Consider the following 455,521-nt stretch of genomic DNA (forward strand, 5'->3'; position numbering starts at 1 on the left):
ACTCGAGTCGGGCGATTCGACCGCGGGCCTCGTCGCTACGCACTGGCGACGTGCGTCCGGAGCAAGGGCGGCCGAGGAGAGCATGGCCTGGGCCCGCCGAGCCGCCAGGCTGGCTATGGCATCGGCAGCCTACGACGACGCGATCCGCATGCTCGAAATGGCCCTCGATGTCGCCGGAACCGACCGCCCACCCGGCGTGCGGGCCGAGCTGACCCTCGACCTCGCGCGGGCCGAGTTCGCCGACGGCAGGATCGGTCCGAGCATCGACAACGTCAGCCGCACAGTTGAATTGGCTCAGGCCGGTAACAGGCCGGACCTGGTCGGCCACGCCGCGCTCGTCGTGCACGGTATCGGCTCGTCGCCGTTGCGCGAGACCATCGACAGGATCTGCGACGTAGCACTGCGGTCGGTTCCCGAAGACGAAATCGTCTTGCGCGCACGACTTCACGCCCAGCGTGCGCTGTCGGCACTCAATTCGGGCGACAACGAAACCGGGCGCAACCTGTCCGCGATCGCGCTCGAACTCGCCGAACAGAGCGAGGACTCCGACGCCATTCTCGACGGTCTCCATGCGCGGCATTCGACACTGTCGTCGCCGCAGTTCCTGGCCGAGCGCCGCGTACTCGCTCGGCGAGCGATCGAGGTCGGGTGGGTTGCCCAGGCGCCCCTCGCAACGTTGTGGGGGCACGTCTGGAACATCGACATCGGCTTTCAGACGGGCGACCTCGATCTCGTCGATCGGTCCTTGGCCGCGGTCGAGCAGGTCGCGATCAATCGCAGGCTGCCCGTTGCATGGTGGCACCTGCATCGTTGCCGCGCGGCTCGATCCGCGCTGGTCGGAAACTTCGAAAGCGCCACCGAATCTGCCGAAGCGGCAAAGGAAGTCGCGATCCAGATGGGCGACGTGTCCACGGTCGGGTTGTACCACGCCTATCTGACGCAGATCGACGTGTTGCGTGGCGCAGTCGATGACTATCAAGCCAGACTCGCGTTGATGCGGACCGCGCCACAAATTCCGCTGGTCCGCATCTTCTATCCGTATTATCTCGCGATTGGGGGCGAAGTCGACTCTGCGCGAGCACAATTCGAAGAGTTCAGAGCCCTGCCGGACACGATCAGCCTCGGTCCGAGGTGGGCCGGCCTCCTCCACCACATCGGTCTGGTCGCGGTACTGCTGAACGATACGGAGGTTGCCGACAGCGTCTATCGGCAGTTCCGCGACCTCGACGAGTACTTCCTGTGCGACGGTGGCGGAGCGGTGTTCTGTCCAGGGTCAGTGGCGCGGGTGCTCGGCGACATGGCGCTGGTGTGTGGTCGCCACGCCGACGCGGTGGCGCACTATCGCCGCGCGATCGAGATGGAGGGAAAGATCGGGGCGCGTCCTTTCGTCGCCCTCAGCAAACTGGGGCTCGCGAAGTCGCTCGCCGAACTCGGTGCCGCGGACGACATCGCCGAAGCGCGAACTCAGGCCGACGCCGCGGCGAAGGAGTTCCGCCGAATGGATCTGCCGGGTCCGTTGCGCGACGCCGATGTGCTACTGGCTCAACTGGTTTCGGCAGGTAAGGCGGTCCGGGTGCTGTCCGAGCGCGAGTCCGAGGTCGCCGAGCTGATCGCCGAGGCACTGTCGAACCGAGAGATCGCGAAGCGTCTCGTCCTGTCCGAACGGACGGTGGAGACCCACGTCCGGAGCATCCTCGGGAAGCTGGGCTTCGCAAACCGCACCGAAATCGCTGCTTGGGCATTGCGTGGTGGTTAGTGCAGCGGTCGGGCATTCGACCCTCGATCCGCGCGACAGTAGGTACTACAACCGGTTCGACTGGCTCGAAAGGCCACTTCGCACATCTTCCCGATGCTTCGCACAGGTTCCGACCGGCTGGAACCTGTGCGAGGTGTCGGGAACGTGTGCGAGGTCTTGCCAACCGTCCATCTACCCGACACGCGAACCTCGCGACCTGTTCGTCTGACAAGATCTGAGGCATGAGCGAAGGCAAACGTCTGGCGGGCGAGAAGGCAGTCGATTACGTCGAGGACGGAATGATCGTCGGTGTGGGCACGGGCTCGACCGTCGCGTTCTTCATCGAGGCGCTGGCGAGGGTGAAGGACCGCATTGCCGGGACGGTGTCCAGTTCCGAGCAGAGTACGGCGGCGCTGCGCGCCCACGGGATCGAGGTGTTCGACCTCAACTCGACCGGCGCGCTGTCGTTGTACGTCGACGGCGCCGACGAGTGCGACGGCGGAAAGAACCTGATCAAGGGCGGTGGCGGCGCCCTAACGCGCGAAAAGATCATCGCCGAGGCGAGTGCGAAGTTCGTCTGCATCATCGACCCGAGCAAGAACGTCCCCGTACTCGGCAAGTTCCCGCTGCCCGTCGAGGTCATTCCTATGGCGCAGAGCCTTGTCGAGCGCCGGCTGATCGAACTCGGCGGAAAACCCGTCCTTCGCGCGGGATTCACCACCGACAACGGCAACCCGATCCTCGACGTTCACGGCCTGCAGATCACCGATCCGGTCGGCCTGGAGGAGACGATCAACCAGATTCCCGGCGTCGTCACGGTCGGGTTGTTCGCCAGACGTCGCGCCGACATTGTCATCGAGGGCGTCGATCCGCCGCGGATTTGGTAGAGGAAGCGCCCACACCCCACGAGCAGGCGCTTCCCCGCCAACCACGTTCAGCTGAACAACGCCAGGAAATTCCCGATCGCCATTCCGATTGCCTCGACCGCCGGACGGGCCCAGTCGGGGGCCCACGGGTAGGGGTACGGGCTGGGCGGGTTAGCGCTCGCAACCGCGGGGGCCAGCACCATGAGTACGGCAATCACGGCAAGCGTCGTAACCGATCTGAGCATTTTCATAGATCCGCCTCTGGCCTGGTTCGCCGACCCGTTTGGCCGGCGTAACTCCACGGCCTATCGCCACCCGCGGCCCTTCGGTTACAGGGTCAGTACAGCAATGGACCGAGGATCGCGGCGCACTCGCGCGCGGCGTCGACATGCGTGAGAATCGCGTCCCGGCGGCTCGATGGGCCCGCAAGACACAACGCACCACGCGTCGTGCCGTCGAAATCGAGTATCGGCACTGCGGCGCAGGTCAGCTCGTCGGTGAGTTCGTCCGTTTGACTCGCGAGTCCGGTCCGCCGCACTTCCTCGAGATCGGATCGCAGGAGGCTCAGATCGACGACGGTCCTCGCTGTCAACCGGACGAGCTTCTTGGGCAATGCCTCTCGCCATGATGGGCTGTATGCGAGCAGAACCTTGCCCGCTGCGGAGGCGTGCAGGTGTCGAATCAGCTCCCGCTCGGCCCGGACGGGGTGGTCGGGGTCGGCATCGAGGATTCGCAGTGTTCCGGACTGAAAGCCGACGACATGGACCGCAAATCGCACTGCGGTGCGCAGCTCGTCGATTGCCGACCGAGCAGCAAACGGTACGGCGGGTTGGGACGCCGCGACGATCAGTCCGTCCAGTCGCGCGCCGAGTCCGAAGCCGCGCAGGTCTGACGTGCGGACGACGTACTCCTCGGCCACCAGCGCGTTGAGCATCCGGTACGCGGTCGCTGTCGGCATCTGGAGCGCGGCGGCTATCTCTTTGGCGGACACGCCGAGTCCGAGGACGGCAATTGCTTCGATGATGCGCAGCGAGTTCGAGACAGGGGTGGGGTGATGCCGGGACGGATCGCGCAGCGGGCTCATCGGAATGTGGGTGCGCGTAGGAGGTCGGCGCGCTGAGTCTCGTCGTAGATGCCGACCGCGCGCAGCCGTTCCGGGAGCGCCACACCGAGTACTGCGGTGTAGATCGCGGCGAGTACGAGAATTGCGCCGTAGACGACGATCATGCGGTTTCCGTCACGGACGGTCGAGACGGTTGCATTTACCGCAAGGAACAGCAGGGCCACCGTCGTGACCGTGCCGATGACCCAGACGTACGCGCTGCTTTCGCCGATCCGGCGCAGCAGGACCGGAGCAGCGATGCACGCGGCGAGGTAGCTGCCGAGGTAGCCGCAGGCACTCAGCGTGAGGAACATGCGCAGGCCGTCCTCGGGACTTGCGCCGAGCAGCAGAGCAATGACAGGCACCGCCGTCACCACCACCATCGCGGTGCCGATCGCGAATGCCGGTGTGGAGTAACGGGCATGCAGACGCCCGAAGCCGGCGGGGGCAACTCCTTCCCGGCCCATGCAGAACAACACCCGGACCAACGCGTTCACCGACGCAAGCGTGCACGCGAAGAACGACGCCGCGATGCCCGCGTCGAGCACTGCAGCGAGAATCGCCGAATCCTGCGAGAGGAGCAGTTCGACCAGCGGTGTAGAACTGGAACGAACCGACTCCGGAGCGGCATACAGCGCGACAGCTTGCACCGGAACGGCGATCAAGTAGATCGCTGCTGCAGCAACGGGTGTCCACCTGATCGTGCGCGGTATCGACAGGAATGGCTGCTGCGCTTCGCCACTCAGCGCCGTGGAGCTTTCGAACCCCACGAACGCACTGACGGCGACGACGACGCCGACCGCCAGAGTTTGGAAGTCGCCGTCCCAACGCAGGGCCGGCTCGATAGGTTCCCCCGAGCGGTGTGTGGTCGCGAGAAGCGCGAGAATCCCGAGAACCATTGCTATGGAGACGCATTCGACCGCCAACGTTACCCACGCCGACATCCGGATGCCCCGGATCATCACCAGGCTCGCGGTCAGCGCGGCAATGCAGGCGATGACAACGATTGCGGCAGTGGGGGTGTCGTCGGCGAGTCCGATACTGACCGCGACGTGCGCGAGGTACGCACCGACCGCGATCAACCCCGCCATGGCGACGGCGCTGTATCCGACGATCGCCGACCACCCCGTGGGAACAGCAACTTTCGGACCGAGCCCGCGCGCGACGTAGCTGTACAGCCCGCCGACCGATGCCATTCGCTGTGCCATGGGACGGATACACGCCGAGACGAGAACTGTGACGAGCGCGGCGCACACGAACGCGACGAACGCTCCCCCGCCACCGGCCGCCCCGATGACGAGAGCCGGCGTTACGCCGGCGGTGCCCGCGGGAGCAATGGCGGCGACGGATTGCGCAAAGACCGGCACGAACGGCAGCCGACGCCGCGGCAACCCGCTGACCGGCGAGGTGTCGACGACCAGCGGACGCTCATGTGGCGAGGCCGGCATCGCCACCACCCTTCAGTCTTCGACCCGAGTTCCTGCCAGCGTCGAGCCGGTTTATTTCCGAAGTGTGAACGCTATGTTTCCGTTACGTTACGTCGGCCGAGAAAATCAGGGCGGGTATTTCTCACCAAACTTTGCAGAGACGTATGTCGGCCGTCACATCGCAGGGCTAGTGTCGAAACAAGGACGATCGATCAGTCCGCCCCGGCAGTCCCATTCCGGCCGTCGAATTCGATTGCGATCGTTGATTTTTACCTGCCGTCTACCGCCACAGCTGGAGTCGCGTCATGTCCGCCACCGAAACATCCGCGCTCGAATCGAGCGACTACCTCGCCAAGCGTCAACTGAAGAAGGGCACCGCCGGCTGGGTGCTGCTCGCCGGACTCGGTGTCAGCTATGTCGTCTCGGGCGACTACTCCGGCTGGAACTTCGGCCTCGAGCAGGGCGGTTTCGGCGGTCTTGCAATCGCGGCGGTCGTCATCGCGGCGATGTACTTCGCAATGGTGCTAGGCATGGCCGAGATGTCGTCGGCCTTGCCCGCGGCAGGTGGCGGATACACCTTCGCTCGCCGCGCGCTGGGGCCGTGGGGCGGATTCGCCACCGGCACAGCAATTCTCATCGAGTACGCGATTGCGCCCGCCGCCATCGCGACTTTCATCGGCGCCTACGTCGAGTCCCTGGGACTCTTCGGTATCCACGACGGGTGGTGGGTCTACCTCGCCGTGTATGCCCTGTTCATCGGCATCCACCTGAGCGGAGCCGGTGAGGCGCTGAAGGTGATGTTCGTGATCACGGCGATCGCGCTGATCGGTCTTGCGGTGTTCGTGGTCGCCGCAATCGCACACTTCGACCTCTCGAACCTGACCAACATTCCCGCCACGGACGCAGCGGGTGCATCCGCATTCCTGCCGCACGGCTATCTCGGCGTCTGGGCGGCTATCCCATTCGCCATCTGGTTCTTCCTCGCTGTCGAGGGTGTGCCGCTCGCGGCTGAAGAGACGAAGGACCCGGAGAAGAACGTGCCGCGCGGAATCGTTGCGGCAATGTCGATTCTGCTGGTCACATGTGCTCTCGTCCTTGTTCTGACGACGGGTGCAGGCGGTGCCGACGCCATGCAGACCTCCGGAAACCCGCTCGTGGAAGCGCTCGGCGACAGCGGCGCTGCGAAGGTCGTCAACTACATCGGGCTCGCCGGACTCATCGCCAGCTTCTTCTCGATCATCTACGCCTATTCCCGTCAGCTGTTCGCGCTCTCTCGTGCGGGTTACCTGCCCAGGGCGTTGTCGGTCACCAATTCGCGCAAGGCACCTGTTCTCGCGCTGATCGTTCCGGGCGTCATCGGATTCGCCCTGACGTTCACCGGCAAGGGGGCGATGCTGCTGAACATGGCGGTGTTCGGAGCCGCTGTCAGTTACGTGCTCATGATGATCAGCCACATCGTTCTGCGCCGCCGCGAGCCCGAGATGCAGAGGCCCTACCGCACGCCGGGCGGCACGATCACCACCGGATTCGCGCTCGTCATCGCCTCTCTCGCCGTCGTCGCAACGTTCCTTGTCGACAGCACCGCCGCGATCTGCTGCCTCGCAGTGTTTGCCGCCTTCATGGCCTACTTCGGCTTGTACAGCCGGCACCACCTCGTGGCAAACTCCCCCGACGAAGAGTTCGCGGCGCTCGCTCGCGCCGAAGCGGATCTCGGATGAGCTACCACCAGCACATTTCGGGCACGACCTACACGTTCGATTCGCTCGTGGAGGTAATGGCGAAGGCGACGCCGCTCCGCTCCGGCGACCAATTGGCCGGGTGCGCGGCCGAATCCGATGCCGAGCGTGCCGCCGCATCATGGGTCCTCGCGGATCTCCCGCTGACGACATTTCTCGAAGAGCAGGTCGTTCCGTACGAAACCGACGCGGTCACCCGGTTGATTCTGGATAGCCATGACCGGTCCGCGTTCGCACCCGTCGCCCACCTGACCGTCGGCGGATTCCGGGACTGGTTGCTGGAAACCGCCGCTCGACCGGGCGGAGCGACCACACTGACCGCTGTCTCGGCCGGCCTGACGCCCGAAATGGTTGCGGCAGTGTCGAAGATCATGCGCAACCAGGATCTGATCGCGGTGGCTCGGGCATTGCGCGTCACCTCGGCGTTCCGCACCACGCTCGGCTTGCCCGGGCGAATTGCGACCCGGCTCCAGCCGAACCATCCGACCGACGATCCCCGGGGAATCGCGGCCGCGACGCTGGACGGTCTCCTCATGGGCTGCGGTGACGCGGTGATCGGCATCAATCCTGCGACCGACTCACCCCGCGCCACAGCCGACCTGCTTTTTCTGCTCGACGACATCCGCACCCGATTCGATATCCCGATGCAGTCGTGCGTGCTTTCCCACGTGACGACCACGATGGAGCTGATCGAGCGAAATGTTCCGGTGGACTTGATGTTTCAGTCCATCGCCGGCACCGAGGGCGCGAATACGAGCTTCGGCGTCACGATTCCGATGTTGCTCGAGGCGAATGAAGCGACCAGGTCACTGCAGCGGGGTACCGTCGGTGACAACGTCATGTACCTGGAAACCGGTCAGGGATCGGCACTTTCGGCAGGTGCCCACCTCGGAACCGGCGGCAAGCCTGTTGACCAGCAGACGCTCGAAACGCGGGCCTACGCTGTCGCGCGCAGACTCGATCCACTGCTCGTCAACACGGTCGTCGGGTTCATCGGGCCCGAATACCTTTACGACGGAAAACAAATCATTCGTGCGGGCCTCGAGGACCACTTCTGCGGCAAATTGCTCGGCCTGCCGATGGGTGTCGACGTGTGCTACACGAATCACGCCGAAGCCGATCAGGACGACATGGACAACCTGCTCACGCTGCTCGGCGTCGCAGGTGCCGCTTTTGTGATTGCAGTTCCAGGTGCCGACGACGTCATGCTCGGCTATCAGAGCCTGTCGTTCCACGACGCGCTCTATGTCCGCCAGGTCCTCGGTCTGCGGCCGGCACCCGAGTTCGAAGCGTGGCTGCAGACGCTCGGGATGGCCGACGAGCACGGGCGGATCGTTCCCGTCGATGCGGCCACATCTCCCCTCCTTGCACTGGCGGCCACCCGATGAACCGCGACCCGGACGTGTGGTCTCCGCTACGACTGTCGACCCAAGCCCGAATAGGTTTGGGGCGCAGTGGAAATTCACTTCCGTCTCAGCGTGTGCTGGAATTCAAGGCCGCTCATGCGGCTGCACGCGACGCCGTACACGTCCCTTTCGACGCCGACGCGATGCTGGACCGAATCGGACAGGCGGGAATCGGCCGGCCATCCCTGGTCTACAGCAACGCCGGCTCGCGCAGCGAGTATCTGCGGCGACCCGATCTCGGCCGCACACCGGCCGACCTGACCACCCTGACCCGCACCGCGGACGACATCGGCTTCGTCCTCGCCGACGGCTTGTCACCGCGCGCGCTCGCCGAGCACGGCGCTGGACTGCTCGATGCCTTGATCATGGAGTTGAGCCCGCATTTCAGCATCGCACCACCGGTCGTCGCAGTTCAGGCCCGTGTTGCGTTGGGCGATCACATCGGGCACGCATTGGGGGTGCGCACGACGATCATGCTGATCGGCGAACGTCCCGGGCTGTCCGTTGCAGACAGCCTTGGCATCTACCTCACACACAATCCCGAGCCAGGTCGCACGGATGCGGATCGCAACTGCATTTCCAACATCCATCCGCCCGACGGATTGGACTACGCACGCGCGGCCAAGATCACTGCGGCCCTTGTCGCGGGTGCGCGCCGCCTCGGGAGGTCCGGCGTCGCTTTGAAAGACACGTCGGCCGAGGAACTCGCTGCGGCGGAAACCCTGACCCTGGAGTAGTGGCTACCAACCTGCGAATCCGGATGGATCGTGTCGGCCCATCGACGCGTGTTCGAACATGCCCCACCCCTCCGCGCCGTTACACGTGGCGCGCGCGACGTGGTCCGAAACACCCCATGGCACAAGGCCTTTGACGGCGTCCGACGTCAGGTCGTAGGTGGAGTGCAGGGACCAGTCCGCGCCCTTCCACTGTCCGTGACTCCATTCCGGATCACCGCCGTACCCGCAGCCGACGTGCAACGGGACGAACCCGCGCGTCTCGACCTCGACGACGAGCGCCTCTCCTGCAGGCGTGGTCAGGTGGAGCTTGGCTCCCAACGGATGCCGAGTGCCTGTCGCATAGTCGATCTCGACGCGCGGCCACCCGAGTTGTTCGACTCGGCCGTCCGCGAAGACCCGGCACGCGTCGTTGAGGGTCCGGTAGCCGTCGGGCTGTTCTTGTACGATGACGATCAGTGCAAAATCGTCGAACCGCAGAGGTACGTATAGCCACCAAAAGCCTTGCGACGTAGACGGAATCCCTGCGGGATCGGGGTCACCGGAGGGCCGGATGCCCCAGGACCGGTCACGCGTTCCGAGCCACGTGTCCGGTGTGACGTCGTAGTCCTTGCCAGCGACGTGGAGGGCTCCGGACCAGGAGCCGACCTGCGCGAAGCGCTCGGCGTCGAGGGTTGGCCGCGCCGGGCCGAGCATCAGATGCGGCTGTTCGAGCACGGCCGGGAAGGAGCCGTTCCAGGTGAGGTCGAATCCCAGCTCGTCGTGCTCGCAGATGACACGAATCGTGTTGAGCGGGTCCACAACCTCGACGCGATAGCCGCCGACCGCTTGGTCGAGCGAGCGCTCGCCCAGAGCGTCCGAGAACCGGATCGAGTGCAGCGTCTCACCGACCCGGACCGTGGCGTACGCATCGCGCACCCCGAGATTGGGGTAGGTCCCCATTCCCGTGACGACGAAGACATCGCCGGTTCGATCGTGTGCGTTGAGGTAGCACCTGTCGTAGAAGTGCCGGTCGCTGGTGACCGGACGGGCCATCGTCAACGGCGCCTGATGGATCGGATATTCGTCGAGTGCAATGGGTTTCACGCCATCAGCCTCTCGAGCAGTGCGCGGTGCATGACGTAGTCGTCGGGGTCGTCGGGGACGGTCTGTTCACCGAAGTGAATCATTCGCCGTCTGATTCGCGCCATTACGATGCCGTGCCGCAACGCCGCGTAGACGAGATACCAATGCAGGTCGGTGATTTCGTGTCCGGATGCGGCCGAATACGTCGCGGCGTACTCCTCCGGCTTCGCGAACTCCGGCATTCCCGGCTGGTCGAACATGTCCGCGATGTCCTGAAAGAAGGCGTGCACCATCGGGAACCACGCAATGTCGAGACCCCGGGGCGAGATAGTCGCCATCTCCCAGTCGAGCACCGCGGCCGGCGTGAAGCCGTCGAACAGGATATTTCCGGGACGCGCATCACCCCACGACAGGACCGGGTCACCCTGGTCGGTAGGCCAACGTTCTTCGAGCCACGCGAATGCGCGCTCGAGAATGGGAATCCGCACGCCGTCGTCGGCGTAGGTCCAGGCGTAATAGCCGCGCTCACGGTCGAAATGGGAACGCAGCGGGTCTGGCCCAGCTTCGTCGATCAACTGCTGCGGAAGCGAGTCGACGGGTACGGAATGGACCGCCGCAACGATTTCGGCGGTGACGTCCTGCAGGCCGCGGCGCTGCTCGAGTGTTGCCTCCAGTAGCCAACCGGTGAAGATGTAGGGCGGGTTGTCGATCGGGACCCGACCGCTGACGGCGCCCATGACGATGAACGGCGAGCCGAGCAGTTCCCCGGTCGGCTCGAACCCGACAAGCGGCGGAATCGGGACGACGTCTGCCGCGGCGACCGCTGCCATCACGTCGAATTGCCGCTTCAGGTCGTAATTCGGAAAGACCGGAAACGATGAACTGTCCGGGGCGAGGCGGGCGACGAAGTCCCTTCGCTGACCGTCCCACTCCGCTGTGAAAAACACCGTCACACTCGACATTCCGCCACCGCTCGGCGGGTGCACGTCGACGACGGACACCGGACCCGACGAGTTCAGCACCGGTCCCAACCAGCTGCCGAGAGCCTCGCCCACCTCCCCCAGGTCGCGCTGATGGACGGTCATCTTCGTTTCTGCCGTGACGTCATGGTCCGCAGTCATGCCATCCTCCTGGAACACGTTCTATTTTTGTGGAACATAGTCCTGTGTGGAGGCATGGGGCAAGGGTCAGGCCTGCGCTGGCTCCGAACCCGTAGTCAGCCGCGCGTCTACAACCAACCCGGCAACGCCGATTGCTATGCAGATACCCGACAGCACAAGCAGCGCAGGGTTGGTGCGACCGGTCAGTGCGTCACCGAGGACCACCACGCCGACCGTCCCTGGAATCACACCGACGAGCGTCGCGAACATATACGGCGCCAACCTGATCGACGAGACACCGGCGCAGTAGTTCACGACCGAGAACGGCACGGGCGCTATCAATCGGAGCGACCCGACGGCGAGCCAACCGCGTTTCGCCAGCCGCGTGTCGACGGCCTGCACGGCGGGGTGCGTCAGGTGCCTGGCGAACACATCGCGACCCAATGCCCGGACGAGCAGAAAGGCGAGCGCAGCGCTCAGCGTGGTCGCCGAAACCGCGACGAGAATCCCTGTCACGGAGCCGAAGAGCAGGCCGGACGCGAGCGTGAATGCCGTGCGTGGGAACGGCAGAACACACACCACCGTGTGCGCGACGAAGAAGAGCAGGGGAAACGCCGGACCGACCGAACGCGCCCAATCTCTGATCTGCTGGGCATCGGGTAGTGGGAGCACGATCGCGGCAACGAGCAACGCGGCAAGGACCACGAGGAGAACGGCAACCCTCGGGTCCCGGAATCGCTTCACGCAGCTCAGGCTACCGCCCGCGAGCGCAGGCCCACTTGCGATCTGCCGCCTGGCGGCGCATTATGAACATTGTTCATATTGAGCGGAGGGTGATGGCGACCAAATGGGGCGATCGCGAAGGACGGCGTCGCGACATACTGCGCGCCGGCCGAATGCTGTTGCGTGAGAAGGGTCTCGTTGCACTGCAGATGCGCGAGGTCGCACGCGAAGCCGGCATCGCCCTCGGCACCGTCTACAGGTACTTCCCGACGAAGGAGGCACTCTTCGCCGTGATGTACGCCGAGCGACTCGATCAGATGTACGCCGAGCTCGAGCCCGTCATGAACCAACTCGCGGAGTTCGAGGATCAGTTCGTCGCAGTCGCGACGATGTACCGCGACGTCTACGCAGAGTTCGGCAAGGAGATCGACATCATGGCGATTCTGGGCCAACGCCCCGACCTCGAACCCGAGGCGCGCGACCAACTCGTCACTGCCGCACTCCGCCTGCTGAGCTGGTTTCGCAAGCTGATCGACGACGCCGGCGTCGACGAGCCCGATCTCGCGGTGACGGTGCTGTGGTCGACAGTCGTCGGCCTCGCCAACCGCTTTACGAGCGCGCGGCACGAGGTTCTCACACATGCCTGGGACGACACAGTCGAATTTGCCGCGCGCACTCTCGTCCGCGGTCTCGCTATCGAAAGGTCGCTATGAACATTCCGAACATCCTGCTGGACCGCTTGGTCAATCCGCCACGATCCACCGATCCGGATCGGCTCCGCCGGGCCGTCCAGGGCAAGAAGGTACTGGTGACCGGGGCGTCCTTCGGTCTCGGCGAAGCCACCGCACGCAAGCTCGGCGCGGCGGGCGCAACCGTACTGCTCGTCGCGCGGACCGCTGAGAAGCTCGACGACGTTGCGGCATCGATCAACGCCGGCGGAGGCTCGGCGGTCACCTACGCCGTCGACCTCACCGACGAGCCGGCCACTGCAGAGCTGGCGAAGCGGATCACCGAGGAATACGGTGCGCTGGACATCGTCGTGAACAACGCCGGAAAGTCGATTCGCCGCTCACTCGACTTGCAATACGACCGCCCGCAGGACTTTCAGCGGACGATCGACATCAACTACCTCGGCCCGATACGGCTGCTACTGGGACTGCTGCCGGCGATGCGCGAGGCAGGTGCCGGGCACATCGTCAACATTTCTACGATCGGCGTACGGATCTCTCCCGCGCCGCGCTGGGGCGCGTACCAGGCCTCGAAGGGCGCATTCGACACCTGGCTGCGCAGCGTCGGCCCCGAGCTGCGCGCCGACGGCGTGCGAATCAGTTCCCTCTACATGGGTCTGATCTACACCCGGATGAGCGCGCCGACGCCGACGCTGCGCAATCTTCCAGGCCTGCACCCCGACGAAGCAGCGGACATCGTGTCGAAGGCAATCATCGAGCGCCCGCGCACGATCGAGCCGTGGTGGGTGGGGTCCGCAGAATTGGCGTCGACGATCGCTTCCGGCCCGCTCGACCTCGCACTCCGGATCATGCATCGCAACTCTGCGGATTCGGAAAGCGCTCGGGGCAGCGAGCGATGACATCCACCGACGTCGCACGGACCGGGCTTGCCGTGCTTGTGCGATCCGGTCTCGCCAAACCCGTTGCCCCGCGGAAGCTGTTGCGAATCACGCGCGCCGTACGACGCGGTGGAACGAACCCGGCGACGGCGTTGGCCATCGCCGCCGCACGCTGGCCCGGCCGCACCGCTGTCATCGACGACGACGGTGCAATCACCTACCGGGACTTGCAGCTTCGCTGCGACAGGCTAGCTGTCGAACTGAGCGAACGGCATGGCGTCCGCGCCGGCGAGGCCGTAGGAATTCTGCTCCGAAACGGCCGCGGATTTGCCGAGAGTGTCTTCGCCGCCGCGTCGATCGGCGCCGACGTGGTTTTGCTCAACACCGAATTCCGGCAGGCCGCACTCGCGGCGGCGATCTCGGCGCACAACATTCGAGTCGTGTTGTGCGACAGAGAATTTTGTGAATCAGTCGGCGAGCATGCGAGAGCCGTCCACCCCGCGGAACCCAGCAGCACGACCGTGGTCCGACGTCGTGTCAGCGGGCCACCGGGGCGCATCATCGTGTTGACGTCGGGAACGACGGGAACGCCCAAGGGCGTACCCCGCACACCCGCGATCGGTCCGACACTCGGCATTGCCGCGTCGGTTCTGCATCGCACTCGACTTCGGACCGGATCTCGAATCGTCCTCGCAGTACCGATGTTTCACGCCTTCGGTTTCGCAATTCTGATGCTGTCGGTCGCGCTTGGCGCGACGATGATCACACGGCGCCGCTTCGATGCCGAGGCCGCACTCGCGCAGGCCTCCCTCCATCGCGCCGACGCGTTCGCCGCGGTACCGATCATGCTTGCCCGCATTCTGGACCTTCCCGAAGCTGTGTCTGCGCGAAACCCTGCAGACCGCCTACGCGTGGTGATCTCGGGCGGCGCACCGCTGAGTCCCGTTCTTGCCGAACGCTTTATGGACGCATTCGGCGACATCCTCTACAACGGCTACGGGTCCTCCGAGGTCGGCATCGGGACGTTCGCGACCCCCGCCGACCTGCGGGACGCGCCGGGAACCGTCGGCCGACCCGTCGCCGGTTCACCCGTCCGGATCCTCGACAACAACGGTAATACTCTCGGTGCCAACGTCATCGGCCGAATCTTCGTTGGCGGCGATCTCGCATTCGACGGCTACACCGGCGGCGGCGGAAAGGAGGTCGTGGCGAACCTGACCAGCACCGGCGACATGGGATATACCGACGAGAAAGGGCGCCTCTTCATCGTCGGCCGCGACGACGACATGATCGTGTCGGGCGGAGAGAACGTATACCCGCAAGCCGTCGAGAATGCGCTCGCCGAACATCCGGATGTTGCCGATAGCGCAGTCGTCGGCGTCTCCGACGAGGACTACGGGCAGCGTCTCACTGCCTTCGTCGTGCCCAGGGAGAACGGCGCCATCGACGTGGACGAGCTGCGAAACTTCCTGAAGAGGAAGGTGTCTCGCTTCGAGCAACCGCGGGATATCCGGTTCGTGAGCAGCATTCCGCGCAATCCCGCGGGCAAGGTGCTGCGCCGCGAACTGCTGGGTTCCTAGGAGTCGGCGACGCCAAGTTTCGCCCGCACAAGTTCGCCGCCCTTGTCGAACGCCTCCAGCCTGCGACGCGCGACGTCGTAGTACCGGCTCATCAGTTGATCGCGAAATTCCGGCGGCAGGACGCTGCGCGAGAGGCGCAGCCACAACGGATGGTAATGGCGTGGCATCTGCTCCATCAGACGGTCGGACGCCTTGCGGAAGATGTCAGCCATGCGTATGTAGTCGGCGCGGAAATACACGTAGTCACATCGACCGCGGAAGTCGCGAAGGTACGTCTCCGCAAGCGCACGAGGCAGATCCACCTCGATGTGTGCGGCTACACCCTGCAGAAGAGCCTTCACGATCAGCTGCGCGGATTGCTTCGCGCCGCCCGCCTCGGCAGTACTCCACGCGCGGTGCCATTGTTGCGGCGTCGGCTCGCCCGCCTCGAAGGTGAACAGGCTTTCGGAATACAGCTCGTGGAACCGGGGAATGAGCCGCAACACCCACTCCGGATTGTTCACGAGCCCCGACTCGAGATGTGCCAGTTGCTCTTCGGTGACGAACTGGTACACACGGGCGAACCATTGCTTGGGATCGTCCGCGCCTGCCAGTCGATCGGCGATCGCGCGTTGCTGCGCGAGAATCGCGTTCGCTTCCGCGAGCAAGGGGGTGAGGTCCGCGGGTTCGATATGCCTCGGCCCTGCAGTGGTGGATTCCCGCGAGCCCGCGGCGATCTCGGCCAGCCGCTTCAGTGATCGCGAGAGTTCGGGAGCTATGAGCTGGCGCGCAAGTAGTGAGACCCCCGGAATTGCGAAGCGCATCACCACTTCCCAGCTGACTTCGGATGCCGCTCCCCCGTCCACGCCGGCGATGGCGATATTGCCACGGTGCTCGCGAAGCCCTGCCGCACCGCGAAAGACCGTGTAGCCGAATCGATGCGGCGGCTCGGACTCGTGTACCACCTCCGACAGCCGCGCCGAACCGGGACCCGGGAGGTGGATCCGGCGCAACGTGCCGACGCCGTCAGCCCGGCCGCCGTCGCCGGCATCGACCAGTTCGATACGGGCCGTGGACCACTCGTTCATGCGGGCGGGGTCGGTGAGCAGATCCCAGACCGCGGCAGGCGGCGCGGCGACACGCTGCCGCAGCACAATCGTGTCACCCATTACGCTGCCGCCTCCGGCCGCAGCGGCGTCTGCTTCGTGCTGAAGCGGCCGAGGTTTCGAACGACGAACCTGAGTTCGCGGTCCACGAGGCGGTCCTCGGATCCCAGGAGGCCGAGTGTGCGCGTAGCTTCGCGCATCCGGACCGCTTGCCGGGCGAGCACGACGAGGTGATGCGCGGGAGTTCGGCGTAGCCCCATCCCCCTTGCGGCATTCGGCGGGACCCAGCGCGTCGAAATGCTCGCGAAGAGCGAGGCAAGGACCGGCGTCGCAACAGCTTTCAGTGCACGGGCTGCGGGAGCCGGCAGGGCATCCAGCGAATAGCCATCGTGCAGAAGCGCATCCGTCAACGTGCGAGAGTTCCCGTCCGGGTCGATCTCGAACCGTCCGGCAACGTCGAACATCTCCTGAGCCTCGCGGTAGTTGTGCGGGAGCAACTCGTCGGGCACACCCATGACGAATCCGATCCAACGCCATTGGTGCGCAATTGCTTCGTACTCTGCCGAGGAGTAGGAGATCCCGAGGTCCGCCGCGACGATGAGCGGCAGGACGAGGAAACCACCGCTGATGGTCAGTGCGCTGTAGCTCTGGTTGATCGGAACGCCCCAGCTCTGCGCGTCCCAGCCTTGCGCGGTCAGCAGATGCCGCCGAACGAGCGCGTGCACCATTCTGATTCGCACACTTTCCGCCCAGCCCCGCGCGCCCGGAGCCATGCCACCGGGCGCTGTTGCGGTGACGATCCAGCGACCGGTCTCCGCGAGGCGGTCGCTGGTTCCCGACGTCAGGCGTCCAGTCATCGCAAGCGGACGGCTCAGCCCGGGCGACTGGTACCCGTACATCAGCGACTGATAGAGCGTGATCGCCTGCACCGACCCGAATCGCCACCACGCACGCGCTCCGGCGTCGACAACCTCGGGCGAATACCACGAAGGCGGGTCGATCAGGGGAGCCAGTAGACGCTGCAACGATTCCGGCGCCTCGGTGCCATATCGGTGCACGTCGGTCAGTACGTGGTCGAGCAGCCGCCAACCACCTGGCATTGCGAGCAGATCGGCGGCCGCGCGGTCGGCGACATCGTCGCTGCGGTACATGTTCACGGCCAAGCGGTCGACCAGTTCGGGATTGTGCCGACGAACCTCTGCCCAGTTGGTCGCGCCCACATGCTCCGGCGGATGGGGCCATTCGACACTCGAGTCTGCGGGTGCGCTCATAAATAAACAGTCTGTCTATTTGTTGGCGTTGCGTCAACTACCTCGACACGCCACGCGACATACTCGACCAGGCGCTTAGCTGACGATCGCCCGCCCAGCGACCACAGCAGCAGCCTGCTCGGCGACCTACCCGCCGTCGACGTCGATCGGCAGCGCCAGGCTCGCGCCGCCGGCGCCGAGGAAGCCGGACCAGATCAACGCGGTCAGGTGGTCGACCAACTCGTCGCGACTCATCGTCCTTTCGCGAGCCCACCAGAAGACGGCGGTCGAGATCGCGCCGAGAACGGCTCGCGCCCACGGGCCCGCCGCGCGGGGGTTCCCGCCAAGTTGATCGAAACCCGCAGCCAGGACCGCTTCGAGCCAGGTCGCAAGCTCGTCGACGACGGCACCGGATCGCATGCTCGGAGCGAGCGCAGCCGACACGCTCGGCTCGTCGTCGACCCACCGGCACAGGCAATCGACTGCAGCCCGTGTCTGCGCGTGCGGATCCCCCGCCGAGCCGACGACGACGGCCACCTCGTCGATGATTCGTCGGGTTTGACGTCTGGCAAGAGCGGCTACCAGCGCGTCCTTGTCGGGGAATGCGGCGTAGACCGCCGACCGCGTCAGTCCCGCTTCGCGTGCGACATCGACGAGCGACAATTCCGGACCACGCGCACGCAAGCTGCGTTCGGCAGCGTCGAGCAATTCGTCTCGGCGCTGCTCGGGCTGGATCCGCGAACCCGGTGGCCGTCCGCGTCCTCGAATCATCGGGCCTGGCATATTCCTATCGTGCCATCTGCCGGGTCGCGGTGACTCGTGCATGCCAGACTGGCGAGCGTGACCGGCGAACGCGACCTCACCGCTATCCTCGCGACGTTGCAATCCAGCCTGCGTGCGGGGACGTTCGTGTTCGTCTCTGTCACAGACGCGGACGACATCCCATTCGCGGCGAGAATCGAAGAGGCAGAGGGAATCACGCTGGTCGTCGACCGATCCGTCGCCGACGCAAGGCAACTCGCCTACGACTTCGTCGCGCACTGGATCACGCTCGACGTCCATTCCTCGCTGCAGGCGGTCGGGCTGACAGCGGCGGTCAGCTCCGCGTTGACGGCTGCGGGAATAAGCTGCAACGTGCTGGCCGGCTTCTACCACGATCATCTTCTGGTACCCGCAGACCGCATCGATGATGCCCTCGCGGTACTCGACCGATTGCGCACCGAGCGCTGAAGGGAAGGTGCCACCGATGGTGGACTGGGACATTCCCCGCGCACCGACCAGTGTGCTCGTACTGCTGGACCTCGCCGCCGACCTCGCTGTTCCGGAGGCGGTCTGCCTGCGCGGCACTGCATTCGAACAAGCCCGGCTCCGTATGCCCAGCGCGGAAGTCACTGCACGCCAAGAGCTTTCTGTCATCACCAATTTGCTGGAGGCCCTCGGCCATCCTGCCGACCTCGGGGTGAGAGCAGGCAACCGCTACCACCTGACCACATACGGCATCTGGGGCTTCGCGTTGATCAGCAGTCCGACGCTGCGCAATGCCATCGATATCGGTCTGCGCTATCTCAACCTCACATTCGCGTTGTCCCGCATTCGAACACGTGATACGAACGACGAGTTTCAATTGGTCCTCGATACGCCCGATATCCCTTTTCCCCTGCGCCGCTATGCCATCGAACGCGATGCCGCAGCGATTCGAGTGATTCGGCGCGAACTGTTCGCGGCACCGATTCCGATCGAGCGGGCCAGCTTCACCTTTCCAGCGCCACCCGATATCTCCTTGTACACAGCCACTTTTGGAGTTGAGCCGGAGTTCGACGCCGCCGAGAACGTGGTCGCGATGCCCCCTGAAATTCTCGACCTGCCACTGCCCCAGGCCAATCAGCACACTGCCGCGCTTCTGCAAGCACAATGCCGAGAACTGTTGGAACGCATGCATGCCCGAACGGGACTGTCCGGACAGGTCCGCGACCTCCTGCTTGCTCGCGCGTCCGACCCGCCGAGCGCGGAGCAGGTGGCTCGTGAGCTCAACATGAGTTCCCGGACCCTGCGGCACCGCCTTTCGGCGGAGGCCACGTCCTTCCGCGATCTCCTCGACGAGGTGCGGCAACGACTTGCCGAAGAGCTGCTCTTCTCCGGCGGCTTGACGGTCGCGGAGACTGCGCAGCGCCTCGGGTACGTCGAACTCTCCAGCTTCTCGCAAGCGTTCCGCCGCTGGAACGGCGTGGGACCGCGCGAGTTCAAAGCCAGAGCGCTCAACCGCACCTAGACGCGCGCGGGGACTCGGGCAGGAGCAAGCTCGTAATCGCTTTCGGTCAGTCGCTGGGTGCGGCGCTTGTATTCGAAGGTGAACCCGGGCCAGTTGATCGGGTTCTTGCCGGCGGCGTTCTTGTACCAGCTGGTGCAATTCTGGGCCCATACACTTGCCCGAATGCGTTGCTGCAGCTTGGCATTGAAGCTGTCCTGTACGTCGGGGCGAACATCGAGGTAGGCAATGTCGCCGCGCGCAAGGCGGCGGACCGCCTGCAGTACGTAGCCGATCTGTGCTTCGAGCATGAACACGATCGAGCTGTGGCCGAGGTTTGTGTTCGGGCCGTACAGGACGAACAGGTTCGGAAATTTCGTGATGCTCATGCCGAGGTAGGCTTCCGCGCCGTCGCGCCACTCGTCGCGCAACACCGCACCGCCTCGTCCGGTGATGTGCATCGGGGCAAGCAGATCGGTTGCCTGGAACCCGGTTCCGAGGATGATGGCGTCCGCCTCGTGGAACTCACCGTCGGCCGTCACCAATCCGTTCGAGCGGATCTCGGTGATTCCGGTACTGACGACGTCGACGTTCGGGCGAACGAGCGCGGCGTAGTAGTCGTTGGAGATCAGGATCCGCTTGCACCCAATCGGATCTTGCGGGGTGAGCTTGGCGCGCAAGTCCGCGTCGGCGACCTCGCTGTTCAGGTACCGCCGGAACCGCGCCTCGAAAGGCGCCATCAGCTGTGGGAACTTGGTGAACGCCAGCGCGCGTGGCTCCAACTCCCAGTACGTCGCCCACCGCGAGAGACGCTGGAGGCCAGGGACCGCGCCGAACGCTGCGCAAACCGCGCGCGGGTAGGCGTAGTCCGGCTTCGGGATGACGTGCGCCGCATCGCGCTGGAAGAGCTTCAGCTCGGCCGCCTGCGGGGCAACCTTGGGCACGAATTGAATGGCCGACGCGCCGGTACCGATCACGGCGACCTTCTTGCCCGCGAGGTCGTAGTCATGGTTCCACCGCGCCGAGTGGAACAGCTCGCCTTCGAAGGTCTCGATGCCCGGGATGCGCGGGTACGCAGGCCGGTTCAGCTGGCCGGTGCCCGCGATCAACATGTCTGCGGTATGAGTCGTTCCGTCCGAAAGCTCGATGTTCCAGTTGGCGGCCATCTCGTCGAACGTCGCCGCCGTCACCTCGACATTGAACCGAACATGCTTGCGGACATCGTATTTGGCGGCGGCGTCGCGTAAGTATCGATGAATCTCGGGCTGGGGCGCGAATCGCCGCGACCAATCGCTCTTCGGCTCGAAGGAGAACGAGTAGAGGTGCGACGGCACATCGCACGCGGCGCCCGGATACGTGTTGTCACGCCAGCAGCCACCGACGTCACCGGCTTTCTCGAAGATCGTGATGTCGTCGTAGCCTGCCTTCTTCAGCTGGATCGCCATGCCAAGTCCGGCAAAGCCGGTGCCGATGATTGCCACGGAGGGGGTGCGCGCCATTTCGCTGCCTTTCGTTGGTGGTGTGCCTCAATTTTCGGCTCACACACCCGGCGGCAAGAGGTGCGCGTCGGCGGAAGAGTTACTCGTTTCGGCAAGCCAGGCTGCGTCAGCCCGCGCTCTCCTCGGCGAGCCGTGCGGCGATCGCATCCGAGGTGTGTCGGTGCCCCACGAGTTCGAATCCGATCACCGACACCAACGGTGCCAACATGACGACGACCAGGCACACCGCCATCGATACGCCGGCAATGGCCAAACCGATTGCGACAGCGAAGACCAACGCCGTCAGCCCGAGCAGCAGAATGTGGAACGGGTCAGCCATTCGAACGAGAATTGCAACCAGGACGTACACCATCGCGATATAGACAGCGACCGGGATCGCAACCGTCAGTACCGTTGCAACCGAACCCAACTCGGAATGATGCTCGATGTAATAGGCGGCCACGTGCAGGCCCGCGCCGGTCGCGACGATGGACGCGAACAAGATGATGTGCAGGTATCCCCACGGGATTGCACGGCTGCGTCTCGAGTGCAAAAGCTCCCCTGCCGGGATAGCGAAGTAGATCCACCACATCCCGAAAGTCAGGCCGGTGCCTGCGATGACGACGAGCACCGCATCGACAGACCAGCCCTGATTCCCGACGCCGGCAGACAGTGAGGCAACCGTGCCGACGACCCCCTCACCGAGCGCGATGATCGTCAGCAAACCGTGCCGCTCCGCGATGTGATGCGCGTGCCACGGCGTGCCGCCCTTACGCGTCTCGGCGAGTATCGGTCCGATCAGTTCGACGCCGGTCACCAACAGAACGAGGACGAACGTGACCGCGACCGACGTGTGCGCCACGATGATGCCGACCCACAACACCTGTGCGACAGAGACAGTCGTTGCATAACTCATGCATGCCGAACGCCGCGCTGGATCCTGGCGCGCGGCTCGCAGCCATTGCGCGACCATCGCGATCCGCATGACGACATAACCCGCGACCATGACCTGGTTGTCGACGTGCTCACCCTCCTCGATGGAGGCATACATCTGCGGAATACCCAGCGCCAGAATGATTACCCCGACCATCTGCACCATTGTCAGTGCCCGGTACACCCAGTCGTCGGTGTCGTACGCGGAGGCGAACCAACTGAAGTTCACCCACGCCCAGCAGACGGCAAATGTGGCGAACGCGAAACCCGCGAGGCCCGCACCGACGTGCCCCTCGGCCAGCAGATGCGAAAGTTCGGATGCAGCTACGCCGAAAGCAACGACGAAGGTCAAGTCGTAGAGCAACTCCAGCGGCGTCGCGACCCGGTGAGATTCGTGCGGATCGCGACCCGACATCGGCCGATATCGGTGCGCTGGAGTCGCTGGCGGCGTCGATTCAGACGAACTATTGGTCATATGCACGATACTGGCAGAATCAGCCGGTCGCCGACGCGGTTAGCGCGCTGACGAACTCGCCGACTTCGGCCAACGATTCCCGACCTTCCGGAACGAGATCGGCGGCGAGCTGGAACATATGAATCAGGCCGGGCCACAGCTTCACAGTTGATTCGACGTCTTCCGCGCCGAGTTTTGTATGCAGTGCCAGGGCGTCGACAGACAAGATTTCGGACTCGGCAGCGTGGATGAGCACCGGCGGAAGACCGCCCAGGGTCGCGTTGATCGGCGACAGACGCGCCGCATCGGCGATGCTCGATGCGAGTACGTGTTCCGCCATCAAGCGGCCGCCGCTCAGCGGCCAGGCACCGGTGATCGGAATGGCGGCGTCGAGGCGAGCGCGCGGGTCGGCAAGCTTCGTCGTCGGATCGAAATCGACCCAGGGGCTCAGCAGAACCAGACCTGCGGGTTGGCACAGCCCGGCATCGCGGACGGCCAGCGCGGTGGCGAGTGCGACCGCACAGCCACCGGAGTCGCCGCCGAACACCATGCGACTCGGGTCGAGTCCAGTGGCGAGCAACGCACGGTATGCGAGGAGACCATCGGCCACCGCGTCCGCGAACGTGTGCTCGATCTGCAGGCGGTACTCGACGCTGTATGCAGGCGTAGCGGCCTCCGCGGACAGTCGCGACAGCAGTCGCCGGTGTGAGTTGAACCCGCCGGCCACCAATCCCCCGCCGTGGAACCACACGATCGCCGCCTCGGCTTCGGGGTCGACACCTGGGCCGGTCACCTTCTCGATTCGCAGCCCGGACGGTGGGGCGTACATCATCTCGACGACGCTGCCGCGAACGGGAACCAGCGGCCGGGCGATGTAGTCCGCGACGGCAACGGGCCATTGGATGAACCTGGATTTGGCAGTGCCCGCAGGACCGATCGCGACCAGCATTCCGTACAGGCTGATCAGGCCGTTGAGAGTCGGTTTGATGAGTATCCGGCTCGTGCGGTGCAGAACTCCGGCTTGTCGGCTGGGTGGTCCGGCGTGCACGAGGACCGCATTCGCGCGAGTGCCGGTGGCGAGTGGATCAGTGCTCATGAGGGAAGTCCTTCGAGAGTTCCAGCTCCGCCAATTCCGCATCGAGGTCGGCGCCTGCACGGGCCTGCCGGAGGCCCGACAGCAACGGCTCGAGCGCAGCGCCGCGCGCACGATCATCGGTAGCCGCGAGAATGGATTCGCTCGCACGGCGCACAGCGCCGGCGCCGATGAGGCTCGTCACGAGGTCGTCGTTGACCACCGCCGCAGCAACAGAGCGCCGATCCGCGTGCCGGAAGAGCAACTGGTACAGGTGAATCCACCGCGGCCGCCGCTTTGCGGAGACTGGGGGCAGCGCATCCGCACCACCGAGGGCGGCGAACCGGTAGTCGTTTGCCACGTCGAAGGTGTTGTTGTCGAACCACGCCTTCACCGTCGAACTCGGCCTGATGAGGGGCACATCGCCGTGCGGGTCGAAAAAATAGCCCTCTTTGGCGTTGCAGTTGTTGTTGTAGAAGGCCGTGTATTTCATATGGCTGAGGCAATATTGGAAATACCGTTCGTTCGCCTCTTCGGTGACCTGTATTTCCGTCGCGCCACGGCGCTGCGCTTCGGCGACGCACCGGATCAGATGGCGTGCACTGAAGTCGACGGAAAGCGCGTACGAGTGACCGGTGAAGCTGTACGGACCGATCGGCAGAAAAGCGTTCGGTGCCACCGGCACGCTCGCCCCGTGAAACGCGCGAATTCGTTCGCGCTGGAACAACTCTCGAAGATCTTCCCCAGCCCGCCCGAGCAGCGGCAACGGCGGCTGGTCTTCGAACCCGCGGAAACCTGTGGCCATGACGATCATGTCGACCGGGCGGTGGACGCCGTCCACCGTCCAGATGCCGTCGGCGTCGATCCGCTCGATCCCGTCGGTCACCAACTCGACGTTGTCCCGGTTGAACGTCGGGTAGTACTTGTTCGACACGGTCGGGAATGTGCACCCCCAACCCGATCGCGGGCGGAGCCTTGTGCGAAGCTCTTTGTCGCGGACTCCGATTCGCATATTCAGCAGGCACATCCATTCGATCACTCGAACGATGAACGGTGCCCGCGTGTAGTAGACGAGTCCCGCAGTCTTGACCAGTTCCGCGGCACCGTGGATGAGGAGCGCGAGACCTTTCAGCGAGCCCGGGAAGCGCCGGAAGAACTTGCGAACCAGTTCCGGCACAGGAGGATCCGGCCGCGGCATGATCCAGGACGGGGTGCGCTGGTACACGTGCAGCCGCGCGACGTCGGGGGCAACTGCCGGCACGACCTGGACCGCCGAAGCCCCGGTACCGATCACCGCGACCCGCTTACCCTTGTAGTCATAGTCGTGGTTCCACCTGGCAGTGTGCATCACCGTGCCCGAGAACGATTCCAGGCCTGGCACATCGGCCATCTTGGGCTTCTGCAGCAGACCCCACCCGCCGATGACGTAGCGGCAGGTGACGCTGTGGCCGGTGTCGAGATGTGCCCGCCACAAGTGGTTGGCCTCGTCATATTCTGCGCTGAGAATCTCCACGCCGAGAATGGCGTGGTCGCGCAAACCGTACTTTGCGACGCAGTGGTCGACGTACTCCTTGATTTCGTGCCCGAGCGGGAATGTCTTCCGCCACTCCGGATATTGCTCGTCGTGGAAGGTGTAGAGCACTCCGGGCAGGTCCACAGCGATACCCGGATAGGTGTTGACGTGCCAGGTGCCACCGAAGTCGACATCCTTGTCGACCATCACGAAGTCCTGAATTCCCGCCTGGGCGAGCGCAATTGCGGTGCCGATGCCGGCATAGCCCGCGCCGAGGATGGCGAACTGGAAGTCCGGCGTCTCGAACTCGGTCGTCATCGTCGGGCGCTCTCGGTGAGCTGTGCGTTCAGTCGCGCCAGACCCGCAGGCAGCTCCTGCATGATCAGGTAGACCGAGAGGATAAGGATGAACGGAACAGGTCCGACGGTCGGTCCGCCGAGCGAGACCAGTCCGTTCATCGCGTTCAGCGGTCCCACGAGGGTGAAGCATCCGAACCACGCCAGCCCGTTCGTCACGCAAGTGAACGCCGCGAACCAGTTCAACCAGCTTGGAAACACGTTGCCACGGCGCGAGATCACGATGAACGACACGAAGAAGGGAATCCACAGGGCACCAAGCATGTAGGCCGAGGCGAACGTGACGACGTGTAGAGCGTGGATGATCTCGTCGCTGACGTGGTCGACGAGCAGAATGTTCGCCGCGAAAATTCCTATCTCGAGGGCGAAGAAGATGATCAGCGCGGCGTCGCTTGCGAAGCCGATCCAGCTCATCCGATGCCCCGGACTCGTGTCTGCGGGGTACAGCTTGCTCGCTACAGCCCCGCTCACACAGAGCAGAACGATGATCACGATGCCGGCAAGGAACATCGCAGCCTTCAACAGCACGGTGTATTCGCGCATGAAGTCCGAGATCGTCGAAGCCGACGAACCGTCGGGCAGGATCGTGACGTAAAGGGTCAGTAGCGCGGCGACCGCCCCAAGCGCCACTGCGCCGACGACGAGGTACGTCAGTCGTTGCAGCAGGCCACGTTGCGCCCAGCGGTCCAACAGGGAGATCAGCGCGGGGAGTGGGGGAATACGCCAGATTGCGGAAACCTTCTGCGGTGCAGCTTCTTCGATGGGTTCGAGCGTTTGCACGGACAATGGATTCTCCTGTCAGGACCGAGCGAAGTCGGCAACGAGTACGGGCATCAAGCGTGAGATTCTGTGCACACGAGTCGACATCGACTGCGTCTGCGTTGCATCGAGGATCCGGGGCGATTCGAGCGTGTGTGTGCGGTCGCCGATTCGAACCTCGGCTGTGCCTGCAGCGAGGACGTCTGCGACCCAGCGACGGCGATTGCCGTACGGCAAAGGGATTGCGACCGAACGCCCCTCGTCGAGGGTCAATACGCTGACCGACCGGCCGTTGATTCCGACCGTGCCATAGGGCGACTGACCGATCACATCGAGCATCTGCGCTATTCGACTTTCCGCACCGCGGAACGCCGCTGGCAATAGCGCGTCGCTGTCGTCGCCGCGGCGAGTGAGCATGAGTGGCGCCCAGTTGTAGCGTTTCTCCTCCGGTTGCAGGCCAACGGAATTGAAGAGCATCGCCAACTGGTCGTAGAGGCCGATGACGAAGAACAGTTCGGCAGTGCGGCGATTGTCGAGATAGGGCTCGAGCTCTTTCCAGGTGACGTCGCCGATCCGGTGATCCGCCTGGATCTCGTCGACGGCACGCAGCAAAGCTCGTTGCTCGTCGGTCCAGCCGGGTTCGTCGGGTCCGCGAGTGACGCGCTCGATCGTCTCGGGCGAAATGCCGCCGAGACGGGAAACATGGAAATGGACGTACCACTCGTAGCGGCCGTGAGCGTTCCAGATGGTCCGGAGGATCACGAGTTGGATGTTCGGGTCGCGGCGACGGCGCAACGGTGTGATCGACGCACCGTAGACGAACCAGGGCCACAGCAACCACGGGTTCAGCGAAAGTGCCTCTGCACCTTTGACGCTCGGGGTTCCCAGCACCACACCGGCAGCGCGGTGTGCCAGCCAGTTAAGGGGCCCGACGTCGGAGAGCTTGCCTAGTTCTATCCGTGGTTCGGAAATCTCGAACTGGCCGCTGTTCAGAGTGCGTTCGAGGATGGGTGAACCGTCGGCGGTCATACCGAAACCACCGTCGTCGCGGACCGGTCGGAACCCGCAAGAGCGGAGAACGAGTAGTCGCTCCGATCGAAGTAGCGCACGGCGAACCAGCTGAAGACGCCCAGGCTCGGCCGCAGGAAGGGCGCGTCGCCGTGCTCGTCGATGTAGTAACTGTTGGAGCCCGTGCAGCCGGCGCTCTTGAACACCTCGCCCTCGACCTTGCGGAGTGTGTCGTTCAAGAATCGACGATGCGCGTGCACTGTCGGCGCAACCCGCGTCGCACCCCGCTTACGTGCCTCTTGCACCACTTCGGCAGCGTGGGTGACGCCCAGATCGATTGTGCCGAACCATGATGCACCGGATACGCCGTAGGGTCCGGGGACAAGAAAGAGGTTCGGGAATTGCGGAAGCGTCGAACCCTGATACGCCTGTTTACGATCGACATTCCAGAGGGTGGCAAGGTCTGCACCGTCGACACCCCGGATCGCGTACGGCAAGTCGAAAACCTTGAAACCCGTTGCCAGCACGAGGGCGTCGACCTTGCGGGTGTGCCCCGACACGGTCTGGATTCCGTCGACCGTCACGCGTTCGATCGGGTCCGTGATCAGGTCGACGTCGGGACGGTTGAACGTGGGCAGGTACGTATTGGAGAACGAGGGCCGTTTGCAACCGAACTCGTAATCGGGCGTCAACTTCTGGCGAGTTTCTCTGTCCTGCACTTGCATTCGGAGCTGCGCCCGGCACACTGCGCCCATCGCCTTGGACAGTGCCGGCAGCCGGCTGTGGTAGACCGCGCCGAGAATGACGGTGCCGTCGCTGCCCGCCGTGGTCAGCAGCCGAACACCGCGCTGGACGAGCGGCACATTTGCGAAGACCCACTGCACAGCCGACGGAACCGCAACGTCAGGCTTCGGGATCACCCAGATCGGGGTCCGCTGATAGACGTCCAATTGCGCTGTCTCCGGGGCGATCGACGGAATGATCTGCAGCGCACTCGCACCGGTGCCGATGACTGCCACCCGCTTACCGCGGAGGTCGTAGTCGTGATCCCAACTCGCCGAACGCAAGATTTTGCCCTCGAAGTCGGCGAGGCCTGGAATGCTCGGCTCGACGGGCGTCACGAGGACGCCGTGGCAGGAGATCAGAAACCGCGCGCTCAAGGTTGCGCCGTTACCGAGAGTGACACGCCAGATGTGATTGCTGTCGTCGAACTCCGCGACCTCGACTGCAGTGTTCAGCATGAGATGATCGCGAAGATCGTACCGATCCGCGACGTCGGACGCGTACGACATCAGCTCGGCCCCCGGCGCGAAAACCCTTGACCAGTAAGGGTTCTGCTCGAAGTGGTACGAGTAGGTGAACGACGGAATGTCCACTCCTACACCGGGGTAGGTGTTGTCCCGCCACGTCCCACCGACATCGCCGCGTCGCTCGATGATGACGAAGTCCTCGATTCCCAGCTCTTTGAGCTTGACGCCGGCGCCGAGTCCAGCGAAGCCCGCTCCGACGACGACCACCTCGTAGTCCGGCTGTAGCGGTCCGTCGAGTCGATCCGAGGCTGCGGATTCACGTGACATGAGCGCGCCCACCTTCCATTCCGGGGACGCCGGTGCCGCTTCTCGCAGCCTCGTCGCCCGATGTGAGAATGACGGTACTATTTATATAACTGACACGTCAACCACATATTTATTTCTGCTGCTCAGAGCAGATTACGAGGGCCCCCCTCATGCGGTCCGGGTTCCCGGCTCAGGCCTGATTCTGTTCTCGTCAGGAGTGACACACAGGGCGCAAAATGCGGCGTTCGGGAAAACCCCGGAAACGTGCCGCGTCCACGCGTACGGTCAGTGCAATTCAGACAAGCCGAGGAGTGCGCGATGGACACGGACGAGGGCAATTCGCCGGCTGAGCAAGGTGCGCCTGATCCGGGCGCCATCCTGCAACTGGGAACCGCATTCTGGGCATCGAAGACGTTGCTGAGCGCGATCGAGCTCGGGTTGTTCACGGAACTCGCATCAGGTCCGCTCGGGGCGGACGACCTGGGAGACCGCCTCGGCCTGCATCAGCGCAGCCGCCTGGACTTCTTCGATGCACTCGTTGCACTGAAGATGCTGGACCGCACCGATGGCGGATACGCGAACACCCGGGACGGCGATCTGTTTCTCGACCGGAACAAGCCCTCCTACGTCGGCGGAATCCTCGAGATGATGAATGCGCGCCTTTTCGAATTCTGGAACGGGCTCACAGACGGCTTACGAACCGGCGAACCGCAGAACGAGATAAAGCTCGGTGGCGCAACGTTGTTCGACGCGATCTACAGCGACGACGCTGCGCTTCGCCAGTTCCTCCGCGCGATGAGTTCGATCAGCGCGGGTTCGGCGCAGGCGATCGCTGCCGGATTCCCGTGGGAGCGCTATTCGACCGTCATCGACATCGGCTGCGCGGAGGGATGCGTTCCCGTCGCCATAGCTCGTGCCCACCCGCACATCACCGGTGGCGGTTTCGATCTGCAGCAGGTGCAGCCCGTCTTCGAGGACTACGTCGAAGCCGCGGGCCTGAGCGACCGGCTGAAATTCCATCCGGGGGATTTTTTCGCCGATCCGCTGCCGAGAGCGGATGTGCTGGTGATGGGCCATATCCTGCACGACTGGAATCTCGAGGAGAAGCGCGGCTTGCTCGAGAAAGCGTTCAACGTCCTCGACGACGGCGGGGTTCTCATCGTTTACGAAGCAATCATCGACGACGACCGAAGGGAGAATGCGTTCGGCCTGTTGATGAGCCTGAACATGCTCATCGAGAGCCCGGGCGGATTCGACTACACCGGAGCCGACTGTCAACGCTGGATGCGCGAAGCCGGTTTCTCGCACACCTACGTACAGCACCTCGCCGGCCCCGAGTCGATGGTCGTCGGCATCAAGTGACGCAGACACCGGATCCCCCTCTGCCGAAGGCCCACCACCGTCGCCGCGCCTCACCGCAGCAACGCTTTCGCACCGCCCGAGAACGCAGAGTCGTGTAGTTCGATCGAGGCCGGGACCGCGTCCTTCGGAATGTCGAAAACAACGGTGACCGAGATCTTGTTGCCGGGATTGATCTCCGCGCTGAGCGATCCCGGCTCGTTGACGTTGATTTCAGCTTCCCAGTCGTTGGAAAATTCGCGGCCCTGAGTGTCGTAGAGCTTCTGGTTCTGGCCGAAGTAGGTCTGTGGCTCATCGCTGGTGTTTGTGACGTCGAGCCTGACGAGGACGAACTGGCCCTGTGCGTCCTTCTCGAGGTACTCGTTGTCACCCACCGTGGTCTGGCCGATGTCGACGTTCGTCACGACGAAACCGAACTTGCCGTCGCGGACCTCGGAGCCGAGTGCGGCACCGTTGTCTTCGGCCGATTGGCTCGATGCCGAATCTCCGGACGAGGAGGAGTCGTCCTTGTCCTTGTCGCCGCCGCCCGAGACCGCGACGACGATGAGGATCACGACCACGACGCCGGCGATCATGATCCACTTCGGGAACTTCTTCTTCGGCGGCACGAACTGCGGCGGCTGGCCGTACTGAGGCGGATGCTGGCCGTACTGCGGGGGTGGTTGCTGCGTCATCGAAAGGCTCCGTTCTGCGAATGTTGCTGTTTACGAACTACGTAAGGGTCTGTGTCATAACCTGGCCGAACTCGTTGACGGTCAGCGCAACGCGATGCTCCTTCTGCGTGAAGGCGACCGCAATCCAGATGAGCCCCCAGAATCCACAGGTGAGCACGGTGAGTATCAAGTGCAGGGTGTGGTTCGGCTTCGTTCCGGATGCGACGGTAGCCGTTGTGTCGGTTTGCGATTCGACGCGACCCTGCAGGCTCGCAACGGTCGCGAAAACCGCGTTGGACAGCGCCTGACGACGTTCCTCGATGGACACCACCCGGTACAGGTTCTGCGGTGGCGGTTGATTCGATTCGAACTGCTGATAGTGGTCTGACATAGCCTCTTCCTTTGGATGGGCGCTGGTGCGCCGAGTGGGATCAGGTATCGCTATGAACCGAAGGATCCGGTCGACGGCGCCGGCGAGGGTTGCATTACCCAGTTCCCGCACCACTCGGTCTTGAAAGCAACGTCGGTGGGCTTGATCGCGACGACGATTCGGGCCGAATGTGTGTAGTCACTTGCGATTACGTCCTCGTACTCGCCACTGAACCCGGACAGTCGTTCCCAGCTGCAGCCCATGTAGTCGTCCCACGGTCCAGTCGTGACCCAGATTCCGGGAAAGATGTCCACCCCGACGACAAAGATGCCGTCTTGGCGCATTGTCGTCTGCGGTGCGGCCGATGCAGGGCCCGCGACTGTCACCATCGCGGCCGCCGCGGTGCATGTTGCGACAAAAAGCTTGGTACGCATAGTTGTTTCGCTTCCTTAGTTGTCGGCAGTGCCGTATTGCTGGACGATGTGGGCGCGCAAGTGAGGCACAGTCGTGTTCCCGCCCGATTGCGTGAGGTAGCTCTTCGAGCCGGCAACCAGCGTTGATAACTCGGCTGACCTTTCGTTAGGCGAGCGCTCTACTCGAGTCTGACGCGGCGCGGGTGTTGCGAGTATCGGACGTTCGAATGAACTTCGTGGACAGAACTCGGGGGCCGGATATCGGCGATTGCGAGACTCACGTCATATTTGACGAATTCGTCAGATTCTCTTGACTGACTCCTCCATCGCATGTGACGATATCGTCAATAGATGGAGGAGAGGTTCATGTCCGATCACCACGGGGCCCACAACGACCTGCACAGCGAACAGGGCGCGCTCGCAGGCGAACACTCCGGTCGTGCCCGGAACCCGATCGTGAAAGTCGCCGACATAGCGTGGCTCGAATTTGCAAAGCCCGACCTCGCACGCGCTGAGATCTTCGGTCGCGCTTTTGGTTTCACTCCGACACTGAGCACCCGAGAGGAGGTTCACCTGCGGGGTACCGACGTCGGCGCGCCGTGTGTGCTGGTACGGAAGGGAGAACGCACGCGCTTCGCGGGCACCGCGTTTCGCGCGGCCGAATCCGCGGACGTATTGCGACTGGCCGAGGCCACCGGCCGGTCCGTGCGCCGGTTACCGGAGGCCATCGGCGGCATCTCGGTCGACCTCACCGATCCCAGCGGCGCCACCGTCCGCGTGGTCGCCGACCAGCACCCGCTGCCGCAGCTGCCGTCGCAGAGCCCGCACACGTTCAACTTCGGTTCCGCTCTCGCTCGGGTGAACGCGACCCAGCGACCGCCGCGCGAACCCGCGTCGGTGCAGCGCCTCGGGCACGTCGTATTGCAGTCGACGAAGTACCGGGAAACGCTCGACTGGTACCTCGAACACCTCGGCCTCATCGTCAGCGACTTCCTGTACTACGCCGGGCAGCGGGAACGCGGACCGGTGATGAGCTTCATCCGCTGTGATCGCGGCACCACACCCACCGACCACCACACCCTTGCGCTCACACTGGGCCCGTCGAATCGCTACGTGCACTCCGCGTTTCAAGTAACCGACCTCGATGCGATGGCTGCCGGCGGCGAATACCTCCGCGAACAGGGCTACCAACGCTCGTGGGGAATTGGCCGCCACATCCAGGGCAGCCAAATCTTCGACTACTGGCGCGACCCCGATGGCTTCCTCGTCGAACACTTCACCGACGGCGACATGTTCGACAACTCACTCGAACCCGGCTGGGCCACGATGACGGCGTCCGGACTCGCCCAGTGGGGTCCACCGGTAACAACAGACTTCCTTGGAACAAACCCGAGATCTGCTCGCCACGAGGCTGTTTCGGTGCTATCTGCCCTGCGCGAAGACAACGAATTCGACCTCGGCAGGTTGCGCGGCCTGCTGAAGGTCGCCAACTCCTGACTCGTTCACCCACCCTCGAAAGGTCCGCACATGACCGTCTCCGTTCTCCGCACCGCCGATGCCTGGTGGGTCGCCACACCCACCGGCGCCGCCAAGATCGACACTGCCGCAACGACTACCGCCGAATTACTCGCCGACCGACCGGCCATCGAGCGGGCGAGCAGCAGCCCCGGGACAGTTCCCGTCGACACGCTTGCCCTGGTATCGCCCGTGACCGCGCCCTGCCGCGTTGTCGCGCAGATGACGAACTTCCGCTCCCACGTCACAGACTCCGGCATGAACCCGGACACCATTCCTCTGACGTTCTTCCGCAAGACGTCGGGCTCGATCAGCGGCCCGTTCGACGACATCATCAAGCCGAAGCACGTCCAGTTCCTGGATTACGAGGTCGAGATCGGCATCGTGTTCGGTCGCTCTGTGCCGGTCGGCACCCAGATCACCGAAAGCAACATCGCGGACTACGTCGCGGGCATCGTCGTCACCAACGATGTCTCCGCTCGTGACCTGCAACTGCCGAAAACCCAATTCTACGAGGCCAAGTCGTATCCGACCTTCACACCGGTCGGCCCGGCTCTGGTGCTGCTCGACGCCGACGAACTGAAGCGGTTCACCGACCTGCGGCTGCAGCTGTTCGTCAACGGCGAACTGCGCCAGGACATGGTCGTCGGGACCGACATGATCTACCGCCCCGCTGCGGCCCTCGCTGCGCTGACCGGTTTCCAGCGCCTCGACGCCGGCGATCTGCTGCTGACCGGCACCCCCGCCGGCACCGCGCTCAGCGCACCACCGAAGCCCGTTGAGATCATCGGCTCGTTGCTGCCGCCTGCGACCAAATGGAAGCTGTTCTTCAAGCGACAGGCCGACAACCCGAAGTACCTGCACGACGGCGACGTCGTCGAACTCTCTGTCGCCACAGACGACGGCACGCTCGACCTCGGCGCTCAGCGCACCGTTGTTCGGTATGCGCAATGACGGGGAGGGCGCTCCGCACCCCGTGGGTTCGCGCTGCGGTCGACGGCTACCTTCGCCACTATCACCGCCACAACGTTCACATCGACGAAACCGTCCCCGACACAACCGTTTTGTTCGTCGCCAACCACGGCTTCGGTGGTCTCGTCGACCTCAATGTCGCGGCTGCATTCTCGGCTCTCGACAGGGCCGCCGTGACCCGACCCGTCACCGCCCTCGTCCACCAACTCGCATGGACGATGGGCCTCGGCACCTTCGTGGAAGCTTTCGGTGGCGTCCAAGCGTCCGTTGCTGCCGTCGAGAATGCCTTTGCCGCCGAACGCAATGTCCTCGTCTTTCCCGGGGGTGACATCGATGCCGGCAAGTCCTGGCGCGACCGAAATACTGTCTGCTTCGACGGCCGAACCGGGTACGCACGCATGGCGACCGAATGCGGCGTGCCGATCGTTCCGATCGTGACCTCCGGTGCCGGCGAGTCGCTGTTCGTCCTGCACGACGGACGCGGTCTTGCAGCTGCTCTGCGGCTGCCGAAACTACTGCGTCTCAACACACTTCCGGTCAGCATCTCGATCCCGTGGGGTCTCAGCGTCGGTGTCGCGGGCATGCTTCCCTACGTTGCATTCCCCACCAAACTCGAGACCGCGATCCTGCCTGCGATGACCGCCGAACTGGACGAAACCACCGAATCCTTCGCCGCCCGTGTGGAAGCCGCCATGCAAGCCCGACTCGACCGGTTGGTCAGCGAGAATTCATGACCACCAATGTATTTCAAGTCGTCATCGTCGGCGCCGGACCAGCCGGCGTCACCGCCGCGACGTTGCTCGGCCAGTACGGAGTCGACTGCTTGATCCTGGACCGCTGGACCGGCGTCTACCCGCAGCCACGCGCCGTCCATCTCGACGACGAGATCTACCGCATCCTCGCGCGCCTCGGACTAGCCGACGAGTTCGCCGCCATCTCCCAGCCCTCGTTGGGACTGCAATTGCGCGACAACACGATGCGCGTCCTCGCCGAGTTCCAGCGCGAGACAACCCCGGGCCCGCATGGCTATCCGAAAGCCAACATGTTCGACCAACCAGATCTCGAGGCTGTGCTGCGCGACAACCTCGCCGACTACCCGACCGTGACACTGCGCGGCAACTCCGAGGTCACCGCGATCCACCAAGACGCCAACACGGTCCGAGTCGAGTACACGGACCGCACGACCGGCGAACCCCGCACCGTCACAGCGCAATACCTGCTCGGCTGCGACGGCGCCAACAGCCTCGTCCGAGCCGCGATCGGTTCGACGATGAAGGATCTCGGGCTCGAACAGCGGTGGCTCGTCGTCGACGTCGCAACGGACGTCGACCTCGCCCAGTGGGACGGTGTCCACCAAGTCTGCGATCCCACGCGCGCCGCCAGCTACATGCGGATCGGACCGACCCGGTACCGCTGGGAGTTTCGGCTGCTCGACGGTGAATCGACTGCAGATTTCGACAGCCTGGCCTCGCTTCGCCCCCTGCTCGCTCCCTGGACCGCCGCCAGCGAGCTCGAATTGGTGCGCGTTGCCGAGTACACCTTCCGCGCCGAGCTCGCCGACCGCTGGCGCGATCGTAACGTCTTCCTGCTCGGCGACGCGGCCCACCTCACCCCGCCGTTCATCGGCCAGGGAATGGGCGCTGGTCTGCGCGACGCCATGAACCTCGCGTGGAAGCTCGCCGGTGTACTGAATTCGGGTCTCCCCGATTCCGTCCTCGACACGTATGAACAGGAGCGTAAACCGCACGCGCGCACCATGATCCTGCTCGCACTCGCGATGGGCAAGGCGATGACCGAGGGTGGACGGTTCGGCGACCTGTTGCGCCGCATCATCGCCCCGCGCCTGCATCACATTCCAGGCATCCGCGCCACGATCTCGCACGGCGCAACGCCCGCACTCACGCGGACAGAATTCGTTCAGAAAACGGTGCGGCCGTACCGATTGGCCGGAACCCTCTGCCCCAACCCCGAACTCGACGGGCAACGGTTCGACGACGTCACCGGAGGCCGCTTCACTGTCGTCACTACGCAGACCCCGACGGCGGCTCAGGGTCGACTGATCGCAGAGCTCGGCGCCGTCCTCGTCACCGCCCCAACGGGTTCCGTCCTTGCACACTGGCTGACAAGCAAACGTGCCACCGTCGCGATCGTTCGGCCCGACCGCACGGTAATGCACGCCGGACGCGACCTCGCAGCGTGCAGCACCCTCCCCCACTTCACACTGCCTGTCCTGCAACGAAAGACGACATGATGACCGCCTACTCTTCCGTCGGTGCCCGCTTCCTCGCGCAATGCGCGCACGCACCCAGCGCCGAAGCATTCCGGACACCCACCGCAGACGGCGGCTGGAAGTCCATGACGTGGAGCGACACCGCTCGCCGGGCCCGCGAACTCGCGGCCGGCCTCATCGCCCTCGGCGTCAGCACCGAACAACGTGTCGCCATCGCCAGCTCCACCCGCCTGGAATGGGTGCTCGCCGACCTCGCCATCTCCCTCGCAGGCGGCGTCACCACCACCGTCTACCCCAGTACCAGCACCGCCGACGTCATTCACATTCTCACCGACAGCGCCGCCACCGTCGTTTTCGCCGAAAACACCGAACAACTCGACAAGGTCCGTGCGCCAGAGGGTTTCGTCGGCGCCGTGCGGTATGTCGTGCTGTTCGACGGCAGCCACGATGATGACGGCGTGCTCTCGCTGCAGAATCTGACCGACATCGGCCGCACACACCTCGGCACGTACTCGACCGCCGTCGAAGACGCGCTCGCCGAACTCACACCCGACCACCTCGCGACCATCGTCTACACCTCCGGCACCACGGGTCGGCCGAAGGGCGTCGAACTGACCCACGGCAACTGGCTCTACCTCGGCGCCGCTGTCGCCTCCGAGAAGGTGATCCGGCCCGACCACGTGCAATTCCTCTGGCTCCCGCTCTCTCACGTCTTCGGCAAACTTCTCCTCGCCGCGCAATACGAGATCGGGTTCGTCACAGCCATCGACGGTCGCCTCGACCGCATCGTCGACAACCTCGCGATCATCCAGCCCAGCTTCATGGCTGCCGCACCCCGCGTATTCGAGAAGATCTACAGCCGTGTCGTCACCGCCGCCACCGCCGAGGGTGGGGTCAAGAAGGCGCTGTTCACGTGGGCCTTCGACATCGGCATCGACGCCGTTCGCCAGCGGGCGATGGGAAACGTCCTATCACGCTGGCGTGCAGCGCAACTCACTGTCGCCGACCGCCTCGTGTTCGCGCGCATCCGCACCCGACTCGGCGGCAACATCGAATATCTCGTGTCCGGCAGCGCCGCACTTTCCCCGCACATAGCGGAATGGTTTGCGGCCGCCGGGCTGCCGATCCTGGAAGGCTACGGTCTCACCGAAACGACCGGTGCCTCTTTTGTGAACCGTCCAGGTGGCATCCGCATCGGCACCGTCGGACGTGCCTTCCCCGGCACCGAAGTGACCCTCGCCGGCGACGGCGAAGTCCTGCTCCGCGGCCCCGGAGTCATGCGCGGCTACCACGGCCTGCCCGACCAGACCGCCGATGTCATCGACTCGGACGGCTGGTTTGCCACCGGCGACATCGGCATCCTCGACGCCGACGGATACCTGACCATCACCGACCGCAAGAAGGACCTCGTCAAAACCAGCGGAGGCAAGTACATCGCCCCCACTGCCATAGAATCCGCGATCAAAGCAGCCTGCCCACTCGTATCGAACGCGATCGTCATCGCAGACGGCCGCAACTTCGCCTCCGTGTTGCTCACCATCGATCCCGACGCAGCAAACGACCTCGCCGAGACCCTCGTCCGAGACAACGTGCGGCAAGCGATCGATCAGGTCAATACGACTCTGAACCGGTGGGAAACGATCAAGCAACACCGGATTCTGCCCGGCGAACTCAGCATAGAGACCGGCGAACTCACGCCAAGTCTCAAAATCAAGCGCGCCGCAGTCGCACGAAACTACGCCGACCTCATCGCGGACATTTATTCCGAAAATCCCTCGGCTACAGGGGTTTCCGTGCGCTGACGAACTGCCCCTGGCTGATGATCCGCTGATCGAGATCGACCAGGCCGGCATCCGCGAACGAGCGCGTGACCTCGTCGCGCTCGAACACATGAATGTCCGCAACAGCCTGGACAAGCTTGCGCACGGAGCGTGCGGCAGACACGCCGGTGGCAAGGGACGTGAATATGGCGACGGCGCCGCCCGGCCGCGCGACCCGCGCCAACTCGCGAATTACCTGATGCGGATCGTTGATGAGGTAGAGCGCCGCGAAGCACACGACGGTGTCGAAGGTGCCGTCAGCAAACGGCAGCGCATGGGCGTCGCCGCGTATATATGCCGCGCGCTCCGAGCCGGTACTCCGAACAGCCTGCGCCAGCATGGGTTTCGAAAGGTCGAAACCAATTGCGACACCGTCGCCGGTGAGGTTGCGGGCGAACTCACGGGTGTGGAGGCCAGGTCCGCATGCCACATCGAGCACACGGCGTGCGCCGGGTTCGGCCAGACGATCGATCAGGTCGCGCTGGTAGTCGGCGGTCCCTCGACCTCCGAGACTGAAACCACGGGTGAACATCGGGCGCCAGTAGCCTTCGTAGACGCGCGCAAGCAACCTGTTCTGCATTACCCGCTGGCTCACCGAGGGAGGCGGCGCCGAGTCGGAAAGAAGGTCCAAATAGCCTGCGGAGTCGTCGATTCCGCCCTTCAGTCGGCTTCGATCCAGCAGACTGCGAGCGACGTCCACGGGCGGCATCGCTGTTGCATCACCAGCGCCACGGCGGCGCGACTTGCTCGTCATCGAGTTCCTCCAGATTGCCAATCATTTTTTATAGACTGACACATCATTCGGCAATATAGAAGACCGAACGATCGCGCAGCAACCGATTCCCACCACCAGCATGACTATCGGGAACACGAGCGCGGCCTGCGTAGCGGTCGTCGTAGATGATCCGATAGCAGCTTGCAGCAGCAGACCCGTTGCGGCACTGCCCAATGCACCGCCAAGTTGCCGAGTCGTGTTGAAGACTCCCGACGCAGCACCGACGAGGTCCGTCGGCAAGCGGCGGGTCGCAATTCCAGCCAGCGGCGCGGACACGGCGCCGATACCCACACCGGCGATCATGAGCGGGACGAGGAGCAGCCACAGCGACATTCCCGGATGCAGCAGAGACACCAACGCAGTGATGCTGAGGGCCAGCATCGCAAACCCCGTCCCGGCCAAGAGCGCCGGACTGAACCGGTCGGACGCACGCCCTGCGCTGCGAGCACACAGCGAGGACAACACGAACATCGGTACCGTGACCGCACCGGCGGCCAAGGCTGAGTAGTCGAGCGTCGTCTGCAGATAGATCATCAACGGCAGGAAGAGGCCGCCCATTGCCGCGCCCATCGCCAGACCGGCGACACTCGCTGCCGAGAAGTTGCGGTTTGCGAAGAGCCGCAGCGGAAGTAGCGGCTCACGCGGATTGTGGTGCTGCCACACGACGAAAGCCCCCATGCACAGCACCCCGAATCCCGCGACCGATGCGATAGAGATCGGCCCCACGATCCGGCCCCAGTGATACTGCTCGCCGCTCTGAATGGCGAACACGATTGCGAACATGCCCGCGCCGCTCAACACCACCCCGAGCACATCGAACCGATGTGGGCGTTGCGGTCGGTAATCGGGAACCAGCCGGACCGCGGCGATCCACCCGGCGATCCCGATGGGGATGTTGATCAGGAAGATCGCCTGCCAGCCCAGCGTCGCGATCATCGAGCCGCCGACCAACGGACCGGCGGCCATCGCCGCACCACCCACGGCACCCCAGATACCGAGGGCGGTCCCCCGACGCTCGGCCGGGAACAGGTGCACGATCAAACTCATCGTCTGCGGTGCGACCAACGCGGCGCAAAGCCCTTGGGCCGCACGAGCAGCGATCAGGATCCCCGGATCCGGCGCCACCGCACAGGCCAGCGAGGCGACCGTGAAACCCGCGAGCCCAGCGAGAAACACCCGCTTGGGCCCGAACCGATCACCAAGGCGCCCAGCCACAATCAGCGGAACCGCGTAACACAGAGCGTAGGCACTGTTGACCCACACCATGTCGTTCAAACTTGCCTGCAACGACGACTGAATGTGCGGGATAGCGACATTCACGACCGTCGCGTCGAGCCCGATCATGAAGAAGCTGACACACAGCGCGTACAGCGCCGCCTTCCTGTCACGCTGACTCGGGAGAACCGACTTCTCCTCGAATTCGCGTGGCATGCGACAACGATAGAACGGCTATCGCCGTTGCAACGCGGTCTCGGCGCGCATGCGTTCGTACTCTTCGCGGTCGGTGATTCGCCACATCGCCTGGCCGATCGCCATGACGCCGCGGGCGGGCAGTGGTACGCCGCCGATGTCAGGGTTGTCGGCGAGCCGGGTGGGGTTGCCGAGATCCGCACCGTCGAGGGTCGCGCGAGACTCGTTTATGTAGAACATGCGCTGCGGCATCAGGAGCCCGTGATGCCCACTCGGCATTTCGCCGGCGAGCTCCAGCCGCCCCATGCCGAGACTGTGCGCGAGCGCTTGCCGAGCTTTGATCAGCAGCTTCGGCCGCCACGTCCACAGCGGCATCGCCCCGCCCATCGCGTTCAACGTCCGCAACGTGCGCGACTGCGACGCCGTCACGGTCCAATCCAACTTCGGGTCGTCGAGGGTTACCCGGAGCGTCGACGGTTCGGTCCACGTCAGAGTGATCTTGGCATGTGCGACAACATCACAGGCCTTCGCGTAGTAGCGCGGGCACGCAATATCGAACCGTGGCCCGTCGACGAAGATCGACCACTTGCCTGTCGGATCGCGATGCCAGACGGTCGCGTAAGGCGCGAACGGATTGTCCGGGAATACCCGGAGCGCCAGGATGTGTCCGGAATCGAACGGCAGCCCGAAGACGCCCCACCCGCGTACGTATTCGTGATCGGGCCACGGTGCTTCGCTTCGATTCGGCGTGATCGCGGTTGTGCGTGCGGCGATGGTAGTCATGGCGATCAGTAACTGAAGGTGGTTGCGGATTCGTCGCCGATCCACTTCCACATCGGAATCGTGCCCTGGATCTCGGCATTACCGATCAATGCGTCGGCGTCGAGATGCTTGGCGTTGAAACAGATCGGGCAGACGTAGTACCGCCCGCCGGCAGCTTCGAAGCGCCGCAGGAGGTCCGGCAGGGCCGGGCACCCGTCGCAGGCCACGCCGACTGCAGTGCCTTGAACGGCGAGCCGCACTGCTTCCTTCGTCAGGAACATCAGCGTTTCGCGTCCGGTCTCCGCCGCACCAACTGCTACGAGGAACGCGACCGTCACCTTTTCCGGATCTTCCAGTCCTGTCGTCAGACTGACGACTGCTTTCGTGCCCATCGTTCTGTCCTCCTGTTGTCGATGTAGGAGAACCGTACGAGTGGAACGCGGTCGGTCGCGTCGGGTGAACGCCCTACAAATCGAGGGGGTCGAGCAGGCCGTTGCGCAACGCGAACAGCGTTGCGGTCGATCGCGACGACGATCCGGTCTTCGTGTAGATGCGCTCGATGTGGGTGCCCGCAGTCTTCTTGGCTATGCCGAGATTTCGCGCAACGTCGACGGTCGACGCACCGTGCGCGATCATCTGCAGCACCTCTACCTCGCGTGGGGTGAGTCCCGAGGGTCCGGTCCGGCGCTTGGCGCCGACACCCGCCGCAGCCAGCACCGCGTCTGCGGCGTCGGCATCGATTCGCCCAGCGCGTACTTCGTCGCGAACCATCGTTGCCGCCTCTTTGGCGGTCCGCGCGCGACGGTGTGCCCGGTTCTCGGTGAGTGCACGAAACATACACGCAGCAGCCAAGATTCGACCCGAAACAGGAATCGCCGAACCGCTCATCCCGCGGTGATAGCCGCTGCCGTCCATGCGCTCGTGGGCGAGTGCAGCAACAGCGCCGATCCGCGCAAGCGCCGGCGGCCGAGCGAGCACCCGCTCGGTGTAATACGCGCTGAGCCGGACGCGTTCCCACTCTGTCGCCGCCAACGGTCCGGACTTGTCAAGGACGGTCCCCGGCAGGCCGTGCAAGCCGATGTCGTGCAGCAATCCGGCGCGTCGAATCTCCCGGACCCGATCGACCGGCATGCGCATCTTCGTCGCGGCCGCGGCAGCCAGATCGGCAACGCCACGGGAGTGCCCTGCCCTGTGCAGGCTCCGCAGATCAGTGAAATCGGCGACCGACTCGAGCGCAACGTCGAGCTCCTGCTCGGACAGTTGACGCCGTAACGCGGGATCATCGGCGATGAGGTCACGCAGTTCGCTATGAGACTCGATGTCGGGCAACACGTCTGGCGCGATCGCACAGAACGCGTCCACTATTTCCGGGTCGAATTGCGTGCCCCGGCGATCCCTGGCAACTTTGACGGCATCGTCGACACCACCGATCCGGTGATGTACCTCGACGACATCGGCGAGATGGAACAGCCGGATCGGGAGGGCAATGTCTGTGCCGCCGACACCTTCGGGCACACCGCGACCGTCCCACCGTGTGAAGAACTGCCGCAACCCTTCCGCGACGGGATCCGCCAGCCCGAGCTGCTGCGCCATCGTCGACACCGTCATGCAATGCGACTGCATGCCGCGCACGACGTTTCGGCCGCCAGTCGCGACAAGTGCAGCGGCGGCCAGAATTCGTCGCGACATCGGTGCGCCGGCAGCAGCATGGCCCGCGAAGAATCGAAAGGCGGAAGCGCCCGCGAGGTCGAATGCGTAACCGTCGGAACGGAATGCGATGTCGTCACCGAACAACGCGCCGACCTCCGGTGCATCGGCAACGCAACCGACCCAGGACAACATCGCCACGTAGAACAACGACTCCTGCTGTTCTGGCGGTAGTCCGACGTGCCCGGCGGTACGTGCCGCGATCTGCCAGGAACGCAGAATGTGTTCCATCGGTTGCCCCAGACCTAGATCGGTGGCCATCGAAAATGCCGCCAGCAGCTCGGCCAGCGAGATGCCGGAATCTTTGTCGGCGGGGTCCATCGACCCAGCCTATTGGCATGGACAGGCGATCGTCAGGGTGTTGACACACCTATGCGAATCCACGATTATGAACCATGTTCATAATGAACATGGTTCATATTCGCGCACCACACTCCGCACGATCGGAGGCAGGTCAATGACGACCGCCGATGCCCGGCAACATTTCTCGGCGCACGGACCGCCCGGGACACTGCTCGGCGCCGAGCCGATGCGCGCGTATCTGGTTCCCGGCGTTCGGTTGCCGGCTCACGCGTGGCGGATCCGGTACGCCACGACGACGGCAACGGGCGACCCGACTGTCGTCGGAGGCATCGTTCTGGTGCCGCCCGAACCGCACGCGAACGGGCCGCGTCCACTCATCGGCTACGCGATCGGCACGCAGGGACTCGCCGACCGCGCCGCACCTTCCTGGCAGCTCGGCCGGGGCATCGAATACGAGGCCTCGGTAATTGCCGCCGCGCTGCGCCGCGGCTGGGCGGTCACGCTGACCGACTATCCCGGGCTCGGCACGCCGGGCAACCATCCGTACGTCATCGGACGCGCGCTCGGGCCGGCGGTCCTCGACAGCATCCGCGCCGCACGCCAACTCGATCCGGCCAGGCTCGATCCGGCAGGACCCCTCGCGATCTTCGGTTACTCGGAAGGCGGGTGTGCTGCCGGCTGGGCGCTGCAACTTCAGCCCACGTATGCGCCCGAGTTGGTTCTCGCTGCGGGCGCCGTCGGCGCTGCACCAGTCGACCTCGAGACCATGGTTCCCGCCACCGACGGCGGATTGTTCGCGTTCCTTCTTTTCTACGGCCTCATCGGGCTCGACAGCGCCTACCCCGAACTCGACATCCTCGCGGACCTCAACCCACGCGGCCGCCGCGCCGTCGCCCTGTTCAATCGAACCCACATCATCCAGGCGATTGCCCTCGGTGCCGCGATGCCGCGGAAACGCGCATCCGCCTACACAATCCGATCACCTCACGCGCGACCGGACGTCATAGCCCGAATGCGCGAGAACCGCCTCGGCCAGCTCCGCCCGTCGGTCCCCGTGCTCATCGGCGCCGGCACCCGCGATCAGGTCATCCCGTTCGCGCAGGCCGTCCAGCTGCACCGCGACTGGCAGCACCTCGGCGCAGACGTTCGACTGCGGCGGATGCCGATCCGCGAGCACATCACGGGCGGAATCTCGTTTGCACCGTATGCCTTCCGCTTTCTCGCCGGACACCTCGCGGGGGCGGTCTGACGCGGTCCCTTCACGTCGCCCTCCCTGCGTCGCAAAAAAGGAGCCCCCACGAGACCGCGGCTCCGATAGCCTCGGGTCCATCGCAGTCGCCTGCGTCCGCACACGCATCGAGACGAGGGGAACTTCGGCATGACCGCTGAACCCGAAGGTACGGCGGTTTCGCCAGGGACGAGCGCCCAGCCCTTCCGCCGGCTCCCCTACGTGCGCAGCCTCATCATCACCGAGTTGTTCTCGGCGGCGGGGTCCACGATGGCAGTCCTGGCGGTCGCATACCTGTCGTTCAACGATTCGAAGTCCGTCATCCACACCGTGCTGGTGTCGGCCGCGTTCAGCCTGCCCACCGCATTGCTCGGCACTTTCGCCGGGCGCGTCGCGGCACGCTCGGGCCATCGTCGAATGTTGTTCTTCTGCACCGTGATCAAGCTCGCACTGTACGTCGCCATGGCTGCGCTGGCCTTCGTCGACGCACTGTCGATCCCGCTGCTCCTTGCGACGAGCGTCCTTCTCGGCGCCGTCGCCGCTTTCGACTATCCGGCGTGGATGCAGTTCGAACGAGACATCGTGCCCGCCAACCAACTGGACCAGGCAAACGGTACGTTGAGCGCCTACGCCAGTGCCTCGACATTCGCGGGCGGGATCCTCGGCGGTGTCCTGCTCGGCATCACCGGACCGTGGGCGTTGCTCTTGCTCAACGCTTTCAGCTACGGCGCATTCCTCGTGATCCTCGCGAAGACGCGGCCGACCGAGCGGGACACTCGACCCGGCGAACGGGTCGGATTCTGGGACGTGGTGCGCTACGTGCGCGGGCAGCCGGCGATCGCGATCGCGTTCATCCAGACAGGCCTGCTCGGCCTCTTCGTGGCGCCGATTGCGCAACTCCTGCCCGCCATCGCGCATGGACTTTCCGGAGGGACCAACCTCGGGATCGTCACGGGCGCAGTGGCAGTCGGTGCGATCGGCTTGGCGGCTGTGGTCGGCCGACTCCGCAAGCGCTTCAGCCGGGCGACAATTCTGTACGGAACCTTCCTTGTCGCCGGCCTCATCATGTTCTTCCTCGGCCTGTTCGGTGACGTGCTCGAGGGCGCGCCGCTGTGGTTCCTGGTACTGCTCGCCCTCATCCCGTTCGGCTTGCTCTTCTCACTCGCGCAAGCCGTCCTCACAGCGATCGTGCAGACGCGCGTCGACCCGGAGATGGAAGGTCCGGTGTTCGCGCTCTACGCAATCATCTACACACTGTGCGCACCGCTGGGTGGAATCTTCCTCGGGCGCTTCGCAGACCAACACGACGTCTGGGGTTCACTGAAAGTCGCTGGGGTAATGGTGACGATCGCGAGCGTCGCAATTTTCGTCGTGCGCGTCCGACGGACGCAGGCCGAACCCGCGGCGATCGAAGCCCAGACCACTCGGTCCGGCCAGTTCGACGGAATCCTTCGCGGCCACCTGCTGCATCTGCACCACGACCGCGATTGCGGACATCTCGACGCGGGTCGAGGCAAAGGTTAGACGCGCCGCCTCACCGAAACTAGCTCCGCCGCACCCCTTTTCGGGATCCACACCGACTTTCTGGCCCTAAACTCGGTGCGACTCCCGAGTCGGGGTGCGAACCAACTCGGAACCGGCAGTACGCGAGCCCTAAGACCCTGCACCCAGTCGGGCGATAACGGCGTCAATGGCCAGGTTGACGGTGTATTCGTATTCGCCTCCGCGGTCGAAGCGGGCCAGGTGCGGCGCGGCGTCCCGGATCGTTGCGAGACCTGAGTCGGTCAGAGCAGTTTCCCGCTCACCGATCGCAGCGGCGTCGGAAATCCCGAAGGTCGGTGCCGCCGAGACTTCGCGCAGGAGGGTACCGATGATGGTGGCAACCAGGAAGCGGAGCAGGTGCACCGCCTCCTCGGGATTACTACCGGCGTCGATCAGGATGCGCAACAGAGAATCCACCGGCGCGAGTCCCTCGAAGGATGCGAGTTGACGGGTCAGTACGAGGGCCGCCGCTTCCGCATGGACCAGCGCGAGGTCGCGGAACGAATCCGAGATCGCTCGAAGATCCCCGCGTGTGTCGCCGGAGCGTTCCGGTACGCCGAGGCCACCCAAGATCTGTTCGGCGACCGCATCGAGCAGGCCATCGATGCCGTCGACATGGTTGTAGAGACTCTTCGCGTCCACACCGAGCGCCCGGCCGACCGACCGCATGCTCACTGCCGCAACACCTTCGGTATCGATGACTTTCAGCGTCGCTTCGACGATCGCAGCGCGAGTGAGCCCGGGCGCGCCTTTGGGTGGCCGACCGCGCCGGCCGGGTGACGTATCGAGCGGGTCCGGAGTCATGTCATCTACTTTGCCGCACACCCTTGCCAAAAGTCCACACCGTGGATTAACCTCCAATTTACCCACAATGTGGGTAAAAGGCTTTCAGGAGACGGCATGAATCACGAATCGACACGCTTCACCCTGCCCAGCGAGGATGTGCTGCGCCGCCGCGAGAAACTCGTCCTCGACCACTTCCACGACGAAGTGCGGCAGGACTGGGACGCAACGCTCTCGACCTTCCCTCACCCGCACTACGAACTCATCGCGCCGATGGTCGTTCACGACGGAAATGCTGACGTGCGTACCTATTACGCGGACACGCGCGTCGCCTTCCCCGATCAGGACCACGAGATCATCGCCTTCCGGCACGCCCACGATGCCGTGATCGTCGAATTCTGGCTACTCGGAACCCATCTCGGACCGCTGGACAAGATTCCCGCGACCGGCTCGAAGCATCGCACCAGGATGAACGCATACTTCATTTTCGACGAGAACGAAGATCTGATCGTCGAGCGCATCTACTTCGACCAGCTCACGATCCTCAAACAGTTGATCGGCGGCCTCGACAAGAAGAACCCGCGTGACCTGATCAAGCTCGGCAAGACCGTCATGGGACTGCTCCAGATGGCAGGCCGCGAACCCGACCCGCGTCTGCTCGCCACCGTCGCACCGGACCTCGGCTAGGAAACACATGCGAGTACACAGCCTCAACTGCGGCACGATGCGACCGGTGCGGACTCCCGACGGCCTCGTGTGCCATGTGTTGCTCATCGAAGGACCGAACAGTCTCACTCTGGTCGACTCCGGGCTGGGACTTGCCGATGCAGCAGATCCGGCCGGCCGTTTCGGCGAGGCCAGATTCTACGTGCGCCCAACTTTCGACACCGCCGAAGCTGCGATAAATCAAGTCAAGGCACTGGGTTTCGACCCACGGGACGTGCGTGACATCGTGCTGACGCACTTCGATGCCGACCACACCGGCGGACTCGCCGACTTCCCCTGGGCGAAAGTACATTTGACGGCCGCGGAGAACTTCGCCGCCACGCATCCCAAGGGGCTGATCGAAAAGGGGCGCTACCTACGCACCCACCGTATCCACGACCCCATCCTCGTGGAGCACACCCCCTCCGACACGGAACAGTGGCGCGGCTTCCCGGGCGCCAAGGAACTCACCGACATTGCGACCGGCATCGTCCTCATCAACCTGCCCGGGCATTCTCGCGGCCACGCGGCGGTCGCGGTCGATGCCGGCGACCACTGGATAATGCATGTCGGCGACAGCTTCTATCACCACGGCCAGGTCGACGGTAGCGGCAAGGCTCCGTTTGCCCTCACCGCGATGGAGCGCGTCATCGCCCACGACTGGAAAACGGTGCAGGGCAACCACAACCGTCTCGCGCAGCTATGGCAACAAGCCGATCCGGACCTCGTGCTCGTCAATGCACACTGCCCCACGCTGCTCGACCTCGCGCGAGGAAAGCCGACGCGATGACGAGTTCAGTCCGTCGACCCGATGTCGGCTAGGTAGGTTGTCAGCTTTGTTCGAGGCGCGATATCGGGCGACGGTTGATCCCGGAGTCGTTCGACGATGTCGCGAACGTGTGGTCCCGAATCGAGGAAGGGCCGCCGTAAGCCGCTGTCCGCGCAATCGTCGAGCAGCCGCAAGACCTCGGTCCGGGCATCCGCTTCCCTGCCCGCCGCAGCCATGGCCTCCGCTCGGATCAGTCTCGCGAAGAGGGAAGCGCGTGGGCGACGTGCCGCATCGATGGAATCGACGAGAAGGTCGGCACGCGCACAGGCCGCCGCCGCGGCGCCGTCGGAAAGCAGGAGCCTGATCGCGGAGTCCTCTTCGAGTTCGGCGGTGAGAATCTGTATTCCGTTGTGTACCTCCGCCAATGCCTGACGCCCACTCGCGACAATCGCCCGCTTCGCGCGTGTCGGACCGAATCCGCAACGGATTCTTTCGTTTTCGACGCGAGCGGCAAGACGGGGTAGATTCAACCGTGCCGCGACGTCGGCGCCTTCGTCCAACAGCTCCCGCGCCTCGGACTCGGTTCCCGCAAGAAACTTCACACGAGCGCCTATGCCATATGTCGCCAGCAGGAACTCGACAGTGCCACCCTCCGCGCCGAGGGTGTGACTCTGGTCCAACAGTCGTTCGGCATCGGTGAGATGGCCTTGCTCGTACAGCAATTCGCCGAGCAGGGAGCCCGTGAGCCGACCGACATACGTGGTAGGTCCGCCCAGATCGTGGACGAGCTCGCGACCGTGCTGGAAGAGGGCCTCCGCCGTTGCGAGATTCAGTTGCTCGCGCACCGCGATTCCGGAAATCAGGAATCCGTATATCTCGCTGAACGGACCCGATGAGCGTTGATGAAACGGGATCGCCCACCGCTGCCATCGCAGTGCTTCTTCGAAGTCGAACCCGTAAAGGGCGGCGAACGAACCTAGATCGGCTGTGCCGCACAGTTGCCAGGGCGCAAGAGTGGTCGTCCTGACGGATGCTCGCGCCACAACCTCCGCGATACCGTCGAGTTTGTCGTCGAACGCGCCGATCGCCGCGCGCACGAGCGCTGACTCGGTGCGGCGATCCTCGGTTTCCTCGTCGTTGCCCTGGATTGCAAGCAGGAGGTCGACCTGCCGAAGGATCGCCAAGGCGTCCTCGCGGTGATGCAGGATCGCATGCGCGTACGCGACGTTGATCCGTAGTGCGAGATGACTGCGGAGCGCTGCTTCCGGCAGCTTGTCGGCCAATCCGATCAGCGTCCACATATCCGAGCGTTCGAGGTAGTCGATCGAGACGTCTTCGACAAGGTCGACCGCGCGCTTTGCGTCACCCGCGAGCAGCCAGTGGTCGACAGCTTGCCTGACCATGTCGTGGCCGGTAAACCATTGCGCCGCAGCACGATGCACCTCGGCTACTCGATCGGGAGCATCGCGTTCCAGTCTGCGGCGGAGGAAATCGGCGAACAGGTGGTGATAGCGAAACCACTCCCCATCCTCGTCGAGGCGGTAAAGGAACAGGTCCCGCTGCTCGATTTCCTCCAGCAACGCCTGCGCCTGCCGCTCGCCGGTCAACGCTCGCGCCAACCCGGCGCACAGCCGTTCGGTCACGGACGTCGTCAGCACGAAGTCGAGGAGCCGCGACTCCAGCCCGTCGACCACATTCTCCGTGAGGTACTCCCCGATCGCCCTGTGCCGCCCGGAAATGTGGCTGATCAGGGAATGGGGGTCGGGATGGTCACGCAATGCCAGTGACGCCAACTGCAGGGCCGCGGCCCAGCCGTCCGTCGACATCTCCAGTTCGTGCACATCGTCTTCGGCGAGCGCCAACCCACAGTGATCGACCAAGAGTTCCGAGGACTCGTCGGCGTCGAATCGCAATGCACTGGAGTCGATCTCGACGAGTTCGCGACGCACGCGCATCGTGCTGAGCGGCAACCCCAGGCTGTTGCGGCTCGTCACGATCAGCTGCAGGTGATGGCAACCGTGATCCAGCAGAAACGCTGCGGCCTTGCGCGTCGAATCGCTCGTCACGCGGTGCCAATCGTCCAACACGACCGCAACTGCGACGTTTGCCTCGTGCAGGCGATTGATCAGCGACGTCAGCACATGCCGGGCGACGTCCTCTCCCGGCACGTCGAGCTCGGACCGCATCTCCGCGGCCACCGCGGGCTCGACACGGCCGACTGCCTCTGCCAGATGTGCGAGAAACCAAGCGACGGTGTTGTCGTCCTCGTCGATGGACAACCAGGCGGTCGCGACACCTTCCCGCTCGAGTTCCTGGATCCGCTGCGCAGCCAGCGTCGTCTTGCCGAAGCCGGCAGGGCCATGGATGAGCACGAGACGGGCACGACCGGCCTCGCGAATTGTCGACAGGAGGTGCCGTCGCGCGACCATCGCGTGGGTGATGACGGGCGGCCTGAACCTGGTCGATGCGGACGGCGGCCGACCACCCGGCGTTCTGCCGCCGCTGTGCATGTACTCGTCGGCAACTATGCCCGTGAGGCGAAAAGGACCGGCCTTTCGTTCGTGACTCAACGGCACCGGGAGGTCGGCGACGACCATCCCCAGTTCCTCACCGACCGCGCGCAGCAGCGACCCGAATTCTGCGGCAGAGCGCGGCCGATCCTCCGGGACGCGCGCGAGTGCCTGATCGATGACCGTGCACAACGGATCGGGAACGCCCTTCCCGCGCAGGTCTGGAAGCGGCTCGGCACCGATCCGCCGCAGCTGAGACATGAGGTGCTCGCCCCGTCTGCGAGCGAACGCTGGACGCCCGTCGAGTGCCGTGAACAACGTCGCCGCAAGCCCGTAGACGTCCGACAGCACGGACGGCTCGCCCTCGTGCAACAGTTCCGGAGCGGTATAGGCGGGCGACCCGACGAGGACGCCGCGAGTTGTGTCGTCGCCACCCGCGATGCGCGCGATCCCGAAGTCGGATAGCTGCGGCTCGCCGTACTCGGACAGCAGCACGTTCGCCGGCTTCACATCCCGATGCAACACCCCGGCACGGTGCGCCGTTTCCAGGGCACCCGATAGCTTCACGCCGGCATCGAGTGCATCGGCCACCGAAAGCGGACCGTTTTCGCGTACCCACACTTCGAGAGAGTCGCGGGGATGGAAAGGCATGACGATGAAAGGTCGGCCGGTTTCGGTAACACCGGACTCGAGGACATGAACGATATTCGGGTGCCCGGACAACCTGCCCATGGCCAGCTGTTCGCGAAAGAACCTTGCCCGGTCGACGTCCTCGGGAGCCGAATCGAGCACCTTCACGGCGACAACTCTGTCCAGCGACGGCTGGCGACAGCGGTAGACGGCGCCGAAGCCACCGCGACCGACCAAGCGCGCGTGTTCGAAACCCACGGCCGCTAGCTCGGTTTCGAGATTCGACACAATCTGCCGCTGTGTACTGTCCTGGTTCTCTTCGGACATCTGCCTGCCTCGCGAATCGCCGCTCTCGATTCTAGTTGGGCGAGCACAGTGACCGCGAGCAGTTGGCTGATCAGTCGTCGGGAATACCGGGTCCGGCCAGCGCGGGAACCACGTCTTCGGAGCGCCGCAACGACTGTGCGGCCAGCTTGAACTGACCGAGTTTGTCGACGACGGTCTGCCCGACGGGTTTGTGCCCCCAGGTGCTGATCCCCTTGTGAGTCGTTGGCTCCCAGGTGTTCTCGTCGACCACGACAGGGTTCCAGCCGACTTCCCATTCGAAGCCCGACGGGGTCCGCGCGTAATACGACAACTCCCTGTCGTTGGTGTGTTGCCCGACCGCGAGTGCCATGTCGAAACCGAGGTCTCCGACGCGCAGATAGGAGGTCGTCATGTCGTCGAGTGCGGCGACCTGAATGTTCAGATGCTGAACGCGGGTCCTGATTGGATCGACCGGCAACTGCTGCAATGCCGCGATGGCCACCGAGTGGTGGCGCTCGTTGACGCGGAGGAAGCGGATCTTCAGCTTGAGCCCGCTGATGGTCTCGTCGATGTAGTCCGTGAGGCGGGCATCGAAGACAGTGTTGTAGTAGCCGCGGACCTGCTGCGGTTTGTTCGACGTGATCGCGATGTGGCCCATCCCGCCCTCCCCTGTCACGAACCCGCTCGTGCGGATATCCAGCGGCGCGGCAGCGACATTCGCCTTCGTGAAGATCTCCTGTGTCAAGCCCTTCGGGCCGGGGAACCGCGTCAGCCGCGCCACGCCACGCAATGCCGCCTCTTCCGGCGTTCCTTCACGCAACAGCACGCCGTGGGAACGCACGCGCGACACGATCCGGTCGAAGGTCACGTGATCGTCGAGTTGCCACCCGACGGCGACAACGTCTTCGGCAGGCCCCCGCCGCAGCAGGAAGCGGCACTCGTGGTCGTCGAGCCGAAAGCGAATCGTGTCGGCATCGAGACTGTCGAGGTGCATCCCGATTGCATCACGACCGAACCTGATCCAATCGGAGAACTTCTCCGTTTCGATCACTACATAGCCGAGGTGCACACGGCCGAATACCGAGGAGGTGTGACCTATTCCATTCTCCCGCAACTCATTCCGGTTCATGTGACTGTGAGGAACGTGTGCGTGACCTGGTTGAACCAGGCGGGCCGTTCCCATTGCACCCAATGCCCGGTGTTCGCGACGAGGAGCAAGTCGCAGTTCGGCATCCGTTCCGCGAGCATTCTCCCGCCGGCGGGCCGGTTGACCTTGTCGGCAGCACCCCACACCACCAGCGTGGGTGTCTGTAGCGCCGACAACCGGTTGTCGCGCGTGAAATCCATCCGCCACAGCGTGCGTAGCGCGAACAGTCCGGAAGGCCGACGCAGCGGCGGGTTCGCAACGACATCCGGATCGATACTCGACCGGTATCTGATGTCGATGACTTCGGAAGGCACAGCGGCACCGTCGAAGACGAGATCTTCGCGGATGAACCTTTCGAGTTTGTCCCGCGACGGCCCGTCGCCGCCGTAGTAGGCGAGCAAGTGCTGCAGACCCGCGGTAGGCAGATCACGCGTCGTGCCGATCCCTCCCGGGCCCATCAGGACCATGCGATCGACACGATCCGGAGTGTCGAGCGCCAGCCGCAGCGCACACGCGCCGCCATAGGAGTTTCCGACGAGATGAGCCTTCTGGATGCCGAGTTCATCGAGGAGACCGCGGATCGCGTTCGCCAGATAGCCGAATGGATCGTCCCGGTCGACACCTTTGGTCGACCGGCCGTAGCCGGGCAGGTCCGGGACGATGACGCGGAAGTTCTTCGCCAACTCTTCGATGTTGCGCGTGTAGTTGGGCACCCCGGAAGCGCCGGGTCCGCCGCCGTGCAACAGCAGAACCGCAGGGCCCGTACCTGTCTCGGCGTAGAAGATGTCGATTCCGCGGACGCTTACAGTGTGTTCTTGCAGGGCTGGTGTGGTCATTTCGTGAAACTCTCTGTGTCGGAGCGGATAACGAGTTGGGCCGGCGGCGCGGCAAGCGGACGACCACGTCGTGCGGCCGCGTATACGAACCCGTCGGGACGTACGGCGAGAACGTTTGCGCCTTTCCGGGTCATCCAGGTCGTGAGAACGTCGTCGAGATCGACGACGGAGTTGGCAGCGACGGGGGCTGCAGCAGAACGTAATTCGACCGACTCGACTCCCGCGGCGGTCCAGTTGTCCCACTGCCACGCTGGGCCCACATGCAACAGCACCCAACGCGGACCGATGACGTCGTCCAGTCGTCGGCGCTCGCCGGTCTCGTCCAGCACCCAGGGCTGCGGTGGTAGGGATCCCGCTGCGCCGTGACCGGCACGCAGACCCGACGGATAGTGCGCGGCAGGGAACCACCCCGCATCTCTGAGGTAGTTGCCAAGGATTGGTAGGCGCATTCCGATCCGGAAGGCCGGGTCCCGAAGAACGGTGAGGAATCGACGTCGTTCCGTGATCACCCGCCCGAAGAAGACGGCACGCTTGGTGACCTCTCGAACGTGTGGTTTGCGTTCGGCCGCATAGGAATCCAAGATCTTCGGCGACGCTTCGCGATTGACGACGGCGGCGATCTTCCAGCAGAGGTTGGCGGCGTCTCGCACCCCTGCCGCCATGCCCTGACCGATCCATGGCGGCATCACATGCGCGGCATCTCCTGCGAGGAAGATGCGGCCGACTCGCCACCGGTCGGCGAAGCGCACATGATGGCTGTAGACAACGGCGCGCAAGACCTTGACTTCGTTTTCGGTGATCCCTTGGGCGTGCAGCAGACGCCAGACCGCGGCGTCGGAGACCAATTCCTCCTCGTCTTCGCCCGGCAGCACGGGGAATTCCCAACGGTGGTGCCCCAGCGGCGTGGGACAGTCGACCGCAGGCCGCTTCGGGTCGCAGTGAAAGCGGAGGCGGTCGTGTGTCGGCCACTCGTTCAGCACCTCGGTGTCGATGACAACCCAGCGGTCCTCGTAGGTCTCCCCTTCGAAACCGATACCCAACTGCCCGCGCACCGGGCTCGAACCACCCTCCGCTGCAATGACATACGTGGCGCGAAGGCGTTTCACCGTGTCGGCCCGCAGGTCCGCGATGAGCAGTTCCACGCCGTCGGCGTCTTGGTGGACCCGCATGCATTCGTGCCGCAGCAGAATGTCCACAGTCTTGTACCGGTCGACGCCGTCGCGAAGCACCTGCTCCAGCGCCGGCTGATAGATGAACAGCTGTGGCGGGTGCGCGTTGCCGCGCGACTTCGGCGCGAGACTGAGGAACGACCGCCCGGCCTCGTCGACGAAGTCGATCGGTTTGTCCGAGAGCATGTCCTCCTTGAGCCGCTCGGCCAGGCCGACGCGTTGCCAAATCCGGACCACCTCTTCATCGGTCGAGATGGCGCGCGCACGCGAGTAGATCGATTCGTCGCGTTCGATGACTACGACGCGCAATCCGGCTTGGCCGAGGATGTTTGCCGCGGTTGCACCGGTCGGCCCGTAACCGACGATGGCAACGTCGTAGGACTGGATTTCGGTCACGTCGAACCTCTCTCGCTTGTTCCCGTAGTGATTGCTACAGTATGATGACTTCGTCAGAAGGTCAAGGATTGATCAGAAACCCCGGAAGGCAGCATGCCAACCCACCCATTCACCAATGCCCGCAACAGAATCGACGTCCATCAGCATCTGCTGCCGCCCAACTATGTGGCCTGGCTGAGTTCACACGGCGTCGACGCGGCGGGCGGACGGACACTTCCGGACTGGAGCATCGCTGCCGCGCTCCGGACGATGGACGACGTCGGCACCGCAAGCGCAATTCTGTCGATCTCCACCCCAGGCACGACGCCGGCACGGACCGCCGCCGAAGCCGTGCGAGTCGCGAGCGACGTCAACGACTTCGCTGCGGAGGTCGCAAAAGACCGACCCGATCGGTTCGGCTTCTTCGCGTCCGTTCCGCTTACGCATACCGAACAGGCAACTGCGGAAGCCGTTCGCGCACTGGATGAATCGAATGCGGATGGCGTGGTGCTACTGGCGAACAACGGCGGCGCCTACCTCGGCCGACCCGAGCACGAGGATTTGTTCGCAGAACTCGATCGCCGACACGCGGTCGCGTTCATCCACCCCGCGGACCTGCCGGGGCCGGCGGTTCCCGGCATCCCGCCATTCGCAGCGGATTTCCTTCTCGACACGACTCGTGCCGCATATCTATTGGTGCGCAACGGGGTTCGTCGACGATATCCGAATATCAGGTTCGTCCTGAGCCACGGCGGCGGGTTCGTACCCTACGCGTCACATCGCATGGCGCTGGGAATGTTCGCCGATACGGGGCGCAGCCTGCTCGACATCCTCGAGGACTTCTCGACCTTCTATTTCGATACCGCTTTGTCCGCCAGTGCCGTAGCCCTCCCTAGCCTCCTCGCATTCGCGGCACCCGGCCACGTCCTGTTCGGCAGCGATTGGCCGTTCGCACCGGGCGCCGCTGTGCAGTACATGGCTGCGGGACTCGATACCTACGCCGCAACGTCGGACTCAGCGCTAGGAATCGACCGCGACAACGCAGCAGCTCTGTTTCCGCGGTTCGCAACTGCGCCCACGCTCACCTCACCCAACTACGTGGCGCACGCGCGCCGAGCGATCAAACGGCGGGTGGTGCGCGCGGCCGTCAAGTTCGTCGCCCCGTCGTGAAACGTGTTGTGCAACCATGCGACCTGCCGCCTGCGACAATCGAAGCGATCGCCCGGCTGCAACCTAGGGACTGTCATGACAGTAGAGAATCCGTCGACCGAATCGGACGCATCCGGTCAGCCCCTGACTCGGCTGGAGCGGCGTAAAGCGCGAACACGCCAGGCCCTGGTCGACGCGGCGCGCAGGATGCTCGCCGCCGGAACTGCCACGAACTCCAGCATTCAAGACATCACCGATGCTGCCGACGTGGGATTCGGATCCTTCTACAACTACTTCGAAGGCAAGCAGGATCTCTTCGACGCCGCACTCAACGAGGTCCTGGAACACTGGGGCCAACTGCTCGATCAAGTCGTCGCGGGAGTCGACGACCCCGCAGAAGTCTTCGCGATCTCTGTGCGAATGTCGGGCAGGTTGGGACTGACGAACCCCGAAACCGCCGCCGTCGTCTCGAGGACCGGTTTCGTTCTCCTCGACTCGCCGATCGGGCTGGCTCCCCGCGCCGCGCGCGACCTGCAACGTGCCGTGGACGCAGAGCGTTTCAAAGTCGCGAATGTTGCTGTCGCACTGTCGACAACAGGTGGGGCGCTGCTCGGTCTGCTTCACCTCCTCGGCCAGGAGGGCAACACAATCGGCGAGGACGACATCGACGACCTCGCCGAACAGCTGCTGCGCATGTTCGGCCTCAACGCCCGCGAAGCGCACAAACTGGCGCGACGAGCGCTACCCGTCCTGCCGCCCTGACCCGGCTCAGGGCGTCAGGTCACCGGCGACGAACCGCGCCGCCAAATCGAAGAGGGCGTGCGCGTGCAGGTCGAACAGCCTGGCAATGTCGATCGAATCGCCACCGATCTCCTTGGCGACGAAAATGCCGTCTGCGCCTGCCATCGCGTAGGTGACCAACAGTCGGATCGCGGCGTCGTCCAGTGCGGGCAGCAGTTCGCGCACAGACGTCGTCAGGTTCCGAAAGGCAGTGTCGCGCACCTCCAGAAACATCGCACGGGCACTGGGCTCTTCGGGACGTCGCTCGAGGCCCAGCATCAACCCGAGCCGCAGGAAGTCGGGCGATTCCAGCAGGCCCTTGGCGACGCTGGCCGTCATTGCCCGGATCCGCGCGAACGGTCCGTCACCGTCAGGGATATCCATTGCGGTCAGCCATGTTCCGAAGCTGCGCTCGATCACGGCCGCGATCAACTCGTCCTTGTCCTTGAAATGCCAGTAGATCGAACTCGCGGGTAAACCGCTGCGCGCGCTCACGATAGCGATGCTCGTGCCCTCGTAACCCCGCTCGCTCGCGACCTCGACCGCCGCATCGAGGATCCTGCGGCGTGACTCCTCACCATTTGCGCGGCGACGACGGATCTTTCGCTCCTCGACCATCTGATTCCGTTCTCTCGGCATCGCTTTCAGCGTAGTGTAGCGATCGATCCAGGAAAGACGCCTAGTTCGATCTGCCGACAGCAGTTCTGCTGACGGCAGCACGAGCAGCGAAGCCACCGTTCGTGCGTCATCGTCGAAACATGACCACTCCCGAACGGCCTCCCCAACTCGACGCCAAACTTCGCACCCGACTGTTCGATCAACGCGTCCTCGTACTCGACGGCGCGCTGGACGACGACAACGGCACGGTCCTCGCGACGCAAATGCTGTCGCTGGCGGCGGACACACCTGACCGTGACATCGCGCTGTGGATTCATTCCCCGGGCGGTTCGGTACCGGCGATGCTCGCCATCAGGGACGTCATGCGGCTCGTTCCATGCGATGTCACGACGCTCGCCCTCGGACTCGCTTGCAGCGCAGGACAATTCCTACTCTCGGCGGGTACACCGGGCAGACGCTACGCTCTGCCGCACGCGCGCATCCTCATGCATCAGGGGTCGGCCGGTATCGGCGGTTCCGCCGTCGAAGTCGAAGTGCAGGCAGACGATTTGCGCCACACGCGCGACACCGTGCTGGGGCTCATCGCCGAGGACACCGGACGCGACCGCGAAACGATCTTCAACGACTCGCTGCACGACCGCTGGTTCACAGCGCAGCAGGCACTCGACTACGGGTTCATCGACCACATCGTGTCCGATCTCGGCCAGGTGCTGCCGATTCGCATGCATCGCTTCGGACTTGCCGGGGTCCGGTGATGAGCACCTACACCATTCCCAACGTGATCACGCGCAATGCGGGCGGCGAGCGGATCATGGACGTCTACTCGCATCTGCTTGCCGAACGCATCGTCTACCTCGGCACTCCCATCGACACGGGCGTCGCGAATGCGCTCATCGCACAGTTGCTGCACCTCGAAGCGGACAACGCCGACGCGCAGATCGATCTGTATGTGAACTGCGAGGGTGGCGATCTGTCCGCGATGCTGGCGGTCTACGACACGATGCAATTCATCAAGGCGCCGGTCGCGACTACGTGCGTTGGGCAGGCAGTCGCCGCCGGGGCGGTGTTGCTCGCGGCCGGCACAGCGGGCCGGCGCTCGGTGTTGCCGCATGCCAGGGTCGTGCTGCACCAGCCCGCAGCGCAGGGGCGCGGCACAATCCCAGACCTCATCCTGCAGGCCGACGAGGTAGTGCGCGTGCGCGGCGATCTGGAAGAGATTCTGGCAAGGCACACCGGTCAGGCCGTCGAGACGCTTCGCCGTGACACCGACCGCGACCGCGTGTTCACTGCCCGGGCCGCCATCGACTATGGGCTGGCAGACCAGGTACTCGACGAGCGCGGCTAGCGATCAGGCGGCCTGCAGCAGTAGCACCGGCCCTGCTGCTGCAGGCCGGGCCCGATGCAGATCCGACGCGATCCGCCCGAGTACACCGGCGAGGTCCGTACCGAGCGCGCCCGCAACCGCCTCGATCATCTCGCTCGACGGTTCCTTGCGTCCCCGTTCGATTTCCGAAAGGTACTGGGGCGAGATTCCGGCACGATCAGCAATGTCGACGAGGCGCTCACCCTGCTCCGCGCGCGTGGTCCGCAAGCTGCGGCCCAACGCTTCACGCCACAGCGGCTGTACCTCGGCGACGGGCTTGTTCTCCCCGGCCTTCTTCTCCCTGTGCAGCGGAATGATCTCGGCCATGCTCCATTGTCGCCCTTCGATGCCGAGCCTGTCGCCAGGTTCCGCTGACGGCGAACTCCGGCAGTTCCCTGGGCTTCGTTTCGGGAGCAACGGCCGCGGGGTATGCCTTCTCGACGATCGACAGAAAGCGACGACCATGACTTCGCCAGTTCCGCCAGACCCAGAACCACCGCGCCCGGACCCGATTCCGCCCCCGGCCCCGGGACCGGATCAGCCCCCGGTGCCGGAACCGCCGAACCCTACGCCCAACCCACCGGGACCGAGTCCGGATCCGCTACCGCCGGATCCGGTGTTGTAGGGCTTCTCAACGACTATGCACCCGTGCGCTCGCGGTGCTTGCACCCCGGCCAGCAGCAGGGGCGACGCTGACCTTCCTCCAACTCCTCCTGGGTCCGCCGGATTCGTCGTTGTCGCGTTTCGTCTTTCTCGGCATCCTCGACCCAGCAGATGAACTCGTTGCGCGCCAGGGCCGTGATGTCCTGCCACGCCGCCATAGCCGTGTCGTTGGCGATCAGCGCTTCCCGCAGATCCGCGGGTAGCTTGTGCACGACCCCGCCCGGTACTCGCGTGCTACTCATGGTTCACGATAACGCCGGTCAGGCGCCACCATCTATCGTCAGTCGATGACCGGCAGAGTGCGCGACGTGATGATCGGTTCGGCGGATCCCGAAGAGCTGAGCCGGTTCTGGTCCTCCTTGCTCGAACTTCCGAGTGAAGGCCGCCGCGACCAGGCGGTGAAAGTTGCCCTCCGCGGCGACGTGGGGTTGCTCTTCTCGCCGACTCCATCGCGAAAGCAGGGAAAGAACCGCATCCACGTCGATCTGGCGTCCACGACCACGGACCACCAAAAGACGATCGTCGAGCGGGCCCTACGCCTTGGCGCGGTTGCGGTCGACATCGGCCAAGGGTCGGTACCGTGGGTTGTGCTGGCCGACCCGGAGGGCAACGAGTTCTGCGTACTGGAGCCTCGCGACGAGTACTCCGACACCGGTCCGATCGCGGCCGTTGTCATCGACTCGCTGAATCCACCTGCGCTGGCGCAGTTCTGGTCGCGCGCACTTGGCCTACCGGTGGAACGCGAGCGCGCCGACTTTGCGTCGCTTCGGCAGAAGCCCGGATTCTGGGTGGAGTTTGTTCGAGTTGCCGAGATCAACACCGCGGGATCTCGAGTGCGCCTGGGTGTTGTCCAACCAGCGGGCGGTGTCGCACTCACCGACCCGGAAGGAAACGAGTTCTTTGTCGTGACCTGACCAGGCTCAACGTTGGTTCGGTGCCGGTTCGCCGGCGAAGTAGCTCATCAGGGCCCCGACGATCAATCCTGCATCTGTGTGCGCAGGGTCGCGAGTGTCCGAGCGAGGATGCGCGACACGTGCATCTGTGAGATGCCGAGTCGCTCCGCGATCTGAGTCTGGGTGCAGTTGTCGAAGAATCGCAACAGCACTATGGTCCGGTCCCGTTCCGATAGACCCATGAGCAGTGGCCGAAGCGATTCATGATCTTCGACCGCCTCGAGCGCACGGTCGTAGTCGCCCAACACGTCGACAAGCGGCAACTGGTCGTTTCCCGCGCCGGCCGGTACATCCAGCGACATGGCCTTGTAACCCTGCCCAGCCTGCAGGCCCTCCGAGATTTCGGCAGGATCGCGATCGAGATGCCGGGCGAGCTCACTGATCGTCGGTGCACGTCCGAGTGCCTGAGACAAATCGCGGGTCGCCTGTGCGAGTTCGGAGTGCAGTTCTTTCATTCGCCGCGGCACCTTCAAGGCCCATGCGGCGTCACGAAAGTACCGTCGCACTTCGCCGGTGATCGTCGGGATGGCGAACGCCAGAAACGCGCTGCCGCAGTGGGGATCGAACCGGTCTACGGCGTTCACCAGCCCGATCCGCGCTACCTGCATCAAGTCGTCTGCGGCTTCGCCGCGCCCGCTGAACCGCTGCGCAATATGAGCGGCCAACGGCAAGCAACGCGTGATGATCTGGTCACGCACCAGCGCGCGCCGCGGATCGGCCCTGTCCAACTCGGCCAGTTCGGCGAACCGCTCGACCACATCGTTGTACTCATCGGACCGGCGCCCACCGCGCGCGGGCGCTTTCACTGGGTAATTGCTCCGAGCCGCTTTCCCGGGTGCCTCCGCCACGGTTACCGATCGAGGCGAATCGTCCTGCACATCCACGACGCTCATAGGAGAGCGCGGGCGTTCTGCCATCACAACGGCCGTCAAGTCATCCTCCTGGTGAGCGAACCACTGCTGGATAGCCCGAAAGGCGGTCGGCTAAACCCGATTGGCCCCCGCTCGTTGGCGAGCACGAACAGGAGGTCGCCGACACGCCGCACACCCGAACCATCCACTCGTGATCGCCGGGCTCACGGGCCGGCCATGTGTAGACAGACTGCGAATCGGGTAGTCACATCGGAACGGCCGGCGTCACCGGATGCCGCGGAGAAGAGTCGAAAATGATCAGCGGACCCCTGAGCGACGCCGATGAGTGAACCCAGGTCAGTGGCGACAGATGTCGATCTGCCGGTCTGCGCTCATTGCGGACGTCGTTTCGAGTCGCATTCCCGGGCGCGGGACGCGATCACATCGGCTCGTATCAACGGCTGGCTTTTCGAGGAGCTTTTCACCCTGTGCCCGGGGTGCGCGATCGCACACGTGAGCACGACACCGCTCGGCGACGGCGTCCAAGCACCACCCGCACAATGACCACTCACACCCGGGATGACCACTCGCACCCGGGCCGTACCCGAGTGCGAGTGATCGAAAGATCAAGAGCTACAGTAGTATTCCTAACGCAACGGCGGATCATCGCCGACGACGCTGCGATAACCGCGAGCCGTGATGCGCGCAGTCATTGCTCGCATCACCGCAATGGTGGCACCCTGCGCAGCCGCCGCAAGCAGCACTATCGACACCGAGCGCGATAGGTCCTGCGGCTGCGGTGGTCCTTCATGATCCGAGCCGAACCGCGACCAGAGGCGCGTGACGAGTGCGCCTGCCGCCATACTTCCGACGACACTCGCGACAACTTCGACGATCCGATACGCGGTGTGAGTACTCGTTGCTGCCATGACAACTCGCTTCTCTTGGGGCGTTATTGCTCGGCGCGCTGCCTTGCTTCGTCGATCTTCGCTTCTCCGCGTGCTTCTTCTGCCTGCGCCTCACGTTTTGCTGCTTCGCGCTGATTCTCGGCCTTGTCCTGCTGCGCCTCGCCTTCGCGCGCCAATGAATCGTTGCCGAGTACGTTTCCAGCAGCTTCCTTGACCGCACCCTTGACGCCCTCGACTGCGCCCTTCACGCCTTCGGCGGGTCCACTGTTTTCGTCAGCCATGTCAACTCCTTCAGTTTGCATCGCGCCTGCGTGGCGCATCATCCATCGGTACCCATTTCGAGCTCGCACGAAACGTTCGGTATCTCTTGAAGTTCCGAGGTATCAGCTGGTCAGCACGGCGACGGATTTAACTTGTCCGATTGAACTGGCGCAAAGGGGGTACTTCTAACGTCGATCGGGACCGAACCGAACAAAGTTGAAGATGTCTAACTTTCGCGCCGCAGAACCGACCTCGAGCCCACTCGGTGTCGCGACCCTGCGCGCTCGTTTGCACGCATGGCTGCGCGAACATGTCGTTGCCGATTCCGAGATGCTCGACGATTGCGTTCTCGCCGCGAACGAGGCGCTGGCAAATGTTGTCGAGCATGCGTATTCGGATTGGGCCGAACCCGGCCCCGCCGACATCTCCGCCGACTACGACTCCGAATTGCACTGTCTGACAGTGATTGTGTCCGATTCCGGCCATTGGCACGAGCCCCTTCCGGACCCAATGAAATTGCGGCGCCGCGGAATTCCCCTGATGCGGGCCATCTCCGACAAGATTGCCATCGCCACTACCGATCACGGCACAGTCGTCGAAATGCGTTGGCGGACACAATGAGTTCGAGCCCGGGCACTCAGGCGTTCTGCCGCTCCGCACGCTCACGAACCAATTCCTCGACCGCACTCGGCAACGTCGTCTCGAAATCGATCAATTTCGCCCACGTCGGAGTCACCACGATCCGGACCATGCCGTCGTAGAGCGAACGCACCTCCGCCTCCCATTCGACTCGCTGCTCAGCCGTCATCTCGTACGTGCCGTTCATCGTGAGGTACTCCTCCGGGATGCCCTCGACGACGTCCAGCTCCACTCGGCCGCGCACCAGCAGGATCTTCGGTGGGTGAACTTCGGTGTCGATCGTGAGAGCCACCATCGGGTTCGCTCGCAATGCATGCAATTTCGGGGCGTTTTTCGACGTGCACAGCACGATCTGCGAACCGTTCCACGTGAACGCAATGGGGACGCTGCGGGGTGTGCCGTCCTTGGCGACATACGCCAACCTCGCCAGATCGCGCGCCAGCATCTCCCGGCTGAGCGGCCGGTTCAGGACCTCGGAGATCTCGTTCGGTTCCATGACTGTTCCTCCCTGTTGTCGTTCCCTCGTGGTGTTGCTGTCTCTGAGACGGAGCCGCTGCGGCGATCTCGACACCTCGCCGATTCGATTCTCGTCCGATTTCGCTGGGCCCCCGTCGCACCTTCGCGACCAGGCAGAAAATGGTTGGACGGGTTTCGGTTTGGCTTGCTACCGTGCGCGGGACCGTGAAATCACGCAAGGAGGTGAGACCCATGAACGCAGTAACCAGGTGGGCGCTCCCACTCGTGTGCACGGTCGGCGATTGACGTAGACGTCGCCGGGAGCGCCTGAACAAACGGCACCCCCGAAAGGCAATACCATGCCATTCACCTCTGAGACATCGTCGAACGGTGTCCTCGAACGTAATTTCACTCTCGACGAGATCACCGGCGTGCTCTGGACGCCCACGTCCCGAACTGTCGGCGCTCCGCTGCTTCTGGCAGGGCACACCGGCGGTATGCACAAGAAGGCGCCCGGGCTCGTGGCCAGTGCGCTCCAGAGCGTCACTACCAACGGGTACACCGTCGCCGCCATCGACGCGCCCGGACATGGTGACCGGCCGCGCAACCGCCAGGACCAACAAAGGGCCGACGCGATCCATCAGGCCCTTGCGGCGGGCGAGCCGATCGCCCCGATCGTCATCGAGTTCAACAGATCGCTGGCAGAGCGTGCGGTGCCGGAATGGCAGGCGACCTTGGACGCCCTGCAGGCGCTGCCGGAGATCGGCGTGGACGCGCCGGTCGGCTACGGCGGCGTGTCGCTGGGTGTCGTCACGGGCGTGCTGTTGGCGCCGGTCGAACCCAGGATTGCCGCCATGTGCTTCGGTGGCGTCTTCGTAGACGACGCTCTCGTCGAAGCTGCACGGCGGATCACCATCCCGGTCGAGTACCGGATTCCTTGGGACGATGAACAATTCGACCGATCAACCGCGATCGCGTTGTTCGACGCCTTCGGCTCGAAAGAGAAGACGTTGCACGCCCACTCGGGTCGGCACTACCCGGTGCCCGACTACGAGCGCGACAGCTCGGACCGGTTCTTCGCCCGCCACCTCGGTCGGGCCCCCGAACCTGCTTCGATCTGACGTGAACAGGTAGTTGCGTCCGGCCTCGTGCCGGACGCAACTACCTTTCCCGACATACCGGAAACGGGTAGCGACCTCAGTATCGACTTCGTAGCCAGCCGGGCCCTGGACCAGCGCCGCGAACTGGACTTGCGGAACCAACGCAGGTCGCCTTTGTGTACATAAATGAATAATGGATAACAAAGGTTTGGCTGATTTGACGATCTCATCTGCCTCTTGTGGGCTAAGTGAATATAAATTAAGGTATTGGCAAATGCAGCAACGGGGGCGGCAGTGTCACCGACCCGAGCGAAAGGATTGCCATGACAGAGCAGGTACCGATGATTCGGTGCGGGAACGAGGCCCGACCTTATGCCGAAGTTGCTGGGCGGACTGCGCGGATCGCGAGCGGGTTGCGAGGCCTCGGCGTCAAGCCTGAGGGTCGCGTCGGGCTGCTGATGTACAACGACATCTCGTTCATCGAGGTCATCGGTGCCGCAAGCTTGATCGGTGCCGCATCCGTGCCGTTCAACTGGCATCTGCGTCCCAACGAGGTGCGCTATCTCGTCGAAAACAGCGAAGCCTCGGTGATATTCGTGCATACCCCGTTGCTGGCGGTTGCCCGCGAAGCCGCGCCGGACCGGATCCTCGTCGAGGTGGCGATCCCGGGAATTGCACCGCAAGGTGATGCACTCCTATTCGAGGAGTGGTTGGCTGAGCAGGCACCTTACGCCGCGCCGCCCGAAAGTGCTCCGTTGAGCGTCATCTACACATCCGGAACGACAGGTTCACCCAAAGGTGTACTGCGCGAACCGATTTCTCCGGACCATCAACTCCAGGTCGCCGGGCTCGTCGTGCAGACGCTCGCGATGAAGCCGGGCCACCGGACGCTCGTCGTGGCACCGATGTACCACTCGGCGCCGAATGCGCAGGCCGCGTTCGCCGCGAAGATGGGCCTCGATATCACGATCATGCCGCGTTTCGACGCGGAGGAAATGCTCGCGCTGATCGAACGGCAACGCATCAACCACGTGCAGCTGGTCCCGACGCATTTCGTACGCTTGCTCGCATTGCCCGCCGAGGTACGCGCGCGCTACGACCTGTCGTCGCTGGAGGCGATCGTCCACGCGGCAGCACCGTGCCCGCCGCAGGTCAAACAGCAGATCATCGACTGGCTGGGCCCGATCGTGCACGAGTTCTACGGCGGCACCGAGACCGGCGCAGTCGTGGCGTCCACGAGCGCTGAATGGCTCGCACATCCAGGCACCGTCGGCAAACCGATGTTCGACGCCAGTGTGCGGATCCTCGACCCGGACCGACAGCCGCTGCCAGCAGGGGAGTCCGGCGAGATCTTCGTCAAGCCGCCGTCGTTCTGGCCCGACTTCACGTTCATCGGCGATCCGGACAAGCGGGCCCGGATGGACTTCGAAGGTCACGTGAGTATCGGAGACATCGGTTATCTGGATTCCGACGGCTTCCTCTATCTCAACGACCGGGCCATCGACATGGTGATCTCGGGTGGGGTGAACATCTATCCGACCGAGATCGAAAACGCCCTACTTTCGCACGACGGCGTCAGGGACGCAGCAGTATTCGGCATCCCGGACGCCGACCTCGGCGAGAAGCTGGTCGCCCACATCGACGTCGACCCCGACGCCGGTCTGGACGAGGACGCAATTCGCAGATATCTCGGCGAGCAGCTGGCGAAGTTCAAGGTGCCGCGGGTCATCGTCTTCGACGACAAGCTGCCGCGCGAGGCGAGCGGCAAACTGATGAAGCGTCGCATCCGGCAGCGCTACCTCGACGCCATGTCCACTTCACCGAGTTAGACGATCGAGCACACGCGCGAAGAATCAGCTCGGCGGGCTGTCGCGCGGCGCGCTGGACCTCTATCAATCGTTGTTCATGGGCCCGTTCGTCGTTCAGGACCTGGTCGGCATCGGCGGGCAGGTAGCGCCACCGTACAACGTCGCGATCTCCGACGTGCCGACCTGAGCGACATTCCGCGGTCGACACGAAGGTAGCGGTGAGCTGATCGCGGAACGTTCCTGCGGCTAAGCCGGTTCAGGGTCGACTTCCAGCAGCGACGCTCCGATCGACATGAGCACGGAGTCGACAGAACTGAACCGGCGCAGGTGCGGGGTGAGCGCGATGTGATTCATCATGATCTGTACGGCAAGTACGCGGATGCGGGCATGCGTGTTGTCCCACTCCGGATGCACCTGCTCCAGCAGATACACCCATTCGCCGATGTAGGTGTGCTGCGCAGCCCTGGCACGTTCGCGCTCATCGCTGGGCAGGTGCAGCAATTCCGAACTGATCAACTGCACGAGGTGCGGATTGTCGAAGGTGAACGTGACGTAGTTCCGGAGCAGCCCGATCAGTGCGTCCTGCGGCCCTGACGCGCGGGCTAACGAGCGGGTCATGTCCATCTGCAGCCACTCTTCGCCGCGGTGCATTGCTGCCAGCAAGATATCGGACTTGCCCGCGAAATGGTTGTAGATACTGGGCCCGCTCGCCCCGATCGCCACGCCGACGTCATCGAGGCTGACATTCGAGAAGCCTTGCTCGGCGAACAGTCTGGTCGCTTCGATCAGGATCGTTTCGCGCCGCGTCGGTGCGCGGAGTACGCCGCGTGACGCCTTGACGGCGGGTACCGGATCCAGTGCCGGCAGCGCAGTGTCAACCGCAGCGTCGATCATCGCAGCGAGCGTTGCCCGGAAATCCGCGATGGGCAGGTGCAAGCTGTGATAGGAGATGCTCTGCGCGATCGCCAGTGCGCACCACGCCAACAGATCGGCGCCGGTCTCGCTGAGTTCGGGACGCTGCCTGCGAACGACCGCGGCGATCCGCTCCCCCGCCGTTCTTGTCTGTCTTCGCAGCTCGGTACGCGTGTCTGCAGCGAGGTAGCGGCCTTCGCGTTGCCACAGCACCCCAGCCGGGCGGTTGCGCAGGCCGAGAGCGGCGAGGGTTTCGCTGATATCGCCGGCAGGATCGGCCAGTGTCGCCGCGAGGGCGTCCTGCATCTCGACGAGCGCGTCGCCGACGACCGTGGCCAGCAACGTTTCCTTGCTCCGAAAATGCCGATACAACGCAGAGGGTCCGATGGCGACGGCGTCGGCGATGTCACTCATGCTGACGTTGGCGTAACCGTTGCGGTAGAACAGATCTGCGGCGGCGGCGACTATTAGTTCACGGCGATTGGCCGGCCGGGTGCCGCGGGCAGGCCGGATCGTCACACGTCCGCCCTGCCCGTTCGTCACGCCGTTCCTTTCAACCTTCATCGATCTCGTCGCTCGATCGATCGTAGCGGCGCTACCCAGTACTACAGCGAGCGCGCGATCAGCTCCTTCATCACTTCCGTCGTCCCGGCGTAGATCTTCTGCGCGCGGGAATCGGCATACATGCGCGCGATCGGGTACTCGAGCATGTAGCCGTAACCGCCGAACAGTTGGACGCACCGGTCGATCACCTCGCACTGCACCTCGGTCGCGTAGGCCTTGGCCATCGACGCGCTGGCAGCATCGAGTTCGCCGCGGAGATGCCGTTCGATGCAATTGTCGACGAACACCCGGGCGACGCGGGCGAGTGTCGCGCATTGGGCGAGCTCGAATCGCGTGTTCTGCATCTCGAACAACGGCGCGCCGAATGCATGCCGCACTTTGGTGTACTTGATCGTCTCCTTGACGGCCGCCTGCGCCATCGTGGCGCCCGCGTCGGCAATAAGGAGGCGCTCGTGCGCGAGCTGCTTGATTGCGTAGCTGTAGCCTCTGCCCTCTTCGCCGAGGAGATTTGCCACGGGCACCCGCATGTCCTCGAAGAACAGCTCCGCTGTGTCCTGTGCCTTCATGCCGACCTTTTCGAGCACTCGTCCGACGCGGTAACCCGGATTGTCGCGAGTTTCGACGACGAGCAGCGACACCCCCTTCACGCCCGCGGTGGGGTCGGTCTTGAGGACGAGGATGACGAGGTCGGCGTTCTTGCCATTGGAGATGAACGTTTTAGAACCGTTGACGACATAGGAGTCGCCGTCTCGGATCGCGGTGGTGCGGATCGCTTTCAGATCCGAACCCCCACCGGGCTCGGTCATCGCAATAGCGCCGATGAATTCACCACTGGCCATCTTCGGCAACCATCGGTGCTTCTGCTCCTCGGTTCCGTAGCTGTTGATGTAGTTCGCGACGAGCCCACTGTGCACCGAAGCACCCGTGCCGAAGCCCATTTCGGTCAATTCGAGCGCGGCCTGGAAGATCGCGAGGTCGTGCGCGAACGTCCCGCCGCCGCCGCCGTATTCCTCCGGGATAGACGCGCACAAGAGGCCGATTTTTCCTGCCTCGCGCCAGAACTCACGATCGACACATTTCTGTTCGATCCATCGTTCGCTGTGCGGAAGAGCCTCGCTCACAAGGAATTTAGTTGCCATCTCCTTGAGTGCGACGACCTCGTCGTCGGCCCAGGGAGAGCGGTACACGAATGCGGAGTCAACAGCGGCAGTCACGACGGTCTCCGTCCTTTAGATGTTGAAGCCGCCGCCGCAGAGCAGTGTCTGGGCGCTGACGTAGTTGGATTCGGGGATGCAGAACAGGTAGACAGCGCCTGCTGCTTCGGACGGTTCGCCACCGCGGCCGAGCGGGATCATCTGTTCCATCGCGGCGAGCAGGTTCGGGTTGACCCCGACCTTGATTTCCTTGCCACCGACGTCGATGGTGCCGTCACCGTCGGCAGGTGCCGAGGTGAGGCGGGTCTTGATCAGACCGAACGCGACTGTGTTGACGGTGACGTTGTAGCGGCCCCATTCCTTGGCGAGGGTCTTGGTGAGTCCGGTGATGCCGGCCTTCGCTGACGAGTAGTTGGTCTGGCCGGCGTTGCCGCCGGTGCCTGCCATGGAGGAGATGTTGACGACCTTGCGGCACGGGATAGGTTCGCCGGCCTCCTTGGCCTTCTTCACCAGCCCGGCGATCACTGGCTGCGCGGCGCGCAGGATCCGGAACGGGGCTTTGAGGTGCACGTCGAGGATGGCGTCCCACTGCTCGTCGGTCATCTTCTGGATGACCGAGTCCCAGGTGTAGCCGGCGTTGTTGACGATGATGTCGAGGCCACCGTAGTTGTCGACCGCTGTGGCGACGAATCGCTCGCCGAAGTCGGCGTCGGTGACGCTGCCGACACACGAGACTGCTTGTCCGCCGGCGGCTTCGATCGCGGCGACGGTCTCCTTGGCGGGTTCGGCGTCGAGGTCGTTGACGACGACCTTCGCGCCTTCGGAGGCGAGCTTGAGTGCGATTTCGCGGCCGATGCCACGGCCGGAGCCGGATACGATGGCGACTTTGCCGTCAAGAGTTCCCATGTCCTGTAATCCTTTTCAGAGTTCGACGACTGCGTCGCCGGTGAGTGTGACGGTGCCGTCGGCGAGTGCGACGGTGAGTTCGATCGTGGCGAGGCCGTTCTCGACGGCGACGACCTTGCCGGTGGCGGTCGGCTGACCGTGAACGGGAGTGATCGAGGCGAACCGCACCCGGTACGAGCGGATTTTGGCCGAGTCGAAGTTGTCGGTGAGCAGCCGGCCGAGGTAGGCCATCGACAGCATGCCGTGGGCGAAAACGTCGTCGAGCCCGGCGGACTTCGCCACGTCGATATCGACGTGCATCGGGTTGTGATCACCCGAGGCGCCGGCGAACAACGCCAGCGTGGTGCGGGAGATCGGGCGAATCTTCAACGGCGCCAGCTCGGTTCCGACCGAGAGTGTTTCGGTTGTAGTCACTTGCCTGCTCCTGGATTGCGGACGACGATGACGGTTTTCAGGTCTGCGACGAGCGAGCCAGCGGCATTGGTCACCGCGGTCTCCTTGACGATGAAGTCGAGCGCGCCACCCTTTTTGCTGTAGACATCGGTGATCTTCGGTGTCGCGGTGAGCACGTCGCCGGCGTGGGCTGGCTGGTGGTAGGTGAAGGCCTGCTCGCCGTGGAGCACGAACCGTAGGTCGATACCGAGTTTGTCGGCCCAGCCGAACGGGTCCGGGTTCTCCAGTTCGATCGAGAACAGGAACGTCGGCGGCACTCGCAGTTCGTCGTCGACTGTGTCGCCGATCGCCTTGGCGAAGAAACGTAGGCGTCCTTCGTCGACGGTCAAAGTGGTTGGCGCAAGTTCGGTTCCGATTACAGCGGGATCGATAGCCATTCTCAGCTCACCTTCTCGTAGAGGGTCACGACGGCAGCGCCACCGAGACCGATGTTGTGCTGCAAGGCAAGCGTCACGCCCTCGACCTGACGCGCTTCGGCTTGACCGCGCACCTGCCAGACCAGCTCGGCGCATTGCGCCAAACCTGTTGCGCCAAGTGGGTGCCCCTTCGACATCAAACCGCCCGAAGGGTTCGTGACAACCTGCCCGCCGTAGGTGTTGTTGCCGTCGGCGATGAACTTCTCCGCGGTGCCCTCGGGGGTGAGGCCGAGACCCTCGTAGGTCAGCAGTTCGTTGGTGGTGAAGCAATCGTGCAGTTCGACGACTCGGATGTCCTCCGGCGAGACGCCGGACGCGGCGTAGACCTCGTCGGCTGCAGCCTTGGCCATGTCATACCCGACGATCCGGATCATGTCGGTCGAGAAGGTGGAGGAGAAGTCGGTCGTCATCGCCTGCGCCTTGATCCGCACAGAAGCGTCGATGCCGTTGGCCTTTGCGAACTCCTCGCTGCACAGGATCGCTGCAGCCGCACCGCACGTGGGTGGGCAACATTGCAGCCGGGTCAACGGACCGAAGATCTGCGGGGACGCCAACACTTCTTCGGCGGTGATCGGATCGCGGAACACGGCGAACGGGTTGTTCGCAGCATGCTTGCGCGACTTCACCGCGATCTCTGCGAACACCTTGGGATCCATGCCGTACTTGTCGCAATACGCCTGTCCCGCACCGCCGAAATACTGGGCGGCCATCGGCGCCTGCTCGTCCCAACCCTGCAACGTGGTGGTCTGCGTATCGAAGCGTGTGAACGCGTTCGGGCGGTCACTCCACATCGAACCGAGCGCGCCCCGCATCATCTGCTCGAACCCGAGCGCGATCACACAATCGGCCGCGCCGGACTCGATGGCTTGCCGAGCCAGGAACAACGCCGAGGACCCGGTCGAACAGTTGTTGTTGACGTTCACGATCGGGATACCCGTCTGGCCCAGCCCGTACAGCGCTGCCTGACCTGACGTCGAGTCGCCGTATACGTAACCGACATAGCCCTGCTGAACCTTCGAGTACTCCACGCCCGCATCAGCCAATGCGCTGCGAGCTGCGGCCTCTCCCATCACGTCATACGGCTTCGTGTTCCGCGGGGTAGTGAACGGAATCATCCCGACACCCGCGACAACGACTTTAGTGCTCATCAATCCTCCATGTATTAATGTGGATTCACTTACTGTAACCACAAGACGCTTTGGAGGCAAGCGTCCGCCGAAATGACTGCTGCCTGGTCCGTGATATGACTCTTACAGCTCCGAATGCCAGGGCGGATGGCAATAGGTCAACTATCAGCAGGGGCCGACCACGTGGCCGTATGGGTGAAGAGAACTTCACTTATCAGCGACGAAGGCGACGTGGACTCTTCATTCCAGGCCCCGCGATGCGAGTCGGGATCGACATCATGCACCGCATCCCCCGCGCGACACCCCGATGGCAATTGCGCGAGCACAGTGCCACAGAACGCATGAACTCAGCTGGCGCTGCCGAGATCCTTGTAGTGCGTCCGCATCGCCTCGATCAGCGCGACGAACACCCGGTGTGCGGTGTCCAGATCCGCATCCGGGAAACCGGCGAGGGCCTCCCTGGTTCGGACACCGAGCGGAGTGAAGAAGCCTCGCGCTACCTCCATGCCGTGCTCGGCATAGCGGAGGATGACCTTGCGTCGATCCGCGGCGTCCGACTCGCGACGGATGTGCCCCGACTCGATCATCCGCTCGACCAGGTACGTCATCGCCGCCGACGACGTGCCCAGCAGCCGCGCGAGCTCCCCTGCGGTGAGCGGACGGCCCTCCATGTCGGCAACCATGATGTGCATCAGGGCACGGAAATCATTGGGCCGTAGATCATGTTGCGCCGCAAAGAACAGCCCGATCTGCTCGGAGACGGCGGCCATTGCACGAATGTCGGACGATATATCCGTCTCGAGTCGTTCGCGCATCGCCGTGCCTCCTTCCGCATCCGGGATGAGCGTAGCGCTCGAGCACACACCGAAATTGTATTTCAGTTGCTTAATATTTAAGTAAATGAGATTGTTGTAACCATGGTCAGTCGCACCTCGCCATGGGACGTCGTTGCAAGCGCTCTCACGGGCCGTCGTTCCTGGCTCGCACTCGTCGCGCTGCTCGTACTGTCGGGCGCTCTGTTCGGATTCGTCGGAGAGAACGAGTCCGCCGGCCAATCCCCCAATTCCGTACCTGCTGCCGCAGACTCGGCAGCGGTCGACGACCTATTGGCCCAGTTCCCGAACTCCGATGTCACACAAGCGATTCTGGTCGTGACGCGGAACGATGGTGGCGAACTCTCGAACGCGGATATCCAGTCGGCGACCACTGCGCGCGACAACATGCGTGCCGTCGGCCGCTCCGTGGACCCAGCCGCCGACGCCCCCGTACCGCTCACGATCGCACCGGACAAGAAGGCCGCGATCGGGATCGTGCCGGTCGATTCGACCCTGTCCGGTTTTGCGCTGAACGACCTCGTCACCGAACTACGGACCGCCGCCACACGCAACTCTCCACCCGACCTCCGTGTGCAGGTAACCGGCGGACCGGCTTTCGGCGCCGATATTGCGAATTCCTTCTCGGGCGCGAACACGACACTGCTCGCCGTAACGGGCCTGGTCGTGGCACTACTGCTGATCGCAACCTATCGATCGCCGATTCTCTGGCTCGTGCCGCTTGCGGTCGTCGGTGTCGCGGACCGAGTGGCAACCACCGTCGGGATAGGACTCGCCGAACTCACAGGACTCAGTTTCGACGGGTCCACGTCGGGGATCACCAGCGTCCTCGTGTTCGGCGCGGGCACGAACTATGCGCTCCTACTCGTCTCGCGTTACCGCGAAGAGCTCGGTCACGAGGACGATCATCGGGTCGCGCTACGCCGGGCCGTTCGGCATGCAGGGCCGGCAATCCTCGCCAGCAACGCCACCGTCGTCCTCGCACTTCTCGTTCTTCTCCTCGGCACACTGCCGAGCACGCGGAGCCTCGGCGCGCTTGCCGCCGCGGGCCTTGTGGTCGCTGTCGTGTTCGTTCTCGTCGGGCTTCCACCCGCGCTCGCATTGTGCGGCAAAAGGCTGTTCTGGCCCTTCGTACCGCACGTCGGTGACCGCGACACGACGACCGACGGCCCCTGGTTCCGAGTCGCCTCCGCGGTGGCGCGTCAACCGGCGCGCGTGGCTGCGGCCGCGCTGGTCGCACTTGCGATATGTGCGGCCGGACTGTTCGGTACCGATGTCGGCCTCTCCCAGACCGAACAGTTCCGGGTCGCCGCCGAATCTGTCGACGGCTTCACTGAACTGTCGGCGCATTTCCCTGCGGGACAATCGGATCCGACGATTGTCGTCGCACAGACCCCGACAGCCGACGAAGTCCAGAAAGCACTCGACGGGACAGACGGCGTCGTATCGGCGTCTCAGGTCGCTCGGTCCGACACTGGCCTGTCTCGTTGGTCCGTCGTCACCGATGCCGCTCCGGGATCGGACGACGCGTTCGCAGTTATCGAGTCGACCCGGTCCGCACTTTCACCCATACTCGACGCCGACGCCCTCGTCGGTGGCAGCGACGCCCAGGCTCTCGATACTCGCAATGCCGCCGCGCGCGACCGGATCCTGTTGATCCCGTTGATACTTGCGGTGGTGTTGGCAGTTCTGGTGCTGTTGCTCCGCGCTGCGGCTGCGCCTGTCGTACTTGTCGCCACGACGGTCCTCAGTGCCCTGGCCGCGCTCGGAATCGGCAGCTGGGTGAGTCTGCACATCTTCGGCTTTCCAGCGCTGGACACCAACGTCCCGCTGTTCGCGTTCCTCTTCCTCGTCGCGCTCGGTGTGGACTACACGATCTTCCTCGTCACCCGAGCCCGCGAAGAGACGCCCGAGCACGGCACCCGAGACGGCATCGTTCGCGCGGTCGCCGCAACCGGCGGCGTGATCACCAGCGCCGGAATTGTGCTCGCCGCCGTCTTCTGTGTCCTCGGTGTCCTGCCGCTGATTACGCTCACGCAACTGGGAATCGTTGTGGGCCTGGGCATTCTGCTGGACACCTTCGTCGTGCGCACGCTCGTGATCCCCGCCCTGTTTACGCTGATCGGACCACGAATCTGGTGGCCGAACCCGATCGACAGCTCAGTTCACCCTCGAAAAGGAGCAAAGTAGTGGAATTCCAGTCAACGAAGTTCCGGTTTCGCCGCACCCTCGCAATGTGTGCAATCGCCGGTGGCGCTGCCCCGCTCTGCGCACCGGTAGCGCACGCTGCTCCGCTACTTCCAGAACCGCTGGCACCCATCCCGTCACTCGACGTCGAGCGCTACCTCGGCGACTGGAATCAAGTTGCCGCAGTGCCACAGCCTTTCAATCTGGAGTGCGCTCGCGACACCAAAGCCAACTATCAGCTGATCGACCCGACGAATGTCCGTGTCGAAAACACGTGCACCACGTGGTCGGGTGAGACGAATCGGATCATCGGCAATGCGCGCGTGAACGATACGGTCACGAACGCCCAACTCCACGTGAGCTTCCCGCAGGTGCCGCTGCAGAGTTCGCCCGACGGACCGACCAATTACATCGTCACCTATATCGCGGACGACTACTCATGGGCACTCGTGGGCGATCCCCTCCGGCTGTCCGGCTTCGTTCTGTCCCGCTCGACCGAAGTCAGTCCGCAAATGTGGCGCGAGATTCGCTCGGTTCTGGAAAGTCGGGGATACAACACGTGCCTTGTCTTCACATCGCCGACGCCCGGCGGTGCCACCGACATTCGCCCTCTCTGCACGACCTAGGCCCGCGCTCGAGGGTCCCCCGATCGGTGGACGCGCATCTCCCCCTGCATTCGACCTGTTCGGTGGATGCCGCGCCGGGGCGCGGCGGCGGATAGTTCTCGCAACGGCAGATGCGCCGCAGGCAAAGACTTCCGAAAGGTCCACTCCAATGATCAAGACCTCGATCCGCCGCCTCGTCTTCGTCCCGATCGCGGCCACCGCGGCCCTCGCAACGATGGTCGGGGTGGCAGGAGTTGCCTCGGCCGGCACCCTGCCCTCCGGCTCTCCCACCACCGCAATGACAATCACCAACGACACGAACCAGACCATGTGGCTCGCTAGCTCGAACAACCCCTACGGCTCTTGGATTGCGGCACCACATCAGTCCTTGGCGCCACACGAGACCGAGATCGTGACCGCCGTGTCGAACGGCTCCACCCCGGTCTTTCCGATCAACATCTCCTACGCATACGGCAGCCTCGGTTCGGTAGCGAACTTTGTGTCGACCAACGACTACAGCGGCGCTACCACGGACGGTTCCGGGGTCACCGGCAACAACGTCCAGAACTACGACGTGCAAACGTCGATCGACTCCGGTCCGCCCGCGGTGAACGCAAGCTACATCCTGGCTCCGATGATGATGTGAGGCATGCGGATACGTCCGATCAGGGATATATCGGCGGATTAGCGGGTTTGGGTGTCGTCAATGGCCGAGCTGTCGTCGACTCCCGAGCTGTCGTCTGCAGACGCGGTGGTGCGGGTGCGCTGATAAAGCCACCCGATGACAACGACGAAGAGGACGACGCCGAGCAGCTCCGCCCAATTCTCGAATCCGGCACCGAGAATAGCGAGCGGAGCCTCTTTGCCAGTCGCGGCGACGATTCCGGCGAATACGACTCCGTAGAGGCTTTCACCGACGATCAGACCGGTTGCCAGCAAAATGCCCAACCGCTTCTTCCGCTCGACATTCGATCCCGTTCGCTCGGCCCACGAGTCATAGAAGCGCCCCAGTATCGCGCCGATCGGGATGATCAGCGTGAGCGCCATCGGCAGGTACATCCCCATGCCCACGGCCAGCGGTGGTAGCCGGAGCTTCGACGTCGTCCTACCCAACGTCTCGTCGATGGCAATCACCACAGCGCCGATCAGTGCACCCAGGCCGATGAGCGCCCAGTCCAGTGAACCGCCGAAGACGCCCTTCGCAAGCGACGAGATGAGCGATGCTTGCGGTGCCGCGAGCGCGTCCGGCCCAGCCCCCGGCGTCCCCGCAAATCCGAACGCCGTCTGCATCAGCTGCAGCACCGGGGGAATCACAGCCGAGCCGAACAACACGCCGATGATCAAGGCCACCTGCTGCTTCCACGGCGTCGACCCCACAAGTTGACCCGTCTTGAGGTCCTGCAGATTGTCGTTCGAAATCGTCGCTACGCCGAAGACGATCGCGGCGGTGAAGAGCGTGAATGCGATGAGTGCGGCAGATTGCGAGGCATCGGCGTCGCCGTACGTCACCCGGATCATTACTGCCGCAATGATGACGACGAGAATGCCGACGCCGGAGATCGGGCTGTTCGACGACCCGATCAGACCGGCCATGTAGCCGCACACTGCGGCAATGATCAGACCAATCAGCAGGACGAACACCAGACTCACCGCGATGATGCCCATCGAACTGCCGCTCAGGCTGGTGTCGTGTACGAAGTCCCACAACAAGAATCCGATCGGAACCAGCGACGCGACGACCACCATCGCCACGTACTGGATCGGAATGTCGCGCTCGGTGACGTCGACGGTCGTGCCGCGCTTGCGATTCTGCGCCGAAAGCATCGCGCCTTTGATGCCCGTGAGGACGGGGCCGATGATTTTGAGCAGCGTCCAAATTGCCGCAATTCCGATCGCGCCGGCACCGATGAAGCGCACGTCCGTGGAGAAGATTGCCGGGATCACGTCGGCGACGGGTTCGGATCCCACCATTCCCGCGCTGCGAACCGGCAGGAGCACGCCGTACGAGATGACCAAACCGACGAGCATCGCGATGCCGACAGTGATGCCGACGAGATGTCCAACGCCGATCAGCGCAAACGACAGGCTGGCGCCGAACATCGTGCCGCCCGAACCGATCTTGAAGACGTGTGCAAGCGAGTTGCTGATGAATTTGAGCGAAGCCACAAGTGCGAAGCCAGCGGAAACGACGCTACCGAGCGCGATGATTCGCAGCCCGCTGCGGTTCTCCTCGGCACCCTGCTGCGTGTCTCCCACCTTCAGAACTTCCGCGGCTGCAACACCTTCCGGATACGGCAGATCCGAGCCGGTAACCAGCGCACGTCGCAGCGGAATCGAATACATCACTCCGAGGATGCCGCCGACACCACACACGGCCACCGTGATCCAGTACGGGAATCCGCTCCACCAACCGATCATGACAAGGCCCGGCAGCACGAAGATGATGGCTGAGAGGGTGCCTGCGGCAGAGGCGATCGTCTGGACGATGTTGTTCTCGACAATTGAGTGGTTGCTGAAATAGCGCAGGATGCTCATCGAAATGACTGCCGCTGGAATCGCAGTCGCGAACGTAAGTCCGACCTTGAGGCCGAGGTAGACATTTGCGGCAGTGAAAACCAAAGTGATCGCGCCGCCGAGAACGGCACCCCGCAGCGTCAACTCGCGAACGCTGGACTGCTTGGACTGCGTGGTGGACATGTGCGTCACCCCTTCACTCCGGCCTCGGATGGTCGGCCCAAACAAATGTATGCGTCGCACGCCCAATTCGAGCGGCAATCAGGCATCGAATCCGGTGATTCAGACAATTCGGATGTGCTTGCGTACCCGGTGTTTTCGCACGGCAACAAATGGTCGTGCTGGTGGTGTCAGTGGAACTTTGGAAATCCTCAGCGGCTCGCCCGAAGAATGCGGACCGCGCGTAGCTGGGGTGGTTCGGCGTCGAATTCAGCGGATCCATCCAGGTACTCGGCAACGAGGTCCGCTGCGGAGTGGTCTTCGACGTCGGTGAAGCCGAGAGCGCGTAACTGCGCGGCGATGTCGTCAGGCGTGAAGTAGCTGAACCAGGGTTCGCCGACAGCTGCCGCTCGATTTGCGCGCGTCCGCATTTGCGCACGATCCGCTTCGGTGTCGCCTGGCTGCAGGTAATCGAAGATCACTTCGACCCCCTCGGATTGACCAGCAACGTATTCGAGGGTGGTGCTGGCGGCGTCCGGGGTCAGATAGAAGACGACACCGAGCCACACGAACACGGCCGGATCGGTCCGACTGAAGCCGGCAGCCTCCAATCGTGTTGCCAGTGTGTCGGTTTCGAAGTCGACCGGCACGAAAGTCAACCGCTCGGGCAGGTCGATACCGGATGCGGCGAGGCGTTGGTGTTTCCACGCTTGCGTAGCGGGATGGTCGACCTCGAATACATGCAGGTCCGGATGCGAGTTGCGGTAGGCGAAGGTATCCAGGCCCGCGCCGAGGAGCACAGCCTGTCGCATGCCGGCAGCGACGGCAGCTGCCACACGATCCTCGGCGAAACGGGCGCGAGCGGCAAAGAACAGTCGGCGGGGCCGATCGCTGACACCGAGCCGCAGGATTCCCTCGCCGACATTGCTACCGGGACGATCCTCGGCGGGCCGGCCCAATTCGGTCAACTCAGCCACGGTGACGCCGAGCAGACGTGCAGCCAGCGGATCGGTGAGAATCCTTGGCCGGTCGGCAATTTGGTGATAGGCACGGGCGTAGGCGGTTGCGAGCGCGGTCCGGCTGGGCCCCTCATTGTCCATGCTCTAGAAGCTACTCACGATCTCGGCGCGGGTGCACCCTCGATTCACTCCTTCAGCGAATCGAGGTCGAGCACGAGGTCCGAGGCGACGCCCGTGACCAGTATCTGTCCGTCGTCGAACCCGATGTCGGTCGGTGTCAAACCGAACGGCAGCAACGCAACAACGTCCAGCAGCGCCAACGGCCGCGACGCCGGGAACCGGACCCGCGTGTCGACGCGGTCCACCGGAATTCTGCTGAGGTTACGGCTGACCAGGTCGCCGAACGACACGTGGACGCCGCGCAAGTTTGCCTCGACGTCGAGGTCGCCGAAGTTGCCGGAACCGACGTGGCTTGCGTGGATCTCGATATCGCTGAACTCGCCCAGAACTGCCTGGGTCAGGAACGGAAACCCATGGATTCTGACGCTCGGATCAGGTCCGAGGTTGGCGGTGTTCTTCACCGCCGCCTGCGTTGCGTGGTTGGCATACGCGGCCGCGCCGAAATCGGCGACAACCGCGAAGCCGAGGAGCACGACCAGCAGGATGATGAGCTTTCGCATGCATTGATTGTGTCAGGAGAACCGTGCCGGAGAAATCGGTGCGAACCCGTCACCCGATACAGTGGCCGCTCATCTACCGATACGACCGGCGTCCAAGAAGCAGTGCCGATCCATCTCCCGGGAGAACCACATGAAGCACCGTGCAGCGACACTGACCGCAGCAGTGACCATCGCTCTCGCAACGCCACTGTTGGCGACCGCCACCGCGAACGCTGACGTATGGCAGCCGTTCCCAGGCATCTCGATCCCGCTTCCCGACGGTGTGTTCCGGGGCTTGCCCGGTGTCATCGCCACGCCTCCCCCCGGTCCCGCACCGACCGAGGGCGCACCGTGTGAAGCCGACGGTCACTGGGTGCACCTCGACGGCGGAAACGCCGCCCACTACGGCACCGAATGGCTGTGCGCCCACAACTGACACGAACCGAGGAACTTCGCCGCTCGCATATCCCAGCGCGCTGGCGTGGGAAGGCAACTCGCACTGGCGTGAAGGCATTCCCGCCCCTCGCCAACCGGTTCGTCGCTGTGGACGTTCTCCGGGCAAGCCTCAAAGAGTGTGAGTGCCGGCAACTTCCAGATCGCGCCGTATGCGCGGCGGAGCTGTGGTGCCACGAATGACCAGCGACGGCTCGAGGACGGTGTCGGACCGACCGGTGCGATTGCGTTCCAGCATGCCGACGGCCATCTGCACGGCATCGCGGGCGAGCCCAACCGAGTCTTGGTGCACCGTCGTGAGGTTGATTCGCGGATACTCCGAGAGTCGCGCGTCGTCGTAGCCGACCAGCGAAAGTTGCCCGGGCACATCGATTCCGGCACGGGTGAATACGTCGAGCAGTCCGAGGGCACACCGGTCGTTGCTGGCGATAACCGCTGTGGGCAGTTCGGGCTCCTGCAACATCGCACGGGCAGCGGAGAAACCGGCTTCTTCGTTGTGAGCGCCCGGAACAATCCTGGTCTGTTCCGCCAGCCCGTGACTTCGCATTGCGGCGCGGTAGGCACGGCGGCGGTCTGCGGACCCGGGATCCGTGCCGCCATCGACGTGCGTGATGTTGCGATGACCGAGTTGGACGAGATAGGCCACCGCCTGCCGAATTCCTTTGGCGTCGTTGGTTCGAACGGTGGCGAAGTTCGTTGCAGCATCCTCCGGGGACGCCGGAACGCGTCGGCCGACCACCACGACAGGAACACGCCTTGCCAACTCGTGCAGGTAGTCGTCGTCGGATCGCGGGCCGAGCAGTATCAAGGCGCCGCAGCGGTGACTCAGAAGTGCGTCCACCGGAACTGTCTCGGGCCGATCGTGGAGGTTCGCCGAGAGCAGCACCTCGTACCCGAGACCTTCGGCGGCGGGATAGATCGACGTCACCAGATCGGCTTGAAAAAGCTGTCGCACGTCGGTGATCACCCCCAGCGTGCGGCTGTGCTTCAAAGCGAGCCCGCGCGCAACCGAATCGTGCCGGTAGCCGAGTTCGGCGGCGACAGCCAGTACTCGCTGCCGAGTCTCCTCGCTTGCGCCCGGCTTCCCGTCGAGAACGAATGACACGAGCGTTCTCGAGACCCCCGCCTGGGCGGCGACGTCGGACATGGTCGGCCTCCGGTTACCGGAAGGCCGGGACCTGGGCAGCGATGTCATTCGACAACTCCTTCGATGTGACGGTTGACACGACGTACCGCCGGGCTCATAGTAACTCTTATGCGCGTTACTAACGCGCGTTAGACGCCAGTAACCAGCGAACCCGAAGAGGTAAGCGCAATGCCACAGCGACCGACCCAGCCCACTACCTCGTCGGGCCGATTCCTGACCAAACTCACACTCATCGCCACGCTGGGTGGACTGTTGTTCGGCTACGACACCGGTGTCATCTCCGGCGCCCTGCTCTACATGAAGGACGACCTCGCGCTCAGCTCCTTCGGCGAGGCCACCGTCGTGAGCTCGCTACTGTTCCCCGGAGCAGCGCTGGGTGCGTTGTTCGGTGGCCGCGTCGCCGACCGGATCGGCCGCAAACGGACCCTATTGCTCTGCGCCGGACTGTTTTTGGTCGGTGCGCTCGGCTGTGCGATCGCGCCGAACGTCCAGATAATGGTGGCTGCCCGAATCGTTCTCGGTATCGGTGTCGGCGCAGCGTCGGTGACCTGCCCGTTGTACTTGGCAGAGATGGCGCCCGCCGAGCGCCGCGGCCGGATGGTCACCATCAACGAGCTGATGATTGTCACCGGTCAGATGCTCGCGTTCGCAACTAACGCGCTCCTCGATCGACTCATTCAGGATCCGCACGTGTGGCGCACGATGTTGGCAGTCGCTTCCGTACCCGCGATTGCGCTACTGGTCGGGATGCTGGTGTTGCCCGATTCGCCGCGCTGGTACGGACTGAAGGGTCGGATGGCCGAGGCACGCGAGGTCCTCATCTTGAGCCGAACGCCGCAGCAAGTGGACAGCGAGTTCGACCTGATCTCCGAACACACGGCACACATGTCCAAGACCACGAGCACGCCGTGGACCGTTTTGCGCGATGTCACGTGGATCCGCCGAGTCGTTCTGGTCGGCTGCGGTCTGGCCGTCGTACAGCAGGCAACCGGAATCAACACGGTAAACTATTACGCACCAACAATTTTGGAGGAGAGCGGGCTCGGCGTCAGCGCCGCGTTGGTAGCGACGATTGCTGTCGGCGTGACATCGGTAGTCACGACGATTATCGGGATCATCCTGCTCGGTTACATCGGACGGCGCACGATGTTGATGATCGGATTCGCGGGCGTCGCAGCCTCACAGGCCGCACTCGCACTGACGTTTCTGCTTACCGAATCCACTACGCGCAGCTACATCATTCTCGCGTGCATGGTGCTCTTCGTCGGGTTCGTGCAGATGTTCATCGGCACCTGTGTCTGGCTACTGCTCTCCGAAATCTTCCCACTCAGTATTCGCGGTTTCGCAATGGGCATCGCGGTCTTCGTCCTCTGGTGCACGAACGCGATCATCTCGTTCTTGTTCCCCATACTGAACAGCGCCCTCGGCTCCACTGGCACCTTCGGACTGTTTGTCGCGGTCAACATCGCATCGTTTGCCTTCGTCCGCCGCTTCGTTCCCGAGACCAAGGGAACGACTCTCGAAGAACTGGAAGAGCGGTTCGAAGAACAGGGCAGCACGCGCGTTCCTGTGCTCGTCTGAGCCTGGCCGAACCTCCCACCCAGACCATTCACCGTCGCGCACAGGAGATTCTGTGACTTCTCTCGACGGACTTCGCGTCGGCCGCTGCGGCGGCGCGGTCGTCCGCGTCGACACCGCCGGTGATCTCGCCGAACGCAACCAGCTACGCCCCTCCGAGACCAAAGGACCACATACATGAGCGCCATCCGCGTTGGATCTGCCCCCGACTCGTGGGGGGTCTGGTTCCCCGACGACCCACAGCAGACTCCCTACACCCGCTTCCTCGACGAAGTTTCCGGCTCCGGCTACGAGTGGATCGAACTGGGCCCGTACGGGTATCTGCCCACCGACCCGCAGCAACTCCGCGGCGAGCTCGAATCCCGAAATCTGAAGCTTTCCGCCGGAACGGTATTCGAGCATCTGCACCAGCCCGATTCGTGGGATGCGGTGTGGAGCCAGGTGAAAGATGTTGCTGCACTTACTGCCGCGGCCGGTGGCCAGCACGTTGTCGTCATTCCCGAGATGTGGCGCCACCCGTCGACGGGACAGGTTCTGGAATCGCGTGTGCTCACCCTCGACCAGTGGGACAAGAAGACCCGCGACATCGATCGGCTCGGTAAGGCGATGTTCGACGAGTACGGCGTTGCGCTGCAATATCATCCGCATGCCGACAGCCACGTCGGGCTCCAGGACGAGGTGTATCGGTTCCTCGAAAGCACCGACCCGGAATATGTGAATCTGTGCCTCGACACCGGCCACATCTCCTACTGCGGCGGTGACAACCTCGCGATCATCGAGAAATACCCGAGCCGCATCGGGTACCTGCACCTGAAGCAGGTCGACCCTGCAGTGGTCGCGAAGGTCACGACCGACGACATTCCGTTCGGTGAGGCTGTAAAACTCGGCGCGATGATCGAACCGCCGCTAGGCATTCCGGAGCTGCCACCGCTGCTCGAGGCGATCGACAAGCTAGGTGTCGACGTGTTTGCGATCGTCGAGCAGGACCTCTATCCCTGCCCGGTCGACACGCCACTGCCGATCGCACAGCGCACCCGAAAGTACCTGGGCTCCTGCGGGATCCCGTCCGTCCGTTTCAATTAGGAGAACATCGTCATGTCAGAACTGCGAATCGCGGTGCTCGGGGTTGGGCTGATGGGAGCCGGCCATGCCCGCCGAATTACCAAACAGATCAGCGGTGCTCGCGTCACCGTCATCAACGACTACCTCGTCGAGAAGGCCGAAGAGGTCGCTGCGACGATTCCCGGATCTCGCGTGGTGGCCGACCCACTCGATGCGATTGCGGCCGACGACGTCGATGCGGTCGTCCTCGCGACGCCAGGTACGACGCACGAGAAGCTGTTGCTGGCCTGCCTCGAGCTCGGCAAGCCGGTGCTGTGCGAGAAGCCGCTGACCACCGACGTCGACACGTCGTTCGAGATCGTGAAGCGCGAAGAAGACTTGGGCCGCAAACTGATTCAGGTCGGCTTCATGCGCCGGTTCGATCCGGAGTATGTGCAGCTGAAGGCACTCATCGACTCCGGTGCCATCGGTCTTCCGCTGATCGTGCATTGCGCACACCGAAATCCAGTTGTGCCGCCCGGTTTCGACAGCGCGATGATCGTCAGGGACTCCCTTGTGCACGAGGTGGATGTTGCCCGCTTCTTGCTGGACGAGGAAATTGTCGCGGTGACGATTCTGAAGCCGACACCGAACTCGCACGCCGGTGCGGGTTTGCAGGATCCGCAGCTGGCTCTGTTCGAGACGGCTAGCGGCCGCCTGGTCGATGTCGAAGTATTCGTCACCACAGGGGTCGCCTACGAAGTGCGGACCGAGGTTGTCGCCGAGCGGGGAAGCGCGATGATCGGCCTGGATGTGGGCATGGTCCGGAAGTCGACATCGGGCGCATGGGGCGGCCAGATCGCACCGGGTTTCAAGCAACGTTTCGCCCAGGCGTTCACAAACGAGCTGCAGAGCTGGGTCGATGCGGTGCAAGCAGGAACGAACGTCGACGGTCCGGATGCGTGGGACGGGTACGCGGCTGCGGCGGTCTGCGCAGCCGGTGTGCGCTCGTTGGAGTCCGGCGTTCGGGTCGAGGTCGAGATGGCCAGCAAAGTGAGTGCATCCCGATGAAAATCGCATTGGACCCGACACCGTTCCATTCGACCCATCGTCTGCTCGAATTTCCCCGGCTCGCAGCCGATCTCGGCTACGAGTACCTGCAGCTCACCCCGCACGCGGACATGATCCCGTTCTTCAACCATCCGAAGGCGAACGACGAACTGGTCGCGAAGTTCCGCAAAGCATGTGCCGACGCCGGCGTCGGCATCGCGTCGGTGCTGCCGGTCCTGCGCTGGTCGGGCCCAGATGAGGACGCGCGCGAAGCCGCGGTCCGGTACTGGAAACGCGCCATTCAGATCACCGTCGACCTCGGCGTGAACGTGATGAACACCGAATTCAGCGGACGCCCCGAGAAGGCGGAGGAATCCGAGCGGGCGTTCTTCCGATCGATGGAGGACCTCGTCCCGATCATCGAACGCGAAGGCATCGACGTCCGGATCGATCCGCACCCCGACGATTTCGTCGAAGACGGGCTTGCCGCGATCCGAATGATCCGCGGCATCAACTCGCCCAACTTCGGGATGGTCTACGTGGCCTGCCACAGCTTCCACATGGGCGGGAACATGCGCGAGATAATGAGCGAGGCGGGTGACCTGCTACGCCTCGTCCACGTGGCCGACACGATGGACCACCACCGATCACACGGGTTGCGTTACATCACCAACCCGCCCGGCAACGCGGTCCGGGTGCACCAGCACCTCAAGATCGGCGACGGCGACGTCGACTGGGACGACTTCTTCGGCGGCCTCGCCGACCTCGGTTTCTACGACCGCGACGACACCGTGATGGTGTCCAGTGTGTTCGCCGAGAACGAGAACGCCCACGAGGTGTCCCGCTACCAACTACAGACCATGAAGGAATACATCGCCAAGATGCAATGACGACACTGCGACCCACTCACGTCGAGGCGTACTCAACCGGCGAAGAAGGCCAAAACCGTTGGGGCGACGGAACATGCGTCGACCGCGTGACCGGGTGCGTCGATAGTGCCTCTGATTGCGTGCGGCAGCGCCAACGCGCCACGGCCTCAGCTCCGACGCTGTACGTAACGTCGTACCCGACGAGGCGATCCACAGGCAGTTCGGCCGCGGCGGCTTCCAGGGCGAGCGCAGGATAGGCGATCGGCGTTCCATCAGCTGATGTCACGGTTTGCCTAGCACTAGCCATACACGCAATCCCCCGTCAGGCGAGAAGATCCATCGGTCTCCCGGGATCATCCCCCGGCATTCCGGGGCCTGACAATAGCCGGGCCGACGACGTGAAATCACCCAGCAATCGCCATACGGAATCCCTCGATTCATACCTAACATATGTTATATTACGTGTGAGTCTGGGAACCGACTCGGCAACAGGCATCCTCTGAAGACGTCGGCACGAACCACTCGTCGCTCTGCGTCGGACGAAAATTGGCCCACCCCAAGGAGATTGCTGTGCAGACGATAGTCCTGAAACCCTTCGACGCGGCCTGGTTCTACGTCGAGAAGGCCGAAACTCCTGCGAACGTCGGCCCCCTCCTTATTCTGACGCCGCCTGCTGGTGCACCGGACAACTTCATCAGCGAATTCGTCGAACAGTGGCGACAGTGCAAAACTTTCATGCCACCCTTCAACTACCGGATTCGGCGCAACCCGATACCCGTCTGGGAAGTGCTGCCCGACGACGCAATCGATCTCGACTACCACCTTCGACACAGCGCCCTGCCCGCGCCCGGTGGCGAACGCGAACTGGGTGTGATGATTTCGCGCCTTCACTCCCATCCGCTCGATCTCAAACGACCGCTGTGGGAGTGCCATGTGATCGAGGGGCTCGCCGGCGGCCGGTTTGCTATCTATATGAAGTTTCACCACGGCCAACTCGACGGTGTTGCTACCACTCGGCTATTCGAAGGAGTCCTCAGCTCCGATCGATCGGCACGCGGAATGTTGCCGCCGTGGGCGGTCGGCGTTCGTAGCAGTACCGGTCGAGACTCGAAGCAGAACACGACTCCCAGTTCAGGCATGGGACTGCGAAACTCGTTGGGCGGTATTGCAGGCGCGGCGAAAGGCCTGTTCCGCATGGCGACCACGATTCGATCCGGCAGCGAACCTGAACTTACCGGACCCTTCCAGGCCCCGGACACTATCTTCAACGGTCGCATCAGCGCTCAGCGCCGGTTCGCCACCCAGCAATACGAATTGGCCCGCTTCAAACGAGTTGCGAAGGCCACCGAAGTCAGTGTCAACGATGTGTTTCTGGCGGTCACCGGTGGTGCCATGCGGCGCTACCTCATGGAGGTCGACGCTCTGCCTGAACGTTCGATCGTTGGACAGGTCCCCGTGAGCGTCCGCGCGACCGACAGCAATGGCGTCGGTAACCAGATTGCGTTCATGTACGCGCGACTTCGTACCGACATCGAGGATCCGCTCGAACGACTCGCCGCCGTCCACGCCTCCACTGCCGCCGGTAAGGCGATGCACGAATCCCTGCCAGCGGAATCGGTCACACCGTTCACCATGCTGCTCAGCGGTCCCTACATTGCTCAGACGATTCTCGGCCTCGGCGGGCGGGTATCTCCTGCAGCCAATCTGGTTATCTCGAATGTGCCCGGACCGCCGGCTCCCCTGTTCTTCAACGGTGCGAGCGTCGAAGAAATGTACGGCCCCTCCGTTCTGTTCCACGGTCAGGCACTCAACATCACGATGTTCAGTTACGCCGGACGGGCAAACATCAGCTACACCGGTTGCCGCGACTCCATGCCGAGCATGCAGAAGCTGGCCGTGTACACCGGCGAGGCCCTCGATCATCTCGAATCAGCTGTTGGGGCCAAGATTTCGTAGCAGCCCTTCGCCGAGGTGCCCTCACGTTCCATCGCAGCTCGCACTCGATTCGAAACAACGCGCAACAGGTCTTGATCGCAAACCTAACATAGGTTATCTTATAACAACGTTCATAGCTCGATGCACCCACGATCAGCGCTCAGGCGCCCCGGTCTCGTGGTACAGCAAATGTTGGGGCGCAATAGGTTACGTGGAAGGAACGACAACATGACTTTGTACTTCTACCTCTCGATCTACGCGTTCGTCTTCGCACCCATGGTGCTTCCCCCCGTCCTTCAGCTGGTGGAAGTGATCGTCCGCCGCGTCCGCGCCCTGGTGTCGCCGACCGCCCAGCGCCAGCCGACCCTCGCTGTCTGATGTACCGACCTCCGCCGCGACCGACTCGCGCCGGTACCGAAAGGAGCCCTGGCTGATGGCTACAGGCGAGCCCGTATCCACGGCGGTCTCGGGTGCGAAGATTCACGAATTCTCGAAGGATCTGCGCGTACAGAGGCGCCACTGCGCCGCAGATGGCGTAGCAGCCATCGATCTCGTCGATCCGGCCGGAGGACCACTGCCGGAGTGGCAGCCGGGAGCACACATCGACCTGCTGCTCGACGACAAATTGGTACGCCAGTACTCCCTCTGCGGCGATTCCCACAACACCGAAGTGTGGCGCGTTGCCGTGCTGCTCGACCCCAACAGTCGCGGCGGATCTCGGCACGTTCACGAGCGCCTTGTCGAAGGCGCCACGGTGCGAATTCGCGGTCCTCGCAACCATTTTCCTCTGGTCGACTCGCCACGGTACCTGTTCATCGCCGGTGGCATCGGGATCACCCCGATGATGCCGATGATCGCTTCCGCGGCTCGGTCAGGAAGCGACTGGAGGCTCGTATACCTCGGACGACAAATGACGACAATGGCGTTCGCCGAGGAGCTGGCGGACGCTTACGGTGACCACGTAACTCTGTGGCCAGACGACGAAAAAGGAGTGTTCGACCTCGCTGCGGCACTCGAGCAGCCCGAAGATCGAACCCTGATCTACAGCTGCGGACCCGAACCGCTGCTGTCCGCCGTCGAGGAGAACTCTCGCCACTGGCCCGACGGCAGCCTGCACGTCGAACGGTTCGCAGCGAAAGCGCCTGTCGCCGAAGCGGAAACGACGGCATTGGACAGTTTCCAGGTGGTATGTCAGCGTTCGGGCCAGACGATCGAGGTCTCTGCCGGCGAGTCGATCCTCGAGGCGCTCGAAGACGCCGACATACCGATTCTCTCTTCATGCCTGCAAGGCGTCTGCGGCACGTGCGAGGCGACGGTCCTGGAAGGCACCCCTGACCATCAAGACTCGATGCTCACCGACGCCGAACGCGCTTCCGGCAACGTAATTCTGACGTGCGTGTCTCGTTCGCGCACCGAGAGGCTGGTGCTCGACCTATGAACGCGAACTATCCCGCAAAATGCTGGTACGTGGCCGCCACCTCCGATGAACTGGGCGATACGTCGCTCGGGCGCCGGTTGCTCGGACACGACGTCGTGCTCTGGCGATCGGGCTCCGGCCAACCCGTTGCGCTGGCTGATCGCTGCGCGCACCGCGGATTCCCGCTCTCGCACGGCCGGTCGGACGGTGACCGGCTGATCTGCGGCTACCACGGTTGCACCTACGAACCAGACGGCCGCTGCGTACACATTCCGACGCAGCATCGGGTCCCCCCGGGCATGAGAGTGCAGGCCTTTCCGGTCCTGGAGGAACCACCATTCGTGTGGATCTGGCTGGGACCTCCTACCGCAGCATCCGCCAACCGACCACCGCGTACGCCCTGGCTCTCCGACAATGAATGGTCCACATTCGCCGGCAACTGGATCGTGCAGGCGAACTACTTGATGCTGCACGAGCACTATCTCGATTTTTCCTACGCTCCGGTGGTCCACCGTTCCGATGTGCCCCCTGGAATGGATCGCCTACCAGTCTTCGACGAGGTCGAGGTCACCGAGACAGCGGTGTCCTACACGCGCTTGCTTCAAGAGGCACCGCTTGCGAAATGGGAAGCCGAGGCAACCGGGTTGGACCCGGCGCAGCCCTACGTCCGGCGTGAACGCGGCACCTTTGCCTCACCGGCAATGCATATCCAACGCTGGGAGATCGACGCCGGTGACCAAGCCTATCGCCACATCAGGACGCATGCGATCACGCCCGAGACACCAACGTCTACACACGTTTTCATGCAAGCCTCGCGCAACTACGCTCCGGACAGTGCAGCTGTGACAACCGTCTTGCGTACCCTGTCCGACGACCTGGTCCGCCGCGACTCGGAAGTCCTGGAGATGGCCGCGGCCCGCGTGGGCTACGACGGCTGGCGATCCGGCGTCGAGTTCCAAGCCGATGCCGCCGCCCTGCGCGCTCGACGCATCGTCGCCGTGATGCTCGCCAAAGAAGCCGGCCGTTCCACCCTGCGCCCCGGCCTCTCCGCATCCAAAAACCCTGATAGCGAACGAAACCCGGCGTTACCGAGAACGAACTGATCACCCTCCGGGGCTGACGAAAGGAACATCGATGACCTCCACCACAGACTTCACCGAACTCGATCTCGACAAGGTCGACCTGACCGACCTCGCCTACTTCCAGGATGGACCCCCACACCAGCTCTTCGCCCGCATGCGTTCCGAAGCCAACCCGCATTGGAACGCACTCACCGGGGATGAACCAGGATTCTGGTCCTTCACCAAGGCCACCGACATCGCGGCCATCAGCAAAGACCCCGCCACCTTCTCCTCGGCCCGCGGCGGCGTCTTCGCCACCACCCGTGGTGCGGCGCCGGTCGAAGTGCTGCGCGAGGTCATCCTTGGCATGGATCCGCCGCGCCATACCGCGCAGCGAAACGTCATGCAGGTCGTTTTCACCCCAAAACTGATGCGCCAGAAGGAATCCGCCATCCGCTCGATCGTGACGGAACTCATCGACGACGTGATCGAGAAGGGCGAATGCGACTTCGTCGACGACATCGCCGTCGAACTGCCCCTGCGCGTCATTGCCGACATGCTCGGCGTCCCCCAGGAAGACCGTCGCCAGCTCTTCGAGTGGACGAACAGGCTCTCCTACGCTGCGGCAACAGCCGACCCTGACATGGGTCTCGGCGCGCTCATGGAGATCAGCGGCTACCTCACCGGAATTACGGCCGACAGAAAAGCCAATCCCACCGACGACCTTGTATCGCGTTTGATCACAGCGGAAGTCGATGGCGAAAGGCTCACCGAGCCGGAGGTGACGTTCTTCTTCGGCCTGCTGATGTTCGCCGGCAACGACACCACGCGAAACACCGCTTCCGGTGGCATGCGCGCGTTGATCGAGAACGACGCCGAACGACAGAAGCTGATCGGCAATCCCGCCGCCATCCCGAATGCGATCGAGGAGATGCTGCGCTGGGTCAATCCCGTCGTCTACTTCTCCCGCACCGCCCAGAAGGACACCGATGTGAACGGGCACCAGATCCGCGAGGGTGAACGCGTAGTCATGTGGTACTCGGCTGGATCTCGCGACCCCGAACTCAATGCCGAGCCCGACACGTTCGACGTCTCCCGCCATCGGCCGATGCACCAAGCTTTCGGAGGCGGCGGACCGCACTTCTGCCTGGGTAACGCTCTGGCAAAGCTCGAATTGCGCGTGCTCTTCGAAGAACTCACGCGCCGCATCCCGGATATGCAGTTTGCGGGTCCGATTACGCGCCTGACGTCGAACTTCTCCAACGAACTCACGTCGATGCCGGTTGCCTTCACTCCAGGACAACGCGAAGGCACCGGCATCGCCTGAGCGGCGTGTCGACGTGGTCGCCATCAGCCCATCGCTACAGCGGGTTCATCCGCTCTCGATGGCGGCCGCGTCCCGGACCGCTCCCGCCGGAAAGGCACATGACTGTGGTGCACCGATCACGCTATGCCGGCCGCCCAAGACCCGAATCATCATCTTCCGCGAGGCGTGCCGCGACGCGGCGCGCTACCAAGAGTTCGTACTCGTCGAAGAGTGCGTCGAAGTAGGTTTGCTGGCTGTGCGATCGCCACTGTTGCAGCCCGATGAAGATTGTCATCCCTATGACGGCGAGCCGGTCGGCGTCCTCGTCTGACCCTACCTGCGGCCGCAATGCAGCAGCCAACGCTTCGGTGCGCAGCCTGTCGATCCGCCTCTGCGCTTCCGCGACCCGCTGGTTCGTGTGTGCCCAGGCACGCATCGACACTTCCGCCCTGAATGGGACTTGCGCAGTGAGGTCTTTCAGCAGTCGGCGCCGATCGTCGGACGCGGTTTCACCGGGTCGCACTTCGCTGATCCGCGCTGAGTGCAGTAACTCCCAGTGCGCGAGAAGTTCAGCAACGAATCCGTCGAAGCTTCCGAAGTACCCGTAGAACGATCCGGTTGTGATCCGCAGACCCTTGCACAGCGGCGCAATTTTCAAGCTCGTAGCACCCTTCGTGGCCAGCAGCTCGAGCGCAGCCTCGAAATAGTCCTCGCGCGTAACAGTGAGATGCAACTCTCCACTCTCCTGTCGCCGACTCGGTTCGGTCCCAACAACTTCCGCCGCCGTCATGCCATAGCGGCGTGCGCCGGAAACGGTGGGCAGTCGCCAATCGCGAACACGGCCGCATCGCCACAACCTCGGAAAGGCTTACGTAACGTAGTTTATCTTACAGTAACTTGCACGAAGGGCGGAAGCAGTCTTGCGCTTGAAGCTAACGTAGCTTATCTTATATTTCGACTGAAGGCGCACTCTCACCTCTCCTGATCGCAAACTTGCGACCGTCGCGAAAGGACGATCACGTGACGCAACGCCGACTCGGCCCCGTCGACGCGGCCTTTCTTCATGTCGAAGACCGCTCGAATCGGATGCAGCTTGCCGGTGTACTGATCTTCGACGGTGACGCTCCGCCATTCGCAGAATTCCGCGACGCGATCGCGCGGTGCCTGCCCCTGCTGCCACGCTTTCGCCAGCGCCTGCAGCACTCCTCATTGCGTCTGAACCGGCCGACGTGGGTCGACGACGATGCCTTCGATCTCGACTATCACTTGCACCGATTGGCGCTCCCGGCGCCCGGGAGACATGCCGAGATCGTCGGTCTCATCGACCACATCACTGCGCAACCACTGGATATGCAACGTCCCCTGTGGGAACTGGCGCTGGTCGAAGGGCTCGGCGGACGCTTCGCCGTATCGATCAAGGTCCACCACAGCATGGTCGACGGCCTATTCATCATCGATATCTTCGCCGTCCTGTGCAATCCCGATCCACAGCATCAACTTCCCGATCCGCGAGAGTGGAAACCGCAACCTCCGCCATCGTGGTGGCACCGGGTTCACCGTGTTCGGCCGCCGGACCTCCCCCGCAAGTCGGGGAAGATCCTCGTCGCCTGCAAGACAACCGACGCAGAAAGCTGGAAATTCGTTCGGCGCCTGCAGCGAGCTCGGCGACTCATCGGACGCGCCCCCGAAACCCGGTTCAACTCGGGTGCTCCCAGTCCCGTCCGGCGAAGTGAATTCCTCACTATTCCGCTGGACACGATTCACGACATCCGGTACGCCCACCGCACCACTGTCAACAACGTGGTCCTGGCGATTGTCGCCGGCGCGTTGCATCGATACCTTGTCCGCCACGACGAACTCGTCGATCACCTGCACGCTTTCGTACCAGTGAACCGACGGCCGCAGGACCAGCGCGGGGAACTCGGCAACCAGATCGCGATGACCTACCCATCTCTGCCCGTCGGCGAGCCGGACCCCGCCGCCCGGCTCGCCGGTGTCATCACGGCGGTCGAATCAGCCTCTGCCGCAAAGGAAGCCGACGACACCGCCGCGCTGATGAATCTGACGAAGTACGCTCCCCAGCCGATAGTGGCAGCGCTGAACCGCGCCATGCACTTCGACACAAACATGTTCAACTTGACGGTCACCAATGTCGCGGGGCCGCACATCCCGGTCTACTTCCTGGGCCGCCAGCTCCAGCTGATTCTGGGCGCTACACCGTTGACCCGTCGCCACGCCCTCACCGTTGCTGTCCTCAGCTACCGAGGACAGTTGACGTTCTCGGTGACCACCGATCCCCGTCGAGTCCCCGATCTCGCAGCACTGATCGACGACATCACTGCCGAGATCGACGCGCTTCATGCACTCGCCTCCCGATCCGGTGACACAAGTTCGGCAACCTCGACCACTAGGAGAGATTTATGACCGCTACATCACTGCGCGGCCGCCGCATCGCAATCACCGGGGCCGGCCGCGGCATCGGCCTCGCTACCGCCAGGGAGTTGTACCGCCGCGACGCAGACGTCGTCATCGGCGATCTCGATCAAGCGTCCGCGGCGGCTGCCGCCGCAACGATCGGGCCGGGCGTCGATGCCTACGAACTCGACGTGTCGGACCACGCATCCTTCGCCGCCTTCATCGAAAAAGCCTCCGCGAAGGCACCGCTGGACGTCCTGATCAACAACGCCGGCATCATGCCGATCGGCAACTTCCTCGATCTATCGCCGGCCACCCACAGACGCGCCGTCGAAATCAACGTTCTCGGCTGCGTATATGGGATGCACCTGACGCTTCCCGCCATGGTCGCCCGCAGGCAGGGACACATCATCAACGTCGCATCGACAGCTGGAAAGGCGCCTGTACCAGGTGGTCTCAGCTATTGCGGCACCAAATCGGCGGTCGTCGCGCTCACCGAAACCGCACGTGTCGAATTTGCGGGCACCGGCGTGGACTTCACCTGCGTGATGCCGCACTTCACCAACACCGAACTCATCGCCGGAACCAAGGCAACGAAGCTGGTCCCCGTCGTCGAACCCGAAGACGTGGCCCGCGCCATCGCGAAGACAATATCGGCGCCCGCCGCAGATGTCTTCGTGCCCAGGGTAATCGGGGCGATTCTCAAGTCTCAGCCTCTCATGGGCCGTTCCCTCCGCGACCTTGTCAGCCGCAGGCTGGGCGCTTACCAGACCTTCCTGACTTTCGACCGCGATGCCCGTGCCGGGTACGACCGGCGGATCGGCAAGCCATGACGTCCACACCGATTCGAATCGAGCACCCATGAAGATATTGCACGCGCTTCGCCAGCTGACCGTACGACCTACACTCACCCCCTTTCGCTGCACCGTGATCGTGCTGTTCGCGACCGCCGTCGTCTTCGCGGTTCTCGCCGGCTCACAGCTGCAACGACATCACGAGAGCGAGAACGAGCGCACACGCGATGCCGAAATTCTTGCGACCGCGCGCTCGGGTGTGACAGCCATGATCTCGATCCGCGACGTCTCTGCTGCGGCAGATGTACAGAAGGTCCTCGACCAGTCCACCGGGACTTTCAAGAACGACTTCCAGGCGCGCGCAACTGCCTTTATCGGCGTCGTCGAGGAAGCCAAAGTCGTCACCCAGGGCGACGTCCTCGCCGAAGGAATCGAATCCCGAACCCGCGACTCGGCGGTCGTGCTCGTCTCCGCGACCTCGACTGTGTCCAACGCGGCAGGCGCGGCCGACGAAACGCGCAATTGGCGACTCCGGGTCACGATGACCGACGACGAAGGGCAATACAAAATGTCGAACGTGGAGTTTGTGGCATGAGCACACAGACACCGATCGAACAGATCACCGAGAGCGCATCCCAAAGACTCTCTCCCTCAACTTCATCCGGCGCCGTGCCCGTGCCGGCACCTCGGTCAGGCAAACATCGCAGGCGCAAAGCATTCGCGATCGTGATCAGTGCCTGCCTTGCCGTCGCGTCGATCGGCACGTGGACGTACCTGTTCTTCGGGGTCTCCCCCACTGACGATGCTGTTGCTCCGAACCGCCAACAGGTTGCCGTGGACGCGGCCGCGACCGCCGCGACCGCAATCCTGAGCTACAGCGCCGACACTGTCGAGACCGACCTCGGTGCCGCCAACCAACTCGTCACCGGCACGTTCGGTGACTACTACCGGACCTTCACCCGGGACGTCGTCGTGCCGGCAGCGAAGGAGAAGCGGATCAGCACGGTAGCGACAGTCGTCGGCAAAGCAATCTCGGCTTTCAGCGACGACACCGCATCCGTTCTCGTCTTCGTCAATCAGTCGACGACCACGGCCGCTGCCGCGGAACCCACCGTCACGACAACCACCATCCGCATCGAAGTGGAGCGCCACGGCGACCAGTGGCTTGTCGCAAAGTTCGACCCTTCCTGACCGCCGCCGATTCCGAAAGATCGCACTCACATGATCATCGACCTTGTCGACCCCCTGCAGTCCATCATCACAGCGATAGCGTTTCTCCTGTTCCGCGGTGTTTTGCCGCCGGCATGACAGACACCGTCGACAGCACCGGAGCCTCCAAGTCGCGCCGGGGCACGCTATCCGAACGAGACCCGCGCCACGGCACGATCAACGGCTACATCAACCTTGCCTGCCGGTGCGCCGCGTGCCGAGAGGCGAACCGCCGACAGCACGCCGACTACATCTCCCGTCTCCGCGCCCAGGGACGTACGGTGGGAGGTCACGGCACCACGGCGAGTTACGAGTGCGGCTGCCGATGCGTCGACTGCACCCGGGCCAATTCCGCCAAAGCACGAATCCGACGCCAGCAGAAGACCGTTCGTCCGCCACGCTCCAGCTGACGAGGACGGAAGCGAACACGGGCCCATGCGGGCGGCAGCGAAAGTTCAGGCCGACGTTGCCGCGCCGGGAATCTCCGCTGAGACGCCCGCGTGCCGGCGAATCATCAATTCGAACTCGTCGAAAACCCGGTGCAGTTCGTCTCTGTCGACCGGTGATCGCATCGACTGCACGCCGACGAGAAGGCTGATACCCATCAGCGACAGCGTCTCCACCGCGACCGGATCCGCCACCACCGCCGAGACCATTCCGCGCAACGCTGAGACACGCTCGTCATCGACTCGCCGCTGAAATTCGGCCACGAGTGGATCGCCATTGCTCCATGCACGAATCGCGAACTCGGACTCGTGCGGTAGCTGGGTCGCGAGTTCCTTCATCGTGAATATTCCTGCCAGCGCGTCGCCGGCTTGACCGGACAGTTCCTCGATCCGGAGCGTCTGTTCGCGCTCCCAATGGGTCAACAACTGCGGCGCAAACGCGTCCCAGCTGCCGAAATAGTTGTAGAACGATCCAGTGGTGACGCCGAGCATTTTGCAGAGGACGGTCATCTTCAGCGCGCGATGTCCTTCGGTGGCAAGAATATTCATCGCTGCCTCGAAGTAATCCTCACGTGTCACGGACAAACGCACGTGGCCCGACCTCCCCGCAATCATGTTAAAGCCGTGTGTAATAGACCTTATCTTTCGATTCTAGAGCGGCATCGACGATCGGAGCTTCACGAGGTCGGCGGGTCGCGGGACCGCCGACACGCGTGCCGTCAGTTCACACCGGACCCGATCGGAGGGTTGGTGCCGAGCGGGACATAACCGTCCTGGTCCCGGCAAGCGTCGACGTCGGGTGCCCGTCTGCCGGGATTTTCCATGCACGGGAAGTTCCGCGCACCACGGACAACACTCGGGTCGTCCTGCGCAATTGCGCAGTATCCGGGAGCCTGTGTCTCGATGGGGGCCGCATCCGCAGCTGAGCGACGCTGGTCAGGCGGAAGGTAGCCGGTGATGCACGGTGGGGGTGCGTTCACGCCGAGATTGAAGTCGAGGTTGCCCATGCCAGGTTCGGATCCGGCGACGACGCTTTGAATCGCCGCGGCCATCGCGGGGTACACGACCAAGATTTGCTCGAGACTCATGTGGTAGATCCGAAGCACGTCGGCGATCGAGTTCAGATTTGTCAGTGTGGTCGGCAGCGTTGGAGCAATCCTGTTGAAAAGGTCGGTTCCTTCGGCCCCTGCGGCGGCGCCGTTGACGAGAAGGCCACGGACGTGGTCGTCGTTGACTGCGACCGAGGTGGTGATCGAACCGAGGTACCCGGTCCACGCGCGGATCGCTCCGGCTGATTCGATCTGTGTATCCAGCAGTGGCCCGGCATTGTCGATGAGTTGCAGCGTCGGCTCCAGGTTCTTCTGACTCTCGTCGAGGAAATCGTCGAGGCCGTCGAGGATCTGCTGAATGTCGTTGCCGGAGTTGCGAAATGCCTCGCCACTTTCGTCGATCAAGGTCTGCAGGTCGGCTCGCGGCACATCCTGCAGCGCGGTGTCGAGCGTAGCGACCAATTGTGCGGTCGAGGTGGGAACTGCGTTGCTGACGATGGTGTCACCGTCGTCGAGGTAGGGTCCGTCGTCGGTTTGCGGGAGCAACTCGATGTACTGCTCGCCGATGGCGGACCGGCTGTGCACCTCTGCCCTGAGATTTGTCTTCGGGATATCGATGTCGTCCTCGAGATACATGGTGACGACGACCGCGTCACCGTCGATTCGCATTCCATCGACCACACCGACATGGATTCCGCGGTAGGTGACATTCGATTTCGGGTAGAGACCACCGCCGGACGGCAGAATCAGCTCGACGGTGTTGCGGCCGACGCCGAGCATCGACGGCACTCGCAGGTACTGACTCACAATCCAGCCGACCGACACAAGGGTGATGACGGCGAACGCGATCAGTTGATAGCGGACAAATTTCGATAAGAGCATCAGTTTCCGCCTTGCCCAGGAACGTTCAACGGTGTGATCAGCGGGTTGCCCTGGATCGGCGGGATCGGCGGTAGTTGCCCGAGTAGTCCACCCAGAGAAGCCAATTGGCCGGCGGCAGGTGTCCCGGTCAGCAGTGCCTTGTCGAGCCGTTCGGTGGTGAGATCCAGGTTGAGGAACAGGTTGGCAAAGTCGCCTTGAATCGCGTTGCGATAGGTGTTGAGCGGGAACGGCACCGTCAGCAGCAGTGACATCGACGACGGCAGAGCCGGTCCGGCGTCGGCCAAGCCGCGTAGCACCGGTTCCAACGCGCGGAGGTTGGCATCGAGGTCCTCGCGACTGCCGGTCACTACCTGGTCTGCCGCCGCAGCGAAGTCGCCAATTGCCGTGAGGGCGTTGGTCAGGTCGTCACGTTGTTCGTTCAGCGTCGTCAACGCGGGGTCGAGAGTTTCGAGACCTTCGTCGACGACGACGCGATCGTTGGCGACGACCGTCGCGAACCGGTCGAGTCCTTCCAGTGCGCGAATGATGTCGTCGCGTTGCTCGTTGAGGCGGCTGGTGAAGTCCTCGACATTGGTCAGCAAGTTCCGCACGATATCTTCGCGGCCGGACAGAGCCTCGCCGACCTCCCGATTGATTTCCTCCAATTTTCCGACACTGCCACCGGTGAGCAAGAACGACAAGGTCGACAGGGTCTGCTCGGTGGTGGGATATTGCCCAGCGCGATCCAGAGGGATTCGGTCGCCGTTATGCAGCTGTCCGGTCCCGGCCTCAGCCGGAGGAATCAGTTCCAGGTGCGACGATCCGAGCAGGCTGGTTACACCGATCTTTGCGGTGGTGTTTTCCGGCAGCACAACGTCCTCGTCGAGCGACACCGACAACAGAGCATGGTCGTCTTCGACCTCGATCCGCCGAACGGTGCCGACGTTGACGTCACTGACCCTGACACGGGCGTTCTCGGTCAACGTGGAGACATCTGGCATCTCGATGTCGATGCTCCACGCGCCTTCGCCGGTACCTTCCGTGCCGGGCAACGAGAACTGATTGAGTCCGGTCCATCCGCAGCCGCTGAGGGTGACCGCAAGCGTGATCCCGCACATGACGACAGTCGACGATCGAGCGCGCATCCTCATCGAGCACCGACTTCCGGAAGGCCGGGTAGCAGTAGGCCCGGCAGGCCTGGGACCGAGGGCAACGCCGGCGGAATCCGCAGCTGGGAGTCACCACCGGTCCGAACAGGCGCCGCCAAGCCCGGCTCGCTGTATTCGATTTGGTCAGGGGTGGCGCCGACGGAGTTGCCCACGACCGCTCCGATCGGGACATAGTTGAATGCAAGGGTTTTCAGCACCGGTCCGAGGTACTGCACGCAGAGGTCGGTGGCCTCTTGCGCACCTTGCTCCCCCGCGGCGGCAATCGCCGAGCAGATGAACTGCACCGGATTGGCGAAGTTCGCCAGCGCCGGCGCGCCGGTCAGCGAGTTCTGCGCGGGCTGGTAGATGTCGTAGAGGTTCACCAGAGCGGTAGGCCCGACGTGAAGCACCTGTTCCAAGTCTCGGCGGTTGTCGGCCAATGACTGTGTTGCGGTACCGAGTTTGTCGACAGTCGCGCCGAGAGCGTCTTTGTTGTCCCGGACAAACTGTTCGATGTCGGTCACAGCGAGGTCCAAATCGGCCACGGCGTCCCCGATCGAGGTCTCGCTCGCAGCGAAGACTTCGGTGACCGACGCGAGGTGGTCATTGAAGGCCACGATCTGCTGATGACTCTGTGACAATGCGTCCACGAGCACAGAGAGGTCGCGCACCATCGAAAACAGGTCCGTACGACCATCCGACAGTGCGGTTGTCGCCTGTGCGAGGTTGGCCAGAGTCTCGTGCAATGTGGATCCGTTTCCTCGCGCGTTGTCTGCCGCTTTGGTAACGAACTCGGCCAGAGTGCCGGTGGCATCACCGTCGTCCGATTGGGGCCCGAGGGTATCGGTCAGCCGGGTGAGCTGTTCCTTGATCTTGTCCCATTCGACCGGCACGGCGGTCCGGTCCTCGGGGATCGTGCCGCCATCGGGCAACGTCGGTCCGCCGGTGTAGGCGGGGGTCAGTTGCACGAACCGGGTGGTGACCAGGGTCGGCGCGATCAACACCGCTTGCACGTCTGCGGGGAGCTCCCACTTCTTGTCCATCCGCATGTGGACCGCGACGCGCGTTCCTTCCGGCTCGATCCGCTCCACCGACCCGACGTCCACACCGAGAATCCGGACTTCGTCGCCCGGGAAAAGCCCAACTGCGGCGGGGAAGTACCCGACGACGGTGCGCGAAGTCAGCTTCGGGACGACGACGTAGGCGAGAACGGCAAGAAGCGCCAGGACGCCAGCCGTCGACACGAGCGTGACAGTCTTGCGGCTCATGGTCATCGGGGTGGTCCTTCCGTTGCCGGTGGCGTCGGTACGCGACCGTCGCCGAGCGCGGCGTCGATGAACGGTTGAATGAATTGGCCAGGAAGCAAATTCCCCACATAAGCGGTGAAGAACGGTCCGCTGCCGACGGCGTCGTTGAGAGTGCGCGCGTAGCGCGCCAACCCCGGCAGCGCCGCCTCGATCGAGGCCTTGTTGCGCTCGAGCAGATCCAGCACGTTGTTCACCCGAGCGAGCGTGGGGCTCAACTGTTCCCGGTTGTCGGCGATCAAACCGCTGATCTGCTGGGAAACTGCAGCCACGTTGGTGGTGAGTGTCGAAATCGCCGACCGGCGTGCGTCGAGTTCGGCGAACAGCGTGTTGCCGTCCACGATCAACGCATTGATCTGGCGGCTACGTTCGGCCAGGACGCCGGTGACCGACGACCCGTCAGCCAGCAGCTTCTTCAATGCCTCGTCGCGCGAGCCCAACGAATCAGACAGTCGCGCAACACCGTCGAGGGCAGTGCCTAGCTCCGGCGAGGTTTCGTCGAGCACACCCGCGGTGGCCCGTAGCGCGTCCGACAGTTGGTCGGTGTCGATGTCTTCGACGTTCGCAGCAAGCTTTCCGAGTTCGGTCGGCAGATCGTAGGGTGTGCGCGTGCGTTCCAGCGGTATAGCTGTGTCGGCGTCGAATCTGTCGTCGTCGGTGCTGGGTATCAGCACGATCGCCTTTGCGCCGAGCACCGAGCGGGTACGCATCTGCGCGCTCGGCGCCTCCCCCAGATTCAGATCGTCGCGGATCGACATAGTGATCTCGACGTCGTTACCGCGTAGTTCCAGGTCCCGAACGGTGCCGACATCTACACCGGCGAACTCCACCTTGTCGCCGGTCTTTATGCCACCAGCATCGGCAAAGACCGCCCGGATTTCATGGTCGGAATCGAGAAAGGGAAGTTGGTCGTAGTTGGAAACCGTTGCGACGGTGGCCAGAATAAGTGCGATACCGACGACGCCGGTGCGGGTCGTGTTGCGGTTCTCGAAGCGTCTCATTGCGGTGTCACGCACCTGCCTTGTTTCTGTTGCACGAGTTTGGTGATGATCGGCGTTCCGCCGGGGCCGTCGACCTTGAGCGTCACCGCGCACAGGTAGAAGTTGAAGAAACTGCCATAGGCGCCGAGCCGGCTCAACCGCTGGTAGGCGTCGGGAAGCTCGGTCAGCACCGCTTCGATCTGCGCGCTTCCATCATCGAGAACAGTTGCGGCGCGGTTTATTTCGGCGACATCGGCACGAATCGCGGGCCTGTCGTCGAGCAGCAGGTCGGCGACGGTTGCAGTGCCACTGTTGATCCGCACCAGTGCGTCGGCAATCGGCGTGCTGCGCTGCGACAGCGTGGTAACCAGCTGCTGCAACTGGTCGATGATGTTCGACAGCGCCTGGCTGTCGTCACCGACGGTTTGCAGCGTCGTGCCCAAGTTGGCGATCACTGCGCCGATCAACTGGTCGCGATCGGCCAGTCGGCTGGTAAGAGCGGCGACTTGTTGCAGGATCCCCGTGATCGTTCCACCTTGGCCCTGCAGCACGCGCAGCAGTTCACCGGAGAGCCGGTCGACTTGCTCGGGCTCCAACGAGCGCGTCAACGGTGCGAGCCCGCCGAGCAGCGCATCGATGTCGAGCGCCGACTTCGTTTGTGTGGCAGGAAAACTGCCATCCTCCGGCATGGGTTCGGCAATGTTCGGACCGTTGACGACCTCGAGGTACCTATCACCGAGCAGGTTTTGATAGCGAACCTGCAAGGTGGCGTCCTTGGTAATGCGGACGCTGTCCGCGACGTCGAAATCGACGTGCGCGGTTCGGTTTTCGAGTTTCACGGACCGCACACGACCGACATCCACGCCGGCCAGACGTACGACCTGGCCTTCCTTCAACCCGGATGCGTCACCGAAATCGGCCTGGTACGGCGTCCGACTGTCGAGCCGGATCTGACCGAGTACGAGTATCAACATTCCGAGCACGAGCAGCATGGCGAGCGCGAACACCCCGAATTTGGCAACGTTCTTGGTCATCGCAGCCCTCCGGGAATTCCGTACAGCATGAAGTCGAGAACGTTCAATTGAGCCGGACGGTCCGATGCCGCATACGGATTGACGCCGGTATCGGTTACCAGGTACTTCGCTGGCCCGTTCGCGATGTCGAGGTATGGCAATTCGCCGCACCGCGGACCGCCGCCCGCGGCGACTTGTGGCAGGTTTCGCGGGTTCCTGTAGGGCATATCGCCGGCCAGCACGGTCGCGCTGATATTGAAGCCGGGAACCGTGCCGCCGATGACGTCTTCCACGTACGCGCGGGCTTTGTCCAGGCCCTGAAAGAAGCAGGCGAATTCCGGTGAGTACTCCTCGAGCAGTTCGGATGTGGGTCGCAGTTGTTCCATCAACAGGTCGATCGACCGTTCGTTCTGTCGGAGCAGATCACTGCCGGTGGTGCCAAATCCGATTGCGGCGAGGAAGAACTGGTCCAATGGCTCCTTCAGCTCCACGACGGTGGATCCGGTGGTGGTCAGGGCGTCGACGCTGGCGAGAAACTCGGGCGCGACCTCGGCGTAGACATTGGCGACTTCAGCGGTGGCGACGAGATCCTGCTGCAGATTGTCCAGGCTCGGACGCAGCGCGTTCAGGTAGGAGTCGGCCTGCTCCAGGGTATGACCGAACTGCTTTCCCCGGCCACGAAAGGCGTCGGATATGGCAGTCAGCGTCGCGTTGAGATCTTCTGGCGAGATCGCTTCGAGCACGGTCGTAAGCCGCTCGAACAATGTGTTCAGTTCAGGTGTGATGTTGCGGCTGTCGATGGTATCGCCGGTCGAAATCGGTTGCTCGTCCAGGTCTTTCGGCAATCCCAGGTTGATGTACTTGGCGCCGAACACTGTCGTCGAATCGATCGATGCGACCACGTTCGCCGGGATCGAACCGGCCTGCTCGGGGAAGAGGTCGAGTTCGATTTTCGCGTAGCCGTCGACCTCTTCTACCGCGCCGACGCGGCCGACCTGGACGTCGAGCAGTTTGACGCGGGCACCGGGTTCGAGGATGAGGCCCGAGCGAGGTGCGAGCAGTGCGACCTTCACGCTGTCGACGAAAGCGCCGCGGAACTGGAGCGCGACAAAGACGGCGATCAGTGCCAGCGCGACGACGAATACTGCTCCGGCGGTGGTGTAGTGCGGCTGGCGGGGCGCACGCCGCTGTCGCTGCCCGGTCATCCGGCGAAGTTGAAGTTGCCCGACACGCCGTAGACGGCCAGGGAGACGGCAAGGCAGACGAAAACTACTGCAGCCAACGACGCACGCACGGCACGGCCGACCGCTTCACCGACACCGGCGGGTCCGCCCGATGCGTTGTAGCCGAAGTAGGTGTGGATCAACATGACGACAAGTCCCATCAAGATCGCTTGCAGGAAGGACCAGAGCAAGTCCGTCGGCACCAGGAAGGAAGTGAAGTAGTGGTCATAGACACCGCCGGATTGGCCGTAGACCACGATCGTGATCGTCCGGCTCGCGAGAAAAGAGGCGATGACCGCGACACCGTAGATCGGAACGATCGCGATCATGCCCGCCACAATGCGGGTGGAGGCAAGGTAGGGCACCGACCGCACAGCCATGACCTCGAGCGCGTCGATCTCTTCCGAGATCCGCATAGCGCCCAATTGTGCTGTCGCACCGGCACCGATCGTCGCGGCCAGCCCGACCCCGGCGATCACCGGCGCAGCGATGCGCACGTTCACGTACGCCGCGAAGAACCCGGTGAGCGCTTCCACGCCGATGTCGCCGAGCGAGGAGTAGCCCTGCAATGCGACGACTGCGCCGGCCGACAAGGTGAGGAACCCGCAGATAACCACGGTTCCGCCGATCAGGGCCAGGGCGCCCGATCCCAGCGCGACTTCGGCGACCAGGCGAATGGTTTCGCGCGGGAAATGCTTGATAGCGGTAGGTATTTCGGCGATGGCGTTTCGGTAGAACACTGCTTGGCGGCCGACTTCGTCCAGCGACCTCTTCGCGCTCTTTCCGCGCTGGACGGTGTTGGTCTTGGCCCGGTCGAGCACACCCGACCGGCGTACGGCGATTGTCATCATCTACCTGCTGTCATCTTGATTCCGATGGCGGTCATCACGACATTGACCAGGAACAACGCCATGAACGCGTACACGACGGTTTCGTTGACCGCCTGCCCGACGCTTTTCGGTCCGCCCTTGACCGTGAGCCCCCGATAGCACGCGATCAACGCGGCAATGAGTCCGAACGCACCAGCTTTGACCTGGGAAATCAGCAGTTCCGGCAGTCCGGTGAGCAGCGGGATACCGTCAACGAAGGCGCCGGGGGTCACGTTCTGGAAGAAGACCGAGAACCCGAAGCTGCCGACGATGCCGATCGCGCAGACAAGCGCATTGAGCAGCAGGGCAACGACAGTCGATGCCAGAACTCGAGGTGACACCAGCCGCACGACGGGATCGATACCCAGCACTTCCATCGCGTCGATCTCCTCGCGAATGGTGCGCGAGCCGAGATCGGCGCAGATCGCGGTTGCACCGGCACCGGCTACCACCAGCACGGTCACCACCGGCCCCACCTGGGTAACCGCGCCCAGCGTCGCTCCCGCGCCGGCAACATCCGAAGCGCCGAACTCCGCGGCCAAGATGTTGAAGGTAAAGCTGATGAGCGCCGTAAATGGCAGAGCAACAAGCAAAGTCGGCAACAATGACACTCGCACGATGAACCAGCACTGGTCGATGAACTCGCGCCACTGGAACGGCCATACGACCATTCCACGAAAGGCGTCCGCCGAAAGCGCAAAAAACTCCCCGAGAGATCCGAGCGGACGCAGCAGCACCTTCGTCGTCATCCTTGCTCCTTCGCCGGCCGCCCATTCAAACCTAAGGTAAATTAGCTTATCTATCCGAGGCGGTCAACCAGTGACGTCGAACATCGCGAGGCACCGTTTGCCGGGCTCGCTTTTCGCGACTGCGGACCTTACGATGCGCCGATGAACGACTGGAGAGTACGTGGAGCGGCGTTGGCTGCAGCGCTGGTGACCACTCGCATGCTGATCGACCTCGGAGTCGAGGCGTCGCCCGACGCGGGAATAGTGTTGCGCTACACCGGCTTGATCGCCATTGTGGCCATTGCGGTGGCGTGGGGATTTCTGGATGGCCAGCGCGATCGCAGACGCAATCCAGATCCCGATCGCGGCGCCGACCTGACGATCGTGTGGCTTGCGGCTGCCGCCGCAGCAGGAGTCGGTGCCGCCGTGGTCGCCTGGTTGCTGGGTGTACTCAGCCCGCTCGACCTCGGCGGAAATTCACTCCTGTTCGAACTGACTTCGGGTGCAGCGTGGTCGATGCTGCTCGTGTTCGCGTCAGCCCTCGCGGGATCGACGGCCGGCGCCCGCGTGGCCGGGACGTCACAGGGCGCCCGGTCACCGGAGGTCACGGTCTCGGCACCATCCGGGTAGCCGCGCGCTCCGCGCAGTCGCCTCGACGAAGAATCCGCGAGACATCCCTGGCCATTTGACCTAAGGTAAGTTATCTTTGGTTTCAGTTAACCAGAGACCAGAGGAGCTCTCGTGTATTTGACTCAAGCCCTGCACCGCTGGGCCAGCGCGACACTCGCCGGGGTCGCGACGGCATGTGGTGAGCGCGTCCGCACATTTGCCGAGACGCGCGAACGGGTCTCGCGACTCGCCGGTGGCTTACGCAGAATCGGCGTCGCACACGAGGATCGCGTCGGGATCCTGTCGCTGAACTCCGACCGCTACATCGAGAGCTTGTTTGCAATTCCCTGGGCGGATGGCGTGCTGAACCCGGTGAACATCCGGTGGAGTCCCACCGAGATCGCCTACTCACTGGAAGACTCGCAGACTCGAGTTCTGATCGTCGATGATGTTTTCGCGCAGGCAGTTCCGGCTGTGCAGGCGATCTACCCGGGTCTGCGGACCGTCATCCACGCCGGTGACGGGCCGACACCGGACTTCGCGATCTCCTACGAAGAACTCATCACCGAGTCGGAGCCGACCGGCGACGCCTGTCGCTCGGGTGACGATCTGGCCGGAATCTTCTACACCGGTGGAACCACCGGAGCGCCAAAGGGTGTCATGCTCACCCATGCCAACCTGGTCAGCGCCGCGCTCGGCGGGCTCGCCTCCGGAAGCTTCTTTCGGCACGGTGTCACACCGCGCTCCCTGCATGTGGCGCCGGTGTTTCATCTCGCCGATTTCGCTTTCTTTCTCATGACCAGCATCGGCGGCGGCGCCAACATCGCCGTCCCGATGTTCGATCCGGAGAACGTGCTCGAATTGATCGGTACGCAATCGGTCACGGACACACTGCTCGTCCCGACCATGATTCAAATGCTGGCCGATCACCCGAAGGTATCGGCGTACGACATGTCGTCGTTGCGAACGATCGTCTACGGTGCCTCGCCGATCTCACCGGCACTGCTCGGCCGCGCCCAAAATGCATGGCCCACCGTTGATTTCGTGCAGGCATACGGCATGACAGAACTTGCCGCACTCGCAACGATTCTGCCTGCCGCAGACCACTCCGACGGCACCCGGCAACGGTCGGCGGGACTAATGGCACCGATATCGGAGGTTCGCATCGCCGACGGCGACGGCACCAACGTGCCACATGGCGTCGTCGGCGAAATTTGGGTTCGTGGCCCGCAAGTCATGCGCGGATATTGGCACAAGCCGCAGGAAACAACCGAGGCGCTGCAGAACGGGTGGATGCGCACCGGGGACGCCGGATACCTCGACGAGGACGGCTACCTCTACATTGTCGATCGGCTCAAGGACATGATCATCACCGGTGGGGAAAACGTCTACTCGAGCGAAGTCGAGAACGCACTTGCCCAGCACAAAGCTGTCGCGGCCTGCGCAGTGATAGGCCTCCCCGACGAGCGGTGGGGAGAGCGCGTGCACGCTGTGATCGTCAGGGCTCCGCACTCTTCCGTGACCGCCGCCGAACTACAGGTGCACACCCGCAACCTGATCGCGGGCTACAAGGTTCCCCGATCGGTCAGCTTTGTCGACGCTCTCCCCATTTCGGGTGCAGGCAAGATCCTCAAACGTTCGTTGCGTGACACGATCGAGAACTCGTCGCGTTCCTGAACATTTGCAAGGTGGTCACGCGCCTTCGATATCGAACACGTTCACACGCAAGGAGATCGGCTATGAACGAGTCACAATCTCGACGTTTCGCACAGGTCGCGGCGCCAGACGCCGACCCTCGCGAATCGATCACTGATGTCGTCGCGCGCCTACGCGCAACCTTCGCATCTGGGCGCACACGTTCCGCCACGTGGCGGCGGAACCAGCTGGTGGCGCTCGAGCGACTGCTCACCGATCGCGAAGCCGACTTTGCCGAAGCGCTGGCCAAGGATCTGGGACGTCCCGCGACCGATGCGTGGCTGGCCGACCTCGCCCCAGTCACAGCGGAGGCACGGTTCGCACGCAAACACCTCGGCAAGTGGATGCGACCCAAGCGCGTCGGGGTTCCGTTGGCGGCGATGCCGGCACGCGCGTGGTACGAGTACGAACCGCTGGGCGTCACCTTGATCATCGGTCCGTGGAACTACCCTGTCTTCCTTGCGCTTTCACCCCTCGTCGGTGCCCTCGCGGCCGGCAACTGCGCGATCGTCAAGCCGTCGGAACACACACCGACCGTGTCGGCGAAACTTGCCGAGCTGCTCCCCCGCTACCTCGACGCGGACGCTGTCGCCGTAGTCCAAGGCGCCGCCGCCGAGACTCAGAATCTACTCGCGCAAGGCCTCGACCATGCCTTCTTCACCGGAGGACCGGAAATCGGCAAGGCCGTAATGACCGCAGCGGCTGCCCATCTGACGCCGGTCACCCTAGAGCTCGGCGGCAAGAGCCCGGCAATCGTGACCGCCGAGTCCAACATTCGCACCGCCGCACGTCGAATCGCATGGACGAAGACGCTGAACTCCGGCCAGACCTGCGTCGCGCCGGATTACGTCCTCGTCGACGAAAGGGTGCGCGACCGATTCATCGCCGAACTGTGCGAGGCACTCGATACCTTCCTGCAGGAGTCACCCCCGCTCCTGCCCCTCGTCAATTCCCGGCACGCTGCGCGAATCCAGCAGCTACTCAACAAATCCGGTGGGAAAATCGTGCGGGGTGGTCACGTTGATGTCGACGGCGCCGCAGCTCATCTTTCGATCGTCCTGGACCCCGCGCTCAACTCGGCCCTGATGACGGAGGAAATCTTCGGCCCGATCCTGCCCGTTGTCACGATCGACTCGCTCGACGCCGCGATAGCCCACGTGCGCCGTGGCCCCAAACCACTCGCTGTGTATTTGTTCAGCGGCAGGCGACATGAGCAGCGCCGCGTACTCGACGAAATCAGCAACGGCGGAACGGTAATCAATCATTTGATGTACCAAGTGCTCGTATCGCAACTGCCGTTCGGCGGCGTAGGAAATTCCGGGATGGGCACCTACCACGGCAAGTGGGGATTCGAGACCTTCAGCCATCGCAAGTCCGTACTGCGCAAGGCCGCCTGGCCCGACCCGAACATTCTCTACCCGCCGTACACCGCAGCCAAGGAGCGGCTCTTGCGGCGAGTGTTCTGACACCGGTCGCGACCCGAATGCCTAGTCGAAGAATAGATTTCGACGCAGCAACATTCGCGGAGGCGACCCTAGCGTCGGCCCCCGCTATCTGCAGCATCTCGGCGAGGTCGGTAGTTTGACTGCAGGGCGTCCGGTAACTCGACCTGCTTCACGTTCGTGCTCGTCTATTCGTTGCCTCAGGCGGTCGACGGGCCGGCTGGAGGTGGCGGGTCAGGAACTCGATCTGGTCCGTCACGAGATGCTCGAACGGCTCACCGAGATAGAAGGCGAAGTGGCCGGCGTCGTAGGTCTTGATCTCGCCGCGTGGTGCGGTGCGCGCGTAGCGGAGCGTCTCCTCAGGAGGGGTCACGGTGTCGCTGTTGCTGACGCAGAACAGAATTGGCATCGAGACCTTTTTGGCCGCCTTTCCAGGCCGATACGCCACGGCCGTAGGGATGAACCGAGCGGCGACCTCGTTGCGGAAATCGTTTCCGTCCGGAACCAGGGCGAGGTAGCCGGGAAGGGCGTCCGGGGCGTTCATGAGAGCGACCGAACCGGGGGCACCGGCGAGAGGGATCATGGCGGGCTCGCTTCCGCGAACCATGGCCAGCAGGTCTCGAGTGAGGAACGGTAGTCCCTTGAGCGTGGCGAGCGGACCCAACGCGCGCGCCGATGCCAGACCATCGGTGAACGGGCATTGGGACACGGCCGCACGCAGCTCGGGGTGGCGCGATGCGACGGTGATGGCGTGGCCGCCACCGAAGGAGCTGCCCCAGACCGCAAGTCGCGTGCCGTCCACGTCGCGGCGTCCCTTGATGTGTTCGATCGCGGCATCCCAGTCGGCGAGCTGTCGCTTGATCGACAGCAGCTGGCGGGGCTGGCCGCCGCTGTCGCCGAAGTGGCGATACGTGAAGGCGAACGCTGCGATCCCGGCCTCGGCGAACCGCTCGGCGAAGGCATCCAGGCGCATGTCGCGCGTCGCACCCAGCCCATGACCGAGGATCACCACTGGCGGAGCGGTTACGCCTGCGGGAAGGTAAAGCCATGCTGCGCAGGTAGTTTCGCCCGAAGTGAACTCGACATCGTGCCGAGTGTAGGTCCGTGACTCGACCATCACCGACTCACCCTTCCTTCTTCGTTGCGGACTCTGCCGTTGCGAGCTCCAACTGCGGACACCGTGCCCGCTTCGAGGGCCTCTTCGAAGACGCCTGGGCTGTAGAGCGGCAGCTCGCCTAACGCGTCGGTGGTTGCCATGTAATCGAGCATCAGCCGCTGGCCCACTTCCGACAGCGCGGTGGTCAGGAACTCTGCGCGTTCGACGTGCAGGCCGTCGGTCAACGACATCGACCCGCCGAGGTACACCGACCGCTTGATCGCGGCGAGCGATCCCTTGGGTCGCGATCCGAAGTGCTCGGCCAATTCGATTGCCCTGGCCAGGACCTGCTCCTGCGGCACGACGTCGTCGACGGCTCCGTTGGCCAGAGCCTGCGCGGGAGTGAACGGTTTGCCCTCCAGGATTGCGACCAGCGACTGGTGCATGCCGATCAGCCGGGTCAACCGCTGCGTGCCACCGCCGCCGGGCATGATCCCCAGCAACACTTCGGGCTGACCGAGGACGAAGTCACCGTCGGCCATTACTCGCAGGTCGTTGGCCCAGGTGAACTCCGCACCCAGGCCCAGGGCCGAACCATTCAGCGCCGCAACAAAAATGACGCCACTGCGGTTCATCTTCAAGAACGTCTCGTGCAAGCGCTCGAGTTGGACCGCGGGCCACAACGGTGTCCTTCCCAGCAGGGCCTGGAATCCACCCGCCCGATTGACCCCCTTGGCTGTACGCGCGAGTGCGGACGCACCCTTGACCCCGACCGAGGGGACCTTCGCTCCGCCCGCTTGCAACCAGCGGACCTCAGCGTGGCTGACGAACCGTTCGGGATGGGTTCCGGTGAAGACGACCGCGTGCACGCCCGGGTCTGCGTCGGCACGCTCTACCAGCGCATCCAATTGCTCGGCGATGTCGTTGCCGAACAGACCGAGTGGACCGCCGTCGATTCGCGCGACCAACACGCTGCCGCGGTCCTCGATCTCGAGATTTCCCCTGACTTCTACTGCCATGACTGCTTCCTTCGGTAAGTGCTTGCGGCTGAACTGCATTGGATCGTGGTTGGTGGTATCGAGGGTCGGTCGTCGAGGTCGCACTTCACCATTGCCCTTCCGAACACGCGCCCCGCGCTGTCGAGCAATGGCTAGTTCCCCGCGTGAGGAACGAGCTGCTCGTTTCGACCGAGGGCGGAGACCTCACGTTCGAGGGCCGGGACCCACTTAGCCGCGAAGCGCCGGGACCACAGCCCCGCTGGCGGCGAGCTCAGCAGCGCCTTTGCCCAATTCGCAATACCGACCGCGCGAGGTACGTACACACGGGCGCGCCTACTGGTGAGCCCGTCGACGATCGCTTCCGCAACCGTATCCACACTCGTCGTAACGTTTCCCGGGTACGGCAGTTCCGCGCGCAGGCGATCGAAGGACGGAAGGTCCTGTGCCGCACCGCGTACCAAGTCTGTGTCGATCCATGAGGGGTGTACCAAGCCGACTGTGATGCCTAAATGCGCAACCTCTTGCCGGTAGGCGAGCGCCAGCATTTCGACTCCGGCCTTGCTTGCTCCGTAGGACGCCATCGAGGGCAGGGACAGGAATGACAGAGCGGACGCGACAACCACCACGTGTCCCCGACTGCGCTCGAGATGCGGGGTCGCGAACTTCAGGGTCCTGAACGTTCCGTTCAGATTGACGTCGAGGACCTTTACGAAGGAGTCCTCCTCCGCTTGCCGCACAGTGCCGTAGGCCACGACCCCGGCATTCGCCACCACACAGTCGATACCGCCCATGACGACGGCAACCTCGTCGATTGCGGAACGGAGGGCGGCGCCGTCCCGGACGTCGGCCTCACGCCATGTCGCCGACGGCCCGAGTTCGTCGGCGAGCGCCTCCAGGCGGCCGGCCTCGAGACCGATCAACGCAACGCGGGCGCCCCGCTCAGCGGCAAGTCGCGCCACCTGTTCCCCGATGCCTCGCGCACCGCCGGTTACGACGACCCTTCGGCCAAGCAGTTTGTGTGTCATGCCACGACCATAACTTGGTTATTTCAGGTTGACAAGGCTTCGCCGCCCGGTTGCAAAGCGTTGATAACGAAGTTATGCTGAAGCAAACCGGCCGATACCCTCCAGGAAGTAGGACCTCGTGAAAGCGTTCGTCGTCGACAAATACGGGAAGGACGGCCTGCGCGCCGCCGACGTACCCGAGCCCACCGTCGGCGCCAACGACGTCCTCGTCAAGGTGAGTGCGGCAAGCATCAATCCACTGGACAAGATGGTCCGCAACGGCGAGTTCAAGCAGCTCTTGAAGTACAAGAAGCCGTTCGTGCTCGGCCATGACGTCGCAGGCGTCGTCACCCAGGTCGGCTCTGCCGTAAGCGGATTCACCGTGGGCGACCAGATCTACGCCCGGCCCCGCGACCTGCGCATCGGTACCTTTGCCGAGTACATCGCGATCGACCACAACGACGTCGCCGCCAAGCCCGCCTCACTGTCCTTGCACGAGGCGGCAGCGGTTCCCCTTGTGGCGCTGGCCGCCCGGCAAATCCTCATCGACCGCGCGAATGTTCAACCCGGACAGAAGGTCCTCGTCCACGCCGGAGCCGGCGGACTCGGGTCCACCGTCATCCAACTCGCGAAGTACCTCGGCGCCCACGTCGCGACGACCGCAGCCGGCGCCGACGTCGATCGCGTGCGCAGCCTCGGCGCGGACGTAGTGGTCGATTACGCCAAAGATGATTTCTCACAGCTGCTTTCGGGCTACGACCTCGTTCTGGATTCGCTCGGCGGTAAGAATCTCGAGAAGTCCTTGACCGTGCTGAAGCCTGGCGGTCTCGCTATCGGCGTCGCCGGTCCCCCCGACGCCGGGTTCGCCAAGCAGTTGGGCCTGCCGGGATTCATGGGCCTCCCGATGAACTTCCTGAGCCGTAAGGTCCGCGCCGCCGCGAAACGCCAGGGCGTGCGCTACTCGTTCTTCTTCATGCAGGCCAACGGGACGCAGCTACGCGAGCTCGCCGCGCTCTACGACGCCGGCCACCTGCGCCCTGTCATCGACCGGACATTTCCCTTCGAACAGACCCTCGACGCACTCGAATACGTCGAGCAGGGCAAGGCCAAGGGCAAGATCGTCATCACACTCGATTGAATCCGAACGCCGGACATGGTGGCATCTTCCAGCATCACCCACGGTTTATCGGCGATGCGCTCGAAATTCTAGCCTCGTGAATGCGAGACACGTAGGGCCGACTCGTGCGATGCGAGCGCACGATCACGCCGGTCACCCAGCCCGACAACAAGATTCACACCCGTCGGCATCATCACCTGCACCACCGGGTCGTCGAAGGCGACGAAGTGCTCGGCCAACTCGAGGGTGATGTAGCCGTGGACGTAGCTCCAGAGTTGAGCCGCGACAACCTCCGGATCCTGCGGCTCGATCCGGCCCGAGTTCGCGAGACGAACACACGCTTCGAGCATGTGGGCGAACGCATCTCGGAACGCATGCGAACGCCCACTGAAACGAATGTCCGATTCCCCCATCGGCCGATACGTCGCGCGTGTGGACAGACCGAACATCAGGTCGTAGAGGTGCGGGTTCTGTCGTGCGACCCGACGACAAGACAAAGCCATGGCGAAGAGATCCGCGACTGGGTCCGCAGTCGTCGGCGTCTCGGAAAACGCTCGGTCGAGATCGTTGAATCCCTCGTCGACTACGGCGCGGACGAGCTCTGGGATCCCACCGAAGTGGCTGTAGACCACCATTGTCGACAACCCGGTTGCCGCAGCGACCGTCCGCGCCTTGATCGCCGAGGGCCCCTGCTCGGCCAGCAGACCGATGGTCGCTCTGACGAGCCGCGCCGGCACGCTTTCAGTCGTCGAATCCTCGGACATGTCTTTCATACTTCCACCTGACTCCGCAGCGGTTCGATCTCGAGCCTGCGACTCGCGAATCCGCACCGACCCGGCCTTGCGAACGACACCCGGGCAACGGTTGCCCGGCGCGTATAACGTAGTTATAGTCAAAGTGTAACTTAGTTATGACGCCCGGCGGGCAGATGAAGAGCGGACGAGTACTTCGGTGCCGCCAGGTCCGTATCAGGACGCCACATCAGATAGGTAAGCCCGAGATGAACTTCCCATCCCTGCCCGACCGCCGGTCCGCTACCGACCCCGGCGCACGCGCCATCTCCGACCGGGCTCAGTCACTCACCAATATCCAACTGCTACAACGGGTTCGAGCGGCTGCTCGACAACTTCACGACCTCGGGATCGGCCCGGGTGACGTCGTTGCCCTGAAGCTGACGAACCGACTCGAATTCGTGGTCCTGATGTTCGCGACCTGGCGGCTCGGCGCCGCCGTCACACCGGTAAATCCGAGCCTGACCAATGCCGAAATGGTTCGGCAACTAGATGATTCGGGCGCGCGCCTGCTGGTTATCGAGGACGCCGCGCCTCTCACACGCAAGGTGGCCATACTCGCCGTGGGCGACCTGTACATCGACGCGACGGAGACAGACCCGGCACCGGTGGCGAATTCGTCGGCGCTGGCGTTGCTCATCTACACCAGCGGCACCACCGGGATTCCGAAGGGCGTCATGCTCGATCACGCCAACCTCGATGCGATGGCAGCCATGGGTGCCGAAGCGTTGCAGCTCGGGCCAGCCGATCGGTGTCTGCTGATCTTGCCACTCTTCCATGTCAACGGCATCGTCGTCAGCGTCCTCACACCGTTGCTCACCGGTGGAAGTGTCGTGATTGCCGGCCGGTTCGACCCCCGCTCCTTCTTCGACGTGGTCGAGCGCGAGCGCCCCACCTTCTTCAGCGGCGTGCCGACGATCTACAGCATGCTCGCCGCGGTGCCCGACGAAGTCGCACCGGACACGTCGTCGGTACGGTTCGCAATCTGCGGCGCAGCACCGGCTTCCGCCGAATTACTGACGCGTTTCGAGAACCGCTACGGGTTCGGACTCGTCGAGGGGTACGGGTTGTCGGAGGGAACGTGCGGCTCCACCATCAACCCGGTCGACGGTCCTCGACGCGTCGGCACGGTAGGAATTGCGTTCCCGGGTCAGGACATTCGGATCATCGACCAGAACGGTACCGAGATGGCCCAGGGCCTCGACGGGGAAGTCGTCGTGCGCGGCCCCAATGTGATGCGTGGCTATCTCGGTCGCCCGGAGGAAACCGAGCGGGTCCTCGTCGACGGCTGGTTGCATACCGGTGACGTGGGGCATCTCGATGCAGACGGCTATCTGACGCTGGTCGGGCGGTCGAAGGACATGATCATCCGTGGCGGCGAGAACATCTACCCGAAGGAGATCGAGGACGTGCTGACGGGCGACGCGTCCGTCCTCGATGCCGCCGTCATCGGTGCGCCCGACGACAAGTGGGGCGAAGTCGTCGTCGCCTACGTCCAGCCGCGAGCGGGCGCAACGGTCGACCCCGCGGCATTGAAGTCCCTGTGCGCACGCCAACTCAGCGGCTACAAACGGCCTACCTCTCTCGTCGTCGTCGAGACAATCCCCAAGAATGCGGTCGGCAAGACAGACAAGAACTCGCTGCGCACAATCCATCGAAGTGCAATGACGGCGGCCGAAGCGCCGTCGAATTAGGCCTACTACCACATTGATTCAGGAGAACACGTGACGTCGATCAACTTCTTCAGCGCGGAGTGACGAAAATCTATGCCGCAGCAAGTGATCCGCGGAAGATCGACGCAAGCGATCCGCGGGTCGTACCGCTGCAACTCGAAGTCACCAGCGCGACGTCCATTGCCGATGCCGCGCAAGCGGCGCCGGACGTCAGCGTTCTCATCAACAGCGCAGGCATCGCACGAGGGGCCTCGGTCCTCGACACGGACGCGTCGAGGCTCCGCGAGGAGATGGAGACGAATCTGTTCGGCCCGCTCCCGCTCGCGTCCACATTCGCCGACCGAATTGCCGACCGGTCCGGTGTCATCGTCAACGTCTCGTCGGTACTTGCCTGGTTACCGGTCGGAGCGAGCTACGTCGTCTCGAAGGCGGCGCTCTGGAATGCCACGGACTCCATGCGAACCGAACTGACGCCACGCACTGTGCAAGTAGTAGGCGTCTACGTGGGACTCGTCGATACCGACATGAGCCGATTTTCCCACACGCCGGAGTCGTAGTTGAGCGGCTGGACACGCGGCGGTGTCCCAGCCCCTCCCGCTGCCGTAGCGGACCTACTTGGAAGTCGTGGCCGCAGCCAGCACAGCATCGTTGACGGCAGTGGGAGTGATCCCAACGAGCGCCTTCTGTACGCGACTTGTGTTGTCGCACAGGTAACGCCGCTTCGGACGGTTAGATGTCAGCGCGTGGTCGACGGCTTTCACCACCCTCTTGGGATCGGCTGCCAACTTCTGCATGCGCCCCAGCAACTTTCGAGTCCCGGCGAGGTGAGCGGCGTACAGAGCGCGATGCTGATCGGTCAGTCGCGCAACCATCCGGTCGTGCTCGTCGAGCATGTCGGTCCACATGTCGGTCCGGATGGCGCCGGGCTCGATGAGAGAGACGGGAATTTGCCACGGGCGCAACTCCATACGTAGTGCGTCGGCCAACGATTCGACGGCGTATTTCGAGGCGCAGTAGGCGCCGGTGCCCGGCGTGGTGATCAATCCGAGTACAGATGACATGAACAGCACCCGCCCGCGCGCGGCACGTATTTTCGGCAGGACCGCCTGTGTGACTGCGATCTGGGCGGTGACGTTGACGTCGAGTTGCTGCGACAACGCATCGATGGACAACGCCTCCACGGGTCCGTTCACGATGATGCCGGCGTTGTTCACGACACCGTTCAACGCGGCCGGGAGCTGGTCGGAAAGCGTTGCGATGGACGATCTGTCGGTGACGTCGAGGGCGACAGCGTGCACGTTTGGCAGGCGCTCGAGACTACCCAGTGCGGTGTCGGACCGAGCAGTGGCATAGACGTCCCACCCTCGTCGGCTCATGTGTTCGGTGATGGCCAGACCAATTCCTCTGCCGGCGCCGGTAACCAATAATGCAGGCATCGTGCTTCCCTTTTCCTCGTGGTCGTGCGGTCGGCATCGGAAACGGTTTCGATTCAGTGATCGGCGAGAAATTCCAGGGCTGCAGGCACGAATTCGTGGTGATACTGGAAGACCCCACCGTGGCCTGAGTTCGGATAGATGGTCAGCTGGGCGTTGGGTAGCCGGCGGGCGAGGTCGGCAGAATGCTCGGATGCAACCATGAGGTCTTTGTCGCCGTTGGCGACGAGGACGGGTGCAGTGATGACGGACAGGTCGTCGGGCGCCGACCCGCCGCCGCGAACGATCGCTTGCAGTTGTGCGCGGCGCGCCTGCAAGGAGATCTTCTTGTCGCGGTCGGTACGGCGTTCGGACAAGCGGGTGAAGTAGGCATCGGCGGCCCGCTTGCCCTCGGCGGTGCGGGGAAAGAACAAGAAGTGACGGGCATCCTTGCGGGCGAGGATCGCTTTCAGATAGGCCAGCCCGACGATCCGGGTCATCTTGTCGATCCCGCCGCCGCCGCGTGGTCCGGTTCCCGCAAGAATGATGCGCCGCACCAGGTCCGGTGCCTGCAGGGCCACCATTTGGGCCACCGCACCACCGAGGGAGAAGCCGAACAGGTCGACCTTGTCGTAGCCGAGGGCTCGGATGAAGGAGATGGCGTCGGCACCCATGTGTTCGAGGTCCGCGGGGACGGTCGACCCGGTCGCTCCGATCCCCCGATTGTCGAAGGCGATGACGTGATGGCGGGCGGCGAGTCCGTCGACAACCCGGGGGTCCCAGTCGTCGAGAACCGCCATCAGGTGATGCAGAAACACGACCGGCACGCCGCCGGTCGGTCCCAGCTCCCGGTAGGCGTACCGCACGCCGTGTACGTCGACGGTCTTTGTGGGAGTGTCTTTCCAGGTCGTGGTCATGGTCGCGCTCTCTCTAGGTGTGGGAAATGCTGGGCGAGTTGGGGTTCGGGGTCAGCGCGTGTCGAGCTCGGACAATGCAGTCCGCGTCGGGGAATGCTTTGCGAGGTGGGAATCCAGGAGGGGGCCGCTGATTCCGCGGGTGGCATCCAGTGGCCGCCATCGTCGGGGCCGGATGATCCGCGGGGTGCGGTGTTGTAGTCCGTCGGCGAGTGCGGTCGCGGCGTCTTCGGGTCGCAGACGCCGCAGCAGCGGGCGCGGCAAGGCTTCGAGCAACTTGCCCGCGGCCGGATCGGCGTCGACACCGGAGGCGATCATCGGTGTTTCGATCAGGGAGAAGTATGCCGTGGTGGTGGTGACGCCGTGCATGGCCAATTCCACACGCAATCCGCGACCGAGTTGCTCGACGGCGGCCTTGCTCATGGCATACGGGACGGTGCCCATGCCGTTGATGAACGAGAAGACCGAGCTCAACAAAACCAGTTGCCCGCGTTGGTCGATCACGTGCTCGATCGTCGCCTGCACGGTGTTGATCGCCCCGGTGATGTTGACGTCGAACAACTTCGAGATCGCGGCCGGGGGCGTGTTGCGCACGGTAGCAGCACGAATAAGGATGCCGGCGTTGGCGATTGCGACGTCGATGCGGCCGAACCGGTCGATCACGCTGCCTACCGCGGCATCGAGTTGAGCGCGCTCGGTGACGTCGGCGACCACGCCCATCGCGGCGGTGGGCGACAGGTGACGGGCGAAATCGGCTGTGCCGGAATCGATGTCGACGACGGCGACACGTGCGCCGCGGCGCAGCAGTTCCCGCGCGGTCGCCGCGCCGATGCCGCTGGTGCCGCCGGTGACAAGGACGACCTTGTCGACCAGGGAGTAGGTGCCGCGCGTCATCGGATTCCGCGCTTCGGTCCGATCGCGACGCGGCCGTTGCGGCGCAGCAACGCCACCGCGGTGACCAGCCGCCCGCGATCGAGGTCGGGGTCCAGACCGTTGCCCATCCGGTGCAACTGGTCGGCGTTCCAGCCGAGGTTGAGGACACCTTCGAGGGCTTTGGTGTCGGCGACCTTGCCGAGCAACCGCGGCAGCGTGAGTTCGGTGATCGTCAAGGCCTCGGCAATTTCGGACAGAATCGCTTCTGCGGCGTCGGGTCGGGTCGCGGTCGGTCGAGCGATCCCGACGACATCGCATTCGCCGGTCTCGACCGCAGCCGCCATTCCAGCGCGGGTCCGGAAGCCGCCGGTGACGGCCAGTGGCACCTCGCCCGCGGCCTCGCGCACCGAGCGGGCGTACTCGAGAAAGTAGGCCTCCCGTGCGCGGGTGCTGGCGGCGGCTGAGCCGGCCATGGCCGGGGATTCGTATGTGCCGCCGCTGATCTCGATCAGATCGACGCCCTCCCCCGCCAGGCTGGCAACGACCGCCCTCGACTCGTCTTCGGTGAATCCGCCGCGTTGGAAGTCGGCCGAGTTGAGCTTCACCGTCACCGCGAAACCTGGCGATACCCGCGCCCGGACGCGACGCACGATCTCGAGCAGGAACCGCATCCGCCGCGCTGGATCACCGCCCCACTCATCGGTGCGGAGGTTGCTCAACGGTGAGAGGAACTGGGTGACCAGATAGCCGTGGGCGGCATGGATCTGCACGCCGTCGAAGCCGGCGGTCTCGCACACCACGGCCGCTGTGGCGAACCGATCGACGATGTCCTCGATCTCGACGCTCGCCAACGCCCGCGGCGTCGTCGCACCCGGAAAGTCGAGCCCGACCGCGCTGGGCGCCACCGGGGTGTGCCCGATCGACAGCGGATTCGCCTGCCTACCTGGATGATTGAGCTGCACAACGATCGGGACCCCGGCATCTTTGGTCGACTTCGCCCACGCCGTCAACGCTGCCAGATCACGCTCGTCCTCGATTGCGATGTTGCCGGGCTCCCCGAGTTGGCGCCGATCGACCATCACATTTCCCGTCACCAGCAATCCGTATCCCCCACGCGCCCACCGGCGGTACAACCGCTCGATCCGGTCGTCAGGTTCGTTGCCGCGGCCACCGAGAGCCTCGCTCATCGCGGCCTTCATGATCCGATTGGGAAGGACCAAACCGTTGGGCAAGCGCAGAGGGTCGTGCAGCGTCGTCATGAATTCGGAACCTCTCTCGGGGCGGCTGCCGCCGCTCATTAGCTGTCGATCGTAATCTTATGGGCGTAATGCTATCCTCATGGGCGACAGCAATGCAAGAGCGCAGCGAAGAAACGAGGACCCGTGGCTCGATATCCCAAGGAGCACAAGGACGTCACGCGCCGACGCATCCTCGATACAGCGGGAAGACGGTTCAAACGCGACGGACTCGACGGGTCGGGAATCGCGACACTCATGTCGGACGCCGGGCTGACTAACGGTGCGTTCTACGCACACTTCAGTTCCAAGGACGACCTCGTCGCTGCCGTGGTGAGCGACCAACTGAGCACGCAGGCGCACGCGATTCAGCAATTGCGGCCAGGACAGGCGGGCCTCGAGGATTTCGTCCACCAGTACTTGAGCGCCGAGCACCGCGACGAGGTCGCCGCCGGCTGCCCCTCGGCGGCGTTGCTCGACGAGATCGGCCGCAGCGGCGACCCGGTCAAGCTGGCCTACACTGCCGGCGCAGCCGCGATCCTCGACGAAGTCACGACCCGACTGGCACCCGAGGATCCCGCTACGACCCGCCGCACCGCGCAGAGTCTTTTCACCTTGCTTGTCGGCACAATGCAACTCGCCCGCGCGATCGCTGACCGCGACACGTCCGACGCGGTACTCGAACAGGGAATCGCCGCCGCGCTAGACCTGCTCGCGCTCTGATTCGCGAACCAGCCAGCCCCAGCACCCGGCCACGGTCACGTTCGGCCGACCACTGGCTCGGTACGCCAGCGCAGGCCTGAACACACTCCTCGCGCCACAGCAAAAAATCTGTTGTGATCACACTAGACATTGCGACGATGTCGATGTACTTTAGGTGTCGTACAGACAGAACAAGTCGATCGGTGCGGGAGAGAATGAACTACCCGCAGGGAAGGATCGCTCAAGCTGGGCATGCCGAGACCGGCAGTAAGTCGCAGTAAAGGTAAGTCGCAGTAAAGGTAAGTCGCAGTAAAGGTAAGTTGCAGTTCGCAGTACAGGTAAGTCGCAGTTCGCAGTACAGGTAAGTCGCAGTTCGCAGTACAGGTAAGTCGCAGTTCGCAGTACAGGTAAGTCGCAGTTCGCAGTAAAGGTAATTCGCAGTAAAGGTAAGTAGCAGTACCGGTCTCGGCATACCCGTTCGACACTCGGGGTCGCGCCTCCGAGTGCGGTAAGTGAAGTAAGTGAGTGAGTGAGTAGAAAGTTACATATCCCTCCTGGGCCCCGGCGCCGCACCTGGCGTCGGGGCCCCGACCTGTCCCAAACATCTCCGCACCCGACCTGAAAGGGGCTGAACACATTTCGAGCCCACCACCGCAAAACAGTTCCGGCCCCGACCTGGACAACACGCTCGACTCGAAGTTCGACGACGAGGACTATCCCGCCTACAGCATGGGACACGCCGCCGAAATCCTCGGGGTCACACCAGCATTCCTGCGCAGCCTCGATGCTGCGCACTTGCTCGCACCCGGACGCTCCACCGGCGGACATCGTCGCTACTCTCGCTACCACCTGCGATTGGCGGCTCGCGCTCGCGAACTCATCGATGCCGGCACCGCACTCGAGGCGGCCTGTCGCATCATCATCCTCGAAGATCAACTCGCCGAAGCTCGCCGCATCAACGACACCCTGCGCCACCCGCAATCCGACACTCCGTAGCCAGTTCCCTAGCCGCCACGCGGTCCACGGAAGGTCCGGGTGGCGACGACTGCCGGATACCTGCGTCCTGGCTGAAGCTCCATTCGTAAGCGCCCCTCATTGGCCGACCCGAGAAGGCCGCGACACATTAGGAGTGCAGTGCGCGCGGCGGGTGATGGACCGTACGCTCCCGTGTTCCTGTACCGGTTCGTCATCCGAATTCGCGAGGTGGAGCCGACGTCGGCGTCCGCATGGCCTTTCCCTTCTGACGTCCAGGAAACATGTTGCGGACCCAACGCGTGACGTTGGCAGAACCCCACTCCCCCATCGGATCCTGGCTAACACTTCGATCCTCGGGCGCTCGGACACCGCAGCTGCGCAGCTATCTGTTCATTGGTTGTCGATCCGGATCACGGTGTGCGGCGTTGACCGTCTCGGAACGACACATCGCAGTCCCTGTCAGACGACGAGTGCAGCGATCGCGACGGGCCCTTCCAGGGAGGCGAAATGGCCGATGTTCGGCAGGTGCACAAAATCGGCGTGTGGCAACAGCGCCTCGTTGGCGTGACGATCCGATGGCCGCGACCAATCCTTGTCGCCGTAGACCACTCGGACCGGGACTTTCACGCGGGGATAGAGCGACCGGGCGGCGATGAGACTGGGCAGGTTGGTAAAGACCGAGTACGCGACCTGGGCATACTGCGGCCGACGGCCGACTGCGAGGAGCTCGTCGAGGTACTCGTCGGTGAGGACCGACTTGTCGACCAGACCGCCTCGCAGGATCGCACGCACCGCGGGTCTCGGCTCGATGCCTGCGACTATCGGACCGATGCCGGGTGTCCGGATGCCGGCCATGAGCGCTCGCGCGAGCAAGCCGGATCGGGCAATCCCGCCGGCATAGTCGTAGGGGTTGATAGCGATGACTCGGCGAATTCGTTCCGGTAAGTCCGCGGCCACGGTGAGCGCGAGCACCGCGCCCATCGACTCGCCGATCACGATGACATCGCGAAGATCCAACCCCGTCAGGAAGTCCGCTACTGCGTGACGCATCGAGGGTTCCGTGTAGGAGGCGCCCGGTGTGATGTCGGAGTGCCCCATACCGGGCAGGTCGAGTGCGTACACGGTGTGGTGCGGCAGCAGAAAAGGGATCAGTCGGTGGAAGTGCTCAGCTTGGGTGCGCACCGTGTGCAGTAGAACAACGGGGGAACCGGTGCCGCCAACCAGGTAGCGGAGGCGCCCGGGCGGCCGCGCACCCGGCGTGGTAGAGGCATAGAACAGGCTGGTTGTGCCGTGAATGTTCACTTCGGCCTCGCCGGAAGGAAGAGGAGGGCCACGATCGCGCCGATCGCGGTCACCGCTGCGGCAATGTAGGAGCCTGCCGCGAGGCCGTCGAGGAAGGCCGCGTTGGCGGCCTGCGAGATGGCCTGCGCGCTCGCCACGTCTCCGGCCGCTCCGACCTGCTCGGCGACTGTTGCCGCAGCGCCGATCGATTCCTCGACCACAGACCGCAACCCCGGCGGCAGTTGTTGTGCCGCTGCGGAATCGGCCAGCGTGGAGGCATACAGGGAGGCGTACACACTGCCGATTACCGCCACGCCGAGTGTGCCACCGACTTCGCGAGTTGCATCGTTCATCGCCGATCCGATACCCGCCTTGTTCAGGGGTACAGCTCCCATGATGGCTTCGGTGGCGGGGGCGGCAGCCAAGCCCAAACCGAGTCCGAGCGGAATCATTTGCCCGGCGATTTCGAGGTAACTGGTCGAAGCACTCAACGTCGAAATCCAGATGAACGCGCTCGTGAACAGCAGCAGTCCGGCCGTGACCACCAGTTTGTTGCCCAATCGAACCGCCAACAGCATTCCCAGTATCGATCCCACCGCGATGGAGGTCGCGACGGGCAGCATCCTGAGTCCCGTCTCGAGCGGCCTGTAGGAATGCACCAACTGGAAGTACTGAGTGATGAGGAAGACGAAACCGAACAGTGCGAAGTAGGCGCACGTCACGGCGGCGCTGGCTGCGGTGAAACGCATGTTGGTGAACAGGGTGATGTCGATCATCGGCTGATCGCGACCGCGCTCCCAGCACACCAGCGCAACGAACAGCACACTCGCGAAGCCGAATCCGCCGAGGGTCGTACCGCTGAGCCACCCATGTTCGGGAGCTTCGATGATCGTGTACACCAGGCTGCCGACCGCGAGCGCAGAGAGCACGAGCCCGCCGTAGTCGATGCGGGGTGTTTCCGGGTCGCGTGAAGTGTGGACAACTGTGCTCACGGAGGTGATCGCGATCGCCGCCGTCAGGGCGAGAGCGAGGAAGACGCTGCCCCACCAGAAGGATTCGAGCATCCAGCCGCCGAGGATCGGTCCGCACGCCACGCCCACGCCGGTAGTGGCGCCCCAGACTCCGATCGCCTTCGCCTTGGCGGCGCGTTCGGTGAAGACGTTCGTGAGGATGGACAGCGTGGTGGGGTAGACGAACGCCGCACCCAGACCCATCACTGCTTGCCACCCGGTCAGTTGCGCAGAACTCTCCGCGAGGGAGGCACCGACTGCGCCGAGGCCGAAAATCGCCAGTCCGGTGAGCAGTGCGCCTTTGCGGCCGTACCGGTCGCTGAGGCTGCCGAAGGCGAGGACGAAGGTCGCGAACGTCAGGTTGTAGGCATCGACGATCCATTGCAGTTCGCGGTTGCTGGCGTTCAGTTCCACGGCCAGTGATGGCAACGCCACGTTGATCGAGGTAGTGGCGAGGCTGATGGTCAAGGTTGCGAGGCACAGGACAGCCAGCACCACGGTGCGCGACTTCTGCGGCCGCGTCTCTACATCGATCATTACTTTATTATTTCAAGTATCAACTCCTGATTGTCAAGTATTAGGCTGGTTGCATGAAGTCCTATGGGGAGTTTTGTGCGTTGTCCCGAGCATTGGACCTTGTCGGTGACCGATGGAACATGCTGGTGATTCGCGAACTGTTGATCAGCCCGAGCAGGTATTCGGACCTGCAGAAATCGCTGCCGGGCATCGCGACGAACTTGCTTGCACAGCGACTGCGGACCCTGGAAGACGATGGCGTTATCAGGTCGGCAGTCCAGCCGGCGCCAGTGTCTGCGCGTGTGTATGAACTAACCGATTGGGGACGCGGGCTGCGAACTGCGCTGGTTGGGCTGGCACGGTGGGGAGCGCCACTGCTAGCACCTGGCACCGACGGTGACGAAAGCCAGGGGCGATGGCTGATATTCGCGGTGATGGCGCTCTATCCCAATGAGGCCGAGATCGCCGAAGCCGTCCACTTTCCCAACCTGACCGCCGCGATTATCGCCGACGGCGACAACCTGTTGCTCACCTCCGGCGCACACGGCGTAAAAATGGCGCTCTCGCGCGCGGCCCCACCGGCCGACGTGACAATCAAGGGAACGTCGGAACAAGTCTTCCGAACGCTATCCGGAGAGCGAAGCGAAAGACCGAAAGCCGCTGTCGTCGGCAACCCCGAAGCAGTGCATCGATTCTCGGAACTGACCCGCCGAGCCTATACCTACGAACTCGACCTCGCGGCACTCAATGCCGACCGCACCAACCGTAGCGCAGCGCACGGAGTTTGAAGCTTGTCGGCGACTTCGCCGGTGTATCAACCTATTTGGTTATCGGCGCACTCGGCGGCGCTCCGGCCGGCACAGTCCACGGCGAGCGCCAGTCCATACCCTGCTTGGTGGCGGTAGGTGTCCCGCCGTCGAAGGTACCGCTCCCGGTGAGCGCGCTGGCGTTGTTGTCCAACATGTGGGCGAGTGACGCCAATCTCCGTCCGGCGAAATCAGCGTTCTCACAGGCATATTCGGCGCCTGGAACCGATGCGGATTTCGCAGACCAAGACGTACCCGCCGCGTTCGATGAGGAGTACGAGGAGAACTCGGATCTGGCGATAGACGATGAATGGAAAGCTGGCGCTCACGCACGCGATGTGAACATCGATCTCGTTGTCTTCGCGCAATCGTTTCACTGGGTGCACCCAGACAACGCACTCGAGAGACTCGCCTCGATTCTTCGTCCCCACGGTCGACTGGCCCTGCTGGAGTTGGGCCAGGCCCACGCCGGATATCTGCAGTCGATCGAGCGGCAGCACGACCGGGAACGACTCCACTACTCCACGGACGCGTGGGTGCAAATGGTGCTCACCTATTACAAGGCCTGCCTTTCGGGCGAGTTGGTCGCACGCATATTGCGCACCAAGAATGTTGCGCGACAACATATTTGAGGTAGCAGTATGTACATTGAAAATAAGACCCAGTTGAGGGCAGTAGTTCACTGAGTTTGGGGTGTCGTCTGCTGGTGACCGACGAAGGCGTCGGCGGGTCATTTCGGACGACAGCGGCACAAGGTTGTCCGCCTCGTTGGCCGACGACGGCAGCGCAGTCCCGGTGATCGCCGTCGTCGCTACTCATGACCTGCGTCCTCCTTCGATTGGCGGCATCCGTCGACTTTGACGGATTCGAAACCGAATTGCGGTGTCGCCGAATGCGATAGATCGAGCAGGCACCGCGACTCGAGCGTCGAGCGCCCACCATCGGTGGGGATTTGGGCACCCCCGGAAGGGTCGCAACCCACCTTCTATCGACTGTTTGCGCACCGCCGAGCAGCCGAATATTGAAGACAACTTCCTGACACACACAGGGAGGTCGACCACTTCGAAAGGCACATTCCAATGACCAGCATCCCCTTCAGCTTCAAGACCATCGCAGCATCGGTCGCCGTGGCCACTGCGGCCGGCCTCTCCGCGGTCGCGTTTGCCGCTCCCGCCTCGGCAGCTACCGTCACCAACCATCCGATCGCAGTGAGCAACTGCAACTCGACCGGGCAGATCTGCGCCGAGCGCCCAACGGTCACCGTAAACACGAACAGCGGACTGAAAGTCGAATTCACCGCATCCCGAGCACATTGCTCGGACATGATCGCCCACATCTACATCGATGGCGCGGAATGGGGATCGGCGAAGGTCGGCCCAGGCCAGCGCGACGGTGGATACTTCATCCCGGTCACTCCCGGCACGCACGACGTGTCGATCGTCGCCGAAGGGGTGACCGGCGGTTGCAACACCGGAAAACTGGCCTCGTGGGCCGGCAACCTGCGCGTGGAAACCAACTGACAACGAGGTCTTCAACGCCTGGTTACGACGTTGTGTGTGTTGTGCGTCCCGTGCCATCAACGGCGGGACGCACAACACCAGCCCGAACGGCGGCTCGCCGCGCGAGCCAAACGGTCGGCGGATGCGATGGGCGCGTTGGGTCGCGTGGAAAGACCCCGCATCGAGTGGAATTCGTCGGATCTGCGCACTGCAGGCGGGATACGCGTCGAGGTGAAATCGGCAGCGTATCTGCAGAGTTGGAGGCAGCCCCGGCATTCGAACGTCCGCTTCGACATCGAACCGAAGAAGGGCTGGGACGCGACTGCCGACTCAATCGCCGTCGTACGGGAACGGCAGTCGGACGTCTACGTGTGTTCTGCCTGTTCGAGCATCGCGACAAAACCACGGCGAGTCCGCTCGACCTAGATCAGTGGGACTTCTTCGTGATCTCGACAAACATGGAGCGCATGTCGAGATCGCACAAGACGGCGCGTCCGATGTGACGAACCTACCGGTCGCAGCGAAAATCGGGACCGGGGCTCTGAAATTGCTTCCGTCTCACACGTTTGCCGGTACATAGCACAGGCGTCCATCGGACGGCAGCAGGTAACTTTCGCGATGTTCGTTCGGAACACCGTCCTCGAGATCGCGCTCGGTGAAGACGTCCAATTGCCAGCCGATCACAGCAAATTTGAAGTCGACGTCACGATAGACCGCGGTGCCGACATCGGCCAGCCAGTCATCGACGATTCGTCGCCATGCTAGGTCTTCGCACCCCGCCCATTGATCGAAGGGGTAGATCGACGCGCGCTGTAGCGCTTCCACCGGCATGTAGAAGCCGAGACAGTCGGTGCCGTCTTCGAGGTCCCGGGTGACGTACCACCCGCACACTACGGTGCGCCCGCCTGGCAGGGGGACGGTGCCGTACAGATGACCAGCACGCGCCAGTGAGGCTAGCGTGCAAGGGATTTCGGACTGCTCGGCGGGCTCGAGGTTTCTCGTCGCATAGCAACCTTGCACGTTCGCCGCGCGGCACACAGACACCATTGCGCGTTCGAGGCGGGCGTCACTCCTCTCGTCGGTAATGTAGCCAACGTGTATGCATAGCTCGTACAGTCCACCGCGCCAGTTCGATTCGTCGGTGAACACGGTCGGATCGGCCACTCTGGAAGTGTATTCAGGCATCGGCAGCGTGCATCGATTTCAGGTGTCGTGCTCATGGACAGCGCAACAGACGGGCGCTCTTACTTGATCCTGAAACCCGTAGGGCACCGTGCCCGACGGGCTTCTTGCCTCGGTGCCGTCGACTACTCCCCCCCCCCCCCCCCCCCCCCCCCCCGGGAACCGCTTGCCCGGGCACGTAATCCTCGCCGAACAGGCAGTAAGACGGCGACGCAGCAGCTTGCGATGGCTCGTACTGTTGCCGAATTCGTTGCGGTGCAGATGTGGCTGCACGCACTTCCCTCGATACAGAATAGGTCCAGGCTGAATGAGGAGGGCGACGTGACAGCACAGACGCCGGACAGCATCGAGATCGACAACCAGGCATGGTTTCTCCGGTCTACCCCACTGCAACCGCTGGTCGCGGAGGTGCCCTTCGTCGCGTCACGCACCGACCTCCGCCGGGGTTATGTCGCGAAGTGGCGATTTGGACGGTGACACGTTGCTGCTGGACGGACTCGACGGGACTATTCACACGGGATCAGCCGTGATGCACGTCGACGCGGCTTCGGTGACGGTCTCGCTCGGGGTGGCCACCTCGTCGACGCTCGCTGGCTCCTATTCGAACGCCAATTGCTCGACTGCTGCGAGGTCCTCGGGCGGTTTCTAGTCGCCCGTTCGTGTGGCGACCCACTCGTCGACGAACTCCCCGGCACAGTCGCCGACGTATGTATACGTACCAGTTCCGCGAATCGTCTGTGCGGGGCTAGATCCATCGACGTTTTCGAGCCGATGCACATATTGAGGGTTGTCGCTTTTGCCCGTGGGGCTCGACGGGCAATCGATCAGATGCGCGGATGTGGATACTGATTCATAGTGACCGTCGACGAACCACAAGAACGTGGGGACGCCGCTTCCGTCGTCGATCATGATCATGCATCTGTCGCCGCTTCGCGTACAGGTCGGAGTCGCTTGCAGCTGCGTGACCGGATACTCGGTGCGTTGTCCGGGAGCGAAATTCGGTGCTGCGACTCGGGTGACATTCACGGTGTAGGTGCCCCGGAACGCGGCGCCGGGAGGGTCCAGAACAAGCGGTTCGATCGGATCTGCATCTGGCGTGGGTGTTCCGGCGGGCACGTCGCCCGTTCGGGTGAGAGTGATCGTCGCGTCGTTCTTTTGGTGGCATGTATTGCCTTGTAAAAATGTGATGTTGCCGGTCAAGCTCGGCGCCGGATTCGCGTTGCTGGTTGCGGTCAACGTCATGGAGTGAATCCCGGCCCATGGCTCGACTATGACCGCACCGGTTTCATTGTTTTTGCATTCGCGGGGGATACCTTCGATCACGCGTGTCCATGCCGAGCCGTCGTAAATCAAGTCGAGCCGATCGCGGTTCACGTTCGAAGACTGATCCGGTGCCGTCGATGCCGCGACGGCCGTACACCCCCCAGCGGCACCTTCGCACACCGACTGCACCACCCAGGTGAACTTTCTCGGCTTCGGCTGCGTCGCAGAATCGTAGGGCTGGCCGTTGCGAAGGGTATCGACAATTTCCACGGTGTACGTCCCGGAGAAGGCTGCACCGGGGTTCGACGATGAGTCGCTTTCAGGTTCGCCCGAATCTGTACTCGTTGCGCAGCCAGCAAGTAGTACTGCTGCGGCCAACAACCCGAGACCCCCTGGAAGTCGCCGCGGTCTACCTTCACGCCGGCCATGCCGCATGTTCGGCCCCTCGCCTCGCAGATTCGGGCGACGATTTCTCACCCTCTCTGGAAGATAGGCCGATAGATACGGGAACGGGCACAATCGCCAAAACTGGGATCGCCGACCCCGCAAGCACCAGAAAGAACTGCATCTGCAGACACGAGATCGGTGTTTCAGAACTCACCGACACCTTGAAGATTCGACACATAGATTCTGGGACGAGTTTCGTAACACTGGTTTGCTGGGTCGACATGTCAGCGCGGACGCAGTCGAACTGTGACCCAAAAACGAACGAATATGGGACCGGATGATACCGCTCGGACTAAAAGCGGTTGGGGGGCGAGGGGTCTGAGACCGGCAACCGCCAACACCCCGGCGAGATCACCGCCAATTATCGCCGCGAACACAATAGGGCCGAGCCTCGCGCACTTGTCGCATAAACGACCCAATGTCGGAGCATGCCGAAACTGCTTGCGACTGAAGGCTGCTGTAGTGCTGCTACATAACCGTCAGCCTGTTGTGGATCTTGAGTGCGGGACAGGCGATTCCACACTGCGATGAAGGTCGTTCCTCACCGGCGAAGCTCTCCGAGATGGATGCTGAGAGTTCGGATCGCCTTCTCGATATTGACGAGTTCCTTATCATCGCCAAGCACTTTCGGGCCCTGCGTGGGCGCAGGCGTGGAATCGTCGATGGTGTCTGTTGAAAGGTCGTACACGTCTGTGTATGACGCACCGACGTCGTCTTTGTATGTGACGGTGGCCGACACCTTCTGCGATGCCCCGGCAGGTTCGGGTCGGCCTACCTCTTTATTGGGCTCGCGTCGCCACATCACTCGCTGTCGAGCACTGGGAGCGAGTATCCGCTTTGCTGACAGGTATCTAGCTAGCGGTTCGGTGATGAAGTCTTTTTCGTCGCGGCGAGACAAATCGCCGATGTCCATTCGGACATCGCGCGCGATAGTTCGTCCCATGTTTCTGACGACAAGATCCCAAGAACCTAGGCCATGAAGTCCCGGCACTACTTCGAGTACCACGTAAGGGCGAGCCTCTCGGTCCACCTGCTCACGGAGGAGCTGGAGCTGCTTATTTGCACCCCCGAGGGTTCTGAGGGCGACCCATACGAGGCCGCCGGTTGCAATCGCGGTGGAGATTCCTCCGATAGCTGTCGCCCAGAGCAAGATCGACTCCATACGTACCAATGATGCCCGATCCTCGAATCTTTCACTTAAAGGGCGCAGGTGTCGTCATCGGAACTTCGTTCATTCGTTTCTCGCGGTCTCGATCGACGGTCTACTCGCCCTCGTCCCTGAAAATCAGCTTTCCTCCAGGCATCGGCCCAAAATCATCGATGAGGCCTTCCCTCGAATCCTTGTAAAAGTCTTCGACGCTTTCCGGCGGATCGCCTGCAATGCCCGGCTCTTCCAACGAGGGATCGTAGCTGTCGGCTGAATCCTGGCTGTGGGTCATTGAATCGCCGTCCTGTTGCATTGCGTTCTGATGCCGACTCGTCGACGGTGACCTCACCTCGATGGAACCGGGCAATCTCGGTAGGCCGGTATCCGAGCGCGGTGAACATCAGCAGCGCGGCATCCCGGCGTCCGAACAATCCTCCTGGCCACCCCACGCCGGCAACCCCTGAAAAGATGGGTGCGACCTGTAGACGTAAGCGAGCCAGGCGGTCTCGACGGCGTGCATCCAACATGGCCCTGATTTGTGGCGACGTGCCCGGCGCTGGATGGCTATGGATGCGGTGGTGATGATTGATCGCGATCACGCGGCGGACCTGGGTGGCGACAGCAGGCGGGTGCTCGTGCACAAACTCCGCGACCGTCAGCGGGTCGGCCGGTAATCGGATCGCCGCAATCTCCTCACAATCCATGACTGTCGCGACACACGTACTTTGAAGCGGGCACGGTGCCGAGAAAACCGGCACTTCGTCTTTATCAGAGACGTCTAACGCCTACTGCGGACCCACTGCGGACCATCACCACGGATCGAATATCCGAATCCTCGTCCGCAACCCTCTGACCAGCGCTTTTACTGTGCCCCCAGTCGGACTCGAACCGACACTGTGCGGATTTTAAGTCCGCTTAGTTACCTCTGTTGAGTCCGCTGCACCGCCCTGACCTGCATGTTCTTCGAACAGGGGTCAGGGCGGTTGTCGTTTTGTCACACCAGCTGTGACAACTGTGTGACAAACCCACGACCGATGACCAGTCCCGATCAGCCGTCGTGTGTGCGCTCAGTTGATCGATATTGCGTGGCGAAAATCTTAAGTTCCGCCCTGAGGCGGTAAATGGGGGTCAAGAATCCTAAGAAGGATCCGTCCGGTCGCCTGCGACAGTAATGCAACCCCGGCATCGACCACCATTATGTCTGTAATTGTCCGACTCCAAGAAAGGGAGGAAGTGATAGATCCGGTGCAACCGGCAACATGGTATGTAAGCAAACCCTGCACTTCCGCCTCTAGAACTGGACTCCTATTCGGTATCCGCTCGACCCCTTCACGATAGCTCCGCACCAGTTCAAACGGATCTACTCGCAGATACAACCCAGGGTATTTTGATATCTGTTCGATGAGGCACTCATTACATATAAGAAGAGCTACCCTCGGGTCGCTGACACCATGACATTCTCGCTCAATCCGTCGGTTCACATTTTTCTGTGACAGATCAGCTAACTTACCGAGAAGCTCATCCATGTTCTCAAAGTATTTATAGAACGTTCCGCTACCGACCCGAGCACGCGCAAGCAACCTCTCAAGCGTGATGGGTTTAGATCGACGCGCCAACTCCACTGCGGCCCGGACGATCTTCATCTTGCTTTGCCGTTCTTTGGTCTGGGCAGCCTTCTGCCTCGGCGTCAGCACCTCTTTGCCAGTTGTCACAGGTTGCAATGCTAGGACCACAGACAACGCAAGCCAACTTGTTACTACGTAACAACTTGACTTCTCTTGCCTAGATGGCATCATCTATCCACGGACCGACGCACGTCAGCCCGAACGTCGAACAGGAGAAGGAAATGACTTCCAACAGCGACAACCGGCCTATCCCATATCGCCGAGCCGCCCCGCCAGCCCTGCCAGCACCGGCGGGACCAATTCGACGGATCTTCGGCGGCGAACTTGCCAAGCTCGATCGCAATCACGAACTCACGATGCACAAGGACTTCAACGCCATGGATCGCGCCAACGAGCTGGCACGACGGGTTGCGGCGTACACACACGAACGCATCTCGGATCTCAGTGTCATCACACAGAAGGCGACAGATGTAGCTCAGCAGAACGACTATGCCGAAGCGCTGGCACCGCGGATACTCGAGCGCCACGACCACATGCAGCAGCAGATTGAGCAAGAAATGGTGCGGTGGATTCGCAGTCACTAGCCGACCGGATCTCACTGAAGGCTAGGTAGTTGGCATGGACGAATTCCCAACCACACCGGAGCGGTTCCCAGCGGTGGCAAACCCACTTGGTCGCCCGGTCCCGCCCTTGACCCGTCAGGAGTCATGGCAGCTCTACCAATTCGAATACCGGGCTCGCCAAGCACGAGACCGCGCACTCCGTGAACTGTCGGCTCTAAGTATGGAATGCGTTGTCCGAGAGCTATACGGCAACAGTCGCCCGGTCGTCTGGAACCCTCAGTAAGGATGTGATCTGAAATGTATGGCGACGCAACACCACTGGACGAGCAGAAGATCCTCAACGAGCTAGCGCTCTTCTTCGACGAGGTGCAGCTCCGTTTCCGGCAAGCGGACTACGCGATGCGAATGTCGGCAGCGAGCTTGAAGCGCAGGCTTCCAGCCGACACGCACCATTTGATCGACTCGGTTGTCGCGCAGCACGCGTGCGACCTAACCAGAGGCTCCATGCCGCAGGACTGGCGTACCAAGCTTCACAACGTCAAGGTCGGTCGGTCGCAATGAGATCCAAGAGCATCTTCAGCTTCGGTTGGGCGCTTCTCTTCATCATGGTCGTCGGTCAGATGTTTATCGCATTCGCGTCTGATTACGTCGGCTGGGTGCTTTTCAGCGTGTTCTTCATTGGGGGCTACATCATCCTCAGGCGCGCAGTCAAGGCATACCGATACGCCAAAGGTCTATAGACCAAACACTCGGAAATTGAGACAGTAGGAGGTAGATGAATGAAGCAATCATCTACCTCCTATCTGTTTCTTTGGTCGGAACCCCGGCCTACTTCGCATGGGACAGATGGGACAAGAAAATGAGAGTCAAACAACGCCAACAAGATATTGCTCGCGACCGCTACGAACTGATCCACCAAACCGGGCTGTCGGAGAGTGCAGTGAACGCAGGCATTCGCTCGCTGGGCAAGAACATGGAGTCCGACTTCGCAGCGTGGGGACCACAGCCGACAATCTGCTTCGAGGTTGCAGCATCGAGTTCCGGTATCAGTCAGAGGATTCACGTTCCCTCACGAGACAGCGAGTACGTCGTTGGCCAGCTTGAAGCGCACATGCCGGGAATCGATATCACGCCATACGAGTTCGAGCCGACCACTTTCGAAGAGTTGGTCGAGGAGATCAGATCGAACGACAGTCGACGTAGGAGCGTCGAGTATCAGTTCGGGGTGGAGCTAATGATGACCAATCCTTTACGGTCGTTGCGACTCCCAGCCGCAGACGTGCAATCGGCCAAGTTGCTCAAGGCCATCCAGACCGACTTTCCCGACGAAGAAGTGCTGTACCAGTTGGTCGTTCGGCAAACCGACCGCGTGAAAATTCCCGAGGACGGGCGCGTCACCAAAGCGCGGCCGGGATTTGTCGAAGCGTTCCTCACCGGCACCGACGCCGGTAAAACCGAGGTGTCCGACCGACGCCTGAAGGCAAGCGAACCACAGTTCGTCGTATCGGGTCGGATAGCTGCGCGCGCGAGCGACCCGAAGCGCGCGGAGCAACTGGTCATGAAGGTGATGCGTGCGCTCAAGAGCGAAGACAACCAGACGAACAAGTTCTACGGCAAGAAGGTCAAACCTCGCCTGTTGAACGACATGGTCAATAACGCGCTGACCCCGCGCCGGTTTGGGATGCAGCTAAGTTCATCGGAACTTTCTTCCTTGCTGGCGTGGGGTATAGGAGACCCTCAGATAGCAGGCATGCGCCAAGGTATCGCTCGACGACTCCCGACAACAGATGCGATTCCTCGTGTCGGTCGCGTACTAGGTGATAGCGACGTCTCTGGGAGAAAGCGCCCGGTGGCGGTTTCGTACGAATACACAGGTCACCATATGTTCGTTGCCGGAATGACTGGTAGCGGAAAGAGCGTCGCTATGTCCAACTATGCGATACAGGACGCCACCGCAGGGTACGGAGTCACGGTCTTCGATGGAGGCGTTGACATCTCTCGGCAGCGCCTCCACTACCGATTCTTGGGGGCAATGCCACGGGCGCGCCGCGACGATGTGGCCGTAGTCAGCCCGATGGACGACGCCACTTGCCCTCCGTCGATCAATTTCCTGGACCAAGACTTTGGCATGGAAGCGATCGATCTCATCGCAGGGGTGTTTGAGGCGATGTATCCAAGTATCCGAGAGGGTGTCGCGTTCCGCGAGCTTCTTCATCACGGTCTATGGACGCTGGTCGAGCGCGGCGGTTACACCTTCATTGATCTGGCATCCCTGATAAGTCCTCGCAACCCGGCAGAACACGCGTGGGCCGTGGATCTGATCGAAGGCGTGAAAGATCCAGAGCTGAAGGATTTTTGGGCGCGATATCCAGGTGCGAAGGCCGCGCTAGGCGACCGCAGGCGTGACAGGTGGGATCAGTACGTCGAACCGCTCCTTCGCCGAGTTTGGCAGTTGGCTGGTAGGCCGGAAATTCGCAACATCATCGGTCAGACCAAGAGCACGATCAAGTTCCGCGAGTTCCTTCAAGAAAACAAGATCCTGGCTATTAGCTTCGCTGGCATGCCGCCAGCCAGCGCGGAGCTGTTGGCCGCGCTCTTCAACGCGTTCATGTGGGCGGCAGCCCAGAAGGCCAAAGCCACTAAGCCAAACTTCGCCTATCTGGATGAATTCCAGATTATGAACAATATCCAGGGTGGGATCACCGACATCTTGGCCCGTGGCCGTGCGCTGAACTATCACCTGGTACTCGGCACGCAGTTCATCACCAATCGCAACATATCTGCTGAACTGCGAGACGGCATTGTCGCCAACACCGGTACGCGTGTTCTCTTCAAGGCTGCTTCCACCGACGAAGCGCGTCTCTGGTCGCGTGTACTCGGTTCGGATCGGGTGTCTGAGACTGATCTACTACGACAGCCTCGATTCCACGGCATCGCACAAATCATGACCGGCGACGATGGCAAGCAAGATACAAGACCGGTCACGTTCAAGGCACTGCCCGAACCGCCCGAAACCGATATCGAGTTCGCCATCCGTGAAATGAGTCGGCAAAAGTATGGCCGCCCTGTCGATGAAGTCCGCGAGGAGATCGCTACGCGTCGGCGACTAAAGCTGACCAGACCGCCTCTTGACGAAGGACCAATCGGCTTGGCTTCCGAGGAGGATTACGACGAATGATTAAGTATTCCTTTGATTTGCGACCTGATCAGATAGCGCCGATTGAAAGAATGATCGATGAAGCACACGGCCTAGCTGAAGCAATCAACGACCTTATAAAGGACGAAGACTCAGCGCTCGCGGCCATGCTGCTCGTGACACTTAATGCGTATCTCGAGCACGTCCAGCGCTGTGTTCTGAACGTCGTTGGCCTGCCACAGTTTCGGAAGGACTAGATGATGGACGAGGACGAGGCAATTCAGGAATTCGCCAACTTTGTCATGGGAAGTGCGGACGAAATCTCAGGCCTAGGGGCCGACGTCGAGCGCCTGCTGCACGCCATAGATCAGGCGAAAAGCACCTGCGAGGACCTAATTCGCTACACACGGTTCAGCAACGACGCCGAAGACTACGAAGTTGTCGAGCGGGGTCGGTCGGTTGATCGTTCAGTCGCTGCAGCCGTTGCTTCCATGCGAAGCGACATTATCAACGCAGGCAGCACCGCGAACGACTTGTCGCGCGTGCTTAAGTTCTACAACCACTGAGTACCACGCGACGAACGGGAGGACGCGACCCGATCAGATGTGAACTAGAAGGAATCACCCCGCCTTCCAAACAGAAGGCGGGGTGATTCTTTGTCCCTGTCAGCCAGCGTGCGCGGCGTCGTACGCATCCTGTACTGACCGTGAGATCCGTCCTCGCTCGGACACCTCATGCCCGTTCTTCTTCGCCCACTCTCTGATGTTGGCCAGCTCTTCTTTGGAACGACCCGACCCAGATGCTTTAGGTGACGAGACTGAAGCGGTCGATGCTGCCTTGCGTGGTCGACCGCGTGTCCCGGTAACTTTCGCAGCGGCGGCTACCCACTTGGACAAATCTTTCCTGAACTTCTCTGCGTTTTCGGGGCGCAGATCGATCCGGTAGGTTGTTCCTTCGAAGCCGAACTCAATCGCCTCGGCCAGGCCTTCTTGAATCTCCTTGCCGTCGAAGTCGTCGGTAACCTCGATGACCTGTTTGACTATGCGCGCCATGATAAGAATTCCTTTGACTGGAGGTTGCTTAGCCGATAGTACACATAGGCAACGTATAAGGCCGCGTATGAGGCTGAAGACTGCAAACTAGGAAAGTATCCATGTGGAGCCCTTGCACGCAGCGAGACGTGTCTAGGCGATGTCTGAGCGGACAATCTGGACTAGTTCTTCATACCGAGCGATGATGCCGCCTATCTCGTCGTCGCTTAAGAACCCTGACCGTCTCCACTCCGCGACGTGATCCTCAGTGAGATCAATGTGTTCGCGAAGGATGGCAGCAGCGAAGACATCTGCGAAGTGGCTATCTTCATCGACGCCGTTTCGCAGGAACTCCATGGCTTAGCCTTCTTGAGTGAAGAGCTTCTTGATCGTGACTAGAGAGAGGTTAACCACCGGGAGTAAAGGCCCGAACAAGTCTTCGTTCTGTGCTACCCATGAGATCAGCGCGCTCAGCACACTCGAGATCACGAGATAGAGCAGTGCTCGTAGGATGTCATGCCATTGCTGTTTGGTGAGCTTTGTGAGTTTTAGTTCCATATGCCTCCTTACTTTTTCCTTCGATATACTGGCTGGCCGAGTACTGTGCCGACTTCTTCAAATTGATCTGCGCCAGCCGCTTTGAGCTGAGCCTCAAGCTGCTTGATCCTTGCCTGCAATTCGTCGTAGGCACCCGCACGAAGCCGAAAGCTCTTGCTTTCCTGGTAGTTCAGCATGTTCTGAAGTACCTGAGTCTTTGGGTTTCCGATATTATTCATGAAGACCTGGTTAACCTCAGGCTGTACGTTCATCGCCAATACTGTTGCGAGCGCGACGAATTCTCGATCTGCTATGTCATTCATGTCTTGTCCTTTCAGTCTTAAATATCCCAGGAAGCCTTGCGAGAACATGTGATTGATGCTCACGACGCGGCTTCCGCCGTAGTTCTGATTCAAAATGCCACCCTTGTACTTGATGCCGATGTGCCCTTCCGGACCAGTCCAGTTGCCTTCATCGTCTGTCCAGACGGCAACGTCGCCATCCTGGCTCTGCGCGACTGGAACTCGTTCAAATAGCGCGAGCACCTGCGGATTGAAGTAATAGTCCCGAGCGTGACCCCACACCGCTGTCTTGATACCAAGAACTTCCTCCATGTAGAGACGCACATAGCTGACACACTCACCGACGTACGTTCCAGTTCCAGGATTGCCGTATGACCTTCCGAGCGTGTTGTTCTTAAACTGCTCGAGGCTGATGGTCATGACTAAGCGTTCCCCTGGTAGTGAGACAGTCGCTCAGTAAGAACGAGCACCTGACCCTTAAGTTCTGCTCCCTCAAGCTCTTTGCTGTGCAGCGCTGTTGACAGCGTGTCGATCTTTGCGTTCAGATGCTTGCGCTCCTCAGCCCACTGCTTGCGTTCATCTCGCTGCTCGGTCTTGAGTCCCTGGATCTCCTGCGTGTATCGCTCATCCAAGGTTTTGATCTGGTCGTTGACGGTGTTGTAGAACGTCTTGAGGTGTGCGTCAGCGGCATTGGATACGTCTTTTCGAAACAAGCGACGCTGAACGAGGATCGTCGGGATCACTCCGGCCAGCAGTCCACTGACCGCGCTGACAATCGGAACGACGTAATCCATTACGCCTTGTACTCCGTGATGACCAGTGACGACTTCGCAATCGCGCCATAGCGGCGAGCAGCGCCAGAACCGTTGAAAGTAACTGTGTTACCCGAACCAGCTCCAGCTCGTACCTTGAAGGTTGTCGTACCAGTTGTGCCAGCCACCATCGAGTGCCTGACGCTAAAGACCACGGGACCGTTCGCACTTGCTTGGAAGACTCCGTTCGCCGCAAGGGCATTCGCCGTTGTGTCCTGGAAGATTGCAGCCTGAAGGTTCTCTGCTGCAGCACACGACAGCATGATCGTGGCGTCAATCTGAAGGATGTTCGTCGTCGACTTCGGGGTGATGGCACAGGTCATGTACTCAACACCCTCAGTGTTCTGAGGGATCGTGTCATCTACTGGAAAGACGGTTGTTCCTGTTGCCACTGAAGAGAAGGTTGCGGCAGCTCGCTGTACGAGAAAGCCTGTAGCGGCTTTGTCCGATGTGACAGTGCTGCTGCCCATCTCGCCTGTGGTGAGGGCACCAGGCGCGAGCTTGACGCCCAAGTAGATCGGCGTACGTGCATCAGTGATGTTGGCGTTCGTGACAGTGGTTGCAAGCGCGGCTATTTGGGCCGTCGCTAGCTTTTCCCAAGCAATGCCTGCACCGACCGACCCTTGGATCGCGGCGTCATTGGCGGCAACTGGCGAACCGGCTGGTGTTCCGGCCACGACTTTGAATTTGAGCGAGCCCGGTGAGTTGTTCGAGACAAGCGATGTGACTGTTGGATCGCACCAAGCAACGATGGTATCGATACGTGGGTTGGTCGGATCGGCTGCTGAAATAGCAACGTTGACTGCTGCGGTGTTCCAGCACCAGAAGCTGTACAGCTGAGATGGAAGCTCAAGTTGCGCGTTGCCCGCCGCCACGTCGACCGACATGTTGGCACCAGCGCCACGCTGGGTTACCTGCAGGCTGGTCGAGTTAATGAACGTCGCTACACCCGGCTGGACTATATGGTTCAGAAACTTAGAATGTCCTTCGACATCCGTTTGTGAACTATCAAGTGCTGCGGTGTGTGTTGTAATGGTGAGGTCCTCTTATAAACCCAATATATCATTCGATATTGAATTTGTCTCTGCTTGTTTTTGCAATTCAGCAAATTCATTCGGTGATACTTTCAGTTCGGTCTCATGCACTACTGGATCACCATCACTCATGATCCTCAGACTCATGCCTGGCGCACTGCTCATAAGTATCTGCTCGCCTGATTCCGTTACAACTGCTTTGTACTGCAAATCTTCTTCCATGTTCCTCCTAGAGCGGCTTTAGTGCTGGCCGCGGTATAAGCGCATTACCATTGATGTAGTAAGTGTGGGATGAGCTGTCGTTGTTGGTGATCTGTATATACACGGTGCGTTGTCCGTTCTCGGGACTGAGGCCTGAACTGGCGTAGTCGTGCCAGAACGTCGGCGTGAGCAGTCGTTGACCCGACGTGAGCAACGCGCCGCCAGGGTATAGGTGGTCTTCGTCTGCCGCGTCGATATACACGCTGTACAGGAAGTCCAACAGTGTGTATCGATTGATCGCATCGAGTCCAGCAAAGGTAAAGGGAAGATCGTCGTCCATGAAGACGACCGAGAAGCGTGTTGTCGCGCCTGCTGCGATGACAGTTCCTCCAAACGTAAACCCGCCACTAAAGACTGCGTAGTTGAGTGATCCGTTTCCAATCGGCTGTGGCGCAGTCTTCAGTTCCGTCAAGCGTCTATCGAGATCGTTCATCTTATTGATGAGCGCGTTGTAGATTCCGTTCTCAGCATTGTTTACACCCATCAGACGATGCTCACTTCCGGCGTCACCGTCTCTTCATCCGTTTCGTCCGCTATATCGAGCGAAATCTTTTCGACGCGAACCATACCGTTGAGGTAGCTAAGAAACGGATGATTGTTGACTTTTAGCATCACTCGATCGCCAACCCCGTAATCGGTGATGAATGGTGGTTGGCCGCTATCTACCGAGAAAGAAGGAATCTTGATCGGCTGAGCACTTCTTTCCAGTTCAGCCTCCGAACCATCGGTAAGACCGCCGTCACTGTTATCCGTCGCGTTCGAGTTGTAAATGTCCTGCCTGAGCTGGTAATCGCTCTGTGAGATAGGGTCCTCTGCGTAATATTCGGCCTGCGTACCATCCGCCGCACCCTGCCCAAGTCCGATCACTTCGTTCGTCAGATCAGTTGCATCAATCGGGGCGCTCAGTTTTGTGATGTTCTTCGGGTATTCGAATACTATGTCCGGTCGATCAGATCCCATGTAAGCGGAAGTATTAAAAGTCTTGTCGTGAGTAAACCAAATATCGATTGGATCGGTCTGCAGGTTTGTCATGTCCTGCAAGGCATTCATGATGATGGTGCGCTTGTATTGCTTGTCTCGCAGCGCCGTAGAGCCGCCGGTCTCCCCTCTCGTAACTCCAAAGTCGCCGTTCGTTAACGCCTGACTTTGGTCGATCAACGCCCACGCTAGATCGGTGCGACTTTTCGCAGTGCCATTTTCAGCCGTATAGACCTCCGAGACAAACCCTGCTGTCGTTGTGCCCGTGCGTCGCTTACTAAATAGCCAGAGGAATCCCATCGCTCGACATTCGATTGCGTTCTTCTCTGGATTGAGCGATGCCTCTGCATGGACGAGCTGCCCACCAACGAGATACTTGCCCAGACGACGGACACGTACCTCAGTGCTTCCAGGTATAAGGGCACGGGAAGGTAGAATCTTGTTCTTGACGCAATACGCTTCGAATGCGTCTAGGTCCAGGTCGAACAAGATATGTTCTGGCTGATTGCGGCTCATCACGACATGGCGATTAAAGGCAATGCCAGTAAGGTCAGCGATCAAAACACCTGTCTTGCTCCAAAGTTCAAAGCTGTACTTAGACGACGCCACGTTAAATCCCCAAGTACGCCGCATTAAACGACAACGTAGCGAAGCCGTCGTCGCTCGGGCTATCAGTGGTGATCGAGATGCTGTTGTCGCCCGGTGCGATCCCCCACCAGTCGGAAGTGATTGTCTTTGAACCGATTAGCGACGCTGAATCGTTCAGCGTGATCAGCAGCTCATTCATGTCAATTACGGCGGTGTCTCCAGAGGCCAACGTGTACTCCAGTTGGATGAACTTCCCGGTCGTATCGTTGGTGATGATCGGGTTAGTCAACAACCCAGTGAGCGTGATGAGTGGCAGAGACTCTTCTGTGCCGTCATTGGTGACAGTGATCGTTCCGCCGCTGGATGGCGCAGAGTCGTAGGGCAGGACCATTGGGACGACGTATCCGCCGCCGCTTGGCCGAGATATGTTGCCCGAGTTGACAGTTGTGGCTCCATAGATGAACGAGTCGCCCACCAATGCGGTGACCATGAACTCACAGCTCGCTGGTGTATAGAGATCCATGATTGGTTTATCGAAGTAAGCATCTACGTAGTAGCTGCGGCCAGCGAGGGTTGTGAACGAAAGCCGGGTAGGAGTTGGATACCCGTTCTCGTCCTTCGTCACCGCCAATGCGTTGATCAGAGCTTGGCGCTTATCCTCAAAGTCAGCAGCGCTCGTCCCAATGACTTTGCCTCGCAACTTGATCAGACGTTCACCATAGAAGATGCTCGACACTGTCACGCCGTGTCTTCCCGGACGAGAGTAGCTACCGGTGCGATGGTTTGGGCCATCAAGACCTTCGATCGGAGTCTGTAGAAGATAGCCATTGGCCGGAGCCATGTCGACGATCAATTCGAGGGTGTCAATTGAGAAGTCCTGCATCAGACGGTCCTCAGCCTGTAGCCAAGCTCGGCTATTCCACGCTCCCAATCGACCCGGCTGTAGTTGTTGATGGTAATTGGGAAGCTTGCACCCCCCTTCTGTCTCGCGATGGCTTGAGCGGTCTCTGATGCGGTCTTAACCTGTGTTCCACGTGGCAGATTGGCAATCTCTGGGCCATCCTCACCGAGGATCGTCCAACCCCCGGCCGCATAATTCGTACCGTGCGCATGACCTGGAAGCTTTATTCCTGCACTGCCCGCTGACAGTGGATTGTTCGATCCGTTCGCTGCTCCAGGTTTGATGGCCGACTGTTTGTTCACCACGTCCTGCATTGTGTTTGCAAGGTTTCTGAAGCCAGACGCCGAGTCGTTTGCTGAGTCGCGCATCTCTCGCGCAGCTTGCTTAACCGCCTCTTTCCGAGCGATGACATCATCTTGTTTCTGTTTCACCTCTTGGGTTTTCGCTGCTACGTTGGCAGTGGCATTGCCGAGATCATCCTGGGCTCGCTTCAGGTCGTAGGTAGCCTGTTTCGCTTCGAGTGAGCCAGGTCCGAACTGTCGGATCGTTTCGGTCAAGTTCCTTTGCGCTTGTTCAACACGAAGACTCGCGCCTTCTTGATCGAGCAGTGCACCGCGTAGTGCGTCCTGGGCAACCTTTGCGGTTCGGTTGGCATTGGTCAGGGCATCTTGCGCAAGCCGATGGCGTTCGATGGCGCTCTGCGCTCCACCACTCTGACTACTGAACGCACCGAGGCCGATGGCAGCGCCTGCTAGTGCCGCCACGATTCCGAATACTCCTCCAGTCAGGAGCGTGGCTGCCCCAGCAGAGACGCCGAGAATTCCGGCTAGCGCGCCGACTGCTGGAGTCACAACAGCAATGGCCGCACCGATTGCGCCGACTACTGTGACAAGCCCAAGGAACACTGTGATACCGACTGCTATGGCCGCGGTGAGACGTTGATGGCTACCGATCCAGTCAGCAGTCTTGCTGATGATTGGGGTGATACCCCTAAGAAGCGGCGTGAACGCCCCTTGAAGTGCAGATCCAATCTTCTGCCTGAGGGTAAGCGTTGCCGCGCCAGCCTTTGCCTGCTCCCCCGAAAACTGACTCGCGAGGCGAGCTGCGTCGCCTACCTGTGGATTGGTCTCCTTCAAGATGCCGTTATAGAGCGCCATACGAACCCCCGCATCTGAAGTGGCGCGCATAACGTCTTGTTGGGAGAATCCAGCCTCCTGGAGGATGACCGATAGGTTCTTAGTGACTCCGGCGTTGTCTACGAGTATCGAGTTGCCGTTCTTGATGCCTTCGGTCGCTGACGCCACTGCTTGACCGAAGCCGAGAGCCGACTGCCGACCGAAAGCCGCACTATCTTTGAATCGACCCATCAAGGTGATCGCCTGGTCAAGACTGAAGTTGGAGGCGAGCAGGTTCTTTAGTCCGGTAGCGGCCTCAGTAACCGACATGAGTCCGTCTTTTGCAAGATCTTGAGCCGCACGCTTCGCTCGAGTTTGATCTACCCCGAAAGCCCGTGCGACGCTGTTTAATCCGGTCAATGCACTGGTAAGGCCACTCGCCGCATCGATCGATACGTCCATCTGGCGGGCGGTCGCACCAAGAGCTAGTCCAGCACCAGTGGTGATCGCAGCTATAGGTGCCCAGTTCTCCCGAAGGCGTTGCACCACACCACTGTTCTGGTTTGAGGAGTCGGTGACGCCATCAAGCGCATCGCGCACCCGCTTCAATACACCGGACGCTTCGTCCTTCGCCGAGATTGTGAGAGTAAGACTGCTGTTGCCTAATATCGCCATGAACTATGAAGCCTTTGATGAACGCATTCGGCGCTCTATGTTTATATATTCTAGGTCAGCGAGGATTACGTCAAGTGGCGTAGCGCAGAACTCCGAATAACTCGCCTTCATTTCCCGCCGCCAAAGGAAGAAGAGATAATCCCAAGGAAGTTGGGTATCAGACTCACGGCCATCGATCGCCGCGGATATTGCCAGGACTATTCTTTTTTTGCGTCGCCCGACACCGCCTGGGCCGTGATCGTTAGATTGATCTTATCTGCAAGTACGTTTGAAATCGACTGAAGGTCATTGAAATCCATAAGCGATACGTTCTCGGGAGTTATCGGTGAGGGTACTCCGTTTACGTCGGTGTACGACCATTCATCGATCAGCTCTGAAAGTAGACGATAGGTGGCAGCTTCCGCCTCGTCCGCGCTTGCGTTATGAATCGCGAATGCCTGTGGTGCACTCACGCGTACGTTGAGTACCGCATACGATGGGCTTTCAGGTGTATCTGAAGGCAAGATGTACTTCTTTAGTTCTTTGGCTCCTAACACTGGCATATAGCGTCTCCTATGACGACAAGGCGTTAATTACTTTGACATCCATCGCCTGACCGTCCGAATCATCTTGCGACGGTGTGTATTCGAGCTCGTAGTAGAGAGCTTCATCAACTTTGATCATCGGTTTGTCACCGCCTTTCGTCACTGTGAGGTTATTCAAAGTCAGGCGGAATTCATGTTGGCCAGTCGATCCACTGAACATGCGGATCACACAAGCAACCTTGCTCAGCGCCTTGAAGTTTCGTACTTCATCTGGATTGCGGAAAAACTTCTTAGCCTTAAAGGTGACGTCAACAGACTTCGAACGGACAAGGGCTCGCGGATCGAATGAACCACTGCCAGGCGCACCCTTCTCGTCCTCGAACGGATGCAGAATGGTGAATTCGCTTCCCTCTTCAAGCGGCGTGTGCGTAGCACTCAGCGCGGCTGAAGCGGTTGCACCGAAACGGAATTCAGTCCGTGACCAGAGGAATGGATACAGGAAGTTCTTCGAAGGCGTCGCGGGACGAAGTACCAACATGTCGCCGCTGGTAACACCAGACGGTGATCCCGACAGCGTCACGGTAGTTGAGGTCAGTGAAGTGACCGTGAAGTCTTGACGAGCGCCGGTTGTCTGGTTGACGACAGCGACCAGGTCGGTAGCAACCAGTCCATCTGATGGAGATGGATAATTGATCGGTGTTTTCAGCGTCACGACATTTGTACTAACACTTGCGATCTCAGCACCAAGGAATGACTTGAGCGCCGACAGCTTGACCTTCCACCGTGCCTCGTTGCTGACAAACTCCGGTGCTAGCTCGCTCGCTTGGACACCCATGAAGCGCATCACCTGATTGCCGGTAGAGATGTCTACGGTATACGTGAACGGGTTGGTAAACGATGCTGTGAATGGCCACGTGTATGGGTCTGAGCCAGTGATCGAGCCGCGTGTAAGCAGCATGTCGAGCAACATAGCAGTGCTGTTGGGCTCGGCCATGATCGTGACATCACCACCGTGCGAACGGATTCCGGGCGTAACCATCTGGCGGGCGAACTTCTGACCGATGACGCTGTTCTCAGTCTCAGGGTTCATAAGGGTCGCGATTGTTTCGTCGTAGATCGGGACAAACGTCGTTGGGATGACCGCAACCCCCTCGGTTGGTTCCTTCTTTAGAGAGAAATACCCATTGTTGCTACTGATCTCGTTAGACATCACCGTTTTCCTTGTTTACCGTTTTCTTCTTTTCTTCCGCTTTGACTTGCTCGAGATTCGGATTCTCTACTGGATGATCGCTTTCGATAACCTCACCCGTAGCAACGACACCGACGCCGATAACAGCTAGGTCATAGTCAGAGGTGTTTCTGTATAGATACTTGCTCATTACTTCCTAATATCTTCTACTTCGCATGTTCCGTCAAGAGTGAAATGCGTTGTCTACCAGGTAAGTTATCGACACAATAAGATGACCCTCTTGCGTCATACTGCCATCGGGACGGGAATCGATACCTAAGTCGAACTCAATGCCCTGATCGATACCCTGGCCATTCAATTCAAAACGATCCATCAGCGCCCTCTTGAGGGTATTTGGCAAATAAGCACCGGTTTCAGGGTCTCGTGCTTCGACGATGTCGCGAATGCGCTTCTCAGTGAGATCAGTGGGGTCGGCGTCCGCTTTAAAGTCGTCCTTCTTGTTAAAGACCACCTTGACTCGTAAGCGTTCAGTGACCTTCTTCATCCCCGACGGTCCATTCCCCATCTGGTCACCAAGCTTCTCCACGACGATGCACGGCATATTGAAGAGTGGGATCAGGCCAGGATCACCTTCGTAGAATTCCTTGAAGGTATCGGTCGGGTACGACTCGCGAAGGAAGTCGAGAAGAGCAGTGGCCGGTTGTTTGTATGCCATTAGACGATCCTCGATTTGATACGACGGATCAGCGAGTTGGCGATGATGCCGACAACGTCATCGTGGAACTGACTGGTCATTTTAAGCATCACGCGTCTCGGAATAACACTTCGTTCCTCATCGGACTGGTGGTACTTGAAGTACGGCGCACTGTTGGAAATCGTGACACTCATTGGCGTAGAGCGGTAATGGAACGAGCGCTGCATTAGTCCCCGGCGTATGAGCACTGGACGGCCTGGATATTTCTTTGCCTTCCATGCGGCGTAGTCCGGACTCAGTCGCTGCCACGGCTCGCCAATGACCCCGCCGCGTGAAGCGAAGACCTGCCCGCCGAAAAAGAGCTTGGCCGATTCTCCTACATCCTGCATCGCCCCCCGAAGATCCTTTACGTCTGCTCCGATCTGGTCGAGCATCCGCGGAATATCCTGCCCGTCAGTGATTCTCATCCTCACGTCAAGCATGGTTAGAACACCTGATCCATCGTGAAGGCGCGTGATGCCGAGTCGTCTGGATAACCAGAGATGTCATCGCCGGTTGAGACAGATTGGCCTTGGTCATCCACCACGTCACCGTCGGCGTTCTTTAGCTGCTCTAGAGCTAGACGCGCATCCTTCAGCTTCTTCACTGCACGGGTTGAGGTTTCGCCGTATGCGTCCTGCAAGAGAAGCCCCGCAGCAATCTGAATCGTCAGGCTATTGATCTGCTCGGGCACAGGTTTGAACGGAACCGTATAGCGATTTGACAGCGCGGTGTTGATCTCAGCTTCTGCCATACGGCGCTTCTGGTCGACCGTCACATCACTGAGGTTGGTTGCGTTGAGGAACCCCGCGTCACGCCGGATCTCGGTCAGGGAGGCGTAGCGCCCATAGTCATCACCACGTACAGGAGTTGAATCATCGAGATCTGTTTCGTCGCCAGTTGTTTCGTTCCAGTAGGTGAGCTTGTACCAGTAGTCCGACGACCCACTTGAGTCCGTGTAGTACGTCACCACCTTGCCAGGATCGATCGATCGGCTAGCCAGGGCCGAGAAGGCTACATCGGCTGGAGCTGAGTCATCGACGTTGACCGCACGGTAGATCCGGATCCGATCACCTAGGACGCCTGTGACTGCATCAAAGCGGCTGTGAGGCTGCCCAAGTCCGTCAACCAACTCCAGTGTGGTTTCGTCGGTCACAGCGTTAACAACGGCCTTCTCGCACGTCTCAGAGCCCGGTGGACCGACATAGATCGTCTTGCCTGCCTCAAAGCCGGATGTATTCACGACTTTGATCGTGGTTGCGGCAGTTAGAACGCTCTCATCAAGCGTCGAACGCTCGGTTAGGTTTATATTGGCGAATGATTCAGCTTGAAGCGTTGTTGCCATAAATGCATTAGTTTCCTTTGGTCTTCATTATAGTCACGCGGCTTTCATTACTCAATACAGTCAGGTCATAGCCGGGATTAATAACCGTGGTCCTTCTATTTGTTATGAGCGTTGTAGGAGTTGTTGTTGTCTCAGCCACACCTTCGGCAGCTAGTAGATCGTCCGCTGTAACAATGTCCTCGATGAGCTTGCTGATAAGCCGTGAGCTGTCCTCCCCCGTCGACACGCTCTCGGATCGGTTGATCGTTATCGATCGATCTGTTGAATCTGCAGTGTTGCTGTTATCTGCTTGGTTTAACTTCACCAGTCGTGAACTTGAGTCGGCTACTCCTACACTGTCGCTGACTGGATGGCTGAATGACTTGATCCAGGCGTCAGCTATGTTGCCGATGTCCACCCTGTTTAGTGACATGAGAGAGCGTCGGCTATCACTGCCAGTTACCCCGTCCTGCAGCACCACGTTGATGTGGAGGACTACCTGGTCTGTGGCGTTCGCGTCATCCTCTAGGTCTAGGCCACTGCCGTTTGGAGCGCTCATATCATCGGACGTAATGACCGTGTCCGCTCGAGTAATCCAGACACCTGTCGAGCGTGTGTCTGAACCGGATGCGCTGTCTACCAAACCCTTACCCAATGCGCGATTTGATGCGTCAGCTTCAGTGGTCGAGTCGGTGAACGTACGGCTGAAGGAAGCAGTGCGACTGAACTGGTCACTGGTTGATGTTGAGTCAGCCTTCTGCAATGCAACCGATCTGAACGAACTATCGGTTGCCGCGGTTGAGTCTGAAGTCGTTCTACCTACTGATCCGGATCGGGTGTCGGTCGCCGAGCTGCTGTCTGCGCGATTAAGTCCGACACTACGGACAGAGCTGTCAGTTGGAGTTGTCGAGTCACTGAGACTGCGTAGGAATGCGGCAATCCGGTTGAAAGCATCACTGGCCGTCGCTGTTTCACTGCGGCCGAGCGCGACAGATCGTATCGACGTATCACTTGAACCCACCGAGTCACCGAGCGCCTTGGTCAGCTTTCGAGTCGATGCATCGGTGGCGGTAGCCGAATCAGCTGAGTTCTTGCCAGTGCTACGGAGACTGGAATCAGACGACGTCGCCGTGTCAGACGGAGTGGCTGAAAACGCCGAGCCGCCAAGTGGTTTGTAAGCGACAGCCTGCATTGCCCATGCGCGCCCAACGACACCCGAAATAGTCCATTGCATCGCGTGTGACGTGCTCACGGCCTGGACGTACGCGCCGCCACCGCGTCGAGACACTGTGGCGTTGTTGAACTGCGCAATTTCATTCTGAAGCGATGTGAGGGTCGATGTTCCGTTAGCCAGTCCGACCGAGTCGACGACGTAGTCACCAGACTGGATGCTGGTCACCGTAACGGTTGCTGCCAAGCTCGTTCCCGTGCCGGTGATGCTGCTCCGCACAGGTGTTGTTTGATCGGCACCATTGAACGAGATCGACTCGCCAAAGGCATATGTCGTGCCGCTGAACGAGATTGAGACTTGATTTGTACCCGTCGCGGGAGCGATGAGCCGATACATGCGTACGTGGTAGTTGCCCGAGGGCGTATCTGATTGAGCTGCGATAGCGGTCATGGCGACGCCGTTGTACGTCGCGCCGCTAATCGTCACTCCTGAGCCAGACCACTGAACAGACACGTGCAGTAATCGGTTCGAACCGGAACACGTGTGATTGAAGTTCAGGGGCGTTGCTGCGGTCGCGCTTGTGTTGCCGCCTGATGAGGTTGCGTCAACAGTGATAGCCATCTACTGGCCCTACGAGATCGTCAGAGTCCAGGTGATCTGGAGTGTGTCGCTCGCGCCCTTGTTGATTACAGAGAAGCTTGAATAGAGGTGCATGTTCCCTGAGCTTGATGCGTCGAAAACGCCAGCTTCAGTGATCGCGCCGGTTCCATCGGCAGCCGCCCAGTCACCGACCATTGTGATGACGGCGTTGCTTCGGTTCTTACTCGTCAGGGCGTTGCGGTCGAGTTCAGTGTTGAGTGAAGTCGTTCCGCCAGTGCCGGTTCCGATAGCCATATGTGTTGGCACACCGAGGGTTGGAGAGGCCAGAAGACGGTCGGCAATCATGTTCTTGCCAGCGGTCGTCACCGTGTTGTGGATCTCGCGTTCTTCTTTGACGAGTCCGTTCTGGTCACGGAGAACGATGTGCGTGGTGTAGCTAATGTCGGCGCTATTAGCTCGAATGTCTTCTTGGAGGCTAGTTTTCATCGCGTACCTCCGCGACATCACCCGCCTCTATGAAGTTTGCAGCAGTCTGGTCATCTAGCTCGATGGTTGAGCCCTTGTCGAACTGCTCGCCGCGTTTAAATAGACCAGATTCAGATGTAACCACGTACGTCTTACGATCTGTCGCGCCTTCTTGTGCACCGACTGAGGTTTCGATGCTATCAACCGTAGATGCTTCTTCTTTCATGCAAAGGGTTTCCTGTTTAAAACTATTCGTATCCACCCTTATTTAAACACGGTTGATTTGCAAATACCATTGAGATTAGGGTGCAGGTGGATCAGCCTTCTTCGCCGCCACCTCGCGGACAGTATCGATCATCTTGTTAACGGTCGCAAAGAGATCTTTCGGGATCATACTTAGACTAGCATCGCTAGCCGTTTCAGAAGACAAGATATCAGGTTTATCAAATACGCGCCGCCCCAACTGCATTCGGATCTCCATCGCTTGCTCGTCAGGTAGCGTATTGCAATAGGCGTTTACCGTCTGCAATTGAACACTGACCAAGCGCACATGTTGAGCTGTTTCGCGATGCTTTGATGCAATCCGAGCACAGTACGTCGCAAATGCGAAAACAGGCAGGGCTATAGCCAGTTTCACTAGCTCCGAGATCCAACCGTTCTCCCCATTCATATCACCAACGACTTTAACGACGATCAAGATACCTATTACTACTGACCCTAGGACCGCTATCGACCACCCAATTGCCCTCTGCCCTTCGTACTTGGCGTTTTCAGCGAATGCTCCAGAGAGCGTGCCAGCCGATACCTGCCCCGACGCCACCACGACGTCATCCGCTTGCTTTCGAACTATTCGCGTAATCTCCGTTATGTGACTTAGGTACCGATCAGACATCAACCCCTTAATTCTTTCGGGCAGATCTATCTCGAGGTTAGGTACACCGCTTTTTGATGACAATTCATCCAGGACACCGCGATATGCTCTCGACTCCCATCGCACGACCATATTTGCGAAATCCATAGGAGTTGCAGGCTTTCCTTCATAGATCGTATTTCCGTCTAAAAAGCTACGGATCATGCTCCGTAGGGCGACTAGATCGTTCTCTCGAATCAACGCTCCGAAAGGAACGACTATTGTCCTGGAAGATGAATGGCGTGGCCCTGAACGGGCGTCTGTAATCTTAATCGTAATCTGCGTGCGAAGGTTTGTACTGAGCCGCGTGACTACATGAGAAAAGAAATTACCGTCGTCCGGTTCGTTGGCCGCAACTATATCGAGCAACCCATCGATGTCCTGTATGGTTAGATCGTAGGATTCACTCTGAATAGATGACACCTGAACACCCTGCAACAGCCGATCCAGCGGCGTCGTCTCAAGGGCGCGCTCGAAGGAAGCTAGGAATGGGTTGTCATTGGGATCGTCAGCCATGGAAGGATCATACCGGGAACCAAAAAGGCTGCCGAAGTTGGCAGCCTTTAAAAACGAACAGTTTGTGTTTTACTTGCTTTTCGTACTTTTAGTCGGTTCTGAATCGTTGCCGTCAGTCTTTGGGTCTTCGACCTTCGATTCAACAGACTTCTTTGCCTCAGCGACGATCCTTTCTGCTTCAGCCTTCGCGTTGGCGAGGATCACGTCCGCATTCTTTGTCGCCTGTGACAGAAGTTCCTCTGCCTTTCCGTTCGCGGCATCGGTTGCGGTCTTTGCAAGCTCAGTCGCCTCAGCGACGATCTCTTCTGCTTCTTTGCGCGCCGCTTCGACAATATCTGCCGCCTCATCGGTGCCAGATTCAGCCGAACCTTCCGACACAGTAAGGAAGGGATCGCTCTCGATGGCTTCCAACTGCTCTTTAGTCAGCTCTCCAACATAGCCGCCGTCTGCGGGGACAACGACGCCAGCGCGGATACGCTTCTCGGCAACGAAGTTGCCTGTAACACCTACTCTATAAACTTTGTTTGACATCATCTACTCCTTGATTAAGACGCTACCGCGCCAACAATAGTTTGGTGATTGCCGTAACCAGCGTTGTGACGAGCACGAGTACCCCAGGTAAAGATGTCCTTATCGAACGCACGGTCGCTGTTGAGGTCAGTCTTTGAGACAAGGCTGATCGCAATACGGATCTGCATTACAAACGGCAGGACACCTTGCCGAGTGTCGGCAATCGCCCATTTCTTGTTGCTAACAGCAAGGTAAGGCAGGACAACGATCTTGTAGCGCTTGTAGTATGGGTTAGAAAGCGCCACGCCGCCTTCATCGATGTATTCGCGACCGATTAGGCGTTCAGCAGCGGCACGAAGGCCAGGGCCAACGATGAGCGTGTCACCGCTATAGCCGAGTAGATCGCCACGGTCGTCCTTCTGGCCAGCGAGCAACAGCTCAGCGGCGTCTAGGTTGGCGACAGTGATGTCTTTACTAGTGCCGAGGTAGTTGCTACCACCCTCGTGATCGGCATCGATGAAGTTCTGGCCGTCATAGATGGCTGTAGTGAATCCTAGATCGAACGCGGTAGCCATGAGGCGTGAGTAATGAGTACCAGCTTTTGATGCAAGTGAGTTAACAGCGAGCATGATTTGACCCGTCTGGTCGTCTTCGATTGCGTCACGGTCAACATCAAGGGTTGATTCCCATTTCTTGTTGCTAATCTCGTAGTTGAAGCTCGAAAGCGTTCCAGGGATACGCTCAGATTTAAACTCACGAAGACCTGGTACTGAGCCGAGCCATGCGTATTTCTCGCTGGAACCTTTTGATGGCACGAGATTTGCGATTTGCTTCCACAAGTCGGCATCAGGTGTGTTCTCGTAGCGCTTTTGGAACGTCACTCGGATGTTTGTATCTAGTCCTTGCAACAGTTCTTTAGTAATGACAGACATTTCTTTTTATCTCCTTCCTATGAGACCAATTAGATTTTTTACTCGAACGCTAGTTGCTGAGTTGAACTGAACAACACGACCGACTTTCACATCGTTGGTTGTTGTTGCCGCGAGTGCGACGAGGTTGTCGTCAACCGCGTAGACGTCTACGCCGACCCAGGCCTGAGTAGCACTGGCACAGTTCATATCGAATACGCCCTCTTTCCAAACCCGTACAACTTTGTCGCCAGCCGATCCGGTGTTATCAATTGTTTCCATCGCTACCCCCGCGAAGACTTCGCTCGCAGTGTCCGCGCTCTTCTTTGCGAAACCAGCTGTGTTGTAATTGACGTTGCTTCCGGCGAAGACCTTGGTGCTTGCTGCTAGTGGTACGTCTACCAAGATTCCTTCTTGGCGACCGTCTGCTCGTGATGCTGTTAAGTTAGTCATTTCCCGATTCCTTTCCTATTTAGATGCTTCTGCTTTTTTGAACTTCTCGATATCTTCGGCAGTATTGCCAAAGGCCTCTGCCAAGCTCTTCTCTTCATCCGTAATTTTCACGTCGTCTTCAGATTCTCGACCAGTCCCTTTTTCGCCAGCTGTGATCGCTTTGTTTTCTGGGAGACCGTCTAGAACTTTCAGAATCTTCTCGCGCTGCGATTCGCTCGATGCCATCAAGAGATCGACAACATCACCAGTCTGGTCTTGTTTGATAGCGCCGCGACTGATGTGAGACTCAACTGAAGCCGTTAGCTTTGTCTTCAGTAATTCTTGCTGAGCCTCACGACCGGCCTTTGCATCTGCCTGGAGCTGTTTGACCTGAGCTGCACTAAGACCGTGAATCTTTGCGCTTGCCTCTTTTGTTAGATCGGGCTTGTTATTGCCGTTACTCTCTTCCTCTTCTTTGCTCTTGCTTTCCACATCCTCGGTGAGACCAAACTTCTTCAGTTCGTCCTCCGTTAGATCAGATTTGTGTTCGGCAAGAAAGGCCTTCTCATCGTCTGTGAGGTCTTCTGCGTTTTTGGCACGTAGTGCTGCGAGATCCATGTCTCCTCCTTCTTTGATTTGCTTATCACTTCCACCGGCGTCTTGAGACGCCATGACTGGCTGAAGCTTCTTGAATAATGGGGTGTTGGTCAGGCCAGCTCCGGACAATACGTTGTCTACGAAGACGCCCTCATTTTCTGGGTCTTCCCACGGAAAATCACGTGGGTTCCACTCCGGCGAGATGAACTTGTATTCTTCCTCCCGCAAAGCGCGAGAGCCCTCTTTTGTCCAGCGGACGTCACCCCAGAGTTCTGCGCCGTTATTCTCGAGCCGCAACCCCGTAATCCATCCAGCAGCCGGACCAGTAGTGTCATGTCCCTTGTTGATCGGGGCTTCGTAGGCTCCGTTCTTTTGCTTAACTAAGCCGATACCCTGGCCGAAATTTACGACCATTTGTGCTAGATCAGAAGTAGTGTGTTCGAATGCCCCGTGCCAAGGCGTATGCCAGTGTCCCGCACTGAGCAAGTGAATAGATTCAGGAGGATTACCGTCTGCGTCGGCTTTGATTGCAATAATGCGCTGGACTGCTTTATGGGCCATATGCCTCTAAATATGAAGTTGACTGCCTTTAAAGTCAATAGTTATAAATCAAACCGCAACGGCAGCGCGGGTGCGCAGACGGCCTATCCTTACCATTGCTGAAGGTTTTATCGATACGCACGGTCTCACCATCAATAGGAGCGCACAATGGACAAGCTCTCGCCAACGACTCCCACGTTTTGGTTTTCGCCCCGGTCTCGACAGCGAAATTCTTGAGCCCAGTCTGGTAAGCATTGACACTCTCGGTGTGAGCGACCAGCTCGGCGCGCACCGGATTATTCAGGACTTTGGAGATTCGATCGCGGGCGAGATCCACGCTCTCCCCCCGTGCGATGCTTTGCTTTATGGCCTCCCGAATTAAGTCACGTGACGTTTCGGTCATGCCCGTTACCAGGCCAGCGACTTGGGTGCGTGCCGCTTCGAGCACTGACTTCGACAGGTTCGAGATCCCCAGGTCGATGCCGTAGGTCAGCTCGCCCGCCTGGCCGCCAGTGGCGACGATCAGGGTGATGGCGTCAATGACAGCGCGTTGGAGGTCGAGCTGCTCCTCTGCCCAGACAGGATCATCAGCGTTCAGTAGTGGGTTGCTGGCAGCCTTCAGCGATCCGGCGTACTGCGCCCAGTCCACGTAGTTCGGTGCGTTCCGGGAGAGACGAAACAGGTACTCGGCAACGTCTGACTCGAGCTGTGCCTCATGCGCCAGAAGCGCTTTGAACGTCTCACTATTGCGCTTGTAGCTAGGCTGCCAGTCTTCACTCGCACGTAGCCCTTGAGAGACCTCGCGACGAGCGTTAAGCAGCGATAGGCGATTCGTATCCGCTTGTGCCATATAACTTCTCGTTGAGGGCGACTTTGATCGCACGGGCGTGGTCAACGACGCTTGCCTGTTTGGTTTCGGCCTCGTCGAACTTCTCTACTTCGACAAGCTTTTTGTCCTTGCTGCTGTCGGTCTCCTCGGGTTTCTTTGCGGTGTAATCGATCTCAGCTAGTTCCTCGTCTTCAAGCTCCTGCCATCCGATCATCTTGCGGGTCGTGTTCTCATCTCCACCGCGGGGATGGATGACACCAGCTGTTACTAGCTTGCCGATCGCTTCGCTAAGTACAGGGATGTTGTCATCACTGATCTTGCCGACTCGAAGGGTCGGGTACTCACGACCACTGAAGTTCAGGTCAACCAGTTCCTTGACGATGTGGTTTTGGATGACGTCAACGAAGAACTGAGCGGTGTTCTGGATGGACAGTTCAAACAGACGGCTGTGGTCTTCACTAGTTGACCGAGCACCCGAAGCGCCGGTGGAACCGAAATCGAGGAACTGAGTAAGGGTGTTGAGCAGGATCTGTCGGTTGTGGTGGTTGATCGAGGGTTCCGCATCTTTTAACGAACTCGCCTTTGGATCGAGGAATTGAACGATCCAGTCCACTGGGTGTTCGATGTAGGCCTGTTCGTGAGCACGGATGTTCTGTGCTGCCTTCCGTATCCGCTTCCTATCCTCAGCGTCCGCACCCTTTGGAACGGTGATGTCGACAACGCCCAGCGCGTGCTTCTCATGAGCAATAGCGTCAATCCTGTAGAGCTTGTCTTTGATGTACCAGTGCTTGTAGGCAGGTCGAAGGATCGAGATTCCTCGGCAGTTGTCACCGCGCTGCTTACGAGTGAAGCGAACGATCTTCTCCACAGGGATTGAGTAGAACTTGCCGTCCACTAGTTGGGTGATCCCAGGCTGTTCGTCCTCGGTGATCCACTTCTCGATCGTGGTCTGTTTGCGGTAGCCCAGCTTGGTCAGTCCGATCAGCAGCTTGTTCTCGAATGTTATTGGCTCCAAGACCTTCTCGTGAACATCGTGGCCGTAGTCGAGGAATGTGAAGGCCTCGTCCTGGAACTGCTTCCAGTTGACCAGTTCAAATAGGCAGTGCTCCACGAAACGGGCAACGAACTTGTCCGCCTCATCATCAGATGCCGGATCGATCGTATAGTCAGCGCCGAATATCGGCTGCTTGATGGCTTCGAGTGTGCTGTTCACAGCTGCGTCGGCGCACATCTCGTCATAGATTCGTATGCCCCGATTGCCATCGAGCTTCATGTTAAATTCTTCGCCGGTAATAACCCCGCTGTTTATGGTAACGCCGGTCTTGCCAATTTCTTTTTGAGTTTTCTTTGTCATCTAATTCAAAAATACGCTAAAAGTCTTCGTCTAGCAATCCTGAGGTAACGGTATCTTCTTCATCATCGTCTTCATAATCGAAACGTGAGACAGGCCGCAGAGCGACGTAGAGCGCCATAAGTACGGCGTCAAACAGGTCAGGGCTGACACCCAAACGCTTCTTGATCTGCTCTTTGCTCTCTACCTTCAACACTTTGTCCGTGATGTCGTAGTTGTGCGTCATGGCTTCCTTTTGAAGGTCCTTTAGGTAGGGACAGTCGCGGAAATGCTTGATGATGCCCATTTCTATTCCACGGGCGTACAGGTAGATCATCTGCGAACGAAGCTTGTCAAAGTTCAGCGGGACATCAGCCAGCCCAGGCAGTCCGATGCTCGGATCTGGCGCTGCGCCACTCATGAACTCGTATGGGTGAAGACCTTCGTCGATCAAATCCCCGACCATCCCCACACCGAGGCCGACCGCGTCGATGCCGGTGTTATCTATGCCGTATTCGTTCTCTGTAGCGTCATCGATCAACCACCGAGCCTGCTCAGGCAGTTCTACGCGTTCGTTCTTGTCCTTGACGATGGCAATATCGGCAATCGTTGTGCCGTACAGCAATGCACGCACAGAGCGGTCGACACCCTTCCACGCCACGTCGTAGCCCGCTGAGCGCTTTGCCGCTACGTCCAGCTCGGCGACGATGGATGTAGCCCATGATCGGGATTTGAAGAGCGAGTTCGATTCGTCGGCGTAGTTCCAGTTGTTGTAGAGATAGCGCTGTGTCCACCACTCAGGGTTCGTCTTAAGTGCGGCGATGTCCTGTTCAGAGAGCCAGCTATCTTCGAGATCGAACTCAATAACGGCGATGTTTGGTGGCAGGGTGCTGTTCTTCCAGCGGTCATAGAAGTGCTCCTTCGCCCAGCCGTCGTTCGGGTTCATGGTGATGATCGAGATAGACGGTTGGCCGTGCTCGTTACGGCGTCCTTTACGCGATGTCGCTTGGATGAACATCTCGTACTCCAGTTCATCGGCTTCATCGATGTGATTGCCTGTGGCGTTGATACCTTTAATTTTCTTGCCACCGCGGTCTTTCGTAGGGTCAGCCTCGACAAAAACGATCACTGACTTGTTTGGGAAGGTGAGCGTCTTGAGCTGCTGGTTGTACGTGTAGTCCTCACCATGGACGAATTCCATCTTGTCCGCCATCTCGAGGTACGACGGGATGATGGTTTTCATCGCAGTGCTTATGTTTTGGCGAAAGACAGGCCAATAGGTCTTCGGAAACTGATGAGCAATGGAGAGCACGATGTGCGCCGCAATGTCCGTCTTACCCGAGCCCACCACTCCCAGCAGTACGAGGATGTCGACAGTAGAGTCATTGACCCGCTGGACAGACTCAATCTGTTTCGGTTTCAGCTTCAGCATCGTTGTTACCTCGCGCTGCGATACTGCTTACGTATACCGGAGGCGCTTCAATACGCCTGCCGTCTGAGGTGTGGTCAAGCTCTTGGCGATCCCGCCAGTTGTCGTTGTTCTTTAACCAGAAGATTCCCGCCGATGCTGGACTCTCACCCTTGAGCATTCGGCGCTCGACATCTGCCGCGATTCGTCGCTTCGCGCTTTTTATAGCGTTGGAAAACAGGATGTCGGAAGCTTCATCTGCATCAGGTGCGCGGTCGTCATACTTACCTGATTCATAGTCGATAAGAACGTCTCTAGTCGTGTTTAGCGTATAGGCGAGGCCGTTCACTGTGTAGGGTTCGCGTTCCGTGAAGTACTGTATTTCACTAACAAAGGTGGAGCCATCAGCGCGAGTCTCGATAATCTTTCGGGTGCTCAAGTGTGAATCACAGTTGCCGAAGTAAGCTTCGATCTTTTGGTTAAGCTCTTCGACAGTCTTAAACTTCAAAGGGCGACCGCCCAAATTCTTATCGTCTTGTTCGTTATCGAGTGCCATATACCAACAGTTATTGCACAAACCGTTCGGAAAGTCCACCATTCATTGACTTAACATTCAATTTGTGAGATTATTAAAGTAGATATGAAAGTACGAACCAAAGCCATCTCATTAATTGTTCCAATAGCCATCATTGGCGTTTTAGTAGCCGCTAATCCAGCTTCAACAGCTCGCAACGATAACCAGACCGGAAACGACGTTAACGGCCTTCCTGCGCCGTCTCTGACGGTCTTAGCGAGTGATCCAGCAGCACCAATCGCTGATGCTGAGAACGGTGAGCCGCGAACCGTCGACACTTCTGCGCCGGTAGATCCTGAAACTCCAACTGAGCCTGAAGTTGTTGAGCCGGTGGAGGAACCAGTTATCGATCCCACACCCGTCTACACCACTACCGCGGCCTCACCAGCGCCAGCATCAAATGAAGATCGCACTCCAGTGAGTGCTCCTGCCGATAGTGACATCGTTCGTTCTACAACGGCTAGCTTCTAGCCCTTAACGATCTTCAATCCAACACGCTCGAAGGCGCTCTAGTTCAGTTATCAGCCAGGAGATCAGCTGCTTCCCTGGTGCGGATCTCGTTGCCATTATTCTTCCTCCGCTGGCTCTTCACGGCCAGCCTTCAATATCTTGTCGACGCCAGTAAATATCTGACGGATAGCCAGCGCTGGCGGTACTTCGCCCTGGAGCCACGTCTGTATGTAGGCCCGCGTCTCAGCCATGTCCATATGGTCGGCCATCTCCAGCTCGTTGGCTGTCAGTAGTGCGGTGCCCTCGGCCTGGAACTCGAACAGCCCACGATGAAGCTGGTACTCGTGCTCGAACTCATCGGCGGTGTGCCCCAGGACGACATGACCAAACTCGTGGAACAGCGTCTTTTCGGGATACCTCGCTACAGGTGAAACGGCGATCTCTCGTCCGATGCTGTAGCCCTGGACGTTGCCGTCCATCAGCTCAAAAGGAACTTGGGTGATTGCCAGTCGGGCGAGCGCACGTTCCTTAGACCACGTCGGAGGTTCGTACGGCGGTAGGTCGTCGCCTTCGGTTTCAGAGACTGTGAATAGGCAGTTGACGTACTTGAAGCCACGGACTCTCATTTCGTCCTGGCCAAGCTCGTTTTGATACTTGTACGCGATGGGCCGAAGTATGGCTTTGGCCTTGCTGCCCTTGATGACCTGGCGTCCTAGTGTCTGCCATCGCTTATAGGTGGCAACTGGCTCACGGACGCCCTGTTGAGCAAGGATGATCTGGTTGAGGAAGCTGTAGTTGTAAAAGCGGTTGTATGTGCCGCCCATCGAGCCAGGCACGGTGAGCGCCGTCTCTAGGAGTTCTGCCCACTCGATTTCTTTAGCTGGTGAGACAAGTCGTTCAGGCATCACCACCCTCGGGCCACGAGTTGATGGGGGTATTAGCGGTCATGACTTACTTCCCAGCTTAGACATTGGTTTCAAGAGTTCTATATCATCATCAGATGGCCGTCCTCCTTCATGGAATAGACGCCACATCGTCACGATGCCAGGTTTGTTCATAACTTTCGCGAGCCACTCGCAAATAAACCTAGGTTCTTCTGTCGCGATGTCAATAGCAGTAACGTATCTACCCCAGTCTTCAATATAGGAAGTGACTTGCAAATCGCGATATGTCTTACCGTAACGGAGACGTTTGACACCTGGAGTATCCATAGCAAGGAATCTACTATCACCTCTATCGGACCACGCAAAATATGCCGCAATGTCTTCATCCGTTGGTACGACCTTGCTTGTGTGGTAGTACATGATCGTCTTCAAGTCCAGCTGTTGTTTATTAGTAAGTCTCATCTCACCTCGTTGGCAATTCTTGGTTGCCGAACACTCATATTATTTAGTATCTCGTCACGCTTCTGCTGGTAGGTTTGGTGATTCATTTCGGTCATAGTCCTCCCTAGTGCCAGTGGTTAATGAATATATAGTCACAGATCGGTCGATAGCCCATGATCTTCTCTAGCTGGTCGACCACTTCCTTTTGACGGTCTTTGTTGATAGCCGTATTGAACAGGTCAGAGAGCTTGGTAGGGCCGGACGACAGGAACATTTCATCATCGTCGAATCTCGCTATGATCGTCCCCGCGACCGCGTAGCCACCGTTCATTCCATCAGACAATATGCCTACCTTGCCTGGTTCCCTGGCGTAAAAGATGTCAAGTTCTTCGGAGCGCTGCTCGTCCTCACCCTCAATAGATTTGTAGTGTGGGTATTGGATTTCGACTCCGTACATGATTAGTTTTGTGTTACGAACGCTCATCACCTTCTCCTTTCATTAGGGCGACCTCTCTCAACTCGTTATCAACCATGCGCGTGACGCACAGGTCACAGATGTCATATTCTTTGCCCGTTCGGTCTACCAGATTCATGAACCAGTTCGTTAATTTTCTCTCCGGAGATCTGCCAGCCTTCGCGCTTCTCCAGAAGACATAAAGCCAACTACCTTTACATTTCTTACCGCATATGTCGCATATAGTTACGCGGCTCAGCACTTGCGTGTATTCAGTTTTTGATGTCATGATTTGGGACCTTTCATTAGGGCGGCTTTTTGTTGCTCTAACTCGGTGAGTGTCGGTATAGGTGCCGGATGACGGCTAGGCTTTGATTCGCCGTCCCAAGTCATCACCTCGTACATCGACGAATTCCAATTATCACCGAAGTAGTAGACCATCTCCTGCTCGATACGTTTCGATGCCTTCTCGCCCATCGCGTAGTAGCTGTTATCCCACAGGCTATCCAATATCTTTGCCACACCGATAAGTTGTCCCTTACGCTTCCCCTCTATCTCCACTATTGCTTGGTGGTGGGCGACGTATGCCTCGCATGATTTACACAGATCGCGGGTGCTTATGAACTGACGGCCGCAACACAGACACCTGGGAATATCGCCAGTCGAGATCGTTCCTGGCTGTGCTTCTGTACTAGGAGGGGTCATGACTTAGCTCCAGACTCTGCAAAAGCCTTCTGTACTTCATGGAATTTCCTCTCGTCACCTCCTTGATCGGGATGATGCTTCATAAGCATTGATCGATATGCTGCCTTTATCGTCTCAGGGCTAGCATCAGGAGAGACTTCCAACACCTCGTGCCAAATTCGCGATTGATAAGGCGTGACAATAGTGGCCGCCGGTAAAGCCTTAAAACCACGAAATGCCGCATTAACCATCTCCTTCGCACCCCAGCGTTCAAGGCCCCGTAGCGCTTCTACAGTCCTCTCTATTGCTCGCATGTTTTCCGCGACTGATGACCACTTGTCGCATGGGATACATTGCTGCTCTCCACTGAGGACAAAATAGACGGCCACACCCTTATCTTCTGGTGGCCTACGGCTCGCATACGGCTGGCCGTCTTGCCGGAGTTCAATGTTGGTCGACAATACGACTTCACGCGCGCCTAGAAGCGCCAGCTCCCGTCGTATGCCTCGTTGCGCCTTGTCCTGGGTCACTTTAAACTGCGATTGTTTAGGACGCTCTGTGCGCGGCCAATGAGCTGGCCATTGTAGTGGGTACGCCTCAATCATCTTTTCACTCCTTTCCGTTCTTCTCCATTAAGTACTAATTTGGCCTCTAACTCCTTAGCACGTCTCGCGAGATGTCCGACAACATATGACATTTGACTAGCAAAATCCTGGTCATCACGCTCATCGTCGCTTGCTGTTATAGCTGACACCACTTCATCCAGCCGTTCCTGCACCATTAGGCGCTGTATGGCTGCTTTGGCTTCGCAGTCAATGCGAGTAAGTGTTCCAGTAGTAATTGCACGCCCGTGCCCATACTCGTCCTGTATTAGCTCAGCAACCTTGGAACGGTAAACAAACAGTATTTCGTCTATTGCGGGTAGTGTCTCTTTAGTGCTCATTGACTCGGCCTCTTCCTTCTCGTGTTCGTTAATGAAACAGACTTCACTCGTATGAATAATTACCGCTGATCGGCCTCGGAGGAGAACCACGAACAGTCATCTTCTACGGCTTCCAAATACCTGTCTAGGAAAGTTGGAACGTGCTCCCCACTCAGCTCAAGGACGTGACCGCTTGTAAAGTGAATACTTACGCCTTTACTCATTAGAAATCCCCCTCAGCGACCTGTAAACATCTCAGGCCGAGTTCATTTCGCCACATGTCTACCACTTGGTTGCGATCGTCGAGCACTAAGCGAACGTTGTATTTTCCCTTTACGTGTTGTTCGTACAACTCCCGTTTGATGACGCTGTCTTTGCGCGTGTCACCAGCAGGCCGCATAAGGAGGAATTCGTACTCGACGCCGTTCTTCGTGAGCCACGCTTCAGTTTCCGGTCGACACACATCATCGCGACCACTCATCAGTACTACCGGCGTACGGAGGTCGCAGAGCAGCCCGTAGACGGTCAGGTCTAGCTCATCTTCGCCAACAAACTTCCAGGCATACGGCGCTAGCTTCCCGAACCGCTGTCGGGTTGTCATGTGAGCAAGAGTGCCGTCGATGTCGCACAACACGATGTCAGGCAGGCTCATACGTCAGTGCTCCTGTAGGCGCGGTAGATGAAGCCTTCGATCCACTCAATGTCAGGCCGCGACTTCTCGGCGTTCTTCCAGTTCCGCGTCACCTCTGCTTGTAGCGCAGTGAAACGTTCAGTGCACTCTGGGATGTACTTGTCGTCCCAGCCAGCCTTGATCGTCAACAGGAACGCTCGCAGATCAGGATCTGTTATCTGGCAGGGAAACTCGCCAGTTCGAAGGAACTCTGAGCACTGCCAAAGAACTCGGCAGTAGGCGATGGCAAACTTGCTGGTTCGCCGTTGATCCTTCCGCCCAATGTCGTCGAATAGCTCCATCTTGTTGAGCTGATTTGATGCGTACCCACGAGAAGCCATGACGACCTTGTCCGTATCAATGAATTTGCGCCAGTTGGCGCGCATCTCGTCGGCTATCGGTGTCGTTTCGATGATCTGATCGCTGAAGAAGACCTCGAGAATCGTGGCGTTCCCGTGGATCGCCTGCTTGCAGAAATCGGCCAGCTCGTAGCTGGTGTTGTCCTCGTCACCCTCGATCCAGGTCGTGTTTTTCAGAGTTGCGAACGGCGAGAGAACTGACTTCAAGTCGTGGATATGCACGCCGCGATAGTCATAGTCAGAGTGTTCATTAGCTAACCCATGGAGACGGCTACCGACGAGCACCTTAGTGAGCTGTTTCATTCATTTGTTCTCCTACAAAAACCATCTCAGCTACTGCAGGAGCCTCGCAGTGCTCCTGCAGTAGCCAGTTAAAAATTACTGATACTTCTTCACCGTCTCTTGGGTGATCACATGCTGACGCGCATCGCCAGTGAGGTTCGCGAACAGGAACCATCCGTAGCCGACGCCGAGCTGGAACGCGATGAGCGCAACGAGGAAGACGTATGCGTGAGACTTGAACCAGGCCTTGCATTGTGAAGCGCGAGATGGTTTCGGTGCCTCGGCTAGCTCTGGTCGGCGCTGAGCCACAGGTGCGGTGGACTGTGCCTTGCGAGTTCGTTTGTATGGTGATGTGGTGTTTGATTGTTTGTTGGTCATTGGTTCTTACCCTCGGGCGAGTGCCCTTTTAAATGTTGTGCATCAACCAGTCGAAACCATCTAGGTAAGGGTGGGCATCACCTAGACGGATGCGACTGGTTGTGTCATACCCAGCACGGGGATGAGTTTCCATTTCTGGACGCCGTAACGTGAACAACTCATCGTGCCGCTTACCAACCAGGAGTGGTTGTAGGGGGGATACCCCGTGCCGAGTACGACTGCTTTTTAAACTTGATAACCGCAACTGGTTATAGTCTCAGTATTACAAATTGTGATACAAAAGTCAATACAAAGTAGTTTAGATCGACCATGTAGCTGTGGAAAACCTACCCCTAACAGATTCGCCTATTTGCCCGGCTAATCGCCATTTGGGAAAATTGACGTATGGCGAATCCCGAGTACTTCCTCGTAAAAGCGCACTTCATTGGCGGCAGGCATCCCGATGCATGGATGCTGTTTAAGTTCGAGGATGGCCAGTACGAGATCATCGGGGATGGTAACGCCGAGTGGGCGCAGCAGATAGCTGCCGAGTACGACCTGCCAGACCGCGAGCATCTTGGGAGAAAGTAAAAAACACCCCTTTGTATTTGTGAGCGAGTGGAGGGTAGTTACTGGCTCACAGGGGTGCTTTTACCTAACATAAGAAAGTTAGAATAGGGGGTATAAGGTACAGCTACATCAACGTGGTGTAGTTGGGATTAGTTAAGCATGAACAGTAGGTTAATTCAAGATGCCAAGTACAAGCCGCCCCGAACCAACAAGGGCGGCTTTCTGTTGCGGTGGGCACCCGCCATTCCATTATACAAGATGGCTACCGTTATCTGTCGGTCACAAGTACTAAGCTGAAGCCATGAACACAGAACAGAACAATAAGCCAGAAGTGCCGACCAACCTGAAGCTGCTGGACTACCCGAAGAAGTGGCTCAAGGAAGAGGCCTTCTGGAAGGACATCGTTACCCGCACCTGCTCAGTCCTGATCGCCAGCCTCATCATCTACGTTGTGGCACTCGGGTCGGGCACGATCTCTAGTCCTCCGGTCACAGCGTTCCTGCGTGGTGTTGTCCAGGCGATTGGGATCACTGGGATCGCTGCTGCGGCTGGTGGGCTCGTGATCGGGCACTACACCGGAGTGGCGATGAAGAAGGGGTACCACAAGCTCGCAATTGGCATCGTCGCGGTTGTGGGTATCGTCGGCCTGGCCTGCACCGCGTATGTGCTCGTGGACTTCATCCAGTTCCTATTCACACATGAGCAGCTCAACTGGATCTGACCCACGCTAAGTACTCCCTTCTTTCTACGTGTGAAACGCGGGGAGTTAGTACTGAAGCATTACCTGAGTGGGTGCGGATCGTCGTCATCAGGCATAGCTTGACTACCAACTCCCCTTACATAGCGTTCTAGCTGAACTTACATATCACAGATGAGAGTTCAGTTGATTGCTTACATACGGCTCGGGTGATGTTGTCTGTTGAAGGCATGCGAGAGACGGCAAAACGCTTATATTAACCTAGTATTCTGTAAGAGGTTTGTTTATTCCATTTTACCCTATCGAAAGTTGGATCGTACTCAGATAGTACGTCACCCATCGAAGATATTAAGCTATCTAGTGTTGTATGAGGGTCAGTATAATCAACGTCTGAATCTACTACTATGCCCGCCCTTTTATCACTTTCTGAACTTACTATCCACATTCCTGCGTTCTTTAACTCGTAAGCTATATCTTCTATGACACTCTTGCTTATATTTTTAGCCATGTGTGTTCTCCTTGAGATTATGCTTTACCGTCTCACAGCTACCTTCAATCCTTTAGAACACGTAAGAGGGTAGGACGTTTTACACAGGTTCGTGACGAACTTTTGGATTATCCTCTGTGTGTCCTTGCGGCGCTGTTGCAACAGGTTAGACGTTTTACCCCGACGTCTTGCGGTTTCCGCCTTACCCTCTTATGTATTCTAAAGTCGTTATAGACAGACCGGCACTAGCAGCACCGTAACCTTCGTCCCTAGTGCTCCGCCACACGGAGATCATCTACTAGCACCAGTCCATCTATAACTCAGACTATATAGGTTGTGCAACAGCATGGTAGCTAGTAGTAAGCATGGCTCGCGTAGGGATTGGCTCGAAAGCCGCACACTGCCGCAGATCACTCTTTTGGCTGCCCTCTTACTACTAGCTGGACTATGTAAGCGCTGAACACGAATCGTCCAACCAGGGACAGTGCTCGCCTTCTTACATAGCCATGTTGAACATATAAGGCAGGGATTTGCCGAGAAGGCAGAGAACCTTTGTTCAAGCTTTTTACGTCAACAGACGTTACTCGTATAGTCACCCTGCATATCTTCTCTCACTGGCACCGTCTGTACGCAGGATGCAATGTACGGATACTTACCATCCCCGTGAAACTGTTCGTCAACGATCTACGCGCCTCGGACGAGTCACGCTACCTATTATGAGAAGACTTGTTGCGCTCTATAGCGTCTACCTATTCCGCCACTTATATGTCCATGTTGCTGCACAACCAGATTGTTAAGGTAGTTACGTTGATGATCCCTTATACCCTCAGTATAAAGCAGACTTTACGATAGCCTAAAACGTTGAGCTGTATTTACCGGCGTATGCTTTATGTCCTCGCCAGAAGCCAACAGTCAGGGACTCCCCAGGACATACAAAGAAAGCACCCCTTACGGAGTGCTTGACCTAACTAGTTCACTTCTAATTATAACAAAAAGTGACTTGGTTGCAATACCGTAAGGATAGATTCTAGGAGCAACCAGACTTTGAACTAGTTAGGTTGCTGTAATCCATTTAAACACACTTGACGTATTTCTCCAAGGCCTTCATAATCCCTACCCAGTCCACCGTGACACCCTTGTGGCACAAAGTAGGCCCGCCGAGTACTAGGCGGGCTTTGTGTTTGTTTATACGGCCTTCTGTATCTGCTTGATGGATAGGCCATCCATAGACCGCCGCTATGCTGAACCCGCTAGATCAAAGTTCCAGGTGTGGGTTGGGACACTGGTTTTTCTGAATGTCACTGTCACCAGTACTTCGCCGTCACTGTCGCGTAACAGGCTGTATGTGAAACCGCGACCGTTCTTGGTTAGATGTGAACCCGAACAATCTATTCCGACCTCTTTACAGAAGTTAAGTGCGTCCAGAAGGGCTAGGTTGAAAAGTACGTCTTTCATTGTCGTTCCTCCAGCAATTCAGGGTTTTCGTAGATGTTGCCGATGACTTCATTCTGACCATCAAACGGTGGCACGTTCCATCCGACGATTTCATCGTCACCCTGGATTCCCCACTCAACAACAAACGGACCGTAACCGTTCCATGTACGGTATATGTCACCCTCATAAATCTCTACGCCGTTCTTGTCCTTGATGCCGGTGTATTGCATGAAGTAAAACAATGAGTCATAAAACCGACCATCAGCCCAACGCAACTTCAATGGGCCGACGTTATCATGATGTAAATATAGGGGGTTGGGACCTTCTCCTGGGAATACCATCCAATTGTTAACGCTGTCCCACGCCCTAAACTTAATCTCTCTCATAACTGCTCCCCCTGATCCAACCCGTCTCTCAACAGATCATCCAATGAAGCAGTGGCAGCGAAAAGAAACCCGTCGACATCTTTTACACCGAGAGCTTTACCTAATTCTTCGATCGCCTGATCCACTTTGCGGATGGCGACTTTCTGCTCGTCCGTGAAGTTTCCGTTTTCGTACTGGTCGATGCTCATATTGAGTTGTTCCCCTGATTAGCTTTGGTTCTATATCTAGTATTACAAATTGTAATACAAAATACAATAGCTAGCGGTTTAGAACCTGTGGAAAACTAGACAGTAAATGCACCTCAAACAGATTAGCGGGAACCTCCGCATCGATAATCCATTTCTTTAACTGCCTGAGCCTCTTGTCGTCCTCCACAAGCCATAACACGCGACGAACCCGGTATGTACTCCACTTATTCGGTATGCCGCTGCGCTCGGCCTCTGCTTGCTGCTCTTTGATGTACTGATGCACGTAGGCGTATCGCTGTAGTTTGGCTTTGATCTTTCCTATGTTTTCGGTAGCAAGGTCGACCTCAACCCAATAGCGCCATCTGTGGCGAAACTCAGGCACACGCACGTCGAGGTAAAGATCAGGATCAATCTCAACGCCGCCGATCTGTTCGGCGCTGTACGGGTCGGTTGTCGTGTCGCTGGCTTCTTCTAACCAACCGTCACGGAAGGCCTGGATAGCTGAGATGTACACCTCGGCAACCTGAACCTTGTGCCGTTCGGGATACACAGCCTTGATCAGCCGGTACTCACCAACCCCGTAGGCCTTGTGTCCTTCCCTGGTCAGTTGGTAGTAGTTCTCAGCATTGCCACCACGGGAACCGCCAGGTGCAGGAGTCTCGATGACCCGCAGCATGTTTGCTCCTACGCACCTAATTAGAGAGCGCTTGCGTGGTGTATCCGACACGTCATGGAAGTGGAGGAAATTTACTTGGCTTGTTCGGAGCAGTCTGAAGCGCCCCACATCCCGCAGCATGGCGACATCCCGGTCGAAAAGTGACACATCTACATAGTAGAGCGCACTAGTCCGACCGGCCATGCCAACATCCCCCCTGGTCAGCGGGCCTACGGGTGTACCGCGATGGATTGAGTTGAGGATGGGTTGGGACACACCAGTTCATTGCCTCTTTATCTTATTCTTTTACTGTCTAGTTTTCCACAGCTCTAATCATTTTTGTATTGCATTTTGTACTACCATTTGTAATACTAAAAGTAATACCGGCAACGCAGAGCAACATTGCAGTCTGGACAGTCACCCCGGTAGAACTAATATCAAACGTCAATCACCACAGGGGGTCATCATCTATCAAAGGAAAATCATAGTATGAAGACAACAAGCGATCCAGTGTCATTCAGGCCGTCGAAGATCAGGCGACAAGCGATGCAAATCTATCAAGACAAGATGGGTCTCAAACGCACGCAGGTAATCAACGACGCCCTCACAGACTTCGAGCCGATACGAAAGATCGAGCGCAAGCTGATTGATAAGAAACTAAAGCAAGAGGAGAACCAACATGCGAGAAAGGAACGATCCCTGGGTGTATCGGACAGGCAGTAGCCGCCGAACACCGAGCGTTTACACCGCCAGGCGACGTAGCTTCGCCAAGCCCAGCCTGTTTGCCTTGCTCTTCAGCAAGGTGAAGCAATGGTTGACTCGATAGAACCGATTCAACCGACACTTCTCGTTATTCCACCGAAGATCGCCAAAGCGATTGTGCAGTTCCAGAAGGACTGGCAGGCCTTAGAACGCAAAGCCAGCAACGACGAGTACGGAAGTAAGTACACGCCCCTCGAAGATGTGCTGGCCTACGCCGTGCCACGCCTTAACGCACTTGGGGTTGGTGTGAGCCAGCCTCCCGCTTCCACGAATGAAGGTACGGCGGGTCTCTGGACAATCCTGATTCATCAGGATGGCGATACCTACCAAACGTTCACGAAGATCGCGGTGTCAAAGGCTGATCCGCAGCTCCACGTCTCGTCGATCACCTATATGCGACGCAAGGCACTCGAATCGATCCTTGGCATTGCATCGAAGGGCGAGGATGACGACGGCAACAATGCTGCTGGCCTCTTCCCTAAACCAACAGATGAGCAGCTCGAACAGATCACGTCGCTGTGCGCCGCCATGAAGTACGCACCCAGCCGGATACAAACCGAGCTGAAGAAGGTACGCACCAGCCACCACGCAGCCCTAGTAATCCGAAACCTCAACGAACGTACTGCACAGATAGTCCGTGATCACGAGGCGGAAGACCGCTCGAAGGTGGAGATTAACGACGGAAGCAACAATCCAACGTACTCACTCTATGACGATCCGCTCCTGAATCGAATGATCGGAATCGGGCTAAAGACCAAGGCGCAGCGCTCGCGGTTCCTTAATCGTGTAGTCAAGAAGCCGTTCCTGGAGAAGTGTGATGCTGAGGAGCGGGACAAGATCGAGGCCGAGCTGGCTATACATGAGAAGGCAGAGATGCCGCCTGAAACAAGTAATGAGGCGCTCAGCGCCAGGGAAGGTGATGAAGAAGCAGATAGATCAGAAGACGTTTCAGCAAGTACTGACGTCGCTTAAACGAGGTGTAAAGCCACAGACAGTCGCTGACTCAGTGGACATCGCTCTAACGAGCGTGAATGCCATCCGCCAGGCAAAGACCTGGGCAGAGTGGAACCGCCGTAAAGAGACGAAGGCCGCCAAACTCGTTCTTCAACGCAAGTTCGGCGTAGCTCCGGCGAAAGCCGAACCCGTTCAGACTCCCGCGCAGGTCGACATATCCGAACGCCTAGCGACCATCGAACGTCAAGTTCTAGACATACACGTCGCAGTAGTTGGGTCAGTCGAACCGCGGGTAAGGACGAACCGACTACTGATTCGAGAGCTTGATCGTACGAAGCTTGGCCGATTCCTGATCAACCGCATTGCCCGCGCAAACGGTGTCCCTAAAGACTGGAGGACTAAGTAGATGCCTGGCACTATCGAGGGCGGCAAGCAAGCCGCCCGTACGAACAAGGCTCTGTACGGTCCAGACTTCTACCGCCGCATTGGTGCTATGGGTGGCGCAAAAGGAACCACTGGTGGATTTGCCGCTAACCCTGAACTCGCACGGATCGCGGGTGCGAAGGGTGGCAAAAAGAGCCGACGCCGTCGAGCTAACGAGACAGACAGTCAGTACGCAGACCGTCTTGCTGCACATCGCACAAAGGGAACTACTCAGCCGAGGTTCGAATGGTGAGCGAGACTGCAACGCTATTCGACATAAACGAGGTGCCTGAGCGCCTACGGATCAAACGCAACAAGGACGGCACACTCCGGTCATCGGATTTGAAAGCAGTCCAGTGGTACTTAATCGAGCACACTCTCAAACCGAAGGCCGCATCTGCGTATCCCCTCATCTACTTCGCTGACCGCCAGGGACAGGAGGTTTGTGTAAACATCACGGAGATCGTTGAGGAGTACCGCGCATTCCGCAAGGCTGCCGCAAAGGCTGCTCGAAAGAAGAACGCCGCATGAGCAAGATCGTCGCCTACGCCCGCGTCAGCACCGATAAGCAAACGGTAGAAAACCAGCTCTTTGAAATCACAAACTACTTGGCACGCGAACAGCGCAAGTACGACGAAGCCGTCGTGGAAACGATTTCAGGCATGAAGTTGGTGGCAGACCGCGAGCTTGGTCGGCTGATGGATGAACTAGACGAGGGTGACACGCTTATAGTCAGTGAGACGAGCCGTATCTCTCGACGCTTGGGCGAAATCTACGCGACGATCCAGTACTTCCTAGACCGTGGCGTGATCGTGATCGCTGTTAAGCAGAATTATCGGTTCGCCAATGACATCCAGTCCAAGGTGATCGCCTTCGCATTCGGGATCGCCAGCGAAATCGAGCGCGACCTGATTTCGTCTCGTACGAAGGAAGCGCTTGCCCGCTTGAAATCAGAAGGCAAGCGACTTGGCCGACCACCGGGCTCAGGCAATCCAGACAAGTGGCTCCTGGCCGGGAAGGACGAGGAGATTATGAACTACTTGGACAAGGGCGTTTCAAAAGCAGCCATAGCGCGCCTGTACGAAGTTGACCGGGACACGGTTCGCAACTACATCGCGGCCAAAAATCTCGAACACACGTTGCGCACGCGCAAATTGAATGATGCCTTGCTAGCGGAACGGACTTGGCACGGCGTTCAGAACCGCAGACTTTAAACACCCGATTTCAACAAGGCCACCACAATCGCCGAACTTGACTCTCGAAGCTCGCCAAACATTGATCTTGCGAAATGGGCAAGTCCGTGTCGAAGGTAGTGAACTATGTTTCACTTGACAATTACAACTCAATATGGAGGATTCACAATGGAACTATATATGGACCCGCTCGCAATGGGAAAACGGCTATGACACTTCCCCGCACTCTCAACGAAGCCGTCGAGCAGCAGCTCGAACCCACCACTCAGACAGGACGCATTCTCAAGATCCTGCAGAAGGACGGCGAAATTACTAACGCGCAGATGTGGCGCATGAAGATCCAGCGCGGATCTGAACGAATCAGGGAGCTTAAAGCTGAAGGTCACGTCATCCGGAGCATCCACCTGAAGGGTCCGTACTGGATCTATATGTATGACGGGCAGGGGTCGCCCGAGAGGAAGTCGCGACTCCGCAGCCTCTTCAAGAAGATCCGCAAGGCGCTCAAATGAACGAGGACGAACCCGTACCCACGTTCATCTATGTGACTGTCGTCTGCGTCGCTGGAGTACTACTCCTGATCGCGGCATGGTTCGCAGCAACTATATATACAGGAAGCTTTTAAGGAGGCTCATGAAAGATACGATATCGATTTCTCTAGGTTTAATTCAGGGGATCATTGGAACCCTAGTCATACTTGGCGTTCTGCCGATCATCGCAGTGGCGTGGCTCTGGGCAGTCATGGGGTTCATCCTCTTCGCACTCATGCTGTCCGTAACGATGGTAATGGTGTTCACCAAAGATGGCGACCGACAAGACTATTGAACCAATATAAGTCCGAGTTATACTCATAGGGGGAGCAAGTAATGAAGTATAGTTACATTCCTACCGGCGTCGATGAAGTTCACCGTCGCATTCGTAGGTCGAAGGCCAAGCGGCTCGCCGCTCAGAAGAAGGCCGCATCCAAACAGAGCACATAGTTGAGCGGTTGCCCTTATGGCCGTGTTGAGATCTGTCACTCAACGGCAACCCCTCGCATTGACCTGGTCGCTGTTCCAAACAGAGCATCGTCCAGGGCGTACGACACCGGCTCGTCGTGCGCTTGGTACCTACCCAAATTCACCGTGCCTCGCCCGTCGGCATGGACTCCTCGATTAGAAATGTGGATCAAAAACGTAGATTTCAAAGACGGGCACCCAGTCATCCAGCCGCAGCGTCAGCTTTTTCCGACCCCCGGAAGGCTGGCAGAAGGCTCGGCGGGATGACCGGGTGAAGGAACCCATTAGATATGAAGCACGAACAACTATTTGGCGAAGAGCCTGGACTGATCTCACGCGATGACTGCATTGATCTGTTAGGCACGCCCGAGAAACAAGAGACACGAGACTGGTTGGTGAGCTACGCGATCCGACTGCTCAGTCTTGCCGATGAACTGACCGACAGCCTCAGGTTAGAAGGTGAAGAACCTAAGCGGCCAAAGAGTCGGATCTATCACCTATGAGCGTTGAGCGACTGTGCAAGGTCTGCGGCAAAAGGATCGTCGTCTACAACACGATCCAGAACAAGTGTCGCGACTGCACGATAAAGAACACCAAACCAATCGCACAGCAGGGTAAGCACGCTCGGCTCTGGAAGACATTTAGAGACAAAGTGGCTATCCCCTACCTGGACAAGAAGTTCGGACATGTCTGCAGCGTGAGTGGTTGCAACGAGTCGAAGAACCTTGATGTCGACCACATCAAGAGTCGGGGGTCCAACCCCGGCCTTCGCTACGACGTGAAGAACCTTCGCTACCTCTGCCGACCACACCACATCGAGCGAACCGGAACGGTGCAGTGGTCCCAAAAGTCTTGATCGCGGGATAAAACCAGTAGCTCATCCGGCTGCTGGTCCAATCCCGAGATCAGAGGACGCACCATGAAAACCATTGTTGGCCTTGTTGTTCCTGCCGATATGGAGGAGCCCGTTACAGAGCTTCGTTTCGTAAGCGACGACGCCCTGAATGCCATGCAGAAGGTCGTTGGCGGTTATGTCGATGTTGTCGACACAGCGTTACCGGAGACGACCGTGTGGCTGAACGACGAGGGAATGATCAAGTACCTCGAACCGAATCCCCGCGCCACCATGTTCATCTGGGCAGGAGCGCCACGTCGGCGCGGCGGCCAGGCCTACTACGGCGACGTACTCATCACTGGCCAACCAGACGAAGAGGGAAACACCACGTCCCTTCCCGATGAACTGCTCGATCTGATCCTCCGAACGGACGAGTACAAGATCGAAGTTCAGACCGGCGGCGATAGCTGGGCTGGCAACGGCAAGAGGTTCGCCGACTATTGGATAGCTCTGCACTATGTACTTGAGCTGGCCGAACGGTGGGTCTTGGTAACCAACGTACGAGTGGTCGCATCCTGATCAAACAAAGTCCCCGGCGCAAGCCGGGGCAGCTTTCTATCTGTGGGTACGCTTCTAGCCATGACCCTGATCGACGCCGTACTCATACCCGCTGACCCCGCCAAAGATGTTGAGCGCGTTCAATTCGCGCCGAGTGACCTGAAGTATCTGCAAACAGCAGTGGGCGGCTACATCGAGCCAGTGAACCATCAGACGCCACCTTCAACTGTGTTCGTCAACGAGGACGGTGCGAACAGCGATCTACCGCCCAATACACGAGCAACCCAGTACTTACTAGGAACACCAATCAAGGGCAATGCCGTAGTGACTGGAACCGCGAACAGTGCTGGCGATGTCACCTCAGTCAGTAAGACAGTGTTAGAGATTTTCGGCTTTTAAAGTAAAGACCCCGCATCCACCGAGACTTTTGGTCTCAAAGTGGATGCGGGGTTGTTGTGTAGTAGGGACAGTTGATACGGGGGCTTCGTTCAGTCCTCGCTACCGGGGATGAACCCCTTACGTCGACCCTTGTTCGAGTCGAGTTCCGGGAGCTTGTCGGCAGGAATCAGCTTGCTGAACTCGGTCACAGTGGCGAACACATCCTGCGTGTTCCCATCCGCACGAGTCACTTCCAGCTTGACGATGTTGCCGACCGTCTTCAACGCTTTCAGCTCTTCCTCCGAGGTGTCGAACTTCCGAGCTGGCCCGTTCAGTGCCGGATGCTCTCGGATCGTGACTTCGATTACCTCTTCTTTTCTGAGCTCGTTTCCGGTGACGTCGCTTACGCGAACCGAACGAAAACCCATTTGGATCACCTGTTTCTAGGTAAGGTGCGAACGCGATAGCGGATGCCATCACTGCTCTATTTATGAGGCATTTTGCTATTTAAGTAAATACCGAATCGTGCGATAATGAGGGCACAATGAAAGCCGTGCTGCAACACGGCCAATACTCATAATAAAGCATTGGCCTTCTGCAGGATAGGAGGTGTATGAAGATTCAGGTATTAAATTCCCCGAGTAGAATTGAGGGTAGCCCGATTGGGCACATCCCCCTATCTATCGAGGTACCCCCCGCAATGACGAAACGTCGCCAACTGCCACCAGGAATTAAGCAGTACACACTTCAGAATCGCATAAACGGCAAACCAGAAGTCCGATACGAGATCTGCGTCGGGGTTGGGACTGTCGACGGTAAGCGAAAACAGGTGCGCACACGAACTGACGCCGATGATCAGCCGCTCAAGACCGAGGCACAGGCACGCGCTGAGCGGGCTCGTCTACTTGCCGCTGTCTCCACAGGCTCCTACGTCCACACGAATGATCTATCTGTTGCTACGGCCTGTGACAACTGGTTGCTGTCAAAGCACGGTCTCAAACCGTCGACTTTGCGCGGCCATCGCAGCAAGCTGGCGGCGCTGACTGCCAATCTGGGGAAAGTCGAGGTTCAGAAGCTCAACAAGGCGCAGCTTGACCGCCTGGTTCGAAACCTTCGGGCCGGTACGGCTAAGGGCTGCAAGAAGCCGTGGTCATCCCGATCTGTGAACTATCTGCTCTACCTGACGGGGGCAGTGCTCGAGAGCGAGCTGAAACAGGGGCACCTGCAGAAGAACGTCGCAGCCCTGGTTGATCGGCTTCCTTCTGAGCGTGAAGAGATGAAGACGCTCACCGAAGAGCAGATGTTCAAGATCTTCGATCATGAGTGCCGGGATCGCCACCTCTGGACGCTGGCACTTTACGGGCTGCGCCGCGGTGAGATTGCTGGGCTCAAATGGGAGCATATCGACTTCACGGCGAAGACGGTCACTATTGCCGTGAACCGAGTAGCCGCTGGAAAGCTCGTTCATATTGGCTCACCAAAGTCCGCCAGGAGCCGCCGAGTGTTGCCTATGCCGGATGACCTAATTAATGCGCTCAGAGCGGCGCACAAGCAGCAGTTGATCGATCGACTGGCCAGTGCCAGCTACACAGGTACAGGTGAGTACGTCGCCTCGTACCCCAATGGCGAACCGTACAGTCCGAACCTCATCACGTTCCGGTGGGGAAAGCTCCTGCGCGAGCTGGAGATCCCCCCCGTTCGTCTACACGACGCACGGCACTCCTGCGCCACGCTGATGCACAAGCGCGGCGTTCCGATTGCCGATATCGCTGCATGGCTTGGACACGCCTCAGCGGCCTTCACTCTGTCGACGTACGCCCACAGCCAAGCCGACTCGCTTATGGCGGCTGCACAGAGCTTCCGTAGGATCGACGGGCTAGCTCCCGTAGCCCAATTGGCAGAGGCAGACGACTTAAAATCGTCACAGTGTGGGTTCGAGTCCCACCGGGAGCACTCTGCCTCTACGCTGAGTTCTCCGCGAGCTGTGACAAATCCTGTGACAAATGACGCGGTGGGAGCGTGAATAACCCCTCTGACCTGCAGAGATTCGCGTCGAGACATTGTTTTTTAAGTCCGCTGCCTCTGCCAATTGGGCTATGGGGGCCAACCCGCCCGAAACATTACAAGAGCGCCGCTTGGCTCTGACCCGCTACGCCCTCGCACCGAAGTACTTGTGCACCCTCGAACGCTTCCGTCGCAGCACCTGCCAGACCGGCAGCACGCACGCCACAACGCCGATTGCGATGGTGAAGAGGTTGATGACCGTCGGTTCGTCGCGGCCCCACATCCATATGCCCATGAGGATGTAGAACAGGCCGACCAAGAACAGTCCCAGCGACAGCACGGACCGGTTTCCCTGCAGCTTCCGGGCGGCAGATTTGTCGTATGCGAGTTCGTCGACGGTGCGGTCGTGATTCGTCTGGCCTTCGATGATCCTGATCTCGGCGAGCGTCAGCTCGATCGAGCGCACGACCGTCTCGCGACCTTCGACACCGGCGGGCCAGGACTTCAACATGCCGAGCAGCAGTTCCAGCCGGTCGTACGGCGACCGCTTTGCGACTCGGCTGGTGATCACGGCAGCGGAAACGACGCCGACCGGCGTGACCAGCACCAGATAGTCGGACAACTTTCCGGCCGTCGTCGCAGCAGCCATCCACAGCTCCATCACCGAATGATGCCCGATGCAGCGGCCATTCGACGACCTTCCCCGAGTGTGCAGATACGAACGCCGCTACTCGACCAACGCGACGATAAGTGCACACTCGAGGGGTCGGGCGGCACACTCCAGACAGAGGCGACGTCCACGCGACTACAGAACGATCGACTGCGCAATACCGTCGAGGATGTCGTGTTCGCTCACAACGAGTTCGGTGATTCCGGCACGTGCGGCGAGCTCGTCGGCAAGCACCCGCAGAATCACAGCTCCCCCGCCGATCACGTCGACGCGACCGGGATGCATCGGCCCCAACGCTGCCCGGTCGGAACGCTTCATCCCGACGAGCCGGTCCGCAACCTCGTGCACGTCGTCGATGGACAGGCGTGAGAGATGCACCTTCTCTGCGTCGTATTCCGGCAGATCCTGAGCGACGGCGGCGATCGTGGTCATCGTGCCGGCCACGCCGACCCAGCCACGCGCCTGCTCGATCGGCACGTGGGCGAATGCCTCGGCCAAGCGTTCGGACGCGAATTCCCTTGCTGCGGAGACCTCTTCGTCGGTCGGCGGATCGCCGTGCAGACACCGCTCGGTGATCCGCACGCATCCGACGTCGGCGGACAGCGCCGCCGTCACGCCGTTCTCGTCACCGAGCACGAGCTCTGTGGAGCCACCACCCAGATCGACCACCACGAAGGGGCCGTTCGCAGGATCCAACTCGCCGACCGCGCCGGCGAACGAGAGTCGCGCCTCCTCGTCACCGCTGATCACCTCGGCAGCGGCACCGGGGATCGCGGCACCGAGTTCTGCGCGGGTCATCGCGAAGAAGTCTTCGCGATTGGACGCGTCGCGAGTCGCGGAGGTCGCAACCATTCGCACTGCGGTGACACCGGTTTCGATCATCTTCTGTGCGTAATCGTGCAGAGCCACGCGCGTACGCTCGATCGCCTCGGGAACGAATGCACCGGTCGCGTCGACGCCTTGGCCAAGACGCACGATCCGCATCTCACGATGAACGTCGGTGAGGCCGCCGTCCTCAGCGGCGTCTGCGATCAGCAGACGAATCGAGTTGGTACCGCAGTCGATTGCCGCAACCCGGCGAGTCATTGTTCCCCTTCATAGTGCGGCCAGTCCGTGGGAATGGCTGTGCCACGCAACTTTCCGGTTGCCGCGAGGGCTACGGACTCGTCACCGAGCGGGTTCACTCCCGGCCCCTTGGCCAACGAATGCGCCATCAGAACATGTAGGCACTTCACCCGGTCGGGCATGCCACCGCCGGTGAAATCCGTTCCGAGCGAATCGATCTCGTTCCGCTCGGCCAAGTAGCTCTCATGCGCGCGCCGATATGCGGCCGCCAATTCCGGATCGGACTCCAAACGCGTTGTCATATCGCGCATCACACCGGCGGACTCCTGCCGACTGGCCTCCGCGGTCAGCCGTGGATCGGTCAGGTAGTACAACGTCGGAAACGGTGTGCCGTCCGGCAGTCTGGGCGCAGTCTTCACAACACCCGGCTGACCATCCGGTGACCGGTAAGCGATCGCCAGCACACCGCGAGGCTCCCTACCCAGTTGCGCGGCAACGATCTCGAGATCCGCCGGCGTGGGTTCGTCGGAATCCACGGTCACCCTGCCGGCTCCTGCGCTGGCTGCGGCTCCGAAATCTGCTTGTATAGATCGCTGTACCACGGACCGCCCTCGGGTGGCGGCGGCTTCCGCTTCGCTTGCTCGGCTTCGTACGCACCGGGCAGCTGAACCTGGAACGGCGTCTCGCCGGGCATCACGAGCCGAAGCCGATCGCGCGCCTGCGCCCTGATGTACTCGGGGTCCTTCTGTTGCTTCTGCTTGGAACGAAGTACGGCGAGATCGTGTTCGAGGACAAGACGTTCCGAGGCGACCTGCGCCGCATCGGCGCGCTGGGTGAAGTACGTCCGCGCGGGAACAGCGAGCGTCAGGCCGAGTGCACAGACGACAACCGCGAGGATCACCGCTCGACCGGTCGATAGACCGAGAATTGTGCGTTCCGGCTTCTGTTCCTTCTTCGTCCGGTTGACCACGCGCGGCGGCCGATCACGATCGGTGTCGTGGTTCGGCTTGCCCTCGGGTGCGCGGAGAAAGCGGGAGGCGCGGCGCGTCCCTTCGGATCGCGCCGCCTTACGGGTGTCACGGCCACCTGGACTGGTCCCCGACCTGCGGCTACGCCGCTTGTCAGTCAATTCGCCGCGCTCCTGTCCACCTGCTAGCTCGTACCTTCGAAGGCGAATCGCGGGAAGGCCACATCGCCCGCGTAGCGGGCTGCGTCCCCGAGCGCTTCTTCGATACGAAGGAGCTGGTTGTACTTCGCCACGCGCTCACTGCGCGCAGGCGCACCGGTCTTGATCTGGCCGCTGCCGACCGCGACGGCGAGGTCGGCGATCGTCGTGTCTTCGGTCTCACCGCTGCGGTGGCTCATCATCGTCTTGTAGCCGTTACGGTGTGCCAACTCGACAGCGTCGAGTGTCTCGGTGAGCGTGCCGATCTGATTCACCTTGACCAGCAACGCATTTGCCGCGCCCTTGCTGATGCCGTCTTCGAGCCGCTCCGGGTTGGTGACGAAGAGATCGTCGCCGACGAGCTGGACCTTGTCACCGATGAGATCGGTCAGTGCAACCCAGCCGTCCCAGTCGTCTTCGTCCAGCGGGTCCTCGATCGACACGAGCGGGTAGGCGCCGAGCAACTCGGCGTAGAACTGGCCCATTTCTTCAGCGGTGCGGACCGACCCCTCGAACTTGTAGCCCGTCCCGTCTGTGTAGAACTCGGTGGCCGCGACGTCGAGCGCGAGTGCCACATCGGCGCCGAGCTTCAGGCCCGTCTTCTCGATGGCGACGCTGATGAGGTCCAGCGCCTCACGAGTGCCGGCAATGCTGGGGGCGAAACCGCCCTCGTCGCCGAGACCGGTCGACAGGCCCTTCTCCTTCAGCACCGACTTGAGGGAGTGGTAGACCTCGGCACCCCAGCGCAGCGACTCCTTGAAGGTGGGTGCGCCGATCGGGGCGACCATGAATTCCTGCACGTCGACGCCGGAGTCGGCATGCGCACCACCGTTGACGATGTTCATCATGGGCACGGGCAGGACGTGTGCGTTCGGACCGCCGAGGTAGCGGAACAGCTCGAGGCCCGAGGACTCAGCGGCCGCGCGGGCAACGGCGAGCGACGCGCCGAGCAGCGAGTTCGCGCCGAGGCGGGACTTGTCCGGCGTGCCGTCGAGATCGAGAAGCGTCTGGTCGACGGTCCGCTGCTCGATCGCGTCGAGCCCGATCAGTGCGGGTGCAATCTCGTCGAGCACGGCGTTGACCGCCTTCTCGACGCCCTTGCCGCCGTAGCGCTTTCCACCGTCGCGAAGTTCGACAGCCTCGTGCTCGCCGGTCGAGGCGCCGGAGGGAACCGCCGCGCGCGTCAGGGTGCCGTCGTCGAGCGCGACTTCGACTTCCACCGTGGGGTTACCACGGGAGTCGAGAATCTCGCGCGCTCCGACCTGCTCAATGATGGCCACGGATGGTTCTCCTTCAGAGTGCTGACGTCACAGTTCGGGTGAAAGCCTAGTCCCCCGCACCTGAGCCCGCGCAGAGGCGCTCCGACCCCGTGCGCGGTTGGCGAGTCCCTGGACTCCCCAACCGCTCACGGGCGGGACAGGCCGACCGAATATGCGGACGCGCGGTCCCGGACATCACGCAGATAGACGTCGGACTGGTTGTAGGTGTTGACCGCCCGCTGCCAGCCCTCGGGCGTTGTCAGGTCGCCACCGCTTGCGCAGAGATAGCGCGCAGCGCTCAGCGCGGCATCGTCGATGTTGTCGGCCTCGATCCGCCCGTCACCGTTCGCGTCGACGCCCCAGTGCTTCCAGGTCTCCGGGATGAACTGCAGCGGCCCCATCGCGCGGTCGTGCACCGGATCGCCGTCCTGTAGTCCGCCGTCGGTATCCGGAATCTCGGCGACGCCGGGACCGCCATCGAGCGGAATCCCGCGAATCGCTGGTACGACGTTGCCGCCGACCTGCACTTCGGAGCCGCGATAGGTGCCGTGCCTGCTCTCGACGCTTGCGATACCTGCCAACGTGGTCCAGCCGATCCCGCAATCGGGTCGCGTCTGCGCCAGCACCGCGGCCGCATAGCCGTAGGCCTCGAGGGCAGTCACCCCGATGCCGAGTGCATCTGCCTGTCCCGCGGCCCAGTCGTGCAACTGGTCCGCGCTGCGTCCAGGTGCGTTGATGTCGATTGCCGGAACCGCAGTACCGAGCCCCGGCGGAATACCTTCGGGAACAGGCACGCGCCCGGATTCGCGATGCGTCGCAACGAGGATGGTCGCGATGACCAGCAACGTCACCACCGTTGCCGCGGCCGCGGCAATGCCGAACACGATTCGTCTCACCAGATCCATCATCCACACGACCCGCTATTCCGATGTCGCGGCCGGAACAACTCACAGCAACGAACCGCCGACGGTGCGGGGCCGTCCGTGTTTCGATTGACCGACTGAACAAAGTCGGCTCGAATACCGTCCGATCGCGGAAGTGGAGAAGATGAGCAGCCCGGCCCACCAGGTCCGCCCGCATGGCGCGGTCGTTGCTTCGGCGGGTCCCACTTCGCCAGGTCGGCCAGGAAGAGGCCGATCCCCGAATCGGCCTCATGGTGACGTTCCAGACCGATTGCTCCCGGATTGCCACCGACCGCAATGGATACTTTCAATGCGCCTTGTTTTGTCCGGTTTGTCATGGATAATTGATCCCCGAAGGTGCGGAAACCGCAATCGCCAGTGCGAGGAATTCTTCGCTCCGGCCGGGGTGATGGAAAAAGGATACGAATTTGCGCTGTCGATTGTGTGATTCAGAACGGCTTTTGAGCGTGCTCGACTTGGGGGCGACGCCGCCGTGTGAGAAATTCCTGGAGGCTGGCGAGCTCGACCTTCCGGAGCCCACGTATCCGCTCCACCTGCGGCTATGCGAAGACTGCCTATTGCTGCAGATTCCCGCGTTGATCACGCCCGAAGAGACATTTACCGAATACGCCTACTTCTCCTCGTACTCCGACAGCTGGGTGCGCCACGCCAAGGACTTCGTCGACCAGGCCACCGCGCGCCTCGGGCTCGACAGCGAGAGCTTCGTCGTCGAAGTCGCCAGCAACGACGGTTACCTCCTGCAGCATGCGGTTGCGGCCGGCATTCCCTGCCTCGGCATCGAGCCCTCGGTCAACGTCGGCGCGGCCGCACGCGACAAGGGCGTTCCTACGGAGACAGCGTTTCTCGACGAGGAACTCGCAGCGCGCGTCACGGCCGAGCACGGCAAAGCCGACCTGGTTGTCGCGAACAACGTCTACGCACACATCCCGGACCTGCTCGGCTTCACTCGATCGCTGCGAGCGCTGCTCGCCGACGACGGGTGGCTGAGCATCGAGGTGCACCACGCGCAGAACCTCGTCGAACTCGGCCAGTTCGACACGATCTACCACGAGCACTTCCAGTACTACACGGTCCTGTCCGCTGGGCGGGCACTCGCAACCGCCGGCCTGAAAATTGTTGACGTCGAATTGGTTTCGACACACGGCGGCTCGATCCGGGTGTGGGCCCGACCGGACGGCTGCGCAGGTGAACCGAGTGCACGTGTGCAGGAGATCCTGGCCGCCGAAGAATCCGCAGGCTTGCACAGCGTCGACGGTTATCGCGAGCTGAAGCCGCGCACCGAAAAGGTTCGCCAAGACCTCCTGCGGTTCCTCCTCGACGCGGCCGCGGCGGGCAAACGAGTGGTCGGGTACGGCGCTCCCGGCAAAGGCAACACGCTGCTCAACTACTGCGGCATCAGGACGGACCTGCTCGAGTACACCGTCGATAGAAATCCGTACAAGCACGGCCGTTTCACGCCGGGCACTCGTATCCCGATCCTCGACCCCGAGCAGATCGACAAGGACCGGCCGGACGTCGTCGTCGTTCTGCCCTGGAATCTCGAGACCGAACTCAACGCTCAACTCCGACACATCGCAGAATGGGGAGGCGAGCTCGTGTACCCGCTCCCCCAGTTGCACAGTGCTGATCTGAAAGGCTGAAGCGACACAATGAAGGTTGTATTGTTCTGCGGCGGTTACGGCATGCGGATGCGCAACGGCAACGATGACGCAATTCCGAAGCCGATGCAGATGGTCGGGCCGCGACCCTTGATTTGGCATGTAATGCGGTATTACGCGCATTTCGGGCACAAAGAATTCATTCTCTGCCTCGGTTACGGCGCCAATCACATCAAGGACTTCTTCCTGAGCTACAAGGAAACGGTGTCCAACGATTTCGTCATGCGCAACGGCGCGGTCGAACTCCTGCACACCGACATCAGCGACTGGTCGATAACGTTCGCCGACACCGGCGTCGAATCTGCGATCGGTGAGCGCCTGCGCCGGGTCCGTGATCACCTCGATGGGGACGAGTTCTTCCTCGCCAACTACGCGGACGTCCTTACCGATGCGCCCATGGACGAGATCATCGACAAATTCCACGCGTCCGGCGCCGCGGCGTCGATGCTGATCGTCCCGCCGCAGTCGTCGTTCCACTGTGTCGACGTCACCGACAACGGCGAAATAAAGGACATCACGCCGGTCGGCAGGCTACCCATCTGGGAAAACGGCGGATTCTTCGTTCTCAGTCAGGAGATCTTCGATCTGCTGCCGCCCGGCGGCGACTTGGTCGAGGACGCGTGCGGAGCGCTCGCGACCCAGGGCCGACTCTTCGGCTACAAGCACATGGGCTTCTGGAAGCCCGCCGACACCTTCAAAGAGCGCGCCGAACTCGACGCCGGCTACCTACGCGGTGATCGGCCCTGGATGGTCTGGGACACAGCCGATCAGGACGCCGTTCCCGGTCACGCATGATCGGTCTCGATACCGGAGCGATCGCGGAGATCGCGCTGCTCGGAGCGCATTGCGACGACATCGCGATCGGAATGGGTGGAACTCTGCTCACGGTCTCGCGAGCCAATCCGGGCCTGCGCGTGCGCGCGCTGGTGCTTTCCGGCGGTGGCACCGAACGGGAGACCGAAGAGCGTGCGGCGCTTGCCGCGTTCTGTCCCGACGCGGATCTGGACGTACGAATTCTCGACTTCCCGGACGGGCGCGCGCCTGCGCATTGGGATGCGATCAAGAACGCGCTGGGCGACTTCCGGCGGTCCTGCACGCCAGATGTCGTATTCGGAACGCAACGGCACGACATGCACCAGGATCACCGCCTGCTTGCCGAATTGCTTCCCACCGAGTTTCGCGATCATCTCGTTCTCGGTTACGAAATTCTCAAGTGGGAAACAGATACCCCGCAGCCGGCGATATTTCATCCGTTGGACACCAGAACAGCGGAAGAAAAGGCGCGATTGCTGCACGTTCACTATCCGTCGCAAGTGGTGCACGACTGGTTCGACGACGCGTCGTTCCTCGGCCTGTCCCGGCTACGCGGCGTCCAATGTCGCAGTCCACATGCAGAGGCCTTCGTCCTCGAGAAAGCCACCCTGGGGTTCGGACGGACCGAACCCGGAAACATTGGAGAGCACTGATATGCGCGTACTCGTCACCGGCCATCAGGGTTACCTCGGCACCGTGATGGTGCCGGTTCTGCAGGCCGCGGGGCACGACGTGGTGGGGCTCGACTCGGGACTGTTCGCCGACTGCATCCTCGGCCCGGCGCCGACCGATCCCCCCACGCTCGGCGCAACCGAAGACCGACCGTTCGGCACCGATCTGCGCGACGTGACGGTCGACCAACTCACCGGTTTCGACGCCGTGATCCACCTGGCTGCGCTGTCGAACGATCCGCTCGGCGCGCTCGCCCCCGAAATCACCTACGACATCAACCACCACGCGTCGGTACGGCTTGCCCGACTGGCAAAGGAGGCCGGCGTCGCGCGGTTCCTGTATGCATCGACGTGCTCCGTGTACGGCTCGGCGGGCGAAGATCTAGTCACCGAGGATGCTCCGCTGCGCCCCCTGACGCCGTACGCAGAAAGCAAAGTCCGCGTCGAAGACGATGCCGCGGCCATGGCCGACTCCAGCTTCACGCCTGTATTCCTGCGCAATGCAACGGCTTTCGGCTTCTCTCCCAGGCTGCGCGCCGACATCGTGCTGAACAACCTGGTCGGTCACGCCGTCCTCACCGGTGACGTCCGCGTGCTTTCCGATGGCACGCCGTGGCGTCCACTCGTGCACGCGCAAGATATCGCCGCCGCATTCGAGACCTGCCTCACCGCACCTGTGGAGAAGATCGACTGCGTCGCCTTCAACGTCGGCACCGAGAAGAACAACCTCACGGTCGCGCAGATCGCGCAGGCCGTCGTCGACGTCGTCCCGGACTCGAAGTTGCTCATCACCGGCGAAAGCGGCGCCGACCCGCGCTCCTACCGCGTGGACTTCTCCCGGATGCGCGAGGCCCTCGGCTTCGAGGCGCAGTGGACAATTCCCGACGGCGCGGCGGAGCTGTACAAGGGCTACATTGCCGGCGGCTTGACCAGCGACGACTTCTTCAAGCGCTTCACACGCCTTCCGCACCTCGAGAAGTTGCAGGGCGAAGGCATTCTCGATCAGTCGATGCGCCGAATCTAGATTCGCTCGAGCAATTGCGCCCAACTTGCGGCCGCCGCGTCGCGCGCAGAGACCGTGGTAACCGGCAACGGCCAGTCGATGGCGAGGTCGGCGTCGTTGTAGGCGACGCCGATGTCCTCTGTCGGGTCGTGCGGCCGGTCGATGCGGTAACACACGTCGGCCGTGTCGGTCAGCGCCTGGAAGCCGTGCAGAAAGCCGGGCGGGACGTACAGATGCCGAAAGTCTTTGTCGTCCAACTGGAATGCCTGCTGCTTACCGAAGGTCGGGGACTCCCTGCGGATGTCGACCAGCACGTCGAGTACAGCACCGTTCGCGCATCGGACGAGCTTCGCTTCACCGCGGCCAAGTCGACCGTGCATGCCCCGGATCACGCCTTTACCCGATCGGGATTGCGAATCCTGCAGGAAAGACGCAGACACACCGGCACCGAGTACGTCGTCGAAAATCGTCGCATCGAACGTACGCGTAAAGAATCCGCGTTCGTCGCAGAAAGGGCTCGGGATGAGAACGAGAACGTCCGCCAGTTCGGCTGTTTCTATGCGCACCCGTCAATGCTCCCATGAGTGAGTGCCGCGGTTGCGGGAGTTCGGAACTGCACAGGGTGCTCGACCTGGGCAAAGTTCCGGCAGCAGACCACTTCCCGCTCGCTGCGGACCCGGTTTCCGTCGACGAGGCGACCCATCAGCTCGCGATGGACCTGTGCGGGAACTGCGGGCTCGCACAACTCGCCGACGACGACACGGTCACCGACGAACCGCGCGGCGTAGAGCCACAAGCATTGAAAGACCAAGCGGCGGACGCGGTTGCGCGGGTTCAGGAAGCCGGCTGGCTGACGGGTGCGACCGTCCGCGAATTCGGCAGCCCGCACGGCGGCACGTGGATCCCACTGCTTACCGAGCGCGGCTTCAGCGAAGCAGCTGCGGATGCACCGGCCGACGTCGTCCTCGATTGCTTCGGGATCATGCACGAACCTGACCAGCGCGCGGCGTTCGCTGCCAGGGCAGCAGCCACAGCACCGTCCGGAGTGCTTCTCCTGCAATATCATTCGCTGTCGACCATCGTCGCGCAGGGCCAGTGGAATGCACTGCGGCACGGACACTTCGCGTATTACTCGCTGCGTGCCCTGCTGCGCCTACTCGCCGACGCGGGTATGCACCCCACTGCCGCATGGGAATTCGACCTCTACGGAGGCACGGTGCTGATCGCCGCTCAGCACGGCAGGGGTGCGATACCCGACGTGGTCACCGATATCCTCCGCCGCGAAGATGCCGTCGGCTCGACCTCTCCCACGGCGGTTTCGAGCTTGCAAGCTGCGATGGACAAACATGTCCACAGCCTCAGCGCGTGGTTGACGGCCGAGCATGCTGCCGGGCACCGGGTGTACGCCTACGGCGCCGCTTCGCGAGCCGTTGCACTCTTTGCCATGGCCAAGGCCCACAGCGGCGTCATCACAGGAGTCGCGGACGCCTCCCCAGCCAAGCAAGGCCGTCGCATGCCTGCGACCGACGTGCCGATCATTTCGCCGGAGGCGTTGGTTGCCGCAGCGCCGGACCGGGTGTTGCTCACCCTGCCAGACCTCATCGGCGAGGTTCGCGCGCAGTTTCCGAGGCTCGACGGCCGTTGGGTGATCGATTCACCGGAGTCGCTTCAACAGCCACCTTGGACGAACGAGCGGATGTAGCCGGCGGTCTGGTAGATGTACTGCCACACCCATTCCTGCGGCGGTATCGACACTGGGCTGGGCGACATGATCAGCTCACCGTCGTAGCATTTTTCGAAGATGTACCGCGTGCGCGAGATGTGCGGCATGAAGGTGACGACGATGACCGACTTCCAGTTGCGCTCCTGCGCAACCTTTCTCAACTCTCGAGCCTCGCCCAAGGTAGTTGGCGGGTCCGGGCGGAAACACTCGACGGTAAAGCCCTCGTACTCCCGCGAACACCGACTCGTCAGGAACAGATCGCTCGGCCCACCCGGCTGCGACAACAACAGATGCGGCGCCCAACCCTGGCTGGCGAGCTCGAACCCATACGTGTATCGCTCGTAGTAGCCGTAGCCCCCGATAACGAGAATCGCGTCCGCCTTGCGCAGGCTGTCGATCTGCGGCTTGACGTACACCGGCCAGCCGGCAAATCCAGCGACGACGAACGCAACGAGAAGTACGGCGGCAGCCTGCCAGATTCGCCGCGTCGGCGGCCGCTTCACAGTTCGGGAAGGTCGGTTCGCGAGATGGTTAGCTCGGCGAAAGTCATCCCTTCACTCTAGCGACGAGCTTTCCGGCCGCGTGTCCGAAGACCCGCTCGACACGCTGCTTGATGGGATGCACACTGCGCATCAGCCCCGGCATCAGATTGACCACGAGCACGACCGCGCCGGCCCGAACCGTCTTACGCTGCGCGAACGCCTCACGAGCGTTCTTCCGCGCAGAGTCGTCGTCGCCCTCCAGCAACGCCAACCGCGCATGTCGAATGTGCTTCCAGTAGCGGATCGTTCGCAGCGTCTGATCCAGCGCTGCACGCTCGTCGGGGTTCTTCAGCGGCATCACCGCCATGTACGACCGCACCAGTTCGGCTTCGAACGAATCGATCTTTTCTGGATCGCGCGTCAGCGAGTCCATCCGTAACCGATATCTGGCGAGCCGCTGCGGCAGCACCCGACCGTCGTATTCCGGAACCAGCCGGAGCCAGATGATGACGGACTCGTGTACACCCGGGATGCCCGGATCGTAACCGCCGACCGCATCCCACACCTCGCGCCGAATTGCCGCGGTGTAGTACGGCACGTAACCGGCCAAGATATCGGTCATCGTCAAGCGGTGTGCCGGGTCGGGACGCTTCTTCACCCCGACCGACCGCAAGTAGCCGGCCGGCAGGTCGTCGTTGTCGTTCTCGAATCGGTAGGCATCCACGCTGACCGCATCGACCGCAGGATTTGCATCGAGAAACTTGCCGACTGCCGCGCAGAAGCCCGGCATCAGTTGATCGTCACTGTCGAGAACACACAGGTAGTCGCCGGTCGCGTGCTTCGCGGCAGACATCACGCCGCCGACATAACCGCGATTCTCGTGGCGCACGAGCTTGATGCGGGGATCGGCTTCGGCGTACTCGTTGATGATTGCGGCCATCTCATCGGAGTTTCCGTTGTCGACGACGATGAGTTCCCAGTCGTCCGACGTCTGCCCGACGACGGTGTCGATTGTGCTGCGAATCAAGTTCTCCGTTTGATACGCGGTGGTGAGAAAGCTGAACCTCGGTGCGGCAGTCATTGTTTCGTTGCTACCAGCCGATCCCGACGTATCCCGGCTGTAACCGCCGCTGCTCGGCATCGGGCAGTCGCACCAGGTCGATGACCGTCCGATCCGGCCCCAGAGTGTCGATCGCCTCGACGACGGCCTTGTCTTTGGTCCCGGCGACGAAGACTTCTCCGTGCTCGAGCACCGACTCGATTTCGCCGGTGAGCAATTGCCCGATGTGCGGTAGATGCTCTTCCAGGTAAGCGCGGTTGGCACCCATCAGCCTCGACAATGCGACGTTCGCGTCGTAGATACGTACGTCGTAGCCTTTGCCGATCAGCCGTTCCGCCAGGTCGACGAGCGGGCTCTCACGCAGATCGTCGGTGCCCGACTTGAAGGAGAGGCCGAAGATGCCGACCTTCCGCTTGCCGAGGCCGATCACGATGTCTACCGCGCGGCGCAGTTGGGCTTCGTTCGACACGAGGACGTTGGCCAGCACGGGCAGCTCGAGGTCGTGCTGACGCGCTGTGTGCGTCAGTGCCCGGACGTCCTTGGGCAGGCAGGAACCGCCGAAAGCGAACCCGGGGCGCAAGTACGCCGGGCTGATGTTGAGCTTGGTGTCGGCGAGGAACATCTCCATCACGGCGTGCGAGTCGAGGCCGAGAGTCGAACAGAGGGCGCCGATCTCGTTGCCGAAGGTCACCTTCAGCGCGTGGAAGCTGTTGTCGACGTACTTGGTCATTTCCGCAACTGCGATCGGTACTCGGAAGCGTGGTCCGTCGAGGCCCTCGTACAGGCTCATCACAGCTTCGCCGCTGCGCGAGTCACTTTCACCCACAACAGTTTTAGGCGGATTCTCGAAGTCCCACACGCTTGTGCCCTCGCGCAGGAATTCGGGGTTGACACACACCCCGAAGTCGACGCCCGCGCGCTTTCCGGATGCCTTCTCCAGCAACGGAATCAGCACCGTCTCGCACGTGCCGGGAACCATCGTGCTGCGGAATACGACGACATGCCAGTCAGCCTTGTCCGCCAGCGCCGCCCCGATTTCTTCACTCGCGCTTTCGAGGTAACGGGTGGAAAGGCCACCACCGGGCGCCGACGGCGTACCGACACACACGATCGAGATATCGGACTCGCGCACCGCCGTCGCCGCATCGTTCGAGACGGTCAGCCTCCCGGAGGCCACGACATCAGCCGTCAGTTCACCGATACGTTCCTCGACAACGGGGGCCTTGCCCTGGCGCAAGAACTCGACTTTCTGCGGGTTTACGTCGACACCGATAACCGCGTGGCCTCGTGCGGCCAGGCACGCTGCCGACACACATCCGACGTACCCGAGTCCGAAGACGCTGACTGCCAATTGGCCTGCCGCAGTTGCAGACTGCTCGCTCACGATGGTCACCTCCGCGAATCGTCAAAACACACTCAATCGTTACTTTGCAATTCTGTTGTCTGTGTAGAAATTCGATCCGTGTGCATTTGCACGTGAGCGTCCAAACGAGTATCGATTGTCAAAATACAGGGGGCGCCGGAATCGGTCCATGTCAGGTCGACGACGCCATCGGAATACGCCACTTTCACGTTCTCGACGCCAACATTCTCCACAAATTCCGCATTCTCGAACGGCGTAAGTACGGTCGCGAGGACAAGTGGCAATTCTGCCGCGCAATACCAACCGAGCAACCATGCCGGTGACCGGGACTCCAACCGGGTCGACCACCAACCGAGGTTGGTCGCCTCGTCGCCGCGAACGTGCTGACCCTGCAGGCTGGTGGTCGCTGTCGCGGCGATGTGCAGGACCGAACGGCCGTCCTTCGTGACGAGACAGTCCGTGTCACTCACCGCAACATCCAGCGCGGGGTGGATCGGCCATGACGCCCGCACATCGTGTGTGCCTGCGCCCGAGAGCCGATCCACAACCACGATCGAACGGGCATCCGGGTGCGCAATCAACCAGCGCCGGTGCACAACTGGCTCGGCGAGTTGCTCGTAGCCGTAGTGCTCGGCGTCGACCACACCATTGGCGAGATCGACAGACCGCACGTGCGTCCGCGCGTGCATGGTCCAGAGGAACGGTCCGCCTATTGTCGATTGGTTCGTGCCGTCGACTTCGACGGTCGCATGGGCGCGCGTGCCGCGGTGAACATCCCGCCAGGCGGGATTTCCGTAGTAGCTACCGGTGCCCGGGTCGCCGACAATGTCTTGCTCGCCAACGCTGATCCCGACCGCCAGCGCGTCGGCATGCCCGTGCGCGGCGATCGAGAGATAGCCGAGCGGCGCTACGTCCATCAGCGTCCGGACCGCGCCCCGGCGCAGCACGACAAGCCCCCCGATGGGAGCGTAAGCCGAGGTCCGCCCATCGGCCGGATCGCCACTGAGGATCAGTTCGCCCGCGGGAGTCGAGGATCGCCGAAGCCGTTCCGGCACATCGATTTCCGCTAGCCAAGCGGCGGAAAGTGTCGGGACACCGAACCGCCCGGCCGCAACGTTGCCGCCGAAGGACGCAACGGCGCCGAGGTGCTGGCGAATTGTGCGACGCGGCTCCGTCCCGAGCCGCAGCGCGAACCCTTCGTCCTCGTCCCCGTAGCGGGGATCCGGATCGTCCGGACCGACAAGCGCACCGAGATAAGTCGCGCTGCGTTCGACCGCGTCGAGAAATTCGGGACGAAAGTCGTTGCGACTGCGCAACAACGCCGAGATGAGAAGTAAAAAGTCAGCGGTGAACACCTGGTAGCCGACCGCCTGTTCGGCCGCGGCACCATCGGCAAGAATTTGCAGGTCGGCCTCGCGCACCAGACCGGCTATCGCCGATTTCTCCCAGTTGGCTGCCGCGGGCAAGTCCGGAAAGAACATCGCGACGACGGCCAGGCCCGTGAGCTCGCCGACCAGGTGGTTATTGGCAGAACTGAATCTCGAGCGTTCGATCCAGCACCGGCGCGCACTGATTGCCAGTACCGAAACGAGGCGGCGATAACGGTCCACGGTCAAGTCCGGCGAATCGCGCAGTCCTTGCATGGCGACCGTCACCGATATCGCGCGAATCCCTGCTTCGAATGCGCCCCGCCAGGCAATTCCCACGCCCGGCGGATTTTGTTCCAGCCACGAATCGAGTTGGGCGAACGCGGCTTTGCTGTAACGGTCGTCGCCCGTGAACAACCACGCCTGGGCCAGCCACGGAAGATGTTGCAACCGGTTCAGTTCCCAGATCCACTTGGCGTCGCCGGCGGCCGTTCGGTGATCGATCTTCGCCGCCGGGATTGCCGGCCAGCGGACGTCCGCGATGGGGTCGTGGTTCCAGTCGATGGGCTCTGCCAGTTCGACTCGCGGGTACGCGAAGAAACCGAACTTCCGCGCGGCTACGAGATCCGCGGCCGCAACAAGTTCCTGGACAGCTGCAGGATTCTGCGCCGCGATGCGCGCAGCCCGATCACGGTCGAGCAGCACGGGCCGCTCGGTTGCGGCCCGGAAGCGGTCGAGGGACGCCTGCCATTGCTCGTCGGACCATTCGGGGACCGCTTTACCCGGATCGCGGCCGAGTCTTTCGTCAGCCACTCGGACGAAACGCCACGCGATCTCACGGGCACCCATCGAACGCAGACGGCGGGCATACCACTGCAGTCTCGCCACGATCCCCCCTTCCGTCGAGAGTGTCCGACTCGAAACTATAGGTCAACCGCGGGCAGCCGCCCCTCGAAACCGAACCGACCGATCCGCTCGGTCCACGAGATTCGCCGAGATGTTGCCATCCCCGTCGGAGCTGTTCGTGCAAGCCGCGCGACCAGTGGCGCGCAGCACAGATCCGACCTCGGTCGCGGGCTCATGCCACAATGGTGACGTGGCAGACGACGGAACCGGGCGCAGGCCTGCCTGGCCAAGTCTGCTGGTCCTGTGCGTCGCTGCGGTTTTGCTGGGTGTTTCCTGCGGGTCGGCCGATACCGTGATGCCGGGCACGTCGGCGCAGGCACCACCCGCCATCGACCTCGATCCGTCGGTCCCGTTTCCGCGCACCGCAACCTACTTCCTCGAACACAACGACATACCGACTGTCGACGAACTCGCGCGCTACGACGTCGTCGTCCTCGACAACGAATGGGCAAACCGGCTGCCCCGGGCCTTCTTCGACGAACTGCGGATCAAGAATCCCCAGATCGAATTGCTCGCGTACGTGAACCTGATCGACTCCGTGCACGAGATCGGCGCCGAGAACTACTGGCAGAACGCCTACAAACTGTGGCAGATCAACTCCGACCGCGAGACCGAATTCCCCGACGAATGGCTGGCGCGCACTGCGGACGGAACACCGGTCCACGAGTGGCAGGACCGCGTGATGGCCAACCTCACCGACCTGGCGCCACGGCTCGACGGTTTGCTGTACGTCGAGTACGCGGTCGATTGGGTTGCCGAGCAGGTGTGGTCGAGCGGGGTCTGGGACGGAATCTTCCTCGACGTCTGGGGCGAGCGAATCTTCAGCGCCGACAGCGACCGCTGGGACATCGACCGTGACGGGTACGACGATCTCGACGAGGACATCTACGGTCCCGGCAAGCCGCTCGACCGCGGGCTGACGATCGGCGAAGATCGCCTGCGCGCCAAGATTCCCGACGCGATCCTTGTGGCGAACGGTGCCCGCACGATGCGCGACGGGCGCCTCAACGGCGTCGTATTCGAAAACTTCGCCGATCCCGCACACGATCGCGATCCCGCGTTCGATCTCGATGCATATGTCACGGCCGCTGCAAGCGATGAGGCCCGAGATCCGCGCCTGACGATGACGATCAACAAACAGGACAGTGGCGCCGCGCCGCCGGACGCGCTTCGCAAAGCCAGATTCGAGTTCGTTGCGACGTTGCTGCAGAACGGCTTCTGGGCACCGATGGGTGCCAACTACGGCGCTATCGAGTATTACGACGAAATGGACGGTGGCGGGTTGGGGAAGGACTATCTGGGCCACGCGCTCGAACGCAGCCCGACCATGGACGATCTGTCGAAACCGAACGACGAGGGCACCGGATCGCCCGCACCGGGGGTTTTTCGCCGCGACTTCGACAATGGGATCGCACTGCTGAACTCCACCGACGCGCCTGTGGAAATTCGCCTCGAAAGCAGCTACCAGAAGCTGCGGGGCACCCAGGATCCGGTAACGAACGACGGTAGCCGAGTCGATACGGTCACCGTGCCCGCACAAGACGGAATTGTTCTGGTTCGGTGAAGCGCGACCGCGCACCGCATAACATATGGCCGGTGAGCCACCCGAGCCGCGCCGCCGCGTGCCTGTTCGCAGTCGTGTTTGCTGTGTCGGCTGTCGCGGGATGCGGCAACTCCGACACCTCGGACGATCCCGACCCGGTTACGACGACGAGCCTTTCCCCCGCGCAGGTTGTCGTGGCGGCGGGTGTGGACCGCAAGACCCGCTCGCCGGATGGCGACGCTGTCGCGATCGTCCTCACCGGCATCACCCTCAGCCGGCAAGACGGGTTCGATCGCGTCGTCTTCGAGTACACCGGCAACGCGACACCGGGCTGGGCGGTCCAGTACATCGACAAAGCGATCCAGAACGGCACCGGGCAGGCACTGCTGGTGCCTGGCCAGTCCCTCCTCGAAGTGCTGATCCGAGAAGCGGTCAGCCCGTTCGACGCGGGCGCCAAGGCCTATCCCGGTCCGCCGATCGTTCGCGATCCGGCGGCGAAAGCGGTCCTCGAAGTTCACTATTCGACCGTGCTCCGCGGCGTCACGCAGGCCTTCATCGGGCTGAATTCCTTTCAGCCGGATTTCAACGTCACTGCGTTGAGCAACCCGACGCGGATTGTTGTCGACATTGCTGGATAAATCCCCGGCCGCCGTGTCGAAGCCGGCGGTTGCCCTGCTGTTCGTTTCCGTATTCGCGGTGCACACCGCATATGCGGTGTTGATCGGCAACAACGGCTGGGACGACGGCTCGATCACCGTTGCCTTCGCGCGGACGTTTGCCGACGACGGTCGAATCGCTCTGACGCCCGTTTCCGAGGTCGTCGAGGGTTATTCGAGTCCATTCTGGTTTTTGCTGCTGGCAGCAACGTACTTCGTGACACCGCTCGGTTTCGACGGCATGATTCTGGCAAGCCAACTGTGGACCGGATTCTTCTGCGCCGTCGGCGCAGTGGTGCTCTACCTGATTCTTCGCCCGCTGGCCGGTCGCGCCGCGCTGCCGATCAGTCTCGCCGTGTTCATCACTGGCATCTTCCTGAACGAGACTGCGAACGGCATGGAGATGTCGGCACTGTGCGCTGTCGCACTCGGCATCGTCTACCTATTGCGCAACTACACCGCTGCGCTGCCCGGTCTGATCGCGCTCGCCGCTGCGACGCCGTGGGTTCGCTTCGAGGCAGCCGGCTACGTCATCGCCGGAGCGGTGCTGCTCGTCGTGGTTTCGCGTGACTACCGTCGTGCCGGTGCGCTGTTCCTCGGCGTCGTCGCGTCGCTGGCGGTGCTGACCGCCTTGCGCTTGGCGATATTCGACTCGATCGTCGCGAACACGATCATCGCGAAACGTTCCGAGCCGTACACGATGGGCGAATCACTCGTCGATCGTGTGTCTGCGTCGAAGACGGTCGTCAAAGAGTTGCTCTACGTGCTGGCGCCCGCGGCCGTCATCGCGGTCCTCGCCATCGCAGGGACTCGGCTGCCGAAGTTCGGCGGCAAGGCCGCCATCGCTACATTGACGTCGCGATCGGTCGATCCCGCGACGGGATTTGTGCTCGGCTATCTCGCCGGCGCCGCGGCGTTCAATCTCGCGATCGGCGCAAACTGGGGCTACACGGGCCGAATGGAAATGTCGATGGTCGCGCTCGCGATCGTGGTCGTCGCCTTCTGCGCTCCGATTGCGATCGGTTCGCTGCAAGCACCGTGGCGCATCGGCGCACTGGTCCTCGCACTGATCGCCCTGTCGGCGTACGGCCTCGAACGGACGCCGCTCGAAGAACGGTTCGGCGCAAGCGAACAGGGTGCGATAACGCCGGCCTCCTACCGCGAGACCGGAGAGGCGATCGATTCGATTCGGACGAGCCTCGGACTCGACACCATCGCGGCGGTCACTCCGGACGTCGGCGGATCGAGCCTGTGCTGCCCGAATATCGAAATCCTCGATCTCGGACTTCTTGCCAACAAGGAGTTGGCGCGTGACGGATACGAAGGTATCGGCGCCTATCTCGAGGAGCACCGGCCCGATGTGATCGAAACTCATTCGGTCTGGTCGGACGCGTCGCACATGTACGACATCGAATTCTTTCGAGAAACGTACTCGCCGGTCGCCGTCGACGATATGTGGTTCTATCTCCGCAACGATCATCTCGCCGCGGTACAGAATCGATGCCACGCCATTGCGCCGGACACAGCCGAAGAGTTCCGCTACCGCGGCGACAGCGTCGACGAGGAGTACATCGCGTCGCTGGATTTGCAAACTGTTTGCCAGCTCGGCTGACGGACATCGGATTCTCCGGGCTGTGCAACTGCCACTACCGGTAACGTTGTGTCGGGTGCCGCGCGATGGTTCCGGTGAACCATAGGCCGGCTGGCACGGCAATTTACGCTGGCTCTGCCAGGATGCTCGGGCAACCGCGCAACTGGCCTGTTGACGGAGGGCATTTGTCCAGCAATTTCGGTGTCCTGATCGACCGAATTCGGCGTTATAAATGGTTGGTCGCAATAGTCACGCTTATTGGGGCAATCGGCGGAATCAGCTCTGCAATGACCGCCAAGACCGAATACATTGGGCAAGCCGTACTCACCGCCGCTACCGAATCTCGCCCCGCCGAGGAGGACACCGGTCTTTCGCAGGGTTACGTCTTCTTCTTCAACGAGCCTTCCTACCAGGTTGGACTTGCCGAGCGCGCCGGTGTCGAGGGTGATGTGCTCGCCTACAGCGCACGAACCGCAGCATTGAGTCCGGTCTTCTACATCACTGCCACATCCAATTCCGCTGACGAAGCGCAGAAAGCCGCCACCACGATGGCGCTGCAATTCGCCAAGGAAGTCAACGATGAGTTCCAGCAAACAAGGGACGCCACGATCGCGGCGATGACGAAAGAGTTGCAGGACATCTGGGGCGCGCGACTCGCGCTGAACGAGCCGCAAGCGCTCAGCGCGCAGGCGCAACTGCAGCAACGGATCAACGATCTGCTGGCGAACCGCGTCAACGACGTGACGGTCCTGCAACCAGAAGGGGGCGTCGTCGCCCTCGGTCCCGCGAAGGCACAGGACGCAGCACTCGGCCTACTGGGCGGCCTCTTGCTGGGTTGCATCGCCGCTGTCCTGTTCGGCGCCATTTCCAAGCGAATCGTCACCGACTACGACGTCGCGGGGAAGGCGGGACTCGAGGTTCTCGAAGTCCTTCCTCCTACCGGAGATCCGCGATACAGCGGTGCACGGGCAGTCCGCCTCGGGCACCTTGCAAACATCGTTACCCGGCCACAGCCGGGGCACAGCACAACCATTGCGGTGGCGGCCTCCGCCGGTGGACCGACTGCCGACGAGATCGGCACAGCGATCGCGACACATCGCGCAGCGCAGGGCATTCGGACGGTCCTCATCCACGCCGACCTGCACGAAGGCACCGGTGACCGACGCGGGCTTGCCGACCTACTCTCACCGACCGACCCGATCGGCCTCGCCGATGCGCTCACAGAAGTGTCGGCGAACTTCCATACGATCGGCCCCGGTGTCGCCCGTGCGAATCCGGTCGCCCTGTTCGAGCCGACACGGTGGTCGGACCTCCTCGCGACCCTGAAGAGCCGCGCCGACCTGGTCGTCGTGTGTGCTCCTGCGCTTGCCCGAAACGCCGAAGCCCAGGTGATCGCCGACGCTGTCGACAAGACGTTGTTGGTCGTTGAGCAGGGCACTCGCGTCGATGACGTCCGTGAGGCCGTCAGGGTTCTCGAACAGGTCGGCGCCGAGCTTGCCGGCGTGGTCCTCGCGGAAACCGGCGCCACCGCACCGGTCGGCAAGGACGTGCCGGCGCAGGCTCGGCCCGAAACAGTGGGCGCGACCGCCGCAGGCTCGGAATGACTGCTCACGCCGACGCGCCGATTGCGGTCGACGAACCGGAGCCGGCGGCTCCCGCGGCGGTCCCGCGCTTCTTCGGCAAGTATTCGAAATTAATAGTTCTCGGCGGGCTCGGTTGCGTGGCAGCCCTTCTCGTGGCAGCGAGCGCGCCCGCAGGAATCGGGATGATGGCTGCGTCGGCGGGAATCGGCATCGTCGTCGTCTCGGTCGGTCTGCGTTACCCGGTGTGGGCGCTGCTCTTCATGCTGTTCGCCATCTTCCTGCGACTCGCTCTACCGAAGGTAGGCACCGATCCGTTCCTTCTCGCCTTCTGCGGCCTGATCGTATCCACGGCGATCTGGTTGCTCGGCAACCCGCGCGAACGTCCGCGGTTAGGGCTCGTCGAGCTTGCGATGGTCGTCTACGTCGCGTGGAACATCTACTCGATCGCAACGCCGCACGAACTGCCGGTCTTGATATTTCCCGAGTTCGGCGGCACTTTTTCGTTGCCGCGGTATCTGCTGATCGGCACGGTTCTACCATTCGTCACCTACATCATCTGCCGGGCAATTTTCAGCACGGTGTCAAGCGTGCGACTGCTCATGTACTTCGTCGTTTTCGTCGGCGCGTACTCGGCAGCCGTCAGCATCATGCAATTCACCGGCCCGACCTCCCTGATCTTTCCGCGCTATATCGTCGAGGCACCCAACTGGGTCGGACGGGCAAATGGCGTGCTCAATCAACCCGGTGCCAACGGCATCGTGTTGATCGCCGGGTTCGTCGCTGCGATTGCGCTGTCCACGCTCACCGATCAGCGCTGGAAACGCTATGTCCTCTGGTTCATCTCGGCAGCCTCGACCTACGCCATCTACCTGACTCACACGCGCGCCATCTACGTTGCTTTCCTGATGGTCCTCGTCATGGGCGCCGCAATGGCGAAGGGCTACCGGCGCCCGTACGTCACCACGATCGTCCTGATCGTCATCGGCGTTGCCATGAACTGGTCGACGTTCACTAGCTCGGACCGCGACAAGGGTGGCGTCGGTTCGACCAACGAGGTGTACGACAGACTGAACGCCGATGCCACCGCGGTCTGGGCCTTCCTCGAAAAGCCTTGGGAGGGATGGGGACTCGGCCGGTTTGTCGCCATCAATCTGTACCACCACCAGAAGTACTCCGAAGACACCCCGTGGATCCGTGGCGTCGGCGTCTCTTCACACGAAAACGAACTCGGCATTCTGTCCGAACTCGGCATCATCGGGTTGGTGCTCTGGCTCGCAGTGCTGTTCTTGATCTTTCAGCGTCTGATCCGCGGACTGCGGACGCTGCCCGAAGCCGGATTGACCGGTCGGCCGCTAGCGCTCGTCGCCTTCGCCTGCATTTCGTCGCTGGTGTTGCTCGGGTTCTTCGCTGATCTGCGCCTGCTCGACTACCCGAACACGATGGTCATGGCGCTCGCGGGCGCTGCCGTCGGGGCGCTCGATCGCGAGAACCGGGCAAAAGAGAAACCTTTCGTCCGGTTACCGAAATTGCGGTTCTGACCGGCTACTTGCTCCGGCGCTTCACCGAAGTAGCGAACACTCTGCCGTAGAACTCGACGAGGTTCACCCGCGACGTGGACCAGGACAGTTCTTGCTCGACACGGTCGCGGCCATACTCCCCCATACGCTTTCGTCGCTCTGGGTCGTCCAGCAGTTCGACGATCCCCTCGGCGAACTTTGCTTCGTCGTTTGCCGGTGCATAGACGGCCGCGTCGCCCGCGGACACCCGCGCCTCGGTGAGTTCGAACGACACCATCGGTCGCGCCATCGCCATGTATTCGACGACCTTGTTCATGGTGGAGACATCATTGAGCGGGTTCTTCGGGTCAGGAGACAGACATATATCCGCGCTGGACAGGCACCGCTGCAGGAACTCGTCGGGGACGCGTCCGGTGAATTCGACGATGTCGGTGATGCCGAGCGCCTGCGACAGGGCGACCATCTCGTCGAACGCGTCGCCACCGCCCATGAAGATGAAGTGGGTGTCGGTTCGGCCGAGCTCGTTGCGCAGGTGCGCGATAGCCCGCAACGCATAGTCGACGCCGTCCTGGGGTCCCATGACACCGACGTATGCGCCGAGAAAGTCCTTGCCGCGCTTCAGGCTCGGGTCCGGCTCGCGTTGCACGAAACGCGAGAGGTCTGGGGCGCTGCGAACGACGGTGACCTTCTCGGGTGCCATCTTGCCGCGCGAGATCGCGACCCGGCGATAGCTTTCGTTCGTCGAAATCACGGCATCCGCGACAGCGAAGGTGATGCGCTCGACCAACGTGGCGAACGTGAAGAGAATCTTGCCGCCCGATTCGAACCGCGACAGATACAGCTCGGGAACGAGATCGTGTTGGTCGAACACCGACCGAGTACCGCCGAGGACACGCAGGATCAACGCGACGACGAACAAGAGGTCCGGTGGATTGCAGGCGTGGACCACGTCGATCGGGCCCTCGCGACGCACCTTCAACGCCAGGCGGATCGTGTGCCACAGCGCGAGCGAGTACTCGCGCAGGTAGCCCAGTGGACCGCCCGTAGCGGGCTTCAGCGGGTAGCGCAGAATCCGGACGCCCTCGATCGTGGCCTCCGGTTCCTGGTCTTGTTTGGTCCCTTTCGGGCAGATCACGGTGACCTTGTATCCGGCATCGACCAGCGCTCGGCTTTCTTGCCAGACGCGCCGATCGAAGGGAACCGAAAGGTTCTCGACGAGAATCAGGATGTGCCCGCTCATTGCTTTCCCACCACCAAGTCCGTCAGCAATTGCTCGTATGCCTTTGCCGTTTGTTCGATCTGAAATTCACGTTCGACCCTGGCTCTGCCGTTCTTGCCGAGTTGGGTACGCAGCGACTCGTCGGTTGCGAGCGTTGTCAGGCGGTCCGCGAATTGCTTGACGTCGCCGACCGGAACGACGTAGCCCTGCTCACCTTCGCCGACGATATCGCGGATCGAGCCGCAATCCGTAGCGACGATCGGCACCGCTGCCGCCATCGCTTCGATCAACGTGATCGGCACACCTTCGTGAACCGACGACAGGCACGCAACGTCGAAGCCAGGTAAAAGCGCCGGCACGTCGCGTCGAATGCCCAAAAAGCTTGTGCGCCCGGCAATACCGAGCTCCTCGGCGAGTTCGCGGAGCTCTGCCTCTCGCTCACCTCCGCCGATGACGACGAGCCGGAGTTGCGGCACCGCCGCCGAGCACGCGGCGACGGCCTGAAAGAGCACCTGATGCGCCTTCTGAGCACTCAGACGCGCAACGATTCCGACCACGAAATCGTCTTCGGCAACACCTAGGTGCAACCGCGCTCGCTGCCGATCCTCCGCCGTAGCCGCAGGCGGAAGTTCGATGCCGTTCGGGATCACCACTTCGCGGGCGGATGTGCGCGCATTCCGTCCGACGCCCTCTTCACGGTGCAGATACTCGCCCTGGCTGGGCGACAGAAGCACGAGCGCATCCGAGTAACGGAACGAATTCACCGCCCACTTCGGGAATACCCGTTTGCCGACCGACGTCAGGTCCATGTCGTGGGCGGCGACGATGTTCACCGGCACACGCGCAGCCTTGGCAGCGAGGCGGCCCAACGCGAGCGCCGCTCGATGGTGGTGCGTCACGAGGAGTACATCGGTCTTGTCACCGCGCAAGGACCGAACGAGCCGTGGCAGCGTCTTGGTATCGAATTTGCCAGTCCGATCGAGGACTTCGACGTCGAAACCCGCAGCGGTGAACTCTGCCGCCAGGTCACCGGCCTCGCGCAGGCAAATCAGTCTCGGCACAACGACATTCGGGTCGAAGTTCTTGAAGAGGTTGAGCAGCAGCACTTCGGCACCACCGACGAACGTGAGGTCGAGGACCACCGTCAAGCGGACCGGCCTTCCCAGTTCGGGGTTGACTCCGACCACCGCACTCATAGCTTTCTCCGCGGCGCGAACGCTCACGCGAAGACTGAATTCCTCTTCGACGCGAGCGCGGGCGGCGGCTCCCATTCGCTGCCGCAAGGCCTGGTCCGAGAGAATCGGCACGAGCCTGTCCGCGAGAGCCGCCGAATCATGTGCCGGCACAAGATGTCCGGTTGTTCCCTCGGTGATCATCTCCGGAACACCGCCGACCGCCGTGCACACCGCCGGTCGACCCGAAGCCATGGCCTCGAGCAGTGCCATCGGAAAACACTCGACGCTGTAGGAGCTCAGCACGAAGACATCGATGGCCCGCAAGAGCTGCGCGACGTCGGACCGTGAGCCGGTGAGAATCGCACGGTCCGCCAAGTTCAGCTCGGCCCGCAACTCTTCGATCTCCGGGCGCATCGGTCCGTCACCGATGATCAGGAATTTTGCGTTCGGCACCGCATCCGCGACGGCGCGCGCAGCATGCAGAAAGTTCGCGTGATCCTTCTCCGGACGGAGCGCGGCGAGGATGCCGACCACCCGATCGGACTCGCCGATACCGAGATCGGCGACAGCACTGCGATCGTCCGTCGGATCGAAGCGTTCGGGCTCGACGCCGTTGTAGATAATGGTGATCTTGTTTTCGTCGTAGCCGAGATCCTCGACCATGTACGACAATTGGGCCTTTGCCACACCGAAGTACGCACTCGTACGGCGATCGAGCAACCTGTCGGCGAGCGTGCGGACCCGCCCACGCGGCTCGGTATCCCCGCAATTGTGTACCCACACAACGCTGTGCGGCACACGCGCGATGCGCGCGGCAATTCGGCCGAGCATCTCCGCGTTGTAGCCGCGCGTCAGAATGATGTCGGGTGCGAACTTGCGCATTTCTCTGACGAGGTCCGAAATCGCGCCCAGCGCTTCCCGTTTCGATCGATGCAGGGCGACTGCTGGAATTCCCGTGTGTGCCAGGTCGGCAAAAAGCTTGCCTTCCGCACCGATGCACACGACTGCACCATCGAACTTGGCACGATCGAGATTCGGCATCAACGTCGTGACGTGGCGCTCTGCGCCGCCGACACCGAGATCGGGAACGACATACATAACCCGGATCCGACGGCCAGTCATCGCCCGACCTCGGTATACAGGTCGTCGAATCGGCGCCAGATCACGTCGACGTCGAATTCATCGCGGACCCGCTTCAACGCCGCGCCCCCGAGCCGGATCCGAGTCGCGTCGTTCTGGACGATGTCACCGAGCGCACGCGCAAGCTCCTCGACCTCGCCCGGCGGTACCAGAACACCGCACGTCTCGTCGATGAGGTCAGGAATTCCGCCGACCGGGCTGGAGATGACGCACAGCCCGTTCGCCATCGACTCCAGGATCGCCATCGGCTGGCCTTCGTTGTGGGAGGGCAGCACCAGCACTTGGGCCTCCCGCATGATCGGGGGAACATCCGCCTGGGACACCCAGCCGAGGACCTCGACGGTGTCGCCGACGCCGAGCGACGCAACGAGCGACTTTGCCCGGTCCACTTCACCGTCGCCGGCGACCGTGAGCCGCGCGTTGCGGGTGGTGCTGCTCAGCATGCTCTGCCAGGCCTCTAACAGCGTGAACGTGCCCTTGCGCTCGCCCACCCGGCCGAGGAACAGCACGTGGACGGGTTCGTCGGCACTCGGCTGCCCGACCTCGCCGCAGGGCCGAACCGCATTCGGCACGACCAGCACGCGGGCGTCGGGCTCGATCGCCTCCAGCCGCCGGGCCCACGTGCGGCCGAGCGCAATGACCGCGTGTGACCCGCGAAGGGAGCTGCGAATCGCCCACTGGACCGGGCTCGGCGAGCCGGCATAGAACTCGTGAAACTCGGAGCCGTGCACGTGCATCACAACCGGCACGCGAAACAGTCGTGCAAGCACATTCAGCAGGTACTTGCGGTAGAAGCTGCCGTCGGACGAACTGTGCAGGTGCACGGCGACTGGCCGATCCACCACGAGGTGGTAGACGAAGATCGGCACGCTGACGGCGAACTGACCGATCTTTGCCAGCGCGGACCCGTCTCGATGGGTAGCGACGTGCTTGATGTTCCACTTTTCCCACAGCGGTGTGGACGCCATGCTCACAACGAAGCTGGATACACCACCCCTGGTCGCCATGCTGGTTGACGCCCACAGCACAGTCGGAGGTCGTTTTCGACTGCGCCCCCGGGTCGTTTCACTCACGAGCGCCGGCGCTGGAAGTGGCGGAATCCGACTCTGCTTCATCGGCTGTGTCGCTGGTGGGGCGCACGGCTGTGTCGGCGGTGGTGTCGGAGTCTCCTGCCGCGACCGAATCCGCCTCGGCGGCGACGTGCTTCGCGGTGCTGACCTGTGCAGGCTTGTCGACGCGAACTGCCGGGTCGATGAGGACCGTGCCGAGAAGGCGACCGTCGACGTGTGCGAGCAGCTCGAGGGATTCCCGTACGTCGGCCACTCGCGCGGCCGGCTTGTCGATGACGAGAAGCACAGCATCCGCGGCGGCGCATAGGACCTGCGCTTCGGCAGCGGTCGTGATCGGCGGCGCGGCCAGCACGACCAGCTCGCTGACCTCGTGCAATCGGCCGATCAGCGCGCCTACCCGTTCACGACTCAGCAGAGCGAAGGGATCCGTGTCTGCCGAACCGGCAGAAATCGTCCGCAACTTCGGCATCGGCGATTGGTTGAGTATGTCGGCAAGTTCGACGTCGTTGCCGGTCAGCACATCTGCTAGACCGAAACCGCTGGAACTGCTCAGGTCGGCGTCGATCAGCACAGTTGCAAGGCCTTGGACCGCACGCCCTTCGGCGATCGCGCGCGCGATCTCCCGAGTGCCCGCCGACGCAACCGTGGACGTCACGGTCACCGTCGCGGGCGCTGGCAAGCCGGCTTCGGCAACCACGTTGACCAACTGCTGGACGCGGAGTTGTCGCGCGGAATCGCCGTCGGCGGGAATCTCGACGAGCGGTCGGGTACCCGTTTTCGCAGCTACCTCGCCAGCACTTCTGAATCGCCGGGAGAACGCGCCGAGGCAGATGGCAATTACGCCGCCCAGGAGCAGCCCGCCGACAAGTGCAAATACGATGTCCAGAATCCGGTCGGGCGAATTCTCGGTGACGCCCGAATCGGACTGCAGGTTCAGCAACTTATTGCTTGTATCGGCGTTGATCTGATTGATTCGGTCCTGAATTTGATCTCGCGCTACTTCGCCGACGACACCGTTGCGATCGAGCACATCGTCGAGCGGTTTCCGAACTGCGGCAATTGTCTCGTCTTGGGCCGCGCGTAGCTGTGCATTGATATCGTCGTGAAAGATTTGCGCTGCCTTCGCGGCCGCGGCGACTGCGGTTTCCCGCGAATCCGCCGTCGCGTCGATGTAGATGATCGGACTCGCAGCTGCAGTGCCCGCACTGAGCGTCACATCTGCAGGCAGGTCCCCGGAAGCCTTGAGCTTGTCCTGATATCCGCCGCTGCTGAAGTAGTCGACATACCCCGAAGCGAGCACGCCGTCCTGCTCGGGCGCGCGGTTCGGCGATCCGATCGTCAGCGCTGCTCGGCCGGTATAAGTGGTCGATTCCCCGAAGGCGAGAGCGGCCGTCGCAAGCGTCACAATCAGCGCAATGCCTAGCACCAGCCATTTGTAATGACGGATTCGGTCGACTTGGGTGCTCCAAGCGGTATTCAACGCGCCTCCACATTTGACTGCCGTTCGCTGAGCACGACTGAGCCGCCCTCCGACAAACGTTCCTATCGGGCAGATACAAAAGACGTTACAGCAGGTAAGTTTCCAGCAACCGGCTCCAAAGTGCGACGAGCCCAGTCCGACTCTACTTCGCGCGACCCGTCAGCTTCCGCAGAAGTCGACCGGAAACAGCGAACAATTGCTTGACCGTCGCGGGTGCGACGACGGCGAATACCAGCAGGTATACGACCGTGAACGTCAACGTATCCAGCACGAGCATGCCGACCGCGATCAGCAGTGAATGAGCGTCGGAGTGCAGCACCTCGTGCTCGAGAAACAGCGTGACGGCGAACCCGACAGCCGCGGCTGGAAATGGCGGTGCGATAGCACCCAGCAACTCTTTGAACGGCACTCCGATCACGGACACCGCGAGGCTCAGTTCGAGGATGGCGACGGTGATTGCGGTGATCGACACAGCGAGCCCGACACCGATCAGTTCGAACGGCCCGATGAGCGCGATCAGCAGGATCAGCCCCAACCCGAGTTCGGTCGCGGTGCACCAGTTGATCAGCGTCGTGCGGCCCGCACCCTTGATGGCTTCTTCACTGACGCTTGCGACGGCCTTGCCCACGCCGACACCGGCCATCGCGACAACGGCAGCGCCGGCCTCCCGCCATGGTTCGCCGAACACGATGACAACCGCGGGCTCACCCAGCGCAAGCATCAGCGCCGTCAGCGCAACCGCGCCGATCATCGAGAATCGGAGTGCGCGCAGGAAGGCCGACCGTAGCCGCTCGGGATCGCCGGCGATGCGCGAGAAGGCCGGGAACAGGGCTATCGCGCCCACCTCGATGATGACTCGCTCGGGAATCTCGGCTATTCGCTGGGCATATCGGTACTGCCCGAGAGCCGCCTCACTGAGGCCACGGCCGATGATGACCGATTCCGCCATTATCTTCAGGCGCGCACCGACGAGACCCAAGAGCAGCGGAAACCCGTACCGCGCAAGCTCGCGCCACATTCGGAACGAGAATGTCCCGCGCCCCGGGCGCCAATCGCAGATCAACCACACCCCGAGCACCCAGGCAACGAACGATGCGTACGAGCCGATCACCATGCTCCACACGCCCCACCCGCGCGCGGCAAACGCGACGGCGACGACCGCGAAAGTCAACGAGACGGTCGGTCCGACGATGACCCGGCGCTTCACGCTGAACTGGCGTTGCAGCATCGCCTCGGGGACGTTCGTGAAGGCAAACAGGAGCAACGATCCCGAAGTTGCGGCCGCGACCAACCCCGCTGTCCGGTTGTCGAAGATCATCCCGATCACGGGCGACAAGGCCAGAGCGCCGAGACTCATCGCGAAACCGCTCAGCAGCGTCACTCGAAATACGGTCTCTGCTGCGTCTTCGATCGAGTCCTCGCGGTGCACGAGTCCGGACCGCAATCCGCCTTCGACGAAGTTGGTCAAGAACGTGGTGAGTACGGTGCCTGCGACGAACAGGCCGACCTCCGACGGGCTCAGCAACCGGGCAAGCGCGACAGTTTGGACCAGTGTGATCAGCTCGCCGACCAATAGCGCACCTGCGGAGGCCGCTGCGACCAACCCGATCTTCCGACCGAAGGTCCCGGACGCTGGAGAGGCGTCGGCATCGTCGTCGGTCGGCGCCCCGGGTGTGGGGCTACTCATCGCTCGCTCGCGCAGCCATGTGCGCCGCAAGGTGCCTGTCTCGGCAAATAATTCCACCGTCCCTATCGATCGGAGGCAATCTGCACCGCCTGCGGACAGCAACCTCCGCCATACGGTAGCTCAGGCTAAGCCGAGCGCGCCGATTGCAGCGTCCGGCCCGATACCCCTGCACCGCGTAGACTTTCCGGTCATGACTGATACGGGCGACATGCGTACTTTTTCGCGGTCGAACGTCCTGCAAGCTCGCCTGCATCAACTCGTTCCCGGGGGCGCACACACGTATGCCCGTGGCGCTGACCAGTATCCGGACGCTATGGCACCCGTTCTGACGAGGGGTCTGGGCGCGCATGTCTGGGATGCCGACGGCAATTCCTACGTCGAATACGGCATGGGATTGCGCTCGGTAACACTCGGACACGGCTACCGACCTGTCGTCGAAGCCGTCACCGCCGCAATCGCCGACGGCACCAACTTCAGTCGGCCGACCGAACTGGAAGTGCAAGCGGCAGAAGACTTCTTGACGCTTGTGCCCGGCGCGGACATGGTCAAATTCGCAAAGAACGGGTCCGATGCGACGACCGCTGCCGTCCGGCTGGCGCGCGCGGCGACCGGTCGCCAGATAGTTGCTATCTGCGATCAACCGTTCTTTTCGGTCGACGATTGGTTCATCGGCACCACCGAGATGGACAGCGGAATTCCAGAGCAGACGTCTGCTCAAACAGTCCGGTTCGGGTTTAACGACCTGGCGTCACTCGACGCCGCGCTATCCGCCCAACCTGTTGCATGCGTCTTCCTGGAGGCCGCGACAGCGACCGCAGAGCCCGCGCCGGGATTCCTCGAAGGCGTGCGGACGCTCTGTGACAAGTACGGCACGTTGCTGGTCTTCGACGAGATGATCACAGGCTTTCGCTGGTCCGCGAGTGGCGCGCAGACGGTCTACAACGTGCAACCGGACCTGTCCACTTGGGGCAAGGCGATGGGCAACGGATTCCCGGTTTCGGCCCTTGCCGGTAAGCGCGAGTACATGGAGCTCGGTGGGCTACGGACCGACAGGGATCGCGTGTTCCTGTTGTCGACCACCCATGGACCCGAAACGGGTGGCCTCGCAGCATTTCGCGCGGTTGTCGCCGCCTATGCCGCGACAGAGCCGATCGCGAGGATGGAAGCGACCGGAGCGACCTTGGCGCGCGAAGCCAACGCCGTCGCCGCTGAGCTAGGGATTGCCGACCACTTCCAGGTGATCGGTCGGCCATCGTGTCTGGTGTTCATCACCAGAGATGTCGACAAGCGACCGTCACAGCCGTTCCGGACGCTCTTTCTGCAGGAAATGCTGCATCGCGGCATCCTCGGCCAATCGTTCGTGAACTCGGCCGCGCATACCGACGACGACGTCGCCGAAACCGTGCGTGCGACACGTGCCTCGCTGCTCGTGTACCGACGCGCACTCGAGGCGGGCACGGTGGACGGACTGCTTGTCGGCCGACCCGTCGCGCCCGCATTGCGGCGACTTGCCGCGCCGCGGCGGGCCCTCGACTCGAACGAAAGCTAGACCAGCCGGCTACGAGGTCAACTGCGATGCGAATTCGCGGTGCCAGACCTCGAGTGAAAGTAGCGTCCAGATCCGGGGCTGCTCGTTGCGATCGCCCGATGAGTGGTCCTCGAGCAGGCGGCGGACAGCGGCACGGTCGAAGGTCTCCCCGACGAAAGACGACGGCGCCGTCAGCAGGTCGAACGCCATGTCACGCAGGCCCCCACGGAACCACGCGTCGAGTGGCACCTTGAAGCCGATCTTCTCCCGATCTACGACGTCGTCGGGAAGATGTTTGCGCGCAACCTCTTTCACCACCCATTTGGACGTACCGCGCCGCACCTTCACGTTGCTGGGCAAGCTGAAGGCGAGCTCGACCAACCGGTGGTCGAGGAAGGGCGGCCGCAGCTCGAGTGAAGCGGCCATCGACATGCGGTCACCGCGCTCGAGCAAGTTGTCGGCAAGCCAGGTGTGTGTGTCGGCATACAGCATGCGGCGCAATGCGTCGCCGCGACCGTCGGTGTACGGATCGAGGACCGATCGCGTTGCCGGCCGACCCAGTAGCTGGTCACGCTCTCTGGACGTGAAGGGAGCGAACCAGCCGCGCATGCGCTCTGCATAGCTAGGCTCCGAAATCGCCCGCACCGCAACACCGAATCGCGCCTTGGCAGCAGGCAATCTCTCCTCTACTACGCGCAGCGCGGAACCGGGCACTAAGCCCGACCATCTAGTGGCACGGGCGTACCGATACTTGGGATAGCCGCCGAACAACTCGTCGCTGCCCTCGCCGGACAGCACGACCTTGACTTCCTCGCGCGCCAGTTCCGCCAGCCGGTATACCGCGACGTCTGCCGGCTCGGACAACGGCGCATCCCGATGCCAGCTCAGTCTTGCCAGGTTCTTCTGAAAATCGTCAGCGGTTACTTCCACTTCGTGATGCTCGCTGCCGACGATCTCGGCGACCTTGCGTGCCCACGACGTTTCGTCCATCCGTTCGTCGCCGAAACCGGCCGAGAAGGTGTGAAAGGTGCCGCCATGGCGCTCGTGGGCAACAAGGGCGCTGATCAAGCTGCTGTCCAGACCGCCAGACAGGTATGCCCCGACGGGAACATCGGCGACGAGGGCATCCTGCACAGACGCGGTGAGCGCCTTGTCGACCAGGTCCACCGCCTCAGCGGGACCCACCCTTGCGGCTTTCGACTCACGCGGTAGCGCCCAGTACTGCTCGATCCGCACGCCGCCGCCGGCATCGACAACCAGGCGGTGACCCTGTGGAACTTTGCGGACACCGTCGATGAACGTGAACGGTGCAGGCACTGACCGATGCGCCAGATAGTCGTGCAGGCTCTCCTGATCGACGCCGCGCCGGGGTATCGCGGGCAGCAGCGCTTTGATCTCGGACGCGAACGCGAAGAGATCCGAATCGACGTAGTAGTACAGGGGTAGTACGCCGAGTCGGTCGCGCACCAGATGAGTCTCGGCCGTCGTCGAGTCGTGGATGGCGTACGCAAATTGGCCGCGGAGCTTGTCGACCGCCGTGATGCCGAAATTTTCGTACAGCGCGAGAAGGACTTCCGTGTCGCCGTCGGTCTGAAATGGATAGTTCAGATCACGGCGCAGTTGCTTGTAATTGAGGATCTCGCCGTTGAAGGCGATGTGCGTGGTGCCGCTGGCGCCGGCCATCGGCTGCGGCGAACCCGCCAAGTCGATGATCGACAGCCGCGTGTGTGCGAAGCCGACGGCACCGTGGACCCAGAAGCCGTTGTCGTCCGGGCCGCGATGCTCGAGGCGATGCGCCATCTCGGCCAGCAGGCCGCGATCGACGGGCTGTCCGTCGAACCGGCGGATGCCCGCTATGCCGCACATGTCATGTCCTTCGCCACCAGCGCCCCAAGTTCTCGGAAGTCGAACTCACCACAACATCTTGACAGACCGGGGTATTGCACGCCCGCGTGCTCGGAAAATCGAGGGCGGAACGGCGCAGGTCGTCCGGACGGGCGCACACGTCGCATCCGTCCGGCCGAGTGCGGCTGCGTGGCGACGCCCACGTTCTCAGCAGGGCTGCGAAGGGAGGTCGGGCGCGCATAACGAGAACGTTTCTCGCACAGACACAATTGGAAAACACGCTCCCGCTAGGGTCTTTTGGCACTAATTCCTGTGGTAGAAAAGCCTTCGACGAATCTCGTTGAACCACAACGCCAGGAAGCGAGCCGGGGGCGCATCGCGCGGATCAGCGGTGCAAAACGCACAGACTCAGAGTTTGTTTTCGGGCAGAAAAAGATGATGCGCGTAAACCTTTGCAGCCGTTAGCAATCTAACGCTGCACGTTCAGTCGCGGATCGGAAACGCCACTGTCACAATAAGGCTGCGATCGATCGGAGGCAGTAGCGGTTGATCCGCGCTGTCCGAAAAGCTTGTTGCGGGCCGGGGCCCCCGTGGATCCTCACGGATCATTCGCACAGATCGAACGGTGGTCTCATGCCCAGACGACAGCGCGCGTACAGTCGCGCCTCCGCCCAGAATTGGCTCCGTCCCGCGTTGCTGCTCACGTCGTCGGCCGCCATTGCTTCTGTGCTGATTGCTGTTTCACCATCCACCGCCAACAGCGCGACTGCGTTGGCATTCGAGACCGAAGCCATGAGCTGGTCGCCGACCACCGCAGCTGTGCTCGTCAACGACACCAACGCCTCCGGTGGAAAGACTCTGCAGATCACGGTGAACTCCACCGGCACAAGGTCTTCTACACTCCCCGCCGGCACCGGCCTGTCGATTCGGGCACGCAGCGACAAATGCATGGGTACACCCACGATGACTGTGACCATCGACGGTGCGAACGCCACCGCGTTCACAGTGTCGAGCGCAGCCTGGACCGTCTACAAGGTCACGAAGACCATCACCGCCGCGCCACACACAATCAAGATCGCAACGTCGAACCTCTCGAACCTGATTCTCTGCAGGCGCGCAATCTATCTCGACACTGTTTCGGTCGAAATCGTTGTTCCGCCCACGACGACAACGACGCCACCCCCGACCACAACCACTCCGCCCCCGACTACTACGACTCCACCGCCCACCACGACGACTCCCCCGCCGACCACGACCGTTGCGGCAGGAACCCCGATCTTCACCGGCGACTACGAGACTGGTGATCCCAGCCAGTGGGCCGTGTGCCAGACCAAGTTCATCAACGGGCCGTGCTCGAGCAACAACAACAGCAATTACAGCCTGCAGGTGCAGAACTCGCAGCGGCGCCAAGGCTCGTTCGCGGCGAGGTTCGAGCTACGCGACGGCGACGTCCCCAGTTTCGGCGGCGGGGAACGCACCGAAGTCGAGGGCACCGACGCGACCGGCGGTCGCGAAGGTGAAGAGACGTGGTACCAGTGGAGCACCATGTTCACCTCGACCTTCCCGTCGAACCACGCAACCCAGGGTTGGGGCCTTGTCGCACAGTGGCATCCGTACGGAAGCACTGGATCGCCGCCGGTCTCGATGAACGTCGACGTCGAGAACGGCAAGTGGGGACTGGTCCTCAACCGGCAGAGCTCACCGGGTACCTACATCGGGGCCTACGTCGTATGGAAGGGTGCCCTGCTGCCAGGAACGTGGCAGGACATCAAGCTGCACATCAAGTGGTCGGCCAACGACAACGTCGGATACGTCGAGATGTGGCACAACGGCACTCGGCAGACGTTCACCGGCGGGCCGTGCTCAGGCCAGACCCGTTGCACCGCGCGAACGCTCATCCCCGGCAACGGTGGGACCTATTTCAAGCAGGGCTACTTCCGTGACGCCCGTGTCTCTGGCACCGGCATCGTCTACCATGACGGCTTCAGAGTCGCCAAAACCGAAGCAGCACTGGGTAGCCCGACTCCGTAAGTCGCTGTCAGCGTGCGGACCAGAACGTCCGCCACTCCTCCGGGCCGAGGGCGGAGCGGGTACCACGTGCCGTCTCGGCGGCGTCTTCCGCGGCTCTGATCTCGGCTACGAAGGCGAGCACTGCTTTCCGCAGTTCCTCCTCGGCACTGCGCTCACCATCGATGACGACCTCCCGCAGAGCCTGCGGGACAAGGTCTTCGGGCAGCCCTCCCCTGGCCGCCCGAACTCGCACTTTTTCTGCCAGCGCTAGCGCGGGCAAGGCCATCGCAATACCGTCGACGCACGAGCGCCGAGCCTTTTCGGTGGCCTTGCGCTGCTCCCAGGCCCGTTCCTGAGCAGCGATGTCGATCGGGCCCACAGCCGTGTCGGCCAGGTGCGGGCTGCGGTGTACGAGTTTGGCTACCAGCGCTGCGGCAACGTCGTCGACGGTGAAGGGTGAGACCGATGCCTGCGCGATCCGGGAGTGAAAGACGACCTGCAGCAACAGGTCTCCCAGCTCCTCTTTGATTTCCTCCGCATTCCCGGAGCCGACCGCGTCGAGCAACTCGTAGGTTTCCTCGAGAAGATACGGGCGCAGGGAGTCATGCGTCTGGGTGACTTCCCAGCCGCCGAAACCCCACAGCCTGTCCATCAGCTCGACCGCTTCGAGCAGGCTGTCACCCGGCACCGTCGGTGCGGCGATCACGCTGTCCCCGTCTGCAATCCGTGCGCGGACCACCTCGTTGCGAGAATCCGTGCTGATCAGCACCGCAGCCTCGGCGACCGCACTACCGACCCGCGAACGAACCGAATCCGGCACTTCCGCGGTGAACTGCACGGGCCCGCTGAGGAATTCGACGGCATCGAGCGGCACCAGCGTCGGACGCAGCGGGTCGAGCAGGATCACCGTCACTGCGGGATGCCGCCCGTAAGGTCCACTGCGCCGGGCGCTTTCCCGTCCATCGCGAGCAGGAAGTCCGCGATGTACTGCAGCAGTTCGACATCGCGTACACGTGCGGCCCCGATTGCATCGGCGACCCGAGGCAGGGGCAACTGCACGACGCCGGTAGCAGCGCGGTAACCCGCGCTGGGATACAGCCGCTTCAATCGCGTCTGCTTCGAATCGGGCAGGCTGAACGGTGACAGCTTCAAGGTCGTTCCGGCAACAGCCACCTCGACCACCTCGTAGGTCCGGCACAGCAGCCTCAGTCGAGCGACCGCCACCAGGCGTGCAACTTCGACGGGTAGCGGTCCGTAGCGGTCGATCAACTCTTCGATGACTGCCTTGACTTCGGAATCGTCGTTCGCCGCAGCAAGTTTGCGGTAGCCCTCCAACCGCAGCCGATCACTGGTGACGTAATCGGGCGGAATGTGCGCGTCGACCGGCAGATCTATGCGGACCTCCTTGGGAGCCTCGTCCGTCGTGATCGGCCTGCCGTCGGCTGCCGCGCGATACGCCTCGACCGCTTCACCGACGAGCCGCACGTACAGATCGAAGCCGACACCGGCGACGTGGCCCGACTGTTCGGCACCGAGAACGTTTCCAGCGCCACGGATTTCAAGGTCCTTCATCGCGACTGCCATGCCCGCGCCGAGGTCGGAGTTCTGCGAAATCGTCGCGAGTCGGTCGTAAGCCGTTTCGGTCAACGGCTTTTCGGGCGGATACAGGAAATAGGAGTACCCACGCTCGCGGCTACGGCCGACGCGGCCTCGCAACTGATGCAGCTGCGACAACCCCAGCGCATCCGCACGCTCGACGATCAGCGTGTTGGCGTTGGAAATGTCGAGACCGGTTTCGATGATCGTCGTGCAGACGAGAACGTCGTACTCACGCTGCCAGAAACCCTGGACCGTCCGTTCGAGTGTGTCCTCGTTCATCTGACCGTGTGCGACGACGACCCGTGCCTCGGGAACGAGGTCGCGAATTCGCAAGGCCGCCTTGTCGATCGAGCTGACCCGGTTGTGCACGTAGAAGATCTGACCGTCACGCAGCAACTCGCGGCGGATCGCGGCGGCGACCTGCTTGTCGTTGTACGCGCCCACGTAGGTCAGCACGGGATGCCGTTCCTCCGGCGGGGTGAGGATCGTCGACATCTCCCGGATTCCAGCAAGGCTCATCTCGAGCGTGCGCGGAATAGGCGTGGCGGACATGGTCAGAACGTCGACGTGTGTGCGCAGTGCCTTGATGTGCTCTTTGTGCTCGACGCCGAACCGCTGCTCCTCGTCGACGACCACGAGGCCGAGATCCTTCCAGCGGACACCGGTTTGGAGGAGCCGGTGCGTGCCGACGACCACGTCGACGGCGCCGTCCTCCATGCCGGCGAGAATCTCCTTGGACTCCGCGGTATGGGTGAATCGAGACAGACCGGCAACTCGCACCGGGAAGGCCGCCATCCGCTCGGTGAAGGTCTGCAGGTGTTGTTGCGCGAGAAGCGTTGTCGGGACGAGAACAGCGACCTGCTTGCCGTCCTGCACCGCCTTGAACGCCGCGCGAACCGCGATCTCGGTTTTGCCGTAGCCGACGTCACCGCAGACGACGCGGTCCATCGGGACCGCTTTCTCCATGTCCGCCTTGACTTCCGAGATCGCCGTCAGCTGATCGATGGTCTCGGTGAACGCGAACGCGTCCTCCATCTCCTTCTGCCACGGCGTATCCGGCGCGAACGCGTGCCCGGGCGCCGCCTGGCGTGCCGCGTACAGCGCGACGAGCTCGCCCGCGATCTCGCGAACGGCCTTGCGCGCCTTGCGTTTCGTGTTCGCCCAATCGGAGCCGCCCAGCTTGCTCAACGCGGGCAATTCGCCGCCGACGTAACGCGACAACTGATCCAGCGAATCCATGGGGACGAACAACCTGTCACCCGGGTGACCACGCTTGCTCGGCGCGTACTCGATCACCAGATATTCACGCCGCGCACCCCCGATCGTCCGCTCGATCATTTCGACGAAGCGACCGATTCCGTGCTGATCGTGCACGACCATGTCACCCGCGTTCAGCGCCAGCGGATCCACCTGGTTGCGACGCTTGGCCGGCAACCGTTTGCCGTCACCCGCCGCCGCGATGCGGTTGCCGGTGAGGTCGGACTCCGCGATAACGACGATGCCCGCGTCGGCCAGGATCAGGCCACCGGTCAACGAACCGCACAGGACGCCGACCTTGCCGACGACCGGTTCGGCACCGGCATCGAGTGGCGCCGCGGCCACGTCGGCTTCGGCAAGTCGCTCCAGGATGCGTTGCGCTGTGCCGTGACCCGCGACGACGATCACTGCCCGACCGCCACCGGCGACATGCGCGCGCAGCATCGCGAAAATCGTCGCAAGTTCGGCGTCCGAACCTCGTGCGGTGGGCGCGGCTTGGATATCGAGCGTCGTCAGGTCAGCGCTGCCGGAGCTCAGTGGGCTGATCGTCCACCACGGGTGGCCGACCTTCTCGGCGCTGTCGCGGACGGCGCGCAGCGTGCGGTAGCCCGACGCCGCGAGGTCGACCGCCGAGCCGTCGGTCATCTTCATGTTCGACGTGTCGATCGGAGCGGCACCGCCGATCGAAGCTGCCGTCCACGATGCCTCGAGGAATTCCTGACCCGTCCGCACGAGGTCTGCAGCGCGGGTCCGGATCTTCTCGGGGTCGCAGAGCAGAACGTGGGCCCCCGCGGGCATTACATCGGTCAGCAGCTCCAACTGACCGGGCACGAGCACCGGGATGAGCGCTTCCATGCCCTCGACCGTGATGCCCGTGGCGAGCTTGTCGAGCATCTCGACGAGCGCGGCATCCGCCGGATTGTCACGGGCCAGGCTTGCGGCCCGGTCGCGCACGTTTTCGGTGAGCAGCAGCTCACGGCACGGCGGCGCGATCACCGACTCGATCTGCAGATCTGCCAACGAGCGCTGATCGGCGACGGCGAACGCCCGCAGCTCGGTGATCTCGTCGCCCCAGAACTCCACCCGGACCGGATGATCCGCCGTCGGCGAAAACAGGTCGAGAATGCCACCGCGAACAGCGAATTCGCCGCGCTTACCCACCATGTCCGCACGGACGTAACCGAATTCGACAAGGCGATTGATCAGCCGGTCGAACTCGATCTCGGCGCCGATGCGCAGTTCTATCGGCGCGACCTCGCCGAGGCCCGGAGCCATCGGCTGCATCAGCGACCTGACCGTGCTCACGACCACCCGAAGCGGCGAACCGTAGTTCGCATTGTCGGGCCGGGCAATTCGGCGCAGCACCTGCAGGCGCTTGCCGACGGTATCCGCGCCCGGTGACAGCCGTTCGTGCGGCAGCGTTTCCCACGACGGGAACTGCGCAACCGAATCGCCGAGAATCGCCTCGAGTTCGGTGGTGAGGTCGTCGGCTTCGCGACCGGTCGCGGTGACCAGCAGGACCGGTGCTTTACCTGCGACGACGCTCGTCAGAAATGGCCGGGCAGCGTTGACTGCGACGAGTTCGACAGCCGGGCGCCCGACGAGATCGAGGACCCGGGCCAACGCCGCGTCTGTAGCGACTGCTGCCGCCAGACCCGCCATCGGCGGATGTATGGAAGGCAACAGCAAACTCCTGAACGCAGCGGATTTGGGCCGTCGGATCGACGGCTATGTCACGACTACAGAGATTCTACGGCTCGTAGCGCCGCAAGCGCCGCGCTGCGAACTCCCTGAAGTACGACAGCTTCTCTGCGGGCACCAGCGACGGCAGCAGGAAGTACCACAACCGCTCGGTGCGCATCGCCATCTCGTCGACCGCATCGGTACCGACCGCGACGACGTGCACTCCCGAAGTCAGTGCGTGCCACAGGTTGCCGACGACATCGGGATCGAGCGTCGGTTCGAGATCGCCCTGCTCGATCGCCCGCGCCGCGAGTTCACGCTGCGTTTTTCCCCAGAAGATCGCGATGTTGTCGCCCTGGGTGCCCTTGTAGTCGCCGATCTGATGATTCAGTTTCAGCATTGCCGCAACCATCGGATCCGTACGCGTCAGATCGGCGACGACGTAAGAAATGCCGATGCATGCTTCGAGCGCCGGCACACGACTGTCGAAGAAGCCCTTGCACGATTCGGTCAGGCGTTCGTTGCCCTGATCGACGACCGCGCGCGCAAGTTCTTCCTTCGAACCGAAGTGGAAATACAGTGCGCCTTTGGTGACATTCGACTGCGCAATGATCTCGCTCAGGCTCGCATTTGCATAGCCGAGCCTGAGAAATACATCGGCCGCACCAGCCAGCACCGAGTCGCGGGTTATTTCCGCGCGCGCCTGCCTAGCCAATTGTCTCGCCTCGCCATCCCCGGATAACACCGACGTCCCGAACCGAACAGCACACAAAGGTTGGGTGAACCGTACCACCGGGCGACTTCGTGCCCATGCGATCCTCCAAGGTCAGCCTCCTGTGTGACAAGCGGGCAACACTCCCCGGGTCATATTTGTAGCGAGGGCAATTATCCAGTGCCCAACTGGGGGTTCGGTTCGAGATTGGTGAGCCCGTTCCAGCACAAATTCACAAGGTGTGCGGCGACGACTTCTTTCGTCGGCGAACGCTCGTCCAGCCACCATGTCGCGGTCGTCGAAACCATGCCGACGAGTGCCTGGGCGTATAACGAAGCAAGCGCGGGATCTAGCCCGCGCCTGCTGAAATCTCCGCCGAGAATATGGCTGACCTGGCTTATTGCCTCGTTAAGCAAGCTCGAGTAGGTACCGTCTGCCGCCGTCGCGCGCTGATCACGAACAAGAATACGAAAGCCGTCGGTGCGCTCTTCGACATACGTCAGCAAAGCGAGCGTGACGCTTTCGATCCGTACCCGCGAACGATTCTGGGTCAGCGACGACGTGATCATCTCGTTCAGCGTCGACATCTCGCGATCCACCACAACGGCGTAGAGGCCCTCTTTGCCACCGAAATGTTCGTAGACAACCGGTTTCGACACATGGGCGCGTTGCGCTACTTCCTCGATGGAAGTCGCGTCGTAACCGCGCTCGGCAAACAGTGTCCGTGCGATCTCTACCAGTTGCTGCCTGCGCTGAGTTCCGGTCATCCGGGTACGCGGCGCGCGCTCCCCGGCTGCCGCGTTATCGGGTGCGCTCGACACCTGCAGCCCCCACAGTGTCGTAACGCATGATTCGTCCCTTCGAACAACGTGATCGAAATTTGGGTCCGCAAGAGACCCTATCGATAGGCACCAGGCTTTTCGCGAGGCGGTTCGACTATGACGCTTCGACATGCGAGGATCGTTGGCGCAGTGGCGGGCCGATCGGGGCGAGCTGGGGTTGCCTGGCACGATTCGAGACGCTCCGCGACTCGGGCAATCCGCCGTAGTGTAATGGCAGCACCTCTGATTTTGGTTCAGATAGTTCAGGTTCGAGTCCTGGCGGCGGAGCGAGGCTTGCGGGCGACAATGTCGCCGGGAGCGAGGCTTGCCGACCGACAATGTCGCCGTCAAGCAGTAAGAACTGTTGGTACCTAGAGGAGCTGTATGCACGAGCAGACCGCCGTTGTCGTCCTCGCCGCAGGCGCAGGCACACGGATGCGGTCGAAGACTCCGAAGGTTCTGCACCCGCTGGCGGGGCGCTCGATGCTTGCGCACTCCATTTACGCAGCTCAGGGTATAGAACCTGACTATCTGGTCACGGTCGTCGGGCACGATCGCGAGCAAGTCGGAGCAGCCGTCGCGGACCTCGCACGCGAGGTCGGCCGCGAAATCGATCTGGCATTCCAACCGGAGCAACTGGGCACGGGCCATGCCGTGCAATGTGCGCTCGAAGTGCTGCCGGACGACTTCGTCGGCCATATCGTCGTCACGGCCGCAGACGTCCCGCTACTGGACAGCCACACACTGAATGCGCTGCTCGACGAGCACCGCAGCTACCCCGAACGCGCCGCCGTCACCGTCCTCAGTTTCATTCCGGACGATCCGAACGGCTACGGGCGTATCGTCCGGACGCCTGACGGCGAGGTCCTCGAGATCGTCGAGCACGCGGACGCGACAACAGAACAGGCCGCGATCACCGAGGTCAACTCGGGTGTGTACGCGTTCGACGCCTCCGCTCTTCGCGACGCGATCAGCCACTTGAGCACGGAGAACGCCCAACGCGAGTTGTACCTGACGGACGTCCTCAAGATCTCGCGGCAGAACGGGCATGCCGTGTACGGCGCTGTCCTGGCCGATCCGATCCGGGTCACCGGCGTCAATGACCGCGTCCAGCTATCTGTGGCGTCGGCCGCGCTCAACAGGCACATCCTCGAACGGCACATGCGCTCGGGCGTCACGGTTGTCGATCCGAGTTCGACGTGGGTCGACGCGAGCGTCACGATCGGTCGCGACGCAGTCCTGCGGCCAGGTGTGCAGCTCCTGGGCAAGACGATCATCGGCGAAGACGCGGTCATCGGGCCCGACTGCACGTTGACCGACGTCACGGTCGGCGACTCCGCGTCGGTCGTGCGCAGCCATGCCGAGAAGTCGACCATCGCCGCGCACGCGACGATCGGCCCGTTCAGCTATCTGCGGCCGGGAACGGTCGTCGGCACGTCCGGCAAACTGGGCGCATTCGTCGAGACGAAGAACGCCGAAATCGGACCGCATTCGAAGGTTCCGCACCTCAGCTACGTCGGCGACGCCACGATCGGCGAGCACACCAACATCGGCGCATCGAGCGTCTTCGTCAACTACGACGGCGTGAACAAGCACCGAAGCGTGATCGGATCGCACGTCCGGACGGGTAGCGACAACATGTTCGTCGCGCCGATTTCGATCGGCGACGGCGCCTACACGGCAGCCGGAACAGTCGTCCGCCGAAATGTTCCACCGGGGGCGCTCGCCGTCTCCGGAGTTGCACAGCGCAATATTGACGGGTGGGTGCAGCGGAAGCGCCCGGGAACGCCCGCGGCGCGAGCCGCATCGGCAGCAGTGGCCAACGCCAAGGACGCAGCAGCGCGTCAGGGTGAGAACGTGGCTGAAGAAGACACCAAGAATGAGGACGGCGGACAGCAGTGAGCGGTATTTCAGTGAACAACCAGAAGAACATGATGCTGTTCACTGGTCGTGCTCATCCGGAGCTCGCCGAGCAGGTCGCCAAGGAACTCGACGTCGCCGTGACGCCGCAGACCGCACGCGACTTCGCAAACGGTGAGATCTTCGTACGTTTCGAGCAGTCCGTCCGCGGCTCGGACGCGTTCGTCCTCCAGAGCCACCCGTGGCCACTGAACCAGTGGTTGATGGAGCAGCTCATCATGATCGACGCGCTCAAGCGCGGCTCCGCCAAGCGGATCACCGCTGTGCTGCCGTTCTACCCGTATGCGCGCCAGGACAAGAAGCACCGTGGTCGCGAGCCGATCTCCGCGCGCCTCGTCGCCGACCTCCTGAAGACCGCGGGCGCGAACCGCATCATCACGGTCGACCTGCACACCGACCAGATCCAGGGCTTCTTCGACGGTCCCGTCGACCACATGCACGCGCAGGGCCAGCTCGCGGACCACATCCGCAACGGCTACAACCTCGACAACATCACCGTCGTCTCGCCTGACGCGGGCCGCGTCCGTGTCGCCGAGAAATGGGCGGACTCGCTGGGTGGCGCGCCGCTGGCGTTCATTCACAAGACGCGTGACCCGCTGGTGCCCAACCAGGTCAAGTCGAACCGCGTGGTCGGCAGCGTAGAAGGTCGCACCTGCATCCTGATCGACGACATGATCGACACCGGTGGCACGATCGCCGGCGCCGTTCGCGTACTGAAGGAGGCGGGCGCCGGCGACGTCGTCATCGCCGCGACGCACGGTGTGCTCAGCGACCCCGCCGCCGAGCGGCTCGCCGCATCGGGCGCGAAGGAAGTTGTCGTCACCAACACACTGCCGATCACCGAAGACAAGAAGTTCCCACAGCTCACGGTGCTCTCTATCGCACCGCTGCTCGCCCGGACCATTCGCGAGGTCTTCGAAAACGGATCCGTGACGAGTCTGTTCAACGGCAACGCGTAGGGCGGCTGCGGACACGGGCAGCTACGCTGCCTGTGTGTTCACAGGCATCCCTGCCGCGGCTCTCGACTTCTACGAAGATCTGGCCGCTGACAACAGCAAGGCTTTCTGGACTGCGCACAAGGACGTTTACGACAGCGCGGTGAAGGCTCCGATGACGGCGCTCATGGCCGAACTCGAACCGGAATTCGGCACGGCGAAGATCTTCAGGCCGTTCCGGGACGTGCGTTTTTCCAAGGACAAAACGCCCTACAAGACGGCGCAGGGCGCGGTGGTTCGTACCGGTGCCGGCGCGGGTTACTACGTGCAGATCGACGCGTCCGGGCTGTACCTGGGCGGCGGTTTCTATTCGGGGATGCCCGAGCAAGTTGCGCGCTTCCGGGCGGCGGTGGACGAAGAGGTCCGCGGCGCGGAGTTGATCGCGATCCTGGACAAACTACGCAAAGCGAAGTTCACGGTCGGCGGCGATCAACTGAAGACGAAGCCGAAAGGGTACGAGGCCGATCACCCGCGCATCGAACTGCTTCGGCACAAATCGCTCGTGGTCAGCAAGTCGGTCGGGTGCCCCGACTGGCTACACACCAAGCGCGCGGCGACGGAGGTACGCAAGTCCTGGGAAGCCATCCGACCGTTGGTCGAATGGCTCGCCGCCGTTGTCGGTTAGCTCCGCGTAGCGAGCACCAGCGCGAACCGGTCCTCCGGATCGGTCCACACATGCTCTATCCCGAACTCTGCAGCGCGCAGCTCGTCGGCAATGCCGTCGAGGCGGAACTTCGCCGAGATCTCCGTGCGCATCTGCTCCCCCGCCGCGAATGACACCGTGAGGTCGAGGTCGCGGACGTGCACCGTCATATCGGACGTCGCTTCGAGGCGCATCTCGATCCACTCGCTGTGCTCATCCCAGAGCGCGATGTGTTCGAAGCGCTCCGGCTCGAAGTCCGCAGCCAGTCGCTTGTTCAGCACGTGCAGCACATTTCGGTTGAACTCCGCGGTGACCCCCGCCGCGTCGTCGTACGCGGGAACCAGCACTGCCGGGTCGATGACCAGCCCGACGCCCATCAGCAGGTGCTCCCCCGGGTCCAGTACCTCTGCGATGCTGCCCAGAAACTCGGAGCGCTCCTCCGGGACGAGGTTACCGAGTGTGCCCCCGAGGAACGCGATCGTGCGACGACCGCCGCTGGGCAGGTTGTGCAGAGTGTCGGTGAAGTCGCTGACGACACCGTGGACGTTCAGCCCCGGAAAGTCCAGGCGCAGCTGGTCGATTGCCCCGGACAAGGCCGACGGCGAAACATCTTGCGGCACATACTGCTCCAAGGTTCCCTCGGCGGTCATCGCATCCAGGAGCAGCATGGTCTTCTCCGACGATCCGGAGCCGAGCTCGACCAAAATCTGCGTGGCACTGAGCTTCGCGATCTCGGCTGCCTTCGCCCGCAACAGTTCTCGTTCGGTTCGTGTCGGGTAGTACTCCGGCAGTTCGGTTATCGCACCGAACAGTTCGCTGCCGCGGGCATCGTAGAACCACTTGGGCGGCAGCGACTTCGGCGTGGCAGTGAGTCCTGCCGATGCGTCCTGCCGAAGCGCTTCGGTCATCTGATCTTCGGACAGGTGGATCTCAAGCGTCGGCGCGCTCATCGTTCTCCTCGAATGTTGCGAATCTGCCCGGTTCACAGCGGTTCGATCGAGACGTGTCCCGGTCGTGCAATGACGAGGCGTCGGTCGGGAATGGATTGCCAGGCAGGGTTGCCGTCGTAGGGTTCGGAACTGACACAGACACTGTCGTCATCGACGAGCACCGACAGCGAGTGGTAATAGGTAGTTGCCCAGATACTTTCGCCGTCGCCGAGCAAGAGGTTGAGTCGCGCGCCCGCGACGGCGACCCGCTTGATCACTTCCACAAGCGCAAGTTCGGGAACGTCGACTTGCAGGCACGCTTGCAACAGCAGCCAAAGTCCCGCCGAGTCGGTCGGCGACTCGAGGTCGAGCAACGCAACGTCTCCGACGTCCGGTGCCGCCGCGGCGATCGACTGCCGCCAGTCTGGCACGACCCCGTTGTGGCTGAATGCCCAACGGCCCGACGTGAACGGCGCGCACGCGGACCGCTCGACCGGCATACCGACCGTCGCCGACCGGACAGCCGCAACTACCGCGGTAGACCTGATTTCCGAGAGCACCTCGTCGACCGCCGGATCCGACCAGATCGGCATCGGGTTTCGGTATCGTCGCGCGTCGGAGCCGGCCTGTGGCCACCAGGCGACGCCGAACCCGTCGGCGTTGATCGTGCCCCCACCACGCGTGTCCCGCGGGGCCCACGACTGGGTGCGCAGCGAATGCGCGCCCCGCGTCACCGGTTCGGCGACGGGTACCGCGGGACCTACATAACCCAGATGACGGCACATGGTTCAGCGCAGCTCGTCTTCGGAAAGATCACGTGCACAACGGAATCCGGAGAATATCTGTCGCCTGATCGGGTGATCCCAGTTCCGGAAGGTACCCCGGCACGCAACCGGATCGGTGCCGAACGAGCCGCCACGCAGGATTCGGTAGTCACCACCGAAGAAGACCTGCGAATATTCGGCGTACGGGAACACCTCGAAACCCGGATAGGGCTCGAAACCGGACGACGTCCACTCCCACACATCGCCGATGAGCTGATGCACGCCTGCGGCCGATGCGCCGGAAGGATACGCGCCGACATCCGCAGGTTCGAGGTGCTGCTGACCCAGGTTTGCCCGCACAGCCGTCGGCTCGTCGTCACCCCACGGAAAGCGCCGGGCTGCGCCAGTTTCCGGGTCGAACCGCGCAGCCTTCTCCCATTCGGCTTCGGTCGGCAGTCGCCTGCCCACCCACCGTGCGTACGCCTCGGCTTCGTAGAAGCACACGTGCACGACCGGCTGCGCCGGGCGTAGTGGCGTCATCACTCCGAATTTGCGGCGCCACCAGCGACCGTTCGGATCCTGTTCCCAGAACTGCGGCGCGGTCAGTTGCGCCTCCTGCCTGTGCGCCCAGCCACGCTCACTCCACAGTTCGGGACGTTCGTACCCGCCGTCGTCGATGAACGCCAGGTACCGCTCGTTGGTGACTGGTGCCGCGTCGATTGCGAAGGCGGGAACGTGGACTCCGTGCGCGGGTTTCTCGTTGTCCAGCGCCCACGGGTCGGTCGAGGTACCCATCATGAACTCGCCGGCCTCCACGACAACCTCACCAGCGACCTGAACACCGGCCGCTGGGGGCGGGGGCGCATCGAGAACGGCTGGGCCACTGCGCAGTTGGTGTGTAGCGAGCATTGTCTCGTCGTGCTGCTGTTCGTGTTGAGCGATCATCGCGAAAGCGAAACCGTCCTGCTCGATTCGCCTTCCCCGCAACGGACTTCGGTCGAGCACGTCGAAGACCTTGTCGCGCACAGTGCCGACGTAGGACCGCGCTTCCTTCGGCGTCAGCAACGGCAGGGCAGGCCTGTTCGCGCGCGCGTGTTTGAAAGCGTCGTACAACTCGTCGATGTCACTACGGACGGGTTCCCGCCCACCGACATCGCGCACGAGCCATAGCTCTTCCTGGTTTCCGATATGCGCGAGGTCCCAGACCAGCGGGCTCATCAGCCGTGAATGCTGGGCCACCAGTTCATCTTCGTCGAGGCAATCGGTGAGCGCGATGGATCGTGCGCGACTGCGTTCGAGCACCTCACCCAGCTTCCCGCGAAGCAACTCGGTGTCGCTGCTCATCCTTGCTCCTCCTTCGTGGGTGGCCGGCCGGTGCGACATCGCTGCGCTGCGTCGGACAGTAGCGATTTGCCTTCGGGCCACACCACACGTTCGGCGGCGAGGTCGAGCAAAGCGACTGCGGTAGAACGCAACTCAGCGTCGGCGAGGCCGAACTCCGCCGCATCCCACCACCGATGTGCGGTGGCAGCGGCTATGTCTGTCGCCTGGGCGACCACCTCGGGGGCGGACATGAGCGCGTCGAAGACTGCGATCGGCACCTGCCAGAGGTCGCCCGGTTGCGCGTCGATGTAGCGGACTTCGAGATGGCCGGCGGCCCGCACGGGCGGGAACAAGGTAGTGAGGTGATAGTCGAGATCCTGACGGGTCGGCCTGCGGCCGATCTCCTCGTCGAGCGAGCCGTCGATCCACGCACCGAAGGTCGCCCCGGCGGGAGCAGCCCAATTGGTGCCCGGCCGGCCGACGACACACAGCAACGGAACATCGAGTGCCCAGCGGGCGTACCCCGCGATCGGGTCGGCGTCGGTCACCGGAACGGAGGTCCTGCTCGGGTCGAGTTGCAGCCACGCCCGCATGCGTTGCGAAGCCCAGCTGCCGGCGGGCGCGCCGTGCAAGTTCGGCGAGCAGGCGAATGCGGCCAGCAGCGCCGGGCCGATCGCATTGAGCGCGCTCCAACGGGCCGCGATGTCCTTCTCGTCTGCACCGGCATCGACGCTGACCTGCGTCGCAGCTGTGTTGCACATCATCTGTGTGCCGAATGAACCCACTGCACCGAACACATCTTCCATGGCGCAGTAACGCGAGGACAACAAGATTCGGCGTGGGGGACGGTGTGCGTCGGCAGCGTGGTCGACCGTTGCGATGGAATGTGCTGCGAGCAGACTGCGCAGATATGCGGCGTCGGCGGAAAGCGAGCGGCAGAGTTGCTCAGCGGACGAAAAGGGTGCGCTGGAAATTTCGATTTGGCCACCAGGTTCGACGGTGACGAAGCTTCCTCCCGGGAGTGGCCTGGCCGGTGCGGACGAAGCAATTGTCTTGGGTGCGTACGACCCGAGTGCGACAGCAAGGGTCGAGGAGCTCGGCCTCGAACAGTCCCCGTCGTCACATACGGTCAGCCATTCGAGTTCGGCACCGATCAATTCGGGTGGACCGACCTTGAAGCACACACCACCGACGTACGCTTCGGCTGCAGCGCGTGAATTCAGCAGCTTGGTATCGAGCGCTATCGCCATGACGACCTCCGATCTCGGCCAGTAATACCCACTCCCGGCGATGTTAGACACTGCCTCCGACACTAAACGCGGATCGAGGCGCCTGCACCCACCAGTTCACGATTTCGTCAGATGTTCGACCGCGGGAAACCGGCACACCGGATGGGTGTGAGCGGCTGGGTAACCGAGCGCCGATCGCAATGCGATTGCAGCGCGCGGCGGTGAGGTCCGGCTATACAGTTGCAGCGCATTCACATAGAGCGCATCTCCTGTGCAGCGCCGCAGCGAAAGGCCTTTCCTTGACCAGAGCAGTTCTCGTAACACTCGCAATCGCCGGATCGCTCTGTGTGGCCGGGTGTTCGGAGACGACGAACAACGAAGAGGCACCCGCGAGCAGTTCGACGGCAACGTCCGCGAGCACGACGCCGACCAGCGCGACCGTCACCAACGCGCCTGTGCCGCCGCCGACCGTTGTACCGACCTTGCCACCTGCTCCGCCGACAACCCATGCGACCGGCCTGCTGCCGCCGGAGACCACACACGAGACCGGCCTGCTGCCACCCGAAACCACACACGAGACCGGCCTGCTCCCGCCCGAAACCACCCACGAAACCGGCCTGCTCCCGCCCGAGACGACGCCGGCGACGGGTCTGCTGCCGCCCGAACCGATCGATCCGAACAACTGACAGCCCTGATCTGTCGGACCGACTCGCTACCGTAGCGGTATGGGGATCCTGGGGCGCGGGCTGTCGATTGCATTGCTGGCAGCGCTTGTCGGCGTAGGCCTTCCAGGTTCCGCAGCAGCCGATCCGGCGCCGGGAACAGTCACATCGACGAGTTCCCTCGAACCCGAGTTCGCGATTCCGGGTGCCGCTTCGTCGACACGGGTGACCTACTGGACGACGGGGCCTACGCAGAGCCCCGCGCTCAGTACCGGCGTGGTGTCGCTCCCGCCGGGCACTCCTCCGCCGGGCGGGTGGCCTGTTGTTTCGTGGGCGCACGGCACTGTTGGCGTCGGAGATCAGTGCGCTCCCTCGGTTCGCCCGCTGGACGCCAGGGACAGCCGATACCTCGCGCACTGGCTGGCCCAGGGCTACGCGGTCGTCGCGACCGACTACGCCGGCCTCGGCTCTCCCGGGCCGCATGCGTACCTCGAGAAGACATCCGCTGCCAGAAGTGTCGTCGACATGGTGCGGGCGGGCCGTGCGGTCGAGCCCACCCTGTCGGACCGCTGGCTGGCTGTGGGCCAGTCGCAAGGTGGCCACGCCGCCGTGCAGGCGGCGCACATCGCGACCGCCTACGCACCGGAACTCGACTTCCGCGGCGCGGTTGCCACGGGTACCGCTTCGAATCTCGAGTACGCATTTCAGATCGGCGGGCCGTGGATCCCCGGCCTCGGCGTCGACGGACTCAACGTCTTCGCCGCCTACATCTTGGCCGGCTTGCGCGAAGCCCGTCCCGACGTGGACGTCGACAGCTATCTGACACCGATCGGCAAAGCCGAAGTCGACGGCGTCGAAGACAGTTGTCCGGGAGACTTGCGGGCCGAGCACGAGTCGGTCGGCGCAATGCTGTCGCGGCCGATCGGCGGTTCGGCGATGTTCGACGCCTTGTCGCAATACCTCGGCGTCCCGACCGCCGGCTACGACCGGCCGCTTTTCCTCGGCCAGGGCGTCATCGACACCATGGTCCCTTCGCCACTATCGGTGAAGTTGCTCGCGGATCTGCGTGCGTCGGGGACCGACGTGACCTACGTGCCATACCTGTTCGCCGACGGCGAGTTCGTCGGACACGGTGGCTCGATGATCGCGTCACTTGCCGATACGACGCCGTTCGTTCACCGCCTGCTCGATCCTGCGTGACGGTGGCCGTGGGTACTGTCGCTGCCATGCCTTTCGATCTGGATCGCGTGCGGCAGGACACACCGGGCTGCTGGGACAAGGTTTTCCTCGACAGCGCCGGATCGTCGCTTCCCCCAACGGTTGTCGTCGATGCCGCGGTCAGCCATCTGCGGCGGGAAGCGGAGGTCGGCGGCTACCGCGCGGCCAACGAGCGTCTCGCGGACCTCGCCGCTGTCAAGTCGTCGATCGGTACCCTTATCAACGCACCCGCGAGCTCGATTGCCCTGAGCGACAGCGCAACCCGATCCTGGACCGACTTCTTCTACGCCGTCCCACTCGGTCCGGGTGACCGCATTCTGATCAGCGAGGTCGAGTACGCGAGCAACGGCATTGCGGCTCTGCAACGCGCGGCCCGGGCCGGCGCCCGAGTCGAAACGATTCCCAGCGACAGCTCCGGCCAAGTCGACCTGGAGGCTCTGGACCGGATGCTCGACGACCGCGTCGCGATCGTCTCCCTCGTCCATGCACCGACCAACGGTGGCCTGCTGAATCCTGTGCGCGAAGTCAGCGACCTGGCGCATCGGGTCGGCGCGCTCGTGCTGCTCGATGCCTGCCAGTCCGTTGGTCAGGTCGTCGTCGACGTCGCCGAACTACAGGTCGACGCACTTTCCGTGACGGGCCGAAAGTGGCTGCGCGGGCCGCGCGGGACCGGATTTCTCTACATCGATCCGGCGCTCGATCTGGCGCCCGCGACTCTGGACCTGCACAGCGCCCAATGGTCGACCGAGACCGAGTTCCGCGTTGCCGACGACGCGTCGCGGTTCGAGTTCTGGGAGTGCGATGTGGCGGCCCGACTGGCCTTGGGCGCCGCTGTCGACTATCTCCTCGACATCGGCCAAGCGACCGTGCGGACCGAAATTGCAGACCGCGCCACCTACCTTCGCGACGCCCTGCAGTCGGTCCCGAACGCCACGGTCCGCGACCTTGGCACCCTGCAGAGCGGCATCGTCTCGTTCACCGTCGACGGTGTCGAACCGACGGACGTGCGGGACCGGCTCGCCACCGCGGACATCACCGTCACGGTCAGCCATCGCAGTTCGACGTTGCTCGATATGAGCCACCGAGGGCTGCAAGCGGTCGTGCGAGCATCGCCGCACTACTTCGTCTCCTACCCCGAACTGGACCGTTTCGTCGATGCAATTTCGGCTCTGTAGTGCACCTGCGGTAAAGTACTCGGCGTTGTCTCGGCGAGGGTGACTGCGAAGATGTCAGCTTGCTTCGCTCACCGTGATCGACGCGGCTACGGCTCCCGGCCGTCCCCGTCTGTCCGCTCCTTGCCGCGACGAGTTGACCACCGCCGGATATCAGTTTCAAGGAGCCGTTCCCCTCATGGCAGACAAGAATCGCCTCACCGCAATCGTCCGCACCGAATTCGGCAAGGGCGCGGCTCGACGCACCCGTCGCGACGGCCAGGTGCCTGCCGTGCTCTACGGCCACGCAACCGACCCACAGCACCTCGCGCTCGATTCGCGCGCGTTCGCGAAGGTTCTGCGTGACAACGGCACCAACGCGCTGCTGTACCTCGACATCGCAGGTAAAGAGCAGATCGCGCTGACCAAGTCGGTCGTCGTGCACCCGATCCGTCGCTACATCGAGCACGCCGACCTCCTTGTGATCAAGAAGGGCGAGAAGGTTACCGTCGACATCCCGGTCATCGTCACCGGCGATGCCGCCCCCGGCACCCAGATCGCACAGGACGCCAACACCATCTCGATCGAGGCAGACGCCCTCAGCATCCCCGAGTCGGTAGAGGTTTCGATCGAGGGCCTCGAGGCCGGCAGCCAGATCCTCGCAGGTCAGATCGCACTGCCCGAAGGCTCGACCCTGCAGTCGGACCCGGAGACGCTCGTCGTGAACGTCAACGTCGAATCGGCGGCCGAAGAGCCCGAGACCGAAGAGGGCGAAGCGGCCGAGGGTGAAGCTGCTGAAGGCGAAGCCGCTGAAGGCGAAGCTGGCGAGGGCGAAGCAGCCGAGGCTTCCGAGAGCTGATGTCGAGTCCGACGACGGGCCCGGCGCTCGTCGTCGGACTTGGAAATCCCGGCACCCAGTACGAAAAGACTCGGCACAACGTCGGGTTCATGGTTGCCGATGTGCTTGCCGACCGAGTCGGCGCCAAGTTCGGCCTGCACAAGAAGTCGGGTGCAGATGTTGTAGAAGCGCGGCTCGGCGATCGCAAGATCGTAATCGCCAAGCCGCGCTCGTTCATGAATGTCTCGGGCCAACCGGTTGCGGCTCTGGCCCGCTTCTTCTCTGTTCCGGTAGAGGACATCGTCGTGTGTCACGACGAACTCGACATCGATTTCCGTGTTGTTCGGCTCAAGCGCGGCGGCGGCGAGGGTGGCCACAACGGCCTGCGTTCGATCTCCAGCGCCGTCGGCACGAAGGAATACCTGCGGACGCGGATCGGGATCGGCCGTCCGCCCGGTCGCATGGATCCAGCCTCCTACGTGCTGAAACCGTTCTCTGCCGCGGAACGCAAAGACCTCGGCGTCGTATGTGAGGAAGCCGCCGATGCGGTCGAGCTACTGCTGCAGGTCGGCCTCGAAGCCGCGCAGAACAAGCTGCACTAGCCCACCGACAGGCAGCCCTGCAGCGTCTGGAAGTCACCGGCAAACCCGAAGCCGCCCGAGCAGGTCGGCCGCGTGACGCCATCGATCGCGACGGTTGCTCCGGGACCCGCAATTCCGATCGACAAGCCAGGGCGGACACCTTCCGCGGACACAACCGCGCCCGGACCGACCGCGATGGCCGCGGGACCGGACAGGTTCTGCGATTCCGATGCGGCGACGCCGCCACCCTGCGCAATCGCGAGCGCGAGGCTTTGCGGACCCGCGTCGGCCGTAGCATCGGCGCCGAGTCCGTATGCCGCTGCAGCACTACCGCCGACGCTGGTCGCGGAACAACTCGAGTCGTCGCCCGGAACCGACGAACTGCTCGCACCGGGCGCCTGGCAGGGTGCGACGGGCGCAGCGCCCGCGCTCGGCGCACCGAGGACCGCAAGGGAACTCGTTACACCGACACCGAAACATACTGCAATTACACGATTTCTGATCGACGGCATTGTCTATCTCCTTTGGATGTGTTGTTACTGAGTGATTCCTGTTGCGGCGCAGCAGTATTGCCACAATGTTTCCAGCTCGCCGCTGGACTCACGAGTACGGCGGACGTAATGCGTGGGCCGTGGTCGACGGTCGTGCCAGAACGTCCCGCCAGGGGGTGCGGGTTCGGTGGCCGCTAGCCACAAAATCGTGTCCGCGCCCTGATCGGGTGTGCGCAGCAGCGGTTCGGTGATGCGCCGGAAGGTTGGAAGCGATTCCGCGACACCGGGCGTGTCGGCCCAACCGGGATGCATGCAGTACGTCGAGATCCCGTGCGCAGCCCAGCGCCGATTCAGCTGCGGCGTCAGCGCGACCTGCATTCGCTTCGTCCTCGCGTAGGCGGTCGCAGGTTTGTATTCGCTTGCGCGGTAGTCGATATCGTCGGTAACCAGCGACTGCGCGTACATGCCACCCGACGACACGAGAATCACGCGTGGATCGTCGGCTGCAGCGAGTGCCGGAAGGACGCTTTCGGTCAGCCGCATCGGGCCGAGCACATGGGTCGCGAGCGTGAGTTCGTGCCCTTCGACGGTCTCTTCGCGCGACGGCGGCATGACTCCCGCGTTGTGGACGAGCACGTCGATCCGCTCGACTCGCTCGCACAACCGCGCACCCAGCGTTCGCACGTCGGCCAGATTCGCAACGTCGCAGATTTCGACTCGGACGTCTGCGCTCGGTACCGCGCGACAGATGGCGTCGCGCGCGTTCTCGCCCTTCTGCAGATTCCGAACTACAACGACCACCACGGCGCCCAGCCTTGCGGCCCCGCGAGCGGCGGCGAGGCCGAGCCCCGCTCCAGCGCCGGTCACGACGACCGACTTACCTGACAGCGCAGACGGACCTGGGTCGTCGTCCCAGCGCATCGACCGCACGGCGTACCCGAGACGGCTGTAGCCGGGCACGATCGTGCGGTCGAGCACGCTGTCCAGAACCCCCGCGACACCCGACTTGATACTCATGACGCCACCGCCAGATCGGCACGCTCGGCCTTGTTCGAGACGTTGGCGAGCATGCCGCTGAAGACGAGGCCATGGAACGGCAACACGGAGTACCAGTACGCCCGGCCGGCGAGCCCGCGCGGAACGAAAATGGCACGTTGGTCCAGCCTGGCGCGGTGCGGACCCAGGCGAGTCACACGGAACTCCAGCCACGCGCGACCGGGCACTTTCATCTCTGCTCGCAGCCGAAGTACCCGACCGCGCTCGATGTATTCGACGCGCCAGAAGTCGAGGGCCTCCCCGGTGTGCAGGCGGCGCGGATCTCGGCGCCCGCGCCGCAAGCCCACGCCGCCGGCCCAGCGATCGATCCACCCGCGCACAGACCACGCCAACGGGAACGAGTACCAACCGTTCTCTCCGCCAATGCTTTCCACGACGTCCCACAGGTCTGCGGGATCGGCATCGCAGTCGCGAGCGCGAAAGTCGGTGTAGACGGTCTCCCCCGACCAGTCCGGGTCCGACGGCAGCGCATCCGACGGTGCGCCGTGGATCGTGGCATTCGACCAGCTCGTCTCGGTGTCACCATTTTCGATGCGCTTCAGTGCGAGGCGGACCGCCTCTCGATAGGTCGTCAGTCCGCCCTCTGGCGGGGCGATCAGATCTTCGATGCTGTGCTCGCGGGCGATCGCCTCACATTGCACGGACTCGACGAGCGGCGCGGCCAGACCATGTGGGAGCGGTGTGACGAGGCTGATCCAGCCCTTGGCAAGTCTCGGCGTGAGGACCGGAAGCACAAGGATGCGACGCTTACGCAAGCCCGCGACCTCGGCGTACACCTTCATCGTGCTCTCGTAGGTGAGCACGTCGGGGCCGCCGATGTCACTGGCCTGGTTCACCGGTTCCCGCAGTTGCGCGGCGGCGAGCAAGTAGTGCAGGACGTCCCGGATCGCGATCGGCTGAATCTTGTTGTGGACCCACTTCGGTGTCGTCATGACGGGAAGCCGGTTGGTGAGATGGCGAATCATCTCGAAAGACGCAGAGCCCGAACCGATCACGGTTCCGGCCTGCAATGTCAGGCAGGGCACCCCGGATTCGCGCAGAATCCGGCCCACCTCGGCTCGCGATTTCAGATGTGGAGACAGGGTGCCGCCGGGTGGATGGAGACCGCCGAGGTAGACGATCTGGCGCACGCCCGCCTTCCGGGCGGCCGCGGCGACGTTCAGCGCGCTCTCCCGTTCCGCGTCGGCGAACTTCGCCGCGGAACCCATCGAATGGACGAGGTAGTACAGCACGTCGATGTCGCGACACGCGTCTTCCAGCGTGGCCGGATCGCTCAGGTCGCCCTTCACGATATCGACGTCGTCCGCCCACGGTACGTCGCGCAATTTGTCGGGTGTACGCACCAAAACGCGAGTCGGATGACCTGCTGCCGCCAGCCGTGGCGCGAGGCGGCCGCCGATGTAGCCGGTGGCTCCGGTTACGAGACACCTGGCGGACGTGTTTTCCGGTCCGGTTGCGGACATATTCGTCATGTATCTCTCAGCGTCGGTCGGTGAAAGGACTCACCCCACCGTACGCCGGATGCATCGTTAGTGCATCGATTTAGTCTCGTCCGCCGATAAGGGCCGTGGAGTTCGACCGCCGCAGCTTGCCCGACGAGGTCTTCGGAATCGCACCCGGTCCGAGCACGGCCACTGTCCGTGGCCGCACCCCGACCTCCGAGAACACCGCGTGGACGACCTCGCGCTCGATTCGCTTCACCTCGTCGTGATCGTCGATCCGATTGGTCTCGACCGCGACGGCAAAGCTTTCCCGCTTCTCACCCGCGTCGAGTCGCACGGCAACGGCATTGCCCGGCCGGACGCCGCGAACCGACGCAGCTGCCCGCTCGATGTCGGTCGGGTAGATGTTGCGACCACCCATGATGATGACGTCCTTGACTCGACCGCAGACGACGACAAGACCCTCTTCGGTGAAGTAGCCGACGTCACCGGTGTTGAGCCAGCCGTTCTCGTCCTGCGCAGGACGGTGCCCGTCGACGGTGATGTAGCCCGGCGTGACAGCCTTTCCGCGCACCTCGATGGTGCCGACACCCCGCGCGCCGAGCACGCGACCGTCCGCGTCGACCACTCGACCTTCGAGGTTGTCGACGAGATGACCGAGAGTCGCGAGCTTTCGCACGTTGCCCTTCGTCGCTGGAACGGCACGGCCGACCGCTTCGAGGAGGTCGGCGTCGACTATGTCGAGCACTTGGCCGCGACCCGGATCCGGCACCGAGACAGCGAGAGTCGTCTCCGCCATCCCGTAGACCGGCGTCAAGGCCATCGGATCGAGCCCGAACCGTGCGCCCGCCTCGGCGAGCGCGTCCATGGTGTCGGGGTCGACCGGTTCGGCGCCGTTCCACATGTAACGAACACTCGACAGGTCGAGGTCGCTGTCCGGCGCTTGCGCGAGCCGACGTGCCAGCAGCGAATAGGCGAAATTCGGTGCCGCCGTGACGGTTCCGCGGTACTTGCTGATCAATTCGGCCCACAACAGCGGCTTGCGCAGGAAGTCGAGCGGCGTGACACTGACCACCTCGGCGCCGTATTGCATTGGCACGCTGAGGAATCCGACCATCCCCATGTCGTGGAACAGCGGCAACCAGCTGACCATCACATCATGGTCGGTCTGGAATTTGATGCGGTCGATCATCGCGTAGGCGTTGACGTAGAAGTTCTCGTGCGTGATCTGCACAGCCTTCGGGCTGCCGGTCGAACCGGAGGTCAGCTGCTGCAACGCGATATCGGACTCGCTGGTTTCGACCGGGTCGATGTCGCGGCCCTCGTGCATGCGGTCGATCGTCAGGATGCCGATGCCACGCTCGAGCAGCAGCGGCGCAGCCGCTTCGAACGGCGCGCCGAGGACGACCGCCTTGGCCGAGATCATCCCGATCACGGCCTCGGTATCTTTCGCCCAGGCCGCGAGGTCGGTGCGGGGAGTCGGCTGATGCAACATCGTCACGGCGGCGCCGCGCATCCAGGCAGCCTGGCAGGCCGGTGCAATATCTGCCGGCTGACCAGCCAAGATACCGACCGCATCGCCGTGCCCGATCCCGGCGTCGGCAAGCGCTCCGGCCATGCGCCGCGCCGCTCGATGGATCTCACCCCACCCCTGGCGCCGCGGTGCATCGGGCTCGCCCGTGACCAGTCCGCGGGACGACGTCGCCGCGGTTGCATACATTTCGTCGGTAAACCTGCTCATGCGAACTCCTACGAGGAAGCGGCCCGCCCGGTTCAGCGGTGGATGATGCAGGTGGTCGTACCGTGCGCGACCAGACGCCCCTTGTCGTCGACGACCCGCCCTTCGGCGGTAGCCGTCTTGCCACCCACGTGGATCGTCGTTCCTGTCGCGGTGAGCCGGGTGCCATCGACGGGCACCGGCCGAATGTAGTTGACCTTGAGCTCGAGGGTGCCGTATCCGACGCCCGCCTCCAGCGTGCTGTGGACTGCACACCCCATGACCGAATCGAGGAGCGTCGCGCAGATGCCGCCGTGCAGGGTGCCGAGCGGGTTCGAGAAGTTCGGCCGGGTGCGGAGGCCGAAGACGACCCTGCCGTGCTCGATCTCGTCCATTTCCATCCCGAGCAGGTCACCGATGAATTCAGGGCGATCCGGCGTGGTCATCGCCAGGCGGAGGAGTTCCAGTCCGGTCAACTTCGTCACGTCGAATACGGCTTCGGCAGTCACATCTGTCCCCAATCGTCTGTGGACCGATTGGTCCATGTGTTTCTATGAGAACATGGACCAATCGGTCCATGCAAGAAGCTGTGAGGAGCGCAACATGACCGCGGAAGGCCCTGGCCCGCGCGAGCGGCTGATCGCGAGCGCTATTGCCCTGGTTCGCGAAGAAGGCGTGCACGCCGCCGGGCTCGCCGAGCTCCTAGCCCGCAGCAATACCGCCCGAAACTCTCTCTACCAGCACTTTCCCGCCGGTAAGAGCCAACTGATCGAAGAGTCGACGCGAGTCGCGGGCGCGCACATGACGCGCACGCTGACCAAGCTGACCGAAGGCGGATCTCCCGAAGAGTGGATCGCGAAGTTCGTCGGATGGTGGAAGAAGAACCTGCAGGCGACCGAGTACGTCTTCGGCTGCCCGGTCGTGGGTGCCGCACTCGCCGAATCCGAACCGGCAATTCAGGCCGCTGCAGGCGAGGCCTTCACGACGTGGGGCGAGATCATCGCCGCATCACTGATCGGCGCCGGAGTGCCCGAGCAAGACGCGGGGTCGTTGGGCAGGTTTGTGCTCTCCGCTATCGAGGGCGCCGTCATCCAAGCGCGGGCGACGAAGTCGGTCGTAGCGCTCGACGATGCGCAGCGGTACGTGGTCGACTGCGTCGCCCGTGCGCGGTTGGCGAGTCCAGGGACTCGCTGACCGCGCACGGGCGTGTAGAAGTCGCGGCAGAACCGACTGCCGACCGGCTAGGTCACCCGCGCGAAACGGCGCACGTGCTGATCGACGGTGCCGTATTCGTTCTCGATCGCGGTCAGTCGCTTGAAGTAGTGCCCGATTGCCAGCTCCTCGGTCATGCCCATCGCACCGTGCAGTTGCACAGCGTTCTGACCGACGAACCGAGCCGCTCGACCTATTGTCACCTTGGCAGCCGATACTGCACGCGCGCGTTCGTCGGGCGCCGAATCCAGTTTCAGGACAGCGAGATACACCGCTGCGACGGCCTGCTCCAACTCCATGTACATGTCGACCATGCGGTGCTGCAGCGCTTGGAAACTGCTGATCGGCTGACCGAACTGTTGGCGCTGCTTCGTGTATTCGACGGTGTCGGCGAACACCTTTCGCATCAGTCCGACGGCTTCCGACGCAACAGCGGCGGTCGCTTCGTCGAGCGCTCGTTCGACCGAGTTCCACGCCTCACCCTCGACTCCGAGAAGCGCATCGGCGGGCAACCGCACGTCTGTGAGAACGATGTCCGACGCGCGGCGGTCGTCGATCGTTCTGTAGCTCTCGACGCTCACACCGGAGGGCGGGTTGCTCGCATCGAAATCGACGACGAACAGCGAGATTCCGGCCCCGTCACGCTGCTGTCCAGACGTACGCGCGGTGACGAGCAGATGCGTCGCAAGCGGCGCCGCCGATACGACGATCTTCGTGCCGTTCAGAACCCACGAGTCGCCCTCGCGGCGGGCCGTGGTCGAAACATCCCGAAGGTTGTAGCCCGACGTCGGTTCGGTCGCTGCGAGCGCCGTGACGAGATGGCCGGACGCGATTCCGCTCAACAGTTCCTCGGCACGTTCACCGCCCGCGCGCTGCAGCAACCCGCCGCCGATCACAACGGTGTCGACGTACGGCTCGGTCACGAGCGCGTGGCCGAGAGCCTCTGTCACGATCATCATCTCGACGGGACCACCGCCCAGGCCGCCGACCTCCTCGGGAAACGTCGCACCGAGAATGCCGAGTTCGTCGGCAAAGCTGCGCCAGACGTCCGGCTGCCAACCGGCACCGGTCTTGGCGGCGATCCGGCTCTTCTCGAGGTCGTAGCGCGTCGAGAGAAACTTCACGACGGTGTCGCGGAGGAGTTGCTGCTCGTCGGTCAGTGTGAAATCCATCAGAGCCCCAATGCTGCTTTGGCGAGAATGTTTCGCTGAATCTCGTTGCTACCCGCGTAGATCGAGCCCGCGCGGTCGTTGAAGTAACGCAGTGGCGCAACGGCCTGCCACTCGTCCCCGCTGACGTAACCGTCTGCAGGAGGGGTGAAATCCGGGATCGGACCGCCGGGTTTCGTCGCATGCGGTTGGTAGACGCGACCACGTGGTCCGGCTGCTTCGAGCGCGATTTCGGTGATCGCCTGACTCAGCTCGGTGCCGAGGATCTTCAGCATCGACGACGCCGCACCGGGGTTCTTTCCGGCGGCCATCGCCGAGATGGTCCGGTACTCGAGCACCTCGAGGACGTCGGTCCGGATGCGAGCCTCTGCCAGTTTCGCCGAGAAGGCGGGGTCGTCGAGAAGCGGTCCGCCGTCGGGTCCGGGCTGGGTCGCTGCGACTTCGGCGATCGAATCGGTCCACACCTGCAACATCGGCGCGAGCGCGCCGCCGCGCTCGAAGACGAGGAGGTACTTCGCGACGGTCCAGCCCTCGTCGATCTTGCCGAGCACATTCGCCTTCGGCACCCGCACGTTGTCGAAGAAGACCTGGTTCTGGACCTCTTCACCCGACGTCATGACGAGCGGCCTGATCTCGATGCCCGGAGTGTTCATGTCGATCAACGCGAACGTGATGCCCTGCTGCTTGCGACCGGTCTTCGAGGTGCGTACGAGGCAGAAGATCCAGTTCGCCTCGGTCGCGTGGGTGGTCCAGATCTTGCTGCCGGTGCACACGAGATCGTCGCCGTCGTCGACGGCTGCCATGCTCAGCGACGCTAGGTCGGACCCGGACTCGGGCTCGGAATACCCCTGGCAGAAGAACACCTCGCCGGTCAGGATTCGCGGCAGGAAGTACGCCTTCTGCTCGGGAGTTCCGAAGCCGACGATCGCGTGTGCGACCATCCGAATGCCCATCGGCGAGAGGAAGGGCGCTCCGGCGAGCGTCGATTCGCGGCTGAAGATGTAGTGCTGGGCAAGGTTCCAATCGCAACCGCCGTGCTCGACCGGCCAGCCCGGCGCTGCCCAACCCCGCTCGTGCAGGATGTGCTGCCACTCCATGCTGGCTTCGTGATCGGAATACACACTCGTCATCAACCGGCCGGCGCGGCGCAGGTCCGGCGTCAGCTTCTCGTCCAGGAAAGCGCGCACCTCGTCCCGAAAGGCGAGGTCGGCTTCCGACCACTCCAGATCCATTCGCGCTCCTTAAGTCAGCGTGGGTCAGTGAGAGAGTATCGCTACTTATCTCTCACGCGTCGAATCGGACTATACGCCGTACGTCTGGCACTTCCGAATTCACGTCTCGACTGCCCACCCAGGTAACGTAGGACGACGACTACTAGGAGGAACAGCGTGACCACGGCGCCAGAACCGGCGAATTTCGAGGCGGCGCCCGGAACCCTGCAAGGCGAGGCCACGCGGCGACGGACATTCGCCGTCATTTCCCATCCCGACGCAGGCAAGTCCACGCTGACCGAAGCCCTCGCCCTCCACGCAAAGATGATCTCCGAGGCCGGTGCCATCCACGGCAAGGCCGGCCGCCGCTCGACCGTCTCCGACTGGATGGAGATGGAGAAGGCCCGCGGCATCTCGGTGAGTTCGACTGCGCTGCAGTTCAATTACCGGTCCGCCGACGGGTCCGAGAACGTCATCAACCTGGTCGATACTCCCGGCCACTCCGACTTCTCCGAAGACACCTATCGCGTCCTCACAGCGGTCGACGCCGCAGTCATGCTCATCGACGCCGCAAAAGGTCTCGAACCGCAGACCCTCAAGCTCTTCCAGGTCTGCCGCCACCGGGGTATCCCGGTCATCACAGTCATCAACAAGTGGGACCGCCCAGGTCGGGAGCCGCTCGAATTGCTCGACGAGATCAACGAGCGGATCGGTCTCGTCCCGACTCCCCTGTTCCTTCCGGTCGGTATCGCAGGTGATTTCCGTGGCCTGCTGCGCCGCGGGACCGACGGTGAACCGCTCGAATACATCCGCTTCACGCGTACCGCCGGTGGCGCAACCATCGCGCCGGAAGAATTACTGACGCCCGAAGCCGCAGCCGCCCGCGAGGGCGCGGACTGGGAGACGGCTGTCGAGGAAAGCGAGCTGCTGTCAGCAGCCGAGCAAGACCACGACCAGTCTCTGTTCCTTTCCGGGAACACCTCGCCCGTCATCTACGCGTCCGGAATGCTCAACTTCGGCGTCCGTCAGCTTCTCGAGACACTCGTCGAACTCGCGCCGCCGCCACGCAGCCGCGACGACATCGCCGGTAACCCGCGCGAGATCTCCGACCCGTTCAGTGCGGTCGTGTTCAAGGTCCAGGCGGGCATGGACACTGCGCATCGCGACCGGCTGGCGTTCATGCGAATCGTGTCCGGCATTTTCGAGCGCGGCATGGTTGTCACGCACGCCCAGACCGGCAAGCCGTTCACAACGAAGTACGCGCTGACCGTGTTCGGCCGGGAACGGTCGACGGTCGAGTACGCGTACCCAGGTGACGTGGTCGGGCTGGTGAACGCGACGGCGCTGGCACCGGGGCACACGCTGTACGTCGACAAGAAGGTCGAGTTTCCGCCGATCCCGTCGTTCGCACCGGAGCACTTCTCGATCCTGCGTGCCGAAAGTGCCAGCAAGTACAAGCAGTTCCGCCGCGCGGTGGACCAACTCGATTCCGAGGGCGTTGTCCAGGTGCTGCGCAACGACATTCGCGGCGATGCGTCACCGGTGCTCGCTGCCGTCGGTCCGATGCAGTTCGAGGTCGTCAGTGCGCGCATGAAGGCCGAGTTCAACGTCGAGGCCCGCATGGAACCGCTCGGCTACGGACTGGCCCGGCGCACCGACGCTGCCTCGGCCGACGAGCTGGGTCGCCAGCGTGGTGTGGAGGTATTCACGCGTTCGGACGGGGTCCTTCTCGCGTTGGTCACCGACAAGTGGCGGCTACAGTACATCCAGAAGGAACTGCCGCAGCTGACGCTCGAACCGTTGGTCGCGACGGCCGACTGAACCCGTCTAGGGCCACAACACATCCCGCACCCACCCGGCATCTTCACGCCGGTAGCGCCAGCGCAGATGTCGCCGGCCCGGGTCGGCCTGCCAGAACTCCACCGTCTCAGGTTCGAGGCACCACGCGCGCCAATGCTCGGGAACGTGATCCGGATCGGCCGCCACACGCGCGGCGGCCCGATCCACTGCGCCGCGGTAATCGTCGTCGCTCCGCAAAACCTCACTCTGGCGACTCGCCGCCGCGACGGCCCGCGCGGTCGGTGAGCGGTCGCGGAAATCGCGCGCCGCGACATCGGAGTCACCTGCGGACACCGCACCCGAGACTCGAACCTGCCGACCGTGTTCGCGCCAGTAGAAGGCCATCGAGGCTGCCGGGTTGGCCTTCAGCGCAACACCTTTCGGCGAAAATTCCGGACCGGAAAACCACCAGCCGGAATCGGTGACGTCACGCAGAACGACCACCCGGGCATCGGGGCGACCCGCCAGCGCCGTTGCGACCACACAGATGTGCGCCTCCTCGATGCCGCTCGACGCGGCCGTTTCGAGCCACTCCAGAAAGACCTCGTGGGGTGCGAGTCCCGCAGCCGGCGGCGCAGTATCGGGAATGGTCAGTTGCGCCATGGGCAATGAACGCAACCACGCTCTGGTGTCAGGAAAATTCGCCCTGCTCACTCCTCGCCCTTCGCCGGCCCGGTCAGCATCCACCGATGACCGAACGGGTCGATCAGGGTCGCGTTCCGGCGGCCGTAGTTCTCCGAGATCCAGCGCTCGACCGTCCCACCGGCGTCGTGCGCCCGTGCCAGCACTTCGTCTGTGTCGTCGACGGGCAGCATCAAGCTCACCGAGGTCGCGCCTGCCTCCGGCGCCGTCAGGCCCATCTCAGGGAATTCGTCTGCGAGATAGACGATCCCGGTCGGCAGCCGGAGTTCGGCGTGGCCGACCCGACCGTCCTCCATGACGATCGGCTCACCGATCAGCTCCGCACCGAAGGCCCGGCGGTACCAGTTGATGGCGCCCATCGCCCCACGGACCGTCAGATACGGCAAGGCTCCTGGCTGCGGGAACTGTCCGTCCACGGCTGTCTCCTACTGCGCGCGCGGTGATTCGAACAACGGACCCGTCGGCAACGCCCACCTGTTGAACGTGAGCTTGAAACTCGGCAAATCCGTTGTCTTGACGACGACTTCGTACGTGCGCTCGTAACCGGTGTGCGAAATTCGCCATTCGCCGTCGTCGCACAAAACGTAGGAATCCGAATAGAAGGCGGCACCCCGCAGCACCATATTGTGCTCGGGAATCAGCACCGTGTCGGCGAGGTACCAGGTGCCGGTTGCAGTGTCGCCTTCGACATTGATTTCGGGATGGTCGCAATGATGTTCCGTGATCACGTGCGGGCCAAGGGTGTTGCGCATGAAATCGACCAGCGCATCACGGGATTCGAATTGCAGGTCGACACCGTAGGTCGCCGTCGCCTTCGGAACGAGCGTGTCGGAGAACTCGTCCCACGACTTCGTATCGAGGGTGCGGAGATATCGGTACTTCAACCGGCTGATGGCTGCGACCGCCTCGAGGTCCATGGTGCATACCATGCCATTACAAAGCGGAATTCATCGCCTTATCGCGCGTTGTTGTTCTTCTCGAGTGGAAAACATGTCTCGCAGAAGTCTTCGCCGAATGCGGAGAGCCGCATACTCTTCCGGACGATCTTGGGAACGCGACCGGCTTTCTTCAATGCCTCGCTCACGTTCGGCTGGACTTCGACAACCATATACAGGCTCAGCTCGGTCGGCTCGTCGGAAACCCAGACCAGTCCGAGGCGAACCAAGTTGACCAGATACGACTTCGCACGCTCGGGGCGGCGGCAGCCGGCCTTCTCCGGAACCATGCTCAGATTCGACGCAATTGTTTCCGCGCCGATGTTCAACGGGCGGTTCGTCCGGACATCGACACACGGCTGCGGACCGTTGTTTGCGAGATACCGCAGGATCCGCGCTTCGTCGGGCGCCAACTCGTCGAGGATGCGTGCGTACGCGGGGTGCAGTTCGTCGGAGCTGTAGACATCCGCCGACATCGCGAGCAGCGCCTCGCCCTTTTTGCGCAACTCTTCCGGCGTCGACGCACCGGCGGTCAGCGCGGCCATCGGACTCGACTGCGGCAACTGCAGGCTCGACGGCACATAGCTGACGATCTCGCGGACAGAGCCCTCGGTGACTCCGAGCGTGTTCCGCACGAGCGTCTGAATGGCCGACGACGCCATCTCCGCGATCTCTGCGTTGGATTCACCGTCCATCGCCGCCTGCACGATCTGCCTGCCGATGTCTACCGCCGAACCGCCGGCTCGCCACGCTGATCCCGCGACCAGACTCGCCAACCGGAATCCACCGCGAAGCAGACGTGCTTCGTTGCTGATCTGACGCTGACCGGGTACTGCGATTTCGTTGCTCATCATCATCCTGGGGGAAAAAGCGCTAGGTGGAGGAAGCCTGCAAACGCGCCGAGGACCCCACCGTGCACGAAGAGTAACCACTCGTCCTGCTTGACCGCCGCACGAAGCATTTGGCCGAAATCCTCGTTGCTGAGTTTACTCATCTGAGTTGTGACGAAGACGCTGATCTTGCTCGCTTGCTTGTCCATGAACTCCGAGTCGACAACGACGTTCGGCATGAACTCGAGGGCGGTGGGAATTACCGACGACTTCATGCGCTCGTATTCGGCGCTACCGATAGCAGTTTTGACGGCGACCCGGGCCCGGCCGACCGCCGAATCCACAGTCTCGTGCATCACCGTCTCGAGTAACTGCATTGCGCGGTCGGAGCGGGGGCCGTGCATGAGTTCGTCGGCCATGTTCTCCAGCGTGATGACTTCTTTGGAAAACATCTCGCCGAACCCGACGGCGATCTCGTCGCGGCGCTTGAGCAGCAGACCTTGGCGCCACGGAATCCACTTGCTGCGATCGACAGGCTCGAAAATCATCGTGAGACCGATGTAGTTGACGATCCAGCCGATGATCACGCCACCCAGCGGCAGCACCCACCAGTAGGGCAGTACCTGCAGGACCGCGACCAGGACGAAGCCCATCGGCAACCCGAAGTAGAAGCCGAAGTTCTGCATGAACCGCAGCTCTTTGGCACCCATAGTGCGGAAGATGTCGTTCAGCAGCTTCGGGTTCTGCGTGAGGATCCGGATCGCCATGAACTTGGCGTCGATCAGGTCGGTGAGATGCTCGCCGATCGCATCGGTGATCTTGCTCGCGTTGGCCGGAAGTTCGGCCTCGACCTTCTTGTAGACGAGTTCCTTCGCAAAGCTCGGCATGTTGTACCAGAGCCGCGGGTTCTCCTTGATCATGATCTGGTCGACGAGACCCCTGACTTCGGGCGTCATGACGCTGACGAAGTACTCCGCAATGGTGTCGGGCTCGAGCTCGCGATAGAAGTCGGAAATATTGCCCAGTTTGACGAGACTCTTGTCGACGGCGATGCTCGCCATCTTCTCGGCCCGCGACGGGACCATCCCCTGCCAACCGAACCGGTGACCATCCTTGAAGGTCGGCAGCACCTGGATGCGCCGCGGCCAATAGGGAAACAGGAATTTCAGACCCGGCACATGAAAGCCGCGGAACTCGATCGGCACGAACAACATGAGGACACCGGTCCAGTTCGTGATGTACCCGATGACTCCTGTGAACAACGGGACGGTGATCAGTTCCATCATCAAATGCTTATCCACGAACGAACCACCTCCTCGAAGACTCGGGCACGCGAACGATACCTTGCCCGAGTCCGATTCCGAGACTCCGAGGGCCTCCACCTGGGAAAACGTGTCCAATCGAACACCGCTGCGTGGCGCCGGTGGTAGCGTCGGGCAGCAGTTCGACCGTGCTTCGAAAGCCGGGAAAAGGCGACCGTGCCAGGTGTATCAGAGACACTCGAAGGGCGACTGATGGACGCGTATCCACGAATCGTGATCGGCGCAGACGGCTCCCCCGAAACCTCGCTCGCGGTCGAAATGGGCGCGGTTCTCGGGTTGCGTCTGAAGGTTCCGGTCACCGTGGTCACGGTGTGGGACGGATTCACCAACGTCCCCGACCCGCAGAGCCTGGAATGGGCGCGCGGCATTTCCGCGGCCGCGGCTGCTGTCGTGCGTGAGGTCGGCGTCGCGGACGTCACGACTCACGAGCCGACCGGGTCCGCCGCAGACGTGCTGATCGATTACGTCGACGACCAACCGGAGTCACTCCTTGTGATCGGCGGCTCCAGTCTCAGCAGCCCGAAAGACCGTGTTGTCGGGAGCGTCGCCAACCGCCTTTCCCATCACAGTCCGGCCGACGTCTTCTTCGCGACGAAGCGGCTTCCCGCGAGCTGGGGCGCAGTCGGTCTCACGACAGACGGCTCGTCGACGTCGCGCCTCGCTGTCCGACGCGGGCTGAAACTTGCACTCGCGGTCGGCGCAGCACCGCACCTGGTCACAGTTGCCAAGGACCGCGAGGAGGGCAGCAGGCTGATGTCCGCCGCGATCGGCGAACTCGATCTCGACGAGCCCGGGCTGCAACTCGAGCAAGACGTCCTGATCGGTCTGCTGGCCGCAAAGACCCTGGTCGACAACAGCGCCGACTACGACCTTCTGGTCATCGGCAACCGCGGCATGAGCGGGCCGTCACGACTGCTGGGATCCGTCGCGAACAAGGTCACGCACGGACTCGAAACAAATCTGCTCCTGGTGAATACAACCCGCGACTGATTCGCGTGCTTGTGCGGCGGCACCTAGTGTGACGCGCGCCTCATTCTGTGGTCGATGGCGTGCCGCGAACGTCGAATAGCTGCCGATAACCGCTGTTCGAAGCCTTGCGCCGCAACGATTGTGGCAGCGGTCACAGACCCCCGGAGTACTGAGAGGGCGGTCTCTTTCCCCTTCCATCCGGACTCTGGAACCTCGAGACTCGGTTCTACAAGGTACGAACTTCCGCGCAAACCCCGCCGGCCATTCACCTGAAATCCTGACAAAGGAGAGACCATGTCTTCGCTTCCGATTCTGATCGTCGCGTACTTCTTCAGTGCGGTCGAGCTTGCGTGGAGCTACGCCTGGCTGGTCCTGCCGCTGTCCGTCGCAGCCTGGTTGCTGCTCTTCGTCCCCAGCGAAAAGTGGGCGTCGATCCGATCCTCGATCGCTAACGCGTTCGGCCCGCGCACCGCGCGGGTAACCCTCGACAAGCGTGTGGCCGCTTTCAGCCGATAATCGGCCCTTGGCGTCCAAACGCAGCGGCACCCCCGACAACGGCGTCGGGGGTGCATTTTTTTTGCCTTCGGAATACTGAATTCCGTTGCTCATGTGCGCGCGCTCACAAACGTGGGGACCATTGTGAATGCCGACGCTTTCCCTTCCAATCGGGAACTCCCAAGATCGACAATAGGTTGTAGAAGATATTGAACATGACGCCAAAGCCGACGCTGTTCATCTATTTTTGACAACTCGGGGAGGCACCAAATGGCTGGAATTCCGATCGTGATAGTCGCGTACTTCTTCGGCGGCGTTTCCTGGGCATGGAGCCACGCTTGGCTCGTGGTTCCCGCGCTGGTGGTCGCCTGGCTCTTGCTGTTCGTGCCGAGCAGTACCTGGGCTCGGATTCGATCGACACTGGTTGCACCACTGCGACGTTCGCCGCGCGTGGAGGCGCCGGCGGTTTCGCTGCACAAACGTGACGGGCGCGAACTGATCCACAGCCGCTGACTCAGAAAATTCCGAACGCACCCCCGGGCAAATAGCCTGGGGGTGCTTTTTTGTGGGCTCGAGAAAGTGGCGCGTCAAGCTAGGCTCCGATCGCGCTGCGATCACAATTTCGCGCCGGATGTCTCCTGCGCCACACAATTCGGCATAATTCACGGCGATCGTATATTTCGATATCCCATTCGGAGGGCGCATGGTCACGAGCACGCCCGCACGGCGGGTCCTGCTGGCCATCGCCGCCGCGCTTGCCGCACTGCTCGTCGCGTTCGTCGGCGTGGCCCTGCTCGCAGTCCCGATCAAAGGGACGAGCATGGAACCGACGCTGCACGAAGGCGATCGAGTCGTGGTCAATCCCTTCGACAGATCGCCCGACGTTCGTCGTTTCTCCATCGTCATCGGTCGCTTCAGTCGCAACGGTGCCGAGGTCGTCAAACGGGTGATCGGCCTGCCGGGCGACCGTGTCCGGATCGAGAAGATCGGCGTACGGCCAGGCATCGTGTCGGTCCAGCCAGGTGGCACCGGACCCTGGCAAGTCGTCGACAACCCCGCTTGGCACGACCGCTGGGGTCAGTCCGCGTCCAATTGTTGTACTGACGCCGGCAAGCTGACAAATGTCGCGACTCCGCAGGTAGTTCCCCCAGGCATGGTGTTTCTGCTCGGCGACAACTTCGCCTCGTCGGATGATTCCCGCGCGCACGGGTTCGCGCCTCTCGAGCTGATCCGAGCGACCACTTCGTGGCGCATCTATCCGCTCGGCGCGATAGGCCGCCTCTCGGACGACGTCACTCTGACCCCGGTTCCGTGAATTCGTCGATCGATATCCGTATCGGCCCGAAACAATTATCCCGGCATTTGCCGCGACCGCGCGTCACAGTTATCGGTTCCGCGGGTCTTCGCGAATTCTCCGCACCGCAAACATGCAGCAAGCGAATATCCTCGCAGCGATTTCCGACGGAGGTATTTACCCGCCCGCAGTTTCGCGACCCGCCCCGCGCCACGACCGAACTCGTTCATCGTGGCCCGCCGGGACTTGCTGCGGTGCTAGTTTGACCTTGGCCGACAGCAGCAACTGGTCTTGACACCCCGGCACGCCGCCGGTCAACCTCTGCGGATACCGTGTGCCGGAGCCAGAGGGCTTGTCGTTTGCCGTCTGGTTAGGAGGTGCCGTGCTTCACCAATACAACACGCTCCTGATGGAGCTCATCACGGTGCCGCTGTTCACGGGCGTGATCGGGTACATCACGAACTGGACCGGCGTGCTGATGTTGTTCAAGCCCTTGGAGTTCCACGGCTTCCGACTTCCCGGCCTGCGACTGCTCTTTCCGCTGCTTCCCAAGCGCATCCAGGTACTGCCGCTGTTCCGCTCGGACGGCCGCCTCGGCTGGCAGGGCATCGTGCCTTCGCGCGCAGACAAAATGGCGAGCCTCGCAGTCGACAAAGGCCTCGCAAAGCTCGGCAGCGTGTCGGATTTCTACCAGACGATGGAACCCGACAAAATTGCAGCGCATTTCACCAAGGTGGCGGAAAGCCAGATTCGCGAAATTGTCGAGAAGATCATCGAACGCGAGAATCCTAATCTCTGGCGCAATCTGCCGACTCCGATCAAAGAAGCGGTGCACGCGCGCGTCAAGCAACAACTGCCGGAAATCGTCGAAGAATTGGCCGCCAATATTGGCGACAATATCGACGAGCTGATCGACGTCAAACTGATGGTTATCAAACACCTCAGCTCGAACCCGCAATTGCTCAACGATCTCTTCATGGTCATCGGCCGCAAAGAGCTCACCTTCATGCAGAACTTCGGCTTCTACTTCGGCGTTCCCATGGGCTTCGTGCTGGTTGCGTTTCTCGAGTTCGTGGCGCGCGAGTGGTACGTACTGCCCGTCGGCGGCATCATCATCGGTTGGGTCGTCAACTACATCGGCATCTCGATGATCTTCGAACCCGTGTTCCCGAAGTGGTATTGCCCATGGCGCCAAGGACTTCTGCTCAAACGGCAGCCCGAAATCACAGTGCACTACGCCCGCATGGTTGCCGAAAACGTCATGACCCTCGAGAACATCGGCAACGAGCTGATTCACGGACCGAGTGGTGATCGCACCTTCGCCATCCTCGAACGCACTCTCCGCCCCGCCACCGACAAGGCGTTGGGGCCGGCGCGACTCGCGGTGAAAGTAGCGGTCGGAACGAAAGAGTACGACCGCATACGGGACTCGATGGCGCCGGAGGTCTCCGCTCTGGCGCCCTTCATCTACGAGGATGCGGACTTCGGCAGCGAACAGGCCGAGAAGATTAACGACTTCATCGCCCGGCAGATGGCCGCGATGGGACCGGACGACTTCGTTCAACTACTTCGGTCCGCCATCAAACAAGACGAGTGGCTGCTATTCGTCCACGGCGGTGTCCTGGGCGCGTTTGCGGGCCTCCTGCATTTAGCAATTTTCGGCGTCTGACCCCGACAAGAATTTCTGAACCGCGCCACCGCGCCATCGCTCGGTGGTAGCGTCGTGCGCGTCGTGCTGGCGCTGATCTCACCGACTCGCGACGCACTGACCAGGCGAAACAATTCGAATGCCCTCTTTGCGTTGCAGGCGGACCGGAAGGAAGAATTTATGGAGTCTTACGCGCGCGTCATCGCCGGGACGGACGGATCGCCAGACGCAAGTGCGGCGGTACGCCTTGGCGGACGCATCGCAGGCAAGCTAGGTGTTCCGTTCGAGGTAATCGTCGCTTACGACGGCGACAACGGGCGCGACCGCAGTTGGGCAGAAGCGACTGCCGCGGCGGCCGAAACATTGGCCAAGACGTCCGGCGCCACCGAAACCTCGGCTAAAGCCGTCGCGGGCGAGGCCGACGAGATTCTGCTCGCTGCCGCGGAAGTCCAGCCGGAAGCCCTGATCTCGGTCGGATCCGCAGGTCTCTCGAAGGGTGCGAGCCGAATCTTCGGCAGCACGTCGAACAAGCTTGCGCACCACAGCCTTGCGGACGTCCTGTTCGTTCGCGATCCACTGCCGACCGCCTGGAACTTCGTCGCGCTCGCAACCGACGGCTCCGATACTTCTGTCAAAGCCGCCCAGCGCGGACTTATCCTCGCCCGCGCATTGGACTCCCGTCCGCGCCTGATCACCTCGGCAAAGAATCAAGAGGAAGGCAACAAAATCCTCGCCGACGTATCCACCAAGATCAGCGCGAACATCGGCGTCGATATCGAGCAGGAGGTGCTCGAAGATTCCGGTGCCGGCGGTGCGCTCATCAGCAAAGCGTGGAAGTTCGAGATCGTCGTTATCGGCAACCGCGGAATGAGTGGGGCGTCCCGGCTGCTCGGGTCGGTTGCCAACAAGGTCACCCACGGCATCGAGACAAACTTGTTGCTGGTGAACACAACCCGGGGCTGACGGCTCTCGATTCACCGAGCGCACACGCGCCCCGCACTGTTGGTTCCGCTGGGCGCGTGAACTCGGATCATGTTGCGGGCCAACGCATTCGAGCTCGCAACCGCAGCCCAGGCGCGCCGGGCCGCACGGTTGGATAAATCCCTACAAACCAGGTCGTGCATCCATGTTTATGGGTCATTTCCAGGACGGCACGGCGGGCTACAGGCCAAGATAGGGTGCACCACCGCTAACAGACACCAGCTTCATGCGCAACGCTAAGGGAGCGACGCTTTGTCCCACCTCACGAGCCTTCTAGCCGAGGGCGGAATACCGACGAACATCCTGCAAATTCCGTGGGGCGACATCATGGAATCGGTCGGCCTGCCACAGGACAAGTTTCTGCTCGAGCTGATCACGATTCCGATTTTCAGTGCGATTGCCGGCCTGCTGACCAACTGGACCGGCGTGCTCATGCTGTTCGCGCCCGCACGATTCACCGGCTTTTACACACCGGGTGTCAAAACCCTTTTCAACTTCCTGCCGCGAAAAGTGCAGGTGCTACCGATCTTTGCGCCCGGCGGAATTCTCGGTTTCCAGGGTTTCATTCCGGCTCGTGCGGAGAAGATGGCAGCGATCGTCGTCGATAAAGCGGTCTACAAGATCGCAACGATCAACGACATCTTCCAGGAAATGGATCCGGACGCGATCGCCGAACATGTCGCTGAGTTCGCCAAGGAGGACATTCGCGGCATGACGGCGCAGATCATGGAGCGAGATCATGCCGAGTTGTGGGCAAGCCTCACCCCCCAGGTCCGCGAGGTGGTGTTCCAGCGTGTCGAAGCCGAACTACCCGGAATCGTCAAGACTGCGTTCAAGAAGGTCGGAGACAACGTCGACCAACTCGTCGATATCAAGTTGCTCGCCGTCGGCTATCTTCGAGCGAACCCCGACGTCCTGAAGGACCTGATCTACGGCGTCGCCCGTCCCGAACTGAAGTTCATGGTCAAGATCGGCTTGCTCGGCTTCCCGTTCGGTGCGGTCCTGGCAGTGTGGCTGCACTTCTACCACCACATTCCGCTGATCGGCGCCATTCCCGGTTGGCTGATGGTGCTGACCGGCGCCGCCCTCATCGGCATCGTCGTCAACATCTTCGCAATCCGCATCGTGTTCACGCCCGGTGAGCCCCAGCCGCGGTACAAGTACCTGTGGAAGCAGGCGCTGCTCGCGAAGCGGCAGCCCTCGGCTGCAGCCGATCTGGGCCATGCCTTTGCCTACCAGGTGCTCACATTGCCTTTGATCGCCAACGAGATCCTCAACGGACCGCGCGGCGACAAGACACGCGGCCTGCTCGACAACATCGTCAGCACCGAGGTCGACCGGATCCTCGGACCCCTCAAGCAGGTCGTCCGCGTTGCAGTCGGCGGCGGTGAGTTCGACGCGATCCGGATGGACACGGCCGGCGCGGCGCTCGAGTTCGCACCGCAGTTCCTCGAGGACGAAGAGTTCGCAAAGGTTCAAGCCGCGAAGATCGACAAATTCGCCACGGAAAAGCTGCGCGCGCTTCCGCCTGGCGAGTTCATGGAGATGATCTATTCCGCGATCGAGCAAGACGCCTGGCTTCTCTACCTGCACGGCGGCCTGCTCGGAATCGTCGTCGGTGCCGTTCACATTCTGATTTTTGGAGCCTGAGATGACCCACGCCGCACCTGAAAACCCGGACACCGAGTCGGGCGAAGCTGCCCCCGCAGATCCCGATAAGCAGTTGAACGAAGCTGCTGCCGCCGCCGCGGGCAACTCCAGCCTCCTCAGCGACATCGCGAAAGCCGGTGTCGATGCAGGTAAAGACCCCAACGACGCGGCGGGTTTGGCCAAACTCGCGGGCAAGTCGTTCATGCGCGCGATGGGCGCCCTCACGAAGGGCGGGATCGACACCGCCAGCGAAATCGCGCACGACGTTTCTGCGGGTGAGTCGATCACCGGCATCGTCGACCAGCGCGTCGAGCAGGTGCGGTCTGCCGCGTGGAGCGTACTGGGACTCGAAGGCGGCGGAAAGGGTGTTCCGAAGCTGAAGGGCGCATCGTTCCGTGACCTGAAGGCGCACGGCGACGCACTGCTCGACAGTTCATGGAACATCGCCAATCAGCCCCGCGAAGAGCATCCGGCGTTTGCTCAGATCCTCACCGCGTTGACGCCGGACGAAGCGCGCATCCTGCGCTTTCTCGCGGTGTCGGGTCCGCAGCCCGCGATCGACGTCCGGACCAAGACGCCGTTCGGCGTCGGTTCGGAGCGTCTCGCCGGTGGCATCAACATGATCGCGGACATGGCAGGCTGCGCGTGGCCGGACCGGGATCAGCACTACCTCGCCAACTTGAACCGCCTCGGCCTGGTCCGCTTCTCCGAAGAGCCGGTCGAAGATTTCCGGCGGTACTCGTTGCTCTCGGCCCACCCGAACGCGATGGCGGCGGCGGACAAGGCCAAGAAGGTCATCGAGGTGTACCGCAGCATCTACCTGTCGCTGTTCGGCCACCAGTTCTGCGAAGCGTGCTTCACGATCGAGGGCTACGACGCCGGCGGCTGGAGCACATACGACCCGGGTGACAAGTACATCGGTAAGGGTCCGCGCGTGTACAAGAAGAAGGAAGCTCACTAAGTCCGACGAGGACCTGGCAAATGCGTCCCCAGACCGCCCGGCTGGGGGCGCATTGCTGCCTGTACACGCACGCCGGATATGTCCAAGTTGATACGCTCGAACCCGATACAAACGGCGGCAGAAGGGTGCATCCGTGGTTGTAGATACGCGCCCAGCACGCCCGATAATGGGTCGGCTCACCGAGGTCATTCGGATCTCGCGGCCCAGCGTGTGGATAACGTCGCTGCTGCCTTTCTGCCTCGGTTACGTTCTGGCGACCCACCGCTTCGTGCCCGCATCGTGCACTCCCCTGACGGGTTCGTGCCTGAGTGACATCCGGCCGCTGCTCACCGGAATTCTCATCATGGGTCCGCTCATGTGGCTGGCCATCCTGGCGATAAACGATGCCCACGACCTCGCGGGTGACCTCAACAATCCACGAAAGATCGACAAGCCCCTCACCACCGGGCGTATCTCGGCAGAGAAGATCAAAATTGTCGCCTACGTCGCCGCCGTGATCGCGCTCGTCGCGTCGTCGACAATCGGATTCGCCATTGCCGCACTGACTTTCGCATTTCTTGCGCTCGGCTGGATGTACAGCGTGCCACCGTTGCGGCTGAAGACGCGGCCGGGCTGGGACGTTGCGACGAACGCCGTTGCCGTCGGCGGCCTCGCACTTGTCGCGGGCTGGACGGTCGCCGAGCCGATCTCCGACTTTCCTTGGATCATGTCGGTTCTCGGTTTGCTCGTAGGCAGTGCCCTCTATCTGCCGACCACGCTGGCCGACTACCAAGCCGACGTGGAAGCCGGTTACACGACGGTCGGGGTGCGACTCGGACGGCGCAGGGCGCACTACATCGGCTTGGCAACGTTGACGGTCGCCTGCGCAATAACGATCGTGCTGGCTGCTCGCGGCTACGTTTTTCCCCAGCGCATGTTGTGGCTACAGATCGTCGCGGCGCCGATTCTGATCGGTGCCTATCACTTCCTACTGGTCAACGCACGACAGCCCGCGGCGGTAGTCCGCGGGGCCGTCGTGGTGACCCTGCTGTTCAGCGCCCTCAACGTAGCGTTCACGGCGATGTACGTCGGCTGGATCTAGCTCTCGGCGTCAGCGCGACGTTGCCGAGACCGGCGCGGCCCCGCCGTGCGATGCCCCGGTCATGAGCATGACGATCTCGGCCTTGTCCGCTTCCGACGGCTGACCCCATCCGACGTCGTAGCCGTAGACATCACGCAGCGGTGTCCGCGATTCGCAGCCGTTGAGAATGTCGAGATCGTCCGCGGTGATGAGACCCGGATGCGGAACTCCGCACGCCTCGCTGACCTTGAGGAGGTCGCGACGCAGGGTCTTGACGTAGTTCGCGGCGCGCTGCGACTTCAATGTGGGATCGAGACCCCTTGTCAGCCAAGCGTTCTGGGTCGTGATCCCGGTCGGGCAGGCATCGGTATGGCATTTCTGTGCCTGGATGCACCCGATAGACAGCATGATCTCGCGGCCCACGTTGACCATGTCCGCACCGAGCGCGAACGCCACGACCGCGTTGTCGGGCAGCCCGAGCTTGCCGGACCCGATAAACGTGACCTTGTCGGTGATCCCCGCCGTGGCGAACCGCCGGTAGACCTCGGTGAAGCCGACCCTGAAGGGGTAGGCAACCGATTCGCTGAAGATGAGTGGCGCCGCACCGGTTCCGCCTTCACCACCGTCGACCGTGATGAAGTCGACGCCGCGATCGGAGATCGCCATCTTCGCGACGAGGTCGTCCCAGAAGTCCATGTTGCCGACCGCGGACTTGATGCCGACCGGCAAACCGGTTTCCGCCGCAATGAATTCAACCCAGTCGAGCATGCTGTCGACGTCGTGAAATTCTGCGTGCCGCGACGGGCTGGCGCAGTCCACGCCTTCCGGAATGCCGCGGATACCGGCAATCTCCGCGCTGACTTTGGCGCCCGGCAACATTCCGCCCAGCCCCGGTTTCGCACCTTGACTGAGCTTGATTTCGATTGCCTTCACCGGTCCGGACTCGACGACGTCCTTCAGCTTCGCAATATCGAAGCGGCCCTTGTCATCTCGGCACCCGAAGTACGCGGTTCCGATCTGGAGGATGAGGTCGCCACCATTGCGGTGGTACGGCGAAAGCCCGCCCTCACCGGTGTTGTGCATCGACCCGGCGATCGCCGCGCCACGGTTGATGGCCTCGATCGCCTTCGACGACATCGAGCCGAAACTCATCGCCGAAATGTTCACGATCGAACGCGGCCGAAATGCCTTCGCGCGACCACGCGGGCCACCCATCACCTTCGCCGAAGGGATGGCATCCTCTTCACCCGAATGCTGGCCGGCGGCGGGGCTGATGTCGGCGAATGTCCGGTGTTTGATGATGGGGTAACCCTGGGTGTACTCCATGTTGTTGTCGGTGCCGAAGCCGTAGTAGTTGTTCTGCAGCTTCGACGACGCATAAATCCACCGGCGCTGATTTCGGCTGAACGGGCGTTCTTCGTCATTGCTCGTGACGATGTACTGCCGAAGTTCTGGACCGATTTCCTCGAGGAAATAGCGCAGGTGGCCGAGTACTGGATAGTTCCGCAAGAGTGCGTGCGGCTTCTGGACGAGATCGTAGGCGGCGAGGGCAGCGACACCTACAACAGGAACGGCGGGCAGGGCATAGCTCCACTTCATCGGCACAGTTAATACCAAGCACACGCCCGTACGCGGCGGTTTCGCGACGATGTCCGAAACCGCAACCGACCTTTCGCGCGAATTGGCCGTCACGTCGAAAGATTGTCAAAGGCGCCACTGCGACGGCGCCGCACGCCTAGGCTCGAAATCAGACATTCGGCAGGGGAACACGAATCTGTTCCACTCGAAGAGGAACGGCGACAATGAACAACGACCTGATGAAAGCACTGACCGATCTGCAGTCGTACGCGATGCCGCTGGTAGACAAGTTCCAGCCGGCGCTCAAGGGGGCGCAGGAAACAGAGCTGGATCCGACGGGCTGCAGCGGTTGCCCGCTGTGCACGCTCGCGCGTGAGCGCGGCGCAGACGACGAACTCGTGAAGCGTTTCGCGACCGCCGGCATCGCCTTGCTGCGCATGTTCAATCAGATCCCCGAAGACGCTGCAGGCAAGCACACCGACACCTCGGCCAACGGCAGCGCGACGCCGTAGCTAACTGCCTATTCGTGGTCCTCGGCCAGCTCGAGCCACCGCTCCTCTGCTTGCGCCTTGTCTGCAGTCACCTGCTTCAGTTCGGTGCCCAACGCCACCAGCCGGTCGGGTTGCGTTGCGGCGTCAGCGAGTGCCGCGTGCAACTCACGCTCACGGTCGTCCAACTTCGCGACCTGTCGTTCGAGTTTGGCCAGTTCTTTGCGCGCAGCGCGGTGAGCCGCAGCGTCGGTGGGCGCGGTCGCGCTGGTATTCGCCGCGGTAGCCGTCATGGACGGTGCGAGGGCAGCACGCCGTCGCAGGTATTCGTCGATGCCGCCGGGCAAGTTGGTCAGCTTCCCGTCGCCGAACAGGGCCCACGTCGAATCACAGACTCGCTCGATGAGGTACCTGTCGTGACTGATCACGACCATCGTGCCCGCCCAGCCGTCGAGCAGGTCCTCGAGCTGCTGCAGGGTGTCGATGTCGAGGTCGTTCGTCGGCTCGTCGAGCAGCAGAACGTTGGGCTCGGCCATGAGAATTCGCGTCAACTGCAACCGACGACGCTCGCCACCCGAGAGGTCAGCGACCGGCGTTCGCTGCCGTGCGGGCGTGAACCCCAACCTTTCCGCCAACTGACCGGCAGAAATCTCCTTGTCGCCGAGCATCATTCGCTCGGCCACATCCTGAACCGCCTCCAGGACACGCATTCCCAGCGGCAGATCGTCCAATTCTTGTCGGAGCCAACCGATCTTGACGGTCTTGCCCTGCTTGCGTGAACCCGCCGCAAGTTCGATGTCACCCGCGAGAGCACGCAACAGCGTCGTCTTGCCCGACCCGTTGACACCGACCAGACCGACCCGCTCCCCCGGCGCCAAACGCCACGTCAGGTCGCGGACCAACTCGCGGCCGTCAGGGGACTGCAAGTGTGTGTCTTCGAGTTCGACCACGACGCGCCCCAACCGGCTGCGCGCGAAAGACGCAAGCGCCACGCTGTTCCGCGGCGGGGGAACGTCGGCGATCAGAGTTTCGGCGGCTTCGATTCGGTAGCGCGGCTTCGATGTTCGGGCCGGCGGACCTCGGCGCAACCACGCGAGTTCTTTGCGGGCCAGGTTGCGGCGGCGTGCTTCGGCGGCGTCGGCCTGGCGGTCACGCTCGGCGCGCGCGAAAATCCAGTCGCCGTACCCACCCACGTAGCTTTCGACCTTGCCGCCGACGACCTCCCACGTGCGGGTCGCGACCGTATCGAGGAACCAGCGATCGTGGGTCACGACGACGAGGGCGCTGCGGCGCGCGAGCAGATGTTCGGCGAGCCACTGCACGCCTTCGACGTCGAGATGGTTGGTCGGCTCGTCCAGCACCAGGAGGTCGAGGTCCTGCACCAGTGCGGCAGCGAGGGCCACCCGACGCCGTTCGCCACCCGACAGGTTGTCGACCGGCGTGTCGAGACCGTCGCCGCCGAGGGTGGAAAGGCCTATGCCCGACAAGATGTTTCGGATCCGCGAATCGCCGGCCCATTCGTGTTCCTCGCCGCCGAGCGGGTGCAGGACCACGTTGGCGACGGTCGATCCGGGCGGCAGCACGCCGCGCTGGGTGACAACGGCCATCCGCAGCCCACCGACCCGGCTCACACGTCCGGAATCCGGTTCCTCGAGCCCGGTCAGCACCTCGAGCAGGGTCGTCTTGCCGCCTCCGTTGAGCCCGACGACGCCGATGCGTTCGCCCTCGTGGACGCCGGTCGACACGGCGTCGAGCAGCGGCGCGACACCGAAGGACTTGGAAACTTGTTCGAGATTGATCAGATTGGGCACGTGCTGGTTCCCGTCATGGTTTCTTTACCGCGTCGACGTCGACCACGCGCGCCCCGTGAAACGGACCGGTGGCGACGCGAACGCTACGGCATACCCCGGCGCCGGCAAGTTCGGCACTGATGGCGATGGCCGCGTCGGCGCCGGCGCACAGGAACGCACACGTGGGCCCGGATCCCGACACGATTCCCGCCAGCGCACCTGCGTTCACACCTGCACGCAGGGTCCGGCGCAGTTCCGGTTTCAACGACAACGCCGCGGCTTGCAGGTCGTTTCCGAGCAGCGGCGCCAACTGGTGCGGATCGCCCGCGGCCAGCGACTGCAGCAACTGCTGGGCGTCCCCCACCCGCGGCGGTTGGCCTGCGCCACGCAGCCGGTCGAGTTCGCGGTAGACATCCGGTGTCTTCAGTCCACCCTTGGCCAACGCGAGAACCCAGTGAAACGTGTTGCGAGACAACACCGGTAGGAGCTTCTCGCCACGTCCCGTGCCGATGGCCGTGCCGCCGTGCAGCGAGAACGGCACATCGCTGCCGAGCTCGAGCGCGAGTTCGAACAGCTCCGCGCGGGTGAGGTCGAGATGCCAGAGCGCATTGAGCGCGAGCAGCGTCGCCGCCGCGTCCGCGCTACCGCCGGCCATTCCACCGGCCACCGGGATGCCCTTGTCGATGGCGATCTCCACGTTGGGCTCGCGTCCGACTTTGTGCGCGAGCCGCGTCGCCGCCTTCCAGACGAGATTCCGGCGATCGGTCGGGACATCGCGGGCACCTTCGCCACGAACCCGGATCGTGAGCGTTTTCGCCGGTACGACCTCGACCTCGTCCGCGAGCGACAACGCCTGAAAGACGGTGGTCAGCTCGTGGTAGCCATCGGGACGCACGTCACCTACGGCAAGGTGCAGGTTGACCTTGGAGGGTGCGCGGACCGTAACCGGGCGCGGAACGACGGATAACACAGGTGCAAGAGTAGTGCCCGGCAGGTCGGTCGCTGAACGCTACCGACCAGCCGGGCACTCTCTACGGGTCGCTAAGTTACGTCCCTCAGTTACGTCGCAGCATCCGAACGCCTACCGACAGGCCGATCACAGCCACTGTCACCGCTGCGACCGAACCTGCGAGCAGTTGAGATGCCGCGAAGTTACCCGCGAACAGTGCCCGTTCGGTGTCGACCACGTGGCGCAGGGGGTTGACCGTGACCAGTGCGCGCATCCACCCCGGCGCGTTGTCCAGCGGCAGCATCGTGCCCGACAGGATCAACATCGGGAACATCAGAGTCTGCTGCACAGTCCAGAAGACCCAGTCCTGATCTCGAACCGCGAGCGCCAATGCGTACGACAGGGCGCCGAGACCGACCCCGAACACCCCTAGAATCGCGATGCCGATTGCCGCACCGAGTGGGTTCAGGTCCAAGCCGAGCGGAAGGGCGACGAGCAGAATCAGCACGGCCTGTGCGGCGAGCGGAATCATTTCTTTGCACGCACGGCCGATGAGCAACGACGAACGATGCAGCGGGGTCACCAGCATTCGTTCATGGGATCCGTCATGCATTTCCTGCAGCAGGTTCGAGCCCGTCATCGAGGTGCCGAAGATCGCAATCATGGCAAGAACGCCTGGGACGAACCAGTTCCACACCTTGTCACCCATGCCCGGAATGCCGTCGAGCAGCGGACCGAACAGGGCCAGCAGGATCAGCGGCTGGGTCAAGCTGAAGATGATGGTGAAGGGATCGCGCGCGGCTGGCCGCAGTTCGCGAGTCATGACGATGGCGCTGTCTTTCACGATTGTGCTCATGATGGTGTGGTTTCCCTTCGAATTATCGAGCGACGGTGTGGGTTTCACGGAGGCTGCGCCCGGTCAGACCGAGGAAGACGTCGTCGAGGGTCGGCCTGCTGAGTTCGACCGCGACAGCGCGCGCGCCGACGGCCTCGCTCTCGCGGAGCAACTCGGGAATGACCGTGTCGCCGTTGCGACTCCTGATCTGCAGTCGATTGCCTGTGACGGTGACGTCGCGGACCGTCGAGATCCGTTCTGCGACAGCGGCGGCGCGGGCCGCAGCGCTCGCGTCCGACATCGAGACGACGACCAGGTCGGAGGCGAGTTCGTCTTTCAGCGCCGTCGCGGTGTCGTCGGCGATCACGACGCCTTTGTCGATCACGACGACTCGTTCCGCCATCGAATCGGCTTCTTCGAGATAGTGCGTCGTCAGGACGATGGTTGCGCCGGTCTCGGTCCGCAGGCGAAGGATGTGCTCCCACAGATTCGCCCGGCTCTGCGGATCCATACCTGTAGTCGGTTCGTCCAGGAAGATCAGCGGCGGCCGGTGAACCAGGCCGAGTGCGATGTCGAGTCGGCGGCGCTGCCCGCCCGACAGGGTGCTCACGGTGCGACCCGCGAACTCGCTGAGGTCGAGAGCGTCGATCAGCTCGGCGGCGCGCTCGCGCGACTCCTTCTTCGCCATCCCGTAGCAGAGCCCCTGCGTAAAGAGCTCGTCCCGAACGCGCTGGTTGTTGCCCGCGCCGCTCCCCTGCCCGACGTAACCGATGCTGCGCCGGACCGCGTCCCGATCGTCGACAATGCTGTGACCCGCGATTTGCGCCGTTCCCGACGTCGGCGTCAGCAATGTTGTCAGCATGCGCAGCGTCGTCGATTTGCCCGCGCCGTTCGGTCCCAGCAGCGCGACGAGTTCGCCCTCGCGCACGTCGATGTCGATACCGCGGACGGCCTCGACGATGGACTTGCCCCGCGTGAACGTCTTGGTGAGACCTCGAGTTCGAATCATCATTTCTCCCCTTCTCGTTGATTGGCTCGAAAACCAAGGTAGAAGGGATTTAGGACAACTTCGGTCCTCGATCGATGGCATTCTTTGGCTATGTGGGAAACATCAGCGCGACTGCTCCGCTTGCTGTCGCTCCTTCAGACACGTCGCGAATGGTCTGGCGCCGAACTCGCCGAGAAGTTGGACGTCACCTCGCGGACCGTGCGTCGTGACGTCGATCGGCTACGCGACCTCGGCTATCCCGTCAACGCGTCGGTCGGCGTCGGCGGCGGCTATCAACTCGGCGCCGGCGCAGAAATGCCGCCACTGCTGCTGGACGACGAAGAAGTACTCGCGGTGGCCTTCGGTTTGCAATCCGGTGCGACCGGACCCGTCGTCGGAATCGGCGAAGCGTCCCTGCGCGCTCTGACCAAGCTGCGCCAGGTCATGCCGTCACGTTTGCGCCACCGGCTCGACAGTTTGCAGGTCGACGTGGTCGCCAGGCCGCAAGCACGGTCGGCAGTCGAAGCCGGCGTGCTGTCCGCGATCGCGGCTGTCTGCCACAACCGCGAACGACTGCGCTTCGACTACAAGACCCACGGTGGCGAGGAGAGCCGCCGCGAGGTCGAGCCCTATCGACTCGTTCGCGCCGGAATGCGGTGGTATCTCGTCGCGTGGGACCTCTCGCGCGAAGACTGGCGTTCGTTCCGCGTCGACCGGATGACGCCGAAGATCCCGACCGGTCCACGATTCACCGCACGTGAGCTACCGCCCGGCGGCGCCGCGGAATTCGTTGCGGGCGGGATCAATCGGGCGACGTCTCAGGCGCGCGCGAGAGTTCACCTGCAGGCACCGATCGAGCAGATTGCGCACATGGTGCACCCGGACTGGGGCAGCGTGGAAGGTGGTGACGACGGAACGTGTGTCGTTGTGCTGAGTTCCAACTCGCTCGGGTCGGTGGCATGGTGGCTGGCGAAATTCGATGTCGACTTCACCGTGCTCGATCCGCCCGAACTGCGAGACGAATGTCGGGCGATGGCCGAGCACCACGCGCGCCTGCACGCGCGATATTCGTCTGCGTAGTTTCTAGCAGTACTTCCGGGTTATGGACAGCCGGACGCCACTGCGCGGGAGCATGACCGGTCCCCGCCGCACTGGCGTATCGGGATTCGGATCCGCCGCCGCGAACTCCGCGCGGGTGAGGAGAACTCGAAGAACCGTCCGCAGTTCCGTCTGGGCGAAAGCAGCGCCGAGGCACCGCTTCGCGCCGCCGCCGAAAGGTATCCACGCGAACGTGTTCGGCGAGCTGTGCAGGAAGCGTTCAGGCCGGAACCGATGCGGGTCGGGGTAGGTGGCGGCGCGGTGGTTGACGCCGCGGATGTAGGCGACAATCCACGTATCGGCCGGGAGTAGCCATTCACCGAGCCGAAACGGTTGTGCCGTGACGCGCGCGGTTCCGACCACAACCGGCCGCATTCGAAGAGTCTCCGCAATTACCGCGTCGCAGTACTCGGTGTCGCCCGTGGTTGCGTCGACGGTCAATCGGTCGGCAAGTTGCCTGTCGTGGACGAGATGATCGAAGATCCACGCCAGCGTGGTTGCCGTCGTTTCATGACCGGCGAGGAGCAGGGTGATCAGGTCGTCTCGAAGCTCCTGATCCGAAAGCCGTTGTCCATCTGCTGTTTCGGAGCCCATCAGCAACGCCAAGATATCGCGCCGATCGGATTCAGGCTGGCTGCGGCGACGATCGATGAGCGCCTGGAGTACATCGTGGACCTCCACGGTCGCCTTGTTGAGTCCGCGCCAGTAGCGGACGGTTCCAGCTCGGCGAGTCAGGTAGCGGAGGACGATCTGTTCACTCACGCCGTAGGCGAGCAGTCGCTCGAGCCGGGGAGCGACCGCGGCGAGTTCAGCGGAGTCGTCGATGCCGAAGACGACTCGCATGATGATTTCCAGAGTCAGCTCGCGAGCGGCTTCCAACATAGAGAACGGCTGTCCGACAGGCCACCGCGCGACCGCGCGTTCGGCGACGTCGACGATCGTGTCCTGGTAGCTCTGCAACGCGCTGCCGTTGAAGCCAGGTGTCAGCATTTTGCGGCGCCGCAGGTGTTCGGGCTCCTCTTGCACGAACATCGAGCCGGAACCGTAGATCACAGCCGAAGGCGACACACCTTTGCCGCCGAGCAGGACGTCGGGCTTGGCTGTGAAGATCTGTTTGATCAGGTCCGGGTCACTGACGACGACCGCTCTGAGGTTGGAGCCGGGAGCGCACACGGTGAAGGTATCGCCGTAGCGCTCGATCAGTTCGTCACCGACGACCTCTCCGCGACGCAGATAGTCGACGAGGTAGCGGCTCACCGAGTACAGATCGCGAATGCCGCGGGCGCCCGGTCCGGGCGGTAGCCGATAGCCAGAGTCGTTGTGCTGGTTGGAATGTACTGCAATTTCTACCATCTCGGCTCCTCAGTCTCGCCCGGCGAAGCGGACGATGAAGTCGAGAACGACAGTCCGGTAGGCGCGGCGAACGCCATCGTCGCCCGGATGTTTGACAAGGGTCAGCAGTGCGGACATACCGAGACCCAATGTGGCGCGCGCCGCCGAAGCGACGTCGAGGTCCGGACGGAAGTAACCGCGTTCGATCCCGGTCCCGTAGTAATCGACGACCATCGCCTCGAGAGTGTCCGTGACTGCCAGCAACATCGAGCCGATCTGCGGATCGACCGACGGCGCCTGGACAAGCAGCAATTGGACAGTGTCCGTCTCGTGGTCCAGCAGCGCGAACACCTGGTCGAGGATGTCGCCGGCCCGGTCCCGGTATTCGGCGAGCGAACCGATTGCGGCCGGTGCGTTGAGCCCGGCGAAGGGAGCGATCATCCGCTCGATCTTCGATTCCAGAATCGCTTCCAGCACTTGCCGTTTGCTGTCGAAGTAACGGTAAAAAGTGCCTTGCCCCGCACCCAGGCGGCTGACGATGTCGGCGATCCGGGTGTCGTGGTAACCCTTCTCGGCGAAAACCTCCGCTGCCGCGGCGACCAACTGCGCGCGGGTCTCTGCCTTCCGGCGTTCTGCCAGGGTCGCTGGCTGCGCTGCTTTGTTCACAGCGCCAGACTTGCACGGGACGGACTGGTCCGTCAACTACGGACTCGAAAGTCCGCCGGACGACGGGGTTGCCGTCGGTACCCCTTGGGGGTATGGTTCAGCGTGCACGGCAGATACCCCAACGCGGTATCCCCATCCACGCACGAGGAGGAGTTTCGACATGTCGACGTCTCGATACACCGTCACGGGAATGACCTGCGGCCATTGTGTTGCGTCGGTCCGCGAGGAGGTCGGCAACATCGACGGCGTTACCACGGTCGACGTCGACCTGGCTTCGGGCCGTTTGACCTTCGAAAGCTCTGCGCCGATCGCCGAAGCCGACGTGCTCGCAGCGGTCGACGAAGCCGGCTACGTGGCGGTGCCGGCCTGATGCGCACACCCGTGAAGCTAGCTCTCTTCGCTGTGGGACTGCTGGTGCTCTTCGGTGTCGGACTTGGCATCGGAAAGCTCAGCGACGGACCGACAGAGAAGGCATCCGCTCACTCGCACGACGAGACCGCGGCTATGGAACACGCGACGCCCGCCGGTCTGCAGGTCTCGCAGAACGGATACACGCTCGGCCCCGTTGCAGCACCGGCCGTAGCCGGACGGCCCGGCACATTGAACTACACGATCCTCGATGGCACTGGTTCTGCGACAACAGGTTTCGATACGCTACACGAGAAGCAGCTGCACTTGATCGTCGTCCGTTCGGACACGATGGAATACCGCCACGTTCATCCGACGATGGCCGCCGATGGCACCTGGTCGATCGACTGGACGTGGCCGACCGGGGGAACCTACCGCGTCTTCACCGACTTCGATCCGGCGGGCGATGCCGAACAGGTGACACTGAGCCGCACCGTCGAAGTCGCGGGTTCCTATGACCCGCAACCCCTGCCCGCACCGACGCGCACAGCCGAAATCGACGGCTACACAGTTCGATTGACCGGGGATCTCACGACCGCAGGTGAAATGCTCGAGTTCACTGTCGAACGTGACGGCCGACCGGTCACCGATCTGGAACCGTACCTGGGCGCGAACGGCCATCTCGTCGCTCTTCGCGTCGGCGATCTCGCCTACCTGCATGCGCACCCGGAAGAGGCTGAAGGCGATGCGATCACCTTCCATGTGCAGGCGCCGACTGCGGGACAGTATCGGCTCTATCTGGACTTCAAGCACGAAGGTGTCGTCCGCACAGCAGAGTTCACAGTCGATGCCGGGAACGTTCAGGCCGCGACCAACGGTCACTCAGGAGGTCACGGGTGAGCACGAATACCGTTGAACTCGCAATCACGGGAATGACCTGCGCATCGTGCGCAGCCCGGATCGAGAAGAAGCTGAACAAGCTCGACGGCGTCAGCGCAACGGTCAACTACGCCACGGAGAAGGCGAAAGTAAGCTATCCGCAGTCGATTTCGACCGATATCCTCGTGGAGCAGGTTGCGAGCGCGGGGTATTCTGCCGCACTGCCCGCAGCTGAAAAGGCTCCTCTCGAAGACGCCGACCCGGAGCTGACGTCGCTACGAACGCGGTTGCTCGTCAGCGTGGCACTTACGGTTCCTGTAATTGCGATGGCTATGGTTCCTGCGCTGCAGTTTTCGAACTGGCAGTGGTTGTCGCTCACATTGGCCGCTCCTGTGGTCGCCTGGGGTGGGCTCCCGTTCCACCGCGCCTCCTGGACGAACCTGCGTCACGGTGCGGCGACGATGGACACCCTGATTTCGCTCGGCTCGATTGCCGCTTTCACCTGGTCGGTGTATGCGCTGTTCTTCGGCGCGGCAGGCGAATCCGGCATGAAACACCCGTTCACCTTCGCCGTCGACCGCGGTGACGCGACGTCGAACATCTACCTCGAGGTCGCCGCGGGCGTCATCGTGTTCATCCTCGCGGGCAGGTACTTCGAGACGCGAGCCAAACGCCGCGCCGGCTCCGCTCTGCGTGCCCTGCTCGAACTGGGTGCGAAGGAAGTCACCGTCCTGCGGTCGGGCATCGAAACGTTGATTCCAGCAAGCGAACTGAGCGTCGGCGAGTTGTTCAAGGTCCGGCCGGGCGAGAAGGTGGCCACCGACGGCGTCGTCACCGATGGTCGCTCGACGATCGACATGAGCATGCTCACCGGCGAATCCGTTCCCGTGGACGTCGGCATCGGTGCCGACGTCGTGGGTGCGACGATCAACGTCGGCGGTGCACTCACTGTGCGCGCCACAAAGATCGGGGCCGATACGGCGCTCGCGCAGATGGCGGCGCTGGTCGAAGACGCGCAGAACGGCAAGGCGCCGGTCCAGCGGCTCGCGGACCGGATTGCGGGGGTATTCGTCCCCGTCGTCATCGGGATTGCTGCGCTGGCACTGGGCTATTGGATCGGGACCGGGAACCCAGTCGAGTTCGCATTCGGAGCCGCGGTTGCGGTGCTGATCATCGCGTGCCCCTGCGCGCTCGGACTAGCCACTCCCACAGCACTTCTGGTCGGCACCGGGCGTGGTGCGCAGCTCGGCATTCTGATCAAGGGCCCGGAAATTCTGGAGTCCAGCCGTCGAATCGACACCGTCGTACTCGACAAGACCGGGACCGTCACAAGCGGCCGGATGACCCTCGTCGAGACGATTCCGGTCACCGGTGAGTCGGTCGAGAACCTGCTTGCCTTGGCCGCGGCGGTCGAAGGCGAGTCGGAGCATCCGATCGGGCGGGCGATAGTCGAGGGAGCCGGGGCTGAACGTGCGACCGCAGTCAAGGATTTCGTCAACCACGGCGGTCGGGGCGTCGAAGGAACCGTCGATGGCACGCGGGTGCTCGCAGGACGGGCAGCGTTTCTGCGCGAGAGCGGCTTGACCGTCGACGACATCGAGACGCCGCTCGCCGACGCAGAGAACCGCGGCGGCACAGCAATCGTCGTCGGCTGGGACGGTCGCGCCCGCGGCGTGCTTGTCGTTGCGGACGTCGTCAAACCGGCCAGTGCCGAAGCGATTTCGGCGCTCCGCGACCTCGGGCTCGAGCCGGTGTTGCTGACGGGCGACAACGCAACGATCGCACGTTCGGTCGCTGCGGAGGTCGGCATCGAGACGGTGATCGCGGAGGTCCTGCCCGCCGACAAAGTCGACGCGGTCAAGCGGTTGCAGGACGAGGGCCACGTCGTCGCGATGGTCGGTGACGGCGTCAACGACGCCGCAGCACTGGCACAGGCCGATCTCGGGCTCGCGATGGGCACCGGCACGGATGTTGCGATCGCGGCGAGCGACATCACCCTGGTTCGCGGCGACCTCCGCTCGGTCGCCGACGCGATCCGGCTGTCGCGCCGCACCCTGCGCACCATCAAGGGAAACCTGGTCTGGGCGTTCGGCTACAACGTCGCCGCGATCCCGCTTGCCGCGGCAGGCCTGCTGAACCCGATGCTCGCCGGTGCTGCGATGGCGCTGTCGAGTGTGTTCGTCGTGACGAACAGCCTGCGCCTGCGGGGCTTCGCCCCCGTGCGCGGTTAGCGAGTCGCTGGACACTCTCCAACCGCGCACAGGGTCAGGTTGCTGCGAGCCGCACGAACGCCGCCGTATCGAGAGTCTCGCCACGTGCGGACGGTGAAATCCCCGCGGCAACCAGCCTCCGTTCGGCCTCGGCCGGTGAACCGGCCCAACCAGCCAGCGCGGCCCTCAGCGTCTTGCGGCGCTGCGCAAAGGCGGCATCGACAACTGCGAAGACCCGCTTGCGGTGTTCGGTGTCCATCGGCCAGGGCGGTTCGGCGTACCGGTCGATCCGAACCAGTCCCGACTCGACCTGCGGGACCGGCCAGAAGACCTGCCGACCGACCGAGCCGGCGCGGCGCACCGTTCCGAAGAATCCGGCCTTGACGCTCGGTACTCCGTAGATCCGGCCACCCGGCGGCGCGGCCAGGCGTTCGGCGACCTCGGCTTGCACCATTACGAGCGACGTCCGAATGGACGGTAACTCGGCGAGCAGATGCAGCAGAACGGGCACGGCGACGTTGTACGGAAGGTTCGCGACGAGCGCGGTCGGGACGGCGGGCAGATCGCTCGCACGCACCTGCAGTGCGTCGGCACCCACGACGCTCAGCCGGTCCGCCAAGCCAGGTGCTCGGTCGGCAACCGTTGCGGGCAGCCGACCCGCCAGGACCGGATCGATTTCGACCGCCACAACCCGGTCGACGACGTCGAGCAGCGCCAGCGTGAGCGATCCGAGCCCGGGCCCGACCTCGAGTGCAACGTCGTCGGAATCCACTCCGGCGACCGCGACGATGCGGCGCACGGTGTTCGCGTCGTGGACGAAATTCTGGCCGAGTTGCTTCGTCGGCCGTACAGACAGATCCGCGGCGAGGGCGCGCACCTCGACTGGCCCGAGGAGCGCGGCCTCGCCGCGGGGGGTACTACGAACGTCCGTCACCCCAGAAATCTAGCGTGTGGGACGACTGGGGCCGTCTATCAGCGGTAGCCGAGACGACTCGTGCAGGCCGGCCAGGCGCCCCAACCTTGACGCTGCTGGGTGACCGAAGCGATGGCGATCTGCTCTTCGCGCGTGGCGAGGTCCGCGCGGGGCGCGTACTTCAGCCCACCCTGGCGTTCCCAGGTGTTCTGATCGAACTGGACGCCGCCGTAGAAGCCGTTGCCGGTGTTGATGGCCCAGTTGCCCGTCGCTTCGCACTGCGCGAGCGCGTCCCAAATCGCGCCGTTCTCGACGGGCGGAACTTCGGTGCCCGGCTTCGCGCCCACGCGGACGGTCTTCGGCTGGGCAGGGGTGATCACCGTGGACGCGACCTCCTTGCGACCGACCTCCTTGCCGTTGACCATGGTGATCTCGAAGGTCACGTCGTGCACGCCGGGCGTACCTGGCGCCTCTTCGATGCGGCGGCTCATGTTCAGGTTGACGTCCTGGATGACGTTTTCCGGCGGCGCGAGCGGAAGGGTTTCGGTGCGCTGCTCGGTGCGGCTGCGGGTCACGGCAATCTCGAGACCGTCGGTCAGCGGGGTCTTCGCCTCGGGAACGACGACATCGGCTTCCTTCAGCGGCACGCCCTTGGCGGCGAGAAAGTCACCGACCGTCGGCGCAGCCATACGGACCTCGACCGGTTCCGAACCTGCGTCGGCAAGCTTCACAACTCGCGGATTCAGGACGTTCAGCGCCGCACCTTCCAGCGGCAGACGCTGCGAACGCGATGCCGACGTGTGTACATCCGACGCGATGTCGAGCTGCGTCAGCGCTTCTTCGACGGTCAGCGCGGTGGTCCACACCGACCGTGCTTGACCGTCCACGCTCAGGTTGACCTCGCGAGCCCGGCGCAGAACGACCGTGTCACCGTCTTCGATCGGGGTGTCCAATGCGGGCGCAACCACGTCGTGTTCCTTGACGCCGTAGCCGGCCGCGTCGAGCACTCCTTCGACGTCACTCGTCATCGTTGTGAGCGAAGTTGCTTCGCCGTCGACGTCCACGGTGATCGTTTTCTGCTTGGCAATCGCCACCGCGCCACCGACCATCAAGGTGAGGAGCAACGCCGCGATAACGGCGTAAAGCAGCGGCGATCGGCTGTTGTTGATCCGACTTAAAGCTGACATGGTCACAAGACGGTAACGGGGTATGGGGCCTCCCGCAACCGAACGGCCGATACCAGGCGGTTTGCCGGTAACGAGTCCGCATACGCGACATGATTAGATAACGGGTTTGTCGCGAGCCGGAAAATCTACTCCGGTCGAGGTCACGGCAGATTATCGCGGCAGCCGGTAGACCCGCTCCGCGGTCGCCGTCGCGGCCTCCGCCAGGTCGGTGGGATCTTGGTCACGCAGCGCCGCAAGAGCGCGAACCGTGTACGGCAGGCAGTAAGGCTCGTTGGGTGCGCCGCGATACGGATGCGGAGTCAGATAGGGCGCGTCCGTCTCGACGAGCAGCTGGTCGTCGGGCACCAGTTTGGCCGCCTCGTGCAGTTCGCGCGCATTCCGGAAGCTGACCGTTCCCGAGAAGCTGAGGACGTAGCCCGCCTCGATGCATGCCAGCGCCATCGTCGCGTCGGAAGAGAAGCAATGGAAGATGACGGTGTCCGGCGCGCCTTCGTCGAGAAGTACCGCAAGGAGGTCGTGATCGGCCTCCCGGTTGTGGATCATCAGCGGCTTGCGGACCCGCTTGGCGAGGTCGATGTGCCAGCGGAAACCCTCGACCTGCGTCTCGACGTCGGCACAGCCCTCGAGCTTGCCGGGCCAGTAGTAGTCCAGCCCAGTTTCCCCCACCGCAACCGTGCGCGGGTCGCGGACAAGGCGCTCGATCTCTGCCTTCGTGTGCTCGTCGAGTGCGTTGGCTCGCGTGGGATGGATGGCAACGGCGGCGAACACGCGGGGGTCCCAGTGCGCCGCGTCGACGGCGAATCGAGCGGCCGCGAGGTCGTCCGCAACCGTCACGACGCGGCCGACGCCCACGCTCGCGGCCCGGTCGACGACCGCCCGAACGGTCTCGGCGTCGCTCGCGCCACACGCATCGAGGTGCGTGTGCGCGTCGACGAGCGGTGACAGGGGCTCTGGCAGGTCAGGTGCGGGACGGTCGGACTTCACGCCGATTACGATAAGCGCCACTATGACTGCCACACAGGAGGCCTCCGGCCGGCCGACGTTCTACATCACCACCGCGATCGCGTATCCCAACGGCGCGCCCCACATCGGGCACGCCTACGAATACATCTCGTCCGACGCGCTGGCCCGCTTCAAACGACTCGACGGCTTCGATGTCTTCTTCATGACCGGCACCGACGAGCACGGCCAGAAGATGCAGCAGACGGCAGCAATCGAAGGCATTCCCGTCGAAGATCTCGCGGCACGCAACTCCGACGTGTTCGAGGCGATGGACAAAGCCCTCGATATCTCGTTCGACCGCTTCATCCGCACGACCGACGACGACCATCAACTCGCGAGCGTCGAGATCTGGCAGCGGATGCTGGCGAACGGCGATATCTACCTCGACAAGTACGCAGGCTGGTACTCGGTTCGCGACGAGGCGTTCTATACCGAGGGCGAAACAACCCTGCTCGACGACGGAACCCGCATCTCCACGGAGTCGAAGACGCCGGTCGTGTGGACCGAAGAGTCGACGTACTTCTTCCGGCTCTCCGCATATCAGGACAAGCTTCTTGCGCTCTACGCCGAGCATCCCGAGTTCCTCGAACCGGCCACACGCCGCAACGAGATCACGAGTTTCGTCAAGGGCGGCCTGCGCGACCTGTCGATTTCGCGGACGACCTTCGATTGGGGTGTTCCGGTCCCCGGCGATCCCGCGCACGTCATGTACGTCTGGGTCGACGCGCTGACCAACTACCTCACCGGCGTCGGTTTCCCCGACGTCGATTCCGTGGCCTTCCAGCGCTTCTGGCCGGCGGACGTCCACATCATCGGCAAGGACATCACGCGTTTCCACGCGGTGTACTGGCCCGCGTTCCTGATGTCGGCAGGTATCGAATTGCCGAAACGTGTTTTCGTGCACGGGTTTCTGTACAACAAGGGCGAAAAGATGTCGAAGTCGGTCGGCAACGTGGTCGACCCGCTCGCGCTCGTCGAGCAGTACGGCGTCGACCAGCTCCGCTTCTTCCTGTTGCGCGAAATCTCCTACGGCCAGGACGGCAGCTACAGCCACGAAGCGATCGTCGGACGGATCAACGCCGACCTCGCCAACGAACTCGGCAACCTCGCTCAGCGGTCGCTGACGATGGTGGCCAAGAACCTCGACGGACTTGTGCCCACGCCCGGCGAGTTCACGCCAGAGGATCGCACAATGCTGGACCTGGCAGGCGGTCTGCTCGACAAGTGCCGGGCCGAATTCGATGTGCAGGCAATACATCTCGGGGTCGAGGCGATCTGGTCCGTGCTCGGCGAGACAAACCGCTACTTCTCCGCGCAGGCACCGTGGGTGCTGCGCAAAACCGATCCCCCACGGATGGCGACGGTCCTCTACGTCACCCTCGAGGTCGTGCGGATCGTCGGGATCCTTGTCCAGCCCCTGATGCCAGGGTCGGGTGCGAAGATTCTCGACCTGCTCGGCCAGGACGAGGGGAAGCGGCAGTTCGCGGATATCGCCACCCCGATTGTTGCGGGGACGCCCCTGCCCCCGCCGGCTCCGGTGTTCCCCCGCTTCGTCGAACCCGAGTAGGCCACGAGGTGACTCGGCGTGTCTTTGGGTGACACGCCGAGTACCTGCCCAGCCGCACCCCTCCTCGGGATCCGCACCCCGACTTGCCGAACGACACGCCGAGGCCGCCCCGAAAAGGGGTGCGAGGCACCGTGGATCGCCGAACAGGCCCCCGCCGCGACGACCACTCGCCAGGTACTCCGCCAAAGACCTGCTCGGCGCGGCGCGCAGTGACACCCCGAGCACCCCCACAGCCGCACCCCTCCTCGGGATCCGCACCCTGACTTGCCGAACGACACGCCGAGGCCGCCCCGAAAAGAGGTGCGAGGCACCGAGGATCGCCGAGCAGGCCCCTGCCGCGCCGACCACTCGCCCAATGCTCCGCCAACAACCTGCTCGGCACCCCCACCCGGCACGGCCCACAGCGACTCACCGCGCACCCCCACAGCCGCACCCCTCCTCGGGATCCGCACCCCGACTTGCCGAACGACACGCCGCGGCCGCCCCTAAAAGAGGTGCGAGGCACCGAGGATCGCCGAACAGGCCAACCGAGCCACGCCCACTCCCCGCCAGATCCCGGAGTAGTCACCGATCTTTAACCGAATCGTTCCCGCGCTCAAACGGCGCGGCGACGAAACTTGTCGGTGGGGTGGTGCAGACTCACGGCATGAACTCTAGAACACACGTTCGAGGTCGCAACTTGTACTCCGTCCCAGCTCAGATGGACAACACCGCCGTTCTGGACGCCCTCGCGGCGGTCTACGAAAGGGGCTGGCAGCCTGCCGACGTCCTCCACATAACGAGGCGCACGCTCGGCAACGGCGAGTCCCGCCTGGCCGTCTGGGCGATCTTGTACGAGTCGGCGCTCTCGCGGGCCGAAGATCGCGCGCCGCTTGCCTGGGTGACGCAATTGCGAACGATCGCCGAGCAGAACGCGGATCCCGGGTCGAACAGCGCGACCACCGTCCAGCGGACCGCCGTGGCGCACCTGTGGCGCCACCTGCCGCGCCTTGCGGGCGAATGCGCGCGGCCCTCGGCCTGGCCGGACCACCGCGCGGTGGAATCGATCCCGGAGGCGACCGGCGGCGACCCGAAGGTGCTCGGCAAGATCCGGGGACTGCTCGCGAAGGCAGAATCGACCGAGTACGCCGAGGAAGCCGAAACTTTCACCGCCAAAGCCCAGGAGTTGATGACCAAATACGCGGTAACCGCCGCACTGTTGGGCGCACGCGGCGAAGGCGGGACGCGAACCATCGTGCGCAGCAGCCGAATTCACCTCGAGAATCCGTATGTGAAGGAGAAGGCGCTGCTGCTCTCCGAGATCGGCAACGCAAATCGGGTGCGGACCGTTTGGTTCAACAAACTCGCGATGGCAACCTGCGTGGGAACACCGATCGATCTCGAACAGTCCGAGCTCCTGTTCACGTCCCTTCTCGTGCAGGCCACGAGGGCCATGCAGGAGGCATCACTTCGCGCCAAGTCGATCGATCCCGAAGGTTCACCGACTTCGTTTCGACGCGCGTTCCTCTACGGTTTCGCCATTCGCATCGGCCAGCGTTTGAAGCTCGCCGGCCAGGCGGTCATTGCACAGGCCGCGGCCGGAGCGGATGTTTCGGTCCGCGACGCATTGCCCGTATTGGCCGACCAGGCAGCCGCGGTCGATGCAGCCTTCGACCGTATGTTCCCGGCGACGAAAGCGACACGCTCGAGCAAGATCGACGAGTCCGGCTACTTCGCGGGCCGTTCCGCAGCCGATCGTGCGTCGTTGCACAACGACGGCTTCTCCGGGCGGGTCGCAAATGCCGGCTAGACCGCCCGCCGCGATGCGAGCACAGCCTCGTACAACTCGCGCTTTGAGACGCCCGGAGTCGCCGCTCGAGCACACGCATCCTTCAGACCCACACCCGATTCGACCAGCGCCTCGACCGCATCGACAAGGTCGACGGGCTCTGCCGCCGTCAACTGCGCTCCTTCGAGGACGACTGTGACCTCACCCCGGACCCCACCGGCCGCCCATTCGGCAAGCTCACCGAGCGAACCGCGGACGACCTCCTCGTACGTCTTCGTCAGCTCCCGGCACACCGCGGCGCGGCGGTCGGCGCCCAAGACCGCGACGGCATCGGCCAGGCAATCCTCGAGTCGATGCGGCGCCTCGAAGAACACACACGCGCGGGACTCGTTCACGAGCGTTTCGAACCACGCGCGCCGCTGGCCGCCCTTGCGAGGCGCGAAACCGTCGAAACAGAACCGCTCGACCGGAAGACCCGACAACGCCAACGCAGTCGTTACCGCAGACGGACCTGGCAAGCAGGTGACAGCCAGCTTCGCGTCGATACAGGCAGCGACAAGTCGATATCCCGGGTCGCTGACCGACGGCATACCGGCGTCGGTCACGAGTAGGACCGTGAGACCGCTGGCGATGTCCGCGACCAGCGCGGGTATCCGGGTCTCCTCGACGTGGTCGTAGAAACTCACGACGCGGCCGCCGATCGTGACGCCCAGGGATTTCGCCAAAGTCTTGGTGCGCCTCGTATCTTCGGCGGCGACGACGTCCACGGTCGACAGCGCCTCCCGCAGCCGGTCCGATGCGTCACGGACCTCTCCCAATGGCGTCGCGGCGAGAACCAGCCTGCCGACCGCCGGGTCGTGCTCACGCCCGCCTTCCATTCGAGACAGCATACGATCGGAGGCGTGACTCAGCTGACGGACGGGGGCCTGTGACAACTGCAGTCGCCTCGCCGCCTCCCGCGCGCGTGGATTCCGAACGCCCGGTGACCAGTCCTGCGCCGCTCCTCCCCGCACTCGATCCTGGACCGACGGACACTTTGCGCGGCTGGGTCGTCACTGGTTTCATCACGCTGATCGCGGCCGTCACGCGTCTCACGATGCTCAACTACCCGACCGATGGCGGCACACCGGTTTTCGACGAAAAGCATTACGCGCCGCAGGCCTGGCAGGTGCTCACGGGCGGCTGGCTCGAAGACAATCCCGGATACGGGCTGGTCGTTCATCCCCCGGTAGGTAAGCAACTGATCGCGCTGGGTGAGGCGATCTTCGGCTACGAATCATGGGGCTGGCGATTCTCGTCCGCCGTAGCGGGGACGTTGATCGTCCTGCTGGTCGTGCGGATCGTGCGGCGCTTGTCACGGTCGACGATGGTCGGCGCCATCGCGGGGATCTTGATGATCGCCGAGAGCGTTACCTTCGTCTCGTCCCGGCTCGGCATGCTCGATATCTTCCTGGCCTTGTTCGCGGTCGCTGCGCTGGGCTGTCTCGTCGTCGATCGAGACGAGATGCGCCGCCGCTATGCGGTAGTGGCGGCCCAGCAACGAATGGGTCTGTCCGAATTCGGACCGCGCATGGGCGTGCGCTGGTGGCGTTTCGGTGCGGGCGTCATGCTCGGCCTTGCCTGCGGAACCAAGTGGTCGGGGATCTACTTCATCGCGTTCTTCGGTGTGCTCTGCATCGGTTTCGACATCGCTGCGCGGCGGGCTTACGGCGTGCAACGCCCCTGGCTGGGCACCGCACTGCGCGACCTCGGACCCGCGCTCTACGCCTTGGTTCTGGTTCCGGTCGCGGTCTACCTGGCGACCTACTGGCCATGGTTTGCGAGTGAAACCGGCGTCGACAGGCACGCCGTCGGCGTGAAAGTCGGCACCGACGGACCGTTCTCCTTCATTCCGGACGCCCTGCGCTCCCTCTGGTACTACAGCGGAAACGTTCTGAACTTTCACGAGGAGCTGACCAACTCCGCGGGCAACCGGCACCCGTGGGAGTCCAAGCCGTGGACCTGGCCGATGGGCCTGCGGCCGATGCTGTACTACTTCGTCGACGGCGACTCCGTCAGCGGGTGCGAGCACACGAGCTGCGTGAAGGCGATTCTGCTCGTCGGCACGCCGGCGATGTGGTGGCTCGCGCTCGCGATCCTCGCGTGGGGCATGTGGCAGTTCCTCGTCCGGCGGGACTGGCGCTACGCGACGGTGCTGACTGCCTACGGCGCGGCGCTGTTGCCGTGGTTCCTCACGCTGGACCGGCAGATGTACTACTTCTACGCCGTCGCCCTTGCACCGTTCCTGGTGATGGCACTGGCGCTCACGCTCGGCGACATCATCGGGAAAGCATCGAATTCGGACGAACGACGATCAACCGGTTTACTCGCGGTAAGTCTCTACATCGGACTTGTCATCGCCAACTTCGTCTGGTTGTGGCCGATCCTGACCGCGGCGCCGATCTCTGCCTCGAATTGGGACCTGCAACAGTGGCTCCCAAGCTGGCGCTGAGCCTGCAGCCGACCTAAGCGTTGGCCGGATCCTGGACATTCAGCGCAGCGACCACCAGCTCGACGGCGTCGGCGTCGGTGAGTCCGAGCCGTCGCACCTCCGCGACGTACTCGGTAGCCGCCAAACCCGCCCGGTCGCGAGTCGGATCGCCGGTCGACGAAATGAACGAACCCTGCCGACCGCGCGTTTCGATCACGCCGTCCTGTTCGAGTTCGCGATAGGTTCGCGCGACAGTGTTCGGCGCAAGCCCGAGATCTTCTGCCAGCTTGCGAACGGTCGGAATTCGCGTGCCGGCCACGAGTTCACCCGCCTGGACCCGCGACATGATCGCGAGGCGCAACTGCTCGAACGGCGGTGTCGACGCCGAATCATGATCGATCGCAATGTGCAGAAGGTCCGTCGTCACAACGCTTTCACCGCCTCGGCGATCGAGCTGTCTCCCGCCGTCAACATCAGGGTCGTGCCCTTTGTCCCGGGAGAGTCGAGCAGCGCGATGATAACCGCCGCAACGTCGGCACGCGAGACATCGCCCTTCGGGATCTGCCCCGCGGACAGCGTCACCAAGCCGGAAGGGTCGTCGTCGGTCAAGCGTCCCGGCCGCAGGATCGTCCAGTCCAGCCCGTCCCGTGCGCGAAGGTCGACTTCGGCGGCCGTTTTGGCCGCGATATACGCGGCCCAATTCTCATCGGCGGATGCAGGTACCGCCTCGCCCGCGCCGAACGAGCTGATTTGTACGAACCGCCGCACACCGGCACTTTCTGCGGCCGCCGCTAGCAGTACCGCGGCACCGCGATCGACGGTGTCCTTGCGTGCCGCTCCGCTACCCGGACCGGCACCCGCCGCGAAGACGATCGCGGTCGCACCGCTCAGAGCATCCGCGACCTCGGATTCCGATGCCTGCTCCAAATCGAGCACAAGCGGGCGAGCGCCCCATGCAGTGACCTCGTCGGTGTGCGCTGGATTGCGGATGAGCGCGACCGCGTCGATGCCCCGATCCGCACACAGCTCGATCATGTGCCGCGCGATCTGACCGTGTCCACCGGCAATGACTACACATGGCGCCGTCATACTGGCATCCTGCCGCATGGACAATGGCAACCATGGCGAAAACTGTCACGATCTACCACAACCCGCGCTGCAGCACGTCACGCAAGGTTCTGGGAATGATCCAGGAATCCGGCGTCGAGCCCACGATCGTCAAGTACCTCGACACACCGCCTTCGCACGACGGCCTGCGGAAGCTGCTCGACGACGCCGGCCTGCGCCCTGGCCAAGCAATCCGTAGACGCGAAGCGCTCTACGCCGAGCTCGGCCTCGCCGATGCCGACGACGATGCGCTCATCGACGCGATGGTCGCCAACCCGATCCTCATCGAACGCCCGATTGTCGTGACAGACAAGGGCACTCGAATCGCTCGACCGGCGGAGTCGGTCGCCGAAATTTTGTGACAGCTCAGGCACTCCGCCAGATCGGGCACGACATACACCGCGGACCACCACGACCGGAGCCGAGTTCGGACCCTGAAATTCGGAGCACCTCGATTCCGGAGGCCTCGAGGCGGTTGTTGGTTTCGACGTTGCGTTCGTAGGCGACGACCACACCGGGCTCGATCGCGAGCGTGTTGTTGCCGTCGTCCCACTGTTCTCGCTCCGCGGTGATCGAGTCGATCGCCGTGTCGATCACACGCAATTTCCCGATGCCCATCGCGCTCGCCGCCGCTTCGACGAACGGCACCGGACCGCGAATGTCGACACCCGAGTCCTCGCGGTGAATCGTGAACGCCGACAGCTCGTCGTGCACTGCCTGGTACATGACGACGGCGTCGTCGTCGACCATCGTGCAGACGGTGTCGAGGTGCATCGTCGCGCGATTCTGTTCGATCGGTACGACAAGAACCGTGTGCGCAAGGTCGTCGTCGAAGAGGCTGCGCGCCAGCGCTTCCGCGCCTGCAGGTGTCGTCCGCTCCCCGACTCCGACGGCGACCACACCACTCGAGAGCAGCAGCACATCACCGCCCTCGACGGGCGCGGTGTGCGATTCGTACGCCCGACGCACACCGAGGAAACGCGGGTGGAAGGCGTAGATCAGATCGGTCAGCGAGGTCTCGCGCTTGCGGGCCGGCATCGCGAGCGCTGTGATCGCCACGCGACGGCCGATCCAGAACGACGAGTCTCTGGTGAACATCAGGTTCGGGAGCGGGTCGATGACGAAGTCCGAGCCGTGATACATCCGCCGGACCAACGACGCTTCGCTGGGACCGATGGGTAGCTCGTCGAACGTCATCCCGGCCATGAGGATCGTCGCGAGTTCGCCAGGAGCAATCTGGCGTAGATGGCCGGCCAATTCATCGGCCAATGCGCGCCCGAGCCGTCGCGGCTCGACCGCTGCGGTCACGCCCTGAACGCGCGCGGCGCCGCTGACCGCGAAAGTCTCCGTGAGCATCTGCGCCAGCAGCAGGACCTCGACCCCCCGGCTCCGCAGCAGATCCGCGAAAACGTCGTGCTCGGCTTGCGCGCGGTCCACCCACGGCACCCCGTCGAAGAGCAACTGATCGTTGTTTCGCGGGGTCAGGCGCTTCAGCTCGTCACCGGGCCTGTGCAACAGCACCGTCCGCAGCCGGTCGACCTCGGAGGTCGCGCCGAATTCCGGCACGGCGCGCCGCTCACCTGCTGACCCCGCCGACACGCCGGATTTCATCCCTTCACGGTATGTCAGCAGCGGCCACAATGGCCGGCCACCCGGCCGTGCGACGAACCTCGAGTAATGTTGTGGAATGGACAAACCGGACTGGAAAGCCAAGGAGCTCACGCCGGGGCAGCTTTCCGAACGGAGTGGCGTCGCCATTTCTGCTTTGCATTTCTACGAACGCGAAGGGCTGATCACCAGCCGGCGGACGAGCGGCAATCAGCGCCGCTACCACCGCGAAACCCTGCGCCGAGTCGCGTTCATCCGGATCTCGCAAAGAGTCGGAATTCCACTGGGCGATATCCGCACAGCGCTCGACACCCTCCCCGAGGGTCGGACTCCGACGCGCAAGGACTGGGCGCGCCTCTCGACCGCCTGGCGTACGGACCTCGATCAGCGGATCACTCAGCTGACCCGCCTGCGCGACAACCTGGACGGTTGCATCGGCTGCGGCTGCCTCTCGCTCGGCAGCTGCTCACTCGTCAACTCACACGACCAGCTCGGCCAGAACGGTCCTGGCGCAAGGGTTCTCGACGTCGAGCTCAATCACCCTTGACGACGGGTGGCAGGAACCTGCTGAACCGGTCGTTGGCTGCCTGCATCGCAAGCTCGTACGGCAGAGCGAACTTGCGTGCCCACCAGTAGCCGAAGCGGATATCGAACGACGTGTACACCATGAATCGATTCTTCTTGATGCCTGAGATGATGGCGCTGGCCGCCTTTTCCGGCGTGATCGCACGCTTTTCGAAGGCGTGAATGTAGCGCGCGACCTTGGGATCCTCTCGGTCGATCCCCGCGATCTCGACAGTGCCGACAAGCGGCGTCTTCACCGCACCCGGCACGACGAGGTGCACTCCGATCCGGTGGCGTTTCAGGTCGTAGCGCAGCACCTCCGACACGCCGCGCAGACCGAACTTGCTCGCGCTGTACGCCGCATGCCACGGCAGGGCCAACAGTCCGGCCGCCGACGACACGTTCACGAGATGACCGCCGCGACCTGCGCGCACCATCGGCGGAACGAACGTCTCGATGACGTGAATGGGACCCATCAGGTTGACATCGATCAACGACTTCCAGTGCCGGTGCTCGAGGTTTTCCACCGTGCCCCATGCGGAGATACCCGCGACGTTCATGACGATGTCCATGCTGCCGAACTGGTCGTGTACCTCGGCCCCGAAGAGCGTCACAGCGTCGTAATCGGAGATGTCGAGCGCCTTTGCGAAGCTGACCGTGCCGCCGTTCGCGATCACCAACTCGGCGGTCTCCTTGAGACCCTTCTCGTTGATATCGGTCAGGAACAGCTCGGCACCCTCCGCCGCCGCCGCGAGCGCGGTTGCTCGACCGATACCGCTGGCCGCACCGGTGACGAGCGTCTTTTTGTCGTTCAGGATGCTGACCACGTTATGTCCTTGTCCACGTCGTCAATCTACTGTTCCGTAGGGTACAGCCGTTCAGGCAGTCGGCTCCAACTCGAGCGCCGAGAGCATGCCGCCGACCGACGCCGGCCACCCGAACTGCTCGGCCCGCGACCGCGCCGCACGTCGTCGTCCCGCCTGCGGCAGCGTCAGCACGTCGTGCACCGCACCTGCGAATGCGTACGGATTGTTGTCTGCAACAGCACCGCATTCGGCGGTGACGATGTCCGCGAGAGCCGAGGACCGCGACGCCACAACCGGAGTCCCCGCAGCCAGCGCCTCCAGCGCAGCCAGACCGAAGGTCTCGTGCGGTCCGGGCGCGAGCGACACATCGGCAGTGGCGAGCAGGGTGGCGAGGCGCTCGCGGTCTCCGATGAACCCAGCGAAGTGCACTGGTAGGCCGCGGGCACGCCGCTCGAGAGACTCGCGGCGAGGTCCGTCACCGGCGATGACCAGCCGCACGTCGATCCCCTGCTTGCGCAGCGCTGCAACGGCTTCGACACTCCGATCGACGCGCTTCTCGACCGACAACCGCCCGCAATGGACGAGCAGGGGTCGCGTCGACTCCGCGAGACTGGACCGGAGTCCCGGGTCGTGCCGACCGGGCCGAAAAAGCTCGAGGTCGACTCCGAGCGGAACCCGGCGCACGTTCGTCGCTCCGATTCGACAGAATTCCTCGCGCGCGAATTCGGTTGTGCAGACGACGGTGTCGTAGTTCTCGGCGGTGTGGCGATTCGCCAAATCGGCGGCGCGGCGCGCGATGTCGTCCGGCAGCACCTGGCCGAGCAGGCGGTCGAGGCGCTCGTGCGAAATCATCACACTGACGACGTCGCGTGCCCGCGCCCAACGTCCGAAACCTCGCAGGGTCAACCGATCCGAAACCTCGAGCGCGTCGGGGGCCAACCCGGCAAGGACATCCGCCACGCGCCTCGGATCGGCCGCCCGGTACCCACCGGTGAATGGAATTTCCAACGCAGGCAGCGTGATTCGCAGTACCCCGCTCGAAAGAATCTGCTCGGTCCGACTCGGCCCCGGCACGATGAGAACGACCTCGTGACCGCGTTCGACGTATCCGGCACCAAGGTGGTGCAACGCCGTCTTCAAGCCGCCCGAACGCGGACCGTAGAAATTCGCCAGCTGAATGATCCGCACGCAACGATGGTGTCTGTGCACGCGCCCCGGACAACGAACTGCGCGTGAACTGCGGTCGAAAAGCTGGCGACACCTACACCGGAACGGGCGTCCGGCGTACGCCGAGGGACACGATGGCCGCCACCGCGCACATGGCCGCCGCTGCAAACCAGGCGATCGTGTACTGCCCGGTCGCGTCCCGGACGACACCGGCCGCGACCGACGCGAACGCCGCGCCGATCTGGTGCGCGGCAAACACCCAGCCGAAGACGATGGTCCCCGATTCGCCGAACGCGTCGCGGCACAATGCGGCGGTCGGCGGAACCGTCGCAACCCAATCGAGGCCGTAAACGACGACGAAGAGGACGATGCTCGGTTTGACGGTGTCGGCCAACAGGATCGGCAGGAGCATCAATCCGACTCCACGGAACCCGTAGTACAGCGCGAGCAGAATGCGCGGATCGACGCGGTCGGTCAACGCGCCGGATGCGATCGTGCCGACGATGTCGAAGACGCCGACGACGGCAAGCAGTCCGGCAGCCGTCGTCTCGGCCATTCCGTGGTCGTGCGCCGAAGGAATGAAGTGCGTGCCGATGAGCCCGTTGGTTGTGGCGCCGCAAATGGCGAAACCGCCTGCGAGCGCCCAGAAGGTGCGCGTCTTCGCAGCCTCCCGCAGCGCCTGCACGGCGCGTCGGGCAGCGCCATGACCGGATGGCGGTCGCTCGAGAGCGATATCCGACGACATCCCGTACGGCCGCACGCCGCGATCGACCGGGTAATCCCGCAGGAACGTAAGCACGAGGGGCACGACGAGCAGCGCCGCGAACGCGATGATCAGCGACGCGATCCGCCATCCGGACCGTTCGGCAACCCAGGCGATGACCGGCAGAAAGATGAGCTGACCCGTTGCGCTTCCCGCTGTCAGGACACCCATCACCAAGCCACGGCGCTTGACGAACCAGCGATTCGCGATCGTCGCCGCAAATGCGAGCGCCATCGAACCCGTGCCGAGCCCGACCAGGACCCCCCACAACAGCATCAGCTGCCAACTCGCCGTCATGAAGATGGTCACGCCGCTGCCCGCGGAGATCAACAGAAGCGCGCACGTGACGACCTGGCGAATTCCGAAGCGATCCATGAGTGCCGCGGCGAACGGCGCCGTCAGTCCGTACAACACGAGGTTGACGCCCACCGCCGTCGACAGCAGCCCACGCGACCAACCGAATTCGTCTTCGAGCGGCACCATCAGCACACCGGGCGCTGCCCTGAACCCTGCGGCACCGATCAGTGCGACAAAGGCAACGGCGGCAACGATCCACGCTGGATGCAGTCGATGCCCGCCGCCCGTCGGTGCGGCGCGCACGATTGGCTTGTTCACATTTCAACCGTAGCGGGCAGCCTGTGCGGGGTGTCAGCCCTGCAGTGCCTCGATCGGGATCGAGCCCGCCGCGAAGAGCTCCTCGACTCGCGCGGGTGGAACCGGCCGCGAGATCAGGAAGCCTTGCGCCCTGTGGCAACCGAGTTCGAGCAGCGTGCGCGCCGCGATCTCGGTCTCGACGCCTTCGGCGACAAGTGCCAGACCGAACGAATTTGCAAGTCCAACTATCGATTTCACGATGGCCAGGTCGTCGGCATCTTGACCGAGCCGCTGCACGAAACCCAGATCGATCTTCAGGGCGTCGACCGTCAGCGCCTTGAGGTGCGACAACGACGAGTAGCCGGTCCCGAAATCGTCGATCGCAACTTGGACGCCGATCTTCTTGAGACCCTCGAGAGTGATTCGCGTGCGCGTCAGGTCTTGCACAACAACGTGTTCCGTTATTTCGAGGCACACCGAGGCGCCGTCAAGACCGAATTCCTTCAGCACCTTGTCGACGGAAGCCACGAAATCGAGACTGACGAGCTGGACCGGGGACACATTGATTCGGAGCACGATGTCGGACGCCAAGCCTTTGCGCCGCCATTCCGCGAGTTGCCGGCACGCCTCACGGATGACCCATCGGCCCAGTTCACCGGCCAAGTTCGTGGCCTCCGCGACCTGAATGAACATGCCGGGGTACAGGAGTCCGCGGGTGGGATGCTCCCACCGCACGAGCGCTTCGACGGCAAGAATCTTGCCGGTGCGCAGGTCGACCTCGGGCTGGTAGTGCAGGAGCAGCGAATCGCTTTCTACCGCGTGCCGCAGATGCAACTCGATGTCGTCGCGCAGGGCGTGCTGCGCACGCATTTCGTCACTGAATGTCACGATCCCGTTGCCACCGGCAGACTTGGCGGCCAAAACAGCCTGGTCGGCCTGCCGCAGTACGTCCGATACCGAAGTTTCACCGGGAATTCCCACGGCGACGCCGATGCTCACGCTGCGACTCACTTTTTCGCCGCCGACCACGACCCGCTCGCCGAAGAATCGCTTGATTCGCTCAGCCTCCCGCTGTGCATCGCTCGCCGTCAGGGGGACGGCGGGAACGATCACAAACTCGTCTCCCCCGAGGCGCGCAATCATGTCTCGCGGGTCGGTCTGATCGCGCAACCGCTTGGCGAGTGCCCGGATGAATTGGTCGCCCGCGGCATGGCCCAGGAAGTCGTTGAGCGCCTTCAGCCGATCCAGATCGATGAAGAGCGCCGCCACTGGGCCCGGTTGGCCTGGCTTCAGCCGGTGCTCCATGTACTCGAGAAGAGCGCGTCGGTTCGAGAGACCGGTCAGGTCGTCGTGCGCGGCAATGTGGCGCAGTCGCTCTTCGGCTTCGATTCGGCCCTGCAGTTGCGCGAAGAGTGCCGCGATGGCCTTGAGCGAATTGACCTCGTCATCCGACCAGTGACGATCGGAACTCTTGGTCAAAGTGACATTGCCGGTGGGTATTCCCGCAGATACGAGTGGCGCCGAAACGAACGAGACTTCCGGCCAGCCGGCACCGGCCAGCACCCGTTCCTCGTACTCGGGAAATTCGCCGCGCGGCCGGCCGAAGTACGGAAACGTGCGGGTTTCCGACGCTCTGAATGCATCATCGGCATCGGCGAAGTAGATCACTCCGAGCGGATCGGGCACAGGCTTGACCGGACGTACGGGGCACTCCGCGACAAGAACCGTCGCGTGAATGTTGTGGTCGTTGTACCTCAGGCAGGTGTGGTCCACCTCGAAAAACGCGAGCAATTCCGCCAGTACGCCTTCGGTCACCGACACCATCGTCGTGGCGTCAGCACCCATCAATCTCGTCGCAATGTCTGTGACGAGAAGATCGAGACTCCGCCGGATATCGACGCTACTCACCGAATCGCCTCCCATACCGCCAGCACCAAAGAGCCACACCCATTCTGGGGACTCCCCGAGAGTCGTAAGCGTAGCCGTCGCGATCTCGTAACTCGACCGCAGCGCGTAATTCTTACGGTTCGATGGTCAGGTTAGCGACTACATTGGGTGCGAGCAGGAGATTCCGGTTGACATAAACCGTCGAGTGCATCGTCGAGGCAAACTCGAATACGGCCGGAAGGCAAAGACAGCCCTTGGCCGAATCGCCGAATCGCCGCAGCCACAATTGCTCCGCCGAGCTGCACGTCGGATCCGAGCTGAGGCCACGTCGACAATGACGTCCCAATCTCTGACATCGATGCGAGCAGTTGCGGAGACATCGAATCGCGCTCCAGAAAATCGATTACGAACTCGGCGCGGTCGGCCGGCGACATAGCTGCGAGGGACCCCCTGTCGATCGCACCTACCAACCCGTGCATGAGTGGCCAATTCGGATCCAGATCGTATCGTTCGACATCGAGCAGGCCACGATCGCTCGTTTCCATCAACACCGGAATTCCGCGTCCACGTGCCGCTTCGCGAACCGCAATCTTGATATCCATCGAGTCGCATTCCTCGACAACCAGATCGAGCCCGTCGAGGAACGCGGCGATAGAGCTGTCCGAGATCCCGGAAGGAACAGCGTCGACCCGCAAGTACGGATCCACCTCAGCAATGCGACGGGCGGCAACGTATGCCTTGTTCTCGCCGATGTCGAGGACCGAGGCAGGAATTCGATTCAAATTCGACAACGAGATCTCGTCGAAATCCGCCAATCGAAGCTCGCCACAGAGTCCTTCGAGCGCGATTGTGTGTGCAATGGCGTGTCCGACGCTCAGCCCGACAACACCGATGGTCAGCGCCTCGAACCTCGCCTGAGCCTCCGACGTGATCTTGTTGCGGTTCCGGTCCAGGCGCAATCGGCGAAAGGCACGGGGGCCAGGTAGGTGGAGAACCGCGCGACGCCACGGGTAGTACACCCAACGCGCAGGCTCATCTCGAATCTCTGCCGGCAATGGTGGAACCAGCTCAGCCATCTCCTCGGTCAACAGGTTGCTTTTGTCGACTACGAGAACGGAATCGTCACGGCGCAACCGCTCGAGATACGCGGCATCGGCAGGATCTGCGATGTCGAGCACCCTGGGCGCGTACTGATCGGCCGGCAATTCTTGTATGTGCCTATTGGTCACAGTTTGGCCAATGCCACGTTGAATCTGTCTGTGGGCAGACCGATGCTGTCTGCGAGATCCATCCACTCGGACAACGTCGTCAGCACTTGGCCGTGATCGGCCACATCTGCGAACGTTTCGCGATCCCACCAAACCAACTTGGTCCGATAGCGATCGGTGGGGTATGCCGCCGCTGGAATCTCCTCCACCGGAAGGCCACCGGATTTGCGCCACAGCGGCAGGACATGGTCCGCGCCGGTACCGACGGCATACTTCACGTTCCAAATCGCCGTCGCATGCAGAATGCACCGCGAGATCACGTCCGAGATAGCGGACTTGTTTTTGGCGTCGGGCGCTACCCACCCGGTTTTCAGCTCGACGACGCCGTCGTCGAGCCTGTCCGCGACGAGCTGCCGAACTGCATCTTGACCGACGCAGCCTTCCCATTCCTCGACCGCATGGGCTTCGTCGGCGAATGTGTACGGACCCTGGCAGCGGACGCCACCGACAATCGCACCCTGTGAATCCTCGACCACGAAGAAGAGCGTTGTGGAAGCCCCGTCTTCGATTCGGTCGTATTCCAGGGCGCTCACGACACCATAGGCCTGGTAGCTGTGCAGCGCGCCGTCCAGATACTGGCGCCACATCTCGGGATCCCGTCGGGGGGTGCAGAGGCGGACCCGGCACTGCGACCGGCGATCGAAGAATCCCGGGTGGGCATCGATTCCAAGCGTGCGCAGGTGTGTTGCCGAAGCCGCGATGGGATCAGACTGGGTGTCTGCGAACATAACGTCGGTCATTTTGGTTCCAATCGGTCTCTGAGTCCGCAATACAAGCGGAGTCTGGGATGAAACTCGGCGGCGAGCCTTATTAGGCAGCACGCCGTCGCATCCAATTATCCCGATAGTTTTCGGTAACGGAACAGTCGCAGAGAACAATTGCTCAAACGTCCAATCAGCAATAAATAGCTGAATGGTTGCGACATGTCAGAATGTCGACGAAAAGGCCGAAATCGATTGCGCGAGTTGCTTTTCGGAGTTAGCTGGCGACCGAGATAAGGAGCTCGACACTACCGTCCCGATGGAAAATTTCCATTTCCGCACCGTAGGCACGCGTTATCGATCCGAGATCGGCGGCTGCCTTGGCCTGCACCCACAGATCCTCAATTGGATCGGAATACTCGCCATTAGGTTTGAACACTGCGTAAATACCTTTCGGCACCAACGCAAAAACGTCTCCGAACGGGATCTCATCCGTAGATTCATACGCAAAACAGACCAAAACATTGCTTTGGCCGGTCGAATCAGGGATGTAGACGGTAAAGACTTCGTTTCGATCTTCGGCACGCTCCCAGAGGCGGCCCTTCAAGAATTCGACCAGTTCGCTGGAACCGACCTTGAACCCCGGCGTCACTCTCGGCACGACAAGCCCGCCGAACAACTGCCGCTCCCGGATGACGAATGCTTGGCTCATAGGTCGCTCGCCGCCCTCGCTCACGCCTTCTCGCCCGGGCGCTCGATGGAGAGGTACAGGTCGATCTTGTACGCATGCGGGTAGCACTCGAAGTCCCCCGCGAAGGTTCGCTTTATCTCGTTGTGTTCCTCGGCGTAATTGATCTGCGTCCACAGGTCGGCCATCACCTTCGGAAACTGGCCGATGGCGGAGAACCGGGCGTAGTGACCACGCGGTACCCGAGCGACCAAATGGCCGCGCGTGACGGCGTCGAGTGACGAGCACTCGTAGCCCACGATCTGCGTATTGTACGTTTCCAGATCCGGCGAGAAATCCGTATATATGGACGCGAGCGGCCCGGCAAAGTCCTGTTTCAGGACCGCCGACCACGCTTCTTCGAGCGCTTGATCGCGCAATTTGCCCAGGGCCCGCTTCGGACTGCGCACCGGCAACCCAGCCACCCAGGTCTCACCGCGTTCCACAATCTGAAACTGCATCGGACTCCTTCGAATCAGACCGGGCGAACCTTCGAGCGGAGCGCCACAATTCTAACAATTGCCGAAACTTACAGCCGGAGAAAGAGGCGCTGACCGCTTTACGCCGAACTGTTGCGCCTACGAAGAACACAATAATTGGAGCAACTCACTGTGCTGCGAGGAGGGACCGTATTGCAAATAAGCATGCCCTGTGCGAGCGATCGGCAAATGCCGTTGACGATTGTACTGGTGGAGCTGAGGGGAATCGAACCCCTGACCTCTTCGATGCGAACGAAGCGCGCTACCAACTGCGCTACAGCCCCGTGCGGTCACGTTCAACCGCGCTGCGCAACTCTAGCAGGCACCCCGCCGGTACTCCGAATCGAGGTCTGCCAAAGCCCGGATTCCGTACCTATTCGCCTGCTGCCCTTCGCATTCCACCGGCGCCCTTGGGCTCAGATGTACGTCTGCCCATCGTCATATCCGGATGATCCAGGTAGTCGAAAGCTGGGTCTTCGTCATCACATTCGAGGACGACAGCACCCGGGCGGCGCAATCGCGTCGGTACCAGACGCAACTCGTCATCGGTTGCCGACTCGACACCGAGCCGGGCACGCCCGAGCCGGGCCATGCGGCGACGGCGAATCTCTTCTTCCATCCGCACCTGCTTGCGCAGGTAGCTGAGGTACGTCGCGAGCATGGCCACCGCGATGGCGCAGGCCCACCACATCTTCGGCGAGATGATCATTCCGAGTGCCGCCGTCATCAGCGACGCCAGCACGAGCCCAAGCACCGCACGTTGCCGGAACGAGTAGCGTGCGGCACGCGCTATCGCATCGGCCTGCGGATCGAAACCACCGCGACCGCGCCTGCTCGGGACGTAGTCCTCCTGCGACTCGCCGTCGCGGGCGGTCGGTCGGCCGGACCGGCGCCTCGGCTCGTCACGCCGATCGACATCATCGTCGCGACGGTCGAAGTCATCGCCGCCTCGATCGAAATCGTCGTCGATCATGTCGCTTGCTTCGTCTGCGCGAGTGTCCATCAGGTCCTCCGCGTCGATGCCGGGTCTTTGGGTACGAGATTCCATTGGCGTCGGTTGCCAATCAGGATCACTGTCATGGCCCGTCGCCGGCGAGTATGCAGCGCGACGTTTCGAACCGCCGCGGAACAACACCCTGGTGGCGAGCGCGACATCGGTGGTTTGCCGGATGCGCGGATGCCGGTCGGCGAGCAGCGGAAACAGGACGAAAAGCCACAGCACGACCAGCCCGATCCACAAGATCGAATTCGGCATTGCGGTGACCACCTCCCGTCCGCGCCACTTGCTCTGACGACAACTCTGACGGTCCCAAGGCTAGTGTCCGACACGCCGCGAACCCCCGCGACGCGCCGGATGCTCAACCACAACTGTCACTTCAGTAACAGAGCTACGCCCAGCTGGCTTTGCCCGCCCGACAGAGGCGGTCCACGACCGTCCCGACGACCTCTTCTTGCGTTATCCCGACGAGCAGGTGGTCACGCCACGCGCCGTCGACGTCCAGATAGCGCTCGAGCAGGCCTTCCGTCCGAAATCCCACGTTTCGCAGAACTGCTTGGCTGGCAAGGTTTTCCGGCCGGACGGTGGCCTCGACCCGGTGTAACCCGACCGGACCGAAGCAGTGATCGAGCCCGAGCGCGAGGGCTGCCGTCGCGACGCCGCCGCCACCGACATCCTTCGCCACCCAGTAGCCGATCCAGGCCGACCGTAGCGGTCCGCGGATGATGTTTCCGATCGTCAGCTGACCGCAGAACCGGCCGTCGACCTCGATGACAAGCGGAATCATGTGGCCCTTACGGGCTTCCGACTTCAACGTCGACCACAACCCTGGCCAGTTGGACGTGTGATGGCGAGCCTCCCACGGCCCGGTCCCGGTCGGTTCCCACGGCTGCAGATGGTCGCGATCACGCGTGCGGATCCGGCTCCAGACCGACCCGTCACGCAACCTGATCGGCCGCAGGCTCACCACTCCCGCAGCAACCCGCACCGACCCCAACTGCGCAGGCCAACCGGGATGGCTCGACCACTTCACTACGTTGTTTCCCATGTTGGTGCGGCCGCGACTCAACCACGTTGCGCGAGAAATGCAACATCCACTTCGTCGCCGGTGCGTATTTCGGTGACGTCTGGATCGATCACGACGAGGCAATTGGCCTCGGCAAGCGTCGCGAGCAGGTGCGAAGACGACCCGGGTGCCCCGCCCAGTGCCTGAACCAGGTACTCCCCCGTCGATTCGTCGCGCATGAGCTGCGCGCGCAGGAATCCCTTGCGGTTCTTGATCGATGTGATCGGGCCGACCGTGCGTGCGGAGACGATTCGCCGCATCGGCTGCCGCCGCCCGAGTGCTATTCGAATGAGCGGGCGGACCATCACCTCGAACACCACAAGCGCACCAACAGGATTGGCCGGTAGGAGAAAAGTCGGAACTTCGTCGCGGCCGAGTTGCCCGAAACCCTGCACAGAGCCGGGATGCATTGCGACACGCTCGACTTCCAGCTTGCCGAGTTCGGCCAACGCCTCCCGCACCTGCTCGGAGGCGCTGCCGCCGACCGCCCCCGCAATGACGACGAGTTCGGATCGGATCAGCTGGCCTTCGACGATCTCCCGCAACCGTTTCGGATCGGTGCCGACTATCCCGACGCGGTTGACGTCCGCGCCGGCGTCGCGGGCCGCTGCCGCCAGCGCATAGGAGTTGACGTCGAAAACCTGACCGGGTCCCGGGACTCGATCGATGTCGACCAACTCGCCGCCGACCGAAATGATCGACACCCGAGGTCGCGGGTGAACGAGAACCTTGTCGCGCCCGACCGCCGCGAGCAACCCGACCTGAGCAGCGCCGATGATCGTGCCCGAGCGGACAGCGACATCGCCGGGCTGCACGTCGTCGCCGGCCCTGCGAACGAAATCGCCGGACCTGACGGGCGCGAGGACCTTGATGCGGTCGCGGCTGCGGTTGGTCCGGTCGAGCGGGAGAACAGCATCGGCAAGGGTCGGCATCGGAGCACCGGTGTCGACCCGGACAGCTTGGCGGGGCTGCAAACGCGTCGGCGTGCGTGACCCCGCCACCACTTCGCCGACAACAGGAAGGAGCACATCGGCGGTGTCGGCGGCTTCGCCGCGGCCGTCGATGCCGACGGCTGCCACATCGACACTTCGCACGGCATAGCCGTCGATAGCGGCTTGATCGAAGCCCGGCAATGCGTTCTCGGTGATCACTTCCTCGGCGCACAGCAGACCCTGCGCTTCCGATATCGCGACTCGGACCGGGCGCGGAGCGACAGCCGCAGCAGTCACTCTCGTCAATTGGTCCTCGACCGAGCGCATGGCTCCCTTCCGGTACGTCCTGTCAGTGCAAGCGGCTTATTCGTACGTCGTGAGCTGGGGCGCCCAGTCGTCGCTGAGCCGGTGCACCAGCCACTCACGCAGGGACGGTCCGTATTCGTCACTGTCCAAGGCAAAGTCAACCGCAGCGCGCAGGTAGCCGCCAGGATTTCCGAGGTCGTGTCGCGCACCGCGATGCACGACGACGTGAACCGGATGACCCTCCGAGATCAACAATGCGATGGCATCGGTCAGCTGAAGCTCACCGCCGGAACCGGGTTTGATCCGGCGCAGGGCATCGAAGATTGCACGATCGAGCAGGTACCGGCCTGCGGCGGCGAACGTCGAGGGCGCATCCTCGATCGCCGGCTTCTCGACCATGCTCAGCACTTTGAGGACGTTCGGGTTCACCGCGTCCGGCACTTCTTCGACCTCGAAGACGCCGTAGGCGCTCACCTGGTCTTTGGGAACGTCGATCGCACACAGCACCGAGCCGCCGCGCTTACGCCGAACGCGCGACATCACATCGAGCACACCTCGCGGTACGACGAGATCGTCGGGCAGCAGAACCGCGATGGCGGTCTCGTCGTCGTCGAGGACCTTTTCGGCCTGCGCGACGGCGTGTCCGAGCCCGAGCGGTTCCTCCTGGACCACCGACTCGACTTCCAGCAGTCCTGGCGCTTTTCGCACCTTCTCGAGCAATTTGAACTTGCCCTTGGCCTTGAGCTTGCTTTCGAGGACGAGGTCTTCGACGAAGTGCGCCACGACGCCGTCCTTACCGGGCGACGTCACGATCACGAGCCGCTCGGCTCCCGAATCGGCCGCCTCTCCGGCAACCAACTCGATACCCGGCGTGTCCACGACGGGAAGCAATTCCTTCGGCACTGTCTTCGTCGCCGGTAGAAACCTGGTTCCCATGCCTGCAGCGGGCACCACGGCTGTTCGAAAGCACGGCGTAACGGTTTCACCAGTGCCAGCTGTCATACCCAACACCCTATCTACTCGTGGCGTGCGCATTGCGTCCGATGCAGCCTATGGTGAACCGCGTGAACTCGCGCGCAGATCGGCGCCAGCCCGATTCACCCGGCAAAGCGGAGTGGCGCAAAAGAATTCTGCGCGCCCGTCGGGCCTTGGATTCCGCCGTTCATGAATCCGAAGCCCATTCGCTCGCCGCCGCTGCGCGGGTGCTGGCAGTCGCAGACGCCACGGTGTGCGCATATGTCCCGGTAGGCAGCGAACCCGGCTCTATTGCAATGCTCGACGAACTGGTGAGCGGCGGCTCGCGCGTGTTGCTACCGGTCGCGCGCGAAGCGGGCCCACTGCGTTGGGCGCAATACGAGGGGACCGACTCGCTCGTCCCGGCGCCGTTCGGGTTACTGGAACCCGCGGGCCACGTCCTGGCCGAAGAAGAGATCGCGTCGGCGACAATCGTTCTCGTGCCCGCGCTCGCGGTGGACCGCCGGGGAGTACGGCTCGGCCGTGGCGCGGGGTTCTACGACCGCACCCTCGGAATGGCCGGTCCACGTGCACGTTTGCTTGCTGTTGTGCGCGACGACGAGGTTGTCGACCACCTGCCCGCGGACCCGCACGACAGGCCGATTCACGCCGCGCTGACACCCAATCATGGGATCATCGAACTCGGTGCCTTGTGAGATCGCTCGCGGAATAACACCAGGAATAGCGGTGTTGGCACTGTGGCCGGTAGAGTGCTAGAACTTGCGCTCTTCGGTGAACCGGAGCAAACACTGCGGAGGAAACAGTGCCTACCTATTCGTATGCGTGTACTCAGTGCGACAACCGATTCGACATCGTGCAGTCGTTCTCCGACGATGCGTTGACGGTCTGCTCCGAGTGCTCGGGCAAGCTCCGCAAGCTGTTCAACTCGGTCGGAATCGTCTTCAAGGGCAGCGGTTTCTACCGCAACGACAGCCGGGACAGCAAGGCCGGTTCCAGCGTGACGGCCTCTTCGGACTCCTCGAGCAAGTCCGAATCCAGCTCATCGAGCGACTCGGCGAAAAAGTCCGAAACCAGTTCGTCGACCCCCGCCAAGCCGTCGACGACACAGGCCGTGGCCAGCTAGTTCGCGGGTTATCCACAAGCTTTCGGTTATCCACAGGTGCCGCCTTTGCGACCCGTCCACGAGGTTGGTGCGATCTAGGCTCCGGTCATGCCACGCCAGCACCGCCTTGCTCCAGCTCTGCACCACCGCCTGTCCGAGTCCATGCGGCCCAACTGGGCGCGTACCGTACTGGCTCGACGTATAGCCGCGGCAGCACTTCTCGTGCTCGCCGCGGCCTTGTTCGTTCGTGGTGACCCGAATACCGAGCGCGCGGCCGTGGTCGTCGCACATCGCGACCTTGCACCGGGCCGAGTGTTGAGCGCCGAGGACGTCACCGTCGTCGAAAACCCGGCGGCAACCCTGCCCGCCGGGGCACTGCGCGAGGCGAGCGACGTGATCGGCCGAACGCTGGCGGGTGCTGTTCGGGACGGCGAAATGCTGACCGATGTCGCGGTACTCGGTCCGCGTCTGGCCGCTGCAGCGGTTGGTTCCGCGGATTCCCGCGTCGTTCCGGTGCGTTTGGCCGACCCGGGCGTTGCTGAGCTGTTGCGGGAGGGTGATCGTGTGGACGTTGTCACAGCCGACGACCGCACCGACCCCACCACACTCGCGACCGATGCGGCGGTGGTCCTGGTCGCGCGGACGGGTACCGAGCGCGCGAGCTCGGAACCGGTCGTCATGCTGGCGCTGCCATTGCGTGAGGCCGGAGCGGTTGCCGGAGCGTCGCTCACGAAGGCGCTGACGGTTATCTTGCACTGAAACCGAATGGATTTCGACAACGTAACTAAGCACGCGGCGAGCCCACTCAGTCGTTAGCATTCTCGAGTATCCGGTAGGCACCAACCACAGCGAACGATCGGAGTTTCAGAATGCTCAAGGGCTTCAAAGACTTTCTTATGAAAGGCAATGTCGTAGACCTGGCGGTCGCGTTCGTCATGGGCACGGCGTTCACCGCGATTGTCACGGCATTCAGCACCAAGATCATCAACCCGATGATCGCCGCACTCGGCGGCGGCAACAGCATCGGACTGGGTTTCCAAATTCGCGGCGACAACCCGAACACGTTCATCGACATCGGCGCTGTCATCACGGCCGGCATCAACTTCACGTTGATCGCGGCAGTCCTCTACTTCGTGCTCGTGATGCCGATGGATACCGTCAAGAAGCGCCGGATTCAGGAAGGCGACGTCGAACTCTCCGACAACGACGTGCTCATCCAGATTCGCGATCTGCTTTCCACCGGCAGCGCGCCGGGGGTCGAAGGCGGCAAGCACGGCGGCGCCTAAAGCGCTTCGCTTTTCTCGCGGGCCCAGCACCGAACAAGGTGCTGGGCCTAGCTTTACCCCCGACCTCCCGCCGAGTGTGCACCTTTCGCTGCCTGCACTCGACAATGCGGCGAAAAGTGCACACTCGCGGGGTGACTGGACACGAAAAAGCCTGTGCCCGACCGGTTTACCGGTCGGGCACAGGCCGTCGAACTCAACTACGAACAGCTATCCGATCAGTTACGGAAGATCGGGCCATACGCAACGACGGTGTCGCCGTTGTCGCTGACAACCTTCACGTACGGACGGATGCTGGTCTGACCGAGCACACCGGTGACGGTGCCCTGAATACCACCAATGGCGATCGAGCCCGAACCACCCGTGACAGAGCCCTCTGCGACGTCTACGGAAACGATACCGGGACCGAAGCTGGCGCCAATTTCCATGCCGATAACCGGGATCAGGTTTGTGAACAGCAACGCTATTCCTGCACCATCCTGGTCGGCGGCGAGGTCTAGCTCAAGGTCTGGCGACTGCCACTTGAAGTAGACGCGACCGTCGGCAGTTGCAGGATAGCCGATCTGGTAGCCGAGAGTCACGGTCCCCGAGAAGTCGTCACCTGCAACGAAGCCTGCGCGACCGCTGTGGAAGAACTCCCGTGAAACCGGGTTACCGTCGAGCGGCGGTACAAACGAAATGCTCGTGTCGATCGTCTGGGCCTCGATGCGGTTTCCGCCGCCATCGACGATGTAAGCCGATCCATCGAGTGCGGCCGATGCGGTGCCGCTGTTACCCAGCGCCAAAGCAATCGTGGCGACAGACGCGATGGCTACCGCGCGGATGAATCCCAATCCACGGCGCCGGCGGAACGTACGTGTTTCCGTCATCAACCTCATCCATTCATTTTTCAGTGCCGCCCGGCAAGAGCGGCCCCAGCCACGGCTCTCGAGGCTGGGCGAGCAGTTCCCAATGGGATCCAGCGGTAGTATTTCGCAAAGTGATTACGGTCATGTAACGGCCCGCAAACTCCTCGCAAACTACGCTGAACGTGGTCTAAGCGCAGAAAAGGTGAACCACGCTTAGGACCGGCTCGAAACAGGACACTAACGGGCTGATAAAGAACCGGCAACGGCAAGCCTCACCGGGCAAGTGTGATCTACATCACATTCGGCCTTCGCAATGTTTCCCGAGGCCCGAACTGGGCGCCTCCTGTGATCTTGGTCATTGCCCTGACCTGCAAGTTCACGTCAATGACACAAAACCACAGAGATTGCAACAATCAATTGCCGAACCCGGCACAGATCAGTGCTGCTAGACGTGATGCGGTGGTACCTCTCCGCGAATCCAATCGTCGGCATGTTTACCTGACGACCTTTCGTCGGAATTTTCTTCGTCACACCATTTATCGGACAAAGATTCGCCAAAAACGCGATCCAACTTTGCCCGATCGACCGCTTTCGATTGCGGTCGATCGGACCGACCGGTATTGCTTTCGGTCCCGTCGGAGATTTCTATTCCGCCAATCCGGAAAGCTCGCCGATCACGTGCGTCGCCAGCGGAGTCAAAGTAGCCATGCCGTCGCGGATCGCGGCGCGCGATGCGGCGAGGTTTACGACGAGTGTGCTTCCCGACACGCCGACCAGACCGCGTGAGAGACCTGCATCGAGCGCGCCGGCAGCCAGACCCGAAGAACGGAGGGCCTCGCTGATACCCAACAATTCGCGGTCGAGGACGTCGGCAGTCGCATCCGGCGTGACGTCACGCGGCGACACACCTGTACCGCCGACCGAAATGACAAGGTCGACGCCACCGATCACCGCAGTGTTCAGCGCGTTCCGGATTTCGACCTCGTCAGCGGCGACGAGAACCGTCGCGTCGACGAGGAAGCCTGCTTCGTTGAGCAACTCCGTGACCAGCGGGCCGGTACTGCTCGACCCGTCTGTGTGGGCAACACGGTCGTCGACAATCACTACGAGAGCACGGCCCGCAACTGGGACATCGATTTCCATGCTGCCTACCGTAGTGCCACGCAGTTCTCGCGTAGAGACCTGCCCGGGAAACGAATACTGGGTACGCCCGATCGTCCGCATCAACGGCCACCGGTCTCGGGTGCCTGCGTCAGCGTGACCTCGACCGACTTCTCGTTTCTGCCGTTCTCGTCGGTGTAGGTCACCGACACCTTGTCTCCTGGCTCGCGGGACCGGATGGCGGCGATGAGTGCGTCTCCGGAATCGATGCGACGCTCGTCGACCTTGATGATGACCGAATTCTTCGGAATCCCCGCAAGCTCGGCAGGTCCGCCCGCGGTCACATCCGTGACGCGTGCGCCGTTGGCCTCGTCCTGCGACGGAACCTGCACACCGATGAGCGCGTGCGTGGCTCTGCCCGTCGTACGCAATTCGTCGGCGATGCGCGCTGCGGTATCCACCGGAATCGCGAAGCCGAGACCGATCGAGCCGCTCTGCGCCTGCTGACCGGACTCGCCGCCCAAGGTCGCGATGGCGGTGTTGATGCCGACGAGCTTGCCGTTCATGTCGACGAGCGCGCCGCCGGAGTTGCCAGGATTGATCGCAGCGTCGGTCTGCACCGCGTCGATGACGGTGTTCTGATTGTTCGAGTCACCGCTCGTCGACACCGGGCGGTTGAGCGACGACACGATTCCGCTGGTGACCGTGCCGGCCAGGCCGAGCGGCGAGCCGATCGCGACAACCTGCTGGCCGACCTGCAAACCCGACGAATCACCGAGTTCGATCGGCGTCAAGCCGGTCTTTCCGTCGACCTTGATCACGGCGAGGTCCGAAACTGCGTCGGCACCGACGACCGTTGCGGGCGCGGTGGACCCATCCGAGAAGACCACGGTGATTCTGCCGTCGCGGCCTGCGCCGGACGCGACGTGATTGTTGGTCAGGATCATGCCGTCCGACGAGAGGACCACACCCGAACCTTCACCTTCGGCACGCTCGCCCACGATCTTGATCATCACGACGCTGGGAACGACCTTGTTCGCGACCGCCTGCACCGAACCCGCCGGCGCGTTGATAGCCGGAGTCGCGCTGGTCTTGGGCGCATCGAGCGCGTTCGTGCTCGATGCACCACTGGAACTGTTCGAATTCTCGGTGGCCAACACGCCGACCGCACCGCCGACGCCACCACTCACCAGTGCAAGGACGCAAGCCCCCGCGACGAGTCCCGCACGACCGCGGCGGCGCGGAGCCACCGGCTGGGCCTGCGTCGGCGCGTATCCATAGGTTCCGTACGCGGGTGGCTGCTGCGGAAAGTCCGCAGGTCCGAACTGCGCTGCTGTACGGTGCGCGTGGACGTCGGTGCGGCGAATGTCGGACGTGTTGTAGTGACCCGAATCGGTGGGATAGCCCTGGCTCGGCTGGTTGCCGGCGCCGGATTGGCCCTCGGCACCTATCTGGTTGTCGGACATCGGTCCCCGCTTCCTTACTAGTACGGCTCGGTCGAGCGGTACCCATACGTGTCTTGCGTCAAGCATGTCGACGGCGGCTGAGAGCGAACTGAGACCGGCATATCAGTTTGCCGAGACAATGCTGTCAGTCCACCTGCGGCGAGCCCGGTTCCCTGCCGCGCCGGTCCCCTGGCTCGAATGTGCCCGGTTCGCCGGGCAGCACGATCCTGATTATTGCGCCCCCCCGCGTCGATGTCCCGATCGCGATCGTTCCGCCATGTTTGACGACCACCTGCCGCACGATCGCCAATCCCAGCCCCGAACCGGGCATCGAGCGCGACGCCATGGTCCGATAGAAGCGTTCGAAGACGAGCTCACGCTCTTCCGCCGGGATGCCGGGTCCGGCGTCGTCGACCGACAACTCGATCAATCCGCCACCCAGATGCCGCATCAGCACGTCGACCCGCTCCCCCGGCGGGCTCCATTTCGCCGCGTTGTCGAGAACGTTGAGAACCGCGCGTTGCAAACCGGCCTCGTGGCCGTACACGAACCACGGCTCGAGGACCGCTGTGAACGCAATTTCGTTGCGGCGCCTGCGCGCTCGTTCGAGTGCACGCTCGACGACGTCCGCGAGGTCGACCCGTTCGTAAACGGTTTCAGGCGCATCCTCGCGGGCAAGGTCCACGAGATCGCCTACCAGCGTGGACAATTCCTCGATCTGCGCGATGACGTCGGCGCGCAGTTCGATCATGTCCTCGTCCGGAACCCGTGGCGCCCCAGGGCGACTCGACGCGATGAGCAGTTCCGTGTTGGTGCGCAACGAGGTCAGCGGCGTACGCAACTCGTGGCCCGCATCGGCGACGAGCCGGCTCTGGCGGTCGCGCGACTCCGCGAGCGCACGCAGCATCGTATTGAAACTCTCTGTGAGCCTTGCCAGTTCGTCGTTGCCGGTGACCGGTATAGGTGTCAGGTCGTCGGTTCGGGCGACGCGCTCGGCCGCTGCGGTCAACCGGGCAATCGGCCGCAGTCCAGTCCGTCCGACCGCCGTACCGGCAACCGCTGCCAGCACGACTCCGCAGCCACCCACGATGAACAACACCCACGCAAGCCGGTCGAGGACCTCACCGGTCGGCTGGAGCCGTTGGGCGAGAACGAGAGTGCTGCCGGTATGGGTTCGCGCGGTGAGGACGCGGTGGCCGTCGGCGGTGTGCAGTGACGTCTGTCGTTCACCTTTCGCCACGGCCATTTCGTCGGCGCCGATCGGCGCGTTCGATCCCGGCGGCATGTAGACGTTCAGGTCGGGGAAGATCAGCGCAACGCTGATGTCCTTCGAATAGAACGTCGCAAAGTCGATGAACCGGACGTCGAGCGCGTCGAGGTTGTTGTCGATCAGGGTCGCGGCGCGTGTCTTCAACTGTTCGTCGACGTCCGCGTACAACGCTCGCGCCACAACCGCGTAGGCGGCGATCGCCATCACAGCCACCGCGATAGCGACCACGGACGCCGCAAGCAATGTGACGCGCCAGCGCAACGACACCGAGCGCGTCAACGGCATGGGTGGACGCATTTCGTTCGCGACCGAAACACCGACCGGCGCCAACGGCTTCGTGCCCGATGCACCTCCGTTGACGCCGGTGGGAGTGTCTCGGTGCAGCCCCAACCTCACTGTGCCGAACGCCTCACGGTGGGGTCTCCCGCAATACGTAGCCGACGCCGCGCACGGTATGGATCAGCCGCGGTTCGCCGTCCGCCTCGGTCTTGCGACGTAGATAGCCGACGTAGACCTCGAGCGCATTTCCGGACGTCGGGAAGTCGTAACCCCAGACTTCCTCGAGAATCCGGCTGCGCGTGAGCACACGACGGGGGTTGGCCAGCAGCATCTCCAGCAGGGAGAACTCGGTGCGAGTCAGGCTGATCTGCCGATCCCCGCGCGTGACCTCACGGGTCACCGGGTCTAGGCATAGGTCGTCGAATTGCATTGCCTCCGAATCCATCCCCGGCTCAGGAGCCGCACGGCGCAGCAGTGCGCGCAGCCGTGCGAGCAGTTCCTCGAGCGCGAACGGTTTCGGCAGGTAGTCGTCGGCTCCCGCGTCGAGACCGGCGACCCGCTCGGAGACCGAGTCCCGCGCGGTGAGGACGAGAATCGGCAAGTCGTCACCCGTGCTGCGCAGCCGTCGGCACACCTCGAGTCCGTCGAGCCGGGGCATCATCACGTCGAGGACCAACGCGTCGGGACGAGACAGGGTGGTCTTGTCGAGAGCATCGACACCGTCGACTGCCAGGTCGACTGTGTATCCGTTGAAGGTGAGCGAGCGGCGCAACGACTCCCGGACGGCCCGATCGTCGTCGACTACCAATATGCGCATGTCAACAGTTTGGCCCGCGCGACTGAGATCTGTCTGAGAACTCGCTCTGTGACCTACGGTACGAGGCCGAGTCGGGCAGCCTTGAGCAGCCTCCGCGGCACCTTGCGGACAACGCCGTCGACCGTGACCGGAACCAGTTCGGGGTTGTTCGCCTTCCATTGCGCCCGGCGCTTACGCGTGTTCGACCGCGACATTCGGCGCTTCGGGACGGCCACGTCAGGCACCCGCCTTTCGCGAGCGACGGCCGTAGCGACGCTCGAAGCGCTCGACCCGGCCGGCATTGTCGAGGACCCTGTGCGCCCCGGTCCAGAACGGGTGCGAGTCGGATGTCACATCCACGACGATCAGCGGATACGTGTTGCCGTCGGTCCATTCGACGACGCGGTCGCTGACGCTCGTCGAGCGCGTGAGGAAGCGGAATCCGGTGCCGGAATCCTGGAAGACCACCGGGTGGTAGTCGGGGTGAATGTCCGGCTTCATGCCTGATCCTCTCGTTCGCTGTCGACAAATGGCGATTCGCTTGTGCCGCATGGTTCTTCGTGCCAGTCACCGAACGGGTCGGGCCAGTGGCGCCATTGCGCCTGCTCCAGCAACTCGTCGTCGGTCACGAGCGCCCACTGCAAGGCACGGTCGATTTCGGACGGGTCCGCATCGTGCACCAGCGCAATCAACGAGTTGTCCCTGTCACCGAACCGGTCCGACCACCGCAGAGCGGCCATGACCCGACGTTCCGGCGACTCGGCTTCACGCTCGGGCTGAGTCATCGACACCAGCCACTTCCCCGCATGCCCGACTCGAAGTCCGCCACCGGCAGACTCCAGCCACAGCGCGTTCTCGGGTTGGGTCGCCACCCAGATCCGGCCCCGAGCCGTGACAACGCCGTCGAGCAAAGTGTCGATGGCCTCGTGCAGGCGTTGCGGGTGGAACGGGCGTGCAGCCGAGAATTCCACGATCGCGACGCCGTTCTCGTAGGTCAACGGCGGTTCACCGCGTAGCAGCGGCCCATGCGGGTCGGCAAATGCGCCGTGGCGCGCGTTCGCGGGAACCACTGCCAGTAGCCCGCGCACGTCGAGTCGGGCACCGTCGGTCCACAGCATCGGCACCGACGGCGCAAGCCTTGCCAGTACAGCGGTCAGCTTGGCGGCGGCGAGGGGGTCTGCAGCGTTGCCACTCACGACGAGCGCATCTGCGTACTCGACCTGACCGACAACGACCTGCGCGACGGTCCGATCGTCACCGGGTCCGTTGCCGCATTCGGCTACCCGGCCGGCGAGCGTGTCGTCGCCGGTCGCGTCGGACAGCCAGGACTCGGCGTCGATGCAGGTGAGCACCGCAGCCACTTGCACATCCCTGCTGGCGGGTCCGTCGATCTGCCCGACCACGCCGGACACGACCACGTTTTCGATCGCCCAGCACACGGCTTCCGGTTCCAGCGTGCGGTCGAGTTCCACGACGATCCGGCGAACCTGGCTGCGTACAGCCAACTTTCGCAACAGCGGCAGCAAGTCTGCGCGGACCGTGCACGAGACGCAGCCGTTGACCAGTTCGAGAATCGACACGTTCTCACGGCCGTCCGAATTGATCACCGTTCGATGGACGACCCCCTGCGCGACATCACGGAGATCGTGGTGAACGAGAATCGTCCCCTCTTCGAGCAACGACCGTGCGGTTGTCGCAGTCGGCCCGGACCATCCCGAGACGAGGACAACCTCCGCTCGCCGATCCTGCCGCCTTCGAACCTGCTGGCTCACGCTCACCCTTTCGATAACGATTGTCATTAACGGTTTCGAACGGTACCGTGAATCTTCGCCGTTGTCGACAACGATTGTCATTATTGAAGGGAGCTGCATATGTCCGCCCACTGCATGGTCACCGGACGCAAGCCAGGTTTCGGCAAGTCCGTATCCCACTCGCACAAGCGCACCAACAGACGCTGGAACCCGAACGTCAGCCGCAAGACCTACTACCTGCCCAGCGAAGGCCGCCGCGTCACGCTCACCGTCTCGGCCAAGGGAATCAAGACCGTCGACCGCGACGGCATCGAAGCGGTCGTGGCACGAATTCGGGCATCCGGAGTGAAAGTCTGATGGCGCGCAACGAGATCCGCCCAATCGTCAAGCTGAAGTCCACCGCCGGAACGGGCTACACGTACGTCACGCGAAAGAACCGCGGGAGCGGAGCGACCCGAAGACACAGCAATGATTCCGCACGCCTTGTGCTGCGGAAGTACGACCCGCGGGTCCGCCGGCATGTCGATTTTCGCGAGGAGCGATAAACAGTGGCCAAGAAGTCCAAAATTGCGCGAAACGAACAGCGCAAGATCATCGTCGCGCGCTACGCGGAGCGGCGCGCGGAACTGAAGGACATCGTCCGTCGACCTGCGAGTGGCGAGGCCGAGAAAGCGGCAGCACAGGTTGCGCTACACAAGCTTCCGCGCGATGCAAGTCCGGTACGATTGCGGAATCGAGACGCAGCTGACGGTCGTCCGCGCGGTCACCTTCGAAAGTTCGGCTTGTCCCGGATCCGGGTCCGGGAGCTGGCTCATCGTGGTGAGTTGCCCGGCGTCCGGAAGTCGAGTTGGTGAGGAGCCAGCCATGGCAGTCAAACGAGCACCGTCGAAGAAGGTTCGCGACGAGCAGGGTCGCCGACCGAAGAAGAACCCGCTGATCGCCGCGGGCATCGAAGACGTCGACTACAAGGACGTCAATCTGCTGCGCACCTTCATCTCCGACCGCGGGAAGATCCGTAGCCGCCGCGTCACAGGTCTGACACCGCAGCAACAGCGACAGGTGGCCGTCGCGGTCAAGAACGCCCGGGAAATGGCACTGCTGCCGTTCACGAGCAGGTAGCTGAGACCGAAAGGGCGGGTGTCGCGACTCCTTCGCGACACCCGCCCTTCTCGTCGCTTACGGGATGGTGAGGACCTGGCCCGGGTTGATCAGATCCGGGTTGTCGATGCCACTCGCGTTGGCGATTTCCTGGTAGCGGTTGCCGTCGCCGTAGAAACGCTCGGCGATTGCCCACAGGGTGTCACCCGGCTCGACCGTGTAGGTCTGTGCCGCCGGGGGCGCCTCGACCGGCGGTGCCGGCGCCGGCTCGGGCTCCGGAGCGGGCTCCGGCTCGGCCGGCGCGACGTACGGGGTGTCAGTGACCGTATTGGATGCCCACAGCGACGAACCGCTCGCCGAGTACAGCACGACGTTGCGGTCTGCCTGGAGAACCAACTTCGCGCCGTCGGCGCTCTTGTTCGTCTTCGAATCCCACTTGACCTCACCGGAACCCGTGTAGAGAACGAAGTTGCTGTCGTTCTGCAGCGTTGCGCGCTCGACGCCGTGTCCGTTGGTACCGGTGGACCACACGGCCTTGCCGTCGTCCGACAGGACGAGGTTGCCGTCCTCCTGAAGCGTCAGATCGAACGGTCCCAAGTTGAGCGACTGTCCGCGGTTCAGGCTTTCGCCCGCCTGCAACGTGTCCGCCACGTGTTTCCCCTTTCGGAGGATCGATGAATAATTTCCCCAGTGCCGCCACCGTGTTGCTGAGGCAGCGCGCACCGGAGCCGAACACTACTGCCGAGTAGGGCGCCACGCCCGACTTAGAATCACGATTTCAAGCAATGTTCATGCTGAGAATTTGCCGAAGGCGTGTGACCTGCGACATTACGGCGACCCGCTCGCAGAAATTAGCTGCTGGATTGCTGGCGTGTCGTGGAAACAGGCGTCACTTCCGTCGCATGCGCATGTAGTCGCCGACCACAGCCGCACCGAGTCCGTCGAGATCAGGGGCAACCACCCGACCACCGACCCGCCGTGCGATGCGATCAATGAACCTGGCGAGCCCCGGATGTTCGCCCAGCCGGAAGAACGTGACCTGCGCTTTCAGTTTGGCGAGGTTGTCCAACTCGCGGATCGTCAGCGACAGGGTCCGCATGCTCGGCGGGTAGTCGAAATGCGCATAACCCTCCGGTTCCAGGTGCGCGGTCGGCTCTCCGTCGGTCACGATCAACACGACCGGCTGTGCGTTCGGATTGCGACGCAGGTGCCGACCGGCCAACAGCAGCGCATGGTGCAGGTTTGTGCCCTGCTCGTAGGCCCCGTCGAGCCCTGCCAGCTCAGCGGTGGTCAAAGTCCTTGCGTGCCTGCCGAACCCGATGAGTTGCAGATCGTCGCCGCGAAAACGGGTCGAGATCAGATGGTTCAGAGCCAACGCCGTGCGCTTCATCGGCACCCAGCGGCCCTCGATCACCATCGAGAACGACGTGTCGACCAGCAAGGCGACAGCCGCCTGTTCGCGTTGTTCGGTCTCGGCAACTTCGACGTCGGATACCTGCAGCCGCACCGGAATTCGACCGGGATCACGTAGCACCGCGTTCGTGATCGTCCGCGTGACGTCCCACGGCTCGGTGTCGCCGAACGCCCATTCCCGACTCGCTCCGGTCGGCTCCCCCATCGCGCCGGCCTTGCGCGTTTCACGTTCACCGCGACGCCCGGACAGGCTGCCCGCAACATCACGCAGAGCCGATTCACCCAGGCGCCGCATGGCTTTCGGCGAGAGCCGCCATTGGCCGTCGGCACCCTTGTCGAGAAAACCCTCCTGCTGCAACGCCTTTTCGAGTTCGGCGAGGGTTTTCACGTCGGCCGCGGCCTCGTTCCCGAGGTGTTTGGCCAACAGTTCCAGGTCGATGTCATCGAGGTCGGCACCCGCGTGCTGCTGCGAAAGTTGATCGCCGAGTTGCTCCAGCTCCGAAATCTCCTGCAGTGCATCGGTTCCCTCTCCGAGGCCCATGCCCTGGTCACCGCGGAAGCGCTCGGAACCTTCCCAGTCCTCACCCGGCCTGGCCATGCGGAGGTGCCGATCGAGGCGGCCGAGCTGGTTCATCAGCGACGGACTGCCGAATGCCTGCTGCGCCAACGCATCCAGTTCAGCCCGCTGCTCGGGCGACAGGCTGTTGCGCAGCCGCTGGGCGGCTGCCGCACGCCGCGCGAGCGAATCGAGCAGCTCGTCGACATTCTTCGGGTTCTCAGGAAAGAACTCGCCGTGTTTGTCCATGAACTCGGCGAATCGTTCGTCGGTGTCGTCGCCGCGGCCATGGGCGTCGAGCAGATCGTTGAGGTCCGACAGCATGTCGTCGATCCGTTGCCGGTCCTCGTCGGTTGCCCCCTCGAGGGCTTGCTTCATGCCCGCGAACCGTTGATCGAGTAACTCCCGACCGAGGAGGTCCCTGATCTTCTCGTAGTCCGCGCGGGCCTGGGAGCTTCGCCAGTCGTAGTCCGCCAACTCCTGCACGGCCTGCGCCGTGGACGGGGGCAACTCGGCGAGTTGCATTTCCGCAAACCGTGCGTCGTCGTCGAGTGCACGCGCGAGCGCCTTGCGCTCCTCGAGGACAGCCCGATCGAGCAGCTCACGGACCTCCGCTAAGGTTCCGTCGAGATTGTTGCGCTGCAACATCTCTCGGCGACGCCGATGTGCCGCGGCGGCGATATCGTCGAGTCCCCGCATGTTTTTCGAGCCCCGACGCAGCAGCTCGCGCAACGCATGGCGCGGCGAACTGCCGGCCATCACATCGTTGCCGATCGACTCCAGCGCGTCGCGCAGATCCACCGGCGGGGCCAGTGGATCGGACCCGTCATAGGGGGTATATCGAGAATTTCGCGCCACTATCCGTACACCAGCTGCCCGTCTTCGCCCGCAATCTTGCTGATCCGGCGCGCAAGATACAAACCTTCCAAAGCCATTTCGGCCGCCGCGGCGCGCTCGCCGTCTGTCGTCGCCTTCAACCGCCGGGCGACCTCGTTCAGCGCCTCCAACTCGGGCAGCTCGCCGAGCAGCGCCTTCGCCGTGATTCGCTCGCCGGTGACCACGGGATCACCCGATTCGACCGCCGCAACCAGTGGAGCGAGGTCGATGCCACCGAGACGTTCCCGCGCGGTCTCGGCGGTCGCCCGGCGCAGCAGATGTTCGAGCACCTCGATTTCGCGGCCTTCTTCACCCGACTCGAACTCGATCTTGCCGCGCAGCACCTCGATGATCGTCCCGAGATCCACCGGTCGCGCGACCGGATCTGCTTCGCCCAGAACAACACTCCGGTGCAGTGCCGAGGCCGCGACAGTCTCGGCCGCCGCAACCGCAAAGCGCGCCGACACACCGGACCGCTGATCGATCGACGTCGACTCCCGCAGCAGGCGCGTGAACCTGGCAAGCACCTCCAGCAGGTACTCCGGCACCTCCGCTTCCAGGTGAGCTTCCTGGTGCACGACCGCCATCTCGTCCCCGAGTTCCCGGGGATAGTGTGTCCGTATCTCGGCACCGAAACGGTCCTTGAGCGGAGTGATGATCCGGCCGCGGTTCGTGTAGTCCTCGGGGTTGGCGCTCGCGACGAGCAGCACGTCCAACGGCAGGCGGAGCGTGTAGCCACGCACCTGGATGTCGCGCTCCTCCATCACGTTCAGCAACGACACCTGGATGCGTTCGGCGAGGTCGGGCAACTCGTTGATCGCAACGATGCCGCGGTGTGCCCGCGGAACGAGGCCGAAGTGGATGGTCTCCGGATCTCCGAGGCTCCGGCCCTCGGCGACCTTTACGGGATCGACGTCGCCGACGAGGTCCGCAACGCTGGTATCCGGGGTCGCCAGCTTCTCGGCGTATCGCTCGCTGCGATGCCGCCATACGACCGGGAGGGCGTCGCCGAGTTCGGCAGCACGGCGCAGCGAGAGCGGTGTGATCGGCTCGTACGGATGCTCACCGAGTTCGCTGCCTGCGATGACGGGAGTCCACTCGTCGAGCAGCAGACTCAGCGTGCGGAGCAGGCGCGTCTTTCCCTGACCGCGCTCGCCCAGCAGCACGACGTCGTGACCGGCAATCAGCGCACGTTCCAGCTGGGGCAGCACCGAGTCTTCGAAGCCGACGATGCCCGGCCACGGGTCAGTGCCGTTCCGGAGTGCGGTCAGCAGGTTGGCCCGAATTTCTTGCTTGACGGAAAGCTGGTGGTGCCCGGAAGCGCGCAGTTCACCGAGTGTGGAGGGCCTGGTCTTGGCGTGAGTCACCTTCCCACCGTACGAGTGTTCTGGCGATGCGGCCATCGGAAGTTGGCTACCTCGTAGGATGCGCTCATGGATACCTGGGTCCTGCCAACGCTGCTCGGCCTGGGATTGGCCGCTGCCAGCGGGTTCCGCGCCTTTCTGCCACTGCTGATGCTCAGCGCGGCAGCGCATTTCGAACTCTTCGGCATCGACCTCAACGAGTCGTTCGCATGGGTGGGATCGACGACCGCGCTCGTCGCGCTCGGAATCGCGACCGTGGCCGAATTGTCTGCCGACCTGATTCCGTTCGTCGACAACGTGCTTTCGATGGTCGGTACGGTCACGGGCCCGATCGCGGGAGTAGTCGCGGCGGGGTCCGTATTCTCGTCACACGATCCGACGACGGCCGCAATCGCAGGAATCATCATCGGTGCGCCGACGCCTTGACCTTCAGCGGTGCGCAGGCCGGCTTGCGTGCCGCAAGCACAGCGACCACGGCGGGAATCGCCAATCCGATCGTGTCGATAGTCGAAGACATCGTGACGTTCTTCGTGTCGCTGGTGACTCTGATTCTGCCGATTCTCGTGCCGGTGCTGCTAGGCCTGCTCGCCTGGGTCCTCTGGCGCCTGACGCGTCGCCTCCGCAGGCGGCAAGCTGCCCGTGCGCGGTTGGCGAGTTCATAGACTCTGTTCAGTCCAGAGACGCCTGACTGCGCACAGGCACACACTCAGTGCGCGAAGTGCCGCGAACCCGTCAGGTAAAGGGTGACGCCGGCCTGCCGGGCGGCATCGATGACGAGGTCGTCGCGAACCGAACCACCGGGCTGCACGACCGCGCGAACACCCGCGGACATGAGCGCTTCCAGACCGTCCGGGAATGGGAAGAAGGCGTCGGATGCCGCTACCGATCCCTTGGCTCGATCGCCCGCGCGCTGCACTGCGAGGTGTGCCGCGTCGACGCGGTTGACCTGCCCCATTCCGACTCCGACCGACGCGCCGTCGTGTGCGAGCAGGATCGCATTGGACTTCACGGCCCGGCATGCGCGCCAAGCGAATTCGAGGTCTGCGAGCGTTGCCTCGTCGGCACCGGGCCCTACCGCGAGAGTCCAGTTGGCGGGGTCGTCGCCTTCCGCGTCGAGCACGTCGCGCTGCTGCAGTAGGGCGCCGCCGGAAATCGGTCGAAGCTCGGCGCCTGCCCGCGCGGGTGGCGCGGCGACGAGAACCCGGATGTTCTTCTTGCGCTGCAGGACCTCGACCGCACCGTCGGCATAGCTGGGGGCAACGATGACCTCGGTGAAGATCTCGGCAACCTGCTGCGCCATCTCGACCGTGACCTCACGGTTCGCGGCAATCACGCCACCGAAGGCACTGACCGGGTCGCAGGCGTGCGCCTTGCGATGCGCGTCTGCGATGTCTTCGGCAATCGCGATTCCGCACGGGTTTGCGTGTTTGATGATCGCCACCGCGGGCGCGGAGTGGTCGAACGCGGCGCGCCAGGCGGCGTCTGCGTCCGTGTAGTTGTTGTACGACATTTCTTTGCCGTGCAACTGCTGGGCTTGCGCGAGTCCGCCTGAGCCGTAGCCCGAGGTGTACAGCGCCGCGGCCTGGTGCGGGTTCTCGCCGTAACGCAGCACCGCGGACCGATTCCAGGTGCCACCCATCCAGGTCGGGAAGCCCGACTCTTCGTGGACCAGGACGTTGGACATCCAGCTTGCGACGGCGACGTCGTAGGCGGCCGTGTGCTGGAACGCCTGCGCGGCGAGCGCCGTCCGCTCGGCAAGTGTGAAACCGCCGCCCGCAACGGCTTCCAGCACGTCGTTGTAGCGCGCCGGATCGACGACGACAGCAACGGACGGGTGATTCTTCGCGGCAGCGCGGACCATCGACGGACCGCCGATGTCGATCTGCTCGACGCATTCGTCCGGAGTCGCACCGGAACCGACCGTCTCGGTAAACGGGTAGAGATTCACGACGACGAGTTGGAACGCCTCCACGCCCAGTTCGACCAGCTGATCGACGTGCTCCGCTTTGCGAGTGTCCGCAAGAATTCCGGCGTGGACGCGCGGATGAAGCGTCTTGACGCGGCCGTCCAGCGTTTCCGGAAAGCCGGTCAGGTCTTCGACTTTCGTCACAGGGATGCCGGCGTCCGCGATCTTGCCCGCGGTCGAACCCGTCGAAACCAGCTCGACCCCGGCAGCGTTCAGCCCAGTGGCCAGCTCGATGAGGCCCGACTTGTCGTACACACTCACCAGCGCCCGGCGTACTGCTTTACGTTCACTCACTGGGAATCTGGGCCTTTCGTCCGTCTGAAATGACACCTCGTCGAGCCACTGCGGCAACGACTTCCGCCAAAAGTCGTCGTTCGACGACCTTAATTCGTTCGTGCAAGGTTGCTTCGTCATCGGTGTCGCGCACCGGGACGGCCTCTTGCGCCAGGATCGGGCCGGTATCCACACCGCCGTCGACCAAATGCACCGTTGTGCCGGTGACCTTCACGCCATACGCGAGCGCATCCGCGACGCCATGCGCGCCGGGAAAAGCAGGCAGGAGCGCAGGGTGCGAATTGATGATCTTGCCGCCGAAGCGCTCGAGAAAACCGGTACCGAGAATCTTCATGAAGCCGGCGGTCACGACGAGATCCGGCCGATATTCGGCGACAGTCTTGGTCAGTGCGACATCCCACGCTGCCCGGTCGGCGTGATCGCGCAGGGCGACACGGAAATGCGGGATCCCGACAGCGTCGGCGTGATCGGTAGCTGGGCAGACGCGGTCGACGCCTACTGCGACTATGTCGGCCGGATAGCCCTTCGCCCGCGACGCATCGATCAGCGAACGAAGCAAAGTCCCGGCCCCCGACGCGAGTACTACGATCCGAACCCGGGCCGGCGACGGTGCGACATCAGGCGAGGTACTCAGCTGCGCTCCTGGCTCCGACGGTATCCGACCGCGCAAAGCCTAGTCGGCCCGCTATTGCCCGCTTTCGGGGAGGTCCACCACTTCGGCGTCGATAGCGTCGAGTTGCTCGTTCGGTACGACGGTCGCTCCGGCTGCTTCCAGCGCGATCGGTTCGTCCACGATCTCCGCGTCCACCGCGGGCAACGCGGCCACGACGCGTTCTTCCTCGGGTTCGTCATCGGTGGTGTCCGCCTTGTCCGGACGCGGGACACCCGGGCGGCCCGTGATCAGCGCGGTTGTCGACCCGAGGAGCGCGAGCCACCCGAAACTCAGCACACCGAACATCGAAGCGACGGCTCCGACGTGCCCGAATGTGCCAAGGGTGCCACCGGCGGTGGCGGCGACGACACCGGCAACCAGACCTACGGCGGCTGCCCCCGCGGCGGCCGATTTCGCTGCAGACCACCGATCCGTTCCCGAGGCGGCACAGTCGCGGCCCAGCCGGACGCCGACGTAGACCGGGATCGCCAGCAGTCCGAGCCACCACCCGTGCGGTTGGCCGGTCGGTACGACCGCCATGACCGGAAGGCCCGGGACGGGTCCACCGATCACGCCGAAGAGACTGATCGACGCTTCGCCGATGCCGGCCGTGGCACCGGTGAGGACTGCCATTGTTCCGACGATGACGTTCGGGAGGTACAGCAGCGACAGGGCCGTCAGCCCGAGTACACCGGTGAACCCGTCCGAGTTCTCGTACAGCGCACCGACTGTCGGCCACGAAGCAACCAAACACAGCAGCGTGACGGTGGTAGCCGCGATGAGCAGGCGCCGACCTGCCTGCACACCGGCAATCAGGCCCGCAAGCACCCAGCCGGGCACGTCTGCGCGCAATACGATCTGCCGCCAGAGTTGGGTCGCGATTCCGATCGCAGCGCCGACGAGATGAACGAAAATCGTCCAACCGAATGCCGCGAGAGTATTGGGCGGCGCGAGAACGAGAACTTCGGATGCGTCCTTGATGACCGCGAGACACACGGCGGTGACCAGGAAAGGCCCGCCGACCGCTGCGCCGACCACGTAGGCGAGCTCGCGCCGGGTGGTCTTTTCGTCGACGACCTTTGCGCAGCTACGCGCGACCATCCACAGCAGAACGACTGTGGGAAGCAGGGGCAGAACTCCGATAGCGGCAGAGCCGATCGTCTGCGGCACCTGATGGATGCCCAGCCAACTCGCGGCGACCGCACCTGCCATCCCGGTCAGGTCGCTGTTGGCCGCGACGAGCGTGATGATGATTATTGCGGCGATTGCCGTGAGCGCGACGACCGCCGGGCGGAACGCCACGAGGGTCAGTCGTCGAGCCAGGTCGGGATTCAGCGTCGGCGCGGGACGGTCGCCTGGACGCTTGGTCGGGGTGTCAAGCAGAGAACTCATCTCCCCGAGCGTGACACTTCCGTCGGCGCGTAACGCTCAGGCGCGCCGACGGAAGTCGAAGTCACACAGAAGGAGTGCTGTTACTCCGGGCGAAATGCCTGGGTGGCATCGCTGCCACCGTCCTGCGCGCGGTGCTGCGGCGCACCGCCACCGCTCTGGCCACCGAAGTTCAGGCCCGAGGAGCCGTAGGGCTGCTGACCCGGCCGCTGACCGGTCGGCGGCTGATACTGCTGGGTCGGGCCCGCCGGCGGCTGCTGGCCGTAGCCACCCTGCTGCGGCGGCTGACCGTAGCCACCCTGCTGCGGCGGCTGACCGTAACCACCCTGCTGCGGTGCCTGACCGTAACCACCCTGCTGCGGTGCCTGGCCGTAACCCTGCGGACCGCCGTAGCCGCCGCCGGGCTGTCCGTAGCCGTTGTACGCCGGACGCGGCGCCGGTGGCTTGACGATGCCCGAGTCGAGCAAAACGATGCCGACGGCAGCGATGACCTGCACCAAGCCCAGGAAGATGACGAGCCACGCGCCGACACCGACGTTGACACCGGTGTCGTAATTGAAGACCACGAAGAGCAACGAAACCCAGCCCGCGATCGTCGCCGCTGCGGCAATGAGCTTGACTGCGCTCGAATCCTGCTTGGGCAACAACGACAAGCCGGCGATCACACCTGCAACGAGCAGCAGCGCGAGTACCGGGTACGGGCCACCTTCGAAGAAGCTGACCCCTTCAGCACCGCGGATATCCGCCTTTGCGGCCGGCGCAAAGCCCAGCAGGAAATTCAGTACACCCAGGCCCGCAACCCCCGCGGTCAGAATGAAGGGCAGGCCCTTCGTCGTGCTGGCACTTGGGTTCGGCTGGGCCGGTGCACCGTACCCGGGACCCCCCGTCGGGTTAGACATGTCTGGCTCCTATTCGCGTCTCGACTCGGTCAATGGAACGCTACTGCACATTCTGCGCTGTTTCAGTAGGAAGGGTAGGTGTCGCCGACGAGTCGGCGCCCCCAACGCAGACGGTTCACAGCAGCACTGCAAGTAGTCGACGAGGACGCTACCAACTCGGTTGGGGCCCTTCTGCTGTCGCCCTCCGCGGGCCGCAAACGACCGAAGGTCACCTCCCGCGTGCTTGGAGGTGACCTTCGGTCGAATTGTGGAGTGCTATGCGGTAACCGCGGCCTGCTGCAGGATTTCGCGAGCGAGCGCAGCGGTTTCGGACGGCGTCTTGCCGACCTTCACACCGGCTGCCTCGAGCGCGTCCTTCTTGCCCTGGGCGGTGCCCGACGAGCCGGAGACGATTGCGCCGGCGTGGCCCATCGTCTTGCCCTCGGGAGCGGTGAAGCCCGCGACGTAACCGACGACCGGCTTGGTTACATTCGCCTTGATGTAATCGGCTGCACGCTCTTCGGCGTCGCCGCCGATCTCACCGATCATCACGATCAGCTTTGTGGCGGGATCGTTCTCGAACGCCTCGATGGCGTCGATGTGCGTGGTGCCGATGACCGGGTCACCGCCGATGCCGATGGCGGTCGAGAAGCCGAAGTCCCGGAGCTCGAACATCATCTGGTAGGTCAGCGTGCCCGACTTGGAGACCAGACCGATCGGGCCGGTGCCGGTGATGTTGGCCGGCGTGATTCCGACGAGCGCCTCACCGGGAGTGATGATTCCGGGGCAGTTGGGTCCGATGATCCGGGTCTTGTTGCCCTTTTCGACGTTGTAGGCCCAGGCATACGCCGAGTCCTGCACGGGGATGCCTTCGGTGATGACCACGAGCAGCGGGATCTCCGCGTCGATGGCCTCCACGATGGCGTCCTTCGCGAACTTCGGCGGAACGAATGCGATCGAGACATCCGCGCCGGTCTTCTCGATGGCTTCCTTGACGGTGCCGAAGACGGGCAGTTCGACGCCGCCGTCATGGCTGACGGTCGTGCCTGCCTTACGGGCGTTGACGCCGCCGACGATCTGGGTGCCCGCCTTCAGCATCAGTGCGGTGTGCTTGGTGCCCTCGCCGCCGGTGATGCCCTGGACGATGACCTTCGAATCCTTGTTGAGGTAAATCGACATCTTTTCCAGTCCCTACTTCGAAGCGAGCTCGGCGGCCTTGTCGGCGCCCTCGTCCATGGTCGTTGCCAGTGTCACCAGCGGGTGGGCGGCGTCCTCGAGAATCTTGCGGCCTTCGTCGACCTTGTTGCCGTCGAGGCGGACCACGAGCGGCTTGTTTGCCTCGTCGCCCAGGGTCTTCAGAGCACCGACGATGCCGTTCGCAACCGCGTCACAGGAGGTGATGCCGCCGAATACGTTCACGAAGACGCTCTTGACCTGATCGTCGTTGAGGATGACGTCGAGCCCGGCCGCCATGACCTCGGCAGATGCGCCACCGCCGATGTCGAGGAAGTTCGCCGGCTTGACGCCGCCGTGCTTCTCGCCCGCGTAGGCAACGACGTCCAGTGTCGACATGACCAGCCCGGCACCGTTTCCGATGATGCCGACCGCGCCGTCGAGCTTGACGTAGTTGAGGTCGTTCTCCTTGGCCTTGAGCTCGAGCGGATCCGTCGCATCCTTATCCTCGAACTCGACGTGTCCGGGCTGCCGGAAGTCGGCGTTCGCGTCGAGCGTGACCTTGCCGTCGAGTGCGAGGATCTCGTCGTTCGGCGTACGGACCAGCGGGTTCACCTCGACGAGCAGGGCATCTTCGCCGACGAAAACCTCCCACAGCTTCTGGATGGTGACAGCGGCCGCGTCGAGAACCTCGGCGGGCAGGTGCCCCTGCTCAGCAATGCTGCGCGCAAATTCGAGGTCGACACCCTTGACTGCGTCGACCGAAACCTTCGCCAGCCGATCAGGTTTGGTCGCTGCGACCTCTTCGATCTCCATGCCGCCCTCAACCGAGCACATGGCCAGGTAGGTCCGGTTGGTGCGATCGAGAAGGAAGGAGATGTAGTACTCCTCGGCTATGTCCTTCGCCTCGGCGACGAGCAACTTCTTGACGACGTGGCCCTTGATGTCGAGCCCGAGAATGTTCTGTGCGTGTGTGAATGCTTCATCCGCATTCGCCGCGTACTTCACGCCGCCCGCCTTGCCGCGGCCGCCGACCTTGACCTGTGCCTTCACCATCACGGGCTTACCGATTTCTTCGGCAATCCTGCGCGCATCCTCGGCAGAGTCGGTAACCCGACCCGCCGACGAAGGAACTCCGTGCTTTTCGAAAAGTTCTTTCGCCTGGTATTCGAAGAGATCCATCTACTCACCATCTCGTCTGCGTTGACACCCGCTCGCGGGTAGGAGCGGGTCGTTTTGGGACTCTAGCTAGTTCGAGCAGTCGCCAAGCGGGCGCATACGTGCTATGCGCTTCGGCCCACGCAAATCCTGCCACCGCAGATGGCTACCCGCGAGTACTTCCCGCGCATTCAACGTCGAACAACGGCGCTTCGTGACCGAAGGGCGACCGCAGCGGCCACTCCGAGCAGAACAATTGCGCAGGTCGCGGCCGGTACCGCCAGTCCGATTGCGGGATCCGCTACACGTCCCGCCGTCAACGGCCAACTGGCGAGATAGATCGCGGTGCCAATCGTCGCACCGATGAAAAGCGCAGCTGAGCGAATCGGTCGTGCATTGGCGCCGACGATCACGGTGACCACGACAGCGATGCCGAAGAACACCTGCCCCCAGGTGTCCCACCCCCACGGAAACGCGAGCGAAGCCGCGCTGCCGTCGGTGCCGCGATACAGGGGGAGGCTGAGAGCCAAGACGGCAAAGAACGCGCCTGCACCGCCCAGCGCGGCGATCGTGCGGTTCGGTTCGGCGTCGCCTGAACGATCGATCTCGTCGCGTTCGAGTGAGCCGGCAACCGCGACGCTCACCCCGGCGAATACCACTACGACCGCGCCGACCGCCACGAGGACCGCGCCGATTCCGACGCCGACGCCGTCGATCCGCTGCCCCGCGACCGCTGCTTGCAGCACACCAGAACAAGCCATCAGCACAGCCGGAGCCAGCACGCCGAGCGCCGGACGGACCGTCGCCGCAAATTCGGACAGCAGTAGCCAGACCGCGACAATCGCCAGGACCATCGCGGCGACGAGCGCAGTCCGGGTCGCGTAGATATCGGGATCGCGCAGGCCGGTCGGCACCGTGATCGTCGGCAATAACGCGCCAGCACCGATCAGCACCGCCGCGACCAGTCCGGCACCGCCGGCCATACGGTGCCAGGTGGCGACGGTCGGTCGAACCGGACGCCCGGGAACCCGAGGGAGCACGCGCTGGATCGCGTCCGGCATCAGCGACCCGCGTTCGCGACGTGCAGACACCGCCGGCAGCACGCCACCGAGAACGATCAGTCCGAGAGCGGCGATCGTCGCGACCACTGTTGCCGACGTCGCGTCGATGCGATCATCGGCGAGCCCTGCGACCAGCCGAGATCCGGTCAGCCCGAGAGCGCTGACGCCCGCACCGACGAAAGCGCCCGCTACGACCGACAGCGCCGTCGACGCGAGGCACATTGCCGTGAGGGCCAGAACACCGAGCGCGACAACAACCGTGCCGCCGAGGTAGAGCCACGAGCTGTCCAACGCCGGGAGGGCGACGATAACCGGGTCCGACGTCGTCCATGCGCCAGGAAACACAGCGATCGACAGCACCATCGCAGCTAATACCGCACATATCGCCCAAAGGCTGCCAGCTCGCTCGGCGACTGTTTCATCGAAGTTGTCCTTATATATGTCGCTATCGGACGCGCCGTCGGCACGTTGGTCGCGCCGCCGCGCCAGCAACGCGATCAGTCCGGCCACCACGACGAACACGTGCCCGATCAGCACACAGAAGGCCCCGGTTCCCACTTCGAGCGCAGCAGCCGACGCAGGCCGGGCGAGCTCGAATCGGTTGGCGTCGATCGGATCGGCGAAGAGCTGCAGATCGAGGATCACGAGTCCGCAGGCGACGGCGCCGGAACCTGCCAGCAAACCCAGGAATGCGCCCCCTCGACCCGCACGCAAAGCCAGCCCGGCAAGCACTGGGACGACCAGCGCGGCAAGGGCCGCAACCACCGCCGCGGACCCGACCGACTCGACGGCCGCGCCGCCGGCAGCTATTCGCGCCGAACTGAAAGACGGCGCTGCCGCGACCGCGATGCCGCCAAACGCAGCAAGCCCCACCGCACTCCAGGCCACCACCGACGGATGCCTCTGACCAGCGGAATCAGAACTCGATCGAAAGGAAGTTGCGGCCGTCACGCTCGTGACGCTACGTTCCGCTACCGACACGCCTGTTTGTGACACGCCCGAGATGTCTCGATAGTGCATCGAGGGTTTTGGTGAGAACCAACATATTCCCAGGTCAGTTTGTGATGCATCTCACATATTCCGGCTCAGAGGCCAGTTGGCTTGCGCGCCCTGCAATCGTTTCGTTACCGTCACCGAGGTCTTAGTCACAACCAGGTCACGATGAGGAGGACGGGAAGTCTTGATGCACCGTCAGCTCGCTGCCAGCAGGTTCGTGACCGGCAACCCAAAACCCGATGCCACCGGCGATATCGCTGGTCGCGCGGATTTCGGACTGTCCGAGGGCGCAACTTCCGGAACAATCGATTTCGATTCGACCGATCAGCTATTCGAATATCTACCCGAAACCAGCCCGCGTTACACATGGCGCCCTGACGGCACCGGCACCACCGACTACTCGCCCGAGCCCGCTGCGTACGAAGTGTCCGAGAACACTCGTCCCGTTCGACGTGGCGGCGCTCACCGCCTGCCCGCCCCTCCTGCCGCCCTGAAGGGCCGTGCAGCTGTTGTGGCGGTCGCGGCAGGTGCCGTGGTGGCTGCGGGCCAAGCCGCGCTCAGCAACGCTGCTACGGACGCGCCGACGTCGAACACGGCTTCCGACGTCGCCTCGACCGCCGGCATCACTGCAATGCCGCAGGCCGCAGGATTCCTCGGAACCAGCGATGGCACGCAGCTCGCGAGCACGTCTGCCTCCGATGCACCCCAGGTTCTCGAGGTCGCGTCGCCGGTTGACACGACTCAGTTCACGACGATGCTTGCTCGCGGCGCGGAATTCGCGGAGCAGAAGGCAGCACGTGAGGCCGCAGCTCGCCGACCGATGTTCGCCCTCCCGGCCGTCGGCACCTTCACCTCCGGCTTCGGTTCCCGCTGGGGCACGCTGCACGCCGGTGTGGACATCGCCAACGCCATCGGCACTCCGATCCTCGCGGTCGCGGACGGCGAGGTCATCGATGCCGGCCCCGCCTCGGGCTTCGGAATGTGGGTCCGCCTCAAGCATGCCGACGGCACCGTGACCATCTACGGCCACATCGATTCGGCAACCGTCACGGTCGGCCAGCGCGTCATGGCCGGCGACGAGATCGCAAAGATGGGCAACCGCGGTTACTCCACGGGCCCGCACTGCCATTTCGAGGTGTGGCTCAACGGCTCCGACAAGGTCGATCCGCTGCCCTGGCTCGCTTCACGCGGCATCAGCCTCGGCGTCGAGCGGGACTGAGTCTGCACACGCAATCAGACAAATAACGAATCCCCGGGTGCTCCCCGGGGATTCGTCGTTTCTACAGCTTTACCATCGGAGCGCCGAATCCCGGCGCAACACGGACCTTGCCGGCCGAACCGAAATCGATCGTCACGGTCTTGTGCTCGCCGAGCGTGTCCTCTGAGATCACCGTTCCCAGGCCGTATTTGTCGTGGCTGACCCGATCGCCCACCTTGTAGACCTCGTTGCTGCGCCCACGCGCCCGCGCGGACCCCGGAGCGGGGCGCGCACTTCCGAAGCTCTCCGAACGGCGGCTCGAACGATCGGGCTGCGTCCAGTCCCGACCCGACCATTCGCGGTTTCGCCCACTTCCGAACCCGCCGCCGAAACCACCGAGCGTTTTGCCCGGATCCATGCGGCGCCAATCGATGAGCTCGCCGGGGATCTCCTGGAGGAAGCGTGACTCCGCATTACTGACCGGCTGACCCCACGCTGAGCGCACGATCGCGCGCGTGAGGTACAAACTCCGCCGGGCGCGCGTAATTCCCACGTAGGCGAGCCTGCGCTCCTCCGAGAGCTCGGCGGCGTCACCGAGGGCACGCATGTGGGGAAATTGGCCGTCTTCCCAACCCGTCACGAAGACGACAGGAAACTCGAGACCCTTTGCAGTGTGCAGCGTCATCATCGTGACGACGCCCTCGCCGGAATCCGGAATCTGATCCGTGTCGGCGACCAAAGAGACTCGCTCCAAAAACGCTGCGAGCGAACCTGGTTCGACTTCACCTTCGGCCGCGGCGAGGACCGTGCCCTCGGACTCGGCCAGCGCCAACGCGTTCCGTGCATCGGAGCTGAATTCGCTTGCGACACTGACCAGCTCGTTCAAGTTGTCCAGCCGAGCGCCGTCCTGGGGATCACTGCTCGCGGCAAGCTCGGCACGATAGCCGGTCTTGTCGAGAACGGCCTCCACTACCTCGCCGACATCGAAGTAGCCATCGTCGTGTGTGCCGACGGCGCGCAAGCTCTCGAGTAGGTCGAGAAAGTCGGCGATCAGGCGCTGGGCGCGACTGTTGAGCAACAGGACCGCACCGTCGGCAGCGGCACGCAAAGCCTCCGCAAAACTGACGTTCTTCTGCTCGGCATGAACGGCTACGCAGGCCTCCGCGCGGTCCCCGATCCCCCGGCGTGGGGTGTTGAGGATCCGGCGCAGGCTTACCGTGTCCTCGGGATTGTCGAGCACCCGCAAGTAGGCGACGACATCGCGAATCTCCTTGCGCTCGTAGAACCGCACTCCGCCGACGACCTTGTACGGGAGCCCGCGCCGGATGAACATTTCCTCGAACACGCGCGACGCACTGTTCGTCCGATAGAAGACGGCGATATCGCTGTATTTCGTTGCACCGGCATCGCTGAGCTTGTCGATCTCGGCGGCGACAAAGGACGCTTCGTCATGCTCGTTGTCCGCGACATAGCCGGTGATCAGGTCGCCGTCACCCGAATCGGTCCACAGCCGCTTCTCCCGGCGGCCGGTATTGCGCGAGATCAGTGCGTTGGCGGCCGAAAGAATGTGCTGCGTCGACCGGTAGTTCTGTTCCAGCAGAATGGTGCGCGCGTCCGGGTAGTCCCGCTCGAACTCCTCGATATTGCGGATGGTGGCGCCGCGGAACGCATAGATCGACTGGTCCGCGTCACCGACGACACACAATTCGGCCGGTGCGACACCGACACCGCCGACCTCGGACGTGCCGCCGGACGAACCGACAAGGTGCCGGATCAGAACGTATTGCGCATGATTCGTGTCCTGATACTCATCCACGAGAACGTGCCGGAAGCGGCGGCGGTAATACTCCGCAACCTCGGGATAATCCTGGAGCAAGGCAACGACCTCGCCGATCAGATCGTCGAAATCGAGCGCGTTGGCGGTCCGCAAACGCTGCTGATAGATCGTGTAGACGTCGGAGATCAACCGGTCCAGCGGTGAACCTTTGCTTTTCGCGTCCGACTCGGCCTGCTCGGGTCCGATCAATTCGTTCTTCAGGTTCGAGATTCCGGTAGCCAGGAGCCGGGCCGAGAATTTCTTGGCGTCGATATCGAGATCGCGACTGATCATTGTGATCAGGCGGCGCGAATCGTCCGCGTCGTAGATCGAGAAGTTCGAATTGAGACCCGGCAGCAGCGCCGCCTGGGTGCGCAGGATCCGAACACAGGTGGAGTGGAACGTCGACACCCACATGTTTCGTGCGCGCGGTCCGACGAGCTCGATCACACGCTCACGCATTTCGCCGGCGGCCTTGTTGGTGAACGTGATTGCGAGCACCTGACCGGGTGTGACCTCGCGCGCGGCAAGCAGGTAGGCGATCCGGCGGGTGAGCACCGCTGTCTTTCCCGAACCGGCACCGGCAACGATCAGCAGAGGCGATCCGGTGTGCACCACCGCCGTACGCTGCTGCGGATTCAGGCCCTCGAGCAGACGTGCTGCCTGGTCCTCGACCGCCGCCGCTTTCCGCGCGCGACCGCCCGGACCGGTTGGTACGGTATGAGTATCGAGTCCTGCGCGATCGGCTTTCGGCCGTGTGGGGGTGACGGATTCGTTCGGTGCGGCGTTCATCGTGTATCCACGCTACCGGGCTGGTCCGACACCATCTCGAGCATCGTCACCTAACCCCTGTCGCAATAACGGAACGATAACGGGTATGTTACGGTCCGCTGGTCAACGCAGCAGTCGCCGAGACCTCCCCTGACACACCACTAACAGAGAGATCACAGCTGATTCTGGTTTGCAAAGGTACCGACCCGTGGCAGACTGATTTCATGATCAGCGTCTCGGCTCGCAGCGCGGCGGGATATCCGACCGGATATCTTGGTTGCCCGCTGTTGACCGGACAGGTCCACGGGTCGGGGAATATTTCGCAGTCCCAGGTCGGTTTTGTGGACCGGAACCTGGATCCGTAACGACACGCGGTTGTCCGGCGATCCACGTTCTGAAACGAGGAGATGATATGAGCAGCCCTACAAAGATCACTGACTCCGATTCATCGCTGCCCAAGAGCGAGGCGGAGATCGAGAAGCTCCGCAAAGAGATCGATCAGCTCGATTCCGAGATCTTGGCCGCCATCAAGCGACGCACCGAGGTGTCCCGCATCATCGGCCGAACGCGCATGGCGTCGGGCGGTACCCGATTGGTACACAGCCGCGAGATGAAGGTGCTCGAGCGGTTCAGTGAGCTGGGGCAAGAAGGCCATACCCTCGCAATGCTGCTGCTCCGCCTCGGACGAGGCCGGCTCGGCCACTGATCTCCCGACCGCCGCCGGACCACACGGTCCGACGGCGGTTCTCGTATGTCCTGTATCCGAAACGCACACACGTTCACAGCGGCAAAGCGATGTACTTCGTCTCTAAATACTCGTCGATTCCTTCGAATCCACCCTCGCGCCCGAATCCAGAGGCCTTCATTCCGCCGAAGGGCGCGGCAGCGTCGGAGATGACGCCTCGATTGACACCCACCATTCCCGTTTGCAGGGCCTCCGCGACGCGTAGCGCTCGCCCGAGGTCCTGGGTGTAGATGTAGGCCGCCAGACCGTACTCGGTGTCGTTGGCAGCCGCGATCCCCTCGTCCTCGGTGTCGAACCCCGTGATCGCCGCGACGGGACCGAATACCTCCTCCTTGAGTATTCGCGCGTTGGCCGGCACGTCCGCCAAGACGGTCGCGGGGTAGAAGAATCCAGGGCCACCCGGTGCCGTGCCGCCGATGCGCACGTCCGCGCCGACCGCCACCGCGTCTTCCACCAGCTCAGAGACCGTTGCCAGCTGCTTCGAATTGATCAACGGACCGAGTTTCGTAGCCGGGTCGGTGCCTGGGCCCATCGCCATCGACGCCATCCGCTCCGCGAGCTTCTCGGTGAACTCGCCGCGGACGGGGTTCTGCACATGAAAGCGATTTGCCGCCGTACAGGCTTCTCCGCCGTTGCGGAGCTTGGCGAGCATCGCCCCGTCGACAGCGGCATCGACATCGGCGTCGTCGAATACGACGAACGGCGCGTTGCCGCCGAGTTCCATGGATGTGCGGAGCAGGCCTGCCGCGGACTTCTCGATCAGCATCTTCCCGACGCCCGTCGATCCGGTGAAGGTCAGTTTGCGCAGCCGCGAATCATGCAGCAGCGCATCGGTCACGTCCCCCGAGTGCGTCGTCGTCACGACCGAGAGCACCCCCTTCGGCAGACCCGCTTCGCCGCACAGTTTCGCCAGCATCAGCATCGTCAGCGGCGTCTCCGCAGCCGGTTTGACGATCATCGTGCACCCCGCCGCCAGCGCCGGACCGATCTTGCGGGTGCCCATCGCAAGCGGGAAGTTCCAGGGCGTGATCGCGAGACACGGGCCGACAGGCTGCTTGGTGACGAGGATCCGGCCGGTTCCGGCCGGAGCGTGTTGATATCGCCCGTGAATCCGCACCGCTTCCTCGCTGAACCAGCGAAAGAACTCGGCGCCGTACACGACCTCGCCCTTGCTTTCCGCGATCGCCTTGCCCATCTCGAGCGTCATGAGCAGTGCCATGTCGTCCGCCCGAGCGGTGATCGCCTCGAAGACGGCTCGCAAGATCTCACCGCGCTGCCGGGCGGGAGTAGCCGCCCACTCGGCCTGCACGGCGGCCGCCGCATCGAGCGCTTTGACCGCGTCCGCCGGGGAAGCGTTCGCGACGTGGGCAATCGGCTCACCTGTCGCGGGGTTGTCGACGGCAAAAGTCGCGCCGTCGGTCGCGTCGACTTCCGCGCCGCCGATCCACAGCTTTGCCGGTACAGAGCCGAGAAGTTCGCGTTCGTCCATGGAATCAGCATGCCGCACAGCGACACCCATTCACTGCGGGTTCATGCAATCTCCGGGCGCGCACCGGACGTCTGTTACTAGGCTCGACCGGTATGAGCGGCGACATCACCAGCACCCAGGCCTGGCAGCACCTGCAGAGTCATTTCGACGCACTCTCGGGACAACACCTGCGAACGCTGTTCGAGGAAGACCCGAAGCGCGGCAGCGAGCTGACCGTCACGATCGGTGACCTCTACATCGACTACAGCAAGCACCGGGTAACGCGTGAAACCCTCGGGTTGCTAGTGGAATTGGCCCGCGCTGCCGGCGTCGATACGCGGCGGAACGCGATGTTCGCGGGCGAGCACATCAACACGTCGGAAGATCGCGCTGTACTCCACACCGCGCTGCGTCTCCCGGCGGACGCGTCGTTGACCGTCGACGGGCAGGACGTGGTCACCGACGTGCACCAAGTCCTCGACGCGATGGGTAAGTTCACCGATTCCGTGCGTTCCGGGGAATGGCGGGGGGCCACCGGCGAACGCATCGAGACAGTCGTGAACATCGGCATCGGCGGTTCCGACCTCGGTCCGGTGATGGTCTATCAAGCGTTGCGCCACTACGCCGATGCCGGTATTGCCGCACGATTCGTTTCCAACGTCGATCCTGCGGACCTCGTAGCCAAGCTCGACGGCCTCGATCCCGCGACCACGCTGTTCATCATTGCGTCCAAGACGTTTTCGACGCTGGAGACCCTCACCAATGCGACTGCCGCCCGGCGCTGGCTGACCGCCGCGCTGGGTGACGATGCCGTCGCCAAGCACTTCGTCGCGGTCTCGACGAACGCCGAGCGCGTATCCGCGTTCGGCATCGACACAGCGAACATGTTCGGCTTCTGGGACTGGGTCGGCGGCCGATACTCCGTCGACTCGGCGATCGGTTTGTCGGTCATGGCCGCGATCGGCAAGGAACGGTTCGCCGAGTTCCTTGCCGGCATGCACACGGTCGACGAGCACTTCACGTCCACGTCGCTGGAGTCGAACGCGCCGGTGATTCTCGGCATGCTCGGTGTCTGGTACTCGAACTTCTTCGGCGCCGAATCCCGTGCGGTGCTGCCGTATTCGAACGACTTGGCGCGATTCGCGGCGTACCTGCAACAGCTGACCATGGAATCGAACGGCAAATCGGTCACCGCCACGGGAAATCCCGTCAGCACGTCGACCGGTGAAATCTTCTGGGGCGAGCCGGGAACCAACGGGCAGCACGCGTTCTATCAGCTGCTCCATCAGGGCACGCGGCTGATTCCGGCGGACTTCATCGGCTTCGCGGAGCCGACAGACGACCTGCCGACGATCGACGGGTCCGGCAGCATGCACGACATCCTGATGAGCAACATGTTCGCCCAGACCAAGGTGCTGGCCTTCGGCAAGACCGCCGAAGAAATCGCCGCCGAAGACACAGCGCCGGAGATCGTGCCGCACAAGGTCATGCCTGGCAACCGTCCGACAACCACGATCCTGGCACCGAAGCTCACGCCGTCGGTCGTCGGTCAATTGATCGCGCTCTACGAGCATCAGGTGTTCGTGGAAGGCACCGTCTGGGGTATCGACCCCTTCGACCAGTGGGGCGTGGAACTCGGCAAGAAGCAGGCGCTCGAATTGGAGCCTGCTCTGACGTCGGCCGGTACTCCCGATTCGCTGGGTGACTCGTCGACCGACGCGCTGGTCAGCTGGTACCGCGCCGCACGGGGCCGCTGACAGCGACAGCTAAGCGTTGGACTTTTTGCGAGCGCGGCGAATCGCGCTCATCCACAGCGTTTTCGTGGTCCCGACCAGTTCACCGCCGACATCGCGAAACGACACCTGGCTCGGCACCAGGCCGGCGACCTTGGCCTTGACGCGTCCGGACGCCTTGCTCATGTGCCCGGAATCGAACGGTGGCTGCGGGTCGTACTCGATCATGAGTTGAACCGCTTCGGCGTGCTCCCGGCCCGCGATCTCGCCGACCAGCCACAGACCGAGGTCGATGCCCGCGGACACGCCCGCGGCTGTGACGATCTTGCCCTGCTGCACAATTCGCTTGTCGCGCTGCGGTTTTGCGCCGAGCGTCCCTATGACGGTTTGCGTCGCCCAATGACTTGTCGCCGCCAAACCATCGAGCAGACCTGCCGACGCGAGAATTACCGAGCCGCTGCACACCGACGTCGTCCAGGTCGACGTTTCGTGCACTTGCCGCAGCCAGGCAAGTAGCTTCTTGTCGGCGGCGGTGGTCATCGTGTCCGGTCCGGACCCACCGATGAGCACGAGGTCGGGTGCAGGGGTCTCGGCGAAGGAGTGCGTCGCACCGAGAATCAGCACGCCACTGTCCGTTGTTATCGGTCCTGGCTCGTGCCAGACGAACCGGAGGTCGGCGTCGGGGAGCATCCGCAAGACCTCGTACGGCCCGATCGCATCGAGCGCGGTCATTCCTGGGTAGAGCACAATCGCAATCTGCACTCCCCCAAGCTATGCGCCGATCGCGGCCCGCAACACCGTCTGGCCGAGATCGTCAGATGCCCGTCCGTCCGGCCACCTTGCCTGCCCCCGCCTCGCCTGCCCCCGCCTCGCCTGCCCCCGCCGACTGTGCACCTGTTGTCGCGTTTCCCGAGAAACCACGTAGGAAACTGCACACTCGGCGGGTGGGTGGGGTCGCAACCGCCTACGCGCGCGCCAGAATCCGCTGGACGTCGACGCCGGTCGGCAAGGTGCCGAAGGCAATTCCCCAGTCGTCGCCCAACCGACTCGCACAAAAGGCATCGGCCACAGCAGGATCCCCGTGGCGAACCAACTGCGACCCCTGCAGGACCAGCGCCATCTGCTCGATGATGCGCCGGGCGCGGTATTGGATGTCCTCGAAATCGGACAGTTCCTTGCCGATCTGCGCGATTGCGTCGTCGAGTCGAGAATCCGCACCCGAAGCGAGGTTCACCTCGGTGAAGAACGCCTCGACCGTCTCGGGTTGCCGGGCCATGGCCCGCAGCGCGTCCAATGCGGCGACGTTGCCGGACCCCTCCCAGATAGACATCAACGGTGCTTCGCGATACAGCCTCGGCATGCCCGATTCTTCGACGTAGCCGTTGCCGCCGAGGCACTCCAGTGCCTCGGCCGCGTGCATCGGCGCGCGCTTGCACACCCAATACTTGGTTACCGCCAACGCAATTCGCCGCAGCGACGCTTCCTGAGCGTCGCCCCGGGCGGCCCGGTCGGTGGCGCCTGCCAATCGCATCATGATCGTTGTTGCCGCATCGGACTCGACGATCAAGTCGGCAAGGACGTTCTGCATCGCCGGTTGATCGACGAGCTTCGCCCCGAACACCTCTCGGTGCCGAGCGTGATGGGTGGCGTGCACTGCGCCGACCCGAATCCCGGTCGCCGACCCGATGACACAGTCGAGGCGCGTCATGTTGACCATCTCGATGATCGTCTTCACGCCTTCGCCCTCGTTGCCGACCAGCCAGCCGATCGCATTGTCGTACTCGATCTCCGACGACGCGTTCGACTTGTTGCCGAGTTTGTCCTTCAAGCGCTGCAACTGAATCCGGTTGCGCGTGCCGTCGGGCAGGACCCGCGGCAGCAGGAAGCAGGAGAGACCGTTCGGTGTCTGCGCGAGAGTCAGGAACATATCCGACATCGGCGCGGAGGTGAACCATTTGTGCCCGACGACCACGTAACTGCCGTCGGGCTGCACTGTCGCAGTAGTGGTGTTTGCCCGGACGTCGGAGCCACCCTGCTTCTCGGTCATAGACATACCCGCGATGAGTCCGCGCTTTGTCGACGGCTCGCGCAGACCGTAGTCGTACGACGTCGAGGCGAGCAGCGGTTCGTAGCGCTCGGAGAGTTCTTTGTTGTGCCGCAGCGCCGGAATCACCGCGTAGGTCATGGAGATCGGGCACATATGACCCGCGTCCGACGGGCCCCAAGCCGCCAGCTTCGCTGCCCGCGCGACATGGGCGCCGGCTTCGGTCTGGACCCAGGGTGTTCCGTGCAGCCCGCGCGAGACTGCGACGTCCATCAGGTTGTGCCAGTACGGGTGGAACTCGACCTCGTCGATCCGGTTGCCGTACCGGTCGTGGGTGCGGAGCACCGGCGGGTACTCGTTCGCGACCCGGCCCCATTCCTGCACTTCCACACTGCCTGCCAGGGTGCCGATCTCGCGGACCTCGCCTTCGGCCCATGCGGCACCCTCACGCCGCAGCCCTTCCAGCAACGCTGGGTGGTCTGCCGTGTCGTACGGCAGGATGTTCGGAACCTGGTTGAAGACCTCATGCGTCGGCACGTGAAACTCCTAGGGCGCGAAGGGAAAAAGCGACGAGTTCGGGCAGGACGATTTCGGGATGGGGGTCGGACGCCAACGGCCCGATCAAAACTTCGGCCACCGCACCGACAAGCGCCGCCGCGCTCAACTGCGCGTTCTGCGGCGGCAGCGTTCCAGCTTCGACGCCAGCGGCAACGGCACCCTCGAAAGTGCGCGCGAACGCCTTGCGGAAGATCAGTCGCTCCGCGTCCACTTCCGGATCGACGGGCTCGGCCAGCAGCGCGTACGCGAGCGTCGGGTTCTTCATCGCACGTCCGGCGAACGTCTCGACGGCGGCGGTGACCTGCTCGACCGCCGATCCGGAGGCATGCGCGGCAGCCGCGACGGCCGCGACCTCCCGGCCCACGACCTCACGGAAGATTGCCGTCACCAATTCGGCCTTGTTGGTGAAGTGTTTGTAGACGGTGCCTGCGGCGACGCCCGCGCTCGCGGCGACCACGGCGATCGACAAGCCCTGATAGCCCTGCTCCGCGAGCACCTGAATGGCCGACCGCAAAATCTCGCGCTCCTGCTCATCGAGGCGCGCTTGGACTGCGGGGCTGCGGCGGTACGGCACGTAAGAAGTGAAGCACTGATTCATCGCTTCACGCAACCCCGCCCGATAGTCTGCCGACGTGACCCGCCTTTCCGTCGTCGACGAGATGTTCTTGCGCTCGCATCGCGGGCTGGGCACACCTATCGCCATGCAGGGCCTGTGGCGAACGTCCGTGCCGTTCGATGCCGACGCGCTCGCGGCAGTCCACACCGCACTCGCCACCGGACCACTCGGTCGCCGCGTCGTGCGGTCGCGCATCCCGGGCGCCCGCCCAAGATGGCGCGTCGACGCCGAGGCGTACCCGCTGACCTATACCGAAGCACCGCTACCCGCCGACCGGCTCATCGAGTGGGCCGACGCTCGGGCACCGAAGCTGGACCCCACAACCGGACCCGGCTGGCGCCTGTCGGCGACCCGCCTCGACGACGGCGGCACCCTGGTCTCGCTGGTGTGCTCGCACGTTCTCGCCGATGCGCGCGGACTCGTCCTGGCCACACAGCAGGCGCTTACCGGTCGGCAACCTGTTGCGCCCGAACCGGATACGTCCGATTGGGCGGATGCTCGCCGCCAGTGGGGCATCGTCGGCAAGGGCACTGCGCGCGCAATCCGTGGGCTCGTTGCCCATCCCGAGCGGCGCGCCGAACTCCAGCAGGCTGCGCCGGCAGCGCGCGGAATGTTGCACGCGCAAGCGCGCAGCGCGATCGTGCTGGTCGACGCCGCCGCATGGGATCGGGTGGCAGCCGAGCGCGGTGGCTCCGCGAACAGCCTGTTCGTCGCCCTCGTTGTCGGAATCCTGCGGTCGAGTGGGTGGACCGACGATACGATCGAGGTGGCTCTCCCCGTGGACACACGCGCCGACGACACGGTAGGAAACGCGATGGCGATGGCAGAAGCCACAGTCTCCCAAGCAGATTCACTCACCGACATTCGGCGAATCTGTCGCGACGCCTACGCCCACCCGATGACGAGCCCGGCGGGCTTTCCCGAAGAGTTGCTCCAGGTACTGCCCGCCAGGCTCGCCCACAAGCTCGCCGCCGGCGCCGGCGAACGAGATGTGTTGTGCTCCAACATCGGTACGCTGCCGCCCTTGCTCGCCGACGTCGGCGGTCATCCCACGACCGGCATCGCGACGCGTGCCATTCACCCCTACATCGCGCCGCGGCACTGGAACCTGTTGCGCACCAAACTGTCCGGCTACCTGAACCGCACAGGCGACCGGTACTGTCTCGCCCTGGTCAGCCTGGATCCCGCAAACATCGCGTCCAACGAGCAATTGCGCGAGCTGGCCTGCGCCGAACTCGGCACGTGGGATCTGATAGCTACCGCATGGTGATCCGTTGTTGCACATGCTCGGGAACCTCGTAGGCGCGCTCCAGATCCGACGAATGTACGGGATCGCCCCAATGCTGCTGCAACGGTAGAACTCCCGCCCATACGCCGCCGCGCTCGATGTCGGCATCGTCGTCCCCCGGGCCGCCGGTCCGCGCCTTGACCGATGCTTCCGTGAGATCGATGGCGAGGACGACGGTCGCTGCAAGCTCACGCTTGTTGGGCTCGCGCGCATAGTCCCACGACCCCGGCGCCAGGTGTTCGACGATTGCGCGCAGGCCGACGATCTTCTCGTCCCCTTCGACCTTCCGGCAGCGGCCGTGAATGACAGCGGACCGGTAGTTCATGGAGAAATGCATCACCGAGCGCGCGTAGACCAGCCCGTCGAGCAGGGTGACCGATATCGACACGTCCTGCTCGAGCGCCGCGCGCATACTCATCGAGCCGGTCGAACCGTGCAGGTAGAGGATGTTTCCGACGCGGCCGAACCCGGTCGGCAGCACGATCGGGGCGCCACCGAGGACGATCGCGAGGTGGCAGACCAAGCTGCCGTCCAAGACGTCGAACAGCTCGCTACGGTCTGTTCGGGCACGGTCGCGGAGGCGACGAACTGTGCTACGCGGAGTCGGTGAGAGCGCAGTATCGATTGACATGACTCAAGTTTGTGCCGCAAAGTGGCATTGTCATATAGCCACTGAGAAAGTATTTCGAGAGGCCACTTGGTGGAGATCGCCGAGGATCTGCCGATCACGCTGCACCGTGAGTCGTCCGTTTCGCTTGCGGTGCAGATCGCCGACGCCTTACGCAACGCCGCAACGCACGGTGCGCTACGCGGCGGTGACCGCCTGCCATCGTCGCGGGCACTTGCGCAGCGGCTCGGTGTCAGCCGCACCGTCACGTCGGCGGCATACGAGCAACTGCATGCCGAGGGCTGGATCGATGGCCGCCACGGCTCCGGAACCTTCGTCACTGCAGCGCCCGGTCCGTTACCGGCGCAACCACAATCGGTCGAGCGGACGCCCTCGAACGACGAACTCATCGACCTCGCGCCGGGTGCACCGTCCGCGGCAAATATCGACCTCGCGGCGTGGCGCCGAGCCTGGCGTGCGGCAGCCGACGGGCCACCGCAGATCAGGCCCTACTACGAAGGCTTGCCGACCTACCGCACCGCCGTCGCGGAGCACTTGCTCCGGCACCGCGGATTATCCAGCACCGCAACTGTTCTCGCGACGAACGGAACGAGTTCAGCGACGGGCGAGATCGCGGCGGCAGTACTCGAACGTGGAGACGTCGTCGCGATGGAAGAACCCGGCTACCTCCGGTCGGTCGGCGCGCTCCGGGCAGCGGGAATGCAGGTCGTCCCCGTTCCGGTCGACCGGGAAGGACTGTGCGTCGACGCGATTCCCGCCGCCGCCCGCGCCGTCTATTGCACACCCGCACACCAGTATCCGCTCGGCGCCCGCATGCCCGCGGCGCGGCGGATTCAGTTGGTCGAATTGGCCAGGCGTGCCGGCCTGCTCGTCATCGAGGACGATTACGACGGCGAACTGCGTTACGACACAGCACCTCTCCCGCTGCTTGCCACAATCGGCCCCGACGTCGTCGTCCACCTCGGTACCACCAGCAAGATCCTGACGCCCGCACTCGGGGTCGGCTGGATGGTGGCGCCCCCGCGGGTCGCGGATGCTGTGTTGCGCTATCGGGAGTGGACCGGAACGAAGCCGAGCCCCGCCGGGCAGCGGGTCGTCGTCGAGCTGGCACGCTCCGGCGATCTCGCGCGCCACCTGCGGCGGATCCGAAAGGAGATGTCGGAGCGCCGGACCGAAACCGTCGACACCCTGCGACGCGCCGGAATCTCGGTGACCGGTGACGACGCCGGGGCGCACGTCGTACTACCGCTGCCCTCCAGCGACGCCGAGACCGCGTCCGTCGCGCGCGGTCGCGACGCCGGGCTGCTGCTCGACGGACTGCGCCGCCATCACATCGGAGCCCCGCAGACCTTCGGAATCGCTCTCGGTTACACGGCATGCAACCGTGCCGAATTGACCGCCGCACTGGAGTTGATCGTGAGTACGGTGGTGCTATGACCGAACGAGACCTGCTCGCACAGATCAAAGACCTGGTCGACAGCGAACACGAGCTGCGCGCGAAGACGGCGGCCGGCGAACTCGACCCGGAGTCCGAGCAGCGCCAGCTTGCGCAGCTCGAGACCCTCCTCGACCAATGCTGGGATCTGTTGCGACAGCGTCGTGCCCGCATCGACGCCAACCTCTCGCCGGACGACGCGACCGTGCAGTCGGCGGTTCAGGTCGAGGGCTATCTGCAGTAGACAGCCGGTGTCGGCGACCGGGGTTACGGTTGTCGCATGGCATCCGATTCGAACGGCTCCGATACCTACGACGTCGTCGTGATCGGCGGCGGTCCCGCCGGCGAGAACGCCGCCGCATACGCAATCGCCGGCAGCGACCGCACCGCCGCAATCGTCGAACATGAACTGGTGGGCGGGGAATGCTCGTACTGGGCATGTATGCCCAGCAAGGCTTTGCTGGCACCGGTGCATGTCCTGCACGGCGCGCGTGCAATGGGCGGGGTGCGCGAACTCGTGGCGGCAGGCAGCGCAAACCTCGAGGCGGTACTCGCTCGACGAGATTCGTTCACGCACAAGCGATCCGACGAATCTCAGGTCAAGTGGGCGACCGACACCGGTATCGACGTCATCCGCGGGCGTGGCCGGATCACCGGCGCGCGGCAGGTCGAGGTGCAGACCGACAGCGGTTCCCGCACGATCACCGCGCGCCATGCGGTTGTGCTGGCAACGGGTACGACGGCGAACGTCCCGGACGTCCCCGGGCTCCGCGCCGCCTTGCCCTGGACGTCACGCGACGCGACCAACATGGCAGAACTGCCACAGCGGGTTCTGATCATCGGTGGCGGCGTCGTGGCATGCGAGGCCGCGACGTGGTTGCTCGAACTCGGCACGGACGAACTGACCATGGTTGTACGCGGTTCGGCTGTCCTGGCGACCGCCGAACCGTTCGCCAGCGAGCGGGTTGCCGCGGCGCTGACCCAGGGCCGGGGACGGATCCTTTTCGACACCGGCGTCGACGAGATCGAACGCCCGGGCGCGAAGGATACCGGGATCGGCCGAATTCACGGCGGCCCCGCGACCGTAACGGTCGGCGACGAGCGGTTCGAAGTCGACGAGATCATCGTCGCCGCAGGCCGGTCGCCATCGAGTGCCGATCTGGGGCTCGCGACGGTCGGCCTGACCGACGGCAAGTACGTGCCGACCGACGAGCACCTGACAGCCGCTGGGGAATGGCTCTACGCGGTCGGCGACATCAACGGCCGGGCGCCACTCACGCATATGGGGAAGTACCAGGCCAGGATCTGCGGCGACGTGATCGCAGCTCGCGCGGAAGGGCGCTCGCTGAACGGTCCGCGGTTCCGCTCCAGCGCCGATAGTCACCAAGTGCCGCAGGTCGTGTTCACGAGTCCGGAGGTCGCCTCCGTCGGCCGCACCGAACAGCAGGCCACCGCCGACGGCTTCGACGTCGAGACCGTCGAGCTGGACATCGCGGTTGCGGGATCTGCTCTCGCCCGTGACGATTTCGACGGACACGCAAAGTTGGTGATCGATCGCGCGACCGACCTTCTGCTGGGCGCGACCTTTGCCGGACCCGGGGTCGGCGAGCTCATTCACGCGGCGACCGTGGCCCTCGTGGGCGGGGTTCCGCTGGAAACGTTGTGGCACGCGGTGCCGTCCTACCCCACGGTGAGCGAGGTGTGGCTGCGCCTGCTCGAGAAGCGCAGATCATGATCGCGTGGTTATGATCCGAACCATGACATCGTTGTCAGAGGTAACTACGTCCGAAGGCATTGTGCGAGGACACCGCGAAGGCAAGGTCCTGCGCTGGCTGTCGATTCCCTACGCCGCACCTCCGGTCGGTGACCTCCGGCTTCGAGCTCCGCAACCCGCTCGACCCTGGACCGGCGTGCGGGACGCCACCACGTACGGCAACGCTGCCATCCAGCATGCGTCCGGTTCCCGGATCGGTGCACGGACCAGCCAGCCGCAGAGCGAAGACTGCCTCACGGTCAACGTCACCGCTCCGGCCGAACCCAGCAGCGCACCGCGACCTGTCATGGTGTTCATTCACGGCGGCGGATATGTCTTCGGCACATCAGCTGTCAGCCTGTATCACGGGAATGGTCTGGCCAGTAATGGCGACGTCGTCGTGGTCTCGTTCAACTACCGGCTCAACGTCTTCGGATATGTCGACTTCACGCAGTTCGGAACCGCGGATTCGCCGATCGAGTCCAACCTAGGCCTGCGCGACCAGGTCGCGGCGCTCGAGTGGGTGCAGCGCAACATCGCCGCATTCGGCGGCGACCCGGCGAACGTGACCATTTTCGGCGAGTCCGCGGGAGCTGCAGCGGTAACGACCCTGCTCGCAACTCCTGCTGCAAAAGGCCTGTTCCACCGAGCAATCGCGCAGAGTTCTCCGGCGGACTGGGGTCTCGATGCGGACACGGCGGCCGACCTGGGGCGCAGCTGCGTCGAGGCGCTGGGCGCGGATGCCGACAACGCCGCCGAGGCGCTGCGTTCGGCCGATCCGCACGTGCTTCGGCGCGCGGCGGGGCGCGTCTTCCGCGAGAATCTCGCGAACAACCCGGGTGTTCTCACGATGATGCCGGTCATCGACGGCGACTACCTCCCACAGCATCCACTCGACGCGTACGCCGATGGAAACGCGCACAACGTGCCGCTCATCATGGGAACCAACCGCCACGAGGGTTCCTTGTTCGCCAAGTACCTCGACGACCTACCCACCAACCCCGAGCGTGTGAAAAAGATGTTCGCGCAATCGAACTCGGTGCCTCTTGATCGCATTGCGCGGCATTATCACGGCTACCCGTCCGAGCGGACCGCAATAAAGCTCGGCGGTGACTTCATCTTCTGGCGCCCGACGATCACGGCGTGCGAGGCCTACAGCCAGCACGCGCCGACGTACAACTACCGCTACGACTACGCTCCCCCGATGCTGAACCGCATGGGTCTCGGCGCGACACATGCGTCCGAGCTCATCGCCGTCTTCGGATTCGGCGAAACGAAGGCGGGACGGGCACTGACCGTGATCGGTGGCAGGCGCGACCTGCACTCGGTGACCGAGCGCGTCCAGGCGCACTGGCTCAGTTTTGCCCGCTACGGTGCGCCACTGACCTCGTGGCCCGAGTACAAGACGACGACGCGAAAGACGCTGGTATTCGATACGACGACGCGCGTCGTCGCCGATATCGATCGTGATCGGCGGCTTGCGTGGGCGCTGTACCCACGTCCGTATGCCCCCGCCGCGGATCCAGCCGCAGAAGCCGCGGGGTAGGTTTCAGAGGTGCTCGACATCGAGACGGGCGACGGCGTCGTCCGCGGCATCGCGTCGAGCGGCCTGCGAACGTGGCGCGGAATTCCTTATGCCGCACCACCGGTGGACGACCTTCGCTTCCGCGCACCGCAACCGGTGCTGCCATGGGCAGGCGTGCGGGACGGGTCCGTGTTCGGACCGCCTGCGCCGCAGCGGAATACACCTGGCGGCAGTGAGGACTGCCTGACGCTGAACGTCGTCGCCCCTGCCGCGCCGAGCACAGCACTTCGGCCGGTCATGGTATTCATCCACGGTGGCGCCTACGTCACCGGTTCGTCTGCCGATGCCCTGTATCGAGGTGAAAGTCTCGCCAGGCGAGGCGATCTCGTTTTCGTGTCGATCAGTTATCGGCTGGGCGCTCTCGGTTACCTCGATTTCAGTGAGTTCGCGACCGCCGAAAGACCTTTCGAGTCGAATCTCGGTCTCCGCGACCAGGTCGCCGCCCTGGACTGGGTGCAGCGCAACATCTCCGCGTTCGGCGGCGATCCAGGCAATGTCACGGTCTTCGGCCAATCGTCGGGCGGGAATGCGGTCACAACCCTACTGTGCACACCTGCGGCGGCTGGGAAGTTCAGCCGTGCGATCGCGCAAAGCCCGCCTGCCGCTTCGGTATACGGCAAAGACAGGGCCGCGGCGTGGGCAGCGGAGTTCGTCGACATTCTCGGGGCGCGCCCAGCGGACGCACCACAGGCCTTGCTGCGGGCCTCGGCAACCGACCTCGTGAACGCGACGCACACGCTCACCCAACGCTGCACGGAAGAGCAGCCCGGAACGCGGGCAACAGCACCCGTCGTCGACGGCGACTTCTTGCCGACGCACCCTCTCGACGCCTTCGCCGACGGTACCGCGCAGCAGGTTGCACTGATCATCGGTACCAATTCCCATGAGGGCAGATACTTTCCGCTGTTTCTCGACATCATCCCGACAACGCAGAAGCGAATCGAGAAGATGTTCGACGAGACGGACCCCGCGGTAAAGGCACGGGCGATAGCGTCGTATCCCGGATACCCTGGTCGGCGCGCAGCCGCCGACCTCGGCGGCGATGTGGTCTTCTGGGAGCCTGCCGTCCTGTGTGCGCAAGGACATGCACAGTACGCCCGAACATATTGCTACCGCTACGATTTCGAGCCACGCCTACTCAAGCTGAGCGGTTTGCGGGCGACTCATGGAACGGAACTCTTCGCGGTCTTCGACGCTGCGAACGAGGGAATGGGCAGGCGCGCAACGCTGCTGGGTGGGCGCAGCGCTTTGCGAAACGTCGCCGAGACCGTGATGTCGCACTGGATCCATTTCGCACACCACGGCACCCCGGGTCCGGAATGGCCGGCGTACTCGACCGACCGGCGCGAGACGTTGATCATCGACGAAGTGTCACGCGTCGAGGCGGATCCCAACGCCGACCGCCGGCGCGCCTGGATCGGCTACCACCACCGTCGCTGACGCTGTCTTCACAAGATCTCCACAGGTTGTCCGCCTGAACTGCAGGGGCGCGGCCCTAGTCTCAGGGCATGAACCAAGCGCCCGGCAATACGCCGACCGTTCTCGTCGTGGAAGACGACCCGACCATCAATCAAGCCCTGACGGATCGTCTTGGCGCCGAGGGGTTTCGGGTCCTGCGGGCATTCGACGGTCCCAGTGCCGTCGTTGCCCACGACGAACAGCTGCCGGACCTCGTCGTCCTCGATGTCATGCTGCCCGGCTTCGACGGCCTCGAGGTCTGCCGCCGGATCCAAGCGGTGCGACCGGTTCCGATCCTCATGCTCACGGCACGCGACGACGAGACAGACCTGCTGGTAGGGCTGGCGGTCGGCGCAGACGACTACGTCACCAAACCCTTCCGGATGCGCGAGGTCGTCGCAAGGGTCAGGGCACTGCTGCGCCGCGTCGAACGCGCTCAGGCGATGACGTCCTCGAGTCTGCCCATCCTCACGGTCGACGGACTGTCGATCGACCGCGGTGCGCGCCGGGTGACGGTCGACAGCGTCGATGTTCACCTGACACCGCTGGAGTTCGACCTCGTGCTGGCTCTGGCAACCGAACCCGGCATCGTCCGTTCGCGTGACCAGCTGATGCGCGACGTCTGGGGGTGGTCGGATGCGGCGGGAACCCGGACTCTCGACAGCCATGTGAAAGCGTTGCGCGCCAAGATCGGTGGGCACCGCGTGCGGACCGTGCACGGTGTCGGCTATGCGCTGGTTGTCGAGTCGTGAACACCGAACGTCCCCTCGACGGCTTCCGCTCGATCAAGGTCAAGCTCGGCGTGCTCGTCGGCCTCAGCATCATCACGGCATCGGTCGTGTCGGAAGTCGGCGACCGTGCCGACGTTCCAGCATGGCTGACACTCCCGGTGACGGTCGCAGCAGCGGTCGGCGTCACCGGTTGGCTGGCCAGGGGCATGACCTCGCCACTGCGCGAGATGACAGCGGCAGCAGCAGTCATGGCAACCGGTGACTACTCACGCCGGGTCACTGCCACATCGCTGGACGAAGTCGGCGAACTGGCCCGAGCCTTCAACACGATGGCAGCCGACCTCGCAAACGTCGACCAGCAACGCCGCCAACTCATCGCGACGGTCTCGCACGAACTTCGCACGCCGTTGACCGCCCAATTGGCCTTGCTGGAAAACCTGGTCGACGGCGTCGTCACACCGGACGCCGAGGCCCTCCGTCCTGCCCTCGCACAAGCCGAAAGGCTGGGCGCACTGGTTTCGGACCTGCTGGACCTCAGTCGCGTCGAAGGCGGTCTGCGTCAGCTCGAAATCGTCGAGATCGACCTCGCGGAAATGCTCGAACAGGGCGCCGACGAAGCTCGGGCGGCGGGGGCGGGTAATCGGCTGATCACCGTCGAGACCGACGTCGAATCGGACCTGGCCATCGAGGCGGACGCCGGACGCCTCGCCCAGGTGGTCGCGAACCTGCTGGACAACGCCGTGCGCCACAGTCCAGACGGCGGGACCGTCACTGTCCGTTGCTTTTCCGTGAATTCCGACCGCTGGGCGCTCGAGGTATCCGACGAGGGTCCCGGCATTCCCGTCGAGCGCGCCGAGCGCGTCTTCGACCGCTTCGGCACCTGGGACGAGTCAGGTGGGGGCACCGGCCTCGGCCTCGCCATCGCCAGCTGGGTGTGTGAGCTGCACGGTGGATCGATCGCCGTCGTGCCGACAGACCCTGACCGGCCGGGAGCCCGAGTACGAGCTGTCCTGCCCCGCATACCGCGCACAACCGTCCACCCGGATGCACCCACAGCACCGAAGCCGCCAGCAACCAAGGAGAGCCCGATGTCCGCAGCACCGTCGCAGGTTCAGTCGCCGATACCCCCACCGCCGTTCGCGAAACCAGTGCCGCCGCCACCGTTTGTCGACTCGCTTTTCGGCAGCCTCTGGCCGGAGCGCGATCGGACAGTTCGCCCGGGATTCGTTCTCGCTTCGGTGGGGATCGGAGCGGCCGGGGCCCTGATCCTGCCCGCTCGTGACGCTGGGCTAGGCACGTTGCTGGTCTTGCTGTCGTCGGGTGCGCTCGTCTTCTATGCATCCGTACGCAGACGCGCGCCATGGACGATCGTCCTTGCCGTTGTCGCGGTTGGCCTTTCGTCCATGCTGGTGCTGCGGGCGGCGGGCTGGCTGTCGTTCATCGCGGTGGCGATCGCCGGACTGCTCGTCATGTCGGCGCTCACCGATGCGCGCGGCATCATGTCCATCGCTGGCGGGTGGCTGTCCTGGGGCTTCGCCGCGATCCGCGGACTGCCGTTGCTCGGCCGGACACTCGCTGCCATGTCGAGGTTTTCGATCCTGTGGCCCGTAGCCCGGACGGCCGTGATTTCACTGCTCGCCCTGGTTCTCTTCGGCGGACTGTTCGCTTCCGGCGACGCCGTTTTCGGTTCCTGGGCCGAAGCTGTGCTGCCGAACATCAAAGCGGACGGTCTCGTGCTGCGCACGTTCGTCGGCTTCGTCGTCACAGGCTTCGTGCTGACCGCGTGCTACGTCGCGATCAATCCGCCGCAGATCAATCGACTTGCGCTCCCCGGCGGCAAACGCGTTTCCCGGCCCTTCGAGTGGCTTGTGCCGGTCGGCTTCGTCATTGCGATCTTCGTGGCTTTCGTTGCGGCACAAGCGACAGCGATGTGGGGTGGGCACGATTACGTGCAACGCACGACCGGCCTCACCTACGCCGAATACGTCCATCAAGGTTTCGGACAGCTGACGTTGATCACGTTCCTAACCCTCGTGACGGTTGCCATCGCGGCCCGCAAGGCTCCGCGTGAGACCGCGGGAGAGTTGCTCACCCAGCGCGTCGTCCTCGGGTTGCTGTGTGCGCTCGCACTGATAGTCGTCGCGTCAGCGCTGTTCCGCATGAACGTCTACCAGGAGGCATACGGCTTCACAGTGCTGCGCCTGCTCGTCATCGCCTTCGAGTTGTGGCTCGGTCTGCTGCTCGTCCTCGTGCTGATTGCCAGACTGCAGTCGGCCGCGGCGTGGGTGCCGCGTGCGGCGCTGATTTCCGGCGCGGCGTTCGTCCTCGCGATCGGCCTTGCAAACCCGGAGGCGTGGGTCGCGCAGCGCAATATCGACCGCTACAACGACACCGGCAAGATCGACCCCGTCTACTTGGGGACCCTGGGCGACGATGCCGTGCCGACGATCGTGGCGGGTCTCCCGCGTGACCTCGCGATGTGCATCCTGCTCGACAAAGCCGGTAGCAACGAACCCCACGACGCGCTCGAATGGAACCTCGGTCGTGCCCGGTCGGCGGACGCGGTCCGCGGTCTCGAACTGCCGACCTGGGACGACTGCGCCGCGATTCGCGCAGCGGCGCACTGACCCCGTTTACCGCACCTCGTCCGGCAGCGGCACCGTCATTACGACCTGCGACCCGTCCCAGGTGTACGGAATCGTCGCCGGACCGCCCGCTGGGCAGCAGAACGGTTCGTCGCCGGCGAGCCATTTGTAGTCGACGGAAATGGTGTCGGCAGACTCGGCCGACACGTAGGTGAAGGCGTAGGGTTCCGACGTCGCAGTGCCGAGATAGGTGCCGTCGTGGAAGAAGAGCACGTGAATGGGTGCCGCCGCCGACGCACCGCCGCTCACGGTGATCCAGCCCAGTTCCGGGCAGTCGCCGATCGTCGCCTCGCTCGAGTCCTCGATTGCCCAGTCGTTCGTCGACGGGAGGGTCGCGATTGCATCGAGGACGCCTGCCGAACCTGGATCGACGCACAGGCCGTCGCCGCTCGTATTGCTCGCGGTGTCGGCGGTCGTGGTTGCGGACGCGGAAGTCGTTGTTGCCGTTTCGCTCTCGGAAGGAGCCTCCGTGGTCGAGGCCGCCGCAATAGAGGTCGCCGCCGCCCGCGATGTTTCCGCGGCGCTCGGCGAACCGCTTTCCGTCTCACAACCCGCAACGACTGCCGCAGCACCAGCGATGAGCGCAAGCGCTCGGACCACGTTCTTCATGGATTCCTCGTTCCTCCCCGACCTGTGCCGACGCACATCAAGGGAATGGCGGAAGGAGCCCGGAGCGTTAACACCGCCCTACTTGAGCAGTCGCGACATCCTTCTGTCGGCCAACACTCTTCCGCCGGTCTGGCAGGTCGCGCAGTACTGGAACGAGCGCTCCGCGTATGCGACTTCGCGCACCGTGTCGCCACACACCGGACACGGCAATCCGGTGCGGGCGTGCACGCGCATGCCGGACCGCTTCTCGCCCTTGAGCCGCGCGGCGTCCTGCCCGACAGACCGGTCGACCGCGTCGGTCAGCACCTCCCGCATCACGCCGTAGAGTGCCGAGAGCTTCTCCGCGGACATGGTTCCCGTCGTCGCGAAGGGCGAGATCTTTGCGGTGTGCAGGATTTCGTCCGAGTACGCGTTGCCGACGCCCGCGAGCACCATCTGGTCCGTCAGTGCGGATTTGACCCGCTGCGACGTCGCTTTCAGCACCGTCGCGAATTCGGCTTCGCTGACAGCAAGTGCATCCGGACCGAGCTTCGCGATCCCGGGCACCTCCTGCGGATCGCGGACGAGCCAGACCGCAAGGCGCTTCTTGGTTCCGGCCTCGGTGAAATCGATTGCCGGCATCGCGCCTTCGGGGGTGAACAGATGAATACGCAACGCGAGCGGACTCTTTCCGCCCGGTTTCGGCGGCGCCGGATTCGGATTGTCGATCCACCGCATCCACCCGGCCCGGGACAGATGCGTGATCAACCACAGTCCATCGCACCCGATACCGAGGTGTTTGCCCCACCGGCCGGTGCCCGTGACGTCCCTGCCCTGCAGGTCGGTTATGGGCGGATCGAAGGTCTTCAGCACGCTCAGCGCGGCAATGTCGACCCGGCCGACCACACCGCCGACCGCGTTCTTCTCCAGGAACTGCGCGAGAGCTTCGACCTCGGGGAGTTCGGGCATAGCTCCAGGGTAATCAGCGACGCAGCAGGTAGGTGTCCATGATCCAGCCTTTGCGCTCACGAAGTTCTGCGCGTCGCTGCTGAATGTGCCCCTCGACATCGCGCAGTTTCCCCGCGATCAACTCCTCGTCGGGCATCCCCAGATATGCGCCCCACCAAATATCCACGTCGCCTTCGACTTTGGTGAAGCTGCACTCACCGTCGAGCATGACGACCGTGTTGGTCACCGTTTCCTCGGCGAGCCGCCGGCCGGTCGTGATGTGGATCGGTTCCCCGATTCGATTCAGGACGATGCGATGGCGAGCCGCCAGCGCCTGCGGTGCAGTGATTCCCGGGATCACCTCGTAGTCGAAATCCAGCCGGCCGCGGACGCGCTCGACGATGCGCAGCGTGCTGTCGTACAGCGCCGGATCGCCCCAGACGAGGATCGCGGCGTCCTCGTCACCGAGCTCGGCGAAGCGAGCTGCCAGGAGGTCCGCGCGGCGGTCGTGCCAGTCGTCCACGACCGCGCCGTAGTTCTCGGGTGCGCGGTCCCGCGGCGGATCCTGCACTTCCACGATGCGATACGGGCGATCCATGTGCTCGTCGAGAATTCCGGTCCGAACGTCGACGAGTTCCTGCTTCTCTGCGCCCTTGCCGATCACGAAGAACACGCCGACCTTGTTCATCGCCTTGATCGCCTGGACGGTGACCTGGTCTGGATCCCCCGCGCCGATCCCGATCACATAGAGCTTCCGCATTCTCGGGAGCCTACGTGGACAGCTCCGGGACTCCGAGGGTGAAGGTCATCGACTCGACGACGGCACCGAGGTGCCTGCCCTTGCGCAACCAGGTGGGCAGCGGACCGTCGGACTCGACTTCGACGTTGATCAAGGCCGCGCGCATCTTGCCTCTGACTCCGAGCACAGATGCCCCTACGCGACCGTCCGCGAATTGCTGGACAGCCTTCATCTTCGTCACGAACGGCACTGGCGGAGCGATGATTCGCGGCGTCGCCGATACCCGCCACGGAATTCCGACCGTGCTGGTCGCGGTCATGGTTTCGCCGTTGCCGATGTCGCCACTGAATTCGGCGAGGGTCTTTGGCATCGCCCAGTTCGTCCGTCCACCAACAAGACTCACTTCGGAGTCGACGGCCATGAAGGTGACGCTGCCGCGAACCTTCGCACCGTCGCGGACCCCGACTATGCCGAGCACTTCGTCGTACGGCCCGACCGGTGTATCGACGTAACGCACCAACCCGCCGACTACTGCCAACGGATCGACTTGCGCCCGAATACCTTCCGGCAAGGCCGCGCGCGCTGCCCGGCCGCCGATCCCCGTCCACACGAGTGACTGTGCACGGCATTCCCACGGTGCGCCGCTACGGTTCTCGGGCAGGCGTGCGACGAGGTCCGCGGGTAGGTCGGTCTCCGGCACTCCTGCAACACCGAGTTCTGCGCGCATCTCGATCACTTTCCTTCCACCCGCTTCTGGTAGGCCGCGCGGGCCTCGAGATCCATCGTTTCGGTCACGCTCGCGCCACCGGCCAAGCGGAACAGCGTGTCCCGGATGTCGCCGGGCAGCGTGCTCGACGCTGCAGCGAACGCGGCGGCGGTCTTGGGGACGAACACTTGGCCCGACCTACCGGACCCGACCGCAGTGAGCACTGCAGCCGCGACCGCGTCCGGATCGACCATCGCGAGCTTCTCCATCGCTTTGTTCGCCTTCATGCCCGCAATGAGTTCTGTCCGCACGAAGCCTGGGCAGATCGTCGTTATGTGTACGCCAGAACCACGCCATTCCTGCCGGAGCGCCTGCCCGAATCCGACGACGGCGTACTTGGCCGCGCAGTAGGACGCAGCATTCGGCGACGCGAGGGTGCCCATGATCGAGGCGATATTGACGACATGACCGCTGCCGCGTGCGTGGAAGCGTTGCCCGGCGAGCTTCGTGCCGGTGAGCACGCCGCGCACATCGATGTCGACAACTCTGTCGGTCACAGCATCGGATTCCGCGAGGAACGGTCCGATCGGCATGATCCCCGCGTTGTTGACGAGCACGTCGAGCGGGCCGAGCGCCGCTTCCGCGCCGTCGAGGAAGGCGGCGAAGCCAGTCGGGTCGGTGACATCGAGAGGGAATCCCGTGGCACCGTTGCCCAGTTCGGCCGCGGTCGCCAGCGCCGCATCTACGTCGATATCTCCGATCGCGACCCGAGCACCCGCGCCGAGAAATGCCGCAGCGATCTCGCGACCGATGCCACGACCGCCGCCGGTTATTGCAACGGACAGTCCATTGAGAGAAGAATGCGCCATGTCTCTCATAGTAACAGCTATTGGCAGGTCGCCAATAGCCTGTTTCGCTAATTGTGTGCGATTCCGACCGGATTCCGGGCGGAATCCGCCGTTAACGCCGCAGTGATGGTTGCCAACACCTTTTCCGGAGTTCGCGTCAGTTGATGCCACGTGAATTGCAGGACCACCCACCCGGCGTTGACGAGAATGTTCTGCCGCTCGGCGTCGCGGACAAAGCGTTCGGCATCGCGATGCCATGCCCAGCCATCGACCTCGATTGCAATCTTGGCGTGGCCGAACGCCACGTCGATCTCGAATCCGCAGCTGTTCACGTGCTGTCGCCAGCCAATGATCCCTGCCCCCCGAAGCAGCCGATGGAGCATCCGCTCTGCTTCGGAATGGCCGCCTGCGCCCGCCGAATGCAGCAATGCCGCGGCGCGAGCGCTGCCCCACCGTCCGAGATTTCGCTCATGCGCCGCTCGCAGCATCGCCAGGCGAACATTGTTCTGCAATGCGCGATCCATGAAAACCGAGCCGTTCGGTAGTTCTACTGCGGACTCCAGCACGGTCAGCGGCAGGTTGGTCACCAAAAGACCGCGATAGACGCCGACGTCGGCCGCGTCCAGATCCCTGCGTCGCATCCGAACACCACTAGGGGGCCGAGTCCGTCGGCGTGCCGGAACCGTGACCCATCTTTCGCTCGAGGGTTTGTCGAGTAAGCCGCGCCACCATGCCGCACTCGGACCGTAGGCAATCGCGCCCTCAGCTGCAGCGAAGACCGCAGCGCGAAGCCTCGCAGCGGGTCCGTAGGCCCTGTCCGCACGCAGATAGACCCCGCTCGACAGACGTCGCCAGTCACCGGCGCAGACGCGTCGACTCACCGCAGATTCCGACATGCCCGCGTGGACCGCTTGCGCCAGCGTCACGACTCCATCTTGTGCGGCCATGACCGCGTTGACTTTTCTCGATGTCACGGGCGGTTTGACGCGGTTGCCCGGAGTGCGGTTCCGTTATGCGCCAAGTTTGTGCAGTTCCACCCGCTTTTCGGGCGAATCCGCACAGTTTCGACCCGCCTCCCGGACGGGCCGCAGACGCGACCGTAAACTGGGGCCGTGGCGACCGACACCCAATACGAAGATCTGCTCCGGCGTGTCATGGAGAGCGGCGCGGTGAAAGCCGACCGGACCGGCACCGGCACGCGCAGCGTGTTCGGACATCAGCTCCGCTACGACCTCGCTGCCGGCTTCCCGCTGATCACCACGAAGAAGGTCCACCTCAAATCCATTGTGTACGAGCTGCTCTGGTTCCTGCGCGGGGAGTCGAGTGTGAAGTGGTTGCAGGACAACGGCGTTACGATCTGGGACGAATGGGCCGACGCCGACGGCGAGCTCGGTCCCGTCTACGGCGTGCAATGGCGTTCCTGGCCGACGCCGGGCGGCGAGCACATCGATCAAATCAGCGAAGTGCTGAAAACCCTTGTCAGCAATCCAGATTCGCGGCGCATCATCGTGTCGGCGTGGAATGTTGCCGACATTCCCCAGATGGCGCTGGCTCCGTGCCACGCGTTCTTCCAGTTCTACGTTGCCGACGGCAAATTGAGCTGCCAGCTGTACCAGCGCAGCGCCGACCTGTTCCTCGGCGTTCCGTTCAACATTGCGAGCTACGCCCTGTTGACCTATATGGTCGCCCAACAGACCGGCCTCGAGCCCGGCGAATTCATCTGGACCGGCGGCGATTGCCACATCTACGACAACCACGTTCAACAGGTGACCACTCAACTCGAGCGTGAGCCGTTCGACTTTCCGCAGCTGAAGCTGCGCAAGGCGGAATCGCTGTTCGACTACGCATACGAGGACGTCGAGATCGTCGGCTACCAGCACCACCCGCCGATCAAGGCACCCGTTGCCGTCTAGGCGCATCAACCTCATCTGGGCTCAGACGACCGCGGGCGTCATCGGTCGTGCCGGCACGATTCCGTGGCAGATCCCCGAGGACATGGCCTATTTCAAAGCTCGGACGGTGGGCCACCCCGTTGTGATGGGCCGCCGGACTTGGGACTCCCTGCCCCCTCGGTTCCGGCCACTGCGCGAGCGGCGCAATATCGTCGTGACCCGCCAACCGACGTGGACGGCCGACGGCGCGGACGTCGCAAATTCGCTCGAGCAGGCCTTGGAATCGGTCGACGGCGACGTCTGGATCATCGGCGGCAGTGAGTTATACACGGCAGCAATGCCTTTCGCCGACCTGCTCGCAGTGACCGAGATCGACGCCGAGATCGACGGCGACGCGTATGCGCCCAGAATCGGACCGAACTGGCGGCACGACGACGCCCCGTGGCAATCCTCCACGCAGTCCGGCACCCGGTACCGATTCCTCACGTACTTACCTGTCAGGTAATTGTCCGGCCTACCTCGACCGGCGAAGCTTCGAGTTGTCAACGAACCGACAACAGGAGGCACCGCGATGATCGCCACGATCGAGAACAAGACCCACATGACGCTGCTGCAGTTCGCCTTGAAGCTCGACGCCGTAGTGACCGCCGCTAACGGCGTCGCCTACCTCGTCGCGGCAACATTGCTCGACGACGTACTCGGACCGGAGACCGGATTCCTTCGCGCGATCGGACTCTTCCTGCTGGCCTATGGCGTTGCCGTCTGGGTACTCGGGTCGCAGCAGCAGCCGAGCCGCCCCGCGGTTGCGCTGGTCATCGGCGGCAACGCCGTCTGGGCAACGGCCAGCATCGTTTTCGCTATCGAAGCACCGTCGCTGACCACGCTGGGAACAGCCTGGACCGCCATGCAGGCGGGCGTCGTCGGCGGCTTCGCGGCACTGCAGTGGTTGGGCCTGCGCAGCCGTCGCCTATCCGTTAGCCGATAACCTCCGCCGGGTCCTCGTCATGTGCGTCATACTCCTAAGGCAGGGTCCTTCCCCACAGCCCCGGGAGAGGCATCACATGGATAAGAAGTCACTGACCGCCGTCGCACGCCAGCAGCTCAAGTTGGCAAGTACGGCGTCCAGCGGCCGCAGTTCGCAGACCATCTACGGCGGCCATTCCCGCAGTCTGCGGCAGACCGTCGTAGGTCTGTCCGCAGGCCAGAGCCTGGCCGAGCACGACAACAGTGGCGAATCCACCCTTTTGATTCTCAGCGGAAAGCTGCAGCTGATCAGCGGCGAGAACATCTGGAAGGGTTCGACGGGCGACCTGCTCGTAGTCCCGAACGCGAGGCACAGCGTGGAAGCACTCGAGGACGTCGCCTTCCTGCTCACTGTCGCCAAGTAGCAGCCCCTCCTCCCGAGGGGCTGTTCCTTTGGCCGCTAATTGACAAATTCTTTTGTCTATTAGACGATGGCGACGTGGAGTTGGTCGGAGATCCGGAGCAGTTGCGGCGAGCACTCACGCCAGTGCGCCGCGCGCTCCTCGAGCGTTTGCGCGAGCCTGCGTCGGCTATCGAACTTGCGGCGGAGATGAACGTGCCCCGCCAGAAACTCGGCTACCACCTGCGGCAATTGGAAGAGGCCGGGCTGATCGAACTGGTCGAGACACGACGCCGGCGCGGCTTCACCGAGCGCGTACTACGCGCGCGAACATACGTTATCGATCCCGATATCCTCAGTGCCCCAGACAATCTCGACAATGCTCGCCACGCCGCCGACCACCTTGTCAATGCCGCGTCGGCGGTCGTCCGGGACGTCGCGCGGATGCAGGCCGCAGCCGATCGCGGCGGAACGAGACTGCTTACATACACGCTCGAATCCGAGATTCGCTTCGCCGATCCAGGCGACGTCAACAGCTTCACCGAGGCGCTCGCGTCCGCAATGGCAGAGGTTATCGAGCGCTTCGACTCTCCCACCGGCAGGTCGTTTCGCATCCTTGCTGCCGGTTACCCGATGCCGAAGGAGTGATCTGGATGACCGAATCCAATGGTGTGACAATCGAAGTGACGATCGCGGCTGCCCCCGAGGTGGTCTGGCAGGCGTTACGTGATCCGGATCTGATTCGCCGCTGGCACGGCTGGGTCGTCGAAGGACTGGAAGAAGAAGTCGACTTCATCTACCGCAAATCGGTATCCCTCGACGACGCGGCGAACTACGTATTCCGCACCGACAACGAGGACGAATTCTCCCTCCACCCCTCGGACGCCGGCACCGTCGTACGGATCACCAGGGCGCCCAAGGGCACCACACCGGAATGGGACGATTGGTACGACGACATCACCGAAGGCTGGACGTCGTTTCTCGCTCAGCTCCAGTTCGGCATCGAGCGGCACGGCCTCGCCGAACGCAGGACCCTCATGCTGGAGGGTCGCCTGCGTGACGACGCCGACGTACGAGACACGCTGCACCTGAACGGATTGTCGGTAGGTGATGGACACCGGTCCGATCTCGGTTTCAGCGGATCGGTCCAACTGGTCGGAGCCAATCAAACCGCCGTGAGTGTGGACGACGCCGGACCAGGACTGCTCGTCGTAGCCAAGCAACCGATCAATGCGCAACGGCCACACGGCGGTTCGATGATCATTCTCACGACCTACGGTCTCGACGATGCCGAACACGCAGCGCTGCAGCAGAAATGGCAATCCTGGTGGGATGCCTCGACGTCAGTCGATCAGCCCGCGTAGCTGCTCGACCATCTGCAACCGCTCTTTGGCGTCGAAGGTAAGTGGCGCGACGTTGATCGTGGTGACGCCTGCCTCGGCGAATGCCGCGATCCGTTCCTTCACGTAACCGGCGGGGCCGATCAGAGAGATGGATCGCACCAGATCATCCGGAATCGCCCGCGCCGCTTCGTCTTTCTTGCCGCTCAGGTACAGATCCTGGATCCGGTCGGCTTCGGCTCCATAGCCGTAGCGCGTCGCGAGCTCGTGATAGAAGTTCTTCGACTTTGCGCCCATGCCACCGATGTAGAGGGCGAGGTGCGGCTTCACCCACTCCAGTAGGTGATCGACATTCTCGCCGATTGCCAGTGCTGGGCCAGCGAATATCTCTAGCGGACCCAGCGCGGGATCGCGCTTGGCATAACCCTTTTCCAGCGCAGTCCCCCAGACATCCTGCGCCTTCTCGGGGTTGAAGAAGATCGGTTGCCAGCCTTCGGCGATCTCTGCGGTGAGCTCGACGTTCTTGGGACCCAAGGCCGCCAGCAGGACCGGAATACGTTCGCGGACAGGGTGGTTGATCAGCTTCAGCGATTTTCCGAGTCCGGTTCCCCGGTCGGCGGGGAGCGGGATCTTGTAGTACTTGCCGTCGTATTCGAGGCGCTCGCGCAGCCACACCTTCCGGCAGATCTCGACGATCTCGCGAGTCCGGCCGATGGGTGCGTCGTAGGGCACTCCGTGGAAGCCCTCGATCACCTGCGGTCCGGATGCGCCGAGACCGAGCACGAACCGGCCGTCGGACACGAAATCGAGGCCGGCAGCTGTCATGGCTGTCAATGACGGCGTCCGGGTATAGATCTGCAAAATGCCGGATGCCAGTTGCAGGCGCGACGTCCGAGCCGCGAGAAAGCCCAGGGCACTCACCGCGTCGTAGGAATACGCTTCCGCGACGAAAACGATGTCCAGTCCGGCCTGCTCGAGGTCGACAACCTCGGCAGCCATCTCGCTGAACCCACTGGCGTAGTTGACGGTCAGCCCGATACGCATGTCAGTCACCTTTCGCTCGGACGATCCGTCCGTTGTCATACACCGTAAACCGTGGGCGAACCGACGCTGTCAACGGGGCGACGCTCTATCGTGGCGCCATGGTCGATCCAATTCCACTTCGGGTGCGCGCCGGATCCACGAACGCGCTGCGGACAATCGTCTACGTGGCGTGCGGCCTCGTCGTGGGCCTGGTGATCGGTTATGCGATCGTCGCCGCGTTCGGCTACGGCCGAGTCGTGACCGCGATTCTGATCGGGCTCGTTCTCGCCATAACTATCATCGTCGCGCTCCGCGCGTCGTTCTCGATCGTTCTCGACGAATCCCGGATCGTCGTCCGGAAGCTGCTGCACAAGCGTGTCCTGCTCTGGAATCAGGTCGAGCGGATCACCGCGGCGGCTGTGGTCGACGACAAGGGCCGACGCGAACTGTGGTCGTTCGCTCTGACGAGTGCCGTCGACGGGCACAAGCAGTCGGACGTCCTCGTCGTGATCCCGCCTGTCGATGCGCAATACCGCAACGCCTACGAGTTCAACAAGCGCCAGCAAATCATGGACATCGTCGCGCTCGCCAAAATGAAGAACGTGCCACTCTACGTCCCGACGCGCATTTCGTTTGCGCTGCAGAAGAACTGGCACATCGACAGCACGGACAGCTGAGCGCTCAGCTCAGCTTTCGCAGTAACCACAATGGGCTGACGCGCATGACGTTGGACAATGGCGTCCACGGCCACCACGGGACGTACGCGGTCGCGGGTTCCTTCTCGATCGCGCTCACGAGGGCCCGGTGGCCCTTCTCGGCCGACGCCAGCAACGGCGTCTTTCCGGATTTGGCGGTCATCTCCGATTCGATGTAACCCGGCAGCAGCGTGGTCACCGTGATCGGCTTGTTCAAAACGTCGATGCGAATGCCTTCTGCAAGGTGGGAAGCCGCAGCTTTGGACGCCGCGTAGGTCGTGATGTTGCCGCGCCCGCCGCGCACCGCGCTGACCGACGAGACGACCACGAGGTGACCAGCGTTTTGCTCGCGGAAGATCGTCATCGCCGCTTCGCACTGGGCAAGCAGGCCGATGAAGTTGGTGTCCGCCGTCTGCTTGTTCGCCGCAAACTTTCCGGTGCCGATCGGCTGACCTTTGCCGAGGCCCGCGTTCGCAATCACGCGATCCAGACCGCCGAGCGCTGCCGCGGCCTCGTCGAACACGCGGAAGACGGCGTCGTGGTCGTTGACGTCCAGCTTGGCCACGAAGACAGTGATGTCAGGGTGTGCCGCGCGCAGTTCGGCAGCCAGCGCTTCCAGCCGATCGGTCCGCCGCGCGCACAGCGCCAGGTTTCGGCCCTTCGCAGCGAACAAACGCGCCATGCCCTCACCGAGTCCCGAACTCGCGCCGGTGATGAGGATGTTGCGGCGTTCCGGTCTGCTCACTTGGCGTCTCCCGCAGTTTTGTATTTGGCAAGTTCGATTCGCGCGACGACGCCGAGGTGCACCTCGTCCGGACCGTCTGCCAGTCGCAGCGAGCGGGCGCCCGCGTAGGCCGCAGCCAACGGGAAATCGTCGGTGAGACCTGCGCCGCCGTGAATTTGAATGGCCATGTCGACTACTTCCTGCGCCATGACGGGGACGGCGGCCTTGATCTGCGAGACCTGCGAAATGGCACCCGCAATGCCGTGCGTGTCCAACAGCCACGCGGTGTAGTGCACCAACAGTCGCGCCTGCTCGATCGCGATGCGCGCCTTGGCAATTCGCTCCCTATTGCCGCCGAGGTTGGCGAGCGGTTTGCCGAAAGCGGTCCGCGTCGAGGCGCGGGTACACGCCAGTTCGAGCGCCTTCTCCGACAACCCGATCAACCGCATGCAGTGATGAATCCGGCCGGGCCCGAGCCTGCCCTGTGCGATCTCGAAACCGCGCCCCGGACCCGCAATGACGTTCTCCGCCGGCACCCGGACGTCGGTGAAACTGACTTCACCGTGCCCGTAGGGCGGGTCGAACAGGCCGAACACGGGAAGCATCCGCTCGACACTCACACCTGGCGCATCCACCGGAACGATGACCATCGAGTGCCGTTGGTGCCGGTGGGCGTTCGCGTCCGTCAGCCCCATGAAAATGATGAAACGGCAATTCGGATGCCCGATGCCCGTCGAGAACCACTTGCGGCCGTTGATCACCACCGTGTCGCCGTCGAGCATCACAGTCGATTCCATGTTCGTCGCGTCCGACGACGCGACGCCCGGCTCGGTCATCCCGAACGCCGACCTGATCTTGCCCTCGAGCAGCGGCGCGAGCCACTCGTCCTTCTGCTGTTGGCTGCCGTAGTGCACCAACACCTCAGCGTTTCCGGTATCGGGCGCATTGCAGTTGAAAATCTCGGGCGCGATGAACGACCTGCCCATGAGCTCAGCCAGCGGCGCGTAATCCGAATTCGACAGCGTCCCCGGCAGAAACAGATTCCACAGCCCCTGCTCGCGCGCCTTTGCCTTCAGCTCCTCGATGACAGGGAGCACCTGCCACGGGTTGTCGAGCCCGAGGAGCTCGGCGTGGTACCCGTGCTCGATCGGTTCGATCTCGGCGGCGATGAAGTCGGCAACGCGACGATGAAGATCTGCGGCCTTGGGAGATAAGGCGAAGTCCATAGGGCGAGCGTAGCCGCGCCGGAAAACCGCTTGAAGCCGACCGCCGCCGACCGGGATGCTGGACGACTACACAGAGAGGAATGGCAATGACCACCCGAAGACAACCGGTCCACAGAAGCGCCGACAACGAGTTGGTCGGCTTCGTCGAGCCCGCACACGGTAGCGGACCGTGGCGAGCGCTGACGGTATTCGGCGGCCACATCGCCGACGCCGGCGACCGGGATGCGGCAGTGGGAGTCGTCCTCGACCGGGGTCTTGCCAGCTTGACCGAGCAGTGGTGGTTCTACGAGCACGAGCTGCGCCAATGGCGTCGGGTGCAACTGAGTGAAGTACATACCGAAACAGTGCGCGGCCACAACGGCCCGTACCCGCAATGGGCGGACAAGCTCACGATCCGAGGAGCCGACCTCGCCAGCATGACGCTGACGCTGCCACCGTCACAGCCGGGTGACGCGGCACCCGACTACGGCGACTGGCCGGAGTAGCGGTCAGGCGTTCGACGCACCGAGACCGAGGGACACACCCTTCTGGAGGAGCCAGCGGGCAGGATCGACCTTCTGCCCGTTCGGGTCCCAGATCTCGAGGTGCAGGTGCGGTCCGGTCGAGTAGCCACGGTTGCCCACGGTCGCGATCGTCTCGCCGGCATTGACCCGCTTGCCGACGAACGTCGTGATGTCGTTGACATGGCCGTAGACGGAGACCGTGCCGTCGTCGTGGCGAACCCGCACCCACAGACCGAACCCGGATGCGGGCCCCGCCTCGATGACGGTTCCGTTGGAGACGGCACTGATCGGCGTACCGATCGAATCGGCGAAGTCGAGGCCGTAGTGCATCGCACCCCATCGCGCACCGTAGCCCGAGGTGATCACGCCGTTGACGGGACGGACGACCGGCGCGTGCGGGAGGAACTGGTTGGCGATGTCCTCGCCCCACTGGTTGATCTGTTCGATCGCGCCTGTGATCTCCGGCGGCAACTGGGGCAGCCCGGGAGCCTGGGCGATCGGCAGCAATTGCTGTGCCAACTCGGGAACACCCGGCATAGCGGCGATCGACTGCAATTCCGGCGGCATCGGATTGGCGACCGGCGTTGCGATGTCGTACTGATCCGAGCCGTCTTCGGCCGCGTTCGCGGTCGTGGGGTTACCAACTTGATATCCGGTGGCGAGCAGTGCGCCGGCGGCGACGGCGACCGTCGCGACGACAGCCTTGCTGTCGATGGTCCGTGGCTCGACCCTATGTCGCCCGCGATCAGGAGATGTACTGGTCACGCCCTCGCGCGCGAGGATCGAGACTGAATGCATCTTCGTACTGGCGGCTTGCTGCGACAATGCTCTGTCCTCGATAGGTCGGCCGGACATAAGTAACAAATCCATATAGAACGAGTAGAAGAATACAACTCCGTGATCGTTCCGCAACCTCTTCGCCCGAACCCGGTGGGTCGCCGGAGCATCGCGCGTGCACCCCAGGGTGGTGAATTACCCACCCCGGGGTGACTTTTGGCGACAGCGCTACCGCGCAAAGATGAGGGGTCCAAGAGTTTTTCTCGCGTGGAAAGAATGTCGTGGTCGGCAGTGCACGCGGCACTGTGCAGGTGCCCGGTAGACCTGAGCGACGGCTCGTCATCGAAGCCCTCGCCGACTTACCGACGGCCGAGCGCGTCGCCTTGGCGATGGCCTTCTACCGGGCCCAGAACGCCGAGTCCATCGGAGCCGAACTCGCGCTCGACGCGTCCGACGTCCTCGCCGCACTGCACGACGCGGCGCACCGGATGTGCGCCCACATCGAGCGGTAGCTCAGCGCGGGCAGTTGCTCGGCGCCGGGATTCCCTGGAAGCGCTGATCGAGGTAGTTCAACGCAGCGGGTGCGCCGAGCACGGCGGTCGTCAAGTGGTCGGGGCTCGGGAACAGCTCCGACTGCACCCGCGCTCCGGCGGCGCAATAGCGGTTCACGGTCGCGACGATCGAATCGACGGGAATCAGTGCATCCTGCGGCGCATGCCATTCGAATATCGGCGCGGTCGGAACACCTGGATAAAGCTCGACACTGTTCTCGTCGCCCACTTCCCACGCCAGTGGATTCGACGCGAAACTCATCGACGACGCAAGTTCCACAACACTGTGCCCTGCTCCGAACGCCAGGATTTCATTCGTGCACCCGTTCGCGACCGAGTTGCGCAACGCCAATCCCCGCGCATTCATCTGATCGCTGATCGGAAAGCGGTCGGGGTATTCGCGTTCGAGGCCGATTGCCGCCGCCAGCGCAAGGCCGAAAACGGGATGCGGTTGGTCGCCGAGTCCTCTGGCCATTTTGACGAGGTTCATCGGTACGCCGCCTTCTGCGACGCCGACGATGTTGAGTTCGGGTGCGTAGGTCGGCGCGAGCGCGGCCGCCCAGGCTGTCGCCATTCCGCCGCCCGAGTAGCCGGCCATCCCGATCGGGCTGCGTGTGAGGGCGAGTTCCGGTAAGCGCTGGATTGCCCGGATCGCGTCGAGCGTGATCTGACCGCCGAGCTTTGCGGCACCGTACGCCGCGGTCGGACCGAGATGGTCCGGCAGCGCGACCGCCCAGCCACGTTGCAACGCGATATTGAGCGCCGGAGCTTCCCGCACGACAACCGTCTGATCATCGGTGTAGAGCGCTCGCGACGGCGCGCATCGAGTGGCCAGACCGTTGATGATGTGCTGGTAGGAGAGCAGTGGTCCGTCGGGGGTGCGCCGGTCCGGCAGCATGACGAGTGTTGTCGCTGCTATCGGCAGGCCCTCGGAGTTGGTTGACCTGAACTTGATCTGATGAATGGTCGTTGCCGGGAAGAGCGGCAACGGCGGCATCGGCCGGTGGTCGATGACGTCACCGGGAGAAGTGCTCGCGATATCGGCGGGCTGCGCGTAGAACGGATCGGGATCAGGTGTCGGGTACAGCGGTTGCGCCGCGACGGTCGCAGCCGTCAATCCACTGAGCAGCAGGGCGACCGCTAGTCCCGTCGCAACACAGAAACTACCGAGAGCTTTTCGCGTCGAGAATCTGATCGATGTCCGAATCTTCGCACGCGCCTCTGCCATAGCTCCCATTCCCCGCCCCGCCGATTTGCCGGGTCATCAAAGCAATTCTCGGACAATATTGCAACCTGTACGCAGGGTAATTGGACTTCAGGTCTTTAACCAACCGACCAATGCGGACATGAGCGCGAATAGTGATCTGGCCGTTATACGGCGCTACTCATTCACCGCGGCCGAGCAGGCGTTCGACCACTTTTGCGTACAGTTCGGGTTCGGGAGCCGGCATGCCGAGCAGCCCGGCGAGAAAGACACCGTCGCCCACGAGTCGGACGATTTCGGCTTGGACCGGGTCGCCGATCTCGGCCTGTAGGGCCTCGTTGTACACGGCCATCGAATCGATGACGGCGCGTTGCACGAGCCCCTCGCTGCCGTCGACACTGCGCAGGACAGCGATCAGCGAGCGATACAGCGCGGCTTCTTCGGGATCGTCCGCGGTGCGCAGGTACCACTCGGCGACCGACCCACCGACTTCGGTGAACTGCTGCTCGTAGCGATCCCCCATGCGGCGCGCCATTCCCGCGAACAGGTCCTCTTTGCTCGGAAAGTGATAGAGCAATCCGCCCTTCGACACACCAGCCTTCGCCGCGACCGCCTCGAGGGTGATCTGTGAGAGCCCACCGTCCAGCATCAGGGCCTCGAGCGCGTCGAGGATGCGGTCACGTGTGCTGACTGACATCTAAATCACTTTACCGGCTGGACGGTTAAGTGCTAGCCTGAAGCTACTGTACCGGCTGGACGGTAAAGCGAACTAACTCAGGAGAGGTTCATGACGATCACGGTCGGCACAAAGGGAGCGGACGAGAACGTGCGCGCCTCCCGCCGAGAGTGGATCGCGTTGATTGCGTTGTCGCTCGCAGTGCTGCTTATTTCTGTCGACGCAACGGTCCTCGACCTCGCACTCCCCGCCATCAGCGCGGATCTCCAACCGAGCAGCACGCAGTTGCTGTGGGTCATCGACGTCTACTCGTTCGTGCTCGCGGGCCTGCTCGTCACGATGGGCACACTGGGCGACCGCATAGGTAGGCGCCGCCTGCTGCTGTGGGGTGCCGCGGGCTTCGGCGTTGCATCGGCCATCGCCGCGTGGTCGGTGAACCCGGAAATGTTGATCGCCGCGCGCGTGCTGCAGGGCATCTCCGGCGCAACCCTGATGCCGGCGACCCTCGGCCTGATCCGCGCGATCTTCCGCGACTCGGGCCAGCGCACCACTGCCATCGGCGTGTGGAGCGCGATGGCCGGCGGTGGCGCCGCGGCCGGTCCGCTGATCGGCGGCTGGCTGCTGGAGCACTTCTGGTGGGGCTCGGTCTTTCTCATCAACGTGCCCGTCATGATTGCCCTGGTCGCCGCGGGTCCGTTCTTGATCCCGGAGCACAAGGACAGCAATCCCGGTCGATTCGACCTGATCAGCGCCGCGCAGTCGATGATCGCGATCGTGCCGATCGTTTACGCCGTCAAGGAGATCGCCGTGCACGGCCTGGACGCCGAGGCGGTCGTCATAGGGCTGGCGGGTATCGCAGTCGGCGTGTTGTTCATCAGGCGGCAGCGTCGCTTGGCGGACCCGCTTCTGGACCTCGACCTGTTTGCAAACAAGCGCTTCTCGACGGCTGTCCTCACGAACCTGATGTCGGTGTTCGCGCTCGCAGGCGTCTTGTTCTTCGGATCGCAGTACCTGCAATCGGTGCTGGGCAAGTCGCCGCTCGAGGCCGGTTTGCTGATGCTGCCAGGCATGAGCGCGAGCATGGTGACCGCCTTGATCGCCGCATGGCTCGTGCGTAGGTGGAAGACGCGTGACGTCCTGGCGACCGGCCTGGTCGTCGGCGCGATCGGCTCGGGCGCGATGGTGTTGCTGCAGACGACGAGTGGCATCGCGGTGTTCATGGTTGCCTTCACGCTCGTCGGCGCGGGTGTCGGTATCGCACTGACGTTGACGTCGGACATCGTCGTCAGCTCCGTGGAACCGGCGCGTGCGGGAGCGGCCTCGGCTGTTTCCGAAACGGCGTACGAACTCGGCATCGCACTCGGCGTCGCCGTGCTCGGTTCCGTGGTGTTGCGCATATTCCGCGATGGACTGGACCTGACCGGCCTCGCGGATGTCCATGCCGCCGCCGCACGCGAAACTCTCGGCGGTGCGGTGGCAGTCGCTCAGTCGGCGCCTGCGGGCGTGCACAGCGCACTGCTCGAATCGGCGCACCTTGGCTTCGTGAGCGGCATCCATATCGCTGCAATCGCGACCGGGCTGTTGCTCGTGGCCAACGCAGTACTGGTCATGCGCATGCTGCGCTCGAAGTAGCCAAACGTAGCTGTGCGCGCCCATAGGCGCGCACAGCTACAGCTAATGCGGAACGGCGGGTGGCGTCGGCAGTGGCGCCAGATCGTCGTGCATGTCCTCGAGTGTCACGCCCTTGGTTTCTCGCACGAATCTCATGACGAACAGGAACGAGAGCAGTGCGCTGACGCCGTAGATGCCGTACGCCAACCCGAGCGAAATGTCCTTCAGCTCGGGGAAGCTGACTGTGATGACCCAGTTCGCAACCCACTGCGCGGCGGCGGCGAGCGAGAGTGCCGCAGCCCTGATGCGGTTCGGGAACATCTCGCCGAGCAGCACCCACACGACCGGGCCCCACGACATACCGAATGCGACGACGAAGAGATTCGCCGCTATCAACGCGATCGGACCCGTCACACCGGTCAACTCCGGCTTTCCATCGGCATCCAGCGACGCGGTCTGGAAGATGATTGCCATGGTCGCGAGCGTCACCGTCATACCCGCAGAGCCGATGAGCAACAGCGGTTTTCGGCCGATTTTGTCCACGAGCGCAATGGCGATGATCGTCGTCGCGACGTTCACGATCGATGTGATGACCGTGATGACGAAGGAGCCGTCCTCGCTGAATCCGACCGCCTCCCACAGCACGTTGGAGTAGTAGAAGATCACGTTGATACCCACGGCCTGCTGGAACACCGACAGCAGAACGCCGACCCAGACGATCGGGAGCAAGAACGTGCCGCCTGGCGCCCGCAAGTCACCCCATGACGGTGGCTTTTCGCGCTTCAGCGTCTCCCGGATGCGGTTGATCTTTATCTCGAGGTTCCGCTCGCCGAGCAGCGCGGTCAACACCTTGCGAGCTTCCGGGATCTTGTGGCGTGCAACAAGATAGCGTGGCGACTCGGGGATAGTCAGGGCCAGCAGACCGTAGGCGACTGCGGGCACCGCCATCACGATGAACATCCAGCGCCAGGCCTCCAGGCCGAGCCACAGTTCCTCCTTCGAACCACCGGCTGCCTGCGCGAGCAGGAAGTCGATCAGCAGCGACAGAAAGATGCCCGACACGATCGCGAGTTGCTGCAGCGATCCGAGCCTGCCGCGGATCCGGGCGGGCGAGATTTCCGCGATGTAGGCAGGTGCGATGACGGACGCAATTCCGACGCCGGCACCGCCGATGACTCGGAACAAGATGAACAACCACAGGTTGTCGACCAGACCGGCACCGAAGGCGCTGATCAAGAAGAGGACCGACGCGACCTTCATCACGAAGAGCCGGCCGAAGCGGTCGGCGAACCGACCCGCGCTCATGGCTCCGGCGGCGGCGCCCAGCAGCACCGCTGCGACGGCAAAGCCCAGTGCTTGACCGTGGATGTCGTAGTTGTCCTCGATTGCAGAGACCGCACCGTTGATAACTGCGCTGTCGTAGCCGAACAACAAACCGCCGAGTGCCGCTACGGACGCGATGCGGACAACGCCGTGACCGGTTGCTTCCTCATCGTCGTCGAAGATCGACGGTTCGTCGGGGATGGCACCATGCTCGCTCATATCAAGCCCTTCCTTTCAGAACGACCTTGCGTACGAGACCTGGGTCACGAGTTGTGATCCGAGTCACAATCAAATGGAATATACCTCTTTGATCAACTTTTGAATCAAACGAGTTTTCGCGTCGCATCGCGACACGCCGATCGCTTCCCCCGCAACACTTCTTGGCGGTTCCGCCGTGCATTCAGGGAGCCGAGGCCGGCGCCCCGTCGCAACGTTGCGAATGTGGTCGAGGTGGCAAACCATTGGCTTTGCGCACGACTCGACAAAACTTGCTAGATGTCAATACGTTGGTCATACTTGGCTCTACTGTCCACAGACTCGAGGAGCGTTCTTGCTCGACGACACGCAACTGGTGCCGGGCTCGACCTCCGAGCACACCGTCTGCCTACTCCTCAAACTCGGGCAGGTCGCCTTCCGGATGGCCGACGAACGCCTGATCGGCCTTGGCTTACGGCTTCGGCACTACAGCATCCTGCAAGCGCTCGCCGACCGTGGCGAAATGTCCCAAGTAGATATCGGCAATTGTCTGCGGATCGATCCGGCGACGATGGTGACCACCCTCGACGACCTCGAGCAGCACGGTTTGGCAGTTCGAGAGCGCCATCCCTCTGACCGTCGCCGCTACGTCATCACGCTCACCGACAAGGGCCGCGTCACGCTTCCCGAGCTCGATCGCATCATCAACGCCGTTCAGGACGACGTCTTCGCCGACCTCGACCCAGCCGAGCGCGACGACCTCCACCGGGCGCTGACTTCGCTCAACACCTCGAAGCGGTTGGCCAGTCGCTATGACAAGGTGCGCAGCGGGTCTTAATGTCCGCGTTGCCTCGGCGAGCAGGCCCCTGGCTGAACATCACCCGAGAAGCCACCCCCACAACCACCTACTCGGCGGGCAGGGGCGCGGGTCCGCCCCCAGCGCCCTTCTTCGCAGCAACTTACGTACAGAATGCGCAGTCTGTACGGACTATTTCACGAACAAACCCCGCCTCCGCCGAGTCGCTCCGCCGAGCAGGCCCTTGGCTGAGCATCGCCCGACAAGCCACCCCCACAACCACCTGCTCGGCGGGGTGCCAGGCGCAGAATCGCATAGGCGTGAGGTCGGCCGCTACACTCACACAGCACCCCGGTGCACCGAGGCCCTCGTAGCTCAGGGGATAGAGCAACCCTCTCCTAAAGGGTAGGTCGCAGGTTCGAATCCTGCCGAGGGCACTTACAACTTCTCGTAGATCAGGCTCGAGATCCGGGCTTCGTCTTCGAAGACCGCGCCGACGTCGGCAGCGATGTCGGTGACCGTTCCACCGTCGTTGAGCATCAGCGCGTACGCAACGGTTCTGCCGCTCTTGGTTTCGATGTAGCCGGCAAGGTTCTGGGCTTTGAGTTCGATTGTCTCGCCGTCGGCGCCCGGCATCAGTGTGGTGCCCGGCTTGGCGAACACGTTGCCGCGACCGGGAAGGTCTCGACCGCTCGTTGCGAGCGACCCGTTCTCGCCGAGCACCGGCAGCGCCGAGCGGAACTGCTCGGCGACGGGAGTGTCGGCCATCTTGTCGAGCAATCCGACGATGGCGTGTGGCGTTGCCCGGCTGTCCGGCGTGCCGCTGCCGTTGGTCGGGAAGTCGAATTGCGCTCCGTCGATGCCGAATTCCGTTGTCAGCGTTTCACGTTCGGCAGCGAGCGCCGATTCGATCGTCCGCGCGCCCTGCGTGAGCCCGAACAGGCTGAGACTCAGGTTGGCGCCCAGGTTCAGGCTGACCTTCAGCACCAGATTGGCCTGCTGCGCAAAGGGTGCCGACTCGTACGAAGCGACCTGCGTCCCGTCCGACGACGCCAGCTCAGCGGGATTGGTCGTGAGCATCGGGGCCGAGACCGTGACGCCGTGTCGCTGTAGCGCCTCGATGAACGCAATTCTTGCGAACGACGCAGGATCCTCCACCCTGAAAGTTCCTACGAACGAACCGCTTTGCGTCAAGGGCGCCTTGTACCCGACTGGCAGGGTACCGCTCACTTCGCCCGCGCAACCGGGCGCTCCGATGCATTCGATCCGGCCGTTGCCCGACAGTGAAACGACAGCCGGCTCGGCGGTGTTCACCTGTCCGCCGACCGTGAAAGCCGCTGTCCGAGGACGGTATTCGACCACAGCCGGTTGCCCCGTCTCCGCGGGCGTCACCGTCACATCGATCATACTCTCGTTGACGATGATCGGTGTGATCAGCAAGTTTCCGTTGGGTACCCGGTACGGATCGAACAGCTGATCATCGACGACGACGTTGCCGTTCACCGACCTGATTCCGGACGCCGCAACCTGACGAGCCAACTCATCGAGTGCATACAAGGGGTCCTGCGGGGTCAAGATCGCGGACCCAAGGGCGTTGGCGTCGTTATGGTCGAAATCGGTGTACTGCACGGTGTTTGCATCGACCCGCCGACCGCCGAAGGTCAGGTCACCCGAACCGACGAGTACCAGGTCACCCTGTAGAGCACCGGCAGGATCGACCTCGCCGACTCGGCGTACCGGCGTCGCGATGCGATGGTCCGCGCCCAAGGCGTCGAGCGCCAACCCCACCGAGAACAGTTTGCGGGTCGAACCCGTCAAAGACATTCTGTCCGCATTCAATTCGTAGAAGATCTCGTCCGTCTCGACGTCCCGGACGACCAGACTCCACGTCGAATTCTGATATCGCGGGCCGTCCATGATGGCGAGGATGTCATCGGGGATGACGAGCGGATCGGGCTGTGAAGACGAGTCGCTGCCACAGCCGGCAACGGCGACCGTCATGAGTGCGGCAACGCCCGCTGCGATGATCTTCATGATCCGAGCCCCTCCTGAAACGCTGCCGCGACGCCTGCCAGATCACCGCCGGCCTGAACGAGTCCGTCGTACAATTCGTCGAACGTCGCGCCACCCATTGCGAGATCGAATGCAAGCAGGGTCCCGTCGTCGAGCGTGATGTAACCGGCGAGGCTCTGCACGTTCGAGAGCAGCCGACCGTTCACCGGGTTCAACGCCACACCTGTGCCGGCCTTGGCCGCCACTTTGCCCTTGGCCGGGCTGTCGCCACCGTAGGGAGCCAAGGAGCCACTTTCGCCCAATACCGGCTGACCGTCGAAGAACGCCTGACCCCACGGCTGGGCCTTCGCCCACTGCACCCACTTCGTCATCTGCCGGGGCGTCGTCGACGCCGGATCGCCACCTTGGCCGTCGGTGAGGAAGACGGCCGTCGTATCCAAACCGGCTTTGCCTGCGAGGTCGTAGATCGTCTCGAGCCCGGCTGCGCAATCGGTCGACCCGCGCTCGACGGCGAGCAAACAGAGGAAGTCGTTGGCACCCGCGTTGTAACTCGTCTCCAGAATCATCGCGCCCATCGCCGACAGGGGCGGTGACTGCAGCGACGCCAGCTTCCGGTCATCGGTGAACGCAGCGGGCGCGGGCAGCGCACCTTCGTTGTTCGGCCGGTTCGGAGGCGCACCGACGCTCACGCCCGCGCGACCGAGTGCCTCGATCAACAGCACCCGCGCCCAGTCCGCCGGGTCGGGCACCTGGTACGTGGTGAGCTGCGACTTACCCTCGGCAATCGAGCCACTGACGATCAGCTTGGTCGGGTCAGTCGGATCCGGCTCGACGGACAACGACGAGTCCTCATCGGCAGCAACCGTATCGACCTGTGAGACAACGGAATACGCACTTGTCTGCGGGGACACGACGATCGTCGCAGGGCTACCCGCGGTGACGGTCACGTCCAGCAGGTTGTCGTTGACGAAGATCGGCGTCACGCCGCCGTCGCCGCCCGAGTAGGTCTCGAACAAGCGGGTGTCGATGAGAACGTCACCGTCGATCCGGTTCACTCCGCTCGCCTTGACCTGCTGCGCGAGATCGTTCAGTCCCGCGAGCGGATCTCCGACATCCGACGTCGGCCTGGCATTCGGTGCGATGTTCGCGTAGACGTGGTCGACCGTGTCCTGGTAGAAGGTGTGCTCGACTTTGCCTTCGATTCCGCCACGGCCGCCGAGGACGAAGTCGCCCGACGCGACGAGAACTACGTCTCCCGGCACAACTCCGTCGGCAACCGGTGCGGTCGCGTAGATCGGTGTCGTGAGTGTCGTTTCGGGGCCGAGGGTTTCGTACACGGACCCGACCGTGAAGTTCTTTGCGGTCGAGCCCGTGTAGATCATCTCGTCCGGACGGTTCTCGAGCAGGACCTCGCCGGATTCGGCGTCGACGACGTAATAGATCCATCGCGCCGTCGAATAATTCGGTTTCGCCATGATCTCGCGGGCCGCATCAGGCACATTTCCCGACGACCCCGAATCGGAATCCGAACAGGCTGCTGCGGCAACGGCGAGAACCGTCAGAAGTACGGCGGAGCGGAGAGTCTTCATGAAAGCTCCTCTGTGGGCCGAGCACGGCAAGATCGATACTCGCATGCTGGACGTGCGCACGCCATGACCGGATTACGCTCATTGGTCGTGCGTAGAACCGGCGTCCTGAGCGACATCCGTTTGCTCGTGGGCGCGCCGCCTGCCCTGGCGACACGTCCGATAATGGCTCGTATCGCGGCCGCATTCTTCGCCGTGGTCGGAGTGATGGGGATCGTCGTCTCATCGGTGATTCCCGAGGGGTCCACTGGAAACAGGGGCATCCTGCTCGTCGGTGCAATCATCTCGGTGTTTACCGGTGCCTTGGTGCTCGCCCTCGGCCGCTACCTGAGCGCGCCCGCCCACGCGGGACTTATCGCATTCGCGACGGTCGTGCTCACCTACATGCTCATGGAGGCCCCCGATCCCGTTGTCACCATGGCACTCTCGTGTCTGTATCCCTGCATCGCCTGCCACGCCGCGTTTGTATTTTCGTGGCGTAGCGCTGCGGGTCTCGCCGCATTCGCGTTGCCACTGTGCACATTCGGTGTGACCAGCCGACCCGAACTGGCCTGGTGGGCTGCACTTCTGCCAGTGACATCGACGGTCATCGTGGGGACCGGCGTCGCGATTCTGAGCCGGGTCGCATCGGAGGCCGACATCGATTCGCTCACAGGATTACTCAACAGACGTGGCTTCGACCGCGCACTCACCGCCGTGACTACCGCACCGGGCGCGCCTCCGAAAGTCGCGATGGTGCTGTTCGACCTGGACGAATTCAAAACCACGAACGACAGGTTGGGCCATCGCGCGGGCGACACGATGTTGAAAAACGTCGCCGATCGCTGGGTACAGCAGCTGGGCCGGGACGCGGTGCTGGCCCGGTACGGCGGCGACGAGTTCGGGCTCCTGCTGCCGAACACAACCGAGGCCGAGGCAATCGAGATCGCCGACCGTATGCGTGCCGCCATCGCGACCGACTGCTCGGCCGGAGTCACCTCCTGGCGCCAAGGCGACACGGCATCACTCTTCGTCGGTCGCGCCGATATCGGCCTGTACCGCGCGAAAGCTACCGGCCGGAATCAAACGATGCTGGAATCCTCCCAGCGCCCCGCGGTCGTCACCGAACTGCGCGCGGCACTGGAATCCGGGACCGTCGACGTCCACTATCAGCCGATCGTCGACTTGGCGGGTGCGCGCCGCACGGTCGGGTACGAGGCTCTCGTCCGGTGGTCGTCGAGCGAACAACCAGAACTCACACCGTCCGGACTCATCACCATCGCCGAAGGCAGCGACTTGATCGGCGAACTCGGACGTGCGGTCCTGCACCGCGCGTGCTCTGACGCGAACGTCATACAGCGCGCCACGCCGGATATCGCGATCGTCATCAACGTCAACGTGTCGTGTCTCGAACTCGTCCGCGAGAATTACGCGACCAACGTGCTGAGAATCGCCGCATCGACAGGCTGGCCTGCGAATCAGCTCGTGCTCGAGGTGACCGAGAGCGAGTTGGCCGCGGATTCGGTGCAGGCGATCGCTCAGCTGCAGAAGCTTCGTCGGGCCGGTGTGCGTATCGCGATCGACGACTTCGGCAGCGGATACTCGTCACTCAACAGGCTTGCGGCGCTGCCGTGCGACGTTCTGAAGATCGATCGCCCTGTGATCAGCGACATCCGTTCGGCCCGCCCGATGCTCACGGCTATCGCGGCCCTGAGCTCAGCGTTCGAGCTCGAGTTGATCATCGAGGGAATCGAGTCGACCGAGCAGGAAGAACTGCTTTCCGAGCTCGGCATCTCGCGGGCCCAGGGCTACCTCTACGGACGCCCCCAGTCGCTGGACCAGATCACTACGCCGACCGCCCCAGCTCACAATTCGCCGACGAACCCGACCAGGCGATCGAGGCTCTGACCCCAACCGTCCTCGGCACCGTCCTCCTCTGCCAGGGGTCCTGGGGCGACGAGATGAAACGTCATCGTTGTCTTGTCGCCGGTCTGATCGAAGGTAACCGTCACCACCGACTCGCGCTCGGTGCTGCCGTCGGCGGTCGGGTCACCCCAGGTGAATACGAGACGCTCCGGCTCGACGATTTCGCGATACGTGCCGCTCGTGCCGTACTCCGCACCGCTTTCGTCGGAAACCATTGTCGCGCGGTATTTTCCACCGGGCCGCGGATCGGTCTCGATTGTCGATCGCGGCGTGGTGTAGTTGTGCGGACCCCACCACTTCGTCATCTGGTCCGGATCGAGCCACGCCTTGAAGACCAGCTCGCGGGGGGCTGCGAACTCGCGGACGATGGTGAACTCACGTTCCGATGTGCTCATAACTGCTCCAATATTGTTGGGTTTCAGTAGTTTCCGCTGATCCAGGCCGGAGTCATTCTTGCTGTCCTTCTTGGATTTCCCGGAGATGGTCGTCGAGGCGATCGAAGCTCTCGGACCAGAACTGGCGATAACGCTCCAACCAGTCGGTGGCGCTCGCGAGCGGTGCCGCCTCGAGCCGGCACGGCCGCCACTGCGCGTCTTTCGTTCGGCTGATCAACCCAGCCCGCTCGAGCACCTTCAGATGCTTCGAGACTGCGGGCAGGCTCATTTCGAACGGTTCGGCGAGTTCGGTGACTGTCGCTTCGCCGCGTGCGAGCCGGGCAAGGATTGCCCGTCGCGTCGGGTCTGCGAGCGCCGCAAAAGTGCTGCTCAGTTGATCTGCGGTCACCGTTTCCACCTATTACACCCTTTGGTTAATTAGCCAACAGGTTAAATATAACTCGTACGCAGGAGATGTCAATAGCCTCGTAACAAACACACCTTCGCTAGCCTGTAGTCGAGACCGTGTCGTCCGAAGGAAGCGAGTCGAATGCTCGTCCTAGCACACATAAGCGACACGCATTTCGACGGTGGCAGGCGCGCTGTCCGGCGTGCGGTACGAGTCATGAAGTACCTCAACCGATTACCCGGTCAGCTGGACGCAATCCTCGTCACCGGCGACATCGCCGACAGTGCGGCTGCCGTCGAATACGAGCATGCGCGCGCGGCGCTGCAATCGGATTCCGTACCGATTCTGACCTGCCCTGGCAATCACGACGCGCGCGAGTCCTTCCGGTCCGACTTCCTGCTCGAGGACGGGTCAGGACCCATCAATCGCGTGCATATGGTCGGCGATGCCGTGATCGCAATGTGCGACTCGTCGATTCCCGGCCAATCGGACGGGCATCTGTCCGAAGAGACCCTCGCGTGGCTGCAGACCGTTCTCGACGACGCTCCCCCGACCGCCCCGATCTTCATCGCGCTGCACCACCCGCCGGTGCGGCTGTTCAGCCCGATCGTCGACCCGATTCGACTCGACGCACCCGACGCGCTTGCGACCATCATCGCCAACGATTCGCGAATCGTCGCGGTGCTGTGCGGCCACGCGCATACGGCCGCGATCACGACGTTCGCGGGGGTGCCGCTCATCGTCGGCCCGAGCGTCTCTTCAGTACTCGGACCGGAATGGGAAGGCGATGGCATCACACACGATCCGATCGTCGACTACGCCACCTCGCCGTCGGTCGCGTTCCACGTTCTCGATGACGATCTGAGATTGACGACGCACTTCCGGTCGATCGCCAAACCAGACGCGGGCAAGCGGCGCGGCTTTCGCCGCGGATACTCACCGCACAAACACACCTAGGCGGTTCGCCGATCCCGTTGGTAGGCGGCCGGAGTCGTGCCTTTCCATCGCTTGAACGCATAGATGAACGTCGACGCCTCGGCATAGCCGAGGCTCACCGCGATATCGGAAACCGACATGGGCGTCGTCGAAAGCATCTCTTCGGCGAGCATTTCCCGAACTTCGTCAAGCAGATCGCGATAGCTCGTACCCGCGTCCGTGAGGCGTCGACGCAAAGTTCGGGTGCTCAGGTTGAGTTCGGCGGCAACCTCGTCGATCCCCGCGGGAGCACCGCCCAGCCGAATCAGCTTGTCTCGCACGTCATGTGCGATACCGGTACGGGATCGCCGACGCTCGATCAGGTCCCTGCACTGAGCTTGACACATCGCCCAGGTCGTGGAGTTGGCTTGCGGCAGAGGTTGATTCATCTCGGCGGTCGGAAACGTGAAGATATTCGCTGGCTGCCCGAACCGCGGGATCACACCGAAGCCTTGCAGGAACACGGCGCTGTCGGGCGGTTCCGGAAAGCGAAAGTCCATGCGTTGCAGCGGTAATGCCACGCCGCCGCGCAGATCGCGCATCACACTGTGCATCGCCGACGCGTCTCGCTCCAAAAGGAACTGCCGGACATCCTCGGGGACGCGCTCGTCGTGCAAATGCGTCACGGTGTCGTCCCCCGCAATCGCGGCGACCGGAATGCAGAACGTGAAGCTCAACTCCAGATTGCGCAGGGCGAGCGCGATCGCATCGCCGAGCGTCGGACTACTGACCATTGCAAACCCGAAGATGCCGAACGTCGTTACGTGATAACGCAGTCCCACCTCCACCCCGAGACCTGGCGCCTGACCGATCGCGTCGAGCAAATTTCGCACGACGACCAATTCCGCGCGCGCGTCGACCTGGACGTCCGGCCTATCGAGGTCCGCAGGCGTGACGCCGGAGTTGCGCAGCATCGCATCCGCACTGACACCGCGTTCCGCGGCGAAAGCGGTCAGCAGCGCGATGCTCGCAATGCTGCGCGGAAAGTCCCAATCGAGGACTCCCGGGGCCGGCACGAGCGGGACAGGATCCACCATCCCTCGATTATGGCCGAAAATGTGGATCAACAGTCCGCAGATCCCTTCGCCACGCCAGCCGACCGTCGTAAGTTCGACTGCATACACAACGGAGTGAGGATGTTCATGAGCAGGAAAGCGCAGCCCTCGATACTGATAATCGGGGCGGGGTTCGCCGGCCTCGGCATGGCGATGGAACTCGAACGAGCGGGCTTCACCAATTACACGATCGTCGAGAAGGCGACCGACATCGGTGGCGTGTGGCGTGAGAACACCTACCCCGGCGCCGGCTGCGACGTGCCGTCGCCGCTGTACTCGTGGTCCTTCGAGCCGAAGTCGGATTGGCCCAAGCGCTTCTCCATGCAGGCCGACATTCACGAATACATGCGCACGGTCGCCGACAAATACAACTTGTTCGACAAGATCCGCTTCGGAACCGAGGTCACCGACGCCGAGTTCGACGAAAGCACCTCGCGGTGGACGCTGACGACGAGGGACGGCAGCCACCTGTCCGCCGACCTGCTCATTCCCGCGGTCGGTCAGCTTTCACGTCCAGCAATGCCTCCGATTCCGGGAATCGAATCGTTCGGCGGCGACGCGTTCCACTCTGCAGAGTGGAATCACGACGTCGATCTGACCGGCAAGCGCGTTGCCGTCATCGGAACCGGCGCAAGTGCGATCCAATTCATCCCCGCGATCCAGCCGAAGGTCGCGCACCTCACGCTGTTTCAGCGGTCGGCAGCGTGGATCCTGCCGAAACCGGACGTCGAATACACGCCGTTTCACCACGCGATGTTCAAGTATTTCCCGCCCAGCCGACTGGCCGAGCGGTTCGTCATCTGGTCGATCTTCGACTTTCTCGCGCTCGCCCTGACAGATATTCCGCCGCTCAAGACACCTGTTGTCGCCCTCGCCGATCGGCACCGAGACAAGCAGGTGCCCGACCCCGAATTGCGCGCCAAACTGACCCCGGACTACGCGGCGGGCTGCAAGCGCGGCCTGTTCTCCAACGAGTACTTTCCGGCGCTCGCCCAGCCGAACGTCGCCGTCGAAACGACGTCGATCACCGAAATCACCCCGTCCGGCGTGCGGACCTCCGACGGCACCGAACACGAGGTGGACGTGATCGTCTACGGCACCGGATTCAAGGGCACGGAGTTCCTGGCGCCGATCAACGTGTACGGGCGCGGCGGACGCAAACTCGCCGACGTCTGGGCGCCCGAGGGCGGTCGCGCGTACCTCGGCATGGCGGTACCGGACTTCCCGAACATGATGCTGATGTACGGACCGAACACGAACGTCGGCTCCGGATCCATCATCTACATGCTGGAGTCGCAGGCACGCTACATCCGCCAGGTCGTCGAGCGGCTCGCTACCGAACCGGGCATACAGCTGTCGGTACGGCCCGAGGTGGAGCAAAATTACGACGACAAACTGCAGAAACGGCTCGTCGACACGCCCTGGAACTTCTGCTCGAGCTGGTACCGCAATGCATCTGGCCGCATCACCAACAACTGGCCCGGCGCGACGTTGCTGTACCGGATGTGGACAAGGCAATTCGAAGCCGGCGACTACGTAGTCACGAAAGCGGGACGGTAATGACGAAAGAGACCATCCACTACGACGTTCTTGTCATCGGGTCCGGGTTCGGCGGCAGCGTCAGCGCGCTGCGGTTGTCCGAAAAGGGCTACCGCGTGGGCGTGATCGAAGCAGGCCGGCGCTGGGATCCCGAAGACTTCCCTGCGACGAACTGGAACATCCGTAACTCGATCTGGGCACCGCGTCTCGGTCTCACCGGTCCGCAACGGATCAGCCTGCTCGGCAAGTGCGCGGTGTTCTCGGGCGCCGGTGTCGGCGGCGGATCGCTGATCTACGGCAACACGTTGTACGAGCCGCTGTCCGACTTCTACAAGGACAAGCACTGGGCGCACATCACCGACTGGCGCGACGAGTTGGCACCGTATTACGACCAGGCCAGTCGCATGCTCGGCGTCGCGAAGAACCCGCGGATGACTCCCGCCGACGACGTGATCAAGGAGATCGCGGAAGACCTCGGCGTCGCGGACACCTTCCACGCAACCAACGTCGGCGTCTTCTTCAACGAAGGCAAAGAGGGCCAGGAGGTCTCGGATCCGTACTTCGGCGGTGTAGGACCGGACCGCACCGGGTGCCAGCATTGCGCGCGGTGCTTCACCGGTTGCCCGCACAACTCGAAGAACACCACGACGACCAACTACCTGTACCTCGCCGAAAAGGCAGGGGCGGAGGTCCATCCGCTGACGTCGGCAACCGATGTCCGGCCGCTCGCCGGCGGTGGCTACGCGATCGACACCGAACGTCCCGATCGCTGGATTCGCAAGGGCAAGAAGACTTTCACAGCCGATCACGTCGTTTTCGCCGCCGCGGCCCTCGGGACACAGAAACTCCTGCACAAGCTGCGCGACAACGGCACGCTCCCGAACCTGTCGCCGACCCTCGGTGAGCTGACGCGCAGCAACTCCGAGGCGATCCTGAACGTCGTCAGCCACAAACGGAACGACTTCGCTCAGGGCATCGCGATCACGTCGTCGATCCATCCCGAGGAGAACACCCACATCGAGGTGTGCCACTACGGCGAAGGACAGAACGCACTGTTCCCGATGTCCGTACCGATCGTCGACGGCGGCGCATTCCGCTTCCTACGCTTCCTGCTTGCGATGGTGCTGCATCCGATCGTGTTCGCGCGCAGTCTGAATGCCAGGCACGCATCGGAGCGATCGGTGATTCTGCTCGTCATGCAGTCGCTCGACAACTCCTTGACCTCCTACCTTCGCGGCCGCTTCCTACTGACCAAACAGGGCCAGGGCGAACCGAATCCGACGTGGATTCCGCTGGCGCACGACGTCGGGCGGCGCTTCGCCAAGAAGGTCGACGGCGACACCCACAGCTTGGCGATGGACATCCTCAACATCCCGGCGACCGCGCACTACATCGGGGGCTGCGTAATCGGTGACTCGGCCGAAACCGGCGTCGTCGACCCGTACCAGCGCGTCTACGGCCACCCCGGTCTGCACGTTGCGGACGGCTCGGCAGTCTCCGCAAACCTCGGCGTCAACCCGTCGCTGACGATCACCGCACAGGCCGAACGCGCAATGGCGTTCTGGCCCAACAAGGACGAGGAAGACACCCGCCCGCCCCTCGGCTCCGCCTACACCCGGATCGAGCCGGTGGCCCCGCAGCATCCCGCGGTTCCGGCGGCCGCCGTCGGTGCGCTGCACCTGCCGATCGTGTCGGTCAAGGCCCCCGCGAAGGTAGTCGGCTAGGCGGGCCGCCCAACCTGACTGCCCAGCCGCACCCCGGCTCGGGAGTCGCACCCGAAATAGGGCACTATTTCGGGTGCGACTCCCTAGTCGGGGTGCGGCTCAAGGGGTTTCAGTCGCGCAGTCAGCGGATACGAGATCGCCCAACTCGCCGACCGGCAATTGAATCCAGCCCTCACGCTGAGCAATTTCGCGGTCGGCGTCGTCGGGAATCAGAACCTGGCCGACCGCGACAGCGCGCGCGACAAGTGCCGCGACGACCGCATCGAACGCGTCGTTGTCGGTGCGGAACAATTCGGCGTGCCGGCCGAGGTCGAGCCACGGCGCCGCGGTGAGCACCGCGTTCGTAAGTTCGGCGAACGCACCCGTTCCGGAAGTCTTGTAGCCCTTGTGAATTAGGCCCCACGACCGCAGAGCCGCCGCGGGATAGGCCTCGACCGCGGACCCGTCCGCTCGGTCGACATCGATTCCACGGGCACCCAACAGAGTGAGGATGCCTGCGCACCGGAGCGCAACGTGTCCGATGAGGTCTGCCGAGACGCTCAGCGGAACGATTCCGGTGCGCTCGTGGACCACCCAATCGGTCCGTCGCCTGACGAGAGTTCGCCGGTCGGTGGGGGTTTCGGCGGGTCGGACGGTCGGGTGCATCGCATGATGCGCGGTTACGAGTTCGACGAACGCATCGGGCCAACCGAACGGCGCGTCGATACCGATCCGTTCGGCACCGTGGGCGGCAGCAACGATATCGGCGTCCGTGACGCCCACCTTCAGCTCGACCACGGTTGCCGCCCCGTCCGTCCATGCCACGACAGCCAGCGCGGTTCGCTCACTCCTACCGGCGAGGTCGACACCCACGGTGTGCATAGAGCCTTCGGCCCTTACCAAGACAACTCGTGGCACCGCTTGGCGGTGTCCTCCCCCTCGATCTGCAGGGTGGCGTGTTCGATCTGATAGTCGTGCGCGAGGACGTCCTGCGCCGACCGCAGCACCTCGTCGGGGCTCGCGCCGACGGCAATTGCGAGATGCGCGGAGGCGACTTCCATTCCCGACGTCAGGGTCCAGATATGGAGGTCGTGCACGTCTGCGACGCCCGGCAACTGCTCGAGCGTGGTCGAGATAAGTTCGACGTCGAGCCGGTCGGGGCTGTGCTGGAACAAAATTCGCAACGATCCGCGGGCGAGCACATACGCACGGGGCAACACCCAGAGCCCGATCGCGACGCCGATGATCATGTCCGCATAGAGCCAGCCGGTGGTAATGGTGATCAGTGCGGATACCAGCACGCCGACCGAACCGACGAGGTCCGCGAGAACCTCGAGATATGCACCGCGAACGTTCAGGCTTTCCTCGGCCCCGGACCGCAGCAGGAAGAAGGACACGATGTTGGCGATGAGCCCCGCGCCGCCCGCGATGAGGACGGGAACACCTGGAACGTCCGGCGGCTCACCGAGTCTGATGATGGCCTCGTAGAGCACGTAGCCTGCGACGGCGAACAACAGAATCGCGTTCGCCAGGGCTGCCAGCACCTCTGCCCGGTAGTACCCGAAGGAGCGCGAATGCGTTGCGACGGTGCGCTTTGCGAGCATGATCGCCGCGAGCGCCATGGACAGTCCGACCACGTCCGTCGCCATATGTGCGGCGTCGGAGAGCAACGCGAGCGATGACGTGGCGATCGCCACTATGAACTCCACCGCCATGAACGTGACCCCGATGCCCAGGGCCATGGCGAGGCGGCTCAAATATTTCCCGGATGCGCTTTCCGGAGCTGTCGACGTATGCGAATGATCATGACCCACGCGGATAACATATGCGTACATGCGCATGAATGCAAGCCTGACTTCCCGGTCCCTGGCACACTGAGACAGTGACAACCACGCCGCCCGAAACCGCACCGAGCGGACCGCTGCGTCCGATCGAGCTTGCCACCGGGGCAGTTCTGGGCGGAGTCGCCATCTCGCTTTCCGTGCTGGCGAACCTGATCCCGTTCCTCGGTGCGTTGCAGTTGCTGGCGGCAATACCGATGGGCATCATCGCGCAACGGCATCGAGCGCGTGCGTTCCTCACCGCAACCGTTTGCGCAGGGTTGGTCGGCTTCGTTGCGGGCGGCGTGCCCGCGGTGCTGAGTGTGGCGTCGTGCGCAATTCTCGGCGGCATCGTCGGAACCGTGAAACGACGCGGCGGCGGACTCGCGTCGGTGCTGGTCTATTCGACGATCGCCGGTCTCGGCTCCGGCGCGTTTGCGGTCGGCACATTGCTCGTGTTCTCGACGACGCGCAACCTCCTGTTCGACACGCTGCGCGACACGGCTCGCGGCATCGGGGAATTCGCGGCCAAACAGTCGTTCCTCGCGCCGATCGGCGACGCGTTCGCAGACTTCGTCGAGACGGCACTGCACTACTGGTGGATCTGGATCGGCGCCTCCGTGACGATCGGCACGATTCTCAGCGCGATTTTCGCGTGGTTCCTGCTCGGGGCGGTCATCGACCGCCTGGCCTGGGTGCCGGCCGAAGACCATCTCGACGCACCGAACGACGACCGCACAGTCGCGCCGCTTCCAGTCCAACTGCACGCGGTGAGCTACCGCTATCCCGGCGGCAAGACCTACGCGTTGCAGGGTGTCGAGCTGATCGTGAACGTCGGCGAGTTCGTTGCGGTCGTCGGGCACAACGGGTCGGGCAAATCGACGCTGTCCCGGATCCTCGCGGGCCGCCCACCGACCAGCGGAACCGTCACGCGACCGGGCTCGGCAGGCCTCGGCAAATTCGGTGGCACGGCGGTCGTGATGCAGCGGCCGGAGAGCCAAATTCTCGGCGTTCTCGTCGCCGACGATGTCGTGTGGGGTTTGCCGACCGACACAGAGGTCGATGTCGAGGGGCTCCTCGCCGAAGTCGGTCTCGCAGGTCTGGGAGCACGGGAGACCAGCTCGCTTTCCGGTGGTCAGCAGCAGCGGCTCGCAGTCGCAGCCGCACTTGCCCGCCAGCCGAGCCTGTTGATCGCCGACGAGGCAACCGCAATGGTGGACCCTGCGGGACGACGCGAGCTCGTCGCGTTGCTTTCCGCACTCCCCCAACGCCATTCGATGGCCGTAGTGCTCATCACACATCAGGAGATCGAGGCCGCGGCGGCCGATCGCGTCATCCATCTTTCCGGTGGTCGCGCTGTCGAACACCTGCCGACGTGGCACAGAACCGAGTCGCAGGCGCCGCAGATTTCCGAGCATGCGGGGGAACCGCTGCTCCGGCTCAGCGGTGTCCGGCACACCTATCTGTCGGGGACGCCGTGGGCCACCGAGGCGCTGCACGGCATCGATCTGACGGTCGGCCGCGGCGAAGGCGTGTTGCTCGTGGGCGGTAACGGTTCGGGGAAATCGACCATCGCATGGATCATGGCCGGGCTGATCGACCCGACCGAAGGCACGTGCGAACTGGCGGGCCGGCCGATGACGACGCAGGTCGGGCGAGTCGGGCTCGCCTTCCAGCACTCACGGCTGCAATTGCTCCGCAGGACAGTGGGCGGTGAGATCGCCTCCTGGGGCGGACCGGACGTCGGTTCGGCCCGCGTCGGCCAGGCGCTGGACGACGTCGCCCTCGACCGCATACTCGCGGGCCGCGGAATCGACGAACTGAGCGGCGGGCAGGCCCGTCGCGTCGCGCTCGCCGGGATCCTCGCCAGCAAGCCCCGCCTTGTCGTGCTCGACGAGCCGCTCGCCGGGCTCGACCCCGAGGGGAGAAGAGGCATCATCGATCTGCTCGGATCGTTGCGCAGAAACGGATTGACGCTGGTCGTCATTTCCCATGACATCGAAGGCATGTCGACGGTCTGCAACCGAATCGTGCGCCTCGACGGCGGTCGCGTGGCCACCGACGAACCGAGCCACGCCGGGCAGACGTCATGAGCACCATGTTGCTTCGACGGGTGCCCGGAACGAGCGTCGTGCACAGAATGTGGGCGGGCACGAAGTTGATCACCGTCCTCGTGATCAGCCTGCTGCTCATGTTCATCCCAACGTGGCCGGTGCTGGGTATGATCGCAGCCTTCCTCATCGGCGTCGGCGTCCTGGCGCGAATTCCCTTGCGCGCGTTGCCTCGTCTGCCGTGGTGGTTCTGGGGCCTGCTGTCGCTCGGCGCGGCGATCAACATTCCGGTCGGGCTCGAGTCGGTAGTACGGTACGGCCAGGTCACCGCATTCGGTCTCCTGCTCCTCGCTGCGTCGATGCTGATCGCGTGGACGACGCCGCTGAACGAGATCGCGCCTGCCATGGCGACACTCGGCGCCCCGCTGCGGAAGTTGCGGATCCCGATCGACGAGTGGGCCGTCGCGGTCGCACTGTGCCTGCGCAGCCTGCCGCTCCTCATCGAAGACCTCCGGATCCTGCGTGCCGCGCGCCGGCTCCGGCCGAAACGACGGCCCGACGGCATGCGCAACAACGCCCTGATCGACATCGTCACCGCGGTGATGGTGGTCGCGATGCGGCGGGCGGGCGAACTCGGTGAAGCGATCACCGCACGCGGCGGAACGGGGCAGCTCACCGCTTACCCGTCACGACCCGGCGTGCGTGACGCGATCGCCCTGGTAGCAGTCGGCGTCGTCGCCGCCGGTTGTGTGCTGAGCTTCGTCCTGCTGTGACCAGCTACCCGACCGCACTCGGCGGCACATCGTCGTCGTCCAGGGTGTCGACCGATCGCGGCGATTTGTATCGGTGCAACAGGTCGACGGACAGGCGCTCAGGAACCAGGTCCGAGTAGCCGCTTCCCACTGCCTTCAGATAGAGGTGTGCGCGGGAAAGATCGCGCGTCAAACGCGCGCGCAGCGACTCCTCGACGTCGACGACGCGTTGCAGCCGGTCCTCGATTTCACGGACAACCCATTTGAGATCCTCGGGCCCCACCATTACTCAATTCTGCCCATCTTGCAGCGAACCTTCAACGAGGAGCGGAACCCGCTCCATACAGTCACATCTCCAGTCCCTCGTTGTTCATTACCGGTCGCACTTCCACCGCGCCGACCCGAGCGTCCGGCATCCGCGCCGCAATCTCGACGGCTCGCTCGATCGATTCGCATTCGACGAGGTAGTACCCGGCGAGGTACTCCTTTGCTTCGGCGTAGGGCCCGTCGGTGCTGGAGACGACACCGTTTCGCACTCGGACCGTGCGGGTCAGTTCTGGGTCCGCCAACGGCTCCGAACTGATCAGCTCACCCCGCTCGGCAAGCTCCTCGTCCAGGGCAAAATGCTCCCGCCAGGCCGCGTAATCGTCGTCGGGCGGCTCGTTCCAACTCGTCGGATTGCTGTAGATCAGCACGAGGTACTTCATGGGTCCACCTTTCCGGATCGCGAAATTCCTTCGTAGGAGACGTCGAGACAGCGCGCCCGGTCTCGACGTACCGGTTGTAGTCATGCCCGGATCCAAACCTGACACGCCAGGAGCGCCGAAAATGCCCGCATCGACGGATTCCGTCAGCCACCGCTTGTTGCCACTGCAGGTCGCGTACTTCCTGCAGGGGGTGATGCTGTGGCTGCCTGTCGAGAAGTTGTTCATGACGGAGATCGGCTTCGACGCCGCGAGCATCGGAGTCATGGCGGCAGCGTATGCCGCCGTCGTGCCCCTCATCGAGTTTCCTTCGGGAATTCTTGCCGACCGCTGGAGTAGGCGCGGCGTGCTGATCATCTCGAGCGTCGCGCTCGCCGCAACGGCGCTCATCGGTGGACTCAGTTCGGGCGTTGCCCTGTACGTCGTCAGCGCCCTGGTGCTCGGCATCTATTTCGCGATGTACTCCGGAACTATGGACGCTGCCGTGTACGACACGGTCCTGGAGGAGACCGGGGTCAGCGACACATTCGAGAAGCACCTTGGGCGCATCCGCATGATCAACAGCATTGCGCTCGTGTCGAGTTCGCTTGCAGGCGGCGTTCTTGCGGCCCTGACATCCACTCGCACAACTTATTTCACCACTGTCCCGATCGCGTTGCTGTCGGTCGCAGCGCTGCTGTACTTCGACGAGCCCCGGCTTCATCGCGCAGCGTCTGCAGGATCGCTGAAAGCGCATGTCGCAGTGACCATTCGGACGATCACGCGGCGACGCGCCCTGTTACCGATCCTTGCGCTGGCACTGCTGACCGCGGTCGTGTCCAATGTGCTGTTCGAATTCGGACCACTGTGGCTCGCTGCGCTCGACGCATCACCCGCGTTGTACGGACCGCTGTGGGCAGGCCTCGTGTCGGCACTCGGCATCGGCGGTCTGCTCGCAGCGCGGCTCGACCTGGGCCGCGCCGAGCACGCGGTGCCACTGGTTCTGGTCATGATTACGGCGAGCATCGTCCCAGCGACAGTGCGCAGCATCGCGGCCGTGTCGGTTGCGCAAATCGTGCTCGCGATCGGCGTGATCGCGGCGAGCATCCACGTCACACGATTGCTGCACGACTCGGTGTCCTCGACTGTTCGCACCGGAGTCGCCTCGGGCGTCAGCACGCTGTCGTGGGCAACGTTTCTACCGCTTGCTCTGCTCTTCGGCGTAGTGAGCAGAGATCACGGCGTCTTCACGGCCGGTTGGCTCATCGTGGTGATCGTCGTTGCCGCCGGTGCCCTCCTGATCACCGCCACTCGGCGCACGGTCCGCACCCCGGCCGCGGCAGATTCCGAATCGGAGTCAACGCTTGTCGTCGCTTGATCCGATCGGCTCCGAGATCAGATCCCGGTTCCGCCCGGACAGGATCATCGACATCGCGCTCGCCGGAACGGCCGGCGAAAAGCGGTAGCCCTGCCCGGTGCTGCACCCGAGCTCACGGAGCAACTGCACCTCTTGCACCCGCTCGATACCTTCGGCAACGGTCTCCATGCCGAGGGACTGCGCCAGGCTCACGATGCTGCGGACCAGAGCGGCGTCTCGTCCGGCGGACAGGCCCTTGATGAAGCTGCGATCGATTTTGAGTATGTCCACCGGGAAATGATGCAGGTAGCTGAGCGACGAGTAGCCGGTACCGAAGTCGTCGATCGCGATTCGAACACCGAGTTCCCTTATACCCGTGAGTGTTTCGAGCGTCGCCTCGGAATCGACCATGAGCACGCCCTCCGTCATCTCTAGCACGAGGCTCGACGCGGCAAGCCCAGTTTCACGCAGCACCTCGGCGATGCGCTCGACGAGGTCTGGCTGCAGCAGCTGTTTCGCGGACATGTTGACGTTGACCCGTAGGTCTTGGCGATCGGCCAGGCCCTGCTGCCAGTGCGCGGCCTGTTGGCACGCCGTCCACAGGACCCACATCCCGAGCGGACGGATCAGACCCGTCGATTCCGCTGCCGGTATGAACTGGGCGGGATCGACCAATCCGCGTGTCGGATGGTGCCAGCGCAGTAGCGCCTCCACGCCCGTGATCTCGCCGCTGCACAGCGACACGAGCGGTTGGTAGAAGACCTCGAACCCGTCTGTTTCGATGGCACCGCGCAGGTCCACCTCCAGCCGAACGCGTTCGACGAGCACCTCGTGCATGGCGGGCACGAAGAACGCATAGCTGCCGTCACCGGCCGACTTCGCCTCGTACATAGCAAGATCCGCGTTGCGCAGTAGTTGTTCGCCGCTGACGACATCGTCGGTCAGATCGGCAATTCCGATGCTCCCGCCGAGATGGATTTCACGACCGTCGAGGCTGAACGGCTCACGGAGCGTTCCGGTGATGCGCTCGGCCAGCGCACCGAGATAGCCGCGATCGGGCGAACCCTCCACAAGGACCGCAAACTCGTCACCGCCGATCCGCGCAACGGTCTCGTTCGGACCGGTCCGGTCGGCGATCCGATCGGCGACCTCGCACAGGATCAGGTCGCCGGACCCGTGACCGAGGGTGTCGTTGACTGTCTTGAAGCCGTCGAGATCCATGAACAACACGCTCACGGCACCGGACGAGGAACCCCGTTCGGCAACTGCACGTTCGAGGCGATCGCGGAAGTGTGCACGGTTGGCCATCCCCGTCAGTGCGTCGTGAAACGCCTGATGGACGAGCTGCTCCTCGAGTACTTTTCGATCGCTCACGTTGCGGATGTTGAGCACGATGCCCGCCACGTCAGGGTTGTCGAGGAGATTGGTCAACGTGACCTCGACGCTGCGCCGGTCGGCTTCGCGCACCCAAGTACTCGCGAGCGAATGGATTCGAAGCGGTTCTGCCGCAGTGTATTCGAGGGCTTCCAGAAAGGCTTCGATCTCGGTTGTGTCGCCGATCATCGTCGAGACGGGCCGGCCGATCATCGCCTCGGGCGCCAGGCCGAGGACGCGTCCGCTCGCGTCACTCTGGTAGGTGACCGTCGCGTTCCGGTCCACGACCATGATCACGTCCGAACTGTGGGCGACCAAGGCGGCGAAGCGCTCCCTGCTCGACCGCAACTCTGCGGTACGGGCGGCGACGCGTTCCTCGAGGTGCTTGGTCAGCGAACGGTTCTCGAGCAGTGTCAGCACCTGCCGGACGACGAGGAGGACCACGATCGCCGTCCGAAGCCAGGACACGAATGGATCGACCGTGCCGTTATGGACGAGGTCGATAACGGACGTGACGATCGCACCACCGACGGCCGCGTAGGGCAGCAACATCGGGGTGATTGCCCCTGTCGCCGGGAATCGTTCGGGCTGCGGGGTGTCGGATCCGCGCCACGGCAGCGTGCCGAGCAGTATCGCGATAAAGCCCGCGAACCAGCCGACGTCGAGAAATTCCCCCGTCGCGTAACCACCGACCGCATAGAGATACGCAAATCCGGAGTCGGCAACCGTAATCGCGATCAACCCGAGGCCGACGAGAATGTAGGGCGCGCGGAAGTTCGCCGCGAGGCGCCGTTCGCTCATGCTCGTGTACAGCACGACTGTGATCACGACGACGTCGCCGATCGGATAGGCGAGTGCCACCGCCTCGGCGAACACACTGTCGGCTCCGGCGTCGAACACGGTGCGCAGCACCGCAACCCAGCCGAGCAGCAGGGTCGACGCGGCGACGAGCAAACCGTCGAGCACACTGCGGAAGCGGCCGGCAGTCGTCGCGGCCGCTACGGGCAGCGAAAGCAGCGCCAGGACGGCGAGCGGCGGGAGCGCGAGGAAGCCGATGTCCGCGACGGACGGAAAGGGCAACGCGTCGTGCCGAAAGATCTCCGCATACGACCAGCTGGCCTGCCCGGACCCCCAGGCGAGGGTCGCCATGCTGAGCAGCAACCAGAACCGGCGCAGATCACGCCGGACCGACAACCGATAGCGAACGAAGGCTGCAATTCCCGCCGTATACGCCGCGCACACCTGCCCGACGTTGGACACGATCTGCTCGGTGGAGGTCGGCAGCACGCCGCCGAAGACGCCGACACACCACAACGCGACCACGCCGACGGCACACAGGATGGCCACGTGCTGGCTGGCCAGCGGGCGCATCGATGCGGTCATATGCATAGTATTGCGCGCCATTTGCTCGCGCGACGCGTTGCGGCGCTATCAGAGCGGGGTGACGTATGCCCCAGCGATCCCGCCGTCGACCAGGAACTGCGCTGCCGTCACGAACGACGAGTCGTCACTTGCGAGAAATGCCACCGCACCCGCGATCTCTTCGGGCTCGGCGAAGCGCCCCAGCGGTATGTGAACCAGCCGGCGCGCCGCACGCTCCGGGTCCTTGGCAAACAGTTCTTGGAGTAGCGGTGTGTTCACCGGCCCGGGACACAGCGCGTTGACCCGAATCCCTTCACGCGCGAACTGAACTCCCAATTCTCGGGTCATCGCCAACACGCCACCTTTGGATGCCGTGTAGGAGATTTGTGACGTCGCGGCACCCATTACCGCGACGAACGACGCGGTGTTGATGATCGACCCTTTGCCCTGGCGTTGCATGTGCGGAATCGCATACTTGCAGCAGAGGTAGACCGACGTCAGGTTCACCTCTTGCACGCGGCGCCAGGCGTCGAGGCCCGTCGTGAGAATCGAATCGTCCTCCGGCGGCGAAATTCCGGCGTTGTTGAACGCGATGTCGACCGAACCGAGCTTCTCTGCCGTCCCGTCGAACAGTGCGGCAACGGCTTCGGGATCGGTCACGTCGAGCTGCACGAACTCGCCGCCGACCTCCTCGGCTGCCGCCGCTCCTGCTGTCGAATCGATGTCGGCGACGACCACGCGGGCACCTTCGGACGCGAACCGCCTGACGGTCGCCAGGCCGATGCCGCTACCACCACCGGTGACGACCGCGACCCGATCCTGTAAGCGCTGCACCATGTTTCGTGTTCTCCTATGTGGTAGCGATGAAGACGTTCTTGACTTCGGTGAAGGCCAGTGCGCCATCGGGGCCGAGCTCCCGGCCAAGGCCAGACTGTTTGAATCCGCCGAACGGCGTCCAGTAGCGCACCGACGAATGCGAATTCACCGACAGGTTCCCGGCTTCGAGCGCGCGCGACACCCGCAAGGCACGGCCGAGGTCGTTGGTCCACAACGAACCCGACAACCCGTAATCGGTGTCGTTCGCGATCCGCACGGCGTCGCGCTCGTCCTCGAACGGCACAACGGTCACCACGGGCCCGAAGACTTCCTCGGCGACCACCCTGTCCGTCGGCGAAGATGGCAGCACAACCGTTGGGGGAAACCAGAATCCGGGACCGGCGGGCGCGTTGCCGCGGAACGCCACGCGCGTACTCGGTTCGATGTAGCCCGCAACAGTCGACCTGTGCGATGCAGAGATCAACGGCCCCATCTCGGTCGTGTCGTCAGCCGGGTCCCCGACGACAACACCCTGGACGGCCGGTTCGAGCAGCTCCATGAACCTATCGAAGACACTGCGCTGCACAAGAATTCGGGAGCGCGCACAACAATCCTGGCCGGCGTTGTCGAAAACACCGTAGGGCGCCGTCGCCGCAGCCTTTTCGATATCGGCGTCGGCGAAAACGACGTTCGCGTTCTTTCCGCCGAGTTCGAGGGTGACCCGCTTGATCTGTGCCGCACACCCGGCCATGATCTGCCGCCCGACCTCCGTGGATCCGGTGAAGACGACCTTGCGGACGGCGGGATGCGTCACGAACCGCTGCCCGACAACCGAACCCTTTCCCGGCAGGACCTGGAAGACATCTGCCGGAATACCTGCCTGCAGGGCAAGTTCGCCGAGCCTGATCGCGGTCAGCGGGGTGAGTTCCGCCGGTTTGAGGACGACGGTGTTTCCCGCAGCCAGCGCAGGCGCAAACCCCCAGGCGGCGATGGGCATCGGGAAGTTCCACGGGACGATGATGCCGACCACGCCGAGCGGCTCGTTGAACGTGACATCGATGCCGCCCGCCACCGGAATCTGCTTGCCCAGCAAACGCTCCGGTGCTGCCGCGTAGTACTCCAGCAGGTCGCGGACGTTGCCCGCTTCCCAGCGCGCATTGCCGATCGTGTGACCGGAATTGGCGACCTCGAGACGCGCGAGATTCTCGAGATCGGCGTCGACAGCGTCGGCAAACTTGCGCAACAGGCGGGCACGATCACCGGGCGCGACCTCGCGCCAAGCGGCGAGCGCAATGTGTGCCCGTTCGATCGCAGCGTCGACGGCCGCGAGGTCCGTGGCCTGGACGCTCGCGACGACTTCTTCGGTCGCCGGGTTGATCAGGTCCGTCACTGCTCCCCCATTCGTTCCTGCGCCGCGGCGACGAGCGCCGCGAACAGCCGCTTGTCGGTCGCATCCTCCTCCGGATGCCATTGCACGCCAAGCAGGTACGGTCCGGTGTCGTCGATGGGCTCGACGGCCTCGATGACACCGTTCGCCGACCATGCCGTCGCACGCAGACCCGCGCCTATCTCGGCGACCGCCTGGTGGTGGTGGCAGCGGACTTCGATCTCGGTGCCTACGATCGCTCGCACCGCACTGTCCGCGAGGGTGTTGACGATCTGCGTGCCGAACATACCCGGTGTCGGCAGGTGTTCGTCGTGACCGAGCTCGTCTGGTAGATGCTGCACGAGCGTTCCGCCGTACACGACGTTCAGCAATTGCAGCCCACGGCACACCGCAAATACCGGAAGACGCTCCGCCTTTGCCTCGGCGAGCAGTCCGACTTCGAACGCGTCCCGCTCTGGCCGGGTGTTGCGAGTGCGCGGATGGGCTTGCTGCCCGTACCGTGCCGGGTCGACGTCGGCACCACCGGACAGCACCAAACCGTCTATCCGCGAAGCGATCTCGGCCTGGCCGGTGCCGACCTGCGGTAGCAGGACCGGGATTCCGCCCGCGCGTTCGACAGCGTCGAGATACACCCGCGGCAGGATTGCGCTGTGGGTGTTCCACGGTCCGTAGCGGGCATCTTCGAGGTACGTGGTGACACCGATCAGGGGTCGACGATCAGAGCCGTTCGAAGCCACGTTTGCGCTCCCAGTCGGTAACGGCACTCTCGAACGCAGCCAGCTCGACGTGCGCGGCGTTCACGTAGTGGTCGACCACCTCGTCCCCGAACGCGTCGCGCGCAATTGTACTGCGCGCGAACAGGTCCGCGGCCTCGCGCAGAGTTGTGGGCACGCGCTCCTTGTCCGATTCGTAGGCGTTGCCTGCGAACGGAGCTTCCAGCGCCAACTCGTTCTCGATGCCGTGCAGCCCGGCCGCAATCAGCGCGGCAACCGCGATGTACGGGTTGACATCTCCGCCGGGCAGCCGGTTTTCGGGACGAAGCGATTCGCCGTGGCCGACCACACGCAGCGAGCAGGTGCGGTTGTCCAACCCCCACGCCACTGCCGTCGGGGCGAAGCTGCCCGCCGCGAAACGCTTGTAGGAGTTGATGTTCGGCGCCAGCAGATAGGTGAACTCGCGCAAGCACGCGAGCTGCCCCGCGACAAAGTGCTCCATCAGTGCCGAGAAGCCGTTGGGGCGGTCCCCCGCGAGCACCGCGGCACCATCAGTCGAACGCAGACTGATGTGAATGTGACACGAATTTCCCTCACGCTCATCATATTTCGCCATGAACGACAGGCTCTTGCCCTCCTGCGCGGCGATCTCTTTCGCACCGTTCTTGTAGATGACGTGGTTGTCGCAGGTGATCAGCGCTTCGTCGTAGCGAAAGGCGATCTCGTGCTGTCCGAGGTTGCACTCGCCTTTCGCAGATTCGACATACAACCCGGCACCGGCCATTTCGTTCCGGATCCGGCGGAGCACGGGTTCGACCCGTGCAGTACCGAGCAACGAATAGTCCACGTTGTACTGATTCGAGGGCCGCATATTCGTGTAGCCACTCGACCACGCATTCTCGAAGGAGTCGTCGAAGAGGAGGAACTCGAGCTCGGTGCCGACGAACGCCCGCAAGCCGCGTTCGTCCAGTCGATCGAGTTGGGCACGCAGCACTTGCCGAGGCGACGGCGCGACCGGCCCGCCGCCGTCGACCCGCCCGACGTCGCAGATCACCAGGACGGTCCCCGGTTGCCAGGGCACCGAACGCAGCGTCGACATGTCCGGAGCGAGCACGAAGTCGCCGTAGCCGTGCTCCCAGGACGACATCGTGTACCCGCCGACCGTGTTCATGTCGACATCGACGGCGAGGAGGTAGTTGCACGCCTCGGTGCCGTGGCGAACCACTTCGTCGAGAAAGTATTTTGCGGCGCAACGCTTTCCCTGCAGACGACCTTGCATATCGGTCATCGCCACGAGCACGGTGTCTACGACACCTGCCGCGACCTTGGCTTCGAGTTCGTGCAGGCTCAGCATTCCCTCACGCATACCTGCAGCGTAGCCACCCGTGCGCGGTTAGGGAGTCTATAGACTCGCTAAGTGCGCACAAGGGCGAAGCCCCTACCCTCATTCCAGGCGTACCTCGTCGGGCGACTTGTCGTCGCGCAGCCCACGCCAGGCCGGGTGCCGCAGGCGATTGGTCCCGGTCCACTCCCCGAAACGGACCTCGCCGACCAGCCTCGGCGTGACCCAGACGGCGTCTTTGCGTTCGGAAGCGGGCAATTCCTCGTTGAACGGGCTGGTCTTTCGTTCGAGCGGACGCAGTTTCGCGCCGATGTCGTCGAGCATCCGCTCGGTGAAACCCGTACCCACCCGGCCGACGTAGCGCAGGCCGTCCTCGTCCGGGATACCGACGAGTAGCGATCCGATGTTGCCGGACCGCCCGCCCTGGCCACGCCGCCAGCCGCCGATCACCACTTCCTGCGTCTTCCAGTTCTTGACCTTGACCCATGCCGCGCTGCGTTTACCGGGGACGTAGACGGCGTCCTTGCGTTTGGCGACGATGCCCTCCCAGCCCTCTTTCTCGCTGTGTTCCAGCGCTTCGGCACCGCTGCCTTCCAACAGCGGCGGGACGACAAGTGACGGCGCCGTCGCGGCCAACGCTTCGAGCACCCGGCGCCGGTCGGAGTACTTCTTCCGCAGCAGCGACGTGCCGTCCAGGTACAGCAGATCGAATGCCAGAAACTCCGCGTCCTTGCCACCGACCTGCAGCAACCCGAAATTCGGGACACCTTTCGTGTCGTACACGACGACCTCGCCGTCGAGGACGACTTCGTGGTCCGCCAGTTCGGCGGCGATCTCGGCGAGGCCCGGATAACGGTCGGTCACCGTATTGCCGGCCCGACTGCGAAGTTTCATCTCCCCGTACGCGATTTCAGCGATGAGCCGGTACCCGTCCCATTTCGCTTCGAAGACCCACTCGTCGGCGCTCAGGCCCTCGACCGAGCCGCTCGTTGCCAGCATCGGCGCCAGATCCCGTGGCAACTCGGACTGTCTACGTTCCGCGGCAGGCGGTGCCTGTTCCTTCATCCTGTGCAGCAACCATTGATTGCCGTTCGTCTGGATGAACGCGTAGCGCCCTTCGACCCGTTCGCCGTGGAACCTGAAGATGACCTCGTTGTCGCGCCACTTCTCGGTTTCGTAGGTTCCGGTGTCCCAGATCGTCATCTCCCCGCCGCCGTACTCGCCCTTCGGGATCGAGCCGTGGAACGTGAGGTACTCGAGCGGGTGGTCCTCGGTGTGCACCGCCAGCCTGTTGTCCGAGGCGGTCATCGGAACACCCTTCGGCACCGCCCAGGAGACCAGCACGCCGTCCCGTTCGAGCCGCACGTCCCAGTGCAAACGCCGCGCGTGATGCTCCTGGATGACGAAGAGATCGTTGTCACCCGTCTTCGGTCGTTGCTGCGGAACCGGCTCCGGCGTCTTCTTCGGGTCGCGCATGCTCCGGTACTTCTCGAGCGAATCCGCACCGGGGTCGAGGCCCGCGAGGAGGTCGCCGTCAGCTTCGTAGCGCCGCAGTACTTCGTCGAACCGCAAGTGCTGCAACGAGTCCACGTCCTCGATCTCCGCCCAGGTACGCGGCGCCGCGGCCATCGGCTGGTCTCTTCCGCGCATCGAGTACGGCGCAATCGTCGTCTTCGCTGGATTGTTCTGACTCCAGTCGAGAAATACCTTTCCGGTGCGAGCAGACTTCGCCATCGTCGCGGTGACAAGCTTCGGATACAGCTTCGCAAGGTTGCTGGCAACTTGCTTCGCGACGGTAGACGCGCCGCCGGGACTGAGTTTGCGATCCAGTGGAACGTAGACGTGGATGCCCTTGCTGCCGCTGGTGACGGGGAAGGCAGACATCCCGATCTCGGCAACCATGTCCCGCACCGCGAGCGCAACCTCGGCACACTCGGGAAGACCGACGCCGTCGCCGGGGTCGAGGTCGAACACCAGACGCGTCGCCGGACCCATCTGACTACCGTCGAAACGCCATTGCGGCACATGGACTTCCAGCGACGCCTGCTGACCGAGCCACGCAAGGCCGACAACCGAATCGATCACCGGATACTCGATCGTCCGATCCTTGTGGGTGATCCCCTTGCGCTCCAACCACACCGGAGCGTGTTTTGCGAGATTCTTTTCGAAAAACGGAGTCTCGTTCACCCCGTTCGGCCACCGCTTCCGTGTGACGGGCCGGCCTTCCATGTGCGGCAGCATTGCCGGGGCGATCGCCGTGTAGTAATCGATCACCTCGCCCTTGGTGGTTTCGGTACCCGGGTACAGCACCTTGTCCAGGTTCGACAGCTCCAGCCGCTGACCGTCGATGGTGCGCGTTGGCATAGCTGAAACCTTGCCGCACGTGGTCGGTACGGGCAAGATTGCGGCGTGCATACCCACGCGGCGGCCCTCGCCCGCCCACTCGTCGTCGCAGCTGCCGCCGCGCTGCTGCTCGCTGCCTGCTCGGGCTCCGACAACGCCTCGGAGTCCACCACCAGCGCGACAACCAAGGCGGGTCCTGCGATGACCCTGATCCCACCGACGACCGCCGTGAACGAGTGTGGGCCGGGCAGTGGTGTCACCGTCGAGGACGGTGTGCTGACGATCGCGACCGACTCCCCCGCATACGAGCCCTGGTTCGTCGGCAACGACCCGTCCAACGGCAAGGGCTTCGAAGGCGCAGTCGCCCGCAACGTCGCCGAGAAACTCGGCTACACACCCGAGAACACGCAGTTCGTCGCGGTGCCGTTCGAGGAGGCACTCGCACCCGGTGAGAAGCCCTTCGATTTCGACATCAACCAGGTGACCATCCTGGGTGACCGCCGAGAAGCAGTCGACTTCTCGGCGGAGTACTACGCGGTCGCGCAGTCGATTGTCGCAATGGCGGGCACACCGGCGGCCGCGGCCGAGAATCTCGACGACCTGAGCGCGTTCCGGCTGGGGGCGCAACGCGGTTCGACGAGCCTCGCCGCGATCGTCGAGACGATCAGGCCGACGACGCCCGCTTTCGAGTTCGCGACGACCGACGACGCGAAGGCAGCGTTGGAGGACGGCCGCATCGACGCTCTGGTGGTCGACATTCCGACCGGCTTCCAGATTTCGAACAGCCAGATCGAAGGCAGCGTTCTCGTCGGACAGTTCCCGCGGCCGAACGACGTCACCGAATTCTTCGGTCTCGTCCTCGAGAAGGGCAGTCCCATGACGCCGTGTGTATCGGCGGCGGTGAGCTCGCTGTACCAGGAGGGCGTGCTCGATCGACTGGCCGACGAATGGCTGGCACAAACGGCCGGGGCCAAGGTTCTCGAGTGATCGCGTCTCGAGTGATCAGCGGCCGGCGGTCCGGGCCTGCAGCACGTCGACGATGACGTTCGGAATGTCGGCCACGTTGGTCGTCGTGTAGGACTTGCCACCCGTTGCCGCCGAGATCTGCTCGAGCACACGGGCGTCTGCGTCCTGGGTGATACCGATCGTCACGATGATCACCGGCCGCGCCGGGTCCTGCTCGTTTTTCAACGTGTCCAGCAGCGTCTGCAGCGAGATGCTGTTCGAGTCCTCGTTGGCGCCGTCGGTCGCGAGAACCACACTGTTGACGTACTTCGGGTCGTAGTTCTTCTGCGCCTCACGGAAAGCGGCGAGAGTTGTGTCGTAGAGACCCGTTCCACCGCCGACGATGGCGGTCAGGCCGCGTGCCTCCTCCAGGAGGACCTGCTTCTGCAGCTTGCCATCGACGTTCTCGCCCAGTTGCCGCGTCGGAACGATCGCGCGCCAATCCTGCCCGGGCCCGCCCTTGTCGATCGAGAATGCCCACAAACCGATCTGGGCGTTGTCGGGAAACCGCATCAGTCCCGCTTCCATCGCTTGAATCATCAGCGACATTCGCGTGCCGGTACCCGCGGCAATATTCATTGATCCCGAAACATCCAGCACAGCAAGGAATTTCGACGGCAAGGCCAGAACCGCGTACTGGCGCAGCAGATTTGCCATCGCCTCGGTGTCGGTGAGGTTCAGCGGCACGACCTGTTCGTCGCCCAAACCGCGGTCACCGCTCAATGGAGACATGTTCGGAAGGCGAAAACCTGCTTCCGACAACGCCCTACGGCCGGCGTCACCCTCCAGCGCTTCCGCGAGCTTGATGCCGGCGTCCTTCGCGTCGGAATGGTTGCCGCCGGACGGCTCGGTCACCGCGATCGGATAGTTCAGCACGAAAGTTCCGGTGAGGGGAACAGATGCCTGAAGGTTCGCGCTCGCGTTCTGGGCGTTGTACTCGACGAGTTGCTGCTCCGTGGAAATCGCAAGACCCCCGTCGCGCACAACCTCGCCGAGCCGTTCGTCCGCACTCTTGCGTTGCGGGTTCGCCTGCTGCGCTTGCGCAATCGGCACGACCGCGGCCGTCACCGCGTTCCTGTCGACCTTGCCCTGCTCGGCCTCGGCCAGCGCGGCGACGATCGGTGCATCGGCGACCGTATCGGTGAGCGGATCGCCGATCCGGATGCCACCGGGACTGTTCAGGACCTCCAGCCAGTTGTTGAACAACGGCGCATCGTCTTTCCGCGTCGCGATGACGTCTGGAGTCGTCGCCACCGATTGACTTGCGACGTCCAGCAGCGTTCCGGTCAGTTTCGCCGCTCGTACAGTCCACAGCGAGGAGTCGGGGATCCACAGGGCGGGCGCACCTTCGGGACTGGTGAGCGTTGCCGCAACCTCGGCGGAGGGCTTGGCCTCGACAGTCAGCTTCGCGCAGCCGAGGTCTTCAGCGGACGTGTCGTCAGCGATCTTCGTGATTACCGGCGCTATCGTGGCATCGGCAGCAACGGAGAACTCGTCCACGCTGTCACACCCGCTGCCGCCACCGAACTTGGTGAAAGCGAAGATCCCCAGGCCGATCAGCACGATCGCAACAACTGCGAGGGCGGCCCACTTGAACACGCGGGGCTGACGATGCTGTCGCCTGACTTCGATCGGAACGCTGTGACGGCCTGGCATTGTTGACCTCTTTGTCGTGGTCTACGCGCCCTGCCGAAGGCGCGCGCTCGGTTTGCTCGGCAGATACTACCGTGGCACGTAAGCCGTCGGCGCGCATCGAGCAGCACCGGTCGAGGATCACACCGGCCGTTTGACAGCCACCGTGCGATACGCGTCGTCGACGATATCGGCGATGTCGTCCCAGTTCTGTTCGACGTCGAGGTAGACACCGATCCACCCACGGCCGCCCACGTACGGCGGCACGAAGAACCGCGCCGGATCACGTGCGACCCAGTCCTGCTGTGCCCCAGCCGGAGCGGCCGCCCAGAATGCGACGCGATCGTCATGGTGGTGATCGGCCATCGTCAAGAATTGCGGTGACTTCCGCACGAACCAGGCCGGCTCGCCATGACTGATCCGCTCTGTCGCGTTCGGCTGACTCAGGCAGAGTGCGCGCAATCGCTCCAGAGGCAAACGTGCAGCGGCGCTGGGCCGCTCGATGGGATCGCTCATCGGCTCGCACCTGCGCAGGTGTCCGGGGCGGGAAGGCCGGCAAATCGGTCGGCGATCCACGCGACCGCCTCAGGAATCGACGCCGACGTCGCATGGCCGTCGTTCGGTCGCTCGTTCAGCGCAATAACGTCACCGAGGTCGCACGCGCGCGCGACCGCACCGATCGTCCAATCCGCCAGGATGACGGGGTCGTTCTCCCCGACAACGACCAGCATCGGCCCAGCCGCCTGCTGCTTCGGCAACGCGATGTCGGTCAACCAGGCATGCATGCGCTCAGCAGCCGCGGCATCGACCGGACGGCTGTCTTCGGGCTTCAGGCGCAACGCCACAGCGAGTTTGTTGTCGGCCTTCGGTCCGGTACACGCGAGCAGTGTGTCCTTCTCGGCGGCCAACGTTCCGTGCATATAGTCGTCGGGATTCAGTTCCGGATGCAGCACCTGCAACCCAGCGATCAGGGCCGGCAGAAAGACCTGCTGCGGAACCTTCAGATCGGCTGCACCGTCCTCCTCGATCACGGCCGAGAGGTCCACTGCGGGTGAAAGATTGGCGGAACCGAGGAAGTCGAGGCCATCGCCGTATTGCCCCGCGTACTCGGCTGCCGCCCATGACGCCTGGCCACCCTGCGAAGCTCCGAGCGCGACCCAGCGCGCCGAGGCGTCGCCGGCGATCAGCCTTGCCGCGCGTACGGCGTCGATCATGTTGTAGGCGGCCGACTTCGGCTCCAGGTACGGATGCGGGCCCGGCGTCCCGAGACCCGCCAGATCGCTCATCACGACGACGTAGCCGCGCTCCAGCAAGGGCGTAACCAATCGATCGTTGCCCAGGAGGTCGGGCGAGGTCGACGGCGCGCAATCATCGTCGACGCCCGTCGTGCCGTGACCGACCGTCACGACCGGCCAGCCGCCGGCGGGTGCGGATCCGGCCGGGACGAACACTGTTCCTGACACTTCCGTACCGCTGCCGTCGACGCCGGAGGTCGAGCGGTACCGGACGACGGTCCGACGGCTGCCGTCCGATTCGGTCGACGTCTGCTGCTGGTCGACGACTGCGCCACGCTCGGCCCCGAGCGGCGCGGGCGGTCCGGCGCTGGTCGCTGGTGGTGTCGAATCCTCCGAGGTGCCGCAAGCAACGAGGGCGAGCGCACACAGCAGGGCCGTGGCGATCCGCTTCGCTGCGTTGTTCAGCTTCCTTGCGCTATTCGGCTTCACTGCGTTGTTCGGCTTCACTGCGTTGTTCAGCTTCACTGCGGCAGTTCCACCGCGCAGGTGCCACCCTTCCCCGGCAGCCGGTACCGGTTGGCAGCCACCCACCGGTAAACCGCGTCCTGGACCCACCGGATCCCTGGAATTTTGTAGATGTACAACGGAATTCGCGTTCCGAGCGCGGCGCCGAAAACGAGATTGACGGCACCGGCGCCGCCGTAGCGTGTGCCGTGCGAATCGGTGGCCCAGACCTGCTCCAACGCCTGGTCGAGAGTGAGACCGAAACGCTCCGGGGCACCTTTCTCCTGCAACGCGGTCATGTTCACGCGCCCGCGCCGATCGATGCGAGCGAGAAAATTGGCCGACTTGACGCAGAAGCCGCAATCCCGGTCGTACAGCAGTTCGGCGACTGCGTCGCGATTACGTACGTCCGGCATTGCGGCTCCTTGTGTCGATGGTTACTGCTGCGGCGGGATGGCCTTCTTCGCGGCCGCCTTGCCCTTCTCGATCTTGTCCGAGTACTTACCCTTGGTCTTCTGGTCGATAAAGCCGCCGGCCTTGTCGACAGCACCGGTGATCTTGTCGGAATTCTTGGCCGCTGCGGCCTTACCCTTGTCTACTGCGTCTTTCAGTTTGTCGCTCAAACCCATGGTGTCTCCTCGTTGTAGAACGTGTGCGGCGGAACTTCGGTTCGCTGCGGACGTGCGGACTTACAGAGCCTTCTTGGCCGCGTCCTGTGCCTTGTCGACCTTGTCGGCGTACTTTCCACCCGTCTTCGAGTCGATTGCGTCGCCCGCCTTGTCGATCACACCGTCGACCTTGTCCGGATTCTTCGCGGCGAAGTCCTTCGCCTTGTCAGCGAGACCCTTGATCGAATCGAATGCTCCCACTTGCATCTCCTAGAATTCGTGGCCGCTGTAATTCGTGACCCTCGGTAAGGCCCGCCATCATGTGGCAACCCCGACTCCAACACTAGTGAAGTACGACCCGGAGGGTAGGAAAAAAATCGTTGTGATCGACCTCACCGCCAACGGCGCGCGGACCTATCGGCACAATAGGGACGATCAAGGAAGACGGGTGACAGCGCAATGACGAAGGTGCTCCTCACGGGCGGTACCGGCACGCTGGGCCGTGCTGTGCACCGAACCCTGCGTGAGGACGGTGCGAGTGTCCGTGTGATGAGCAGGCAACCCAAGCCCGCGGACGTTCCCGATTCGGAGTGGGCTACCGCTGACCTGCGCAGCAACGTCGGCGTCGACGCCGCGGTCGATGGTGTCGACGTGATCGTGCACTGCGCGACCGGGTACCGGCAGGCCAATATGGGCCGCGCCGACGTCGAGGTCACCAAGAACTTGATCGCCGCAGCCAGGCGATCCGGGACCCCGCACCTCGTCAATATTTCCATCGTCGGAATCGACGACATCCCGCTCTTCTTCTACCGCGCAAAGCATGAGATCGAAGATCTCGTCGCGGCCGCCGAACTCCCCTGGACGACGCTGCGCGCAACCCAGTTCCACGACCTCGTGCTGTCCATGTTCACCGCGCAACGATTCGCTCCCGTCCTGCTCACCCCCGCTTTTTCATTTCAGACGATCGACGTCCGCGATGTCGCGCTGCGCCTCAGCGAACTCGCCCTGCAGCCGGCCGCGGGTCGAGTCCCAGATATCGGCGGACCCGTAGTGCAAACCGCCGAAGAAATGGGCCGCAGCTATCTCGCGGCATTCGGGCGCCACCGCCGGGTCCTGTCGATCTCGGCGCCGGGGAAAACGTTCGCCGGCTATCGCGAAGGGCACAACCTCACCCCGAACAAGGTCGGCACCATCACCTTCGAGGAATTCCTCGCGGAGCGGACAGCGGGGCGCTAGCCGCTCGGGTTCGTTTCAGCCCGGCGTGCTGCTCAACCCTTCCCACCAGGATTGCTGCGCGGTCGGGCGTAGGACGTCGACGCGCTGGCCTGGCTGCGGCACGAATACGGCAGTGCGCGCCTGCTGGGCCGCGGCGACCAACCGCTCGACCGGTTCGCCCCACGGGTGGAACGCCAAGTTGAACGTCGCCCAATGGATCGGCACCAAAGTGCCGTTCGTCGGGTCGCCACGGTTGAGGTCGGCGTGGGCTTGCACAGCCTCCTCCGGATTCATGTGAATCTCACGCCAGAAATCGTTGTAGGCACCGATCGGCAGGATGGTGAGGTCGAACGGTCCGTGCGCAGTCCCGATCTCGCCGTAGCACTTGCCGTATCCGCTGTCGCCACCGAAAAAGACACGGCGCGTGGGCCCTTGGAGGGTCCACGACGACCACAGCGTCGTATTCCGGACCAGTCCGCGGCCGGAGAAGTGCCGCGCCTCGGTGCAGGTGATCGTCAAATCACCGACGGCTGTGCTTACACCCCAGTCGAGTTCGACGATCCGATCTTCCGGAACGTTCCAATGCCGAAGGTGCGCACCGATTCCCAGCGGAACGACGAACGGGGCAGTCTGATTCTGCAGCAACGACTCAACGGTCGGCAGATCGAGGTGATCGTAGTGATCGTGCGAGATGACGATCGCGTCGACTTTCGGAATATCTTCCAGCGCAACAGGAACCGGATGCATCCGCGCCGGCCCGACCCGCGTAGACGGCGAAACCCGTTCGCCCCACACCGGATCCGCGAGAACGCGGAACCCATCGATCTCGACCAGCACCGATGCGTGCCCGTACCACGTCAGGGCAAGCTCGGCCGCGTCCGCCGGAGCCAGCGGCGTCGACAGCGGTACCGCACCGATCGGGCGACCGATCTTGCCGCGCGTCAGCATCCCCTTCACGAGCGGCGTCGGATCCCCGCCCGTCGTGATCTGATCACTCGGTTCCGTGTTCTGGAACTGACCGTTCCGGAAGTTCGACGAACCGGCCACGTACGCCTTGATCGCGTCTGTCGACGCCCCGATGGCGTTGGGAATCTCCCCCACCGCACGAACAACCCAGGTGAGACCGACCAACCCGAGAGCGGACGCGGCAGCGCTTTTGACGTTCACACCCTCACAGTAACTATTTGCCCTTCGCTTCGCTCTGGGCTTGGCTCGCGGGCCTGCCACTCGCGGTATCGGCCATGTTCGCCAGCCGAACAGGCTCTCAGCCGAACCAACCGCGAGTAATCACTCCCACAAGCGCCTGGTCGCGCCAGAATCCCCGACCTACCGCCCGGCGAACTTGGCGGGGCGCTTTTCCTTGTGGGCCAGCCGACCCTCTTTGGCGTCGTCGCTGAGCCAGGCCTTGTAGAGGGCCGCACGCTGTTCCGGGGATTCGGTGTCCTGGGTGCCGTCGTCGTTGAAAACCAACTTGAGGTGCTGCAACGTCAGCGGGGCGAGGGCTGCGATCTTGTGGGCCCACGCCTGCGCGTCGGCAACGGTGCCGATCTTGTTCGCCAACCCGTGGGTGAGGGCTTCCGGTGCGTGGAGGGACTCGAGTCCGAGCAGCATCGTCCGCGCCGGACCCGACCCGACCAGCGACGACAGGCGGTGCACCGTCCAGCGGTCGACCGTGATTCCGAGTTTCGCGGCGGGCACTCCGAAGAACGCCCCCGGCGCGACAACCCGCAGATCCGAGGCGATCGCCAGCTGTGTACCCGCACCGAGCGCGGCACCGTTCACCGCGGCGATCACAGGAACCGGCACTGAGTCGACGGTGTGCAGCATCTCGAGCAATTTCCCGGTGAAGTCGTCGGAATAGACCTCCGAAAGGTCCGCTCCCGCACAGAACACGGTGCCGCGACCGGTGAGCACAATCGCTCGCGCGTCGTCGTTGGCCGCTTTCTCGACGGCCTCACGCAGTGCCTCGCACAGTTCGCCGTTCAGCGCGTTCCGTCGTTCCTCGCGCTGCAATTCGATTGTGACGACATCCCCGTCGCGACTGATTCCGATCATGTGCGCTTACCCCTCGCTATCGCTCGACCCTGCTCGAAAGCAACCTACCAATCGGTACCGGAATGTTCATCCGCATCCCATGGGGGTCTAATTGCCGGGTGACGCAGGTCGAGGTTTTGGTCATCGGCGCAGGCCAGGCTGGTCTGTCAGCGGGATATCATCTGCGCCGGCTCGGCCTGGTGGCCGGCACCGACTTCCTCGTCGTCGACCACGCAGCCGGTCCCGGCGGTGCGTGGCAATTCCGTTGGCCCTCACTGACACTCACGACGGTAAACGGCGTGAGCGACCTGCCCGGCATGGCGTTCAGCGAAACGCTGGCGCCTCACTCGGAAGAAGTTCAGGCCTCGGTTGCCGTACCGAACTACTACCGCCGGTACGAGGAGCGATTCGACCTTCGAGTCCGACGGCCGACCACCGTCACGGTCGTCTGCGATCGTGGTGACCACGATGGCGCGCTCACCGCGGAAACCGATCGCGGCGAGATCGCCGCAAAAGGTCTCATCAACGCGACCGGCACCTGGGAGCACCCGTTCATCCCGCATTACCGGGGCGCTGAAACATTCCTGGGTCGCCAGCTGCACACCAAGGACTACGGCTCCGCCGCGGAATTCACGGGCAAGCACGTCATTGTCGTGGGCGGCGGCATCTCCGCGGTCCAGCTTCTCGACGAAGTTTCGCTCGTCACCACGACCACGTGGGTAACTCGATCCGAACCGGTATTTCGCGATGAGCCATTCACACCCGATATCGGCAGGAAAGCAGTCGCCATGGTCGAGGACCGTGTTCGACGTGGTCTGCCGCCCGGCTCGGTGGTGTCGGTGACCGGATTACCCGTCACCGACCGGATCCGCGCGGCACAGCAGCGCGGCGTGCTGAACCGGCTGCCGATGTTCGAGACGATCACCCCCGACGGTGTCCGCTGGGCCGACGGCACCGAAATGCAGGCCGACGTCATTCTGTGGTGCACCGGCTTCCGCAGCGCACTGGACCACCTCGCACCGCTACGGCTTCGCGGGCCCGGCGGAGGGATCACCATGGCAGGGCGGCTCGCGACCCAGGTTGCGACAGACCCCCGCGTCCACTTGCTCGGCTACGGACCTTCGGCCAGCACTATCGGCGCGAACCGAGCCGGCCGAGCCGCGACACAGGAACTCCTGCACACACTGCGGGCATGACTCCCCGTGTCAGTTGCCGAACTCGGCGGGATCCGGGCCCGTGCGATGCCCCTCGTCGAGCCCGCTGATTGCGTGCACCTGCTCAGGGCTCAGCTCGAAACCGAGCACGTCGAAGTTGGACTTGATCCGCTCCGGCGTGACCGACTTCGGAATCACGATGTTGCCTAGCTGCAAGTGCCACCGAATGATCACCTGAGCAGGAGTTTTCCCGAGCTCGTTCGCAATGTCGCCGATCGTCTTGTTGCCCAGCGCCTGACCGCTGCCGAGTGGGCTCCACGCTTCGGTCGCGATGCCGTGCTGCGTGTCGAACATCCGCAGCGCTTCCTGCGTGAGCAGCGGATGGAGTTCGATTTGATTGACAGCGGGCACCTCGCCGACGGCGTCGATCAGCGTCTCGAGTGTGGCCTCGGTGAAGTTGGAGACGCCGATCGAACGAACCCGACCGTCTGCCTTCAGCTTCTGAAATGCCTTGAATGTGTCGATGTAGAGACCTTGACCCGCGCACTGCCAGTGGATCAGGTAGAGATCGAGATATTCGAGTCCCAGGCGCTCCATGCTCGCGTCGAACGCGCGCAGTGTTGCGTCGTAGCCCTGGTCGTCGTTCCACAACTTCGTGGTCACGTAGACCTCCTCGCGCGGCAGACCGGAGTCGGCTATCGCCTTACCCGTGCCGCGCTCGTTGCCGTAGATCGCGGCTGTGTCGATGCTCCGGTAACCGGCGTCGAGCGCGATCCCGACCGCCGCATAGCTCTCGTCGTCGGGCACCTGCCAGACACCGAAGCCGAGTGCTGGGATGACGTTGCCGTCGTTCAACACGATCGTCGGTACGGAACTCGTCTCGCTCTTGAAGGTCATGACCTCCACCGTGCCACGTCACGCCGACAACTTCGAGAACCGCTGGCAATAGGCTTGACCGGTGTCCGCCACTCTTCATGTCTCCGCGCTGTCCGCCGCTCACGGCGAACGGACCTTGTTCGCCGACCTCGACCTCATAGTCGCCCCCGGCGACGTCATCGGGCTGGTCGGTGCGAACGGCGCGGGAAAGTCGACGCTGTTGAAGATCCTCGCCGGGCGTGACAACCATGCCGATGTCGAAGGCACGCTCACGCTCGCACCACCGGATGCGACGGTCGGCTACCTCGCGCAGGAGCCGGAGGGAATTCCCGGCGAGACGGTCCACGCCTATCTTGCGCGGCGGACCGGAGTAACTGCGGCGGAGCACGAAATGAACTCTGCCGCAGATGCTCTCGGCACAGACCCCACCGTCGACCGCTACACTCCCGCCCTCGAACATTGGCTCGCACTCGGCGGCGCCGATATCGAGGAGCGGGCAGAGAAGATCGTCGCGGATCTCGGTCTTACCGTTGCGCTCGATGCCGAACTCGCCACTTTGTCGGGCGGGCAGGCGGCACGTGCCGGTCTCGCGGCAATCTTGTTGGCGCGCTACGACATTCTGCTACTCGACGAACCTACCAACGACCTCGACCTCGCCGGTCTCGAACAGCTCGAACGGTTCGTGGACGGCGCGCAGAATGCTCTTGTCATCGTCAGCCATGACCGCGAGTTCCTGGCCCGCAGCGTCAATCGCATCGTCGAACTGGACCTCGCGCAGCAGCAGATCGGAATCTACGACGGCGGCTACGACGCGTACCTCGCCGAGCGTGCCGTCAAACGGCAACACGCTCGCGATGCGTTCGAAGACTACGCGGACACCAAGTCGGACCTGGAAGAACGCGCTCGTATGCAACGCAATTGGATGGAGAACGGCGTCCGCAACGCCCGCCGCAAGTCGAAGGACAACGACAAGATCGGCCGCAACTTCCGCGTCGAATCGACCGAGAAGCAGGCCGCCAAAGCGCGCCAGACGCAGCGTCGGATCGAGCGACTGGACGTCGTCGAGGAGCCGCGCAAAGAGTGGGAACTGCGTATGGAGATCGCCGCGGCGCCGCGGAGCGGATCGATCGTTGCCGCTCTGAACGGTGCGGTGGTCCGCTTCCCCGGCTTCACTTTCGGTCCGGTCACGACCCAGATCGATTGGGGCGACAGAATTCTCGTGACCGGACCGAACGGGTCGGGCAAGTCCACGTTGCTGAGCCTATTACTCGGAAAGCGATCGCCCGACGGCGGCGCGGCAATGCAGGGCTCGGGCGTCGCCATCGGTGAAATAGACCAGGCGCGAAGGCTGTTCGAAGGATCCGGCGCACTGGTCGACGAATTCTCTGCTGCAGTCCCCGACCTCACCCCTGCCGACGTTCGCACACTGCTCGCGAAGTTCGGCCTGCGTGGGCACCATGTCATGCGTCCGGCGCACTCGCTGTCACCCGGCGAACGCACACGGGCTGCGCTGGCACTCCTGCAGGCGCGGGGTGTGAACCTCCTCGTCCTCGACGAGCCCACGAACCACCTCGACCTGCCGGCGATCGAACAGCTGGAATCCGCCATGGAGAACTTCGCCGGAACACTGCTGCTCGTCACGCATGACCGGCGCATGCTCGACACTGTCCGGAGCAATCGACGGTGGCGGATGACTGACGGGCAATTGCAAGAGACCATTTGAACTGGTTGACATATCGTTGTGTTTTTGCAACAATTAGTTGCATGAGTCCGGTGAGACGAGGGGAGACTCTCCCCATCCACAATCGCATCGGGGTGCTGCGCGCGGAACGCAGAATGACACGCGCGACGCTTGCCGAAGCGATCGACGTCAACCCCCAGACCGTAGGCGCACTCGAGCGGGGCGATCACTACCCCAGCCTCGATCTGGCATTGCGGATCTGCGAGGTCTTCGGCCTGCCGGTCGAGGCCGTGTTCTCGCGATCCGAATTCGCCCCGCTCTCCACCGAGTTGTACGGGCGAATCGAACAACACGACAAGGGAGGCGAATCGCGATGACCGGGTCAACCCAGCCCAGCCTGATCACTCGCTATCAGACGAGGCGTACCCGCCGCTTCCTCGCCGACGAGCAACGCTGGTCGACGTGGTTCCCCGCCTGGCGAACACAGTCGCGTCGCAGAATTCTCGTTGTCTCTTTGGGCGTCGTGTTCGCGCTCATGTTCGCGGTCGGCGTCCTCTGCCATTTCGGCGTCGCTCGCGCACCGCTGCTGTGGTTCCCGGTCTGCCTGCTCTTCTTCCCGGCGTGGATCATGCTGCAGGTCGTCTCCGGGCGCCAGGCCGATGCGCCGGCGAGCACATTGGACGAGTGGGAGGTCGAGCAACGGGACAGCGCTCGCTCCATCGGGCTAGCGGTGACGCAGAACCTTGGCCTGATTGCCGTGTTCTACCTGCTGTTCGGCGCGGTCTTCGCACCGGACGGCAACGCCGACTGGCACTACGCGGGCGCCATCTTCACCCTCGTCGCCCTGATGGTCGGCGGCTGCACGCCCGCCATGATCCTTGGCTGGACGCGCCCGGACGCCGAGCCTGAAGACCAATAGTTCTGCGCGGAAAGGACATTCGATATGCCGACGATCGCACAAGATCTGCTGTTGCTGTTGCTCGATGACGAATCCGGTAAGCAGATCACGGACAGCACCAAGCTTCCCCGCGCGCTTGCCGGGGCCGTGGTTCTCGAACTCGCGCTGGCCGAGGCGGTCCGCGTCAGCGAGAAGAACGAGGAGACCAAGGCTGGCCGGCTCGTCACCGTTCGGGGCGCGGACCTGCTCACCGACCCACTCATCACGGCCGCGTACGAGACAATTCGCAGGTCGAAGCCGATGAAGCCGCAGCGCGTGATCGAGAAGCTGCAGCGCGGTCTGCGCGAGAAGGTCCTCGCCCAACTGGAGAAGCAGGGCTCGATTCGACAGCAACGCACCAAGGTGCTCGGACTGTTTCCCACGACGAAGTGGCCGGCGCGCGACACCCGCCGAAAGCAGGCGGTTCGCCTCGAACTCGAACGGGCGCTCATCCACAACGCGACACCGAGCCCACACAACGCGGCACTCATCTCTCTCCTGTCCGCGATCGACGGCGTCCACAAAGTGTTTCCGGACGCCGATCGGAAGGCGATCAAGAAGCGCGCCACAGAGATTGCGGAAGGCGAATGGGCGGGCACGGCGGTCCGGAAAGCGGTCGAAGCCGTGAACACGACCGTGCTGGCAGCCGTGCTGGTGTCCGTCACAGCCGGCGCAACGGCGAGCGGTTAGGCACGGCCTAGGTTGCGATAGCGCGCCGACCGAACCGAATAGCGCTGCGCAGCAGTGATATCGGTCAGACCGCGCAGCTCGGTCGCAATCGCCGCGACCATGCGGACCGCGAAATCTGCGGGTTCCAGTGCGGCATCAGGCAATTCGGGCACGATGACGTCGACGATGCCGTCGCGTCGCAGATCTATGGACCGAACACCTTGGGCCGCAGCAATTTCAGCGGCATGATCGGTGTCGCGGTACACGATCGCACTGGCACCCTCCGGCGGCAGGGGAGCCAACCACGCGTGCTGCGCCGCGACGACGCGGTCCGCCGGTAGCAACGCCAACGCACCACCACCGCTGCCCTGCCCGAGCAGCACCGAGATGGTTGGGGTGTCGAGAGTCACCAAATCCGCTATGCAGCGGGCTATTTCCGGTGCCAGACCACGCTCCTCGGCTTCCTTCGACAGCGACGCTCCGAGAGTGTCGATGACGAGCACCAGCGGTATGCGCAACTCTTCGGCCAAGCGCATCGCGCGCCGCGCCTCGCGCAGCGCCGCGGGCCCCATTGCGCGGTCGACCGACTGACCCTCACGGTCGTGACCGAACAGCACACACGGCATCCCGCGAAACCTCGCCAACGAGTGCAGGACCGTGCGGTCCGCCTCGCCTTGTCCGGTCCCGCTCAGCGGGACTCGCTCGGTGGCGTGGCGCAGCAACTCGCGAATTCCGGGCCGGTCGGGTTTTCGCGACAGCGTCACCGATTCCCAGGCCGGGACATCGGGCAGCGGGACCGCAGGCTCTGGCGGCACCGCGGCCCAGCGGGTCTCCCCCGTCATCACACAGAGCGCGCGATGGATGATGTTGCGCAACCGCACGACCGGCACCACGCCGTCGATCACGCCGTTTCGGTACAGGTTCTCGGCGGTCTGCACACCTGCCGGGAATTCCTCGCCGTAGAGCGCCGCGTACACGCGCGGACCGAGGAACCCGATCAACGCGCCGGGCTCGGCGACAGTTACGTGCCCGAGCGACCCCCAGGATGCGAAGACACCGCCCATCGTCGGATTCCGCAGGTAGACCAGATACGGCAGGTGCGCGGCCTTGTGCGCCGCGACCGCTGCCGCGATCTTCACCATCTGCACGAAGGCGAGTGTGCCCTCCTGCATTCGCGTGCCACCCGATGTCGGCGACGCGAGCAGAGGCAACCCTTCGGCCGTCGCGCGGGCGATGGCGGTGACGATCCGCTCGGCCGCAGCCACACCGATCGAACCGGCGAGGAAACCGAACTCGCACGCGATCACGGCGACCGGCCTGCCGCGCACCTGTCCCGCACCGGTCAGCACCGATTCGTCCTCGCCGCTGCGCGCTGCCGCGGCAGCGAGGTCGGCCCGGTATTTGTCCCCGGGCCGCACGTCCACGAGCGGACCGTCCCAACTCTGGAAAGTTCCCTGGTCGACGACGTGACCGATGAGGTCACGGGCGGAAATTCGGTTCGCTGAAGGGCGCACCCGATGAGCGTATCCACTCCTCGCACTATGGTGAGCAGGGCCACATTCGACGCCACCGAGGAGCACGAAATGCCGGACGCAGGCGCGTATGCGCTCGCCTATCAGCGCAGCGTGGACGATCCCGAGAGCTTCTGGCTCGACGCAGCGGACGCGATCGACTGGGACATCGCGCCGACCCGCGCGGTCGACAATTCTGCCGCGCCCATCTACCGATGGTTTCCCGATGCGGCCCTGAACACCTGCGCCAACGCGCTCGACCGCCATGTCGCGGCGGGCAACGGGGACCGCGCAGCGTTGATCTACGACTCGGCAATGCTCGGACTGCAGCGCACCTACACCTACGGCGAGTTGCTCGACGAGGTCGCTCGATTCGCGGGAGCCCTTGTGGCCCAGGGCGTCTCCAAGGGCGACCGCGTCATCGTGTACCTCCCGATGATCCCCGAAGCAGCGATCGCGATGCTGGCCTGCGCCCGCATCGGTGCCGTCCACTCGGTGGTCTTCGGCGGCTTCGCCGCGAAGGAACTCGCACTCCGCATCACCGACGCCGAGCCAGCGCTCGTTGTCACCGCAACCGGAGGCCTCGAACCAGGCAGGACTATCGAATACCTGCCGATCATCGAGAAGGCACTGGCACTTGCGCAGGCGACCTGCCCCGTCATCGTCAAACAGCGCGCGGAGATCCCCGGCGACCTCGGCAGCTACCTCGACTGGGACGCGGTCGCCGGCAGCGCGAGTCCCGCCGACCCCGTCAGCGTCGCGGCCACCGACCCGTTGTACGTCCTGTACACGTCGGGCACGACGGGTAAACCGAAGGGCGTGGTCCGTGACAACGGCGGCCACGCGGTCGCACTCGCGTGGTCCATGCGCAACGTCTACGACGTCGGTGCGGGCCAGGTGATGTGGGCGGCATCCGACGTCGGCTGGGTCGTCGGCCACTCCTACATCGTGTACGCGCCGTTGCTGGTCGGCGCAACGACCGTGCTCTACGAAGGCAAGCCGGTCGGTACTCCGGATGCCGGCGCGTTCTGGCGCGTGGTCCAGGACCACCGTGTGCGTGCACTCTTCACCGCGCCGACCGCCCTACGGGCCATTCGCAAGGTCGACCCGCAAGCCGAAGAGCTTGCCAAATACGATGTTTCGTCGCTGGTGACGTTGTTCGTCGCAGGCGAACGACTCGATCCCAACACCTATGAATGGGCGAGCGCCGTGCTCGGGCTCCCCGTCGTCGATCACTGGTGGCAGACCGAGACGGGCTGGCCGATCTGCGCCAATCTCCGCGGCCTCGAACATATGCCGATCAAGGCCGGCTCGCCGACCGTCCCCGTCCCCGGCTATCGACTGGAGGTCCTCGACTCCACCGGCGCCACCGTAGAACCGGGCGTGGAAGGCAATATCGTTCTCGCACTGCCACTTCCGCCCGGTACGCTCGCCGGCCTGTGGCGCGACGAGGACCGGTACGTCCGGTCCTACCTCTCGACTTTCGACGGCTACTACCTGACCGGTGACTCCGGATACGTCGACGACGACGGCTACGTCTTCATCCTCGGTCGCAGCGACGACGTCATCAACGTTGCGGGGCACCGGCTTTCGACGGGCGGCATGGAAGCTGTGCTTGCCGGACATCCTGCTGTCGCCGAATGCGCCGTCATCGGCATCCACGACGAGCTGAAAGGTCAACGGCCGAGTGGCTACGTCGTACTGAAGGCCGGCGCCGACATCTCTGACGAGCAGTTGACAGCCGACCTGATCTCTCGGGTTCGTGACGAGATCGGTGCGGTGGCAGCGTTCAGAGATGTCACGGTAGTGGCGGCGCTGCCCAAGACACGGTCGGGCAAGATCCTGCGAAAGACGATGCGCCAGATCGTCGGCGGCGAGCAGTACGCGGTACCGTCGACCATCGAGGACGAGTCGGTCCTTACCGTGTTGGCAGAGAAGATCGGCCCGCAATAGGCATCCACAGAGTCTTCTCATAGTGCACACAACGGCATCCCACGAACCGGTCCTACGTTCGAGGCATGAAGTCACCACGCAAGACGCTCGTTCGATCGAGCCTCACCGCGGCGGCCCTTGCGCTCGCCGGTACCGCACTCGTCGTGACGCCCGCAACCGCGGCGGCCGACCCGGCATCCCCCGCCGGACCACTGCTGGAGACAACCTGTTCGTTCGAACAGATCGATGCCGCCATGCACGTCACGACACCCCAACTCGCCCAACGCCTGGACGAGAACCCCGAACGCAAGGCGCAGGTCGAAGCATTCTTCGAATTGCCTGTAGCAGAGCGGCAGGGCGCCCTCGAACAGTTCCTCGCGGCGCATCAACGTCTGCAGGAGCGCCGCGAGGAACTGCGCAACAGCCCGCGGGCCGACGAGTTCCAGGCGAAGGCCCAAGAGATTGCGGACACCTGCCACAATTACTGACCTGTCGAGTGGAGCGCATATGAAGAGCCAGGCGAGCGTCTTGGTTGTCGACGACGATCAGGACGTACTCGCATCGGTAGAGCGCGGGCTCCGCCTCTCTGGCTTCACAGTGCTGACCGCGCGCGACGGCGCCTCCGCCCTGCGCAGCGTGACCGCCAACTCGCCTGATGCCATCGTGCTCGACATGAACATGCCGGTGCTCGACGGCGCCGGCGTCGTGACAGCCCTGCGCGCGATGGGTAACGATGTTCCCATTTGCGTTCTCAGCGCTCGCAGTTCGGTGGACGACCGTATTGCGGGCCTCGAGTCCGGCGCCGACGACTACCTGATAAAGCCGTTCGTGCTCGCCGAGCTCGTGGCGCGGATTCGCGCGTTGCTGCGCCGGAAGGCCGATCCGGCACCGGCTCCCACCGACACCAGCGGAATCACCGTCGGTCCGCTGGAGGTCGATCTGCCGGGGCATCGCGCGCTCCTGGCCGGCATGCCGGTGGACCTCACCAAGCGAGAATTCGAACTGCTGTCGGTGCTCGCCCGCAACACCGGGGTCGTCCTGAGCCGGGAGCGCCTGCTGGAACTCGTCTGGGGCTACGACTTCGTTGCCGACACCAACGTCGTCGACGTGTTCATCGGTTACCTGCGCAGAAAGTTCGAAGTCGACGGCCATCCGCGGGTGCTGCACACGATCCGCGGCGTGGGCTTCGTTCTGCGAGCACCCAGATGATTCGCACGCACTCCCTGCGCGCGCGAGTCGCTGCCGCGGCGGCACTCGGTGCGACGATCATCGCCATCGGTTTGGGGTTGCTCGTCGCTCAGGTCATCGAGCGCAACAACCTGCAGGAAATCGACCGGCGGTTGGAGACCGCATCGCGGCTGGTCCTGCTCAACGCGGACATCGCGGTGCAGATCTGGTCGCGCTTCGGCCCGAAGGACGACATCGCGCTGACGGTGCGGAACGGTGACGACGTGCGCGGCAGCACGATCGTCGAACTCCCCGAGCTCCCCGACGGCTCGCGCACGGTCGACGTCGACGGCACCCTGTACCGGGTGTTCACGACGACACTGGAAAACCGTGGTGGTCAAACGGTTTCACTCGGCCTGCCCGCTGCAGAAGCGACGGAGACGACGCAACGGCAACAGCGCTGGGTCGTCGTCGCCGGCTTTCTGACCATCGCGGCGGCCGCAAGCCTCGGCTGGCTGTTCGGCGGTCTGGCTGTCCGTCCGATCGCCGAACTCACCCGCCGCGTCAACGCGCGACCTCCCGAACCGATGCCCAAGGTCACCGGAGTGCGCGAAGCCGCGGAATTGGCCCACGCGATCGACGGCATGCTGACCCGGGTGGCAGATGCGCAAGCCGAGACGTCTGCCGCGTTGACGACAGCCCGCGATTTTGCTGCGGCGTCTGCGCACGAACTGCGTACACCCCTCACCGCCATGCGAACCGACATCGAAGTACTGCGAACCCTGGATCTAGACGACGACCAGCGAGTCGAGATTCTGGGTGACCTGCAGCGCGCGCAGGGCCGCGTCGAGGCGACCCTGTCCGCGCTCGAACGGCTCGCCTCGGGCGAACTCGCTTCCGATCGCGACTACATCGACACCGACATCGTCGAACTCTGCGACCTCGCAGCCCACGACGCACACCGGCACTTCCCGCAGGTGACCGTCCGAGTCGACGCCGATCAATCATTGATCACGCGCGGGTTGCCGGCGGGGCTGCGACTGGCCCTCGACAACGCGCTCAGCAACGCCGTTCGGCACGGCGGCGCGACCCAGGTGATCATCTCGGCGCAGCGTTCGGAGGACAACACAATCAAGGTCGCAGTCGACGACAACGGCGCCGGCATCCCGGAAAGCGAACACGAGGCGGTGTTCGACCGCTTCTACCGCGGCAGCACCGCGACCATGTCAGGCTCGGGCCTCGGCCTTGCCCTCGTCGCCCAGCAAGCCCAATTACACGGCGGCAGAACATTTTTCGAGACGAGCACGCTCGGTGGAGCCCGGTTGGTCATCGAGCTCGCCGACGAGTCCGGCTAGGCCAGCGTCGCGGCCTAGCGACTATCTGGCCAGTACCTTCTTCAACGCCTTCAGCGAGTCGTCGAGCCTGAGCTCCTGAATGTGCCGTGCCACAGTCGCGTGCTCCCCATCCGCGAGGCTGGGCTGCCACTTCTCCGCGATCCGTTCCTGCAGCGAATCATCCTGGCTCGACAGCAGCCGCAACACCGAGGGCCACAGGTGACCAGCAGTCGCGACGTGCGCAAGGCGCGCCGGGATTCCGTCGCCGGTTTCGAGAACGAAGTCGAGGATCTTGGCCTGGGTCGCCGCGTTCGCATGCGCTGTCACATCGACCAGGCCGCGCCACACCCCCGGCGCATCCTTATCCGAAGCTGCGTCAACCAACGTCCGCAACGCGTCGTCGTCCTCGAGCACCGGGTTCGCCGCGAAGGTGTCGAGCGCAGAGGAACTGAGATTGCCCGCAAACTCGAGTAGCTCGGAGCCTGCCTCGTTGGCGAGATAATTACGCACCAGCGTCGCGACCGTCGAAACGTCGATCTCGTCGAAGAGGACGTCGCCGATCGTTTCGACGAGGTCGCCGTCGAGACGTGAGAACACCGAAAGCGCGGCCAGCTGCAGGTCGACAGGACCCTCGACGGTAGTGCGGACGAGGCGCGAGATCCGGGCCGGCGACGCTTCGACCATCACCCGCAGGACTTCGCTCAGCACCTTGCCCGAGTAGACATAGGACCCCGTGCGGATCAGGCCTTCGTCGTCGTCGACACCGGCTTCGACCGCACGGATGAGCTCCGGAGTCGCCGCTTCGACGAACAACCCGCCGGTGATGTAATCCTTGCTCGCGAGAAGCACATTCGCGATCGCGACCACCGGTTCGTGCGGTGCGGTTTCGGCCAGGGTGCCGACCGCCCGCGGATCCATGAACGGCGCACACAAGGCGCCGTATTCCGGTTTTACGAGCGTCATGGCCTGCACGGCCTTCTTCGGATGCGCGACACCGACCGCGCCGGCAGCCCGACCGGCCATCTCGGGCGCGGTCACCTTCTGCACGATCGGCATCGCGATCGAGAGCGGCACGATCGGGACGAGAGCACTGATCCGGTTGAACGTCTCGGAGTTCTCGTCGAACAGGAAGTCCGCGACTGCCTGCCGCAACTCCAGCAGATGGGCAGCACCGAGCTTCTCGAGGTACTGCACACGTTCGACCGGAACATGCAGTTGCTTCGCCAGGATGACCAGCTGCGCACGGGTGACGAGGTCGCTCATTTCTTGCCACCGAACATGATCTTGCGCGCGGGGCCGCGGAAGACCCACGGCAGCGCGTTGATCGTGGCGTCGATCGACGCGTCGAGGCTCTTCGTCTCTTCGACGCGAGCTTCCTTGAACAGCACGAGGAAGTCCGCGGCGTCCTCGTCGGACATGGCGTCCAGGACGGCAAGATCCTCGCCGAGGTCCCGTTTGAGCTCGCTTCGCGCGTCGTTCGTCACCATTGACTCCTCACTGACATTCGCCTGAGAGTACTTTACTGACTTTCTCTCACTGCGATAGGCCATCAGCTACCGAAGAAACTGGTACACACCGACCCTGTGCAGCACGAACCCGTGATCGTGCTCGCGCGTGTGGTGTCAGCCTGCGTTGATCAGGTCGATCACGAAGACCAGGGTCTTGCCGGACAGACGGTGTCCGCCACCGGCAGGTCCGTAGGCCAGGTGCGGCGGAATCGTCAGCTGGCGACGGCCGCCGACCTTCATTCCGGGGATGCCATCCTGCCAGCCCTGGATGAGACCACGCAGCGGGAACTGAATCGACTCACCGCGGTTCCATGACGAGTCGAACTCCTCGCCGCTGTCGAACTCGACACCGAGGTAGTGGACCTCGACGGTTCCGCCCGGAACGGCTTCGGCACCGGTACCGACCGTGATGTCCTTGATCACGAGTTCGGTGGGTGCCGGGCCGTCCTGGAACTCGACTTCGGGCTTGCTCATCGGTTGGTCAGCTCCTTGTATTCGCGCTCGGTGTAACCGGTGTAGATCTGGCGGGGACGACCGATCTTCAACGTCGCGTCTTCGTGCATTTCGCGCCAGTGCGCGATCCAGCCGGGCAGACGACCCATCGCGAACAGGACCGTGAACATCCGCGTCGGGAAGCCCATCGCGCGGTAGATCAGGCCGGTGTAGAAGTCGACGTTCGGGTACAGCTTGCGCTCGATGAAGTAGTCGTCGGTCAGCGCAGCTTCTTCGAGAGCCATCGCGATGTTGAGCAGTTCGTCGTCGCCGCCGAGCTTGCCGAGGATCGTGTGCGCGGTCTCCTTGACCAGCATCGCGCGCGGATCGTAGTTCCGGTACACGCGGTGCCCGAAGCCCATCAGCTTCACGCCCTGCTCTTTGTTCTTGACCTTCTTGACGAAGTCCGCAGCGGTGCTGCCGTCCTCTTTGATCTTGTCCAGCATCTCGAGGACCGCCTGGTTGGCGCCACCGTGAAGCGGGCCCCACAGCGCATTGATGCCACCGGATACCGAGGTGAACAGGTTCGCATCCGAAGATCCGACAAGCCGGACCGTCGACGTCGAACAGTTCTGCTCGTGGTCGGCATGCAGGATCAGCAGCATGTCGAGCGCGCTGGCGATCTCGGGATCGACCTCGTAGGGCTCGGCCGGAAAACCGAACGTCATCCGCAGGAAGTTCTCGACCAGGTTCAGCGAGTTGTCCGGGTAGAGGAACGGCTGCCCGACCGACTTCTTGTAGGCGTAGGCCGCGATGGTCGGCAGCTTCGCGAGCAAGCGGATCGTCGACAGCTCGACCTGCTCCGGATCGTCGGGATCCAGCGAGTCCTGGTAGTACGCGGACAGCGCGTTGATCGCACTCGACAGCACCGGCATCGGGTGCGCATTACGGGGGAAGCCGTCGAAGAACCGCTTGAGATCTTCGTGCAGCAGCGTGTGCCTGCGGATCCGGTCGGTGAACGACTCCAACTGCTCCGGAGTCGGCAACTCGCCATAGATAAGGAGGTAGCTCACCTCGATGAAGGTGGAGTGCTGCGCGAGCTGCTCGATCGGGTACCCGCGGTAGCGCAGGATGCCCTTCTCGCCGTCGATGTAGGTGATCGCCGACTTGGTCGAGGCGGTGTTGACGAAGCCCGGATCGAGCGTCGTGTACCCGGTCGCTGCAAGCAACTTCCCGAGTTCGATTCCGTCGTTGCCCTCGCTCGCTTTGGCAATCGACATCTTGTGCTCGCCACCTGGGTAGCTGAGCGTAGGTGTGAAGTCGTTCTCAGCGGACACGAAGATCCCTCTCAGCTTGAATCCCTGTCGAGTGCGGTTGCACGTCACGCATGTGCAGTCGATCAGACGCTAGTCGCAAAGGCTCGGCGCCGCTCAAGGAGGGTCGCCTACTTCGCCGGGTGCCGGTATTCACAGCGCCGCGATTCCCCACGCGGCACTCCACGTCTGCCGTGGTTCGAGGACTATCTGATCGATCCCGGTGTTGAACGCGTCGGGCGGGCAGGTCATCGGTTCCACGGCCAGTGCGCGACCGCGTCCGGGATAGGCCTGGTCCTTGGCGGGGTCCGCGGTGAAGACCTGCACCCAGCCGAAATCGCGGTCGGCCCACAGCATCGCGCCGGTTCCATCCGGAGCCCGCAATTCGTGCCGGGTCCGGCCGTCGGCGTCCGTCAGCAGCGAACTGAACGGCGTGTCGAGCCATACCCCTTCCAGCAGCCGTGGCGTGCTGAAGTCGTACTCGGTGCCGGCAACGGGAACGCACGGCCCCACGGGCAACATTCGCTCGGGATCGAGCGGTTGCCGAACACCGGCCGACAGCTGCAGAGTGCATTCGTCGAGCGGCGTGTCTCCGGCGCGCAGGAACGTGTGGATTCCGAGGCCGAACGGCGCAGGTACCGTCCCCGTGTTGGTGGCGGTGTGGATGACGACGAGTCCCTCCGCGGTGAGTTCGTGCGTCACGCCGAGTCGCATCGGATACGGCCAGCCCTTGTGCAGACCGAGATCGAACGACTGTTTGACCCGACTTTCCTCATGCTCCTCGAGCCGCCACTCACTGCGGCGCACCAAACCGTGGCTCGCGTTGTTGCGAGCCGGTTCGGTGATCTCGAGCTGGTGCTCGATCCCGTCGAAATAGAAGAACCCGTCCCGGATGCGGTTGGGCCACGGGCAGAGGATCAGACCCGCCGAAAGCGGCGGTTTGGTGCCTGCTTGCCAGGTCTCGGTCAGCGGTACGACCTTCCCGTCGACCGATTTCTCGAGCAGCCGCAGCCCCGCACCGGTGGACACGATGTCTGCCCGGTATCCGCCACCTTTGATCTGGAAGGTGCGAGGCGCTGGGGATTCACGTTGCGGACGTTTTTCCGGCTGTGCCATGCGACCTAGTTTGCTCTGCGCAAGTCCCGCTTGTCATGCCAACGGGTCGTCGTCGGCAAGATTCGCGCCGCGGACCCGAGTCCGGACCTGATACCGCACGAACGCAGGGAAAGCCACGGCGCACACCACCATTCCGGCGACGACGAGAATCCCGCCACCGGCAGCCGCAACCGCGGTACCGACGCTCGCCGCAGCGACACCGTGCGCGAGATCGCCGATCCGCGGTCCGCCCGCAACGACAACCGTGAACACACCCTGCAATCGGCCGCGCACCTCGTCGGTGGCGACCTGCTGCAACATCGTCATCCGAAGCGCGGCGGAGATCATGTCGACGCCGCCGCCTATCGCGAGGAATGCCAACGCAATCCAAAGCGCAACCGACCCCGAACCGGAACCGATCGCCACCCCGAAACCGAGCATGGCCAAGCCCCACGCCACGATGCATGCAACGACGGCGAGACCTTGGCGCCGAATCCGTGGCAGCCAGCCCGAGAACACACCGCCGATGACCGCACCGACCGACATGGCGGCGAACAGCAACCCGAGCGCGACACCGCCTTCGGTTGGGCCGTCGAAGGTTTCGTGCGCGATCTGCGGAAAGAGCGCGCGCGGCATGCCGAACACCATCGCGACGATGTCGACTACGAAGGACGCCAGCAGAATTCGCTGCCCGGCGAGGTAGCGGAACCCATCGAGCACTTCTCGCAGGCCGGCTCGGCGGCTCGAACCGGTCGGCGGTAACGCAGGCAGGCGCAGTACGGCCCACAACGTGGCGAGCAGGGCGATCGAGTCGATCAGATACAGGTATTCGAGCCCGATCACCGGTATCAGGATGCCCGCGAGGACCGGTCCCGCGATCGCTCCGAACTGAAACACGGTCATGCTCAGCGAGTTCGCCGCCGCCAATTGGTGCCCCGGTAGCAGCCGGGGCAGAATCGCGCTGCGGGTCGGCTGGTTGATCGCGAAGAACGCCTGCTGCACCGACAGCAGCCCGAGCAGCAGCCAGACGTTGTTCACGCCCGCCGCGGCCTGCGCCCAGAATCCGAGCGATGTGACCCCGAGTCCGACGCTTGTGATCATCATGAGCTTGCGCCGGTCCATCACGTCGGCGAGAGCACCGCCCCACAGCCCGAAGAGGATCAGCGGAACGAGCGCGAACAGTCCGGCGAGCCCGACGTAGCCGGAGTTGTCGGTGATCTCGAAGATCTGCTGCGGGACTGCCACGAGGCTGAGCTGGCCGCCGATGACGGTGACGATGTTCGTCGTCCACAGTCGCCGGAAGTCCGCATTGCGCAGCGGAGTGACATCGGCGAGCAGACCGCGCTTCAAGGCTGCAACCGGGCGACCGTCCAGCGGTCGTCGAGCCACGTCATCCGGAGCCTGTTGTGGAGCCGATTCTGCCGCCCCTGCCAGAACTCGACGACGCTCGGCTGCAGCTCGAAACCACCCCAATCGGGCGGCGGCGGAATGTCTTCGACACCCGAGAACCGTTCTGTGACGACGTCGAGCCGACTTTCCAAGGCGGACCGCGAGTCCACGGGACGCGATTGCTCCGACGCCCACGCACCCAGTTGCGACCCGCGCGGCCGAGTGCGCCAGTACTCCTCGGTGACCGCGCGATCGACCTTCACCACGCTCCCCCGCAACGTGACCTGCCGCGCGATCAGCGGCCACGCGAATGTCGCGGAGGCATACGGATTTGCAGCCAAGTGTCTCGCCTTATCGGACGAGTAATTCGTGTAGAAGACGATCCCGCGCGGCGAAACACCCTTGCACAGAACGGTTCGCGACGCGGGGTGACCGGCTGCGTCGATCGTCGCGAGAACCATCGCGTTCGGTTCGACGACCGACGCCGAGACAGCGTCGGCCAACCAGCGCCGCAACACCGGCTCCCAGCCGTCGGCCAGCCATGATTCGTCCAGCTCACCCGGCACGCCCGCAGCGGCGAGGTCGGGCGCATCGGGAGAGCCGTAGTTCACCCTCATCGAAGCGAGGTTGTGAGGTTCGGATGGCACTTCCCGCACGTTACTCCCGAGTAGGGGCGACGGATCCGGCCCGGGTCGGCCGGTCTAAAGTTGACTTGAATTGCACCGCGTCGAGCGGGTGTCGAGCGGATTCTTCCCGCGCGTAGAAACCCGCCCCGGCCGGTGGTCGTTGCTCGACGTCGCGCGTGACCATCCCGCACGTGCGCATCGCGCAACCGTTCAACGCATTCAGCGTCCCCGGACCGGCGACGCGCGAACGAGGGAGAACTCACCATGGCACCGAGCGCGACGGTCCCGGCCGACTTCGTCAGTGGCCTCGAAGGCGTCCTCGCCTTCACCACCGAGATCGCCGAACCCGACAAGGACGGCGGCGCACTGCGCTACCGCGGCGTCGACATCGAAGAACTTGTCGCCCGCAACGTCACCTTCGGCGACGTCTGGTCCCTGCTGGTGGACGGCCGGTTCGGCCACAGCCTGCCCCCGGCCGAACCGTTTCCGCTCCCGGTGCACACCGGCGATGTCCGCGTCGACGTCCAGGCCGGTCTCGCCATGCTCGCGCCGATCTGGGGCTACCAGCCCCTGCTCGACATCGACGACGCCACCGCCCGCGACCAGCTCGCCCGCGCCTCGGTCATGGCACTGTCCTACGTCGCCCAGTCCGCGCGCGGCATCTACCAGCCCGCCGTCCCGCAGACTGTGATCGACGAATGCTCGACCGTCACCGCACGGTTCATGACCCGCTGGAAGGGCGACCCCGATCCCCGCCACGTCGAGGCGATCGACGCCTACTGGGTCTCTGCGGCCGAACACGGTTTGAACGCCTCCACCTTCACCGCGCGCGTCATCGCCTCGACCGGCGCCGACGTCGCGGCCGCCATGTCCGGTGCAATCGGCGCCATGTCGGGTCCGCTGCACGGCGGCGCCCCGGCACGCGTGCTGCCGATGATCGAAGAGGTCGAAAAGTCCGATGACGCACGGGCTTTGGTCAAGGGCATCCTCGATCGAAAAGAGAAGCTGATGGGCTTCGGCCACCGCGTCTACCGTGCCGAAGATCCCCGCGCACGCGTGCTCCGCGCCACTGCGAAGCGCCTCGACGCACCGCGCTTCGAGGTCGCCGCCGCGCTGGAGCAGGCCGCGCTTGCGGAACTGCGCGAACGCCGCCCGGACCGCGCGATCGAGACCAACGTCGAGTTCTGGGCCGCGGTGATCCTCGACTTCGCCGAGGTCCCGGCGCACATGATGCCCGCGATGTTCACCTGCGGCCGGACCGCCGGCTGGTGCGCGCACATCCTCGAGCAGAAACGACTGGGCAAGCTCGTCCGCCCTGCCGCCCTGTATGTCGGCCCCGAGCCCAGGATGCCCGAGGCGGTCGAAGGCTGGGACACCATCGCGGCTCGATAGACTGCGCTTCTACCTGCACACACAAGCGAGGACGAAAACGACGATGCCTGACGCGACGACACCGACCATCCCAGCCGAACTCAAGCCAGCGGACGGCAGGTTCGGTTGCGGACCGTCGAAAGTGCGCCCGGAGCAGCTGAACCACCTCGTGGAGGTCGGTTCCTCGGTGTTCGGGACGAGCCACCGGCAGAAGCCCGTGAAGAACGTTGTCGGACGGGTCCGTTCGGGCCTGCACGACCTCTTCTCGCTTCCCGACGGCTACGAGGTCGTGCTCGGCAACGGCGGCACGACCGCGTTCTGGGACGCGGCCGCCTTCGGTCTGATCCGGGAACGCTCGCTGCATCTGACCAACGGTGAGTTCAGCTCGAAGTTTGCGTCCGTGGCAAAGGGCAACCCGTTCATCGGCGACCCGATCGTCGTCAGCGCCGATCCCGGCAGCGCGCCCGAGCCGGTCTCGGACCCCGCAGCCGACCTCATCGGTTGGGCCCACAACGAGACGTCGACCGGCGTTGCGATTCCGGTGCAGCGACCGGCCGGTTCCGAGCACGCGCTCGTCGCTATCGATGCCACGTCGGGTGCCGGCGGACTGCCGGTCGACGTCGCCGACGCAGACGTGTACTACTTCGCGCCGCAGAAGTGCTTTGCGGCCGACGGCGGCCTCTGGGTCGCCCTCATGAGCCCCGCCGCGCTCGCCCGCGTCGAGGAGATCAAGGGCACGGGCCGCTGGACGCCCGAGTTCCTTTCGCTGCCGATCGCGATCGACAACAGCAGCAAGGACCAGACGTACAACACCCCGGCACTGGCCACCCTGCTGCTGTTCGCTGACCAGATCGAATGGATGAACGGCAACGGCGGGCTCGACTGGGCCGTCAAGCGCACAGCGGACTCGTCGTCACGGCTGTACGCGTGGGCCGAAGCGAGCGAGTTCGCGACGCCGTTCGTCACCAACCCCGATCATCGCAGCCAGGTCGTCGGAACGATCGACTTCGACGAGGCCGTCGACGCGGCAGCTGTCGCCAAGGTGTTGCGCGCCAACGGGATCGTCGATACCGAGCCCTACCGCAAGCTCGGCCGCAACCAGCTCCGCGTCGGCATGTTCCCGGCGATCGAGCCGGACGACATCACCGCTCTCACCCGCTGCATCGACTGGGTCGTCGCCCAGCTCGGCTGATCTGCCGCCCCCACCCCGCGCACCGAAACATGTACGCGGGGTGGGAGTTTGCGCTGCCCAATCGTTCGTTGCGATGCAAAACTGAGCAGCCTATCCCCTGCGGCAGGCGAATGCCCCGATTCCCCGCCCGCGTGTCCTCCCTGATGCAAGATCACAGGTGCATTACTGTCGGCGTACGGGCAAATATCGCGAGCCGGTGCGATAAGGAGGTCGAAGTGCGCGAACTCGAAGTAATCGGACTGGCGCCCGACGGAAAGCACCTGGTGTGCACCGACAAAGCCACCGGCGAGAAGTTTCGGCTCCCCGCTGACGACAAGCTCCGCGCGGCATCACGCGGCGACATCGCTCGATTCGGACAGATTGAGATCGAGATGGAAAGCACGCTCAGGCCGAAGGACATTCAGTCCCGAATTCGCGCCGGCGCCACGATAGAACAGGTCGCCGCCGAATCCGGTATGCCGGCGAGCAAGGTCGAACGATATGCGTATCCGGTACTCCTGGAGCGGTCGCGAGCAGCACAGCTGGCCCAGCTCGGACACCCGTTGCGAGACAACGGGCCCGCGGTCCTCACCCTCGCAGACGTTGTCGCACTTGCCTTCCGGTCCCGTGGACACGACCTGGACATCGCCGAATGGGATGCCTGGAAAGGCTCCGACGGCCACTGGGTGGCACAGTTGCGCTGGCAGGCCGGGCGCACAGCGAACGCCGCGCACTGGCGATTCACGCGAGACGCCCATGGCGGCACGGTCGTTGCCCTCGACGATGCGGCAACCGATCTTGTCGACCCCGACTTCGGGCGGCCGTTGCGCGGGCTCGCCAAGGTGACGCCGATGTCGGCGGCGGCCCATCGCTCCGAGGATTCCCAGCACACCCTCGACGAATACTTCGAGACGGCGCCGACCTCCAATCGCGACACGCACAAGCAGGCCGAGGAGGTCGAAACCGTCGAGGTGGACGACGAACCGGCTGCACGGAGCACACCCGCGCCGGCAAGCAACAAGAACAAACGCGGAAAGCCGGCCATGCCGTCATGGGAGGACGTCCTCCTCGGGGTGCGCAGCTCAGGACATTAGGCGGCTGCGCCGCCCGCGCGCGGTTGAGGGGTCTATAGACTCGCTAACCGCGCACAGTCTTAGCGGAAGGCGGGATCCGGCGGTGGGGGCCAAAGCAGCGACACTCTGGTACGTCGACACCCCCGACCCGGTCGCAGCGCTTCGCAATCATCGCGAGCCCGATCAGCAGGCTGCATACGCGTTGGCCGGCAAGTTGTTTCCCGACACTGTCATCGTTCCCAAGGCGGTAGGTCCGCTGTCGACCAGCGCGGGCGTCGACGGACGTGGAATCTACATCGGCTGCTACCCGGGAATCACTGTCTTCTGCAGCCCTCAGCTCGCCGTGGCCCACCCTTCGCGGTTGCCTGCGGAATGGGTCCGGCCGCTGGCCTCGGCGACGACCGTCTTCACCGGGCTGGACCCCGCGATGAAGTGGGGCGCGTTCAGCCTGTGGGAGCAGGGCAAGCTGCGCCGGTCCTTCAGCGCCACGACGATCAACATCCTGGAGGACGAGGGCCTGCCACTAGTGTGGGAGATGCCCTACTGGGCGGGCGAGCATCCGATCGATCACGTACCGGGAATCCTGCCCGATCCGCAATCGCTGCCGTTCGATCCCCAAGACTTCGCAGACGAGGGCAACGAACGTTCGCTCGGCTTCCGGTATCGCCACTCGCCGGAGAACAGTGCCATCGATCCTGCCGGAATCATCGTGTGCCGCTTCGACCTCTACGGCAAGGACGAGCAGGTTCCCGCCGAGCCCGAACCTGCTCCGCTGTACCAGAATTGGCCGCCGCCGCAGGACGCGCCCACAACACCCGAACCGCGTAGGCGTTGGCGCTGGGGGCGACGGAAGTAGCCGTCCTCAGATCATGTCGAGGATGAGCGCGATCCAGCCGAGCCCAACACCCGCACCGAGCCCGTAGACCACCCACCGGACGACGAGTACTGATCGCCATCGCCAGACGGTGGGCGCTGCGCCACCCACGGCGACAAGATTGATACACACGGCGAGCACAGGCTGGATGCGCCCGAGCGCAACGCCGAATGCAAAGACGGCCACGGCGGTCAGCACCGCGACAAAAGCTGCAACGAACAACCCCGTGAACCACGGCGTCGGAGCGGGTCTCGGCGGACCGTAAGTCGGCGAACTCACGTGTGCATCCTGACACGTTCGTAGAACGCCATTGCCGCAGCCGTCGCGACGTTCAGCGAGTCCGTCCCCGGGGCCATAGGAATACGTGCGCGGACATCGCACTGCCGCATCGTATGTTCGGCGAGACCCGGCCCCTCGGCTCCCAGCAACAAGGCGACCCGACCACCCGTCATCGCCGTTGCCAGAGTCTCGGCCTTCGGGTCGGGTGTCAGTGCGACGATTCGGAAGTCTTTGTGCCGCAGCAGTTCCAGCCCGCGTGGCCATTCGGGGACGGTCGCGAACGGCACTCGTAGGACGTGGCCCATCGATACACGGACCGCGCGGCGGTACAGCGGGTCCGCGCACCTGCCACCGAACAGCACAGCGTCCGCGCCGAGACCCGCGGCATTGCGGAAGATGGAGCCGATGTTCTCGTGATCGTTGACACCCTCGAGGACCGCGACGGTGTGCGCATTCGTCAGCACCGCGTCCAGGTCGAGCGGGTCCGGTCGCCGGGCAGCCGCCAGAACCCCGCGGTTGAGGTGGAACCCCACGACCTCGGCCATCACCTCGGCAGTCGTTCGGTAGAACGGCGCATCCGTCGCCTCGAGGTCCGCCGCCAATTCCGCGCGGCGTCGCTCGACACCCAGAAACGAGATCGGCTCGAACCTCGACGTCAACAGCCGCTGCGCGACGAGCACTCCCTCGGCAATCACCAAACCCTTGCCCTCGGGCAGGTCCGGGCGGCGATCCGAGGAGTTGAGGTCGCGAAAATCATCGAGCCGGGGATCGGTGGGGTCATCGATGTCGACAGTCTGTGCCACCGGTCCATCTTGCCCCTGCGCGTGGTTGGAGAGTTTATGGACTCTCCAACCACGCACGGTTGCGGAGCACGATCTCCCGGTGCGGCAACGCCGCGATGCCGTGCGGCACGGCACGCGGCGGTTTGCGGCGCCGTTCGCTGTCCGGCAGTTCGAGGTCGGCTGTCCGGATGATCGTGCCGAGCACGACAGCCAGCTCGTAGTTGGCGAAAGCCGCACCGACGCAACGCCGATGACCGCCGCCGAACGGCGTGTACTCGAATGGTGTCGGTTTACGCACGAGAAAGCGGTCAGGATCGAAACGTTCGGGCGCAGACCACACAGTTGGATCGAAATGTAATGCGGGAACAGCGATTCCGACGACATCGCCGGCCGACCGGGCCACTCCGCGAATTGTCAACGCCTGGTTGAGCCTGCGCAGCACGATGGATACCGTGGGGTGCATCCGAAGCGTCTCTTGGCATACCGCGGACAGGTAGGGCAGCTTCGCCAGTTCCGTCGGAGAGGTGACACCGTCGAGTTCGACGAGCAGCCGTTCGCGGATGCCTGGCTCGCGATGCACGTAGTACAAAGCCCACGCCAAAGATGTTGCAGTGGTTTCGTGTCCGGCGACGAGGAGAGTCCTGAGTTGGTCGAGGAGGTCGTCGTCGGTCAGCCCGCTGCCGTCTTCGTATGTCGCTGACAGCAGCAGGCTGAGGATATCGTCGTGGCCCGCCGCGCCGGAGCGTCGCCGATCCGAGATCTCCTGCCGCAGAATGTCGTCGAAGCGGTCGCGCAATCGCACGAAGCGAGCCCACGGCCCCCAACCGCCGATCGAACGCCGCAGGAGCGGAACGAATCCCAGCGGCGCTATGAACGACTGCATCAGTTCGGTTATCGCACTGGTGAATTCGGCGCTTCGCTCCCGATCTTCGATGCCGAAGACCGCGCGGACGATTATGCGTAGCGTGATCGATTGTGCGGCCGCACGAACCGCGATCTCCGAGCCGGGCGACCAGTTCTGCATTTCGTCCATGGCGGCGTCGCACATCACACTTGCGTACGCCCGCATCCGTTCGCCATGAAACGACGGCATGAGCAGCGCCCGTTCCTTCCGGTGCCGCTCCCCCGACAGGAGAATCAGTGAGCCCGCGCCGACCAGCGGCTCGATCGGGTTCGGTGTCGGTGCCGAGTACGACGACGACGGCGCGGTCAATATCTCGCGCACGCCTTCCGGCGTCGCGGTGAAGAGCACCTCGCCGAGCCCCGGAAACGTCATCGCGAACGGTTCGGATTCCCGCGCGCGACGCCGAAAGTAGCCCTCGGGATCGGTATTTGCCGACAACAGATGAAGCAGGCCGAACCGCGGACTCGTCACGGTCCTCGTCACGTCGTCGATCTCATGTGTTGTCGTCACCCTCAGCAGTACGTGTCACACCAGCTCCCGGTTCACCGGAGCCTCGGTCGCCACCGTGTGCCTATGGCGAGTCATCAGCAATAGTCCACCCGTTGCGCCCGCGACGAGGGATATCAGGCCGCCGATAATGAGCGGCGCTCGCGGCGACAGGATATCCGCGAGCCAGCCGAGAACCGGACTGCCGAACGGCGTTCCACCGAGGAAACACAGCATGTAGATACCCATGACCCGGCCGCGCATATCGGACGGAACCGACATCTGCAGGATGTTCATCGCCGACGTGGTGAAGGTGAGAATCACCGCGCCGGTCGGTATCAGCATGATCGCGACGGCAGTCATGTTCGGCAGCACGCCCACGACCGCCTCGAGCGCGCCGAAAACCGTTGCCGCACCGAGGAAGATCTGCAGCCGGACCGGACCGTTCCGCCGCGCGGCGAGTACCGCACCCGCGAGGGTTCCAACGGCGAGCGTCGTCGACAGCAGCCCGTAGGCGTCGGCGCCCTGACCGAAGGTATTGCGGGCAAGCACGGCGAGGCTCAGCGGAAAGTTCATACCGAACGTCGAGACGAGAAAGACGGTGATCAGCAGGACGCGCAAGTCGGCTCGTGCCCAGACGTATCGGAACCCCGCGCGAATCTGGCCGCGCCCACGCCCGGCATGCTCGACGGGCAGGAGGTCGTTCTGGTTCATGGCCAGTAGCGCTGCGATCACGCAGCCGAACGACACGACGTTGATTGCGAAGACCGGTCCGGTACCGACAAAGGTGATCACGATGCCGGAGATCGCCGGTCCGATGATTCGCGCGAGGTTGAAAGTCATCGAGTTCAGCGCGATGGCGTTCGACAACAACTTTCTGCCGACCATTTCGATGGTGAACGACTGCCGCACGGGCGCGTCGATCGCCGATGCACAGCCCGCCGCGAACGCCAGCAGATAGACGTGCCACAGCTGCGCGACGCCGCCGATGTCGAGTGCAGCGAGAATCGCAGCGGACACGGCCATGGCCACTTGGGTACCGACGAGAATCTTGCGTTTGTCGTACCGGTCGGCCAGCACGCCACCCCACACAGACAGCACCAGCGTAGGACCGAACTGCAACGCCAAAACGATTCCGACCGCGAATCCGTCACCGCCGGACAGCGTCAGGACCAACCAGTCCTGCGCGACGCGCTGCATCCAGGTGCCGATGAGCGACACGATTTGGCCGGACGCCCACAGTCGATAATTGCGGGTCCGTAGCGCCCTGAACATCGAGACTTTGCCTGCGGCCACGATTCCATCGTGCCCTGCGGTCGGCTACTCCGACTTCTTGACGATGTCCGTCATGATCGCGACCGCGTCCTGCAGCAGCCGCAACTGCTCGGGAGCAAGCCCGGCGAGCTGCTCGGTCATCCAAGCTTCGCGCGCGCTTGTCTCGTCAGCGATCAACGCGCTACCTGCCTCCGACAGCGACACGATGATCTGTCTGCCGTCGGTCGGGTGGGGCTTTCGATCGACGAGACCGATGTCTGCGAGGGACGCGATCACGCGCGTCATCGACGGCGGCTGTACGCGTTCGCGCGCGGCGAGAGCCCCCGGCGTCATGGCACCTTCGCTGGCGAGCGTCGCCAGAGCCGAGAGTTGAGTGAGCGAAACCTGTGATTCCGTCCGGCGACCCCGCAAATGGCGGGTCAAACGAACGACCGCCAGCGATAAATCACTGGCGAGTGCCCGCAAGTCGATCGACGTTGTCACATTGGAAAACAATACGGTAACTGAGCAGCGCGATTCAGGTAATTGCCGCTGCGATCAGCGCGGTAGCGTAGTGATGTGAACCATAACCCTGCCGTCCCCGAGATCCCCTCGAGGTTCACGGACCCGCGTCCCGTTCTCGCGATCGGAACCGGCCTGTGGCTCATCGCTGTTTTCGGCATTCTGGTGACCGGTGATCGCTTTGCCGATTACCTCCCGGTGTCCCTGGCGGGATTCGCGGTCGGCGCTCTGGGAACGACTATTTTCACCATTCAGCGACGAGCGGCACGACGCGGTAGCAAGGGCGCACAGTCCGGGCTCGTGTAGTCCCGTCGCGAACTGGCTCGGCTCGCGCTATTCGATAGCTTGAGCTGCGACGATGTCCGAAATATGGTCGAGCTGCTCATTGGCGGTGACGCTGTCTTCGTCGACGAGCCAGCGCAAGACCAGGCCGTCGATCATCGACAACATGAGCCGGCTCAGCGCACTCGGCGGCAGCCGCCACGCTGTTCCCGTCAGGCTCGTCGCCATCTCCAGAACGGCGAGCAAGGTCGAGTCGTTGAACGCGTACTGCTCGCGTGCGATGCCCAGCCGCTCGGGCGTCGCGTCACCTTCACGAAGCGCATACGTCGTGATTTCGTAGGTCAGCAACTGACGGTCGGGTGTCCGCTCGATGTCGTGCCACATGACGCCGAGAGCCATCCGCAGCAGCGAGCGCAATGCGCCCAGACCCTTCTCGTGCCATTCGTGAACACGCGGATCCCCGTCGACCGAATCACGTAGCTCGGTCGTCAATGTTTTGACCACTTCGGTCATCAAGGCGTCTTTGTTCTCGAAGCAATAATGGACGACTCCGAGTGACACACCCGCGGCTTGCGCAACGTCGCGCGTGGTGACCGCGGCGACTCCCTTGCGCTCCGCCAAACCGATGGCAGCCTCGATCAGGTGCGCGCGGCGCTCCTCGACCGACAATCGTGTGGACACGTGTGAAGTAAAACCACACCTGGAAGAGCAAGTCAATTCGATCACAGTCGGGCACGCGCGATTTGGGAACGGCGAGGAGCTATCGGTGGCTGCGGCAACCGGTTGGCAACAGACCGCTCGTCACGCCTTCTGCCGAAGAAGCCAGACCCATACGAGCACCCAGGCGGCGCCGATGATCCAGCCTGCGACGACATCGGTGAGCCAGTGCGCGCCCAGATACAGTCGGCTGATTCCGTCGACGAACGATGCGCATGCTGCAGCGCCGACAACGAGAGCGCGACCGCGAAACTGATGCCGCAGTGCGAGCACGATGACCACCGTGGCGAGGACTGCCGAAACCATTGCATGCCCGGACGGGAACGAAAACGTCGTTTCGTCGGTCATCCGTTCCGGCATGGGCGGGCGCGCGCGGCCGAATACGAGCTTCAAAAGCGACATGAGCAGCCAACCGCTCACCATCGATGCACCGACGAACAAAGCGTCACGTGACTCTCCGCGGCGGACCAGCACACCCATCAAGATCACCGACAGCACACCGAGACCGCCGAGACCGAGGACCTCACTGACGACGCGGAGGGTATCCGTCAACCAACCCACACGGTGGTCGACGAAAAAGTCGAGTACGCGGTTGTCCAGAGACGTCATGGACTCGTCGCCGCAACATGCGTCACACCGTCGTCGTCCACCCACAGCGCAACGTCGACCGTCGCCTCGACCGCGCCGCTCAACCGCACGGTAAGCGTGTCGTGCACAACCACCGGACCCGTCGACAGGGCGACTCCCAGTCCGATGCTCGCGAGCACCAGCGAAGGTTCGGCGTCCCACGTACTTGCCCGTCCGACGCCCATCACTTCACCGCGGATGGTCTCGGACGCCAGCGGCAGATCGAGCAACTCGGCGAGCGAAGGAGCGGTTGCGATATCTCCTGCGACAAGGCGGTCGGGCGGAATAGCGAGAGCGAACCAAGGCTGATCGAGGACGACGACGTCTGCCGGATCGGCCAACGTCGCAGCGACCGTTCGCACCCGGTCAGGCAGCGAAATCGAATCGGGGTCGACGACGCCGGCAGCCATACACAGCGCGAGCCTACGATGCGTATCGACGACGACCGCCGGCGTAGGCAACCGCTCCGGATCTGCCAACCGGTCGACAAGAACGTGAATCAGATCGAGGTCGACATCGTCCGCGCTCGCGAGGCACGACTGCAATGCAGGTGCGCGCGGGTGTTCGACAACGTCGAGCAACCCTTCGAAGGTGTTGTCTGTGGCGCTGCGCAACGTGCCGAGCCGCTGGCCGTCGAGAACCGCATGTGTACGCAGCCACCATGCTATGTAGCCGCGACGATCGGCGAGTGCAGGCGCAATTGTGCTGTCAGCCACCAGCAGCGTCAAGGCGTCATGCCACTTTGCCGGATCGACGAGGTCCAGATCACGAACGGCCACAAGCGCTTCCGGATCATCGGGCAGGTCCGACCACCAGTTGTCTTCGTCGTCGAGTTCGTGGTCGGGACCGGTCGGGAGGTCGTCACGCACGATTTGGAACGTCCACCCCACGCCGACCGCCCGGAGCGCGGTGGTGCCGAAACGTTCGGCAAGTGCTGAATCCACTGTGCCGAAGGGCGTTTCCGGTAGCAACACGGTCCGCAGCGGCGCATCCGGTAGCAGCAGTTCGTCGGCGTGCCTGAGCTCGCCGTCCTCGTCGGGGAGCAGCAACAAGCCGAGCCACGAGGGGAGAATGCTCGGATCCGACACTCCCCCAGCAAGAGTCAGCACGGCACCGGCGAGGTCGTCGGCGTCTTCGTCCTCGACGTTGTCGATGACGGCCCGCAATTCGGGGTCCAGCAACAGGTCGGCAGCACCGACCTGCCGAGAACCGAGACGCCCCAGCAACGGGTGCACCGCGCAAGGATGCACGAGCCGCGCCCAGTGCACCGGAAGCATTGCGTCCGAACCATTTCCGGACCAGACGAGGTCGACAGCGGTGACTACGGTACGCGGACCCGTCACGGTCCGCCCGTCGGCGAGCGGGACCGGCAGCGCACCGAGTTCCTCGACGGCGACGGCGTCGATCACGAGTGGTTCCAGCGCGTCGTAAAGGTCTCGCCACCACACAGGCGACCGCTCGATACCACTCAACATTTCGGCGAGGCGGGCAAGGCCGAGCCGGTGAACGTCGACTTGCGCGAACGCCGAAGCTGTTTCCTGCCCGGATAATTCGGGAACGACAAGGGCCGGCACCACGTCCTCGAGCAGCGTCGCCAACTCTGCGGTCAATCCTGGGAGCACAGTTGCGCGCGTAGGCTTGGCGGTAGCGGCGACACCGACGACAGGGAGCCAGGAACCGGCACGTAGCTCGGCCAGCAGCGCCTCGCGCAATACTCTGTCGACCTCGCTTCGAGCGAAGCCAGGAGCGGGGATCAGCTTGTGGCGCACGGTTGCAGGCAGAGATCGGACGAAATCGCTGTAACCGGAGGCTAATTCGGCAACCGGTCCGCCAGGAAGGACTCGTCTGCGGTCGGGCTGCATCGGTATGTCGCAGATGAGAACTGCCGGCAGCGAAAGACCTTCGTCGGACCGAGTCGGCGCGCGGAGCACGTCTTCTGCAACGGGTGCAACCTCGCCGGCCACGACCGGCACCAGCCAGCGCCGATCGGCCAGCCGATACTGCCACCAGCGGTGCTGCGCGATTCGGACGTCCTCGAGTCCACCCGGCAGAGCTTCGACGGTACGCGCGAACTCTCCCTCTCCGATTCGAATCGATTGCAGTGCGGGCAGTTCCAGCAGGAGGTCGACTGCTTCGGCTTGCATCGCAACGAGTAACGCGCGAGCATCGAGTCCCGGACGCAACCGCACGACGACCTCGGTGTCGTACCCGGCCGCAGGCGATGTGCCGGTCGGCCACGCGAGACGGAGCACCGGTACGGTGTCAACGACGCTTATCCCGTTGCCCTGCAGCTCAGCTCGTGTACGTCGCGCCGAGAAGCAGATCGAACCGGAGGTCGAGCGCATTTCGATCTCATCGCCGACCGACAACACCGCGGTGAAACCGACGCCGAACCGTCCGACGCTGTCCACGGATGGTTGTTTGCCCGAAGCCCGCATTGCAGAAAGCGCTTGTACGCCTTCGGCGCTCAGCGGCGAACCTGTATTTGCAACGTGGAGGTCGCCACCGTCCAGCCAGACGTGCACGCGCCCCGCAACATTCGCTGCAGCGGCAGCGTCGGCGGCATTCTGCACCAACTCGGTGAGCAGGCGGTCCCGGTAACCGGCGCGAACAAGGTCGGCCTCGATCGCTTCGTCTTCACGCAACCGGGTCGGCGAGGACTTCCACGCAAGCAGTAGCGCCGAACGGAGCGCCGCTGTGCCGAACGGGTCGGTCAGTCCGTCGATGCTGAGCCTTTTTCGACTGCCGAGCCTTCGTCAGTCTCGGGTTCGCTCCCAGCCGCGGCCTTCGGCTCCGCTTCCAGAACTACTTCGATGGCACCGTCGTCGAACGCCTCGTACATCGGCGAGCCAGCGCCCGTCGGCAACGCCGTGTCGGAGTGCGCGCCGCAGCCGTACTCGGTGTGTACGACGTGACCGTCCGCCGACATCTCGTTGGCGCACACGCCGAAGCTGTCGTGCATCGCGCCGGCGAGCGGCAGGTAGAAACCGCAGCGACCGCAGGTCGAGGCCGCGGCCTTCGCCATCTCCGCTTCGGGTCCGAAATCGTTCTCGAACCACCGCTGTGCGGCATCGCCGCGCCCCTCGGGACTCAGCACCTGCTTGCGACCGAGCCCGAGTTCGAGGGCGACATCGTCGATTTCGGGGTCGCCCGTTGCAACGTAGCCCGGCACCAGGCGCGGATCGTCCGCGACCGGCGCAAGCATGTCGCCTGGTGACAGGTCGCCCGGTCGGATGCGCTGATCCCACGGCACCCAGTCCGGGGCGAGCAGTGCGTCCGGCCCTGGCAGAAGGGCAGATTCGCTGACGGTCGCGTGATCCGATTCCGGATCTGCGGCAACGACGACGGCCCATTGCCAGCCCCGGTACCCGGGCAGCGTGGCTTCGAAGCGATGAGTGGCTGCGCACGAATCATCCGCGGTGACACCGAGGTAGGCGCCGACGCCTTCCTCACCGAGGTCGACGAGCGCGGCTCGGGCCAGGTCGGCAGCCTGCGCCAGGATGTCGCGTAGTTCGGACAGTTCGGATGAAGGGGCGACGCTCACACCTCTATTTTGCCGCACTACCGCATGTAGGGGTTGCAGTGGGCTGCACAACAGGCCGCGGGAAAGGGGCGGCGCGCGCAGCGAGACCCTTCCGCTTTCGCCAATGCCGCCAAGGTAAGACAGAATTGACCCGTGGACGACCGACGCGAGCCCAAGGATCGCACCGGGGGCTGGCCGAGTCGCAGTGGCAAACACCCCGGTTACGACAACTATCCCCCGAGGCATGTGCCCACGCGTCGTCAGCCGTTGCCGCCGTTGCATCCTGTCGAGCCGCCCAAACGCCAGCAGCCGCCGCGCAACGAGCCCCCCGGAAGCCCGCCGCCGCCCTACACGCGGCGGGACGACGCGGACGGTCCGGCGTACGACGATCAGCAGGAGGGCCGGCCGGATGGCCTTGGCTTCCAAAGCGGTCGGAAGGCGCCACGCAAGCTGACGGTCACGCGCGTCGCCGCGATGCGGAGCCGCGAACTCACCGAGCGCGGCTTCGCGACGTTCCAGCGCGCGGCGAAAGCTGACGGCGCGGAGCAATCCGGCCTCACCGCACTCACCTACGCGACGATGGCCAACTTCGCCGTCGACGCCGCGGTCGCGATCGCACTGGCGAACACTCTCTTCTTTGCTGCGGCAAGCGGTGAGGACAAGCCTGCGGTCGCGCTGTATCTACTCGTCACGATCGCGCCTTTCGCGGTTATCGCACCGCTTATCGGCCCGATGCTCGACCGCCTGCAGCACGGTCGGCGAGTTGCGCTGGCCGCGTCCTTCGCCGGTCGTGCGGTCCTCGCGATCGTGCTCGTCTTCAACATCGACAACAGCCTGGTCTTGTACCCCATCGCCCTCGTCATTCTCGTGCTCAGTAAGTCCTTCGCGGTGCTGAAGAGTGCGGTGACGCCGCGCGTCCTGCCACCCGAGATCGACCTCGTCCGCGTCAACTCCAGACTCACGGTTTTCGGCTTGCTCGGCGGCACCATCGGTGCCGGAGCAGTTGCCGGTGCACTCGCAGCGATCGCAGGTTCGCCGGGCGCACTCGGTTTCGCCGCGGTAATCGGGTCCGCCGGCGCCTATCTGAGCATGAAGATTCCGTCATGGGTGGAGATCACCGAAGGCGAAGTGCCTGCGACGCTGAGCTATCACGGCGGCGACCACCACAGGACCGTCCTCGATGCCGACCGCCAGGACACTGTCAAGCCGAGCAAGCGCCGGCAGCCGCTCGGCCGTTCTGTCGTCACAGGTCTCTGGGGCAACGGAACCATCCGCGTCATCACCGGCTTTCTGACGCTGTATGTCGCGTTCGTTGCCAAGGCGACAGAGCATGACGCGTTGCGGCAGGCGGCAATGCTCGGCCTCGTCGGAGTCGCCGCCGGACTCGGCAACTTCGCCGGCAATGCCACCGGTGCACGGCTGAAGCTGGGCCGGCCTGCCGTGGTGGTGCTGCGGTGCACGATCGCGGTCACCGTGGTGACGATCGTCGCCGCATTCGCGAACAACCTCATTTCCGCCGCAGTCGTCGCACTTGTCGCATCCGGCGCGAGCGCGCTGGCGAAGGTCTCCTTGGACGCCTCGATCCAGGACGACCTACCTCCGGAGTCGGTGGCGTCCGGATTCGGTCGATCCGAAACCGTCCTGCAGCTCAGCTGGGTCCTCGGTGGCGCGATGGGCGTCCTGATGCCGACCCAGTTCTGGATCGGATTCACCGCGGTTTCCGCCGTCCTCGCGATCGGGCTCGCACAGACCATCGCAAGTCACACGGGACACTCGTTGCTGCCCGGTCTGGGCGGCAACAGGCCTGTACACGCCAAACAAGAAGTCAAGAACTCCTACCCAGGAACGACGAGATACGCCCAGTGAACCTGGCTCCGAAAACCAAGAAGACGCTCGTCATCCTCGGCACACTCGTGCTCGTCACCGGGATCGCGTTCGTCGCCGTACTGACCGTGATCATCCGCAACGCGGAATCCAAACCACCGTGGTTCCACGCCTATTCGAACGGTCACGCAGTGAAGGTCGAACCGGTGAAGTATTGCTCGATCGCCGGTACCGACTGCACAGACGGACCGCAGGCAGAACTCCACGTGCCGCTCGGCGGCTCGGTTCAAATTTCACTGCCCGACGAGATCAGCTCGGCGGTCTGGGTACTGACGACCGAATTCAAGACGCCCGACGGCGAATTCGTCATGGCGCCGGATCGCGTCTTCCGCCCGAACGAGGTCCACAGCCTGAACATCAAGTCCGACGCGGACCCGCCGCTGCAGCTCTCGGTCATCGAGATCAGACTGCCGTCCGCCGATACCGGAGGCGACGACCAGTACGTCGCTCGGGCGTACTGGTCGATCAAGATCGACTGACGAACGTCACATGTCGAGTTCGCGCGCGACCGCGCGGACAACCTCCGAGATTCGCTGCGCCGTCTTGCGGTCCGGGTACTTCCCCTTGCGCAGGTCGGGCTGCACTGTGGCCTCGAGAAGCGTGATCATGTCTTCGACCATGCCGTGCAGTTCGTCCGGCGTGTGCTTGCGAACCGGTGGCTCTTTACGGGCATTCGCGGTGGCGCGCAGCGACGGCGCGGGCTCGAGCACCTTCAGGCTCAGCGCCTGCGGGCCACGGCGGCCCGCCGCCATACCGAACTCGACACGCTGACCAGGCTTGAGCGCCTCGACACCCTGGGGCAGTGCCGACGACCGGACGTACACGTCCTCGCCTTCGTCTTGTGAAAGGAAACCGAATCCCTTTTCGACGTCGTACCACTTCACCTTGCCGGTTGGCACTGCGCTCACCCGTTCGTTTCTAGATCTAGCAAAAAGTTGCCTGTGCACTAAGAACGCGCCCCCGCTTGAGTGCGCAGGACGCGAATACCAAAGTCTAGCTGTGAAGCCTGTGATCGGCACATTCGTTTCCGCGGGCCGCTCGCTGGACACGATAACGGACCAGGTAGTGGGATTACGGTGGGGATGTGACCAACACCGGATCCTCCCGGCGCAAACGGCCGAACCTCCTGATCGCAGCCACAATCCTGTTCGCGATCGGCATCGTGGCCATCGCCGGCGCGTTCACGTTCTCGGCCGTCGGATACTCGGCGGCGATCCCTGTGCTGCTCTGGCTCGCACTGGGCACACCGCTCGGACTGCTACTCGCTATCGTCTATGCGCTGCGCTCGGGGCGACGCGCACAAACCGCGAACAAGGGAACGTAATCATGCGGCTCATCCTGAACATCATCTGGTTGCTCTTCGGCGGAATCTGGCTCGCGCTCGGCTATTTTCTCGCGGGAATCCTCTGCTGCGTTCTGATCATCACGATCCCCTTCGGACTCGCCGCGTTCCGGATCGGTGCCTACGCGCTCTGGCCGTTCGGCCGTACCGTCGTCGAACGACCGACCGCAGGCGTGGCGTCGTTGATCGGAAATGTGATCTGGTTCGTCATCGCCGGCATCTGGCTCGCGATCGGCCATCTGGTCACCGCGGTCGCCATGGCGATCACGATCATCGGCATCCCGCTCGCAATCGCGAACCTCAAGATGATCCCGATTTCGCTCATGCCGCTGGGCAAGGACATCGTCGACGCCGATGCCTTCCCGTCGCGAGTCTGATCGTCGGTCACCGCAACTTCGTGACGCCGCGGATGGTGTGATTTTAGTCACATAACAACGCGGTCACGGCCCGGCCACGAGAAGAGGCGCAGCGTGACACGCCGCATCTAGCTGCGACAAGGACAAATGCATTGCGGGTCACGGCCTGATTGTGTATGCGCGCGGGCTGGTTACCAAATGGTGATTTTTACCGCCCGAAGTCGTACGGTCATCAGCGGCCGGTAGTTCGGCCGACATCCGGCCCGCCGCGCCAAACCCCGTCCCGTGGGTACCGGAACCCGACGAAACACGAGGGACGGGGGCGGGGGACCCACGTTCCCCACAGGGACATTTGGAAAGACTCGAAAGAGCCATTCCTTTGGGGTGAAGCCAGACGCACTCGCAAGAGCGCCGAGGCCGGGCGACCTCTCAGCCCGAACCCGACAGCTGACCTCGTAGGTGCGTGCGGGAGAGGTAAGACATTTTGAGCGGACGCCATCGAAAACCGACCAACGCCGGTCGTAAAGTTGCAAAGGTCGCCGTTACCGGCGCGATCATGGGAACTGCCGGCGTTGCTTTCGCCGGCGTCGCCAATGCTGCGCCTGACAGCGACTGGGACCAGCTCGCCCAGTGCGAGTCCGGGGGCAACTGGGGCATCAATACGGGCAACGGCTTTCAGGGCGGATTGCAGTTCTCGCCAAGCACCTGGACGGCGCACGGTGGCGGGGAGTACGCCCCGAACGCGAACCAGGCCTCACGCGAAGAGCAGATCGCTGTCGCCGAGAAGGTGCTCGCGACGCAGGGCTGGGGCGCTTGGCCCTCCTGCTCGTCGAACCTCGGCCTGAACAGCGGCCCAACCGAGCGCAGCGTGCCCACGCAGAGTGCGCCGCAGCAGTGGACACCTGTCGTCCCGTCGATTCCCGAGGTCACCATGGCCTCCCCGGAGACACTCGCGGCCGACAGCACCGATCAGGTCTTCGAATCGATCGACAGCACCATCGACTACGCGGCCGCCAACGGCTTTGCGTTGCCGGACCCGGTCAAGTCGGTCTACGAAACCGCGAAATCCAACGGATTCCAGCTCGATCCCGCGGTTGCGAATTTCGTCACATCGAACATGAACCTGCTTCCGCACTGATCCTCAGGACAGCAAACGGCGGGCCCGCATCGAATTTCGATGCGGGCCCGCCGTTTTGATCGGGTAGTGGTCGGCTAGCGGTTGATGACCGTGACGGGGTGGACGTAGGGCAGGTCCTCGGCGGGCAGCGGAAACTCCAGGTTCTCGCCGTACGGCGAGAGGCCGCCTGACCTGCTCGAAGACAGCTCAGTCACCGCCTCGTCTCCGTCCGCGAGTTGCGGCCAGCCTGGATCGACGTATGTCTTGCTCGATTTGTTAACCACGCGCTCATTTTGACACCGAGCGCCCACTCAGTACAGCTGGATCTCTAATCTGGTATCGATGACCGCCACCGACCGAGCCGAAGGCGATACCGGCACCCAAAGCCTCGCCGCATGGTTGACGGCCCTGCCGGACCCCGCCCTGGTCGAGTTGTTGCGGCTGCGGCCCGACCTCACGGTCCCGCCGCCGGCCTCGCTCAACGTCCTGGCGAACCGGGCGGTGCAGCGCGCGTCGGTACTGCGCGCGGCCGACGACCTGGACACCCTCGTTCTCGCTGTGATCGAAAGTCTCGCCCTCATCGACGCTCATGTGAGCGCTGTGAACCCTGCCGCTCTCATCGGCGTCATCGGCGATCGGGCGCCGGTGCGCGTGGTCGAAGCCGCGCTCGACACTCTGAAAGCGCGAGCGCTCATCTGGGGCAACAAACGCATCCAGCTGGTTCCGACCGCGCGTGATGTAGTGCCGTGGCCCATCGGGCGATCCCTCGAACCGGAGGAAGCACTCGCGCCCGACGACATAGCGGCTGCCCTCGCCCAGCTCGATCCACCGCAGCGCAGCCTGCTCGAACGCCTCGCGAACACCGCACCCATCGGACGCACCAAGGACGCCGCACCCGGCACACCCGCGGACCGTCCGGTCCAGCGTCTCCTGGCGATGCGCCTGCTCACCTGGATCGACGAGCAGACGGTCGAGCTGCCGCACCACGTCGGACAACTGCTGCGCGGCGAACCGATCACGGATCCATCGTCGATGACCGCACCCGTGTTGCAGACCCGCAAGGGAAAGCCCAAGGAGGCCAACGACGTCGGGGCCGGTGAGGCACTCGAGGTGTTGCGCCACTGCGCGGACGTCATCGAAGCGCTCGGGGATCTACCCGCACCGACCCTGCGCGCCGGCGGCATGGGAGTGCGCGAACTGCGCAGGATTGCCAAGCGAATCGGCGTCGACGACGAGCGTGTCAGTTTCCTGGTCGAACTGCTGGCCGGTGCCGGCCTGATCGTCAGCGGAAGTCCCGTTCCGGCACCGATTTCCGACACTGTCGACGACTTCTGGGCACCGACCGCCGCCGCGGACGGCTGGCTCGAAGCCCCGACCGCTCGCCGTTGGGCGACGCTCGCCGAGGCATGGCTCGACCTACCCCGCCGACCGTGGCTCATCGGTATGCGCGACGCCAACGACAAGCCGATCGCAGCGCTGTCCGACGAGGTCCGCAGCGCGGTCGCACCACGGGACCGGAAACTGATCCTGTCCGTGCTCGCCGAACTGAGCCGGGGCGAGTCCGCGGACGCCGCCGACCTCTCTCGCGCGATCGCCTGGCGCAGACCGCGCTGGGCCCAGCGCTTCACCTTCGGCGCCGTTGAGGCGACGTTGGCAGAGGCCAGCGCTCTCGGGCTCGTCGGGCGGGGCGCCCTCACCTCGCCGGGCCGGGCACTCGTGCACGGCGGCGACGCCGAAGCCGAGATGGATGCAGCGCTCCCGCCGCCGATCGATCATGTGCTCCTGCAAGCCGACCTGACGGTCGTCGCACCAGGCCCGCTGACCGCTGATCTGCAAAGCCGCATTTCACTGATTGCCGACCTCGAGTCGGCCGGTGCCGCCGCGGTCTATCGCATCAGCGAAACAAGTGTCCGCCGGGCGCTCGATGCCGGAATGAGCGCGTCGGAGTTGCACGCGCTGTTCTCGGGGAAATCGCGTACGCCCGTCCCGCAATCGCTGACCTACCTGGTCGACGACGTCGCCCGCCGCCACGGCCAATTGCGGGCAGGGGTTGCGTCGTCGTTCATCCGTTGCGAGGATCCCGCTTTGCTTGCCCAACTGCTCGCCTCCCCCGTCGCAGAGGATCTCGCCCTCCGCGGCTTGGCACCGACGGTCGCGATCTCGCAGGCGCCGCTCAGTGAGGTCCTCAGCCAATTGCGCAGCGCGGGGTTCGCGCCCGCCGGTGAGGACTCCGCCGGAGTGATCGTGGACGTGCGACCGCACGGTGCCAGGATCGCGACCAGGCGGCTGCGCCCGCAATTACGTGCACCCGCCCTACCGAGTGACGAGCAACTCGACCTGCTGGTCCGCGAGCTACGGGCGGGCGACCACGCCGCGAGTGTGAATCTGACCGGTGGTGTTCGCTCCGACGGCAGCCGCGCGAGCAGTGCGGCGACGGTGGCACTGCTGCAACTTGCAGTGCGGGTCCGGCGCAGCGTCAGCATCGGTTACGTCGACGCTGCGGGTACCGCGACGAACCGCGTCGTCGAGCCGGTGAAGGTCGGCGGTGGCCAGCTGGATGCCTTCGATCCGGCGACCGGTGCCGTCCGGCATTTCACGCTGCACAGAATCTCGTCCGTCGCGCTGGTCGACTAGCTCGTTTCAGAGGGCGAGTGTGGCGCTGTACGGAACGCTGAACGTGGCTTGGAAATCGGCGAACAGAGACTCGTCCCCGCTGAGTTCGACAGCACCGGTTGCGACGGCCGCGTCGGCGTCGAGCACGCCTGCAAGGACGTCGCGAAAGCCTGGGCCACCGCTGATGACCAGGTCGGGCGCAGAACCCGGGCCAGGGGCGACGGTGATCTCGCCGCGCGCGACGGTGGCGTTCACGACAGCCGGACCGACCCTGACCTCGTAGGTCACCTGACGCCTACGCGGTGGCGTTCGTCCCTGCCCGGCGACACGCAGCGAACCCACCAGTGACGCGTCGGTGACGAACTCACCTTCGCGTGGTTCTCGCATCCCGGCCGCACCCCAGCGGCCGAGTGCGTCGAGCGCTGTGCGCAGTTCTTCGGCTCGCGCAGTGACCCGGTAGACAACGGACCGGTCCGAACCCGCCCGGGCCTCGCGTACGACCAGGCCGTCTTCCTCCAGCTCCTTGAGCCGGCTGGCCAGCACGTTTGTCGGGATTCCCGGCAATCCCGCGAGGAGGTCGGAGTATCGGCGCGGCCCAACGAGCAGGTCGCGCACGATCAGGATCGTCCACCGCTGGCCGAGGACCTCCGCGGCGCGAGCGAGTCCGCAGAACTGGCCGTACTCACGTGTACGCATGTCGCCCATGCTACCGAGCAGATACGGATGAGCAAGTGCACTTGCCAGAAGCAAGTACGCTCGTAGGCGAAACCGTTCGGCGTACCCGCGCGACGTGGCGCCATGTCGGCCCGACCTGGACAATGGAGGGATTCCCCGTGCCAAGGAGGCATTTGTGACCGACGGACCGCTGATCGTCCAAAGCGACAAGACATTGCTCCTCGAGGTCGATCACGAGTCCGCTCCGGCCGCCCGAGCCGCCATCGCACCGTTCGCCGAACTCGAGCGTGCACCCGAGCACGTCCATACCTATCGGGTCACTCCGCTTGCGCTGTGGAACGCGCGGGCTGCGGGTCATGACGCCGAGCAAGTGGTCGATGCTCTCGTCAGCTTCTCGCGCTATGCGGTCCCCCAGGCGTTGCTGGTCGACATCGTCGACACCATGGGCCGCTACGGACGCTTGCAGCTGGCCAAGAATCCTGCCCATGGTTTGACCCTCGTCAGCCTGGACCGTGCGGTCCTCGAAGAAGTGTTGCGGCACAAGAAGATCGCGCCGATGCTCGGTAACCGGATCGACAACGACACCGTGCTCGTCCATCCGAGCGAACGCGGCCGCCTCAAGCAAATGTTGCTCAAAATCGGTTGGCCTGCAGAGGATTTAGCTGGCTACGTCGACGGCGAAGCGCATCCGATCGAGCTCGATTTCGGCACCGACGGCTGGCATCTGCGGGACTACCAGGAGATGGCTGCGGATTCGTTCTGGGCCGGCGGGTCCGGCGTCGTCGTATTACCCTGTGGCGCTGGAAAAACGATGGTCGGCGCGGCCGCAATGGCCAAAGCCAAGGCCACGACGCTCATTCTGGTCACCAACACCGTGGCGGGACGGCAGTGGAAGCGCGAACTCATCGCCCGCACCTCGCTCACCGAGGAGGAAATCGGCGAATACTCCGGCGAGCGCAAAGAGATTCGGCCCGTGACCATCGCGACGTACCAGGTCATCACGCGCCGGACCAAGGGCGAGTACAAGCACCTCGAGCTGTTCGATTCGCGCGACTGGGGCCTGGTGATCTACGACGAGGTCCACCTGCTGCCGGCTCCGGTTTTCCGAATGACGGCGGACCTACAGTCCAGGCGCCGATTGGGACTGACGGCGACACTCGTCCGCGAGGACGGCCGGGAAGGCGACGTGTTCTCCCTGATCGGCCCCAAGCGCTACGACGCGCCCTGGAAGGACATCGAAGCGCAGGGATGGATCGCGCCCGCGGACTGCGTCGAGGTCAGGGTCACGCTGACCGACGCCGAACGTATGTCCTACGCGGTCGCAGAGCCCGATGTCCGGTACAAGCTCTGCTCGACGGCACGTACGAAGATTCCGGTGGTCCAATCCATATTGGCCCGTCATCCCGATGCGCCGGCGTTGGTGATCGGGGCCTACCTCGATCAACTCGACGAACTGGGCGACGCGTTGAACGCGCCGATCATCCAGGGGTCGACGAAGACGAAGGAGCGCGAGGAGTTGTACGACGCGTTCCGGCGCGGCGAGATTCCGGTGCTGGTGGTCAGCAAAGTCGCCAACTTTTCGATCGACTTACCCGAAGCCTCTGTCGCAGTTCAGGTCTCGGGCACGTTCGGCTCACGGCAGGAGGAAGCCCAGCGCCTCGGTCGGCTGCTTCGCCCGAAGCAGGACGGTGGCCAGGCGCACTTCTATTCGGTAGTTGCCCGCGACACCCTCGACGCCGAATACGCGGCGCATCGGCAGCGCTTCCTCGCCGAACAGGGCTACGCGTACCGCATCACCGACGCCGACGACCTCCTCGGCCCGACCATCGGGTGACCATCATCACCCAGCCGCTGTGTCGCCACCGCGTGCTAGGAATGAGGAGTGCGACGTTTCGAGTTCGTTGTCGATCGAGCCCACGCCATGTCCGCCAACGAGATCATGGCGGATGTGCGGCGGCTTCGTGTGGTGGCGCTCGTGTCGGCGATCGGTCTCGGCGCAGTGGCCGCGTTGCTGATTTCGATCGGCCACCCCTGGTCGTTCATCATCGCGGTCGTTCTGGCGATCGGTTCAGCGACCGCGCTCTGGGTCGCGATCTGGGCGCCACGCAGGGTGGGTAGCGTCGAAAAGCTCTATGCCGAGAGCGCTTTGGTTCCCGCAATGATCGCGGAGACCCGCGCGGACGGCGTCACGCTGCTCGCCCTGATCGATATCGGAAAGCCAGCGGGCAAGTACGCGCTGGTTGCGAAGAATGTTCGGCGGTTGCCGGGCCATCCGGTCGAGACCGGCGAGCGGGTTCCCGCTGTTTCGGTGGTGCTCGATCGCACCGCGCGCGCCGCCGGAGACACCTGGCAGGTGGTGAACCCGATGCCGATCGCGTGGGGCACCGCCGATACCGCGGTCATCGAGGACGCCCGCAACGCGATCGTCGAGTCGGAATGGGCGTTGGTCGCCGCGCATCTCGAGTTGGTTGCCAAGGTGCGCAAGAATGCGAACCACCGCTTGCTGCTGGAGAACAAAGATCTGCCCGATCATCTGCGCTGAAAAAATGGGGTGACAGCGCCGATACCCTGGGTTGATGGTGCCGACCACACATTTGATCGCGTTCGTAGTTGCAGCGTTCATCATCATCGTGATTCCCGGACCGAGCGTGCTGTTCGCGGTCGGCCGTGCCCTGTCGCTCGGCCGGCGCCAGGCGCTGACCACAGTGGTCGGCAACGCGACGGGTACCGCGGTCCCGCTGATCGGCGTTGTCATCGGCCTCGGGGCAATCGTGGCAGCGTCGGCCGTCGCCCTTACGGTCATCAAACTGATCGGCGCGGCATACCTGATTTATCTTGGCGTGCAAGCATTCCGGCACCGTAAGTCGCTATCCGACACCCTCGGTGCACCGGTCACGCCAACTGGGAAGAAAGTGTTCCGGCAAGGCTTCGTGGTCGGGATGACCAACCCCAAGTCCATTGTCTTCTTCGCGGCGGTTCTCCCCCAGTTCGCGGACCCGTCCACCGGAAACCTGCCGCTCCAGTTTCTCGTTCTCGGCGCAATCTTCTGCACGATCGCGTTGGTCTCCGACAGTGCGTGGGCTCTGCTCGCGGGCACTGCAAGAGATTGGTTTGCGCGCTCCCCCAAACGGCTGGAAGCGGTAGGCGGCGCAGGCGGCGCGATGATCGTCGGCGTCGGAGCCGCGCTCGCATTGAGCGGTTCGAAGGCCTGAGGCACTGCGCGCCCGTGCGCGGTCAGCGAGTCCAAGACTCTCCAACCGCGCACGGGTCCGAAGGCCCGATCCACCCCCCTCTAGTGGACCCGGCCCCAGCTCCCTCTTGGGCTGCGAAGAGCATGCCCGGCACCGTTTGGCGTCGGCTTAAAGAATTCTTAAGACGCGAAGACGACCGGCGTCAGGCCAGGTCGTCGAGAATCTTGCGGACCTTCTCGGCCCAGGCGTGTGCGCGCTCGAGATCGCGGTCGGCGCGCTTCTTCGCCTCACCCGCAGCCTTCTCGGCACTGCGGGCGAACTGGCGTTCCTGCTCGGCTCGCTCGAGCTCCTCGCGCAGCTCCTCGATCCGTGACTCCACATCTTCGACGGTGGATACCGCCTCTTCCACGGCGCTGTCGGCCGCTTCGGACTCCGCCTCGGCCGCTGCAACGGCGGCTTCTGCTTCCGCGAGCTCCGCCTGTGCGGCAGCGGCGAGCGCACCGGAATCGCGCTTCTTCTGCGCGGGAGCGCGCTCGGGCGCCTTCCCGCCGACCACGGCCAACCCGGCTGGGCCGAAGCCGCTGTAGGTTGCGGCCGTGATGATCCGGCCGAGGCGGACCTGCTCGCCGACCTCCGGATCGGCCATCGCGGCATGCAGCGTCTCGCCGACCTCCCGCAGTGCGCCGTCTCCGACATCGCGGCCGCGGTCGTTCGCGAACTCACCGGAGCGCCGCGCCAAAGCCCGGACCAGTTGTTGCCTTTGCGTATTCAGTCGGCGCATGTCCGCGCCGGAGAGGTGGCGCTGGGCGTCTCGCAGCGCGTCGCCGAGTTGCAGAACGCCGCCGATCTCGTCGGGCAGCTCGCGCGCCAGGATGTTCACCAGCCAGCCGACAAGTGTCGGCTTGCGCAGCTTCGCAATCTCGGCGGCGAGCGCCTTGTCACCGTCACCGCGCGCTTGGGCAACCAGCGACTTCCGCATTTCGACGAAGTCGGCGAGGTCGACGCCGTACAGCTCGTCAGCCGCTTCGTCGAGATCCACGTTTACATCCTCTCCACAGCGCCGATCAACGCAGCGCGGGAATGACCTCTCGCTCGAAAAGTTCGATGCCCGACGCGTCGTACGCCGCCTCCGGGAAGTAGCAAATTGCGTACCCTAGCCCGAGGTCGCGGACGGCACTCAGCTTTTCGACGATCTGTTCCGGCGTGCCGAACGCTTCGGACTCCCGCAGAGCGTCGATCTGCTCGGCTGCCTTGCGGTCCCCGACCAGCGGTTCCAGCCGCGCGGTCAACGCCGCCAGGCGCGACGCGATCTCGGTCTCGTTCGCGCCGATCGTGACGTTGTAGTTTGCGGACCGGACGATGGACGAGAAGTCCCTGCCGACGTCGGAGCACCGCTGTCGGAGGACGTCCGATTTGTGGGCGAAGCCCGCGGCATCGCCGACGAAGTTGGTGTAATCCGCGTACTGCGCCGCGATCCGCAACGTCACCTTCTCCCCGCCGCCGGCGATCCAGATCGGAATGCCGTTCTCCTGCAGGGGAAGCGGTCGGGCGATGGCATCGTCGACCTGGTAGTACTTGCCATCCAAGGTTGCGCGCCCGGTCGTCCACGCTTGCTTGAAAATCTGCACGCCCTCGTCGAGCCTGCCGAGTCGCACGCCTGCAGAAGGGAAGCCGTACCCGTAGGCCCGCCATTCGTGCTCGTACCAACCGCCACCGATGCCCATCTCGACTCGCCCACCGGAAATCACGTCGACCGTCGCCGCAACCTTCGCGAGGTACATCGGGTTGCGGTAACTCATCGCAGTGCACATCTGGCCGAGCCTGACTCGATCCGTCGACGCGGCGAGGGCCGACATCAACGACCACGCCTCGTGCATCGACTCGTCGGTCGGCAACGGGACGGTGTGGAAATGGTCGTAGACCCATAGCGATTCCCACGCTTCACCGGTATCTGCGCGTTGCGCAAACTCACGCATGGTCGACCATTGGCGAGCAGGCTCGATACCGACCAGGTCGAGCCGCCACCCCTGCGGAACGAACATCCCGAAACGCATGCCACCACCCTAGCCGGGTCAGGGTTCGGGAAATCGTGATCGACGTAGACTCTTCAGCGTGACGACCTCGGTTCTGGCAGAAACTTTCGAGTCACACCGCAGCCATCTGCTGTCGGTCGGGTATCGCTTGACGGGCAGCGTGACCGACGCCGAAGACGCGGTGCAGGAGAGTTGGTTCCGGCTGTCCAGTGCCGAGACGGAAAACATCCGCGACCTGCGCGGCTGGCTCACCACAGTTGTCGGGCGAATCTGCCTCGACAGACTCAAATCTGCCGCCGTACGCCGGGAAAGCTATATCGGACAATGGCTTCCAGAGCCGATCGTGTCGCCGATCGCCGCGGCGCACGAGCCTGATCCGCTCGAGGCCGTCGTACAGCACGAGGAGAACCGCCTCGCCGCACTGGTCGTCCTGGACACCCTCACACCCCCGCAACGCGTCGCGTTCGTGCTGCACGACGGCTTCGCTGTGCCGTTCGACGAGATCGGCGACATCCTCGGCGTATCAGTCGATTCCGCACGCAAGCTGGCGTCGCGGGCACGGAAAGCAGTGTCCGAACTCCCGGAACCGGTGTCGGACGCCGAGCACGAGGAGACCGTCGAGCGGTTCCTGGCCGCGGTCGCCAGCGGTGATCTGAAAGCGGTTGTCGCCGTGCTGCATCCCGATGCCGTACTCATCGGCGATGCGAACGGCACGACGAGCACCGCCATCAACATCATCAAGGGACCGGAGAAGATCGCGCGATTCTTCCTCGGCCTCGTCCGCAAATACGGAATCGAGCAACTCGCCGCGTACGTGCCAGCGCTGGTCAACGGCCAACTCGGCATGGTGCACCCAGACCTGCCCGCGACCGACGATCACCGTGGGTTCCCGCAACGCGTCCAGGGATTCACGGTCCGCGACGGCCGCATCGTCGGCGCGTACGACATCGCCAATCCGGAAAAGCTTGGCGGCATCAGGCTTTCGTAGCCACCTCGGCGTCGTCGGCCCACGGTACGCGGCACGAATCGCCCGTGTTGAAGCCCTGTTCCGTTATGCCGAGGGCCTTGTTCATCCGGGCGCGTTGATTCTCGAGAGCGATCTGGTAGGTCAGCTCGAGCACACCGTCCTTGCCGAACCTCCGCTCGAGATCGGCGACCTGTTCGTCGGTGACGTCGGACGGGGTTGCCGTCATCGCATCCGAGTAGGCGATCACCGCGCGTTCATCGGCGCTGTAGGCGGGCGAGTTCTCGTAGTCGTGGATTTCCTTCAGTTTCGCCATATCCAGACCCTCCAACCGCATCAGCATCGCCCCGAAGTCGACGCACCATGAGCACCCGACAGTCCATGCCGTCCGGTAGACGGCGAGTTCTCGAATGCTCGGTGGCAGCACGGTGCAGGCTTTCTCTGCTGCCGTTTCCGCGATCGCTTCCGCGACGAACAACTTCCGGTGGTGCGCCACCACTGCGAACGGTTCCGGCACCGCACCGTAACGGCGCTTCGCGTACCAGTAGCCGAGTTTGACCATCGGGCCGGCTTCCCTGGGGCTGACTGCCGCAATACGTGCCATGTTCTTCTCCTTGCGTCGTGGCCCCTTTTCGCGGGCTCTGCACAGTGGACGATGCAGCGTCGCGAAACGTGACTGCGCCGGTCGACGTACCTCGAGTACCCTGCGAACCATGCAGTCTGCGTCCCCCCATCGCACCGTCGAACGATTGCGCCCGTTCGCGTCGACGATCTTCGCCGAGATGACCGAACTGGCTGTCGCGCACGACGCCGTCAACCTGGGGCAGGGATTTCCCGATTCCGACGGACCCGCGGCGATGCTCGAGGTCGCCCGGCAAGCCATTGCGGACGGGCTGAACCAATACCCGCCCGGCCGCGGCATGCCGGTTCTGCGGCGGGCGATCGCGCGTGACCGCCTCGACCGCTACGGGACGTCCTACGATCCGGATACCGAAATTCTCGTCACGGTCGGCGCAACCGAAGCCATCAGCGCAGCAGTACTCGGCCTCGTGGAGCCCGGCGACGAGGTCGTCCTGATCGAGCCCTACTACGACTCCTACGCTGCCGCCATCGCGCTCGCGGGAGCGGTCCGGCGAACCGCTCGGCTCGTCCCGGACGGCGGCGGCTTCACCGTGGACCTGGACAGTGTCCGCAATGCCATCACGCCCCGCACTCGCATGCTCATCGTCAACTCGCCGCACAATCCGACCGGCACGGTGCTCGGTCGCGCAAACCTCGAGGCAATTGCTGAAATAGCCTGCGAGCACGACATTCTGGTCGTTGCCGACGAGGTGTACGAACATCTGACCTTCGACGAGCGCGAGCATGTCTCACTGTCGACGCTGCCCGGTATGGCCGAGCGGACGGTCGTGATATCCAGCGCCGCAAAGACCTTCAGCGTTACCGGCTGGAAGACGGGCTGGGCGTGCGGACCCGAGCAGTTGATCGACGGCGTGCGCGCGGCCAAGCAGTTCATGACTTTCGTTGCGGGCGGACCGTTCCAACCGGCGGTTGCGTACGCGCTGGAGCATGAGCAGCCATGGGTGCACACCTTGCGGGATACCCTGCAGGACAAATACGTCAGGCTGTCGAAGGCTCTCGACGAGGCCGGCTTCGATGTCAAGCGAAGTGAGGGCAGCTACTTCGTCTGCGCGGATATCACTCCGCTCGGCGAAACGGATGCACTGGACTTCTGCCGCAAGCTGCCGGCCCGCATCGGCGTCGCCGCTGTACCGGTCAGCGTGTTCACCGATCACCCAGAGAACTGGAACAGCTTGGTACGTTTCACTTTCTGCAAGAACGAAGAAACCATCTCGGCTGGCATCGAGCGCCTGCACCGTCTATGACAACTACCGACCTGCAAGCCGACTGCGCACACTGCTTCGCATTGTGTTGTGTCGCACCCGCGTTCGCCAAGTCTTCCGATTTCGCGATCGACAAGCCCGCGGCAACGCCCTGCCCGAATCTGCTGGCCGACTTCGGTTGCGGCATTCACACCGAACTGCGACCGCGCGGGTTTCCGGGGTGCACGGTGTATGACTGTTTCGGGGCGGGCCAGAAGGTCGCCCAGGTCACGTACGCGGGCAAGAGCTGGCGCGAGCACCCCGGCTCTGCCGGCGAGATGTTCGACGTTTTCACGACCATGCGGCCGCTGCACGAATTGCTCTGGTACATAACCGAAGCCATCTCATTCGACAAGGCACGTGCCGTCCACGACGCGCTTCGCACTGTGCGCGGCGAAATCGAGCAGATCACGCTCGGGCCACCGGCGTCGATCCTTTCGGCCGACATCGGCGAACTCCGCCGCCGCGTCAACGCCCTGCTACTGAAGGCGAGCGAACTCGTGCGAGCCGGAATTCCGGGAAAACGAAAGGATCGCCGCGGCGCCGACCTCGTCGGGGCAAACCTCCGGAAGACGGATCTGCGTGGCGCAAACCTGCGTGGCGCCCTGCTCATCGGCGCAAATCTAACCGGCGCCGACTTGCGGGGTGCGGACCTGATCGGCGCGGATCTTCGGGGCGCCGACCTGAGCCGGGCAGACCTGACGGACAGCCTCTACCTCGTGCAATCCCAACTCGACGCGGCACGAGGCGACGGGCAGACTCGATTGTCCGCGCCGTTGCGCCAGCCCCGACATTGGGCGACGTCATGACCGTGGCCGCTTTCGGACGCCTCGGCGATGCGTATCACTCTGAGCTGCAAGCACATTGCTATCGGATGCTCGGGTCGATACCAGACGCCGACGAGGTGCTCCAACAGGCTCTGCTCAGCGCTTCTCATGAACTCGGACTGTCCGAAGACTCCCCGTCATTGCGCTCGCTGCTGTACCGGGTCACGACGATGGCGTGCATCGACGCGGCTGGGGACCGGCAGCGCCTGCTGTCGATGGACTTCGGGCCCGCGTTCGAGGACGTCGACGATCTGGGCGACCTCGTCGACGAACCCGTGTGGCTCGACCCGTATCCCGAGACGCTTCTGACAGGGGCGACCGATCGAGCGATGTCGTACGACATTCGCGAGAGCCTCGAACTCGCGTTCGTCGCTGCCCTGCAGTTCTTGCCGGCAAACCAGCGTGCAGTCTTGCTATTGGCCGACGTACTCGCGTTCTCGGCGGCACAGACCGCCGAGTTGCTCGACATTTCGGTTCACTCGGCGACCACCGCTCTCCAGTGCGCACGCAAGACTCTCCAGCAGCGCGCTCCCGATCGCAGCCAGCAGGCCACCCTGAGGTCGATGGGTCGGACTGGTCGTACAGCGTTGTCCACCGCGCTCGTCCGGGCCTGGGAAACGGCTGACCTGCGGGCACTTCTCGATATTCTGTCGGACGACGTCCGATTCACGATGCCGCCATTGCCGGCGTGGTTCGACGGAAAGTCGGCGGTTGCACTCTTTCTCGACGAGCGCGTCTTCGCGACGCCTTGGCGCGTCGTTCCGACGACCGTCAGCGGGCAGATGTCGCTGGCCTGTTACCAGGGCACGCCTGGCGGCCCGGATTTCCTCCTCGGCGCGGTGAACGTCCTGACTATCGAAAACGAGAAGGTGACTGCAATCGACAGCTTCCTCGATCCTGCGATCCTTGCGCTGCTGGGCCTTCCGGATCGGATCTCGGCGTGACGACCGGATCACGACCGCGCGGGCTCGGGAAACGCGCTGCGATTACGACAGTTCTCGTGCGCAGGCTCGCGCGGTTCCTCGCGTTCATCAAGTTCGTCCGCGTCACGGTCGTGAACCGCGAGGTGGTTCCGCGCAAGGGCGCCGCAATCGTTGCGTGCAACCACATTTCGATCGCCGATCCGGTGTTCCTCTGGGGCGCTCTTCGGCGCCGGGCAATCGCGATTGCCATGGCCGAGTTGTGGACAATGCCCAAAGCCAGCTGGCTGATGAAGCTCCTCGGCGCCATCCCCGTGGTACGCGGGGACCGGAATTCCGGCAATCAGGCGCTCGAAATGGCAACGCAGGTAATCGAATACGGCGGCCTTGTCATGATCTACCCCACCGGAAAGTGCGTCAGCCCGGGTGCGGACGTCGACTACAAGATCGGGGTTGCGAAGATCGCGTTCGCGACCGGCACACCCGTCTACCCCGCCGGCATCGTCGGGAGCAACAACGTGCTGCCGCTGAAGCGGGACCGCAACGGCGGCAAGGCATTCAGGCGCGACCAGCGGGTGCGGGTGGCGTTCGGACCACCGCTGCACCCTGCGGATTTCACCAGTCCGGAGCAGCTCCTGATCAGGATTCGCAGCGAGATCGAAGCACTGGTCGCTATGCCATGGCCGGTCGTGCCCGATCGGTCGCAAGATTGATCGCAAGGCCGCCGAGCACTGTGCCCATGACCCAACGTTGCGCACGCAACCAGGCAGGCCGCTGGGTGAGGAAACTCGAAATGACTGCAGCACCACACACAATCAGCGCGTTGACCGTCAGCGCGATTGCTATCTGAACGCCACCGAGCGCCAGACTCTGCAACCACACTGCGCCGGCATCGACGTCGATGAACTGCGGAATCAGCGCTAGGTACATGATCGCAATCTTCGGGTTGAGCAGGTTGGTCAGCAATCCCATTGTGAACAACCTGCGCCTCGAATCGTGCGGGAGCGACCGCGCCTCGAATACCGAGAAGCCTCCGGGTCGCACAGCCTGCCAGGCGAGCCACAGGAGGTAGCAGGCACCCGCCAACTTGACCGCGAGATACAGCTGCGGCACTGCGACGAAGAGTGCAGTGATCCCGACGGTTGTCGCCATCAGATAGACGAGAAATCCCGCGGCCACACCCGCGAGTGACACCAGGCCTGCTGCTCGCCCCTGGGTGATGCTCCGCGACACGAGGTACATCATGTTCGGGCCCGGCGTCAGCACCATCCCGAGCGCGATCGCTCCCACACCGGCCATTGCACTGGTCGTCAACATGCTCCCAGCCTTCACTTGATTGGCCTTGTCGTCGCGGTCCAGTTACGACGCAGTGGCCGTCACCCTTGCCAATACACCGAGCCTCTGCTTCACTGGGTTCAATTCCGCTAAGTGAATGATCAATAGTTTCGAGGAGGAACAGTGACTCGACGAGTAGTCGTGGCAGGTGTCGGGATGATCCCGTTTACAACCCCGCGCAACAGCGCGCCATACGACGTCATGGGTGAGAAAGCCGCACGTGCCGCGCTCGCGGACGCCGGTGTCGACTATGCGGACGTGAATCAGGCCTACGTCGGCTATGTGTACGGCGACTCGACCTCTGGCCAGGCTGCCCTGTACGGCATCGGACAGACCGGCATCCCGGTGATCAACGTCAACAACAACTGTTCGACGGGTTCGTCAGCGCTGTACCTGGCACGGCAGGCCGTCGAGTCCGGCGCCGTCGAATGTGCCCTGGCGCTCGGCTTCGAGCAGATGCAGCGCGGCGCGCTGGCCGTCGGATACTCCGACCGCCCGAGCCCGTTCACTCGATTCGACGCGGTGATGGACGAGATCCAGCCCCGCACCGAAGCTCCGTTCGCAGCCCAGATGTTCGGTGGCGCGGGACAGCAGTACATGGATAAGTACGGCACCGCGCTGGAGACGTTCGCCAAGATCTCCGTGAAATCCCGGCTGCACGCTGCCAACAACCCGTACTCGGTGTTCAAGGAACCCACCTCTGTCGAGGAAGTCCTCGCATCGCCGCACCTCTACGGTCCGCTGACCCGCCTGCAGGCGTGCCCGCCCACCTGCGGTGCGGCCGCTGCCGTCATCTGCAGTGAGGAATTCGCGCGCAAGCACGGCCTCGATGTCTCCGTGATCATCAGCGCACAGGCGATGACCACCGACTTCACCTCGACCTTTGCCGACAAAGACATGATGAAGATCGTCGGGTACGACATGGCCAAGGCTGCTGCCGATCAGGTCTACGCCGCGTCCGGCGTTTCCCCCGAAGACATCCGCGTCGTCGAACTGCACGACTGCTTCACTGCGAACGAACTCATCACCTACGAAGGCCTCGGCCTCACACCCGAGGGCACCGCCGAGAAGTTCATCCTCGACGGCGACAACACCTACGGCGGCCGCGTGGTCACCAACCCGTCCGGCGGACTGCTCTCGAAGGGCCACCCGCTCGGAGCGACCGGCCTCGCGCAATGCGCCGAACTCGTCTGGCAGCTGCGGGGCCAGGCGGAGGCGCGCCAGGTCGAGGGCGTGAAGGTCGCCCTCCAGCACAACATCGGGCTCGGCGGCGCGGCCGTCGTCACCCTGTACGAGAAGGTGAGCTGAGCATGGCCATCGATCCAGCAATGATCGGAACCGAGCTTGCGCCAACCACTTTGACCGTCGACGAGGGACGGCTCCGCTTTTTCGCCAAAGCGATCGGCGACACGGTCGACGACGATCTGCGCGTACCGCCGACGGTTCTGTTCTCGATCGAACTGGAGAGCCCGAATCCCTTCGGATGGGCGGACCAGCTTGGTATCGACCTGCGCTACGTCCTCCACGGCGAGCAGTCCTTCACCTACCACCAGCCGGCGCGTGCGGGCGACGTCCTGACCGCAACGCCCCGCATCAGCGACGTCTACAGCAAGAAGGGCGGCGCACTCGACTTCATCGTCAAAGACACCAGCGTGACGAAGGCCGACGGCTCACTGGTCGCCGAGCTCAAATCCGTTATAGTCGTGAGGAATCCGCAATGACACTCGCCTTGGGTACGGAGCTTCCCGCCCTCGAATCGAAGCCGATCTCGCGCACGACCCTGGCCCTGTTCGCCGGTGCGTCGGGCGATCACAATCCGATGCACATCGACCTCGACGTAGCGAAATCCGTAGGGCTGGAGGACGTCTTCGCCCACGGAATGCTATCGATGGCATTTCTCGGCCGCCTGCTCACGGACAACTTCGACATCGCCCAGATCCGTTCCTACCGCGTCCGATTCGCGTCGATCACCCCGGTGCACGGTAAGCCGACTGCAACAGCGAAGGTCACGTCCATCGAAAATGGCTTGGCCACACTAGAACTCACCGTCAGCCTCGAAGACGGCACGGTAACCCTGACCGGCGATGCCGTAGTCGCACTGTAGAAAAGGACTTGTACACATGGGAACTCTCGATAGCAAAGTAGCAATCGTATCCGGCTCGGGCCGTGGCATCGGCCGTGAGATCGCACTGAAACTCGCCGGCGAAGGCGCTTCCGTCGTCGTCAACGACCTCGACGCCGAACCTGCCAAGGAGACCGTCGCAGCCATCGAAGCCGCCGGCGGCAAGGCAATCGCGTGCGTCGGTAGCGTCACCGAGGAAGGTTTCGCCGAGCGCTTCGTCGCGACCGCGGTCGACAACTTCGGCGGTCTCGACATCATCGTCAACAACGCCGGCTACACGTGGGACTCCGTCATCCAGAAGATGACCGACGAGCAGTGGGACGCGATCCTCGACGTGCACCTCAAGGCACCGTTCCGGATCCTGCGGGCGGCACAACCGGTCATCGCTGCCCTGGTCAAGAAGGCCAAGGAAGCCGGCGAGCCGATCCCGTGCCGCAAGGTGGTCAACATCTCGTCGATGGCCGGCACCGGCGGCAATGCGGGCCAGGCCAATTACTCGGCGGCCAAGGCCGGCGTCACCGGGCTCACCAAGGCCCTGGCCAAGGAGTGGGGCCGCTACAACGTCACCGTCAACACGGTCGCATTCGGGCTGATCAAGACCCGCCTGACGTCGGCACCGGCGGGTGGCGACAGCACCATCGACGTCGGTGGCAAGGAAATCAAGGTCGGCGTCAACCCGAACCTCCTTGCGGCGATGGAGCAGATGATTCCGCTGGGCCGTGGCGGCGAACCCGCAGAGGCCGCAGGCGCGGTCTACCTCTTCTGCATCCCCGAGTCCAACTACGTCAGCGCGCAGACACTGGTCTGTGGCGGTGGCTTCAACATCTGAGGTCGTCGATGACAAGCACATACAAGTCCCCATGGATCGACGACGAGATCGTCGCGCTGCGGGAGATGGCAACGAAGTTCTTCGAAGCCGAACTGATGCCGCATCAGGAACGGTTTGCGGCACAGAAGAGCGTCGACCGAGATTTCTGGCGGAAGGCCGGCGATCTCGGCCTACTCTGCGCGTCGATTCCCGAGGAGTACGGCGGTGGTGGCGGCACGCTCGCACACGACTTCGCGCTGTTCGACGTCCAATACGGCTTGGGAGACACTGCTTTCGGCAACATGGTGCACAGCGGCCTTGTCGCGCACTACATCCTTGCCTACGGCTCGGAAGAACAGAAGAAGCGCTGGCTGCCCGGGATGGCAACCGGCGACCTGGTCGGCGCGATCGCGATGACCGAACCCGGCGCGGGTTCCGATCTTAAAGCGTTGCGCTCCACCGCAGTTCGTGACGGTGGCGATTTCGTTGTCAACGGTCAGAAGACCTTCATCTCGAACGGAAAGCACGCGGACCTGGTCATCGTCGTCGCGAAGACCGATCCGTCGGCCGGTGCCAAGGGAATCTCGCTGATCGTCGTCGAAACCGCCGATGCACCGGGCTACGAGGTCGGGCGACTGCTCGACAAGGTCGGCATGAAGGGTCAGGACACGGCGGAGTTGTCCTTCGTCGATGTACGCGTCCCGGCCGCGAACCTGCTCGGTGCGGAGAACGCCGGCTTCGGCTACCTCATGAAGCAGCTGGCACACGAACGACTGGTTGTCGCGGTGTGCGCGGCAGCGGCGACCGAAGCGGCCGTCGCCCTGACGGTCCAATACACGAAGGACCGCAAGGCATTCGGCGGTGCGCTGTTCGACATGCAGAACACGCGCTTCGTGCTCGCTGACTGCGCCACCCGCGCACACGTCTCGCGAGTCTTCGTCGACAGCTGCATCGAGCGCCACCTACGGGGCGAGCTCGATGGCCCGACGGCGTCGATGGCAAAGGCCTACACCACCGAGATACAGGGCGAGGTCGTCGACAGCTGCGTGCAACTCTTCGGTGGCTACGGCTACATGCTGGAGTACCCAATTGCGCGAATGTACGCCGATGCACGGGTCCAACGGATCTACGCTGGCGCCAATGAAGTCATGAAAGAACTCATCGCGCGTTCGCTCTAGCGTCCGCAGACCAGGAGAAACACAGATGTATCTCACCCAGTCACTGCATCGGGCTATGCAACAGCGTCCCGATGCGATCGCAACGATCTACAAGGATCGTGTACGAACCATCTCCGAGTCCGCGGATCGCATCGCTCGGTTCGCGGGCGCGCTGAGCACCCTCGGCGTCCAAAAGGGCGACCGCGTAGGCATTCTCAGCCTGAACTCGGACCGCTACCACGAGTACATGTACGCGGTGCCGTGGCTGGGCGCTGCGGTCAACCCCGTGAACATTCGCTGGAGCCCCGCCGAAATCGTCTACTCGCTCCAGGAATCCGACACGAAGGTGCTGCTGGTCGACGACGCATTCGCACCGGCAATCGCGCCGATCCGCGCCGCCTTCCCCGGGCTTTCGGCCGTCATCTTCATCGGGGACGGCGAACAGCCTGCCGACACCCTCTCCTACGAGGCACTCGTGGCCGGCAACGAGCCGATTGCGGATACCTACACCGGTGGCGACGACCTGGTCGGCGTCTTCTACACCGGCGGCACGACGGGGCATCCCAAGGGCGTCATGCTCAGTCACAACAACATGGTCTGCTCCGGGCTGGGTTCGCAGGCAACGGTCGCTCTCGTCTCGCCGGGCAGCAGATTGCTGCACGCCGCGCCGATGTTCCACCTCGCCGATATCGCCGCGTGGACGATGGGCAACCTAGTCGGCGCCACCCACGTGATCGTGCCGATGTTCACACCCGCGGGTGTGCTGAAGGCGATCGAGGAGCACCAGATCAACGCCGCGCTGCTCGTGCCGACGATGATCCAGATGCTTGTCGACGACCCCGCCGTCAGCGATCATGACCTGAGCAGCCTCGAGCGCGTGCTGTACGGTGCGTCGCCGATTTCCGAGGCCGTGCTGGAGCGCGCCCAAAAGGCCTTCCCCTCAGCACGTTTCACTCAGGCATACGGAATGACCGAACTCTCGCCCGTCGCGACGCTGTTGACGCCAGAGGACCACGACAACCCGGCCTTGCGCCGCGCAGCGGGACGCGCGTGCGCCCACGTCGAGGTGCGGATCGTCGACGCGGATGACAACGAACTGCCCATCGGTGAGGTCGGCGAGGTCGTCGTCAAGGGTGACAACGTCATGCTCGGTTACTGGAACCGCCCCGAAGACACGGCTGCGGCGATTCGCGACGGCTGGATGCACACCGGTGACGGCGGCCGCATGGACGAGAACGGATACGTTTTCATCGTCGACCGCCTCAAGGACATGATCATCACGGGCGGCGAGAACGTCTACAGCGCGGAGGTCGAGAACGCGCTGGCAAAGCATCCCGCGGTTGCGTCGTGCGCGGTGATCGGCGTCCCCGACCCGCAGTGGGGTGAGCGGGTGCACGCCGTGGTGGTCCTGCTGCCAGGACACACCGCGACCGAGGAGGAGATTCGCGAACACTGCAAGGCCCTGATCGCGAACTACAAGATTCCGCGCAGCGCCGAGTTCGTGGACGCACTACCGATGTCGGGTGCTGGCAAGATCCTCAAGCGGGATCTCAGGAAGAAATACTGGGAGGGCGCCGACAGCGGCGTTTCCTGACCATGTGACGTGACATAGGGAGTCGAGTTGAGCTCAACGGAAGGGCAGCCGGATACGCGTCCCGCGCGCGGCACCCGGCCTGCCAATCGCCGCGAGCTCATTCTCGATGCCGCAGAAGATCTGTTCTACACCAACGGATTTGCGAACGTCGGGATGAGCGACATCGCGGAAGCCGTCGCGATCGGTCCGTCGGCGATGTACCGACACGTTCGCAGCAAGCACGAACTGCTGACGACCGTTATCGCCAAGTCGATCGAGGCGCTCGACAAGATGCTCGCGGAGTCGAGCCCGAAATCGGCCGAGCTCGCCGAAAAGCTCGCCGAGACAATGATCGCGCACCGCGCGATGGGCGTCCTCGCGCGGCGAGAAGCGCGCAGCCTGACCGACGAGAGCCGTGCGGCAATCCTCGATCAGGTTCGCGGCGTCGGTGTGCGACTGAGCTCGATGATCGAAGTTGCGCGGCCCGGCATCGCGCCCGCGGAAAGTCGATTTCTCAGCTGGTGCGTGCTCGCCGCAGGGACCAGCATTTCGTTTCACAGTCTGAAATTGCCGCATGCGGAGTTCGTGCGCCTGCTCGCCGGTGTGATCGAAACCGTGCTCGACGCCGACGTGCCGAGTCTGGTCGAGTCCTCGACGTCGGCGCAGCACAGCGACGTCCTCGAGCGGTCCCGGCGCGAGACGATCCTCGCTGCCGCGGTGAAACTGTTTGCCGAGCACGGCTATTCGAATGTCGGAATCGAAGAGATCGGCGCCGCTGTAGGAATCGCCGGACCGAGCGTCTACAACCATTTCGACAGCAAAGCCGAAGTGTTGATGGCGGCGATGGTGCGCGGCGACGAACAGTTGCGAGCCGACATGAATCGAACGCTCGCGCGTGCGGACAGCGCGAGCGACGGGGTCCGCCGGCTGCTGCGCAGCTACTGCGAGTTCGCGTTCGAATATCCGCAGATGATCCAGTTGCTGATCACCGAGATCGTGCAACTCCCCAGCGCGGATCAGCACCGGATGCGTGCCACCCAGCACGACTACATCGCCGAATGGGTGCGGCTCCTGCGCGTGATCCATCCGGATTGGGATCAGACGAGCGCACGCATTCGCGCGCAGGCGGTGATCAGCGTGATCAACGACATCGCGATGACGCCGTACCTCCGCCGGTACAGCAATCTCGACGAGTCGGTGATCGACCTCGGCGGAGCAATGCTCGATGTCGGACCGCCGGTGTAACCTCGAACGCATGTTCGTAACGCATCAGGTTTCGCTGTTCGACGTGGCGGTTACCGGTCCGCAGCTGGGCGAACTCGATGGCACCGTTCGGCGTCGTACACTCGGCGCGGGAGCGTGGGTCGACCACAGGCCGGGCTGGATCAGCGGATCCGAAGACCTGTTCACCACACTGCTGACCGACGTACCGTGGCGCGCCGACCGCAGGCAGATGTACGACCGTGTCGTGGACGTTCCTCGGCTGCAATGCTTTTATGACGCGACGGTGCCATTGCCGCATCCTGTGCTCGACGAGGCGCGCAGAGCGCTCGGCGAGCACTACCGCGCCGAACTCAGTGAGCCGTTCACCACCGCCGGGCTGTGCTATTACCGCGACGGCTCCGACAGCGTCGCCTGGCACGGCGACACAGTCGGGCGAAGCCGGACCGACGACACCATGGTCGCGATCGTGTCGCTAGGCGAAGCGCGCGCCTTGCTGCTCCGCCCACGGGGCGGCGGCGAGTCGGTCCGCTACCTGGTGGGCCACGGCGACCTCCTCGTCATGGGCGGCAGTTGCCAACGGACCTGGGAACACGCGGTGCCCAAAACCGCGCGTCCCGTGGGCCCCAGGATCAGCGTGCAGTTTCGCCCGCACGACGTGCGCTGACCGCCGCTGCGAGTTCGTCGAGCAGGTTCTCCGTCGTGGGCCAGTCGACGCAGGCGTCGGTGATCGACTGCCCGTATGCGAGATCGGCTTTGCGGCCCAACGTGAGATCTTGACGTCCCGCCGCGAGGAAGCTTTCGAGCATCACGCCGACGATCTTGCTGTCGCCCTGGGCAATTCGCTCCGAAATGCTCGCGACAACATCTGCTTGCCGATTGTGATCCTTCGCGCTGTTGCCGTGGCTGGCGTCGACAACCACCCGCTCCGGCAAACCCGCCTTCCGCAGTCGTGTCATTGTCTCGGCGACCGAGGCCGCGTCGTAATTGGTGCCACCACTGCCGCCCCGAAGTATGACGTGGCAGTCCTCGTTGCCGGAGGTCTGAATCAACGCCGCGCGACCGTCCTGCCCCATACCGGGGAACACGTGGCTCGCCGCGGCGGCGCGGGCACCGTCGACCGCAACCTGGATGTCGCCGTCAGTGCCGTTCTTGATGCCGACCGGCATCGACAGCGCGCTGCTCAGCTGCCGGTGCACCTGACTGGCCGCGGTGCGAGCACCGATTGCGCCGTAGCTGACGAGGTCGGCGATGTACTGCGGAGTGATCGGGTCGAGGAACTCACATGCGACTGGCAGTCCGCGAGAAGATATGTCCAACAGCAGCTTTCGCGCGATACTCAGTCCGGTGTTCACGTCGAAGCTGCCGTCCAGATGCGGGTCGTTGATCAGGCCCTTCCAGCCGAGCGTCGTGCGTGGCTTCTCGAAGTAGACCCGCATGACTATGTGCAGGCGGTCCCCGAGTTCTGCCGATTTCGTCGCCAGCCGCTCCGCGTACTCGAGCGCGGCGGCGGGGTCGTGTACCGAACAGGGTCCGACGACGACCAGCATTCGGTCGTCGGCACCGTTCAATACGTCGACCGTGTCGCGGCGACCGGAGCGCACGGTTGCGGCCGCGGGAGCGTCGGCGATGTGGCGCGCGCGCAGTTGCGCAGGCGAAATGAGCGGACTCACGCTGATGGTGCGCAGGTTGTCCAGTTCGGCATCGAGTGTGATTGTCACTGTTGGGCTTCCTAGTAGAAGGCCGGCCCCAGGAGAAGTCGCTTACCCAGCGAGCCGGTCTATATCCGGCTCGGGGTGGTGTGTCAGCGCAGCGCGTCCAGCATGGCTACGTAGACCGACCCACCCGGGGCCGGCTTCGTAAACCAGAAATATGCGCGTTGCATGCCGACGACCATACCAGGCGCCCACACGCGACCAACGACGCCGCGGGCACGCGCAAAGGGTCAGCCGCCCCGGTGAGTCGCGAACCATTCGTTCGTGCTCACGGGCCGCGGGCTGCACCGCGAGCCCACTCGCCGGGCCGGGTGCCCGAGCCCGAGCAAAGGGTCAGTCGCCCCGGCGTGTCACCGACCA

General features: G+C 63.1%; 451 protein-coding genes, 4 tRNA genes, 5 pseudogenes and 1 riboswitch (1 of these 461 cut by a window edge). Of the genes and pseudogenes, 198 read left to right on the forward strand and 262 right to left on the reverse strand.

Translation table 11 applies throughout. The features are described from left to right. Together JGU72_RS03825 and rpiA are read left to right on the forward strand one after the other, a co-directional pair. Positions 1–1,756: the 3' portion of an ATP-binding protein gene (locus tag JGU72_RS03825; protein WP_199682384.1), read on the forward strand. The gene continues 1,028 nt to the left of window position 1, outside the view; 1,756 of the gene's 2,784 nt are visible here — the last part of the coding sequence; its start codon lies off the left edge, out of view; its stop codon occupies positions 1,754–1,756. A gap of 221 nt (positions 1,757–1,977) precedes the next feature. After that, complete coding sequence (gene rpiA, locus JGU72_RS03830; protein ID WP_199682385.1) at positions 1,978–2,622, forward strand: ribose-5-phosphate isomerase RpiA; 645 nt, start codon at positions 1,978–1,980, stop codon at positions 2,620–2,622. A 47-nt stretch (positions 2,623–2,669) separates the two neighbouring features. Here the strand turns inward: rpiA and JGU72_RS03835 are convergent, their stop codons facing one another. From JGU72_RS03835 to JGU72_RS03845, 3 genes are all read right to left on the reverse strand, one after another. Continuing rightward, the gene (locus JGU72_RS03835) at positions 2,670–2,852 is read right to left on the reverse strand and encodes a hypothetical protein (protein WP_199682386.1); all 183 of its coding nucleotides are present in this window, start codon (positions 2,850–2,852) and stop codon (positions 2,670–2,672) included. Positions 2,853–2,938: 86 nt separating this feature from the next. Then, a complete protein-coding gene (locus tag JGU72_RS03840; protein ID WP_199682387.1) occupies positions 2,939–3,685 on the reverse strand; it encodes an IclR family transcriptional regulator in 747 nt (248 codons plus the stop codon). Continuing rightward, entirely contained in the window at positions 3,682–5,151 is a 1,470-nt protein-coding gene (locus tag JGU72_RS03845) for an APC family permease (protein WP_199682388.1), read from the reverse strand. Before JGU72_RS03845 ends, JGU72_RS03840 begins: the two co-directional genes overlap by 4 nt. A 284-nt stretch (positions 5,152–5,435) precedes the next feature. Here JGU72_RS03845 and eat point away from each other — a divergent pair, with 284 nt between their 5' ends. The 3 genes from eat to eutC are packed head-to-tail and all read left to right on the forward strand — an operon-like array spanning position 5,436 to position 9,009. After that, entirely contained in the window at positions 5,436–6,848 is a 1,413-nt protein-coding gene (eat, locus tag JGU72_RS03850; protein WP_199682389.1) for an ethanolamine permease, read from the forward strand. After that, complete coding sequence (locus JGU72_RS03855; RefSeq protein WP_199682390.1) at positions 6,845–8,254, forward strand: ethanolamine ammonia-lyase subunit EutB; 1,410 nt, start codon at positions 6,845–6,847, stop codon at positions 8,252–8,254. The genes eat and JGU72_RS03855 overlap by 4 nt, the downstream gene beginning before the upstream one ends. After that, complete coding sequence (gene eutC / locus JGU72_RS03860) at positions 8,251–9,009, forward strand: ethanolamine ammonia-lyase subunit EutC (RefSeq protein ID WP_199682391.1); 759 nt, start codon at positions 8,251–8,253, stop codon at positions 9,007–9,009. Before JGU72_RS03855 ends, eutC begins: the two co-directional genes overlap by 4 nt. 3 nt (positions 9,010–9,012) lie before the next feature. Here the strand turns inward: eutC and JGU72_RS03865 are convergent, their stop codons facing one another. From JGU72_RS03865 to JGU72_RS03875, 3 genes are all read right to left on the reverse strand, one after another. Then, positions 9,013–10,092, reverse strand: coding sequence for an Rv3169 family protein (locus tag JGU72_RS03865; RefSeq protein ID WP_374101076.1), 1,080 nt, complete (start codon positions 10,090–10,092; stop codon positions 9,013–9,015). Beyond that, a complete protein-coding gene (locus JGU72_RS03870) occupies positions 10,089–11,192 on the reverse strand; it encodes a phosphotransferase family protein (RefSeq protein ID WP_199682392.1) in 1,104 nt (367 codons plus the stop codon). Before JGU72_RS03870 ends, JGU72_RS03865 begins: the two co-directional genes overlap by 4 nt. Positions 11,193–11,258: 66 nt before the next feature. Continuing rightward, on the reverse strand, positions 11,259–11,915 hold the full coding sequence (locus JGU72_RS03875; protein WP_199682393.1) for a TVP38/TMEM64 family protein: 657 nt from the start codon (positions 11,913–11,915) through the stop codon (positions 11,259–11,261). 92 nt (positions 11,916–12,007) lie between these two features. On the opposite strand from JGU72_RS03875, the gene JGU72_RS03880 reads away from it, so the two are divergent. From JGU72_RS03880 to JGU72_RS03890, 3 genes are read left to right on the forward strand one after another with little or no spacing between them, the layout of a single operon-like run. Then, positions 12,008–12,607, forward strand: coding sequence for a TetR/AcrR family transcriptional regulator (locus tag JGU72_RS03880; protein ID WP_199682394.1), 600 nt, complete (start codon positions 12,008–12,010; stop codon positions 12,605–12,607). Further along, positions 12,604–13,482 (forward strand): SDR family NAD(P)-dependent oxidoreductase, encoded by an 879-nt coding sequence (locus JGU72_RS03885; RefSeq protein ID WP_199682395.1) that lies wholly within the window; start codon positions 12,604–12,606, stop codon positions 13,480–13,482. The genes JGU72_RS03880 and JGU72_RS03885 overlap by 4 nt, the downstream gene beginning before the upstream one ends. Then, a complete protein-coding gene (locus tag JGU72_RS03890) occupies positions 13,479–15,041 on the forward strand; it encodes an AMP-binding protein (protein WP_199682396.1) in 1,563 nt (520 codons plus the stop codon). The genes JGU72_RS03885 and JGU72_RS03890 overlap by 4 nt, the downstream gene beginning before the upstream one ends. Here JGU72_RS03890 and JGU72_RS03895 read toward each other — a convergent pair. From JGU72_RS03895 to JGU72_RS03905, 3 genes are all read right to left on the reverse strand, one after another. Beyond that, complete coding sequence (locus JGU72_RS03895; protein WP_199682397.1) at positions 15,038–16,189, reverse strand: SRPBCC family protein; 1,152 nt, start codon at positions 16,187–16,189, stop codon at positions 15,038–15,040. The two genes, JGU72_RS03890 and JGU72_RS03895, sit on opposite strands and share 4 nt — an antisense overlap. Continuing rightward, entirely contained in the window at positions 16,189–17,397 is a 1,209-nt protein-coding gene (locus JGU72_RS03900) for an oxygenase MpaB family protein (protein ID WP_199682398.1), read from the reverse strand. The genes JGU72_RS03895 and JGU72_RS03900 overlap by 1 nt, the downstream gene beginning before the upstream one ends. A gap of 126 nt (positions 17,398–17,523) precedes the next feature. Then, on the reverse strand, positions 17,524–18,159 hold the full coding sequence (locus JGU72_RS03905; RefSeq protein ID WP_233531082.1) for a TetR/AcrR family transcriptional regulator: 636 nt from the start codon (positions 18,157–18,159) through the stop codon (positions 17,524–17,526). A 57-nt stretch (positions 18,160–18,216) separates the two neighbouring features. Here JGU72_RS03905 and JGU72_RS03910 point away from each other — a divergent pair, with 57 nt between their 5' ends. Both JGU72_RS03910 and JGU72_RS03915 read left to right on the forward strand, forming a co-directional pair. Then, complete coding sequence (locus tag JGU72_RS03910) at positions 18,217–18,606, forward strand: ACT domain-containing protein (RefSeq protein ID WP_199682399.1); 390 nt, start codon at positions 18,217–18,219, stop codon at positions 18,604–18,606. Positions 18,607–18,622: 16 nt separating this feature from the next. Then, complete coding sequence (locus JGU72_RS03915) at positions 18,623–19,645, forward strand: AraC family transcriptional regulator (protein ID WP_199682400.1); 1,023 nt, start codon at positions 18,623–18,625, stop codon at positions 19,643–19,645. On the opposite strand, the gene JGU72_RS03920 is transcribed toward JGU72_RS03915, so the two are convergent. The 7 genes from JGU72_RS03920 to JGU72_RS03950 all read right to left on the reverse strand — a co-directional run bounded on the left by JGU72_RS03920 (position 19,642) and on the right by JGU72_RS03950 (position 28,771). Continuing rightward, positions 19,642–21,120, reverse strand: a complete 1,479-nt coding sequence (locus JGU72_RS03920) for a flavin-containing monooxygenase (RefSeq protein WP_199682401.1) — start codon at positions 21,118–21,120, stop codon at positions 19,642–19,644. The genes JGU72_RS03915 and JGU72_RS03920 overlap by 4 nt on opposite strands. Before the next feature lie 106 nt (positions 21,121–21,226). Beyond that, complete coding sequence (locus JGU72_RS03925; protein WP_233531084.1) at positions 21,227–22,507, reverse strand: low temperature requirement protein A; 1,281 nt, start codon at positions 22,505–22,507, stop codon at positions 21,227–21,229. A 19-nt stretch (positions 22,508–22,526) separates the two neighbouring features. Beyond that, on the reverse strand, positions 22,527–23,582 hold the full coding sequence (locus JGU72_RS03930; protein WP_199682402.1) for an alpha/beta hydrolase fold domain-containing protein: 1,056 nt from the start codon (positions 23,580–23,582) through the stop codon (positions 22,527–22,529). Continuing rightward, a complete protein-coding gene (locus tag JGU72_RS03935) occupies positions 23,572–25,389 on the reverse strand; it encodes a flavin-containing monooxygenase (protein WP_199682403.1) in 1,818 nt (605 codons plus the stop codon). The genes JGU72_RS03930 and JGU72_RS03935 overlap by 11 nt, the downstream gene beginning before the upstream one ends. Next, a complete protein-coding gene (locus JGU72_RS03940) occupies positions 25,386–26,213 on the reverse strand; it encodes a hypothetical protein (protein WP_199682404.1) in 828 nt (275 codons plus the stop codon). The genes JGU72_RS03935 and JGU72_RS03940 overlap by 4 nt, the downstream gene beginning before the upstream one ends. A gap of 12 nt (positions 26,214–26,225) precedes the next feature. Next, positions 26,226–27,215, reverse strand: coding sequence for a carboxymuconolactone decarboxylase family protein (locus JGU72_RS03945; RefSeq protein ID WP_199682405.1), 990 nt, complete (start codon positions 27,213–27,215; stop codon positions 26,226–26,228). Further along, positions 27,212–28,771, reverse strand: a complete 1,560-nt coding sequence (locus tag JGU72_RS03950) for a flavin-containing monooxygenase (RefSeq protein ID WP_199682406.1) — start codon at positions 28,769–28,771, stop codon at positions 27,212–27,214. Before JGU72_RS03950 ends, JGU72_RS03945 begins: the two co-directional genes overlap by 4 nt. Before the next feature lie 297 nt (positions 28,772–29,068). On the opposite strand from JGU72_RS03950, the gene JGU72_RS03955 reads away from it, so the two are divergent. Next, positions 29,069–30,112, forward strand: coding sequence for a methyltransferase (locus JGU72_RS03955; protein ID WP_199682407.1), 1,044 nt, complete (start codon positions 29,069–29,071; stop codon positions 30,110–30,112). Positions 30,113–30,162: 50 nt separating this feature from the next. Here the strand turns inward: JGU72_RS03955 and JGU72_RS03960 are convergent, their stop codons facing one another. Genes JGU72_RS03960 through JGU72_RS03970 form a run of 3 tightly spaced genes read right to left on the reverse strand, consistent with a single transcriptional unit; the run spans position 30,163 to position 31,566 of the window. Next, the gene (locus JGU72_RS03960) at positions 30,163–30,783 is read right to left on the reverse strand and encodes a DUF4352 domain-containing protein (protein ID WP_199682408.1); all 621 of its coding nucleotides are present in this window, start codon (positions 30,781–30,783) and stop codon (positions 30,163–30,165) included. A 37-nt stretch (positions 30,784–30,820) separates the two neighbouring features. Beyond that, positions 30,821–31,153 (reverse strand): hypothetical protein, encoded by a 333-nt coding sequence (locus JGU72_RS03965; RefSeq protein WP_199682409.1) that lies wholly within the window; start codon positions 31,151–31,153, stop codon positions 30,821–30,823. 50 nt (positions 31,154–31,203) lie between these two features. Then, positions 31,204–31,566, reverse strand: a complete 363-nt coding sequence (locus tag JGU72_RS03970; RefSeq protein ID WP_199682410.1) for a hypothetical protein — start codon at positions 31,564–31,566, stop codon at positions 31,204–31,206. A gap of 345 nt (positions 31,567–31,911) precedes the next feature. On the opposite strand from JGU72_RS03970, the gene JGU72_RS03975 reads away from it, so the two are divergent. Genes JGU72_RS03975 through JGU72_RS03995 form a run of 5 tightly spaced genes read left to right on the forward strand, consistent with a single transcriptional unit; the run spans position 31,912 to position 38,064 of the window. After that, entirely contained in the window at positions 31,912–33,042 is a 1,131-nt protein-coding gene (locus JGU72_RS03975) for a VOC family protein (protein WP_199682411.1), read from the forward strand. A gap of 30 nt (positions 33,043–33,072) precedes the next feature. Next, positions 33,073–34,014, forward strand: a complete 942-nt coding sequence (locus tag JGU72_RS03980) for a fumarylacetoacetate hydrolase family protein (RefSeq protein ID WP_199682412.1) — start codon at positions 33,073–33,075, stop codon at positions 34,012–34,014. Beyond that, complete coding sequence (locus tag JGU72_RS03985; RefSeq protein WP_199682413.1) at positions 34,011–34,766, forward strand: 1-acyl-sn-glycerol-3-phosphate acyltransferase; 756 nt, start codon at positions 34,011–34,013, stop codon at positions 34,764–34,766. The genes JGU72_RS03980 and JGU72_RS03985 overlap by 4 nt, the downstream gene beginning before the upstream one ends. Then, positions 34,763–36,283 carry a bifunctional 3-(3-hydroxy-phenyl)propionate/3-hydroxycinnamic acid hydroxylase MhpA gene (mhpA, locus tag JGU72_RS03990; protein ID WP_199682414.1) on the forward strand — a complete coding sequence of 507 codons (1,521 nt, stop codon included), beginning with the start codon at positions 34,763–34,765 and terminating at the stop codon, positions 36,281–36,283. The genes JGU72_RS03985 and mhpA overlap by 4 nt, the downstream gene beginning before the upstream one ends. Continuing rightward, positions 36,280–38,064, forward strand: coding sequence for an AMP-dependent synthetase/ligase (locus tag JGU72_RS03995; protein WP_199682415.1), 1,785 nt, complete (start codon positions 36,280–36,282; stop codon positions 38,062–38,064). Before mhpA ends, JGU72_RS03995 begins: the two co-directional genes overlap by 4 nt. On the opposite strand, the gene JGU72_RS04000 is transcribed toward JGU72_RS03995, so the two are convergent. From JGU72_RS04000 to JGU72_RS04020, 5 genes are all read right to left on the reverse strand, one after another. After that, positions 38,042–38,836: a class I SAM-dependent methyltransferase gene (locus JGU72_RS04000; RefSeq protein ID WP_233531085.1), complete on the reverse strand. Its 795-nt coding sequence runs from the start codon at positions 38,834–38,836 to the stop codon at positions 38,042–38,044. The genes JGU72_RS03995 and JGU72_RS04000 overlap by 23 nt on opposite strands. 21 nt (positions 38,837–38,857) lie before the next feature. Then, positions 38,858–40,288 (reverse strand): DHA2 family efflux MFS transporter permease subunit, encoded by a 1,431-nt coding sequence (locus tag JGU72_RS04005; RefSeq protein ID WP_199682416.1) that lies wholly within the window; start codon positions 40,286–40,288, stop codon positions 38,858–38,860. 18 nt (positions 40,289–40,306) lie between these two features. Continuing rightward, positions 40,307–41,050 carry a hypothetical protein gene (locus JGU72_RS04010; RefSeq protein WP_233531088.1) on the reverse strand — a complete coding sequence of 248 codons (744 nt, stop codon included), beginning with the start codon at positions 41,048–41,050 and terminating at the stop codon, positions 40,307–40,309. Positions 41,051–41,055: 5 nt separating this feature from the next. After that, on the reverse strand, positions 41,056–41,421 hold the full coding sequence (locus tag JGU72_RS04015; RefSeq protein ID WP_199682418.1) for a DsrE family protein: 366 nt from the start codon (positions 41,419–41,421) through the stop codon (positions 41,056–41,058). 73 nt (positions 41,422–41,494) lie between these two features. Then, entirely contained in the window at positions 41,495–43,057 is a 1,563-nt protein-coding gene (locus JGU72_RS04020) for an HD domain-containing phosphohydrolase (protein ID WP_199682419.1), read from the reverse strand. Positions 43,058–43,193: 136 nt separating this feature from the next. On the opposite strand from JGU72_RS04020, the gene JGU72_RS04025 reads away from it, so the two are divergent. After that, entirely contained in the window at positions 43,194–44,288 is a 1,095-nt protein-coding gene (locus tag JGU72_RS04025) for a lipase family protein (protein WP_199682420.1), read from the forward strand. 129 nt (positions 44,289–44,417) lie between these two features. Further along, the gene (locus JGU72_RS04030) at positions 44,418–45,791 is read left to right on the forward strand and encodes an MFS transporter (RefSeq protein ID WP_199682421.1); all 1,374 of its coding nucleotides are present in this window, start codon (positions 44,418–44,420) and stop codon (positions 45,789–45,791) included. A gap of 129 nt (positions 45,792–45,920) precedes the next feature. Here the strand turns inward: JGU72_RS04030 and JGU72_RS04035 are convergent, their stop codons facing one another. Beyond that, positions 45,921–46,613, reverse strand: a complete 693-nt coding sequence (locus tag JGU72_RS04035) for a TetR/AcrR family transcriptional regulator (protein ID WP_199682422.1) — start codon at positions 46,611–46,613, stop codon at positions 45,921–45,923. 96 nt (positions 46,614–46,709) lie between these two features. On the opposite strand from JGU72_RS04035, the gene JGU72_RS04040 reads away from it, so the two are divergent. Both JGU72_RS04040 and JGU72_RS04045 read left to right on the forward strand, forming a co-directional pair. Then, positions 46,710–47,279, forward strand: coding sequence for an ester cyclase (locus JGU72_RS04040; protein ID WP_199682423.1), 570 nt, complete (start codon positions 46,710–46,712; stop codon positions 47,277–47,279). 7 nt (positions 47,280–47,286) lie between these two features. After that, positions 47,287–48,087 (forward strand): MBL fold metallo-hydrolase, encoded by an 801-nt coding sequence (locus JGU72_RS04045; protein ID WP_199682424.1) that lies wholly within the window; start codon positions 47,287–47,289, stop codon positions 48,085–48,087. Between the two features lie 5 nt (positions 48,088–48,092). Here the strand turns inward: JGU72_RS04045 and JGU72_RS04050 are convergent, their stop codons facing one another. From JGU72_RS04050 to JGU72_RS04065, 4 genes are all read right to left on the reverse strand, one after another. Beyond that, the gene (locus JGU72_RS04050) at positions 48,093–51,533 is read right to left on the reverse strand and encodes a serine/threonine-protein kinase (RefSeq protein WP_199682425.1); all 3,441 of its coding nucleotides are present in this window, start codon (positions 51,531–51,533) and stop codon (positions 48,093–48,095) included. Between the two features lie 70 nt (positions 51,534–51,603). Further along, positions 51,604–52,641, reverse strand: a complete 1,038-nt coding sequence (locus JGU72_RS04055) for a VOC family protein (RefSeq protein WP_199682426.1) — start codon at positions 52,639–52,641, stop codon at positions 51,604–51,606. Continuing rightward, positions 52,638–53,495, reverse strand: coding sequence for an alpha/beta fold hydrolase (locus tag JGU72_RS04060; protein WP_199682427.1), 858 nt, complete (start codon positions 53,493–53,495; stop codon positions 52,638–52,640). The genes JGU72_RS04055 and JGU72_RS04060 overlap by 4 nt, the downstream gene beginning before the upstream one ends. Continuing rightward, a complete protein-coding gene (locus JGU72_RS04065; RefSeq protein ID WP_199682428.1) occupies positions 53,492–55,060 on the reverse strand; it encodes a bifunctional 3-(3-hydroxy-phenyl)propionate/3-hydroxycinnamic acid hydroxylase in 1,569 nt (522 codons plus the stop codon). The genes JGU72_RS04060 and JGU72_RS04065 overlap by 4 nt, the downstream gene beginning before the upstream one ends. A 93-nt stretch (positions 55,061–55,153) precedes the next feature. On the opposite strand from JGU72_RS04065, the gene JGU72_RS04070 reads away from it, so the two are divergent. Then, positions 55,154–56,209 carry an amidohydrolase family protein gene (locus JGU72_RS04070; protein ID WP_199682429.1) on the forward strand — a complete coding sequence of 352 codons (1,056 nt, stop codon included), beginning with the start codon at positions 55,154–55,156 and terminating at the stop codon, positions 56,207–56,209. A 75-nt stretch (positions 56,210–56,284) separates the two neighbouring features. Continuing rightward, on the forward strand, positions 56,285–56,950 hold the full coding sequence (locus tag JGU72_RS04075; protein WP_199682430.1) for a TetR/AcrR family transcriptional regulator: 666 nt from the start codon (positions 56,285–56,287) through the stop codon (positions 56,948–56,950). Between the two features lie 6 nt (positions 56,951–56,956). On the opposite strand, the gene JGU72_RS04080 is transcribed toward JGU72_RS04075, so the two are convergent. Continuing rightward, positions 56,957–57,607: a TetR/AcrR family transcriptional regulator gene (locus tag JGU72_RS04080; protein WP_374101078.1), complete on the reverse strand. Its 651-nt coding sequence runs from the start codon at positions 57,605–57,607 to the stop codon at positions 56,957–56,959. Between the two features lie 119 nt (positions 57,608–57,726). Here JGU72_RS04080 and JGU72_RS04085 point away from each other — a divergent pair, with 119 nt between their 5' ends. Then, positions 57,727–58,341 (forward strand): ClpP family protease, encoded by a 615-nt coding sequence (locus JGU72_RS04085; RefSeq protein ID WP_199682431.1) that lies wholly within the window; start codon positions 57,727–57,729, stop codon positions 58,339–58,341. After that, positions 58,341–58,931 carry a ClpP family protease gene (locus JGU72_RS04090; RefSeq protein ID WP_199682432.1) on the forward strand — a complete coding sequence of 197 codons (591 nt, stop codon included), beginning with the start codon at positions 58,341–58,343 and terminating at the stop codon, positions 58,929–58,931. The genes JGU72_RS04085 and JGU72_RS04090 overlap by 1 nt, the downstream gene beginning before the upstream one ends. Positions 58,932–58,934: 3 nt before the next feature. On the opposite strand, the gene JGU72_RS04095 is transcribed toward JGU72_RS04090, so the two are convergent. Further along, on the reverse strand, positions 58,935–59,276 hold the full coding sequence (locus JGU72_RS04095) for a helix-turn-helix domain-containing protein (RefSeq protein WP_199682433.1): 342 nt from the start codon (positions 59,274–59,276) through the stop codon (positions 58,935–58,937). Positions 59,277–59,587: 311 nt separating this feature from the next. Further along, entirely contained in the window at positions 59,588–59,854 is a 267-nt protein-coding gene (locus JGU72_RS04100) for a YdeI/OmpD-associated family protein (RefSeq protein ID WP_199682434.1), read from the reverse strand. Between the two features lie 45 nt (positions 59,855–59,899). Between JGU72_RS04100 and JGU72_RS04105 the strand changes: the two genes are divergently transcribed. Then, entirely contained in the window at positions 59,900–60,526 is a 627-nt protein-coding gene (locus JGU72_RS04105; RefSeq protein ID WP_199682435.1) for a VOC family protein, read from the forward strand. A gap of 62 nt (positions 60,527–60,588) precedes the next feature. On the opposite strand, the gene JGU72_RS04110 is transcribed toward JGU72_RS04105, so the two are convergent. From JGU72_RS04110 to mbp1, 3 genes are all read right to left on the reverse strand, one after another. Beyond that, positions 60,589–61,371, reverse strand: coding sequence for a SigB/SigF/SigG family RNA polymerase sigma factor (locus JGU72_RS04110; protein WP_374101090.1), 783 nt, complete (start codon positions 61,369–61,371; stop codon positions 60,589–60,591). Positions 61,372–62,063: 692 nt separating this feature from the next. After that, complete coding sequence (locus JGU72_RS04115) at positions 62,064–62,345, reverse strand: DUF4235 domain-containing protein (RefSeq protein ID WP_199682436.1); 282 nt, start codon at positions 62,343–62,345, stop codon at positions 62,064–62,066. A gap of 23 nt (positions 62,346–62,368) precedes the next feature. Then, positions 62,369–62,605 carry a microaggregate-binding protein 1 gene (gene mbp1 / locus JGU72_RS04120; RefSeq protein ID WP_199682437.1) on the reverse strand — a complete coding sequence of 79 codons (237 nt, stop codon included), beginning with the start codon at positions 62,603–62,605 and terminating at the stop codon, positions 62,369–62,371. Positions 62,606–62,807: 202 nt separating this feature from the next. Here mbp1 and JGU72_RS04125 point away from each other — a divergent pair, with 202 nt between their 5' ends. Then, positions 62,808–63,206 (forward strand): ATP-binding protein, encoded by a 399-nt coding sequence (locus tag JGU72_RS04125; protein WP_199682438.1) that lies wholly within the window; start codon positions 62,808–62,810, stop codon positions 63,204–63,206. A gap of 16 nt (positions 63,207–63,222) precedes the next feature. On the opposite strand, the gene JGU72_RS04130 is transcribed toward JGU72_RS04125, so the two are convergent. Further along, positions 63,223–63,720 carry a pyridoxamine 5'-phosphate oxidase family protein gene (locus JGU72_RS04130; RefSeq protein WP_199682439.1) on the reverse strand — a complete coding sequence of 166 codons (498 nt, stop codon included), beginning with the start codon at positions 63,718–63,720 and terminating at the stop codon, positions 63,223–63,225. Positions 63,721–64,039: 319 nt separating this feature from the next. Between JGU72_RS04130 and JGU72_RS04135 the strand changes: the two genes are divergently transcribed. Together JGU72_RS04135 and JGU72_RS04140 are read left to right on the forward strand one after the other, a co-directional pair. After that, positions 64,040–64,801, forward strand: coding sequence for a dienelactone hydrolase family protein (locus tag JGU72_RS04135; protein ID WP_199682440.1), 762 nt, complete (start codon positions 64,040–64,042; stop codon positions 64,799–64,801). Positions 64,802–65,103: 302 nt separating this feature from the next. After that, positions 65,104–66,609 (forward strand): AMP-binding protein, encoded by a 1,506-nt coding sequence (locus tag JGU72_RS04140; RefSeq protein ID WP_199682441.1) that lies wholly within the window; start codon positions 65,104–65,106, stop codon positions 66,607–66,609. A 225-nt stretch (positions 66,610–66,834) separates the two neighbouring features. Here the strand turns inward: JGU72_RS04140 and JGU72_RS04145 are convergent, their stop codons facing one another. The 7 genes from JGU72_RS04145 to JGU72_RS04175 form a co-directional block, all read right to left on the reverse strand. Then, complete coding sequence (locus tag JGU72_RS04145) at positions 66,835–68,043, reverse strand: TetR/AcrR family transcriptional regulator (RefSeq protein ID WP_307828284.1); 1,209 nt, start codon at positions 68,041–68,043, stop codon at positions 66,835–66,837. 62 nt (positions 68,044–68,105) lie between these two features. Then, positions 68,106–69,278 carry an acyl-CoA dehydrogenase family protein gene (locus JGU72_RS04150; RefSeq protein ID WP_307828285.1) on the reverse strand — a complete coding sequence of 391 codons (1,173 nt, stop codon included), beginning with the start codon at positions 69,276–69,278 and terminating at the stop codon, positions 68,106–68,108. Positions 69,279–69,293: 15 nt separating this feature from the next. Beyond that, positions 69,294–70,124: an SDR family NAD(P)-dependent oxidoreductase gene (locus JGU72_RS04155; RefSeq protein WP_199682443.1), complete on the reverse strand. Its 831-nt coding sequence runs from the start codon at positions 70,122–70,124 to the stop codon at positions 69,294–69,296. A 15-nt stretch (positions 70,125–70,139) separates the two neighbouring features. After that, a complete protein-coding gene (locus JGU72_RS04160; protein ID WP_199682444.1) occupies positions 70,140–70,538 on the reverse strand; it encodes a MaoC/PaaZ C-terminal domain-containing protein in 399 nt (132 codons plus the stop codon). After that, the gene (locus JGU72_RS04165; RefSeq protein WP_199682445.1) at positions 70,535–70,954 is read right to left on the reverse strand and encodes a MaoC family dehydratase N-terminal domain-containing protein; all 420 of its coding nucleotides are present in this window, start codon (positions 70,952–70,954) and stop codon (positions 70,535–70,537) included. Before JGU72_RS04165 ends, JGU72_RS04160 begins: the two co-directional genes overlap by 4 nt. Positions 70,955–70,956: 2 nt before the next feature. Next, positions 70,957–72,141 (reverse strand): lipid-transfer protein, encoded by a 1,185-nt coding sequence (locus JGU72_RS04170; protein ID WP_233531092.1) that lies wholly within the window; start codon positions 72,139–72,141, stop codon positions 70,957–70,959. Between the two features lie 326 nt (positions 72,142–72,467). After that, on the reverse strand, positions 72,468–72,935 hold the full coding sequence (locus JGU72_RS04175; RefSeq protein WP_199682447.1) for a MarR family winged helix-turn-helix transcriptional regulator: 468 nt from the start codon (positions 72,933–72,935) through the stop codon (positions 72,468–72,470). 102 nt (positions 72,936–73,037) lie between these two features. Between JGU72_RS04175 and JGU72_RS04180 the strand changes: the two genes are divergently transcribed. The 3 genes from JGU72_RS04180 (at position 73,038) to JGU72_RS04190 (ending at position 76,391) form a co-directional block, all read left to right on the forward strand. Continuing rightward, on the forward strand, positions 73,038–75,143 hold the full coding sequence (locus JGU72_RS04180; protein WP_199682449.1) for an MMPL family transporter: 2,106 nt from the start codon (positions 73,038–73,040) through the stop codon (positions 75,141–75,143). Between the two features lie 44 nt (positions 75,144–75,187). After that, positions 75,188–75,766 carry a lipocalin family protein gene (locus tag JGU72_RS04185; RefSeq protein WP_199683198.1) on the forward strand — a complete coding sequence of 193 codons (579 nt, stop codon included), beginning with the start codon at positions 75,188–75,190 and terminating at the stop codon, positions 75,764–75,766. 148 nt (positions 75,767–75,914) lie between these two features. Beyond that, entirely contained in the window at positions 75,915–76,391 is a 477-nt protein-coding gene (locus JGU72_RS04190) for a hypothetical protein (RefSeq protein WP_199682450.1), read from the forward strand. 38 nt (positions 76,392–76,429) lie between these two features. Here the strand turns inward: JGU72_RS04190 and JGU72_RS04195 are convergent, their stop codons facing one another. From JGU72_RS04195 to JGU72_RS04205, 3 genes are all read right to left on the reverse strand, one after another. Further along, complete coding sequence (locus JGU72_RS04195; RefSeq protein WP_199682452.1) at positions 76,430–78,442, reverse strand: OPT family oligopeptide transporter; 2,013 nt, start codon at positions 78,440–78,442, stop codon at positions 76,430–76,432. Positions 78,443–78,630: 188 nt separating this feature from the next. After that, positions 78,631–79,518 carry a class I SAM-dependent methyltransferase gene (locus tag JGU72_RS04200; protein ID WP_199682454.1) on the reverse strand — a complete coding sequence of 296 codons (888 nt, stop codon included), beginning with the start codon at positions 79,516–79,518 and terminating at the stop codon, positions 78,631–78,633. Positions 79,519–79,562: 44 nt separating this feature from the next. After that, complete coding sequence (locus JGU72_RS04205; protein WP_199682455.1) at positions 79,563–80,057, reverse strand: LmeA family phospholipid-binding protein; 495 nt, start codon at positions 80,055–80,057, stop codon at positions 79,563–79,565. A 130-nt stretch (positions 80,058–80,187) separates the two neighbouring features. Between JGU72_RS04205 and JGU72_RS04210 the strand changes: the two genes are divergently transcribed. After that, on the forward strand, positions 80,188–80,472 hold the full coding sequence (locus tag JGU72_RS04210; protein WP_199682456.1) for a hypothetical protein: 285 nt from the start codon (positions 80,188–80,190) through the stop codon (positions 80,470–80,472). A 129-nt stretch (positions 80,473–80,601) separates the two neighbouring features. Here the strand turns inward: JGU72_RS04210 and JGU72_RS04215 are convergent, their stop codons facing one another. Next, positions 80,602–81,636, reverse strand: a complete 1,035-nt coding sequence (locus JGU72_RS04215; RefSeq protein ID WP_199682457.1) for a LacI family DNA-binding transcriptional regulator — start codon at positions 81,634–81,636, stop codon at positions 80,602–80,604. Positions 81,637–81,804: 168 nt separating this feature from the next. Here JGU72_RS04215 and JGU72_RS04220 point away from each other — a divergent pair, with 168 nt between their 5' ends. The 10 genes from JGU72_RS04220 (at position 81,805) to JGU72_RS04260 (ending at position 91,914) form a co-directional block, all read left to right on the forward strand. Continuing rightward, the gene (locus tag JGU72_RS04220) at positions 81,805–83,217 is read left to right on the forward strand and encodes a sugar porter family MFS transporter (RefSeq protein ID WP_199682458.1); all 1,413 of its coding nucleotides are present in this window, start codon (positions 81,805–81,807) and stop codon (positions 83,215–83,217) included. A 52-nt stretch (positions 83,218–83,269) separates the two neighbouring features. Next, positions 83,270–83,395 (forward strand): hypothetical protein, encoded by a 126-nt coding sequence (locus JGU72_RS30980; protein ID WP_267909140.1) that lies wholly within the window; start codon positions 83,270–83,272, stop codon positions 83,393–83,395. Beyond that, a complete protein-coding gene (locus tag JGU72_RS04225) occupies positions 83,392–84,297 on the forward strand; it encodes a sugar phosphate isomerase/epimerase family protein (protein WP_199682459.1) in 906 nt (301 codons plus the stop codon). The genes JGU72_RS30980 and JGU72_RS04225 overlap by 4 nt, the downstream gene beginning before the upstream one ends. A 12-nt stretch (positions 84,298–84,309) precedes the next feature. After that, positions 84,310–85,326: a Gfo/Idh/MocA family protein gene (locus JGU72_RS04230; RefSeq protein WP_199682461.1), complete on the forward strand. Its 1,017-nt coding sequence runs from the start codon at positions 84,310–84,312 to the stop codon at positions 85,324–85,326. Beyond that, the gene (locus JGU72_RS04235) at positions 85,323–86,195 is read left to right on the forward strand and encodes a sugar phosphate isomerase/epimerase family protein (RefSeq protein WP_199682462.1); all 873 of its coding nucleotides are present in this window, start codon (positions 85,323–85,325) and stop codon (positions 86,193–86,195) included. Before JGU72_RS04230 ends, JGU72_RS04235 begins: the two co-directional genes overlap by 4 nt. 549 nt (positions 86,196–86,744) lie before the next feature. Continuing rightward, a complete protein-coding gene (locus JGU72_RS04240; RefSeq protein WP_199682464.1) occupies positions 86,745–88,130 on the forward strand; it encodes a WS/DGAT/MGAT family O-acyltransferase in 1,386 nt (461 codons plus the stop codon). A gap of 207 nt (positions 88,131–88,337) precedes the next feature. Beyond that, on the forward strand, positions 88,338–88,487 hold the full coding sequence (locus tag JGU72_RS04245) for a hypothetical protein (protein WP_199682466.1): 150 nt from the start codon (positions 88,338–88,340) through the stop codon (positions 88,485–88,487). A gap of 55 nt (positions 88,488–88,542) precedes the next feature. Further along, positions 88,543–89,547, forward strand: a complete 1,005-nt coding sequence (locus JGU72_RS04250; RefSeq protein ID WP_199682468.1) for a PDR/VanB family oxidoreductase — start codon at positions 88,543–88,545, stop codon at positions 89,545–89,547. Then, positions 89,544–90,629, forward strand: a complete 1,086-nt coding sequence (locus tag JGU72_RS04255) for a Rieske 2Fe-2S domain-containing protein (RefSeq protein ID WP_199682471.1) — start codon at positions 89,544–89,546, stop codon at positions 90,627–90,629. Before JGU72_RS04250 ends, JGU72_RS04255 begins: the two co-directional genes overlap by 4 nt. Before the next feature lie 31 nt (positions 90,630–90,660). Beyond that, on the forward strand, positions 90,661–91,914 hold the full coding sequence (locus JGU72_RS04260) for a cytochrome P450 (protein ID WP_199682472.1): 1,254 nt from the start codon (positions 90,661–90,663) through the stop codon (positions 91,912–91,914). Between the two features lie 121 nt (positions 91,915–92,035). On the opposite strand, the gene JGU72_RS04265 is transcribed toward JGU72_RS04260, so the two are convergent. Next, positions 92,036–92,626, reverse strand: coding sequence for a TetR/AcrR family transcriptional regulator (locus JGU72_RS04265; RefSeq protein ID WP_199682473.1), 591 nt, complete (start codon positions 92,624–92,626; stop codon positions 92,036–92,038). A 287-nt stretch (positions 92,627–92,913) separates the two neighbouring features. On the opposite strand from JGU72_RS04265, the gene JGU72_RS04270 reads away from it, so the two are divergent. The 4 genes from JGU72_RS04270 to JGU72_RS04285 are packed head-to-tail and all read left to right on the forward strand — an operon-like array spanning position 92,914 to position 96,293. Then, positions 92,914–94,317: a wax ester/triacylglycerol synthase family O-acyltransferase gene (locus JGU72_RS04270; RefSeq protein ID WP_199682474.1), complete on the forward strand. Its 1,404-nt coding sequence runs from the start codon at positions 92,914–92,916 to the stop codon at positions 94,315–94,317. Further along, complete coding sequence (locus tag JGU72_RS04275; RefSeq protein WP_199682475.1) at positions 94,314–95,141, forward strand: SDR family oxidoreductase; 828 nt, start codon at positions 94,314–94,316, stop codon at positions 95,139–95,141. Before JGU72_RS04270 ends, JGU72_RS04275 begins: the two co-directional genes overlap by 4 nt. Positions 95,142–95,169: 28 nt before the next feature. Next, positions 95,170–95,697 carry a hypothetical protein gene (locus tag JGU72_RS04280; protein WP_199682476.1) on the forward strand — a complete coding sequence of 176 codons (528 nt, stop codon included), beginning with the start codon at positions 95,170–95,172 and terminating at the stop codon, positions 95,695–95,697. Then, the gene (locus JGU72_RS04285) at positions 95,694–96,293 is read left to right on the forward strand and encodes a twin-arginine translocation pathway signal (RefSeq protein WP_199682477.1); all 600 of its coding nucleotides are present in this window, start codon (positions 95,694–95,696) and stop codon (positions 96,291–96,293) included. Before JGU72_RS04280 ends, JGU72_RS04285 begins: the two co-directional genes overlap by 4 nt. Positions 96,294–96,766: 473 nt before the next feature. Here JGU72_RS04285 and JGU72_RS04290 read toward each other — a convergent pair whose 3' ends face one another. The 9 genes from JGU72_RS04290 to JGU72_RS04330 all read right to left on the reverse strand — a co-directional run bounded on the left by JGU72_RS04290 (position 96,767) and on the right by JGU72_RS04330 (position 105,953). Further along, positions 96,767–97,336, reverse strand: coding sequence for a TetR/AcrR family transcriptional regulator (locus tag JGU72_RS04290; RefSeq protein WP_307828286.1), 570 nt, complete (start codon positions 97,334–97,336; stop codon positions 96,767–96,769). A 140-nt stretch (positions 97,337–97,476) separates the two neighbouring features. After that, positions 97,477–98,688: an MCE family protein gene (locus JGU72_RS04295; RefSeq protein ID WP_199682479.1), complete on the reverse strand. Its 1,212-nt coding sequence runs from the start codon at positions 98,686–98,688 to the stop codon at positions 97,477–97,479. After that, positions 98,688–99,812, reverse strand: coding sequence for an MCE family protein (locus JGU72_RS04300; RefSeq protein WP_233531098.1), 1,125 nt, complete (start codon positions 99,810–99,812; stop codon positions 98,688–98,690). Before JGU72_RS04300 ends, JGU72_RS04295 begins: the two co-directional genes overlap by 1 nt. Positions 99,813–99,814: 2 nt before the next feature. Beyond that, positions 99,815–101,089 carry an MCE family protein gene (locus JGU72_RS04305; protein ID WP_199682481.1) on the reverse strand — a complete coding sequence of 425 codons (1,275 nt, stop codon included), beginning with the start codon at positions 101,087–101,089 and terminating at the stop codon, positions 99,815–99,817. Next, complete coding sequence (locus JGU72_RS04310; protein ID WP_199682482.1) at positions 101,086–102,120, reverse strand: MCE family protein; 1,035 nt, start codon at positions 102,118–102,120, stop codon at positions 101,086–101,088. The genes JGU72_RS04305 and JGU72_RS04310 overlap by 4 nt, the downstream gene beginning before the upstream one ends. Beyond that, on the reverse strand, positions 102,117–103,133 hold the full coding sequence (locus JGU72_RS04315; RefSeq protein ID WP_199682483.1) for an MCE family protein: 1,017 nt from the start codon (positions 103,131–103,133) through the stop codon (positions 102,117–102,119). Before JGU72_RS04315 ends, JGU72_RS04310 begins: the two co-directional genes overlap by 4 nt. Beyond that, the gene (locus JGU72_RS04320) at positions 103,130–104,317 is read right to left on the reverse strand and encodes an MCE family protein (protein ID WP_199682484.1); all 1,188 of its coding nucleotides are present in this window, start codon (positions 104,315–104,317) and stop codon (positions 103,130–103,132) included. Before JGU72_RS04320 ends, JGU72_RS04315 begins: the two co-directional genes overlap by 4 nt. After that, positions 104,314–105,183 carry an MlaE family ABC transporter permease gene (locus JGU72_RS04325; RefSeq protein ID WP_199682485.1) on the reverse strand — a complete coding sequence of 290 codons (870 nt, stop codon included), beginning with the start codon at positions 105,181–105,183 and terminating at the stop codon, positions 104,314–104,316. Before JGU72_RS04325 ends, JGU72_RS04320 begins: the two co-directional genes overlap by 4 nt. Then, positions 105,183–105,953 carry an MlaE family ABC transporter permease gene (locus JGU72_RS04330; RefSeq protein WP_199682486.1) on the reverse strand — a complete coding sequence of 257 codons (771 nt, stop codon included), beginning with the start codon at positions 105,951–105,953 and terminating at the stop codon, positions 105,183–105,185. The genes JGU72_RS04325 and JGU72_RS04330 overlap by 1 nt, the downstream gene beginning before the upstream one ends. Positions 105,954–106,094: 141 nt before the next feature. On the opposite strand from JGU72_RS04330, the gene JGU72_RS04335 reads away from it, so the two are divergent. The 3 genes from JGU72_RS04335 to JGU72_RS04345 all read left to right on the forward strand — a co-directional run bounded on the left by JGU72_RS04335 (position 106,095) and on the right by JGU72_RS04345 (position 109,702). After that, the gene (locus JGU72_RS04335; RefSeq protein WP_199682487.1) at positions 106,095–106,562 is read left to right on the forward strand and encodes a B-4DMT family transporter; all 468 of its coding nucleotides are present in this window, start codon (positions 106,095–106,097) and stop codon (positions 106,560–106,562) included. A gap of 111 nt (positions 106,563–106,673) precedes the next feature. Beyond that, entirely contained in the window at positions 106,674–108,218 is a 1,545-nt protein-coding gene (locus JGU72_RS04340) for a long-chain-fatty-acid--CoA ligase (RefSeq protein ID WP_199682488.1), read from the forward strand. Between the two features lie 62 nt (positions 108,219–108,280). Beyond that, positions 108,281–109,702 (forward strand): aldehyde dehydrogenase family protein, encoded by a 1,422-nt coding sequence (locus tag JGU72_RS04345; RefSeq protein WP_199682489.1) that lies wholly within the window; start codon positions 108,281–108,283, stop codon positions 109,700–109,702. A 148-nt stretch (positions 109,703–109,850) separates the two neighbouring features. Here the strand turns inward: JGU72_RS04345 and JGU72_RS04350 are convergent, their stop codons facing one another. From JGU72_RS04350 to JGU72_RS04360, 3 genes are all read right to left on the reverse strand, one after another. Then, positions 109,851–110,795 (reverse strand): alpha/beta hydrolase, encoded by a 945-nt coding sequence (locus tag JGU72_RS04350; protein ID WP_199683199.1) that lies wholly within the window; start codon positions 110,793–110,795, stop codon positions 109,851–109,853. Continuing rightward, positions 110,795–111,793, reverse strand: coding sequence for an enoyl-CoA hydratase/isomerase family protein (locus JGU72_RS04355; protein ID WP_199682490.1), 999 nt, complete (start codon positions 111,791–111,793; stop codon positions 110,795–110,797). The genes JGU72_RS04350 and JGU72_RS04355 overlap by 1 nt, the downstream gene beginning before the upstream one ends. A 131-nt stretch (positions 111,794–111,924) precedes the next feature. Next, entirely contained in the window at positions 111,925–112,797 is an 873-nt protein-coding gene (locus JGU72_RS04360) for an SDR family oxidoreductase (RefSeq protein ID WP_199682491.1), read from the reverse strand. Between the two features lie 118 nt (positions 112,798–112,915). On the opposite strand from JGU72_RS04360, the gene JGU72_RS04365 reads away from it, so the two are divergent. Continuing rightward, positions 112,916–113,914, forward strand: a complete 999-nt coding sequence (locus JGU72_RS04365) for an NADP-dependent oxidoreductase (RefSeq protein ID WP_199682492.1) — start codon at positions 112,916–112,918, stop codon at positions 113,912–113,914. Between the two features lie 68 nt (positions 113,915–113,982). Here JGU72_RS04365 and JGU72_RS04370 read toward each other — a convergent pair whose 3' ends face one another. Continuing rightward, complete coding sequence (locus tag JGU72_RS04370; protein ID WP_307828287.1) at positions 113,983–114,666, reverse strand: TetR/AcrR family transcriptional regulator; 684 nt, start codon at positions 114,664–114,666, stop codon at positions 113,983–113,985. A gap of 227 nt (positions 114,667–114,893) precedes the next feature. Between JGU72_RS04370 and JGU72_RS04375 the strand changes: the two genes are divergently transcribed. Continuing rightward, positions 114,894–116,378, forward strand: a complete 1,485-nt coding sequence (locus JGU72_RS04375) for a class I adenylate-forming enzyme family protein (protein ID WP_199682493.1) — start codon at positions 114,894–114,896, stop codon at positions 116,376–116,378. A gap of 35 nt (positions 116,379–116,413) precedes the next feature. Beyond that, positions 116,414–116,911, forward strand: a pseudogene (locus tag JGU72_RS04380) (SDR family NAD(P)-dependent oxidoreductase); the annotation flags it as partial. A gap of 57 nt (positions 116,912–116,968) precedes the next feature. Here JGU72_RS04380 and JGU72_RS04385 read toward each other — a convergent pair. From JGU72_RS04385 to JGU72_RS04400, 4 genes are read right to left on the reverse strand one after another with little or no spacing between them, the layout of a single operon-like run. Continuing rightward, positions 116,969–117,793, reverse strand: a complete 825-nt coding sequence (locus JGU72_RS04385; RefSeq protein ID WP_199682495.1) for an SDR family oxidoreductase — start codon at positions 117,791–117,793, stop codon at positions 116,969–116,971. Between the two features lie 53 nt (positions 117,794–117,846). Next, positions 117,847–118,686, reverse strand: a complete 840-nt coding sequence (locus JGU72_RS04390) for an alpha/beta fold hydrolase (protein WP_199682496.1) — start codon at positions 118,684–118,686, stop codon at positions 117,847–117,849. Between the two features lie 51 nt (positions 118,687–118,737). Next, a complete protein-coding gene (locus tag JGU72_RS04395; RefSeq protein ID WP_199682497.1) occupies positions 118,738–119,577 on the reverse strand; it encodes an SDR family NAD(P)-dependent oxidoreductase in 840 nt (279 codons plus the stop codon). After that, on the reverse strand, positions 119,574–120,815 hold the full coding sequence (locus JGU72_RS04400; RefSeq protein ID WP_199682498.1) for an NADH:flavin oxidoreductase/NADH oxidase family protein: 1,242 nt from the start codon (positions 120,813–120,815) through the stop codon (positions 119,574–119,576). The genes JGU72_RS04395 and JGU72_RS04400 overlap by 4 nt, the downstream gene beginning before the upstream one ends. Before the next feature lie 123 nt (positions 120,816–120,938). Between JGU72_RS04400 and JGU72_RS04405 the strand changes: the two genes are divergently transcribed. Both JGU72_RS04405 and JGU72_RS04410 read left to right on the forward strand, forming a co-directional pair. Further along, positions 120,939–121,514 (forward strand): TetR/AcrR family transcriptional regulator, encoded by a 576-nt coding sequence (locus JGU72_RS04405; RefSeq protein WP_199682499.1) that lies wholly within the window; start codon positions 120,939–120,941, stop codon positions 121,512–121,514. A gap of 708 nt (positions 121,515–122,222) precedes the next feature. Then, positions 122,223–122,489, forward strand: coding sequence for a MerR family transcriptional regulator (locus JGU72_RS04410; protein WP_199682500.1), 267 nt, complete (start codon positions 122,223–122,225; stop codon positions 122,487–122,489). Between the two features lie 438 nt (positions 122,490–122,927). Here the strand turns inward: JGU72_RS04410 and JGU72_RS04415 are convergent, their stop codons facing one another. Both JGU72_RS04415 and JGU72_RS04420 read right to left on the reverse strand, forming a co-directional pair. Continuing rightward, complete coding sequence (locus JGU72_RS04415) at positions 122,928–123,770, reverse strand: alpha/beta fold hydrolase (RefSeq protein ID WP_307828288.1); 843 nt, start codon at positions 123,768–123,770, stop codon at positions 122,928–122,930. Continuing rightward, a complete protein-coding gene (locus JGU72_RS04420; protein WP_199682501.1) occupies positions 123,767–125,296 on the reverse strand; it encodes an MFS transporter in 1,530 nt (509 codons plus the stop codon). Before JGU72_RS04420 ends, JGU72_RS04415 begins: the two co-directional genes overlap by 4 nt. A 53-nt stretch (positions 125,297–125,349) precedes the next feature. Between JGU72_RS04420 and JGU72_RS04425 the strand changes: the two genes are divergently transcribed. From JGU72_RS04425 to JGU72_RS04435, 3 genes are all read left to right on the forward strand, one after another. Next, on the forward strand, positions 125,350–126,063 hold the full coding sequence (locus JGU72_RS04425) for a winged helix-turn-helix transcriptional regulator (protein WP_199682502.1): 714 nt from the start codon (positions 125,350–125,352) through the stop codon (positions 126,061–126,063). Positions 126,064–126,170: 107 nt separating this feature from the next. Next, entirely contained in the window at positions 126,171–126,713 is a 543-nt protein-coding gene (locus JGU72_RS30540) for a class I SAM-dependent methyltransferase (protein ID WP_307828289.1), read from the forward strand. Between the two features lie 447 nt (positions 126,714–127,160). Continuing rightward, on the forward strand, positions 127,161–127,601 hold the full coding sequence (locus tag JGU72_RS04435) for a hypothetical protein (protein WP_199682503.1): 441 nt from the start codon (positions 127,161–127,163) through the stop codon (positions 127,599–127,601). A 537-nt stretch (positions 127,602–128,138) separates the two neighbouring features. Here JGU72_RS04435 and JGU72_RS04440 read toward each other — a convergent pair. Next, positions 128,139–128,729 carry a hypothetical protein gene (locus tag JGU72_RS04440; RefSeq protein WP_199682504.1) on the reverse strand — a complete coding sequence of 197 codons (591 nt, stop codon included), beginning with the start codon at positions 128,727–128,729 and terminating at the stop codon, positions 128,139–128,141. Between the two features lie 354 nt (positions 128,730–129,083). On the opposite strand from JGU72_RS04440, the gene JGU72_RS04445 reads away from it, so the two are divergent. Continuing rightward, on the forward strand, positions 129,084–129,239 hold the full coding sequence (locus JGU72_RS04445) for a hypothetical protein (protein ID WP_199682505.1): 156 nt from the start codon (positions 129,084–129,086) through the stop codon (positions 129,237–129,239). Between the two features lie 168 nt (positions 129,240–129,407). On the opposite strand, the gene JGU72_RS04450 is transcribed toward JGU72_RS04445, so the two are convergent. From JGU72_RS04450 to JGU72_RS04460, 3 genes are all read right to left on the reverse strand, one after another. Next, a complete protein-coding gene (locus tag JGU72_RS04450; RefSeq protein WP_199682506.1) occupies positions 129,408–130,136 on the reverse strand; it encodes a hypothetical protein in 729 nt (242 codons plus the stop codon). Positions 130,137–131,013: 877 nt separating this feature from the next. Further along, positions 131,014–131,634, reverse strand: a complete 621-nt coding sequence (locus JGU72_RS04455) for a hypothetical protein (RefSeq protein WP_199682507.1) — start codon at positions 131,632–131,634, stop codon at positions 131,014–131,016. A 100-nt stretch (positions 131,635–131,734) separates the two neighbouring features. After that, a complete protein-coding gene (locus JGU72_RS04460; protein ID WP_199682508.1) occupies positions 131,735–131,911 on the reverse strand; it encodes a hypothetical protein in 177 nt (58 codons plus the stop codon). A 1,494-nt stretch (positions 131,912–133,405) separates the two neighbouring features. Here JGU72_RS04460 and JGU72_RS04470 point away from each other — a divergent pair. The 6 genes from JGU72_RS04470 (at position 133,406) to JGU72_RS04495 (ending at position 137,509) form a co-directional block, all read left to right on the forward strand. Continuing rightward, positions 133,406–133,828 carry a hypothetical protein gene (locus tag JGU72_RS04470; protein ID WP_199682510.1) on the forward strand — a complete coding sequence of 141 codons (423 nt, stop codon included), beginning with the start codon at positions 133,406–133,408 and terminating at the stop codon, positions 133,826–133,828. A gap of 276 nt (positions 133,829–134,104) precedes the next feature. Then, positions 134,105–134,368, forward strand: a complete 264-nt coding sequence (locus JGU72_RS04475) for a hypothetical protein (protein WP_199682511.1) — start codon at positions 134,105–134,107, stop codon at positions 134,366–134,368. Beyond that, entirely contained in the window at positions 134,365–134,547 is a 183-nt protein-coding gene (locus tag JGU72_RS04480; protein ID WP_199682512.1) for a hypothetical protein, read from the forward strand. The genes JGU72_RS04475 and JGU72_RS04480 overlap by 4 nt, the downstream gene beginning before the upstream one ends. A 35-nt stretch (positions 134,548–134,582) precedes the next feature. Beyond that, entirely contained in the window at positions 134,583–136,985 is a 2,403-nt protein-coding gene (locus tag JGU72_RS04485) for a type IV secretory system conjugative DNA transfer family protein (protein ID WP_199682513.1), read from the forward strand. Continuing rightward, complete coding sequence (locus JGU72_RS04490) at positions 136,982–137,200, forward strand: hypothetical protein (protein WP_199682514.1); 219 nt, start codon at positions 136,982–136,984, stop codon at positions 137,198–137,200. The genes JGU72_RS04485 and JGU72_RS04490 overlap by 4 nt, the downstream gene beginning before the upstream one ends. A gap of 3 nt (positions 137,201–137,203) precedes the next feature. Continuing rightward, positions 137,204–137,509, forward strand: coding sequence for a hypothetical protein (locus JGU72_RS04495; RefSeq protein ID WP_199682515.1), 306 nt, complete (start codon positions 137,204–137,206; stop codon positions 137,507–137,509). A 99-nt stretch (positions 137,510–137,608) separates the two neighbouring features. On the opposite strand, the gene JGU72_RS04500 is transcribed toward JGU72_RS04495, so the two are convergent. Continuing rightward, complete coding sequence (locus tag JGU72_RS04500; protein WP_199682516.1) at positions 137,609–137,995, reverse strand: histone-like nucleoid-structuring protein Lsr2; 387 nt, start codon at positions 137,993–137,995, stop codon at positions 137,609–137,611. 237 nt (positions 137,996–138,232) lie between these two features. Here JGU72_RS04500 and JGU72_RS04505 point away from each other — a divergent pair, with 237 nt between their 5' ends. After that, positions 138,233–138,373 carry a hypothetical protein gene (locus JGU72_RS04505; protein ID WP_199682517.1) on the forward strand — a complete coding sequence of 47 codons (141 nt, stop codon included), beginning with the start codon at positions 138,233–138,235 and terminating at the stop codon, positions 138,371–138,373. Between the two features lie 167 nt (positions 138,374–138,540). On the opposite strand, the gene JGU72_RS04510 is transcribed toward JGU72_RS04505, so the two are convergent. The 26 genes from JGU72_RS04510 to JGU72_RS04635 form a co-directional block, all read right to left on the reverse strand. Continuing rightward, positions 138,541–139,233 (reverse strand): CHAP domain-containing protein, encoded by a 693-nt coding sequence (locus JGU72_RS04510; protein WP_199682518.1) that lies wholly within the window; start codon positions 139,231–139,233, stop codon positions 138,541–138,543. A gap of 2 nt (positions 139,234–139,235) precedes the next feature. Then, positions 139,236–139,607, reverse strand: a complete 372-nt coding sequence (locus tag JGU72_RS04515; protein WP_199682519.1) for a hypothetical protein — start codon at positions 139,605–139,607, stop codon at positions 139,236–139,238. Continuing rightward, entirely contained in the window at positions 139,607–140,512 is a 906-nt protein-coding gene (locus tag JGU72_RS04520) for a hypothetical protein (RefSeq protein WP_199682520.1), read from the reverse strand. Before JGU72_RS04520 ends, JGU72_RS04515 begins: the two co-directional genes overlap by 1 nt. 159 nt (positions 140,513–140,671) lie before the next feature. Beyond that, on the reverse strand, positions 140,672–140,881 hold the full coding sequence (locus tag JGU72_RS04525; RefSeq protein WP_199682521.1) for a hypothetical protein: 210 nt from the start codon (positions 140,879–140,881) through the stop codon (positions 140,672–140,674). Between the two features lie 7 nt (positions 140,882–140,888). Further along, entirely contained in the window at positions 140,889–141,404 is a 516-nt protein-coding gene (locus JGU72_RS04530) for a hypothetical protein (protein WP_199682522.1), read from the reverse strand. Beyond that, positions 141,404–142,507 (reverse strand): hypothetical protein, encoded by a 1,104-nt coding sequence (locus JGU72_RS04535; RefSeq protein WP_199682523.1) that lies wholly within the window; start codon positions 142,505–142,507, stop codon positions 141,404–141,406. Before JGU72_RS04535 ends, JGU72_RS04530 begins: the two co-directional genes overlap by 1 nt. A gap of 1 nt (position 142,508) precedes the next feature. Continuing rightward, positions 142,509–143,369: a phage distal tail protein gene (locus JGU72_RS04540; RefSeq protein WP_199682524.1), complete on the reverse strand. Its 861-nt coding sequence runs from the start codon at positions 143,367–143,369 to the stop codon at positions 142,509–142,511. Then, positions 143,369–145,177: a phage tail tape measure protein gene (locus JGU72_RS04545; RefSeq protein WP_199682525.1), complete on the reverse strand. Its 1,809-nt coding sequence runs from the start codon at positions 145,175–145,177 to the stop codon at positions 143,369–143,371. The genes JGU72_RS04540 and JGU72_RS04545 overlap by 1 nt, the downstream gene beginning before the upstream one ends. Before the next feature lie 197 nt (positions 145,178–145,374). Continuing rightward, positions 145,375–145,719: a hypothetical protein gene (locus JGU72_RS04550; protein ID WP_199682526.1), complete on the reverse strand. Its 345-nt coding sequence runs from the start codon at positions 145,717–145,719 to the stop codon at positions 145,375–145,377. Between the two features lie 10 nt (positions 145,720–145,729). After that, positions 145,730–146,911 carry a hypothetical protein gene (locus JGU72_RS04555; RefSeq protein WP_199682527.1) on the reverse strand — a complete coding sequence of 394 codons (1,182 nt, stop codon included), beginning with the start codon at positions 146,909–146,911 and terminating at the stop codon, positions 145,730–145,732. Continuing rightward, positions 146,904–147,080, reverse strand: coding sequence for a hypothetical protein (locus tag JGU72_RS04560; protein WP_199682528.1), 177 nt, complete (start codon positions 147,078–147,080; stop codon positions 146,904–146,906). Before JGU72_RS04560 ends, JGU72_RS04555 begins: the two co-directional genes overlap by 8 nt. A 33-nt stretch (positions 147,081–147,113) precedes the next feature. Then, positions 147,114–147,605, reverse strand: coding sequence for a hypothetical protein (locus JGU72_RS04565; RefSeq protein ID WP_199682529.1), 492 nt, complete (start codon positions 147,603–147,605; stop codon positions 147,114–147,116). Beyond that, on the reverse strand, positions 147,605–148,051 hold the full coding sequence (locus JGU72_RS04570) for a phage virion morphogenesis family protein (RefSeq protein WP_233531561.1): 447 nt from the start codon (positions 148,049–148,051) through the stop codon (positions 147,605–147,607). Before JGU72_RS04570 ends, JGU72_RS04565 begins: the two co-directional genes overlap by 1 nt. A 17-nt stretch (positions 148,052–148,068) precedes the next feature. Continuing rightward, positions 148,069–148,968 carry a phage protein Gp36 family protein gene (locus JGU72_RS04575; RefSeq protein ID WP_199682531.1) on the reverse strand — a complete coding sequence of 300 codons (900 nt, stop codon included), beginning with the start codon at positions 148,966–148,968 and terminating at the stop codon, positions 148,069–148,071. Between the two features lie 7 nt (positions 148,969–148,975). Further along, positions 148,976–150,739, reverse strand: coding sequence for a hypothetical protein (locus tag JGU72_RS04580; protein ID WP_199682532.1), 1,764 nt, complete (start codon positions 150,737–150,739; stop codon positions 148,976–148,978). 9 nt (positions 150,740–150,748) lie between these two features. After that, on the reverse strand, positions 150,749–151,204 hold the full coding sequence (locus JGU72_RS04585) for a hypothetical protein (RefSeq protein ID WP_199682533.1): 456 nt from the start codon (positions 151,202–151,204) through the stop codon (positions 150,749–150,751). Continuing rightward, entirely contained in the window at positions 151,194–151,409 is a 216-nt protein-coding gene (locus tag JGU72_RS04590) for a hypothetical protein (protein WP_199682534.1), read from the reverse strand. The genes JGU72_RS04585 and JGU72_RS04590 overlap by 11 nt, the downstream gene beginning before the upstream one ends. A gap of 75 nt (positions 151,410–151,484) precedes the next feature. After that, positions 151,485–152,609 (reverse strand): hypothetical protein, encoded by a 1,125-nt coding sequence (locus JGU72_RS04595; RefSeq protein WP_199682535.1) that lies wholly within the window; start codon positions 152,607–152,609, stop codon positions 151,485–151,487. A gap of 69 nt (positions 152,610–152,678) precedes the next feature. Next, positions 152,679–153,140: an ATP synthase subunit B family protein gene (locus JGU72_RS04600; protein WP_199682536.1), complete on the reverse strand. Its 462-nt coding sequence runs from the start codon at positions 153,138–153,140 to the stop codon at positions 152,679–152,681. 14 nt (positions 153,141–153,154) lie between these two features. Beyond that, the gene (locus JGU72_RS04605) at positions 153,155–154,051 is read right to left on the reverse strand and encodes a Mu-like prophage major head subunit gpT family protein (protein WP_199682537.1); all 897 of its coding nucleotides are present in this window, start codon (positions 154,049–154,051) and stop codon (positions 153,155–153,157) included. Between the two features lie 6 nt (positions 154,052–154,057). Then, positions 154,058–154,480, reverse strand: a complete 423-nt coding sequence (locus tag JGU72_RS04610) for a capsid cement protein (RefSeq protein WP_199682538.1) — start codon at positions 154,478–154,480, stop codon at positions 154,058–154,060. A 15-nt stretch (positions 154,481–154,495) separates the two neighbouring features. Continuing rightward, on the reverse strand, positions 154,496–155,617 hold the full coding sequence (locus JGU72_RS04615; protein WP_199682539.1) for a phage protease: 1,122 nt from the start codon (positions 155,615–155,617) through the stop codon (positions 154,496–154,498). 34 nt (positions 155,618–155,651) lie between these two features. After that, positions 155,652–156,446 carry a phage minor head protein gene (locus JGU72_RS04620; protein ID WP_199682540.1) on the reverse strand — a complete coding sequence of 265 codons (795 nt, stop codon included), beginning with the start codon at positions 156,444–156,446 and terminating at the stop codon, positions 155,652–155,654. After that, positions 156,409–157,779, reverse strand: coding sequence for a phage portal protein family protein (locus JGU72_RS04625; RefSeq protein ID WP_199682541.1), 1,371 nt, complete (start codon positions 157,777–157,779; stop codon positions 156,409–156,411). The genes JGU72_RS04620 and JGU72_RS04625 overlap by 38 nt, the downstream gene beginning before the upstream one ends. Positions 157,780–157,795: 16 nt before the next feature. Further along, positions 157,796–159,187: a terminase family protein gene (locus JGU72_RS04630; RefSeq protein ID WP_199682542.1), complete on the reverse strand. Its 1,392-nt coding sequence runs from the start codon at positions 159,185–159,187 to the stop codon at positions 157,796–157,798. Next, positions 159,159–159,719 carry a terminase small subunit gene (locus JGU72_RS04635; protein ID WP_199682543.1) on the reverse strand — a complete coding sequence of 187 codons (561 nt, stop codon included), beginning with the start codon at positions 159,717–159,719 and terminating at the stop codon, positions 159,159–159,161. Before JGU72_RS04635 ends, JGU72_RS04630 begins: the two co-directional genes overlap by 29 nt. An 84-nt stretch (positions 159,720–159,803) precedes the next feature. On the opposite strand from JGU72_RS04635, the gene JGU72_RS04640 reads away from it, so the two are divergent. Beyond that, entirely contained in the window at positions 159,804–160,208 is a 405-nt protein-coding gene (locus JGU72_RS04640; protein WP_199682544.1) for a hypothetical protein, read from the forward strand. Positions 160,209–160,303: 95 nt separating this feature from the next. On the opposite strand, the gene JGU72_RS04645 is transcribed toward JGU72_RS04640, so the two are convergent. From JGU72_RS04645 to JGU72_RS04680, 8 genes are all read right to left on the reverse strand, one after another. Then, positions 160,304–161,092: an ArdC-like ssDNA-binding domain-containing protein gene (locus JGU72_RS04645; RefSeq protein WP_199682545.1), complete on the reverse strand. Its 789-nt coding sequence runs from the start codon at positions 161,090–161,092 to the stop codon at positions 160,304–160,306. Between the two features lie 544 nt (positions 161,093–161,636). Further along, complete coding sequence (locus JGU72_RS04650; RefSeq protein ID WP_199682546.1) at positions 161,637–161,996, reverse strand: hypothetical protein; 360 nt, start codon at positions 161,994–161,996, stop codon at positions 161,637–161,639. A gap of 255 nt (positions 161,997–162,251) precedes the next feature. Continuing rightward, positions 162,252–162,527 carry a hypothetical protein gene (locus JGU72_RS04655; RefSeq protein ID WP_233531100.1) on the reverse strand — a complete coding sequence of 92 codons (276 nt, stop codon included), beginning with the start codon at positions 162,525–162,527 and terminating at the stop codon, positions 162,252–162,254. Between the two features lie 140 nt (positions 162,528–162,667). Further along, positions 162,668–163,255, reverse strand: coding sequence for a J domain-containing protein (locus tag JGU72_RS04660; protein WP_199682548.1), 588 nt, complete (start codon positions 163,253–163,255; stop codon positions 162,668–162,670). Then, the gene (locus tag JGU72_RS04665) at positions 163,252–163,593 is read right to left on the reverse strand and encodes a hypothetical protein (protein ID WP_199682549.1); all 342 of its coding nucleotides are present in this window, start codon (positions 163,591–163,593) and stop codon (positions 163,252–163,254) included. Before JGU72_RS04665 ends, JGU72_RS04660 begins: the two co-directional genes overlap by 4 nt. Before the next feature lie 202 nt (positions 163,594–163,795). Then, positions 163,796–164,224 (reverse strand): phosphatase domain-containing protein, encoded by a 429-nt coding sequence (locus tag JGU72_RS04670; RefSeq protein ID WP_199682550.1) that lies wholly within the window; start codon positions 164,222–164,224, stop codon positions 163,796–163,798. Next, a complete protein-coding gene (locus JGU72_RS04675; protein WP_199682551.1) occupies positions 164,221–164,904 on the reverse strand; it encodes a nucleotidyltransferase domain-containing protein in 684 nt (227 codons plus the stop codon). Before JGU72_RS04675 ends, JGU72_RS04670 begins: the two co-directional genes overlap by 4 nt. Positions 164,905–164,979: 75 nt before the next feature. Then, on the reverse strand, positions 164,980–165,261 hold the full coding sequence (locus JGU72_RS04680) for a hypothetical protein (RefSeq protein WP_199682552.1): 282 nt from the start codon (positions 165,259–165,261) through the stop codon (positions 164,980–164,982). 384 nt (positions 165,262–165,645) lie between these two features. Here JGU72_RS04680 and JGU72_RS04685 point away from each other — a divergent pair, with 384 nt between their 5' ends. Further along, the gene (locus JGU72_RS04685; RefSeq protein WP_199682553.1) at positions 165,646–165,831 is read left to right on the forward strand and encodes a hypothetical protein; all 186 of its coding nucleotides are present in this window, start codon (positions 165,646–165,648) and stop codon (positions 165,829–165,831) included. 280 nt (positions 165,832–166,111) lie between these two features. Continuing rightward, on the forward strand, positions 166,112–166,531 hold the full coding sequence (locus tag JGU72_RS04690) for a hypothetical protein (protein ID WP_199682554.1): 420 nt from the start codon (positions 166,112–166,114) through the stop codon (positions 166,529–166,531). A gap of 232 nt (positions 166,532–166,763) precedes the next feature. Here the strand turns inward: JGU72_RS04690 and JGU72_RS04695 are convergent, their stop codons facing one another. From JGU72_RS04695 to JGU72_RS04710, 4 genes are all read right to left on the reverse strand, one after another. Next, positions 166,764–167,015, reverse strand: coding sequence for a hypothetical protein (locus JGU72_RS04695; RefSeq protein WP_199682555.1), 252 nt, complete (start codon positions 167,013–167,015; stop codon positions 166,764–166,766). Between the two features lie 1,430 nt (positions 167,016–168,445). Then, a complete protein-coding gene (locus tag JGU72_RS04700) occupies positions 168,446–168,814 on the reverse strand; it encodes a YopX family protein (RefSeq protein ID WP_199682556.1) in 369 nt (122 codons plus the stop codon). Continuing rightward, entirely contained in the window at positions 168,811–169,002 is a 192-nt protein-coding gene (locus tag JGU72_RS04705; protein ID WP_199682557.1) for a hypothetical protein, read from the reverse strand. Before JGU72_RS04705 ends, JGU72_RS04700 begins: the two co-directional genes overlap by 4 nt. A gap of 70 nt (positions 169,003–169,072) precedes the next feature. Continuing rightward, positions 169,073–169,861 carry a replication-relaxation family protein gene (locus tag JGU72_RS04710; RefSeq protein WP_307828290.1) on the reverse strand — a complete coding sequence of 263 codons (789 nt, stop codon included), beginning with the start codon at positions 169,859–169,861 and terminating at the stop codon, positions 169,073–169,075. Positions 169,862–170,467: 606 nt separating this feature from the next. Between JGU72_RS04710 and JGU72_RS04720 the strand changes: the two genes are divergently transcribed. From JGU72_RS04720 to JGU72_RS04755, 8 genes are all read left to right on the forward strand, one after another. After that, positions 170,468–171,391 carry an ERF family protein gene (locus JGU72_RS04720; RefSeq protein WP_199682560.1) on the forward strand — a complete coding sequence of 308 codons (924 nt, stop codon included), beginning with the start codon at positions 170,468–170,470 and terminating at the stop codon, positions 171,389–171,391. A gap of 475 nt (positions 171,392–171,866) precedes the next feature. Next, on the forward strand, positions 171,867–172,049 hold the full coding sequence (locus tag JGU72_RS31390) for a KGG domain-containing protein (RefSeq protein ID WP_374101091.1): 183 nt from the start codon (positions 171,867–171,869) through the stop codon (positions 172,047–172,049). Then, positions 172,046–172,327, forward strand: a complete 282-nt coding sequence (locus tag JGU72_RS04730; protein WP_199682562.1) for a hypothetical protein — start codon at positions 172,046–172,048, stop codon at positions 172,325–172,327. Before JGU72_RS31390 ends, JGU72_RS04730 begins: the two co-directional genes overlap by 4 nt. Further along, positions 172,324–173,010 (forward strand): recombinase family protein, encoded by a 687-nt coding sequence (locus tag JGU72_RS04735; RefSeq protein ID WP_199682563.1) that lies wholly within the window; start codon positions 172,324–172,326, stop codon positions 173,008–173,010. Before JGU72_RS04730 ends, JGU72_RS04735 begins: the two co-directional genes overlap by 4 nt. Positions 173,011–173,198: 188 nt before the next feature. After that, on the forward strand, positions 173,199–173,498 hold the full coding sequence (locus tag JGU72_RS04740; protein WP_199682564.1) for a helix-turn-helix domain-containing protein: 300 nt from the start codon (positions 173,199–173,201) through the stop codon (positions 173,496–173,498). Between the two features lie 121 nt (positions 173,499–173,619). Then, positions 173,620–173,811 carry a hypothetical protein gene (locus JGU72_RS04745; RefSeq protein ID WP_199682565.1) on the forward strand — a complete coding sequence of 64 codons (192 nt, stop codon included), beginning with the start codon at positions 173,620–173,622 and terminating at the stop codon, positions 173,809–173,811. Positions 173,812–174,903: 1,092 nt separating this feature from the next. After that, the gene (locus tag JGU72_RS04750) at positions 174,904–175,398 is read left to right on the forward strand and encodes a DUF3846 domain-containing protein (RefSeq protein ID WP_199682566.1); all 495 of its coding nucleotides are present in this window, start codon (positions 174,904–174,906) and stop codon (positions 175,396–175,398) included. Positions 175,399–175,458: 60 nt separating this feature from the next. Beyond that, positions 175,459–175,776, forward strand: a complete 318-nt coding sequence (locus JGU72_RS04755) for a DUF3846 domain-containing protein (RefSeq protein WP_199682567.1) — start codon at positions 175,459–175,461, stop codon at positions 175,774–175,776. An 89-nt stretch (positions 175,777–175,865) separates the two neighbouring features. Here the strand turns inward: JGU72_RS04755 and JGU72_RS04760 are convergent, their stop codons facing one another. After that, complete coding sequence (locus tag JGU72_RS04760) at positions 175,866–176,183, reverse strand: hypothetical protein (RefSeq protein WP_199682568.1); 318 nt, start codon at positions 176,181–176,183, stop codon at positions 175,866–175,868. Between the two features lie 722 nt (positions 176,184–176,905). After that, on the reverse strand, positions 176,906–177,223 hold the full coding sequence (locus JGU72_RS30545) for a hypothetical protein (protein ID WP_233531102.1): 318 nt from the start codon (positions 177,221–177,223) through the stop codon (positions 176,906–176,908). Between JGU72_RS30545 and JGU72_RS30550 the strand changes: the two are divergent. Both JGU72_RS30550 and JGU72_RS04770 read left to right on the forward strand, forming a co-directional pair. Beyond that, positions 177,104–177,526, forward strand: a pseudogene (locus JGU72_RS30550) (site-specific integrase); the annotation flags it as partial. The gene JGU72_RS30545 and the pseudogene JGU72_RS30550 overlap by 120 nt on opposite strands. 108 nt (positions 177,527–177,634) lie before the next feature. Continuing rightward, a tRNA-Leu gene (locus tag JGU72_RS04770) sits at positions 177,635–177,708 on the forward strand. A 196-nt stretch (positions 177,709–177,904) separates the two neighbouring features. Here JGU72_RS04770 and JGU72_RS04775 read toward each other — a convergent pair. The 6 genes from JGU72_RS04775 to JGU72_RS04800 all read right to left on the reverse strand — a co-directional run bounded on the left by JGU72_RS04775 (position 177,905) and on the right by JGU72_RS04800 (position 182,823). Further along, positions 177,905–178,408, reverse strand: coding sequence for a hypothetical protein (locus JGU72_RS04775; protein ID WP_199682569.1), 504 nt, complete (start codon positions 178,406–178,408; stop codon positions 177,905–177,907). A 156-nt stretch (positions 178,409–178,564) separates the two neighbouring features. Beyond that, complete coding sequence (locus tag JGU72_RS04780) at positions 178,565–179,515, reverse strand: Ppx/GppA phosphatase family protein (protein ID WP_199682570.1); 951 nt, start codon at positions 179,513–179,515, stop codon at positions 178,565–178,567. Then, positions 179,512–180,036: a DUF501 domain-containing protein gene (locus JGU72_RS04785; RefSeq protein WP_307828291.1), complete on the reverse strand. Its 525-nt coding sequence runs from the start codon at positions 180,034–180,036 to the stop codon at positions 179,512–179,514. Before JGU72_RS04785 ends, JGU72_RS04780 begins: the two co-directional genes overlap by 4 nt. Then, entirely contained in the window at positions 180,033–180,623 is a 591-nt protein-coding gene (locus JGU72_RS04790) for an FtsB family cell division protein (protein WP_199682571.1), read from the reverse strand. The genes JGU72_RS04785 and JGU72_RS04790 overlap by 4 nt, the downstream gene beginning before the upstream one ends. A gap of 23 nt (positions 180,624–180,646) precedes the next feature. Further along, a complete protein-coding gene (eno, locus tag JGU72_RS04795) occupies positions 180,647–181,939 on the reverse strand; it encodes a phosphopyruvate hydratase (RefSeq protein ID WP_199682572.1) in 1,293 nt (430 codons plus the stop codon). A 125-nt stretch (positions 181,940–182,064) separates the two neighbouring features. Beyond that, positions 182,065–182,823 carry a lytic transglycosylase domain-containing protein gene (locus JGU72_RS04800; RefSeq protein ID WP_307828348.1) on the reverse strand — a complete coding sequence of 253 codons (759 nt, stop codon included), beginning with the start codon at positions 182,821–182,823 and terminating at the stop codon, positions 182,065–182,067. Between the two features lie 425 nt (positions 182,824–183,248). On the opposite strand from JGU72_RS04800, the gene JGU72_RS04805 reads away from it, so the two are divergent. The 4 genes from JGU72_RS04805 to JGU72_RS04820 are packed head-to-tail and all read left to right on the forward strand — an operon-like array spanning position 183,249 to position 187,007. Beyond that, the gene (locus JGU72_RS04805) at positions 183,249–184,481 is read left to right on the forward strand and encodes a class I SAM-dependent methyltransferase (protein WP_199682574.1); all 1,233 of its coding nucleotides are present in this window, start codon (positions 183,249–183,251) and stop codon (positions 184,479–184,481) included. Positions 184,482–184,490: 9 nt separating this feature from the next. Then, positions 184,491–185,294 (forward strand): glycosyltransferase family protein, encoded by an 804-nt coding sequence (locus JGU72_RS04810; protein ID WP_199682575.1) that lies wholly within the window; start codon positions 184,491–184,493, stop codon positions 185,292–185,294. Beyond that, positions 185,291–185,965 carry a PIG-L deacetylase family protein gene (locus tag JGU72_RS04815; RefSeq protein WP_199682576.1) on the forward strand — a complete coding sequence of 225 codons (675 nt, stop codon included), beginning with the start codon at positions 185,291–185,293 and terminating at the stop codon, positions 185,963–185,965. Before JGU72_RS04810 ends, JGU72_RS04815 begins: the two co-directional genes overlap by 4 nt. Before the next feature lies 1 nt (position 185,966). After that, a complete protein-coding gene (locus JGU72_RS04820; protein ID WP_199682577.1) occupies positions 185,967–187,007 on the forward strand; it encodes an NAD-dependent epimerase/dehydratase family protein in 1,041 nt (346 codons plus the stop codon). Here JGU72_RS04820 and rfbC read toward each other — a convergent pair. Beyond that, positions 187,004–187,552: a dTDP-4-dehydrorhamnose 3,5-epimerase gene (rfbC, locus tag JGU72_RS04825; protein WP_199682578.1), complete on the reverse strand. Its 549-nt coding sequence runs from the start codon at positions 187,550–187,552 to the stop codon at positions 187,004–187,006. The two genes, JGU72_RS04820 and rfbC, sit on opposite strands and share 4 nt — an antisense overlap. Positions 187,553–187,566: 14 nt before the next feature. On the opposite strand from rfbC, the gene JGU72_RS04830 reads away from it, so the two are divergent. After that, positions 187,567–188,688, forward strand: a complete 1,122-nt coding sequence (locus JGU72_RS04830; RefSeq protein ID WP_199682579.1) for a class I SAM-dependent methyltransferase — start codon at positions 187,567–187,569, stop codon at positions 188,686–188,688. Here JGU72_RS04830 and JGU72_RS04835 read toward each other — a convergent pair. The 4 genes from JGU72_RS04835 to JGU72_RS04850 are packed head-to-tail and all read right to left on the reverse strand — an operon-like array spanning position 188,655 to position 193,869. Next, the gene (locus JGU72_RS04835; protein ID WP_307828292.1) at positions 188,655–189,212 is read right to left on the reverse strand and encodes a YdcF family protein; all 558 of its coding nucleotides are present in this window, start codon (positions 189,210–189,212) and stop codon (positions 188,655–188,657) included. The genes JGU72_RS04830 and JGU72_RS04835 overlap by 34 nt on opposite strands. Before the next feature lie 43 nt (positions 189,213–189,255). Continuing rightward, a complete protein-coding gene (locus tag JGU72_RS04840) occupies positions 189,256–190,272 on the reverse strand; it encodes a glycosyltransferase family 2 protein (protein WP_199682580.1) in 1,017 nt (338 codons plus the stop codon). 10 nt (positions 190,273–190,282) lie between these two features. Beyond that, positions 190,283–191,635 (reverse strand): nucleotide sugar dehydrogenase, encoded by a 1,353-nt coding sequence (locus tag JGU72_RS04845; RefSeq protein ID WP_307828293.1) that lies wholly within the window; start codon positions 191,633–191,635, stop codon positions 190,283–190,285. Between the two features lie 32 nt (positions 191,636–191,667). Beyond that, the gene (locus JGU72_RS04850; protein WP_307828294.1) at positions 191,668–193,869 is read right to left on the reverse strand and encodes an alginate lyase family protein; all 2,202 of its coding nucleotides are present in this window, start codon (positions 193,867–193,869) and stop codon (positions 191,668–191,670) included. 208 nt (positions 193,870–194,077) lie between these two features. Here JGU72_RS04850 and JGU72_RS04855 point away from each other — a divergent pair, with 208 nt between their 5' ends. From JGU72_RS04855 to JGU72_RS04875, 5 genes are all read left to right on the forward strand, one after another. Beyond that, on the forward strand, positions 194,078–195,451 hold the full coding sequence (locus JGU72_RS04855; RefSeq protein WP_307828295.1) for a putative glycoside hydrolase: 1,374 nt from the start codon (positions 194,078–194,080) through the stop codon (positions 195,449–195,451). 32 nt (positions 195,452–195,483) lie between these two features. Beyond that, on the forward strand, positions 195,484–196,068 hold the full coding sequence (locus tag JGU72_RS04860; RefSeq protein ID WP_199682582.1) for an AMIN-like domain-containing (lipo)protein: 585 nt from the start codon (positions 195,484–195,486) through the stop codon (positions 196,066–196,068). Next, positions 196,058–197,698 carry a hypothetical protein gene (locus tag JGU72_RS04865; RefSeq protein ID WP_199682583.1) on the forward strand — a complete coding sequence of 547 codons (1,641 nt, stop codon included), beginning with the start codon at positions 196,058–196,060 and terminating at the stop codon, positions 197,696–197,698. Before JGU72_RS04860 ends, JGU72_RS04865 begins: the two co-directional genes overlap by 11 nt. A 164-nt stretch (positions 197,699–197,862) precedes the next feature. After that, complete coding sequence (locus JGU72_RS04870; protein ID WP_199682584.1) at positions 197,863–199,281, forward strand: P-loop NTPase family protein; 1,419 nt, start codon at positions 197,863–197,865, stop codon at positions 199,279–199,281. After that, positions 199,278–200,798 (forward strand): O-antigen ligase family protein, encoded by a 1,521-nt coding sequence (locus tag JGU72_RS04875; protein ID WP_199682585.1) that lies wholly within the window; start codon positions 199,278–199,280, stop codon positions 200,796–200,798. The genes JGU72_RS04870 and JGU72_RS04875 overlap by 4 nt, the downstream gene beginning before the upstream one ends. A gap of 4 nt (positions 200,799–200,802) precedes the next feature. Here the strand turns inward: JGU72_RS04875 and JGU72_RS04880 are convergent, their stop codons facing one another. The 5 genes from JGU72_RS04880 to JGU72_RS04900 form a co-directional block, all read right to left on the reverse strand. Continuing rightward, positions 200,803–202,017, reverse strand: coding sequence for a glycosyltransferase family 4 protein (locus tag JGU72_RS04880; protein ID WP_199682586.1), 1,215 nt, complete (start codon positions 202,015–202,017; stop codon positions 200,803–200,805). Next, positions 202,014–204,293 carry a glycosyltransferase gene (locus JGU72_RS04885; protein WP_233531104.1) on the reverse strand — a complete coding sequence of 760 codons (2,280 nt, stop codon included), beginning with the start codon at positions 204,291–204,293 and terminating at the stop codon, positions 202,014–202,016. The genes JGU72_RS04880 and JGU72_RS04885 overlap by 4 nt, the downstream gene beginning before the upstream one ends. Beyond that, on the reverse strand, positions 204,290–205,279 hold the full coding sequence (locus JGU72_RS04890) for a glycosyltransferase family 4 protein (RefSeq protein ID WP_233531106.1): 990 nt from the start codon (positions 205,277–205,279) through the stop codon (positions 204,290–204,292). Before JGU72_RS04890 ends, JGU72_RS04885 begins: the two co-directional genes overlap by 4 nt. A gap of 97 nt (positions 205,280–205,376) precedes the next feature. Next, positions 205,377–206,807, reverse strand: coding sequence for a P-loop NTPase family protein (locus tag JGU72_RS04895; RefSeq protein WP_199682588.1), 1,431 nt, complete (start codon positions 206,805–206,807; stop codon positions 205,377–205,379). Between the two features lie 196 nt (positions 206,808–207,003). Next, the gene (locus tag JGU72_RS04900; protein ID WP_199682589.1) at positions 207,004–208,548 is read right to left on the reverse strand and encodes an oligosaccharide flippase family protein; all 1,545 of its coding nucleotides are present in this window, start codon (positions 208,546–208,548) and stop codon (positions 207,004–207,006) included. 190 nt (positions 208,549–208,738) lie between these two features. On the opposite strand from JGU72_RS04900, the gene JGU72_RS04905 reads away from it, so the two are divergent. Continuing rightward, positions 208,739–210,097, forward strand: coding sequence for a glutamate-1-semialdehyde 2,1-aminomutase (locus JGU72_RS04905; protein ID WP_233531108.1), 1,359 nt, complete (start codon positions 208,739–208,741; stop codon positions 210,095–210,097). 9 nt (positions 210,098–210,106) lie between these two features. Here JGU72_RS04905 and asnB read toward each other — a convergent pair whose 3' ends face one another. After that, on the reverse strand, positions 210,107–211,942 hold the full coding sequence (gene asnB / locus JGU72_RS04910) for an asparagine synthase (glutamine-hydrolyzing) (RefSeq protein WP_199682590.1): 1,836 nt from the start codon (positions 211,940–211,942) through the stop codon (positions 210,107–210,109). Positions 211,943–212,554: 612 nt separating this feature from the next. Between asnB and JGU72_RS04915 the strand changes: the two genes are divergently transcribed. Next, positions 212,555–213,952: a heparin lyase I family protein gene (locus tag JGU72_RS04915; protein ID WP_199682591.1), complete on the forward strand. Its 1,398-nt coding sequence runs from the start codon at positions 212,555–212,557 to the stop codon at positions 213,950–213,952. 7 nt (positions 213,953–213,959) lie between these two features. Here the strand turns inward: JGU72_RS04915 and JGU72_RS04920 are convergent, their stop codons facing one another. The 4 genes from JGU72_RS04920 to JGU72_RS04935 all read right to left on the reverse strand — a co-directional run bounded on the left by JGU72_RS04920 (position 213,960) and on the right by JGU72_RS04935 (position 219,949). Continuing rightward, positions 213,960–214,844 carry a nucleoside triphosphate pyrophosphohydrolase gene (locus JGU72_RS04920; protein WP_199682592.1) on the reverse strand — a complete coding sequence of 295 codons (885 nt, stop codon included), beginning with the start codon at positions 214,842–214,844 and terminating at the stop codon, positions 213,960–213,962. After that, entirely contained in the window at positions 214,841–218,449 is a 3,609-nt protein-coding gene (gene mfd / locus JGU72_RS04925; RefSeq protein ID WP_199683208.1) for a transcription-repair coupling factor, read from the reverse strand. Before mfd ends, JGU72_RS04920 begins: the two co-directional genes overlap by 4 nt. Before the next feature lie 88 nt (positions 218,450–218,537). Continuing rightward, positions 218,538–219,185 (reverse strand): ScbR family autoregulator-binding transcription factor, encoded by a 648-nt coding sequence (locus JGU72_RS04930; RefSeq protein ID WP_199682593.1) that lies wholly within the window; start codon positions 219,183–219,185, stop codon positions 218,538–218,540. A 170-nt stretch (positions 219,186–219,355) separates the two neighbouring features. Further along, the gene (locus tag JGU72_RS04935; protein WP_199683209.1) at positions 219,356–219,949 is read right to left on the reverse strand and encodes a TetR/AcrR family transcriptional regulator; all 594 of its coding nucleotides are present in this window, start codon (positions 219,947–219,949) and stop codon (positions 219,356–219,358) included. Positions 219,950–220,220: 271 nt separating this feature from the next. On the opposite strand from JGU72_RS04935, the gene JGU72_RS04940 reads away from it, so the two are divergent. From JGU72_RS04940 to JGU72_RS04955, 4 genes are all read left to right on the forward strand, one after another. Beyond that, positions 220,221–220,291 (forward strand) — tRNA-Gln (locus JGU72_RS04940). 96 nt (positions 220,292–220,387) lie between these two features. Next, positions 220,388–221,905, forward strand: coding sequence for a bifunctional UDP-N-acetylglucosamine diphosphorylase/glucosamine-1-phosphate N-acetyltransferase GlmU (gene glmU / locus JGU72_RS04945; protein ID WP_199682594.1), 1,518 nt, complete (start codon positions 220,388–220,390; stop codon positions 221,903–221,905). Next, complete coding sequence (locus JGU72_RS04950; protein ID WP_199682595.1) at positions 221,902–222,882, forward strand: ribose-phosphate diphosphokinase; 981 nt, start codon at positions 221,902–221,904, stop codon at positions 222,880–222,882. The genes glmU and JGU72_RS04950 overlap by 4 nt, the downstream gene beginning before the upstream one ends. A gap of 34 nt (positions 222,883–222,916) precedes the next feature. Continuing rightward, on the forward strand, positions 222,917–223,543 hold the full coding sequence (locus tag JGU72_RS04955; RefSeq protein ID WP_199682596.1) for a DUF2461 domain-containing protein: 627 nt from the start codon (positions 222,917–222,919) through the stop codon (positions 223,541–223,543). Here the strand turns inward: JGU72_RS04955 and egtD are convergent. The 4 genes from egtD to egtA are packed head-to-tail and all read right to left on the reverse strand — an operon-like array spanning position 223,540 to position 227,827. Further along, positions 223,540–224,511 carry an L-histidine N(alpha)-methyltransferase gene (gene egtD / locus JGU72_RS04960; RefSeq protein ID WP_199682597.1) on the reverse strand — a complete coding sequence of 324 codons (972 nt, stop codon included), beginning with the start codon at positions 224,509–224,511 and terminating at the stop codon, positions 223,540–223,542. The genes JGU72_RS04955 and egtD overlap by 4 nt on opposite strands. A gap of 32 nt (positions 224,512–224,543) precedes the next feature. Beyond that, positions 224,544–225,275 (reverse strand): ergothioneine biosynthesis protein EgtC, encoded by a 732-nt coding sequence (gene egtC / locus JGU72_RS04965; protein WP_199682598.1) that lies wholly within the window; start codon positions 225,273–225,275, stop codon positions 224,544–224,546. Positions 225,276–225,278: 3 nt separating this feature from the next. Beyond that, positions 225,279–226,598, reverse strand: a complete 1,320-nt coding sequence (gene egtB / locus JGU72_RS04970; RefSeq protein ID WP_233531109.1) for an ergothioneine biosynthesis protein EgtB — start codon at positions 226,596–226,598, stop codon at positions 225,279–225,281. Continuing rightward, positions 226,595–227,827 (reverse strand): ergothioneine biosynthesis glutamate--cysteine ligase EgtA, encoded by a 1,233-nt coding sequence (gene egtA, locus JGU72_RS04975; RefSeq protein ID WP_199683210.1) that lies wholly within the window; start codon positions 227,825–227,827, stop codon positions 226,595–226,597. Before egtA ends, egtB begins: the two co-directional genes overlap by 4 nt. A 278-nt stretch (positions 227,828–228,105) precedes the next feature. On the opposite strand from egtA, the gene JGU72_RS04980 reads away from it, so the two are divergent. The 5 genes from JGU72_RS04980 to pth all read left to right on the forward strand — a co-directional run bounded on the left by JGU72_RS04980 (position 228,106) and on the right by pth (position 232,277). Beyond that, a complete protein-coding gene (locus tag JGU72_RS04980) occupies positions 228,106–228,492 on the forward strand; it encodes a hypothetical protein (RefSeq protein WP_199682600.1) in 387 nt (128 codons plus the stop codon). 39 nt (positions 228,493–228,531) lie between these two features. Continuing rightward, positions 228,532–229,668: a lipase family protein gene (locus JGU72_RS04985; protein WP_199682601.1), complete on the forward strand. Its 1,137-nt coding sequence runs from the start codon at positions 228,532–228,534 to the stop codon at positions 229,666–229,668. Between the two features lie 26 nt (positions 229,669–229,694). Then, the gene (locus tag JGU72_RS04990; protein ID WP_199682602.1) at positions 229,695–230,861 is read left to right on the forward strand and encodes an aminotransferase class V-fold PLP-dependent enzyme; all 1,167 of its coding nucleotides are present in this window, start codon (positions 229,695–229,697) and stop codon (positions 230,859–230,861) included. Positions 230,862–231,036: 175 nt separating this feature from the next. Next, the gene (locus JGU72_RS04995) at positions 231,037–231,696 is read left to right on the forward strand and encodes a 50S ribosomal protein L25/general stress protein Ctc (protein WP_199682603.1); all 660 of its coding nucleotides are present in this window, start codon (positions 231,037–231,039) and stop codon (positions 231,694–231,696) included. Next, entirely contained in the window at positions 231,696–232,277 is a 582-nt protein-coding gene (gene pth, locus JGU72_RS05000) for an aminoacyl-tRNA hydrolase (protein ID WP_199682604.1), read from the forward strand. Before JGU72_RS04995 ends, pth begins: the two co-directional genes overlap by 1 nt. On the opposite strand, the gene JGU72_RS05005 is transcribed toward pth, so the two are convergent. The 5 genes from JGU72_RS05005 to JGU72_RS05025 form a co-directional block, all read right to left on the reverse strand. Next, positions 232,274–232,768, reverse strand: a complete 495-nt coding sequence (locus JGU72_RS05005) for a DUF6764 family protein (protein WP_199682605.1) — start codon at positions 232,766–232,768, stop codon at positions 232,274–232,276. The two genes, pth and JGU72_RS05005, sit on opposite strands and share 4 nt — an antisense overlap. A gap of 24 nt (positions 232,769–232,792) precedes the next feature. Further along, on the reverse strand, positions 232,793–233,764 hold the full coding sequence (locus tag JGU72_RS05010; protein ID WP_199682606.1) for an SDR family NAD(P)-dependent oxidoreductase: 972 nt from the start codon (positions 233,762–233,764) through the stop codon (positions 232,793–232,795). Continuing rightward, a complete protein-coding gene (locus tag JGU72_RS05015) occupies positions 233,761–235,266 on the reverse strand; it encodes an SDR family oxidoreductase (protein WP_199683211.1) in 1,506 nt (501 codons plus the stop codon). Before JGU72_RS05015 ends, JGU72_RS05010 begins: the two co-directional genes overlap by 4 nt. Before the next feature lie 79 nt (positions 235,267–235,345). Further along, positions 235,346–236,986, reverse strand: a complete 1,641-nt coding sequence (locus JGU72_RS05020; RefSeq protein WP_199682607.1) for a fatty acyl-AMP ligase — start codon at positions 236,984–236,986, stop codon at positions 235,346–235,348. Positions 236,987–237,018: 32 nt separating this feature from the next. Then, the gene (locus tag JGU72_RS05025) at positions 237,019–237,408 is read right to left on the reverse strand and encodes a PaaI family thioesterase (RefSeq protein ID WP_233531573.1); all 390 of its coding nucleotides are present in this window, start codon (positions 237,406–237,408) and stop codon (positions 237,019–237,021) included. Positions 237,409–237,565: 157 nt separating this feature from the next. On the opposite strand from JGU72_RS05025, the gene JGU72_RS05030 reads away from it, so the two are divergent. After that, the gene (locus JGU72_RS05030) at positions 237,566–238,156 is read left to right on the forward strand and encodes a TetR/AcrR family transcriptional regulator (RefSeq protein ID WP_199682609.1); all 591 of its coding nucleotides are present in this window, start codon (positions 237,566–237,568) and stop codon (positions 238,154–238,156) included. Between the two features lie 47 nt (positions 238,157–238,203). Here JGU72_RS05030 and JGU72_RS05035 read toward each other — a convergent pair whose 3' ends face one another. Next, positions 238,204–239,346 (reverse strand): acyl-CoA dehydrogenase family protein, encoded by a 1,143-nt coding sequence (locus JGU72_RS05035; RefSeq protein ID WP_199682610.1) that lies wholly within the window; start codon positions 239,344–239,346, stop codon positions 238,204–238,206. Further along, positions 239,346–240,575, reverse strand: a complete 1,230-nt coding sequence (locus JGU72_RS05040; RefSeq protein WP_199682611.1) for an acyl-CoA dehydrogenase family protein — start codon at positions 240,573–240,575, stop codon at positions 239,346–239,348. The genes JGU72_RS05035 and JGU72_RS05040 overlap by 1 nt, the downstream gene beginning before the upstream one ends. 156 nt (positions 240,576–240,731) lie before the next feature. Here JGU72_RS05040 and JGU72_RS05045 point away from each other — a divergent pair, with 156 nt between their 5' ends. Then, the gene (locus tag JGU72_RS05045) at positions 240,732–242,375 is read left to right on the forward strand and encodes a peptide chain release factor 3 (protein WP_199682612.1); all 1,644 of its coding nucleotides are present in this window, start codon (positions 240,732–240,734) and stop codon (positions 242,373–242,375) included. A 6-nt stretch (positions 242,376–242,381) separates the two neighbouring features. Here the strand turns inward: JGU72_RS05045 and JGU72_RS05050 are convergent, their stop codons facing one another. The 5 genes from JGU72_RS05050 to JGU72_RS05070 form a co-directional block, all read right to left on the reverse strand. Beyond that, on the reverse strand, positions 242,382–242,996 hold the full coding sequence (locus JGU72_RS05050) for a pyridoxine/pyridoxamine 5'-phosphate oxidase (protein ID WP_199683212.1): 615 nt from the start codon (positions 242,994–242,996) through the stop codon (positions 242,382–242,384). Positions 242,997–243,043: 47 nt separating this feature from the next. Further along, positions 243,044–243,394, reverse strand: coding sequence for a VOC family protein (locus tag JGU72_RS05055; protein ID WP_199683213.1), 351 nt, complete (start codon positions 243,392–243,394; stop codon positions 243,044–243,046). A gap of 66 nt (positions 243,395–243,460) precedes the next feature. Continuing rightward, positions 243,461–243,952 (reverse strand): nuclear transport factor 2 family protein, encoded by a 492-nt coding sequence (locus tag JGU72_RS05060; RefSeq protein WP_199682613.1) that lies wholly within the window; start codon positions 243,950–243,952, stop codon positions 243,461–243,463. A gap of 38 nt (positions 243,953–243,990) precedes the next feature. Continuing rightward, entirely contained in the window at positions 243,991–244,821 is an 831-nt protein-coding gene (locus tag JGU72_RS30555) for an Abi-alpha family protein (protein ID WP_233531113.1), read from the reverse strand. Positions 244,822–244,823: 2 nt separating this feature from the next. Further along, a complete protein-coding gene (locus JGU72_RS05070; RefSeq protein ID WP_199682614.1) occupies positions 244,824–246,101 on the reverse strand; it encodes a DUF445 domain-containing protein in 1,278 nt (425 codons plus the stop codon). A gap of 213 nt (positions 246,102–246,314) precedes the next feature. On the opposite strand from JGU72_RS05070, the gene JGU72_RS05075 reads away from it, so the two are divergent. The 9 genes from JGU72_RS05075 to JGU72_RS05115 all read left to right on the forward strand — a co-directional run bounded on the left by JGU72_RS05075 (position 246,315) and on the right by JGU72_RS05115 (position 255,201). Continuing rightward, on the forward strand, positions 246,315–247,112 hold the full coding sequence (locus JGU72_RS05075) for a universal stress protein (RefSeq protein ID WP_199682615.1): 798 nt from the start codon (positions 246,315–246,317) through the stop codon (positions 247,110–247,112). A 273-nt stretch (positions 247,113–247,385) separates the two neighbouring features. Continuing rightward, positions 247,386–247,607 carry a hypothetical protein gene (locus tag JGU72_RS05080; RefSeq protein ID WP_199682616.1) on the forward strand — a complete coding sequence of 74 codons (222 nt, stop codon included), beginning with the start codon at positions 247,386–247,388 and terminating at the stop codon, positions 247,605–247,607. Between the two features lie 249 nt (positions 247,608–247,856). Then, positions 247,857–248,099: a hypothetical protein gene (locus tag JGU72_RS05085; RefSeq protein WP_199682617.1), complete on the forward strand. Its 243-nt coding sequence runs from the start codon at positions 247,857–247,859 to the stop codon at positions 248,097–248,099. Between the two features lie 190 nt (positions 248,100–248,289). Continuing rightward, positions 248,290–248,901, forward strand: coding sequence for a signal peptidase I (gene lepB / locus JGU72_RS05090; RefSeq protein ID WP_199682618.1), 612 nt, complete (start codon positions 248,290–248,292; stop codon positions 248,899–248,901). A 361-nt stretch (positions 248,902–249,262) separates the two neighbouring features. Further along, a complete protein-coding gene (locus JGU72_RS05095) occupies positions 249,263–250,549 on the forward strand; it encodes a DUF445 domain-containing protein (protein ID WP_307828296.1) in 1,287 nt (428 codons plus the stop codon). A gap of 54 nt (positions 250,550–250,603) precedes the next feature. Further along, the gene (locus JGU72_RS05100; protein ID WP_199682619.1) at positions 250,604–251,491 is read left to right on the forward strand and encodes a universal stress protein; all 888 of its coding nucleotides are present in this window, start codon (positions 250,604–250,606) and stop codon (positions 251,489–251,491) included. Between the two features lie 270 nt (positions 251,492–251,761). Next, a complete protein-coding gene (locus tag JGU72_RS05105) occupies positions 251,762–253,159 on the forward strand; it encodes a DUF445 domain-containing protein (protein ID WP_307828297.1) in 1,398 nt (465 codons plus the stop codon). Position 253,160: 1 nt separating this feature from the next. Beyond that, complete coding sequence (locus tag JGU72_RS05110; RefSeq protein ID WP_233531114.1) at positions 253,161–254,120, forward strand: Abi-alpha family protein; 960 nt, start codon at positions 253,161–253,163, stop codon at positions 254,118–254,120. 133 nt (positions 254,121–254,253) lie between these two features. After that, positions 254,254–255,201, forward strand: a complete 948-nt coding sequence (locus JGU72_RS05115) for a UbiA family prenyltransferase (RefSeq protein ID WP_199682620.1) — start codon at positions 254,254–254,256, stop codon at positions 255,199–255,201. 9 nt (positions 255,202–255,210) lie between these two features. On the opposite strand, the gene JGU72_RS05120 is transcribed toward JGU72_RS05115, so the two are convergent. Next, complete coding sequence (locus JGU72_RS05120; RefSeq protein ID WP_199683218.1) at positions 255,211–256,779, reverse strand: FMN-binding glutamate synthase family protein; 1,569 nt, start codon at positions 256,777–256,779, stop codon at positions 255,211–255,213. A gap of 203 nt (positions 256,780–256,982) precedes the next feature. Between JGU72_RS05120 and JGU72_RS05125 the strand changes: the two genes are divergently transcribed. After that, positions 256,983–257,270 (forward strand): hypothetical protein, encoded by a 288-nt coding sequence (locus JGU72_RS05125; RefSeq protein ID WP_199682621.1) that lies wholly within the window; start codon positions 256,983–256,985, stop codon positions 257,268–257,270. An 8-nt stretch (positions 257,271–257,278) separates the two neighbouring features. On the opposite strand, the gene JGU72_RS05130 is transcribed toward JGU72_RS05125, so the two are convergent. The 4 genes from JGU72_RS05130 to JGU72_RS05145 form a co-directional block, all read right to left on the reverse strand. Next, positions 257,279–259,057: an ABC-F family ATP-binding cassette domain-containing protein gene (locus JGU72_RS05130; protein ID WP_199682622.1), complete on the reverse strand. Its 1,779-nt coding sequence runs from the start codon at positions 259,055–259,057 to the stop codon at positions 257,279–257,281. 13 nt (positions 259,058–259,070) lie between these two features. Further along, positions 259,071–260,006: a 4-(cytidine 5'-diphospho)-2-C-methyl-D-erythritol kinase gene (locus tag JGU72_RS05135; RefSeq protein WP_199682623.1), complete on the reverse strand. Its 936-nt coding sequence runs from the start codon at positions 260,004–260,006 to the stop codon at positions 259,071–259,073. Positions 260,007–260,091: 85 nt separating this feature from the next. Then, positions 260,092–260,841: an ABC transporter permease gene (locus tag JGU72_RS05140; protein WP_199682624.1), complete on the reverse strand. Its 750-nt coding sequence runs from the start codon at positions 260,839–260,841 to the stop codon at positions 260,092–260,094. Positions 260,842–260,863: 22 nt separating this feature from the next. Further along, a complete protein-coding gene (locus JGU72_RS05145) occupies positions 260,864–261,829 on the reverse strand; it encodes an ATP-binding cassette domain-containing protein (protein ID WP_199682625.1) in 966 nt (321 codons plus the stop codon). Between the two features lie 90 nt (positions 261,830–261,919). On the opposite strand from JGU72_RS05145, the gene JGU72_RS05150 reads away from it, so the two are divergent. Then, complete coding sequence (locus JGU72_RS05150; RefSeq protein ID WP_199682626.1) at positions 261,920–262,888, forward strand: helix-turn-helix transcriptional regulator; 969 nt, start codon at positions 261,920–261,922, stop codon at positions 262,886–262,888. A 3-nt stretch (positions 262,889–262,891) separates the two neighbouring features. Here the strand turns inward: JGU72_RS05150 and JGU72_RS05155 are convergent, their stop codons facing one another. Both JGU72_RS05155 and JGU72_RS05160 read right to left on the reverse strand, forming a co-directional pair. Further along, positions 262,892–264,259, reverse strand: coding sequence for a cytochrome P450 (locus JGU72_RS05155; RefSeq protein WP_199682627.1), 1,368 nt, complete (start codon positions 264,257–264,259; stop codon positions 262,892–262,894). A 9-nt stretch (positions 264,260–264,268) separates the two neighbouring features. Beyond that, a complete protein-coding gene (locus JGU72_RS05160) occupies positions 264,269–264,904 on the reverse strand; it encodes a TetR/AcrR family transcriptional regulator (protein ID WP_199682628.1) in 636 nt (211 codons plus the stop codon). Between the two features lie 160 nt (positions 264,905–265,064). On the opposite strand from JGU72_RS05160, the gene JGU72_RS05165 reads away from it, so the two are divergent. The 3 genes from JGU72_RS05165 to JGU72_RS05175 are packed head-to-tail and all read left to right on the forward strand — an operon-like array spanning position 265,065 to position 268,362. Beyond that, complete coding sequence (locus tag JGU72_RS05165) at positions 265,065–265,274, forward strand: heavy-metal-associated domain-containing protein (RefSeq protein WP_199682629.1); 210 nt, start codon at positions 265,065–265,067, stop codon at positions 265,272–265,274. Beyond that, on the forward strand, positions 265,274–266,152 hold the full coding sequence (locus tag JGU72_RS05170) for a hypothetical protein (protein WP_199682630.1): 879 nt from the start codon (positions 265,274–265,276) through the stop codon (positions 266,150–266,152). The genes JGU72_RS05165 and JGU72_RS05170 overlap by 1 nt, the downstream gene beginning before the upstream one ends. Further along, the gene (locus JGU72_RS05175) at positions 266,149–268,362 is read left to right on the forward strand and encodes a heavy metal translocating P-type ATPase (RefSeq protein WP_307828298.1); all 2,214 of its coding nucleotides are present in this window, start codon (positions 266,149–266,151) and stop codon (positions 268,360–268,362) included. The genes JGU72_RS05170 and JGU72_RS05175 overlap by 4 nt, the downstream gene beginning before the upstream one ends. A 34-nt stretch (positions 268,363–268,396) precedes the next feature. Here the strand turns inward: JGU72_RS05175 and rsmA are convergent, their stop codons facing one another. From rsmA to JGU72_RS05190, 3 genes are all read right to left on the reverse strand, one after another. Continuing rightward, the gene (gene rsmA / locus JGU72_RS05180; RefSeq protein WP_199682631.1) at positions 268,397–269,275 is read right to left on the reverse strand and encodes a 16S rRNA (adenine(1518)-N(6)/adenine(1519)-N(6))-dimethyltransferase RsmA; all 879 of its coding nucleotides are present in this window, start codon (positions 269,273–269,275) and stop codon (positions 268,397–268,399) included. Positions 269,276–269,313: 38 nt separating this feature from the next. After that, entirely contained in the window at positions 269,314–270,441 is a 1,128-nt protein-coding gene (locus JGU72_RS05185; protein WP_199682632.1) for a resuscitation-promoting factor, read from the reverse strand. Positions 270,442–270,591: 150 nt separating this feature from the next. Continuing rightward, positions 270,592–271,425: a TatD family hydrolase gene (locus JGU72_RS05190; protein WP_199682633.1), complete on the reverse strand. Its 834-nt coding sequence runs from the start codon at positions 271,423–271,425 to the stop codon at positions 270,592–270,594. Between the two features lie 22 nt (positions 271,426–271,447). Between JGU72_RS05190 and metG the strand changes: the two genes are divergently transcribed. Next, positions 271,448–273,010, forward strand: a complete 1,563-nt coding sequence (gene metG, locus JGU72_RS05195; protein ID WP_199682634.1) for a methionine--tRNA ligase — start codon at positions 271,448–271,450, stop codon at positions 273,008–273,010. Positions 273,011–273,656: 646 nt separating this feature from the next. Next, positions 273,657–274,799 carry a DUF2786 domain-containing protein gene (locus JGU72_RS05200; protein ID WP_199682635.1) on the forward strand — a complete coding sequence of 381 codons (1,143 nt, stop codon included), beginning with the start codon at positions 273,657–273,659 and terminating at the stop codon, positions 274,797–274,799. On the opposite strand, the gene rsmI is transcribed toward JGU72_RS05200, so the two are convergent. Beyond that, a complete protein-coding gene (gene rsmI, locus JGU72_RS05205) occupies positions 274,796–275,656 on the reverse strand; it encodes a 16S rRNA (cytidine(1402)-2'-O)-methyltransferase (protein WP_199682636.1) in 861 nt (286 codons plus the stop codon). The two genes, JGU72_RS05200 and rsmI, sit on opposite strands and share 4 nt — an antisense overlap. Before the next feature lie 104 nt (positions 275,657–275,760). On the opposite strand from rsmI, the gene JGU72_RS05210 reads away from it, so the two are divergent. Continuing rightward, positions 275,761–277,269, forward strand: coding sequence for a dolichyl-phosphate-mannose--protein mannosyltransferase (locus JGU72_RS05210; RefSeq protein ID WP_307828349.1), 1,509 nt, complete (start codon positions 275,761–275,763; stop codon positions 277,267–277,269). Between the two features lie 13 nt (positions 277,270–277,282). On the opposite strand, the gene JGU72_RS05215 is transcribed toward JGU72_RS05210, so the two are convergent. Both JGU72_RS05215 and JGU72_RS05220 read right to left on the reverse strand, forming a co-directional pair. Further along, entirely contained in the window at positions 277,283–277,675 is a 393-nt protein-coding gene (locus JGU72_RS05215) for a GntR family transcriptional regulator (RefSeq protein ID WP_307828299.1), read from the reverse strand. Continuing rightward, positions 277,672–278,355: an NAD(P)H-binding protein gene (locus tag JGU72_RS05220; RefSeq protein ID WP_374101079.1), complete on the reverse strand. Its 684-nt coding sequence runs from the start codon at positions 278,353–278,355 to the stop codon at positions 277,672–277,674. The genes JGU72_RS05215 and JGU72_RS05220 overlap by 4 nt, the downstream gene beginning before the upstream one ends. Before the next feature lie 14 nt (positions 278,356–278,369). Between JGU72_RS05220 and arsC the strand changes: the two genes are divergently transcribed. After that, entirely contained in the window at positions 278,370–278,717 is a 348-nt protein-coding gene (gene arsC, locus JGU72_RS05225; protein ID WP_374101080.1) for an arsenate reductase (glutaredoxin), read from the forward strand. Between the two features lie 4 nt (positions 278,718–278,721). Here arsC and JGU72_RS05230 read toward each other — a convergent pair whose 3' ends face one another. Beyond that, a complete protein-coding gene (locus tag JGU72_RS05230) occupies positions 278,722–279,966 on the reverse strand; it encodes an arginine deiminase (protein WP_199682639.1) in 1,245 nt (414 codons plus the stop codon). 76 nt (positions 279,967–280,042) lie between these two features. Here JGU72_RS05230 and soxR point away from each other — a divergent pair, with 76 nt between their 5' ends. Next, positions 280,043–280,510 (forward strand): redox-sensitive transcriptional activator SoxR, encoded by a 468-nt coding sequence (soxR, locus tag JGU72_RS05235; RefSeq protein WP_199682640.1) that lies wholly within the window; start codon positions 280,043–280,045, stop codon positions 280,508–280,510. On the opposite strand, the gene JGU72_RS05240 is transcribed toward soxR, so the two are convergent. The 13 genes from JGU72_RS05240 to JGU72_RS05295 form a co-directional block, all read right to left on the reverse strand. Continuing rightward, complete coding sequence (locus JGU72_RS05240) at positions 280,497–281,354, reverse strand: SDR family oxidoreductase (RefSeq protein ID WP_199682641.1); 858 nt, start codon at positions 281,352–281,354, stop codon at positions 280,497–280,499. The two genes, soxR and JGU72_RS05240, sit on opposite strands and share 14 nt — an antisense overlap. Positions 281,355–281,405: 51 nt before the next feature. Continuing rightward, a complete protein-coding gene (locus JGU72_RS05245; protein WP_199682642.1) occupies positions 281,406–282,521 on the reverse strand; it encodes a glycosyltransferase in 1,116 nt (371 codons plus the stop codon). A 73-nt stretch (positions 282,522–282,594) separates the two neighbouring features. After that, positions 282,595–283,878: an MFS transporter gene (locus JGU72_RS05250; protein ID WP_199682643.1), complete on the reverse strand. Its 1,284-nt coding sequence runs from the start codon at positions 283,876–283,878 to the stop codon at positions 282,595–282,597. A 33-nt stretch (positions 283,879–283,911) separates the two neighbouring features. Further along, the gene (locus JGU72_RS05255; protein ID WP_374101081.1) at positions 283,912–285,780 is read right to left on the reverse strand and encodes a putative bifunctional diguanylate cyclase/phosphodiesterase; all 1,869 of its coding nucleotides are present in this window, start codon (positions 285,778–285,780) and stop codon (positions 283,912–283,914) included. Between the two features lie 116 nt (positions 285,781–285,896). Then, positions 285,897–286,973, reverse strand: coding sequence for an Rv1355c family protein (locus JGU72_RS05260; RefSeq protein ID WP_307828300.1), 1,077 nt, complete (start codon positions 286,971–286,973; stop codon positions 285,897–285,899). Continuing rightward, complete coding sequence (locus JGU72_RS30560) at positions 286,970–287,752, reverse strand: hypothetical protein (protein ID WP_233531115.1); 783 nt, start codon at positions 287,750–287,752, stop codon at positions 286,970–286,972. The genes JGU72_RS05260 and JGU72_RS30560 overlap by 4 nt, the downstream gene beginning before the upstream one ends. A 238-nt stretch (positions 287,753–287,990) precedes the next feature. Beyond that, complete coding sequence (locus JGU72_RS05265; protein WP_199682645.1) at positions 287,991–288,425, reverse strand: effector binding domain-containing protein; 435 nt, start codon at positions 288,423–288,425, stop codon at positions 287,991–287,993. 20 nt (positions 288,426–288,445) lie between these two features. Beyond that, positions 288,446–288,901 (reverse strand): GyrI-like domain-containing protein, encoded by a 456-nt coding sequence (locus tag JGU72_RS05270; protein ID WP_199682646.1) that lies wholly within the window; start codon positions 288,899–288,901, stop codon positions 288,446–288,448. 226 nt (positions 288,902–289,127) lie between these two features. Continuing rightward, positions 289,128–289,203 (reverse strand) — tRNA-Ala (locus tag JGU72_RS05275). Positions 289,204–289,292: 89 nt separating this feature from the next. After that, positions 289,293–290,174: a divisome protein SepX/GlpR gene (sepX, locus tag JGU72_RS05280; RefSeq protein WP_233531116.1), complete on the reverse strand. Its 882-nt coding sequence runs from the start codon at positions 290,172–290,174 to the stop codon at positions 289,293–289,295. A gap of 133 nt (positions 290,175–290,307) precedes the next feature. Continuing rightward, positions 290,308–290,964 carry a GNAT family N-acetyltransferase gene (locus tag JGU72_RS05285; protein ID WP_199682647.1) on the reverse strand — a complete coding sequence of 219 codons (657 nt, stop codon included), beginning with the start codon at positions 290,962–290,964 and terminating at the stop codon, positions 290,308–290,310. 17 nt (positions 290,965–290,981) lie between these two features. Continuing rightward, entirely contained in the window at positions 290,982–292,241 is a 1,260-nt protein-coding gene (gene glp / locus JGU72_RS05290) for a molybdotransferase-like divisome protein Glp (protein ID WP_199682648.1), read from the reverse strand. Positions 292,242–292,277: 36 nt separating this feature from the next. Beyond that, a complete protein-coding gene (locus JGU72_RS05295) occupies positions 292,278–293,222 on the reverse strand; it encodes a UTP--glucose-1-phosphate uridylyltransferase (RefSeq protein WP_199682649.1) in 945 nt (314 codons plus the stop codon). A gap of 62 nt (positions 293,223–293,284) precedes the next feature. Between JGU72_RS05295 and JGU72_RS05300 the strand changes: the two genes are divergently transcribed. The 4 genes from JGU72_RS05300 to mscL all read left to right on the forward strand — a co-directional run bounded on the left by JGU72_RS05300 (position 293,285) and on the right by mscL (position 295,583). Then, positions 293,285–293,890, forward strand: coding sequence for a 5-formyltetrahydrofolate cyclo-ligase (locus tag JGU72_RS05300; RefSeq protein WP_307828301.1), 606 nt, complete (start codon positions 293,285–293,287; stop codon positions 293,888–293,890). Positions 293,891–293,997: 107 nt separating this feature from the next. Continuing rightward, a complete protein-coding gene (locus tag JGU72_RS05305; protein ID WP_199682651.1) occupies positions 293,998–294,318 on the forward strand; it encodes an FmdB family zinc ribbon protein in 321 nt (106 codons plus the stop codon). Between the two features lie 87 nt (positions 294,319–294,405). After that, complete coding sequence (locus tag JGU72_RS05310; RefSeq protein WP_199682652.1) at positions 294,406–295,056, forward strand: SAF domain-containing protein; 651 nt, start codon at positions 294,406–294,408, stop codon at positions 295,054–295,056. 110 nt (positions 295,057–295,166) lie between these two features. Next, positions 295,167–295,583 carry a large conductance mechanosensitive channel protein MscL gene (gene mscL, locus JGU72_RS05315; RefSeq protein WP_199682653.1) on the forward strand — a complete coding sequence of 139 codons (417 nt, stop codon included), beginning with the start codon at positions 295,167–295,169 and terminating at the stop codon, positions 295,581–295,583. A gap of 215 nt (positions 295,584–295,798) precedes the next feature. Here mscL and JGU72_RS05320 read toward each other — a convergent pair whose 3' ends face one another. The 8 genes from JGU72_RS05320 to mrf form a co-directional block, all read right to left on the reverse strand. Further along, positions 295,799–296,449, reverse strand: a complete 651-nt coding sequence (locus tag JGU72_RS05320) for an MspA family porin (RefSeq protein WP_199682654.1) — start codon at positions 296,447–296,449, stop codon at positions 295,799–295,801. Positions 296,450–297,073: 624 nt separating this feature from the next. Further along, positions 297,074–297,571 (reverse strand): MogA/MoaB family molybdenum cofactor biosynthesis protein, encoded by a 498-nt coding sequence (locus JGU72_RS05325; protein ID WP_199682655.1) that lies wholly within the window; start codon positions 297,569–297,571, stop codon positions 297,074–297,076. A gap of 80 nt (positions 297,572–297,651) precedes the next feature. Then, positions 297,652–298,995 carry a S1C family serine protease gene (locus JGU72_RS05330; protein ID WP_233531117.1) on the reverse strand — a complete coding sequence of 448 codons (1,344 nt, stop codon included), beginning with the start codon at positions 298,993–298,995 and terminating at the stop codon, positions 297,652–297,654. Between the two features lie 124 nt (positions 298,996–299,119). Beyond that, positions 299,120–300,541 carry a HAMP domain-containing sensor histidine kinase gene (locus JGU72_RS05335; RefSeq protein ID WP_199683223.1) on the reverse strand — a complete coding sequence of 474 codons (1,422 nt, stop codon included), beginning with the start codon at positions 300,539–300,541 and terminating at the stop codon, positions 299,120–299,122. 112 nt (positions 300,542–300,653) lie between these two features. Further along, positions 300,654–301,340: a response regulator transcription factor gene (locus tag JGU72_RS05340; RefSeq protein WP_199682657.1), complete on the reverse strand. Its 687-nt coding sequence runs from the start codon at positions 301,338–301,340 to the stop codon at positions 300,654–300,656. A gap of 53 nt (positions 301,341–301,393) precedes the next feature. Then, complete coding sequence (rpmF, locus tag JGU72_RS05345) at positions 301,394–301,555, reverse strand: 50S ribosomal protein L32 (protein ID WP_199682658.1); 162 nt, start codon at positions 301,553–301,555, stop codon at positions 301,394–301,396. Position 301,556: 1 nt separating this feature from the next. Further along, on the reverse strand, positions 301,557–301,820 hold the full coding sequence (locus JGU72_RS05350; RefSeq protein ID WP_199682659.1) for a type B 50S ribosomal protein L31: 264 nt from the start codon (positions 301,818–301,820) through the stop codon (positions 301,557–301,559). Next, positions 301,817–303,091, reverse strand: a complete 1,275-nt coding sequence (gene mrf, locus JGU72_RS05355) for a ribosome hibernation factor-recruiting GTPase MRF (RefSeq protein ID WP_374101082.1) — start codon at positions 303,089–303,091, stop codon at positions 301,817–301,819. The genes JGU72_RS05350 and mrf overlap by 4 nt, the downstream gene beginning before the upstream one ends. A 99-nt stretch (positions 303,092–303,190) precedes the next feature. On the opposite strand from mrf, the gene rpmB reads away from it, so the two are divergent. The 4 genes from rpmB to rpsR are packed head-to-tail and all read left to right on the forward strand — an operon-like array spanning position 303,191 to position 304,189. Further along, the gene (gene rpmB / locus JGU72_RS05360) at positions 303,191–303,427 is read left to right on the forward strand and encodes a 50S ribosomal protein L28 (RefSeq protein WP_199682661.1); all 237 of its coding nucleotides are present in this window, start codon (positions 303,191–303,193) and stop codon (positions 303,425–303,427) included. Next, complete coding sequence (gene rpmG, locus JGU72_RS05365) at positions 303,427–303,615, forward strand: 50S ribosomal protein L33 (RefSeq protein WP_199682662.1); 189 nt, start codon at positions 303,427–303,429, stop codon at positions 303,613–303,615. Before rpmB ends, rpmG begins: the two co-directional genes overlap by 1 nt. A gap of 3 nt (positions 303,616–303,618) precedes the next feature. Further along, complete coding sequence (gene rpsN, locus JGU72_RS05370; RefSeq protein WP_199682663.1) at positions 303,619–303,924, forward strand: 30S ribosomal protein S14; 306 nt, start codon at positions 303,619–303,621, stop codon at positions 303,922–303,924. 10 nt (positions 303,925–303,934) lie between these two features. Further along, positions 303,935–304,189, forward strand: coding sequence for a 30S ribosomal protein S18 (gene rpsR / locus JGU72_RS05375; RefSeq protein ID WP_199682664.1), 255 nt, complete (start codon positions 303,935–303,937; stop codon positions 304,187–304,189). Between the two features lie 57 nt (positions 304,190–304,246). On the opposite strand, the gene JGU72_RS05380 is transcribed toward rpsR, so the two are convergent. From JGU72_RS05380 to JGU72_RS05390, 3 genes are all read right to left on the reverse strand, one after another. After that, positions 304,247–304,819, reverse strand: coding sequence for a LysM peptidoglycan-binding domain-containing protein (locus tag JGU72_RS05380; protein ID WP_199682665.1), 573 nt, complete (start codon positions 304,817–304,819; stop codon positions 304,247–304,249). 238 nt (positions 304,820–305,057) lie between these two features. Beyond that, a complete protein-coding gene (locus JGU72_RS05385; RefSeq protein ID WP_199682666.1) occupies positions 305,058–306,995 on the reverse strand; it encodes a vWA domain-containing protein in 1,938 nt (645 codons plus the stop codon). Further along, the gene (locus JGU72_RS05390; protein WP_199682667.1) at positions 306,995–308,416 is read right to left on the reverse strand and encodes an ATP-binding protein; all 1,422 of its coding nucleotides are present in this window, start codon (positions 308,414–308,416) and stop codon (positions 306,995–306,997) included. The genes JGU72_RS05385 and JGU72_RS05390 overlap by 1 nt, the downstream gene beginning before the upstream one ends. Before the next feature lie 30 nt (positions 308,417–308,446). Here JGU72_RS05390 and JGU72_RS05395 point away from each other — a divergent pair. Then, positions 308,447–309,039, forward strand: a pseudogene (locus tag JGU72_RS05395) (DUF4126 domain-containing protein). Positions 309,040–309,083: 44 nt separating this feature from the next. Here JGU72_RS05395 and purH read toward each other — a convergent pair. The 7 genes from purH to JGU72_RS05430 form a co-directional block, all read right to left on the reverse strand. Then, positions 309,084–310,637 (reverse strand): bifunctional phosphoribosylaminoimidazolecarboxamide formyltransferase/IMP cyclohydrolase, encoded by a 1,554-nt coding sequence (purH, locus tag JGU72_RS05400; RefSeq protein ID WP_199682668.1) that lies wholly within the window; start codon positions 310,635–310,637, stop codon positions 309,084–309,086. After that, on the reverse strand, positions 310,630–311,271 hold the full coding sequence (gene purN / locus JGU72_RS05405; RefSeq protein WP_233531621.1) for a phosphoribosylglycinamide formyltransferase: 642 nt from the start codon (positions 311,269–311,271) through the stop codon (positions 310,630–310,632). Before purN ends, purH begins: the two co-directional genes overlap by 8 nt. A gap of 51 nt (positions 311,272–311,322) precedes the next feature. After that, a complete protein-coding gene (locus JGU72_RS05410) occupies positions 311,323–312,681 on the reverse strand; it encodes a cell division protein PerM (protein ID WP_199682669.1) in 1,359 nt (452 codons plus the stop codon). An 80-nt stretch (positions 312,682–312,761) separates the two neighbouring features. Further along, on the reverse strand, positions 312,762–313,577 hold the full coding sequence (locus JGU72_RS05415; protein ID WP_199682670.1) for a DUF5336 domain-containing protein: 816 nt from the start codon (positions 313,575–313,577) through the stop codon (positions 312,762–312,764). 255 nt (positions 313,578–313,832) lie between these two features. Next, a complete protein-coding gene (sucD, locus tag JGU72_RS05420; protein ID WP_199682671.1) occupies positions 313,833–314,735 on the reverse strand; it encodes a succinate--CoA ligase subunit alpha in 903 nt (300 codons plus the stop codon). A 12-nt stretch (positions 314,736–314,747) separates the two neighbouring features. Continuing rightward, entirely contained in the window at positions 314,748–315,911 is a 1,164-nt protein-coding gene (gene sucC, locus JGU72_RS05425) for an ADP-forming succinate--CoA ligase subunit beta (RefSeq protein WP_199682672.1), read from the reverse strand. A 167-nt stretch (positions 315,912–316,078) separates the two neighbouring features. Continuing rightward, positions 316,079–317,839 (reverse strand): hypothetical protein, encoded by a 1,761-nt coding sequence (locus JGU72_RS05430; RefSeq protein WP_199682673.1) that lies wholly within the window; start codon positions 317,837–317,839, stop codon positions 316,079–316,081. A gap of 322 nt (positions 317,840–318,161) precedes the next feature. Here JGU72_RS05430 and JGU72_RS05435 point away from each other — a divergent pair, with 322 nt between their 5' ends. After that, the gene (locus tag JGU72_RS05435; RefSeq protein WP_307828303.1) at positions 318,162–319,163 is read left to right on the forward strand and encodes a M23 family metallopeptidase; all 1,002 of its coding nucleotides are present in this window, start codon (positions 318,162–318,164) and stop codon (positions 319,161–319,163) included. A gap of 61 nt (positions 319,164–319,224) precedes the next feature. Here JGU72_RS05435 and pcrA read toward each other — a convergent pair whose 3' ends face one another. Further along, positions 319,225–321,750 carry a DNA helicase PcrA gene (gene pcrA / locus JGU72_RS05440; protein ID WP_199682675.1) on the reverse strand — a complete coding sequence of 842 codons (2,526 nt, stop codon included), beginning with the start codon at positions 321,748–321,750 and terminating at the stop codon, positions 319,225–319,227. 391 nt (positions 321,751–322,141) lie between these two features. Here pcrA and JGU72_RS05445 point away from each other — a divergent pair, with 391 nt between their 5' ends. Further along, positions 322,142–322,435, forward strand: a complete 294-nt coding sequence (locus tag JGU72_RS05445; RefSeq protein ID WP_199682676.1) for a chorismate mutase — start codon at positions 322,142–322,144, stop codon at positions 322,433–322,435. Between the two features lie 73 nt (positions 322,436–322,508). On the opposite strand, the gene JGU72_RS05450 is transcribed toward JGU72_RS05445, so the two are convergent. Beyond that, positions 322,509–323,963, reverse strand: a complete 1,455-nt coding sequence (locus tag JGU72_RS05450) for an NAD-dependent succinate-semialdehyde dehydrogenase (protein WP_199682677.1) — start codon at positions 323,961–323,963, stop codon at positions 322,509–322,511. Between the two features lie 92 nt (positions 323,964–324,055). Here JGU72_RS05450 and pgi point away from each other — a divergent pair, with 92 nt between their 5' ends. Beyond that, a complete protein-coding gene (gene pgi / locus JGU72_RS05455; protein WP_199682678.1) occupies positions 324,056–325,699 on the forward strand; it encodes a glucose-6-phosphate isomerase in 1,644 nt (547 codons plus the stop codon). Between the two features lie 9 nt (positions 325,700–325,708). Here pgi and JGU72_RS05460 read toward each other — a convergent pair whose 3' ends face one another. The 3 genes from JGU72_RS05460 to JGU72_RS05470 form a co-directional block, all read right to left on the reverse strand. Next, positions 325,709–326,437: a DJ-1/PfpI family protein gene (locus tag JGU72_RS05460; RefSeq protein WP_199682679.1), complete on the reverse strand. Its 729-nt coding sequence runs from the start codon at positions 326,435–326,437 to the stop codon at positions 325,709–325,711. A 202-nt stretch (positions 326,438–326,639) separates the two neighbouring features. Then, complete coding sequence (locus JGU72_RS05465; RefSeq protein ID WP_199682680.1) at positions 326,640–328,256, reverse strand: acyl-CoA dehydrogenase family protein; 1,617 nt, start codon at positions 328,254–328,256, stop codon at positions 326,640–326,642. Further along, entirely contained in the window at positions 328,243–328,851 is a 609-nt protein-coding gene (locus tag JGU72_RS05470) for a TetR/AcrR family transcriptional regulator (protein WP_199682681.1), read from the reverse strand. Before JGU72_RS05470 ends, JGU72_RS05465 begins: the two co-directional genes overlap by 14 nt. Positions 328,852–328,909: 58 nt before the next feature. Between JGU72_RS05470 and JGU72_RS05475 the strand changes: the two genes are divergently transcribed. Next, a complete protein-coding gene (locus JGU72_RS05475) occupies positions 328,910–330,163 on the forward strand; it encodes a hypothetical protein (protein ID WP_307828304.1) in 1,254 nt (417 codons plus the stop codon). Here the strand turns inward: JGU72_RS05475 and JGU72_RS05480 are convergent. Beyond that, a complete protein-coding gene (locus JGU72_RS05480) occupies positions 330,150–330,812 on the reverse strand; it encodes a pyridoxamine 5'-phosphate oxidase family protein (protein WP_199682682.1) in 663 nt (220 codons plus the stop codon). The two genes, JGU72_RS05475 and JGU72_RS05480, sit on opposite strands and share 14 nt — an antisense overlap. Before the next feature lie 69 nt (positions 330,813–330,881). Between JGU72_RS05480 and pdxR the strand changes: the two genes are divergently transcribed. From pdxR to JGU72_RS30570, 8 genes and pseudogenes are all read left to right on the forward strand, one after another. Next, a complete protein-coding gene (pdxR, locus tag JGU72_RS05485) occupies positions 330,882–332,246 on the forward strand; it encodes a MocR-like pyridoxine biosynthesis transcription factor PdxR (protein ID WP_307828305.1) in 1,365 nt (454 codons plus the stop codon). Then, positions 332,243–332,488, forward strand: a complete 246-nt coding sequence (locus tag JGU72_RS05490) for a DUF2630 family protein (RefSeq protein ID WP_199682683.1) — start codon at positions 332,243–332,245, stop codon at positions 332,486–332,488. Before pdxR ends, JGU72_RS05490 begins: the two co-directional genes overlap by 4 nt. 36 nt (positions 332,489–332,524) lie before the next feature. Continuing rightward, positions 332,525–333,979, forward strand: a complete 1,455-nt coding sequence (locus JGU72_RS05495) for a dihydrolipoyl dehydrogenase family protein (RefSeq protein WP_199682684.1) — start codon at positions 332,525–332,527, stop codon at positions 333,977–333,979. 22 nt (positions 333,980–334,001) lie between these two features. Next, entirely contained in the window at positions 334,002–335,543 is a 1,542-nt protein-coding gene (locus JGU72_RS05500) for a carboxylesterase/lipase family protein (protein WP_199682685.1), read from the forward strand. Positions 335,544–335,552: 9 nt separating this feature from the next. Further along, entirely contained in the window at positions 335,553–337,022 is a 1,470-nt protein-coding gene (locus JGU72_RS05505; RefSeq protein ID WP_199682686.1) for a carboxylesterase/lipase family protein, read from the forward strand. 68 nt (positions 337,023–337,090) lie between these two features. After that, positions 337,091–337,792 (forward strand): response regulator transcription factor, encoded by a 702-nt coding sequence (locus JGU72_RS05510; RefSeq protein ID WP_199682687.1) that lies wholly within the window; start codon positions 337,091–337,093, stop codon positions 337,790–337,792. Then, positions 337,789–338,790: pseudogene (locus tag JGU72_RS30565) on the forward strand (HAMP domain-containing sensor histidine kinase); the annotation flags it as partial. The gene JGU72_RS05510 and the pseudogene JGU72_RS30565, both read left to right, overlap by 4 nt. A gap of 372 nt (positions 338,791–339,162) precedes the next feature. Continuing rightward, positions 339,163–340,398, forward strand: a pseudogene (locus tag JGU72_RS30570) (DUF4153 domain-containing protein); the annotation flags it as partial. A gap of 6 nt (positions 340,399–340,404) precedes the next feature. Here the strand turns inward: JGU72_RS30570 and JGU72_RS05520 are convergent. From JGU72_RS05520 to JGU72_RS05545, 6 genes are all read right to left on the reverse strand, one after another. After that, entirely contained in the window at positions 340,405–341,025 is a 621-nt protein-coding gene (locus tag JGU72_RS05520) for an LppP/LprE family lipoprotein (RefSeq protein ID WP_199682689.1), read from the reverse strand. Between the two features lie 78 nt (positions 341,026–341,103). Continuing rightward, the gene (locus JGU72_RS05525) at positions 341,104–341,973 is read right to left on the reverse strand and encodes an Fpg/Nei family DNA glycosylase (RefSeq protein ID WP_199682690.1); all 870 of its coding nucleotides are present in this window, start codon (positions 341,971–341,973) and stop codon (positions 341,104–341,106) included. Positions 341,974–341,986: 13 nt separating this feature from the next. Further along, positions 341,987–342,712, reverse strand: coding sequence for a precorrin-6A synthase (deacetylating) (gene cobF, locus JGU72_RS05530; RefSeq protein ID WP_199682691.1), 726 nt, complete (start codon positions 342,710–342,712; stop codon positions 341,987–341,989). A gap of 10 nt (positions 342,713–342,722) precedes the next feature. Further along, positions 342,723–343,418 (reverse strand): acetoacetate decarboxylase family protein, encoded by a 696-nt coding sequence (locus JGU72_RS05535; RefSeq protein ID WP_233531637.1) that lies wholly within the window; start codon positions 343,416–343,418, stop codon positions 342,723–342,725. Positions 343,419–343,423: 5 nt separating this feature from the next. Then, positions 343,424–344,266, reverse strand: a complete 843-nt coding sequence (locus JGU72_RS05540; RefSeq protein WP_199682693.1) for an SDR family NAD(P)-dependent oxidoreductase — start codon at positions 344,264–344,266, stop codon at positions 343,424–343,426. Positions 344,267–344,313: 47 nt separating this feature from the next. Then, positions 344,314–345,219 (reverse strand): type IV toxin-antitoxin system AbiEi family antitoxin domain-containing protein, encoded by a 906-nt coding sequence (locus tag JGU72_RS05545; protein WP_307828306.1) that lies wholly within the window; start codon positions 345,217–345,219, stop codon positions 344,314–344,316. Positions 345,220–345,399: 180 nt separating this feature from the next. On the opposite strand from JGU72_RS05545, the gene JGU72_RS05550 reads away from it, so the two are divergent. The 6 genes from JGU72_RS05550 (at position 345,400) to JGU72_RS05575 (ending at position 348,864) form a co-directional block, all read left to right on the forward strand. Further along, positions 345,400–346,158: a thymidylate synthase gene (locus JGU72_RS05550; protein WP_233531638.1), complete on the forward strand. Its 759-nt coding sequence runs from the start codon at positions 345,400–345,402 to the stop codon at positions 346,156–346,158. Continuing rightward, positions 346,148–346,642 (forward strand): dihydrofolate reductase, encoded by a 495-nt coding sequence (locus JGU72_RS05555; RefSeq protein ID WP_199682695.1) that lies wholly within the window; start codon positions 346,148–346,150, stop codon positions 346,640–346,642. The genes JGU72_RS05550 and JGU72_RS05555 overlap by 11 nt, the downstream gene beginning before the upstream one ends. A 66-nt stretch (positions 346,643–346,708) precedes the next feature. Continuing rightward, positions 346,709–347,122, forward strand: coding sequence for a hypothetical protein (locus JGU72_RS05560; RefSeq protein ID WP_199682696.1), 414 nt, complete (start codon positions 346,709–346,711; stop codon positions 347,120–347,122). A gap of 76 nt (positions 347,123–347,198) precedes the next feature. Next, on the forward strand, positions 347,199–347,525 hold the full coding sequence (locus tag JGU72_RS05565) for a cupin domain-containing protein (protein WP_199682697.1): 327 nt from the start codon (positions 347,199–347,201) through the stop codon (positions 347,523–347,525). Between the two features lie 74 nt (positions 347,526–347,599). Further along, complete coding sequence (locus tag JGU72_RS05570; protein ID WP_199682698.1) at positions 347,600–348,148, forward strand: ArsR/SmtB family transcription factor; 549 nt, start codon at positions 347,600–347,602, stop codon at positions 348,146–348,148. A 5-nt stretch (positions 348,149–348,153) separates the two neighbouring features. After that, a complete protein-coding gene (locus JGU72_RS05575; protein ID WP_199682699.1) occupies positions 348,154–348,864 on the forward strand; it encodes an SRPBCC family protein in 711 nt (236 codons plus the stop codon). Here JGU72_RS05575 and JGU72_RS05580 read toward each other — a convergent pair. Further along, complete coding sequence (locus JGU72_RS05580) at positions 348,844–349,884, reverse strand: LLM class F420-dependent oxidoreductase (RefSeq protein WP_199682700.1); 1,041 nt, start codon at positions 349,882–349,884, stop codon at positions 348,844–348,846. The genes JGU72_RS05575 and JGU72_RS05580 overlap by 21 nt on opposite strands. A gap of 98 nt (positions 349,885–349,982) precedes the next feature. Between JGU72_RS05580 and JGU72_RS05585 the strand changes: the two genes are divergently transcribed. Beyond that, positions 349,983–350,540, forward strand: a complete 558-nt coding sequence (locus tag JGU72_RS05585) for a hypothetical protein (RefSeq protein WP_199682701.1) — start codon at positions 349,983–349,985, stop codon at positions 350,538–350,540. Between the two features lie 4 nt (positions 350,541–350,544). On the opposite strand, the gene JGU72_RS05590 is transcribed toward JGU72_RS05585, so the two are convergent. Both JGU72_RS05590 and JGU72_RS05595 read right to left on the reverse strand, forming a co-directional pair. Next, on the reverse strand, positions 350,545–351,303 hold the full coding sequence (locus tag JGU72_RS05590; protein ID WP_199682702.1) for an SDR family oxidoreductase: 759 nt from the start codon (positions 351,301–351,303) through the stop codon (positions 350,545–350,547). Further along, entirely contained in the window at positions 351,300–352,508 is a 1,209-nt protein-coding gene (locus JGU72_RS05595) for an acyl-CoA dehydrogenase family protein (RefSeq protein ID WP_199682703.1), read from the reverse strand. Before JGU72_RS05595 ends, JGU72_RS05590 begins: the two co-directional genes overlap by 4 nt. A gap of 86 nt (positions 352,509–352,594) precedes the next feature. Between JGU72_RS05595 and JGU72_RS05600 the strand changes: the two genes are divergently transcribed. Beyond that, positions 352,595–352,993 carry a hypothetical protein gene (locus tag JGU72_RS05600; RefSeq protein ID WP_199682704.1) on the forward strand — a complete coding sequence of 133 codons (399 nt, stop codon included), beginning with the start codon at positions 352,595–352,597 and terminating at the stop codon, positions 352,991–352,993. Positions 352,994–352,996: 3 nt separating this feature from the next. Here JGU72_RS05600 and JGU72_RS05605 read toward each other — a convergent pair whose 3' ends face one another. Continuing rightward, positions 352,997–353,881, reverse strand: a complete 885-nt coding sequence (locus JGU72_RS05605) for a M23 family metallopeptidase (RefSeq protein ID WP_233531119.1) — start codon at positions 353,879–353,881, stop codon at positions 352,997–352,999. A 188-nt stretch (positions 353,882–354,069) separates the two neighbouring features. Here JGU72_RS05605 and JGU72_RS05610 point away from each other — a divergent pair, with 188 nt between their 5' ends. After that, the gene (locus JGU72_RS05610) at positions 354,070–354,300 is read left to right on the forward strand and encodes an RNA polymerase sigma factor sigma-70 region 4 domain-containing protein (protein WP_199682705.1); all 231 of its coding nucleotides are present in this window, start codon (positions 354,070–354,072) and stop codon (positions 354,298–354,300) included. Position 354,301: 1 nt separating this feature from the next. On the opposite strand, the gene JGU72_RS05615 is transcribed toward JGU72_RS05610, so the two are convergent. Both JGU72_RS05615 and JGU72_RS05620 read right to left on the reverse strand, forming a co-directional pair. After that, positions 354,302–355,567 carry a lipase family protein gene (locus JGU72_RS05615; protein WP_199682706.1) on the reverse strand — a complete coding sequence of 422 codons (1,266 nt, stop codon included), beginning with the start codon at positions 355,565–355,567 and terminating at the stop codon, positions 354,302–354,304. A 157-nt stretch (positions 355,568–355,724) separates the two neighbouring features. After that, on the reverse strand, positions 355,725–356,240 hold the full coding sequence (locus JGU72_RS05620) for a TetR/AcrR family transcriptional regulator (RefSeq protein WP_199682707.1): 516 nt from the start codon (positions 356,238–356,240) through the stop codon (positions 355,725–355,727). A gap of 90 nt (positions 356,241–356,330) precedes the next feature. Between JGU72_RS05620 and JGU72_RS05625 the strand changes: the two genes are divergently transcribed. Then, the gene (locus tag JGU72_RS05625; RefSeq protein WP_199682708.1) at positions 356,331–357,851 is read left to right on the forward strand and encodes an MFS transporter; all 1,521 of its coding nucleotides are present in this window, start codon (positions 356,331–356,333) and stop codon (positions 357,849–357,851) included. Between the two features lie 42 nt (positions 357,852–357,893). On the opposite strand, the gene JGU72_RS05630 is transcribed toward JGU72_RS05625, so the two are convergent. Next, entirely contained in the window at positions 357,894–359,372 is a 1,479-nt protein-coding gene (locus tag JGU72_RS05630; RefSeq protein WP_199682709.1) for a sugar porter family MFS transporter, read from the reverse strand. Positions 359,373–359,703: 331 nt separating this feature from the next. Here JGU72_RS05630 and JGU72_RS05635 point away from each other — a divergent pair, with 331 nt between their 5' ends. Both JGU72_RS05635 and JGU72_RS05640 read left to right on the forward strand, forming a co-directional pair. Continuing rightward, positions 359,704–360,186, forward strand: coding sequence for a MarR family winged helix-turn-helix transcriptional regulator (locus tag JGU72_RS05635; RefSeq protein ID WP_199682710.1), 483 nt, complete (start codon positions 359,704–359,706; stop codon positions 360,184–360,186). A 322-nt stretch (positions 360,187–360,508) separates the two neighbouring features. After that, a tRNA-Arg gene (locus JGU72_RS05640) sits at positions 360,509–360,581 on the forward strand. A 1-nt stretch (position 360,582) separates the two neighbouring features. Here JGU72_RS05640 and dacB (JGU72_RS05645) read toward each other — a convergent pair. Beyond that, positions 360,583–362,178, reverse strand: coding sequence for a D-alanyl-D-alanine carboxypeptidase/D-alanyl-D-alanine endopeptidase (gene dacB / locus JGU72_RS05645; protein WP_199682711.1), 1,596 nt, complete (start codon positions 362,176–362,178; stop codon positions 360,583–360,585). Beyond that, on the reverse strand, positions 362,175–363,746 hold the full coding sequence (gene dacB / locus JGU72_RS05650) for a D-alanyl-D-alanine carboxypeptidase/D-alanyl-D-alanine endopeptidase (protein ID WP_233531123.1): 1,572 nt from the start codon (positions 363,744–363,746) through the stop codon (positions 362,175–362,177). Before dacB (JGU72_RS05650) ends, dacB (JGU72_RS05645) begins: the two co-directional genes overlap by 4 nt. Before the next feature lie 87 nt (positions 363,747–363,833). Between dacB (JGU72_RS05650) and JGU72_RS05655 the strand changes: the two genes are divergently transcribed. After that, positions 363,834–365,630 carry a putative bifunctional diguanylate cyclase/phosphodiesterase gene (locus tag JGU72_RS05655; RefSeq protein ID WP_199682712.1) on the forward strand — a complete coding sequence of 599 codons (1,797 nt, stop codon included), beginning with the start codon at positions 363,834–363,836 and terminating at the stop codon, positions 365,628–365,630. On the opposite strand, the gene JGU72_RS05660 is transcribed toward JGU72_RS05655, so the two are convergent. Continuing rightward, entirely contained in the window at positions 365,588–366,043 is a 456-nt protein-coding gene (locus tag JGU72_RS05660) for an SRPBCC family protein (protein WP_199682713.1), read from the reverse strand. The two genes, JGU72_RS05655 and JGU72_RS05660, sit on opposite strands and share 43 nt — an antisense overlap. A 52-nt stretch (positions 366,044–366,095) precedes the next feature. Next, entirely contained in the window at positions 366,096–366,431 is a 336-nt protein-coding gene (locus JGU72_RS05665; RefSeq protein WP_199682714.1) for an ArsR/SmtB family transcription factor, read from the reverse strand. Between the two features lie 141 nt (positions 366,432–366,572). Between JGU72_RS05665 and JGU72_RS05670 the strand changes: the two genes are divergently transcribed. Then, positions 366,573–367,388 carry a metallophosphoesterase gene (locus JGU72_RS05670; RefSeq protein ID WP_199682715.1) on the forward strand — a complete coding sequence of 272 codons (816 nt, stop codon included), beginning with the start codon at positions 366,573–366,575 and terminating at the stop codon, positions 367,386–367,388. Here JGU72_RS05670 and JGU72_RS05675 read toward each other — a convergent pair. Next, complete coding sequence (locus JGU72_RS05675) at positions 367,385–368,443, reverse strand: AraC family transcriptional regulator (RefSeq protein ID WP_199682716.1); 1,059 nt, start codon at positions 368,441–368,443, stop codon at positions 367,385–367,387. The two genes, JGU72_RS05670 and JGU72_RS05675, sit on opposite strands and share 4 nt — an antisense overlap. 105 nt (positions 368,444–368,548) lie before the next feature. On the opposite strand from JGU72_RS05675, the gene JGU72_RS05680 reads away from it, so the two are divergent. Continuing rightward, the gene (locus JGU72_RS05680) at positions 368,549–370,021 is read left to right on the forward strand and encodes a flavin-containing monooxygenase (protein ID WP_233531125.1); all 1,473 of its coding nucleotides are present in this window, start codon (positions 368,549–368,551) and stop codon (positions 370,019–370,021) included. Further along, positions 370,021–371,724: a GMC oxidoreductase gene (locus JGU72_RS05685; protein WP_199682718.1), complete on the forward strand. Its 1,704-nt coding sequence runs from the start codon at positions 370,021–370,023 to the stop codon at positions 371,722–371,724. The genes JGU72_RS05680 and JGU72_RS05685 overlap by 1 nt, the downstream gene beginning before the upstream one ends. Before the next feature lie 99 nt (positions 371,725–371,823). On the opposite strand, the gene JGU72_RS05690 is transcribed toward JGU72_RS05685, so the two are convergent. Continuing rightward, positions 371,824–372,585 (reverse strand): DUF429 domain-containing protein, encoded by a 762-nt coding sequence (locus JGU72_RS05690; RefSeq protein ID WP_199682719.1) that lies wholly within the window; start codon positions 372,583–372,585, stop codon positions 371,824–371,826. A gap of 14 nt (positions 372,586–372,599) precedes the next feature. Next, the gene (locus JGU72_RS05695; protein WP_307828307.1) at positions 372,600–373,517 is read right to left on the reverse strand and encodes a cation diffusion facilitator family transporter; all 918 of its coding nucleotides are present in this window, start codon (positions 373,515–373,517) and stop codon (positions 372,600–372,602) included. Between the two features lie 68 nt (positions 373,518–373,585). Between JGU72_RS05695 and JGU72_RS05700 the strand changes: the two genes are divergently transcribed. Continuing rightward, positions 373,586–375,616 (forward strand): ABC transporter ATP-binding protein, encoded by a 2,031-nt coding sequence (locus tag JGU72_RS05700; protein WP_199682720.1) that lies wholly within the window; start codon positions 373,586–373,588, stop codon positions 375,614–375,616. Then, positions 375,613–376,347, forward strand: a complete 735-nt coding sequence (locus JGU72_RS05705) for a CbiQ family ECF transporter T component (protein ID WP_199682721.1) — start codon at positions 375,613–375,615, stop codon at positions 376,345–376,347. The genes JGU72_RS05700 and JGU72_RS05705 overlap by 4 nt, the downstream gene beginning before the upstream one ends. 4 nt (positions 376,348–376,351) lie before the next feature. Here JGU72_RS05705 and JGU72_RS05710 read toward each other — a convergent pair whose 3' ends face one another. Together JGU72_RS05710 and JGU72_RS05715 are read right to left on the reverse strand one after the other, a co-directional pair. Next, a complete protein-coding gene (locus JGU72_RS05710) occupies positions 376,352–376,612 on the reverse strand; it encodes a hypothetical protein (RefSeq protein ID WP_199682722.1) in 261 nt (86 codons plus the stop codon). Between the two features lie 61 nt (positions 376,613–376,673). Further along, the gene (locus JGU72_RS05715; RefSeq protein WP_199682723.1) at positions 376,674–377,033 is read right to left on the reverse strand and encodes a YciI family protein; all 360 of its coding nucleotides are present in this window, start codon (positions 377,031–377,033) and stop codon (positions 376,674–376,676) included. Positions 377,034–377,154: 121 nt separating this feature from the next. Here JGU72_RS05715 and JGU72_RS05720 point away from each other — a divergent pair, with 121 nt between their 5' ends. Continuing rightward, positions 377,155–378,387, forward strand: coding sequence for an MFS transporter (locus tag JGU72_RS05720; RefSeq protein ID WP_199682724.1), 1,233 nt, complete (start codon positions 377,155–377,157; stop codon positions 378,385–378,387). Here JGU72_RS05720 and JGU72_RS05725 read toward each other — a convergent pair. From JGU72_RS05725 to JGU72_RS05750, 6 genes are all read right to left on the reverse strand, one after another. Beyond that, the gene (locus JGU72_RS05725; protein WP_199682725.1) at positions 378,367–381,123 is read right to left on the reverse strand and encodes a putative bifunctional diguanylate cyclase/phosphodiesterase; all 2,757 of its coding nucleotides are present in this window, start codon (positions 381,121–381,123) and stop codon (positions 378,367–378,369) included. The two genes, JGU72_RS05720 and JGU72_RS05725, sit on opposite strands and share 21 nt — an antisense overlap. A gap of 48 nt (positions 381,124–381,171) precedes the next feature. Further along, positions 381,172–381,939 (reverse strand): 3-oxoacyl-ACP reductase, encoded by a 768-nt coding sequence (locus tag JGU72_RS05730; RefSeq protein ID WP_199682726.1) that lies wholly within the window; start codon positions 381,937–381,939, stop codon positions 381,172–381,174. 13 nt (positions 381,940–381,952) lie between these two features. Next, positions 381,953–383,308 carry an aldehyde dehydrogenase family protein gene (locus JGU72_RS05735; RefSeq protein ID WP_307828308.1) on the reverse strand — a complete coding sequence of 452 codons (1,356 nt, stop codon included), beginning with the start codon at positions 383,306–383,308 and terminating at the stop codon, positions 381,953–381,955. Further along, positions 383,305–384,042 (reverse strand): gamma-glutamyl-gamma-aminobutyrate hydrolase family protein, encoded by a 738-nt coding sequence (locus tag JGU72_RS05740; protein ID WP_199682728.1) that lies wholly within the window; start codon positions 384,040–384,042, stop codon positions 383,305–383,307. The genes JGU72_RS05735 and JGU72_RS05740 overlap by 4 nt, the downstream gene beginning before the upstream one ends. Continuing rightward, a complete protein-coding gene (locus tag JGU72_RS05745) occupies positions 384,023–385,384 on the reverse strand; it encodes a glutamine synthetase family protein (protein ID WP_233531127.1) in 1,362 nt (453 codons plus the stop codon). The genes JGU72_RS05740 and JGU72_RS05745 overlap by 20 nt, the downstream gene beginning before the upstream one ends. Before the next feature lie 78 nt (positions 385,385–385,462). Then, complete coding sequence (locus tag JGU72_RS05750; RefSeq protein WP_233531132.1) at positions 385,463–387,724, reverse strand: ATP-dependent DNA ligase; 2,262 nt, start codon at positions 387,722–387,724, stop codon at positions 385,463–385,465. A 45-nt stretch (positions 387,725–387,769) separates the two neighbouring features. Between JGU72_RS05750 and JGU72_RS05755 the strand changes: the two genes are divergently transcribed. Next, on the forward strand, positions 387,770–388,690 hold the full coding sequence (locus JGU72_RS05755) for an ABC transporter substrate-binding protein (RefSeq protein ID WP_307828309.1): 921 nt from the start codon (positions 387,770–387,772) through the stop codon (positions 388,688–388,690). 15 nt (positions 388,691–388,705) lie between these two features. Here the strand turns inward: JGU72_RS05755 and JGU72_RS05760 are convergent, their stop codons facing one another. From JGU72_RS05760 to JGU72_RS05785, 6 genes are all read right to left on the reverse strand, one after another. Further along, positions 388,706–390,364: a substrate-binding domain-containing protein gene (locus JGU72_RS05760; RefSeq protein ID WP_199682729.1), complete on the reverse strand. Its 1,659-nt coding sequence runs from the start codon at positions 390,362–390,364 to the stop codon at positions 388,706–388,708. 117 nt (positions 390,365–390,481) lie between these two features. Continuing rightward, positions 390,482–390,856 carry an MmcQ/YjbR family DNA-binding protein gene (locus JGU72_RS05765; protein ID WP_199682730.1) on the reverse strand — a complete coding sequence of 125 codons (375 nt, stop codon included), beginning with the start codon at positions 390,854–390,856 and terminating at the stop codon, positions 390,482–390,484. Continuing rightward, entirely contained in the window at positions 390,853–392,040 is a 1,188-nt protein-coding gene (locus JGU72_RS05770) for a lipase family protein (protein ID WP_199683234.1), read from the reverse strand. The genes JGU72_RS05765 and JGU72_RS05770 overlap by 4 nt, the downstream gene beginning before the upstream one ends. 56 nt (positions 392,041–392,096) lie before the next feature. Further along, complete coding sequence (locus JGU72_RS05775; RefSeq protein WP_199682731.1) at positions 392,097–392,495, reverse strand: thiol-disulfide oxidoreductase DCC family protein; 399 nt, start codon at positions 392,493–392,495, stop codon at positions 392,097–392,099. Between the two features lie 21 nt (positions 392,496–392,516). Then, positions 392,517–392,708 carry an antitoxin gene (locus JGU72_RS05780; RefSeq protein ID WP_199682732.1) on the reverse strand — a complete coding sequence of 64 codons (192 nt, stop codon included), beginning with the start codon at positions 392,706–392,708 and terminating at the stop codon, positions 392,517–392,519. Positions 392,709–392,768: 60 nt separating this feature from the next. Further along, the gene (locus tag JGU72_RS05785; RefSeq protein WP_233531134.1) at positions 392,769–392,954 is read right to left on the reverse strand and encodes an antitoxin; all 186 of its coding nucleotides are present in this window, start codon (positions 392,952–392,954) and stop codon (positions 392,769–392,771) included. Positions 392,955–393,146: 192 nt separating this feature from the next. Between JGU72_RS05785 and JGU72_RS05790 the strand changes: the two genes are divergently transcribed. Next, complete coding sequence (locus tag JGU72_RS05790; RefSeq protein ID WP_199682734.1) at positions 393,147–393,923, forward strand: SDR family oxidoreductase; 777 nt, start codon at positions 393,147–393,149, stop codon at positions 393,921–393,923. Positions 393,924–393,938: 15 nt separating this feature from the next. On the opposite strand, the gene JGU72_RS05795 is transcribed toward JGU72_RS05790, so the two are convergent. Both JGU72_RS05795 and JGU72_RS05800 read right to left on the reverse strand, forming a co-directional pair. After that, positions 393,939–395,069 (reverse strand): MBL fold metallo-hydrolase, encoded by a 1,131-nt coding sequence (locus JGU72_RS05795; protein WP_307828310.1) that lies wholly within the window; start codon positions 395,067–395,069, stop codon positions 393,939–393,941. A 159-nt stretch (positions 395,070–395,228) separates the two neighbouring features. After that, entirely contained in the window at positions 395,229–395,957 is a 729-nt protein-coding gene (locus JGU72_RS05800) for an enoyl-CoA hydratase (protein ID WP_199682735.1), read from the reverse strand. Positions 395,958–396,055: 98 nt separating this feature from the next. On the opposite strand from JGU72_RS05800, the gene JGU72_RS05805 reads away from it, so the two are divergent. After that, a complete protein-coding gene (locus JGU72_RS05805; protein ID WP_307828311.1) occupies positions 396,056–397,132 on the forward strand; it encodes an NAD(P)-binding domain-containing protein in 1,077 nt (358 codons plus the stop codon). 9 nt (positions 397,133–397,141) lie between these two features. Here the strand turns inward: JGU72_RS05805 and JGU72_RS05810 are convergent, their stop codons facing one another. After that, complete coding sequence (locus tag JGU72_RS05810; protein WP_199682737.1) at positions 397,142–397,987, reverse strand: aldo/keto reductase; 846 nt, start codon at positions 397,985–397,987, stop codon at positions 397,142–397,144. Between the two features lie 61 nt (positions 397,988–398,048). Here JGU72_RS05810 and JGU72_RS05815 point away from each other — a divergent pair, with 61 nt between their 5' ends. The 4 genes from JGU72_RS05815 to JGU72_RS05830 are packed head-to-tail and all read left to right on the forward strand — an operon-like array spanning position 398,049 to position 401,274. Further along, on the forward strand, positions 398,049–399,689 hold the full coding sequence (locus JGU72_RS05815; protein WP_199682738.1) for an ABC-F family ATP-binding cassette domain-containing protein: 1,641 nt from the start codon (positions 398,049–398,051) through the stop codon (positions 399,687–399,689). 41 nt (positions 399,690–399,730) lie between these two features. After that, the gene (locus tag JGU72_RS05820; RefSeq protein ID WP_199682739.1) at positions 399,731–400,024 is read left to right on the forward strand and encodes a helix-turn-helix transcriptional regulator; all 294 of its coding nucleotides are present in this window, start codon (positions 399,731–399,733) and stop codon (positions 400,022–400,024) included. Further along, on the forward strand, positions 400,021–400,566 hold the full coding sequence (locus JGU72_RS05825) for a hypothetical protein (RefSeq protein WP_199682740.1): 546 nt from the start codon (positions 400,021–400,023) through the stop codon (positions 400,564–400,566). Before JGU72_RS05820 ends, JGU72_RS05825 begins: the two co-directional genes overlap by 4 nt. Positions 400,567–400,590: 24 nt before the next feature. Further along, positions 400,591–401,274, forward strand: coding sequence for a GOLPH3/VPS74 family protein (locus JGU72_RS05830; protein ID WP_199682741.1), 684 nt, complete (start codon positions 400,591–400,593; stop codon positions 401,272–401,274). Here the strand turns inward: JGU72_RS05830 and JGU72_RS05835 are convergent. Then, entirely contained in the window at positions 401,271–402,767 is a 1,497-nt protein-coding gene (locus JGU72_RS05835) for a carboxyl transferase domain-containing protein (protein ID WP_199682742.1), read from the reverse strand. The two genes, JGU72_RS05830 and JGU72_RS05835, sit on opposite strands and share 4 nt — an antisense overlap. 69 nt (positions 402,768–402,836) lie before the next feature. On the opposite strand from JGU72_RS05835, the gene JGU72_RS05840 reads away from it, so the two are divergent. From JGU72_RS05840 to JGU72_RS05855, 4 genes are all read left to right on the forward strand, one after another. Beyond that, positions 402,837–404,717, forward strand: a complete 1,881-nt coding sequence (locus JGU72_RS05840) for a propionyl-CoA synthetase (RefSeq protein ID WP_199682743.1) — start codon at positions 402,837–402,839, stop codon at positions 404,715–404,717. A 65-nt stretch (positions 404,718–404,782) separates the two neighbouring features. Further along, positions 404,783–405,184, forward strand: a complete 402-nt coding sequence (locus JGU72_RS05845; RefSeq protein ID WP_199682744.1) for a hemophore-related protein — start codon at positions 404,783–404,785, stop codon at positions 405,182–405,184. A gap of 19 nt (positions 405,185–405,203) precedes the next feature. Further along, positions 405,204–405,905, forward strand: a complete 702-nt coding sequence (locus JGU72_RS05850; protein ID WP_199682745.1) for a response regulator transcription factor — start codon at positions 405,204–405,206, stop codon at positions 405,903–405,905. Then, a complete protein-coding gene (locus JGU72_RS05855) occupies positions 405,902–407,218 on the forward strand; it encodes a sensor histidine kinase (RefSeq protein WP_199682746.1) in 1,317 nt (438 codons plus the stop codon). Before JGU72_RS05850 ends, JGU72_RS05855 begins: the two co-directional genes overlap by 4 nt. A 21-nt stretch (positions 407,219–407,239) precedes the next feature. Here JGU72_RS05855 and JGU72_RS05860 read toward each other — a convergent pair whose 3' ends face one another. From JGU72_RS05860 to pdxH, 7 genes are all read right to left on the reverse strand, one after another. Continuing rightward, positions 407,240–408,460: a hypothetical protein gene (locus tag JGU72_RS05860; RefSeq protein WP_199682747.1), complete on the reverse strand. Its 1,221-nt coding sequence runs from the start codon at positions 408,458–408,460 to the stop codon at positions 407,240–407,242. Next, positions 408,457–408,681: a hypothetical protein gene (locus JGU72_RS05865; protein WP_199682748.1), complete on the reverse strand. Its 225-nt coding sequence runs from the start codon at positions 408,679–408,681 to the stop codon at positions 408,457–408,459. The genes JGU72_RS05860 and JGU72_RS05865 overlap by 4 nt, the downstream gene beginning before the upstream one ends. A gap of 138 nt (positions 408,682–408,819) precedes the next feature. Further along, positions 408,820–409,179 (reverse strand): FKBP-type peptidyl-prolyl cis-trans isomerase, encoded by a 360-nt coding sequence (locus JGU72_RS05870; protein ID WP_199682749.1) that lies wholly within the window; start codon positions 409,177–409,179, stop codon positions 408,820–408,822. Next, a complete protein-coding gene (locus JGU72_RS05875) occupies positions 409,176–410,474 on the reverse strand; it encodes a citrate synthase (RefSeq protein WP_199682750.1) in 1,299 nt (432 codons plus the stop codon). The genes JGU72_RS05870 and JGU72_RS05875 overlap by 4 nt, the downstream gene beginning before the upstream one ends. A 129-nt stretch (positions 410,475–410,603) precedes the next feature. Then, on the reverse strand, positions 410,604–411,566 hold the full coding sequence (locus JGU72_RS05880; RefSeq protein WP_199682751.1) for an aldose 1-epimerase family protein: 963 nt from the start codon (positions 411,564–411,566) through the stop codon (positions 410,604–410,606). Positions 411,567–411,599: 33 nt separating this feature from the next. After that, positions 411,600–412,934, reverse strand: a complete 1,335-nt coding sequence (locus tag JGU72_RS05885; protein ID WP_374101084.1) for an MFS transporter — start codon at positions 412,932–412,934, stop codon at positions 411,600–411,602. Continuing rightward, positions 412,892–413,551 carry a pyridoxamine 5'-phosphate oxidase gene (pdxH, locus tag JGU72_RS05890; protein ID WP_199683236.1) on the reverse strand — a complete coding sequence of 220 codons (660 nt, stop codon included), beginning with the start codon at positions 413,549–413,551 and terminating at the stop codon, positions 412,892–412,894. Before pdxH ends, JGU72_RS05885 begins: the two co-directional genes overlap by 43 nt. Positions 413,552–413,824: 273 nt before the next feature. On the opposite strand from pdxH, the gene JGU72_RS05895 reads away from it, so the two are divergent. From JGU72_RS05895 to JGU72_RS05910, 4 genes are all read left to right on the forward strand, one after another. Beyond that, positions 413,825–414,952 (forward strand): citrate synthase 2, encoded by a 1,128-nt coding sequence (locus tag JGU72_RS05895; RefSeq protein WP_199682752.1) that lies wholly within the window; start codon positions 413,825–413,827, stop codon positions 414,950–414,952. A gap of 43 nt (positions 414,953–414,995) precedes the next feature. Then, positions 414,996–416,123, forward strand: coding sequence for a phosphoserine transaminase (serC, locus tag JGU72_RS05900; RefSeq protein ID WP_199682753.1), 1,128 nt, complete (start codon positions 414,996–414,998; stop codon positions 416,121–416,123). 215 nt (positions 416,124–416,338) lie between these two features. Continuing rightward, positions 416,339–417,196, forward strand: a complete 858-nt coding sequence (sepH, locus tag JGU72_RS05905; RefSeq protein ID WP_199682754.1) for a septation protein SepH — start codon at positions 416,339–416,341, stop codon at positions 417,194–417,196. An 82-nt stretch (positions 417,197–417,278) separates the two neighbouring features. After that, the gene (locus JGU72_RS05910) at positions 417,279–418,031 is read left to right on the forward strand and encodes a DUF6928 family protein (RefSeq protein WP_199682755.1); all 753 of its coding nucleotides are present in this window, start codon (positions 417,279–417,281) and stop codon (positions 418,029–418,031) included. 6 nt (positions 418,032–418,037) lie between these two features. Here JGU72_RS05910 and JGU72_RS05915 read toward each other — a convergent pair whose 3' ends face one another. From JGU72_RS05915 to JGU72_RS05935, 5 genes are read right to left on the reverse strand one after another with little or no spacing between them, the layout of a single operon-like run. After that, complete coding sequence (locus JGU72_RS05915) at positions 418,038–418,328, reverse strand: DUF2537 domain-containing protein (RefSeq protein ID WP_199682756.1); 291 nt, start codon at positions 418,326–418,328, stop codon at positions 418,038–418,040. Continuing rightward, the gene (locus tag JGU72_RS05920; RefSeq protein ID WP_199682757.1) at positions 418,325–419,131 is read right to left on the reverse strand and encodes a TrmH family RNA methyltransferase; all 807 of its coding nucleotides are present in this window, start codon (positions 419,129–419,131) and stop codon (positions 418,325–418,327) included. The genes JGU72_RS05915 and JGU72_RS05920 overlap by 4 nt, the downstream gene beginning before the upstream one ends. Before the next feature lie 34 nt (positions 419,132–419,165). Further along, the gene (locus JGU72_RS05925; RefSeq protein WP_307828313.1) at positions 419,166–420,524 is read right to left on the reverse strand and encodes a cytochrome P450; all 1,359 of its coding nucleotides are present in this window, start codon (positions 420,522–420,524) and stop codon (positions 419,166–419,168) included. Positions 420,525–420,539: 15 nt separating this feature from the next. After that, positions 420,540–421,775: an MFS transporter gene (locus JGU72_RS05930; protein ID WP_199683239.1), complete on the reverse strand. Its 1,236-nt coding sequence runs from the start codon at positions 421,773–421,775 to the stop codon at positions 420,540–420,542. A 45-nt stretch (positions 421,776–421,820) separates the two neighbouring features. After that, entirely contained in the window at positions 421,821–422,258 is a 438-nt protein-coding gene (locus tag JGU72_RS05935; protein WP_199682758.1) for an Rv0880 family HTH-type transcriptional regulator, read from the reverse strand. A gap of 75 nt (positions 422,259–422,333) precedes the next feature. On the opposite strand from JGU72_RS05935, the gene JGU72_RS05940 reads away from it, so the two are divergent. Beyond that, positions 422,334–422,582, forward strand: coding sequence for a DUF2530 domain-containing protein (locus JGU72_RS05940; RefSeq protein ID WP_199682759.1), 249 nt, complete (start codon positions 422,334–422,336; stop codon positions 422,580–422,582). A 27-nt stretch (positions 422,583–422,609) separates the two neighbouring features. On the opposite strand, the gene JGU72_RS05945 is transcribed toward JGU72_RS05940, so the two are convergent. The 4 genes from JGU72_RS05945 to JGU72_RS05960 all read right to left on the reverse strand — a co-directional run bounded on the left by JGU72_RS05945 (position 422,610) and on the right by JGU72_RS05960 (position 427,446). Then, positions 422,610–423,239: a TetR/AcrR family transcriptional regulator gene (locus tag JGU72_RS05945; protein ID WP_199682760.1), complete on the reverse strand. Its 630-nt coding sequence runs from the start codon at positions 423,237–423,239 to the stop codon at positions 422,610–422,612. Positions 423,240–423,359: 120 nt separating this feature from the next. After that, the gene (locus JGU72_RS05950) at positions 423,360–423,884 is read right to left on the reverse strand and encodes a phosphatase PAP2 family protein (RefSeq protein WP_199682761.1); all 525 of its coding nucleotides are present in this window, start codon (positions 423,882–423,884) and stop codon (positions 423,360–423,362) included. Continuing rightward, positions 423,881–426,619, reverse strand: a complete 2,739-nt coding sequence (locus tag JGU72_RS05955; protein ID WP_199683240.1) for a sacsin N-terminal ATP-binding-like domain-containing protein — start codon at positions 426,617–426,619, stop codon at positions 423,881–423,883. Before JGU72_RS05955 ends, JGU72_RS05950 begins: the two co-directional genes overlap by 4 nt. After that, a complete protein-coding gene (locus JGU72_RS05960) occupies positions 426,616–427,446 on the reverse strand; it encodes a DUF3027 domain-containing protein (RefSeq protein ID WP_307828314.1) in 831 nt (276 codons plus the stop codon). The genes JGU72_RS05955 and JGU72_RS05960 overlap by 4 nt, the downstream gene beginning before the upstream one ends. Positions 427,447–427,578: 132 nt before the next feature. On the opposite strand from JGU72_RS05960, the gene JGU72_RS05965 reads away from it, so the two are divergent. Both JGU72_RS05965 and JGU72_RS05970 read left to right on the forward strand, forming a co-directional pair. Then, the gene (locus tag JGU72_RS05965) at positions 427,579–429,291 is read left to right on the forward strand and encodes an MFS transporter (RefSeq protein WP_199682763.1); all 1,713 of its coding nucleotides are present in this window, start codon (positions 427,579–427,581) and stop codon (positions 429,289–429,291) included. Then, entirely contained in the window at positions 429,288–429,788 is a 501-nt protein-coding gene (locus JGU72_RS05970) for a DUF2771 family protein (RefSeq protein ID WP_199682764.1), read from the forward strand. Before JGU72_RS05965 ends, JGU72_RS05970 begins: the two co-directional genes overlap by 4 nt. 6 nt (positions 429,789–429,794) lie before the next feature. Here the strand turns inward: JGU72_RS05970 and JGU72_RS05975 are convergent, their stop codons facing one another. Continuing rightward, positions 429,795–430,208, reverse strand: coding sequence for a cold-shock protein (locus tag JGU72_RS05975; RefSeq protein ID WP_199683241.1), 414 nt, complete (start codon positions 430,206–430,208; stop codon positions 429,795–429,797). A gap of 185 nt (positions 430,209–430,393) precedes the next feature. Between JGU72_RS05975 and JGU72_RS05980 the strand changes: the two genes are divergently transcribed. From JGU72_RS05980 to JGU72_RS05990, 3 genes are all read left to right on the forward strand, one after another. Continuing rightward, complete coding sequence (locus JGU72_RS05980; RefSeq protein WP_199682765.1) at positions 430,394–430,633, forward strand: hypothetical protein; 240 nt, start codon at positions 430,394–430,396, stop codon at positions 430,631–430,633. A gap of 2 nt (positions 430,634–430,635) precedes the next feature. Next, the gene (locus JGU72_RS05985) at positions 430,636–431,028 is read left to right on the forward strand and encodes a YccF domain-containing protein (RefSeq protein WP_199682766.1); all 393 of its coding nucleotides are present in this window, start codon (positions 430,636–430,638) and stop codon (positions 431,026–431,028) included. A 269-nt stretch (positions 431,029–431,297) separates the two neighbouring features. Next, a riboswitch (cyclic di-AMP (ydaO/yuaA leader) is annotated at positions 431,298–431,484 on the forward strand. 7 nt (positions 431,485–431,491) lie between these two features. Then, positions 431,492–432,145: a resuscitation-promoting factor Rpf1 domain-containing protein gene (locus JGU72_RS05990; RefSeq protein WP_233531140.1), complete on the forward strand. Its 654-nt coding sequence runs from the start codon at positions 431,492–431,494 to the stop codon at positions 432,143–432,145. A gap of 74 nt (positions 432,146–432,219) precedes the next feature. Here the strand turns inward: JGU72_RS05990 and JGU72_RS05995 are convergent, their stop codons facing one another. After that, entirely contained in the window at positions 432,220–432,408 is a 189-nt protein-coding gene (locus JGU72_RS05995; protein WP_199682767.1) for a hypothetical protein, read from the reverse strand. A 58-nt stretch (positions 432,409–432,466) separates the two neighbouring features. Between JGU72_RS05995 and JGU72_RS06000 the strand changes: the two genes are divergently transcribed. Next, the gene (locus JGU72_RS06000) at positions 432,467–434,758 is read left to right on the forward strand and encodes a helicase-associated domain-containing protein (RefSeq protein ID WP_199682768.1); all 2,292 of its coding nucleotides are present in this window, start codon (positions 432,467–432,469) and stop codon (positions 434,756–434,758) included. Positions 434,759–434,764: 6 nt separating this feature from the next. Here the strand turns inward: JGU72_RS06000 and JGU72_RS06005 are convergent, their stop codons facing one another. After that, positions 434,765–435,433: a winged helix-turn-helix transcriptional regulator gene (locus JGU72_RS06005; RefSeq protein WP_199682769.1), complete on the reverse strand. Its 669-nt coding sequence runs from the start codon at positions 435,431–435,433 to the stop codon at positions 434,765–434,767. Positions 435,434–435,587: 154 nt separating this feature from the next. On the opposite strand from JGU72_RS06005, the gene JGU72_RS06010 reads away from it, so the two are divergent. Genes JGU72_RS06010 through JGU72_RS06020 form a run of 3 tightly spaced genes read left to right on the forward strand, consistent with a single transcriptional unit; the run spans position 435,588 to position 438,624 of the window. After that, positions 435,588–437,246: a DNA repair helicase XPB gene (locus JGU72_RS06010; RefSeq protein WP_199682770.1), complete on the forward strand. Its 1,659-nt coding sequence runs from the start codon at positions 435,588–435,590 to the stop codon at positions 437,244–437,246. Positions 437,247–437,294: 48 nt separating this feature from the next. Beyond that, on the forward strand, positions 437,295–437,954 hold the full coding sequence (locus JGU72_RS06015) for a DUF3239 domain-containing protein (RefSeq protein WP_199682771.1): 660 nt from the start codon (positions 437,295–437,297) through the stop codon (positions 437,952–437,954). Positions 437,955–437,988: 34 nt separating this feature from the next. Further along, entirely contained in the window at positions 437,989–438,624 is a 636-nt protein-coding gene (locus JGU72_RS06020; RefSeq protein WP_199682772.1) for a LysE family translocator, read from the forward strand. 181 nt (positions 438,625–438,805) lie between these two features. Here JGU72_RS06020 and JGU72_RS06025 read toward each other — a convergent pair whose 3' ends face one another. Together JGU72_RS06025 and JGU72_RS06030 are read right to left on the reverse strand one after the other, a co-directional pair. After that, on the reverse strand, positions 438,806–439,642 hold the full coding sequence (locus JGU72_RS06025; protein WP_199682773.1) for a hypothetical protein: 837 nt from the start codon (positions 439,640–439,642) through the stop codon (positions 438,806–438,808). Between the two features lie 25 nt (positions 439,643–439,667). Continuing rightward, on the reverse strand, positions 439,668–440,657 hold the full coding sequence (locus JGU72_RS06030; protein WP_199682774.1) for an LLM class F420-dependent oxidoreductase: 990 nt from the start codon (positions 440,655–440,657) through the stop codon (positions 439,668–439,670). Between the two features lie 58 nt (positions 440,658–440,715). Between JGU72_RS06030 and JGU72_RS06035 the strand changes: the two genes are divergently transcribed. Next, a complete protein-coding gene (locus JGU72_RS06035) occupies positions 440,716–441,624 on the forward strand; it encodes a sigma-70 family RNA polymerase sigma factor (protein WP_199682775.1) in 909 nt (302 codons plus the stop codon). Here the strand turns inward: JGU72_RS06035 and JGU72_RS06040 are convergent. Then, on the reverse strand, positions 441,611–442,204 hold the full coding sequence (locus JGU72_RS06040; RefSeq protein ID WP_199682776.1) for a carboxymuconolactone decarboxylase family protein: 594 nt from the start codon (positions 442,202–442,204) through the stop codon (positions 441,611–441,613). The two genes, JGU72_RS06035 and JGU72_RS06040, sit on opposite strands and share 14 nt — an antisense overlap. A 109-nt stretch (positions 442,205–442,313) precedes the next feature. Between JGU72_RS06040 and JGU72_RS06045 the strand changes: the two genes are divergently transcribed. The 4 genes from JGU72_RS06045 to JGU72_RS06060 are packed head-to-tail and all read left to right on the forward strand — an operon-like array spanning position 442,314 to position 445,943. Further along, a complete protein-coding gene (locus tag JGU72_RS06045; RefSeq protein WP_199682777.1) occupies positions 442,314–443,486 on the forward strand; it encodes a pyridoxal phosphate-dependent aminotransferase in 1,173 nt (390 codons plus the stop codon). Further along, on the forward strand, positions 443,483–444,292 hold the full coding sequence (locus tag JGU72_RS06050; RefSeq protein WP_199682778.1) for a pentapeptide repeat-containing protein: 810 nt from the start codon (positions 443,483–443,485) through the stop codon (positions 444,290–444,292). Before JGU72_RS06045 ends, JGU72_RS06050 begins: the two co-directional genes overlap by 4 nt. Further along, a complete protein-coding gene (locus tag JGU72_RS06055; RefSeq protein ID WP_199682779.1) occupies positions 444,289–445,254 on the forward strand; it encodes an RNA polymerase subunit sigma-70 in 966 nt (321 codons plus the stop codon). The genes JGU72_RS06050 and JGU72_RS06055 overlap by 4 nt, the downstream gene beginning before the upstream one ends. Beyond that, positions 445,251–445,943: a lysophospholipid acyltransferase family protein gene (locus tag JGU72_RS06060; protein WP_199682780.1), complete on the forward strand. Its 693-nt coding sequence runs from the start codon at positions 445,251–445,253 to the stop codon at positions 445,941–445,943. Before JGU72_RS06055 ends, JGU72_RS06060 begins: the two co-directional genes overlap by 4 nt. On the opposite strand, the gene JGU72_RS06065 is transcribed toward JGU72_RS06060, so the two are convergent. Then, entirely contained in the window at positions 445,903–446,547 is a 645-nt protein-coding gene (locus JGU72_RS06065; protein ID WP_199682781.1) for a LysE family translocator, read from the reverse strand. The genes JGU72_RS06060 and JGU72_RS06065 overlap by 41 nt on opposite strands. Before the next feature lie 141 nt (positions 446,548–446,688). Here JGU72_RS06065 and JGU72_RS06070 point away from each other — a divergent pair, with 141 nt between their 5' ends. From JGU72_RS06070 to JGU72_RS06105, 8 genes are read left to right on the forward strand one after another with little or no spacing between them, the layout of a single operon-like run. After that, complete coding sequence (locus JGU72_RS06070; RefSeq protein ID WP_199682782.1) at positions 446,689–447,873, forward strand: lipid-transfer protein; 1,185 nt, start codon at positions 446,689–446,691, stop codon at positions 447,871–447,873. A 2-nt stretch (positions 447,874–447,875) separates the two neighbouring features. After that, a complete protein-coding gene (locus JGU72_RS06075; protein WP_199682783.1) occupies positions 447,876–448,286 on the forward strand; it encodes a MaoC family dehydratase N-terminal domain-containing protein in 411 nt (136 codons plus the stop codon). After that, complete coding sequence (locus tag JGU72_RS06080; RefSeq protein ID WP_199682784.1) at positions 448,283–448,669, forward strand: MaoC/PaaZ C-terminal domain-containing protein; 387 nt, start codon at positions 448,283–448,285, stop codon at positions 448,667–448,669. Before JGU72_RS06075 ends, JGU72_RS06080 begins: the two co-directional genes overlap by 4 nt. A gap of 16 nt (positions 448,670–448,685) precedes the next feature. After that, positions 448,686–449,516 (forward strand): SDR family NAD(P)-dependent oxidoreductase, encoded by an 831-nt coding sequence (locus JGU72_RS06085; RefSeq protein ID WP_199682785.1) that lies wholly within the window; start codon positions 448,686–448,688, stop codon positions 449,514–449,516. A gap of 8 nt (positions 449,517–449,524) precedes the next feature. After that, positions 449,525–450,673 (forward strand): acyl-CoA dehydrogenase family protein, encoded by a 1,149-nt coding sequence (locus JGU72_RS06090; RefSeq protein ID WP_199682786.1) that lies wholly within the window; start codon positions 449,525–449,527, stop codon positions 450,671–450,673. A 25-nt stretch (positions 450,674–450,698) separates the two neighbouring features. Next, entirely contained in the window at positions 450,699–452,246 is a 1,548-nt protein-coding gene (locus JGU72_RS06095; protein WP_199682787.1) for a long-chain-fatty-acid--CoA ligase, read from the forward strand. Positions 452,247–452,273: 27 nt separating this feature from the next. Further along, the gene (locus tag JGU72_RS06100; RefSeq protein ID WP_199682788.1) at positions 452,274–453,470 is read left to right on the forward strand and encodes a TetR/AcrR family transcriptional regulator; all 1,197 of its coding nucleotides are present in this window, start codon (positions 452,274–452,276) and stop codon (positions 453,468–453,470) included. Between the two features lie 10 nt (positions 453,471–453,480). Then, complete coding sequence (locus JGU72_RS06105) at positions 453,481–454,113, forward strand: alpha-ketoglutarate-dependent dioxygenase AlkB (RefSeq protein WP_199682789.1); 633 nt, start codon at positions 453,481–453,483, stop codon at positions 454,111–454,113. Here JGU72_RS06105 and JGU72_RS06110 read toward each other — a convergent pair. Further along, on the reverse strand, positions 454,079–455,167 hold the full coding sequence (locus tag JGU72_RS06110; RefSeq protein WP_307828315.1) for a 3-deoxy-7-phosphoheptulonate synthase: 1,089 nt from the start codon (positions 455,165–455,167) through the stop codon (positions 454,079–454,081). The genes JGU72_RS06105 and JGU72_RS06110 overlap by 35 nt on opposite strands. Positions 455,168–455,521: the final 354 nt, after the last annotated feature.

Origin of the sequence: Antrihabitans auranticaus (genome assembly GCF_016481275.1) — a bacterium.
Classification (GTDB): Bacteria; Actinomycetota; Actinomycetes; order Mycobacteriales; family Mycobacteriaceae; genus Antrihabitans.

What these genes read in the sequence shown, in the direction of transcription:
- JGU72_RS04830 (WP_199682579.1), top strand. Translation starts at nt 187,567, where the DNA reads ATGAGTGAGTGCCGCGGTTGCGGGAGTTCGGAACTGCACAGGGTGCTC.
- JGU72_RS05340 (WP_199682657.1), bottom strand. Translation starts at nt 301,340, where the DNA reads ATGCGCATATTGGTAGTCGACGACGATCGGGCCGTCCGGGAGTCGTTG.
- JGU72_RS04345 (WP_199682489.1), top strand. Translation starts at nt 108,281, where the DNA reads ATGAACGAGTCACAATCTCGACGTTTCGCACAGGTCGCGGCGCCAGAC.
- JGU72_RS05950 (WP_199682761.1), bottom strand. Translation starts at nt 423,884, where the DNA reads ATGACGTCTCTGGACAACCGCGTACTCGACTTTTTCGTCGACCACCGT.
- JGU72_RS03890 (WP_199682396.1), top strand. Translation starts at nt 13,479, where the DNA reads ATGACATCCACCGACGTCGCACGGACCGGGCTTGCCGTGCTTGTGCGA.
- JGU72_RS04645 (WP_199682545.1), bottom strand. Translation starts at nt 161,092, where the DNA reads ATGCCTGAACGACTTGTCTCACCAGCTAAAGAAATCGAGTGGGCAGAA.
- JGU72_RS06095 (WP_199682787.1), top strand. Translation starts at nt 450,699, where the DNA reads ATGTATCTCACCCAGTCACTGCATCGGGCTATGCAACAGCGTCCCGAT.
- JGU72_RS04775 (WP_199682569.1), bottom strand. Translation starts at nt 178,408, where the DNA reads ATGGCTGCTGCGACGACGGCCGGAAAGTTGTCCGACTATCTGGTGCTG.
- JGU72_RS03840 (WP_199682387.1), bottom strand. Translation starts at nt 3,685, where the DNA reads ATGAGCCCGCTGCGCGATCCGTCCCGGCATCACCCCACCCCTGTCTCG.
- asnB (WP_199682590.1), bottom strand. Translation starts at nt 211,942, where the DNA reads ATGTGCGGCATAGCGGGCATCCGCCGGTTCGACGGACAGCCCGTCGAT.
- JGU72_RS04395 (WP_199682497.1), bottom strand. Translation starts at nt 119,577, where the DNA reads ATGACGCGCGGCACCTACTCCCTGGTCGACAAGGTCGTCCTTGTCACC.
- JGU72_RS05685 (WP_199682718.1), top strand. Translation starts at nt 370,021, where the DNA reads ATGACGAAAGAGACCATCCACTACGACGTTCTTGTCATCGGGTCCGGG.
- JGU72_RS04435 (WP_199682503.1), top strand. Translation starts at nt 127,161, where the DNA reads ATGACCAGCATCCCCTTCAGCTTCAAGACCATCGCAGCATCGGTCGCC.
- JGU72_RS05110 (WP_233531114.1), top strand. Translation starts at nt 253,161, where the DNA reads ATGACCCACGCCGCACCTGAAAACCCGGACACCGAGTCGGGCGAAGCT.
- JGU72_RS05580 (WP_199682700.1), bottom strand. Translation starts at nt 349,884, where the DNA reads ATGCGTATCGGGCTGACCGTCAACTACGCCAGTGGGTTCAGCGAGATG.
- JGU72_RS04760 (WP_199682568.1), bottom strand. Translation starts at nt 176,183, where the DNA reads ATGGGTTTTCGTTCGGTTCGCGTAAGCGACGTCACCGGAAACGAGCTC.
- JGU72_RS05080 (WP_199682616.1), top strand. Translation starts at nt 247,386, where the DNA reads ATGTCTTCGCTTCCGATTCTGATCGTCGCGTACTTCTTCAGTGCGGTC.
- JGU72_RS04600 (WP_199682536.1), bottom strand. Translation starts at nt 153,140, where the DNA reads ATGTCAAACAAAGTTTATAGAGTAGGTGTTACAGGCAACTTCGTTGCC.
- JGU72_RS04095 (WP_199682433.1), bottom strand. Translation starts at nt 59,276, where the DNA reads ATGGCCGAGATCATTCCGCTGCACAGGGAGAAGAAGGCCGGGGAGAAC.
- JGU72_RS04665 (WP_199682549.1), bottom strand. Translation starts at nt 163,593, where the DNA reads ATGAGCACTAAAGAGACACTACCCGCAATAGACGAAATACTGTTTGTT.
- JGU72_RS04690 (WP_199682554.1), top strand. Translation starts at nt 166,112, where the DNA reads ATGAACACAGAACAGAACAATAAGCCAGAAGTGCCGACCAACCTGAAG.
- JGU72_RS03885 (WP_199682395.1), top strand. Translation starts at nt 12,604, where the DNA reads ATGAACATTCCGAACATCCTGCTGGACCGCTTGGTCAATCCGCCACGA.
- JGU72_RS03935 (WP_199682403.1), bottom strand. Translation starts at nt 25,389, where the DNA reads ATGACGACCGAGTTCGAGACGCCGGACTTCCAGTTCGCCATCCTCGGC.
- JGU72_RS03950 (WP_199682406.1), bottom strand. Translation starts at nt 28,771, where the DNA reads ATGTCACGTGAATCCGCAGCCTCGGATCGACTCGACGGACCGCTACAG.
- JGU72_RS05825 (WP_199682740.1), top strand. Translation starts at nt 400,021, where the DNA reads ATGACCGGGTCAACCCAGCCCAGCCTGATCACTCGCTATCAGACGAGG.
- eat (WP_199682389.1), top strand. Translation starts at nt 5,436, where the DNA reads ATGTCCGCCACCGAAACATCCGCGCTCGAATCGAGCGACTACCTCGCC.
- JGU72_RS05785 (WP_233531134.1), bottom strand. Translation starts at nt 392,954, where the DNA reads ATGCAAGTGGGAGCATTCGATTCGATCAAGGGTCTCGCTGACAAGGCG.
- JGU72_RS05780 (WP_199682732.1), bottom strand. Translation starts at nt 392,708, where the DNA reads ATGGGTTTGAGCGACAAACTGAAAGACGCAGTAGACAAGGGTAAGGCC.
- dacB (WP_233531123.1), bottom strand. Translation starts at nt 363,746, where the DNA reads ATGAAGACTCTCCGCTCCGCCGTACTTCTGACGGTTCTCGCCGTTGCC.
- JGU72_RS03895 (WP_199682397.1), bottom strand. Translation starts at nt 16,189, where the DNA reads ATGGGTGACACGATTGTGCTGCGGCAGCGTGTCGCCGCGCCGCCTGCC.
- JGU72_RS05015 (WP_199683211.1), bottom strand. Translation starts at nt 235,266, where the DNA reads ATGTCCGCAACCGGACCGGAAAACACGTCCGCCAGGTGTCTCGTAACC.
- JGU72_RS03905 (WP_233531082.1), bottom strand. Translation starts at nt 18,159, where the DNA reads ATGCCAGGCCCGATGATTCGAGGACGCGGACGGCCACCGGGTTCGCGG.
- metG (WP_199682634.1), top strand. Translation starts at nt 271,448, where the DNA reads ATGACTGCCACACAGGAGGCCTCCGGCCGGCCGACGTTCTACATCACC.
- JGU72_RS04720 (WP_199682560.1), top strand. Translation starts at nt 170,468, where the DNA reads ATGGTTGACTCGATAGAACCGATTCAACCGACACTTCTCGTTATTCCA.
- JGU72_RS03995 (WP_199682415.1), top strand. Translation starts at nt 36,280, where the DNA reads ATGATGACCGCCTACTCTTCCGTCGGTGCCCGCTTCCTCGCGCAATGC.
- JGU72_RS04635 (WP_199682543.1), bottom strand. Translation starts at nt 159,719, where the DNA reads ATGGCACTCGATAACGAACAAGACGATAAGAATTTGGGCGGTCGCCCT.
- JGU72_RS04420 (WP_199682501.1), bottom strand. Translation starts at nt 125,296, where the DNA reads ATGATCGATGTAGAGACGCGGCCGCAGAAGTCGCGCACCGTGGTGCTG.
- JGU72_RS06085 (WP_199682785.1), top strand. Translation starts at nt 448,686, where the DNA reads ATGGGAACTCTCGATAGCAAAGTAGCAATCGTATCCGGCTCGGGCCGT.
- JGU72_RS04175 (WP_199682447.1), bottom strand. Translation starts at nt 72,935, where the DNA reads ATGCGCGAACGACTCGAGACGGATATATCGTCCGACATTCGTGCAATG.
- JGU72_RS06080 (WP_199682784.1), top strand. Translation starts at nt 448,283, where the DNA reads ATGACACTCGCCTTGGGTACGGAGCTTCCCGCCCTCGAATCGAAGCCG.
- JGU72_RS05720 (WP_199682724.1), top strand. Translation starts at nt 377,155, where the DNA reads ATGCCCGCATCGACGGATTCCGTCAGCCACCGCTTGTTGCCACTGCAG.
- JGU72_RS05270 (WP_199682646.1), bottom strand. Translation starts at nt 288,901, where the DNA reads ATGCAGTTTCAGATTGTGGAACGCGGTGAGACCTGGGTGGCTGGGTTG.
- JGU72_RS05600 (WP_199682704.1), top strand. Translation starts at nt 352,595, where the DNA reads ATGACCACCCGAAGACAACCGGTCCACAGAAGCGCCGACAACGAGTTG.
- JGU72_RS03845 (WP_199682388.1), bottom strand. Translation starts at nt 5,151, where the DNA reads ATGCCGGCCTCGCCACATGAGCGTCCGCTGGTCGTCGACACCTCGCCG.
- JGU72_RS04530 (WP_199682522.1), bottom strand. Translation starts at nt 141,404, where the DNA reads ATGGGTGTAAACAATGCTGAGAACGGAATCTACAACGCGCTCATCAAT.
- JGU72_RS04090 (WP_199682432.1), top strand. Translation starts at nt 58,341, where the DNA reads ATGAGCACCTACACCATTCCCAACGTGATCACGCGCAATGCGGGCGGC.
- soxR (WP_199682640.1), top strand. Translation starts at nt 280,043, where the DNA reads ATGGACAAACCGGACTGGAAAGCCAAGGAGCTCACGCCGGGGCAGCTT.
- JGU72_RS05495 (WP_199682684.1), top strand. Translation starts at nt 332,525, where the DNA reads ATGGCATCCGATTCGAACGGCTCCGATACCTACGACGTCGTCGTGATC.
- JGU72_RS04115 (WP_199682436.1), bottom strand. Translation starts at nt 62,345, where the DNA reads ATGGCAGCAACGAGTACTCACACCGCGTATCGGATCGTCGAAGTTGTC.
- JGU72_RS05715 (WP_199682723.1), bottom strand. Translation starts at nt 377,033, where the DNA reads ATGAAGTACCTCGTGCTGATCTACAGCAATCCGACGAGTTGGAACGAG.
- JGU72_RS05200 (WP_199682635.1), top strand. Translation starts at nt 273,657, where the DNA reads ATGAACTCTAGAACACACGTTCGAGGTCGCAACTTGTACTCCGTCCCA.
- JGU72_RS04235 (WP_199682462.1), top strand. Translation starts at nt 85,323, where the DNA reads ATGAAAATCGCATTGGACCCGACACCGTTCCATTCGACCCATCGTCTG.
- rpmB (WP_199682661.1), top strand. Translation starts at nt 303,191, where the DNA reads ATGTCCGCCCACTGCATGGTCACCGGACGCAAGCCAGGTTTCGGCAAG.
- JGU72_RS04475 (WP_199682511.1), top strand. Translation starts at nt 134,105, where the DNA reads ATGTATGGCGACGCAACACCACTGGACGAGCAGAAGATCCTCAACGAG.
- JGU72_RS04495 (WP_199682515.1), top strand. Translation starts at nt 137,204, where the DNA reads ATGGACGAGGACGAGGCAATTCAGGAATTCGCCAACTTTGTCATGGGA.
- JGU72_RS05120 (WP_199683218.1), bottom strand. Translation starts at nt 256,779, where the DNA reads ATGAAGTGGAGCTATGCCCTGCCCGCCGTTCCTGTTGTAGGTGTCGCT.
- JGU72_RS06065 (WP_199682781.1), bottom strand. Translation starts at nt 446,547, where the DNA reads ATGTTGACGACCAGTGCAATGGCCGGTGTGGGAGCGATCGCGCTCGGG.
- JGU72_RS04250 (WP_199682468.1), top strand. Translation starts at nt 88,543, where the DNA reads ATGGCTACAGGCGAGCCCGTATCCACGGCGGTCTCGGGTGCGAAGATT.
- JGU72_RS04755 (WP_199682567.1), top strand. Translation starts at nt 175,459, where the DNA reads ATGACCCTGATCGACGCCGTACTCATACCCGCTGACCCCGCCAAAGAT.
- JGU72_RS03985 (WP_199682413.1), top strand. Translation starts at nt 34,011, where the DNA reads ATGACGGGGAGGGCGCTCCGCACCCCGTGGGTTCGCGCTGCGGTCGAC.
- JGU72_RS04520 (WP_199682520.1), bottom strand. Translation starts at nt 140,512, where the DNA reads ATGTCGGTCGACGTGGCGGCGGGCAACGCGCAACTTGAGCTTCCATCT.
- JGU72_RS04200 (WP_199682454.1), bottom strand. Translation starts at nt 79,518, where the DNA reads ATGGACAATGAGGGGCCCAGCCGGACCGCGCTCGCAACCGCCTACGCC.
- JGU72_RS04700 (WP_199682556.1), bottom strand. Translation starts at nt 168,814, where the DNA reads ATGAGAGAGATTAAGTTTAGGGCGTGGGACAGCGTTAACAATTGGATG.
- JGU72_RS04030 (WP_199682421.1), top strand. Translation starts at nt 44,418, where the DNA reads ATGACCGCTGAACCCGAAGGTACGGCGGTTTCGCCAGGGACGAGCGCC.
- egtA (WP_199683210.1), bottom strand. Translation starts at nt 227,827, where the DNA reads ATGGCGATAGCGCTCGATACCAAGCTGCTGAATTCACGCGCTGCAGCC.
- JGU72_RS05775 (WP_199682731.1), bottom strand. Translation starts at nt 392,495, where the DNA reads ATGCCGGACGTACGTAATCGCGACGCAGTCGCCGAACTGCTGTACGAC.
- JGU72_RS04050 (WP_199682425.1), bottom strand. Translation starts at nt 51,533, where the DNA reads ATGTCCGAAGAGAACCAGGACAGTACACAGCGGCAGATTGTGTCGAAT.
- JGU72_RS05125 (WP_199682621.1), top strand. Translation starts at nt 256,983, where the DNA reads ATGAACAACGACCTGATGAAAGCACTGACCGATCTGCAGTCGTACGCG.
- mhpA (WP_199682414.1), top strand. Translation starts at nt 34,763, where the DNA reads ATGACCACCAATGTATTTCAAGTCGTCATCGTCGGCGCCGGACCAGCC.
- mbp1 (WP_199682437.1), bottom strand. Translation starts at nt 62,605, where the DNA reads ATGGCTGACGAAAACAGTGGACCCGCCGAAGGCGTGAAGGGCGCAGTC.
- JGU72_RS04885 (WP_233531104.1), bottom strand. Translation starts at nt 204,293, where the DNA reads ATGACTGGCCGTCGGATCCGGGTTATGTATGTCGTTCCCGATCTCGGT.
- JGU72_RS05330 (WP_233531117.1), bottom strand. Translation starts at nt 298,995, where the DNA reads ATGTCCGACAACCAGATAGGTGCCGAGGGCCAATCCGGCGCCGGCAAC.
- JGU72_RS04000 (WP_233531085.1), bottom strand. Translation starts at nt 38,836, where the DNA reads ATGACGAGCAAGTCGCGCCGCCGTGGCGCTGGTGATGCAACAGCGATG.
- JGU72_RS05660 (WP_199682713.1), bottom strand. Translation starts at nt 366,043, where the DNA reads ATGAGCACATCGGAACGTGAGTTCACCATCGTCCGCGAGTTCGCAGCC.
- JGU72_RS05450 (WP_199682677.1), bottom strand. Translation starts at nt 323,963, where the DNA reads ATGGACGAACGCGAACTTCTCGGCTCTGTACCGGCAAAGCTGTGGATC.
- JGU72_RS05150 (WP_199682626.1), top strand. Translation starts at nt 261,920, where the DNA reads ATGTGGGAAACATCAGCGCGACTGCTCCGCTTGCTGTCGCTCCTTCAG.
- JGU72_RS04055 (WP_199682426.1), bottom strand. Translation starts at nt 52,641, where the DNA reads ATGAACCGGAATGAGTTGCGGGAGAATGGAATAGGTCACACCTCCTCG.
- JGU72_RS05310 (WP_199682652.1), top strand. Translation starts at nt 294,406, where the DNA reads ATGCCACGCCAGCACCGCCTTGCTCCAGCTCTGCACCACCGCCTGTCC.
- rpsR (WP_199682664.1), top strand. Translation starts at nt 303,935, where the DNA reads ATGGCAGTCAAACGAGCACCGTCGAAGAAGGTTCGCGACGAGCAGGGT.
- JGU72_RS04230 (WP_199682461.1), top strand. Translation starts at nt 84,310, where the DNA reads ATGTCAGAACTGCGAATCGCGGTGCTCGGGGTTGGGCTGATGGGAGCC.
- JGU72_RS04555 (WP_199682527.1), bottom strand. Translation starts at nt 146,911, where the DNA reads ATGTCTAACGAGATCAGTAGCAACAATGGGTATTTCTCTCTAAAGAAG.
- JGU72_RS05075 (WP_199682615.1), top strand. Translation starts at nt 246,315, where the DNA reads ATGGACGCGTATCCACGAATCGTGATCGGCGCAGACGGCTCCCCCGAA.
- JGU72_RS04640 (WP_199682544.1), top strand. Translation starts at nt 159,804, where the DNA reads ATGAAAGTACGAACCAAAGCCATCTCATTAATTGTTCCAATAGCCATC.
- JGU72_RS05325 (WP_199682655.1), bottom strand. Translation starts at nt 297,571, where the DNA reads ATGGAAATCGATGTCCCAGTTGCGGGCCGTGCTCTCGTAGTGATTGTC.
- JGU72_RS05230 (WP_199682639.1), bottom strand. Translation starts at nt 279,966, where the DNA reads ATGAAATCCGGCGTGTCGGCGGGGTCAGCAGGTGAGCGGCGCGCCGTG.
- JGU72_RS04570 (WP_233531561.1), bottom strand. Translation starts at nt 148,051, where the DNA reads ATGAGAATCACTGACGGGCAGGATATTCCGCGGATGCTCGACCAGATC.
- JGU72_RS04675 (WP_199682551.1), bottom strand. Translation starts at nt 164,904, where the DNA reads ATGAAACAGCTCACTAAGGTGCTCGTCGGTAGCCGTCTCCATGGGTTA.
- JGU72_RS04780 (WP_199682570.1), bottom strand. Translation starts at nt 179,515, where the DNA reads ATGACTCGCCGGGTTGCGGCAATCGACTGCGGTACCAACTCGATTCGT.
- JGU72_RS05010 (WP_199682606.1), bottom strand. Translation starts at nt 233,764, where the DNA reads ATGAGTATCAAGTCGGGTGTCGCGGGGGTTCTGGACAGCGTGCTCGAC.
- JGU72_RS04575 (WP_199682531.1), bottom strand. Translation starts at nt 148,968, where the DNA reads ATGGCAACAACGCTTCAAGCTGAATCATTCGCCAATATAAACCTAACC.
- JGU72_RS05820 (WP_199682739.1), top strand. Translation starts at nt 399,731, where the DNA reads ATGAGTCCGGTGAGACGAGGGGAGACTCTCCCCATCCACAATCGCATC.
- JGU72_RS05550 (WP_233531638.1), top strand. Translation starts at nt 345,400, where the DNA reads ATGGAGAGCGGCGCGGTGAAAGCCGACCGGACCGGCACCGGCACGCGC.
- JGU72_RS04560 (WP_199682528.1), bottom strand. Translation starts at nt 147,080, where the DNA reads ATGAGCAAGTATCTATACAGAAACACCTCTGACTATGACCTAGCTGTT.
- JGU72_RS03955 (WP_199682407.1), top strand. Translation starts at nt 29,069, where the DNA reads ATGGACACGGACGAGGGCAATTCGCCGGCTGAGCAAGGTGCGCCTGAT.
- JGU72_RS04075 (WP_199682430.1), top strand. Translation starts at nt 56,285, where the DNA reads ATGACAGTAGAGAATCCGTCGACCGAATCGGACGCATCCGGTCAGCCC.
- JGU72_RS05830 (WP_199682741.1), top strand. Translation starts at nt 400,591, where the DNA reads ATGCCGACGATCGCACAAGATCTGCTGTTGCTGTTGCTCGATGACGAA.
- JGU72_RS05605 (WP_233531119.1), bottom strand. Translation starts at nt 353,881, where the DNA reads ATGGATTTGTTACTTATGTCCGGCCGACCTATCGAGGACAGAGCATTG.
- JGU72_RS04015 (WP_199682418.1), bottom strand. Translation starts at nt 41,421, where the DNA reads ATGGGCACGAAAGCAGTCGTCAGTCTGACGACAGGACTGGAAGATCCG.
- JGU72_RS04820 (WP_199682577.1), top strand. Translation starts at nt 185,967, where the DNA reads ATGCGCGTACTCGTCACCGGCCATCAGGGTTACCTCGGCACCGTGATG.
- JGU72_RS04425 (WP_199682502.1), top strand. Translation starts at nt 125,350, where the DNA reads ATGAAGTCCTATGGGGAGTTTTGTGCGTTGTCCCGAGCATTGGACCTT.
- JGU72_RS05745 (WP_233531127.1), bottom strand. Translation starts at nt 385,384, where the DNA reads ATGCGTGAGGGAATGCTGAGCCTGCACGAACTCGAAGCCAAGGTCGCG.
- mscL (WP_199682653.1), top strand. Translation starts at nt 295,167, where the DNA reads ATGCTCAAGGGCTTCAAAGACTTTCTTATGAAAGGCAATGTCGTAGAC.
- JGU72_RS05320 (WP_199682654.1), bottom strand. Translation starts at nt 296,449, where the DNA reads ATGACGGAAACACGTACGTTCCGCCGGCGCCGTGGATTGGGATTCATC.
- JGU72_RS05680 (WP_233531125.1), top strand. Translation starts at nt 368,549, where the DNA reads ATGAGCAGGAAAGCGCAGCCCTCGATACTGATAATCGGGGCGGGGTTC.
- JGU72_RS03925 (WP_233531084.1), bottom strand. Translation starts at nt 22,507, where the DNA reads ATGACCAATAGTTCGTCTGAATCGACGCCGCCAGCGACTCCAGCGCAC.
- JGU72_RS04610 (WP_199682538.1), bottom strand. Translation starts at nt 154,480, where the DNA reads ATGACTAACTTAACAGCATCACGAGCAGACGGTCGCCAAGAAGGAATC.
- JGU72_RS05560 (WP_199682696.1), top strand. Translation starts at nt 346,709, where the DNA reads ATGATCGCCACGATCGAGAACAAGACCCACATGACGCTGCTGCAGTTC.
- JGU72_RS05525 (WP_199682690.1), bottom strand. Translation starts at nt 341,973, where the DNA reads ATGCCCGAACTCCCCGAGGTCGAAGCTCTCGCGCAGTTCCTGGAGAAG.
- JGU72_RS04185 (WP_199683198.1), top strand. Translation starts at nt 75,188, where the DNA reads ATGTGTGCAATCGCCGGTGGCGCTGCCCCGCTCTGCGCACCGGTAGCG.
- JGU72_RS04330 (WP_199682486.1), bottom strand. Translation starts at nt 105,953, where the DNA reads ATGACGACGAAGGTGCTGCTGCGTCCGCTCGGATCTCTCGGGGAGTTT.
- JGU72_RS05285 (WP_199682647.1), bottom strand. Translation starts at nt 290,964, where the DNA reads ATGGGAAACAACGTAGTGAAGTGGTCGAGCCATCCCGGTTGGCCTGCG.
- JGU72_RS05265 (WP_199682645.1), bottom strand. Translation starts at nt 288,425, where the DNA reads ATGAGCCAAGCATTCGTCATCCGGGAGCGGCAGTTGTTCGGCGGGCTT.
- JGU72_RS05510 (WP_199682687.1), top strand. Translation starts at nt 337,091, where the DNA reads ATGAACCAAGCGCCCGGCAATACGCCGACCGTTCTCGTCGTGGAAGAC.
- JGU72_RS05725 (WP_199682725.1), bottom strand. Translation starts at nt 381,123, where the DNA reads ATGACCGCATCGATGCGCCCGCTGGCCAGCCAGCACGTGGCCATCCTG.
- JGU72_RS04025 (WP_199682420.1), top strand. Translation starts at nt 43,194, where the DNA reads ATGACGACCGCCGATGCCCGGCAACATTTCTCGGCGCACGGACCGCCC.
- JGU72_RS05480 (WP_199682682.1), bottom strand. Translation starts at nt 330,812, where the DNA reads ATGTCAATCGATACTGCGCTCTCACCGACTCCGCGTAGCACAGTTCGT.
- JGU72_RS04370 (WP_307828287.1), bottom strand. Translation starts at nt 114,666, where the DNA reads ATGAAAGACATGTCCGAGGATTCGACGACTGAAAGCGTGCCGGCGCGG.
- JGU72_RS04660 (WP_199682548.1), bottom strand. Translation starts at nt 163,255, where the DNA reads ATGATTGAGGCGTACCCACTACAATGGCCAGCTCATTGGCCGCGCACA.
- JGU72_RS05540 (WP_199682693.1), bottom strand. Translation starts at nt 344,266, where the DNA reads ATGGCGCATTCTTCTCTCAATGGACTGTCCGTTGCAATAACCGGCGGC.
- JGU72_RS04815 (WP_199682576.1), top strand. Translation starts at nt 185,291, where the DNA reads ATGATCGGTCTCGATACCGGAGCGATCGCGGAGATCGCGCTGCTCGGA.
- JGU72_RS06005 (WP_199682769.1), bottom strand. Translation starts at nt 435,433, where the DNA reads ATGCGTACACGTGAGTACGGCCAGTTCTGCGGACTCGCTCGCGCCGCG.
- JGU72_RS05040 (WP_199682611.1), bottom strand. Translation starts at nt 240,575, where the DNA reads ATGGATCTGGAGTGGTCGGAAGCCGACCTCGCCTTTCGGGACGAGGTG.
- JGU72_RS04650 (WP_199682546.1), bottom strand. Translation starts at nt 161,996, where the DNA reads ATGAGCGTTCGTAACACAAAACTAATCATGTACGGAGTCGAAATCCAA.
- JGU72_RS05855 (WP_199682746.1), top strand. Translation starts at nt 405,902, where the DNA reads ATGATTCGCACGCACTCCCTGCGCGCGCGAGTCGCTGCCGCGGCGGCA.
- JGU72_RS03900 (WP_199682398.1), bottom strand. Translation starts at nt 17,397, where the DNA reads ATGAGCGCACCCGCAGACTCGAGTGTCGAATGGCCCCATCCGCCGGAG.
- JGU72_RS04625 (WP_199682541.1), bottom strand. Translation starts at nt 157,779, where the DNA reads ATGACAAAGAAAACTCAAAAAGAAATTGGCAAGACCGGCGTTACCATA.
- JGU72_RS03930 (WP_199682402.1), bottom strand. Translation starts at nt 23,582, where the DNA reads ATGAGCACTGATCCACTCGCCACCGGCACTCGCGCGAATGCGGTCCTC.
- JGU72_RS06050 (WP_199682778.1), top strand. Translation starts at nt 443,483, where the DNA reads ATGACAACTACCGACCTGCAAGCCGACTGCGCACACTGCTTCGCATTG.
- JGU72_RS04255 (WP_199682471.1), top strand. Translation starts at nt 89,544, where the DNA reads ATGAACGCGAACTATCCCGCAAAATGCTGGTACGTGGCCGCCACCTCC.
- JGU72_RS04905 (WP_233531108.1), top strand. Translation starts at nt 208,739, where the DNA reads ATGACTGATACGGGCGACATGCGTACTTTTTCGCGGTCGAACGTCCTG.
- JGU72_RS04285 (WP_199682477.1), top strand. Translation starts at nt 95,694, where the DNA reads ATGAGCACACAGACACCGATCGAACAGATCACCGAGAGCGCATCCCAA.
- JGU72_RS04915 (WP_199682591.1), top strand. Translation starts at nt 212,555, where the DNA reads ATGCCCAGACGACAGCGCGCGTACAGTCGCGCCTCCGCCCAGAATTGG.
- JGU72_RS05165 (WP_199682629.1), top strand. Translation starts at nt 265,065, where the DNA reads ATGTCGACGTCTCGATACACCGTCACGGGAATGACCTGCGGCCATTGT.
- rpmG (WP_199682662.1), top strand. Translation starts at nt 303,427, where the DNA reads ATGGCGCGCAACGAGATCCGCCCAATCGTCAAGCTGAAGTCCACCGCC.
- JGU72_RS04750 (WP_199682566.1), top strand. Translation starts at nt 174,904, where the DNA reads ATGAAAACCATTGTTGGCCTTGTTGTTCCTGCCGATATGGAGGAGCCC.
- JGU72_RS04410 (WP_199682500.1), top strand. Translation starts at nt 122,223, where the DNA reads ATGGGACACGCCGCCGAAATCCTCGGGGTCACACCAGCATTCCTGCGC.
- JGU72_RS05840 (WP_199682743.1), top strand. Translation starts at nt 402,837, where the DNA reads ATGCCGGACGCAGGCGCGTATGCGCTCGCCTATCAGCGCAGCGTGGAC.
- JGU72_RS04455 (WP_199682507.1), bottom strand. Translation starts at nt 131,634, where the DNA reads ATGGAGTCGATCTTGCTCTGGGCGACAGCTATCGGAGGAATCTCCACC.
- JGU72_RS06000 (WP_199682768.1), top strand. Translation starts at nt 432,467, where the DNA reads ATGACCGCCACCGACCGAGCCGAAGGCGATACCGGCACCCAAAGCCTC.
- JGU72_RS04375 (WP_199682493.1), top strand. Translation starts at nt 114,894, where the DNA reads ATGAACTTCCCATCCCTGCCCGACCGCCGGTCCGCTACCGACCCCGGC.
- JGU72_RS03975 (WP_199682411.1), top strand. Translation starts at nt 31,912, where the DNA reads ATGTCCGATCACCACGGGGCCCACAACGACCTGCACAGCGAACAGGGC.
- JGU72_RS04310 (WP_199682482.1), bottom strand. Translation starts at nt 102,120, where the DNA reads ATGAGACGCTTCGAGAACCGCAACACGACCCGCACCGGCGTCGTCGGT.
- JGU72_RS04680 (WP_199682552.1), bottom strand. Translation starts at nt 165,261, where the DNA reads ATGACCAACAAACAATCAAACACCACATCACCATACAAACGAACTCGC.
- sucD (WP_199682671.1), bottom strand. Translation starts at nt 314,735, where the DNA reads ATGTCGATTTACCTCAACAAGGATTCGAAGGTCATCGTCCAGGGCATC.
- JGU72_RS04205 (WP_199682455.1), bottom strand. Translation starts at nt 80,057, where the DNA reads ATGCGAAAGCTCATCATCCTGCTGGTCGTGCTCCTCGGCTTCGCGGTT.
- rsmI (WP_199682636.1), bottom strand. Translation starts at nt 275,656, where the DNA reads ATGGAAGGCGGGCGTGAGCACGACCCGGCGGTCGGCAGGCTGGTTCTC.
- JGU72_RS04070 (WP_199682429.1), top strand. Translation starts at nt 55,154, where the DNA reads ATGCCAACCCACCCATTCACCAATGCCCGCAACAGAATCGACGTCCAT.
- JGU72_RS05030 (WP_199682609.1), top strand. Translation starts at nt 237,566, where the DNA reads ATGACCGCGGAAGGCCCTGGCCCGCGCGAGCGGCTGATCGCGAGCGCT.
- JGU72_RS04620 (WP_199682540.1), bottom strand. Translation starts at nt 156,446, where the DNA reads ATGGCACAAGCGGATACGAATCGCCTATCGCTGCTTAACGCTCGTCGC.
- JGU72_RS05690 (WP_199682719.1), bottom strand. Translation starts at nt 372,585, where the DNA reads ATGCACACCGTGGGTGTCGACCTCGCCGGTAGGAGTGAGCGAACCGCG.
- pcrA (WP_199682675.1), bottom strand. Translation starts at nt 321,750, where the DNA reads ATGAACGCCGCACCGAACGAATCCGTCACCCCCACACGGCCGAAAGCC.
- JGU72_RS04525 (WP_199682521.1), bottom strand. Translation starts at nt 140,881, where the DNA reads ATGGAAGAAGATTTGCAGTACAAAGCAGTTGTAACGGAATCAGGCGAG.
- JGU72_RS05335 (WP_199683223.1), bottom strand. Translation starts at nt 300,541, where the DNA reads ATGCGTCCACCCATGCCGTTGACGCGCTCGGTGTCGTTGCGCTGGCGC.
- JGU72_RS05520 (WP_199682689.1), bottom strand. Translation starts at nt 341,025, where the DNA reads ATGAAGAACGTGGTCCGAGCGCTTGCGCTCATCGCTGGTGCTGCGGCA.
- JGU72_RS04155 (WP_199682443.1), bottom strand. Translation starts at nt 70,124, where the DNA reads ATGGGAACTCTTGACGGCAAAGTCGCCATCGTATCCGGCTCCGGCCGT.
- JGU72_RS04670 (WP_199682550.1), bottom strand. Translation starts at nt 164,224, where the DNA reads ATGAGCCTGCCTGACATCGTGTTGTGCGACATCGACGGCACTCTTGCT.
- JGU72_RS04745 (WP_199682565.1), top strand. Translation starts at nt 173,620, where the DNA reads ATGAAAGATACGATATCGATTTCTCTAGGTTTAATTCAGGGGATCATT.
- JGU72_RS05595 (WP_199682703.1), bottom strand. Translation starts at nt 352,508, where the DNA reads ATGGACTTCGCCTTATCTCCCAAGGCCGCAGATCTTCATCGTCGCGTT.
- JGU72_RS04900 (WP_199682589.1), bottom strand. Translation starts at nt 208,548, where the DNA reads ATGAGTAGCCCCACACCCGGGGCGCCGACCGACGACGATGCCGACGCC.
- egtC (WP_199682598.1), bottom strand. Translation starts at nt 225,275, where the DNA reads ATGTGCCGTCATCTGGGTTATGTAGGTCCCGCGGTACCCGTCGCCGAA.
- JGU72_RS05670 (WP_199682715.1), top strand. Translation starts at nt 366,573, where the DNA reads ATGCTCGTCCTAGCACACATAAGCGACACGCATTTCGACGGTGGCAGG.
- JGU72_RS04695 (WP_199682555.1), bottom strand. Translation starts at nt 167,015, where the DNA reads ATGGCTAAAAATATAAGCAAGAGTGTCATAGAAGATATAGCTTACGAG.
- JGU72_RS05625 (WP_199682708.1), top strand. Translation starts at nt 356,331, where the DNA reads ATGACGATCACGGTCGGCACAAAGGGAGCGGACGAGAACGTGCGCGCC.
- pdxH (WP_199683236.1), bottom strand. Translation starts at nt 413,551, where the DNA reads ATGAGGGTGAACTACGGCTCTCCCGATGCGCCCGACCTCGCCGCTGCG.
- JGU72_RS04705 (WP_199682557.1), bottom strand. Translation starts at nt 169,002, where the DNA reads ATGAGCATCGACCAGTACGAAAACGGAAACTTCACGGACGAGCAGAAA.
- JGU72_RS05140 (WP_199682624.1), bottom strand. Translation starts at nt 260,841, where the DNA reads ATGAGCACAATCGTGAAAGACAGCGCCATCGTCATGACTCGCGAACTG.
- JGU72_RS05035 (WP_199682610.1), bottom strand. Translation starts at nt 239,346, where the DNA reads ATGGATTTCACACTGACCGACGAGCAGCAACTCCTCCGCGACACCGTC.
- JGU72_RS04685 (WP_199682553.1), top strand. Translation starts at nt 165,646, where the DNA reads ATGGCGAATCCCGAGTACTTCCTCGTAAAAGCGCACTTCATTGGCGGC.
- JGU72_RS04335 (WP_199682487.1), top strand. Translation starts at nt 106,095, where the DNA reads ATGAACGACTGGAGAGTACGTGGAGCGGCGTTGGCTGCAGCGCTGGTG.
- JGU72_RS05800 (WP_199682735.1), bottom strand. Translation starts at nt 395,957, where the DNA reads ATGATCGGAATCAGTCGCGACGGGGATGTCGTCACAATCGAATTGCAG.
- mfd (WP_199683208.1), bottom strand. Translation starts at nt 218,449, where the DNA reads ATGGCGGGTCTGGCGGCAGCAGTCGCTACAGACGCGGCGTTGGCCCGG.
- JGU72_RS04990 (WP_199682602.1), top strand. Translation starts at nt 229,695, where the DNA reads ATGCCTTTCGATCTGGATCGCGTGCGGCAGGACACACCGGGCTGCTGG.
- JGU72_RS03920 (WP_199682401.1), bottom strand. Translation starts at nt 21,120, where the DNA reads ATGGCGCGCACCCCCTCCGTGGCAATCATCGGCACCGGCTTTGCCGGA.
- JGU72_RS04035 (WP_199682422.1), bottom strand. Translation starts at nt 46,613, where the DNA reads ATGACTCCGGACCCGCTCGATACGTCACCCGGCCGGCGCGGTCGGCCA.
- JGU72_RS04260 (WP_199682472.1), top strand. Translation starts at nt 90,661, where the DNA reads ATGACCTCCACCACAGACTTCACCGAACTCGATCTCGACAAGGTCGAC.
- pgi (WP_199682678.1), top strand. Translation starts at nt 324,056, where the DNA reads ATGAGCGGCGACATCACCAGCACCCAGGCCTGGCAGCACCTGCAGAGT.
- sucC (WP_199682672.1), bottom strand. Translation starts at nt 315,911, where the DNA reads ATGGATCTCTTCGAATACCAGGCGAAAGAACTTTTCGAAAAGCACGGA.
- JGU72_RS05390 (WP_199682667.1), bottom strand. Translation starts at nt 308,416, where the DNA reads ATGGCCGCATCGCCAGAACACTCGTACGGTGGGAAGGTGACTCACGCC.
- JGU72_RS04935 (WP_199683209.1), bottom strand. Translation starts at nt 219,949, where the DNA reads ATGACCGGAACTCAGCGCAGGCAGCAACTGGTAGAGATCGCACGGACA.
- JGU72_RS04470 (WP_199682510.1), top strand. Translation starts at nt 133,406, where the DNA reads ATGGCATCATCTATCCACGGACCGACGCACGTCAGCCCGAACGTCGAA.
- JGU72_RS05050 (WP_199683212.1), bottom strand. Translation starts at nt 242,996, where the DNA reads ATGGCGCAACTGACCATTCCCGATACTGCGCCGCCGGCTGCGGGACTC.
- JGU72_RS05705 (WP_199682721.1), top strand. Translation starts at nt 375,613, where the DNA reads ATGAGCACCATGTTGCTTCGACGGGTGCCCGGAACGAGCGTCGTGCAC.
- JGU72_RS04800 (WP_307828348.1), bottom strand. Translation starts at nt 182,823, where the DNA reads ATGGATCTGGTGAGACGAATCGTGTTCGGCATTGCCGCGGCCGCGGCA.
- JGU72_RS06105 (WP_199682789.1), top strand. Translation starts at nt 453,481, where the DNA reads ATGTTCGTAACGCATCAGGTTTCGCTGTTCGACGTGGCGGTTACCGGT.
- JGU72_RS05585 (WP_199682701.1), top strand. Translation starts at nt 349,983, where the DNA reads ATGGTCGATCCAATTCCACTTCGGGTGCGCGCCGGATCCACGAACGCG.
- JGU72_RS04460 (WP_199682508.1), bottom strand. Translation starts at nt 131,911, where the DNA reads ATGACCCACAGCCAGGATTCAGCCGACAGCTACGATCCCTCGTTGGAA.
- JGU72_RS05850 (WP_199682745.1), top strand. Translation starts at nt 405,204, where the DNA reads ATGAAGAGCCAGGCGAGCGTCTTGGTTGTCGACGACGATCAGGACGTA.
- rpiA (WP_199682385.1), top strand. Translation starts at nt 1,978, where the DNA reads ATGAGCGAAGGCAAACGTCTGGCGGGCGAGAAGGCAGTCGATTACGTC.
- JGU72_RS03965 (WP_199682409.1), bottom strand. Translation starts at nt 31,153, where the DNA reads ATGTCAGACCACTATCAGCAGTTCGAATCGAATCAACCGCCACCGCAG.
- JGU72_RS04275 (WP_199682475.1), top strand. Translation starts at nt 94,314, where the DNA reads ATGACCGCTACATCACTGCGCGGCCGCCGCATCGCAATCACCGGGGCC.
- JGU72_RS05615 (WP_199682706.1), bottom strand. Translation starts at nt 355,567, where the DNA reads ATGGCAGAGGCGCGTGCGAAGATTCGGACATCGATCAGATTCTCGACG.
- JGU72_RS04165 (WP_199682445.1), bottom strand. Translation starts at nt 70,954, where the DNA reads ATGGCTATCGATCCCGCTGTAATCGGAACCGAACTTGCGCCAACCACT.
- JGU72_RS05410 (WP_199682669.1), bottom strand. Translation starts at nt 312,681, where the DNA reads ATGAGTTCTCTGCTTGACACCCCGACCAAGCGTCCAGGCGACCGTCCC.
- JGU72_RS06045 (WP_199682777.1), top strand. Translation starts at nt 442,314, where the DNA reads ATGCAGTCTGCGTCCCCCCATCGCACCGTCGAACGATTGCGCCCGTTC.
- glp (WP_199682648.1), bottom strand. Translation starts at nt 292,241, where the DNA reads ATGCGCTCGGTCGAGGACCAATTGACGAGAGTGACTGCTGCGGCTGTC.
- JGU72_RS04085 (WP_199682431.1), top strand. Translation starts at nt 57,727, where the DNA reads ATGACCACTCCCGAACGGCCTCCCCAACTCGACGCCAAACTTCGCACC.
- JGU72_RS04215 (WP_199682457.1), bottom strand. Translation starts at nt 81,636, where the DNA reads ATGTCCGACGTCGCCGCCCAGGCGGGGGTCTCGAGAACGCTCGTGTCA.
- JGU72_RS04130 (WP_199682439.1), bottom strand. Translation starts at nt 63,720, where the DNA reads ATGGAACCGAACGAGATCTCCGAGGTCCTGAACCGGCCGCTCAGCCGG.
- JGU72_RS04325 (WP_199682485.1), bottom strand. Translation starts at nt 105,183, where the DNA reads ATGACAATCGCCGTACGCCGGTCGGGTGTGCTCGACCGGGCCAAGACC.
- JGU72_RS04295 (WP_199682479.1), bottom strand. Translation starts at nt 98,688, where the DNA reads ATGCTCTTATCGAAATTTGTCCGCTATCAACTGATCGCGTTCGCCGTC.
- JGU72_RS04385 (WP_199682495.1), bottom strand. Translation starts at nt 117,793, where the DNA reads ATGCCTGCATTATTGGTTACCGGCGCCGGCAGAGGAATTGGTCTGGCC.
- lepB (WP_199682618.1), top strand. Translation starts at nt 248,290, where the DNA reads ATGGTCACGAGCACGCCCGCACGGCGGGTCCTGCTGGCCATCGCCGCC.
- JGU72_RS05295 (WP_199682649.1), bottom strand. Translation starts at nt 293,222, where the DNA reads ATGACAGCTGGCACTGGTGAAACCGTTACGCCGTGCTTTCGAACAGCC.
- JGU72_RS05930 (WP_199683239.1), bottom strand. Translation starts at nt 421,775, where the DNA reads ATGTTCAGGGCGCTACGGACCCGCAATTATCGACTGTGGGCGTCCGGC.
- JGU72_RS04605 (WP_199682537.1), bottom strand. Translation starts at nt 154,051, where the DNA reads ATGTCTGTCATTACTAAAGAACTGTTGCAAGGACTAGATACAAACATC.
- egtD (WP_199682597.1), bottom strand. Translation starts at nt 224,511, where the DNA reads ATGAGCGCGCCGACGCTTGAGATCCACCTGTCCGAAGATCAGATGACC.
- JGU72_RS04565 (WP_199682529.1), bottom strand. Translation starts at nt 147,605, where the DNA reads ATGGCATACAAACAACCGGCCACTGCTCTTCTCGACTTCCTTCGCGAG.
- JGU72_RS04305 (WP_199682481.1), bottom strand. Translation starts at nt 101,089, where the DNA reads ATGACCATGAGCCGCAAGACTGTCACGCTCGTGTCGACGGCTGGCGTC.
- JGU72_RS04180 (WP_199682449.1), top strand. Translation starts at nt 73,038, where the DNA reads ATGGTCAGTCGCACCTCGCCATGGGACGTCGTTGCAAGCGCTCTCACG.
- JGU72_RS04005 (WP_199682416.1), bottom strand. Translation starts at nt 40,288, where the DNA reads ATGCCACGCGAATTCGAGGAGAAGTCGGTTCTCCCGAGTCAGCGTGAC.
- JGU72_RS06030 (WP_199682774.1), bottom strand. Translation starts at nt 440,657, where the DNA reads ATGCGTTTCGGGATGTTCGTTCCGCAGGGGTGGCGGCTCGACCTGGTC.
- JGU72_RS04355 (WP_199682490.1), bottom strand. Translation starts at nt 111,793, where the DNA reads ATGGCAGTAGAAGTCAGGGGAAATCTCGAGATCGAGGACCGCGGCAGC.
- JGU72_RS04105 (WP_199682435.1), top strand. Translation starts at nt 59,900, where the DNA reads ATGACCGGCAGAGTGCGCGACGTGATGATCGGTTCGGCGGATCCCGAA.
- JGU72_RS04045 (WP_199682424.1), top strand. Translation starts at nt 47,287, where the DNA reads ATGCGAGTACACAGCCTCAACTGCGGCACGATGCGACCGGTGCGGACT.
- JGU72_RS04360 (WP_199682491.1), bottom strand. Translation starts at nt 112,797, where the DNA reads ATGACACACAAACTGCTTGGCCGAAGGGTCGTCGTAACCGGCGGTGCG.
- JGU72_RS03855 (WP_199682390.1), top strand. Translation starts at nt 6,845, where the DNA reads ATGAGCTACCACCAGCACATTTCGGGCACGACCTACACGTTCGATTCG.
- JGU72_RS31390 (WP_374101091.1), top strand. Translation starts at nt 171,867, where the DNA reads ATGGGTGGCGCAAAAGGAACCACTGGTGGATTTGCCGCTAACCCTGAA.
- JGU72_RS03980 (WP_199682412.1), top strand. Translation starts at nt 33,073, where the DNA reads ATGACCGTCTCCGTTCTCCGCACCGCCGATGCCTGGTGGGTCGCCACA.
- JGU72_RS05155 (WP_199682627.1), bottom strand. Translation starts at nt 264,259, where the DNA reads ATGGTAGAAATTGCAGTACATTCCAACCAGCACAACGACTCTGGCTAT.
- JGU72_RS04585 (WP_199682533.1), bottom strand. Translation starts at nt 151,204, where the DNA reads ATGAAAACTAGCCTCCAAGAAGACATTCGAGCTAATAGCGCCGACATT.
- JGU72_RS04880 (WP_199682586.1), bottom strand. Translation starts at nt 202,017, where the DNA reads ATGAGCGGGCACATCCTGATTCTCGTCGAGAACCTTTCGGTTCCCTTC.
- JGU72_RS04170 (WP_233531092.1), bottom strand. Translation starts at nt 72,141, where the DNA reads ATGAGCACTAAAGTCGTTGTCGCGGGTGTCGGGATGATTCCGTTCACT.
- JGU72_RS03945 (WP_199682405.1), bottom strand. Translation starts at nt 27,215, where the DNA reads ATGACCGCCGACGGTTCACCCATCCTCGAACGCACTCTGAACAGCGGC.
- JGU72_RS04545 (WP_199682525.1), bottom strand. Translation starts at nt 145,177, where the DNA reads ATGGCGATATTAGGCAACAGCAGTCTTACTCTCACAATCTCGGCGAAG.
- JGU72_RS05870 (WP_199682749.1), bottom strand. Translation starts at nt 409,179, where the DNA reads ATGAGCAAGCCCGAAGTCGAGTTCCAGGACGGCCCGGCACCCACCGAA.
- JGU72_RS04195 (WP_199682452.1), bottom strand. Translation starts at nt 78,442, where the DNA reads ATGTCCACCACGCAGTCCAAGCAGTCCAGCGTTCGCGAGTTGACGCTG.
- JGU72_RS05675 (WP_199682716.1), bottom strand. Translation starts at nt 368,443, where the DNA reads ATGGTGGATCCTGTCCCGCTCGTGCCGGCCCCGGGAGTCCTCGATTGG.
- JGU72_RS04060 (WP_199682427.1), bottom strand. Translation starts at nt 53,495, where the DNA reads ATGACCACACCAGCCCTGCAAGAACACACTGTAAGCGTCCGCGGAATC.
- JGU72_RS05085 (WP_199682617.1), top strand. Translation starts at nt 247,857, where the DNA reads ATGGCTGGAATTCCGATCGTGATAGTCGCGTACTTCTTCGGCGGCGTT.
- glmU (WP_199682594.1), top strand. Translation starts at nt 220,388, where the DNA reads ATGCACGAGCAGACCGCCGTTGTCGTCCTCGCCGCAGGCGCAGGCACA.
- JGU72_RS04140 (WP_199682441.1), top strand. Translation starts at nt 65,104, where the DNA reads ATGACAGAGCAGGTACCGATGATTCGGTGCGGGAACGAGGCCCGACCT.
- JGU72_RS04210 (WP_199682456.1), top strand. Translation starts at nt 80,188, where the DNA reads ATGAAGCACCGTGCAGCGACACTGACCGCAGCAGTGACCATCGCTCTC.
- JGU72_RS04225 (WP_199682459.1), top strand. Translation starts at nt 83,392, where the DNA reads ATGAGCGCCATCCGCGTTGGATCTGCCCCCGACTCGTGGGGGGTCTGG.
- JGU72_RS04615 (WP_199682539.1), bottom strand. Translation starts at nt 155,617, where the DNA reads ATGGCCCATAAAGCAGTCCAGCGCATTATTGCAATCAAAGCCGACGCA.
- JGU72_RS05490 (WP_199682683.1), top strand. Translation starts at nt 332,243, where the DNA reads ATGACCGAACGAGACCTGCTCGCACAGATCAAAGACCTGGTCGACAGC.
- JGU72_RS04125 (WP_199682438.1), top strand. Translation starts at nt 62,808, where the DNA reads ATGTCTAACTTTCGCGCCGCAGAACCGACCTCGAGCCCACTCGGTGTC.
- JGU72_RS04550 (WP_199682526.1), bottom strand. Translation starts at nt 145,719, where the DNA reads ATGCCAGTGTTAGGAGCCAAAGAACTAAAGAAGTACATCTTGCCTTCA.
- sepX (WP_233531116.1), bottom strand. Translation starts at nt 290,174, where the DNA reads ATGCCGAATTCGATCTTGTGGATCGGGCTGGTCGTGCTGTGGCTTTTC.
- eutC (WP_199682391.1), top strand. Translation starts at nt 8,251, where the DNA reads ATGAACCGCGACCCGGACGTGTGGTCTCCGCTACGACTGTCGACCCAA.
- JGU72_RS05145 (WP_199682625.1), bottom strand. Translation starts at nt 261,829, where the DNA reads ATGATTCGAACTCGAGGTCTCACCAAGACGTTCACGCGGGGCAAGTCC.
- JGU72_RS04020 (WP_199682419.1), bottom strand. Translation starts at nt 43,057, where the DNA reads ATGGACCCCGCCGACAAAGATTCCGGCATCTCGCTGGCCGAGCTGCTG.
- egtB (WP_233531109.1), bottom strand. Translation starts at nt 226,598, where the DNA reads ATGAGCAGCGACACCGAGTTGCTTCGCGGGAAGCTGGGTGAGGTGCTC.
- JGU72_RS03970 (WP_199682410.1), bottom strand. Translation starts at nt 31,566, where the DNA reads ATGCGTACCAAGCTTTTTGTCGCAACATGCACCGCGGCGGCCGCGATG.
- JGU72_RS04840 (WP_199682580.1), bottom strand. Translation starts at nt 190,272, where the DNA reads ATGACTGCCGCACCGAGGTTCAGCTTTCTCACCACCGCGTATCAAACG.
- JGU72_RS05860 (WP_199682747.1), bottom strand. Translation starts at nt 408,460, where the DNA reads ATGAGCGACCTCGTCACCCGTGCGCAGCTGGTCATCCTGGCGAAGCAA.
- JGU72_RS06090 (WP_199682786.1), top strand. Translation starts at nt 449,525, where the DNA reads ATGACAAGCACATACAAGTCCCCATGGATCGACGACGAGATCGTCGCG.
- JGU72_RS04740 (WP_199682564.1), top strand. Translation starts at nt 173,199, where the DNA reads ATGACACTTCCCCGCACTCTCAACGAAGCCGTCGAGCAGCAGCTCGAA.
- pth (WP_199682604.1), top strand. Translation starts at nt 231,696, where the DNA reads ATGTCGAGTCCGACGACGGGCCCGGCGCTCGTCGTCGGACTTGGAAAT.
- arsC (WP_374101080.1), top strand. Translation starts at nt 278,370, where the DNA reads ATGGCGAAAACTGTCACGATCTACCACAACCCGCGCTGCAGCACGTCA.
- JGU72_RS04595 (WP_199682535.1), bottom strand. Translation starts at nt 152,609, where the DNA reads ATGGCTGACGATCCCAATGACAACCCATTCCTAGCTTCCTTCGAGCGC.
- JGU72_RS05025 (WP_233531573.1), bottom strand. Translation starts at nt 237,408, where the DNA reads ATGACCACGCCGGATCGCCCTGAATTCATCGGTGACCTGCTCGGGATG.
- JGU72_RS03915 (WP_199682400.1), top strand. Translation starts at nt 18,623, where the DNA reads ATGGTGGACTGGGACATTCCCCGCGCACCGACCAGTGTGCTCGTACTG.
- JGU72_RS05445 (WP_199682676.1), top strand. Translation starts at nt 322,142, where the DNA reads ATGAGCAGCCCTACAAAGATCACTGACTCCGATTCATCGCTGCCCAAG.
- JGU72_RS04485 (WP_199682513.1), top strand. Translation starts at nt 134,583, where the DNA reads ATGAATGAAGCAATCATCTACCTCCTATCTGTTTCTTTGGTCGGAACC.
- dacB (WP_199682711.1), bottom strand. Translation starts at nt 362,178, where the DNA reads ATGAAGATCATCGCAGCGGGCGTTGCCGCACTCATGACGGTCGCCGTT.
- JGU72_RS05985 (WP_199682766.1), top strand. Translation starts at nt 430,636, where the DNA reads ATGCGGCTCATCCTGAACATCATCTGGTTGCTCTTCGGCGGAATCTGG.
- JGU72_RS05005 (WP_199682605.1), bottom strand. Translation starts at nt 232,768, where the DNA reads ATGCCGTCGATCAGAAATCGTGTAATTGCAGTATGTTTCGGTGTCGGT.
- JGU72_RS04995 (WP_199682603.1), top strand. Translation starts at nt 231,037, where the DNA reads ATGGCAGACAAGAATCGCCTCACCGCAATCGTCCGCACCGAATTCGGC.
- JGU72_RS05630 (WP_199682709.1), bottom strand. Translation starts at nt 359,372, where the DNA reads ATGAGCGAGCATGGTGCCATCCCCGACGAACCGTCGATCTTCGACGAC.
- JGU72_RS04135 (WP_199682440.1), top strand. Translation starts at nt 64,040, where the DNA reads ATGCCATTCACCTCTGAGACATCGTCGAACGGTGTCCTCGAACGTAAT.
- JGU72_RS04400 (WP_199682498.1), bottom strand. Translation starts at nt 120,815, where the DNA reads ATGACGACGCTGCACGACCCTCTGCGCTTGCCCAACGGTTTGGTCCTT.
- JGU72_RS06020 (WP_199682772.1), top strand. Translation starts at nt 437,989, where the DNA reads ATGGTGCCGACCACACATTTGATCGCGTTCGTAGTTGCAGCGTTCATC.
- JGU72_RS05535 (WP_233531637.1), bottom strand. Translation starts at nt 343,418, where the DNA reads ATGCGCGCAGAACTCGGTGTTGCAGGAGTGCCGGAGACCGACCTACCC.
- JGU72_RS06040 (WP_199682776.1), bottom strand. Translation starts at nt 442,204, where the DNA reads ATGGCACGTATTGCGGCAGTCAGCCCCAGGGAAGCCGGCCCGATGGTC.
- JGU72_RS30545 (WP_233531102.1), bottom strand. Translation starts at nt 177,223, where the DNA reads ATGAACGAGCTTTCCAGCGGCTACTCGGTTCACGGCAATAGTGACCGT.
- JGU72_RS03870 (WP_199682392.1), bottom strand. Translation starts at nt 11,192, where the DNA reads ATGACTGCGGACCATGACGTCACGGCAGAAACGAAGATGACCGTCCAT.
- JGU72_RS04350 (WP_199683199.1), bottom strand. Translation starts at nt 110,795, where the DNA reads ATGGTCGAGTCACGGACCTACACTCGGCACGATGTCGAGTTCACTTCG.
- JGU72_RS04630 (WP_199682542.1), bottom strand. Translation starts at nt 159,187, where the DNA reads ATGCTGAAGCTGAAACCGAAACAGATTGAGTCTGTCCAGCGGGTCAAT.
- JGU72_RS04500 (WP_199682516.1), bottom strand. Translation starts at nt 137,995, where the DNA reads ATGGCGCGCATAGTCAAACAGGTCATCGAGGTTACCGACGACTTCGAC.
- JGU72_RS04890 (WP_233531106.1), bottom strand. Translation starts at nt 205,279, where the DNA reads ATGGCGTCCACACCGCTGTGGGAAAAGTGGAACATCAAGCACGTCGCT.
- JGU72_RS03880 (WP_199682394.1), top strand. Translation starts at nt 12,008, where the DNA reads ATGGCGACCAAATGGGGCGATCGCGAAGGACGGCGTCGCGACATACTG.
- JGU72_RS04490 (WP_199682514.1), top strand. Translation starts at nt 136,982, where the DNA reads ATGATTAAGTATTCCTTTGATTTGCGACCTGATCAGATAGCGCCGATT.
- JGU72_RS05880 (WP_199682751.1), bottom strand. Translation starts at nt 411,566, where the DNA reads ATGGCACAGCCGGAAAAACGTCCGCAACGTGAATCCCCAGCGCCTCGC.
- JGU72_RS05185 (WP_199682632.1), bottom strand. Translation starts at nt 270,441, where the DNA reads ATGTCAGCTTTAAGTCGGATCAACAACAGCCGATCGCCGCTGCTTTAC.
- JGU72_RS05020 (WP_199682607.1), bottom strand. Translation starts at nt 236,986, where the DNA reads ATGAGCAGGTTTACCGACGAAATGTATGCAACCGCGGCGACGTCGTCC.
- JGU72_RS30555 (WP_233531113.1), bottom strand. Translation starts at nt 244,821, where the DNA reads ATGAGCAACGAAATCGCAGTACCCGGTCAGCGTCAGATCAGCAACGAA.
- JGU72_RS05750 (WP_233531132.1), bottom strand. Translation starts at nt 387,724, where the DNA reads ATGCCAACGCGCACCATCGACGGTCAGCGGCTGGAGCTGTCGAACCTG.
- JGU72_RS05415 (WP_199682670.1), bottom strand. Translation starts at nt 313,577, where the DNA reads ATGTCTAACCCGACGGGGGGTCCCGGGTACGGTGCACCGGCCCAGCCG.
- JGU72_RS04315 (WP_199682483.1), bottom strand. Translation starts at nt 103,133, where the DNA reads ATGACCAAGAACGTTGCCAAATTCGGGGTGTTCGCGCTCGCCATGCTG.
- JGU72_RS04190 (WP_199682450.1), top strand. Translation starts at nt 75,915, where the DNA reads ATGATCAAGACCTCGATCCGCCGCCTCGTCTTCGTCCCGATCGCGGCC.
- JGU72_RS05565 (WP_199682697.1), top strand. Translation starts at nt 347,199, where the DNA reads ATGGATAAGAAGTCACTGACCGCCGTCGCACGCCAGCAGCTCAAGTTG.
- JGU72_RS05170 (WP_199682630.1), top strand. Translation starts at nt 265,274, where the DNA reads ATGCGCACACCCGTGAAGCTAGCTCTCTTCGCTGTGGGACTGCTGGTG.
- JGU72_RS04810 (WP_199682575.1), top strand. Translation starts at nt 184,491, where the DNA reads ATGAAGGTTGTATTGTTCTGCGGCGGTTACGGCATGCGGATGCGCAAC.
- JGU72_RS04875 (WP_199682585.1), top strand. Translation starts at nt 199,278, where the DNA reads ATGACTGCTCACGCCGACGCGCCGATTGCGGTCGACGAACCGGAGCCG.
- JGU72_RS04040 (WP_199682423.1), top strand. Translation starts at nt 46,710, where the DNA reads ATGAATCACGAATCGACACGCTTCACCCTGCCCAGCGAGGATGTGCTG.
- JGU72_RS05220 (WP_374101079.1), bottom strand. Translation starts at nt 278,355, where the DNA reads ATGCGGCAGGATGCCAGTATGACGGCGCCATGTGTAGTCATTGCCGGT.
- JGU72_RS03960 (WP_199682408.1), bottom strand. Translation starts at nt 30,783, where the DNA reads ATGACGCAGCAACCACCCCCGCAGTACGGCCAGCATCCGCCTCAGTAC.
- JGU72_RS04220 (WP_199682458.1), top strand. Translation starts at nt 81,805, where the DNA reads ATGCCACAGCGACCGACCCAGCCCACTACCTCGTCGGGCCGATTCCTG.
- JGU72_RS04590 (WP_199682534.1), bottom strand. Translation starts at nt 151,409, where the DNA reads ATGAAAGAAGAAGCATCTACGGTTGATAGCATCGAAACCTCAGTCGGT.
- JGU72_RS05055 (WP_199683213.1), bottom strand. Translation starts at nt 243,394, where the DNA reads ATGGGCGCCATCAACTGGTACCGCCGGGCCTTCGGTGCGGAGCTGATC.
- JGU72_RS05760 (WP_199682729.1), bottom strand. Translation starts at nt 390,364, where the DNA reads ATGCCAGGCCGTCACAGCGTTCCGATCGAAGTCAGGCGACAGCATCGT.
- JGU72_RS03835 (WP_199682386.1), bottom strand. Translation starts at nt 2,852, where the DNA reads ATGAAAATGCTCAGATCGGTTACGACGCTTGCCGTGATTGCCGTACTC.
- JGU72_RS05730 (WP_199682726.1), bottom strand. Translation starts at nt 381,939, where the DNA reads ATGGTGCAGCGCTTACAGGATCGGGTCGCGGTCGTCACCGGTGGTGGT.
- JGU72_RS05710 (WP_199682722.1), bottom strand. Translation starts at nt 376,612, where the DNA reads ATGGTGGGGCCCGAGGATCTCAAATGGGTTGTCCGTGAAATCGAGGAC.
- JGU72_RS04300 (WP_233531098.1), bottom strand. Translation starts at nt 99,812, where the DNA reads ATGCGCGCTCGATCGTCGACTGTCGTCATGTGCGGGATCACGCTTGCG.
- JGU72_RS05620 (WP_199682707.1), bottom strand. Translation starts at nt 356,240, where the DNA reads ATGTCAGTCAGCACACGTGACCGCATCCTCGACGCGCTCGAGGCCCTG.
- JGU72_RS05575 (WP_199682699.1), top strand. Translation starts at nt 348,154, where the DNA reads ATGACCGAATCCAATGGTGTGACAATCGAAGTGACGATCGCGGCTGCC.
- JGU72_RS05765 (WP_199682730.1), bottom strand. Translation starts at nt 390,856, where the DNA reads ATGAGCGATCCCATCGAGCGGCCCAGCGCCGCTGCACGTTTGCCTCTG.
- JGU72_RS04320 (WP_199682484.1), bottom strand. Translation starts at nt 104,317, where the DNA reads ATGACCGGGCAGCGACAGCGGCGTGCGCCCCGCCAGCCGCACTACACC.
- JGU72_RS05255 (WP_374101081.1), bottom strand. Translation starts at nt 285,780, where the DNA reads ATGGGAGGCGATTCGGTGAGTAGCGTCGATATCCGGCGGAGTCTCGAT.
- serC (WP_199682753.1), top strand. Translation starts at nt 414,996, where the DNA reads ATGCCTGACGCGACGACACCGACCATCCCAGCCGAACTCAAGCCAGCG.
- JGU72_RS04735 (WP_199682563.1), top strand. Translation starts at nt 172,324, where the DNA reads ATGAGCAAGATCGTCGCCTACGCCCGCGTCAGCACCGATAAGCAAACG.
- JGU72_RS06075 (WP_199682783.1), top strand. Translation starts at nt 447,876, where the DNA reads ATGGCCATCGATCCAGCAATGATCGGAACCGAGCTTGCGCCAACCACT.
- JGU72_RS04100 (WP_199682434.1), bottom strand. Translation starts at nt 59,854, where the DNA reads ATGAGTAGCACGCGAGTACCGGGCGGGGTCGTGCACAAGCTACCCGCG.
- JGU72_RS05060 (WP_199682613.1), bottom strand. Translation starts at nt 243,952, where the DNA reads ATGGACCTCGAGGCGGTCGCAGCCATCAGCCGGTTGAAGTACCGATAT.
- JGU72_RS05845 (WP_199682744.1), top strand. Translation starts at nt 404,783, where the DNA reads ATGAAGTCACCACGCAAGACGCTCGTTCGATCGAGCCTCACCGCGGCG.
- JGU72_RS30560 (WP_233531115.1), bottom strand. Translation starts at nt 287,752, where the DNA reads ATGACCGACGTTATGTTCGCAGACACCCAGTCTGATCCCATCGCGGCT.
- JGU72_RS04510 (WP_199682518.1), bottom strand. Translation starts at nt 139,233, where the DNA reads ATGACCATCAGCCTCGAGCAGTTTAAGAACAACACGCTCGGAAGGTCA.
- cobF (WP_199682691.1), bottom strand. Translation starts at nt 342,712, where the DNA reads ATGCGGAAGCTCTATGTGATCGGGATCGGCGCGGGGGATCCAGACCAG.
- JGU72_RS04080 (WP_374101078.1), bottom strand. Translation starts at nt 57,607, where the DNA reads ATGCCGAGAGAACGGAATCAGATGGTCGAGGAGCGAAAGATCCGTCGT.
- JGU72_RS04710 (WP_307828290.1), bottom strand. Translation starts at nt 169,861, where the DNA reads ATGGCCGGTCGGACTAGTGCGCTCTACTATGTAGATGTGTCACTTTTC.
- JGU72_RS05790 (WP_199682734.1), top strand. Translation starts at nt 393,147, where the DNA reads ATGACGAAGGTGCTCCTCACGGGCGGTACCGGCACGCTGGGCCGTGCT.
- JGU72_RS05500 (WP_199682685.1), top strand. Translation starts at nt 334,002, where the DNA reads ATGACATCGTTGTCAGAGGTAACTACGTCCGAAGGCATTGTGCGAGGA.
- JGU72_RS04480 (WP_199682512.1), top strand. Translation starts at nt 134,365, where the DNA reads ATGAGATCCAAGAGCATCTTCAGCTTCGGTTGGGCGCTTCTCTTCATC.
- JGU72_RS04515 (WP_199682519.1), bottom strand. Translation starts at nt 139,607, where the DNA reads ATGGATTACGTCGTTCCGATTGTCAGCGCGGTCAGTGGACTGCTGGCC.
- JGU72_RS04580 (WP_199682532.1), bottom strand. Translation starts at nt 150,739, where the DNA reads ATGGCTATCACTGTTGACGCAACCTCATCAGGCGGCAACACAAGCGCG.
- JGU72_RS04985 (WP_199682601.1), top strand. Translation starts at nt 228,532, where the DNA reads ATGGGGATCCTGGGGCGCGGGCTGTCGATTGCATTGCTGGCAGCGCTT.
- JGU72_RS04245 (WP_199682466.1), top strand. Translation starts at nt 88,338, where the DNA reads ATGACTTTGTACTTCTACCTCTCGATCTACGCGTTCGTCTTCGCACCC.
- JGU72_RS04540 (WP_199682524.1), bottom strand. Translation starts at nt 143,369, where the DNA reads ATGCAGGACTTCTCAATTGACACCCTCGAATTGATCGTCGACATGGCT.
- JGU72_RS04280 (WP_199682476.1), top strand. Translation starts at nt 95,170, where the DNA reads ATGAAGATATTGCACGCGCTTCGCCAGCTGACCGTACGACCTACACTC.
- JGU72_RS05895 (WP_199682752.1), top strand. Translation starts at nt 413,825, where the DNA reads ATGGCACCGAGCGCGACGGTCCCGGCCGACTTCGTCAGTGGCCTCGAA.
- JGU72_RS04390 (WP_199682496.1), bottom strand. Translation starts at nt 118,686, where the DNA reads ATGACCACGACCTGGAAAGACACTCCCACAAAGACCGTCGACGTACAC.
- JGU72_RS06055 (WP_199682779.1), top strand. Translation starts at nt 444,289, where the DNA reads ATGACCGTGGCCGCTTTCGGACGCCTCGGCGATGCGTATCACTCTGAG.
- JGU72_RS05810 (WP_199682737.1), bottom strand. Translation starts at nt 397,987, where the DNA reads ATGACCTTCAAGAGCGAGACGAGTTCCGTACCGACGATCGTGTTGAAC.
- JGU72_RS04010 (WP_233531088.1), bottom strand. Translation starts at nt 41,050, where the DNA reads ATGACTACCATCGCCGCACGCACAACCGCGATCACGCCGAATCGAAGC.
- JGU72_RS05350 (WP_199682659.1), bottom strand. Translation starts at nt 301,820, where the DNA reads ATGAAGCCGGACATTCACCCCGACTACCACCCGGTGGTCTTCCAGGAT.